This window comes from Paraburkholderia sp. GW821-FHT02A12 (assembly GCF_059422005.1).
In genome coordinates this window covers 2,007,365-2,467,080 of sequence record NZ_JBWKWA010000002.1, presented here as the reverse complement: position 1 = coordinate 2,467,080, position 459,716 = coordinate 2,007,365, and the positions used below count along the sequence as shown (strand labels likewise).

404 protein-coding genes, 17 pseudogenes and 2 riboswitches (2 of these 423 running past the window's edge) are annotated in these 459,716 nt (G+C 61.7%); of the genes and pseudogenes, 207 read left to right on the top strand and 214 right to left on the bottom strand.

Features of this window, described 5'->3' with window-relative positions; genetic code table 11:
- Positions 1–568: the beginning of a porin gene (locus AC07WT_RS32500; protein WP_494950136.1), read on the bottom strand. It extends 1,127 nt beyond the left edge of the window; the window shows 568 of its 1,695 coding nt (coding positions 1–568); its start codon is at positions 566–568; its stop codon lies off the left edge, out of view.
- A 927-nt stretch (positions 569–1,495) separates the two neighbouring features.
- Here AC07WT_RS32500 and AC07WT_RS32495 point away from each other — a divergent pair.
- The 4 genes from AC07WT_RS32495 (at position 1,496) to AC07WT_RS32480 (ending at position 6,524) form a co-directional block, all read left to right on the top strand.
- A complete protein-coding gene (locus AC07WT_RS32495) occupies positions 1,496–3,007 on the top strand; it encodes a sugar ABC transporter ATP-binding protein (RefSeq protein ID WP_494950135.1) in 1,512 nt (503 codons plus the stop codon).
- 24 nt (positions 3,008–3,031) lie between these two features.
- A complete protein-coding gene (locus AC07WT_RS32490) occupies positions 3,032–4,057 on the top strand; it encodes an ABC transporter permease (protein WP_492589920.1) in 1,026 nt (341 codons plus the stop codon).
- A gap of 88 nt (positions 4,058–4,145) precedes the next feature.
- Positions 4,146–5,087: an ABC transporter substrate-binding protein gene (locus AC07WT_RS32485; RefSeq protein ID WP_492590130.1), complete on the top strand. Its 942-nt coding sequence runs from the start codon at positions 4,146–4,148 to the stop codon at positions 5,085–5,087.
- Positions 5,088–5,225: 138 nt separating this feature from the next.
- On the top strand, positions 5,226–6,524 hold the full coding sequence (locus AC07WT_RS32480) for an L-fuconate dehydratase (RefSeq protein WP_494950134.1): 1,299 nt from the start codon (positions 5,226–5,228) through the stop codon (positions 6,522–6,524).
- 77 nt (positions 6,525–6,601) lie between these two features.
- On the opposite strand, the gene AC07WT_RS32475 is transcribed toward AC07WT_RS32480, so the two are convergent.
- From AC07WT_RS32475 to AC07WT_RS32445, 7 genes are all read right to left on the bottom strand, one after another.
- Complete coding sequence (locus tag AC07WT_RS32475; RefSeq protein ID WP_494950133.1) at positions 6,602–7,258, bottom strand: arylsulfatase; 657 nt, start codon at positions 7,256–7,258, stop codon at positions 6,602–6,604.
- A 230-nt stretch (positions 7,259–7,488) separates the two neighbouring features.
- The gene (locus AC07WT_RS32470; RefSeq protein ID WP_494950132.1) at positions 7,489–8,493 is read right to left on the bottom strand and encodes a fatty acid desaturase; all 1,005 of its coding nucleotides are present in this window, start codon (positions 8,491–8,493) and stop codon (positions 7,489–7,491) included.
- Positions 8,494–8,613: 120 nt separating this feature from the next.
- A complete protein-coding gene (locus AC07WT_RS32465) occupies positions 8,614–9,420 on the bottom strand; it encodes a CDP-diacylglycerol diphosphatase (RefSeq protein ID WP_494950131.1) in 807 nt (268 codons plus the stop codon).
- The gene (gene iaaH / locus AC07WT_RS32460; RefSeq protein ID WP_494950130.1) at positions 9,420–10,874 is read right to left on the bottom strand and encodes an indoleacetamide hydrolase; all 1,455 of its coding nucleotides are present in this window, start codon (positions 10,872–10,874) and stop codon (positions 9,420–9,422) included. Before iaaH ends, AC07WT_RS32465 begins: the two co-directional genes overlap by 1 nt.
- Before the next feature lie 17 nt (positions 10,875–10,891).
- Positions 10,892–11,530 carry a hypothetical protein gene (locus AC07WT_RS32455; RefSeq protein WP_494950129.1) on the bottom strand — a complete coding sequence of 213 codons (639 nt, stop codon included), beginning with the start codon at positions 11,528–11,530 and terminating at the stop codon, positions 10,892–10,894.
- A gap of 115 nt (positions 11,531–11,645) precedes the next feature.
- On the bottom strand, positions 11,646–11,861 hold the full coding sequence (locus AC07WT_RS32450) for a DUF6566 family protein (RefSeq protein WP_492589934.1): 216 nt from the start codon (positions 11,859–11,861) through the stop codon (positions 11,646–11,648).
- 555 nt (positions 11,862–12,416) lie between these two features.
- A complete protein-coding gene (locus AC07WT_RS32445) occupies positions 12,417–13,076 on the bottom strand; it encodes an NADPH-dependent FMN reductase (RefSeq protein ID WP_494950128.1) in 660 nt (219 codons plus the stop codon).
- Positions 13,077–13,560: 484 nt separating this feature from the next.
- Between AC07WT_RS32445 and AC07WT_RS32440 the strand changes: the two genes are divergently transcribed.
- From AC07WT_RS32440 to dmeF, 3 genes are all read left to right on the top strand, one after another.
- Positions 13,561–14,238, top strand: a complete 678-nt coding sequence (locus AC07WT_RS32440) for a J domain-containing protein (protein ID WP_494950127.1) — start codon at positions 13,561–13,563, stop codon at positions 14,236–14,238.
- A 290-nt stretch (positions 14,239–14,528) separates the two neighbouring features.
- Positions 14,529–14,804 carry a metal/formaldehyde-sensitive transcriptional repressor gene (locus AC07WT_RS32435; RefSeq protein WP_492589939.1) on the top strand — a complete coding sequence of 92 codons (276 nt, stop codon included), beginning with the start codon at positions 14,529–14,531 and terminating at the stop codon, positions 14,802–14,804.
- Between the two features lie 12 nt (positions 14,805–14,816).
- On the top strand, positions 14,817–16,115 hold the full coding sequence (gene dmeF, locus AC07WT_RS32430; RefSeq protein ID WP_494950126.1) for a CDF family Co(II)/Ni(II) efflux transporter DmeF: 1,299 nt from the start codon (positions 14,817–14,819) through the stop codon (positions 16,113–16,115).
- 178 nt (positions 16,116–16,293) lie between these two features.
- Here dmeF and AC07WT_RS32425 read toward each other — a convergent pair whose 3' ends face one another.
- On the bottom strand, positions 16,294–16,635 hold the full coding sequence (locus AC07WT_RS32425; protein WP_492589942.1) for an H-NS histone family protein: 342 nt from the start codon (positions 16,633–16,635) through the stop codon (positions 16,294–16,296).
- A 481-nt stretch (positions 16,636–17,116) separates the two neighbouring features.
- Here AC07WT_RS32425 and AC07WT_RS32420 point away from each other — a divergent pair, with 481 nt between their 5' ends.
- From AC07WT_RS32420 to AC07WT_RS32400, 5 genes are all read left to right on the top strand, one after another.
- Positions 17,117–17,518 (top strand): hypothetical protein, encoded by a 402-nt coding sequence (locus tag AC07WT_RS32420; protein WP_494950125.1) that lies wholly within the window; start codon positions 17,117–17,119, stop codon positions 17,516–17,518.
- Positions 17,519–18,098: 580 nt separating this feature from the next.
- Positions 18,099–18,995: a glutamate/aspartate ABC transporter substrate-binding protein gene (locus AC07WT_RS32415; RefSeq protein WP_494950124.1), complete on the top strand. Its 897-nt coding sequence runs from the start codon at positions 18,099–18,101 to the stop codon at positions 18,993–18,995.
- Positions 18,996–19,191: 196 nt separating this feature from the next.
- On the top strand, positions 19,192–19,740 hold the full coding sequence (locus AC07WT_RS32410) for a hypothetical protein (protein WP_494950123.1): 549 nt from the start codon (positions 19,192–19,194) through the stop codon (positions 19,738–19,740).
- Positions 19,741–19,814: 74 nt separating this feature from the next.
- Positions 19,815–21,035 carry a diguanylate cyclase domain-containing protein gene (locus AC07WT_RS32405; RefSeq protein WP_494950122.1) on the top strand — a complete coding sequence of 407 codons (1,221 nt, stop codon included), beginning with the start codon at positions 19,815–19,817 and terminating at the stop codon, positions 21,033–21,035.
- 88 nt (positions 21,036–21,123) lie between these two features.
- On the top strand, positions 21,124–21,705 hold the full coding sequence (locus AC07WT_RS32400; RefSeq protein ID WP_494951095.1) for an FCD domain-containing protein: 582 nt from the start codon (positions 21,124–21,126) through the stop codon (positions 21,703–21,705).
- A gap of 78 nt (positions 21,706–21,783) precedes the next feature.
- Here the strand turns inward: AC07WT_RS32400 and AC07WT_RS32395 are convergent, their stop codons facing one another.
- The 4 genes from AC07WT_RS32395 to AC07WT_RS32380 form a co-directional block, all read right to left on the bottom strand.
- Complete coding sequence (locus AC07WT_RS32395; protein WP_494950121.1) at positions 21,784–22,179, bottom strand: cupin domain-containing protein; 396 nt, start codon at positions 22,177–22,179, stop codon at positions 21,784–21,786.
- Between the two features lie 110 nt (positions 22,180–22,289).
- Positions 22,290–23,447 carry an FAD-binding oxidoreductase gene (locus AC07WT_RS32390; protein WP_494951094.1) on the bottom strand — a complete coding sequence of 386 codons (1,158 nt, stop codon included), beginning with the start codon at positions 23,445–23,447 and terminating at the stop codon, positions 22,290–22,292.
- A 13-nt stretch (positions 23,448–23,460) separates the two neighbouring features.
- Positions 23,461–24,717 carry an aromatic ring-hydroxylating oxygenase subunit alpha gene (locus tag AC07WT_RS32385; RefSeq protein WP_494950120.1) on the bottom strand — a complete coding sequence of 419 codons (1,257 nt, stop codon included), beginning with the start codon at positions 24,715–24,717 and terminating at the stop codon, positions 23,461–23,463.
- Between the two features lie 167 nt (positions 24,718–24,884).
- Positions 24,885–25,826 carry a LysR substrate-binding domain-containing protein gene (locus tag AC07WT_RS32380; RefSeq protein ID WP_494950119.1) on the bottom strand — a complete coding sequence of 314 codons (942 nt, stop codon included), beginning with the start codon at positions 25,824–25,826 and terminating at the stop codon, positions 24,885–24,887.
- Positions 25,827–26,428: 602 nt separating this feature from the next.
- Between AC07WT_RS32380 and AC07WT_RS32375 the strand changes: the two genes are divergently transcribed.
- The 11 genes from AC07WT_RS32375 (at position 26,429) to AC07WT_RS32325 (ending at position 38,852) form a co-directional block, all read left to right on the top strand.
- Positions 26,429–27,718 carry a quaternary amine ABC transporter ATP-binding protein gene (locus tag AC07WT_RS32375; RefSeq protein WP_494951093.1) on the top strand — a complete coding sequence of 430 codons (1,290 nt, stop codon included), beginning with the start codon at positions 26,429–26,431 and terminating at the stop codon, positions 27,716–27,718.
- Positions 27,715–28,602, top strand: coding sequence for an ABC transporter permease (locus AC07WT_RS32370; protein WP_494950118.1), 888 nt, complete (start codon positions 27,715–27,717; stop codon positions 28,600–28,602). The genes AC07WT_RS32375 and AC07WT_RS32370 overlap by 4 nt, the downstream gene beginning before the upstream one ends.
- Before the next feature lie 112 nt (positions 28,603–28,714).
- On the top strand, positions 28,715–29,596 hold the full coding sequence (locus tag AC07WT_RS32365; RefSeq protein WP_494950117.1) for a glycine betaine ABC transporter substrate-binding protein: 882 nt from the start codon (positions 28,715–28,717) through the stop codon (positions 29,594–29,596).
- Positions 29,597–29,768: 172 nt separating this feature from the next.
- Complete coding sequence (locus tag AC07WT_RS32360) at positions 29,769–31,064, top strand: serine hydroxymethyltransferase (RefSeq protein ID WP_494950116.1); 1,296 nt, start codon at positions 29,769–29,771, stop codon at positions 31,062–31,064.
- Between the two features lie 157 nt (positions 31,065–31,221).
- Positions 31,222–32,112: a dihydrodipicolinate synthase family protein gene (locus tag AC07WT_RS32355; RefSeq protein WP_494950115.1), complete on the top strand. Its 891-nt coding sequence runs from the start codon at positions 31,222–31,224 to the stop codon at positions 32,110–32,112.
- A 5-nt stretch (positions 32,113–32,117) separates the two neighbouring features.
- On the top strand, positions 32,118–33,449 hold the full coding sequence (locus AC07WT_RS32350) for an NAD(P)/FAD-dependent oxidoreductase (RefSeq protein ID WP_494950114.1): 1,332 nt from the start codon (positions 32,118–32,120) through the stop codon (positions 33,447–33,449).
- 17 nt (positions 33,450–33,466) lie between these two features.
- Positions 33,467–34,960, top strand: a complete 1,494-nt coding sequence (locus AC07WT_RS32345) for an aldehyde dehydrogenase (RefSeq protein WP_494950113.1) — start codon at positions 33,467–33,469, stop codon at positions 34,958–34,960.
- Between the two features lie 94 nt (positions 34,961–35,054).
- Entirely contained in the window at positions 35,055–35,825 is a 771-nt protein-coding gene (locus AC07WT_RS32340; protein ID WP_494950112.1) for a pyrroline-5-carboxylate reductase, read from the top strand.
- Between the two features lie 126 nt (positions 35,826–35,951).
- Positions 35,952–36,953 carry a LysR substrate-binding domain-containing protein gene (locus AC07WT_RS32335; RefSeq protein WP_492589976.1) on the top strand — a complete coding sequence of 334 codons (1,002 nt, stop codon included), beginning with the start codon at positions 35,952–35,954 and terminating at the stop codon, positions 36,951–36,953.
- A gap of 77 nt (positions 36,954–37,030) precedes the next feature.
- The gene (locus AC07WT_RS32330) at positions 37,031–38,065 is read left to right on the top strand and encodes a GlxA family transcriptional regulator (RefSeq protein WP_494950111.1); all 1,035 of its coding nucleotides are present in this window, start codon (positions 37,031–37,033) and stop codon (positions 38,063–38,065) included.
- A 247-nt stretch (positions 38,066–38,312) separates the two neighbouring features.
- Complete coding sequence (locus AC07WT_RS32325; protein WP_494950110.1) at positions 38,313–38,852, top strand: Uma2 family endonuclease; 540 nt, start codon at positions 38,313–38,315, stop codon at positions 38,850–38,852.
- A gap of 83 nt (positions 38,853–38,935) precedes the next feature.
- Here AC07WT_RS32325 and AC07WT_RS32320 read toward each other — a convergent pair.
- The 4 genes and pseudogenes from AC07WT_RS32320 to AC07WT_RS32305 all read right to left on the bottom strand — a co-directional run.
- Positions 38,936–39,061, bottom strand: a pseudogene (locus AC07WT_RS32320) (benzoate transporter); the annotation flags it as partial.
- A 16-nt stretch (positions 39,062–39,077) separates the two neighbouring features.
- Positions 39,078–39,356: a muconolactone Delta-isomerase gene (gene catC / locus AC07WT_RS32315; protein ID WP_492589982.1), complete on the bottom strand. Its 279-nt coding sequence runs from the start codon at positions 39,354–39,356 to the stop codon at positions 39,078–39,080.
- A 93-nt stretch (positions 39,357–39,449) separates the two neighbouring features.
- A complete protein-coding gene (locus AC07WT_RS32310) occupies positions 39,450–40,577 on the bottom strand; it encodes a muconate/chloromuconate family cycloisomerase (protein ID WP_494950109.1) in 1,128 nt (375 codons plus the stop codon).
- Between the two features lie 105 nt (positions 40,578–40,682).
- Positions 40,683–41,606 (bottom strand): LysR family transcriptional regulator, encoded by a 924-nt coding sequence (locus AC07WT_RS32305; RefSeq protein WP_494950108.1) that lies wholly within the window; start codon positions 41,604–41,606, stop codon positions 40,683–40,685.
- A gap of 174 nt (positions 41,607–41,780) precedes the next feature.
- Between AC07WT_RS32305 and catA the strand changes: the two genes are divergently transcribed.
- From catA to benD, 5 genes are all read left to right on the top strand, one after another.
- Entirely contained in the window at positions 41,781–42,716 is a 936-nt protein-coding gene (gene catA, locus AC07WT_RS32300) for a catechol 1,2-dioxygenase (RefSeq protein WP_494950107.1), read from the top strand.
- A gap of 113 nt (positions 42,717–42,829) precedes the next feature.
- Complete coding sequence (locus tag AC07WT_RS32295; RefSeq protein WP_494950106.1) at positions 42,830–44,188, top strand: Rieske 2Fe-2S domain-containing protein; 1,359 nt, start codon at positions 42,830–42,832, stop codon at positions 44,186–44,188.
- The gene (gene benB / locus AC07WT_RS32290; RefSeq protein WP_494950105.1) at positions 44,185–44,673 is read left to right on the top strand and encodes a benzoate 1,2-dioxygenase small subunit; all 489 of its coding nucleotides are present in this window, start codon (positions 44,185–44,187) and stop codon (positions 44,671–44,673) included. The genes AC07WT_RS32295 and benB overlap by 4 nt, the downstream gene beginning before the upstream one ends.
- A 39-nt stretch (positions 44,674–44,712) precedes the next feature.
- On the top strand, positions 44,713–45,735 hold the full coding sequence (benC, locus tag AC07WT_RS32285; RefSeq protein ID WP_494950104.1) for a benzoate 1,2-dioxygenase electron transfer component BenC: 1,023 nt from the start codon (positions 44,713–44,715) through the stop codon (positions 45,733–45,735).
- Entirely contained in the window at positions 45,732–46,508 is a 777-nt protein-coding gene (gene benD / locus AC07WT_RS32280) for a benzoate diol dehydrogenase BenD (RefSeq protein ID WP_494950103.1), read from the top strand. Before benC ends, benD begins: the two co-directional genes overlap by 4 nt.
- Positions 46,509–46,748: 240 nt before the next feature.
- Here the strand turns inward: benD and phaP (AC07WT_RS32275) are convergent.
- Positions 46,749–47,219: pseudogene (gene phaP, locus AC07WT_RS32275) on the bottom strand (TIGR01841 family phasin); the annotation flags it as partial.
- A gap of 395 nt (positions 47,220–47,614) precedes the next feature.
- On the opposite strand from phaP (AC07WT_RS32275), the gene phoU reads away from it, so the two are divergent.
- Positions 47,615–48,322 carry a phosphate signaling complex protein PhoU gene (gene phoU / locus AC07WT_RS32270; RefSeq protein ID WP_494950102.1) on the top strand — a complete coding sequence of 236 codons (708 nt, stop codon included), beginning with the start codon at positions 47,615–47,617 and terminating at the stop codon, positions 48,320–48,322.
- A gap of 195 nt (positions 48,323–48,517) precedes the next feature.
- Here phoU and AC07WT_RS32265 read toward each other — a convergent pair.
- The 5 genes and pseudogenes from AC07WT_RS32265 to AC07WT_RS32245 all read right to left on the bottom strand — a co-directional run bounded on the left by AC07WT_RS32265 (position 48,518) and on the right by AC07WT_RS32245 (position 53,296).
- A pseudogene (locus AC07WT_RS32265) lies at positions 48,518–48,815 on the bottom strand (acylphosphatase).
- A 199-nt stretch (positions 48,816–49,014) separates the two neighbouring features.
- Positions 49,015–49,284 carry a DUF1488 family protein gene (locus AC07WT_RS32260; protein WP_494950101.1) on the bottom strand — a complete coding sequence of 90 codons (270 nt, stop codon included), beginning with the start codon at positions 49,282–49,284 and terminating at the stop codon, positions 49,015–49,017.
- Positions 49,285–49,527: 243 nt separating this feature from the next.
- Entirely contained in the window at positions 49,528–49,971 is a 444-nt protein-coding gene (locus tag AC07WT_RS32255; protein ID WP_494950100.1) for a response regulator, read from the bottom strand.
- A gap of 1,023 nt (positions 49,972–50,994) precedes the next feature.
- Positions 50,995–51,570, bottom strand: a complete 576-nt coding sequence (locus AC07WT_RS32250; protein ID WP_492579792.1) for a phasin family protein — start codon at positions 51,568–51,570, stop codon at positions 50,995–50,997.
- A 1,459-nt stretch (positions 51,571–53,029) separates the two neighbouring features.
- A complete protein-coding gene (locus AC07WT_RS32245; protein WP_494950099.1) occupies positions 53,030–53,296 on the bottom strand; it encodes a hypothetical protein in 267 nt (88 codons plus the stop codon).
- A 498-nt stretch (positions 53,297–53,794) separates the two neighbouring features.
- On the opposite strand from AC07WT_RS32245, the gene AC07WT_RS32240 reads away from it, so the two are divergent.
- Both AC07WT_RS32240 and AC07WT_RS32235 read left to right on the top strand, forming a co-directional pair.
- Positions 53,795–54,607: a class I SAM-dependent methyltransferase gene (locus AC07WT_RS32240; protein ID WP_494950098.1), complete on the top strand. Its 813-nt coding sequence runs from the start codon at positions 53,795–53,797 to the stop codon at positions 54,605–54,607.
- A gap of 218 nt (positions 54,608–54,825) precedes the next feature.
- The gene (locus AC07WT_RS32235) at positions 54,826–55,365 is read left to right on the top strand and encodes a hypothetical protein (protein WP_492590005.1); all 540 of its coding nucleotides are present in this window, start codon (positions 54,826–54,828) and stop codon (positions 55,363–55,365) included.
- Positions 55,366–55,582: 217 nt separating this feature from the next.
- Here AC07WT_RS32235 and AC07WT_RS32230 read toward each other — a convergent pair whose 3' ends face one another.
- Entirely contained in the window at positions 55,583–56,035 is a 453-nt protein-coding gene (locus tag AC07WT_RS32230; RefSeq protein ID WP_494950097.1) for an SDR family oxidoreductase, read from the bottom strand.
- 99 nt (positions 56,036–56,134) lie between these two features.
- Between AC07WT_RS32230 and AC07WT_RS32225 the strand changes: the two genes are divergently transcribed.
- The 5 genes from AC07WT_RS32225 to AC07WT_RS32205 all read left to right on the top strand — a co-directional run bounded on the left by AC07WT_RS32225 (position 56,135) and on the right by AC07WT_RS32205 (position 62,368).
- Positions 56,135–57,046: a LysR substrate-binding domain-containing protein gene (locus AC07WT_RS32225; protein ID WP_492590009.1), complete on the top strand. Its 912-nt coding sequence runs from the start codon at positions 56,135–56,137 to the stop codon at positions 57,044–57,046.
- 178 nt (positions 57,047–57,224) lie between these two features.
- On the top strand, positions 57,225–58,514 hold the full coding sequence (locus AC07WT_RS32220) for a dicarboxylate/amino acid:cation symporter (RefSeq protein WP_494950096.1): 1,290 nt from the start codon (positions 57,225–57,227) through the stop codon (positions 58,512–58,514).
- On the top strand, positions 58,511–59,980 hold the full coding sequence (gene cuyB, locus AC07WT_RS32215; RefSeq protein ID WP_492590013.1) for a cysteate racemase: 1,470 nt from the start codon (positions 58,511–58,513) through the stop codon (positions 59,978–59,980). Before AC07WT_RS32220 ends, cuyB begins: the two co-directional genes overlap by 4 nt.
- A 93-nt stretch (positions 59,981–60,073) precedes the next feature.
- Positions 60,074–61,492, top strand: a complete 1,419-nt coding sequence (aspA, locus tag AC07WT_RS32210; protein ID WP_494950095.1) for an aspartate ammonia-lyase — start codon at positions 60,074–60,076, stop codon at positions 61,490–61,492.
- A gap of 603 nt (positions 61,493–62,095) precedes the next feature.
- Positions 62,096–62,368 (top strand): hypothetical protein, encoded by a 273-nt coding sequence (locus AC07WT_RS32205; RefSeq protein WP_062091079.1) that lies wholly within the window; start codon positions 62,096–62,098, stop codon positions 62,366–62,368.
- A gap of 123 nt (positions 62,369–62,491) precedes the next feature.
- On the opposite strand, the gene AC07WT_RS32200 is transcribed toward AC07WT_RS32205, so the two are convergent.
- Positions 62,492–62,785: a hypothetical protein gene (locus AC07WT_RS32200; protein WP_494950094.1), complete on the bottom strand. Its 294-nt coding sequence runs from the start codon at positions 62,783–62,785 to the stop codon at positions 62,492–62,494.
- Positions 62,786–63,462: 677 nt separating this feature from the next.
- Here AC07WT_RS32200 and AC07WT_RS32195 point away from each other — a divergent pair.
- The 4 genes from AC07WT_RS32195 (at position 63,463) to lra1 (ending at position 67,701) form a co-directional block, all read left to right on the top strand.
- Positions 63,463–64,215, top strand: a complete 753-nt coding sequence (locus tag AC07WT_RS32195) for an SDR family NAD(P)-dependent oxidoreductase (RefSeq protein ID WP_494950093.1) — start codon at positions 63,463–63,465, stop codon at positions 64,213–64,215.
- Positions 64,216–64,291: 76 nt separating this feature from the next.
- Positions 64,292–65,620, top strand: coding sequence for an MFS transporter (locus AC07WT_RS32190; RefSeq protein WP_494950092.1), 1,329 nt, complete (start codon positions 64,292–64,294; stop codon positions 65,618–65,620).
- A 48-nt stretch (positions 65,621–65,668) separates the two neighbouring features.
- Positions 65,669–66,847, top strand: coding sequence for an L-rhamnonate dehydratase (rhmD, locus tag AC07WT_RS32185; protein ID WP_494950091.1), 1,179 nt, complete (start codon positions 65,669–65,671; stop codon positions 66,845–66,847).
- A 71-nt stretch (positions 66,848–66,918) separates the two neighbouring features.
- Positions 66,919–67,701: an L-rhamnose 1-dehydrogenase Lra1 gene (lra1, locus tag AC07WT_RS32180; RefSeq protein ID WP_492590022.1), complete on the top strand. Its 783-nt coding sequence runs from the start codon at positions 66,919–66,921 to the stop codon at positions 67,699–67,701.
- A 21-nt stretch (positions 67,702–67,722) separates the two neighbouring features.
- Here the strand turns inward: lra1 and AC07WT_RS32175 are convergent, their stop codons facing one another.
- Complete coding sequence (locus AC07WT_RS32175; RefSeq protein WP_494950090.1) at positions 67,723–68,721, bottom strand: LysR family transcriptional regulator; 999 nt, start codon at positions 68,719–68,721, stop codon at positions 67,723–67,725.
- A gap of 131 nt (positions 68,722–68,852) precedes the next feature.
- Between AC07WT_RS32175 and rhaM the strand changes: the two genes are divergently transcribed.
- The 6 genes from rhaM (at position 68,853) to rhaS (ending at position 74,896) form a co-directional block, all read left to right on the top strand.
- Positions 68,853–69,176 (top strand): L-rhamnose mutarotase, encoded by a 324-nt coding sequence (rhaM, locus tag AC07WT_RS32170; RefSeq protein ID WP_494950089.1) that lies wholly within the window; start codon positions 68,853–68,855, stop codon positions 69,174–69,176.
- A 40-nt stretch (positions 69,177–69,216) separates the two neighbouring features.
- Positions 69,217–70,110 (top strand): amidohydrolase family protein, encoded by an 894-nt coding sequence (locus AC07WT_RS32165; protein WP_494950088.1) that lies wholly within the window; start codon positions 69,217–69,219, stop codon positions 70,108–70,110.
- A gap of 48 nt (positions 70,111–70,158) precedes the next feature.
- Positions 70,159–71,742: a sugar ABC transporter ATP-binding protein gene (locus tag AC07WT_RS32160; protein WP_494950087.1), complete on the top strand. Its 1,584-nt coding sequence runs from the start codon at positions 70,159–70,161 to the stop codon at positions 71,740–71,742.
- On the top strand, positions 71,739–72,797 hold the full coding sequence (locus tag AC07WT_RS32155; protein WP_494950086.1) for an ABC transporter permease: 1,059 nt from the start codon (positions 71,739–71,741) through the stop codon (positions 72,795–72,797). Before AC07WT_RS32160 ends, AC07WT_RS32155 begins: the two co-directional genes overlap by 4 nt.
- Positions 72,790–73,806 carry an ABC transporter permease gene (locus tag AC07WT_RS32150; protein WP_494950085.1) on the top strand — a complete coding sequence of 339 codons (1,017 nt, stop codon included), beginning with the start codon at positions 72,790–72,792 and terminating at the stop codon, positions 73,804–73,806. The genes AC07WT_RS32155 and AC07WT_RS32150 overlap by 8 nt, the downstream gene beginning before the upstream one ends.
- An 82-nt stretch (positions 73,807–73,888) precedes the next feature.
- On the top strand, positions 73,889–74,896 hold the full coding sequence (gene rhaS / locus AC07WT_RS32145) for a rhamnose ABC transporter substrate-binding protein (RefSeq protein WP_494950084.1): 1,008 nt from the start codon (positions 73,889–73,891) through the stop codon (positions 74,894–74,896).
- Here the strand turns inward: rhaS and AC07WT_RS32140 are convergent.
- The 7 genes from AC07WT_RS32140 to AC07WT_RS32110 all read right to left on the bottom strand — a co-directional run bounded on the left by AC07WT_RS32140 (position 74,886) and on the right by AC07WT_RS32110 (position 83,401).
- The gene (locus AC07WT_RS32140) at positions 74,886–75,977 is read right to left on the bottom strand and encodes a CmpA/NrtA family ABC transporter substrate-binding protein (protein WP_494950083.1); all 1,092 of its coding nucleotides are present in this window, start codon (positions 75,975–75,977) and stop codon (positions 74,886–74,888) included. The two genes, rhaS and AC07WT_RS32140, sit on opposite strands and share 11 nt — an antisense overlap.
- 10 nt (positions 75,978–75,987) lie before the next feature.
- Entirely contained in the window at positions 75,988–76,563 is a 576-nt protein-coding gene (locus AC07WT_RS32135; RefSeq protein ID WP_115100235.1) for an ANTAR domain-containing response regulator, read from the bottom strand.
- Between the two features lie 397 nt (positions 76,564–76,960).
- On the bottom strand, positions 76,961–78,757 hold the full coding sequence (locus AC07WT_RS32130) for a hypothetical protein (protein ID WP_494950082.1): 1,797 nt from the start codon (positions 78,755–78,757) through the stop codon (positions 76,961–76,963).
- 105 nt (positions 78,758–78,862) lie between these two features.
- Positions 78,863–80,956, bottom strand: a complete 2,094-nt coding sequence (locus tag AC07WT_RS32125) for a S8 family serine peptidase (protein ID WP_494950081.1) — start codon at positions 80,954–80,956, stop codon at positions 78,863–78,865.
- A gap of 958 nt (positions 80,957–81,914) precedes the next feature.
- Positions 81,915–82,187 carry a translation initiation factor IF-1 gene (gene infA, locus AC07WT_RS32120; RefSeq protein WP_480325771.1) on the bottom strand — a complete coding sequence of 91 codons (273 nt, stop codon included), beginning with the start codon at positions 82,185–82,187 and terminating at the stop codon, positions 81,915–81,917.
- Between the two features lie 138 nt (positions 82,188–82,325).
- Positions 82,326–82,607 (bottom strand): hypothetical protein, encoded by a 282-nt coding sequence (locus AC07WT_RS32115; protein ID WP_115100326.1) that lies wholly within the window; start codon positions 82,605–82,607, stop codon positions 82,326–82,328.
- A 575-nt stretch (positions 82,608–83,182) separates the two neighbouring features.
- The gene (locus AC07WT_RS32110; protein ID WP_106277571.1) at positions 83,183–83,401 is read right to left on the bottom strand and encodes a hypothetical protein; all 219 of its coding nucleotides are present in this window, start codon (positions 83,399–83,401) and stop codon (positions 83,183–83,185) included.
- Between the two features lie 319 nt (positions 83,402–83,720).
- On the opposite strand from AC07WT_RS32110, the gene AC07WT_RS32105 reads away from it, so the two are divergent.
- The 3 genes from AC07WT_RS32105 (at position 83,721) to AC07WT_RS32095 (ending at position 84,881) form a co-directional block, all read left to right on the top strand.
- Positions 83,721–84,365 (top strand): helix-turn-helix transcriptional regulator, encoded by a 645-nt coding sequence (locus AC07WT_RS32105; RefSeq protein WP_494950080.1) that lies wholly within the window; start codon positions 83,721–83,723, stop codon positions 84,363–84,365.
- Positions 84,366–84,433: 68 nt separating this feature from the next.
- Positions 84,434–84,628 carry a DUF1653 domain-containing protein gene (locus tag AC07WT_RS32100; RefSeq protein WP_492590046.1) on the top strand — a complete coding sequence of 65 codons (195 nt, stop codon included), beginning with the start codon at positions 84,434–84,436 and terminating at the stop codon, positions 84,626–84,628.
- A 58-nt stretch (positions 84,629–84,686) separates the two neighbouring features.
- Complete coding sequence (locus AC07WT_RS32095) at positions 84,687–84,881, top strand: YqaE/Pmp3 family membrane protein (protein ID WP_494950079.1); 195 nt, start codon at positions 84,687–84,689, stop codon at positions 84,879–84,881.
- Positions 84,882–84,953: 72 nt separating this feature from the next.
- Here AC07WT_RS32095 and AC07WT_RS32090 read toward each other — a convergent pair whose 3' ends face one another.
- Complete coding sequence (locus tag AC07WT_RS32090; RefSeq protein ID WP_494950078.1) at positions 84,954–85,262, bottom strand: 2Fe-2S iron-sulfur cluster-binding protein; 309 nt, start codon at positions 85,260–85,262, stop codon at positions 84,954–84,956.
- Between the two features lie 105 nt (positions 85,263–85,367).
- Positions 85,368–87,329 carry a sigma-54-dependent Fis family transcriptional regulator gene (locus AC07WT_RS32085; RefSeq protein ID WP_494950077.1) on the bottom strand — a complete coding sequence of 654 codons (1,962 nt, stop codon included), beginning with the start codon at positions 87,327–87,329 and terminating at the stop codon, positions 85,368–85,370.
- A 450-nt stretch (positions 87,330–87,779) separates the two neighbouring features.
- Between AC07WT_RS32085 and AC07WT_RS32080 the strand changes: the two genes are divergently transcribed.
- Entirely contained in the window at positions 87,780–88,070 is a 291-nt protein-coding gene (locus AC07WT_RS32080; RefSeq protein ID WP_494950076.1) for a DUF1488 family protein, read from the top strand.
- A gap of 303 nt (positions 88,071–88,373) precedes the next feature.
- Here AC07WT_RS32080 and AC07WT_RS32075 read toward each other — a convergent pair whose 3' ends face one another.
- From AC07WT_RS32075 to AC07WT_RS32050, 6 genes are all read right to left on the bottom strand, one after another.
- Positions 88,374–89,675, bottom strand: a complete 1,302-nt coding sequence (locus tag AC07WT_RS32075; RefSeq protein ID WP_492590054.1) for an NCS2 family permease — start codon at positions 89,673–89,675, stop codon at positions 88,374–88,376.
- Positions 89,676–89,852: 177 nt separating this feature from the next.
- A complete protein-coding gene (locus AC07WT_RS32070; RefSeq protein WP_494950075.1) occupies positions 89,853–90,224 on the bottom strand; it encodes a hypothetical protein in 372 nt (123 codons plus the stop codon).
- Positions 90,225–90,278: 54 nt separating this feature from the next.
- Complete coding sequence (locus AC07WT_RS32065) at positions 90,279–90,539, bottom strand: DUF4148 domain-containing protein (protein WP_492590058.1); 261 nt, start codon at positions 90,537–90,539, stop codon at positions 90,279–90,281.
- A 119-nt stretch (positions 90,540–90,658) separates the two neighbouring features.
- Entirely contained in the window at positions 90,659–91,432 is a 774-nt protein-coding gene (locus tag AC07WT_RS32060) for a slipin family protein (protein WP_494950074.1), read from the bottom strand.
- Positions 91,429–93,000, bottom strand: coding sequence for an NfeD family protein (locus AC07WT_RS32055; protein WP_494950073.1), 1,572 nt, complete (start codon positions 92,998–93,000; stop codon positions 91,429–91,431). Before AC07WT_RS32055 ends, AC07WT_RS32060 begins: the two co-directional genes overlap by 4 nt.
- An 84-nt stretch (positions 93,001–93,084) precedes the next feature.
- Complete coding sequence (locus AC07WT_RS32050; RefSeq protein WP_494950072.1) at positions 93,085–94,122, bottom strand: AraC family transcriptional regulator; 1,038 nt, start codon at positions 94,120–94,122, stop codon at positions 93,085–93,087.
- A 264-nt stretch (positions 94,123–94,386) separates the two neighbouring features.
- Between AC07WT_RS32050 and AC07WT_RS32045 the strand changes: the two genes are divergently transcribed.
- The 6 genes from AC07WT_RS32045 (at position 94,387) to AC07WT_RS32020 (ending at position 102,187) form a co-directional block, all read left to right on the top strand.
- Positions 94,387–95,520: an acyl-CoA dehydrogenase gene (locus AC07WT_RS32045; RefSeq protein WP_494950071.1), complete on the top strand. Its 1,134-nt coding sequence runs from the start codon at positions 94,387–94,389 to the stop codon at positions 95,518–95,520.
- Positions 95,521–95,817: 297 nt separating this feature from the next.
- Entirely contained in the window at positions 95,818–97,509 is a 1,692-nt protein-coding gene (locus tag AC07WT_RS32040; RefSeq protein WP_494950070.1) for an AMP-binding protein, read from the top strand.
- Positions 97,510–97,575: 66 nt separating this feature from the next.
- On the top strand, positions 97,576–99,123 hold the full coding sequence (locus tag AC07WT_RS32035) for a CoA-acylating methylmalonate-semialdehyde dehydrogenase (RefSeq protein ID WP_494950069.1): 1,548 nt from the start codon (positions 97,576–97,578) through the stop codon (positions 99,121–99,123).
- 219 nt (positions 99,124–99,342) lie between these two features.
- Positions 99,343–100,248, top strand: coding sequence for a 3-hydroxyisobutyrate dehydrogenase (gene mmsB / locus AC07WT_RS32030; RefSeq protein ID WP_494950068.1), 906 nt, complete (start codon positions 99,343–99,345; stop codon positions 100,246–100,248).
- Positions 100,245–101,054: an enoyl-CoA hydratase gene (locus AC07WT_RS32025; RefSeq protein ID WP_494950067.1), complete on the top strand. Its 810-nt coding sequence runs from the start codon at positions 100,245–100,247 to the stop codon at positions 101,052–101,054. The genes mmsB and AC07WT_RS32025 overlap by 4 nt, the downstream gene beginning before the upstream one ends.
- Entirely contained in the window at positions 101,051–102,187 is a 1,137-nt protein-coding gene (locus AC07WT_RS32020) for an enoyl-CoA hydratase/isomerase family protein (protein ID WP_494950066.1), read from the top strand. The genes AC07WT_RS32025 and AC07WT_RS32020 overlap by 4 nt, the downstream gene beginning before the upstream one ends.
- 71 nt (positions 102,188–102,258) lie before the next feature.
- Here AC07WT_RS32020 and AC07WT_RS32015 read toward each other — a convergent pair whose 3' ends face one another.
- On the bottom strand, positions 102,259–103,173 hold the full coding sequence (locus AC07WT_RS32015; RefSeq protein WP_494950065.1) for a glutaminase: 915 nt from the start codon (positions 103,171–103,173) through the stop codon (positions 102,259–102,261).
- Positions 103,174–103,329: 156 nt separating this feature from the next.
- Between AC07WT_RS32015 and AC07WT_RS32010 the strand changes: the two genes are divergently transcribed.
- On the top strand, positions 103,330–104,082 hold the full coding sequence (locus tag AC07WT_RS32010; protein ID WP_494950064.1) for an AraC family transcriptional regulator: 753 nt from the start codon (positions 103,330–103,332) through the stop codon (positions 104,080–104,082).
- 109 nt (positions 104,083–104,191) lie between these two features.
- Here the strand turns inward: AC07WT_RS32010 and AC07WT_RS32005 are convergent, their stop codons facing one another.
- The gene (locus AC07WT_RS32005; RefSeq protein WP_494950063.1) at positions 104,192–105,769 is read right to left on the bottom strand and encodes a DHA2 family efflux MFS transporter permease subunit; all 1,578 of its coding nucleotides are present in this window, start codon (positions 105,767–105,769) and stop codon (positions 104,192–104,194) included.
- Positions 105,770–106,183: 414 nt separating this feature from the next.
- Here AC07WT_RS32005 and AC07WT_RS32000 point away from each other — a divergent pair, with 414 nt between their 5' ends.
- The 3 genes from AC07WT_RS32000 (at position 106,184) to AC07WT_RS31990 (ending at position 109,146) form a co-directional block, all read left to right on the top strand.
- Complete coding sequence (locus AC07WT_RS32000) at positions 106,184–106,837, top strand: alpha/beta hydrolase (RefSeq protein WP_492590083.1); 654 nt, start codon at positions 106,184–106,186, stop codon at positions 106,835–106,837.
- Positions 106,838–107,033: 196 nt separating this feature from the next.
- Positions 107,034–108,086, top strand: coding sequence for a rod shape-determining protein (locus AC07WT_RS31995; RefSeq protein ID WP_492590084.1), 1,053 nt, complete (start codon positions 107,034–107,036; stop codon positions 108,084–108,086).
- A 265-nt stretch (positions 108,087–108,351) separates the two neighbouring features.
- Entirely contained in the window at positions 108,352–109,146 is a 795-nt protein-coding gene (locus AC07WT_RS31990; protein ID WP_492590135.1) for an alpha/beta fold hydrolase, read from the top strand.
- Positions 109,147–109,185: 39 nt separating this feature from the next.
- Here AC07WT_RS31990 and AC07WT_RS31985 read toward each other — a convergent pair whose 3' ends face one another.
- Positions 109,186–109,587 (bottom strand): hypothetical protein, encoded by a 402-nt coding sequence (locus tag AC07WT_RS31985; RefSeq protein ID WP_492590086.1) that lies wholly within the window; start codon positions 109,585–109,587, stop codon positions 109,186–109,188.
- A 426-nt stretch (positions 109,588–110,013) separates the two neighbouring features.
- Here AC07WT_RS31985 and gltA point away from each other — a divergent pair, with 426 nt between their 5' ends.
- Positions 110,014–111,312, top strand: a complete 1,299-nt coding sequence (gene gltA / locus AC07WT_RS31980; protein WP_494950062.1) for a citrate synthase — start codon at positions 110,014–110,016, stop codon at positions 111,310–111,312.
- Positions 111,313–111,977: 665 nt separating this feature from the next.
- Here gltA and AC07WT_RS31975 read toward each other — a convergent pair.
- Positions 111,978–112,454, bottom strand: coding sequence for a hypothetical protein (locus tag AC07WT_RS31975; RefSeq protein ID WP_494950061.1), 477 nt, complete (start codon positions 112,452–112,454; stop codon positions 111,978–111,980).
- Between the two features lie 158 nt (positions 112,455–112,612).
- Between AC07WT_RS31975 and AC07WT_RS31970 the strand changes: the two genes are divergently transcribed.
- From AC07WT_RS31970 to AC07WT_RS31925, 10 genes and pseudogenes are all read left to right on the top strand, one after another.
- Positions 112,613–114,892: an amylo-alpha-1,6-glucosidase gene (locus AC07WT_RS31970; RefSeq protein ID WP_494950060.1), complete on the top strand. Its 2,280-nt coding sequence runs from the start codon at positions 112,613–112,615 to the stop codon at positions 114,890–114,892.
- Positions 114,893–115,048: 156 nt separating this feature from the next.
- A complete protein-coding gene (locus tag AC07WT_RS31965) occupies positions 115,049–115,903 on the top strand; it encodes a MurR/RpiR family transcriptional regulator (RefSeq protein WP_494950059.1) in 855 nt (284 codons plus the stop codon).
- A 169-nt stretch (positions 115,904–116,072) separates the two neighbouring features.
- Entirely contained in the window at positions 116,073–117,131 is a 1,059-nt protein-coding gene (locus tag AC07WT_RS31960; protein ID WP_494950058.1) for a C45 family autoproteolytic acyltransferase/hydrolase, read from the top strand.
- 22 nt (positions 117,132–117,153) lie between these two features.
- Complete coding sequence (locus AC07WT_RS31955; RefSeq protein WP_494950057.1) at positions 117,154–118,482, top strand: aspartate aminotransferase family protein; 1,329 nt, start codon at positions 117,154–117,156, stop codon at positions 118,480–118,482.
- A 28-nt stretch (positions 118,483–118,510) separates the two neighbouring features.
- Positions 118,511–119,065: a carboxymuconolactone decarboxylase family protein gene (locus AC07WT_RS31950; protein ID WP_494950056.1), complete on the top strand. Its 555-nt coding sequence runs from the start codon at positions 118,511–118,513 to the stop codon at positions 119,063–119,065.
- A gap of 365 nt (positions 119,066–119,430) precedes the next feature.
- A complete protein-coding gene (locus AC07WT_RS31945) occupies positions 119,431–119,856 on the top strand; it encodes an OsmC family protein (RefSeq protein WP_494950055.1) in 426 nt (141 codons plus the stop codon).
- A gap of 156 nt (positions 119,857–120,012) precedes the next feature.
- On the top strand, positions 120,013–120,864 hold the full coding sequence (locus tag AC07WT_RS31940) for an isocitrate lyase/PEP mutase family protein (RefSeq protein ID WP_494950054.1): 852 nt from the start codon (positions 120,013–120,015) through the stop codon (positions 120,862–120,864).
- A 14-nt stretch (positions 120,865–120,878) separates the two neighbouring features.
- Positions 120,879–121,160: pseudogene (locus tag AC07WT_RS31935) on the top strand (MFS transporter); the annotation flags it as partial.
- A gap of 199 nt (positions 121,161–121,359) precedes the next feature.
- The gene (locus tag AC07WT_RS31930; protein ID WP_494950053.1) at positions 121,360–121,578 is read left to right on the top strand and encodes a hypothetical protein; all 219 of its coding nucleotides are present in this window, start codon (positions 121,360–121,362) and stop codon (positions 121,576–121,578) included.
- 65 nt (positions 121,579–121,643) lie between these two features.
- The gene (locus AC07WT_RS31925) at positions 121,644–121,916 is read left to right on the top strand and encodes a YodC family protein (protein ID WP_494950052.1); all 273 of its coding nucleotides are present in this window, start codon (positions 121,644–121,646) and stop codon (positions 121,914–121,916) included.
- An 86-nt stretch (positions 121,917–122,002) separates the two neighbouring features.
- Here the strand turns inward: AC07WT_RS31925 and AC07WT_RS31920 are convergent, their stop codons facing one another.
- Positions 122,003–122,884 (bottom strand): class I SAM-dependent methyltransferase, encoded by an 882-nt coding sequence (locus tag AC07WT_RS31920; protein WP_494950051.1) that lies wholly within the window; start codon positions 122,882–122,884, stop codon positions 122,003–122,005.
- A gap of 75 nt (positions 122,885–122,959) precedes the next feature.
- Between AC07WT_RS31920 and AC07WT_RS31915 the strand changes: the two genes are divergently transcribed.
- Positions 122,960–123,397 carry a helix-turn-helix domain-containing protein gene (locus tag AC07WT_RS31915; RefSeq protein ID WP_494950050.1) on the top strand — a complete coding sequence of 146 codons (438 nt, stop codon included), beginning with the start codon at positions 122,960–122,962 and terminating at the stop codon, positions 123,395–123,397.
- Between the two features lie 111 nt (positions 123,398–123,508).
- Here the strand turns inward: AC07WT_RS31915 and AC07WT_RS31910 are convergent, their stop codons facing one another.
- Entirely contained in the window at positions 123,509–123,829 is a 321-nt protein-coding gene (locus AC07WT_RS31910; protein WP_494950049.1) for a superinfection immunity protein, read from the bottom strand.
- A gap of 193 nt (positions 123,830–124,022) precedes the next feature.
- Here AC07WT_RS31910 and AC07WT_RS31905 point away from each other — a divergent pair, with 193 nt between their 5' ends.
- The 3 genes from AC07WT_RS31905 to AC07WT_RS31895 all read left to right on the top strand — a co-directional run bounded on the left by AC07WT_RS31905 (position 124,023) and on the right by AC07WT_RS31895 (position 126,895).
- Positions 124,023–125,486, top strand: coding sequence for a M20 family metallopeptidase (locus AC07WT_RS31905; protein WP_492593267.1), 1,464 nt, complete (start codon positions 124,023–124,025; stop codon positions 125,484–125,486).
- The gene (locus tag AC07WT_RS31900) at positions 125,483–125,779 is read left to right on the top strand and encodes a hypothetical protein (protein ID WP_494950048.1); all 297 of its coding nucleotides are present in this window, start codon (positions 125,483–125,485) and stop codon (positions 125,777–125,779) included. Before AC07WT_RS31905 ends, AC07WT_RS31900 begins: the two co-directional genes overlap by 4 nt.
- A 228-nt stretch (positions 125,780–126,007) precedes the next feature.
- A complete protein-coding gene (locus AC07WT_RS31895) occupies positions 126,008–126,895 on the top strand; it encodes a crotonase/enoyl-CoA hydratase family protein (RefSeq protein WP_494950047.1) in 888 nt (295 codons plus the stop codon).
- A 189-nt stretch (positions 126,896–127,084) separates the two neighbouring features.
- Here the strand turns inward: AC07WT_RS31895 and pdeR are convergent, their stop codons facing one another.
- A complete protein-coding gene (pdeR, locus tag AC07WT_RS31890) occupies positions 127,085–129,088 on the bottom strand; it encodes a cyclic di-GMP phosphodiesterase (protein WP_494950046.1) in 2,004 nt (667 codons plus the stop codon).
- A gap of 200 nt (positions 129,089–129,288) precedes the next feature.
- Entirely contained in the window at positions 129,289–133,923 is a 4,635-nt protein-coding gene (locus AC07WT_RS31885) for a DEAD/DEAH box helicase (protein WP_494950045.1), read from the bottom strand.
- 193 nt (positions 133,924–134,116) lie between these two features.
- On the opposite strand from AC07WT_RS31885, the gene AC07WT_RS31880 reads away from it, so the two are divergent.
- From AC07WT_RS31880 to AC07WT_RS31860, 5 genes are all read left to right on the top strand, one after another.
- Complete coding sequence (locus AC07WT_RS31880; RefSeq protein ID WP_494950044.1) at positions 134,117–135,172, top strand: aldo/keto reductase; 1,056 nt, start codon at positions 134,117–134,119, stop codon at positions 135,170–135,172.
- A gap of 293 nt (positions 135,173–135,465) precedes the next feature.
- Positions 135,466–136,386 carry a dihydrodipicolinate synthase family protein gene (locus AC07WT_RS31875; RefSeq protein ID WP_492593271.1) on the top strand — a complete coding sequence of 307 codons (921 nt, stop codon included), beginning with the start codon at positions 135,466–135,468 and terminating at the stop codon, positions 136,384–136,386.
- 187 nt (positions 136,387–136,573) lie between these two features.
- The gene (locus AC07WT_RS31870) at positions 136,574–138,199 is read left to right on the top strand and encodes an APC family permease (protein WP_494950043.1); all 1,626 of its coding nucleotides are present in this window, start codon (positions 136,574–136,576) and stop codon (positions 138,197–138,199) included.
- 82 nt (positions 138,200–138,281) lie between these two features.
- A complete protein-coding gene (locus AC07WT_RS31865; protein WP_494950042.1) occupies positions 138,282–139,874 on the top strand; it encodes an aldehyde dehydrogenase (NADP(+)) in 1,593 nt (530 codons plus the stop codon).
- Positions 139,867–140,886, top strand: a complete 1,020-nt coding sequence (locus AC07WT_RS31860; protein WP_494950041.1) for an Ldh family oxidoreductase — start codon at positions 139,867–139,869, stop codon at positions 140,884–140,886. Before AC07WT_RS31865 ends, AC07WT_RS31860 begins: the two co-directional genes overlap by 8 nt.
- A 228-nt stretch (positions 140,887–141,114) precedes the next feature.
- On the opposite strand, the gene AC07WT_RS31855 is transcribed toward AC07WT_RS31860, so the two are convergent.
- Positions 141,115–141,525: a DUF3175 domain-containing protein gene (locus AC07WT_RS31855; RefSeq protein ID WP_494950040.1), complete on the bottom strand. Its 411-nt coding sequence runs from the start codon at positions 141,523–141,525 to the stop codon at positions 141,115–141,117.
- A 245-nt stretch (positions 141,526–141,770) separates the two neighbouring features.
- Here AC07WT_RS31855 and AC07WT_RS31850 point away from each other — a divergent pair, with 245 nt between their 5' ends.
- Together AC07WT_RS31850 and AC07WT_RS31845 are read left to right on the top strand one after the other, a co-directional pair.
- A complete protein-coding gene (locus tag AC07WT_RS31850) occupies positions 141,771–141,971 on the top strand; it encodes a hypothetical protein (RefSeq protein ID WP_494950039.1) in 201 nt (66 codons plus the stop codon).
- Positions 141,944–142,396 (top strand): PA2169 family four-helix-bundle protein, encoded by a 453-nt coding sequence (locus tag AC07WT_RS31845; protein ID WP_494950038.1) that lies wholly within the window; start codon positions 141,944–141,946, stop codon positions 142,394–142,396. The genes AC07WT_RS31850 and AC07WT_RS31845 overlap by 28 nt, the downstream gene beginning before the upstream one ends.
- A 170-nt stretch (positions 142,397–142,566) precedes the next feature.
- Here AC07WT_RS31845 and AC07WT_RS31840 read toward each other — a convergent pair whose 3' ends face one another.
- Positions 142,567–142,905, bottom strand: coding sequence for a BON domain-containing protein (locus AC07WT_RS31840; RefSeq protein WP_492593277.1), 339 nt, complete (start codon positions 142,903–142,905; stop codon positions 142,567–142,569).
- Positions 142,906–143,429: 524 nt separating this feature from the next.
- Here AC07WT_RS31840 and AC07WT_RS31835 point away from each other — a divergent pair.
- The 5 genes from AC07WT_RS31835 to AC07WT_RS31815 all read left to right on the top strand — a co-directional run bounded on the left by AC07WT_RS31835 (position 143,430) and on the right by AC07WT_RS31815 (position 152,399).
- A complete protein-coding gene (locus tag AC07WT_RS31835; protein ID WP_494950037.1) occupies positions 143,430–144,911 on the top strand; it encodes an RNA polymerase factor sigma-54 in 1,482 nt (493 codons plus the stop codon).
- A 143-nt stretch (positions 144,912–145,054) separates the two neighbouring features.
- Positions 145,055–146,233 carry a pyridoxal phosphate-dependent aminotransferase gene (locus AC07WT_RS31830; RefSeq protein ID WP_494950036.1) on the top strand — a complete coding sequence of 393 codons (1,179 nt, stop codon included), beginning with the start codon at positions 145,055–145,057 and terminating at the stop codon, positions 146,231–146,233.
- Positions 146,234–146,271: 38 nt separating this feature from the next.
- A complete protein-coding gene (locus AC07WT_RS31825; protein WP_494950035.1) occupies positions 146,272–148,272 on the top strand; it encodes a S10 family peptidase in 2,001 nt (666 codons plus the stop codon).
- 147 nt (positions 148,273–148,419) lie between these two features.
- On the top strand, positions 148,420–150,132 hold the full coding sequence (locus tag AC07WT_RS31820) for a VRR-NUC domain-containing protein (RefSeq protein WP_494950034.1): 1,713 nt from the start codon (positions 148,420–148,422) through the stop codon (positions 150,130–150,132).
- A complete protein-coding gene (locus tag AC07WT_RS31815; protein ID WP_494950033.1) occupies positions 150,129–152,399 on the top strand; it encodes an ATP-dependent DNA helicase in 2,271 nt (756 codons plus the stop codon). Before AC07WT_RS31820 ends, AC07WT_RS31815 begins: the two co-directional genes overlap by 4 nt.
- 57 nt (positions 152,400–152,456) lie before the next feature.
- On the opposite strand, the gene AC07WT_RS31810 is transcribed toward AC07WT_RS31815, so the two are convergent.
- The 3 genes from AC07WT_RS31810 to AC07WT_RS31800 all read right to left on the bottom strand — a co-directional run bounded on the left by AC07WT_RS31810 (position 152,457) and on the right by AC07WT_RS31800 (position 157,148).
- A complete protein-coding gene (locus tag AC07WT_RS31810; protein ID WP_494950032.1) occupies positions 152,457–155,054 on the bottom strand; it encodes a mechanosensitive ion channel family protein in 2,598 nt (865 codons plus the stop codon).
- A 171-nt stretch (positions 155,055–155,225) separates the two neighbouring features.
- Positions 155,226–155,558, bottom strand: coding sequence for an NIPSNAP family protein (locus AC07WT_RS31805; protein ID WP_494950031.1), 333 nt, complete (start codon positions 155,556–155,558; stop codon positions 155,226–155,228).
- A gap of 153 nt (positions 155,559–155,711) precedes the next feature.
- Positions 155,712–157,148, bottom strand: a complete 1,437-nt coding sequence (locus AC07WT_RS31800; RefSeq protein WP_494950030.1) for a sigma 54-interacting transcriptional regulator — start codon at positions 157,146–157,148, stop codon at positions 155,712–155,714.
- 1,511 nt (positions 157,149–158,659) lie between these two features.
- On the opposite strand from AC07WT_RS31800, the gene AC07WT_RS31795 reads away from it, so the two are divergent.
- The 4 genes from AC07WT_RS31795 (at position 158,660) to AC07WT_RS31780 (ending at position 163,025) form a co-directional block, all read left to right on the top strand.
- Positions 158,660–158,962 (top strand): hypothetical protein, encoded by a 303-nt coding sequence (locus AC07WT_RS31795; RefSeq protein WP_492593286.1) that lies wholly within the window; start codon positions 158,660–158,662, stop codon positions 158,960–158,962.
- 211 nt (positions 158,963–159,173) lie between these two features.
- Complete coding sequence (locus AC07WT_RS31790; protein ID WP_494950029.1) at positions 159,174–160,361, top strand: CpaE/TadZ family protein; 1,188 nt, start codon at positions 159,174–159,176, stop codon at positions 160,359–160,361.
- A gap of 117 nt (positions 160,362–160,478) precedes the next feature.
- Positions 160,479–161,522, top strand: a complete 1,044-nt coding sequence (locus tag AC07WT_RS31785; RefSeq protein WP_494950028.1) for a bifunctional nicotinamide-nucleotide adenylyltransferase/Nudix hydroxylase — start codon at positions 160,479–160,481, stop codon at positions 161,520–161,522.
- A gap of 60 nt (positions 161,523–161,582) precedes the next feature.
- Entirely contained in the window at positions 161,583–163,025 is a 1,443-nt protein-coding gene (locus tag AC07WT_RS31780; RefSeq protein WP_494950027.1) for a nicotinate phosphoribosyltransferase, read from the top strand.
- A gap of 68 nt (positions 163,026–163,093) precedes the next feature.
- Here the strand turns inward: AC07WT_RS31780 and AC07WT_RS31775 are convergent, their stop codons facing one another.
- Positions 163,094–164,929, bottom strand: a complete 1,836-nt coding sequence (locus AC07WT_RS31775) for an ABC transporter ATP-binding protein/permease (protein ID WP_494950026.1) — start codon at positions 164,927–164,929, stop codon at positions 163,094–163,096.
- Positions 164,930–164,933: 4 nt separating this feature from the next.
- Positions 164,934–165,809 carry an extracellular solute-binding protein gene (locus AC07WT_RS31770; RefSeq protein WP_492593291.1) on the bottom strand — a complete coding sequence of 292 codons (876 nt, stop codon included), beginning with the start codon at positions 165,807–165,809 and terminating at the stop codon, positions 164,934–164,936.
- A gap of 165 nt (positions 165,810–165,974) precedes the next feature.
- Between AC07WT_RS31770 and AC07WT_RS31765 the strand changes: the two genes are divergently transcribed.
- Positions 165,975–166,454 (top strand): nuclear transport factor 2 family protein, encoded by a 480-nt coding sequence (locus AC07WT_RS31765; protein WP_494950025.1) that lies wholly within the window; start codon positions 165,975–165,977, stop codon positions 166,452–166,454.
- A gap of 81 nt (positions 166,455–166,535) precedes the next feature.
- The gene (locus AC07WT_RS31760) at positions 166,536–167,414 is read left to right on the top strand and encodes a 2OG-Fe(II) oxygenase (protein WP_494950024.1); all 879 of its coding nucleotides are present in this window, start codon (positions 166,536–166,538) and stop codon (positions 167,412–167,414) included.
- Between the two features lie 224 nt (positions 167,415–167,638).
- Here the strand turns inward: AC07WT_RS31760 and AC07WT_RS31755 are convergent, their stop codons facing one another.
- Both AC07WT_RS31755 and AC07WT_RS31750 read right to left on the bottom strand, forming a co-directional pair.
- A complete protein-coding gene (locus AC07WT_RS31755) occupies positions 167,639–169,078 on the bottom strand; it encodes an MFS transporter (protein ID WP_494950023.1) in 1,440 nt (479 codons plus the stop codon).
- Between the two features lie 352 nt (positions 169,079–169,430).
- Positions 169,431–170,315, bottom strand: a complete 885-nt coding sequence (locus AC07WT_RS31750; protein ID WP_494950022.1) for an isocitrate lyase/PEP mutase family protein — start codon at positions 170,313–170,315, stop codon at positions 169,431–169,433.
- A gap of 217 nt (positions 170,316–170,532) precedes the next feature.
- On the opposite strand from AC07WT_RS31750, the gene prpR reads away from it, so the two are divergent.
- From prpR to ahpF, 3 genes are all read left to right on the top strand, one after another.
- Positions 170,533–172,485, top strand: coding sequence for a propionate catabolism operon regulatory protein PrpR (gene prpR, locus AC07WT_RS31745; protein WP_494950021.1), 1,953 nt, complete (start codon positions 170,533–170,535; stop codon positions 172,483–172,485).
- Positions 172,486–172,622: 137 nt separating this feature from the next.
- A complete protein-coding gene (gene ahpC, locus AC07WT_RS31740) occupies positions 172,623–173,186 on the top strand; it encodes an alkyl hydroperoxide reductase subunit C (protein ID WP_492593297.1) in 564 nt (187 codons plus the stop codon).
- Positions 173,187–173,340: 154 nt separating this feature from the next.
- Positions 173,341–174,933, top strand: coding sequence for an alkyl hydroperoxide reductase subunit F (gene ahpF / locus AC07WT_RS31735; RefSeq protein ID WP_494950020.1), 1,593 nt, complete (start codon positions 173,341–173,343; stop codon positions 174,931–174,933).
- Positions 174,934–175,159: 226 nt separating this feature from the next.
- Here ahpF and AC07WT_RS31730 read toward each other — a convergent pair whose 3' ends face one another.
- Together AC07WT_RS31730 and AC07WT_RS31725 are read right to left on the bottom strand one after the other, a co-directional pair.
- The gene (locus AC07WT_RS31730) at positions 175,160–175,573 is read right to left on the bottom strand and encodes a DoxX family protein (protein ID WP_492593299.1); all 414 of its coding nucleotides are present in this window, start codon (positions 175,571–175,573) and stop codon (positions 175,160–175,162) included.
- A gap of 71 nt (positions 175,574–175,644) precedes the next feature.
- Positions 175,645–176,370, bottom strand: a complete 726-nt coding sequence (locus AC07WT_RS31725; protein WP_494950019.1) for a pirin family protein — start codon at positions 176,368–176,370, stop codon at positions 175,645–175,647.
- Positions 176,371–176,501: 131 nt separating this feature from the next.
- On the opposite strand from AC07WT_RS31725, the gene AC07WT_RS31720 reads away from it, so the two are divergent.
- On the top strand, positions 176,502–177,392 hold the full coding sequence (locus tag AC07WT_RS31720; protein ID WP_494950018.1) for a LysR family transcriptional regulator: 891 nt from the start codon (positions 176,502–176,504) through the stop codon (positions 177,390–177,392).
- A 134-nt stretch (positions 177,393–177,526) separates the two neighbouring features.
- On the opposite strand, the gene AC07WT_RS31715 is transcribed toward AC07WT_RS31720, so the two are convergent.
- A complete protein-coding gene (locus AC07WT_RS31715) occupies positions 177,527–178,543 on the bottom strand; it encodes a 1-aminocyclopropane-1-carboxylate deaminase (RefSeq protein WP_494950017.1) in 1,017 nt (338 codons plus the stop codon).
- A gap of 158 nt (positions 178,544–178,701) precedes the next feature.
- Between AC07WT_RS31715 and AC07WT_RS31710 the strand changes: the two genes are divergently transcribed.
- The 4 genes from AC07WT_RS31710 (at position 178,702) to AC07WT_RS31695 (ending at position 181,968) form a co-directional block, all read left to right on the top strand.
- Positions 178,702–179,211: an Lrp/AsnC family transcriptional regulator gene (locus AC07WT_RS31710; RefSeq protein WP_492593303.1), complete on the top strand. Its 510-nt coding sequence runs from the start codon at positions 178,702–178,704 to the stop codon at positions 179,209–179,211.
- A gap of 136 nt (positions 179,212–179,347) precedes the next feature.
- Positions 179,348–179,851: a peptide-methionine (R)-S-oxide reductase MsrB gene (msrB, locus tag AC07WT_RS31705; protein ID WP_494950016.1), complete on the top strand. Its 504-nt coding sequence runs from the start codon at positions 179,348–179,350 to the stop codon at positions 179,849–179,851.
- A 44-nt stretch (positions 179,852–179,895) separates the two neighbouring features.
- A complete protein-coding gene (gene msrA, locus AC07WT_RS31700; RefSeq protein ID WP_494950015.1) occupies positions 179,896–180,642 on the top strand; it encodes a peptide-methionine (S)-S-oxide reductase MsrA in 747 nt (248 codons plus the stop codon).
- 429 nt (positions 180,643–181,071) lie between these two features.
- The gene (locus AC07WT_RS31695) at positions 181,072–181,968 is read left to right on the top strand and encodes a MipA/OmpV family protein (protein WP_494950014.1); all 897 of its coding nucleotides are present in this window, start codon (positions 181,072–181,074) and stop codon (positions 181,966–181,968) included.
- A gap of 116 nt (positions 181,969–182,084) precedes the next feature.
- Here AC07WT_RS31695 and AC07WT_RS31690 read toward each other — a convergent pair whose 3' ends face one another.
- Positions 182,085–183,044 (bottom strand): LysR family transcriptional regulator, encoded by a 960-nt coding sequence (locus AC07WT_RS31690; protein ID WP_494950013.1) that lies wholly within the window; start codon positions 183,042–183,044, stop codon positions 182,085–182,087.
- Between the two features lie 151 nt (positions 183,045–183,195).
- On the opposite strand from AC07WT_RS31690, the gene AC07WT_RS31685 reads away from it, so the two are divergent.
- From AC07WT_RS31685 to AC07WT_RS31675, 3 genes are all read left to right on the top strand, one after another.
- Positions 183,196–184,395 (top strand): amino acid aminotransferase, encoded by a 1,200-nt coding sequence (locus AC07WT_RS31685; RefSeq protein ID WP_494950012.1) that lies wholly within the window; start codon positions 183,196–183,198, stop codon positions 184,393–184,395.
- A 107-nt stretch (positions 184,396–184,502) separates the two neighbouring features.
- Positions 184,503–185,294, top strand: a complete 792-nt coding sequence (locus AC07WT_RS31680; RefSeq protein ID WP_494950011.1) for a class II aldolase/adducin family protein — start codon at positions 184,503–184,505, stop codon at positions 185,292–185,294.
- A 53-nt stretch (positions 185,295–185,347) separates the two neighbouring features.
- Positions 185,348–186,331 (top strand): 2-dehydropantoate 2-reductase, encoded by a 984-nt coding sequence (locus tag AC07WT_RS31675; RefSeq protein ID WP_494950010.1) that lies wholly within the window; start codon positions 185,348–185,350, stop codon positions 186,329–186,331.
- 371 nt (positions 186,332–186,702) lie between these two features.
- On the opposite strand, the gene AC07WT_RS31670 is transcribed toward AC07WT_RS31675, so the two are convergent.
- Together AC07WT_RS31670 and AC07WT_RS31665 are read right to left on the bottom strand one after the other, a co-directional pair.
- The gene (locus tag AC07WT_RS31670) at positions 186,703–188,739 is read right to left on the bottom strand and encodes an AI-2E family transporter (protein WP_494950009.1); all 2,037 of its coding nucleotides are present in this window, start codon (positions 188,737–188,739) and stop codon (positions 186,703–186,705) included.
- A 163-nt stretch (positions 188,740–188,902) separates the two neighbouring features.
- On the bottom strand, positions 188,903–190,183 hold the full coding sequence (locus AC07WT_RS31665) for a DUF445 domain-containing protein (protein ID WP_494950008.1): 1,281 nt from the start codon (positions 190,181–190,183) through the stop codon (positions 188,903–188,905).
- Between the two features lie 256 nt (positions 190,184–190,439).
- Here AC07WT_RS31665 and AC07WT_RS31660 point away from each other — a divergent pair, with 256 nt between their 5' ends.
- The 4 genes from AC07WT_RS31660 (at position 190,440) to AC07WT_RS31645 (ending at position 196,346) form a co-directional block, all read left to right on the top strand.
- The gene (locus AC07WT_RS31660; protein WP_494950007.1) at positions 190,440–191,582 is read left to right on the top strand and encodes a metallophosphoesterase family protein; all 1,143 of its coding nucleotides are present in this window, start codon (positions 190,440–190,442) and stop codon (positions 191,580–191,582) included.
- Positions 191,579–194,203: an AAA family ATPase gene (locus AC07WT_RS31655; RefSeq protein WP_494950006.1), complete on the top strand. Its 2,625-nt coding sequence runs from the start codon at positions 191,579–191,581 to the stop codon at positions 194,201–194,203. Before AC07WT_RS31660 ends, AC07WT_RS31655 begins: the two co-directional genes overlap by 4 nt.
- A gap of 656 nt (positions 194,204–194,859) precedes the next feature.
- The gene (locus AC07WT_RS31650; RefSeq protein WP_494950005.1) at positions 194,860–195,834 is read left to right on the top strand and encodes a DUF6402 family protein; all 975 of its coding nucleotides are present in this window, start codon (positions 194,860–194,862) and stop codon (positions 195,832–195,834) included.
- A gap of 143 nt (positions 195,835–195,977) precedes the next feature.
- Entirely contained in the window at positions 195,978–196,346 is a 369-nt protein-coding gene (locus AC07WT_RS31645; RefSeq protein WP_494950004.1) for a hypothetical protein, read from the top strand.
- 152 nt (positions 196,347–196,498) lie between these two features.
- On the opposite strand, the gene cobJ is transcribed toward AC07WT_RS31645, so the two are convergent.
- From cobJ to AC07WT_RS31625, 4 genes are read right to left on the bottom strand one after another with little or no spacing between them, the layout of a single operon-like run.
- Positions 196,499–198,211, bottom strand: coding sequence for a precorrin-3B C(17)-methyltransferase (gene cobJ / locus AC07WT_RS31640; protein ID WP_494951092.1), 1,713 nt, complete (start codon positions 198,209–198,211; stop codon positions 196,499–196,501).
- Positions 198,208–198,939: a precorrin-2 C(20)-methyltransferase gene (locus AC07WT_RS31635; protein ID WP_492593315.1), complete on the bottom strand. Its 732-nt coding sequence runs from the start codon at positions 198,937–198,939 to the stop codon at positions 198,208–198,210. Before AC07WT_RS31635 ends, cobJ begins: the two co-directional genes overlap by 4 nt.
- The gene (locus AC07WT_RS31630) at positions 198,940–199,566 is read right to left on the bottom strand and encodes a precorrin-8X methylmutase (protein WP_494950003.1); all 627 of its coding nucleotides are present in this window, start codon (positions 199,564–199,566) and stop codon (positions 198,940–198,942) included.
- Positions 199,559–201,049 carry a ferredoxin-like domain-containing protein gene (locus AC07WT_RS31625; RefSeq protein ID WP_494950002.1) on the bottom strand — a complete coding sequence of 497 codons (1,491 nt, stop codon included), beginning with the start codon at positions 201,047–201,049 and terminating at the stop codon, positions 199,559–199,561. The genes AC07WT_RS31630 and AC07WT_RS31625 overlap by 8 nt, the downstream gene beginning before the upstream one ends.
- A gap of 86 nt (positions 201,050–201,135) precedes the next feature.
- A riboswitch (cobalamin riboswitch) is annotated at positions 201,136–201,314 on the bottom strand.
- Between the two features lie 84 nt (positions 201,315–201,398).
- Between AC07WT_RS31625 and cbiE the strand changes: the two genes are divergently transcribed.
- From cbiE to cobM, 4 genes are read left to right on the top strand one after another with little or no spacing between them, the layout of a single operon-like run.
- The gene (gene cbiE, locus AC07WT_RS31620; protein ID WP_494950001.1) at positions 201,399–202,637 is read left to right on the top strand and encodes a precorrin-6y C5,15-methyltransferase (decarboxylating) subunit CbiE; all 1,239 of its coding nucleotides are present in this window, start codon (positions 201,399–201,401) and stop codon (positions 202,635–202,637) included.
- Entirely contained in the window at positions 202,637–203,725 is a 1,089-nt protein-coding gene (locus AC07WT_RS31615; protein WP_494950000.1) for a cobalt-precorrin-5B (C(1))-methyltransferase, read from the top strand. Before cbiE ends, AC07WT_RS31615 begins: the two co-directional genes overlap by 1 nt.
- Positions 203,722–204,447, top strand: coding sequence for a cobalt-precorrin-6A reductase (locus tag AC07WT_RS31610; RefSeq protein ID WP_494949999.1), 726 nt, complete (start codon positions 203,722–203,724; stop codon positions 204,445–204,447). The genes AC07WT_RS31615 and AC07WT_RS31610 overlap by 4 nt, the downstream gene beginning before the upstream one ends.
- A gap of 46 nt (positions 204,448–204,493) precedes the next feature.
- Positions 204,494–205,219, top strand: a complete 726-nt coding sequence (gene cobM, locus AC07WT_RS31605; RefSeq protein ID WP_492593321.1) for a precorrin-4 C(11)-methyltransferase — start codon at positions 204,494–204,496, stop codon at positions 205,217–205,219.
- 68 nt (positions 205,220–205,287) lie between these two features.
- Here the strand turns inward: cobM and metE are convergent, their stop codons facing one another.
- Positions 205,288–207,642: a 5-methyltetrahydropteroyltriglutamate--homocysteine S-methyltransferase gene (metE, locus tag AC07WT_RS31600; RefSeq protein ID WP_494949998.1), complete on the bottom strand. Its 2,355-nt coding sequence runs from the start codon at positions 207,640–207,642 to the stop codon at positions 205,288–205,290.
- Positions 207,643–207,781: 139 nt separating this feature from the next.
- On the opposite strand from metE, the gene AC07WT_RS31595 reads away from it, so the two are divergent.
- Together AC07WT_RS31595 and AC07WT_RS31590 are read left to right on the top strand one after the other, a co-directional pair.
- Positions 207,782–208,705: a LysR family transcriptional regulator gene (locus tag AC07WT_RS31595; protein WP_492593323.1), complete on the top strand. Its 924-nt coding sequence runs from the start codon at positions 207,782–207,784 to the stop codon at positions 208,703–208,705.
- A 22-nt stretch (positions 208,706–208,727) separates the two neighbouring features.
- Complete coding sequence (locus AC07WT_RS31590) at positions 208,728–208,964, top strand: hypothetical protein (RefSeq protein WP_492593324.1); 237 nt, start codon at positions 208,728–208,730, stop codon at positions 208,962–208,964.
- Here the strand turns inward: AC07WT_RS31590 and AC07WT_RS31585 are convergent.
- Positions 208,936–210,438, bottom strand: coding sequence for an MDR family MFS transporter (locus AC07WT_RS31585; RefSeq protein WP_494949997.1), 1,503 nt, complete (start codon positions 210,436–210,438; stop codon positions 208,936–208,938). The two genes, AC07WT_RS31590 and AC07WT_RS31585, sit on opposite strands and share 29 nt — an antisense overlap.
- Positions 210,439–210,689: 251 nt before the next feature.
- Here AC07WT_RS31585 and AC07WT_RS31580 point away from each other — a divergent pair, with 251 nt between their 5' ends.
- Both AC07WT_RS31580 and AC07WT_RS31575 read left to right on the top strand, forming a co-directional pair.
- Positions 210,690–210,950, top strand: a complete 261-nt coding sequence (locus AC07WT_RS31580) for a DUF1488 family protein (protein WP_492593326.1) — start codon at positions 210,690–210,692, stop codon at positions 210,948–210,950.
- A 297-nt stretch (positions 210,951–211,247) separates the two neighbouring features.
- The gene (locus AC07WT_RS31575; RefSeq protein ID WP_492593327.1) at positions 211,248–211,757 is read left to right on the top strand and encodes a lipocalin-like domain-containing protein; all 510 of its coding nucleotides are present in this window, start codon (positions 211,248–211,250) and stop codon (positions 211,755–211,757) included.
- 83 nt (positions 211,758–211,840) lie between these two features.
- Here the strand turns inward: AC07WT_RS31575 and AC07WT_RS31570 are convergent, their stop codons facing one another.
- The 3 genes from AC07WT_RS31570 to AC07WT_RS31560 form a co-directional block, all read right to left on the bottom strand.
- Positions 211,841–213,487 (bottom strand): NRAMP family divalent metal transporter, encoded by a 1,647-nt coding sequence (locus AC07WT_RS31570; RefSeq protein ID WP_494949996.1) that lies wholly within the window; start codon positions 213,485–213,487, stop codon positions 211,841–211,843.
- Positions 213,488–213,616: 129 nt separating this feature from the next.
- Positions 213,617–213,757 carry a hypothetical protein gene (locus AC07WT_RS31565; RefSeq protein ID WP_494949995.1) on the bottom strand — a complete coding sequence of 47 codons (141 nt, stop codon included), beginning with the start codon at positions 213,755–213,757 and terminating at the stop codon, positions 213,617–213,619.
- A gap of 847 nt (positions 213,758–214,604) precedes the next feature.
- The gene (locus AC07WT_RS31560) at positions 214,605–214,727 is read right to left on the bottom strand and encodes a hypothetical protein (RefSeq protein WP_494949994.1); all 123 of its coding nucleotides are present in this window, start codon (positions 214,725–214,727) and stop codon (positions 214,605–214,607) included.
- Positions 214,728–214,843: 116 nt separating this feature from the next.
- On the opposite strand from AC07WT_RS31560, the gene AC07WT_RS31555 reads away from it, so the two are divergent.
- The 3 genes from AC07WT_RS31555 (at position 214,844) to AC07WT_RS31545 (ending at position 218,291) form a co-directional block, all read left to right on the top strand.
- On the top strand, positions 214,844–215,698 hold the full coding sequence (locus AC07WT_RS31555) for a CPBP family glutamic-type intramembrane protease (RefSeq protein ID WP_494949993.1): 855 nt from the start codon (positions 214,844–214,846) through the stop codon (positions 215,696–215,698).
- A 582-nt stretch (positions 215,699–216,280) separates the two neighbouring features.
- Positions 216,281–217,870, top strand: a complete 1,590-nt coding sequence (locus tag AC07WT_RS31550) for a glycoside hydrolase family 28 protein (RefSeq protein ID WP_494949992.1) — start codon at positions 216,281–216,283, stop codon at positions 217,868–217,870.
- A 187-nt stretch (positions 217,871–218,057) separates the two neighbouring features.
- Entirely contained in the window at positions 218,058–218,291 is a 234-nt protein-coding gene (locus AC07WT_RS31545) for a DUF6566 family protein (RefSeq protein WP_492593335.1), read from the top strand.
- Between the two features lie 86 nt (positions 218,292–218,377).
- On the opposite strand, the gene AC07WT_RS31540 is transcribed toward AC07WT_RS31545, so the two are convergent.
- The 3 genes from AC07WT_RS31540 to AC07WT_RS31530 form a co-directional block, all read right to left on the bottom strand.
- Complete coding sequence (locus tag AC07WT_RS31540; RefSeq protein ID WP_494949991.1) at positions 218,378–219,736, bottom strand: MFS transporter; 1,359 nt, start codon at positions 219,734–219,736, stop codon at positions 218,378–218,380.
- Positions 219,737–219,800: 64 nt separating this feature from the next.
- Positions 219,801–221,018 carry a porin gene (locus tag AC07WT_RS31535; RefSeq protein WP_494949990.1) on the bottom strand — a complete coding sequence of 406 codons (1,218 nt, stop codon included), beginning with the start codon at positions 221,016–221,018 and terminating at the stop codon, positions 219,801–219,803.
- 230 nt (positions 221,019–221,248) lie between these two features.
- Positions 221,249–222,028, bottom strand: a complete 780-nt coding sequence (locus AC07WT_RS31530; protein ID WP_494949989.1) for a helix-turn-helix transcriptional regulator — start codon at positions 222,026–222,028, stop codon at positions 221,249–221,251.
- Between the two features lie 102 nt (positions 222,029–222,130).
- Here AC07WT_RS31530 and AC07WT_RS31525 point away from each other — a divergent pair, with 102 nt between their 5' ends.
- Both AC07WT_RS31525 and AC07WT_RS31520 read left to right on the top strand, forming a co-directional pair.
- The gene (locus AC07WT_RS31525) at positions 222,131–223,198 is read left to right on the top strand and encodes a zinc-binding dehydrogenase (protein ID WP_494949988.1); all 1,068 of its coding nucleotides are present in this window, start codon (positions 222,131–222,133) and stop codon (positions 223,196–223,198) included.
- Positions 223,199–223,649: 451 nt separating this feature from the next.
- Positions 223,650–224,624, top strand: a complete 975-nt coding sequence (locus AC07WT_RS31520) for a hypothetical protein (RefSeq protein WP_494949987.1) — start codon at positions 223,650–223,652, stop codon at positions 224,622–224,624.
- A 169-nt stretch (positions 224,625–224,793) separates the two neighbouring features.
- Here the strand turns inward: AC07WT_RS31520 and AC07WT_RS31515 are convergent, their stop codons facing one another.
- Positions 224,794–225,036: a DUF6429 family protein gene (locus AC07WT_RS31515; RefSeq protein WP_429259590.1), complete on the bottom strand. Its 243-nt coding sequence runs from the start codon at positions 225,034–225,036 to the stop codon at positions 224,794–224,796.
- Entirely contained in the window at positions 225,033–226,127 is a 1,095-nt protein-coding gene (locus AC07WT_RS31510; RefSeq protein ID WP_492596519.1) for an IS630 family transposase, read from the bottom strand. The genes AC07WT_RS31515 and AC07WT_RS31510 overlap by 4 nt, the downstream gene beginning before the upstream one ends.
- Positions 226,128–226,414: 287 nt before the next feature.
- Between AC07WT_RS31510 and AC07WT_RS31505 the strand changes: the two genes are divergently transcribed.
- On the top strand, positions 226,415–226,735 hold the full coding sequence (locus AC07WT_RS31505; protein ID WP_492593341.1) for a DUF4148 domain-containing protein: 321 nt from the start codon (positions 226,415–226,417) through the stop codon (positions 226,733–226,735).
- 250 nt (positions 226,736–226,985) lie between these two features.
- Here the strand turns inward: AC07WT_RS31505 and AC07WT_RS31500 are convergent, their stop codons facing one another.
- The 3 genes from AC07WT_RS31500 to AC07WT_RS31490 form a co-directional block, all read right to left on the bottom strand.
- Positions 226,986–227,735 carry a hypothetical protein gene (locus tag AC07WT_RS31500; RefSeq protein WP_492593342.1) on the bottom strand — a complete coding sequence of 250 codons (750 nt, stop codon included), beginning with the start codon at positions 227,733–227,735 and terminating at the stop codon, positions 226,986–226,988.
- Positions 227,736–227,953: 218 nt separating this feature from the next.
- Complete coding sequence (locus AC07WT_RS31495) at positions 227,954–228,220, bottom strand: DUF4148 domain-containing protein (protein ID WP_492593343.1); 267 nt, start codon at positions 228,218–228,220, stop codon at positions 227,954–227,956.
- Positions 228,221–228,268: 48 nt separating this feature from the next.
- A complete protein-coding gene (locus AC07WT_RS31490; RefSeq protein ID WP_494949986.1) occupies positions 228,269–228,496 on the bottom strand; it encodes a hypothetical protein in 228 nt (75 codons plus the stop codon).
- Here AC07WT_RS31490 and AC07WT_RS31485 point away from each other — a divergent pair.
- From AC07WT_RS31485 to AC07WT_RS31465, 5 genes are all read left to right on the top strand, one after another.
- A complete protein-coding gene (locus tag AC07WT_RS31485; RefSeq protein ID WP_494949985.1) occupies positions 228,480–228,641 on the top strand; it encodes a hypothetical protein in 162 nt (53 codons plus the stop codon). The two genes, AC07WT_RS31490 and AC07WT_RS31485, sit on opposite strands and share 17 nt — an antisense overlap.
- A 95-nt stretch (positions 228,642–228,736) precedes the next feature.
- Positions 228,737–229,681, top strand: coding sequence for a metallophosphoesterase family protein (locus AC07WT_RS31480; protein WP_494949984.1), 945 nt, complete (start codon positions 228,737–228,739; stop codon positions 229,679–229,681).
- Between the two features lie 34 nt (positions 229,682–229,715).
- Positions 229,716–230,060: a cupredoxin domain-containing protein gene (locus AC07WT_RS31475; RefSeq protein WP_494949983.1), complete on the top strand. Its 345-nt coding sequence runs from the start codon at positions 229,716–229,718 to the stop codon at positions 230,058–230,060.
- Positions 230,061–230,442: 382 nt separating this feature from the next.
- Positions 230,443–231,219, top strand: coding sequence for a hypothetical protein (locus AC07WT_RS31470; protein WP_494949982.1), 777 nt, complete (start codon positions 230,443–230,445; stop codon positions 231,217–231,219).
- Entirely contained in the window at positions 231,179–232,309 is a 1,131-nt protein-coding gene (locus AC07WT_RS31465; protein ID WP_494949981.1) for a diguanylate cyclase domain-containing protein, read from the top strand. Before AC07WT_RS31470 ends, AC07WT_RS31465 begins: the two co-directional genes overlap by 41 nt.
- Before the next feature lie 101 nt (positions 232,310–232,410).
- On the opposite strand, the gene AC07WT_RS31460 is transcribed toward AC07WT_RS31465, so the two are convergent.
- From AC07WT_RS31460 to AC07WT_RS31450, 3 genes are all read right to left on the bottom strand, one after another.
- On the bottom strand, positions 232,411–232,566 hold the full coding sequence (locus AC07WT_RS31460) for a hypothetical protein (protein WP_494949980.1): 156 nt from the start codon (positions 232,564–232,566) through the stop codon (positions 232,411–232,413).
- Between the two features lie 78 nt (positions 232,567–232,644).
- Positions 232,645–234,117, bottom strand: coding sequence for a sodium:solute symporter family protein (locus tag AC07WT_RS31455; RefSeq protein WP_492593351.1), 1,473 nt, complete (start codon positions 234,115–234,117; stop codon positions 232,645–232,647).
- Positions 234,114–234,329 carry a DUF3311 domain-containing protein gene (locus AC07WT_RS31450; RefSeq protein WP_494949979.1) on the bottom strand — a complete coding sequence of 72 codons (216 nt, stop codon included), beginning with the start codon at positions 234,327–234,329 and terminating at the stop codon, positions 234,114–234,116. The genes AC07WT_RS31455 and AC07WT_RS31450 overlap by 4 nt, the downstream gene beginning before the upstream one ends.
- A gap of 340 nt (positions 234,330–234,669) precedes the next feature.
- Between AC07WT_RS31450 and AC07WT_RS31445 the strand changes: the two genes are divergently transcribed.
- Positions 234,670–235,344, top strand: a complete 675-nt coding sequence (locus tag AC07WT_RS31445; RefSeq protein ID WP_494949978.1) for a MarC family protein — start codon at positions 234,670–234,672, stop codon at positions 235,342–235,344.
- A gap of 68 nt (positions 235,345–235,412) precedes the next feature.
- On the opposite strand, the gene AC07WT_RS31440 is transcribed toward AC07WT_RS31445, so the two are convergent.
- Entirely contained in the window at positions 235,413–237,152 is a 1,740-nt protein-coding gene (locus AC07WT_RS31440; RefSeq protein ID WP_494949977.1) for a cobaltochelatase CobT-related protein, read from the bottom strand.
- Positions 237,153–237,163: 11 nt separating this feature from the next.
- A complete protein-coding gene (locus AC07WT_RS31435; RefSeq protein WP_494949976.1) occupies positions 237,164–238,387 on the bottom strand; it encodes an AAA family ATPase in 1,224 nt (407 codons plus the stop codon).
- Here AC07WT_RS31435 and AC07WT_RS31430 point away from each other — a divergent pair.
- The 6 genes from AC07WT_RS31430 (at position 238,386) to tkt (ending at position 246,049) form a co-directional block, all read left to right on the top strand.
- A complete protein-coding gene (locus AC07WT_RS31430; RefSeq protein ID WP_494949975.1) occupies positions 238,386–238,559 on the top strand; it encodes a hypothetical protein in 174 nt (57 codons plus the stop codon). The two genes, AC07WT_RS31435 and AC07WT_RS31430, sit on opposite strands and share 2 nt — an antisense overlap.
- Positions 238,560–238,841: 282 nt before the next feature.
- Positions 238,842–239,948 carry a porin gene (locus AC07WT_RS31425; RefSeq protein WP_494949974.1) on the top strand — a complete coding sequence of 369 codons (1,107 nt, stop codon included), beginning with the start codon at positions 238,842–238,844 and terminating at the stop codon, positions 239,946–239,948.
- A 209-nt stretch (positions 239,949–240,157) separates the two neighbouring features.
- On the top strand, positions 240,158–240,607 hold the full coding sequence (locus AC07WT_RS31420; RefSeq protein ID WP_494951091.1) for a sugar dehydrogenase complex small subunit: 450 nt from the start codon (positions 240,158–240,160) through the stop codon (positions 240,605–240,607).
- Positions 240,608–240,610: 3 nt separating this feature from the next.
- Positions 240,611–242,221 carry a GMC family oxidoreductase gene (locus AC07WT_RS31415; protein WP_494949973.1) on the top strand — a complete coding sequence of 537 codons (1,611 nt, stop codon included), beginning with the start codon at positions 240,611–240,613 and terminating at the stop codon, positions 242,219–242,221.
- Positions 242,222–242,223: 2 nt separating this feature from the next.
- Positions 242,224–243,510 carry a c-type cytochrome gene (locus AC07WT_RS31410; RefSeq protein ID WP_494949972.1) on the top strand — a complete coding sequence of 429 codons (1,287 nt, stop codon included), beginning with the start codon at positions 242,224–242,226 and terminating at the stop codon, positions 243,508–243,510.
- A gap of 451 nt (positions 243,511–243,961) precedes the next feature.
- On the top strand, positions 243,962–246,049 hold the full coding sequence (gene tkt, locus AC07WT_RS31405; RefSeq protein ID WP_494949971.1) for a transketolase: 2,088 nt from the start codon (positions 243,962–243,964) through the stop codon (positions 246,047–246,049).
- On the opposite strand, the gene AC07WT_RS31400 is transcribed toward tkt, so the two are convergent.
- Positions 246,046–246,414 (bottom strand): response regulator, encoded by a 369-nt coding sequence (locus tag AC07WT_RS31400; protein ID WP_494949970.1) that lies wholly within the window; start codon positions 246,412–246,414, stop codon positions 246,046–246,048. The two genes, tkt and AC07WT_RS31400, sit on opposite strands and share 4 nt — an antisense overlap.
- Before the next feature lie 151 nt (positions 246,415–246,565).
- Here AC07WT_RS31400 and AC07WT_RS31395 point away from each other — a divergent pair, with 151 nt between their 5' ends.
- The 3 genes from AC07WT_RS31395 to AC07WT_RS31385 all read left to right on the top strand — a co-directional run bounded on the left by AC07WT_RS31395 (position 246,566) and on the right by AC07WT_RS31385 (position 251,730).
- Positions 246,566–247,027, top strand: a complete 462-nt coding sequence (locus AC07WT_RS31395; RefSeq protein ID WP_494949969.1) for a response regulator — start codon at positions 246,566–246,568, stop codon at positions 247,025–247,027.
- A 100-nt stretch (positions 247,028–247,127) separates the two neighbouring features.
- Complete coding sequence (gene glgX / locus AC07WT_RS31390; RefSeq protein WP_494949968.1) at positions 247,128–249,341, top strand: glycogen debranching protein GlgX; 2,214 nt, start codon at positions 247,128–247,130, stop codon at positions 249,339–249,341.
- 238 nt (positions 249,342–249,579) lie between these two features.
- A complete protein-coding gene (locus tag AC07WT_RS31385; RefSeq protein ID WP_494951090.1) occupies positions 249,580–251,730 on the top strand; it encodes a hybrid sensor histidine kinase/response regulator family protein in 2,151 nt (716 codons plus the stop codon).
- 84 nt (positions 251,731–251,814) lie between these two features.
- On the opposite strand, the gene AC07WT_RS31380 is transcribed toward AC07WT_RS31385, so the two are convergent.
- The 3 genes from AC07WT_RS31380 to AC07WT_RS31370 all read right to left on the bottom strand — a co-directional run bounded on the left by AC07WT_RS31380 (position 251,815) and on the right by AC07WT_RS31370 (position 253,748).
- Positions 251,815–252,834 (bottom strand): class I fructose-bisphosphate aldolase, encoded by a 1,020-nt coding sequence (locus AC07WT_RS31380; RefSeq protein ID WP_494949967.1) that lies wholly within the window; start codon positions 252,832–252,834, stop codon positions 251,815–251,817.
- A 109-nt stretch (positions 252,835–252,943) separates the two neighbouring features.
- Positions 252,944–253,363, bottom strand: coding sequence for a secondary thiamine-phosphate synthase enzyme YjbQ (locus AC07WT_RS31375; protein ID WP_492595854.1), 420 nt, complete (start codon positions 253,361–253,363; stop codon positions 252,944–252,946).
- 64 nt (positions 253,364–253,427) lie between these two features.
- Positions 253,428–253,748 (bottom strand): thioredoxin family protein, encoded by a 321-nt coding sequence (locus AC07WT_RS31370; protein WP_494949966.1) that lies wholly within the window; start codon positions 253,746–253,748, stop codon positions 253,428–253,430.
- A 259-nt stretch (positions 253,749–254,007) separates the two neighbouring features.
- Here AC07WT_RS31370 and AC07WT_RS31365 point away from each other — a divergent pair, with 259 nt between their 5' ends.
- Both AC07WT_RS31365 and AC07WT_RS31360 read left to right on the top strand, forming a co-directional pair.
- A complete protein-coding gene (locus AC07WT_RS31365) occupies positions 254,008–254,304 on the top strand; it encodes a DUF2628 domain-containing protein (RefSeq protein ID WP_494949965.1) in 297 nt (98 codons plus the stop codon).
- A 302-nt stretch (positions 254,305–254,606) separates the two neighbouring features.
- Complete coding sequence (locus tag AC07WT_RS31360) at positions 254,607–255,929, top strand: sugar efflux transporter (RefSeq protein ID WP_494949964.1); 1,323 nt, start codon at positions 254,607–254,609, stop codon at positions 255,927–255,929.
- Between the two features lie 61 nt (positions 255,930–255,990).
- On the opposite strand, the gene AC07WT_RS31355 is transcribed toward AC07WT_RS31360, so the two are convergent.
- Positions 255,991–256,506 carry an ankyrin repeat domain-containing protein gene (locus AC07WT_RS31355; protein ID WP_494949963.1) on the bottom strand — a complete coding sequence of 172 codons (516 nt, stop codon included), beginning with the start codon at positions 256,504–256,506 and terminating at the stop codon, positions 255,991–255,993.
- Between the two features lie 181 nt (positions 256,507–256,687).
- On the opposite strand from AC07WT_RS31355, the gene AC07WT_RS31350 reads away from it, so the two are divergent.
- Positions 256,688–257,320, top strand: a complete 633-nt coding sequence (locus AC07WT_RS31350; protein WP_492595847.1) for a LysE family translocator — start codon at positions 256,688–256,690, stop codon at positions 257,318–257,320.
- Between the two features lie 88 nt (positions 257,321–257,408).
- On the opposite strand, the gene AC07WT_RS31345 is transcribed toward AC07WT_RS31350, so the two are convergent.
- Together AC07WT_RS31345 and AC07WT_RS31340 are read right to left on the bottom strand one after the other, a co-directional pair.
- Positions 257,409–257,936 (bottom strand): GNAT family N-acetyltransferase, encoded by a 528-nt coding sequence (locus AC07WT_RS31345; protein WP_494949962.1) that lies wholly within the window; start codon positions 257,934–257,936, stop codon positions 257,409–257,411.
- Positions 257,937–257,942: 6 nt separating this feature from the next.
- Positions 257,943–258,515, bottom strand: a complete 573-nt coding sequence (locus AC07WT_RS31340; RefSeq protein WP_494949961.1) for a helix-turn-helix domain-containing protein — start codon at positions 258,513–258,515, stop codon at positions 257,943–257,945.
- A 258-nt stretch (positions 258,516–258,773) separates the two neighbouring features.
- Between AC07WT_RS31340 and AC07WT_RS31335 the strand changes: the two genes are divergently transcribed.
- A complete protein-coding gene (locus tag AC07WT_RS31335) occupies positions 258,774–259,478 on the top strand; it encodes a YceH family protein (RefSeq protein ID WP_494949960.1) in 705 nt (234 codons plus the stop codon).
- A 35-nt stretch (positions 259,479–259,513) separates the two neighbouring features.
- On the opposite strand, the gene AC07WT_RS31330 is transcribed toward AC07WT_RS31335, so the two are convergent.
- From AC07WT_RS31330 to AC07WT_RS31295, 8 genes are all read right to left on the bottom strand, one after another.
- The gene (locus tag AC07WT_RS31330) at positions 259,514–260,344 is read right to left on the bottom strand and encodes a MipA/OmpV family protein (protein WP_494949959.1); all 831 of its coding nucleotides are present in this window, start codon (positions 260,342–260,344) and stop codon (positions 259,514–259,516) included.
- A complete protein-coding gene (locus AC07WT_RS31325) occupies positions 260,341–261,228 on the bottom strand; it encodes an alpha/beta hydrolase (protein ID WP_494949958.1) in 888 nt (295 codons plus the stop codon). The genes AC07WT_RS31330 and AC07WT_RS31325 overlap by 4 nt, the downstream gene beginning before the upstream one ends.
- Positions 261,229–261,231: 3 nt before the next feature.
- On the bottom strand, positions 261,232–262,002 hold the full coding sequence (locus AC07WT_RS31320) for a DUF4118 domain-containing protein (RefSeq protein WP_494949957.1): 771 nt from the start codon (positions 262,000–262,002) through the stop codon (positions 261,232–261,234).
- 281 nt (positions 262,003–262,283) lie between these two features.
- Positions 262,284–262,802 carry an SLATT domain-containing protein gene (locus tag AC07WT_RS31315; RefSeq protein ID WP_494949956.1) on the bottom strand — a complete coding sequence of 173 codons (519 nt, stop codon included), beginning with the start codon at positions 262,800–262,802 and terminating at the stop codon, positions 262,284–262,286.
- A gap of 87 nt (positions 262,803–262,889) precedes the next feature.
- Positions 262,890–263,786, bottom strand: coding sequence for an ABC transporter permease (locus tag AC07WT_RS31310; RefSeq protein ID WP_494949955.1), 897 nt, complete (start codon positions 263,784–263,786; stop codon positions 262,890–262,892).
- Between the two features lies 1 nt (position 263,787).
- On the bottom strand, positions 263,788–264,702 hold the full coding sequence (locus AC07WT_RS31305) for an ABC transporter permease (protein WP_494949954.1): 915 nt from the start codon (positions 264,700–264,702) through the stop codon (positions 263,788–263,790).
- A gap of 128 nt (positions 264,703–264,830) precedes the next feature.
- Positions 264,831–266,126, bottom strand: coding sequence for an ABC transporter substrate-binding protein (locus tag AC07WT_RS31300; protein ID WP_492595837.1), 1,296 nt, complete (start codon positions 266,124–266,126; stop codon positions 264,831–264,833).
- Between the two features lie 126 nt (positions 266,127–266,252).
- Positions 266,253–267,311, bottom strand: coding sequence for an ABC transporter ATP-binding protein (locus AC07WT_RS31295; protein ID WP_494949953.1), 1,059 nt, complete (start codon positions 267,309–267,311; stop codon positions 266,253–266,255).
- Between the two features lie 337 nt (positions 267,312–267,648).
- Between AC07WT_RS31295 and AC07WT_RS31290 the strand changes: the two genes are divergently transcribed.
- The 3 genes from AC07WT_RS31290 to AC07WT_RS31280 are packed head-to-tail and all read left to right on the top strand — an operon-like array spanning position 267,649 to position 269,946.
- Positions 267,649–268,614: a polysaccharide deacetylase family protein gene (locus AC07WT_RS31290; RefSeq protein WP_494949952.1), complete on the top strand. Its 966-nt coding sequence runs from the start codon at positions 267,649–267,651 to the stop codon at positions 268,612–268,614.
- Positions 268,611–269,345 (top strand): GntR family transcriptional regulator, encoded by a 735-nt coding sequence (locus tag AC07WT_RS31285; RefSeq protein ID WP_494949951.1) that lies wholly within the window; start codon positions 268,611–268,613, stop codon positions 269,343–269,345. The genes AC07WT_RS31290 and AC07WT_RS31285 overlap by 4 nt, the downstream gene beginning before the upstream one ends.
- 10 nt (positions 269,346–269,355) lie before the next feature.
- Positions 269,356–269,946, top strand: a complete 591-nt coding sequence (locus AC07WT_RS31280; RefSeq protein ID WP_492596398.1) for a flavin reductase family protein — start codon at positions 269,356–269,358, stop codon at positions 269,944–269,946.
- Here AC07WT_RS31280 and AC07WT_RS31275 read toward each other — a convergent pair.
- From AC07WT_RS31275 to AC07WT_RS31265, 3 genes are all read right to left on the bottom strand, one after another.
- The gene (locus tag AC07WT_RS31275; RefSeq protein ID WP_494949950.1) at positions 269,933–271,549 is read right to left on the bottom strand and encodes a gamma-glutamyltransferase family protein; all 1,617 of its coding nucleotides are present in this window, start codon (positions 271,547–271,549) and stop codon (positions 269,933–269,935) included. The two genes, AC07WT_RS31280 and AC07WT_RS31275, sit on opposite strands and share 14 nt — an antisense overlap.
- Positions 271,550–271,641: 92 nt before the next feature.
- Positions 271,642–272,685, bottom strand: a complete 1,044-nt coding sequence (locus AC07WT_RS31270; protein WP_492596396.1) for a rod shape-determining protein — start codon at positions 272,683–272,685, stop codon at positions 271,642–271,644.
- 378 nt (positions 272,686–273,063) lie between these two features.
- Complete coding sequence (locus tag AC07WT_RS31265; protein ID WP_494949949.1) at positions 273,064–273,300, bottom strand: hypothetical protein; 237 nt, start codon at positions 273,298–273,300, stop codon at positions 273,064–273,066.
- On the opposite strand from AC07WT_RS31265, the gene AC07WT_RS31260 reads away from it, so the two are divergent.
- Both AC07WT_RS31260 and AC07WT_RS31255 read left to right on the top strand, forming a co-directional pair.
- On the top strand, positions 273,299–273,976 hold the full coding sequence (locus AC07WT_RS31260) for a heavy metal response regulator transcription factor (RefSeq protein ID WP_492596256.1): 678 nt from the start codon (positions 273,299–273,301) through the stop codon (positions 273,974–273,976). The two genes, AC07WT_RS31265 and AC07WT_RS31260, sit on opposite strands and share 2 nt — an antisense overlap.
- The gene (locus tag AC07WT_RS31255; protein ID WP_494949948.1) at positions 273,976–275,589 is read left to right on the top strand and encodes a heavy metal sensor histidine kinase; all 1,614 of its coding nucleotides are present in this window, start codon (positions 273,976–273,978) and stop codon (positions 275,587–275,589) included. Before AC07WT_RS31260 ends, AC07WT_RS31255 begins: the two co-directional genes overlap by 1 nt.
- Here the strand turns inward: AC07WT_RS31255 and AC07WT_RS31250 are convergent.
- The 3 genes from AC07WT_RS31250 to AC07WT_RS31240 all read right to left on the bottom strand — a co-directional run bounded on the left by AC07WT_RS31250 (position 275,570) and on the right by AC07WT_RS31240 (position 281,788).
- Positions 275,570–277,072, bottom strand: coding sequence for an efflux transporter outer membrane subunit (locus tag AC07WT_RS31250; protein WP_494951089.1), 1,503 nt, complete (start codon positions 277,070–277,072; stop codon positions 275,570–275,572). The two genes, AC07WT_RS31255 and AC07WT_RS31250, sit on opposite strands and share 20 nt — an antisense overlap.
- Before the next feature lie 182 nt (positions 277,073–277,254).
- Positions 277,255–278,517 carry an efflux RND transporter periplasmic adaptor subunit gene (locus AC07WT_RS31245; RefSeq protein WP_494949947.1) on the bottom strand — a complete coding sequence of 421 codons (1,263 nt, stop codon included), beginning with the start codon at positions 278,515–278,517 and terminating at the stop codon, positions 277,255–277,257.
- A gap of 19 nt (positions 278,518–278,536) precedes the next feature.
- Positions 278,537–281,788: an efflux RND transporter permease subunit gene (locus AC07WT_RS31240; RefSeq protein ID WP_494949946.1), complete on the bottom strand. Its 3,252-nt coding sequence runs from the start codon at positions 281,786–281,788 to the stop codon at positions 278,537–278,539.
- A 293-nt stretch (positions 281,789–282,081) separates the two neighbouring features.
- Here AC07WT_RS31240 and AC07WT_RS31235 point away from each other — a divergent pair, with 293 nt between their 5' ends.
- A complete protein-coding gene (locus AC07WT_RS31235; RefSeq protein ID WP_494949945.1) occupies positions 282,082–282,378 on the top strand; it encodes a DUF4148 domain-containing protein in 297 nt (98 codons plus the stop codon).
- Between the two features lie 117 nt (positions 282,379–282,495).
- Complete coding sequence (locus AC07WT_RS31230; RefSeq protein WP_494949944.1) at positions 282,496–283,341, top strand: GNAT family N-acetyltransferase; 846 nt, start codon at positions 282,496–282,498, stop codon at positions 283,339–283,341.
- 150 nt (positions 283,342–283,491) lie between these two features.
- Here AC07WT_RS31230 and AC07WT_RS31225 read toward each other — a convergent pair whose 3' ends face one another.
- A complete protein-coding gene (locus tag AC07WT_RS31225) occupies positions 283,492–283,797 on the bottom strand; it encodes a panthothenate synthetase (protein ID WP_494949943.1) in 306 nt (101 codons plus the stop codon).
- A 125-nt stretch (positions 283,798–283,922) separates the two neighbouring features.
- On the bottom strand, positions 283,923–284,918 hold the full coding sequence (locus tag AC07WT_RS31220; protein WP_494949942.1) for a LysR family transcriptional regulator: 996 nt from the start codon (positions 284,916–284,918) through the stop codon (positions 283,923–283,925).
- A gap of 151 nt (positions 284,919–285,069) precedes the next feature.
- On the opposite strand from AC07WT_RS31220, the gene AC07WT_RS31215 reads away from it, so the two are divergent.
- A complete protein-coding gene (locus AC07WT_RS31215) occupies positions 285,070–286,617 on the top strand; it encodes an acetolactate synthase large subunit (RefSeq protein WP_494951088.1) in 1,548 nt (515 codons plus the stop codon).
- A gap of 137 nt (positions 286,618–286,754) precedes the next feature.
- Here AC07WT_RS31215 and AC07WT_RS31210 read toward each other — a convergent pair whose 3' ends face one another.
- Positions 286,755–287,264 carry a DUF1269 domain-containing protein gene (locus tag AC07WT_RS31210; RefSeq protein WP_492596264.1) on the bottom strand — a complete coding sequence of 170 codons (510 nt, stop codon included), beginning with the start codon at positions 287,262–287,264 and terminating at the stop codon, positions 286,755–286,757.
- Between the two features lie 227 nt (positions 287,265–287,491).
- Here AC07WT_RS31210 and AC07WT_RS31205 point away from each other — a divergent pair, with 227 nt between their 5' ends.
- The gene (locus AC07WT_RS31205; protein WP_492596265.1) at positions 287,492–288,142 is read left to right on the top strand and encodes a protein-L-isoaspartate(D-aspartate) O-methyltransferase; all 651 of its coding nucleotides are present in this window, start codon (positions 287,492–287,494) and stop codon (positions 288,140–288,142) included.
- Here AC07WT_RS31205 and AC07WT_RS31200 read toward each other — a convergent pair.
- The 5 genes from AC07WT_RS31200 to AC07WT_RS31180 form a co-directional block, all read right to left on the bottom strand.
- A complete protein-coding gene (locus AC07WT_RS31200; protein WP_494949941.1) occupies positions 288,136–289,155 on the bottom strand; it encodes a lysylphosphatidylglycerol synthase domain-containing protein in 1,020 nt (339 codons plus the stop codon). The two genes, AC07WT_RS31205 and AC07WT_RS31200, sit on opposite strands and share 7 nt — an antisense overlap.
- Positions 289,152–290,024, bottom strand: a complete 873-nt coding sequence (gene hpnK, locus AC07WT_RS31195) for a hopanoid biosynthesis-associated protein HpnK (protein ID WP_494949940.1) — start codon at positions 290,022–290,024, stop codon at positions 289,152–289,154. Before hpnK ends, AC07WT_RS31200 begins: the two co-directional genes overlap by 4 nt.
- Entirely contained in the window at positions 290,024–291,445 is a 1,422-nt protein-coding gene (hpnJ, locus tag AC07WT_RS31190) for a hopanoid biosynthesis associated radical SAM protein HpnJ (RefSeq protein WP_494946745.1), read from the bottom strand. Before hpnJ ends, hpnK begins: the two co-directional genes overlap by 1 nt.
- A gap of 91 nt (positions 291,446–291,536) precedes the next feature.
- Positions 291,537–292,760, bottom strand: a complete 1,224-nt coding sequence (gene hpnI / locus AC07WT_RS31185; protein ID WP_494949939.1) for a bacteriohopanetetrol glucosamine biosynthesis glycosyltransferase HpnI — start codon at positions 292,758–292,760, stop codon at positions 291,537–291,539.
- Positions 292,761–293,419: 659 nt separating this feature from the next.
- Positions 293,420–293,785, bottom strand: coding sequence for a hypothetical protein (locus AC07WT_RS31180; protein WP_494949938.1), 366 nt, complete (start codon positions 293,783–293,785; stop codon positions 293,420–293,422).
- 42 nt (positions 293,786–293,827) lie between these two features.
- A riboswitch (SAM-I-IV-variant riboswitch) is annotated at positions 293,828–293,938 on the bottom strand.
- A 301-nt stretch (positions 293,939–294,239) separates the two neighbouring features.
- On the opposite strand from AC07WT_RS31180, the gene AC07WT_RS31175 reads away from it, so the two are divergent.
- The gene (locus tag AC07WT_RS31175; protein ID WP_494949937.1) at positions 294,240–294,656 is read left to right on the top strand and encodes a hypothetical protein; all 417 of its coding nucleotides are present in this window, start codon (positions 294,240–294,242) and stop codon (positions 294,654–294,656) included.
- Between the two features lie 206 nt (positions 294,657–294,862).
- Here AC07WT_RS31175 and AC07WT_RS31170 read toward each other — a convergent pair whose 3' ends face one another.
- The 3 genes from AC07WT_RS31170 to AC07WT_RS31160 form a co-directional block, all read right to left on the bottom strand.
- Positions 294,863–295,594: a GntR family transcriptional regulator gene (locus AC07WT_RS31170; RefSeq protein WP_494951087.1), complete on the bottom strand. Its 732-nt coding sequence runs from the start codon at positions 295,592–295,594 to the stop codon at positions 294,863–294,865.
- A gap of 193 nt (positions 295,595–295,787) precedes the next feature.
- A complete protein-coding gene (locus AC07WT_RS31165) occupies positions 295,788–297,902 on the bottom strand; it encodes a glycoside hydrolase family 32 protein (RefSeq protein WP_494949936.1) in 2,115 nt (704 codons plus the stop codon).
- A 394-nt stretch (positions 297,903–298,296) separates the two neighbouring features.
- A complete protein-coding gene (locus AC07WT_RS31160) occupies positions 298,297–299,637 on the bottom strand; it encodes a LacI family DNA-binding transcriptional regulator (RefSeq protein ID WP_494949935.1) in 1,341 nt (446 codons plus the stop codon).
- 64 nt (positions 299,638–299,701) lie between these two features.
- On the opposite strand from AC07WT_RS31160, the pseudogene AC07WT_RS31155 reads away from it, so the two are divergent.
- Positions 299,702–300,060, top strand: a pseudogene (locus AC07WT_RS31155) (GFA family protein).
- A gap of 35 nt (positions 300,061–300,095) precedes the next feature.
- On the opposite strand, the gene AC07WT_RS31150 reads toward AC07WT_RS31155, so the two are convergent.
- Positions 300,096–300,947 carry a LysR substrate-binding domain-containing protein gene (locus AC07WT_RS31150; RefSeq protein WP_494949934.1) on the bottom strand — a complete coding sequence of 284 codons (852 nt, stop codon included), beginning with the start codon at positions 300,945–300,947 and terminating at the stop codon, positions 300,096–300,098.
- Between the two features lie 89 nt (positions 300,948–301,036).
- On the opposite strand from AC07WT_RS31150, the gene AC07WT_RS31145 reads away from it, so the two are divergent.
- A complete protein-coding gene (locus AC07WT_RS31145; protein ID WP_494949933.1) occupies positions 301,037–301,888 on the top strand; it encodes an alpha/beta fold hydrolase in 852 nt (283 codons plus the stop codon).
- Between the two features lie 178 nt (positions 301,889–302,066).
- Entirely contained in the window at positions 302,067–303,389 is a 1,323-nt protein-coding gene (locus AC07WT_RS31140; protein ID WP_494949932.1) for a DUF3422 family protein, read from the top strand.
- Positions 303,390–303,455: 66 nt separating this feature from the next.
- Here the strand turns inward: AC07WT_RS31140 and AC07WT_RS31135 are convergent, their stop codons facing one another.
- Together AC07WT_RS31135 and AC07WT_RS31130 are read right to left on the bottom strand one after the other, a co-directional pair.
- Positions 303,456–303,830: a hypothetical protein gene (locus tag AC07WT_RS31135; RefSeq protein ID WP_494949931.1), complete on the bottom strand. Its 375-nt coding sequence runs from the start codon at positions 303,828–303,830 to the stop codon at positions 303,456–303,458.
- A 15-nt stretch (positions 303,831–303,845) separates the two neighbouring features.
- Positions 303,846–305,567 (bottom strand): methyl-accepting chemotaxis protein, encoded by a 1,722-nt coding sequence (locus tag AC07WT_RS31130; protein ID WP_494949930.1) that lies wholly within the window; start codon positions 305,565–305,567, stop codon positions 303,846–303,848.
- Between the two features lie 785 nt (positions 305,568–306,352).
- Between AC07WT_RS31130 and AC07WT_RS31125 the strand changes: the two genes are divergently transcribed.
- The 7 genes from AC07WT_RS31125 (at position 306,353) to AC07WT_RS31095 (ending at position 315,715) form a co-directional block, all read left to right on the top strand.
- On the top strand, positions 306,353–306,760 hold the full coding sequence (locus tag AC07WT_RS31125; protein ID WP_494949929.1) for a DUF3579 domain-containing protein: 408 nt from the start codon (positions 306,353–306,355) through the stop codon (positions 306,758–306,760).
- A gap of 632 nt (positions 306,761–307,392) precedes the next feature.
- On the top strand, positions 307,393–308,748 hold the full coding sequence (locus AC07WT_RS31120; RefSeq protein WP_494949928.1) for a 2-hydroxycarboxylate transporter family protein: 1,356 nt from the start codon (positions 307,393–307,395) through the stop codon (positions 308,746–308,748).
- Positions 308,749–308,855: 107 nt separating this feature from the next.
- The gene (locus AC07WT_RS31115) at positions 308,856–310,736 is read left to right on the top strand and encodes a sensor histidine kinase (RefSeq protein ID WP_494949927.1); all 1,881 of its coding nucleotides are present in this window, start codon (positions 308,856–308,858) and stop codon (positions 310,734–310,736) included.
- On the top strand, positions 310,729–312,084 hold the full coding sequence (locus tag AC07WT_RS31110; protein WP_494949926.1) for a sigma-54-dependent transcriptional regulator: 1,356 nt from the start codon (positions 310,729–310,731) through the stop codon (positions 312,082–312,084). Before AC07WT_RS31115 ends, AC07WT_RS31110 begins: the two co-directional genes overlap by 8 nt.
- A gap of 157 nt (positions 312,085–312,241) precedes the next feature.
- On the top strand, positions 312,242–313,408 hold the full coding sequence (locus tag AC07WT_RS31105; RefSeq protein WP_494949925.1) for an HPP family protein: 1,167 nt from the start codon (positions 312,242–312,244) through the stop codon (positions 313,406–313,408).
- Positions 313,409–313,495: 87 nt separating this feature from the next.
- Positions 313,496–313,909, top strand: coding sequence for a MarR family winged helix-turn-helix transcriptional regulator (locus AC07WT_RS31100; RefSeq protein WP_494949924.1), 414 nt, complete (start codon positions 313,496–313,498; stop codon positions 313,907–313,909).
- A gap of 6 nt (positions 313,910–313,915) precedes the next feature.
- Complete coding sequence (locus AC07WT_RS31095) at positions 313,916–315,715, top strand: chloride channel protein (RefSeq protein WP_494949923.1); 1,800 nt, start codon at positions 313,916–313,918, stop codon at positions 315,713–315,715.
- Positions 315,716–315,732: 17 nt separating this feature from the next.
- On the opposite strand, the gene AC07WT_RS31090 is transcribed toward AC07WT_RS31095, so the two are convergent.
- On the bottom strand, positions 315,733–315,867 hold the full coding sequence (locus AC07WT_RS31090; RefSeq protein ID WP_494949922.1) for a hypothetical protein: 135 nt from the start codon (positions 315,865–315,867) through the stop codon (positions 315,733–315,735).
- Between AC07WT_RS31090 and AC07WT_RS31085 the strand changes: the two genes are divergently transcribed.
- Genes AC07WT_RS31085 through AC07WT_RS31075 form a run of 3 tightly spaced genes read left to right on the top strand, consistent with a single transcriptional unit; the run spans position 315,866 to position 317,507 of the window.
- The gene (locus AC07WT_RS31085) at positions 315,866–316,399 is read left to right on the top strand and encodes a DUF4142 domain-containing protein (RefSeq protein WP_492593819.1); all 534 of its coding nucleotides are present in this window, start codon (positions 315,866–315,868) and stop codon (positions 316,397–316,399) included. The two genes, AC07WT_RS31090 and AC07WT_RS31085, sit on opposite strands and share 2 nt — an antisense overlap.
- Positions 316,400–316,433: 34 nt before the next feature.
- Positions 316,434–316,766, top strand: coding sequence for a cupredoxin domain-containing protein (locus AC07WT_RS31080; RefSeq protein ID WP_494949921.1), 333 nt, complete (start codon positions 316,434–316,436; stop codon positions 316,764–316,766).
- A 33-nt stretch (positions 316,767–316,799) separates the two neighbouring features.
- Complete coding sequence (locus tag AC07WT_RS31075) at positions 316,800–317,507, top strand: RNA polymerase sigma factor (protein WP_494949920.1); 708 nt, start codon at positions 316,800–316,802, stop codon at positions 317,505–317,507.
- Positions 317,508–318,616: 1,109 nt separating this feature from the next.
- On the opposite strand, the gene AC07WT_RS31070 is transcribed toward AC07WT_RS31075, so the two are convergent.
- Entirely contained in the window at positions 318,617–318,964 is a 348-nt protein-coding gene (locus tag AC07WT_RS31070; protein ID WP_494949919.1) for a carboxymuconolactone decarboxylase family protein, read from the bottom strand.
- Between the two features lie 578 nt (positions 318,965–319,542).
- Entirely contained in the window at positions 319,543–320,166 is a 624-nt protein-coding gene (locus AC07WT_RS31065) for a c-type cytochrome (protein WP_494949918.1), read from the bottom strand.
- A gap of 188 nt (positions 320,167–320,354) precedes the next feature.
- Here AC07WT_RS31065 and AC07WT_RS31060 point away from each other — a divergent pair, with 188 nt between their 5' ends.
- The 3 genes from AC07WT_RS31060 to AC07WT_RS31050 all read left to right on the top strand — a co-directional run bounded on the left by AC07WT_RS31060 (position 320,355) and on the right by AC07WT_RS31050 (position 322,093).
- A complete protein-coding gene (locus AC07WT_RS31060) occupies positions 320,355–320,516 on the top strand; it encodes a hypothetical protein (protein WP_494951154.1) in 162 nt (53 codons plus the stop codon).
- Positions 320,517–320,734: 218 nt separating this feature from the next.
- Entirely contained in the window at positions 320,735–321,010 is a 276-nt protein-coding gene (locus tag AC07WT_RS31055; protein ID WP_492593824.1) for a DUF1488 family protein, read from the top strand.
- Positions 321,011–321,106: 96 nt separating this feature from the next.
- The gene (locus tag AC07WT_RS31050) at positions 321,107–322,093 is read left to right on the top strand and encodes a zinc-dependent alcohol dehydrogenase family protein (protein WP_494949917.1); all 987 of its coding nucleotides are present in this window, start codon (positions 321,107–321,109) and stop codon (positions 322,091–322,093) included.
- 150 nt (positions 322,094–322,243) lie between these two features.
- Here AC07WT_RS31050 and adhP read toward each other — a convergent pair whose 3' ends face one another.
- From adhP to AC07WT_RS31010, 8 genes and pseudogenes are all read right to left on the bottom strand, one after another.
- Complete coding sequence (gene adhP / locus AC07WT_RS31045; RefSeq protein ID WP_494949916.1) at positions 322,244–323,269, bottom strand: alcohol dehydrogenase AdhP; 1,026 nt, start codon at positions 323,267–323,269, stop codon at positions 322,244–322,246.
- Between the two features lie 180 nt (positions 323,270–323,449).
- Positions 323,450–323,668: pseudogene (locus AC07WT_RS31040) on the bottom strand (hypothetical protein); the annotation flags it as partial.
- A gap of 45 nt (positions 323,669–323,713) precedes the next feature.
- On the bottom strand, positions 323,714–324,088 hold the full coding sequence (locus AC07WT_RS31035) for a DUF3564 domain-containing protein (RefSeq protein ID WP_494949915.1): 375 nt from the start codon (positions 324,086–324,088) through the stop codon (positions 323,714–323,716).
- A gap of 46 nt (positions 324,089–324,134) precedes the next feature.
- On the bottom strand, positions 324,135–324,428 hold the full coding sequence (locus AC07WT_RS31030; RefSeq protein WP_494951086.1) for a c-type cytochrome: 294 nt from the start codon (positions 324,426–324,428) through the stop codon (positions 324,135–324,137).
- A gap of 435 nt (positions 324,429–324,863) precedes the next feature.
- Positions 324,864–326,510, bottom strand: a complete 1,647-nt coding sequence (locus AC07WT_RS31025; protein WP_494949914.1) for a bifunctional aminoglycoside phosphotransferase/ATP-binding protein — start codon at positions 326,508–326,510, stop codon at positions 324,864–324,866.
- Between the two features lie 108 nt (positions 326,511–326,618).
- Positions 326,619–327,446 (bottom strand): universal stress protein, encoded by an 828-nt coding sequence (locus AC07WT_RS31020; protein WP_494949913.1) that lies wholly within the window; start codon positions 327,444–327,446, stop codon positions 326,619–326,621.
- Complete coding sequence (locus AC07WT_RS31015; protein ID WP_494949912.1) at positions 327,443–327,949, bottom strand: universal stress protein; 507 nt, start codon at positions 327,947–327,949, stop codon at positions 327,443–327,445. Before AC07WT_RS31015 ends, AC07WT_RS31020 begins: the two co-directional genes overlap by 4 nt.
- 31 nt (positions 327,950–327,980) lie before the next feature.
- Positions 327,981–328,106 (bottom strand): annotated as a pseudogene (locus tag AC07WT_RS31010) (universal stress protein); the annotation flags it as partial.
- An 868-nt stretch (positions 328,107–328,974) separates the two neighbouring features.
- Here AC07WT_RS31010 and AC07WT_RS31005 point away from each other — a divergent pair.
- Positions 328,975–329,556 (top strand): hemerythrin domain-containing protein, encoded by a 582-nt coding sequence (locus AC07WT_RS31005; RefSeq protein WP_494949911.1) that lies wholly within the window; start codon positions 328,975–328,977, stop codon positions 329,554–329,556.
- Positions 329,557–329,679: 123 nt separating this feature from the next.
- Positions 329,680–330,027, top strand: coding sequence for a hypothetical protein (locus AC07WT_RS31000; RefSeq protein WP_492593833.1), 348 nt, complete (start codon positions 329,680–329,682; stop codon positions 330,025–330,027).
- 146 nt (positions 330,028–330,173) lie between these two features.
- Here the strand turns inward: AC07WT_RS31000 and AC07WT_RS30995 are convergent, their stop codons facing one another.
- The gene (locus AC07WT_RS30995) at positions 330,174–331,088 is read right to left on the bottom strand and encodes a choline sulfate utilization transcriptional regulator (RefSeq protein WP_494949910.1); all 915 of its coding nucleotides are present in this window, start codon (positions 331,086–331,088) and stop codon (positions 330,174–330,176) included.
- A gap of 140 nt (positions 331,089–331,228) precedes the next feature.
- On the opposite strand from AC07WT_RS30995, the gene betC reads away from it, so the two are divergent.
- The 3 genes from betC to AC07WT_RS30980 all read left to right on the top strand — a co-directional run bounded on the left by betC (position 331,229) and on the right by AC07WT_RS30980 (position 335,201).
- Entirely contained in the window at positions 331,229–332,788 is a 1,560-nt protein-coding gene (gene betC, locus AC07WT_RS30990) for a choline-sulfatase (RefSeq protein WP_494949909.1), read from the top strand.
- Between the two features lie 51 nt (positions 332,789–332,839).
- Positions 332,840–333,790 carry a choline ABC transporter substrate-binding protein gene (locus AC07WT_RS30985; protein ID WP_494949908.1) on the top strand — a complete coding sequence of 317 codons (951 nt, stop codon included), beginning with the start codon at positions 332,840–332,842 and terminating at the stop codon, positions 333,788–333,790.
- Positions 333,791–334,052: 262 nt separating this feature from the next.
- Positions 334,053–335,201 (top strand): porin, encoded by a 1,149-nt coding sequence (locus AC07WT_RS30980; RefSeq protein WP_494949907.1) that lies wholly within the window; start codon positions 334,053–334,055, stop codon positions 335,199–335,201.
- Positions 335,202–335,263: 62 nt separating this feature from the next.
- On the opposite strand, the gene AC07WT_RS30975 is transcribed toward AC07WT_RS30980, so the two are convergent.
- A complete protein-coding gene (locus tag AC07WT_RS30975; RefSeq protein ID WP_494951153.1) occupies positions 335,264–335,644 on the bottom strand; it encodes a hypothetical protein in 381 nt (126 codons plus the stop codon).
- Here AC07WT_RS30975 and AC07WT_RS30970 point away from each other — a divergent pair.
- Positions 335,615–335,923, top strand: a pseudogene (locus tag AC07WT_RS30970) (Tn3 family transposase); the annotation flags it as partial. The gene AC07WT_RS30975 and the pseudogene AC07WT_RS30970 overlap by 30 nt on opposite strands.
- A 67-nt stretch (positions 335,924–335,990) precedes the next feature.
- On the opposite strand, the pseudogene AC07WT_RS30965 reads toward AC07WT_RS30970, so the two are convergent.
- From AC07WT_RS30965 to AC07WT_RS30925, 9 genes and pseudogenes are all read right to left on the bottom strand, one after another.
- Positions 335,991–336,065 (bottom strand): annotated as a pseudogene (locus AC07WT_RS30965) (IS1634 family transposase N-terminal domain-related protein); the annotation flags it as partial.
- A 16-nt stretch (positions 336,066–336,081) separates the two neighbouring features.
- The gene (locus AC07WT_RS30960) at positions 336,082–337,191 is read right to left on the bottom strand and encodes an acyltransferase family protein (protein WP_494949906.1); all 1,110 of its coding nucleotides are present in this window, start codon (positions 337,189–337,191) and stop codon (positions 336,082–336,084) included.
- Positions 337,192–337,513: 322 nt separating this feature from the next.
- Positions 337,514–337,726: a hypothetical protein gene (locus tag AC07WT_RS30955; protein ID WP_494949905.1), complete on the bottom strand. Its 213-nt coding sequence runs from the start codon at positions 337,724–337,726 to the stop codon at positions 337,514–337,516.
- A gap of 524 nt (positions 337,727–338,250) precedes the next feature.
- Entirely contained in the window at positions 338,251–339,681 is a 1,431-nt protein-coding gene (locus tag AC07WT_RS30950; RefSeq protein ID WP_494949904.1) for an ISNCY family transposase, read from the bottom strand.
- Positions 339,682–339,933: 252 nt separating this feature from the next.
- Positions 339,934–341,364: an ISNCY family transposase gene (locus AC07WT_RS30945; RefSeq protein WP_494949903.1), complete on the bottom strand. Its 1,431-nt coding sequence runs from the start codon at positions 341,362–341,364 to the stop codon at positions 339,934–339,936.
- 686 nt (positions 341,365–342,050) lie between these two features.
- Positions 342,051–342,368 carry a hypothetical protein gene (locus tag AC07WT_RS30940; RefSeq protein ID WP_494949902.1) on the bottom strand — a complete coding sequence of 106 codons (318 nt, stop codon included), beginning with the start codon at positions 342,366–342,368 and terminating at the stop codon, positions 342,051–342,053.
- A gap of 416 nt (positions 342,369–342,784) precedes the next feature.
- Positions 342,785–343,426, bottom strand: coding sequence for a TetR/AcrR family transcriptional regulator (locus AC07WT_RS30935; protein WP_494949901.1), 642 nt, complete (start codon positions 343,424–343,426; stop codon positions 342,785–342,787).
- 381 nt (positions 343,427–343,807) lie between these two features.
- A complete protein-coding gene (locus AC07WT_RS30930) occupies positions 343,808–345,091 on the bottom strand; it encodes an acyl-CoA dehydrogenase family protein (protein ID WP_494949900.1) in 1,284 nt (427 codons plus the stop codon).
- A 29-nt stretch (positions 345,092–345,120) separates the two neighbouring features.
- Complete coding sequence (locus AC07WT_RS30925; RefSeq protein WP_494949899.1) at positions 345,121–345,540, bottom strand: GFA family protein; 420 nt, start codon at positions 345,538–345,540, stop codon at positions 345,121–345,123.
- A gap of 92 nt (positions 345,541–345,632) precedes the next feature.
- Here AC07WT_RS30925 and AC07WT_RS30920 point away from each other — a divergent pair, with 92 nt between their 5' ends.
- Positions 345,633–345,836, top strand: a complete 204-nt coding sequence (locus AC07WT_RS30920; RefSeq protein WP_494949898.1) for a 3-hydroxyacyl-CoA dehydrogenase NAD-binding domain-containing protein — start codon at positions 345,633–345,635, stop codon at positions 345,834–345,836.
- Positions 345,837–346,408: 572 nt separating this feature from the next.
- Here the strand turns inward: AC07WT_RS30920 and AC07WT_RS30915 are convergent.
- From AC07WT_RS30915 to AC07WT_RS30775, 29 genes and pseudogenes are all read right to left on the bottom strand, one after another.
- A pseudogene (locus AC07WT_RS30915) lies at positions 346,409–346,642 on the bottom strand (IS21 family transposase); the annotation flags it as partial.
- 551 nt (positions 346,643–347,193) lie between these two features.
- Positions 347,194–347,921, bottom strand: a pseudogene (locus AC07WT_RS30910) (thiolase family protein); the annotation flags it as partial.
- A 168-nt stretch (positions 347,922–348,089) separates the two neighbouring features.
- Complete coding sequence (locus tag AC07WT_RS30905; protein WP_494949897.1) at positions 348,090–349,034, bottom strand: electron transfer flavoprotein subunit alpha/FixB family protein; 945 nt, start codon at positions 349,032–349,034, stop codon at positions 348,090–348,092.
- Between the two features lie 16 nt (positions 349,035–349,050).
- A complete protein-coding gene (locus AC07WT_RS30900) occupies positions 349,051–349,800 on the bottom strand; it encodes an electron transfer flavoprotein subunit beta/FixA family protein (protein WP_494949896.1) in 750 nt (249 codons plus the stop codon).
- Between the two features lie 356 nt (positions 349,801–350,156).
- Positions 350,157–351,626 carry an NAD(P)(+) transhydrogenase (Re/Si-specific) subunit beta gene (locus AC07WT_RS30895; protein ID WP_494949895.1) on the bottom strand — a complete coding sequence of 490 codons (1,470 nt, stop codon included), beginning with the start codon at positions 351,624–351,626 and terminating at the stop codon, positions 350,157–350,159.
- Positions 351,626–351,952: an NAD(P) transhydrogenase subunit alpha part 2 gene (locus AC07WT_RS30890; RefSeq protein WP_481364846.1), complete on the bottom strand. Its 327-nt coding sequence runs from the start codon at positions 351,950–351,952 to the stop codon at positions 351,626–351,628. Before AC07WT_RS30890 ends, AC07WT_RS30895 begins: the two co-directional genes overlap by 1 nt.
- 21 nt (positions 351,953–351,973) lie before the next feature.
- Complete coding sequence (locus tag AC07WT_RS30885) at positions 351,974–353,119, bottom strand: Re/Si-specific NAD(P)(+) transhydrogenase subunit alpha (protein WP_494949894.1); 1,146 nt, start codon at positions 353,117–353,119, stop codon at positions 351,974–351,976.
- A gap of 32 nt (positions 353,120–353,151) precedes the next feature.
- On the bottom strand, positions 353,152–354,696 hold the full coding sequence (locus tag AC07WT_RS30880; RefSeq protein ID WP_494949893.1) for a methyl-accepting chemotaxis protein: 1,545 nt from the start codon (positions 354,694–354,696) through the stop codon (positions 353,152–353,154).
- Between the two features lie 110 nt (positions 354,697–354,806).
- Positions 354,807–355,784, bottom strand: coding sequence for a quinone oxidoreductase family protein (locus AC07WT_RS30875; protein ID WP_028231802.1), 978 nt, complete (start codon positions 355,782–355,784; stop codon positions 354,807–354,809).
- Between the two features lie 23 nt (positions 355,785–355,807).
- On the bottom strand, positions 355,808–356,593 hold the full coding sequence (locus AC07WT_RS30870; protein WP_028231803.1) for an SDR family oxidoreductase: 786 nt from the start codon (positions 356,591–356,593) through the stop codon (positions 355,808–355,810).
- A 50-nt stretch (positions 356,594–356,643) separates the two neighbouring features.
- Positions 356,644–357,823: pseudogene (locus tag AC07WT_RS30865) on the bottom strand (acetyl-CoA C-acyltransferase).
- Between the two features lie 14 nt (positions 357,824–357,837).
- Complete coding sequence (locus AC07WT_RS30860; RefSeq protein WP_494949892.1) at positions 357,838–359,919, bottom strand: 3-hydroxyacyl-CoA dehydrogenase NAD-binding domain-containing protein; 2,082 nt, start codon at positions 359,917–359,919, stop codon at positions 357,838–357,840.
- A gap of 47 nt (positions 359,920–359,966) precedes the next feature.
- Positions 359,967–361,178, bottom strand: coding sequence for an acyl-CoA dehydrogenase family protein (locus AC07WT_RS30855; RefSeq protein WP_494949891.1), 1,212 nt, complete (start codon positions 361,176–361,178; stop codon positions 359,967–359,969).
- A 34-nt stretch (positions 361,179–361,212) separates the two neighbouring features.
- Entirely contained in the window at positions 361,213–362,298 is a 1,086-nt protein-coding gene (locus AC07WT_RS30850; protein WP_494949890.1) for a phosphotransferase, read from the bottom strand.
- 4 nt (positions 362,299–362,302) lie between these two features.
- The gene (locus AC07WT_RS30845) at positions 362,303–363,067 is read right to left on the bottom strand and encodes an enoyl-CoA hydratase-related protein (RefSeq protein WP_494949889.1); all 765 of its coding nucleotides are present in this window, start codon (positions 363,065–363,067) and stop codon (positions 362,303–362,305) included.
- Positions 363,068–363,113: 46 nt separating this feature from the next.
- A complete protein-coding gene (locus AC07WT_RS30840) occupies positions 363,114–363,878 on the bottom strand; it encodes an OmpW/AlkL family protein (RefSeq protein ID WP_494949888.1) in 765 nt (254 codons plus the stop codon).
- Between the two features lie 172 nt (positions 363,879–364,050).
- Positions 364,051–365,094, bottom strand: coding sequence for a 4-hydroxy-2-oxovalerate aldolase (gene dmpG, locus AC07WT_RS30835; RefSeq protein ID WP_494949887.1), 1,044 nt, complete (start codon positions 365,092–365,094; stop codon positions 364,051–364,053).
- Between the two features lie 12 nt (positions 365,095–365,106).
- Positions 365,107–366,057 carry an acetaldehyde dehydrogenase (acetylating) gene (locus AC07WT_RS30830; RefSeq protein ID WP_494949886.1) on the bottom strand — a complete coding sequence of 317 codons (951 nt, stop codon included), beginning with the start codon at positions 366,055–366,057 and terminating at the stop codon, positions 365,107–365,109.
- Positions 366,058–366,086: 29 nt separating this feature from the next.
- Positions 366,087–366,866, bottom strand: coding sequence for a 2-keto-4-pentenoate hydratase (locus AC07WT_RS30825; RefSeq protein WP_494951085.1), 780 nt, complete (start codon positions 366,864–366,866; stop codon positions 366,087–366,089).
- 96 nt (positions 366,867–366,962) lie between these two features.
- Complete coding sequence (locus AC07WT_RS30820) at positions 366,963–368,588, bottom strand: 3-(methylthio)propionyl-CoA ligase (protein ID WP_494949885.1); 1,626 nt, start codon at positions 368,586–368,588, stop codon at positions 366,963–366,965.
- 80 nt (positions 368,589–368,668) lie between these two features.
- A complete protein-coding gene (locus AC07WT_RS30815) occupies positions 368,669–369,511 on the bottom strand; it encodes an alpha/beta fold hydrolase (RefSeq protein WP_494949884.1) in 843 nt (280 codons plus the stop codon).
- A 15-nt stretch (positions 369,512–369,526) separates the two neighbouring features.
- On the bottom strand, positions 369,527–370,399 hold the full coding sequence (locus AC07WT_RS30810) for a VOC family protein (protein ID WP_494949883.1): 873 nt from the start codon (positions 370,397–370,399) through the stop codon (positions 369,527–369,529).
- A complete protein-coding gene (hcaB, locus tag AC07WT_RS30805) occupies positions 370,396–371,244 on the bottom strand; it encodes a 3-(cis-5,6-dihydroxycyclohexa-1,3-dien-1-yl)propanoate dehydrogenase (protein WP_494949882.1) in 849 nt (282 codons plus the stop codon). The genes AC07WT_RS30810 and hcaB overlap by 4 nt, the downstream gene beginning before the upstream one ends.
- On the bottom strand, positions 371,245–372,456 hold the full coding sequence (locus AC07WT_RS30800; RefSeq protein ID WP_494949881.1) for an NAD(P)/FAD-dependent oxidoreductase: 1,212 nt from the start codon (positions 372,454–372,456) through the stop codon (positions 371,245–371,247).
- Positions 372,453–372,776 (bottom strand): non-heme iron oxygenase ferredoxin subunit, encoded by a 324-nt coding sequence (locus AC07WT_RS30795; RefSeq protein WP_494949880.1) that lies wholly within the window; start codon positions 372,774–372,776, stop codon positions 372,453–372,455. The genes AC07WT_RS30800 and AC07WT_RS30795 overlap by 4 nt, the downstream gene beginning before the upstream one ends.
- A gap of 11 nt (positions 372,777–372,787) precedes the next feature.
- Positions 372,788–373,336: an aromatic-ring-hydroxylating dioxygenase subunit beta gene (locus AC07WT_RS30790; protein ID WP_494949879.1), complete on the bottom strand. Its 549-nt coding sequence runs from the start codon at positions 373,334–373,336 to the stop codon at positions 372,788–372,790.
- A complete protein-coding gene (locus AC07WT_RS30785) occupies positions 373,326–374,648 on the bottom strand; it encodes an aromatic ring-hydroxylating oxygenase subunit alpha (protein WP_494949878.1) in 1,323 nt (440 codons plus the stop codon). The genes AC07WT_RS30790 and AC07WT_RS30785 overlap by 11 nt, the downstream gene beginning before the upstream one ends.
- A gap of 368 nt (positions 374,649–375,016) precedes the next feature.
- Positions 375,017–376,042 (bottom strand): helix-turn-helix domain-containing protein, encoded by a 1,026-nt coding sequence (locus tag AC07WT_RS30780; RefSeq protein WP_494949877.1) that lies wholly within the window; start codon positions 376,040–376,042, stop codon positions 375,017–375,019.
- A gap of 55 nt (positions 376,043–376,097) precedes the next feature.
- Positions 376,098–376,751, bottom strand: coding sequence for a TetR/AcrR family transcriptional regulator (locus AC07WT_RS30775; RefSeq protein ID WP_494949876.1), 654 nt, complete (start codon positions 376,749–376,751; stop codon positions 376,098–376,100).
- 439 nt (positions 376,752–377,190) lie between these two features.
- On the opposite strand from AC07WT_RS30775, the gene AC07WT_RS30770 reads away from it, so the two are divergent.
- The 5 genes from AC07WT_RS30770 (at position 377,191) to AC07WT_RS30750 (ending at position 379,491) form a co-directional block, all read left to right on the top strand.
- Complete coding sequence (locus AC07WT_RS30770; RefSeq protein WP_081723494.1) at positions 377,191–377,433, top strand: hypothetical protein; 243 nt, start codon at positions 377,191–377,193, stop codon at positions 377,431–377,433.
- A 284-nt stretch (positions 377,434–377,717) separates the two neighbouring features.
- Positions 377,718–378,158 carry an FAD-dependent oxidoreductase gene (locus tag AC07WT_RS30765; protein WP_494949875.1) on the top strand — a complete coding sequence of 147 codons (441 nt, stop codon included), beginning with the start codon at positions 377,718–377,720 and terminating at the stop codon, positions 378,156–378,158.
- Entirely contained in the window at positions 378,155–378,328 is a 174-nt protein-coding gene (locus tag AC07WT_RS30760; protein WP_494949874.1) for a hypothetical protein, read from the top strand. Before AC07WT_RS30765 ends, AC07WT_RS30760 begins: the two co-directional genes overlap by 4 nt.
- Positions 378,329–378,387: 59 nt before the next feature.
- Complete coding sequence (locus tag AC07WT_RS30755; RefSeq protein WP_494949873.1) at positions 378,388–379,167, top strand: SDR family NAD(P)-dependent oxidoreductase; 780 nt, start codon at positions 378,388–378,390, stop codon at positions 379,165–379,167.
- A 126-nt stretch (positions 379,168–379,293) separates the two neighbouring features.
- Positions 379,294–379,491 (top strand): hypothetical protein, encoded by a 198-nt coding sequence (locus tag AC07WT_RS30750; protein ID WP_494949872.1) that lies wholly within the window; start codon positions 379,294–379,296, stop codon positions 379,489–379,491.
- A gap of 244 nt (positions 379,492–379,735) precedes the next feature.
- Here the strand turns inward: AC07WT_RS30750 and AC07WT_RS30745 are convergent.
- Positions 379,736–379,858, bottom strand: a pseudogene (locus AC07WT_RS30745) (transposase); the annotation flags it as partial.
- Positions 379,859–380,518: 660 nt separating this feature from the next.
- Positions 380,519–380,929: a type II restriction endonuclease gene (locus AC07WT_RS30740; RefSeq protein WP_492593863.1), complete on the bottom strand. Its 411-nt coding sequence runs from the start codon at positions 380,927–380,929 to the stop codon at positions 380,519–380,521.
- 698 nt (positions 380,930–381,627) lie between these two features.
- On the opposite strand from AC07WT_RS30740, the gene AC07WT_RS30735 reads away from it, so the two are divergent.
- From AC07WT_RS30735 to AC07WT_RS30695, 9 genes and pseudogenes are all read left to right on the top strand, one after another.
- Positions 381,628–381,933: a TIGR04141 family sporadically distributed protein gene (locus tag AC07WT_RS30735; RefSeq protein ID WP_494951084.1), complete on the top strand. Its 306-nt coding sequence runs from the start codon at positions 381,628–381,630 to the stop codon at positions 381,931–381,933.
- Between the two features lie 510 nt (positions 381,934–382,443).
- Positions 382,444–383,349, top strand: a complete 906-nt coding sequence (gene sapR / locus AC07WT_RS30730; RefSeq protein ID WP_494949871.1) for a sap1 transcriptional regulator SapR — start codon at positions 382,444–382,446, stop codon at positions 383,347–383,349.
- A gap of 34 nt (positions 383,350–383,383) precedes the next feature.
- Positions 383,384–383,950, top strand: a complete 567-nt coding sequence (gene ddpX, locus AC07WT_RS30725; protein WP_494949870.1) for a D-alanyl-D-alanine dipeptidase — start codon at positions 383,384–383,386, stop codon at positions 383,948–383,950.
- 65 nt (positions 383,951–384,015) lie between these two features.
- A complete protein-coding gene (locus AC07WT_RS30720) occupies positions 384,016–385,623 on the top strand; it encodes an ABC transporter substrate-binding protein (protein ID WP_494949869.1) in 1,608 nt (535 codons plus the stop codon).
- A gap of 55 nt (positions 385,624–385,678) precedes the next feature.
- Entirely contained in the window at positions 385,679–386,749 is a 1,071-nt protein-coding gene (locus AC07WT_RS30715; RefSeq protein WP_494949868.1) for an ABC transporter permease, read from the top strand.
- 64 nt (positions 386,750–386,813) lie between these two features.
- Positions 386,814–387,728: a nickel transporter permease gene (gene nikC / locus AC07WT_RS30710; RefSeq protein WP_492594210.1), complete on the top strand. Its 915-nt coding sequence runs from the start codon at positions 386,814–386,816 to the stop codon at positions 387,726–387,728.
- A 1-nt stretch (position 387,729) separates the two neighbouring features.
- Positions 387,730–388,608, top strand: coding sequence for an ABC transporter ATP-binding protein (locus AC07WT_RS30705; protein ID WP_494949867.1), 879 nt, complete (start codon positions 387,730–387,732; stop codon positions 388,606–388,608).
- Positions 388,605–389,384 (top strand): ABC transporter ATP-binding protein, encoded by a 780-nt coding sequence (locus tag AC07WT_RS30700; protein WP_494949866.1) that lies wholly within the window; start codon positions 388,605–388,607, stop codon positions 389,382–389,384. Before AC07WT_RS30705 ends, AC07WT_RS30700 begins: the two co-directional genes overlap by 4 nt.
- 540 nt (positions 389,385–389,924) lie before the next feature.
- Positions 389,925–390,035, top strand: a pseudogene (locus tag AC07WT_RS30695) (IS110 family transposase); the annotation flags it as partial.
- A gap of 215 nt (positions 390,036–390,250) precedes the next feature.
- Here AC07WT_RS30695 and AC07WT_RS30690 read toward each other — a convergent pair.
- A complete protein-coding gene (locus AC07WT_RS30690) occupies positions 390,251–390,796 on the bottom strand; it encodes a DUF2059 domain-containing protein (RefSeq protein ID WP_494949865.1) in 546 nt (181 codons plus the stop codon).
- 6 nt (positions 390,797–390,802) lie between these two features.
- On the opposite strand from AC07WT_RS30690, the pseudogene AC07WT_RS30685 reads away from it, so the two are divergent.
- Positions 390,803–391,375 (top strand): annotated as a pseudogene (locus AC07WT_RS30685) (IS110 family RNA-guided transposase); the annotation flags it as partial.
- 561 nt (positions 391,376–391,936) lie between these two features.
- Here AC07WT_RS30685 and AC07WT_RS30680 read toward each other — a convergent pair.
- The 4 genes from AC07WT_RS30680 to AC07WT_RS30665 form a co-directional block, all read right to left on the bottom strand.
- On the bottom strand, positions 391,937–392,932 hold the full coding sequence (locus AC07WT_RS30680; protein ID WP_494949864.1) for a tyrosine-type recombinase/integrase: 996 nt from the start codon (positions 392,930–392,932) through the stop codon (positions 391,937–391,939).
- Positions 392,925–393,866, bottom strand: a complete 942-nt coding sequence (locus AC07WT_RS30675) for a tyrosine-type recombinase/integrase (RefSeq protein ID WP_494949863.1) — start codon at positions 393,864–393,866, stop codon at positions 392,925–392,927. The genes AC07WT_RS30680 and AC07WT_RS30675 overlap by 8 nt, the downstream gene beginning before the upstream one ends.
- Positions 393,863–395,104 (bottom strand): tyrosine-type recombinase/integrase, encoded by a 1,242-nt coding sequence (locus AC07WT_RS30670; protein ID WP_494949862.1) that lies wholly within the window; start codon positions 395,102–395,104, stop codon positions 393,863–393,865. The genes AC07WT_RS30675 and AC07WT_RS30670 overlap by 4 nt, the downstream gene beginning before the upstream one ends.
- A 277-nt stretch (positions 395,105–395,381) precedes the next feature.
- A complete protein-coding gene (locus AC07WT_RS30665; RefSeq protein ID WP_494949861.1) occupies positions 395,382–398,627 on the bottom strand; it encodes a hypothetical protein in 3,246 nt (1,081 codons plus the stop codon).
- Between the two features lie 154 nt (positions 398,628–398,781).
- On the opposite strand from AC07WT_RS30665, the gene AC07WT_RS30660 reads away from it, so the two are divergent.
- A complete protein-coding gene (locus AC07WT_RS30660; RefSeq protein WP_494949860.1) occupies positions 398,782–399,204 on the top strand; it encodes a hypothetical protein in 423 nt (140 codons plus the stop codon).
- 247 nt (positions 399,205–399,451) lie between these two features.
- Here the strand turns inward: AC07WT_RS30660 and AC07WT_RS30655 are convergent, their stop codons facing one another.
- The 11 genes from AC07WT_RS30655 to AC07WT_RS30605 form a co-directional block, all read right to left on the bottom strand.
- A complete protein-coding gene (locus AC07WT_RS30655; protein WP_494951083.1) occupies positions 399,452–399,703 on the bottom strand; it encodes a hypothetical protein in 252 nt (83 codons plus the stop codon).
- 528 nt (positions 399,704–400,231) lie between these two features.
- Complete coding sequence (gene phbB, locus AC07WT_RS30650) at positions 400,232–400,975, bottom strand: acetoacetyl-CoA reductase (protein WP_494949859.1); 744 nt, start codon at positions 400,973–400,975, stop codon at positions 400,232–400,234.
- 238 nt (positions 400,976–401,213) lie between these two features.
- The gene (locus tag AC07WT_RS30645) at positions 401,214–402,395 is read right to left on the bottom strand and encodes an acetyl-CoA C-acetyltransferase (RefSeq protein ID WP_494949858.1); all 1,182 of its coding nucleotides are present in this window, start codon (positions 402,393–402,395) and stop codon (positions 401,214–401,216) included.
- 93 nt (positions 402,396–402,488) lie between these two features.
- Positions 402,489–404,336, bottom strand: coding sequence for a class I poly(R)-hydroxyalkanoic acid synthase (gene phaC, locus AC07WT_RS30640; RefSeq protein WP_494949857.1), 1,848 nt, complete (start codon positions 404,334–404,336; stop codon positions 402,489–402,491).
- Positions 404,337–404,530: 194 nt separating this feature from the next.
- The gene (gene phaP / locus AC07WT_RS30635; RefSeq protein ID WP_494949856.1) at positions 404,531–405,097 is read right to left on the bottom strand and encodes a TIGR01841 family phasin; all 567 of its coding nucleotides are present in this window, start codon (positions 405,095–405,097) and stop codon (positions 404,531–404,533) included.
- 656 nt (positions 405,098–405,753) lie between these two features.
- On the bottom strand, positions 405,754–405,939 hold the full coding sequence (locus AC07WT_RS30630; RefSeq protein WP_494949855.1) for a hypothetical protein: 186 nt from the start codon (positions 405,937–405,939) through the stop codon (positions 405,754–405,756).
- A gap of 11 nt (positions 405,940–405,950) precedes the next feature.
- Positions 405,951–406,589, bottom strand: coding sequence for a maleylacetoacetate isomerase (gene maiA / locus AC07WT_RS30625; RefSeq protein WP_494951082.1), 639 nt, complete (start codon positions 406,587–406,589; stop codon positions 405,951–405,953).
- Positions 406,590–406,615: 26 nt separating this feature from the next.
- A complete protein-coding gene (locus AC07WT_RS30620) occupies positions 406,616–407,323 on the bottom strand; it encodes a fumarylacetoacetate hydrolase family protein (RefSeq protein WP_494949854.1) in 708 nt (235 codons plus the stop codon).
- The gene (locus AC07WT_RS30615; protein ID WP_494949853.1) at positions 407,320–408,381 is read right to left on the bottom strand and encodes a cupin domain-containing protein; all 1,062 of its coding nucleotides are present in this window, start codon (positions 408,379–408,381) and stop codon (positions 407,320–407,322) included. The genes AC07WT_RS30620 and AC07WT_RS30615 overlap by 4 nt, the downstream gene beginning before the upstream one ends.
- Positions 408,382–408,423: 42 nt before the next feature.
- Positions 408,424–409,623, bottom strand: coding sequence for a 3-hydroxybenzoate 6-monooxygenase (locus tag AC07WT_RS30610; protein ID WP_494949852.1), 1,200 nt, complete (start codon positions 409,621–409,623; stop codon positions 408,424–408,426).
- Between the two features lie 650 nt (positions 409,624–410,273).
- The gene (locus AC07WT_RS30605) at positions 410,274–410,762 is read right to left on the bottom strand and encodes a MarR family winged helix-turn-helix transcriptional regulator (protein ID WP_492594161.1); all 489 of its coding nucleotides are present in this window, start codon (positions 410,760–410,762) and stop codon (positions 410,274–410,276) included.
- 150 nt (positions 410,763–410,912) lie between these two features.
- On the opposite strand from AC07WT_RS30605, the pseudogene AC07WT_RS30600 reads away from it, so the two are divergent.
- The 3 genes and pseudogenes from AC07WT_RS30600 to AC07WT_RS30590 all read left to right on the top strand — a co-directional run bounded on the left by AC07WT_RS30600 (position 410,913) and on the right by AC07WT_RS30590 (position 414,231).
- Positions 410,913–412,042, top strand: a pseudogene (locus tag AC07WT_RS30600) (porin).
- A 102-nt stretch (positions 412,043–412,144) separates the two neighbouring features.
- On the top strand, positions 412,145–413,488 hold the full coding sequence (locus tag AC07WT_RS30595; protein ID WP_494949851.1) for an MFS transporter: 1,344 nt from the start codon (positions 412,145–412,147) through the stop codon (positions 413,486–413,488).
- A gap of 455 nt (positions 413,489–413,943) precedes the next feature.
- Positions 413,944–414,231 carry a hypothetical protein gene (locus AC07WT_RS30590; RefSeq protein WP_494949850.1) on the top strand — a complete coding sequence of 96 codons (288 nt, stop codon included), beginning with the start codon at positions 413,944–413,946 and terminating at the stop codon, positions 414,229–414,231.
- A gap of 124 nt (positions 414,232–414,355) precedes the next feature.
- Here AC07WT_RS30590 and AC07WT_RS30585 read toward each other — a convergent pair whose 3' ends face one another.
- From AC07WT_RS30585 to AC07WT_RS30530, 12 genes and pseudogenes are all read right to left on the bottom strand, one after another.
- Complete coding sequence (locus AC07WT_RS30585; protein WP_494949849.1) at positions 414,356–414,727, bottom strand: hypothetical protein; 372 nt, start codon at positions 414,725–414,727, stop codon at positions 414,356–414,358.
- A complete protein-coding gene (locus AC07WT_RS30580) occupies positions 414,727–415,110 on the bottom strand; it encodes a hypothetical protein (RefSeq protein ID WP_494949848.1) in 384 nt (127 codons plus the stop codon). The genes AC07WT_RS30585 and AC07WT_RS30580 overlap by 1 nt, the downstream gene beginning before the upstream one ends.
- Before the next feature lie 190 nt (positions 415,111–415,300).
- Positions 415,301–416,517 (bottom strand): annotated as a pseudogene (locus AC07WT_RS30575) (hypothetical protein).
- 331 nt (positions 416,518–416,848) lie between these two features.
- Positions 416,849–417,037 (bottom strand): hypothetical protein, encoded by a 189-nt coding sequence (locus AC07WT_RS30570; RefSeq protein WP_494949847.1) that lies wholly within the window; start codon positions 417,035–417,037, stop codon positions 416,849–416,851.
- Between the two features lie 285 nt (positions 417,038–417,322).
- On the bottom strand, positions 417,323–418,474 hold the full coding sequence (locus AC07WT_RS30565) for a PDDEXK nuclease domain-containing protein (protein ID WP_494949846.1): 1,152 nt from the start codon (positions 418,472–418,474) through the stop codon (positions 417,323–417,325).
- A gap of 77 nt (positions 418,475–418,551) precedes the next feature.
- Entirely contained in the window at positions 418,552–418,758 is a 207-nt protein-coding gene (locus AC07WT_RS30560) for a hypothetical protein (protein ID WP_494949845.1), read from the bottom strand.
- Between the two features lie 76 nt (positions 418,759–418,834).
- Positions 418,835–419,281, bottom strand: coding sequence for an SET domain-containing protein (locus tag AC07WT_RS30555; RefSeq protein WP_492594167.1), 447 nt, complete (start codon positions 419,279–419,281; stop codon positions 418,835–418,837).
- Positions 419,282–419,740: 459 nt separating this feature from the next.
- Positions 419,741–420,772 carry a DNA-binding protein gene (locus tag AC07WT_RS30550; protein WP_494949844.1) on the bottom strand — a complete coding sequence of 344 codons (1,032 nt, stop codon included), beginning with the start codon at positions 420,770–420,772 and terminating at the stop codon, positions 419,741–419,743.
- 323 nt (positions 420,773–421,095) lie between these two features.
- Positions 421,096–422,085, bottom strand: coding sequence for a WD40/YVTN/BNR-like repeat-containing protein (locus tag AC07WT_RS30545; RefSeq protein ID WP_494949843.1), 990 nt, complete (start codon positions 422,083–422,085; stop codon positions 421,096–421,098).
- Positions 422,086–422,098: 13 nt separating this feature from the next.
- Positions 422,099–424,459 (bottom strand): efflux RND transporter permease subunit, encoded by a 2,361-nt coding sequence (locus tag AC07WT_RS30540; RefSeq protein WP_492594170.1) that lies wholly within the window; start codon positions 424,457–424,459, stop codon positions 422,099–422,101.
- 91 nt (positions 424,460–424,550) lie between these two features.
- A complete protein-coding gene (locus AC07WT_RS30535; protein WP_492594171.1) occupies positions 424,551–426,371 on the bottom strand; it encodes a DUF1302 domain-containing protein in 1,821 nt (606 codons plus the stop codon).
- 113 nt (positions 426,372–426,484) lie between these two features.
- Positions 426,485–427,867 (bottom strand): DUF1329 domain-containing protein, encoded by a 1,383-nt coding sequence (locus AC07WT_RS30530; protein WP_492594172.1) that lies wholly within the window; start codon positions 427,865–427,867, stop codon positions 426,485–426,487.
- A gap of 460 nt (positions 427,868–428,327) precedes the next feature.
- On the opposite strand from AC07WT_RS30530, the gene purU reads away from it, so the two are divergent.
- Positions 428,328–429,203: a formyltetrahydrofolate deformylase gene (purU, locus tag AC07WT_RS30525; RefSeq protein WP_494949842.1), complete on the top strand. Its 876-nt coding sequence runs from the start codon at positions 428,328–428,330 to the stop codon at positions 429,201–429,203.
- Between the two features lie 323 nt (positions 429,204–429,526).
- Here the strand turns inward: purU and AC07WT_RS30520 are convergent, their stop codons facing one another.
- From AC07WT_RS30520 to AC07WT_RS30475, 10 genes are all read right to left on the bottom strand, one after another.
- A complete protein-coding gene (locus AC07WT_RS30520; protein ID WP_494949841.1) occupies positions 429,527–430,384 on the bottom strand; it encodes a glycine betaine ABC transporter substrate-binding protein in 858 nt (285 codons plus the stop codon).
- Positions 430,385–430,514: 130 nt separating this feature from the next.
- Positions 430,515–431,735, bottom strand: a complete 1,221-nt coding sequence (locus AC07WT_RS30515; protein ID WP_494949840.1) for an FAD-binding oxidoreductase — start codon at positions 431,733–431,735, stop codon at positions 430,515–430,517.
- Positions 431,736–431,768: 33 nt separating this feature from the next.
- Positions 431,769–433,082 carry an aromatic ring-hydroxylating oxygenase subunit alpha gene (locus tag AC07WT_RS30510; protein ID WP_494949839.1) on the bottom strand — a complete coding sequence of 438 codons (1,314 nt, stop codon included), beginning with the start codon at positions 433,080–433,082 and terminating at the stop codon, positions 431,769–431,771.
- A 73-nt stretch (positions 433,083–433,155) separates the two neighbouring features.
- Positions 433,156–433,974 carry an adenine nucleotide alpha hydrolase family protein gene (locus AC07WT_RS30505; protein ID WP_494949838.1) on the bottom strand — a complete coding sequence of 273 codons (819 nt, stop codon included), beginning with the start codon at positions 433,972–433,974 and terminating at the stop codon, positions 433,156–433,158.
- Positions 433,971–435,140, bottom strand: coding sequence for an electron transfer flavoprotein subunit alpha/FixB family protein (locus AC07WT_RS30500; protein WP_494949837.1), 1,170 nt, complete (start codon positions 435,138–435,140; stop codon positions 433,971–433,973). The genes AC07WT_RS30505 and AC07WT_RS30500 overlap by 4 nt, the downstream gene beginning before the upstream one ends.
- Positions 435,141–435,144: 4 nt before the next feature.
- Positions 435,145–437,058: a (Fe-S)-binding protein gene (locus AC07WT_RS30495; RefSeq protein ID WP_494949836.1), complete on the bottom strand. Its 1,914-nt coding sequence runs from the start codon at positions 437,056–437,058 to the stop codon at positions 435,145–435,147.
- A gap of 2 nt (positions 437,059–437,060) precedes the next feature.
- Positions 437,061–439,124 carry an oxidoreductase gene (locus AC07WT_RS30490; protein ID WP_494949835.1) on the bottom strand — a complete coding sequence of 688 codons (2,064 nt, stop codon included), beginning with the start codon at positions 439,122–439,124 and terminating at the stop codon, positions 437,061–437,063.
- 56 nt (positions 439,125–439,180) lie between these two features.
- Positions 439,181–439,717, bottom strand: a complete 537-nt coding sequence (locus tag AC07WT_RS30485) for a DUF5943 domain-containing protein (protein ID WP_494949834.1) — start codon at positions 439,715–439,717, stop codon at positions 439,181–439,183.
- Positions 439,718–439,765: 48 nt separating this feature from the next.
- Positions 439,766–440,737, bottom strand: a complete 972-nt coding sequence (locus AC07WT_RS30480) for a dipeptidase (protein ID WP_494949833.1) — start codon at positions 440,735–440,737, stop codon at positions 439,766–439,768.
- Positions 440,738–440,755: 18 nt separating this feature from the next.
- Entirely contained in the window at positions 440,756–442,030 is a 1,275-nt protein-coding gene (locus AC07WT_RS30475; protein ID WP_494949832.1) for a serine hydroxymethyltransferase, read from the bottom strand.
- Between the two features lie 420 nt (positions 442,031–442,450).
- Here AC07WT_RS30475 and AC07WT_RS30470 point away from each other — a divergent pair, with 420 nt between their 5' ends.
- Entirely contained in the window at positions 442,451–443,446 is a 996-nt protein-coding gene (locus AC07WT_RS30470; protein ID WP_494949831.1) for a GlxA family transcriptional regulator, read from the top strand.
- Positions 443,447–443,555: 109 nt separating this feature from the next.
- Here the strand turns inward: AC07WT_RS30470 and fdhA are convergent, their stop codons facing one another.
- Positions 443,556–444,755 (bottom strand): formaldehyde dehydrogenase, glutathione-independent, encoded by a 1,200-nt coding sequence (fdhA, locus tag AC07WT_RS30465; RefSeq protein ID WP_494949830.1) that lies wholly within the window; start codon positions 444,753–444,755, stop codon positions 443,556–443,558.
- Between the two features lie 253 nt (positions 444,756–445,008).
- Here fdhA and betI point away from each other — a divergent pair, with 253 nt between their 5' ends.
- The 3 genes from betI to betA are packed head-to-tail and all read left to right on the top strand — an operon-like array spanning position 445,009 to position 448,790.
- Entirely contained in the window at positions 445,009–445,596 is a 588-nt protein-coding gene (gene betI / locus AC07WT_RS30460) for a transcriptional regulator BetI (RefSeq protein WP_494949829.1), read from the top strand.
- A gap of 26 nt (positions 445,597–445,622) precedes the next feature.
- Positions 445,623–447,092 (top strand): betaine-aldehyde dehydrogenase, encoded by a 1,470-nt coding sequence (gene betB / locus AC07WT_RS30455; protein WP_494949828.1) that lies wholly within the window; start codon positions 445,623–445,625, stop codon positions 447,090–447,092.
- A 12-nt stretch (positions 447,093–447,104) separates the two neighbouring features.
- Complete coding sequence (gene betA, locus AC07WT_RS30450; RefSeq protein ID WP_494949827.1) at positions 447,105–448,790, top strand: choline dehydrogenase; 1,686 nt, start codon at positions 447,105–447,107, stop codon at positions 448,788–448,790.
- Between the two features lie 82 nt (positions 448,791–448,872).
- Here the strand turns inward: betA and AC07WT_RS30445 are convergent, their stop codons facing one another.
- Positions 448,873–450,291, bottom strand: coding sequence for an MFS transporter (locus tag AC07WT_RS30445; RefSeq protein WP_494949826.1), 1,419 nt, complete (start codon positions 450,289–450,291; stop codon positions 448,873–448,875).
- 203 nt (positions 450,292–450,494) lie between these two features.
- Between AC07WT_RS30445 and AC07WT_RS30440 the strand changes: the two genes are divergently transcribed.
- From AC07WT_RS30440 to AC07WT_RS30400, 9 genes are all read left to right on the top strand, one after another.
- Entirely contained in the window at positions 450,495–450,830 is a 336-nt protein-coding gene (locus AC07WT_RS30440; RefSeq protein ID WP_494949825.1) for a hypothetical protein, read from the top strand.
- 139 nt (positions 450,831–450,969) lie between these two features.
- Entirely contained in the window at positions 450,970–451,710 is a 741-nt protein-coding gene (locus tag AC07WT_RS30435; RefSeq protein WP_494949824.1) for a DNA alkylation repair protein, read from the top strand.
- Between the two features lie 25 nt (positions 451,711–451,735).
- Positions 451,736–452,620 carry an N-acyl amino acid synthase FeeM domain-containing protein gene (locus AC07WT_RS30430; protein WP_494949823.1) on the top strand — a complete coding sequence of 295 codons (885 nt, stop codon included), beginning with the start codon at positions 451,736–451,738 and terminating at the stop codon, positions 452,618–452,620.
- A gap of 149 nt (positions 452,621–452,769) precedes the next feature.
- On the top strand, positions 452,770–453,471 hold the full coding sequence (locus AC07WT_RS30425; protein ID WP_494949822.1) for a class I SAM-dependent methyltransferase: 702 nt from the start codon (positions 452,770–452,772) through the stop codon (positions 453,469–453,471).
- Between the two features lie 11 nt (positions 453,472–453,482).
- On the top strand, positions 453,483–455,057 hold the full coding sequence (locus AC07WT_RS30420; protein WP_494949821.1) for an FAD-binding oxidoreductase: 1,575 nt from the start codon (positions 453,483–453,485) through the stop codon (positions 455,055–455,057).
- Positions 455,058–455,078: 21 nt separating this feature from the next.
- Positions 455,079–456,821: an NAD(P)/FAD-dependent oxidoreductase gene (locus AC07WT_RS30415; protein ID WP_494949820.1), complete on the top strand. Its 1,743-nt coding sequence runs from the start codon at positions 455,079–455,081 to the stop codon at positions 456,819–456,821.
- A complete protein-coding gene (locus AC07WT_RS30410) occupies positions 456,818–458,299 on the top strand; it encodes an amidase (RefSeq protein ID WP_494949819.1) in 1,482 nt (493 codons plus the stop codon). The genes AC07WT_RS30415 and AC07WT_RS30410 overlap by 4 nt, the downstream gene beginning before the upstream one ends.
- A 10-nt stretch (positions 458,300–458,309) precedes the next feature.
- Positions 458,310–458,936 carry an FMN-dependent NADH-azoreductase gene (locus tag AC07WT_RS30405; RefSeq protein WP_494949818.1) on the top strand — a complete coding sequence of 209 codons (627 nt, stop codon included), beginning with the start codon at positions 458,310–458,312 and terminating at the stop codon, positions 458,934–458,936.
- A 109-nt stretch (positions 458,937–459,045) separates the two neighbouring features.
- On the top strand, positions 459,046–459,716 hold the 5' portion of the coding sequence (locus AC07WT_RS30400) for a cation:proton antiporter (protein WP_494949817.1). The gene runs 604 nt beyond the window's last position; 671 of the gene's 1,275 nt are visible here — the first part of the coding sequence; its start codon is at positions 459,046–459,048; the stop codon falls past the right edge of the window.

Below are 459,716 nucleotides of genomic sequence, written 5' to 3'. Positions count from 1 at the left end.
CGAAAGCGAGGTTGTTGTCTGAACCAAACGGTCGCTTGCCGCGAACACCGATGTACGAGAGATTGCTCGAGATGTCGGGCTGCCAGCCCATATGCCCCCGGGGCGACACGACAGTCCCGCCAGGTGTGACATATGAAGAGTGAAGTCCCTTGGTAGCGTAGTCCAGGGAGAGGTCCAGATTTCCGTAGAATTCCATGTCTCCCAGCGCAGCCAGTAACGACTTCAACTTCGGCGGCATGCCGGCACCCCATCCAGAGGACGATGACGCTGCGTCGGATACCTGCTGCGCGCCTGAGGCCGTGCTCGTCGCAACTGAGGCCGTGCTTGTACTTGCGGCACCTGAATTCGCTACTGGCTGATTGCCCATCGGTTGAGCCTGCTTCGCCATCAACGCATCGAGTTTTTTGTTAAGGGCGTCCATTTGCTGTTTCAACAGCTGGATCTCTTGCGTCTGATCATTCGATGCGTTTGCCTGCGCGAGCGCTCCTCCTGAACAGGCAACACCGCCGACCGCCAGCAAAAGCAGTCGAACCGGAACACGAGGCAGCGTCAGCTCTATCTTTTTCAAAATTATCTCCTGATATAGTTAGCCATTCTAATTTATTGTTATATTTAAATTAATTTAAAGCTTTTTTAAAAATGAGGATTAAATTGTGGGGCTGATCTGTTCCGGGCTATCCATTGCCTCAATCTCCCAGTTCACAGTGATGGTCTTTTTATTCTGGTGCGGCCACTCGGAGACGATTACGGATTACCTGCGTAAATCTATTGATTTAATTACAAAATCAATCTATCCGTACCGCCTTGTATGCGAAACGTGGCCTCAATTTGAGGCCATCTCGTCGATTAAGATAGTTAAATCTTTTTATAGTATCCATTACCCGAAGCTTAAGGAAACACTGTCTTAAGCACGGTGTATGCGTGCTTGATGCGAGAATGCCGCCCGGCAAACGGACGTTGATCCTGTTCTGATTTATCGAACGGCTCTGTCGCAACAGGTGTGTGCTGCCGGGAACGACACCAGCTCCTGACAGCTGCGTCCACGCATAGCGCTTCCGCGCATAAGAACTGCTTGTCGATGGACGCGGTTATGCGGGTAAGGGCCAGCGGAGCCGTGGGAAACTTCCTGGAACGCGGACAATCGCACTTTCACTGACTCGATTCAATCGACTGCGACAGACACAACGGGGTTCGACGACGTGTGGTTATAGGTGCGGCTCAATTGGGGCGGCATCAGCCGCACGTCTGGCCGCAAGGGCGCGAGATACATTGCGCATGACCGCGTGACACTAGGGAATGCCTACGCTTGAGCCGCTGCCGTCCAGCGTCGTAAAATCGTGGCACATCCGTTTGGGGGACCAGCAATGTGCCTGGCTTCTCGTTGCGATTTCAGCCGCGATATCTACCGCGATATCCGGCGACACCCGGCGCTTTTTCGATCCGCTCCTCGCCATGAGGCCAGTGGCCGTCGCGGACTTGCCGTTGAATCCGCGCCATGACCCCGCTCATTTCCGTTAAAAGGCTCAGCAAGAGCTTTCCCGGCGTGAGGGCGCTTCACGAAGTCCAGTTCGATCTCATGGCGGGGGAAGTCCACACGCTGATGGGCGAGAATGGCGCCGGCAAGTCGACGCTGATGAAAATCCTCGCCGGCGTATACACCCGGGATTCCGGCGAAATCCTCTATGACGGCCAGCCGGTCGAGTTCTTGAGCCCGCGCGAGGCGCAGGCCATGGGCGTCTGCATCATTCATCAGGAACTCCAGTTGATGAATCATCTGAGCGTCGCCCAGAATATGTTTATCGGCCGCGAGCCGCGCGGACGCTTCGGCCTGTTCCTCGACGAAGACAAGCTCAACGCGCAAGCGCGCGACCTTCTTGCCCGCATGCATGTGAATATCGACCCGCGCGCGGTTGTCGGCACGCTCACCGTCGCGCGGCAGCAGATGGTCGAGATCGCCAAGGCTTTGTCCTTCGATTCGCGCGTCCTGATCATGGACGAACCCACCTCGGCGCTCAACGACGCCGAGATCGCCGAGCTCTTCCGCATCATCCGGGAGCTGAAGAGCCGGGGCGTGGGAGTCATCTATATCTCCCACAAGATGGACGAGCTGAAGCAGATTTCCGACCGCGTCACCGTGTTGCGCGACGGCGAATATGTGGCCACCGTCACCGCCGGGGACACCAGCGTCGAAGCGATCATCGGCATGATGGTCGGGCGAACTTTGACCGACGTCGCGCGTTCTCACAGCGCCGGGGACAAAGGCGAGGTCGCACTCGAAGTGAAGAATCTGAACGCCGGTCCGCTGGTCAAAGACGTGAGCTTCGCGCTGCACAAAGGCGAGATATTGGGCTTTGCCGGCTTGATGGGCGCCGGCCGCACCGAGGTCGCCCGGGCGGTGTTCGGCGCCGATCCGGTCGAATCCGGCGAAATTGCCGTGAGAGGCGTGAAAGCGACGATCAGGAATCCGAGCGACGCGGTGGCGCGCGGTATCGGCTATCTCTCGGAAGACCGCAAGCGCTTCGGCCTTGCGACCGGCATGGATGTCGAATCGAACATCGTGATGTCCAATTTGCGCAAATTCCTGTCGCTCAACTTTTTCTTGCGCCGCGCTCAGATACGCCGGACAGCCTCCCATTTCATCAATGCGCTCGCCATTCGTACGCCCTCCGCGGCGCAGCAGGTGCGGCTTCTGTCGGGCGGCAATCAGCAGAAAATCGTGATTGCGAAGTGGCTCGAGCGCGACTGCGACGTGCTCTTCTTCGACGAGCCGACGCGCGGCATCGACGTCGGCGCCAAGAGCGAAATCTACAAGCTCCTGCGCGCGCTCGCCGAGCAAGGCAAGGCGATCGTGATGATCTCGTCGGAGTTGCCGGAAATCTTGCGCATGAGCGACCGCGTCGTCGTGATGTGCGAGGGGCGCATCACCGGCGAACTCTCAGCCGCGGAGGCGACGCAGGAGCGCATCATGCACCTGGCGACGCAGCGCGAAACCTTGAAAGCGGCGTGAGCCTCAAGAGGGGAGGTCCAATTTATGACACAGCCATCGGATACGTCGGCGCTGGCCAATGAGGGACGGCCGTCCGGCCTAAGAGCCCGCATCTTCGCGCCGGCTGCTCTGCAAAAGCTGCTCGCCTTCGCGAGCCTGATCCTGCTGCTGGGTTTTTTCAGCTTCGCCTCGCCAGCTTTCATGCAGACGGACAATATTCTCGGGATTCTGCAGGCAACGGCGGTCAACGGCGTTCTGGCGATCGCCAGCACGTTCGTCATCATCACCGGAGGCATCGATTTGTCGGTCGGCACGTTGATGACCTTCACGGCGGTCATTTGCGGCGTGTTTCTGACCTTCTGGCATTTGCCGATGTGGATCGGCGTCGTGGCTGCGATCGGCACGGGCGCGATCTGCGGCACCATTTCGGGAACCCTCACGGCGAAAATGAAAATACCGCCCTTCATTGCCACCTTAGGCATGATGCTGCTGCTGAAAGGGCTTTCGCTCGTCGTCTCGGCTGACAAGCCGATCTATTTCAACGACACCGAAAACTTCTACATGATCTCTCAGGATTCGCTGATCGGCTATTTCCTGCCGAACCTGCCCATTCCGAACGCGGTCCTGATCCTGTTTTTCCTTGCGGTCGTGAGTTCGATCACGCTGAATCGCACGGCGCTCGGCCGCTATACATTTGCGCTCGGCAGCAACGAGGAAGCCGTCCGCCTTTCCGGCGTGAATGTCGATCGGTGGAAGATCGCCATTTACGGCCTGGCCGGGGCAATTTGCGGCGTCGCAGGGCTGCTCATCGCGTCGCGCCTGAATTCGGCCCAGCCGGCGCTAGGCCAGGGCTATGAGCTCGAAGCGATCGCCGCGGTGGTAATCGGCGGGACCTCGCTCAGCGGCGGTGCGGGCACGATTCTGGGCACGATCATCGGCGCTTTCATCATGAGCGTGCTGACCAATGGCCTGCGCATCATGTCCGTCGCGCAGGAATGGCAGATTGTGGTGACGGGCCTCATCATCATTCTCGCGGTCTATGCCGATATTTTGCGGCGCAAGAAAAGCTGAAGCTGCACGGGACAAGATCAAGAAAAGGGAGCGCCAAGGGCTCTCCCAACGGCTGAAAGTTGATGGCTACCTTAGGAGGAGAAACCCCATGTTGAAAAGAAAACTAATTGGTGTCGTGGTCGGCGTCGGCGCGCTCATCGGCGGGACGAGTCTTGTCCGCGCGGACGAAACCTACATTCCACTCATCTCGAAAGGCTTTCAGCACCAGTTCTGGCAGGCCGTCAAAGCCGGCGCTGAACAGGGGGCGAAGGAGCACAAGGTCAGGATTACGTTCGAGGGACCGGAAACGGAGGCTATGGTCGACAAGCAGATCGATATGCTCTCGGCCGCGCTCGCCAAGAAACCCCAGGCGCTCGGCATCGCCGCACTCGACAGCAAAGCGGCCATTCCGCTGTTGAAGCGGGCGCAGGCCGCCAAGATACCGGTCATCGCCTTCGACTCCGGCGTCGACAGCGACATTCCGCTGACGACGTGCGCGACAGACAATCTTGCCGCGGCCGCGCTCGCCGCCGACAAGATGGCCAGCGCGATCGGCAATGCCGGAGAGGTCGGCGTGATCGTGCACGACCAGACCAGCCGCACCGGCATCGATCGCCGCGACGGCTTCCTGAACGAGATGAAGGCGAAGCATCCGAACATCAAGATCGTCTCGGTCCAATATGGCGGCGGCGACCATCTGAAGTCGGCGGAAATCGCCAAGGCGATGATCCAGGCCAATCCCAATCTCAAGGGCATTTTCGGCGGCAATGAAGGCTCGGCGGAGGGTGCCGCGATCGGCGTCAGGGAGTCGGGCAAAAAGCTCGTCCTGATCGGCTACGACTCCGGCAAGGAGCAGAAGGAGGACATCAATTCGGGCCTGATGGCCGGCGCTATCACGCAGAACCCGGTCGGCATCGGCAAATGCGTTGTCGACTCCGCGATGAAGGCGCTGAAGGGCGAGAAGCTGCCCAAGAAGGTCGACACGGGCTTCTACTGGTACGACAAGAGCAATATGAGCGATCCGAAGATCGCCGCCGTGCTCTATGATTGACCGCTGCCGCCTGGGCGCGGCGAGAGAGGAGGGCGCGCGGCGCCTCCCCTTCTCTTCGCGACCCGCGTCGCGGGGAGCGAAGGTGGCCGCGAAAAGGCCGCGCGGAAGTCGATAGCTGCCGCCCAGGAGGGTGTTCAGATGTCCACGATCACAAAGCTGTCCGTCCGGGACATTCGGTTTCCGACCTCGCGTTCACTCGACGGCTCCGATGCGATGAACGTCGCGCCGGATTACTCCGCCACCTATGTGACGCTCGCAACCGATTCGCCGGAGACGCTCACGGGCCATGGTCTCACCTTCACCATCGGGCGCGGCAATGAGATCTGCGTGACGGCGGTACAGGCGCTTGCCCCATTGGTCGTCGGCAAGACGCTCGAGGATATCGCGGCGAACATGGGCGCTTTCTGGCGCGCGCTGACGTCGGACAGCCAACTGCGCTGGATCGGTCCGGACAAGGGCGCCATTCATCTGGCGACGGCGGCTGTCGTGAATGCGGTTTGGGACCTGTGGGCCAAAGCGGAAGGCAAGCCGGTGTGGAAGCTGCTCGCCGACATGAGCCCCGAAGAACTCGTGCGCTGTCTCGACTTCCGCTATGTGACCGACGCGATCACGCCGCATGAAGCCATCGCCATGCTGCATCGCCATGCAAAGACCAGGGGCGAGCGCGAAAAGGACATGCTGGCGCGCGGCTATCCCGCCTACACGACTTCGGCCGGCTGGCTCGGTTACGACGACGACAAGATCCGCCGGCTCGCACGTGAAGGCGTCGCGCAGGGCTGGACGCATTTCAAGCAGAAGGTGGGCGGCAATCTCGAAGAAGATGCGCGCCGGGCCCGCATCCTGCGTGAGGAAATCGGCGAAAACCTGAAGCTGATGATGGATGCGAACCAGGTATGGGATGTCGATGAAGCGGTCGCCAACATGCGGCGCCTGGCGGAATTCGATCCATGGTGGATCGAGGAACCCACGAGTCCCGACGACATTCTCGGCCACGCGGCCATCCGCCGGCGGATTCAGCCAATCGGCGTAGCGACGGGCGAACACTGCCATAACCGTGTGATGTTCAAGCAGTTGCTGCAGGCGCATGCAATCGACTTCTGTCAGGTGGATAGCTGCCGCCTGGGCGGTCTGAACGAGGTGATCGTCGTCCTGTTGATGGCGGCGAAGTTTGGCGTGCCCGTGTGCCCGCACGCGGGCGGCGTCGGCTTGTGCGAGTACGTGCAGCACATTTCGATTTTCGACTATATCTGCGTGTCGGCGTCGCTGGAAAACCGCGTGCTCGAGTACGTGGATCATCTGCATGAGCATTTCGTCGATCCTGTCGTGATCCGCAGCGGCCGTTACATGCCGCCGCAACGTCCCGGCTACAGCATCGAAATGCTTGCGGCGTCGCTCGATCAGTATTCCTTTCCTGATGGCCCCGTCTGGCGGCCCTGAGACAGCGCGCGGGAGCATGACCGATAGTGGGTAGCAGTCGGCCGTAAACGGACTGGCGCTATCGGGCCGTATTCCGATCAATCATCCAGTGCAGTCTTTCCAGGCTGCTGCATCACCGCTTGCAGCGCGGCGTGAGCGCTATCAACCGGATGCCGTCCCTTGCCGACGAGACGCGCGGCCGGTGCCATCCACGGGTGAGCAAACGCGACTACCGTTGCGCCGGCTTCGTAGGCCTCATCGGCTGCCCGCGCCGTTGCAGCGAGGCATGCGTCGAGATCGCCGCTTTTGAACAGCTCCCAAACCTGGGCGACGTGATTGATCGACACTGAAGCACTCTCTTTGTTTGCGTACTGCTCGAACAGACGTCTCGTAGTCTCAATGGCACTTTCCGCGGCACACAACACGATGATTCTTCCGCCAATGCTTGCGGCCACAGACGCTAACGCAGCATCTGCCCTTACGATTGGAACCGGAGGATGCTCGATGTCGCTCACGGCCGGGCCAAGCGTGGCGCAGGTCAGGATGACAGCGTCGGCGCCGGCGGCCAATTCGAGGAGACAGTCGTTTGTCTGCGCCTTCAACGCGCTTGTGAATGTTCCAGCCTGATCCACTGACAGACGGAGGTCCGATCGCACTACATGATGAAGGTGCTCGATTGGCAGTCCAAGATCTTTTGCCGCTTGCTCAAAAACGTTCTTGTTGCCTTCAATCGTGTGCAAAAAGGAAATTCGCATTGCTGGTTACCCCGATTCAGTTGCATGGCTGATGGTCGGTATCGACGCAAATTCGTCGCGCCCGGGTCGACAGCTTCGCCGGATGGCTCACTAGCATTGTTGCAACGCCGTTCGGGTGTAACAAGACAACTCTAAGTAACGGTATAGCTGATACCACCCTCGTTCCAGGTACACCGGGTTCGGATTGCCGAAGCGCGACCTGCCGACAGTGGCGCCTTCGCTCAGCAGGATCAGGACCTGACGATCGAGATAGACGAACGCAAATGCGACCGCCGCTTGGCACCGGGCAGATTTTCGCTTTCCGGGTGCACCACCTGGCTGACGGGCGTCAACGCGTAACGGGTGAGCCACTCCTTATATCCCTTTACCAGAAAGGCTCCGTTGCGTTCCAGATAAGATTCCCGCCGCTCCTCGTAGACGCGTTTCAGCGCATACCACGGCACATGCGGCAGATCGTGATGCACGGCATGGTAGTTATTGTTCAGAAACAGCAGACGCCAGAACCACGCCGCTTCATTGATGACGGTGCGATGCTCGTGAGCATGCGCTGCGCGATGTTCCTGAAACGAGCGAATCGAGCCCAACGCCAGCGAGCTATAACCGACGCCGACGATGAATAGCCACACGGGTATCCCGCAAGCACGCTGCAGCCAGATCGTCAGCGCGGCCAGCGCAGCGAAGTGTGCAAGCCACAGCGGCACGTCGCGCCAATCGCCTCGCTTGATTTTCGCCAGCGCGTCCACGCCGGTTGCAGCAATCGCAAACGCCGGCCCGACCAGCAGGCGGCCGATGAACGTATTGCGGAATGTCAGCAGCGCACGAATCGGCCAGCCCGCACGAACCCACACCCCCTGGCTTACGAAGTAACTCTCGGGATCGTAGTCGGGACGCGTCAGATGTGGATCGTCGTGATGCTGAAGATGCGAGTCGCGATAGATGCCATACGGAAACCACACCGCCAGCGGCAGGAAACCCAACAGTGCGTTGACGAGCGGCGAACGGGTTGGATGACCGTGCAGCAGTTCGTGTTGCAGCGACATGTACCATGCGCTGAGCAACGCGAGCAGCATGATGGTCAGCGGCAAGCCGAGGTTGCGCGCGTGCGTCGCGACGCCGAGCCATCCACCGTAGATCGTGCCGATCAGTGCCCACGTCGGCCATTGTGTGCGCCATGTCCAGCTCGCGGCGAGCCGCGCGAGCGTTTTGCGTTGGGTGTCGTCGAGGTAAATCGCCATCGGTTGGATCGGCCGGAATGCACGTTCAGGCTGATCCTACGGACCAATCCGCACCACTCGAACCATTTTGTTGAGCAATGCATCTGCGAATTTGTGCATTAGTGACGGTGGGCCTGTGCGTCAGCCGCCGTCCGCAATCCGGCAGGCATGGTCGAGCAAGCCTTCCGCCGTACCGCTGCCGTTGTCGGTTTCGGTGCCGCTATTCACCACCAGCCAGCCGTCACGCTCGGCCGACGGCCCCGCGCCCGTCACGAGAATGGTTTGCGTGGCCATCGCGTCGGCCCCCTTGTTGTCGCGCGCGACCAGATGAAACGGATCGTTTCCTTGCGTGAGCGCGGTGATCCGCATGATCCGATAACGGTTTCCGTTGAGCGTGTCCCAACGCCATGTGCCGGGCGCGTCATGCGTGTGACGCGCGAGCGCGTCGCTCACGTCGCCGCGCATGCAATCGATATGGATATGCATTTGCTGCTGGGTGCGCCGGAAAGCCGAGTTGATCTCGAGGCCGAGCCGATTGTCGGGCAGCGGCCGCTTGACCGACTTCTCCACATAGTGCCGCGACGCCCACGCATCGGCCCAGTAGTCCTGCGCATGGGCGTCCAGCACACGCGGGCTTTCGATTCCGGTGATGCGATCGGTCGGAATCAGCAGATACTGCGATCGGCCGACGATGTCCTTCAGAATCGCATAGCGCTTGTCGAGATCGACAGCCGTGCACTGACCCGGCGTGCCGCTGGCCTGTTGCGACGGCACGCAGCGGAGGTCGACTATCTTCCATAGCGCGTCGGAATCGAATGCGGCGAGGCGCGCGCATGCGCAGACCAGCGCGACGACCGTTAACGCGGCCGCGACCGCCGCGGCGCTTCGCAATGGGTTTCGCAGCGCGCTTCGCAGCGGGCCTCGCTGCACGCGGTTTGCCGTCCGCATCAAAGCGCCGGCGCGGGCAGCACGCCGAGCAACTGCTCGAACGCGACGCCGATCGCCAGCAGCCGCCGGTCGCTGCCCAGTGGTCCATCCAGCTCGAGGCCGACGGGCAAGCCGCCCCGCGTCATCCCCGCCGCGAGCGACAACCCCGGAATGCCCGACGTGCTGGCCGGATCGGTGTTGCGCAGAAACGCGTCCATCGTGTCGATCGGCGCGGCGCCGTCGATCGATACCGTCGACGAACCGTGCACGTCGTCGATCGGCACCGCGGCGAGGCGGGTGGTCGGAAACAGCAGCGCGTCGAGACGATGGTCCGCGAAGGTCGCGGCGACATACTGCTGCAAGCTCGGCCGCCACTGGTTCAGCGCCGCTTCATAACGCGCGCCGAGCTGATCGGCGAGCACGGCGTCGTAGATGGCGCGCACATCCGGGCTCGCGATGCGGGCCGCCATTTCGGCCACGGTCTTGACCGGCGCGTCGTTGGCGACGAGCCAGGCGCGCAGGTCCTCACGCGCCTCGTGGATCGCGATCGGGCCGCCGACCAAACTGTTCAAGGTCTCCAGTTCGCTCATCTCGACCGGCACCAGGCTCACGCCGGCCGCCTCGAGCCGGTTCAACGCGGCGCGCGCGACATCTTCCACCTGCTTTTCGAGCCCCGCCCACAGCGGCGCGGGCAAGCCGATGCGCAGACCGTTCAGCGCAACCACAGGCAACGGGCCCGCGCCGGTGATGACGCCGTCGAGCAACGCGATGTCGGCGACCGTGCGCGCCATCGGTCCCACCGTGTCGCGCGTATGGCTGATCGGCACCACGGCGTTCGGATCGTGGTAGCGCCGCTCGGCGCCGCCGTTGCCCACCGACGGACGAAATCCCGCGATGCCCGTCAGTGCGGCCGGAATCCGGGTCGAGCCGCCGGTATCGGTGCCCAGACCCGCGGGCGCGATGCGCGCGGCGATCGCCGCGGCGGTGCCGCCCGACGAGCCGCCCGGGATCAGCGTCGGATCGTACGGATTGCGTACCGGCCCGGCGTGCGTGGCCAGGTTCGTGCTGGTGATGCCGAACGCGAGTTCGTGCATATTGGCCTTGCCGAGTACGATCGCGCCGGCGTCGATGAGCCGTTGCACCGAAGGCGCGTTCGTCTTCGGCGCGAAGTTCTCGAGCGCGGGCGTGCCCGCCGAAGTCTGCAGGCCGGCCGTATTGATGTTGTCTTTCACGACGACCGCGAGACCGGCGAGCGGCAATTGCGTTTTCGCTTCGGGCGGCAACGCGTCGATGCGCCGCGCGGCGGCCAGCGCGCCGTCCAGGTCGAGCGTGGTCAGCGCGTTCAGGCTGGAGAGTGCGGCGGCGCGGGCCAGCAGCGTGGCGATGTAGTCGGCGGCTTTGAGCCGCCCCGACTGGATCGCCTCGACCGCTTGAGTCGACGTCAAAGCCAGTTGTGCATCGACGGTCCAGGTCATGGCCGACGTCTCCTTGTCTAGTGCTGCCGGTTTCGGCGCGATGGTTTCATGAAGCGTAGCGCAAAGCGCGCGAGGGCCGGCACCAGCCGCGCATCGTAACCGCTCATACGCCAGTCGTTTTCCGCGAGACACAGTTCGATCAGTTCGCGCACTTCGATTGCTTCACCGATCATTTTGCTGCTTTCGGGCAGGAAGTTGGAATCGTGCGCGACGCCTTGGGCGTCGAGACCTTTGGCGATGGCGACGCGCTGCCAGATCAGCACGGCCCAGATCGCGGCGACCCGCAGCGCATGCCAGGGCCGTCGCCACCATGGCATTGTGCACCGATGCCACGCGACCCAGTTGGCGAACAACAGAATGTGGCGCGCTTCTTCCTGAATCACCGGCTCGAAGGTCTCGACCAGCGCCTCGGGAAAGTAGCCGGACTGCTGCGCCGCGATGTCCCAGATCGGCAGCGAGCACAGGCGTTCGAGCGTGTCCGGGGGCAGCGGACGCCATTCGATCACGGCCGGTTTATAGGGGGTGGGGGTTTCAAGCAGCATGCGGCAAAACATCTGCTTGTGAGCGTCTGAACCGATCTTCACGCGGGCGGGGCCGCGGAATGTCCAATGGCGCAGGGTGCGATCTTCGGCGGCGTCTGTCAGGGTGTCGGACATGGCAGGCGAACAGAGAGCGAACTGGTGTGTCGCCTATTCTGGCACAACCATTTAAAACCCGACGCCAGGGCCGGCAGCCTGCGCGCGCCGGCGGCCGGTCTACTGCGTTACTGCGTCATTGGCGGCTGTCGATCCACATGCGTCCCCAGCGGAACGCATAGGCGAGCGCATGTTCTTCGTCGAAGAAGTAATCGAGCGCGTCGAACGAATAGGCCTGGCCCTCGTTCGCGGTGGTTTTCTCGATGGTCAGGTTGGCGGCGAACAGGCCGTTGGGCAGGCGTTGTGCAACCGGTGCGACTTCGTAGCCCTTGTAGCGGATATGTGAATTCATGGTCGTGGCAGTGAGTATGCCCGCGTTGCTAGGGGAAACCGGCGTTCGAGGTGCAACCCTGTGCGTCAGGTGGCCGATGAGTCAGCGGGCAGGGGGAAGCGTAGGCCGCGCCACGCAACGGGTGAACCAATCTTTCGTCGTAAGCAAATCAGCGAGGTCCTGGAACCGTCTTCAGGAGGCCTGATCGGGCCATAGTCGCTGTATTCGCACACACTATCCGGCGTTCTCGGCGGGAAGTCTGTTGTTTGGCGCACGGTTTGCGCAATGGCGTCGCGGGCGGTTTTGAGCGCGTGCGATCAGACGCTCTGCGAGCAGGATTGGCTTTGATGAACCTTTGGGACGAGACGCGCCGTGGGGGGGCGGCTTGAGCGCGTGGCCCGCGAATGCGGCGTCAAATCAATGACGCGAAAACCGGCGCGAAAACCGGCGCGAGAACCGGCGCGAGAACTGACGCGAGAACCGGCGCGAAAACCCACGGTCGTTAGCGGTTGGCCGCGTTGCGATGCGGCAAGCATCGTGGACCGGCTTCGGTCCACGACGCAGTGCGCAAAAGCGTCAAACCGCTTGCAGGAGCCTTGCCGGTTGCGCTTCCTTGAGCGCGTTGCCGAGCGGCGCAGCCGCCGGCGTGCGGTGCGCATTGAACGCCAGCGCGAATTGCGCGGCTTGCTGGCCGACCGTCGAGAGCTGGTCGACCACCTTGGCATCCGAGCACGTGTCGACGGTGTCGAAGCGCGTTTCCAGCGTGTTGATGCCGGCGCCGAACGGCGTCGGCCAGCCGCGCAGCGCGTGCACGATCGAGCGTAGCGAGGTCAGCACCGAGCCCGCGGCCTGCCAGCCATAAGCCGTGACGATGCAGCCGACCGCGCGGCCGTCCAGATACGGACGTTCATCGGCGCGCAGCTCTTCGAGCGTGTCGAGCGCATTCTTGACGAGACCCGATACTCCGCCGTGATAGCCGGGCGTGGCGATGATCACGGCGTCCGCGTGGCGCACGGCTTCGATCAGTTCGAGTTGTTCGTCGGTGCGTTGCGGGTTTTCCGGTGCGTAGTGGGGCAGGCTATGCAGGAAGGTGCCGCCGAACAGGCGGGTATTCGCGCCGGCGGCTTCCGCGCCACGCAACGCAAAGCCGAGCGCGCGCTCGGTCGACGACGCGGCGCGGGTCGTGCCGCCGATGCCGATCACGAGAGGCCGGCGGTGATGATCGAAACTGGTCAACGAAATGCTCCTTCGGTAGCGGCTGCCGGTACGCTGGCGCGGGGCTGCGCGCAGAGGAACCGGGGCGAACCGGACTTTGAAGTGTCATCTTAATGACGCCCGCCAGCCCCGCGAAGCGACTTTTTGTTCTAACGATATAACCGGGCGGGGTTGTCGCACTATCGGCTGGTGTTGCGGCAGGCATCGCAACAGGCGCCCCGGCGGGCGTTTCGATTCAGATGCCGCGCGCCGTGCAATGCAGCTCAGGCCGCGCCGGATAAGCATATGGCGAACGATTGTTTGGGGGCGCGATGACGCGAGGCTATGATCGGATCGTCTCCTCCATGACATCTCCTTGACATGGGACTCGGCCTCGCTACGCCAGTGGCGGGGTCTTTTTTTGGTGCGGCCTTTCATGTGCGCAAACGCTCGCGCTTCACAATAAAGCAGTTTTTCGCATGCTACGATGGTCCGCGAAGCGATTCCCGCCGAGGTCGAGCAAGCGATGACAACCCTCTATGACACGCTCGGCGTGCACGCGCACGCCACTCCCGACGAAATCAAGCGCGCCTACCGGAAGGCCGCGATGAAATGGCATCCCGACCGCAATGCCGGCGCCGAACACGTGGCGCGCGCCACCTTCCAGGAAATCAAGGACGCGTACGCGATCCTGTCCGACGTCGCGCAGCGTAAGGTGTACGACGCGGTCTATGCCGAGCAGATGCGCGGCTGGGAAGCGCAGCGCGCGCGTCAGCAGCAGGCGCAAGCCGAGCGCGAGGCCGCCGCGCGGGCGGCCGACGAAGCCGCGTATGCGGAAATGGTCTCGCTGGCCATGCGTTTCGCCGACGAAGGCCACAATCGCGACGTCCTGTTCGGCGTGCTGCTCGGGCGCCAGTGCGAGGCGCGGCGGGCGGCGCAGATCGCCGACAGCGTCGCGGCATTGCAGGCATCGCGGCGCGAGGCGGAAAAGGGCGAGACGGCTGCTGAGGCTGCTGCGACTTTTGAGGCCTCCGAGACTCCCGAGACTCCGATGGCTTCCACCCCGGCAGAGGCGGCGGCCGCAAAGGACGAAGCCGCCAGCCCCGTCAATCACGCCACGCGCGAAGAAAATTCAAACGACGCGCATCCGCTCGGTGCGTTAAGTGGACTCTGGTATCAGTTTCTGAACGGCCTGCGGCTTTGACCCGCGGCTTTGGCTCGCGCATGTCCGCGCGCGGGGAGAACGAGTCCGGCTCATTTGTCCGGCAGACGATGGAGGTAGACCGGATTGATAGAGGTAGCAGCCTTTAGCGCTGGGTATCCGCTTCTAGAATCAAAGCACACGTGCTGCGCATTCTTTTGCGGGGCCGGCCCACGGTGGCCCCCCTCAGAAAACGCCTGAAACGGATCCGCCACGCGGATCCCGATACCCCATCCCCCTATCCTGATTCTCCAAAAGGTTTATACTCCCCCCGGGTATAGACGGAGGATGGAATGGGTCACACGATTCAGGATAAGCAGAAGCTCCTCAACCGCGTCCGCCGCATCAAGGGGCAGGTCGAAGCCATCGAGCGGGCGCTCGAGGAAGAGCACGGCTGCTCGGATGTTCTGCAACGAATTACGAGTTGCCGGGGCGCCATGAACGGCCTGCTTGCCGTTGTGCTGGAGGACCACATCAGGAACCACCTGGTCGACGCGGATACCGGCGAGGAGTCAGGCGGCAGCGCGACCGAACAGATCATCGAAGTTGTTCACAGTTATTTCAAATGAGCCGAGCGGAAAATGAATGAGATCGACTTCAAGGACGCCGCGTTTGGCGCAGGGCATGACCACATCTTTCTGGGTGCCGGTCACGAAAAGAACGAGCGCAAGACGTGGGCGGTGATCGCGCTGTGCAGCGCGATGATGCTGATTGAAATCGTCGGCGGCAGTCTATTCGGGTCGCTTGCGCTCGTGGCCGACGGTCTCCACATGTCGACGCATGCAGGCGCAATGTTGATTGCCGCGCTCGCCTACACGTATGCGCGCAGGCATGCCGCCGATTCCCGCTTTGTGTTCGGTACCGGCAAGCTGGGCGATCTCGCGGGATTTACGAGTGCCATCGTGCTGGCGATGATTGCCATGCTCATCGGCTACGAGGCGGTTGCGCGTTTTCTGTCACCCGTGCCGATTCATTTCGGCGAAGCGATTCCTATCGCTGTGGTGGGCCTGCTGGTCAACCTCGCGAGCGTGTGGTTGCTGAGCGGCGACCACCACGGCCACGGTCATGGCCATAGTCATGGGCACGGCCACAGCGACGGTCACGATGAGCACGGTCACGATGACGAGGTGCAGAAGGTTTTTGCTTCGTCCGGTGTGTTTGCCGTGTCCATTTTCGAGGACGGCGTGCCTCCCGTTTTTCGCGTCACGCCGGCGACGGAGAATTCAGTGCTGGACCCGTCGGTAACGTCTATCACCACTATCCGGCCGGACGGTGCGCGGCAGGTATTTGCGTTGGCGGACCGTGGTGGCTATCTGGAGTCGAAGGAAGACATTCCTGAGCCGCACGCTTTCAAAGCCATTGTGCGGATAGCGGACGGTGAGCACGAGTTCGGGTTCGAGGAACATGAGCACGGTCACGACGCGCATGAGGCGCACGAGGCGGCTACGCGGGACCACAACATTCGCTCTGCTTACCTGCACGTTATCGCGGACGCGGCGGTCTCCGTGCTGGCCATCGTCGGCCTCGTGCTCGCGCGGACGTTTGGCTGGCTATGGATGGACCCGCTGGCCGGCGTCATCGGCGCACTCGTGATTGCGAACTGGTCCTATAGCCTGATGCGCGACACCGGCGCGATTCTGCTCGACATGAATCCCGACAGGCGCATGGAAGACAATGTTCGTCACGCCATCGAGGACCGTGGCGACAAGGTTGTCGACCTGCATGTGTGGCGAGTGGGGCCCGGTCACATGAGCGCCGTCGTGTCGGTTGCGACCAGCGAGTCTCAGCGGGATTCGCGCTTCTATCATGCGGTGCTCGAACGCTTCAAGGGGCTCTCGCATGTCACCGTTGAAGTGCAACCGCCGCGAGCGCCAGCCTGAATCGTGGCAACTGATTCACCTCCATGAAAAAGCGATTCATGGAAGGAGGAGGGCGCATAGCCGGACGCGCGGGTGACCGCGTACTGAAAGATTCGCCTGTGCGCCGGCGCCGAATCGATTATTCGCCGCGGCCTGGCAACCGAGGCCGGCTTTACTTTTACTTTTCGTCCGCGGTCGATCAGGATCGCGGACTCTGCCGCGCGAGCGGGCTTCCCGCAAACGGGTCGTTTTGCCAATCCACGCGCTTTTTTGCAGGCGGTGTGGCTACCGGTGCGGCCGACAATTCGAAGTGTTCGATTGTCTGGCCTGCGCTAATTGCCTGTTTAAGCCATTGGGGCATTTCACCCTGGCCGTCCCAGGTATCTCCCATGGCGCTTCGGTAGCGCTCCGCATTTTGTCCCGCGTTTCGACCTGATTGCTCGGACGCCAGCGCCGAAGCCAGATCTTCCGGCTTGATACCAAACTCTTCCATGCGGCGGCGGAGATACGCAATCATGCTATCTCGCTTCCTTTCGTCCATAAGATATTCGTCCTTCTAAATCGTCCGGCTTTCTGTCAAGTGCAGATTGCAAGGGGCCTCGAAGACAGCGAACCCATGTAATGGGGTCGGCCTGCGGGGACAGGTTTTACATACGGTTGGATGAGCGTCACGGCCGCAATGAAAAGACGGTGCTGATAATGCACGGGTTGCGAACGCCCGGTCTCATATGCAGGCACCGTCAACTCGGCGGTGCCTCGCGCGGGCCAATTTTCTGCGTTATGTCGATATCATAGCGCACTGTACGGTCGTCGCACGCCATGTTGCGCCGGCTTTCGCAGGAGTCCGCACGCCGCCGGTTGAAATCCTGAGCACCCGACCTATAACAAAAACGCAGGGCAAACAATCTGCATCTCCAGCCGTGTGAATACTGATTCCGGCAAATCGCGAAATCGCAGTCGACATCAGTCGAAGGACTGGCAACTATATATTCATTTAGTTCTGTGACTCGCCGCAGCAGCACGTGTTAAGGCATTCGCTCGTCCGTCAGCTCGATTTGGCTGCAAGGCGTTTTTTCGCGGATAGGATATCGGGACATGAAAATTCTTCCGATGGCGTCAACGCTGCTGCGCCGCATTCGAGGAGTCTGGACATGAAATTACGTTTAGTGGTGCCTTTGGCGGGCGCGGTTCTGGTTCTGTTTTTTGCGCCGACGACAGCCGCCGCGCTGGACAGCCAGCAGGGCCGTGCACTCATGCAGCATGACGCGAACGAAACAGCGCAATCCACTACCGACATATCGCTCGGTGAAACTGGACAGGACGCCGCCTACGGCGGCGTGGCAGACAGCCGCTCGCAGGCAGGGAGCCGGCAGGACCGGCCGTGCGCGACCGGTCCTCAATGCAGGATCTATTTTGGTCAATGACACTTAAGGCAATCGAATACCCATACCCGCGAGTCTAATTTTACGGGCTCGTCAGCGAGCGATTTAATACGATGTTATGGTGTATCCGGCTTAGGTTTTCACTGGGTGAGTTTTAAACCCATAGTGACAGGCAGGCAGTTTATCGCCTGCTTTTTTATTGTGGCTATTGCTTCGGATTTGATGGGTCCGGTGAAGCCATTCCAATCCCGCCCGTTGTTCAGTTGCTCGCAAACAATACTATGTCGATCGAAGCCTCCCGGCCATCCGTCACCCTTTTCCGGTTTCAAACGTCGGCGCGGCAGGCCGCGCGATATCTGCGATACCTGCGTTAATCCGTTTCATCAAAATCGTCTCCCGGTCCGCGCCCCGTTCCAGGCCGCTTTACCCCGAGAGTTCGCTAGTCCGCGGGTACGGGCGGCGCGAGCCGGCGGGGGCTGACAAGCGGTGCGCGTCGGCGCGCAGCCGCTCAATCCCGTATCGGTAGTTAACATATGTTGCGAGAATTTTTGTCATGGCAACATATGTATCGGGTTGCGCATCGGTGCGACCTATAGCTTTTCGAAACGGATAGGGGATTGTCATGAAATACGCGTCGCTATTGGCTCTCGCAACGGTTGCGATTTTCTTCTCGCAGACCGTTTCAGCGCAAGATGCCCAACCGACCTTGACGAAGGTTCAGAGTTCGAACCTGATCGCAATCGGTCATCGGGAGACATCTGTGCCGTTCTCTTATGTCGATTCCAATAATCAGGTCGTAGGGTTCTCCCAGGACCTGTGCAACAGGATCATCGAGGCGGTCAAGACAAAGACAGGGCATCCCGACCTCCGCGTCCGCTTCATACCTGTCACGTCGCAGAACCGCATTCCGCTGGTTCAGAATGGGACGGTCGACCTCGAGTGCGGCGTCACGACTAATCTGACCTCGCGGCAAAATCAGGTCGCGTTTTCCGATACGTTCTTTGTTGCCACAACACGTCTGCTCACACGCAAAGACTCCGGCATCAAGGATTTCCCCGACCTCGCCGGAAAAACCGTGGTGACCAATCAGGGCACGACGTCAGAGCGTATCCTCAGGAAAATGAACGAGGAGAAGAAGATGAACATGCAGATCATCAGCGCGAAAGACTACGGCGAAGGAAGAGCCACGCTCGAAACAGGACGGGCCGTCGCTTACATGATGGATGACGTTCTGCTTGCCGGCGCGCGTTCGCTGACCTCACAGCCAGCCGATTGGGTGATCGTGGGGGCGCCTCAGTCGTCGGAGGCGTACGGTTACATGCTTCGCAGGAATGACCCCGAATTCAAGAAGCTGGTTGACGACACGATGAGCCAGGTGATGAAGAGCGGTGAAATCAAAACCATGTACGACAAGTGGTTCATGAAGCCGGTGCCTCCGAAAAACATCAACTTCGATTTCCCGATGAGCGACGCGATGCAGAAGCTCTATGCGACACCGAACGACAAGGCTTTCGACTGAGTTTTGGCGCCGCTTACACCAGCCGCTTACACCTGCTTCTTACACAGGCTCTTGCACCTCATGATCCTGGGCATCGCCGCCACAGAAACGGAACGCGCGCTATCCGCCCGCGAGGGCGCGCACGCCGCTCTTTTGATTGCGCCGCGCGGCCGGCAAGCTAGAATTGGGCGTCGAACTTACGTAAAGAAATACGCAGATGAAAGACGCATTCGAACGCCGCGCCCTGTTGTTGCACCTCGGAGAGGTATTGGAGGCCGTGAACTGGCTCCTGAAATGTGACGGCGAGAAGACCGTGCACGAACTGGCGGCAGCAAACGCTTCGTTCGCCAGCTTGGCGCTACTCACTCAGGTATCGCCGCGGATGACATCGAAGCAGTTTGTACAGCGCGCGACGAGCGCCTTCTTTGCATGGCCGGGGGAGTTACTCGAGCCCGAGTTGAATCGCGAGCGTCTTGCATCCACGGTCCAGCGGAACCTGTTTGCCGGCAACACGCAAGGATGGCGGGCGTATGTCGCCGCGTTGAGAGGTGAGGTTCCGTGGTTCGGCGAGGGCCTGCTGCCGTTGAAGGCCGGCGAGGACGTCCATGTGGATTCGGCTGAAGGCGCGGCCGAAGGCGAGCAGCTGAACGAGATTGCGGCCGCTGGCGACGTCGAACGCAATGGCGGGCAAACTGAGGATCTGCGGGAGAGTGTTGAAAGCAGCGAGCGTATTTATCCCTCCTGGCCGTGGAAGCCAGGTGTGTAGGGACTTCGTGAGCGGTTATTCGTCAGCGGTTATCATTGACAGCATTTTCGACTGATAGCCCTTACGGAGAACCCTTGCTTTCGCGTCTATCCCGCTCAGCGAATGCCGACCGTAATCGCTTTGTCACACTTTACGTTGCGATAGTCGTCGGCTTGCTGGTCGCTGCGGGGATGTTTCTCTACGAAGCCCGCGTCATCGTGGACGACGGCTTGCGCGACGAAGAAGCGTTCGCCGTGCTCGGCGCGGCGAACCGGGTTTTGCACAACCTCGAAAATGCGGAAACCGGACAGCGCGGGTACCTGTTGACTGGCGACGAAAGCTATTTGTTGCCTTATCGTCAGGGAGTGCACGATCTGGACGATACCGTCCTGCACCTGCAGCGGGTAGTGACCAACGACGAGAAATCAGTCGAACTGGTCCGGCAAATCGAACATTCGAAGACGGACAAAGTGACGGAACTGGCGCGCAGCATCGAGCTCGCGCGCTCGGGTAACCATGCCGCGGCCATTGCGCTCGTGCAGACCAACGAAGGCAAGCGGTACATGGACAGCCTTCACAGCGACCTCGGCCAGTTGTTGAATGACTGGCGGGAAAAGCGCCGGGTCGCCACGCGCGATGCGCACGTGCGGCTGGTGTATGGCACGGCCGCGCTGGCGGCAGTCGCCGTTTTCGTGTGCTGTCTGCTGGTCTACACACTCTTCATTCAGCGGCGCGCGTTTGCGAAAGTTCAGGCGTATTCCGCGGCGCTCGATCTGGAGGCCGCGCAGGATTCGCTGACCGGCTTGCCGAACCGTCGCCGGTTGCTGGCGGCAATCGACGCGCTGGTGCCTTCCCCGGCGGACGACTTCCAGCGCACCGGCCTGCTGTACCTCGATATAGATGGCTTCAAGAGCGTCAACGACGCGCTCGGCCATAGCGCCGGCGACGCCTTGTTGCGCCGGCTCGCTGAAGCGCTACGCGCGGCGACGCGGGAGCAGGACATGCTGGCGCGTGTCGGCGGCGATGAATTCGTACTGCTCGCGGCCGATTGCGACGACGACGAACAATTGCGTGAGCTGGCGGGCCGCCTGATTGCGCGCGTTCGCGAGGTCGGCGACAAGGAATATGCCGGACGTTTCCAGATCAGCGTCAGCATTGGCATTGCCACCTGTCCCGACCGGGCCGACTCCGTCGAGCAATTGCTCGACGTCGCCGATGCGGCCATGTACGCCGCCAAGCAGGCGGGCCGGTCGACATACCGCTTCGGCACGTCTGCTGGCCGCGGCGTGTCCAACGTCGTGAAGCTGACGAGGTAAGCGCGGGTCAGCGCTGTTGCGCCGGAGCGGCGCCATCGAAATCGAAGCCGAGGGCGTCATGCGGACACTCGCTGGGCGACGCAAGCCAATGGAAGCGCGCCTCAACCCGTGGTTGCCCCTTGCCCGCGTCGAAGTAGGCAGTCGCCTTGTTTCACGCTCCACCCTCACGATTCTGCCCAACCGGACGACGCTGGTCACGCCGTTCGAAATCGAGGAGTTTCCAAAATACATTGCGGCGTTGGACCTCATCCAGCGCGCCGTCAGCCGGCTGGCTGCCACGCAGCATAACGCGTCAGATCTGGCCCGCATCCGCAAAGCGGACGAGGTCTACATGGAGGCCGTTGCCGGCGGTGACTTCCAGGCGATGTCCGAGACGAATGAGGCGCTGCACCTGGCGATCGCACATGCAGCGAATAACCCGTACTTCGTCGGGTACTACGAACGGCTTCTCGGGGAGGGGCAACGGCTGCTCCACCTGCACTTCGACTTCACGGTCAGCTCGCCTACTGCAGCGAAGCTTGGGCGCGACCACGACGAGTTGATTGACGCGATTGCGAGGCGAGTTGCTGATGCCGCCGAGAAAGCCGCTCATGAGCACACCATGCTTTTCCAGAAGCGGTTCCTCGACTACATGAAACAGAACCTGACAGAATCGATGGCGATTCTGTAATGTGCTCGGAGCCGTCCTGGTTTCTTTGGCGGCTGACGCTCTCGCAGAGGGTTTGAGTGCTGGGCAGACATCGCTGAATCAATCGACCAAACGCGAGCCCGTTCGCGTAACGACCAGGATGGTGCAACCGCTAGCGGACGAACTGGAGTGGCTTGAGCCTGCTGGGTAAGTGAGCACATCCCCGGGTAGGAAGCTAACGCCGTCGCTATCGGTGAAGACACCCTCGGCGACAAAAATTAACTCAGTCGCATCGTGGTGATGCTCCGGGCCTCGTGCTCCCGGCTCGATTTTCATCCAGTAACTCGACCACGCGCCTCCCTCGTCGTCCGACAAAGGAATCCAGAAGTAACCGGGAATGTCCGATTCGCCGATTTGCAAAGGACGCCAATCCTGGTCGCGAATCTTGTAGTGGCGTCGGCTGGCGAAATCGGAGAAGCCGGCCGGAGATGTTGCAGCGTTTCTCGATGAATCCATGAGTACCTCGGTCCGATGCGCCTTAACGGTGCGGCGCCAGTTGACTGGAGTCCGTGTCGAGTGGGACGCACTGTAGTCACGGTGGTGTTTCGGCATATGCCCTTCGTTAGCTAAAGGTCTAACACGAGGTCGGACTGGGGGTGGCTGCAGCAAAGCAGGCGCAATCCTTTGTCGATTTCACGCTGGCGTATGCCGCCGTTATGTTGCATATCGACGCTCCCCTCCAGAACGGCGGTTTTGCACGTGCCGCAAAGCCCTTGGCCACATGAAGATGGAACTGCGACGCCAGCTTTGCGCGCGGCTGCGAGGACAGTCTGGGTCTCGTCCATCATGAATGTCTTTCCAGAGCGGGCAAGCCGAATACTGTACAGCTGCCCAACTTCGGCTGGCGCAATGCAACAAGGTGCACCAGGGGCCGCAACTTCACCCGCGGCTTCATTGGCACCGATGTCGAAGCTTTCTTGATGGTAGCGGACTGGGTCGTGACCGCCTTGACGCAAGATTTCTTTGACCGATTGCATGTAGCCAGCAGGACCGCACGTGAACACCTCGCGTTCCCTGAAGTCCGGCACGTAACGCTCCAGGAGTTCCAGCGACAGTCTGCCCACAGATCCGTGCCAGTCAGCTTCAAGGCCGATTCCCTCGCACAGGTGGACGACCCGGAGTCGGCTCGCAGACGCGCTCAACTGAGACAATTCGCTCCGAAAGATGATGTCTGCGGGAGTCCTCGCGCTGTGCACAAAAGCGATGTCGCGGTCGAGTCCCAGGTCGTGACCAGCGCGCGTCATCGACATGAGAGGCGTTATGCCAGACCCAGCGGACAGGTAGAGTGACTTCTTTGCTGGGTGCGACGAAGGCGTAAATACGCCAGAAGGACCGTAAGCCTGCAAAGTGGCTCGCGGCTGCAAGTTGTCGTGCAGCCAGTTGGATACGATGCCTCCGGGCACGCGCTTGACCGTGATAGACAACGTGTAAGGCCGGGTCGGCGGCGAGGATATCGTGTAGCAACGCGCGAGCGTCTGCCCATTGACTTCGACCGACACCGTAATAAATTGCCCTGGCTCGAAGCTGAACGGAAGACTATCCTCCGCGCTAAAAATGAAGCTTTTGACGTCGAGTGTTTCGTCAATGACACGACAACATATGAGTTCTTTTTTCTCGGAGCTAGTCCACTGAGCGTCGGCGCGCTCCCAAGTGGCGGCGTTGGTCAACCGGTCCGCTGCAGTTTCCGGCGAGGCAACGCCGACAAAGGTGTCTGTGAGAATCATGGCAGTCAAATAATCAAACGCCGTGCGCTTTCAGCGTGGCTGCGTACCATTGCGAAAACAGTTCCAGGTACGCCTCGGTAAACGGAGAGAACGGTCCCGGCTCATAAGCGGGGTCTTGAGTTCCGCGGTGATTGATAGAGACCAGGTTTGCGTCTTGCGTGTTCGTTGCAACCCAGACTTCTGTCAGTGCAGACATTGTGTAATCGACACCCTCGACCGCATCTTCATGGACAAGCCACTTTGTGCGCACGAGCGTCTTGTCGGGAGCAAGCGGAATGATGTACGAAATGACCGCATGGTCGCTCATCACATGCGTCCACGAGTTGTGAGTCCACATATGTACGTCGCCGAGGTCACGACGCTCAATGTCACCGAACAGCTTCGTGCTTGCCACCTTGGTGTCCATGGTTTGCGACTCACCATGTCCCGCGATAACCAGACGCTGCGTCCGGAAGCCAGTGGCGACTTCCGGTTCCAGCTGTTCGACCGTGCTGCAAATCAGTCCGTCCTGTTCCCAGCCTGAGATACTCGCGGCATTGCGCGCGTGGTAGGCGTCCAGCGCGCGCTGCGATTCTTCGCTCAACCCTTGCGGGCAGAACCCGAAATCTTCAGGAAGGAAAGAAGCTGTCAGCTCCGGATGAGTTGCGCTGCAGTGATAACACTCGCGGTTATTTTCCATCACGAGTTTCCAGTTTCCGTTCTCGATGATTTCAGTCTCGTGCGCGATTTTGGTGTGGGTCAGCTCATACGGAGCGAACCGGGGCGCCATCGTTTCTTCAAGAGCAGCGATGTCGTCTGGAGCGTCACCCGACAGACATACAAAAATATGGGTACCCACGATGTGTGTCTTTACCGGGATGAGGCTGCGGCACGAGCGGTCGAAGTCGACGCCCATATGGGTGGTGTGCTTCAGACCACCGTCGAGGTCGTACGTCCACTGGTGGTAGGGGCACACAAGCATGCCGACAGTGGATTTCCCAGCGTCCTTGAGTCGCGCTCCCCGATGTCGACAAACATTTCGATAAGTCCGGATGTTCTCGTCGTCGTCGCGCACGATGAGAATCGATGCCTTTCCGATATCGACGGTGGATACGTCACCAGGTTCCGGAACGTCTGCAGTGACGCCGACGAGAATCCAATGCTTGTGGAAGAAGACATCGACGTCCGTCTCGAACACGTCCTGGCGTCCGAAAAGCTCGCCGGGCATGCCGTGGCCTGGTCGGCGACTGCGAATCAGTTCACTGTGGGTCTTAAACTTCGCTACTGACATCGATTGTCCCTTGCATGGTTGGACTGTCGTGATGCCACGGCATCTACGTTATGAATCCAGTATTGAAGGGACGAAATGGAGAGTCAATGCGCTTTATTCTTCCTCTCGCATTACTACACGTTATGCGAGAGCTGTCGTCAGCCGCGTCTCTTAGGCAGCGCGTTGGCTTAAACGTCACGTTCGCTATTTCCCGTATCCCCGCGTAGCCACTCAATCAGGCTGTTCGTCGTCGGGGTAATGGTGCGACCGTGAGGGATAACGACGAAGTACGATTCGCTGACCCTAAAGGATATGTCTGTCAGGCGCACGAGTTCGCCTTCATTCAACAGATCGTCAAGTAACCTGCGCCAGCCAAGCGCAATGCCCTGCCCATGCAAGGCAGCCTGAATCGCATCGGTGTAAAGGCTGCAGCGGAGCGCGTAGCGCAATCTGGGAGGGCGAAATCCAACGGCCTCGAACCATTCTTCCCATCCCATCCACCCTTCGGAAGTTGCGTCGGAATCGATAAGTTGGGCTTTGGCGAGGTCGGAGAGCGATGCCGGTGCCTGGTTTGCTTCGAGCCAAGCTGGCGAGCAGACCGCGAAAACTTCTTCATCGAACAGCAATGCCGAGGTGCCGTCGCGCCATTTACCATTCCCATATCGAACGGCGATGTCGACTTCGTTGTGACGCAGGTCGGCGGTAAACATCTGCGTAGACAGACGAAGCTTCAGATGCGGCAGCAGCCGCTTGAGTTCGGCCAGCTTGGGAAGAACCCGGAAATGAGAGAAGGCCGCAGTGGTAGCCAGTACCAGTTCCTGTTCTTCAGTGCCGCTGGAGAGACGATCGAATGCGCCGGCAATTCGTTGCATCGATTCGGCCACGACGAGGTACAAAGCCTCTCCCTCGCCGGTGAGCTTGATTGAGCGATGCAGTCGATGGAAAAGCCGCACCCCGAGCGACTCTTCAAGAAACCTCACCTGCCTGCTGACGGCGGCTTGTGTCACTCCTAGTTCATTTGCTGCCAGTGTGAAACTGCTCAACCGCGCGACTGCTTCGAACTCAACCAGGGCAGTCAGCGACGGGATTAGCCGTCGGTATCCTTTTGCTCCGTCATTTGCCGCTTTCATGTGATTTTGCTTGTAGGGAAAGGCATGTGGTGGACGAGCGAATCACGTCTTATCTCGCCAGCCCGATGATATTCGAGAAGCTCCGCCCGAGCGAAGGGATTCGGGAGCGTGCGGCGTCAGACTTAGGACATTCCCTATGAGTCGAAACTCGATTGCCACCAGTCAGCAGGGTGCCAGCGGAGTTCTCCTGCGCTCGCAACAGGCCCAAGCCCCCGTCACTACTGCCTCCGCGCGAACAGCCCCTTGCCGGCCATATTTTCTGTAGACGCTGCACTAACCGGACTCATTACCAAAGGTAGGGGAAAGGGCGTAGAAAATGTAGCTGGATGTGCCAATTTGGCGAGGTACGCTGCAATCAATGCATTAAACACCGGAGAGAAGTCGTGCAGTGCCTGAAAATTTTAGGTGTTGCGCGAAAAGCCGTGATTTGTACGATTTGTGCTGCTCGCAGCGTTTGCTTTCAGCGCCCACGTCCCCACGCAATGAGCATGCTGGGTAGCAGGTCTATCGCTGACCGCGGACGGAGCCCTATGCGTGGCTTCGCGTACAGGCCAATTGGTCGCGGGCTTCAATTTTTTGAACTTGCCAGTTGGAATGACAGAATGACCCCAAACCTTACCTTCGCGTCGGAAGAGGCGGTGTATCCGAGCGTCGATACGTCGAGCACCACGTCCTCAATCGCAGCGCCCTCGGTCGCGCCTGCGGATGAAATTCTCACGGTTCAAAACCTCTCGAAAATCTTTGGTCCAAAACCCGAGCGCGCAGTGGAGTTACTGCAGCAGGGTCTCGGGCGTAATGAGATTTTCGAACAGACCGGAAACATGGTTGCGGTCGACAATGTGAGTCTCAGCGTTCGGGCAGGTGAGATTTTCGTGATTATGGGACTTTCCGGCTCAGGAAAATCCACGCTTGTTCGCCTGTTGAATCGCCTGATTGAACCGACCTCCGGAAAGGTCGTTCTCGAAGGTCGCGACATCGCGCCCATGTCTACGCCGGAATTGCGCGAAGTACGGCGCAAGAAGATGGCTATGGTCTTTCAGTCATTCGCGCTCCTGCCCAACCGAACGGTTATCGACAACGTTGCGTACGGTCTCGAAGTTGCGGGACTAACAAAGCAGGCGCGGTACAAGGTGGCGCAAAGCGCTCTCGTTCGCGTTGGGCTCGGCTCGTACGAGAAGCTTTATCCGGGCGAACTGTCGGGCGGCATGCAACAGCGGGTGGGCCTTGCCCGTGCTCTGGCCGTGAATCCGTCCGTGCTTCTGATGGACGAAGCCTTCTCAGCCCTTGACCCGCTCATCCGATTCGAGATGCAAAACGAACTTTTGCGCCTGCAGAAAGAAGAACAGCGGACCGTTGTCTTTATTTCGCACGACATCGAAGAAGCAATCAAGATTGGTGGCCGCGTTGGCGTGATGAAGGATGGCCGGCTGGTTCAGGTCGGCATACCTGTTGAACTCATCCAGTCGCCTGCTGACGACTACGTGCGCAACTTCTTCCGTAACGTTGACGTCTCGCGCTTTCTCAAGGCATCCAGCTTCCTCTCGAAGGTCGACAGGGCCCAGATTTCATGCGACAGCGGCGCGTCATCGGAGCGGTATCTGAATCAGCTTATCGACGCCGGAGTCGAATGCGGATATGTCTGCGATGAAGCTGGCCGGTACCAGGGGTGCGTTACGCCTGCGTCGTTGCACAAATGCGGAAGCGGACCGATTCGAGATGCTCTGCTTCGCGATATCGTCGCGGTGTCCTCGGATGCCGATTTACACGAGTTGTCGACCATCGCTCTTGGCCAGGAACACGACGTACCGGTTGTAGATGCGGCGGGGAAACTTGCCGGTGTTGTGTCGTGCCGCACGATTCTTAAACAGGTGATGCAACGGAGGGCGTCATGAACTCGTCAATTTTCGGGCGCGCCGCAGAGAACGCGGTCAACTTCCTGTTCCTTCATTTTCGAGGCGGATTTGACACCTTTTCCGCAGCCTTGGGCGCGGTGGTCAAACTCCTTGAAGATGGTCTTGGTGCGATTCCTTTTGTCGTGATGTTAGTCGCGCTGATGGCACTCGCGCTGTGGCGGAAAGGTGTCGTGTTTGCAGCCTTTGTCGGCATCGCGATTGAGGTCATCCACTACATGGGACTTTGGGCGCAAACCATGTCGACCCTCGCCCTGGTTATTGCGGCGACCTTCTTCAGCCTGCTGATAGGCATTCCCCTTGGAATCTGGGGCGCGCGCAACGGACGCGTGGAGGTCATTGTGCGCTCGCTGCTGGATTTCATGCAGACCATGCCCGCGTTCGTGTATCTGATTCCTGCGGTCATTCTGTTCGGACTCGGCCGCGTGCCGGCGGTGATTGCGACGATTGTCTTTGCCATGCCGCCAGTCGTTCGCCTTACCACGCTCGGCATCAAGCAGGTACGAGAAGAATTGATGGAGGCTGGACGGTCGTTTGGCAGCACCGATTCGCAACTCCTGTGGAAGATTCAACTCCCCAATGCACTGCCGTCCATCATGGCTGGCATCAATCAGACCATCATGATGGCGCTTTCAATGGTCGTAGTCGCCTCCATGATTGGGGCGGGCGGGCTAGGCGAGTACGTCCTTAGCGGGATTCAACGACTCGACATTGGTATTGGATTCGAAGGCGGTCTCGGAGTCGTTCTGCTCGCAATCATTCTTGACCGCCTGACTGAAAGTTTCGGGGTTAAATCGGCCAGGACGAAGAGTAAGGCGCGGACGTCCAGGCGAACCACGCGTGAGACAGCCCAGACGCAGTCATAGTGAGTTCGACGCGCGGAGGAGCTGGAATCGCTCCGCGCAATCACGCAGTATCAAAACCTGCAGCTACGGAATAACAAAACAGGCAATTTTTTCGATAATGAAGGAGTACTAGATGAATACCGGAATACTCAAGTCTTATGTTGTGAAAATTGCCGCGGCTACACTCTGCTCATTCGGCCTTTACGGTGGCGGAGCGGTGGCGGCGGAACCGGTGAAAATCACGATAACAAATTGGGCTGACGTTTTGGCTGTTGCGAATGTGGCGAAGTATGTCATGGAGACAAAACTCCAGCAGCCCGTCCAGTTTGTTCAAGCGGATATCGGCATCCAGTACCAGGGCGTCGCTCGTGGCGACGTTGACCTGATGGTCGGCGGGTGGCTGCCGGTCACACACGCGACGTATTACGCGAAGTACAAAAACGACATGGATGACGTCAGCATCATCTACACCGGTGGAAAAAACGGTTGGGCGGTTCCGGCGTATGTTCCCGAGTCCGAGCTCTCGTCGATTTCCGACCTCAACAAGCCAGACGTCAAGAGCAAGCTGAACAGCACCATTCAAGGCATTGAGCCCGGTGGCGGCCTGATGCAGGCCTCTGAGAAGACCATCAAGGAATACAAACTGGCGGGCTACAACCTGCAGTCTTCGAGTGAAGCAGGGATGCTTGCGTCGGTATCCCGTGCTTACCAATCCAAACAGTGGATTGTCGCTACCGTCTGGAGTCCCCATTGGCTCTTCCAGAAATGGCAGATGCGCTATCTAAAGGACCCGAAAGGACCGCTGGGCGGCGAAGAGCAAGTTCACGCGTTCGGCTCGAAGCAGTTTGCTGCCAAGTTCCCGCGTGCGGATGTGTTCATGAAGCATTTCAAGCTGACGCTCGCTGATGTGGAGGCCATTGAGTTCGAGGGAAACAGCACGAACGACTACGCCACCGCAGCAAAGAAATTCGTCGAATCGAACCCGGACAAATTGAAAGCGTGGCTGGAGCAATAACGCCGGCTACTGGACGCGTACGGGAGGGCTGTCGGCTCTCCCTAACGCGCTCATCAAGTGTCGTTTAATGCAGCGTGACGAATCGAGTGCCGTCCTTGCTCGGGACACGAGCAAGGACCCACGGCTTGGTGCTTCAAGAAATATTGTTTTACGACTATCACGGAGTACGTCTGTGAACGATAACGTTCGATTCTTTTCAGAGACCCTGCAAGACCGCGACCCGGTTATTTCGTCGGAAATCGCGCTGGAACTGCGTCGCCAGCAGTCCCAGATTGAACTGATTGCATCCGAGAACATCGTGTCGGCAGCAGTGATGGAAGCGCAGGGCACAGTCTTGACGAACAAGTACGCGGAGGGCTACCCGTCGAAGCGTTACTACGGCGGATGCGAACACGTCGACCGCATCGAAGCGCTCGGCATGGACCGAGTAAAGGCATTGTTCGAATGCGAATTTGCCAACGTACAGCCGCACTCCGGCGCTCAGGCGAACGGTGCGGTCATGCTCGCGCTCCTGAAACCAGGCGACACGGTTCTCGGGATGTCACTGGATGCAGGTGGCCATCTGACTCATGGTGCCCGCCCGGCGTTGTCGGGTAAATGGTTCAACGCCGTTCAGTACGGCGTCAACCGGGATACTCTCCGAATCGACTATGAGGAAGTAAGGCGACTTGCCGAGGAGCATCGTCCCAAGCTCATCATCGCCGGCTATTCGGCCTATCCGCGCTCGCTCGACTTCGCAAAGTTTCGGGAAATTGCCGACAGCGTTGGTGCACTGCTGATGGTCGACATGGCGCACATTGCCGGAATCGTTGCCGCCGGCCGGCACGAGAGCCCGGTTCGTTTTGCAGACGTGGTGACGTCCACTACGCATAAGACACTTCGCGGTCCGCGCGGCGGCTTTATTCTCACGAATAACGCCGATGTCGCCAGGAAAATCAACTCCGCTGTCTTCCCCGGTCTGCAAGGCGGTCCGCTCATGCATGTCATCGCCGGAAAAGCGGTGGCTTTCGGGGAGGCATTGCGTCCCGAGTTCTCGACCTACATCGACCAGGTTTTGCAAAACGCCCAGGCACTCGGCGAAGTGCTGAAGCTGGGAGGTGTAAGCCTCGTGACCGGGGGCACCGATAACCATCTTCTCCTTGTCGACTTACGCCCGAAGGGACTGACCGGGACGCAGGTTGAAAAGGCTCTCGAACGGGCGGGCATTACCTGCAACAAGAACGGCATTCCGTTCGATACTGAAAATCCAACTGTGACATCAGGCATTCGCCTCGGTACGCCGGCTGGAACGACGCGTGGATTTGGCGTCAAGCAGTTTGAAGAAATTGGCGCCCTCATCCTCGAAGTACTGTTAGCGCTGGAAAAACAGCCGGAGGGTGACGAACTCATTGAGCGTTCGGTGCGAAGCCGCGTCCGTGACATATGCAACCGTTTCCCGATTTACTCGCACGCGGAAACTTTGGTTTAAGTCGGGCCGCGCGCATCCGCAAATGGACCGCGTCGCGCATCCGAAGAGTTGATTTTCAACATTACGTCACGGGAGTCAACGGCACTGTTGGCCTTCACATCCACATGGGCGAAGGCGTAGATGCTCGCGGTGACAGTTCAAATTGGGAGAGAAATTGATGAGCTTCGAGGGAGTACACGCGCCTTTGGTCACGCCGTTCAAAGCTGATGGAGAAATCGACCACGATCTACTGGGGCAACACGCTGTTGACCTCGCGGGACGAGGCCTCGCGGGCCTTGGAATTGGTGGCACGACGGGCGAATACTACGCGCTCAGTTTCGAGGAGCGCGTGCGCACGTTCCATACAGTCGCGCAAGCTGCTGGCGGAAAGACGTTCCTGACGGCGGGAATCAACGCCACGACGACTCGGGAGGTCTTACGGCTAGGACAAGAAGCAAAGAAAGCCGGGCTTTCTGCGTTGCTGGTAGCGGCGCCGTACTACGCCCAGCCTACGCAGGACGAACTATTGCAGCACATGCTCGCGATTGATGACAGTCTCGACATGCCCATCATGCTCTACAACTTCCCGGCACGTACGGGCACTGAAATCAGTGACCGCGTGCTCGAAGAACTGCTCGAACGCCGGAACTTTGTCGCCATGAAGGAGAGCACCGGCGACATCGCGCACCTGCATCACCTTACCACGCATTTCCGGGACAAGCTTGTGCTGAGCTGCGGCATGGACGACCAGGCGCTCGAATTTTTCGTCTGGGGTGCCCGGAGTTGGGTCGCAGGCGCGGCAAACTTTCTTCCTGAAGTGCACGTCGAACTGCTTGACGCCTGTGTCTCCCGGGGCGATTTTGCAGCCGGTCGCGAGCTGATGACGCAACTGCTTCCTGTTCTGGAGCTACTCGAGCGAAGCGGTAAGTTTATCCAGTATGTCCGCTACGGCTGCGAACTGGCGGGCACACACGTGGGCAACGCCCGCGCGCCGCTGGGCATGCTCACAGACGATGAGCGTCGCGATTTCGCGAAGCTCGTGCAGCCGCTGCTCCGAAAGGGACGCTGATTTGCATGGCCTCGAAACTCGAATTCACTCGTCTTCCCGCCGCCGACGGTGTGAACGGCTGGTGGGAGAGTCTGCCTCCGCCACCAGCCGCGAACCCATTGCGCGGCGACAGGCGATTTGATTTTGTGGTGGTCGGCGGGGGAATCACCGGGCTATGTGCGGCTCGGCGTCTGGCTGAATTGGCTCCAGAGGCGTCCGTTGCGCTCGTCGAGGCGGACCGTATCGGTCGCTCGACTGCGGGGCGTAATTCTGGATTCTTTGTTGACTTGCCGCACGACATCAGCAGCGAAAGCTACTCAAGAAGCGTTGACGCTGACAAGGCAGACGTACGGATGCAGCGTCACGGCATTGATTACGTACGGTCGGTGGTCCGAGGACAGCACATCGAGTGCGATTGGCGCGACGATGGTAAATACCATGCGTCGGTAAAAAAGCGCGGTAAGGAAGCGCTTGAGCACTTTGCAGACGGCTTGCGGCGGATTGACGAAAAGTTCGAGTGGCTCGACGAGGCCGGTGTCGCGAAGGTCACCGGAACTTCGTTCTACCACGGCGCGATATTTACTCCTGGGTGCAGCACTGTGCAGCCAGCAGCATTGATGCGCGGATTGGCGAGAACCATGCCGTCGAATGTAGAGGTATTCGAACTCAGTCCTGTCAGACGGCTTGAGCACATGCCTTCCGCGAAAGTGCTCTCTTTCGGGGAAGGCACGATAAGTGCCGGCAATGTGATTCTGTGCACCAATGCCTACGCGGCCACCTTTGGTGAGAATCCAAATGGTCTGCTGCCCGTGTACACCTTCGCCTCGATGAGCCGCGTCATGACTTCAGTCGAGGCCAAGGCGCTTGGGGGGATGAATTCGTGGGCGCTGATTCCGGCGGACCCGATGGGTACCACCGTCCGCCGTCTGGACACGGGCCGCATCTGCATTCGCAATCACTTTGCCTTCAGGCCGGGGCTGGAAGTTTCGCAGGCGGATTTGCGGAAAGCAAAAAGCCTGCATCAGCGTTCCTTCGACCGCCGCTTTCCTATGCTCAAGAACGTCGAGCTGGAATACACGTGGGGCGGTGCGCTTTGCCTGTCAGCAAACAGCGGAGCGCTGTTCGGTAAGCGGGACGACGGCCTGTATCAGGCGATTGGTTGCAACGGTCTGGGGCTCAGCCGAGGCTCTGCATCGGGAAAGGTTATCGCTGAGTACGCATTGGGCATGACGAACGACATGACTCAACAGCTCTTGCAGCAGCCGAAGCCGCGCCCGCTGCCCATGCGGCCGATTGCCGACGTAGCAGTTTCTGCAGCTATATGGGTCAAGGAATTCTCGGCTGGCGCCGAACTTTAATTGAGTGAGGATAGGAAATGGCGACATTTGAGGAATGGAAACAAAGGGCTGACGCACTGTCGCTGGACGGGCGCGCCTTCATCGGCGGGATGCGCTGTACGGCGGCATCCGATGAGACCTTTCAGACGTTGAACCCGTCTAATGGCAAGGTGCTCGCTGACATCGCCCGTTGTGAGAAAAAGGACGTTGACCGTGCGGTCATTGCTGCGAGGGATGCCTTCGAATCTGGCGTCTGGTCGAAGGCGCCACCGGCGCATCGGAAGTCCGTGCTTCTCAAGCTTGCCCAGCTGATTGAAGAGAACACAGACGAATTGGCCGCGCTCGAAGCGCTTGAAGCAGGCAAGCCGATTTCGGAGTGTCTGGGACTGGATATCCCGGAATCGGCCGCATGCATCCGCTGGCACGCAGAAGTCACTGACAAGCGATACGACGCCCTCTCGCCCTCGGGCAGCAATGTAGTCAGCATGATTACCCGGGAGCCGATCGGCGTCGTAGGCGCCGTTCTTCCGTGGAATTTTCCTGCACTGATGCTCGCGTGGAAAATCGGGCCAGCCCTGTCGGTCGGCAACAGCGTCATCGTGAAACCCGCCGAGCAAACGTCTCTCGCAACACTGCGCATCGCAGACCTCGCGCTGGCAGCTGGTGTTCCCGCCGGGGTGTTCAGTGTCGTAACGGGTTTCGGGGAGACCGCCGGACAGGCGCTTGGTCGCCACCCCGACGTAGACCTCATCGCGTTCACGGGTTCCACCGAAACTGGCAAGCTCTTCCTCCGGTACTCCGCAGATACGAATCTCAAACGGGTCATTCTCGAATGCGGTGGAAAGAACCCGCAGGTGGTACTTCCCGACGTCGTCAATCTGGACGCTGTCGCGGAGCAAGCGGTTGCCGCTGCTTTCTGGAACATGGGTGAGAACTGCAGCGCGGGTTCGCGTCTACTGGTCCATACCAGCAAGAAGGACGCTCTGCTGGAGAAAATCAGGAGTGTTCTTGAGACATGGAAGACCGGGAACACGCTGGACCCATGCGTGAAGCTCGGCGCACTGATTGAGCAAAAGCATTATGAGAAGGTCCTTGGCCACATCGAAAAGGCCAGCGCGGAGGGCGCGCGACTCGTGTGCGGCGGAAATGCTGTTTTTGTGGAGACCGGTGGCTGGTACGTCGAACCGACAATCTTTGACAACGTGACGCCAGAAATGAGCATTGCCCGTGAGGAAGTATTCGGCCCAGTGCTGTGTGTCATCGAGTACAACGATGTAGACGAAGCCGTCCGGATAGCGAACGATACGTGCTACGGACTGGCTGCCTCGCTGTGGACAGACAATGTCAACAACGCGCACAAGGTTGCGGCCAGAATCCGCGCGGGGACGGTAACGGTCAATTGTTTTGGCGAAGGCGATTTGTCGACGCCATTTGGCGGCTTTAAACAGTCGGGGTTTGGCGGGCGAGATAAGTCGGTCTATGCGCACGACCAGTATTGCGAGCTGAAAACCACCTGGTTAAAGCTCGAGTGATATTGGAACGCGGGCTTCCGCCCCGCACAGGGCGAGTCGCACGAACATCCCTATGCGGCCAGACCAGGACCGCTTTCTAGCAAAGACAGATACTATGCGACTTGGATTCATTGGTACAGGTACGATTACTCGGGCAATCGTGACGGGGTTGCTTCGAGTCCGCGCGCCTTTCGAAAGTATCGCTCTATCGCCGCGAAATGCGGAAGCTGCAGCCATGCTTGCCGCACTTGACTCGCGTATTTTTGTTTGCGAGACAAATCAGGAAGTGCTTGATACCTGTGACGTAGTGTGTCTCGCAGTCGTGCCGCAAGTCGCGTCGGATGTGCTTGGTCCTCTCGACTTCACGGCACGCCACCGCGTCATCAGTTTCATCGCTGGAGTCTCGATTACAGACGTGCAACGGATGGCGCGAAAAATGGACTCGGTCGTCCGCGCGATACCGTTACCGGCTGTTGCTGCCGCCAAAGGAAGCACAGCAATCTGTCCCCCGGATGAAGTGGCGAGCCGGCTTTTCTCATTTGTGGGCGCCGCAGTTGAAGTGGACGACGAAGGGAAATTCAATGCCTTGTCTGCCGTTACAGCGACTATGGCGAGCTTCTATGCCGTACTGGAAACTCAGGCAGCATGGTTGGTCAAGCAAGGCGTCGATTACAGCTCTGTGCGAGCGTATCTATCATCCTATTGTGTGGGGCTGGCTAACGAGGCGGCCGAAGGTGAGCAACCGTTCTCGGCGTTGGTGCAGCAATCCATGACGCCTGGCGGAATCAACGAGCAGCTTCACGAGGAGCTCTCGCGCCGAGGCTCATATTCCCACTTTTGCGATGCGCTGGACCATGTCTTGAGTCGCATCGAAGGACGGAAGTAGCGTCGCAGCGATTCGTGGCGGACCAGGACGTGGGATTGGGGTCGCCCGCCGTGGGGTAAAGTCTGGATAACTGCCCGCCGTGGGTTCGCGGTCTCTCCCAGTTTGCCCGCCTTTAAGGTGAGGACCATGCAGAAGAAGCAACTGTTTGCTGACAGATTACTGGCTCAAATGCCCTCGCTACGGGCATTGAGGTGCTTTGTGACGGCTGCGCGCTACGAGAGTTTTACGCAGGCGGCGGATGTTCTATGCGTGACACAGGCGGCGATCAGCAGGCAAATCAAGGAGCTTGAGGACGCACTGGATGTCGCGCTGTTCGAGCGGACGGGGCGACACATTGCACTGACCGATGCAGGCCGTATTCTGTACAACGCATCATATCTGTCGATTATGAATATCGCAGAGGCCGCTGAAGTGGTGCGGCGCTCGGATAAGCATGTGTTGAACATCTGTATTTCTCATACGTTCTCAGCGCTCTGGTTGTCTTCAAGGTTGCCGCGTTTCCGGAGAAAATTCCCGGAAATTAAACTCAACGTTACGGTTACTGAGCACTTCATGGAATTGGACGAGCTCATGCAACCGGACGTCATCATCACAAAGAATCCACCGCGCGAGCCGGAGTACGAAGTAGAACCGCTTTTTCACGATGTCGTGTATCCAGTCTGTAGTCGGGAGTTCTTCGACAGTCACTTTCAGAGCAAGGCATTGAAGCCGCTTGACCTTCTCAAGCAGCCTACGCTCCACCTGTCTTTACTGGGTCGTGCGCAGGTTTGTGAGCATGTTGACTGGCGTGTGTGGCGAAACTGGTTTCAGCAGGGCGATGGCTCTGAAAAGTTGGCGCTGGGCGAGCATTTCGAAAGCAACGACTACCGGCTCCTTGTTTCGTTGGCGCAAGCTGGCGAAGGGACGCTTCTCGGCTGGCATCACCTGGTTCATCGTCAAATTGACGAGGGAACCCTTGTTCGCCCTGTGCAGGACGCCCTCGTCTTCCATGACAGACATCACTACGTCATTACGCATAAGAACGCGAGGAACCGTCCGGAATATACGAAGTTCCGCGAGTGGATAGGCGCCGAGGTCGACGAGATGATGAGAGAGTGGCCCAATGTCCCTTCCGGTACGACGGAGTAGGTTCGTCGCGCGTTGAATGGCGGTTCATGGTTCCGACGCGTACTACGGACGAGTGACCGCCACAACCTGAATCTGAAATGCAAAGCATCACGGCGACGCCACGAACTGATTCCCCGGACGGGCGAGTGCCGCCAGTCCGCTTCGGAATCGTACTGCTTCCGAATTTCACGCTAACGGCGTTCTCCGGATTCGTCGACTTACTACGCCTGGCCAGCGACGAAGGAGACTTCAGCAAGCCCGTCCGCTGTGCCTGGAGCATCATCGGCGAATCGCTCACTCCAGTCCGGGCAAGCTGTGGAATCCAGGTCGCGCCGTGGATTACAATCGAAGAGGCCGGAAAGTTGGACTATCTGGTCGTGGTCGGCGGATTATTGCATTCTGGCCCGTCGGCAAGCGAGGCCACGCTTCGCTTTATCCGCGAGACTGCAAGTACATCTGCGACGTTGGTCGGCATATGCACGGGCGCATTCGCGTTGATGCGGGCCGGCGTGATGGACGGCTATCGTGTCTGCGTAAGCTGGTTTCACTACTGGGACTTTATCGAGCGCTTCCCCAAGACCGATGAGCGCAATCTTGTCGCGGACAGGTTGTTCGTAATCGACAGACGGCGTATCACCTGCTCGGGAGGCCGGGCGTCCATTGATGTCGCGGCTGCAATCCTGCTGCGGCATGTGGAAGCCACCATCGTAAAAAAGGCGCTTCGTATCCTGCTTGTGGAGGACGCGGAAAAGGGTAATGCACCACAACCGTATCCCCCCGGTCTTGAACCGGCGACCCATCCCAAGGTAAAGCGCGCCATCCTTTTGATGGAGCAGCACATCGGGCAGCCTCTCAGCCTCAACGAACTTGCGCGTCGACTCGAGATGTCAGTTCGCCAACTTGAGCGATTGTTCAGCAGTGAGGTGGGCAAAGCGCCGCTGTCATATGGAAGACAACTCCGTATTCGAACGGCAGCGTGGCTTCTGACTAGCTCGGATAGAACGGTGGCCGACATCGCATCCTCTTGCGGATTCTCAGATGCATCGCATCTCGGGCGCGAATTCAGGAAAACTTTTGGAGAGTCTCCCAACGCCTACAGGTTGCGGGGCCTGCATGCGATGCCGGAAGAATAGGGTGTCGTCGTGGCAATGGTGACGGGTACACCGACCCGAAATCCGCCGGCAATGTGGAGATTGATGAAGTGGCGGTGCGAGGCCAGAAGACTGACTGGCCCGATGCTTTGCCGAAGCTGTACATGGAGGGCAGACTGGGTGCGGACGATGACCCAGGATGTAACGCTGATTGTGCAGTGCACACATGCCAAATTGTTAAATCGCGGGAGAAGGGTATACGCTTAAGTAAATTCCCGGCGAGAAGCTCATGGACATGCCAACTCTTCTGAACCGCAACGGATTGCTTGCCGCATGGCGTCGCGTGACCACAGCGGCGGCGGAATCTGGCTGGCAGGAATGGTATGAGCTGAACGAGCGCGGTGAAGTCGTGATGGATTCGCGACCGTCGGCGAGGCGCCAGATAGCGGTCACGGATGTCTACTGTGACCTCACCGAGCAGATTGGACATCTTGCGGCCATGTCGGTTGCCGTTACGACACCATCGTTTGGCATCAGGGTGCCCGATGTGGTCTGGATGCCGAGCGAAAGATGGGAGAGTTTCGACCGCGACGAGCCGGTGCCGTTCGTGCCCGACCTGTGCGTTGAAATGCTTCTCGATAGCGACAGGACCCGGGACATAGCCCGGAGAATCAAAAGCTATCTGGAAGGTGGTGCAACTGAGGTAATCGTTGTGGACCACTTTGGACAGGTTGAATTCTGGGGCGCCAGAGGTCGGCGACCAACTTCAACTTTCGGGATAGCACTATCTCTTGACAGTATGTACTTCGAGAAATCCGGCGTGTTGTGATGGTCTAATTTCCTCGGACAGGTCGATAGGAGGACAATCCTGAATCGACGAGGAAATTAGACCATCACAGTACGTGCGGCCTAAAAAAATATCGCAAGCGGTCCGGCATAAGAGATGATGACGGCAAGTAGCCCGGCAGTTACTGCCGACACGGACCAGCTCCCTTTTGGAGCGGGAGACACTAGAGCAGCATCGGTGTCGCGATTCATGGCATCCGTTGCGGCTTCAGCGGATGGACGACGGGTGACGCGCGAGCGCGGCCACCTTCATCGTCATATACGGAAACAGCGGCAGACCTGAGAGGATAGTGTGCAGTTCGTCGTGCGAGTCGACGTCGAAGATGCTGTAGTTCGCATACTCACCGACAACGCGATGTAGTTGCTGCCACTTGCCTTGGCGCTGGAGCTCTTGTGAGTACGCCTTTTCTCGTGCCTTGATTTCGTCAGCCTGAGCCACCGGCATATCGTGTGGCAGGTGTACATCCATTCTTACGAGATATAGCATGTGTTTCTCATTCAAAAAAGTAGGGGTCTCTCAGGTCCGCCAGCATAATAGTTGGAATGGGTCGATGTGCCCGGTGCTGGATTGACTGTGCGCTCAGCTATTTTTGTCGCGACGATAGAAAGCGAGCTTTTCCTCATCGATATGCAGGCCCAGGCCCGGCCCTTCCGGTAGATGAAGGTCGAAGTCCCGATACTGGGGGCGAGCAGTGACGATGTCGTCTTTCAACAGGAGTGGTCCGAACAACTCTGTACCCCAGGCAAGTTGCGGGAGAGCGGCGAATCCGTGTGCCGATGCAATCGACCCGATGCTGCCTTCAAGCATCGTGCCGCCATACAGGGACACTCCGGCTGCATCCGCAATGGCGGCTGTACGCATCATTCCGTAGATTCCGCCGGACTTCGCAATCTTCAGCGCAAAGACGTCCGCACATGCGCCGCGCACAAGTTCAAGGGCATCCTCCGGGCCTGTCACTGCTTCGTCGGCCATGATGGGTACGATGAAACGCGATGCAAGCCTGGCCAGTGCTCCGCGCTGCTCTCGCGGAGTGGGTTGCTCGATGAGGTCAATGCCAGCAGCTTCAAGCGCTTCGATTCCCAGCGCTGCGTCAGCCTCGTTCCAGGCCTGATTCACGTCTACGGTGACTTTGGCATGGTCGCCGAGCGCGGCTTTGATTTTTGATACGTGCGCTACGTCATCACGAACGCTACGCCGGCCAATCTTCAGCTTGAAAGTATTGTGGCGACGTTCGGCGAGCAGCGTTTCTGCTTCATCGATGTCGCGTTGGGTATCGCCACTTGCGAGCGTCCACAGGACCGGAAGCGTCTTGCGGACAGCGCCGCCAAGAAGCGTTGAAACCGGAACGCCCAGGCGCTTGCCCTGAGCGTCCAGCAAAGCCGTCTCAATTGCGCACTTGGCAAACCGGTTCCCCCGAGCAACCTTGTTCAGCTTGAGCATTGCGTCGTTGATGTTGGTCGCGTCTTGCCCAACAATTGCAGGTGCAAGATAAGTGTCGATGGTCAGCTTGATGCCTTCGGGGCTCTCGTCGCCGTACGACAAACCGCCAATCGTAGTCGCTTCGCCAAGACCCTCGATGCCATCGCTTGAGCGCAGACGGACGATGACTAAGGTTTGTTGCTGCATCGTTGCCATTGCTAGCTGATGCGCGCGAATGGTTGGGAGGTCAACCAGAATCGCTTCGACGGAGGTGATTTGGGCGTTCATACCTGGAATGTTGGAGTTGAGGGGTTGCTGAAGTATTGCGTGCCCAATAACCCCCTGTCCAACACCATCGACGTCTAGTGCCATACCTCCGAGGTATAGCGGGTATCACCGCCCAAAATCGTTACGAGGTGCATGGGGTATCCTTTCCTCCTCGTACAGCCGATAGATGAGTTCAAGCATTTCCCGAATGTCCCGCGACTCGTCGAGCGCACGCATGCTCATGATGATTGGGGAAACCAGAGTGGGGTCGTCCAGTTCCTTGTAACTCACATCGTCTCGCTTCAGGCCGTACACACTACTCGGAACGACAGAAACTCCTTCGCCCGCCGCTACGAGGCCTAGCGCAATCTGCAATTCTCGTACTTCGTATATCCGGCGAGGCTTGAGACCACGGTCTTTGAATGCCGACAGCACCTGGTCCGCATAACTGGGTCGCGGCGCTTTAGGGAAAATAATCAGGGTTTCGTTGATCAGGTCGCTGAGAGCGAGGACGGGCTTGACCAGTGAGAGTGGATGGCCCTCCGGGAATGCAACAATCATCTTCTCTTCGCGAAGAATCACCCGACGGATGTTTGCGTCCTCATGCCGAATGCGACCGAACCCGACATCAATCTGACCGTCCTTCAGCGCTCGAATCTGGTCCATCGTCGACATCTCATGGAGGCTGAGTTCGACTGTAGTGTTCTCATCGCGGAAGCGCCGGATGATTTTGGGCAGCATTCCGTACAACGTCGAGCCCACGAAACCGACAGAGAGGCTGCGCTCAATGTTGCCCACGCGCCGCGTCATTGATTCGAGTTCGGACGTTTGAGCCAGCAATTGGACGGCATGAGCATAGAAGAACTTACCCGTCTCGGTTAGCTTCAACGGGCGCGAGTCGCGCTGGAATAGCTGCACCTCAAGAATCTCTTCAAGCTGCTGTATCTGACGGCTCAAAGGCGGTTGGGCCATGTTCAGTCGCTGTGCCGCGCGCGTGAAATTGCGTTCCTCGGCTACGGCGACGAAATAGCGAAGATGCCGCAGTTCCATTTCAATACCTCGTAGATATAGACCGATACTAAATCAGTGTTGGACGCGGCCTTCCGGCGTCCATTATTCTGCATTTACACTCTGTTTCAGCACCCATTATACCTCTCAGGCATATTCAAGCGGGCGCTAAACCAAGGGTTTACCCCACCAGAAAATAGAGATTCAGGAGCAGACATGAGCGTCAAAGTGTTCGATACGACGGAAGTGCAGGACCTGCTGAAGGCTGCTGCTAACGTTGGTAGCCAGGACGGCAGTGCTCGCGCAAAGCTGATTGTCAATCGCCTTTTGGGCGACCTGTTCAAGGCCATCGACGACCTCGACATGACGCCCGACGAAATCTGGGCTGGCGTCCACTACTTCAACAAGCTCGGCCAGGACGGCGAAGCTGCGCTGCTTGCTGCCGGCCTCGGTCTGGAAAAATACCTCGACATCCGCATGGACGCGGAGGACAAGGCGGCTGAAATCACCGGCGGCACGCCGCGTACCATCGAAGGTCCGCTGTATGTCTCCGGTGCGCCGGTGCGCGATGGCGTATCGAAGATTGATATCAATCCGGACGAGGATGCCGGCCCATTGGTCATCCGCGGCACGGTAACCGGTCCAGATGGCAAGCCGGTTGCAGGGGCGGTGGTCGAATGTTGGCACGCCAACTCGAAAGGCTTCTATTCGCACTTCGACCCGACCGGCGCGCAGAGCGAGTTCAACCTGCGCGGAGCGGTCAGCGCCGGTCCCGACGGCAAGTACGAGTTCCGTACGCTCATGCCGGTAGGCTATGGCTGTCCGCCGCATGGCGCGACCCAACAACTGTTGAACTTGCTCGCCCGCCATGGCAACCGCCCAGCGCATGTGCACTTTTTCGTCACCACGGACAAGTACCGCAAGCTGACGACGCAAATCAACATTGAGGGCGACCCGTTGATTTGGGACGACTTTGCCTACGCCACCCGCGAGGATTTGATTCCCCATGTGGTCGAAAAGACCGGCGGCACCGCGCTGGGAATGAAGGCCGATACGTATAAGGAAATCGAGTTCAACATCGAGTTGACTCCGCTGATTCAGGGCAAGGATAACCAGGTCGTCCATCGCCTGCGTGCGTCTGCTACCGCCTAACCGCTAAACGCGGCCGCTACGTCGTACCACTGCTGCCGCTCAATCCTTCGCAAGAATCTTTCGACACCGATGCGCGTGCCCCATAACCTGGAGCACGCGTAGGGAGAGCACTCATGTCTGCAATTATCGACAAAGCCTCGCAACTTGATGAACTGCTGCACACCGCCGTTCAGGACGACAAGCAAAACGGTGTATTCCGTTGCCGCCGCGACATCTTCACGAACACTGATTTGTTCGAGCTCGAAATGAAGCACATTTTCGGGAGCAACTGGGTATACCTCGCGCATGAAAGCCAGATTCCCAACAACAACGACTACTACACCACCTGGATTGGCCGCCAGCCTGTAGTGGTAACTCGCGACAAAAGCGGCGAACTGCACGCGGTCATCAACGCCTGCGCGCACAAGGGCGCGATGCTGTGCCGTAAAAAGCACGGCAACAAAGGCACCTTCACCTGTCCTTTCCACGGCTGGAGCTTCGCCAACACCGGTAAGCTGCTGAAAGTGAAAGATGTGAAGACCACCGAATACCCGGTGCAATTCAATACCAACGGCTCGCATGACCTGAAAAAAGTCGCACGCTTCCAGAGCTATCGCGGCTTCCTGTTCGGCAGCCTCAACGCGAACGCGATTCCACTGGAGGACTACCTCGGCGAGACCAAGGTCATCATCGACCAAATCGTTGACCAGGCCCCGGACGGACTGGAAGTGTTGCGCGGCAATTCATCGTACATCTACGACGGTAACTGGAAGATGCAGATGGAGAACGGCTGCGACGGCTACCACGTCAGCACCGTGCACTGGAACTACGCTGCGACGATGGACCGGCGCAAGGTCGAAGGCACCAAGGCTGTGGATGCGAACAGCTGGAGCAAGTCGGTAGCCGGAGTGTACGGGTTCGACCACGGCCACATCCTGCTGTGGACCAAGACGATGAACCCGGAAGTGCGACCGGTCTATCAATACCGCGACGAAATCAAGGAACGTGTGGGCGAAGCGAAGGCGGATTTCATCGTCAACCTGACCCGGAACCTTTGCCTATATCCCAACGTGTTCCTGATGGACCAGTTCAGCACGCAGATTCGCGTCGTACGTCCAATCAGCGTGGACAAGACCGAAGTCAGCATCTTCTGTTTCGCTCCGAAGGGCGAGAGCGCAGCCGACCGAGCTACCCGCATCCGCCAGTACGAAGACTTCTTTAACGTCTCGGGTATGGGTACCGCAGATGACCTCGAAGAGTTTCGCGCCTGCCAGGCTGGCTATGCCGGTACCACTGCGTTGTGGAACGACCTTTCGCGCGGGGCGCCGTTGTGGGTCGAAGGTCCCGACGCAAACGCGAAAAGTATGGGCCTGAAGCCGCTCATCTCAGGCGAGCGAAGCGAAGACGAAGGCCTGTTTGTGTGTCAACACGAATACTGGGTGCACCTGATGCGCGACGCACTCAAAAAGGAACAAGGGGAGGCCCTGGCATGAGCTTCGATTACCAGAAAATTTGCGCCGTGCTGTTCCGCGAAGCGCGCCTGCTCGACGACCGGCAATGGGACGACTGGCTTGCTTGCTATACCGAGGACGTCACTTACTGGATGCCGGCGTGGGATGACGACGACCAGCTCACCGACGACCACGAGAGTCAAATTTCGCTGATGTATTACCCGGACCGTGGCGGCCTGGAAGACCGTGTGTTCCGCATCAAGACCGAACGCAGTGGTGCCTCGATGCCTGAACCGCGAACCAGTCACAACGTCACCAATGTGGAAGTGCTGGCCGAGCGCGAGAGCGAAGTGGACGTGCGCTACAACTTCAACACGCTCAGCCACCGATACAAAACCACCGACCAATTCTTCGGCACGATGTTCGTGACTCTGCGAAGGGTCAACGATGAACTGTTGATTTGCTACAAGCGCATCGTGTTGAAGGACGACTACATCCGCCAGGTGCTCGACGTTTACCACGTTTGAGCGCAAACATCTGCGGAAATGAGAAGTACAGGAGGCAAGATGTCCAGCTACAACATTGCACTGAATTTTGAAGACGGCGTGACCCGCTTCGTTACATGCAAGGCGGGCGAAAAGGTACTCGATGCCGCCTTTCGCGCAAAAATTAACCTGCCGATGGATTGCTCTGATGGCGTGTGCGGTACCTGCAAGTGCCGAGCCGAGAGCGGAAGCTACGACCTGGGCGACGATTACATCGAAGACGCGCTGACCGAGGATGAGAAGGAAGGCGGTCTTGTACTCACCTGCCAGATGGTGCCAGAAAGCGATTGTGTCATTGCGGTGCCGGCATCTTCCACTGCATGCAAGACTGAGGAAAGCAAGTTCGCCGCTACCGTATCAAACGTCGAAGCGCACAACGATGCGGCCATCGTGCTCGAACTGGATGTGGAGGCGACCGCGCCGGTATTCCTGCCGGGCCAGTATGTCAACATTGACGTTCCTGGCAGCGGTCAGCACCGTTCATATTCTTTTTCGTCAGCACCGGGCGAATCGAAAATCAGTTTTCTGATTAAGAAAATTCCTGGTGGCGTGATGAGCACCTGGCTCGAATCCGCGCAAGCAGGCAACAAGGTGGAGCTGACCGGACCGCTCGGCAGCTTCTATCTGCGCGCTGTTGAGCGGCCGTTGCTGTTCCTCGCTGGCGGCACAGGCCTGGCACCGTTCCTGTCGATGCTTGAAGTGCTGGCTCGTGCGAATTCGCAGCAAAAAGTTCATCTGATTTACGGCGTAACGCGAGACCTTGACCTCGTGCAGGTCGATGGAATCGAAGCCTACGTGGCGAAGTTGCCAAATTTCACTTACAGCACCGTCGTGGCCGACACGGATTCGACCCATCCTCGCAAGGGGTGGGTGACGCAGCACGTGCCGGCGGAGGCCGTCAATGATGGTGACGTGGACGTGTACCTGTGCGGGCCACCGCCGATGGTCGATGCAGTGCGTAAGCATTTCGACGACAACGGCGTGAAGCCGAACAGCTTCCACTACGAGAAATTCACTGCTAACGCAGCACCGAGGACCGCATGAGCACGCAACGATTCGCTGGCAAGGTCATGGTGGTCACCGGCGCCGCGCAGGGCATCGGTCGCGCGGTAGCGCTTCGCGCAGCCGCCGAAGGCGGCAAGGTGCTGTTCGTCGACCGCGCCGACTTCGTCTCAGAAGTCGCCGCCGAAGCGGACGGCGCGGACACAGCAGGGTTTGTCGCCGACCTTGAGGCGTACGAAGGCGCTGCGTCGGCGATGGCCTTTGCCTCGCGCAGGTTTGGCGGCATTGACATTCTGGTCAATGGCGTGGGTGGTGCGATTCGCATGCGTCCGTTCGCCGAGTTCGAGCCTGCACAGATTGATGCGGAAATTCGGCGCTCCCTGATGCCCACGCTGTACGCTTGCCATGCAGTTTTGCCGTACCTGCTCAAGCGCGGCGGTGGAACTATCGTCAACGTCTCCTCGAATGCCACGCGCGGTATCCGCCGTGTACCGTATTCTGCGGCCAAGGGCGGTGTCAACGCGATTACGCAGTCGCTGGCGATGGAATACGCAGACCACAACATCCGCGTGGTCGCCACCGCGCCGGGTGGAACCGATGCGCCTCCGCGACGTGTCCCGCGTAACTCTGCCGGCGATAGCGAGCAGGAAAAAGTCTGGATGGGCGAAGCGGTGAAGCAGGTCACTGAATCGACCTTCTTTAAACGCTATGGCAGCATCGACGAGCAGGCCGCGCCGATTCTGTTCCTCGCTTCGGACGAGGCAGGCTATATCACCGGCACCGTGTTGCCAGTAGCAGGCGGTGACACCGGCTGAACTACGAATTCTCGGCCCAACTGACTTAGGAACTAGCGAAGAGCGGTAGCATTCCACTACGGATTTCGGTCAGTGCGTAATCACGAGGCACGGTATTCGTTCAATGCAACCATGTTCGGCATTCGTCGCTTCTCAACACATCCGGTGCAGGAAGTAGAAATGCGAACCTAAGTTCGCATTTGTCGATGCAGAAGGTCTGTGGGAGACCAAGCAGTCTTATTGAACGGCGGATACGGTCGACACGAACTGCTTTGCCGCCTTGTTGGCCGATTCATAGGTGGCATTAGCTGCGGAGAAGGCCGAGTTCCATGCTGCAACGGCCGATTCACTTCCTGCCGGGGCATTCTTCGTGAGGTTTTCGACGAACCCTTGCGCATCTCGTTGGAATTGCTGGACCTGCGTTGTCGCGGCGGCCGAGAATCCGCTCTGAACTCCGGACGCGATTTCGTGAACTTGGCGGCCGTACGCTGCCACCTTTTCCGCAACAGGCCGAGACAGGCTTGCTGGCAGCGCGAACAGTTCACTCGGGTTGCTGACTGAAAGTGCCTTGGTCAGGATTTCCTGGTTTTCGGCGAGCGTCGCTTTGCCAACCTGCAAATTTAGCGCGACCAGCTTTTCGAAGCCCTCAAAAGCCTTGTTCGTCAGGCCGAAAAGCGTTTCGAGGCTGGCTTGCTGGGCGGCAACCAGTTGTTGGGGGGTAAGAGTGCTCATCACTGCTCCGAAGGGGTAAGGCGGCAAGTGCGAGGGGCACTGAGTGAAAACAGAATCCACGCGCCGCGAGGGCCGAAGGCCAATTGCTGCAATGCAGCAAAACTCATTGTACGGGGGAATACCCGGAAGTCAATCAGTTTCGCTACTACGTCGACGTGGAATGTTTGCGGTTGTGCGAAGAATTCCGGGGAGAGTTGTGTGGACCTCTGTTGGCGAGTGACCTTTGCCGCGGAGGACACGCACCCATGTATCGGGCGGCCAACTCACGGGGCGGACTCCATTCATGTATTTCGACGAGCTCGCCGGGATTGGTGCAGCCCGAACAGATTCTGTCGAACTCGACACAGCGGGCAACTAAAAATTACGTTACCTGCCGCGTCGGTTGAGGAGCAAATATGCCAGACAAACATCTCTCAAGTCAGTTCGACGCCGACCTCAATCTGCTTTCAACGAGGCTGTTCGAAATGGGCGGACTGGTCGAGTCACAGATTGTCCACACAATGGAAGTGCTGAACGCATTCGACCTGGACCTTGTCGAACTCGTTCTCGACGGTGAACGCCAGCTCAATGCGATGGAAATCGAAATCGACGAGGAAATTAGTAACGTCATCGCCCGGAGGCAACCGGCCGCTCGTGACCTTCGGCTCCTGATGGCGGCTTCAAATTCCGTCACAAACCTCGAGCGTGCGGGAGACGAGGCACACAAGATTGTGAAGCGAACCCGTCGAATCGCTAGGGAAGCAAACGCGCAGAACATCAACATCACTGAAATCAAGGTTTCGGGCGAAATGGCTTCAAGCGTTCTTCGCCGGGCTTTGGACGCGTTTGCGCGGATGGATACGACTGCCGCAGAACAGATTATCCGGGATGACGAAGCCATCGATAACCAGTTCCGGGCGTTCGTGCGAAAACTCGTGACATACATGATGGAAGACCCTCGAACAATTTCCACGGGGCTGGACTATCTGTTCATCGCGAAGGCTATCGAACGTATCGGCGACCATGCGACAAATATCGCCGAGTCCGTCGTCTATGTTGCTCGCGGTACCGATATTCGCCACGAACATAGAAAGCAGCATGAGCGCGAGGGTTCGCGCAGTTGAAGGCGACGCGAGCGGGCAGTTCTCAGAACGCAGGTACTGTTGCGCCGCGGTCATCTGCCCAACGCTAGCAGTTGCGTTCGAAGAAGCGTCCCTGGCAATGAAAATTGAGCCTCCGGGTCGAGGAGGAGGCATCGTTCAAAGTTGGCACGCCAGACTTATGCACAGTGGGAATGCAATGCGGCAAACCGTTAGTCCCTACAACGTCGGTAATCGCTCAAAGTGTTCGAAGCGGGCGAACGGTGGCAGGACCTCGGTTACCTCAAGCCTGTCGGCAAGCGCGGCGGACATGCCCTCACTTAACCAGGCACACATTTCTGCAAGCTGCTCCGGCGAACCCTGAATCATCGCTTCAACCGAGCCGTCCATGCGGTTGCGGACCCAGCCAATGACGCCCAGTGCATGGGCGCGGCTCCCGATAGCCAATACCCGGCACGAGGCCGTGCACCCTCACCAGCCGCGTCTCAAGTATTCCATTTTTCTGGTCGTCTTCCATCCGTGTGTTTCGAGCGTTGGCTGACACGATGTCCTGCGCGCCGAACGGCTCCGCATGGACGCGCCTATTGCGAAGTTGGGAAGCTATCGAGTCGGCGCTACTCACCGGTTAACGGCGCCCCATCCGGCCATGCATCTGCCAAAGCTCTCTTCACGACAACTGGTTGTTTTTGTCTGCGCGAAACGGAGTAACGCGACGCTCAGTGAGAAAAATCTGCGGCGTTCAGCTTTATTGGCTCGTCCGAGCCTTTCAGCACCTTTCGTTCAACAGCTGCCACAATCCGCTTGTGTCCGTCCATATAAGCTTTTAGAAGACGCGCATTGTTTGCACCGATGGGCGCCCAGAAATACTGTTCGAGTACGTCTCGGGTAATCGAACATTGCACCGCACGTCCGCGGGCAATGACGATGAAAACTACCAGTTTTCCGTCTGGCGAAACGCTGGCTTCTGCGGCGAGAGTGCTGTCCATGGTTCATTGGTTCTTTGTTGACCCAGCCACCGGGCTGCCCCCGCAGGGACTGGCGTCGGTACTCGTCTCATCATAAATCATAGAGCCCTACGCTTAGAGAGTTCTCGCTTACGTCAGTGGGGCAGCCGAATCGTGACCGGCACCAGACGTGCGCCATATTGTCAAGGAAATGCGGGATGGCCACAGAGTCGGCCGCCGACGGCGACCGCAGCTGTCGAAATTTACCGGGTCGCGCTTACAGCCTCACCTGCCTGTGACGGACCGGAGCACGGTGAGTAACTGAACCGGCGTGAGCGGTTTCGCGCAATGCCCATCAAAACCTGCCTTGAACGCGCGGACTATGTCCTCGGGGGAGGCACGCGCGGTGAAAGCAACGAGCAACATATCGCGCGTGAGTGCGCCAAGCCGGAGTTGGCGTGCGAGTTCGAAGCCAGTCATGCCGGGCATGGCAAGGTCGACAACAACGGCGAAAGGCAGCCATTGTTCGGCGACCGCAAGTGCCGTACGAGCATCGCCCACGCTCCGAGCTTCGAACCCGTCCTGCTCCAGTAACAGCTGCAGCGCATCTGCGCCGGCGGGGTAGTCATCGACCACCAGGACGCGCGGACGCGCAATCGGGCCCAGTGCATCGACAGCGCGCCACATCACGAAGTCATCGGTGCTGTCGACATAGACGCGGTGGACCATGATGCTGCCTCCTGGTCGAACGTATCCTGGCCCGTGTAGAACTGGCTTGCCGCGAGACCTGGCTATTTGCGTCACCGCGGCCGCTCCGTGCCACGAGTTTCACGCTAACACTTGAAAAAACGTGGGGCAACTCGGCGAAACCACCGATTCGTCGGACCTTGGAGGTGACAACAGCACCATCGGCGGCGATAACGGTGATACTTCATGCAGCAGCAGGCCGGCGTTGAGCATCCAGCTCGGGCGGGTGATTGCGACAGGTGCAGTCGAAACCGTCAGCATGCATTTCATTATCGTTCTAATGCCTAGCCGAAGTCCTTCGGGCGTGGGCCGAACTTTTCGCCAAGCTTGGCTATGCCGCTGCCTGCAGCAGGACGTCGCAAACAGCAGATGAACTCGTGACGGACTGGCTGCTACAGATGGGCCGCTCCCGGATTTTCGCCTGACGTGCCCGGTGCTGCTACTTTCGGGTAACCACATCACGCCGCACTTGCGTAAGCATGTATTGTTAGCTCCTGCTCTCAGGCGGGAACACGCGCCAGGTACCGTCATCGTGCCGGAAGAAAAAAAGCGCAACCGGGCCTTCGGGTCGCAGTGCCTCAACGCATACATAACGTCTCCCGTTAGAGGCTGTGCGACCGAATTGGGTTACCCGAACTGGTGTCGCGGAAGTTGGCGTCAGCCATCTTTCAACCAGTGAACGCAAGGACTTTTCTGCGGTGGTCATCCGCTTCTCCTTCAACCTCGCTCCCGTTGGTTCGGTCGTGCCCCATTGGACTTGGCGCGACGAAGTTTCGGCCACAAGGAGTCTGGTCAAATCGCATGATTGACAGTGAACGCAACCCAACGAAGCAACGGCGGCTACCCGCGCAACCATGCCTGCGAATTTCTAGCTCAGGCCACTGCTTCATGACGGCATCCGAGGCGCGCCGGACGCCGCCGTGCTCCAAAAGGCCACGCGCAAAAAAAAGCGAGCAGAGGCTCGCTTGAAGAATTAGACGCCGGTGGCCGACGTCAAAAACGTTGTTACTTCTCAGCGGCGGCGACTGGTACGACGGCCTGTCGAGTCCGCTTAGCCGAGGCCGACGACGCAGCGCTAACATTGCTTTCGGCAATCTCAACGGCTTGCTTCGTAGCATTTTTGGCAGCTTCATACGTCGTGCTGGCCGTTTCGCTGGCCGTCGTGATGAATGTCTTCCATGCTGCCACGGCGGTTTCGCTTCCGGCCGGTGCGTACTTCGCGAGCTTGTCGACGAACTCTTGCGTCTCGCGATAGTACTGCTGGAACTGCGCTTCAGCCGCCGCCGCGAATTCACCTTGCGTGCTGGAGATGATTTCGTACACTTTACGGCCGTACGACTGCGCTTTGTCTGTCACCGACTGCGTATAGCTGGCCTGCAGAGCGAACAAGTCCTGTGGGTCTTTGGACGAAAGCGCCTTGGCCGTGATTTCCTGATTTTCGGTGAGCGTCGATTTGACCACTTGTAGGTTCAGTTCAACCAGCTTTTCAACGCCGCCGAAAGCTTTGGTCAGGAGTCCAGATATCGTTTCGAAACCGACCTTCTGCGCTGCGAAAAGTTGTTCAGGGGCGAGACTGCTCATCACTAACTCCATAAGGGTGGACGTGGCGAGTCTCCGGAACACCGCCGAACGGCATCACAAACGACGAGCCACAAAATAGGAACATTGGTGCGGTGCAGCGGAGTTCATTCTAGGACTGAGTGTGCGAATGTCAATCGTTTGCTGCGTTGCGACGATACGCGGCGTGTGCCGGAGACGCTTAATGCCCCGTTGCTGTTGACGTATAGCGGTGCTCCAGGGAAAACCCGGCCAACGCTTAGGGGCCTTGCCTGGAGGTCATATATGAACGTTTATCTGGGTGTGTGCAACGCCGCAAAAAAGGGTTGCAGTCAGCCGGCCGAAGCCGTTGTGGAGCGCTGTCGAACTCGATGCGCAAAGTCGTTGCTTCGGTGCGCGTAGGCGTGTCTGCCCAGTGGGACGCCATCGTCAACGGTTCAGTCGAACGCTGGCGCACGCGTTGAAAAATGTTCGCACTTTGCTGATGAGGCAACGGCGAATCTTCCAGTACCCCCGCCCCAGCTTAAACAAGAGGCTGGCCCGTGCGAGAAACGCTATAGACCGCACCCTTTATTGGGGCGGTTCATTTGGAGAAGTCCGGGCAGGCTCTGGCTTTCACCATATCGAGTCATGATGGCTTTACATCGTCTGTGCGATGGGACACAGTTGCCGACCGAGAGAAGCGGAGCACGCTGAATACGCCGCAACGACTTGTGCGCATTGTTTTTTTGTTTGACACCAATGCGCACGCGGAGGAATAGTTGTGCAAACAACCAACACACAACTTCGGCGCCTTGCAGGTTGACGCGTACTTAACATTGCGTCACGAGGCTGTCATGGCGGACGTGTATCGTCGCTCGACGCTGTCGATGAGTGGCGCTGAATTGCACAAAAATATAAGCTGAGAGACACAAGATGAATCGACAGGCCCAAAATATCAGTCACCTTGAGCGTAGCGCACAGGACAACCGCCTCAGGCGCGCCTTGGCTGCACGCGTTGACAGGGCATGCAAACGCGCCAATATCAAGTCAGCCCACGCAGCGAAGTGGTTAGGCGTGAGTGAAGACGACGTGGAGTATTGGCGACGCGGAATCACGGTCCCTCCGCTGAACGCTTGCGCGTGTCTCGCCGCCGTCCTCAATCTCGACGTTCACTGCCTCTGCACGGGGCATACCCAAGTCGCCTAGTCCGTTTTCCGTGAGAATCGCGGGGTAAGGAGTTACCGCTGGTAAGCGATGTGTGCGGTGTGCTGTCGACAAGCTCGTACGACTTTGCAGGTCGCTGGAGAATGTCGATTTGGTCGCAACTTTCATTGCATGGGCCTTGCGCCCTGGTGCTCTGGCGCTTTCTGTTACTTGGCTCGCCACATTGGCAACGCCGTCCGGTTCGCCATCTCGACGCCCGAAGAAAGCGTCGCCTACATGGAAGTACTAGGATGGCGGTGGAGAGGCGCGGCTCGGTGCGGCGTACTGTCCCGCAAATTCAGCTAAACGCGGCCATCGGTTCTTCGATGCGCGCGGAGCCGCGGTGCTGATAACGGAAGAGGGCCTCAGGGTCCTCTACTGGTGTTTCGCTGAGTTCGCGGAATGTCGTGACAAGGCTATGCCAGGAAGCGGACCACCTCGTCTCCCTTAATCGGGCACCAGTGGCGTCGGTAATTCGCAGGACGCCGGTGTCAGGGAAGAATGTGAGCGTGACGGCGATGCCGTCAATGACGCAGGTTGCGGTACACGATTTCGTTGCCAGCACGTTAGTCTCCAGTGGGGTACGCGGTGTGGGCGCCGCTCGAGTGACGGGCTGGCACAACTACGCAATGAGTATGCCCGTGCAATCACCGCTCGCTCGTCTCGCTTGTGACACAAGGGCTTCATTGCGTTGCACCGGCGGGACCCGGTAAGCGGAGGGTGGAAAGGATGCCGCAGTGTTGGGTCCCGGCTAACACCATGAATCATGGTTGCCGACGCGAAGCCAACACTTGCAATTCGCCTGTGTTGCCAGGCGTGCAAAACATCGATATCCGTTCGCCGCAGCGCAAATGTGGCAGAACTGGTCATCGCTGCACAGCGTCCAGACGCTGCATTGAATGTTCGTTGAACTCCAACGCTGGGGACCTATAACAGAGTGTGATGTGCGGACCCGTCGCGGCCCCTCGACGCGAGGTCTGACTTTCACCCTGAGGATGAGCGAGCACAACATGCCGGTCCGGCATCGCTTTGTGCGAGCACGACGAAGCGTGGAGAAGCTGAAATGGAACAAGACAATTTCAGTGCTTTCGAGCACCAAGGTTGGGAGAAGGTCGCGCAGCCCTACCATACGTATTTCGCCAACTTGACCACACAATCCAATAGCGCCCTGCTCGATGCGTTGGAAGTCCGGCCCGGGGTCAGTTTCCTGGACGTCGCGTCGGGTCCTGGCTATCTCGCTGCCGCAGCGGCGCAGCGCGGCGCCAATGCTGTTGGTGTCGATTTCGCCGAGTCGATGGTCGAACAGGCAAGGCGCATGTATCCCGAGCTCACGTTCCGTATTGGCAGCGCGGAAGACCTGCCCTTTCCCGACGAGAGTTTCGACGCCGTTGGTATTAGCTTCGGGATGTTGCACTTCGCCCATCCGGAGCATGCACTCGCCGAGACGTTTCGGGTGCTCCGTCCCGGCGGCAGGATTGGCTTCACTGTGTGGGCGACACCGGACAAAGCCGTCGGATTCGCGATGGTGCTCAAGGCAATCGAGGCGCACGGTCGACTGGATGTTCCACTGCCCCCTGGGCCGCCGTTCTTCCGGTTCAGCGACTTGCACGAATGTGAACGCGTATTGGTCGCAGCGGGATTCGACGAGCCCCACGTCCAGGAAATCAGCCAGACGTTGCGCATTCGCATTCCGGAAACGCCTTTCGACATGCTGATGCGCGGCGGCGTGCGCATCGCCGCAATTTTGAAGGCTCAGTCGCCGGAGGCCTTGGCTTTGATTCAAAAATCGGTGTCCGAAGATGCCGCCGCGTATCAAAGCGACGGAGAGGTTCGGGTGCCGATGCCGTGCGTGCTTGCCTCAGCGAGGAAGCCTTGAACGGTCGTCGTGTTGTTTCTGTCCGCAATCAGCGTCATCCTGCCTGAACACCTTGGATTTGCATAATGCCTTTGTTGCTCCCAGTTTGCAGCCGCGGGCGTCGAACTGCTTACGCACGATGAGGCTTCGTCACGTTGCGCCGCCATACCACCCAGGACGTCACGTACTGCACTTTGATAGCATTTCCGCCGCCCGGCGAAACTCCACAGGAGAAAGGCGTGAGACATTTCCAGAAATTTGCGGTAGTCCTCGGGACGGCGGCAGCGTGCTGGTTATCGACGAGCCTGCCGGCCTCTGCGGAACCTTTTACAGTCGAATTCAGGTTTGACGTGAAGAAGGGCGAACCGGGCCAACCGAACGAGTACACAAAACTGGAGTTTGCGGATGGCAGCAATCGATATGTCGCGCTCGTGCGGCGTTCGGGCAAGGTCGTGGGCGAGGGAATGCTGCGCGGCGCGAAGGTCCAGGAGTGGGGATTTCATGAAGTTACGTTGGGACCGGAAGCCAACGGTCGAGGGACCGGCTATCTCGTCATCTCTCGTAGCCCCGGCGATATCCTCTACCTCAAGACACAGTTGCGTCAGCTGTCCCTATCAGGAAAAGGTGACGAACAACGCTCCGTTTTCACTGGCCTTTGGGAAGTCAGTGGCGCTGCTGGAAAATTCAAAGGACTAAAGGGCGCTGGCACGCTCAGAATTAACCGGCTATCCGAAAGTGAGCGCCAATGGATTTTAGATGGGGAGATGAGCCAGCCCTAGCTTATCAAGGGAGTGAAGTGGTTATGTGCACGCCAGACAGCTCTGTATTTGCGTCCAGCAGCCGGCGGGCTCCAATACGCGCCAACATCTGAGGCGTTGGGCGCAGGGAGCGACGGTCCAGAGCCGGAAATCGAATACCAGGCGCGTGACATAAGTGTGATTCGCTACTCGCGCTTCATCAGGTTGAGTAACCCCTGACGCGAAGCGCGGGCGCTCCTTACTGCCCGGTTTTCGCCGGACTCATGGCGTCATCGGGTGACATCGGGTGCATATCGCTTTCGTGCGCGTCCATTTTTTTCATTGCGTGTCCCGGCATCGTATCCTGTAGTGGTCTTCGAACCGCTGCGGCCTGGGCTACGAGAAAGCCACCGACGGCGGTCACTTTAAACGCATCCTCACGTTTCTCTGCGTCGATGTCTTCGACTGCCGCGCGGTAGCGGGCACTTGCGTTGTAGACAACGAGGTCGCGAGCGCCCAGTGCATCATCTATGCGGTCAAAAAGTGCCTTGACATCGTCCGGCCGACTTGCGCCGCAATGCAAGGCGAGAACGCCTGTCTCGTCGACGAGGTCCGCCAGCTTGCTGGCGTCGCGTGCAGCAAGGGCAACCCGCATACCCTCTGCCGCAACAAGCCGCGCGAGCGAGACATTCAGTCTCTTTCCCGCACCCACAATCTCGATGACATCCGCATCCTACAGCGTTACTCAGGAAGCGGCCCGGCGTAGAATCTCCCGGTCTCGCAGGCGCTACGGCTTGTCACAGGACCAGACATGGAAATCAAGTGGATTGAAGACTTCATCGCGCTTGCCCGATATCAAAGCTTTTCACGGGCAGCGGAATTTCGGAATGTGACGCAGTCAGGGTTTAGTCGGCGAATACAGTCGCTTGAGCAATGGGTGGGCGCCGACCTCATCGACCGGAGCAGCTTTCCTCCGACGCTAACGCCGGCGGGGCGATTGTTTCAGGAAGCAGCCGAAGACATACTCGAAAAGCTTTTCGATACGCGCGCCATCATTCGCACCGAGCAGCGAATGGCCGGCAAAGGCCTGCAGATTGCGGCCGGCCACACAATCGCGCTGAGCTTTCTGCCTGCATGGCTGAAGACGCTCACCGCGCACTTTGGCGAGGTACGCGCTCGGGTTATTCCGACCAACGTGCACGATTCGATTCTGATGCTCGTCAACGGTAACTGCGAACTGATGTTTGCGTATCACCATCCAGAGTTGCCGCTGCATCTGGACCCGGCGCGATACCAGCATCTCACCGTAGGCGTCGACACGTTCATGCCGGTCTGCAGACCCAATGAACGCTCAGCCCCTGCGTTCCGGTTGCCGGGAACGGCGAACCGTCCACTCCCGCTGATCTCCTATACGGAAACCAGCTATTTTGGCCGGTGCCTTGCGTTACTGCTTGAGCAAGCAACTGCTGCCCCGGCGCTGCAGCTTCATTACGAATCGGACATGGCGGAAGTGCTGAAGAAACTCGTGATGGAAGGTGAAGGGGTCGCATGGCTGCCCAAAAGTTCCATCAGTAGCGAACTCGAATCAGGCGAACTGGTGCCTGCCGGGCGCACCGAATGGCATCTCGAGGTCGAGCTGCGCGTATACCGCGATGCCTCAAATCGCAGCGAGTTTCTGGAGAAGCTTTGGGGACACATTCGTGCTGCTTCGCAGCCCTCCTGATGGGGTTTTCACGGGTTATGCGAAACTCGCATAGGTGCATGCAGTAATAGCATCGACGTATTTTTGACGTTCCTTAACATCCGTCCATACACAAAAACCTGCTAATTCAGCGACGTTTTTGCCATTCATGCGCCCGGTGATGCATCCCACCGCCGGGCGCCATTCTGGACGGATTCAAATGAAGAATCGCCTCACACTTTATATTTTTGTCGGCATGGTGCTCGGCGTTGTCGTTGGATACATCTGCCACCGGTCGGTCGCGGATGCCGCTGAAGCGAAGACCATCGCCGGCTACTTTTCAATCATCACCGATATCTTTCTTCGCCTTGTGAAGATGATTATCGCGCCGCTGGTCTTTGCGACGTTGGTGTCTGGACTTTCCGGCATGGCGGGAACAAGCGACGTACGCCGAATCGGATTCAGGTCGGTGGGATGGTTCCTTTGCGCGTCTCTCCTCTCCCTCGCTCTCGGTCTTGTCCTGGCGAACCTGTTTCAGCCAGGCGCAGGGTTACATATGGTCCAGACAAGCGCCGATGTCACGACAGGTCTGAATACCGCTGGCCTGAACTTCAAGGACTTCGTAACCCATGCGTTTCCGACGAGCATCATCGATGCGATGGCCCGAAACGATATCCTTCAAATCCTTGTCTTTTCTGTACTGTTTGGGGTCGTGCTGAGCGTCATCAAGACCGACCCACGCGTGGCGCCGTTGATTGCAGGCGTAGATGCCCTGGTGCCCGCAATGCTGAAGCTGACCGACTACGTCATGCGCCTCGCGCCCATTGGTGTATTCGGCGCGCTCGCCGCAGCAATTACGGTACACGGCCTGGATGTATTGACCACTTATGGCAAGCTCATCGGCAGCTTCTATGTCGGTCTGGCGCTTCTTTGGACGCTTCTCATCATCGTTGGCTATTGCTTTCTCGGAAAGCAGATTTGGGCGCTGTTAAAGGCGGTTCGGGAGCCTGCGATGCTCGCTTTCTCGACGGCGAGCAGCGAAGCGGCTTACCCCCGCCTGACCGAAAAGCTCGAAGAGTTCGGGGTCGACAAAAAGGTTGTCGGGTTCACCTTGCCCCTTGGGTACGCATTCAATCTGGACGGTTCGATGATGTACCAGGCTTTCGCTGCGATTTTCATCGCACAGGCTTTCGGCATCGATATGCCACTGGGTGCCCAAATCATGATGTTGCTCGTACTCATGGTTAGCAGCAAGGGAATGGCAGGTGTCGCCCGAGGCTCGGTGGTCGTGGTTGCTGCTGTCGCACCGATGTTCCATCTGCCGCCGTCCGGAGTCGTGCTCATTCTCGCCATCGACCAGGTCCTTGACATGGGGCGAACCGCCACAAACGTGATTGGCAACAGCATCGCAACGGCCGTCATCGCGAAGTGGGAGGCCAAGCGCTCAGCCAGGCATGCGAAACGCGCCAGCGACACTGCTTTCGTTCAACTGCAAGGTGAGACGGAATGAGGGAAGTGAAGGAAAGGAACGTGCGCAGGTTCGGGGTCGTGGGTGGCCTGGGGCCTTTGGCAAGCGCGGACGTATTCTTCAAGCTCGTCAAATCGACTCCTGCTACCAGCGACGCGGAGCACTTCGACGTGGTATTCGAACAGCATCCTTTCGGAAGTTTGGGTACTGGGACTGAGGCCACGACGCAACGCAAGCTGTATATCTTCGACCTGATTGGCCGCTTCGAGAAGCAAGGCGTGACGACGGTCGTGCTTCCTTGCTTCCTCAGTCACACGTTCATCGACGAGCTGAAGGCAAATTCACCGCTTCAGATTGTCAACATGGTTGAGGCTGTTCGCAGTCACGTTCGGCGAAAATTTCCTGCCGTGCGTCGAATCGGTGTGCTGGCGTCCGATTACACGCGTAGGAAAGGTTTGTTTGAGAAATATTTTGCACCGCCCGAGTTTGAGGTTGTCTATCCCCGCCACCGGGAGAGCCTAGACCTCGTCACAGAAGCCGTATATGGGTCTGAGGGCGTTAAGAGCGGGAACCTGAGTGGCCTACCGGTGAAGCTTTTGCGCGAGGCGTGTGAGGACCTCATCTCGCAGGGCGTCAACCTCATTGTCCCGGGTCTGACCGAAATCGCTCTGGTAGCCGAGGAGATTGGCCCGCTGCAGGTGCCGCTACTCGATTCGAATCTGGCATATGCGCAATACGTTGTATCGGGTCAGTTTTCCTCGCCCGAAACGCTGTTCAAGGTCGGTATAGTCGGTGGGGTTGGACCAGCGGCAACCGTCGATTTCATCCATAAGATAGTGCGCAACACGCCCGCTAAACGGGACCAGGACCACATCAAACTGTTGGTCGAGCAGAACCCGCAGATTCCGGACCGCACAGAAAGCCTGATTGGCGATGGACCTGACCCGACCATCTCCCTTTACGCGACATGCAAGAAGCTCGAAGCCGGAGACGCGGACATCATTGCTATCCCGTGTAACACTGCTCACGCGTTCGTCGAGCGTATCCAGCCCTATCTCGGCATACCTATCGTGAACATGCTGACGGTTACTGTCCGCTACCTTCGCGAGACCTTTCCCTCGCTGCGTTCAGTCGGCGTGCTGGCGACCTCGGGTACGGTCGAAAGCGGTGTATACAAAAAGGCGCTCTCTTCACAAGGGTTAACGCAGGTCGTTCCGGGCCCGGCTTTGCAGGCGCGAGTAATGGATGCAATTTATGGCAAGGAAGGCGTGAAAGCAGGATTCACGACCGGGCGATGCCAGTCTGATATCGCTGCTGCGATAGATGGACTCATTTCCCAGGGCGTAGAAGTCGTCATCCTTGGCTGCACCGAGTTGCCGCTACTGTTTCCGCGGGCGGATTTTGTCGGGACGAGTGGCACATCGGTCCGCCTGGTGGACCCTACAGACGTACTTGCCCGGCAGTGCGTTGCATACGCAACTGCAGCATCGGAATCGCACCGCCCATAAGCGACCGAGCGAATCATTCTTTCCTCCGACCTGTGGTGTACACGGGCGTCGGGTGTTGCACTTCGTCCAAATTTTTACCTAATAAGGATAGCTATGCTCGCGGCCATCGAACGCATCGAACACGACCTTCTCGGCGACCTCGCCGTACCAGCGGCAGCCTACTATGGCGTCCACACGCTGCGCGCACTCAAGAATTTCCCCATCACAGGAATTCCTATTTCGGCTTATCCGAATCTCATCAACGCGCTTGCGAACGTTAAAGAGGCGGCTGCGCTAGCGAATTACGACCTTAGGCTTCTCAGCGAGGTCAAGGTGTCGGCTATTGTGCAAGCCTGCAGGCAGGTCCGTTCCGGTATCGCACACGAGCACTTTGTCGTTGACGTCATTCAGGGCGGTGCCGGCACCTCAACCAACATGAACGCGAATGAGGTCATTGCCAATCTTGCTCTTGAGCACCTCGGGCACGAACGAGGCGAGTACCACATCCTTCATCCCAATGAGGACGTCAACCTCGGGCAAAGCACGAACGATGTATACCCGACTGCATTGAAAATCGCGACGTACGCGGGAATCATGCAACTGGTAGACGCAATGGCCGTGCTTCGAGCATCGTTCGAACGGAAGGCCGAAGAGTTCAAGGACGACCTGAAAATGGGGCGAACTCAACTGCAGGATGCAGTTCCCATGACGTTGGGACAGGAGTTCAGCACGTTTGCTGTCATGCTCGGCGAAGACGAGGAGCGTCTCAGGGAAGCATCGAAGTTGATTTGTGAGATTAACCTGGGCGCAACAGCCATTGGAACGGGCATCAACACTCATCCCGAGTATGCACAACTCGTATGCCGTCACCTGAGCAACGTAACCGGTATTCCGTTGACGACGTCTCCAAACCTGGTCGAAGCGACGCAGGATGTCGGGTCATTTGTGCAACTGTCTGGTGTGTTGAAGCGCGTTGCGGTGAAGCTTTCGAAGACGTGCAACGACCTCCGGCTCCTTTCAAGCGGCCCCCGCGCAGGTCTTGGGGAATTCAATCTGCCACCGGTTCAGGCCGGCTCCAGCATCATGCCGGGCAAGGTCAACCCGGTCATACCCGAGGTCGTCAATCAGATAGCGTTTGAGGTCATCGGTAATGACGTGACCGTCAGCTTTGCCGCAGAGGCCGGGCAGCTTCAACTCAACGCGTTCGAGCCAATCATCGCGCACAGCCTCTTCAAGAGTGTCGCCCATCTGCGGGCAGGATGTTTGACGCTGGCGTCCAGATGTGTCGACGGAATCACAGCCAATCGGGACCGGCTGCGGTCAATCGTCGAAAATTCGATTGGAATCGTGACAGCGCTTAACCCATACATTGGGTATGCGCATGCGACGGAGGTTGCACAGGAAGCCCTTGCATCTGGTCGAAGCGTGGCGGAGATAGTGATTAGCAAAGGGCTATTGAGTCAGTCTCAGCTCAACGAGATTTTGCAGCCCGCCATGCTGACCCAGCCGAGGAAAGCCACGTCGGCTGCCTAAAGAATGGTCAACCGGGGCGCGTGGCCAGCTCCGGTCATCGACTTTAAGTTCCGGTGGATGTAACTGGTTGCCACTGGCGCTACTCGTGTGCCTTTCGACTTCTGTCGCTCACGCGTCATTGCGCGGCGGCTACTCTCGATGTCTCGTCCACAATGAGAAGCCGTCGCTACTCGTGAATGTTGTTCACTGGACGGAAACATTATCTCGCGGTGCACCGACTTCAAGCAGCCCCACTCCGACAGTGTCCACAAAGACCGCGCCCAGACGCATTCGGCAAGGCAGCTTTGTTGAGTGAAAGAATTCCGACCGAGGCGCCGCCTGGAGCAAGTCTCACGGGGCCTTGGTACGTTTCGTCATATTGTCCGCCGGTAACATGCCCGGCCCCGGTTTGGAAACAAGCATCGCAAGGCACGCCGGAAGCGGATGTGCGCATCGGTGGTCGTGGCATTGGCGGCAGCGGCATCGTGATTGTCGCGTACTGACTTACTGACGCACCCCGACGAACCAAGGCGCCTGCTCTTTCAGGCACTTTGCATTTCAGCGCCAGGTCGCGGAACGCCTCACTTGCGCTAGACTGGCCTGAGCAACCGGAAGGAGACTTGGATGATACGCAAGACGCTCAATGCCTCGCAGCTTCAACAGGAGGTCAACCGGCGAATCCATCGACTGCAGGAAATCGTCGAGGATGGCGTGAAGATTCGTGTGCCGCGGCCGCAGTTGCAAGAGGCTGACAAGACAGGCTGCAACTGGAACATGACCCACTTCGGCAACGCGGTCGGCTTCGAGCGCGACATCGAGGGCGTGCTCAAGGCCGTGCGTGCGGAATACAACCTCAATACCGAAGTGAAAGACACCGGCAACCCGTTTGGGGACTAACCGCGAAAGACATCGATTCGTTGTTCGTTTTTGATGGCGTGGGCACTAATGGTGCGCTTACCTCAACTGGTCTACCTTGCGACGCCCCGTCGCAGATATTCCTCGCTTTGAAACCTATGCTTTCTACGAGCACCGACTGGCCGCATGTCGCTCGAAATTGCCGACAACTGATGAATGGACCTTTGGATTCAACTCCGCGCGCCATGCGCTGACCTGTACGGTAAGCCGGCGGAAGAGCTTCCGCACCAGGACCTCACGCTTAACGGTATCGGCGCGGTCAAAGACGCGCGAGTAGAAGAGCACTGCACCTGCGTTCGATGCCCCGCGGTGTTTGCGCGGATTCTTGCCGAGCCACCGACGCGGCAGATTTGGATGCTGCTTAACGCCGGCCAGCATTGACGAGATGTTGGTGCACATTCGGATGCGCTGGATTCCGCGGGGCGACGTCACTCATCAACTGGGGCGGCCTTGGGGTGCTCCCTTTCGGGCAGCCAACAAATGGCACCAGTATCTAAAGAGGTCTTCCACTCGTGAAGACTGATTTCCGCCCCTTCGTCGAACCAGTTCTCTTTGCGCTTGATGCGAAGGTCGTATCCCATAGCCGAGGCAGCACATCGACGAACCAGGCTCATTAAGCTACCGCTTCGTTGGCGTCAGTAGCCTTCGTAGATTGCGCTCGATTTCTCGGAAGTCCAGCGTTGTAAAAAATTCAACGAAGTTACTGTGGTGGTGGCGTAGCGTTAGGGGCGCTCCGCGCTTCGGCAGCGGTTGCCCGCCAGGTAAGGGATTCGCAACCTCAGGCCAGTTTGATTTGAAAATGGTGCACACCGAGGCGAAGCGTCAGGCCAGTTTCTATTGCGAGAAATCGCCAAGACAGATTTATTTGCGAGCGGACAGGTTTTATTTACGACGAACCAGCGTCTTGGCAACCTCCGTACTGTGCTCCTCCCGCCGATCCACTTTTGTTATCGCCTCCTCCAATACTCGGATTGTTAGCGCATCGCACCGCTCGTATATTTGCTGAACAGAATGCAGAGCCAGCAGAAATCACAACTGAAAAGCACGCCGCTTAAGCGTGCCACAGGAGCACAGCGATGAATCGAATCGATCTGGAGGGGCGCGTCGTCGTCATTACCGGCGGTGCGCGCGGCATTGGCTACGCGGTGGCGCAACGGGCATTGAACTCGGGCGCCTCGGTCGCGCTGTGGGACATCGACGCCGAGCGCCTCGCGCGCAGCGCACGCGAATTGAGCGAACTGGGCAAGGTGTCCGCCATCACGGTCGAGCTCACTCAGGAAGCGGCGGTAACCCAGGCGGTGGCGCAAACCGTCGCGGCTCATGGCGCGATCGACGTGCTGATCAACTGCGCGGGCATCACCGGCGGTAACGGCACGACATGGGAGCTGGAACCCGACATCTGGCGCCGCGTGATCGACGTGAATCTGATTGGCCCGTATCTCACCTGCCGCGCGGTCGTGCCGCAAATGCTCAGGCAAGGCTATGGCCGGATCGTCAATATCGCTTCGGTGGCCGGCAAGGAGGGCAACCCGAACGCGTCACACTACAGCGCGTCCAAAGCCGGGTTGATCGGCTTGACCAAATCTCTCGGCAAAGAACTCGCGACGAAAAACATCCTCGTCAATGCCGTCACGCCCGCTGCGGCCAAAACCGAGATCTTCGATTCGATGTCGCAGCAGCATATCGACTACATGCTCTCGAAGATCCCGATGAATCGTTTCCTGCTGCCCGAAGAAGCGGCGTCGCTGATTCTCTGGCTGTCGTCCGAAGATTGCGCGTTTAGCACCGGTGCGGTGTTCGATCTGTCCGGCGGACGCGCGACGTACTGAAGGCACGAAAGTCACGACAGGCACGAGAGCAAAAAAAATGCAGCGCGCCACGCGCGCGAGCTGCGAAGGAGACAACATGAATCCGCATCCGCCAGTTTCGCTCGAGGCGATCAACAGCAAGGTTATGCGCCGGCTGTTGCCGTTTCTGTTGCTGATGTATGTGCTGGCCTTTCTCGACCGCGCCAATATCGGCTTCGCGCAGAAAGCGTTGCAGCACGATACGGGTTTGTCGAACGCGGCATTCGCATTCGGCGCGGGCGTGTTCTTCGTCGGCTATGCGTTGTTCGAAGTGCCGAGCAATCTTCTGCTGCATCGGGTCGGCGCGCGCATCTGGATGTGCCGGATCATGGTGACGTGGGGACTCGTATCGGCGGCGATGTCGTTGGCCCATACGCCCGCGGCGTTCTACGCACTGCGCTTTATGCTCGGTGTCGCCGAGGCGGGCTTCTTTCCCGGCGTGATCTATTACCTGACGCACTGGTTTCCGCAAACGGCGCGCGCCCGTGCCGTCGGTGTGTTTTATTTCGGTGCGCCGCTGGCGTTCATTTTCGGCAGTCCATTGTCGGGTTCATTGCTCGAACTGCATGGCGTATTGGGTTTGGCCGGCTGGCAATGGTTGTTTCTGATTGAGGGCGGCCTCGCGTCGGTGGTCGGCGTGTGGGCGTTCTGGTATCTCGACAACCGTCCGGAAGACGCGCGTTGGCTCGACGCGCAACAACGGGCAGTATTGCGCAGCGCGCTCGAAGACGATGCGCGCGCTGCATCGGCGCATGGGCCGCATCACATTCTCGCCGCGCTGCTGGATCGCCGTGTATTGCTGCTGTCCGCGATCTATCTGCTGATCCAGATGAGCGTCTACGGCGTGATCTTCTATTTGCCGCAACAGGTGGCCGCTTGGTTCGGCACGACGGTCGGCTTTCGCGTGGGACTCGTCGCCGCGCTGCCGTGGCTGTGCGCGCTGGCGGTGACCTGGTACGTGCCGCGCCGCGCGGACCGCTTCGACACGCATCGAGTCTGGGCCGTCGCGTTGCTGATTCTTGCGGGCCTCGGCATCGGCGTGTCGGGCCTCGCGCATCGCCCGTCGATCGGATTGATCGCGCTGTGTTGCGCGGCCAGCGGTTTTATCGCGGCACAACCGTTGTTCTGGACTTTTCCGACACGCTATCTCACCGGCGCGGCGGCTGCGGGCGGTATCGCGCTGATCAACTCGCTCGGCAGCCTCGGCGGCTTCATTGCCCCGAGCCTGCGCACGGCGGCTGAGCGCGCGTTTTCGTCGACGTCGGCGGGGCTGGCCGTATTGGGCGCAGCGAGTCTGCTGGCGGCGCTGCTGATCGGCACGCTCTTGCGCCGCGACGGCGCGCGTTCGGCGTGGTCCTTCCATCATTTACTGCACCGCGCCCGCTAGGCGCGTTTTCGGCTGCGCTCTCGACGCACCTACAACGGAGCCCTTTTCATGGCCATGCCTACTATCCGGCACGTGCGTGCCTTCATCGTCCGCGGCGGCGGTGCGGATTATCACGATCAACCCGACGGACACTGGATCGACGATCATATTTCAACGCCGATGGCGCGTTATCCGGAGTACCGGCAAAGCCGCCAGTCGTTCGGGATCAATGTGCTCGGCACGCTGGTGGTGGAGATCGAAGCGAGCGACGGCACCGTCGGTTTCGCGGTGACCACGGGCGGCGAGATCGGCGCGTTCATCGTCGAGAAACATCTGGCGCGCTTTCTCGAAGGCCAGCTCGTCACCGACATCGAGAAGATGTGGGATCAGATGTACTTCTCGACGCTGTATTACGGCCGCAAGGGCGTGGTGCTGAATACGATTTCCGGCGTCGATCTCGCGTTGTGGGATCTGCTCGCCAAGGTCCGCAAGGAGCCGGTGTACCAGCTATTGGGCGGCCAGGTGCGCGACGAACTCGTGTTCTATGCGACCGGCGCCCGCCCGGACCTCGCGAAGGACATGGGTTTCATCGGCGGCAAGTTGCCGTTGCAGCACGGTCCTGCGGAAGGCGATGCGGGCCTCAAGCAGAATCTGGCCAGGCTGGCCGACATGCGCAGCCGCGTCGGCGACGATTTCTGGCTGATGTTCGATTGCTGGATGAGTCTCGACGTGCCGTATGCAACGCGGCTCGCCCAGGCGGCGCACGAATACGGCCTGAAGTGGATCGAAGAATGCCTGGCGCCGGACGACTACTGGGGTTACGCCGAACTGCGCCGCAACGTGCCGCGCGGCATGATGGTGTCGACCGGCGAACATGAAGCGACGCGTTGGGGCTTTCGCATGCTGCTGGAAATGCAGTGCTGCGATCTGATTCAACCGGATGTGGGCTGGTGCGGCGGCATGACGGAGCTGATCAAGATTTCCGCGCTTGCCGACGCGCACAATGTGATGGTGGTGCCGCACGGTTCGTCGGTGTATAGCTATCACTTCGTCGTCACGCGGCACAACTCGCCGTTCGCCGAGTTTCTGATGATGGCGCCGAAAGCGGACGAGGTCGTGCCGATGTTCACGCCGCTTCTGCTCGACGAACCCGTGCCGGTAAACGGAAGAATGAAAGTGCCGGACACACCGGGCTTCGGCGTGCGCCTGAATCCGGAATGCGCGCTGGTGCGGCCTTATCCGCGTTGAATACCGATTGATCGCTCATTGATCGCTCATTAACGGTAAAGCACCGTGTTGGTCCAGCAAAGGAGAATGACGTGCTGCTCAAGGACAAGGTCGTGATCGTCACCGGCGGCTCGCGTGGCATCGGCCGCGCGATAGCGGTTGCGTGCGCAACCGAAGGCGCGGATGTGGCGATCAACTACTGGGGCGATAACGACGCATCATACGGGCGCCGTTCCGCCGTCGAAGAAGTGGTCGGCGAAATCGAGGCACTAGGGCGGCGCGTGATTGCGATCGAGGGCAATGTCGCCGCGCGTGAGACCGGTCAGCATCTCGTGCGCCGTACCGTCGAAGCATTCGGCAAAGTCGATGTGCTCGCCAGCAACGCGGGCATCTGTCCGTTCCATGCGTTTCTCGATATGCCGCCTGAAGTGTTGGAGTCGACGGTGGCGGTCAATCTGAACGGCGCGTTTTATGTCACCCAGGCGGCGGCGCAGCAGATGAAAGCGCAGGGCACGGGCGGCGCGATCGTCGCGACGAGTTCGATTAGCGCGTTGGTGGGCGGCGGCATGCAGACCCACTACACGCCGACCAAAGCGGGCGTGCATTCGCTGATGCAATCGTGCGCGGTCGCGTTGGGGCCATACGGAATTCGCTGCAATTCGGTGATGCCGGGCACGATCGCGACCGACCTGAATGCAGAAGACCTCGCCGACGAAGCAAAGAAAGCCTACTTCGAGAAACGCATTCCGCTCGGCAGATTGGGCCGTCCGGAAGACGTCGCCGATTGCGTGGTGTTCCTCGCGTCCGATCGCGCGCGCTATGTGACCGGCGCCGCGTTGCTGGTGGACGGCGGTCTGTTCGTCAATTTGCAGTAACGCACGACGCCGATGCCAATGTCAATTGACCGGTGCGGACGCGATGACGGAACCCGGTGCGGGGGAGGTGGAGCCATCGCGTGCGAGCTGGCGCGAAAAACCGCGCAACAGGTCGATGAAACGCAGCGCCGGTTCGGCAAGCGCTTCTTCCTTGCGCGTGAGAATGCCGAAGCCGGCGAGGCTCTTGCCGATTTCGAGCGGCAGCGCAACCAGCAGCTTGCCGCGCAGATGATCGCGCACGACCGACTCCGGCAGCATCGCCACGGCATCGTAGTTTTCCAGCAACTGAAGGGTAGCGAAGATCGATGCGCATTCGGTCAGGTTCACGGGCGTGGCGAGCCCCGCGCGTGCGAGTTCCTCTTCGAACAGCACACGTGCCGGACTGGTGACCGGTTGCGCGACCCACGGCCAGTCGATCAGCTCACGCAAGGTGAGGGAAGCGCGCTGCGCCAGCGGATGCACCGATCGCACGACCAGCAGCAAAGTCTCGCGCGCGAGCGGCTCGAAACTGAAATCGTTGTGTTGCAGCGGACTGGTCAGGCGCCCAAGCGCCAGATCGACTTCGCGGCGATGCAGCAATTGCACGACCTGATCGCTGGTTTCGCCGAGAATGCGCACGTTCAGCAACGGGCTTTCGGTTTTCAGCGCGGCGACCGCCATGGCCAGCAGATCGGGCGCGGCGCCCATGATCGCACCGACGGTCAACTGGCCGTGTCCGCCGCGGCGTTTGACCTCGAGGTCTTCGGCGAAACGGGTCAATTCGGCCAGCGCGCGCCTTGCGTAAGCGAGCGTGACGACGCCGAGCGGAGTTGGTGTCATGCCGCGCGCGTTGCGCTCGAACAGCAGGAAGCCGAGCGCTTCTTCGATATCGCCGAGCATGCGGCTCGCGCTGGGTTGCGCGACGTTGATCGCCTCGGCGGCCTGGTGGAGATTGCGTGCGTCGTCGAGCGCGACGAGCAGCGCGAGGTGCTTGAACTTGAGCCGATTAACGAGGGCGACGGCAGCAGAGTGTTGGCTCATGGTTCCGGTGCGATTCGGTTTCTGGATCGCCCAATCCCAACAACGGATTGAGATGCTATCGACGCAGGAATTATAGTCGTTTCAGACGCTTCGCCAGGAAAGCGCTCGAAGACGACGGGAGACAGGCCGCAATGGAAACAATCGCTTTCCGGATGGTGCTCAACCCCGGCATGCGCGAGGAATACGAACGACGTCACGCGCAAATCTGGCCCGAGCTGGTTGATGCATTGCACAACGCGGGCGTGCGCGACTATCGGATCTTCTTCGACGCGGACTCGCACTATCTTTTCGCCGTTCTGACCCGCAACACGACTCATCGAATGGACGAACTGCCGCAACTCGATGTGATGCGCAAATGGTGGGACTACATGGCCGACATCATGCAGACGGCGCCCGATCACACGCCGCTTCAACAACCGCTCGAGCTGGTCTTTCATCTGAGTTCGCTCAGCTGAGGTTGCTGACTTTTTGCCAACAGAAGGCGGAGGGTGTCGCATGCAGGTCGTCGATTCGCATATCCATCTGTGGGATCTGAAAACGCATCGCTATCCGTGGCTGGAGAATCCGGGCGTGTCGTTCGTGGGCGACGCTCGCGAGTTGAAGCACGACTATCTGCTGACCGATTTGCTCGGCGAAGCAGCGGATATCGAGGTGCTGAAGCTGGTGCACGTCGAAGCGAATCACGATCCCGCCGATCCGGTCGAAGAAACGCGCTGGTTGCAGTCGATCGCGGATCGAGCCGAATCACGCGGCATGCCGGATGCGATCGTCGCGGCCGTGGACCTGGCGGCGCTGAACGCGCCACAGGTGCTCGAAGCGCATGCGGCGTTCGCCAATACGCGCGGCGTGCGGCAGATCCTGAACGTGCACGAAAACAAGCTGTTCGATTACGTGGGTCGTCATTTCATGCGCGAGCCGCAGTGGCGCGAGCATTTTGGGTTGCTGCGCCGTCACGACATGTCGTTCGATCTGCAACTGTATCCGTCGCAGATGGAAGAGGCGGCTGCGTTGGCGCGCTCGCATGGCGACACGCTCTTTATCGTCAACCATGCGGGGATGTTCGTGGATCGCGACAGCATGGCCGGTTATCGCGCATGGCGTGACGGCATGCGTTTGCTGGCGGGTTGCAGGAATGTCGCGGTGAAGATCAGCGGACTGGCGATGTTCGATCATCAGTGGACTGTCGAAAGCCTGCGGCCTTATGTGCTGGAAACGATCGACACGTTCGGCGTGGAACGCGCGATGTTCGCGTCGAACTTTCCGGTCGATCGCCTGTTCGGTTCGTACTCGGATTTGTGGCACGCGTATGCGTCGATCGTGGGCGGCGCGAGCGCAGCGGAGAAAGATGCGCTGTTCTGCCGGAACGCGGAGCGTTTCTATCGCGTCTGAGCATCTGAAGAAAGCCTCACGCAGTGAGCGCAACGAAGGAGACACGCAGTGCAGCAACCGACATCCGCGGTGCCCAGGCTCGAACTGCGGCATGCGAGTAAATCGTTCGGCCGGGTCCGTGCGTTATCCGACGGTGATCTCGCGCTATGGCCAGGCGAAGTGCATGCGCTGCTCGGCGAAAACGGCGCGGGCAAATCGACGGTAGTCAAGATTCTCGCCGGCGTGCATCAACCGGACACCGGCGAGCTGCTGATCGATGGCGTTGCGCGCCGCTTTGCAACGCCGGCTGAAGCGCGCGATGCGGGCCTCGCCGTCATTTATCAGGAACCGACGCTGTTCTTCGATCTGTCGATTGCGGAAAACATCTTCATGGGGCGGCAGCCGGTCGATCGGCTCGGCCGCATTCAATACGACGCGATGCGCCGCGAGGTGGACGGCCTGCTGGCTTCGCTCGGTGTCGATTTGCGCGCCGATCAGCTGGTGCGTGGTTTGTCGATTGCGGATCAGCAGGTGATCGAAATTGCCAAGGCGTTGTCGTTGAACGCGAACGTGCTGATCATGGATGAGCCGACCGCCGCATTGTCATTGCCGGAAGTGGAGCGGCTCTTCGCGATCGTGCGCAAGCTGCGCGAGCGCGAAGTGGCGATTCTGTTCATCACGCATCGGCTCGATGAAGTGTTCACGCTGACGCAACGTGTGACGATCATGCGTGACGGCGCCAAAGTTTTCGACGCGCTCACGGCGGACCTCACGACCGAGGGAATCGTCGCGAAGATGGTCGGCCGCGATCTGGAGAGCTTCTATCCGAAGGCGGATCGTCCGCCGGGCGAAGTGCGCTTGTCGGTGCGGGGCCTCACGCGCGTAGGTGTGTTCAAGGACATTTCGTTCGACGTCCGCGCCGGCGAGATCGTCGCGCTGGCGGGCCTGGTGGGCGCGGGGCGCAGCGAGGTGGCGCGGGCGATCTTCGGCATCGATCCGCTCGACGCCGGCGAAATCTGGATCGGCGGCGAGCGTCTCACAGCGGGCCGCCCCGCCGAGGCCGTGCGGGCCGGTCTTGCGCTGGTGCCGGAAGATCGCCGGCAGCAAGGTCTGGCGCTGGAGTTGAGCATCGCGCGCAACGCCTCGATGACAGTGCTCGGGCGGCTCGTCAAACATGGTCTCATCTCCGCGCGCAGCGAGACGCAACTGGCGGATCAATGGGGCACGCGCTTGCGCCTCAAAGCCGGTGACCCGAATGCGCCGGTCGGCACGCTATCCGGCGGCAATCAGCAAAAGGTCGTGCTCGGCAAGTGGCTCGCAACTGGCCCGAAAGTGTTGATCATCGACGAACCCACGCGCGGCATCGACGTCGGCGCCAAGGCCGAAGTGTATAGCGCGCTCGCCGAACTGGTGCGCGACGGCATGGCGGTGCTGATGATTTCGAGCGAATTGCCCGAGGTGCTGGGCATGGCCGATCGCGTGCTGGTGATGCACGAGGGGCGTATCAGCGCGGATATAGCGCGCGCCGAGGCCGACGAAGAGCGCGTCATGGGCGCCGCGCTCGGTCAACCGCTTCCGCCTTTGGCGCACGCCCCGAAGGAAGTCCCCCGCCCCGAAGGAAGTCCCCTTGGGGGATTGGGGGGCGCCGCATGATGCGTCATTCTTCCACCCATCCCGTGCCGGTTCAGGCGAGCGTCGCGAAGCGCCCGAACGGAAATGCCGGCGGCTTCCTCGCGAATCTCGCCAGGAGCCGCGAGACGACGCTATTCGTCGTGCTCATCCTGCTGATCGCCGGCACCGGGCTCGCGAAGCCGCAGTTCCTCAATCTGCAAAATCTGCGTGACGTGCTGCTGAACGTGTCGATCATCAGTCTGCTGACGGCGGGCATGACGGTGGTGATCCTGATGCGGCATATCGATCTGTCGGTGGGATCGACGGTCGGCATCAGCGCCTATGCGGTCGGCAGTCTGTACGTCGCGTTTCCGCATATGCCGGTGATCGTGGCTCTGCTTGCGGGACTGGCGATCGGTTTGGCGGCGGGCGGCATCAATGCGCTGCTGGTTGCCGTGGGACGCGTGCCGTCGCTGGTGGCGACGCTTTCCACGCTCTACATCTTTCGCGGCGCCGATTATGCGTGGGTGCACGGCGGACAGATCAACGCGACCAGTTTGCCCGACGCGTTTTCCCGTCTCGCGACCGGCGCTTTGCTGGGCATACCGACGCTCGCGCTGATCGCCGTTGTCGTGCTGGCCGGCCTCTCCGTGTACCTGAAACAGTTTCGCGGCGGCCGCGAACACTATGCAATCGGTTCGAATCCCGAAGCTGCGCGGCTTGCCGGCGTGAACGTCGAGCGTCGCGTGATGGCGGGCTTTCTGTTGTCCGGCGCAATCGCCGGGTTCGCGGGCGCGCTGTGGCTCGCGCGTTTCGGCACCGTCGATGCGAGCACCGCGAAGGGTATCGAATTGCAGGTGGTGGCGGCAGCGGTGGTGGGCAGCGTGGCGATTACCGGAGGCGTTGGCACGATTCTCGGCGCAACGCTCGGCGCGCTCGTACTCGGCGTGATCAGCATCGCGCTGGTCGTGTTGCACGTGTCGCCATTCTGGGAACAGGCGATCGAAGGCGCGTTGATCGTCGCCGCGATTGCCGCCGATACCTTGCTGGCCCGTTCCGTCGCCAAACGCATGATGAGGAAACGCGATCATGGCTAAACCCGATTCCGCGCTGCTCACGCGCAAACGCGAAACGCCGCTGCAATGGGAGGTATTGCTGGTGATCGTGCTGGTTTTGTCGCTCGCGCTTGGAAGGTTGCTGTCGCCCGTGTTTCTGACCGGCGCCAATCTGAGCAACGTGTTGGCGGATCTGACCGAGATCGCGTTGATGGCGTTGCCGATGACGCTGATTATCGTCGCGGCGGAAATCGATCTTTCGGTGGCGTCGGTGCTGGGTGCATCCAGTGCGTTGATGGGCGTGCTCTGGCATATGGGCTTGCCGATGCCGGTGGTGATCGTGCTCGTATTGATTGCCGGCGCGCTCGCCGGCCTGCTCAACGGCCTCGTGATCGTCAAGCTCAATCTGCCTTCGCTCGCGGTCACGATCGGCACCTTGGCGCTGTTTCGCGGCCTTGCGTATGTGCTGCTCGGCGACCAGGCAGTCGCGGATTTTCCTGTGGCTTATACGGCGTTCGGCATGGATACAGTGGGCGCGAGCTTCATCCCGTTGCCGTTTTCGATCGTGATCGCCGGGGCGGTGCTGTTTACCGTGTTGCTGCAATCCACCGCGTTTGGCCGCAGCCTGTATGCAATCGGCGCGAATCCGACCGCCGCGGCTTTCTCGGGCATCGAGGTGGCGAAGATCAGGCTGCGTCTGTTCGTGCTGTCCGGCGCGATGAGCGCGTTGGCGGGCGTCGTCTATACGCTGCGGTTTACCAGTGCGCGCGGCGACAACGGCGAAGGCTTCGAGTTGTCGGTGATCGCGGCCGTGCTGTTCGGCGGCGTGAGTATTTTCGGCGGACGCGGCTCGATGATCGGCGTCCTGCTCTCGCTGCTGATCATCGGCGTGCTGAAAAACGCACTGACGCTCGACGACGTGTCGAGCGAAACGCTCACGATCGTCACCGGCGTGCTGCTGTTGGCATCGGTGCTGATTCCCAATCTGGTCGCCCGCTGGCGCGCGGCGCGCGACCGGCGTTTCATTGCTAAGTCCGCGTCTTCCTTATAACTTCCCCGTAAAAACTGTCTGAAAGAGAAGTCACCGACAACCCGGGCAGCATTCCGTCCAACAACAAGGCAGGAGACACTTCATGTTCAAACCTCTACGTCACACCGGCACGGCCGCGCTTTGCATCGCTCTGGTGGCGATCAGTTGCGCGACATCGGCTGCGGGCCTGAAAGGCGGGCTCAAAATCGCTTTCGTGCCGAAGCAGATCAACAACCCCTATGAGGTGATCGCCGACGACGGCGGCATGGCGGCGATCAAGGAAATCAGCGGCGTGGGCAAGGTAGTGGGCCCGTCGGATGCGGGCGCCTCGTCGCAAGTGCAATACATCAATACGTTGATCACGCAACGGCAGGACGCGATCGTGATCGCCGCGAACGACGCCAACGCAGTCGTGCCGTATCTGAAGAAAGCGATGTCGCAGGGCATCAAGGTCGTGACCTTCGACTCGGACACGGCGCCCGAAGGCCGGCAACTGTTCGTCAACCAGGCGAACGCGGAGGGCATCGGCCGCGGCCAGATTCAGCTGGTGTCGAAGCTGATGGGCGGCGAGGGCGAGTTCGCGGTGCTGTCGGCCACGCCTAACGCGACCAATCAGAACACGTGGATCAAATGGATGCAGGAGGAACTGAAAAAGCCCGAGTACTCGAAGATCAAGCTCGTCAAAATCGCCTACGGCAACGACGACGATCAGAAGTCGTTCGTCGAAACGCAGGGCTTGTTGCAGGCGTATCCGAATCTGAAGGCGATTGTCGCGCCGACTACGGTCGGCATTGCGGCGGCGGCGCGTTATATCTCGAGTTCGTCGAGCAAGGGTAAGGTGGCGGTAACGGGGCTGGGCACGCCGAACCAGATGCGTGCGTTCGTCAAGAACGGCACGGTCAAGGCGTTCCAGCTGTGGGACCCGAACCAGCTCGGTTATCTGGCGGCTTATGCCGCGGCGAACCTGTCTTCCGGTGCGATAACCGGCAAAGAAGGCGAATCGTTCGACGCCGGCAAGCTCGGCAAGCGCACGATCGGGCCGCAAGGCGAGATCATTCTCGGACCGCCGACCACGTTCGACGCGAGCAATATCGACAACTTCAATTTTTGACCTGCACGGATCGCCGCGCGTCGTCCGGCACCGCGACGCCGACGCGTGCGGCGGCCTCGAGATACAACTGCGTCTGATTGATCTTCGCCGCAATCTCCGCGTAATCCGTGCGCCTATCGATCATTCCCCAGCGCTCGAACTGCGTGAGAAACCACGCGCCCTCTATCGTGTGCGGATAATTCACCGTGCCATTGTCGAAGAACCGGACCGGCAGACGTCGCGGTGTTGCAGCTGCAATCTCGTTGCCGAGCCGTGCGGCAATCAACGCCTCGTCGATACCGATGAATTCGGGCCGTGCGAGCCAGCGCGCGATCTCCGCACGATGTCCGGCGCCGTCGAGCCAGCGGCACGCTTCCAGCATCGTCTGCACCAGCGCTCTCGCCGCATTCGGATTGGCGCTGACGAAATCGCGCCGGCATGCCAGCACCTTCTCCGGATGGTCGGGCCAAACCTCGCTCGTATAAGCAACCGTGCGGCCGACGCCTTCGGCTTCGGCCATGGCATTCCACGGCTCGCCGACACACAAGCCGTCGAGCTTGTCTTCGGCAAGCGCGGCGACCATTTGCGGCGGCGGAATCACGACGCTTTCGATATCGCGCAACGGATGCACGTCTTGCGAAGCGAGCCAGTGGTACAGCCACATTGCATGCGTGCCGGTGGGGAAGGTCTGAGCGAACACCGGTTTGCGGCCGAGGGTCGCCAAAGCCTTCGGCAAGGTGCCATGTTCGGCCAACGCATCCGCGAGACCATTCGACAGCGTGATCGCCTGGCCGTTGCGATTGAGCACCATCAGCACGGCCATGTCCGTTCGCGGTCCGCCCAGGCCGAGCTGCACGCCGTAGACGAGACCGTAGAGCGCGTGCGCGGCGTCGAGGTCGCCAGAGAGAAGCTTGTCGCGCACGGCGGCCCACGACGGCTGACGGCATAGCTCCAGCGTCAAACCATGTGCGTGACCGAATTCGAGCAGCTTCGCGGCGACGAGCGGCGCGGCATCGGACAGCGACACGAAGCCGAGCCGCAAATGTGTTTTCTCGAGCCGGGCGGGCGCGGACGCTGAGGTAAGGGGAGCAGGAGAGTTCATGAGCAGCGCTTCATTTGTGCGAGTCTGCCGCTGCAACGATGGCGCGCGCGACCTCGGCGAGTTTGACACCCTGGTTCATCGCTCGCTTGCGCAGGTTGGCGTAGGCGGCGTGTTCAGTGATTTTCTGTTGATCCATCAACAGACGTTTGGCGCGGTCGATCAGCTTGCGTTCGGCGAGTTCGTTTTCGACTTGCGCGAGACGCTCGCGCAACTGCGATTCCTGCGCGAAACGCGCGAGCGCGACTTCGAGAATCGGCGCGAGCCGCTCCGTCTCGAGGCCTTCGACGAGATAAGCGGTCACGCCCGCGCCGACCGCATCGCGAATCAGCTGCTGGTTCGCGTCGTGACTGAACATCAGCACCGGGCGCGGCGCGGTGGCGTTCATCACGGCGAGTTGTTCGAGCGTGTCGCGCGACGGCGATTCCGTATCGATGATGATCACATCGGGCCGTTCGCTTTCGACCACGCGATGCAGCGCCTGTGGCGTCGCGGTGCCGGCGAGCATGTCATAGCCGAGCCGCGCGAGGGCATCGCGCAGATCGCCTATGGGCTTATCGGTATCGGTGACGAGCAGGACGCGCAGCATGGGTGTGGCTTGTCGAACCGCCGCAGGCGTGGGGCCCGCTACGGCGAAGTCGAACGTCGTTGTTCAACAAATTATGTGCTGATGCGCGCAAGCGTGTGCGTGGCGGGCCAGCGAATCGTATTGTATGGAGAAGCCGGAGCAGTCGCGGCTTCATCGTGTCCGGCATCGTTGCAGGACAAAACGATTAAGCAATGGCTGTGCCAGAAAAGGAGCGGCTGACAAAGGCGAGGCGAATCATAGCGTTGCGAAACCGGCGTACGGAACCGGCTGCACTCTGGCGGGGCATCGTATCGCCATGCACCGAACCGGCGCATGGCGTGAGTCGCAATGCGTTGAGGAAGCACGGCGGGAAGCACGGCGAGAAGCACTGTGCGAAGCACCGCCGCGTGGCGGCGAATCACGCGTCATACCATTTCGCCAATTCGCTGCGGACTTCTTCGATCACCGGGTCCCACTTGCCCAGTTCCTGTTGCCGGAATAGCCGCATGGACGGATACCAGGGGCTGTCGGTTCTGTCGGTGAGCCATCGCCAATCCGAGCAGGCAGGGATGAGTACCCAAACAGGCAGTCCAGCAGCACCCGCCAGATGAGCGACTGAGGTATCGACCGTGATGAGCAGATCGAGTGAGTGAAGAATTGCGAGCGTATCCGTGAAGTCATTGATTGCGGGTCCCAGCGTGCGCAGATCATATTCATTCGCCAGACCTTCGCTTTCGTGCTCATGCTCGCCCTTTTGCACGGAATACCAGGTCACCTCATGAAGCGCAAAAAGTGGCTTGAGTGCTTCGAGGCGGATGGACCGGTAACGGTCCAGAACGTGGTACGGGCCGCCCGCCCAAACAACACCAATGCGTCTGAGTTTATGGGGCATTCTGCGCGGCGACATGGCATCGATGCAAGCCGCCCAATGCCGCATTTTTTCCGGCCTTGCAGCGAGATAGGGCATGACGACGGGGAGCATCGGCAGATCGAGTTTCATGTGCTCAGGCATCCGTAACATATGACACCAGTAGTCATAGGGGCCGGACGGCAACCTGGTCAATACGTTGCGCACCCCTGTCATGCTGGCGGCCAGTTCTGCGATTGGCTCGCTGACCAGCACATCCACCGTTGCTCCTTGCCGATGCAGCCATTCAGCGAATCTGATGAACTGTATTTCGTCGCCGCGCCCCTGCTCGCCCACCAGCAGGAATTGGCAGCCGGCAACCGGTTCGCCTTTCCACTCAGGAAAGCTGGGACAAACCAGTTCCGTTCTCTTATCAAGGAGTTCGTAAAACCATCTGTATCTCTTCCAGCCTTCTTCGAATTCGCCGAGTGCAAGTTGCACGCCCGCGAGATGGAATTGCATATAAGGGTTGTCCGGCAGAAGCCGCGCGGCTTCCATGCTGTACGGCCGGCTTTCGGCGGCTTTGCCGCTTATGCTAAGCGCCCGGGCCGCGTTGTGATACAGCAGGGGATGGCGTGGATCGACGGCGAGTCCCTGCCTGGCTACGCTGAGCGCCTCGCTGAAACGGTCGTGTGTGTTCAATACGAACGACAGCGATTTGAGTGCTGCGGCGTTGTCGGCAAAGCGGGTTCTTATCGCTGTGAGCGCGCTTGCCAGTTGAGTGGCGCGGCCGGCTTTTGCGAGTGCCGCAATCAGATCGAGCCCGTCTTGCAGGCTGGACGGGGCGAGTTCCCACGCGCGTAGCCAATAGTCCGCAGCGTCATCGATCGCCCCGAGTTCCGTGCTGATCCGTGCCATTGCAAGGATAGCCTGATGCAATGCCGGGTCGATTTCAACGGCGTGTTTATAGTGCGCCATGGCCTCACTCAGGCGGCCGGACAGCCGCAGGCAGTCGGCGAGATTCCTGTGCAGACTGATAGTGCCGCCCGCCAGTCCGATCGCGCGGCGATAGAACCGTTCGGCCGCTGCATAGTCATGCTTCAGCGCCGCAAGCAGGCCCGCGTGTTCATACAGTTCTGCCCGATGAGGGGCGGCTTGCAACGCTAGTTCCAGATACTCGCGTGCCTGGTCGAATTCGTTTTTATGGACGCAGACGAGTCCGATCCGGTGCAGTGCGTGCGCATCGCACGGGCGCAAGGCCAACACGTTTCGGTAACCGTTCATCGCCTCGCTGAATCGCTGAACAGAGAAATGCGCATCCGCCTGCGCAGCAAGCGAGTTCGCGTCATCGCTATCGATAAGTGACATAGGCGTCGCCAGGAATTCGTTGAATGTTGATTTGCTCCGGCAGGTGGATGGCGCCGGAAAGTGTGCCCCTGTGACCGTAGCTGCGGCACAGGGGCACGCTGCTGGTTAACTATCTGGATCGTCGACCGGCCAGGTAACCTTGTACTTGATGGAAACGCCATCAAGCGGGGTGCGGGTGGTCACCATGGCGTAATAGGTCCCAGGGTCAGGCCACATGAGTTTGCAGGTGGCGGCTCGCCCTGCCGACATGACGGATGTACAGTCGGGATGGACCATGGAAGCCGTGCCGCCTTTGACAGACAGCGTTGCAACCTGGCCAGGTGCGTCCGGTGAAAGGGTAAACGTCAGATACTTCACCTCCGTGGGAACCCACCGGCTATGAACCGGGCTTCGTATGACAGTGCCCGAGAAGTACAGAACCTCGGAGGGTTGCAGTCCAATTCGCAGCCCATACTCATAGTCGTTTATGTCCGTAACAAGAAGGGGCTTCACCTGAACCGGGCGCGTCACCTTGCTGACGGCCCCATTAACATCCGTCACGGTGAAGGTAAATTCATAAGTCCCGGGCTGTTCGAAGTCGATCTCGGGATTGACGGATTGCGTGGAGAGAGCGTCGCCACTGCCATTACCGAAATTCCATGCCCATGATTTGATGGGTGCGCCTCTGGCACTAGACAGGTCCGTGCATGAAACGTGCATCAGGTTTGGACTTTGCGAGCATTTGAAATCCGCTGCCGCTGGAATCTTTCCGGACCTGGCGGCCACCACAGCCGCGTTTGCGTCCAGAATGCCCAGCCCGATGGGTTGATCCGGCTGGCCGCTGGGAAACGGTTGAACATGCTGTGCGAGCAGCGTCCGCATTTCCGCCGATGTCAGCGGCGTGGGCGCCACGGATTGAACGAGCGCTGCGACTCCGCTCACCATCGGCGCCGCCATCGACGTGCCCGACATGTATGAATAGCTTTCGGTGCCCGGTGCGGCTGTCCCGTTGTTGTAGGTCGACCAGATCGAGTCGCCGGGCGCGGCAACGTCGACAACCGGACCAAAGTTCGAGCGAACCCACCTCAAACCGCCCCGATGGGTCGCGCCCACACTGATAACGCCACGGCAATTGGCCGGCGAAAAATTCGTTGCGCTAGCACCGTCGTTGCCCGCGGCTGCGGTAACAACGGCGCCGCGACTGACCGCGTAGTCAATGGCGTTCTGAAAAGTCGTTTCACAGGAGCCGGACCCGCCAAGACTCACATTGATGACCTTCGCCGGATACGAATTCGCCGGGACGCCCGGAATAGTCCCGCCGGCGGCCCACACAATGCCGTCGGCAATATCGGACGTGTAGCCTCTTCCGCAGGCATTCATGACGCGAACCGGGACGACTTTCGCGGCGGGAGCCACGCCGGCTATCCCGACGCCGTTATTCGTCTGCGCTGCCACGATGCCTGCTACGTGCGTGCCGTGCCACAGGACTGAGCATTTCTCCGTGGTGATACCCGGGTTCATGCCGTTGCCGCCGCGGGGATTGGTGGTGAAGTCGTACCCAGGCAGGTAGTTGGCATTCAGGTCGCTGTGACTGGTGACGCCGTTGTCCACCACGGCGATCACGGAGCCGGAACCGTTCGCGTTATCCCAGGCGCTCTCCGCACGTATTCCTGCTGCAGTGGTGCCGGGTTTCAGGTTAGAGGTCAGGCCCCACTGCATGCCGTATTCCGGATCATTCGGCACCATCACGACGGACATTTCCGTGTCGGGTTCCACGTATTCGACGTTCGGGTCCGATGCGAGAGCGCGCATGAAAGCCCTGGCGTCCTTGCCGTTCAGCTTGCGCTCAGTCGTCACTACGTCGGAGCCGACGCCCGTTCGGCGCAAATGACGAGCCTTCGCGGGAAAGGCGCCTGCCAGCCGGTCAAGTTTCGACTGGACCGATGAAGCTGATCCGCGTTCCAACGTGCCGTTCCTGTACTTGACGATGAAGCGGTCAACGGAGGCATCCGATGACAGACCGCTCGTATTCATTTTCAGCGACATTTGCAGTGGAACGGTGCTGGACGCCGCCGCCAATGCCGCCGTCTTTTCAAGCGCCGGCGTTGTTCCGGAAGCCGTGTCGCTGCCGCTGTTTCCACCACATGCTGCGAGCGCCAGCGAAAGGGATAGACAGGCTGCGCCGGCAAGCACGCGGCGCGCTGTTACTTTCGACTGCAACCCGCCGATTCCTGTACCGGCTTTGCAGGCATCATCCCGCGTGCCCCGAGATCTCTCTTTTTGCATATTTCCTGTACGACATATAGAAATGATTGCCCCTGTTTTTATGTGGTAGTCGTACTGCGGCCATCAGTCTCGATAGTGAGCCGCGCGCCAATCTTTACTCTTTCGGCACTGACTATGTTTCTGTTGTTTTAAGAATCCCAATTAATGGCTATCCGCGACGCCTGCGAGATGTGTTGCCTTGCGCAGTTGGGAGTCAGCCCATTACGTCTTTGTAATCGTTGTATGCAATTTGTAGCCTGAATAAGAGAATAAATATCCTTACCAGTTTAAGCAATCGGCGATTTCTATTTGTTCGTCGGATAACTTACTCAACACGTAAGACTGTCAGCGTGCTCGTTCAGCGAGCCGCGGTCCACGCGCGCCGCTTGCGCCACGGCGAAAAGTCATCGTTTTCACCGGGCGCGCAACGGGGCGAGCGCGATTCATCGAAGCGCTCGCCGCAAGCGACCTGCAAGGCGGCGCTCGCGGCGAGGCGCGAGCATCTTGTCGAAACGGGAAGAGCGCGTGGTCGAGCGGGCGCGCAGGAGCGCCGCAGGAGAGGATCTCGGTGCGGTATTCGGAGTGTAAAAAGGCGGGGTAGTGCGGAGGGGGGCGAAACGCCCGCTAGCGGCAAAAAACGCGAGGCGCTGGAGCTTGAACTGAAGCACGAGTTGACGCCAGCGTGCCGAAGATCGGCAAAGCGCTCGGCCTCACCTCATATAGCCTGCAACTCATGCGATGCCGCGGCGCGCCGCTCAGGCCGGAATCGAAGCCGACATCGAAGTCGGCATCGTCGAGTCAGGCCGGAGAAGGCGCGCGAGAGGCTTCGCGAACAACTAGCAGCAATCAGGCAATCGTCACGCGGCAACCGCTCGGAAAGCGGTCAAAAAGCGCGGTCAGCGTGCCGCCGGCATCAACGACGGCGGAATTGCGTATTGCGGGCGGCACCGCCACCGGAGGCGCGCTCGTCTTTGTGACGGAAATTGATCCGGCCTTTGGTCAGATCGTAAACCGACAGTTCCAGCGTCACGCGGTCGCCCGCGAGGATACGGATGTGGTTCTTGCGCATGCGTCCGGACGCGTAAGCGCCAACCACGACGCCGTTGTCGAGCGTCACGCGGTAACGGCTATCCGGAAGTACTTCGTCGACGATACCGTCAAGTTCAAGCAGTTCTTCTTTCGCCATGCATAACTCCTGGTCGATGGGATAAATGGGTGTTGGCCGATAGGCGTTGCCGGTCGGCACAACATTCAATGCGTATGACGGAAGGCTCACGAGCGCCCCGTCGTGCGGCAACCGCAGCGAATGCGCTGAAGCTGCCGCTCAAAGATCGGCGACCGACTGGCCGTCGATACGGCCGTCGATCAGTTGCTCGGCGTGCGCCATGCACGCAATGCGTGCCTTGCCCGTGCCGTCGAACGGAAACAGATATTGCAGGCGGAACACGCGGCCGTCGGCCGCCGGATTGGCGCCGACGCGGCAAATGCGCACCGATGCGTCGTAGCCCGCGTCCGGATTGCGGCCTGTCTGCGCGTCGGTCGGGCGGCGCGGATAGACGAGCGGGTGAATTTCGTAACCCTTGTAGGTCTTGACAGCTGAATTCATGAAGCACATGTCCTGTATTACGTGGCTGCCGTGTCACGCGTGTTACGCGCAGCACGACGGGCCGGGCAGCGCAGCGCCTTGGGGCGCGCCGCCATGGAAAAAGGTTGGCACAGGCCCGATGGCAAGGGCTTGAGCGCGGCCGCGCAAAATCGCGGATTCGATGGAGAAGAAACACGCTGATGTCGCGCAGACATCGGGCGCGTAAAAGCTGAACAACTCAGCTGCACAACTCGCGACGGCGAATGCCTGCGGCGCATTGCCGGAGTGACGGGATCGCCGACAGGCGGCGATCGAACAGTCGGGGGTGGTGCGGAGAAGCCGATTTGAGACTTCGGTGCAACAGACGCGGGATACAGCTATTCCAATATGATGCACTAAATGGGGCTAATTGGATAGCGAAAAGTTCCGCGCAAGGGCAAGCCGCCCAGCCGACGGGGCTTTGGGCGGGAAAGACCGTCCGCGTGCGGCGCGCCGGCGGATTGCCGGCAGGCCGTCAGCGGCATGGCCTGGTGGCCTGGTTGGGGCGGTGGCGGGCGAAGGCGGGTGGCGGTGGCGATGAAGCGGCAGGGCGGTGTTCAGCGGGAGGTTTCGGCGACGCGCTTCTGCAACTCGCGCGACGCCGCGAGCGGAATGCGCGCGTCATCCCAGCCGGCTAGCCATTCGACTTCCTTCGACGTAAAAATCTGCCCGTGATTGCGCAGCGTGTATTGCAGTGAATCGATGATGTGATTGCGGATGATTTCCGGCGTGCCTTCGTCATCGAGCACGGCGCGAAACGCTTCGAGCGTGGCCATCTGTTGCTCCGTGAAATAGATGGTTCTTTTATCGCACGAAAAAAAATCGCTCGCCAAGCGGACAAAATTCGCCGTGTGCCGGCGCGCCAACACAAGATTGTGGCCGGACGCGAACCATCGCCCGCGATAGCGCGGATCGCGGCGCTTTCGCAAATGCCGCCGCGGTCGCCGCCGCCGATCGGGGTGGCTACAATGGCGAGCTGACGTGCCGGGCCGGCCGACCTTGTCGGGCTGGCACGGCCTGCTGGTTTTATGGCGCTCCCGTATCGGCTCACCGGTGCGGAGCGCCGCCGCTTACCTCGACGACCGCGATTTCCCAATGCGCAAGACAAAAGTCTCTGCTGTGAAAGACCTGCTGCTGGACCGCTACGCACCCATCGCGGACGGCATCGCCGCGCTGTTCTATCCGTGCGCCGAAGTCGTGATTCACGACCTGCATGACCAGACCATTGCGTACCTCGTGAACAATCTGTCGAAGCTGGAAGTCGGCGGCCCCTCGGTGCTCGACGAAATCCACTTCGCGGCGCGCGGCCGGACCATCGGGCCGTACGAAAAGCTCAATTGGGACGGGCGGCGCATGCGCTGCGTGAGCAACATCCTGTTCGACGACGAAGGCAAGCCCGCCGGCATGCTGTGCGTGAACTTCAATATCGCGGTGTTCGAAGACGTGCGCTCGACGCTCGATCTGTTCATCAAAGGCGGCAATCTGACGGACGCGCCCGCGGAAGAGCTGTTTCGCGACGACTGGCAAGACCGGATCAACACGTTTTTGCACGGCTGGCTGCGCGAGCGGCAAATCGGCATCAATGCACTCACGCGCGAACACAAGCGGGAGATCGTCGAGGCATTGCACGCGCAAGGCGCGTTTCGTGGCCGCAGTTCCGCGAACTACGTAGCCGCCGTGCTGACGATGGGGCGCGCGACCGTCTACAAGATTCTGAAGCAGATGAAAGAGGGCGGCTGATTGGGGCCGGGCGCAAATGTCTATTGCAGCCAGGAAACGCTGAGGTTTTCAATTCAAGGAGGATTCGAATGGTGCGTTACCGGCACTACAAAGGCGGCATTTACGAACTGCTTTGCGAGGCTACGCTGGAGTCCGATCCGACGGTCACCATGATCGTCTACAAAGCCAGCAATGGTACGATCTGGACGCGTCCGGCTTCGGTATTTTTCGAGCTGGTCGAGCACGACGGCGGCAAGGCGCCGCGCTTTGCGCCGATCGATTGACAGGCCTGCTCACGCGAATACGCGCGTGCCGGGTCGAATGAAAAAACAGGAAATCTGAATGCGTCTATTGCTCGCCATCATTCTGCCGTGGTTTCAGTTCTTCACGATCGGCCGTCCGTTTGCCGGGATCATCTGCCTGATCTTGCAGATCACGTTGATCGGCTGGATTCCGGCCGCAATCTGGTCGGTGTACGCGCTCAGCCAGTACAACACCGACAAGAAAATCGAACGGGCGATGGGCGCCCGGCGTTAAGGCTCGCGACGGCGTTCGCCGCCGCGTTCGTGGACGCCGGTGCCGCAGGAGCGGGCCGGCGCGGCGCAGGTCTCAGCGCGGCGGCGATTCGACCGCGTCGGGCGCTTCGATCACCACATCGGTTTCCGCGATTGCCACGCACGGCAGGATATAGCCTTCCGCTTTTTCCTCCCGGCTTAGACCCGGCCATTCGATCGTGTAGCGCACACGTCCCGCGGTCATTTTGCAGAGGCACGTGCGGCAAGTTCCATTGCGGCACGAGCGCGGCAGGCGCAGGTCGGCGAAACCGGCGGCTTCGAGGATCGTCAGCGAGTCGGGCGCTTCGAAGGTCTGGCCGAGCGGTTCGACACGAACGAGATGCGGGCGGGTAGGGTCGGACATCGTGTGGAGCGGTGACGGATTGCGCCACACTTTACACGGTGCGAGCGACGCTCACCCTGCGCTCGTCATGCTCATATTCAATCCGCACGCGTCGCTGTTGTGCTTTCAGTGCGTGCTTGCGCGCCTCAGGTAGCGGTAGACCGTATTGCGCGCGAGCCCGAGTTCGCGGGCTGCCGCCGACACGTTGCCGTCGAGCCGCGCGAGCGTCTGCGCAATCAACGTGGTCTGCCAGTCCTCCATGCGGGCGGGCGTTGCAGCAGGCGCGCGGTTGCCGTTGCACGGAACCGATGCGGGCGGCTTCGAGACGCCGTCGGACGCGGCATCGATACAGTCCTGCAGGAAGTCTTCCGGCAAATCCTCGAGTTCGATCTGCTGTGCGCCTTCGGCCATGATGCTCGCGGTGCGCAGCACGTTCGCCAGTTGCCGCAGATTGCCCGGCCAGCGGCATTGCGCAAACCGCGCGAGCACGGCCTCGGACACGCGTCGTGGCAAGCGTTCGCGATCGGGCTGCAATTCCAGCATGCGTGTGACGAGCGCCGCCAGATCGGTGCGATCGCGCAGCGCCGGCAAGGTCACGACGAGTCCGTTGATCCGGTAATACAGGTCCTCGCGGAAGGTGCCGGCTTCGATCATCGCGCGCAGGTTGCGGTGGGTTGCGCAGACGATGCGCAGATCGACCGGAATCGCCCTTGTGCCGCCGAGCGGCACAACGGTGCGCTCCTGCAGCACACGCATCAGCCGCACTTGTTGCGCGAGCGGCATGTCGCCGATTTCGTCGAGAAACAGCGTGCCGCCATCGGCCTGCACGACTTTGCCGACGCTGCCGCGTTTTTTGGCGCCGGTGAACGCGCCGTCTTCGTAACCGAACAACTCCGCTTCGATCAGCGTATCCGGCAACGACGCGCAATTCAGCGCGACGAAGGGCGCGGCCCGGCGCGGCGAATCGTGATGGATCGCGCGGGCGAGCCATTCCTTGCCGGTGCCGGTTTTGCCGAGCACCAGAGTCGGGATATCGCGACCGCGCAGCTTCGCGACCCGCTGCAAGATCGCGGCGACTTGCGCGTCGCCGGTGTCGAGTGTTTCGAGCGTCGCCAGAGGTGCGGGTTCGAACGGACGGGCGCTGGATCGCGTTCCAGCCGAAGCCGCCATACGCGACGAGGCAGCGAAGCCGTCGGCCGGCGCGATGTAGCGCGGCGCCGTAAATTCGCCGCGCGCCACCACGTGCACGCCGCTTGGCAGCGTGAGTACGATGCTCTCGCCTGGCGCGCGGCTTGTCTGCTGCAACAGCGTGGCGAAGGCGAGGCCGAACAGCGCGTCGAACGGCTGCCTTTGCAGAGCGGCGAGCGGCTGGCCGAACTGAAACAGAGCACTGCGATTGGCCGACAGAAACGTGCCATCGGCTGCGAACGCCGCGAGCCCTTCGAACAGCGTGCCGATGAATTCCGCACGCGCATGAAAGTGGATGCGGATCGAGTCCGCGAATTGATTGGAGAACAGATGATTTTCGATCATCTGCGCCGACATCCGCACTAGCGCCAGCGTGTGCTTGTGAAAGCCGCGCGTGTCGCCGCTCACATCGAGTGCGCCGATGGTGCGCCCGAACGGATCTGCGATTGGCGTGCACGAGCAGGTGAGAATCCGGTTGGCGTGCAGAAAGTGTTCCTCTGCATTCACGACGGTGGGTTGCCCGTCGACCAGCGCCGTGCCGATGGCGTTCGTCCCGCGATCCGCCTCCGCCCAGGAAACGCCGGGACATAGCGCGACGCGATTGGCTTTTTCGACGAAGTCGCTATCGCCGAGACTATGCAGGATGACCCCGTGATTATCGGTAAGGAGCACCATGCTTTGGGTGTCGACGATCTGCGCGTGGAGCGTCTCCATGACCGGGAGAGCGTGGATATAGAGCGATTGGTTCCGATCGACGAGCTCACGCAGCGCCGGCTGGCGCAGCGGATGAAAATCCGGCGTTTCCGACGCGCGCAGACCGAGTTCGATCGAGCGCGCATGAGCTTGCGCGATGACATCTGGCCGACCGGTGATGGGCGGCGAGGCAGGGCGATGGATCAAGGCATGTCTCCGGTTATACGGACACGGCGGGTACGTTGCCCGCCGTTGTCGTTGCGCAGCGCAACATAAGCTGCGACGGCCGAACCCTGATATTACAGGACGAAGCGAAGACCGCGCCGCGCGGGAAAATAACGGGGTAGCCCGCTCATAAACGAATAACAAATCGGGGAAAGGCCAAAAACAGCCGGGTTACGCTCAGCAAAAACCACCCCATAAAGCCGGAAAATCAAACAAAAAAAGGAAAAACTTGCACCACGCTACAACTCGTCTAAAGTGAATCCAATCACCTCCGCGAGGCGCGAACTGCGCCATTGACGCATAGGGGTGACAAGCCCGCGCCATCGGCATCCGAAAAGGAGGGAAAGAAAGGCAAAAAGCGCGACTCCATCAGACTAGCGTGCGCAGCACCCAATCATGAATGCGCGCCACCCAACCATTAAGGTGACTCCCATGCAGATCCTATTCCCGAACGAATCCCCTGAATATTCAGGGCGCGAACTTACCTTGGCGTTCCCGGCGATGGTCGATGGAGAGAGGGTGGAGTGCATGATCACCGCCGAGGCGCTCGAGGACCATTTCGGCGCCGCATCGCCGCGCATCGAGGACATGATCGGCGCATTCGACGCGCACCGGGCCCGCATCGAGGCGGCCACGCGGCGTCTGCTGTCGGAAACGAGAGCGCAATGCCTGGTACTCCGCAGCGGCTACGTGCGTTTCTACGAAGCAAACTGGCGCAACTGAAGGAAGACGCGCCGACTGGCTGAAAAGCAGAGAAGAAAGCCGCGCTAACCTAACTAGGGCAACCAACGCAAACCCAGGGCGCGGCGCCAGCAAAACCAACCGGCAGCGGCCGTTCACGCCGCCTGCGCGGGCGTCCTCGTGTACTCACGCGCGGGAAAAAACCATCAAACCATCCGCCGCAGCGTCCGATTCGTTGATCCAGACCGAACCGGCGCTGACCGTACTATCCGGCGCCACCCGCTTCGCGCCTCGGCGCGCCGCGAGCCGCCACGCCGCGAGCTGCCACGCCGCGAGCCTTCGCGATTACTCGCTGCCAAGGTAGAAATAGCGAAACAGGAAGATCGCCGCGATGATCCACACCACCAGCTTGACTTTGCGCGCCTGCCCCGTCAGCAGTTTCAGCCCGGCGTAGGAGATAAAGCCGAACGCGACGCCATTGGCGATCGAGTAGGTGAACGGCATCAGCAGCGCGGTCAGCGCGGCCGGCACGACTTCGGTGGCGTCGTCCCACGGCAGGTCGAGCATTTCGCGCAGCATCAGGCACGACACGTACAGCAGCGCCGGCGCCGTCGCATAGCCGGGCACCACGCCCGCCAGCGGCGCGAAAAATAGCGCCGCGAGAAACAGCACAGCGACGGTGATCGCCGTCACGCCGGTGCGCCCGCCTGCCTGCACGCCCGACGCGCTTTCGATGTACGCCGTGGTCGACGAGGTGCCGAGCATCGAGCCGGCGAGAATCGCCGTGCTGTCGGCGAGCAGCGCGCGATTGAGCCGGTGCATCTTGCCTTCGACCAGCAGGCCGGCGCGGTTGGCCACGCCCATCAGCGTACCGGTCGCGTCGAACAGTTCGACGAGGAAGAACACGAGAATCACGTTCAGCACGCCTGTGGAGAGCGCGCCGCGAATGTCGAGCTGGAACAGCGTCGGCGCGATCGACGGCGGCGCGGAGACGACGCCGTGAAACTGATTGCCGCCAAAGAAAAAGCTCAGCACCGTCACCCCGACGATGCCGATCAGGATCGCGCCGCGCACCCGCAGATAGTCGAGCGTGACGATCGCGAAGAAGCCGACGATGGCGAGAATCACATGCGGGTTGTGCAGATCGCCGAGCGCGACGAGTGTGGCCGGATTGCCGACCACCACGCCGGCCGTCTTCAGCGAAATGATCGCCAGGAAGAGCCCGATGCCGCCGGTAATCGCAATGCGGATCGAACGCGGAATCCCGTTGACGATCACTTCGCGCACGCGAATCAGCGTGACGATCAGGAACAGGCACCCGGAGATGAACACCGCGCCGAGCGCGGCCTGCCAGGTGAAGCCCATGCCCTTGACCACCGTGTACGCGAAGTACGCGTTCAGGCCCATGCCGGGCGCGAGCGCGATCGGATAGTTCGCGTAGAAGCCCATGATCAGCGAGGCCAGCGCGGCCACGATGCAGGTCGCGACGAACACCGCGTCTTTCGGCATGCCGGCGTCGCCGAGAATCGCCGGGTTGACGAAGATGATGTAGGCCATCGTCAGAAAGGTGGTCAGTCCGGCGAGCACTTCAGTGCGTACGTTGGTGCCGGCGGCGTCGAGGCCGAAGTAGCGATTTATCGAGTCCATGAGGCGCGTCTCTCGTCGTTTCAAAAGTGATTCTTGTTGGGGCGTGCGATGTATAGCGGATCAACCGCGGATGGGCGTGCCGGCGTGCCGTCCGAAGCGGCGCTGAAGTCCGGCCGCCCGTGCGGCGCGCCGCGCGAAACAGCCTCTCCTTGATCACGACCGGACAGGTGTCGGCGTCTACCCGGATTGGCATCGTTCGGATTCCGGCTGCGGGGATGAAAGGGGCGAGATGATACCTTGCCAGCGCGTCGGGCGGAGCGGCAAGCGAATTGACGATGTTCGGGCGCGACGCGGCCGGCTTTCAAACGAGCGGCGAAAGATGAAGCCAGATGGAACGGTTGCGCGGCGTTGCGGGTGAAACGGATTCAGGCAGGGAGGTGGTAGGGAGGCGGCAAAGAAAGCGGCAAGGAAAGCGGCAAAGAAAGCGGCAAGGAAAGCGGCAAAGAAAGCGGCAAGGAAAGCGGCAAAGAAAGCGGCAAAGAAAGCGGCAAGGAAAACCGCAAGGAAAACCGCAAAAGGAAAACTCATGCGCGCGGCATGCGAGGCCATGGCCCGCGGTCATTGCAATCGCGGGCGGCTCGGCATGCCGCGGTCAAGCTTCATTTACTGCGTCACGCTCCCGCCTGATTCCTGCGCCCGCCGCGCGGCGACGATGCGGCCCGCGCGTTGCGCGTTGTCCGGGTAGTTGATCCAGTCGAGCGGATCGTAGCCGGCGGCGCGCCATGCGGCCAGATCGGCTTTCACTTCGGCACGTGTTTTCGGCGCCGACGGATCGTAAGGCCGCGCCGATGTCTGCGCGAACGCAGTGCTCATACAAACGGCGGCTAGCAGCGCGCCGAGTCCAACTCGAGAAACGATTTTCATGACTGGCTCCCGTGGAGCGGTTATCTGCGACCCACGTATTCTAGTTTTCGCCTGCCTTTCGAGTAAGGCGATGAAAAGCAATGCACCGTTTCATCCAGTGATCCAAAGCGACCCGCGGCTCAGGACTGCGACGGCTTGCCGAGGCGATCCAGCACCGCGCCCAGCAGATCGACCGGCAACGGAAACACGATGGTCGAGTTCTTGTCGGCGGCAATCGTCGTGAGGGTTTGCAGATAGCGCAACTGCATCGCCTGCGGCTGCCTCGAGAGGGTCTGCGCCGCTTCCAGCAGATGCTGCGAGGCCTGCAATTCGCCTTCCGCGTGAATCACCTTGGCGCGCCGTTCGCGCTCGGCCTCGGCCTGGCGCGCAATCGCGCGAATCATGGTTTCGTTGATGTCCACGTGCTTGATCTCGACGATCGACACCTTGATGCCCCACGCGTCGGTCTGGGTGTCGAGCACTTTCTGGATGTCGGCGTTCAGCTGCTCGCGCTCGGCCAGCAGTTCGTCGAGTTCGTGCTTGCCGAGCACCGCGCGCAGCGTGGTCTGCGACAACTGGCTGGTCGCTTCGAAGTAGCGCGCCACCTGGATCACTGCTTTCTCCGGATCGACGACGCGGAAATACACCACCGCGTTGACCTTCACCGAGACGTTGTCGCGCGTGATCACGTCTTGCGGCGGCACATCGAATACGACGGTGCGCAGATCTATCCGCACCACCTGTTGCACGATCGGGATGATCAGCACGAGCCCCGGCCCCTTGACCTTCCAGAAGCGCCCGAGCATGAAGACGACGCCGCGTTCGTATTCCCTGAAAATCCGTATCGCCGAAGCGAGCAGGATGATCACCAGCAGAATCAGTATGCTGCTGAAGCCGAATGTGAAACCGATCATGAGTGTTCTCCTTGTTGTATTGCTTCCGCGGGCTCCACGGTCAGCGTCAGTCCGTGCCGCGCAATGACGCGTACCGCATGACCCGCCGCGAGCGGCGCCGAGCTGGACACCCGCCAGCGTTCGCCGTGCACACGCGCCCAGCCGGCCGCCGTGCCGCCGTCCGGCAGCAAGCCGCCGTCGAGCACGATGCCGAGACTGCCGACAATCGCTTCCGAGCCGGTCACCACGGGCCGGCGTCGCGCGCGCAACGCGACGCTCGACACCGCGAACACGAAGGCGACGCTGAACACCACGACGGCGGCGATCATCGGCAGCGGAATGCCGTAGCCGGGCACATCGGTATCGATCAGCATCATCGCGCCGATCACGAACGCAACCACGCCGCCGAAGCCCAGCGAGCCGAAGGTCGGCAAAAACGCTTCGGCGATCAGGAACGCGATGCCGAGAAAGATCAGGCTCAAGCCGACATAGTTGACCGGCAGCATTTGCATCGCGAAGAGCCCGATCAGCAGGCTGATCGCGCCGACCACGCCGGGCAGCACAAAGCCCGGGTTGGCGAATTCGAAGAACAGGCCGTACATGCCCAACATCAACAGAATCAGCGCGACGTTCGGATCGGTGATGACCGCGAGGAAGTGGCTGCGCCAGTCGGCTTCGAGCGTGACGACCGGCGCGCCGGCGGTGCTGAGTTTGACGTTGCCGCGGATGGTGTTGATCGTGCGGCCGTCGACCTGGCGCAGCAGATCGGGCACGTCGCGCGCAATCAGATCGACGACGTGCTGCGCGAGCGCATCGCTCGCCGACAGGCTGACGGCTTCGCGCACCGCGCGTTCGGCCCAGTCCGTATTGCGCCCGCGCATTTGCGCGAGGCCGCGGATGTAGGCGGCGGCGTCGTGGACCTGCTTGCGCATTTCGGTCGATTGGGTGTCGAGCGGCAGCGCGCCGCTTGCGGCGCTGGCGGAACTGGCTGCATTGGCCGAGCTGGCCGCACTGGTTGAGGCCGGCGTCGCGGGCGCGGTTCTGGGTGTGCCGGGCATTCCGGGTGTTCCCGGTGCCCCGCCCGGCGGCTCCGCACCGCCGATGCCCAACTGCACGGGCGTTGCCGCGCCGAGATTAGTGCCCGGCGCCATTGCCGCGATGTGGCTGGCGTACACGATGTAGGTGCCGGCGCTCGCCGCCCGCGCGCCGCTCGGGCTGATGAAGGTCGCGACCGGCACCGGCGAGCCGAGAATGGCCTTGATGATCTGCCGCATCGACGTATCCAGCCCGCCTGGCGTGTCGAGTTGCAGCACGGCAAGTTGGGCGCGTTCGTCGGCTGCCCGTTGCAGGCCGCGCACGATGAAATCGGCGCTGGCCGGACCGATCGCGCCGCTTACCGGAATCACGACGATTTCATTGGGCGCTGCGGCGGCCTGAAGCGGCGGGTGGGCGACGGGGAGCGTGGCTGCAAACGCCAACAGTACGCCGAGCGCGGTGATGCCGCGCACCAACCGGCCCACGATTGCGCCACGGATAAGCGGACGATGTGGACCGGACTGCCGGAACGGGAGACGCTGATACGTGCTCATCGCTGACGGCCGTCACGCCGCGTCGACGGGTATCGACCGGCGCGGGCCGGAACCCCAAAAAAAGGCTGGCCTGCTTCTTACAGCTTAGTCCGATTCCGCGCGGCGCGTGAAGTCCGTGCGCGCCGGCCGGTAATCAGTCGGCCGCATGCCGGTCCACTTGCGAAACGCGCGATGAAACGCGCTCGGTTCGGCAAAACCGACCGCGGCGGCGATGTCGGCGATGGTGCGGCCGGTGCCCTGCAATTCGCCGATTGCGATGTCGCGCCGCAAGTCGTCCTTGATCGACTGATACGTGTAGCCCTCCTGTTTCAGACGCCGCCGCATGGTGGCCTCGGCGACGTGCAGGCGCTGCGCCATCTGATCGGCGGCGGGCCAGCCGGCCATCGGCAGCGCGCGCAGCATCTTGCGTACCCGCGCGGCGAGCGAACCCGGATTGCGATACTTGACGATGAAGCTGCCGGGCGCGTCGCGCAGGAACGGCTTCACCGACGTCGCCGTCTGGATCACCGGCAACTCGAGAAACGCCGGCGCCAGGTCCACATAGGATTCGGGCTGATCGAACGTCATGTCGTCGCAGAACATCAGGCGGTATTCATGCGCGGCGGGCGGCGCCGCGCAGCGAAAGCGCGCTTCGAGCAGCGGAATGCGCCGCCCGACCAGCCAGCACAACAGGCCGTACACGAGGATGAAGTAGGTCGCGTAGGCGAACATCCTGGGCGGCGGCGCGCCTTCGCGTTCGACGAATCTGAGCCGCACGCGCTGCGCGTTCGTCTCGATCCGCGCGCCGAGGTCGTCCAGCACCAGCCGCATGAAGCCGAGCGCGCGCGCGAGCGCCTGCGCGCCGTTACGCGCGGTCAGCGCCGTCTGCGTCATCGCGATGAAGCTGCCGCTTTTCATCGGATGCGAGTCCTGGCCGAAGAATTCGTCGTCGAGCGCGCGGGCGATGCCGGCCCACAGCGCGCCGTACTGCGCCGACGACACCCGGCTTTTCGGCGACGCCAGCATCGGCGGCGCGATGCCGGCGGCTTCGGCGAGCGGCAGCGCATCCAGACCGCGGGCGCGCGCCAGCGCTAGAGTTTCCTCGACCAGGCTGACGGAAATCGTGCCCTTATCGTTTCTCATGAGTGTCCGGCGTGTCTGGCATGTCTGGTGCATCTGGCGCATCTGGCAATTACGCTCAGTGTTTTCCCTGTGGCGATTCGCCAAGCCCTTGAAGATGCGGCCCGAATCGGGTTTGCATAGTAGCAGTATGGCAAATGCGCTCAGCCAGAATGATCGGGCTGAGCATCGAACCTGTCCAGCCGCTTGCCTACACTTGCCTCAACTGTTCGCGAGCCGGATGCCACGCCGGGGGCGTGAGCAGACGCAAAAGACAGGATCGAGCCCATGGACAATTTCTACACCGACGAACAACGCATGATCCGCGACGCCGCGCGCGACTTCGCCTCCGAGCGCCTCGCACCGAACGCGGCGCAGTGGGACCGCGACGCGAAGCTGCCCGCGGAGGTCGTCGCGCAGATGGGCGAACTCGGTTTTCTCGGCATGATCGTGCCGTCCGAATGGGGCGGCTCCTATACCGGCTACGTGGCCTATGCACTCGCACTCGAAGAGATCGCCGCCGGCTGTGCCGCGTGCGCGACGCTGATGAGCGTGCACAACTCGGTCGGCTGCGGGCCGATTCTGAACTTCGGCACGGATGCGCAGAAAGACCGCTATCTGCACGACCTCGCCACCGGCCGGCGCATCGGCGCGTTCTGTCTGACCGAGCCGCAAGCCGGCTCGGAGGCGAACAATCTGCGCACCCGCGCCGTGCTGCGCGACGGCAAGTGGATTCTCAACGGCAGCAAGCAGTTCGTGACCAACGGCGCGCGCGCCGACCTTGCGATCGTGTTCGCCGTCACCGATCCGGATCGCGGCAAGCGCGGCTTGTCGGCCTTTATCGTGCCGACCGATACGCCGGGCTTCAAGGTCGGCAAGCCGGAACACAAGCTCGGCATTCGCGCGTCCGACACCTGCCCGATTTCGCTCGACGACTGCGCCGTGCCCGAAGCCAATCTGCTCGGCGAACCGGGCGAGGGCTTGCGCATCGCGCTGTCGAATCTCGAAGGCGGGCGCATCGGCATCGCCGCGCAGGCGGTCGGCATCGCGCGGGCCGCGTTCGATGCCGCGCGCCTCTACGCGAACGAACGCATCCAGTTCGGCAAGGCGCTGAAGGATCATCAGACCATCGCCAACATGCTCGCCGATATGGCGACGCGTCTGAACGCCGCGCGGCTGCTCGTGCATCACGCGGCGCGGCTGCGCACGGAAGGTAAGCCATGCTTGTCGGAGGCGTCGCAGGCGAAGCTGTTCGCGTCGGAACTGGCCGAGGAGATCTGCTCGAACGCGATCCAGATTCACGGCGGCTACGGCTATCTCGAGGACTATGCGGTGGAGCGCCATTACCGCGACGCTCGCATCACGCAGATTTACGAAGGAACCAGCGAAGTCCAGCGGATGGTGATCGCGCGCCACGTTTGAAGGAAAACACGGGCCATTTGAGCGCAAAATAAGCGGCCCGATAACACAAAAGCGGTGCGCACACCGCGCCACCAGCATGGGATCGGAGTAAGGGCTTTGCATGGGACCGGAGTAAGTGCTGAAGCACTAACTCCGGCCGACAGCTGAAGCGCTAACTCCGATCGACAGCGTTGCATGGGATCGGAGCGCGCTGCGTGGGACCGGAGTAAGTGCTGAAGCACTAACTCCGATCGACAGCGTTGCATGGGATCTGAGTAAGCGCTGAAGCGCTAACTCAGATCGACACAGGAGACGACGATGACTGCAGCGAAGAGCTTTTTCGACGCGCGTGACCTGTTGTTGCGCCATCGAACCGACTATGACCGTGCGTACCGCGAATTCGCGTGGCCGGTGCTGGACGAGTTCAACTGGGCGCTCGACTATTTCGACGTGGTCGCGCGAAACAACGACAATCCGGCGCTGTGGATCGTCGACGATCCGGCGAGCGAGGGCCTGCGGTTGTCATACGCGCAGATGTCGGAGCGCTCGGCGCGCATGGCGAACTTCCTGCGCGGTGTGGGCGTGGGGCGGGGCGACCGCCTGCTGCTGATGCTGCCGAACCGCGTCGAACTATGGGACGTGATGCTCGCGGCCATGAAGCTCGGCGCGATCGTGTTGCCCGCCACCACCCAGCTTTCCGCCGACGATGTGCGCGACCGCGTGCAGATCGGCGGCGCGAAATTCGTCGTGGTCGATAGCGCGGAGCTGGCCAAGTTCGATGCGCTCGATGTACCGCTCACACGTCTTTCGGTGGGCGCGCCGCGCGCCGGCTGGATCGACCTGGCCGCCGCCTATGACGCATCGCCGCAATTCACGCCCGAAGGCGTCACACGCGCCACCGATCCGCTGCTGCTGTACTTCACCTCGGGCACGACTTCCAAGCCGAAACTGGTCGAGCACACGCACCAGAGTTATCCGGTCGGCCATCTGTCGACGATGTACTGGGTCGGCCTGCAACCGAACGACATCCATTGGAATATCAGCTCGCCGGGCTGGGCCAAGCACGCGTGGAGCTGCTTTTTCGCGCCGTGGAATGCGCAAGCCTGCGTGTTCGTGTTCAACTTCCCGCGCTTCGTGCCGAAAGATACGCTCGACGTGCTGGTGCGCTTCAACGTCACCACGCTCTGCGCGCCGCCGACCGTCTGGCGCATGCTGGTGCAGGAGCATCTCGCCGACTATCCGGTGAAGCTGCGCGAGATCGTCGGCGCGGGCGAGCCTTTGAATCCCGAGATCATCGAGCGGGTGAAGCACGCGTGGGGCATCACGATCCGCGACGGTTTCGGCCAGACCGAAACCACCTGCCAGATCGGCAATTCGCCGGGGCAGCCGGTGGTGCCGGGTTCGATGGGGCGCCCGCTGCCGGGCTACAGGATCGAACTGCTCGATGCCGACGACCAGCCCGTCACCGAAGGCGAAATCGCGCTGTCTTTGACCGCCCGCCCGCTCGGCCTGATGACCGGCTACGCGAACAACGCCAACGCGACCGCGCAGGCGATGCGCAACGGTTTCTACCGCACGTCGGACGTCGCGCTGCGCCGCGACGACGGCTACTACGTCTACGTCGGCCGCGCCGACGACGTCTTCAAATCGTCCGATTACCGGTTGAGCCCGTTCGAACTCGAAAGCGTGCTGATCGAACACGAAGCGATCGGTGAAGCGGCCGTGGTGCCGAGCGCGGATGCGCTGCGTTTGTCGGTGCCCAAGGCGTTCGTGACCGTGCGGCAAGGCTACGAGGCCGGTCCGGAACTGGCGCGCGCCGTGTTCGCGTTTTCGCGCGAAAAACTCGCACCGTATAAGCGGATTCGCCGCCTGCAATTCAGCGAGCTGCCGAAAACCATCTCCGGAAAGATCCGCCGCGTCGAATTGCGGCGCCGCGAAATGGAACGCGAGGCCGAGCCCGCGCGCCTGCCGGGTGAGTACTGGGAAGAGGATTTCCCGGACCTGCGTTGATTGTTCCATTTCGAATTTTTCAGTCACTGTCCGGCCGCCGCGCGGCCACTGCACAGGAGTTTCAGCATGAGCGCAACTGCTTCGAACCACGCCGGGAATCAAGGCAATCAGAGCAATCAGACCGCGACCGTCAAACTGCTGATCAACGGCGAGTTCGTCGAATCGAAGACCAGCGAGTGGCGCGACATTGTGAATCCGGCCACGCAAGAGGTGCTCGCCCGCGTGCCGTTCGCCACCGCCGATGAAGTCAACGAAGCAATCCGCTGCGCGCACGCCGCGTTCAACACGTGGAAAAACACGCCGGTCGGCGCGCGCATGCGCATCATGCTGAAGTACCAGGCGCTGGTTCGCGAGCATTTGCCGCGCATCGCGAAGACCCTGAGCGCCGAGCAGGGCAAGACGATTCCCGATGCCGAAGGCGATATCTTCCGCGGTCTCGAAGTGGTCGAGCATGCGTGCTCGATCGGTACTTTGCAGCAAGGTGAATTCGCGGAGAACGTGGCGGGCAGTGTGGATACTTACACGCTGCGTCAGCCGATCGGTGTGTGCGCCGGCATCACGCCGTTCAACTTCCCGGCGATGATTCCGCTGTGGATGTTCCCGATGGCGATCGTGTGCGGCAATACGTTCGTGCTGAAGCCTTCCGAGCAGGACCCGATGTCGACGATGCAACTGGTCGAACTGGCGCTTGAAGCCGGCGTGCCGAAGGGCGTGCTGAATGTCGTGCACGGAGGCAAGGACGTGGTCGACGCGCTCTGCACGCACGATCTGGTGAAAGCGATTTCCTTCGTTGGCTCGACGGCGGTCGGCACGCACGTTTATCGCCTCGGCAGCGAACACGGCAAGCGCGTGCAGTCGATGATGGGCGCGAAGAATCATGCCGTTGTCTTGCCCGATGCGAACCGCGAGCAGACCTTGAACGCGCTCGCCGGGGCGGGTTTCGGCGCGGCGGGCCAGCGCTGTATGGCGACTTCGGTGGTGGTGCTGGTCGGTGCCGCACAGCAATGGTTGCCCGACTTGGTCGCGAAGGCGAAGACGCTGAAGGTCAACGCGGGTAACGAACCGAATACGGACGTCGGCCCGGTGGGCTCACGCGCGGCGAAGCAACGCATTCTCGGCCTGATCGAAGCGGGCGTGAAAGAGGGCGCCACGCTCGCGCTCGACGGCCGCGACGTGAAGGTGCCGGGCTACGAGCAAGGCAACTTCATCGGCCCGACGGTCTTCACCGATGTCACCCCCGAGATGGAAATCTACCGCACCGAAATCTTCGGCCCGGTGCTGCTGATTCTGAACGTCGCCACGCTCGACGAGGCGATCGAACTCGTCAACCGCAATCCGTTCGGCAACGGCGTGGGCCTCTTCACGCAAAGCGGCGCGGCGGCGCGCAAATTCCAGAGCGAGATCGACATCGGCCAGGTGGGCATCAACATTCCGATTCCGGTGCCCGTGCCGTTCTTCAGCTTTACCGGCTCGCGCGGCTCGAAGCTCGGCGACCTTGGGCCGTACGGCAAACAGGTCGTGCAGTTCTATACGCAGACCAAGACCGTCACCGCCCGCTGGTTCGACGACGACACCGTCAACGACGGCGTCAACACGACCATCAGCCTGCGCTAAGACCTCGGGTTCATTGCTTTGCATGGGATGGGAGTAAGCGCTGAAGCGTCAACTCCCATCGAGCTTTGCATGGGATGGGAGTAAGCGCTGAAGCGCCAACTCCCATCGAGCTTTGCATGGGATGGGAGTAAGCGCTAAAGCGCCAACTCCCATCGAGCTTTGCATGGGATGGGAGTAAGCGCTAAAGCGCCAACTCCCATCGACACAGGAGACGACACCATGAAAATAGGCTTTATCGGACTCGGCAACATGGGCGCACCGATGGCGCATAACCTGCTCAAGGCGGGCCACGCGGTCAACGTATTCGACCTCGACGCGCAAGCTGTGCAGGCTCTGGTCGAAGCGGGCGCGAAGGCGGCGGGTTCGCCGAAAGCGGCGGCGAGCGACGTCGAATGCGTGATCACAATGCTGCCCGCGGCCGCCCATGTGCGCAGCGTGCTGACGGCGGACGACGGCGTATTCGCCGGCCTCGCCAAAGGCGTGACGATCATCGATTCGAGCACGATCGACCCGGCGAGCGTCAAGGCCTTCGCCGAACTGGCCGCGCAACACGGCAACACCTTTGTCGATGCGCCCGTGTCGGGCGGCACCGGCGGCGCGGCGGCGGGCACGCTGACCTTCATGGTCGGCGGCAGCGCGAGCGCGTATGAGCAGGTCAAGCCGGTGCTCTCGGCGATGGGCAAGAACATCGTGCATTGCGGCGATACCGGAACCGGCCAGGTCGCGAAGATCTGCAACAACCTCGTGCTCGGCATCACGATGGCGGGCGTGGCCGAGGCGATGTCGCTGGGTGAAGCGCTCGGCATCGACGCGAAGGTGCTCGGCGGCATCATCAATACCTCGACCGGGCGCTGCTGGAGTTCGGACACGTATAACCCGATGCCCGGCGTGATCGAAACCGCGCCGTCGACGCGCGGCTACACCGGCGGCTTCGGTACCGACCTGATGCTCAAGGACCTGGGCCTCGCCACCGACGCCGCGAAATTCGCGCGTCAGCCGGTGTATCTCGGCGCGCTGGCGCAACAGCTCTATCAGACGATGAGCAGCAAAGGCGCGGGACGGCTGGACTTTTCGGCGGTGATCAAGCTTTACCGTAACGACGGCAAGGACGGAGACGCGCAATGATCGAACTCGACTACGCGCACGACGGCGCCGTCGCGCTGCTGACGCTCAAGCGGCCGCCGGCCAATGCATTCACGCCGGACGGTCTGCTGCTGTTGCAACGAACCGTCGAGCGCCTGAACGGCGAGGCGCGTGTGCGGGCGGTCGTGATTACCGGCGACGGCCCCAGGTTCTTCAGCGCGGGCGCCGACCTGAACACGTTCGCCGACGGCAATCGCGAAGTCGCGCGCACGGCGGCGATGCGTTTCGGCAGCGCGTTCGAAGCCTTGCAGAATGCGCGGCCGGTGGTGATCGCGGCGATCAACGGCTATGCGATGGGCGGCGGTCTCGAATGCGCGCTGGCGTGCGACATCCGCATTGCCGAACAGCATGCGCTGCTCGCCTTGCCCGAAACGGCGGTTGGCTTGCTGCCATGCGGCTGCGGCACGCAGACGCTGCCGTGGCTGGTCGGCGAGGGCTGGGCCAAGCGCATGATTCTGACCGGCGAGCGTGTCGATGCGGCGACTGCCTTGCGCATCGGTCTGGTCGAAGAAGTGGTGGACAAGGGTGCATCGCGCGAGGCCGCACTGACGATGGCGGCGCGCGTCGCGACGCTGAGCCCGCAGGCGGTCGGCTTCAGCAAGACGCTGATTCATCAGGCGCGCAACGGCGTGCCGCGCTCGGCGGCGCTGGCGGTGGAGCGCGAGCGTTTTGTCGATCTGTTCGACGGCGCGGATCAGCGCGAAGGCGTCAACGCGTTTCTCGAGAAGCGCGCACCGCAATGGCAGGTTGCGCAGGCTGAACACATGGAGCGGGAGACGCATCGATGAGCGCGGTACAGAGCCTGGCAGCGCAGGCGAGTGTGGAGGCGGAGCGGGAGATTCTGTTTCGCGTCGTCAACCGCGTGGCGATCATCACGCTGAACCGGCCGGCTGCGCTCAATGCGTTGTCGCATGCGATGGTGCGCGAGCTTGCCGTGCTGGTCGAACATTGCCGCGCTGATGACGGCATTGTCGCGCTCGTGCTGAAGGGGGCGGGCGCCAAGGGCTTTTGCGCCGGTGGCGACGTGCGCGAGGTGTACCGGCTGGCGAAGGCCGGCGACAGCCGGTGGCTGGCATTTTTCGTCGATGAATACCGGCTCGATTACGCGCTGCATACCTTTCCGAAGCCGGTGGTCGCTTTGCTCGACGGCATTACGATGGGCGGCGGCATGGGGCTTGGCCAGGCGGCGCGGCTGCGGATCGTGACAGAGCGCAGCCGGATTGCGATGCCGGAGACGCGCATTGGTTTTTTGCCCGATGTCGGCGCGACGCGGTTTTTGAGCGCGATGCCGGCGGAGGCCGAGTTGTATGTCGGCCTGACGGGCGTGACGCTCTCCGGGGCTGATGCATTGCGGCTGCAACTGGCTGATTTATGCGTGCCGGCCGAGTGGCTCGCTACGTTCGAGGAGCGCTTGCAGCGCATGTCGCATGCGGGGGATTCGCTGGCTGCGTTGCGAGGCGTGTTCGAGCCGCCGTGCAACATTATTCCGCATGCTGCGTTGGGGCCTTTTACGCAGTTGATTTTGCGGCATTTCGATCGGCGCTCGAGTGTCGAGCGGATGGTCGTGACGTTGCGGCATGATCTGGAGCGCGAGCCGCCGCGAGAGGTGCGGCAGTGGCTACAGGCCACTTATGACGCGATGGTAGGGCATTCGCCCACGATGTTGTGTGTGACGCGTGAGGCTTTATTGCGTGGGCGGCAGATGACGCTGGCCGAGTGCTTCCGGATGGAACTGGGCATTGTCAGGCGGGTGATCGAGGAAGGGGATTTCTGTGAGGGCGTCAGGGCACAGTTGATCGATAAGGACCGGCGCGCAAGGTGGGCGCCGGCTTCGCTGGCGGAAGTCCGCGCGGAAAGAGTCCGGTGGTTTTTGGCTTCGCCGTGGCGAAAGGAGGGGCATCCTCTGGTTTCCATGGCGTGATGTTTTTGCCTTTGGCGGCGGTGTTAGCGGGCAACGAGATCCGCCCGCAACGCCGCGCGCTCGGCGCAGACTCAGAAAATCGACTGCCCCGTATACGTGGTCAGCCATTCGAGCGCCAGCACGCCTGCCAGCGAATTGCCATTGCTGTCGAGCCCAGGCGACCACACGCACACGGCCATCTCGCCGGGCAGCACGGCGACGATCCCGCCGCCCACGCCGCTTTTCGCCGGCAAGCCGACCCGATAGACGAAATCGCCCGCCGCATCGTAGGTGCCGCAGGTCAGCATCAGTGCGGACAGGCGCTTGGCGGAACTGGTGTCGAGAATCCGCTCGCCGGTGGCGGGCACGACGCCGTGGTTGGCCAGAAACAGCGCCGCTTTCGCCAGTTCGACGCAACTCATCGAAATCGCGCACTGCCGGCAATAAGCGTCGACCACCACTTGCGGCGGCATCTCCATGTTGCCGAAGCTCGCCATGAAGTGCGCCATCGCCTGGTTGCGGTGGGCGTGCTGCCATTCAGACTGGGCGACGCGCAAATCGTAGTCGATGCTCGTTTCGCCGGTCAGGCGCCGCATGAATTCGACCAGCGCCGTCTCGGCCTGCACGAAGCGGCGGCACAGCACGTCGGTGACCACCAGCGCGCCCGCATTGATGAACGGATTGCGCGGCTTGCCCTGTTCGGCTTCGAGCTGGACCAGCGAGTTGAAGGCGGTGCCGGACGGCTCGCGCCCGACGCGCTGCCACAACGCGTCGCCGAGCAGCCGGAACGCCATGGTGCAGGCGAACAGCTTGGAGATGCTCTGGATGGAAAAGCGCGTGTCGGCGGCGCCGGTGCGAAACACTTCGCCCGAGGTCGTGACGATAGCCATGCCGAAGCTGTCGGCGGGGACTTTTGCCAGTTCTGGAATGTAGTCGGCGACCTTGCCGGTGCCCAGATAAGGCTGGAGATCGCGATGAATCTGTTCGAGGATGGATGAGTAGTTCATTGGGCTCGGACCGTTGAAGCCGCGATTTTACTGGCAACCTGGAGCGAATTGTTCGTGCGGCGCCGAGCGGACGGGCGCGAACGTCCGAACATCGTTTCGCGGCGGCTATGCTAATCTTTCTGCGTTTCCAACGACAACCGGGCAAAACGGACATTCATGATGGGAGCCTTCGATCCGGACCTCATCGAGCGTTCGGTATTCGTGGTCGAGGAGCGGTACGACGCGCTGGATGAGCCGTGGCACGCGTACCGTCGCGCGCGTCTGATTCACGCGAGCGAAGGCGTGCTGACCGTGCGCACCGAAATCTCACGATGCGTTGTGCCGCCGGGCCACGCGGTCTGGATGCTGCCGGACGTGTTGCATCGCCTGTCCGCGGCCGAACCGGTGCGGCTTTATTCGCTATATGCCGAAGCGGGCGCCGCGCCGCTGCCCGAGCAGGGCGGCGCGGTCGTGCTCGACCGGCTGGTGGCGGCCTTGCTGATCGCGGCGGCGGATTTGCCGAAGGACCAGCCGCCCGATGCCCCGTCCGCGCGCCTCGTGCAGGTGTTGCTGGACCGGCTGCCGGGTCTGCCTGCCGCGCCGCTGGCGGTGAACTGGCCACGCGATCCGCGCGCCCAGCGGATCGCCGACGCGCTGAGCGCGAACCCGGCGGAGCAGGCGGTGCTCGAGGACCTGGCGGCCGCCGCCGGCGTCACCGCTCGCACCGCGGCGCGCCTGTTCGTCAAGGAGACCGGGCAGACCTTCGGCCAGTGGCGCCAGCAATTGCGGCTGCTCGTTGCGCTGGAGCGCCTGGGCGCCGGCGCCAGCGTCACGCAGGTGGCGCTCGAAGTGGGTTACAACGATGTGTCGTCGTTTATCGCGGTGTTCCGCGACGCGTTCGGCGACACGCCGGCGCGCTATTTCCGCTGACGTCGGAGCGCAAACGCGCCGACTCACGAACTCGAAGCGTCACCCAGCGCGTCACCCGTGTATATCGCCCCAGCGTGTCACCCCTGCGCATCGCCCCTGTCCGCCGCCATTAGTGCGCGCCCGCCGCGCCCGAACCGCCGCCGCCTTTGGCCGGCCGCGTAATCCAGATCAGCGGAATGATCAGAATGAAGATGATCGCCGACACATAAAAGATGTCGTTCAGGCCCATCATCGCGGCCTGCGTGTTCACGGTGAAGTCGAACAGCGCATGCGCGGATTGCGTATTCAGATGCAGCAGCGACTGGGTCGAATCGATCTGCTGGCTGAACAGCGGGTTGTCGACGGTGGCGCGCTCGGTGAGCCGCTCGTGATGCAGCACCGTGCGGTTGTTCCACGCGTTGCCGGCGACCGAGGTGCCCACCGCGCCGCAAAACACCCGCACGAAATTCGACAGGCCCGCCGCGGCCGGAATCCTGTTCGGCGGCTGGCCGGACAGAATGATCGAGGTCAGCGGCACGAAGAACAGCGCCATCGGAATGCCTTGCAGCAGCGTGGGTATCACGAGGTGCCAGGTGTCGATTTCGATCACGTACTTCGAGCGCATATAGAACACGATCGCGAAGCCGATAAAGGCGAGGGTGGCGATGATGCGCGCGTCCGAGCGCGGCAGCACGCGGCCCATCACCGGCGCGAGCAGCACGGCGAAGACGCCGAGCGGCGCGGTGACCAGACCCGCATCCACCGAACGGTAGTTCAGATACTCCTGCATCCATTGCGGCAGCAGCACCAGGTTGCCGAAGAACACGCCATACGCGACCGAAATCGCAATCGTGCCGCCGAGAAAATTGCGCTGCGTGAAGAGCCGCAAATCGACGATCGGATTCTCTTCGGTCAGCTCCCACACGAGGAAAAACGCGAAGCTGATGAGCGCCGTGATGCCCAGGATCACGATCACCGGCGACGAGAACCAGTCGAGGTCCTTGCCCTTGTCGAGCATGATCTGCAACGAGGCGACCCAGGCAACCAGCAAGCCGAGGCCGACCACGTCGATCGGCGGTTTTCGGGTGGCGGACTCGCGGTTGCGGTAGATCATCCACGTGACGCCGGCCGCGAAAATGCCGACCGGGATGTTGATGTAGAAGATCCACGACCAGCTGTAACTATCCGTGATCCAGCCGCCGAGCGCGGGGCCGGCAATCGGGCCGACGGTCGCCGTCATGGCCCATAAGGCGAGCGCGGTCGACGCTTTCTCCTTCGGGTACGAGCCGAGCAGAATGGCCTGCGACAGCGGAATCAGCGGACCCGCCACGGCGCCCTGAAAGACCCGCGCGATCAGCAGGATCGGCAGCGTCGGCGCGATTCCGCACAGCCACGAAGCCAGCACGAACATCAGAATCGCGCTGACGAACAGCTTCACCTGGCCGAAGCGCTGCGTGAGCCAGCCGGTCAGCGGAATCGACACCGCGTTGGCGGCGGCGAACACCGTGATGACCCATGTGCCTTCGTCGACCGAAACGCCGAGGTTGCCCGAAATGGTCGGGATCGCGACGTTCGCAATCGATGTGTCGAGCACGTTCATGAAGGTGGCGAGCGCGACGGCGATGGTCGCCAGAACCAGTTGGCCGCCTTGTAATGGCGGCGGTGGTGCCGGCGGTGCGGCGGCTCGCGCGGAAGTGGGCTGGCTCAAACCATTCTCCGGACAGAATATCGGCGGATGTTCCATGCACCGCTCGCGCGCGGCGCTGGGCAGTCAGTCAAGCAAGTGGGCAGCTAAGGATGTTGCGGGACCACGGTGCGCGGCCGGCGCGGCGCAAGCTGTTCGAGCCGGGGCCGGCTGTTGCGTCTGTTGCGCGCCACCCGGAAGTGCGCCTGGAAACGTGATCAAAGCTTGGGTGAACGCTCGCAAAAGCATACCTGTATTCACGTTTTGACGTAGCCGGCGCGTGCAGGCTCGCGGGCGAAAAGTAATCCGGCAGCGTATCCTCGCGGCTGGGGCGACACACCGCAGCACGCCTTGCCGGGCGTGCGGAAATACGCCGCCGCGCGCCTCGCCGCGCGTGCGGAAACACGAACCGGAAGCATCGGGAGAAAGGAAACGGATATGGGCTGGGAGCAATTCGAACACGGCTGGCGCCGCGCGCCGGCCAATGCGCCTGCGAAGGCACTGGTGGTGCTGCTGCACGGCGTCGGCAGCAATGCCCGCGATCTGATGCCGCTCGCGGACATCTGGAGCGAGCCCTTGCCGGACGTCGCGTTTGTGTCGCTCGACGGCAGCGAGGAATTCGACGGCGGTTTTGGCGGGCGTCAGTGGTTCAGCCTTCGCGAAGTCGACGAGGGTAACCGCGGGGCGCGTGTCGCCGCCGCTTATCCGGCGCTGCGGCGCATGCTCGAAGCCGAGTTGGCGCACTGGCAGCTTCCTTTCGACCGGCTTGCGCTGGTGGGCTTCTCGCAAGGCTCGATCATGTCGATGCATCACGTGGCGACCAGCGCGGAAGGCGCAGCCGCCGTCGTCGCGTATTCGGGCCGGCTCGGCTCGGCGATCGTCGCGCGCAACGGCACGCCGCTCACGCTGGTGCACGGCGAAGCAGACGGAGTGATCCCGGTGCGCGAACTGGAATATGCCGCTAATGCTTTCAGCAATGCCGGCTATAGCGTCGACGCCTACGTGTTGCCCGGCATTGGTCACACCATTAGTGCCGACGGCGTCGAGCTCGGCCGCGAGGCGCTGGTGCGCGCGCTGGGCAGCTTGTCGTAAGACTGACACGACCCTGATTGAAAAATCGGTCTAAAGAATTTGATCTGCTTGCCGTTAACTGGTCATTAGCATGAGAATCACCCGCGCCGCGCGGACCGCGCAACGCCCGTCAGGACGTGCCGAACGGCTCGGGCGACCGGGGCGCATTTTCCAGACTGCCCGGCAAGGGCGGATAACGACACAGCAGAGCCTTCCTATGGCCAGACCGACGCCGCATTACCCGCTTTTCGATCGCCTGTTCCGCCATTCAGTGGCGGTCGACCTCGGCACGGCCAATACCCTTATCTATACCGACGCCGGCGGCATCGTGCTGAATCAGCCGTCGGTCGTCTGTTTCGAGAAACAGCCCGCCGCCGGGCAAAAACGCATCGCGGCAGTGGGCACCGAAGCGCGCCAATTGCTCGGCCGCGCGCCGCGCAATCTCGAAGCCGTGCGGCCGATGCGGCACGGCGTCATCGCCAATTTCTCGGCCGCCGAGCACATGATCCGGCAATTCGTCGACATGGCGCGCCCGCGGCCGCTGTTCAGCCGCCGCGCAGCTTTCACGCTGTGCGTGCCGGCGGGGGCGACCCACGTCGAGCGTCGCGCGATCAAGGAAGCGGCGGTGGCGGCCGGCGCGTGGAGGGTGAGTCTGATCGGCGAATCGCTGGCGTCGGCGGTCGGCGCGGGCCTGCCGGTGTCGGAGGCGACCGGGTCGATGGTGGTCGATATCGGCGGCGGCACCACCGAAGTCGGGGTGATCGCGCTGGGCGGCACGGCGTATAGCGGCTCGATTCGCGTGGGCGGCGACAGCTTCGACATGGCGATCGTCAGTTATGTGCGCAATCTGTATGGCGTGCTGCTCGGCGAGCAAACCGCCGAGCACGTGAAGAAAAGCATTGGTACGGCCGTCCGCGACGTGCCGATAAAGCACATGAACGCCACTGGGCGCAGCGTCGACGACGGCCTGCCGCGCACGGTTCAACTGAGCAACCACGATATCGCCGACGCGATCGACGGCCCGCTGTGTCAGGTGATCGGCGCGGTGAAGCGCGCGCTCGAAACGGCGCCGGCCGAACTGGTGACCGATATCGCGCATAGCGGCATCGTGCTGACCGGCGGCGGCGCGCTGCTCGGCAACCTGAGCCGGCGGCTGACCAACGAACTGGGGCTCGACGTCCGCGTCGCCGACGAACCGCTGACTTGTGCGGTGCGCGGCGCGGCCGCTGCCGCCGCCGCCGGTTTGCTGGACGAACGCGCTTATGAGTGACGCGCGAGTGACGCGCGGGTGACGCGGCGAATTCATCGCCGGTCCTTGTGGCGTAAGCTCCGGCGCACATTTCGCGCCTATGTGACAATACGCGACGCGTCCCACTTGCAGGGACGCAAGCTCGCTTTCTTTTTTCTTTCCCCGATCTTTTCGAGCCGGCGCCGTCGCATTCAGACGTTGCCGTGCTGTCCGTGAATCCACACCTGTGAATCAACCTGTTTCCGCTTCGTCCCCGTCCTTTATCGAACTGCAAAGCGGTTTGCGCATGCCTTATGTCGAAGACGGCGAGGGCGAACTGCTGCTGTTCGTGCACGGCTCGCTGTGCGACTACCGCTATTGGCAACCGCAACTCGCCGGCCTTTCGAAGCATTACCGCTGCGTCGCGGTGAGTCTCACGCACTACTGGCCGGTGACCGATACCGATACCGAGCCCGGGCTGCCGTTCAGCTGGAGCCAGCATGCGGATGAAGTGGCCGAGTTCATCGACCGTTTCGGTGCCGGTCAGGCGCACGTGGTCGGTCATTCTCGCGGCGGTTGCGTCGCCTATCATTTCGCGCGACGCCATCAGGAATGGGTGCGCACCTTGACGCTGGCCGATCCGGGCGGCCCGTTGCAGATTGCCGGGCGGCCGCCCGCGCGTTTGCCGGAGACGGTCAACGCGTTGCGCGCCAAAGCCGCGCAACTGATCGAGGCGGGCGAGGTGGACGCCGGCTTGCAGCTGTTCGTCGATTCGGTGAGCCGGCCCGGTTTCTGGGCGATGAGCACGCCGGGCTTTCGCAGAATGGCGACTGACAACGCGCACACGCTCGCGCGCCAGTTCCGCGACCCGCTGCCCGCGTACGTGCCCGAGGAGGCCGCCGGGATACGCTGCCCGGTGCTGCTGATCGACGGCGAAAAGAGCCCGGACATGTTCCGCCGTACGGCAACCGCCCTGCAAACGTGGTTGCCGGATGCGCGCCGCGAAACGGTGCGCGGCGCGTCGCACGGAATGAATCTCGCGCATCCGGCCGCGTTCAACCGCTATGTCGACGAATTCATTCGCGCCATGAGCGTGCGATGAGCTCGAGCGGGGCGGCGCCTGGCTCAGCACATATGAAGCTCAAGCCTTGCGATGCGCGTCGGTATCGAGCGCGCGTTCCGCGGCTTCGCCGACGAGGCCGTGGTAATACAGATGTGCGCCGATCGCGAGCGAGTCGTTGCGAATCTCGTGGAATGCTTTCCACGCCTTAACGGGGTCTTTGAACAGCAGGTAATGCGCTTCCTGCGCGATCAGGTCCGCGACTTCATGCAGACCGTGACCGTGCAATACGTTCACCAATGCATCGAGACTGTGATGGGTGCGTGCGTCGGTACGCGGGTAGAGCATATGCAGCACCGCGACGTTTTGCGTCTTCAGCGCCGACGACAAGGCAACGACGATGTCCTGATGATTCAGTGCGGAGACGATGCTGTCCTCGTTGTGGACATGATCCGGAAACAGTGTTTCGAGAGAGGCGTTCATCTGGTCCTTCCTGTTGTTCTGGCTGATTAAAAAGGCCCGCCGTAGGACGGCGGGCCAAAGACAGCGATGTGCTTGCAGGGGAGGCAAAACACAGCTTCAGTATCGCAGAGCCGCCGCGCCTGTGCTGCCCGATTGCCGCAAAACATTGTTGCGCGAGGTGTACCAGCTTTCATTTGGCGGGCATTGGGGGTTGGCACGGCAGAGCACGGTAGTGCATTTCCGCGCGGCATCCTCAGGGGGCTTTGCGGGTCACGTCAGGCAACGAATGTTGCGTCAGTCGAGATGGATTGTTGCCGTCAATCGCCGCAATCAATGCTTGATCGGACCGTAGAATGCGAAGCGGAGCCTGAGCATGCCTAAGCACGCAAGCGCGATGATCGAGCATGCCGGCGTGTGTGCGATGTGAAAGTAAAAGGAAACGTGTAGATGAACTCGAAGACACACGCAACGCTGAGCTTTTCCGACAGCGGCCAGACGATCGATTTGCCGATTTATCAGGGCACGCTTGGGCCGGATGTGATCGACATCCGCAAACTGTATGGGCAGACGGGCAAGTTCACGTACGACCCGGGTTTCATGTCGACGGCGGCCTGCAATTCCGAAATTACGTATATCGACGGCGACAAAGGTGAGCTGCTGTATCGCGGCTACCCGATCGACAATCTCGCGCAAAACGCCGACTTCCTCGAAACCTGTTATCTGCTGCTGAAGGGCGAACTGCCGACTGTTCAGGAGAAGGAAGCGTTCGTGAAGACCGTCACGCAGCACACGATGGTGCACGAGCAGATGCATTTCTTTTTTCGCGGCTTCCGCCGCGACGCGCACCCGATGGCGATTCTGGTGGCGGCGGTGGGTGCGTTGTCGGCGTTCTATCACGACTCGCTGGACATCAATGATCCGCAGCACCGCGAAGTATCGGCGATCCGCATGATCGCCAAGCTGCCGACGCTGGTGGCGATGGCATACAAGTACACCGTGGGCCAGCCGTTCGTGTATCCGAAGAACGACTTGTCGTGCAGCGCGAATTTCATGCGGATGATGTTCGCCAATCCTGCGGAGGAGTACAAGGTCAACGACGTGCTGGTGCGTGCGCTCGATCGCATTCTGATTCTGCATGCGGACCACGAGCAGAATGCTTCGACTTCGACGGTTCGCCTGGCCGGGTCGTCTGGCGCGAATCCGTTTGCCTGTATTGCTGCGGGGATTGCTTGCCTGTGGGGTCCGGCGCATGGCGGCGCGAATGAAGCGGCGCTGAATATGCTGGAGGAGATTGGTTCGGTCGACCACATTCCCGAGTTCATTGCGAAGGTGAAGGACAAGAACTCCGGCGTGAAGCTGATGGGTTTTGGCCACCGTGTGTATAAGAACTACGATCCGCGTGCGAAGTTGATGCGCGAGACGTGTCACGAAGTGCTGGAAGAGTTGGGGCTGCATGACGACCCGCTGTTCAAGCTCGCGATGGCGCTCGAGAAGATCGCGCTGGAGGACGACTACTTCGTGTCGCGCAAGCTTTATCCGAATGTCGATTTTTATTCGGGGATTGTGCAGAGGGCTTTGGGGATTCCTACCGCGATGTTTACCTGTATCTTTGCGATGGCTCGCACCGTCGGCTGGATTGCGCAGTGGAACGAAATGATTGCCGATCCTGAGCAGAAGATTGGCCGCCCGCGGCAGTTGTTTGTTGGTCAGGGTCCACGCGAGGCTAAGCCGGTCGCTAAACGGTGATTTTTTGCCTGCGGGGCGCTTGTTGTTTGTGTGCCTACGGCGTTGGTCTTGGCTTTTTTTGCCTGTGCGGCGCTTTCTGGTTGTGTTTTTTCCTACGGCAGCGCCTTTCCCTGTTCTGACTTCTTTGGCCTTTCCTTGATTTCTTTGTGGTCTATTAGCTTTCCCCCTGTGCGGGGGAGCACCTACTTTTCTTTGTCCCCCAAGGGGACTTCCTTCGGGGCGCCGGCCGCAAAGAAAAGTAGGCAAAAGAAAGCGGCTTCACACCGCAGGTACTAAGCGGGCACCTCTATGATCAACGGGGAGTGGAGGCCACCTGATCTGTGCCAGTGCACCTTCACGCCCTGGTGACAAGGCCGTCATCCACCCCTTCTCGCGCTGCGCGCTCGCCGGCAAGGTACTTCATCCAACCACCCACTACGTTTGGCGCCTGCGCTTTGCGCAGGGCGTAGCTCGCCATTTCACGCGTGCGCGCGCCATTACGCCTGAGTTCTGCTTAGTAATCCACATCTGCATCTCGCCGAGGCGAAGCCGATGGCTGTCGCCAGGCAAAACCGAAGCGGGAGGTGTGAGATGGACCTTGCCGGCGAGCGCGCAGCGCGAGAAGGGGTGGATGACTGCCTGGTCACTAGCACTCATGGACCACGGTGTGGTCCGGCAGGTTTCCACTACCGGTGGTTGACCGAGGTGCCCACTTCAGAATTAGCGGTGTAAAGCCGCTTTCTTTTGCCTACTTTTCTTTGCGGCCGGCAAAGAAAAGTAGGTGCTCCCCCGCACAGGGGGAAAGCTAATAGACCACAAAGAAAACAAGGAAAGGCCAAAGAAGTCAGAACAAGGAAAGGCCAACGCCGTAGGCAAACAGACATAAGAAGCGCCGCGTAGGCAAAAATCAAGAAAGGACCACCGCCGCAGGCACACAGAACAATGCCGCCGCCAAAGGCAAAAACGCCAAGGCCAACGCCGTAGGCAAACAGACAATAAGCGCCGCGCGGGCAAAAAATCAGGAACAGACCACCGCCGCAGGCACACAGCACAATGCCGCCGCGAAAGGCAAAAACGCCAAGACCAACGCCGTAGGCAAACAGACAACAAGCGCCGCGCAGGCAAAAAATCAGGAACAGACCACCGCCGCAGGCACACAGCACAATGCCGCCGCGAAAGGCAAAAAAAGCAAAACCCCTGCATCTCCCGTACCACGAAAAAACTGAAACTCCAATGTGTTAAGTTCGTCTGACGCCCGCAGACCCTCTACAATCGGAAGCGATAGCAGAACCCGAAAGCGAACATCACAGGAGCGACCCTGATGCAGCAGCCAGAAGCCCTCGGCGGCCTATCCCACTCGGGCGGCATCGACCACCACGATCTCGAGCCGGACGGCGTATTCATCCCGACGGAAAACCTGAACGTTGCGAGCGCCACCCAGCACGTGCTGAAGTCGGGCGACACCTTCATCGTCAACGACCCCCTCGGCGATATCACCGGCCACGACGACGGTCTCTTCGTCAACGACACCCGCGTCCTCTCGCAACTGCGCCTCACCTTCGGCGGCCGCGCGCCGTCACTGTTGTCGGGCAACGTCAGCAGCGACAATACCTCGTTCACCGCGCATCTCACCAATCGTCCCTTGCCGCCGCTCGGCGGCGATAGCACCCCCGAAGGCGTGATCCACGTCGAGCGCGTGCGTGTGCTGTCCGGCACCGTTCTCAACGAAGCCATCGAACTCACCAACTACGGCACGAGCGACGCCATCGTGCCGCTGTCGATCTCCTTCGTCAGCGACTTCCGCGACATGTTCGAAGTGCGCGGCCTCAAGCGCAATAAACAGGGCCGCGTCGAACCGGCTCGCGTCGAAAACCGCGAGGTGCTGCTCGGCTACATCGGCCTCGACGGCGTGGCGCGCAATGTGCAGATCGCCTTCGCGCCGCAGCCGGACAAGCTGTTCGCCGACCGCGCCGACTACACCGTCAAGCTGCCGGCGCAAGCGTGCGTGTCGATTTATCTGTCGGTCGCGGTGGAGGTTGTCGCGCAGGCGGACCGGCCCGACATGGGAGTCTCGAAGCCGACGCATCCAGTGAGCGAAGCCCATCTTTCGCAAATCGACGCGGAACGCCCGCGCGTCGGCCGCGCCGCGGTGCGCGCCGCGCTGGTCGACGCCCACCTCGTGATGCGCGAACGGCGCCGCGCCACCGCGCGCGTCCGTTCGAGCAATCCGCTGTTCAATGCGTGGATCGACCGCTCGCTCGCCGACCTCGGTCTGCTGACCACCGATCTCGCCACTGGCCCGTATCCGTATGCCGGCATTCCGTGGTTTTCGACGCCGTTCGGCCGTGACGCGGTCATCACGTCGTTGCAAACGCTGTGGCTGCAACCGCAATTGGCGGCCGGTGTGCTGCGTTTTCTCGCCGAGCACCAGGCGCGCGAGAATTCGCCGTTTCGCGACGCCGCGCCCGGCAAGATCATGCACGAGATGCGCAAGGGCGAAATGGCCGCTACCGGCGAGGTGCCGTTCGCGCTGTACTACGGCGGCGTCGACAGCACGCCGCTCTTTATCGTGCTGGCCGGCGCCTACGCGGCGCGCACGGGCGACCTCGCGCTGATCGACGAATTGTGGCCGGCGCTCGAGCGCGCGGCGCAGTGGGTCGCGGGCGTCTGCGACAAGAACCGTTACGGTTTGCTCGACTATCAGCGCGAGTCGGATGGCGGGCTCGCGAATCAGGGCTGGAAGGACAGCCACGATTCGGTATTCCATGCCGACGGCCATTTTCCCGACGGTCCGATTGCATTGGTCGAAGTGCAGGCGTATGCAAGCGCGGCGTTCGACACGATGGCCCACTTCGCCGAGCTGCGCGGCCTTTCCGAGCCGGCGGCGCGCTATAAGCAACGGGCGAAGAAAATCCGTCAGTGCGTCGAAGAAAAGTACTGGATGGAAGAGTCCGGCTTCTACGGCATTGCGCTCGACGGGCACGGCGAACTGTGCCGCGTGATGGCGTCGAATGCCGGGCATCTGCTGGCCTTCGGTCTGCCCGCGCGTGCGCGCGGCGAGGCCGTGGTGCGCGCACTCGATTCGGCGCTGTTCCACACCGGTTGGGGCGTGCGCACGCTGGCCGCGAGCCAGTCGCGCTTCAACCCGATGGCCTATCACAACGGCTCGGTCTGGCCGCATGACAACGCGCTCTGCGCGCGCGGCTTGTCGCGCTACGGCGGCAAGGCGTCGGCCGTGAAGCTGTTGCAGGCGTTGTTCCAGGCGGCGGTCAATTTCGACATGCGCCTGCCCGAGCTGTTCTGCGGTTTCCCGCGGCGGCGCGGCGAGCCGCCCACCGCCTATCCGGTCGCCTGCCTGCCGCAGGCGTGGGCTGCGGGGTCGCCCTTCATGATGCTCGAAGCCTGTCTCGGCATCACGATCGATGCGGTCAAACGCGAGGTGCTGATCGAACAGCCGATGCTCCCCGAAGGCATCGACTGGCTCGAAGTCGGCGATTTGCGGGTGGGCGATGCGTCTGTGTCGATCACGTTCCGGCGCATCGGCGACAAGGTCGTCGCGTCGGCCGAGCAGGGCGACGTGCGGGTGGTCGCGCTGCTTTAATCAGGCGCTTAACCTGGCACTTGAGCGGGCGCTTGAGCACGCGCTTGAGCAGGCGCTAAGCAGGCGTGAAAAGCACGCGGGAAGTGCTGTTGGATGCGACGCACCGGGTGGTAACATTTGTTGTCATCCCTATCGACCGTTCGCCCGGTACCTCGCATGCCAGACAGTTTCGACCAGCTCGCCGCCCTGATCCGGGCGCGCTTCTCCGAACTGAGTCCGCAGTTCCAGATGGGCGCAGGTTTCCTGCTCGATCATCCTGACGAAGTCGCGGTCTCGTCGATGCGCAAAGTGGCCGAGCGGGCGCAGGTGCAACCCGCGTCGCTGGTGCGCCTGTCGCAGCAACTCGGTTTTCCCGGCTGGAACGAATTGCGCAACCTGTTCGTCGCGCGCGTGCGGACTCGGCCCGAGCCGCTCACCAGCCGCGCGCGCTCGCTGGTCAAATCGAAAGACGCGCTGGCGAACGATCTGCTCGTTGCGCAACAACACAACCTCGAGGTCACCGCCGCACACAACGGTCGCGCGATCGTCGACGCGGCGCGCCTGATGCGCCGCGCGCCGCATGTGCATGTGGCGGGTTTTCGCTCCTGTTATGCGGTGGCTTTCGGTCTCGTCTACGGCTATCGGCTGTTTCGCTCATCGGTGTCGCTGCTCAACGGCGAGGCCGGTACGCTGGAGATGCAGTTGCGCACGATCGAGCGCGACAGCGCCACCGTCGTCATCAGTTTCGCGCCGTATTCGGTGGAAGCGGCGCGCGTCGCCGAAGCCGCGCTGGAAAAGGGCAGCAAGCTGATTGCGATGACCGACAGCGCGGTCTCGCCGATCGCGCTGAACGCCGACAAGGTGCTGATCTTTTCGCACGAGAGTCCGTCGTTCTTTCCCTCGCTGGTAGCCGCCACGGCGATCTCGGAGGCACTGGTCGCACATCTGCTCGCACTCGAAGGAGCGGGTGCGGTCGAGCAACTCGGCATCGCCGAGCAGTCGCTGCATGCGAAAGGCGCGTATGTGCCTTGACGTTGCGTTGCGTTGACGTTGCGTTGATTCCCCGCATTTGACTCAGACAGATTTCCGCCGCGAAGCAAGCCTGCTCCATTTGTATCGCAGTCGCTCTATTTGACAACAAATGTTGTTTGGAAGTATAAATACGTACCGATTGTTGAATGGGTGCGAGGCGGTGGCGTCGATGCGGGAGTTGAATCTTTTCCAGGTGGCCGGTGAGCCGTATGGCATCGGCTACCGGCTGGGCGAACTTGCCCGGCCGGTGTTCGCCGAATACATGGAGCAAAGCAGCGCGTGGCAGGCGGTTCGTCGCTGGCGCGGCGATCCGTTCGTGCAGAAGCTGCGGCAGGCAGCCGGGGCGCATTTTCCAGCGCTGCTGGCCGAACTCGAAGGCATGGCGGCGGGGCTCGGCTGCTCCGCGGATGACATCTTTCTGTGGAACTGCCGCGGCGAGCTGATTCACAACGCGCCGGACGGTTGCACCACCTTGGCGGCTGCTGCCGGCGGCACGCGTTTCATCGCACACAATGAAGACGGCGATCCCTATCTGCGCGAGCGCTGTTGTCTGGTTCAGGTGCAACCGGCCGGCAAGCCGGGTTTCGTGAGCTTCTACTACCCAGGATCTTTGCCGGGCCATACCTTCGCGGCGAATCGCGCCGGTCTGGTGCAGGCGATCAACAATCTGCGCATTCGCATGCCCGCCGCCGGTGTGCCGCGGATGATTCTCGCGCGTGCGGTGCTCGACGCCACGTCACTCGACGAAGCGCTACAAACATTGCGCAGTGTGCCGGCTGCAAGCGGCTTTCATCACACGCTCGGCTGCGCAGGCGATGCGCGCCTCGTGAGTGTCGAAGCAACCGTGCAGCGCTGTTCCGTGCAAACCGTGGCGAACCTCGCCGGCCATGCGAACCACCTGATTCATCCGGGCTGCGACGCCGAAGCGCAAATCGTCACCGATTCCTCGCGCGACCGTCAGGCGCGCGTCGAGCACTTGCTGCCGGCGCTCGCCAGTCCGTTGAACGCCGCCGCCTTGCTCGGCGTATTGCACGATCGTGCGCCTTCAGGCTTGCCGATCTACCGCGACGATCCACTCGACCCCGACGACGAAAACACGCTCGCTACCGCGCTCTTCGAGATCGGCGACACTGGTGTGGCGATGCAGGTCTTCCGCCAGGGCCGTCTCGCATTCGACACCTTCATCGCACGAACTGCGCCTTCGCAGGCCGGAACCCTGACCGGCTAACAAGGAAAAACAAGGAAACATCATGTCCACCGTATTTCACCGCTCGCCGAAGCAGTCGTTGCCGGTTGCCGTCGCCGGCGAAGGCATCGAAATCATCGACTCCACCGGCAAGCGCTATATCGACGCGTCCGGCGGGGCCGCCGTCTCGTGCCTCGGCCACAGCAACCAGCGCGTGATCGACGCGATCAAGCGGCAGGCGCAGCAGCTGCCGTATGCGCACACTTCGTTCTTTACGACCGAAGCCGCCGAGAAACTCGCCGACCGTCTGGTGGCAAGCGCGCCGCAAGGGCTCAAGCACGTGTATTTCGTGTCGGGCGGCTCGGAAGCGATCGAGGCGGCGCTGAAACTGGCGCGGCAGTATTTCGTCGAGAAGGGCGAGTTGCAGCGCCGTCACTTCATCGCGCGCCGGCAGAGCTATCACGGCAACACGCTGGGGGCGCTGGCGATCGGCGGCAATGCGTGGCGTCGCGAGCCGTTTCTGCCGATCCTGATCGAAGCGCATCACGTGAGCCCCTGTTACGCGTATCGCGAGCAGCGTGCCGGCGAAACCGAAGAGGCATTCGCCCAGCGTCTCGCCGACGAACTCGAGCAGAAGATCCTCGAGCTCGGCGCCGATACGGTGGCCGCTTTCGTCGCGGAAACGGTGGTGGGCGCGACGGCCGGCGCGGTGCCGCCGGTGCGCGGGTACTTCCGCAAGATTCGCGCGGTGTGCGATCGTTACGGTGTGCTGCTGATTCTCGACGAGATCATGTCGGGCATGGGGCGCACCGGCTATCTGTACGCGTGCGAAGAAGACGGCGTCGCGCCGGACCTCCTGACCATCGCCAAGGGACTCGGCGCCGGCTATCAGCCGATCGGCGCGACGCTGGTGAGCGACCGGATTTACCAGGCGATCGTCGGCGGCTCGGGGTTCTTTCAGCACGGGCACACCTATATCGGCCACGCCACCGCGTGCGCCGCCGCGCTCGAAGTGCAACGCGTGATCGCCGACGAGCATCTGCTGCCCAACGTTCTCGCGCGCGGCGAACAGTTGCGCGGACTGTTGCGCGAGCACTATGCGCAGCATCCGCATATCGGCGATGTGCGAGGGCGGGGGCTCTTTGTCGGCGTCGAACTGGTGAAGGACCGCGCGAGCAAGACCCCGTTCGACGCACAGCTGAAACTGCACGCGGCGATCCGGCGTGAGGCGTTCGCACGCGGGCTGATGGTGTATCCGATGGGCGGCACGGTCGACGGCAAGATTGGCGATCATGTGCTGCTGGCGCCGCCGTTCATCTGCACCGCGCGCGACATCGACGAGATCGTCAGCCGGTTGACGGATGCGATCGACGGCGCGCTGGCCTCAGCCTGACAACACTTCATCTTCTGCGAGATTTGCGATGACCGAGCGCTTGCCTCACTTCGACCTCTCCGATGCCACGCCCGAACAAAAGGCCGTGCTCGATGAGATTCTGTCCGGCCCGCGCGGCAATCTGAACGGGCCGTTTCTCGGCTGGATTCACAGCCCGGAACTTGCCCAGCAGGCGCAGCGTCTCGGCACCTTCTGCCGCTACCGGACCGGCTTGCCGCTGCGCCTGTCGGAACTGGCGATTCTGGTGACGGCAGTGCGCTGGCAGGCGCAGGCGGAGTGGTATATCCATTATCCGATCGCCCTGGAAGCCGGCGTGGCCGAAGCGGATGCGCAAGCGCTCCTGCAAGGGCGGCGCCCGGCCTTCGCCGATACCGACGATGCATTGATCTACGATTTCGCCAGCGAGCTGTACGACAACAAGCGGGTATCGGATGCGACGTATGCGAAGACCGTCGAGCGCTTCGGACCGCAGGTGACGATCAACCTGGTCGGCCTGCTCGGCTACTACGCGCTGGTGGCGATGACGCTGAACGTGTTCGGCATGCGCGCGGTGGGGCAGGAGAGCTTGCCGTTCGCCGAGTAACGGCGGCGCCACCGGGGCGTCGGCCTCGGCCTCGGCAGGCGATTTTTTCGACGATCCCGCCTAACGCTGCTAGTAATGGAAAGATGAAAGCGCGCCGGCTGCGAACTTCGCCATCGGGGCGCGAGTAGTTCTGACTGTCACTTTCTCTTCTGATAGATAGTCGAAAGACGACTTCGCGGTCCGCATCGTCACGACGCTGGCACACGGAAGCGCCTATCATGAAGTTCGGTCCACGCCCGCGCCTGCGGCGCCGCGCGACACTCGCGATCGATGCCGAAGCCGCAAGCACCCGGGCGGGACCGTTGCGGCGGGCATCACGTTCGGTTGCAGAGCGGCGCCACGCAGGGCACAACAGGAGAAGAGCGATGAAGCGCAAGGCATCGGCCGTCTGGCAAGGCGGCCTGCAAGACGGCAAGGGTTCGATTTCCACTGACAGCGGCGTCCTCAAGGAGACCCAATACTCGTTCTCGACACGCTTCGCGGATGGCGTCGGCACGAATCCGGAAGAGCTGATTGCGGCTGCGCATGCGGGTTGTTTTTCGATGGCGTTATCGGCGGAATTGGGCAAGGCCGGCATCACGCCCGAACGTATCGGCACTACGGCAACCGTCACGCTCGACAAGGACGGCGGCGGCTTTTCGATCACCGCAGTGCATCTTGACGTGGCGGTGAAGATCCCCGGCGGCGACAAGGCCGCGTTCGACAAAGCCACTGCGGACGCCAAAGCGGGCTGCCCGGTATCGAAGGTATTGAACGCAACGATCACGATGGACGCGAAGCTCGAAACCTGAGCCCGCGGTTCTGCTGCTGCGAAGGCATGCAAGGCCGGCGGGCGGGTGGAACTCGCCGCCGGCACTGACTTGTCGACGCATGTCGAGCCACTTTCACGACGCTTCGCCTCCGCGCCTTGCGGCGTGGCGCTGTCGTCGTCTTTCATGGAACCGTCAATGACAACGCAAACAGAAAAGGCACGGCAATTCCAGTCTTATCACGCGGCCAACGAGGCTTTCATCATTCCGAATCCGTGGGACATCGGCACCGCGCGGCTTCTGGCGCTGGCCGGCTTCAAGGCGCTCGCGACCAGCAGCGCCGGCTATGCGTTTTCGCGCGGCTTGCCGGATAACTCGATCGGCCGCGCGCAGATGATGGTGCACCTCGCCGAGATCGCCGGCGCGACCGATTTGCCGGTGAGCGCCGATCTGGAGAACGGTTTCGGCGACGCCCCGGAAGACGCCGCCGAAACGATCATGCAAGCGGCGGCCGCAGGCGTGGTAGGCGGCTCGATCGAGGATGCGACCGGCCGCGCGGACGAACCGATCTATCCGTTCGAGGCGGCGGTGGAACGCGTGCGCGCGGCGGCCGAGGCGGCTCGCTCACTGCCGTTTCCGTTCACGCTGACCGCGCGCGCCGAGAACTACCTGGTCGGCCGAGCCGATCTCGACGATACGATCCGGCGTCTCACGGCCTATCAGGGAGCCGGCGCCGACGTGCTCTACGCGCCGGGCTTGAAGACCCGCGAAGAGATCGCCGCGGTGGTCGGCGCACTCGAGCGGCCGGTCAATGTGCTGATGGGCCTGCAGGGTGTCCTGCTCAGCTTCGACGAATTGCAGGCGCTGGGCGTGCGGCGGGTGAGCGTCGGCGGGTCGCTCGCGCGCGCGGCGCTTGGCGCGTTCCTGCGGGCGGCGCATGAGATGCGCGATCACGGCACCTTCAACTACACGAAAGACGCCGTGAGCGGCAACGAGATCAATCAGCTGTTTGCGAGCGCCGAGCAGAAGTGGGGCAACAGCGGGGGGTAACGGCGGGTAACGGCATTATGCTGGAAGTGGTGCCGGAGAAGGCCGGTCTCGCGTCGGGCGTCGTGTCGTCGACCTTGCAGATCGGCTCGGCCGTCGGCACGGCGGCGATCAGCGGCGCGTTCTTCGGCGCGTTCTTCGGCGCGATTGGCGGCCGTTCGCCGCCGGACGCTTACGCACATGGGTTTCAGTACAGCCTGGCGGTCAACGCGCCGCTGAGGTTCGCGTGTATCGGCTTGAGCGTGCTGCTGGTGCGGCATCAGCAATCGGCATCGCGCCGGGTTGCAGCGCCGCTTTGATAGCGCGCGGAGAAAACGATTTCAACGACGGTGTCTAAAAACTTTTATGCACTTTAAACAAAGTGCTTCCGCAGCATCGCGGATTTACCGATGAGTTTTCCGTTCACAGGTAATTTCGTTTTAACGGCGATCAGAATAAACCCGAATTAAATCGCCAGCCGTAGATTAGATATGACAAAAAACAGGTCGCATCTTTTACGTGCTGCTTTCAATTGGCGACGTAAAATTTCCTATCGTGCAGTGCCGCATGGGCGGCGGATTGGCGCTGTTTTTAAGGGGTTTTCCCGATCTCTCAAGTTGGCAGGGCGAGTGGGAAAGACATTCCGGTACCGCTGAAAAAGGTATCAACAAAAAGCACTTGCGGCGGACAAATTCGATTGTTAATCTTGGCAAACTTTTTAGAGGTTCCCTTCAGTAGGTCGAATGTCTAAATATGCGTCTCAATGGCTTAAAACCACTTAACAGGTCCGTAGGGGAATGAATATGCTGACCGCTACCATTGACGAATTCCAAACACAGCCAGCCGCACGCTTCAGTGCCGGCGACGTCGTCACGTTGCAGGAAGGCGGTCCGCGCATGACCGTGACCTATGCAGGTCCCGTCGCGCTCAATCCGGGCAACTGGCTGATCTGCGAATGGTTTGACGAACACGGCGAACTGCGCCGCGAGATGTTTGCGTACGAGAGCGTACGGGCCGAGCCGCGCTCGATTCCCGCGGCCTCCGTGGTGTGGGGCAGGATTGGCCGGGCGGCTTAAAGCCGCTAGTAAAAGCTCCGCCATTGAACTGCGCCCAATAGACTTTTGACCCAGCCGGCCCCGTAGCGGCCGCGTGCGTGACGAGGCTATGGAAGCGTGCGGAGGTGGGGCACGGCCGACGCAGACGGCGCTCTGGCGCTGACCATCCAGCAGGCAGCGGTGTAGCGAACTTCGGTTCCATGCACATAGGGATCGAAGGCGGTGCGGACCGTTTCGATAACTTGCGTGCGCGTCTGCTCGTCCGCCTCCTGAAGGATCCTGCCGACGGGGCCGAGCCGGCTGAGGTAGCCTGCCAACTCCTTTTCGGGCAGCGTGCAGTCCACCTCGATCGGCCGGATGTCGATCTCGGCCCAGCCGCTCTCCTCGAGGATGGAAGAGATCCGCTGCCGGTCCGCGAAGGAGAACTGTCCCGGCGCGCCTGGCTGGCGGGCGGGAAGGTTCGGCAGCAGCGGCGCCGCGGCGCGCTCAGGCGTCGTCATGAACGGATTTTCCGCGGCACTGCGCCAGGCGATGAACCCGAGTTCGGCGTCGTCCGTTGCTGCGCGCCGCAGGTTCGCGAAGGCCTGGACCGGGTTGTCGAAGAACATGACGCCGAAGCGCGACATGATCCTGTCGAAGCCCGCCGGCTCGAAGGCATGGGTCTGCGCGTCGGCACAGATGAAACTTGCCGTCGAGCCATCCCGTTCGGCGCGTGCCTGGGCGGCGGCGATCATCGGAGCCGAAATATCGGCACCGACGCAGTGCCCCTTCGCGCCGAACCGCCGCGCCACGGCCAGCGTCGTGCTGCCCGTGCCACAGCCGACGTCGAGCACCCGGTGCCCGGATCCGGCGTACGTCATGTCGACGAGCAGGTCTTCAAATGGCTTGAACATGTTGTCGAGCACCTCCTGCGCCGCCACCCAGGCGCGTCCGGCGCTGCCGTTCCAAAGCGCCGCCTGCTCGTTTTCGGTCTGGTGGTCGATATTCATGGTCGTTGTCCATTGCTTGCGCCCCGGGGAGCGGAAGCTACACTATGCAAGTTCAAGTCGACTTGAGGTCAAGAGGTGAACAAGCTAGACATCGCCGAGGTGGCGCAGCGATCCGGCGTTCCCGCATCGACGCTGCGGTTCTACGAGGAAAAGGGGCTGATTGCCTCCAGCGGCAGGCGAGGGTTGCGCCGCCTGTTCGATGCGGGGGTGCTGGAGCGGCTGGCGCTGATCGCGCTGGGGCGCGCCGCCGGCTTCTCGCTCGATGAGATTGCGCGGATGTTCGCGCCGGAGGGGCGGCTGCGTATCGACCGGCAGATGCTCGCGGCCAAGGCGGAGGAACTGGACAGGACGATCCGCAAACTGAGCGCCATGCGCGACGGTCTGCGACACGCCGCGGCTTGCCCTGCACCGAGCCACATGGAATGCCCCACCTTCCGTCGCATCGTGCGGGCCGCCGCGTCTGGCGCGATCGGAGCGCGACAGAAGAAGGCTCCGCAGCCGCCCTGGAACTAGTCCGGCGCGCTGCGGATCGCGATATCCGTCGATCAGTTTCAATCCCGCCACCGAGAGCACGATCAACGTCATGCAAATCACACCGCTTGCTGGTCGCGTGTTCGCGCTTATTTAAGGCTGCTTATGTTCCGCGCGCTCACGCGCCGTTGCGCGCTTCTGCACGCGCAACTGAAGCGCCGATGAAAACGCCCGCATCAGCATCACTTTGCGCGTCTGGACGATTTCGCCCGCGACGTTCTTCGGCGGGTACGGCTGCAACGACCAGTAAAGCGCGAGCAGCCAGCCGAACCCGGTCCAGCCGACGCACGCGTTGAACAGCGCCAGCGTCAGCAGGTCATGGCGCTTGCGGCGGTCCGCCAGAATCGACGGCAGGAAATACAGCGCCAATGCAAGCACCGCGGCGATGGCCTGAACGACGATATTGCCACCCATAGTCCGGCTCCCCAATACGCGACGTATGCCTCGATTGTCGCGCGATTGCCTTGTTTGCGCAGCTGATTTGCCCCTTACCAGGCGGAGCATCGCCAGCGTCTCGACCGTGAAAGTGCGGCGAGGGGTTTAGCCGGTTCTTCATCCGGACTATCATGGGCGTTTCGACTGAACAGAACCCGAACGGACCGCCATCATGACCTCCGACGATACGACCCAGCAGGCGCAGCGCATCAATCACGACACGCTACGCGAATTCGTAGACCGCAAATGGAACGACGAGATCGTGCCCGCGCTGACGGACTACATCGCGGTGCCGGCCAAGAGTCCGGCGTTCGATCCCGAGTGGGTCAAGCACGGCTATCTGGAGCGCGTGGTCACCGACGCGGCGCAGTGGGCCGAGCAGCAGCCGGTGCGCGGTCTCAAGCTCGAAGTGGTTCGTCTGCCGGGCCGCACGCCGGTGATTTTCTTCGAAACGGCCGCCACCCGTTCGGGCAGCGAAGAAACGATCGTGCTGTACGGCCATCTCGACAAGCAGCCTGAGTTCGACGGCTGGCGCAACGATCTCGGACCATGGACGCCGAAGCTCGAAAACGACAAGCTGTACGGCCGCGGCGGCGCCGACGACGGCTACGCGATCTACGCCAGCCTGACCGCGCTCGCCGCGCTGGACGCGCAAGGCATCGAGCGTCCGCGCTGCGTCGGCCTGATCGAAACGTGCGAGGAGTCGGGCAGCTACGATCTGCTCCCGTATGTCGACGCCTTGCGTGAACGGCTCGGCAAAGTGGGGCTCGTGGTGTGCCTCGATTCCGGCGCGGGCAACTACGATCAGCTGTGGCTCACCACGTCGCTGCGCGGCCTCGTGTCTGGCGACCTCGAAGTTCAGGTGCTCGACGAAGGTATCCACTCGGGCGGCTACGGCGGGATTGTGCCGTCGAGCTTTCGCATCATGCGGCAACTGTTCGACCGTCTCGAAGACGCGTCCAACGGCAATCTGCTGCCGAAGGGTTTCCATTGCCCGGTCCCGGCCGAGCGTTTGCGCGAAGCGGAGGCGACCGCCCATATCCTCGGCGACGATGTCTGGAAGAAAATTCCGTGGGCCTGCGGCCAGGACGGCCGCCAGGTGCTGCCTACCACCACCGATCCGCAAGAGGCCTTGCTCAATTCGACGTGGCGTCCGTCGCTCTCGGTGACCGGAGCGGCAGGCTTGCCCGCTCTCGCCGATGCCGGCAACGTGCTGCGCCCGCGCACCGCGTTCAAGCTGTCGCTGCGGCTGCCGCCGCTGATCGAGGCGGAGAAGGCCGTCGCCGAACTGAAGGCGCTGCTCGAATTCGATCCGCCGTACAACGCCAAGGTGACCTTCAAGCCGGACGCCGGCGCGGCGACCGGCTGGAGCGCGCCCGATCTCGCGCCGTGGCTCGCCACGGCGCTCAACGACGCGTCGCGTCAGCACTATGGCGCGGAGGTCGCGTACATCGGGCAGGGCGGCACGATCCCGCTGATGAACGTGCTGAAAGCCGGCTTCCCGCAGTCGCAGTTCATGGTGTGCGGCGTGCTCGGGCCGAAGTCGAATGCGCACGGACCGAACGAATTTCTGCACGTGCCGTATGGCAAGAAGCTGACGGCGGCTGTTGCCGAGGTGATCGCCGCCGCGCCTTGAGTGCGGCCTGGCTCTGCGTCGAATGGGCGCGGAGCCGGCCGCTGGCCGGCGCATTGGCAGTCACGCCGCGTAATCGCGCGGCGTTCGTTCAATCGGATGAGCGGGCCATCGGCGCGCATCGGCGTCATTGGTGCCGTTTGAATTTCCCGCATTTCGCGGTTCTGTCGGCCAGCCCACAAAAAACGAAAACAAATATCCGGAAGCTATATTTTCGATTGCATTGCCTGATCGAAATTATTTCTTTTGCTTTCAATTCCGGCAAGAAATTCCGTATTTTCTCGATCGCTAATTAACTGGCAGTCTGCTGCCTTCCTGCCAGTAATCTCATCCATCTCCGCTGCGCAATCGTTTGCGCTCGCATAGTGTTTTCCGCCACCCCGGGCCTCGCGCCACCGCTTTGCCTGGCGCGCCTTCACGCATGCTTCGCTTTCATCTGTTGGTTTTCCCGCTCCCAGCCGATTCTGGTCTGCTTTAGGCTCACATTGCAATACCAGTGTTTAACCTTAAAAGGACAGTTCAAAATGAATCTGCATAATCACCACGCCTGCCGCCCATTCCTCGAAGCCGGCAATCTGTCGCAAGTTTCTGCGTACTACGAAGAAGGACGCAACGTCATGTGGATGATGTTGCGTGCGCAGCCGCGTCCCTGTTTTAACCTCGAACTGGTGCACGACATACTGGGTCTCGCGCAGGCAGCGCGAGAGTCCGGCTTGCAGATCGACTTCTGGGTGACCGGCTCATTGATTCCGAACGTGTTCAATGTCGGGGGCGACCTCGATTTCTTTGCCGACACGATCCGCTCCGGCAAGCGCCACGCGCTGATGGCTTATGCGCGCGCCTGCGTCGATTGCGTGCACGCCGCGGCGCGCGGCTTCGATACGGGGGCGATTTCGATCGCGATGGTGGAGGGCACGGCGCTCGGAGGAGGCTTCGAGGCTGCGTTAGCGCACCATTTCCTGCTCGCGCAGAACGACTCGCGCATGGGGTTTCCGGAGATCGCGTTCAATCTGTTCCCGGGCATGGGCGGCTATTCGCTGGTCGCGCGCAAGGCGGGCATGCGCCTCGCCGAAGAGCTGATCGGCGTGGGCGAATCGCATACGGCGGAATGGCACTTCGGCAAGGGGCTGGTCGACCAGCTGTTCGAACCGGGTGACGCCTATCTGGCGACGCGCACCTTCATCGACACGCTCAAGCCGAAGATGAACGGGATTCGCGCGATGCTGCGGGCACGCCAGCGCGTGCTGCAACTGTCGCGCGGCGAGCTGATGGAAATTACCGAAGATTGGGTGGACGCCGCCTTCATGATCGAGGAGAAGGACCTCGTTTTCATGGAGCGGCTCGTGATGCTGCAAAACCGCCGCACGGCCAACCTGCGCCAGAGCGCGGCCAGCACGGCCAGTTTCGCCTGAATCGATCCAGGTCCCACCGTCAATGAGCCGCGGCGAGCGGTCCTGCAAGGGGACTTCCTGCGGGGCGGTCCCGCAAGGGGACTTCCTGCGGGGCGGTCCCGCAAGGGGACTTCCTGCGGGGCGCCCCCCAAGGGGACTTCCTGCGGGGCGGTCCCCCGCAAGGGGACTTCCTGCGGGGCGCGCGGAAGCTCAGGCAATCAGTCTGAGCTTCTGTCTATCCTGCAGCCAGCGTTCGAATTCCGCGGCCGGCATCGCCTGACCGTACAGGAAGCCTTGCACGTAGTCGACGCCCAGCCCCTTCATGAACATCTCTTCCGATTCGGTTTCGATGCCTTCGGCGACCACCTTGAAATTCAGCTCCTGAGCGACTGCCACCATCGAGCGCACCAGTGCTTGCGCTTTGGTGTCCGCATTGATCGAGCGCACGAAGCTGCGATCGAGCTTGACGACGTCGAGCGGAATGCGGCCCAGCTGCGACAGCGACGAATAACCGGTGCCGAAGTCGTCTAGATGGACTTGCGCGCCGAGCTGACGGAATTGCTTGATCAGATCGATCGCAGCCGCTTCGTCCTCGATCAGGCAGCTTTCGGTGAGTTCGAGGTCGATCAGGCACGGGTCGAGACCGGCGCGTTGCAGCGCTTCGGTGAAATGCCGGACCACGGCGGTATCGACCAGTTGCCGCGCCGACACGTTGATCGCGACGCGCAGGTTGTAGCCGGCCGCCTTCCATTTGGCAGCTTGCTTCGCGGCCGTTTCCATGACCCAGCGGCCGAGCACGCCGATCAGCCCGGATTCTTCTGCATAACGGATGAATTCGGCCGGCATGATCTGCCCGCGCTCCGGCGAATTCCAGCGCACCAGCGCCTCGACGCCTTGCACGGCGCCGGTGGCGAGCGACAGCTTCGGCTGATAGTGCAGCGTCAGCTGACCTTCTTCGAGGCCGCGCCGCAGGTTGGTGTCGAGCCACATGTACTCGGCGACCTTGCGGTTCATTTCCGGCGAGAACACGCGGTAGGTGCGCTTGCCTTCGTCTTTGGCGACGTACATCGCCGTGTCCGCCGAACGGATCACCGATTCGAGGCTGTCGCCGTGCTCCGGATAGAGCGCGATGCCGATCGAGCAACCGGTGTAGACCTCCACCAGTCCGAGGCTGAACGGCGTGCGCAGACGTTCGAGAATGCGCTGCGCGGTGGCTTCGAGTTCGTGGGCGGTGCCTTTGGCGGCGAGCACGATGAACTCGTCGCCGCCCAGACGCGCGAGCGTGTCGCCTTCGGTCAGGCAGGTACTGATGGCCGCCGACACGTCGCAGATCAGCCGGTCGCCGAATACGTGGCCATAGTGATCGTTGACCTTCTTGAAGTTGTCGAGATCGAGGAACAGCACGCCGACCGATTCGCCTTCGCCCGCTTCTTCGATGGCGGCGCGAATCTTGTCCTGAATCGCGTTGCGATTGGCGAGGCCGGTGAGCGAATCGGTGTTCGCCAGTTCGGTGAGCCGTTCCTGCGCGTTCCTTTCTTCAGTGATGTCGGTGCCGGAGCAGATCAGGAATTGTTCCTCGACGCCGCTGCCGCTATGCACGAACTTGTTGCGAAACAGGAAGAGCCGCTCGCCGAGCACGGTTTTGATGCGCCGTTCGACTTCATACGCGACGCCGCGATTGAAGAAGCCCGCGATATTCTGGCTCGACGCCGCACCGGCTTCGGAGGACATGAACAGCGCCCACACGTTGCGGCCGATGATGTCTTCCTCTTTTACGCCGGTGAGTTCTTCCGCGAGCCGGTTGAAGCGCTGTATCCGGCCATGCCTGTCGACGATAACGACGACGGAGTTGACTTCGGAGACAACCTGTTCGGCGAACGAAAGACCGTGGACCAGATCGCGGGCGACGGATTCGGTGTCGTCGTAGGCCGACGCCGTGCCGGCCCAGGTGTTGCTGGTGAGTTTTTTACCGACGAGGTGCAGGCGCAGCGGTTCGCCGAACAGGCGCACGTCGAGGATGAGATGCGAGGTGACGCCGGTGAGGCAACGGATTTGCGATGCCTGTTGAGGATTCAGCGGAATGGCGACATTGGCGGGCACGTCGCCGGTGACGGGGGTGAGTTCCAGCGCGTTGCTGTCGCTCGACAAACGCCAGCAAGGACTGCTCGTGCCGAACTGCGCATAAAGCACCTGGTCGTGTTGGTCGTCGTTCATGAGATCCCCGGGCGGAGTGTGCCTGTGGCGGCCCTGCAGCGATTGCGGGCTGACGGCAAACTGTCTTCATCAGACGTAAGACTTGTCCCATTGTAGCGAAGCGGCTGGAATTCGGGCTCGTAAACATTAACGGTAGGGTTGGCCGCGGTTTTAGGGGTTGGGTATTTGGTTGGGCTGGCGCGGTTTGTGCTCAGAAGTGCTCAGAATCGTCGCACCAGCCACCCCCGAGCCCGCTCCCGCTCAGCGGAGATCGCCTCGACCGACGGTTGAAACCAGAAAACCCCGGCGACGAGCGTCGCAACAACAATCCCGTCACGATACAAAATCCGATTTCCCGCGACCGCGGGCACCCGGTCCCCGACCAGAAGCGTCCCCGCAAGGTTCAAAGGATCCGTCCCCGAGACACAGACAAAAGCACCATCGTTCGCATGTCGGCGGACTTCCCGCAATAAAGGAATCGCCTCCGGCAAAGCAAACTGCTCTCCGGCAAGACCATTCACGAACCGCCCGCCGCGAATGACCCCGCGCGCTTCGAGCCGCTGAAACACCCGCAACAAATCCCGCCATGGGGGCAGCCACTCCGCCTCGCGTTCGAGCAAACGCCAGAACACCACGCCATAGCGCCGCAACAACGTCATCGCGACATGCTCGAGCACCTCCGGCGCAAGCTGCTGACGCCGCCCCGGCAAATCCTCCGCTCCCGCAGCGGCACTCGCGCGACGGCCGACCAACGCCCATCGCCCGGCATCGTCCATCCCGCCGATCAGCGCGTTCGACCTGCCGCGCCGGCTGCCCGGAAACGCGCTACGTTTGGCGGCTGGTTTCAACAACGCACGCAATCCCGCGAAACTATCGGAATTCACGAGGCCGGCGGCAACCAGCTCGCCCAGCGCATTTTCCAGTTCCAGACGCAACACGTGCACATCGGTCAGCAATTCGTCGAAGAACATCGCCCCGTGCTGCCGCAGCGCGTCGTACACGTCCTGCGCACGCGCGGACAACTCCGGCTGTTTCGACTGATCGATCAACGCGCTCCACACGCCCACCTGACGCCGCGGCAGCAGCACGATCGGCGTGCTGCGCACGGGCCCGCTGACGCCGCGCGCGCGCTCGGTCAGACGCGTCCAGACAATCTTGCCGGCACGACACAATTCGTCGAGCGAAGTATTCGAATAGGCTTTCACACGCGCAGGCAGAATGTCTTCTTCCCACGCGCCGGCCGCGGCTTGGAAACCTTCCAGCTGATCGAGCACCGCCGCAAGCGCATCGCGTCCCTCACTGCGCGTATCCGGTGTCAGATGCTGCCACTCGAACAGAAAACGCATGAAGTCGTGCCGCTCCACCGGTTCGATCTCGCGCCGCAAACGCTTGACGGTGTAGCGGTGGATCCGCGCCAGCAAATGACGTTCGCACCATTGTTCTTCCGTCGCGCCCGGCGTAAAGCGGCCGCGCATCACGTAGCCCTCGGCTTCGAGGTGCGTGAGTGTCTGTTCAATCGATGCAGCAGGCAACCGCAACGCCAGCGCAATCGCCTGCACCGGCAGCGGGCCGAAGCTCGTCAGCCGCGCGCGCAGTACGTCGAGCAGCGCGTCGCCGGCGTTCCAGGCGTCGGTGTAGCCCTTCGGCGCTTGCAATTGCGGTTCGCACGGCGCGGCGGGATAGAGCGCCTGCAAACAGGTGAGGCGTTCGGCGGACAGCCACAGCGCGTCGTCGGCTGCGATCTGCATGCGCGTCGCACGGCCGGATTCGGCGAGCGCGCTCAGCCATGCTTGCCAGCCTTCGTTGGCGCGCACTTCGGCTTCGGTGATGCACGCAAGGCCGGTCAGCGCTTCATGCATCTCGTCGGCGTCGCGCGCCCGCGGCCACGCTTCGTCGCGTACGCTGTCGATCGCGTCGGCGTCGAGCGCACCGAGGTCGTCGGCGGAAGAGGGATCGGTCCAGCGGCGATTCAGCACGGCTTGCGTGCGGCGTTCTTCGATCGGCGCGTCGTCGAGATAGGCGTACGGTTTCGCGGTGAGGATTTCGGCGGCGAGCGGCGAGGGCGCCGGTAAATCGCGCGCAATCAGCCGCACCTCGCCCTGTTCGATACGGCGCAGCAGCGCCAGCCAGCGCTCGCTGTCCATCGCGTCGTGCAGGCAGTCGTCGACGGTTTGGTCCACTAAAGGATGGCGCGGCAGTTCGCGTTCGCCGACGACATTCTCCAGACACGCGGCCTGCTCGGGAAATACGCTCGCCAGCAGATCATCGCTGCGCATGCGCTGCAATTGCGGCGCGGTCTTGCGCCCGCCGGTGTAACGCGGCAGCCCGAGCGCGACAGTCGCGTTCCAGCGCCAGCGCACCCCGAATAGCGGTGCATCGAGCAGCGCCTGAATCAGCAGATGCTCGGCGCTGTTCGAATGCAGATAACGCCACACTTCATCAAGTACGAACGAATGGCTGCCGGTCAGCGACAGCACGATCGCGTCTTCAGTCGCGGCGGCTTGCAGTTCGAAGTTGAAGGTGCGGCAAAAACGCTTGCGCAACGCGAGGCCCCAGGCGCGATTCACGCGGCTGCCGAACGGCGCATGGATCACCAGCTGCGTGCCGCCGGATTCGTCGAAGAAACGTTCCATCACCAGCGTGTTTTGCGTCGGCAATACGCTCAGCGCGGCGCGCGCCCGTGCGAGATAGTCGACGATCTGCCGCGCGGCGGCTTCGTCGAGACCGATAGTGTCGGCGAGCCAGCCGATCGCGCGTTGCAGACACGGCGTCTGCGACCGGGTTTCAGGCGCCGGTGCTTCGGCGACAGCCAGTGCCGCCGTGTCATCAGCGGCGCTCGAATTTGCCGCCATGGGTGACGCCGCGCGTGCCGGTTTGCGCCGCGGCGAACGCGGCTCGCTCACCGGCACCACCGCCTCGGTATCGGCGTCTTTTCCGTCAAGCAAGCGGCCAATCTGTTCGCGCAGGCGCGCCACCGCGAACGACAGCTCGTCGCTGCGCCCTGGCGCTTCGCCAAGCCAGAACGGAATGTTCGGCGGCTGTCCCTGCGCGTCCTCGACCCGCACACGGCCGCTCTCGATCCGCAGAATCCGGTACGACGCATTGCCGAGCTGGAACACGTCGCCGGCGAGGCTCTCGACCGCGAAATCTTCGTTGACGGTGCCGATATTGACCGCCTGCGGTTCGAGCACCACCGCGTAGTCGGCGTTCTCGGGGATCGTGCCGCCGGACGTCACGGCGACCAGCTTGCCGCCGCGCCGGCCGCGCAAGGTGCCGCTCACCACGTCGCGATGGATGTAAGCGCCGCGCGGACCGTTACGGCTCGTATAACCTTCGACGAGCATGCGCAGCACGGCGTCGTATTGCTCGCGTTCGAGCCCGGCATATGGCGCCGCGCGGCGCATCAGGTCGAACAACGCGTCTTCGTTCCATTCGGCGCTCGAGACTTCGGCGACGATCTGTTGCGCCAGCACGTCGAGCGGCGCGCGCGGAATTCGCAGCACGTCGAGTTCGCCGCGCCGCACGCAATCGAGCAGCGCCGCGCATTCAATCAGATCGTCGCGCGAGGTCGGAAAGAGCCGGCCCTTCGGCATGCCGCCGACATGGTGGCCCGAGCGTCCGACGCGTTGCAGGAACGGCGCGATGGCACGCGGCGAACCCATCTGGCAAACCAGATCGACATCGCCGATATCGATGCCCAGTTCCAGCGAAGCAGTGGCGATCAGCACGCGCAACTCGCCGCGCTTCAGGCGCTGTTCGGCGTCGAAACGATGCTCCTTGGCGAGACTGCCGTGATGCGCGGCGACCGCCTCCTTGCCGAGACGCTCGGTCAGATGGCGTGCGGCGCGCTCCGCCATGCGGCGCGTGTTGACGAAAATCAGCGTGGTGCGGTGCAGGGCGATCAGTTCGGCGAGGCGGTCGTAGACGCGCTCCCACACTTCGTTGGGCAGCACCGCTTCGAGCGGCACGGGCGGAATTTCCAGCGCGAGATCGCGTTCGCGTATATGACCCACGTCGACGATCGCGCACTCCGCCGGAACCTCGCTGTCGATGCTTGCGCCGCCCACCAGAAAGCGCGCCACCGCGCTGACCGGCTTTTGCGTCGCCGACAGGCCGATGCGCGGCAGACGCCGTTGACAGAGCGCGTCGAGCCGCTCGAGGCTGAGCGCCAGATGGCTGCCGCGCTTGCTGCCCGCGAGCGCATGAATTTCGTCGACGATCACGGTGCGCACGGTCGACAGCATGCGGCGGCCGGAATCCGAGCCGAGCAGCACGTAGAGCGATTCCGGCGTGGTCACGAGGATATGCGGCGCGCGTTTCCTCAACGCGTTGCGCTCCTGCTGCGTGGTGTCGCCGGTGCGCACGGCCGTGCGGATCTCGAGCGGCGGCAAGCCGCGCTGCGCCAGCTCTTCGGCGATGCCTTGCAACGGCATTTGCAGATTGAGGCGGATGTCGTTGGAGAGCGCCTTCAGCGGCGAGACGTAGACCACCAGCGTTTCGTCGGGTAGTGCGCCGCCGTTGGCGAGGCCTTGGTGCACGAGGTCGTCGAGCGCGGACAGGAAGGCGGTGAGGGTCTTGCCCGAACCGGTCGGCGCGGCGACCAGCGTCGAGCGGCCGCGGCGGATCTGCGGCCAGGCGGCGGCCTGCGCGTCGGTGGGAGCCGGAAAGGTCTTGCGGAACCAGCCGGCGACCGCCGGATGGAAACCATCCAGCGCGCCGGCAGTGGACGAGATCCTGATTGCGTCTTCGGGTGCGTCTTCAGTTGTGCCTTCAGTCGTTCGAGGAAGCGCGCCGAAAGCGGGGGCGGAAGTCGAGGCCTGAGTCATGCTTGCGTAATAGGGGGCGCGACGTGCCATATCCAGAGGGCGGCAAGGGCCGGCCCGTTGCGAGGTTCAGCAGCCAGTCTGGCAGGTTTTTGCGGGTTTTGCCGAGGGCCGCTGATGCAGCCGGTCGTACTGCCGCTCTTGAGATAACTCGTAGGGTACCGTGCCGGACGTTGCCAACTGCAGTACTCTGTACGGCTCCCCCATCCACGATGGAGTTTCGGCAATGCGATACAACCAGTTAGGCCGTACCGGTGTGTTTGTTTCAGAACTATGTCTAGGCACGATGACGTTCGGCGGCGGCGAGGGCATGTGGCGGCAAATCGGCGATCTGCAGCAGGCGGACGCGGAGCGGCTGGTCGGCCGCGCGCTCGACGCAGGCATCAATTTCATCGACACCGCCGACGTCTATGCGGAAGGCCTGTCCGAACAGATCACCGGCCAGGCGCTGAAGAATCTCAAGGTGCCGCGCGACAAAGTGGTGGTGGCGACCAAGGTGTTCGGCCCCACGGCGGAATTTCCGAATGCGCGCGGGGCATCGCGTTATCACATCATCGACGGTATCAAGGCGAGCCTGAAGCGCCTGCAACTCGATCACGTCGATCTGTATCAGATCCACGGCTTCGATCCGGCCACGCCGATCGAGGAGACCGTGCGCGCGCTCGACACGCTGGTTCGGCATGGTCACGTGCGCTATGTCGGCGTGTCGAACTGGGCCGCGTGGCAGATCGTCAAGGCATTGGGCATTGCCGAGCGCCTCGGCCTTGCGCGGTTCGAAACGCTACAGGCGTATTACACGCTGGCGGGCCGCGACCTCGAACGTGAACTCGTGCCAATGCTGCATAGCGAAGGACTTGGGCTAATGGTCTGGAGTCCGCTCGCGGGCGGCTTGCTGAGCGGCAAATATGGCCGCGAGCAGCAGGGCGAGGCAGGCAGCCGCCGCACGACGTTCGATTTTCCGCCGGTAGACCGCGAGCGCGCATATGACTGTATCGACGTGATGCGCGGCATTGCCGAAACGAAGCGCGTTTCGGTCGCGCAGATCGCGCTGGCGTGGCTGCTGCATCAGCGCGCGGTGACCACCGTGATCGTCGGCGCGAAGAAGATCGAGCAACTCGACGACAACATCGCGGCCACGCAAGTCTCGCTCACCGCCGACGATCTCGCGAAGCTCGATCAGGTCAGCTCGCTGCCGGCGGAATATCCGGGTTGGATGCTGGCGCGCCAGGGTGAAGTGCGCCGCGCTCAACTCGAACAGGTACGTCATCCGGTGCAACGCTAGATCGACGCCGCTGCGCCAGCTGCGTCGTCGTAGACGTAGCGGATGACGTCGCGACGTCGCGGCCCATCGTGTGGGCATTCCTGACGATCAGGCCTTCGCAACCAAACCACAGATTGCGTTGGCCCAACTGCGCGAAGCGAGGTCCGCGGGCGTCCCGGGCGTCGCGCCCCGATTGTGCCGATTTCATCATTGCAGGCTGGGAAAAGCCTCAAGCCTCGCGGGCGTTTCGGCGGCGATACTCGTCACCACACCGACACCTGTCGGCCGACCGATACGAACGTAGGAGATTTTCAGTGAGCCGTAACGCCATTCAGTGGAGCGGGGTCTTTCCCGCGGTCAGCACCCAGTTCAAGCCCGACTTTTCCCTTGACCTCGACGCCACGCACCGCGTAGTGAAGAACCTGGTGAACGATGGCGTGTCTGGTCTCGTCGTCTGCGGCACGGTCGGTGAGAATACGTCGCTCAGCACGGCCGAGAAGCTTTCGGTGATCGAGGCGGCGCGTGACGCAGCCGGCGGCAAGGTGCCGGTGATCGCCGGCATCGCCGAATTCACCACCGAATTCGCCCGCAACACTGTGCGGCAAGCCGCACGCGTCGGCGTCGACGGCGTGATGGTCATGCCGGCGCTCGTCTACTCGGCGAAGCCGCATGAGACCGCCGCGCACTTCCGCGCCGTGGCGACCAGCACCGATCTGCCAGTGATGGTCTACAACAACCCGCCGATCTACAAGAACGACGTAACGCCGGACGTGCTGATCGCGCTGCAGGATTGCGAGAACATCGTCTGCTTCAAGGATTCGTCGGGCGATACGCGCCGCTTCATCGACCTGCGCAACGCGGTCGGCGACCGCTTCGTGCTGTTTGCCGGCCTTGACGACGTCGTCGTAGAAAGCATCGCGGTCGGCGCACAAGGCTGGGTGTCGGGCATGTCGAACGCGTTCCCGAAGGAAGGCGAGACGCTGTTCCGCCTCGCGAAGCAAAAGCGCTTCGACGAGGCGCTGGCGCTGTACCGCTGGTTCATGCCGCTGCTGCACCTCGACGCGCGCCCGGATCTCGTGCAGTGCATCAAGCTGTGCGAGGAACTGGTCGGCCGCGGCAGCGCCGTGACGCGCCCGCCGCGCCTCGCGCTGCAAGGCGACACGCTCGCGGAAGTCAAGGCGATTGTCGCGAAGGCGCTCGAGACGCGTCCGACGTTGCCGGACGTCGGTCTCTGATCGACGCCCCTCCGGCGGCGGGACACCGCCGGCGCACCGGCGCCCCCCAGCCCCGCCGCCGCATCCGGCTCGGCATGGCCCGCCCCGGCCGATCGAACCGGGCACCGCCGACCGGCAGGCGCGCCGCCGCCCGCACGGGGCGCGGCGCCAATCCGCCTGCACCGACATTCCAATAGGAGACACGCCCATGCCTGGCCAAGGCAACATCCATCAATCCATGCCGCTATCGCGCTCCGGGTCCGCCGACGCGGGCCACGGCAAGTTCAAGAAGCAGCTTTCGCTGGCCGATCTCACGTTCATCGGTCTCGGCGCCATTTTCGGCTCGGGGTGGCTGTTCGCCGCGAGCCACGTGTCGACGATCGCAGGCCCGGCCGGCATCTTCTCCTGGCTGCTCGGCGGCTTCGCCGTGCTGCTGCTCGGCATCGTCTACTGCGAGCTCGGCGCCGCGCTGCCGCGCGCGGGCGGCGTGGTCCGCTATCCGGTCTTCTCGCACGGCCCGCTGCTCGGCTATCTGATGGGCTTCATCACGCTGATCGCCTTTTCGAGCCTGATCGCGATCGAAGTCGTCGCGGCGCGCCAGTACGCAGCCGCCTGGTTTCCGGGCCTGACCGTCGAGGGGTCGAGCAACCCGACGACGCTCGGCTGGCTGGTGCAGGCGGTCCTGCTCTGTTTGTTCTTCTACCTGAACTATTCGAGCGTGAAGACATTCGCGAAGGCGAACAACATCATCAGCGTCTTCAAGTTCGTCGTGCCGCTGTCGGTGATCGGCGTACTGTTCACGTTCTTCAAGCCCGCCAATCTGACCGCGCACGGCTTCGCGCCGTTCGGCCTGCCCGGCGTCGAGATGGCGGTGTCGGCGGGGGGCATCATCTTCGCGTACCTGGGGCTCACGCCGATCGTGTCGGTCGCGAGCGAGGTGCGCAATCCGCAGCGCACGATCCCGATCGCGCTGATCCTGTCGATCCTGCTGTCGACGCTGATCTACGTGCTGCTGCAGATCGCGTTCATCGGCAGCATCCCGGCCGCGATGCTCGCCAGCGGCTGGCATGATGTCAGCAAGGCGTTCTCGCTGCCTTACCGCGACATCGCGCTCGCGCTCGGCATCGGCTGGCTTGCGTTCCTGGTCGTCGCCGACGCGATGGTCTCGCCGAGCGGCTGCGGCAACATCTACATGAACGCGACGCCGCGCGTCGTCTACGGCTGGGCGAAAACCGGCACGTTCTTCAAGGTGTTCACCCGCGTCGACGAGGCATCCGGCATTCCACGCGCGGGCCTGTGGCTGACCTTCGGCCTCGCCGTGTTCTGGACGCTGCCGTTCCCGTCATGGGAGGCGCTCATCAACATCGTGTCGGCCGCGCTCGTGCTCAGCTACGCAGTCGCGCCGGTGTCGGTCGCCGCGCTGCGCCGCACCGCCCCAGAACTGCCGCGGCCGTTCCGTGCGAGCGCGTTCGCGATCACCGGCCCGGCGTCGTTCGTGATCGCCGCGCTGATCGTCTACTGGTCCGGCTGGCACACGGTGTCGTGGCTGCTCGGCCTGCAGATCGTGATGTTCGTCCTCTATCTCGCGTGCCGCCGCTGGGTGCCGACCGCGCACCTGAGCCTGCGTGAACAGGTGCGGTCGTCGCTGTGGCTGATCGGGTTCTACGCGCTGATGATCGTCGCGTCGTATTTCGGCGGCTTCGGCGGCACCGGCGCGCTCGCGCATCCCTACGACACTGTCGTGGTCGCAGTCATCGCGCTCGCCATCTACTACTGGGGCGCGCACACCGGCGTGCCTGCGGCGAAGCTGCAGCTCGACGACGACGAGAGCTGACCGCTCACGGCATCCATCCCTATCCACTTTCCCATCGGCCGGGCCGGCAACGTCCGGCCTGCACCTTTTTCGAGGAGAACCCATGCGACTTTCAGGCCAGCTTCTGATCGGCCAATCTGCCGTGTTCGGGCAGAACGGCGAACTCCGTGCCATCGAGGCCGCCACCGGCGAGCCGCTCGCGCTCGCGTTCGGCGGCGCGAGCCTGCACGACCTGGAGACCGCCTGCGCGCTCGCCGACGAGGCGTTCGACACGTATCGCGAGACGAGCCTCGAAGTCCGCGCGGCGTTTCTCGAAGAGATCGGCCGCAACATCCTCGCGCTCGGCGACGAACTGATCGAGCGCTGCGTCGCCGAGTCGGGCCTGCCGCGCACGCGGATCGAGGGCGAGCGCGGCCGCACGGTCGGCCAGCTCGGGCTGTTCGCGTCGGTCGTGCGCGACGGCGGTTTTCTCGACGCGCGGATCGATCCGGCCCGCCCGGAACGCAAGCCGGCGCCGCGCGTCGACCTGCGTCTGCGCAACGTCGCGATCGGGCCGGTCGCAGTGTTCGGCGCGTCGAACTTCCCGCTCGCGTTCTCGGTTGCGGGCGGCGACACCGCAGCGGCGCTCGCCGCCGGCTGCCCGGTGATCGTCAAGGCGCACTCCGCGCATCCGGGCACGTCGGAGCTTGTCGGCCGCGCGATCCAGCAGGCGGTGCGCGAATGCGGACTGCCTGCCGGCGTGTTCTCGCTGCTGTTCGACGCGTCGCGCGAGATCGGCCAGGCGCTCGTCGCCGATCCGCGCATCAAGGCGGTCGGCTTCACCGGCTCGCGCCGCGGCGGCGTCGCGCTGATGCATATCGCGGCGGCGCGCCACGAGCCGATCCCGGTGTACGCGGAGATGAGCTCGATCAACCCGGTGCTGCTGCTGCCTGACGCGCTCGCCGCACGCCACGAGGCCATCGCACAGCAGTTCGTCGCGTCGCTGACGCTCGGCGCCGGCCAGTTCTGCACCAATCCGGGCCTCGTGCTCGGCGTGGACGGCCCCGCGCTGCGCGCGTTCGAGCAGGTGGCGGCCGCAGCCGTCGAGGCCGCCGCGCCGGCCACGATGCTCACCCCGCACATCCACGCGGCCTATTGCGACGGCGTCGCGCGGCTGCGCGCGCACGACGCGTTCGACGCGCTCGCCGAAGGCGTCGCGGGCGAACGCTATCAGGCTCGCGCCGCGCTGTTCGCGACGTCGGCGGACGCGTTCGTCGCGCGCCCCGAGCTGCGCGAGGAGGTATTCGGCCCGGCGTCGCTGATCGTCCGTTGCCGGGATATCGATACGCTGCACCGCGTCCTCAAGTCGCTCGAAGGCCAGCTGACGATTGCCGTGCACCTCGGCACGGACGACGCGCCGCTGTTCCGCACGCTGCTGCCTACGCTCGAACGCAAGGCGGGGCGCATCCTCGTCAACGGTTTCGGCACGGGCGTCGAGGTCGGTCATGCGATGGTGCATGGCGGCCCGTTCCCGGCGACCTCCGACACACGCACGACGTCGGTCGGCGCGCGTGCGATCGAACGCTTCCTGCGGCCGGTGTCGTATCAGGACGTGCCCGCCGGGCTGCTGCCGGAAGCGATCCGCGACGGCAATCCGCTCAACATTGCGCAGCGGATCGACGGCGTCGTCGCGCTGCGGGAGGCGCGCGATGTCTGATCAGGCAGAAGTCGTCCTGTCGCTCGACGACGTGCACGCGCTCGCGCTGCGCGTGCTGACCCATCACGGCATGTCCGACGCGCACGCGAACGCAATCGCAAACGTTATCACGCAGGGCCAGCGCGACGAATGCCACTCGCATGGCGTCTACCGGCTGCTTGTCTGCGTGCGCTCGCTGCGCAAGGGCAAGGTCGATCCGCAGGCGCCGCCGACGCTGCGCCAGCTGTCGTCGAGCATCGTCGCGGTCGACGCGCATCGCGGTTTTTCGCTGCTGAGCTTCGAGACCGGCCTGCCGGTGCTCGTCGCGATGACGAAAAAGCACGGCATCGCCGCGATGGTGATCAACAACTGCTACCACTTCTCGGCGCTGTGGCCGGAGGTCGAGGCGATCGCTGCCGAAGGGCTCGCCGGCATCGCGATGAATCCGAGCCACAGCTGGGTCGCGCCCGAGGGCGGCTCGAAGTCGGTGTTCGGCACCAATCCGATCGCCTTCGCGTGGCCCCGGCCGGGCGGCCTGCCGTTCGTGTTCGATTTCGCGACGAGCGCGATCGCGCGCGGCGACATCGAGCTGCACGCGAAGCAGGACAAGCCGATCCCGCCGCACTGGGCGATCGACAGCAACGGTCAGCCGACTACCGACCCGAAGGCCGCATTGCAGGGCGCGATGCGCACCTTCGGCGGCCACAAGGGCTCGGCGCTGGCGGCGATGGTCGAATTGCTCGGGGGTGCGCTGATCGGCGACATGACGAGCCAGGAGTCGATGGCATTCGACGAGGGCGTCGGCGCGACGCCGTGTCATGGCGAACTGGTTATAGCGTTCGATCCGAGGGTGTTCCTCGGCGACGATCTCGATGCCGGGCTCGCGCGCGGCGAGCGCATGCTTGATGCGATCGTCGCGCAGGGCGCGCGGCTGCCGTCCCAACGGCGTTTCGACGCGCGGGCGCGCAGCATCGCGAACGGCGTGCGGATTGCCCGGCCGTTGTACGAGGAAATCGTAGCGCTGCTCGACTGACTCGATCAAGGCGCGTCTCGATGTCCCGCAATAAAATGTAAAACAGCTGTCCGAACGAACGGGGCAACCTCTATCGAGGATGAGACGAGTGCCGCCCCGTTCGCGCCGCCTTGACGGAGTCACGCTGCGTCAGCTGCCGGCGATCGTATCGACCGGCTTGAATGCGCCGTGTTCGACCTTGTAGATCGTCACCGGTGCGTCCTTCAGGTCGCCTTTCGCTGCGGCGCCTCAGGGCGTGCGTCCGAATGCTTCGCGCAACTTGCGCTTGGCCTGTTCCAGCGTATCGCGACGCGCCTTCGGCAGATTCCTGCCCGCGCGGTTGATATAGAAGTTGAGCATCGACATCGCGGACTGGAACGGCGTGCCCTTGCGGCGGCGGCTCTGCGTCGACGAGCGTTTGAGCGACTCGGCGATCGACTGCGCGCTGCCGGTCTTGAAGATATCGCGCTCGATATCCATCGCGTCACTGGTTTCCATCACGTGACGCGACCATTTCTGCCCGTGCTTCGCAGCGCCGCTGCTGGCGGCTTTCGCGCGATGCGCCGCTTGTGCTTGCGCATGCCGCTGGCGTGGCGGGCGTCCCGACTTGCCGCGCACAACCGGGCGTTTCGATTTGCGGGCGGTTTTTCTGGTGGCCATGGCTTTGCCTCCTATGAAGTCGGTTTGCCTTGTGCTCTGCGTTGCTACAGCGTTCATCGCCGCGGGCGAGGCCGGACGCCGAAGCCGTCCGGACCGGCCCGCGACGGCGCCCGGGTTACAGCTTCCGCCTGTGCGGGGATCGCAGCAACGGCTACGCCGGAAGGCACAGGCCTTGCTGATCATCCTGTAACAGCACGCAAGAGGCGCGCCGGGCAGCAGTTCGCCGCCGCCACGAAGGGTGCGTCATGAGCGCGATCCTGCCGCGAGGTGGACGACAGGACGGCCCGGCATTTGTCGGGCCGCTTTGCGTTCGGGGCGACGTGTTCCGGGCACGCCGCATGCGGATAGATGATTTCTGCTGCTACATGGAAGGTGCGGCGGCGGATTTCACGATTGACGAAACCCCTGGAGGTATTGAATGGCTACGAACGTTGTTTCCGTGCTGAACGATCTGGTCGAAACGTCGAAGGACGGCGAGAAGGGCTTTCTCAAGGCCGCCGAAGACGCGCATGACGCGCAACTGAAAACGCTGTTTCTGTCGCGGGCCGAAGACTGCGCGCGCGGCGCACGTGAACTGCAGGATGCGGTTCAAGACTTGGGCGGCAAGCCTGAAACGCGCGGCAGTATGAGCGGTGCTTTGCATCGCGGCTGGGTCGACGTGAAGTCGGCGGTAGCGAATCGCAGCGACCACGAAATACTGGCCGAATGCGAAAAAGGCGAGGACGTGGCAAAGAAACGCTATCACGACGCGCTCGAAAAGGATTTACCGCTGGACGTGCGCAGCATCGTCGAGCGCCAGTATCAGGGCGTGCTGCAAAACCATGACCGCGTGCGCGATTTGCGCGATCAGTACGCTGCGCTCAAGCATTAGCCGGCATTGGCCGATATTAGTCGGCGGTAAGCGGCTGGTGCTCTGACGGGCGCCGGTTGTGGAACAGCCGCATGCCAGCTGCAAAGGAGAAGCCGTCCGGCATCCGGACGGCTTTCTTTCTGTTCCCTCAAGCACGGGCCGAAGCCGGCAACTGTGGCCTGACGTGAGGCTTACTCGGCAGCGATCTTCAGGTGGTTCTTTACGCTCGTCACGCCCTTGACGTTCTGAACCACTTCTTCGGCCGCGGATTTGTCGTCTGCCGTTGGGACCGAGCCCGTGAGCCATACGACGCCCTTGCGGGTCTTCACGTGGATATGGGTCGACTTGACGTTGCTGGCGGCCAGTAGATCGGCCTTTGCCTTGGTGGTGATGGTGCCGTCGTCGATGTGCTGGCCGATGGTTTCGGAGCTGGCCGACGGGGCCGGCGCGCTGGTTTGCGCCGTGGCGTTCAGTGCGAATGCGACACAAGCGATGCTGCCTGCAGCCTTCAGAAACTGGAGGGTCTTCATGGTTTCTCCTTCGGGTGGTTGATGAAAATGGCGGTCTTCTTGCCTGCGGTCGGTCGCGGTCGAAACCGCTGATGACACGCGTGGGATCGTTGCCGCTACGGTTCCGTCATGGCCCGTTATCGACACCGGACGGCGGTCCTTGCATGCGTTTTACTGCGTAGCAATGCGCATGAGGAAACCGGCGTCCGTCCACATAGTGCGGCGCCGCAAGCGGTGTGCCCGGATTGCCCCACGAGTCTTGCCTGCGGCGAAAGCCGCTGCGGCACGCGGATTCAGGCTGAGGAATAAGGGAGTGACGAGAGTGCGAGGGGGAGTGCGAGCGCCTCGCGCGCCAGTCGGCGAGTTATGCTGCCGAAGCCCGGAATTTGCCGGGTATTTGTAAAAAATGGCGCTCGCGGCGTGCGCAATCGGCGGGCCTGAACAGGCAAAATTCAGGAAAAACAGTGTGTTGGGTGAGTTGGTATGACAGTTGCTCTGTAAAGGGGCCACGCATCATTCTTTCAGCCAACACGGACCTGACTACAATGCCTTCAATCGAACTACGCACAAGGCAGTCTGTCGCACTCACGCCGCGTTTGCAGCAATCGGTGCGTCTGTTGCAGTTGTCGTCTCTGGAGTTCCAGCAGGAGTTGCGCACCGCGCTCGACACCAATCCGTTCCTCGAATACGACTCGTCGGATACCGAAGACGCCGCGTTGGCCACGGCTTCGCCGGGCGACGATGCCGGTCCCGCGCCGGCCACCGATCCCGTCGCCGCGGCCGAACCCGATCCGCTGCCGGCCGAAAGCGGTGCGGGCGACACGATGGAAAGCGCGGCGCAGGAGGACGCGCCCGGCGACTTTTCAGGTGATTACGGCAGCCGCGGATCGGCGCGCCATAACGGCGATTCAGAAAGCAGCGATCCCGCCGAATGGGCGCGCTCGCAACCGACTTTGCGCGAGCAGTTGCACGATTCGCTGGGCCTGTATCGGCTCGACGACCGTGACCGGGCGGTCGCGCGCTTCATTATCGAGGCGCTCGACGACGACGGTTATCTGCGCCAGGATCTCGCCGATCTCGCGAACAGCGTCGATCTCGAACCCAGCTTGACCGAAGAGGAATTGCTGGTGGCGCTGCGCCTCGTGCAATCGCTCGATCGTCCGGGTCTGGGCGCACGCTCCTTGTCCGAGTGTCTCGCGCTGCAATTGAATGCAATGCCGCCGGAGACGCCGGGGCGCGATGTGGCGCGGCAAATCGTCGAGCATCATCTTGAACGCCTCGCGCGCCGTGAGCAGGCCGAACTGCAAAAGCAGATCGGCTGCAGCGCTGAAGAATTGCGGGTGGCCTGCGCGCTGGTGCGCAAGCTCGATCCGAAACCGGGCAACTGCTACGGCCGTACCGAAGACACCTACGTGGTGCCGGACGTGATCGTGCGTCAGGTCCGCAATAAATGGGTGGTGACGATCAATCCGGCGGTGCAGCCGCGCGCCCGCATTCATCGCATGTATGCGGAACTGTTCGCGCAGTCCTCGGGTACGAGCCGCTCGCCGCTCGCTCAGCAGTTGCAGGAAGCGCGTTGGCTGATCCGCAATGCGCAGCAACGCTTCGATACGATTCAACGCGTGGCCGAATGCATCGTCGCGCATCAGAAAGCCTTCTTCCAATACGGCGAGATCGCGCTCAAGCCAATGGTGTTGCGCGATGTCGCCGACGAACTGGGCTTGCACGAATCGACCATCTCGCGTGCGACCGGCAACAAATATATGGCCACGCCGCGCGGCATTTTCGAGTTCAAGCACTTCTTCCCGCGTGAACTCGGTACGGAAAGCGGCGGCACCTGTTCGGCAGCGGCCGTGCGCGCGCTGCTCAAGGAAATGATCGCCGCGGAGAATACGCGTGATCCGCTGTCCGATGTGACGCTCGCCAGAATGCTCGCGGACCAGGGCGTGCTGGTCGCGCGGCGGACGGTGGCGAAATACCGGCACCTGATGAAGGTGCCGCCGGCGGAGTTGCGCCGCCAGGTGTAGGCGAATCCCCGGTGCTTCATCGAAGGGCCACGGGGCCACGCGAGGCGGATTCCTCGCATGGCCCTCGCGTGGCCCTTTTGCTGTCTGGACGTTTTGCGCACACCCCAGTACATTGGCGGGTCAGGTCGAAACGGGGTGGCTCAATGAAGTACTCGAATCTGGTCGAGCGCTTGCAAGGTAAGCGCACGTCGGCGTGGGAAATCCATCGTGTTGCACAACAGGCGCTCGCCGATGGCGAAGACGTGATCGTGCTGAGCGTTGGCGATCCCGACTTTGGGACGCCCACGCCGATCGTCGAGCGCGCGGTCGAGGCGCTGCGCGGCGGCGATACGCATTACAGCGCGGTGTCAGGGCGCGAGCCGCTGCGCGCGGCGATTGCCGAAGAACACGCGCGCACCACCGGTTGCGACGTGAGCGCCGCCAACGTGATCCTGACCGCGGGCGCGCAGAACGGCGTGTTCGCCGCGTCGCTGTGCCTGTGCGAAGCGGGCGACGAAGTGATCGTCCCCGAGCCTATGTATCTCACCTACGAAGCTTGCGTGCGCGCCGCGGGCGCCACGCTCGTGCCGGTGCCGGTCGATCCGGCGCGGGCCTTTCACCTCGATTGCGATGCGCTCGAAGCGGCTGTCACGCCGCGCACCAAAGCGATTTTCTTTGCAACGCCGTGCAATCCGACCGGCGTGGTGATGCCGCGCGCCGATCTCGAGCGTATTGCGCGGCTGGCCTGCAAGCATGATCTGTGGGTGTTGTCCGATGAGGTCTATGCTGATCTCACGTTCGAGCGCGAACATGTGAGTATTGCGGCGCTGCCTGGCATGTCAGAGCGTACTGTGACGCTCGGCAGTCTGTCGAAATCGCATGCCATGGCGGGTTGGCGTGTTGGCTGGGCGGTCGGGCCCGCCACGTTGATCGAGCATATGGGGCGGCTCGCGTTGGCAATGCTGTACGGGTTGCCGGGCTTTATTCAGCAGGCCGCGCTGACGGCGTTGCAGAACAAGGCGCCGATTGTCGCCGAAATGCGTGAGATTTACCGGCGGCGGCGCGACGTGGTGTTCGAGCGCTTGCATTGTGTGCCGGGGTTGCGGTGTTTGCTGCCGGAAGCCGGCATGTTCATGATGGTCGATGTAAGCGGGACGGGGCTCGATACTTATGATTTCACCTGGCAGCTGTTTCGTGCGCAAGGGGTTTCGTTGCTGGATGCCAGCGCTTTCGGCGAAACCGCCGACGGGTTTGTCAGGTTGGGGTTTGTGGTCGATGAAGCTCGATTGATTGACGCTTGTGAGCGGATTGCGGGGTTTGTCGAGGCGTTGCGGATGGGGTAGGCCGGAACGATGCGCTTCGACTCGCAACGGAGAACAGTATGGGTCTTCGCTTCTACATCAGGTTGCACCGGCCGCTCGTCACAGGATCGGTCGCGGCGGCCTTCGCGGCCGCACTCGTCGCGGTGGTCACAATCGCCGCCGCCGTCGTGTTCAGCCAGGTGTGCGCGGCAGCCTCACTCGACCGACTCGACCCACTCGACGATACGCCCGACGCAGCAGAAACCGCCGAAGCGGCATCGTCCGCGGCTGTCATGCCCGGGACTGAGGCGGATACCGCCAGTCAACCCGCCGAAGCGGCATCGTCCGCGGCTGTCATGCCCGGGACTGAGGCGGATACCGCCAGTCAACCCGCCGAAGCGAATCGCCAACCGGTGAAAGAGCCGCACCTGAATCAAGCGCGCCCCGGGCATTCGCAACGCTCTGTCGCGGCCACTCAGAACGACGCGCAAAACGACGCGCAAAACGACGCGCAAGACAATGCGCAAGACAATGCGCAAGACAATGCGCAAGACAATGCGCAAGACAATGCGCAAGACAATGCGCAAGACAATGCGCAAGACAATGCGCAAGACAATGCGCAAGACAGCGCGCGGCACAACGCAAAACCGGACACGGCCGCGATCCCCGTGCCGCCGGAAACTTCGTCCGTGACCCAGCATTCGATCCGGCTCAAGGGGAACAAGATCGATTACACGGCGACCGCTGGCAATCTGCTGCTGCACAACAAAGCCGGGCAGGCCGATGCCAGTGTCTTTTACGTCGCCTATACCGTCGCGACCAAAACGCCCTCGACGCGGCCCGTTACGTTCCTCTTCAACGGCGGTCCGGGCGCGGGCAGCGTCTTTCTCATGATCGGCTCGTTCGGTCCGAAGCGGGCGCACACCGCCAGTCCGGCGAGCACGCCTCCCGCGCCCTATGTGTTGGGCGATAACCCGGACAGTCTGCTCGACACGACCGACCTGGTTTTTATCGACGCCGTCGGCGCGGGTTTGTCGCGAGTGGTCGGGCGCGGAACGGGTAAGGATTTCTGGGGCGTCGATAAAGACCTCGACGCGTTTTCGCAATTCATCGACCGTTATCTGACGGTCAACCAGCGCTGGAATTCGCCGAAGTACCTGCTCGGCGAGTCATACGGCACCGCGCGCGCCGCCATGCTCGCGTATCAGCTGGGGCAAAACAATATCGCGCTGAACGGCGTGATCCTGATGTCGTCCGTGCTCGATTCAGCCGGCTTTTCGCCAGGCTTCGACTTCAAGAGCGAGAGCTATCTGCCGAGCTTCGCGGCGATCGCCTGGTATCACGACAAAATCGTGCCGAAGCCGGCCAGTCTGCCGGCCTTTCTCGACGACGCCCGCGCGTTCGCGCGCGGTCCTTATGCGCAGGCGCTGGCTCAGGGCGACGCGTTGCCCGACGCACAGCGCGATGCGGTCGCGGCGCGCGTCGCCGAGTTCACCGGTCTCGACGTCGAGTACGTGAAACGAAGCCGGCTGCGTCTCTATCCGTCGCGCTTTCGCAATCAACTGCTGCGGGATCAGTCGCACAGCATCGGCCGTTACGATGCCCGCTCCGAAGGTCTCGAATACGACGGCGTGTCGGAGCGCCCGGACTTCGATGCATCGGTGAGCAGCGTGTCCAGCGCGTTCGATGCGGCGCTTCATCAGCATTTCGCGCAGGATCTGCACTTCACGCCGACCGACCGCTATCGCGTCTTCAATGACGACGCGCTGAAGCAATGGGACTGGAAACATCGCGCATGGTGGGGCGAGCGGTTACCGGTACCCTACGCGGCAGGCGACCTGGCCGAAGCGATGCGGCAGAATCCGCAGCTTCGCGTGATGTCGGTGAACGGCTATTTCGATCTGGCCACGCCGTTCTATGCCACCGAGTATGCGCTGGCGCATCTGGGCATCGATGCGCCGTTGCGCGCCAACGTGCGGATCGCCTACTATCCGAGCGGCCACATGATCTATCTCGACGATGCCGCGCTGCATACGCTCAAGCGCGATCTGGCGAGCTTCTACGCGGCAGGCGCGCGCTGAACGCGGGCGTGCGGTCGTTGACGGTGTGACGGCTGGCAGCGCATTGAAAGGCGGGCGGCAGGCGTTCGATGACACCCCGCGCCACCCGAATCCTCCACTGAGTTTGATATCATCACTGTATAAACATACAGGTTCCGTGGAAGTGCCGTGGCGACAGAAGCCTCTTCAAATGCTCCCTACTATCTGCTGAATTTCGAGCGCGCGCTGGCGTGGCTCGCGGCCCGCTACGACGATCTGCTGGACCAGAACGAGCACGGCTTCCTGCGTGCTTTCGCGGCTTTGCCGCAGGCCTCGCGAGCGCTGCTGGTTCGCATGTTGATGCGCAAGGGCACGCTGTTCCGCACGAGCCGTCTGTCGTACGACGAGATCGGTTGCCCGGTTCAAGCGTCCGCGCCGCTCGTCGAACTCGGTTGGGTGGACGCCGAGCCGCCGCTGACGCTCGACGACCTGTTCGCGCTCACCACCCGTCCCGAACTGCTGCTCATCTTCGCCGACGCCATTGCGTTGATCCCCGCCGCCCGGAGCTTGCGCAAACCGGACCTGCTCGAAACGCTACGCCCCTTTTACGAAGCGGAAGGCGACGCAGCGCGTCCGCTCGCCGAATGGCACGCCGCCAGCACCGACTCCGTGCTGCACGTCGCCGTCGCGCCACTCTGCGAGCGCCTGCGCCTGATGTTCTTCGGCAATTTGCAGCAGGACTGGTCGGAGTTCGTGCTCGCCGATCTCGGCGTGTTCCAGTATGAGACGGTCGCGTTCGGACCTTCGTCGCGAGCTTTCCAGCAACGTGCCGACGTCGACGTCTACCTCGCTTTGCATGCATGCCGCGAAGCGCTCGAATGGCTGCCCGACGGCGAATCCATCGGCGAACTCGTCGCCGCGGTCGCCGCGGTCGAAACGTCGAACCCATGGCTCGAAACGCGCCGCGCGAAGCTGCTGTTCCGCATCGGCCAGTATTGCGAGCGTCGGCATGACTGGCCCGCCGCGCTCGCCGTCTACGCGGATTGCGCGTGGCCGGGTGCGCGGCATCGGCGCGTGCGCGTGCTCGAGCAATGCGAGCGTTTCGATGATGCCTTCGCGCTCGCCTCGCAAGCCGCCGCGGCACCCGAAAGCGAAGAGGAAGCGCAGCGCATCGCGCGCATGCTGCCGCGCCTGCAACGCCGGCGTGGCGAACTCGTGGCGCGCACGCCGGCCGCACGGCCGGTCGAGCGCAGCACGCTGGTGCTGCCGAGGCCCGAGGCTGCGCAGCCGGTCGAATATGTCGCCCGCGATCATCTGAGTCGTGAGGATGCGCCGGTTCATTACGTCGAAAACGCGCTGATCAATTCGCTGTTCGGTTTGCTGTGCTGGGAGCCCGTGTTCGCGGCGCTGCCCGGTGCGTTTTTCCATCCGTTCCAGCGCGGCCCGGCCGATCTGCATGCGCCCGATTTTCATGCGCGCCGCGCCGAACAGTTCGCCGCCTGCCTCGCGCAACTCGACAGCGCCGCCTATCGCGAGACGATTCTGCGGCACCTCGAGGTCAAGGCCGGCGTGCAATCGCCGTTCGTGTTCTGGAGCTTGCTGACGCCCGAACTGATGGCGTTGGCGCTCGATTGCCTGCCTGCCGCGCATCTGAAGCTCTGGTTCGAACGTCTGTTGCGCGATATCCGCGGCAACCGTTCCGGTCTGCCGGACCTGATCCGTTTCTGGCCGGCCGAGCACCGCTACGAGCTGATCGAAGTGAAGGGTCCGGGCGACCGCTTGCAGGACAACCAGATCCGCTGGCTCGCGTACTGCGCGCAGCATGGCATGCCGGTGCGCGTGCTCGACGTGCGTTGGGCGGATGAAGCCGATCCCGAAGCCGCAGCAGAGGCTGCCGCATGACCTACGTGGTCGCCGTGCGGGCGATGTGCGAATTCACCGCGAGGCGCGGCGACCTGGATCTGCGCTTCACGCCCGCGCCGACTTCGCTGGAAGGCATGGCGGGCCATGCGACGGTCGCGGGGCGGCGCCCGAGCGGCTACGAAACGGAGATCACGCTGACCGGCACGCATCGCGGTTTGACCGTGTGCGGCCGCGCCGACGGCTACGACGCCGCGGCGAACCGGCTGGAAGAAGTGAAGACCCATCGCGGCGATCTCGACCGGATGCCGGCCAACCACCGCTCGCTGCATTGGGCGCAGGCGCTGGTGTACGGCCATCTGCTGTGCCGGGCGCGCGGGCTGGCCGGGCTGACCGTCGCACTCGTGTACTTCGATATCGGCAGTCAGAAGGAAACGCTGCTGACTGAAACGTACGCCGCGCGTGAATTGGAGATTTTCTTCGTCGAGCAATGCGAGCGCTTTCTCGATTGGGCCGTGCAGGAGGAGGCGCATCGCGACGCGCGCAATGCCGCGCTGGGCACATTGCAGTTTCCGCATGGACAATTTCGCAGCGGGCAGCGCGAGCTGGCGGTGTCGGTCTATCGCGCGGCGCGCGACGGCAAGGCGTTGATGGCGCAGGCGCCGACCGGTATCGGCAAGACGCTCGCGACGATTTTTCCGCTGCTGAAGGCGTGTGCGTCGGATCAGATCGATCGTGTGTTCTTCCTGACCGCCAGGACACCGGGCCGCGCGCTCGCGCTCGACGCGATCGAAACGCTGCACCAAAGCACGGCGCCAGCGTCATTGCCATTGCGCACGCTGGAACTCGTGGCGCGCGACAAAGCCTGCGAGCATCCCGACAAAGCCTGCAACGGCGAATCCTGCCCGCTCGCGCGCGGCTTCTACGACCGGCTCGACGCGGCCCGCAGCACGGCGTTGGCAGGGCCGCGGCTCGATCGCGCGGCGGTGCGCGAAGCGGCGCTCAGGCACGACGTCTGCCCGTACTACCTCGCGCAGGAACTGGCGCGCTGGTCCGACGTGGTGGTCGGCGATTACAACTACTATTACGACAGCAGCGCGATGCTGTATGCGCTGACACAGATCAATCAGTGGCGCGTCGGCGTGCTGGTCGACGAGGCGCACAATCTGCTCGACCGCGCGCGCCGGATGTACACGGCATCGCTCGATCCGGCGGCGTTTCGCGTCGCGCGCAAGACCGCGCCGGCGGCATTGCGCAAGCCGCTTGAACGGCTGCAGCGCGAGTGGAACGCGCTCAAACGCGCACAGACGGACAGGTATCAGGTCTACGCCGACGTGCCTGGCACATTGCTTTCGGCCGTGCAGAATCTGATCGGCGCGGTCACCGATCTGCTCGCCGAAGCGCCGCTCTCAATCGATGAAGCGTCATTGCGCTTTTTCTTCGACGCAATGCATTTTGTCGCGTTGGCCGAGCAATTCGGCGAGCATTCGATCTTCGACATCACGCGCACGAGCGATAGCTACGCGCCACGCGACAAAACCAGTTGCGCGCTGTGCGTGCGCAACGTGATTCCGGCGCCGTTTCTCGCGCCGCGCTACGCCGCCGCGCGCACCACGGTGATGTTCTCCGGCACGCTCAATCCGCATCATTTCTATCGCGACACGTTAGGGCTGCCCGGGCAGACGAACTGGCTCGACGTAGAAGGGCCGTTTCGCGCCGAGCAGTTGCAGGTGCGTGTGGCCGGCAACGTGTCGACGCGCTGGCGTGACCGCGAGCGTTCGCTCTCGCCGATCGTCGATCTGATCGCGCGGCAATACGCGGCGCTGCCGGGCAACTATCTGGGCTTTCTGAGCAGCTTCGACTATTTGCAGCGAGTGGTCGCGCTGATGCGCGAACGGCATCCGGACTTGCCGGTGTGGGCGCAGGAACCCGGCATGGATGAAGCGGCACGCGACGCGTTCCTTGCGCGCTTTCGAACCATGAATCAAGGCGTCGGCTTTGCGGTGCTCGGCGGCGCTTTCTCGGAAGGCGTCGACCTGGCCGGCCAGCAGTTGATCGGCGCATTCATCGCGACGCTCGGCATGCCGCAGATAAACGACGTCAACGAGCAGATGCGCCGCACGATGGACGCGAAGTTCGGCAACGGCTACGACTACGTGTATCTGTACCCGGGCTTGCAGAAGGTCGTGCAGGCGGCCGGGCGGGTGATTCGAACCGAGCAGGACCAGGGCGTGGTCCATCTGATCGACGACCGCTACCGGCGGCCGGAAGTGCGGCGTTTGTTGCCGCGCTGGTGGCAGGTGCAATAGCGCTGATCGAAGGTCCTTTACTGAACGTCTACGAAGGCGCCGGACACGGTCTTTACTTCACTCATGCGGCGAGGTTGAACCAGGATTGGCTGGGGTTCCTGGGCCGCCGGCCGGTTTAGGGTCGACGGGCAGTTGATCCTCCACGGGCGCGTCGGCCTTGCTGGCCGCAGCCGACAACGAGGCACTGGCGGGCGGCGCGTTTGCGGGCGGTTCGTGCCTGCTTTCATCGTTCGTCGGCGCGCTCTCCGGGTCCCACGTCAGCAGGTGCCGTTGCGGGTTGGCGATCTCGATGCCGCGCGCGCTGAACTGGTCGAGGATGCGGCGGTTGAACTCGCGCTGCACACCCCAGCGCGCGCTGTCGCGGCACTGGATCTGGCCGGCCAGCGTCACCGCGGAGCCGTCCAGCGCGTCGACGCCCCAGAAGCTGAAGTCGGACAGGATGCCGTCCCTGAACTGCTCGTCTTCGCGCAGCGCCGCGCCGATCTCCTTGAGTGTGGCGATCGCCAGGTCGACGTGCTGGCCGAACACGATATTGACCTTCACCGCCGCGTTGCCAAGTCCGCGATTGGTGTTGTTGACCGTCGATACCGAACTGAACGGCACGGTGTACAACGAACCGTCGCTGCCGCGCAGCCGCACCGTGCGGATCGACAGATATTCGACGGTGCCGGACACGCCCGCGAGCGTCACCCAGTCGCCGACCTGCAGCGCGTTTTCCATCAACAGGAAAATGCCGGTGATGAAATCCTGCACCAGTTTTTGCGAACCGAAGCCGAGCGCCACGCCGAAGATACTGGCGCCCGCCAGCAACGGTCCGATATTCACGCCGAGTTCGCTCAGGCCCGTGAGCACCACCACCAGGGCAATCACGCAGAAGAGCGCGGTGCGCAGCATCGGCAGCAGGGTGCGCAAACGCGCGGCGCGTATCAGATCGCCGCTGCTGGTCCAGCGATCGAGGCGCCGTTCGACCGAGAGGTTGACGCTTTCCCACACCAGCAGCGCGATCACGGCAGTGACGCCGATCGTCACCACCGCCGAGGCCAGCCGATGGCCGATCGTCCCGGCGCGGAACAGGCCGCTCAGATCGACGCCCCAGACGTGCAGCAGCGCGAGCGCGGTGACGATGCCGATGATCCACGAGATGATCCGGCGCAACAGCGGGTAATAGCGATACGCGTGTTGATGGATCAGCGAGTTTTTGGCGTCGTCGTCCTGCACGTTGAAGAGCCGGGCGAGCGCGCCGAAGATCACGATCGACACGACCCGCGCGGCTATCAGAATCGCGAGCGAAATGCCGCCGAGATGCAGCAGCGTGCGATAGCCGTTCTGCACGTCGAGCGCCCAGATGAACCACGTCCCCATCACGATGAACACCGCGAACCATGCCCATGTGTCGGCGAGCGCATTGCCGAACATTTCCAGCGACTCGCGCGCGGCGAAGCGCGTGCGGATCAGTTCGCCGACCGGCTTGGCGCATTGCAGGATCAGGATCGAGATCATCACGTGACCCGCGAGCGCGACCACCTTCATCAGCGCGAGGTGCGCCGCGTCGTTCAATCCGAGCGACAGCGTGATCTCCGCGACCGCCGAGCCCGCGCCCACCACGCTGACGATACGCACCATCCAGCGCTGCGCGAAGGCGGCCCACGCGTCATTCATGCGCAACATGCGCAGACGCGGCGCGGCCGGCTGCAGAAAGAAGCCGCTGACGATCACGATCACCCGGCACAGCACGTAGATGTCGATCAGCGAATCGAGCGCGCGGTCCGGCGGTGTGCCGCCGTCGGCGAAAATCGACATCAGCGCGCTGGCCGCGCCGACGAACACCGCGAGCGGCAGCAGCCGCAGCGCCACGCTCAGGATCGCGCGCGGCAGGCGCTGCAACAGGGTCCAGTGATGCGCGGCGTGCCACTTGCCTTTGGCGTCGGCGGCGTTGCCGGCGACGGGGGGTGTTGCAGATGTGCTGGGCGTTGCAGTTGCTGCCTCGGGCGAATCGGCTGCCGGCGGCGCTACGTTGGGCGAATCGGCCGGCTGCGGCGTGACGTCGGCGGGCGGACCGGCTCGCGGCGCATCGTCTTCATCGTCACGTTCCCGGCGCGCGGCGAGGGCCTTATACGCGCGGCGCAGCAGCCGGCGCGCCAGCCATTCCAGCGCGAGCGCGGGCAGCAGCGCGGCGAGCAGCGACCATGCGGCATGGGCCAGCACGCTGCGCGCTTGCGGGCTGGCCGATTGCCAATTCCACCAGGCGCGGACCGACGACACGTCGAGGAGCGCGGCGACCGAACGGCGCAACGACATGCCGAGGCGCACGGCCCAATGGGCGCCCTGGCGGGCCAGTTGCGAGGCGAGGCCATTCGATTGGAATGCTGTCGGGACGAGGCTGGCGGCGCCGCTAGCCGGCGCTGGAGCTGATGCGGCCGCTGCCGCCACGGACGAAGCGGGTGGCGCGCTGAGTGCGCCGGCGGCGGCGATTGCCTGGAGCGTGTCGGTGACTTGCGCGCGGCGTTTGGGGTCGTTGAGGACGTCGAGGGCCTGGCGGGCCTGCACTGGCGTCAGGGTGATCGACGCGCTCGAGGCCGGCGCTGCCTGGGCCGTCGCGGGGAGGGCCGGTGAGGCGAAGACGGCCAGGAGCCCGATGACGAGTAGTTTGCGCATAGGTTTGGCTATTGAGGGCATTGGGCGCCGCGCAGGGGCGAGGTTTGGATTTTTGTGGCTTGCCTTGGGGCGCGGGCGAGGCCACTCGACGATGTATGAGCGACATGAGGGTGGGGGACAAGTTCCTTGTCGTGGTTCTTTCGGCTTTATCAAGAAAAAATCAAGAAAAAACTACCGAATGGCATTCAAACCAAAAGCCCCCTCGACAATCTCGGTAAACGTCCGTTCTTCCCGCAGAATAAATCTCCGCTCCTGAGCGAACCGAAAATTGGCAATCGCTTCATCATCAGCGCGAAGCCGGGCCCGATAAACCTCATAGCCGGCGAGGCTGTCAAACCGGATCAATCCCCAGGCGACGTCATTAGTCCCTTCATGGGGCAGAAAATACCCAATCAAAAAACCACCGCAGCGCGGAATAATCTTCCCCCAGTTTTCGGCATACTCGTTGAAAGCGTCTCGTTGAAAAGGATCGATCTGGTAGCGAATAAAGCAGGTAATAGCCATGAGCCAAACTCCCGGGAAACTGAAAAATTGTCCGATAAGGCAGGGACCAGTATCCCTCCCGGCGGAGCCGGAACGTTTCACTCCAACCTGAACTATCGCGAGCAGCGACGACGGGTGGCGCGCGGGCCGCCGGGGCTGCGCGCGCCTACGAAACTAGACCAGTGACGGCGCCTGCCGCTCCGCCTCCCCGTCGGCATCCGCGCCGCCGTCCGCATTCGACGCGCGACCGGCCGAGGGTTCCTGATGCAGCCGGTTGGCATGCATCAGGCGATAGAGCGTCGCCCGCGAAATACCGAGCTCGGCCGCGGCCTCCGACAGCTTGTAGCCGTGCCGCTGCAACGCGTGTTCGATCGCGTCTCTCTCGGCCTTGCCGCGGATTTCCGCCAGCGTCACGGCAGGTCCGTTCGCGGATTCCGGCAGGCCGAGATCGCTTGCCGTGATGAAGCGCCCCTCGCTCATCACGACCGCGCGGCGCACGCAGTTGATCAGCTCGCGCACATTGCCCGGCCACGGATAGTTCGCCATCGCGACGATCGCGTCGCTCGACAGCCCGCGCAGCTTGCGTGCGCCGTCCTGCCTGTACATGCTGAGCGCATAGTTGGCGAGCAGCTTGATGTCGCCGCCGCGCTCGCGCAACGGCGGCTCGACGAGCCGCAGCACGCATAGGCGGTGATACAGGTCGGAGCGGAAGCGGCCGTCTTCGACGGCCTTGTCCAGATCGACGTGGGTCGCAGAAATGACGCGCACGTCGACCTTGATGGGGCCGCTGCCGCCCAGCCGCTCGATGGTGCCCTCCTGCAGGAAGCGCAACAGCACCGCCTGGCATTCATGCGGCATATCGCCGATCTCGTCGAGAAAGAGCGTGCCTCCATTGGCGCTTTCGATCCGGCCGAGCTTGCGTTGCAGCGCACCGGTAAAGGCGCCGCGCTCGTGGCCGAACAATTCGGCCTGCAGAAGGCTCGGCGGAATGGCCGCACAATTGATCGCGACGAATGCCTGGGCGGCGCGCGGCGAGCGGTCGTGAATCGCACGGGCGGTCAGTTCCTTGCCGGTGCCCGATTCGCCGGCGATGAACACAGGCGCTTCGGTCACCCCGCATTTGTCGATCCGACGGTACAGCTGCTGCATCGCCTCGCAGTGCCCGACCATGCCGTGCCTCCCGAGGGACGGCTCCGGCGCCACCTGTGCATGCCGCAGGCTCGACAGCCCGTGCGCGTGACCGAGCGCGAACACGAGCCGGTCGTTCAAGCACGGCCGTGTCACGAAATCGAAGCAGTAGTCGAGAATGAAGCGGCTCACCAGTTCGTCGTCCGCTTGCCCTGGGGCGATTTGCGCGACCCAGTTGGTTTCGACGCGCCGCATGCACGAGGCCAGCGCCGACAGATGCTGCGAGGTGCAATTGCCGGGTAACTCGACGAGCCCCACCTTGATATTGCCGCGCTCGATCATGCGCTCGGCGATGGCGGTGCTTTTGGCGTGCACCGCTTGCCAGCCCGAAGCCGCAAGAAAGCTGGCGAGCTTTTGATCGGGCGAGTTCGACACATGCAGAACGGTGCGTTCCGTGTCGCCAGGTATGCAGGTCGTAGTCATGTTGTACCCCCGGTTCGATGCTGCTCTCTCGATTGCTCTTCAATGCATTGGACGGTCCGGCAAGCGGTGCCGGACCCCGGTCAACTGAGCCAGCCGGTCCGGCTGTACGGACTCGAGCATGGTTTTTGCAGCCGCGTTCGAACTCTGTTGCGGCAGCCCGGCGGTCACGCATTCACGGTAGCGGCAATCGCGGGGGCATGGAGCGGCGGCGGAAGCCACTGGTTGCTACACATGGGACAGAAAGCGGAAACGGCGCGTAACGCCGTTTCCGCCAAACGAATTCATCCCCGAATTACAGTCACCGTTTATACCTCGTTAGCCTGATTTACGGCGCTCTATGTGGCGCATTGCTTAACGATAAGCGAAAGCTCTTTAGAACGCCATACAAACAAATCTGGATTCAGAAACGATTTCGGTGTGACGTGCTATCTGGCTTTGCCCTTCATAAATAGCCGGTCAATGCCCGTGGCGCGCGGTGTCGCGCACAGCGATGCAAGCGGCTGAGGGCCACTCGTGTGACGGAGACGACGCCTTCAGACCACCGTGTCTCACGTATGCGACAAATCGGGCGGCTTGCCTCGCGGACTGTTTCGCCTGCCGGACATCGGAACATTTGACCGGATCGCTCGGCAAAGCGTTGCCAGAAGCGGCACACCAAGGTTCATCCGGCCGGAAAACGCGAGCCGTTTATTTCCGATGCGCGAGCGCGTCTGCGCAAAGCGTGTCATGTACGAATCATCGCGTGACGCGAAGTACCGTCCGGCAGGGTGCGTTAGATCGCACATCGCCGTCCGGCAACGGTTTGGGCGTGGGTGGCATAGCCATTGCAATAAGGGATTCGCAAACGAAATACATTGCAGTCGGGGAGCCGGAAGCGCGGGGACGCAGCAGGTAAAAAATAGCCGACCGCAATCACAGACTTCGTAGGCGCGGCCGGGGAAGCCAAGGCGTTTTACGAGGGTGCGGCGGGGCCACTGGGAAACGGACATCCAACAAGACGGCACGAACGATCGATACGGGGTATCGGCCCTTCGTGACCGGGATGACGTGAAGCGATGACCCCGCCACTTTTTCCGTCCGGTTGGACGGACTTGGGGCAGCGTGATCCGGTCGGGCCATATGCGATGCAGCTGACACGGCCCATAGCGCTGCGCTATGGGGCAGCTAAGGGACATGCATACGCGCAGGATTCCGAACGGGATGGGCGTTCGATTCCGATTGGGCGAACTGTTCCGGTGATGAGGCAGCGCGACGGAGGCCAAGCCGTACAAAGCGGCAATAACGACAGGCAGCGTGCTCGCTCGCGTTGTTCGCCAGCGCGAGGAACACGAAACAGGGAAGGGGCAGCGCACGGCCAGGACCAGCCGGCGCGAAGAGGCGGGGAGAAATGACCAGAGCCTCCATAAGAGAGGCGCACGTTACGAGGAAAGCCAGGTGCCGTGTCTGCGCGTTTGTGCAGACACGGCCCGCCTGGAACCGATCCTGGGAAGGCCTACCATTCGGGGGATGTCATGGATGAGAACAGCAAACTGGCCGTATCGCGGCCGGAGCGCCGCATCACGGATCGCGGCGCCGATCTTCGCGGTAGCGATCGCTCTTATCAGCGTCGTTTTGCGCCGCCGCGTGCGCTATTCGCCGGGCCGTCGGCAGACTTGCTGACGCTCGTGATCGCTGAAGCGATGAAGCGCAAGGTTCAGCCAGAGCTTCAGCGCGAAGCGTTGCGCGACGCGATGTACGAGATACCGGCTTCGGCCGGACGGGGCCGCGATCGCGACCCCGACGTTCGCCGGCCCGATCCCGACGAGTACACCTGACACGCAGCTATCTGCCCGGCTCCGGTGTCGGCGCCGCCGTGATCGCGCGAGGCTGCAACGGCTCTCGCCCGGTCGTCAGCGTAAGCGTGGCCGCCGGCGCCGATGCTGACCCGCGCCGTCTCCGGCTCGCTCGGGGCGAGTGCATCGTCGAGTTGGCGCGGGTGTTCGCGGCGTGGTCAGCGAAATGGGTTCAAGCCAGCGGAGAGTCCACATGATCGACATCCTTCTGATTTCGTCCTGTGCGGAACGCGCGTCGCTTATCTGCGCGCACCTCGAAGACAGTGGCATTGCGTATCGGTTGCGCACCGTGCACGGCACGGCGAGGCAACTGCGCGTGTACGCCACAGCGATCAGAAATACCGACGTGCTGATCGTCGACGATATCGATCTGGTCGCGCGCGACCTGGTGGGCATCGAGGAGGCGCTGGCCTGCACGCCGAATCTGTATTGCATGCTGGTGACGCCGGCGCCGTCGGCCGCGCTGCTGACGGCGGCGGCGCGCATCGGCGTGCGGCACGTCACGTCGTTGCCGCTCGACCAAGGTGGCATTCCCGATGCGCTCGACCCTGTCGACGCGAAGAACAGCGCGGGCGCGCGCCGCCTTGGCCGCGTCGTGTCGCTTGCGTCGTGCAAGGGTGGCAGCGGCGCCACGCTGATCGCGGTGAATCTCGCGTACACGCTCGCCGCGCTGCGCGGCAAACGTGTGCTGCTGCTCGACCTGAACCAGCAATTCGCCGATATCAGCCTGCTGGTGGCGGACAAGCCGCCGCCCGTAACGCTCGCCGACGTATGCGCGCAGATCGACCGGCTGGGTCCCGCCTTCCTCGAAACGTGCGTGATGCACGTGCATGCGGATCTCGACGTGCTGGCGGGCGCCGGCGATCCGCTCAGGGCCGCTGAAATGCGACCGGCACAATTGAAGAGGATTCTCGCGCTGGCGTGCGAGCAGTACGACGCTGTGCTGATCGACATCGGACAAAGCATCAATCCGCTCGCGGTCCAGGCGCTCGACCACAGCGATTCAATCTGCATGGTCGTGCGGCAAGACACGCCTTACCTGTACGCAGGGCGACGCATGCTCGACATTTTCAAAGGGCTCGGCTACCCGGCCAGCAAGGTACGGGTGGTGGTGAATCAATACGACAAGAACGCGCGGGTCAACCTGCCGACGTTAGAGGAAGCCCTTGGTGCGAAAGTAGCGCATCAACTGCCGCGCGACGAAATGCACGTGAACGAGGCGCTCGAACTCGGTGTGCCGCTTGTCATGTCGGCTAGGGACAGCACGCTGGCGCAAGGCATCGGCCTGCTGACCGACATGCTGTGGCCGGCCATCGCCGAGTCGCGCAAGGGGGACCTGGCCGCCTGTTCTCGACGCGGCCGAATCTGCCGCCGCAGTTGAAGACGGGGCATTGACCCGTCTTGGGATAGAGATTGACGAAAAAACAGCTGACCCATTACTCTATCCACACGGTTAACGGACAGACCGAAGACCGCCAGAATCTCTTGAGGGAGCCTCATGAGCACCGCATCACCACAAAAGCGTTACGACGCAGTCATTTTCATTGGCCGCTTCCAACCTCCGCACCGCGGACACCTGGACGTCCTGCGCCGCGCCTTGGCGCTGGCAAAAAAAGTCTGCATCCTGATAGGATCAACAGACAAACCTCGCACGATCAAAGACCCGTTCTCATTCGAAGAACGTCGCGAAATGCTGGCGTCCATGCTGTGCGCACAAGACCGCGAGCGCGTCACTGTCACTGCAGTACAAGATTCAACGTACAACGACGGCGACTGGCTTCGCTGGACCCAGGATGCGGTAGCAGCGGAACTCGGCGAGACCGCGGGCAAAAAAATCGCGCTGATAGGCCACGAAAAAGATGCATCTTCGTACTACCTGCGCATGTTCCCGCAGTGGGAGCTGATCGACGTGGAAGCGACGGAGGACATCTCCGCCACAGAAATCCGCGAGCAATTATTCGCCGAACGCAGCAACAGTTTTGTGCAATGGGCCGTGCCCGCGCCAGTCTTTGCGTGGCTCGAACAATTCCGCAAGCGGCCCGAATTCGCGCAACTGAAATCCGAAGCTGAATTCATCGCCGGTTATAAGAAGGCCTGGGCCGCCGCGCCCTATCCGGTGACCTTCGTGACGGTCGACGCGTTAGTCGTCCATTCCGGCCACATTCTGCTGGTGCGACGCCGCAGTGAACCCGGGCGCGGCTTGTGGGCGCTGCCGGGAGGCTTCGTCAATCAGGACGAGCGGCTCGAAACCGCCTGCATTCGCGAGTTGCGCGAGGAAACCGGGCTGAAACTGCCCGAACCCGTCATGCGCGGTTCGCTGAAGGATCGCCAGGTGTTCGATCATCCGCATCGTTCGCTGCGCGGACGTACTATTACACATGCGTTTCTGTTTCACTTTCCGCTCGGCGAATTGCCGCGCGTGAAGGGAAGCGACGACGCCGACAAGGCGCAGTGGATTCCGTTAAACGTCCTGGCCACCATGCGCAACGTGATGTTCGAGGATCACTTCGATATCGCTCATCACTTTCTGAGCAAGCTTTGATCGACCCTTTCCGCCGGGATAGACCTGGCGGCAACTCAACGGTCTAGAGGAGTTCTAGCCATGCAAAACGATATCAACGGTCTCAACGATATTGCCTCGATCCTGTCCAATCTGATCCTCAACACGGATTCGTACAAGGCATCGCATTATCTGCAATATCCGCCCGGCGCATCGGCGATGTTCTCGTATATCGAGTCGCGCGGCGGACGCTATGACCGCACGCTGTTCTTCGGCTTGCAGATGCTGATCAAGGAGTATCTGTGCCGGCCTGTCACTCCGGCGATGATCGATCAGGCGAAAGCATTTTTCGCGGGCCACGGCGAACCATTTAACGAAGCCGGCTGGCGTTATATCGTCGAGCGCCATGGCGGTTACATGCCGGTGCGAATCCGCGCGGTGCCGGAAGGTTCGGTAGTGCCGACGCACAACGTGCTGGTAACGGTCGAATGCGACGACCCGCAGGTATTCTGGCTAGCCTCGTATCTGGAGACGATGCTGATGCGCGTGTGGTACCCGATTACGGTTGCCACGCAGAGCTGGCATTTGCGCAAGACTATCCGCGGCTATCTCGAGAAGAGCAGCGACGACCTCACGCAACTGCCGTTCAAGCTGCACGACTTCGGCTCGCGCGGCGTGTCGAGCGCGGAGTCGGCAGCGATCGGCGGCTCGGCGCATCTCGTCAGTTTCATGGGTTCGGATACGGTGCTCGGCGTGGTGGCGGCAAACCACTATTACAACGAAACGATGGCGGCGTTTTCGGTGCCGGCGGCCGAGCACAGCACGATCACGTCTTGGGGCCGCGAGCGCGAGACCGATGCGTTTCGCAACATGATTGCGCAGTTCGGCAAGCCGGGGGCGATTGTTTCGGTGGTGTCCGATTCATACGACCTGTTCGCCGCGCTCGAAGTGTGGGGCACGGAACTGAAGCAGGCGGTGCTCGATTCGGGTGGCACGCTGGTGATCCGTCCCGACTCAGGGGATCCGCTGACGATAGTGCTGCAGACCCTGCGGGCGCTTGAGGCGTCGTTTGGTTCGAAGGTGAACAGCAAGGGTCGCCGTGTGCTCAACAACGTGAGGGTGATTCAGGGCGACGGCGTGAATCCGGATTCGATTGAAGCCATCCTTGCCGCGATGGATGATGCCGGCTACGCGGCGGATAACATTGTGTTCGGCATGGGGGGAGCGCTGTTGCAGCAGATCAATCGCGATACGCAACGGTTCGCGATGAAGTGCTCGGCCATCAAGCTGGGTAATGAGTGGCACGACGTGTGGAAGGACCCTGTTACAGATGCTGGGAAGCGGTCGATGAAGGGGCGGCTCACTCTGCTGCGGAACCGTCACACCGGTGAGTATCGGACTACGACGCTGCCGGTCGCATGGGATGATCACACTGTTGAAGGTGATTGGGATGAGGCGTTTGTTACCGTGTTTGATTCCGGCAAGTTGCTGGTGGATGTTGCTTTCAGCGACGTGAGGGCCCGGGCTCACGCTGGTGAGGGTTGAGACTTGATTTTGCCTTTGGCGGCGGCATTGTTGGTGTGCCTGCGGCGTTGCCCCCAAAGGCAAAAAATCTAAACCCCTAAATCCCAAATCAGAACGCCAGAAGCAAAAATCCCAACCCGGCACGCAGTCCCTTCGCGCAAGCGGGCATCTTCTCCAGGAATATCGAACCTTACCCCCGCGATATTCGCGCGAACATATCGCTCGCCGCGCCGCAGTTCGACGGCCTCGACCACACCGGAATAAGCCCCATCGAGCGAGATAACAACCGCGTGAGAAGAGACCCGCCACATCACCCGCTGTCCGGCAGCAAACCCGCGATCGCCAGTCTCGAGCACCAAACCATTGCTGATCTCAACCCGCCCCGGCGCCGTCACCACGCCTTCGCCCACATTGTGCAAACCAAGCAATTCGGCGACTCGCATCGAAGCCGGCCGCTCAAAAACCGAATCGATAAAACCCGCCTGCAGCACGCGCCCCTGTTCAACCACCAGCACCTCATCCGCCAGCAGCGCAGCCTCATCGGGATCATGCGTGACGATAATGGTCACTGCCGCTATCTCGCGCTGCAAGCGTCGCAACGACTGCTGCAAACGCCGCCGCCGCGGCGTATCGAGCGCGGCGAACGGTTCGTCGAACAGCAGCAATTCGCTATGACGCGTTAGCGCCCGCGCGAGCGCCACCCGCTGCCGCTGGCCGAACGACAATTGATGCGGCAGGCGCGCAACCAGGTGCGTGAGGCCCAGATGGTCGAGCCAGTAACGCGCGCTGGCCATGTCGGCGTCGACGGGAAACGCCAGCTGCTGCGCCACCGTCATGTGTGGAAACAAGCCGTAGTCCTGAGGCATGTAGCCGATCTGGCGACGCTCGGGCGGCAGCGTGCTCAAATCGGTCGCACCGAGTTGCACGGAGCTCGACGCGTTGGATTCGAGTCCGGCAATCAGACGCAATGCGAGCGATTTGCCGGAGCCTGATGGCCCGATGATCGCAAGGCGTCGGGTGGCGGGCGCCCACGCTATGTCGAGAGCGAATGCGCCTAAATGCCGTCGCAAGTGAAAGGCGAGGCGCAGCTCGGGTGTCTCGGCACGGCTCGCGGCGAGATCCGCGGGGGGTTCCAAAGTGTCGTCGCCGTTTTCGGTTTGCTCAATCGCGGCGGCGTATCTGCCGCTGTAAATCGATAGCGCCGCGCAGACGATTGCAATCGCGAGCGTCGGCAGCAGCAAGGGCATCATCGCCGGCAAGCCCTGGCCGCCGAATACCACATAGGTGTACACCGGCAGCGAATACGGGTGATAGGCCACCATCACGGTCGCGCCGAATTCGCCGAACGCACGCAGCCATGCGAGCGCGAGTCCCGCGCGGATCGCCGGCCACGCTACCGGCAGCATGACCCGGAAGAAGCGGCTGCCGGCATGATGGCCGAGCGTCGCGGCGACGTCGTCGAATACCGGGTCGACAGCCGCGAACGCCGATTTCGCGGCGATGATGAGAAACGGTGCGGCCACGAAAATTTCCGCGAGCACGATACCGGCGAACGAATCCGTCAGCACGCCGCCTGTGAAGCGGCCGACCCAGCTGTACGGTCCGACCAGAAACAGCAGCAGCACGCCGCTCGTGAGCGGAGGCAGCGCGAGCGGCAACTGCACGATGAAGCCGAGCAGCGCTACCTTGCGCGACTTCGAACGCGCCAGAAAATGGCCGAGCGGCACGCCGCCCAGCAGAATCGCGAGCGACGCCGCACTTGCGCTCGCTGCCGAGACGCCGAGCGCCGACCACGTCGCGCGCCAGTCGACATTCGCCCAATCAGCGGCGCCGAGCTGCGGCACGCTCGCGATAAACGGCGCGCACAGGTAGACGGCAAGGAGCGCCGCCAGCCACAGCAGCGGTTGCGCGGCGGTACGTTTCACCGCGTTACTGCGCCGCGTCGATCACGGCCTGCACCGAAGGCGGCAGCGCTTGCACGTTGCCGCTCACGGTGGGTTTGACGACGTCTACGCCGTGTTGCTTCAACAACGCGCGACCCTGCGCGCTCAGCAGAAAGTCGACGAAGCTGCTCGCGCCGGCGTGGTTCGGCGCATCGCTGAGAATCGTCAGTGTGTAGCTGGCCTTCGCCTGTAATTCCGGCGCCGGGCGGATCGCCGGAATCTTCAGGTCGGAGGTCTCGGTCGAGTAGAAGAAGCCGGCGTCGAGCTGACCGGATTGCAGGCGGCCAACCAGGGTTTCCTCGGGCAGGACCTGCGCGGGATTTTCCGCCGCGCCGAGCGTCTTCTCGACGAGGTCGGGTTGATGGTAGAGCTCAGCCGCTTTGGTCATCATCTCGACGGTGAACGCGCCTTTCGGATCGAGCTTTGGATCGGTGCGGCCGATGCGGATGCCCGGTTCCTGCAATACCTGATCCCAGCGCTTGCTCTTGAAATCCGCGGCGAATCTGCTTCGCGGGTTATAGCCGATCATCAACGGCGATTCGGCGAAGTTCACATACCACGTGACGTGATCGCCGTTCGCTTCACCCATCAGGCTGCCGTTCACCTTCGGGCTCGCGCTGATGAATACGTCGCCGCGCCGCAGCTTGCCCTTGATCTCGTTGGCGATCTTGTTGGAGCCCGCCGCATAGCCGCGGAATTGCTGGCCGGTGGCTTTCTCGAACGCCGGGCCGACGCTGCGCTCCATCAGATTGACGAGCGAACCGGCGTACAGCACGTTGACCGTGTTGTCTTGCGCGACGGCGGGCGCCGCCGTCACCACTCCAGCCATAACCACGATAGATGCGAACAGCTTGCGGATCATGCGATAACCCCGACTCGTTATTAAGAGCGCTATATTACCGTCGTCACATTGCGTGAAGGCAGGACGAGACGCGCATCTGATCGCCCGGGCGTGCGTGCACGTGAAGCTGCGTGCGCGCTTTCCCGCCTGGCTGTTTCGGGAGCGGGCAACCTGCAACAGAGAAAAATGAGCCATCCCAACACCGAATTGATCGAGCGTTTTTACACTGCGTTCCAACAGCGCGACGCCGAAGCCATGGCCGCCTGTTATGCCGACGACGTGGTTTTCAGCGATCCTGCGTTTGGCGAGCTGCGCGGTGAAGAAGCGCGCGATATGTGGCGCATGCTGATTTCGCGCGCGCAGGATTTTTCTCTGGCCTTCGACGGCATTCAAGCGGACGGGCATGATGGCCGCGCTCACTGGGTGGCCCGCTACACGTTCAGCCAGACGGGCCGCATGGTGGTCAACCGGATCGACGCCCGTTTCGTGTTTCGCGACGGCCGCATCGTCGAGCATCGCGACAGTTTCGACCTGTGGCGCTGGGCGCGTCAGGCGCTGGGCGTCAAAGGCGCGGTGCTCGGCTGGACGCCGTTCGTGCAACGCGCGATCAGGGCGCAGGCGAAAAAAGGCCTCGATCTCTATCGGCGCAGGCAACGCCGGGCGTGAGCGACGAGCGCCCGGTCTCGCGCTTGCCTTGATCCGGCCGGATGATGCAGTATTTCGTCATGCCGACGAATGGGGAATGCTATGCCTGTAGTGGATGCAGCCTGGGAACACTGGCTGAGTACCAATGTGGATCGCGGTTGCAGCATGGAGTCGATGATCGATTCGATGGTGCAGGCCGGTTTCGCAACCGATGCCGCGCGCACGGCGGTGCACAACGCGTTTGGCACGACCCCTGCTGACGTGGCCAGCCTGGTTCACGGGGCGACTGAGGCGGCGCTGACGCCAGCCGTGCCGCACACGTACCAGTACGACGAAACTCCCGTCGCGAGCGGCAATCTGATCCACGCGTACGATCGCGACGTCAGGGTGCTGATGCGCTGCGAACGGCCCCAACTGATCGTGTTTGCCGACGTGCTCTCGGCCGGCGAGTGCGGCGAGCTGATCGAACGCTCGCGGCACCGGCTCAAACGCTCGACCATCGTCAATCCCGAGACCGGCAAGGAGGACGTGATTCGCAATCGCACCAGCGAAGGCATCTGGTTTCAGCGCGGCGAAGATGCGTTCATCGAGCAGATGGACCGGCGCATCTCGAGTCTGATGAACTGGCCGGTCGAAAACGGCGAGGGGCTGCAGATTCTGCATTACGGCACTAGCGGTGAATATCGGCCGCATTTCGATTATTTTCCGCCGGATCAGCCGGGTAGTGCTGTGCATACCGCTCAAGGGGGCCAGCGTGTGGCTACGCTGATTGTCTATTTGAACGATGTCGCTGACGGCGGGGAGACGATTTTTCCCGAGGCGGGTATGTCAGTCGCGGCCAGGCAGGGCGGAGCGGTGTATTTCCGGTATATGAATGGACAGCGGCAGCTCGATCCGTTGACCTTGCATGGGGGCGCGCCGGTGCTCGGCGGCGATAAGTGGATTATGACCAAGTGGATGCGGGAGAGGGCTTACGGTTGAGATCGCCCGCTCGAGCGTCGCGCGTGGCATGTCCTTCGCCCATGCTGTCTCCTGCGACAAAAACGTGTAAATCATCTCGATGTCGAGGTCGTCCTTGTTGCTCGATATCGTCAGGTCGTTTGCTTGCATCGCAAGTCTCCGTTTGTTCCGCTAACGTCAATCAAAAGGAGGCGACAGCGTTCGCACCGCTGCCGCTTCTTGCCACGCTCTTGCCAGCTTCGCCGTCAGCCTTTCACAGGATCCTCGGCGCCGCGCGATCCGCCGCCGATGCTGTGGCCGGCGTCGTGCGCCAAACCCATGTAGCCGACCACCGATATCAGTGTCAGCACCCCGGCAAACAGAAACGCGAGACGGAAGTCGTCGAGCGTGAATACGCGGCCGGTCGTCTCGCCATTGAAGAACGCAGCCGCACGCAGCGACACGGCGCCGAAGGCGATGCCCAAGCCGATCATCATCTGCGCCGCCGCGCTCCATAGCGTGCTGGCCGCGCTCATCTGCGGCTGGGCGACGTCGGCGTAGGCAAGGGTGGCCAGCGTCGAGAATTGCATGGAGCGCGCCACGCCGTAAACGAAGACGACCAACAGCACCAGCGCGAGCGGCACATTCGGCGTCAACAGGCCGCACGCGATGATGAACACGCCGGCCACCGTCACGTCGACGATCGACACCATCCGGAAGCCGTAGCGCTGCAAGATGCGCGTGGTCAGCGCCTTCATGCCGAGGTTGCCGAGCGCGCTCGCGAGCAGCAGCAAGCCCGATTTGAATGCGGACAAGCCAAAGCCGACCTGGAACAGCAGCGGCATCAGATACGGCACCGCGCCTATGCCGATGCGCGTCAGCGAACCCGTTACCACTGTCACCGAAAAGGTCGGGATCTTCAGCGTCGATACGTCGATCAGCGGATGCGGATGCCGCTTTGCATGCTGGAACGCCACCATGCCAACCAGCAATCCGCCGATGATGAATGCCGCGGCAATCCACGGATTCTCGCCAGGCTGGCTGGCCAGTTCGGCGCCGTACAGAATCGCGGTCAGCGTCGCGCCGCTCAGCAGCAGGCCGGCCACGTCGAGCGGCTTGCGTTCGCTGCCGCGCAGGTTCGGCACGAGCACGATCGCGATGGCCATCACCGCCAGTCCGAACGGCACGTTGAGCAGAAAGATCCAGCGCCACGACGCATAGGTCGTGATGAAGCCGCCGATCGGCGGTCCGACCACCGGCGCGGCAATCGCCGGCCAGGTGATGGTCGAGATCGCCTGCATCATGCGGCTCTTCTCGGTGCTGCGGACCACGATCAGACGGCCCACCGGCACCATCATCGCCCCGCCGATGCCTTGCAGGAGCCGTGCGGCGGTGAATTCGGTCACGTTCTGCGACAAACCGCACAACACCGAAGCCACCGTGAAAACGCCGATTGCGCTGAAAAACACCGTGCGCGAGCCGCCGCGGTCGGCGACCCAGCCGCTCGCCGGTATGAAAATCGCCAGCGCCAGCATGTAAGCCGTCATGCCGAGACTCAGGCTGTTCGGGCCGACGCCGAACGAGTGCGCCATCTGCGGCAACGCGGTGGCGATCACCGTGGTGTCGAGGTACTCCATGAAGAAGGTGGCCGCCACGATATAGGGCAGCCAGCCGACGTGCGAATTGCGTGCGCTGCCGCCGGTCATTGCACCTGCCTCATCGCACCGCGCGTGAATTCGACGCCGCCACCACCTTGGCGGCGCATACCGCGAGATTGTCTTGACTTCATGTTCTTGCGACTACCTTTCGAAAACGTGTTTCCGGCATCCCCGGCAGGTGGGCGAGCGACGGGATCGCGGCCCGCGCCGACGTGTCAGTGACGTGTCAGTGACGTGTCAGTGACGTGTCAGTGACGTGTCAGTGACGTAGCCGCCAGCCCTGAATCCTAACGCAATAACCTGCACGACACCGCCTGAGAGGGCCGTAACAGTGGCGTAACGCAAGCCGGCGGCCGACGCGCGCAGGCGCGCCGGAAACACTGCGAGGTCGTCGCGCCGATCAGTCCTTCGCCGCGTACTCGCGATCGAGCCTGTCGTACAGCGGCTTGTTGACGAGCCGCTGGCGTTCGCTGAACGGCGCGACCAGCGTGGCGTCTTCGTCGAGGCGGCCGTTGCTCCTGAGCGTGCCGAGCGCGCGTTGCATGCCGAGCACCGCGCCTTGCAGCGCCGCGTTCGCGTACAGCACGATGCCGTAGCCGAGTTTCGCGAGCGCTTCGCGCGATTGCACCGGCGTCTTGCCGCCGATCACGATGTTGATCAGTTGCGGCTTGTCGAACAGCGCCGGCAGACGTTCGATGTCGGCGAGCGATTCAGTCGCTTCGATAAACAGAATGTCCGCGCCGGCTTCGATGAAACGATGGCCGCGCTCGATGGCGTCTTCGATGCCGTGCACCGCGGCCGAGTCGGTGCGCGCCATGATTTGCAGATTGCCGTCTTCGCGGGCGTCGACGGCCGCGCGAATCTTGCCGACCATTTCGCTCGTGCTGACCACTTCCTTGCCGGCGAAGTGGCCGCATTTCTTCGGCATGATCTGGTCTTCGAACTGGATCACGTCGGCGCCGCTGCGCTCGAGCACGCGCACGGTCTGGCGCACGTTCAGCGCGTTGCCGAAGCCGGTGTCCGCATCGACGATCAGCGGCAGCGCGACCGCGTCGCGAATCCGTGCCGTGTGTTCGGCGACTTCGGCCAGGCCGATGAAGCCGAGGTCGGGCAACCCGAGCGACATGTTGGTGACGCCGGCGCCCGTGATGTAGAGCGCTTCGAAGCCGGCGTCTTCGATCACGCGCGCGCTCATCGCGTTGAAGGCGCCGGGCACGAGCAGGCCCTGGCGTTCGTTGACTTTGGCGCGGAAGGCGGCGCGGCGGGTGGCGGAAGAAGTGCTCATGACAGTTTGTCTCCGGATCATCTGAAGTGGGATAGAAAGGCCAGCATGGCGCGCAGGAAGCATGCCAGTCGCGGGTGCGCAGATTTGCGTCGAACAATCAGTAGGTTAGGCGGTAGGGCGTGGCACGGTGGTTCATGGCAGAATGGCCGGCGTGTTCCATGAAACGTTTCATGGAACGTTTCAGCTACGAATGTTCAGCTACGAATGGAGTGTCGCGGTGTCCACTTTCACGCCGTCCCTTGCCAACCCGAATCCGGGCCGCCCCGGCGTTGCTCTCGTCAGTATCAGCCGTCTGCAGACGTTGTGCGAAACGGTTGCGCCGCGCTACGCCGGGCGCGCCAGGTTTTTCCCGGTCCGCGAAGGCTACGGCGCAGCCGTCACCGCGTTGCAGGCTTATGTCGATGCCGGCGCGGTGGACGTCGTCCTCGCGGCCGGATCGAACGGCGCCTACCTGCGCGACAACCTGAGCGTGCCGGTCGTGATGGTCAAGGTGAACGGCTTCGACGTGCTGAGCGCGATCACCCGCGCCACCACCACATGGCCCGGCGCGCAGATCGGCCTCGTGCTGCATGAAACGATCTCGCACGAACTCGCCGACCTCGGCGCGTGGCTGAATGTCGGTCTGCGGCAGCGCGCGTACCGTTCGGTCGACGAAGTGCGGCTCGCCGTCGACAACCTGGCCGCCGCAGGTTGCAGCGTCATCATCGGTCCGGGTATGGCATGCGATTTCGCCCAGCAAGCCGGCCTGGAGAGCGTCTTTCTGTACTCGCTCGGGGCGGTTGAAGAAGCGTTCGAGCGCTCGGTCGAACTGGCGCGCGTGAGCCGTGAGAAGGAATCGAAGCGCGTGCGTCTGAACACGATCGTCGCTCACCTGCGCGACGGCGTCGCCGCCTTCGACGACGCCGGTCAGCTCGAAGCCGTCAATCCGGCGATGCTCGATCTGCTCGGCCTCGACCGCGAACAGGACGTGCCCGCGCAACTGGCGCGCGCCGTCGGACCGCTGCTGCGCGAGACGCTCGAGCACGACGCGCCGGTCGAAGAACGGATCGAGCAGATCGGCGGCCGTGCGCTGATCGTCAACTGCGTGCCGATCGTCGAGCAAGGTTTGCGTTCCGGTTCGGTGGTGACGGTGCAGGATGCGCTGATCGCGCAGCGGATCGACCGCTCGCTGCGCACCAGCCAGCGGCCGAAGCAACTGGTCGCGCGGCGCAGTCTGGACGATCTGGTTGGCGGCTCGGCGGCGCTCGAGCGGGTACGGCGGCTCGCGCGCGCGGGCGCCGCGCACGACGCGACCGTATTGTTGAGCGGCGAAAGCGGCACCGGCAAGGAACTGGTCGCGCAGGGCATCCACAACGCCAGCCGGCGGCGCGGCAATCCGTTTGTCGCGTTCAATTGCGCGGCGCTGCCCGAAGGGCTGATCGAGAGCGAACTGTTCGGCCACGAGGAGGGCGCGTTCACCGGCGCGCGGCGCGGCGGCAAGCCGGGCCTCTTCGAGATCGCCCACACCGGGACGATTTTCCTCGACGAGATCGGCGAGATGCCGGCGGCGCTGCAAAGCCGTCTGCTGCGCGTGTTGCAGGAACGTGAAGTGATGAAACTCGGCTCGGGGCGCGCGACGCCGATTGACGTGCGGGTGATCGCTGCCACTCACCGCGATCTGCATGCACTGGTCGAACAGGGTGTGTTCCGCGCGGATTTGTATTTTCGTCTGAACCTGCTTCAGATAGAATTGCCGCCGCTGCGCGAACGACGCGGCGACGTCGCTCAACTGGCGCGGCACTTGTTAAGCCGCAGCGCGCTCCAATACGGGCTGCCGGATGCGGCGTTCGAGCGTGTGCTGGCGTTCCTCACGCCGTTGTTCGAGCACTATGCGTGGCCCGGCAACGTCCGGGAGCTGGAGAACCTGCTGGCGCGCGCCGCGATCTACCTGAGCGATCCGGCCGGCGAGGCCTGGCAGGATCGGCAAGCGGTGTTTCCAGAATTCGGGCGGATGAAGCAGTCCGCGGCGCCAGCCTCGGCGCCCCACCTCGCTGATGATGCTCCGGCCCGCAGCACCCCGACCCGCGAGGACGCCATGCGCGCTCTTGAAGAGGCTGGCGGCAACCGAGCCGCGGCGAGCCGGGCGCTGGGAATCGGCCGCACGACCCTTTGGCGGCTTATGAAAGACTGATCCGGCGCGATAGCTGTCAGCGGGTCGATAAATAGCGTAAAACTATTACTATTATTAAAACAATCTGCTTTACCTATTAAGCGACGTCTGACATACTGACTCCACTTTCCAACCACTCAGCAAAGAGGACTCAGCAAATGCCGATCATCAACAGTCAAGTCAAACCGTTCAAGGCACAGGCTTATCACAACGGCGATTTCGTGACCGTCACTGAAGAAAGCCTGAAGGGCAAGTGGTCGGTATTCGTTTTCTACCCGGCTGACTTCACGTTTGTTTGCCCGACCGAACTGGGCGACCTGGCCGATCGTTACGCCGAATTCCAGAAGCTCGGCGTCGAAATCTACAGCGTGTCGACCGATACGCACTTCACGCACAAGGCATGGCACGACACGTCGGACACGATCCAGAAGATCAAGTACCCGATGCTGGCTGACCCGACGCTGGCAATTTCGCGCAACTTCGACGTGCTGATCGAAGAAGAAGGTCTGGCGCTGCGCGGCACGTTCGTGATCAACCCGGAAGGCGAGATCAAGCTGTGCGAAATCCACGACAACGGTATCGGCCGTGACGCGGGCGAACTGCTGCGCAAGGTGCAAGCTGCGCAATACATCGCGGCTCATCCGGGTGAAGTTTGCCCCGCCAAGTGGACGCCGGGCGCTGAAACGCTGACCCCGTCGCTCGACCTGATCGGCAAGATCTAAGGTCCAGGTCCCACCGCAGTAAGCGCCGCGCTGCGGCGCATCTCCGTGCGGATCGCTTCATGGAGCGGTCCGCGCGTCCCCGGGCTGCACGCTTCCTATCCGGATGTGTGCGGCGCCCGGGACCCAACACCCCTCGTCACGGAATCGAATAGCCATGCTTGACGCCAATCTCAAGACTCAGTTGAAAACGTACCTCGAAAAGGTTAGCAGGCCTATCGAGATCGTCGCCTCGCTCGACGACAGCGCGAAATCGCAGGAGCTGCTGGCATTGCTGAACGATATCGCTTCGCTGTCGGAGCGTGTTTCCGTGATCGAGCGTCGCGGCGGCGACGAACGCAAGCCGTCGTTTTCGATCGGCGAGCCGGGCAAGGATGCGGGCATCCGTTTCGCCGGCATTCCGATGGGGCATGAATTCACGTCGCTCGTCCTCGCGCTTTTGCAGGTCGGCGGCCATCCGGTCAAACTCGACGATGCGATGATCGAACAGATCCGCAACCTCGACGGCGACTATCGATTCGAAACGTATTTTTCGCTGTCGTGCCAGAACTGCCCGGAAGTCGTGCAGGCGCTGAACGTGATGGCGCTGATCAACCCGCGCATCCGCCACGTGGCGATCGACGGCGCGCTGTTCCAGAACGAAGTCGAAGCGCGCCAGATTATGGCGGTACCGACTATGTTCATGAATGGCGAAGTGTTCGGCCAGGGCCGCAGCGGCGTGAAGGAAATCCTCGCGAAGCTCGATACCAACGCCGGTGCGCGTGCGGCGAAGGAACTGGAAAAGAAGCCGGTGTTCGATACGCTGATCGTCGGCGGCGGCCCCGCGGGTGCGGCGGCCGCGATTTACTCGGCGCGTAAGGGCATTGCGACGGGTGTGGTTGCGGAACGCTTCGGCGGCCAGGTGCTCGATACGCTGGCGATCGAAAATTTCGTCTCCGTGACGGAAACCGAAGGGCCGAGGTTCGCGACGGCGCTCGAACAGCACGTGAAGAGCTACGAAGTCGACATCATGGACGTGCAGCGCGCTGAAGCGCTGATCCCGGGCCGCATCAACGAAGTGCGTCTGGCAAACGGCGCGGTGCTCAAGGCGAAGACCATCATTCTGGCGACCGGTGCGCGCTGGCGCGAAATCAACGTGCCGGGCGAGCGCGAGTATCGCAATCATGGCGTGGCGTACTGCCCGCATTGCGATGGTCCGCTGTTCAAGGGCAAGCGCGTCGCGGTGATTGGCGGCGGCAATTCTGGCGTCGAGGCGGCGATTGATCTCGCGGGTATCGTCCGTGAAGTGACGCTGTTCGAATTCGGCGCACAACTGCGTGCCGACGAAGTGCTGCAACGCAAGCTGCGCAGCCTCGCCAACGTGACGATCGTGACACAGGCGCAGACCACTGAAATCACCGGCGACGGCAAGAAGGTCAACGGTCTGGTTTACAAGGATCTGCGTTCGGGCGAAACGAAGAAGGTCGAACTGGAAGGCGTGTTCGTGCAGATCGGCCTCGTGCCGAACACCGAGTGGCTCAAGGGCACGGTGGAGTTGTCGAAACACGGCGAGATCGTCGTCGACGCACGCGGCGCGACGTCAGTGCCGGGCGTGTTCGCCGCCGGCGACGTAACGACCGTGCCGTTCAAGCAGATCGTGATTGCCGTGGGCGAGGGCGCGAAGGCATCGCTCAGCGCGTTCGATCATCTGATCCGCAGCAGTGATGAAGACGAAGTGGTCAGCGAGGCTGACGCAGAGCTGGCGGTTTGATGGTTTTGTTTTAGGCAGTGGACGGCGGCCTTTGCGGACCGCCGCGTGATGAACCCACGTGTGGTCGCGCACTATCAGGGCAACATGGCGCAGTCGAATATCCGGCCGGCGATTCGCGAGCGTGTGCTGGCGCAGTTTGTCGGCTAGCGCGAACCCGCAGGTAATAAAAAAACGCCGCCCGGTTTACGCCGGGCGGCGTTTCTTTATCGGAGATTGAAGCGTGACTTCACCGCCGGTCGAACGAGTATTTTCCCGCTCCGGTCACGCACAACAGCAGCAATCCGCCGATGACGCTAATGTTCTTGTAGAAGTGAATCATGTTGTCGTACTGCACCGCGCCAGTCATGTTCCAGTAGTGGTGGCCGATGAGCGCCGTACCCAACGTATAGAGCGCGAGCAGCAACGCGAGCGGCCGCGTATAGAAGCCCACCACCAGCGCGATGCCCACGACCAACTCCATCACCACGGCGATGATCGCGGACAACCCGGGCATCGGCGCGCCGCTCGACGTCATATAGGCGACGGTGCCTGAAAAGCCCGTCAGCTTCGACCAGCCGAACATCACGAACAACACCATCAACAGGATGCGGGAGACGAGAATCAGTTCGTCTTTACGGTTTTCAAATAGCGTGTAGCGCATGATTTTTTCTCGATAGGGCAGAAAGAGGTGAGGCTCGCCGCACACTTCGCGGCGAACCCCGATGAAGCCGATTAAGACCAGAGCTCCGACATTTCGATGTTACGCAGATCGAACACCAGCACTTCGGCGTCTTTACCTTGCGTGAAGGTCAGCGCTTCTTCGCCGCGGACCCGCGCACCATCGCCCTCGCCAAGTTCGACGCCGTTCACCGTCACGCTGCCGCGCGCCACGTGCACATAAGCATAGCGGTTGCTGGCGAGTTCGAGGCGGGCAGTTTCGTCGCCGTCGAAAAGGCCGGCATAGACGCGCGCATCCTGTTGCAGCGCCAGCGATTCGTTCGCACCATCCGGCGACAGCACCAGACGCAGCACGCCGCGCTTCTGATCCGCGCCGAAGTGGCGTTGCTGGTAACGCGGCGGCGTGCCTTTTTGTGCCGGCGCAATCCAGATTTGCAGGAAATGCACGGGGTCACTTTTCGAATGGTTGTATTCGCTATGCGCAACGCCGGTACCTGCGCTCATCAACTGGATGTCGCCTGGCACGATCACCGAACCGGTGCCCATCGTGTCCTTGTGTTCAAGCGCGCCTTCCAGCACGTACGAAAAAATTTCCATGTCGCGATGTGGGTGCTTGCCGAAGCCTTGTGCCGGCGCGACGCGGTCGTCATTGACCACGAGCAGGTCGGAGAAGCCGTTCTGCTTCGGGTCGTGGTAGTTCGCGAAGGAAAACGTATGACGTGAGCTGAGCCAGCCGTGCTCCGCGCGGCCGCGTTCATTGGCGTGTCTGATATCGAGCATCGTATTTCTCCCTGGTTTGTGCGATCCGGCCAGATGTTTGTCCGCGATCAATGAAGGAGAGTGTAAGTCAATCTGGGTGTATATAATCGCGTCCATACAGGAAACACTGTCGTGTATGGGTGGACAATACAATGCAACTCGATGACATGCGGATCTTCGTCGCCACGGTCGACGCCCATAACTTCACCGCGGCGGCCAACCGGCTGTCGCTATCGAAGCAGTTCGTCAGCCGGCGCGTGATGGCGCTGGAAGAGGCGCTCGGCGTGCAGTTGCTGATCCGCAATACGCGCAAGCTCGCCGTGACCGAACTGGGTCAGGAGTTTTACGAGCGCGCGAGGCGCATCCTGGGTGAAGTGGAGGATGCCGAGCAGGCGATGTCGCTGCGGCGCGCCGGGCCGCGCGGTTTGTTGCGGGTCAGCGCGCCGATGTCGTTCGGGATGATGCATCTGTCCCCGCTCGTGGCGATGTTTCTACGCAAGCATGGAGATGTGCGGTTCGATATGGAACTGAGCGATCGCACTGTCGATGTGGTGGGCGAGGGCTTCGACATGGCGATTCGGATCGGCACGTTGCCGGACTCGACGCTGATCGCGCAGAAGCTCGCCGATGTGCGGATGGTCGCCTGTTGCAGTCCTGCATATGTGCGTCGGCGCGGGGCGCCCAAAGTGCCTGCCGATCTGGAGCGGCATTCCTGCTTGCTGTATGGGCACGGTGGGGTGGTGAGCTGGGAGTTCGTTGTCGATGGGGCGGTCAAGAGTTTTGAATTGCGGGGGCCGCTGCGGGCGAATAACGGGGATCTGATTCGCGATGCGGCTGCAGCTGGATTGGGGATCGTTCGGCTTCCTGATTTTATCGTGGCCGATGCTATCAGGAGCGGTCAGTTGGTGACCGTGCTGGATGAGTTCCTGCCTCGAGTGTCGACGGCTTACGCTGTGTATCCGCAGCATCGGCAGAGTTCGGTGACGATTCGGGTTTTTGTCGCTTTTTTGCGGGAGCAGTTGGGGAAGGTTCTGGTTTCCTGATTCCGGCGGCGCTGCGCGCGCAGAAGGGTACTTCTCGCAGATTGGGTTGGCTCGGTTGCTCCCGGCTGCTAACCCATGGCGGCGCAAGCAGTTCGCTTTGCGCCGCCGTTTGCAGCTTTCTGCTGCCTGCTGATTTACCCGTTGCGGAATATGAAGCTGTAGCCGTTCAGCGCCGGCACGCCGCCCAGGTGGGCGTACAGCACGCGTGAACCTTCCGGAAATTCGCCCTTGCGTACCTTGTCGATCATGCCGTGCATCGATTTGCCTTCGTACACGGGATCGGTCAGTACACCCTCGAGGCGCGCGCACAAACGGATCGCCTCGAGCGTGCCTTCGTTCGGCAAACCATACTCCGGACCGCCATAGCGTTCGTCCAGCACCACGTCCTTGCCGGTGATGTCGCGTCCGAGGCCGACTTTTTCTGCCGTCTGTCTGGCGATTCGCGTGATCTGCTCGCGCGTCTGCGCAGGTTTCGCGGAGGCGTCGATGCCGATCACGCGTTCAGCGCGGTCATCCGCAGCAAAACCGACCACCATGCCGGCCTGTGTGCTACCCGTCACCGAACACACCACGATGTAGTCGAACTTGAAACCGAGCTCGGCTTCCTGCTGCCGTACTTCTTCCGCAAAGCCGACAAAACCGAGGCCGCCCAGCGGATGATCGGAGCAGCCTGCCGGAATCGCGTACGGTTTGCCGCCGGCGGCCCGCACGCTTTCCAATGCGTCTTCCCAGCTCTTGCGAAAACCAATGTCGAAACCGTCCGCTACCAGCCGCACGTCGGCGCCCAGAATGCGCGACATCTGGATGTTGCCGACGCGGTCGTACACGGCGTCCGAATAGTTGACCCAGTTCTCCTGCACCAGCACGCACTTCATCCCCAGATGCGCTGCGACCGCCGCCACCTGGCGGGTCTGGTTCGACTGGATCCCGCCGATCGATACCAGCGTGTCGCAGCCCTGCGCCAGCGCCTCGGGAATCAGATACTCAAGCTTACGTGTCTTGTTGCCGCCAAACGCAAAACCGCTGTTGCAGTCCTCGCGTTTCGCATACAGATGCACCTTGCCGCCAAGGTGGTCGCTCAGACGCTTCAGCGGCTGGATCGGCGTCGGCCCAAAAGTCAGCGGATAGCGAGGGAATCGTTGCAGGTTCATAGCAGCTCCGGTTGTAGGTTTGACGCGAACAGCAAGCTTTCGCGTTAAACAGATGGTAGGTAAAAGTGCTGGAAATGAGCTTGCTAAAAAATTCAACTGGACCTACTTTAAAGATTAAGGAAAGTAAAATAACGTAATAAAACTTCGTATGGAAACCCATGAACGCAACAAAAATTCGTAGCGTATCGACGGCTGAAACCGATCCGCTCCAGGCGCTCGATCGCATCGACCGCGCGATCCTGCGTCAGCTGCAAACCGATGCGTCGATTTCGAACGTCGCGCTCGCGGCTAAAGTGAAGCTGAGCGCGCCGGCCTGTTTGCGGCGCGTGGAGCGGTTGAAGGAGTCCGGGCTGATTCGCGGAGTCGTCGCGTTGATCGATCCGAAAGCGGCGGGCGCGGGGATGCTGGTGATCATCGGCGTGGTGCTGGATCGCTCCACGCCGGAGTCGTTCGCGGACTTCGAGAAAGCCGCGCAGAAGGTGCCGGGTTGCATGGAGTGCCATGTCGTCACCGGCGAGTTCGACTACTTCATGACGATCCGCACACGTGACAGCGACAGCTTCAATCGCCTGCACGCGGAGCAGTTGCTGTATCTGCCGGGCGTGCGCCAGATCCGCTCGTTCATGGTCCTCAAGGAGATCCTGTCGACCACTAAATTTCCGCTCTGACTGCTGCCTTCACGCGAAAAGACGCGCATGCTGTCATAAAACCCGCACTGGGCCGACTAAGCATCGGGACCACTCGCGGGAGGCGCCGGAGGCGCGGGAACGGGGTGAATGGAGCAGATTTTCCGGGGCGATCATCATGGCTTGCAGCAGACGGATATTCTTCAGATTAATCGGTGCGGCTTCGCTGGCCGGCGGTACCTCGGCATGGCGCGCAGCCTTCGCGGCAGGCGCAAACGCAGCGGCGGCCTACGAAGTCACACATAGCGAAGCCGAGTGGCGCAAGCTGCTCACCGACGCGCAGTACAACGTTCTGCGCGAAGCCGGCACGGAGCGGCCCTACAGCAGCCCGCTAAACAACGAGCACCGCGGGGGCACGTTTGCATGCGCCGGCTGCAAACTGCCGCTGTTTTCTTCGAAGACCAAGTTCGACAGCGGCACGGGCTGGCCGAGTTTCTGGCAGCCACTGGATCATGCGGTCATTACCCACTCCGACAAGTCGTTCGGCATGACGCGCGAGGAGGTGTTGTGCCGGCGTTGCGGCAGCCACTTGGGCCACGTATTCGACGATGGACCCAAGCCGACCGGTCTGCGTTATTGCATGAACGGCCTCGCGCTGGTCTTTACGCCGGCGGCGGCATGAGCAGGCGTCGCACGGAGCGAGCCTATCCAATCAGGACGAACATCATGAGCATCGGAAAACGCATCATCGGCGAACCGGCCCGCTCGCGCGTAGCGGCCATCATGCTTTCGCTTGGACTGTGCGCGGTGGCGTTGCTGGGGACGCAGCGTGTGGCGTTCTCGTCGGAGGCCGCAGTCGTGATCGCACCGCCCGCGCTCGACGAACCAGTTTCCGCAGCCACGTCGCACGAGGAGACTGCCGTGTTCGCGGGCGGTTGCTTCTGGGGCGTGCAGGGCGTGTTCCAGCACGTGCGCGGCGTCACGAAGGCCGTGTCGGGCTATTCCGGCGGCCAGCGCGATACCGCGCAGTACGAAACCGTCAGCGGCGGCAACACCGGCCATGCCGAATCCGTTCAGGTCACCTTCGATCCGGCCAGGGTGACCTATGGCCAGTTGCTGCAGGTGTACTTCTCGGTGATCCACGACCCGACCGAGCTGAATCGCCAGGGGCCCGACAGCGGCACGCAATACCGTTCAGCGGTGTTCCCGCTCAACGACATGCAACGGCGCGTCGCGCAAAGCTATATCGCGCAACTCGACAAAGCGCATGTTTTCTCCGCGTCGATCGTCACGAGGACGGAGCCGTTCAAGGGCTTCTATCCGGCTGAGTCTTATCACCAGAACTACCTGACGCTGCATCCCAACTCAGCGTATATCGCGATCAACGACATGCCGAAGGTCGCGAACCTGAAGCGCCTGTTCCCAGCTTTGTATCGTGACAAGCCGGCGCTGGTCGAAGCGGCGCAGCAGTAGAGCAGTCATTGCGCAACTCCACCGGGTGATCTCCGGCGCCGCATCGAGCGGCGCCGTTTTTTTGGGGGGGGGCACCCCACTGTTGCTTAATCACTGCTTGCGGCATGGCCCACGTCCATGCGTTCGTCGTCCGGATCGAATATCACCCAACTGAGCATGCGGATCAGCGATTAGGCCCGCATTTTGCGCAAGCGTCTGCGTCGGGAAATCTCTCGCACATGTCTGTTCATACGAAAGCCCGGATTGACGTGCCGAAACAGTTCCGGACAGCGTATTTTGACGAATTGTGCGTGTCGTTCACTGAAAAAGTTACGCGCCGGGGAGTAGTGCGGCGGGCGTTCGGATGTTTTCAATTCATTGGAGACACGTTGTCGCGGACACCGGGCGAGAACATCAACCCTTTTGCGATATGCGAGATCGGAGGTTAGGGTGTTGAACAGCTGTGGAAAGCGGATCGGCAAGTTCCGCGATAAACGAACAGGCGTTGCGGCAACTTCTCTGGTCGTCGTGGCCATTGGCGGCATTGCCGGATTACCGGTAGCGGCTTCGGCCCAAACGCCTTCGCCATTGGGTGAATGGCAGTACGCCGCCGGCATTGCGCTGCAAAAGATGTGGCAACCCGACATTCCGGACTGGCAGGTGCGCGTCGGCGCGGCCACGTCGTTCCAGCCACGCTATGAGGGCTCGCAGCGTTATCACATCATGGCCGGTCCGAGCGTCGACGTGCGTTACAAAGACCTGTTTTTCCTCTCTAGCGGTGAAGGCTTCGGGGCCAACTTCGCGCAAGGACCGAACTGGCGCGCCAGTATCGAAGCGGTCTACGATCTCGGGCGTCGCGCTCATGACGATCCGCAGGAACTGAACGGCCTCGGCAACCTCAATCCGGCGCCGGGTGTCAAACTGTCGGGCGAATATGTCGTGTCGAAGAATTTCCCGCTCGTGCTGCGCGCCGACGTCAGACGCTACTTCGGCGGTTCGAATGGCTGGATCGGCGACCTCGGCGCTTACCTGCCGATGCCGGGCAGCACGCAAAAGTTCTTCTGGTTCGCCGGACCCAACGTGACACTCGCGGACTCCACTTACATGAATAGCTGGTTCGGCGTGAATCAGCATCAGGCGGCGCACTCGCAATACCCGCAGTATCACGCGAGCGCGGGCTTCAAGTCGGTAGGCTTCGGCGTCAGCATGGTGTGGCTGTTCGACAAGCACTGGTTCGCGACCGCTGACGGCGCGTTCGAACAACTCGTTGGCAGCGCTGGGGACAGCCCGATCACGCAGCGAAAGGCCAATGGCGTGTTGGATGTTTCTTTGAATTACCGGTTTTAGCCCAAAAGCACAAGCATGCCGCCGCCAGCGCGGCCCGGCATTTCCAGCCAGCGCCAGTTGTTCGCGCGATGTCTGCTGCCGAAGCGGTCCTGATCCGGCGTGAACAGGACCTGAAGTCAAAAGTCAGCCGGAAGCCGCCCTCGCCTGGGTTTTGCCTCGGCCTGCGTGTCGCGGTCCCAGCGCTTTAGCCACGGCGTGATGAAGTCGGCGAAACCATCCGCCGGCGGCGACAACGCACGTTCGGTCGAGCGATAAACGCACACCTCGCGGATCGTTTCGGGATCGACGATCCGCCTCATCGCCAACCCGAACGTCCTGGCGAGCGGCGCCACGTAGGCGGGCGCGAGCGTCACGGCGAGCCCTTGCGCGGCAAGGCCGAACGCGGTGGTGACGTTGTCCACCACGTCTACTGGGATGATGCGCGTCTCGGCCGGCAGATTGGCCAGCATCTGTTCGACTGCGCGCTCGTGATCGCGCCCGGTGGCGACGATCGGCACATCGCGCAGATGCTGCCACAGCAACCGGCGCCGCGCGTTCAACGGATGCGACGGCGCGCACCACATCACCCACGGGCTCGCAAACGCCGGATCGCAGCGGACCCGCGTGCCGCTCTGGCGGTCGGGACCGATCGCCAGATCCACGTCGCCGCTCTCCACACGCTCGACCAGTTGCTCGACCACGGTGTCGAAAATGCGCACCACCACCTTGGGTTTATCGCGCGCGTACTCGGCGATGGCCGCCGGCAGCGCGGTCGCCGCGATCACCAGCGGCGCGCCGACCCGCACGATGCCGGCGGCGCGGTTGCGGATATCGTCGGCGGATTGGGCGGCCGCGCGCACGTGGCGCAGCACCGATTCGGCCGACGACAGAAAATCCTGTCCCGCGCTCGACAGATTCACTCGCCGCGTAGTACGGTCAAAGAGACGAAAGCCCAGTTCCGTTTCCAGTTCGGCGAGCAACTGGCTGACGGCCGACGAAGTCAGTCCGAGCCGCTCCGCCGCCGCGCCGATACGATGTGAATCGACGATGGCGAGAAACGCTTCGAACTGCCGGATAGTGACGCGAGTGAGAGGCATGAGGCGATTCTAAAGAGAAACTTACGAATCGTGAAAAAACGATTGATTGTGCCCGGCAGCCGCCTGGCCGACACTCGTTCTTCTCGACACCCGAATCCAGCGCCGCATTAGACTTCGTCTTTCTGCAACGGCCCATACTCAAGGAATGACCATGTTCGACCATATTCCCGCTTACCCCGGCGACCCGATCCTGAGCCTGAACGAGGACTTTCAACTCGACCCGCGCCCGAACAAGGTCAACCTGAGCATCGGCATCTACTTCGACGATGCCGGCAAGCTGCCGGTGATGGACGCCGTGCGCCGCGCCGAAAGCGCGCTGCTCGAAGCGATCGGGCCGCGCTCCTATCTGCCGATGGCCGGCTTGCCGCAGTATCGCGACGCGGCTCAGGCGCTGGTGTTCGGCGCCGACAACGAAGCGCGCGCGGTCGGCCGGATCGCGACTTTGCAGACGATCGGCGGCTCGGGCGCGCTGAAAGTCGGCGCCGATTTTCTGAAACGCTATTTCCCGGCCTCGCAGATCTGGATCAGCGATCCGAGCTGGGAAAATCATCGCGTGGTGTTCGAAGGCGCGGGGCTCACGGTCAACACCTATCCGTACTACGACGAACACACCGGCGGCTTGCGTTTCGCCGACATGCTCGACACGATCGGCCGCTTGCCGGAACAGAGCATCGTGCTGCTGCACGCGTGTTGTCACAACCCGACCGGCGTCGATCTGAACCCGGCCCAGTGGGACGAACTGGCGCCGGTATTGCTGCGGCGCAACCTGATTGCATTCGTCGACATGGCGTACCAGGGCTTCGGCGCAGGTCTGGAAGAAGACGCGGCCTGTGTCCGTTTGCTGGCCGCGGCCGGCGTGCCGTTGATGGCGGCCAATTCGTTCTCGAAGAATTTTTCGCTGTACGGCGAACGCTGCGGCGCGTTGAGCGTGGTCTGCAGGAGCGCGGAAGAGGCCGGCCGCGTGCTCGGTCAATTGATGTCGACGGTGCGCGCGAACTACAGCAATCCGCCGACGCACGGCGCGCGACTCGTTGCCGATGTGTTGTCCGACACGTCGTTGCGTGCCTCCTGGGAGGCGGAACTCGGCGCCATGCGCGAACGGATTCTCGCGATGCGCGAGACGATTCACGCGGGCCTCGCGGGCCGCGTCGATGAAGTGATGCGCGCACGGTACGTCGCGCAGCGCGGCATGTTCACCTATACCGGCCTGAGCGAAGCACAAGTCGAGCGCTTGCGCAGCGAATACGCGGTGTATGTGCTGCGTTCCGGGCGCATGTGCGTAGCCGGTTTGAATGCGCGCAACGCGGACTATGTGGCGTCGTCGATAGCGGCGGTGGTGGCGGGCGCATAGCGGCTGCTTGTTGCCGCTTGTCGCTGCTCGTCGCTGCCTGTCGCTGATCTTGCCGCTTGCAGCTGATCATTGCCCGCGCGAATGAAACGACAAAAATGGAGACCCTGATGACTACCCTCGAATTGCCGCCGGCAACCGCACCGAAATACGCCGCAATGCATCCCGACGAATGGCAGGCACGCGTGCAACTGGCTGCGTGCTACCGCATCTTCGATATGCTCGGCTGGACCGAGATGATCTACAACCACATCACGTTGCGTGTGCCGGCGAGCGTCAGCGGGGGCGAACGGCATTTTCTGATCAACCCGTTCGGCCTGCACTACAGCGAGGTGACGGCGAGCAATCTCGTGAAGATCGACGCGCAAGGCCGTGTGCCCGATAACTCGTCCTATCCGGTGAATCCGGCGGGGTTCGTCGTGCACGCGGCGATTCACGAAGGCTTGCCCGATGCGCACTGCGTGATGCACACGCACACCACGGCCGGTGTCGCGGTGGCCTGCCTCGAAGACGGCTTGCAGCAAACCAATTTCTATAGCGCGCAATTGCACGACCGCGTTGCTTATCACGACTTCGAAGGCATCACCGTGCATGCGGAAGAAGGGCCGCGGCTGCTCGAGCATATCGGCAACAAGCAGGCGGTGATTCTGCGCAACCACGGTCTGCTGGCATGGGGCCACACGCTGCCGCAAACCTTCGCGGTGCTGTGGACGCTCAACCGCGCGTGCGAGATTCAAATGGCGACGTTGTCGATGGGCCGCGCGCGGCCGGTTCCCGAGGAGGTGGCGATCCGCAGCTCGCGCGACGCGTTGCAGTTCGATCCGCGTCACGGTGCGGGGCAGGACGTGTTCGACGCCTTGGTGCGGCGGGTGGACCGCATCGACGCCAGCTATAGGGATTGAGACAGAAGGATTGAGACGCGCATCAGCGCAGGATCAAAGCGAGGATTGAAACAATGAAAGTAGGTATCTACGGTGCGGGCGCAATCGGCGGCTGGATCGGCGTGAAGCTCGCGCAGGCCGGTCACGGCGTGAGCGTGGTGGCGCGCGGCGCGACGCTTGCCGCGTTGCGGCAACACGGGTTGCGTTTGATCGAAGGCGGCGAGACGCATACCGTGAAGGTGAACGCGAGCGAGCACCCGGCGGAATTGGGCGCACAGGATCTCGTCGTGGTGGCGGTCAAAGGGCCGGCGATGGCGTCGGTGGCCGCGCATATTGCGCCGTTGCTGAACGCGCAGACGACCGTGCTCACCGCGATGAACGGCGTACCGTGGTGGTTCTGCGACGGGCTCGGTCGCGAATTCGCCGGCAAGCGGCTCAAGTCGATCGACCCCGAAGGCGCGATTGCCGCTGCCATTCCAACCGCGCAGACGATGGGCTGCGTCGTGCATGCCAGCTGTCTGGTCGATGCGCCCGGCGTCATCAAGCATCATCAGGGCAATGGGCTGATTGTCGGCGAGGCGTCCGGGCAGCCGAGCGAGCGCGCCAGGGCACTCACGGCGACGCTGGCCGCGGCGGGTTTCAATGCCTCGATGTCGGAGCAGATTCAGCGCGACGTCTGGTACAAGCTGTGGGGCAACATGACGATGAATCCGATCAGCGCGATCACCGGCGCGACTACGGACCGGATTCTCAGCGACGAACTGGTGCGCGGCTTCGTCACGAGCGTCATGCTGGAAGCGAAGGAGATCGGCGCGCGTTTCGGTATTCCGATCGAGCAGGCACCGGCGGATCGGCACGAGGTCACGCTGAAACTCGGCGCGATGAAGACATCCATGCTGCAAGATGTGCAGGCAGGCAAGGCGGTTGAACTCGACGCGCTGGTGGCAGCGGTGCGCGAGTTGGGACAACTGACCGGCGTACCGACGCCGTATACGGATGCATTGCTAGGTCTCGCGCGTTTGCATGCGAGCACGCTGGGGTTGTATCCGGGGCGTTAAAGCGTACCGGCAGGGTGAGCCGTCCCGCGTCGACTACGCGGGACGGTTTTGTCATCCGCGTTCTCCGTTGCTTCAGACTCACGCTTCACGCAGTCAAAGCAGAAGCAGACGGAAGCCGCGCCGCTCATGCGTGCCTCCAGGATTTTCGATGCGAATGATTTCCCGCCGCGGCTTCAGCCCTCTTCGGAGGCGGTGCGAATCGATGGGTAAAGTATGAAGGAGGGGCGCGCTGTGTCTGTCCTCATTTTGGGTACAGGAGGGGTTTGGCGCGCAGGGCGGAGCAGATTGGCACGCCGTTTATAAACGGAGAAGGCCGTGAGACACGGGCGTGTCCCACGGCCTTCTCCAATAGCGCTGACCGGCGACTATGCTTAGTCGGCTCCGGCTCCGGCTCCGGCTCCGGCTCCGGCTCCGGCTCCGGCTCCGGCTCCGGCGGCACCGATTGCGGCCCCGGCCGTATGCGACGGCTGGCGCGGGTACGGCAACGAGGCCGCTGCCTGGCACTCTTCGATCATCGCGCGGAACGTCGGCGCCGAGTGTGAAGCGCCGGTCGCCCCCGTTTCGGCGCCGCGTTCCGATGCGCCGTCGCCGACGCCCACGCCGACGCCCACGATCACCGTCGCCCGCGGCCGCCATTCGCGCGTGCGCCGCAGCATATTGCGCAGATACGGCGGCGAATCCGGCGCGTCGAGCGAGACGATGCAGATGATCGGCGCGTCCCTGAAGCTCGGTTCGTCGGCACGCGCGCTGCGATACCCCGAGTGGGTGGCCATCAGCGGTGCGAGGTTCTGGCGCGCAAGCAATTGCACGGCGATCGCCGTGGTCACTTCGTCGAACGCGCCGCGTCCGGGCACACATAGCACCGACGTTTTGTCGGTTTCCTGATGCGCCTGCAAGCGGGCCGAAGTGTAGCCGTCATGCCGCTCAGAAAGATCCGCCGATGCCGACGCCAATGCGGACCCAGCGGATTCGGCAGGCTCCGTGGGCGACAGCCGATCTGGCACGCCGTCCGCGATTTCCAGGTTCTCGACGATATCGACCAGCGCGTCGTTGATCCGCGCCAACTGCTCGGGCATCAGCACACCGCGCATCGCGTCGTTGCGGGCGAGCTTGAGCCCTTCCAGCGCGACTTTGTCGTAGTAATCGATCAGCGACATCTCGCGCAGCAGCCGCTCGGCCTGCACGATGGCTTCATGCGGATCGTCCGCGAGCAGCCGCTGATAGAAATTCTGCGCGGGCGTGAGCGCCGGCTGATCGCCCAGCAGCACGGTCAGGAAGTTCAGCCGGTCTGCGTAACGGCCCAGCGTGACGACGCACAAGGTGAGCGGCGTCGACAGCACGAGCCCGATCGGCCCCCACAGCCAGCTCCAGAAAATTGCCGCCACCACCACGGCCAGAGGCGACAGGCCCGAGCGATGACCATACAGAAACGGCTCGGCGATCTGCCCGGCCACCACGTCGACCACGATGAACAGGATCAGCGTGTAGACGGCCATGGTCCATTGCGGCTGAATGGCGGCGGCGAGAAACACGGCAAGAATCGCGGCGATCCAGATGCCGATGTACGGCACGAAGCGCAGCAACGCGGCGATCACGCCGAACAGCAGCGCGCCAGGCACGCCGATGATCGCGAGACCGATGGCGATGATCCCGCCCGCGCCGAGGTTCAAGCCGAGTTGCGCGACGAAGTAGCGGCTCAGCCGCCCGGCGGCATCGTTGATCGCGGTGGTGGTGCGATGCAGATCGCGCGAGCCGAATAGACTGATCAAACGGTCGCGCAGATCTTCGCGTTGCAGCAGGATGAAGATCGTCACCACCAGCACGATGAAAGTGGTCTCGATCGGCGCGATGGCCGGCGACAACGCGCGTTGGGCGAGTTGCAGCGGAGTAGGCGACGGCTCGTGGACTTCGACCGGCGTCGGCACGGCGGGCGCGTTGCGGGCGGCACGGCCGGTCGGGCGCGGCGGGGTCGGCCGCGTCGGCGCGACGCGTTGCAGCGTAGCGGCGGCGCGGGTCATCAGCGTATCGGCGCGCCCAACGGTCTTCTCCTGCACCGTCTCGATCTTCTGTTCGATGGCCACCTGATACTGCGGCAGATCGCTCGCCAGCTGCACGAGTTGCGCGCCGATCAGCCCGCCGACGGCCAGCAAGGTGGCGAGGGCGAACAGCACCGCGATAAAGATCGACGGCAACTGGCCCATGCGCAGCCGCCGTAACGCCTGCACCAGCGGCGCAAGCAGAAAGCTGAGCAGCACCGACAGCGTGATCGGGATCAGCACCGCGCGCCCGAAGTAGAGCGCGCACACCACCACCACGCCGGTGACCACCGAGACCAAACCATGCAGACCCGGCGTCCCTGGCGGGTATACGCGGTTCGGCCGCTCCCGCGGCGGTAAGGATAATTTCATGAGCAAAACGTTCCGATGTAGTGGCGCTGTCGCTTCATCGACGGCGCGCGAGGATGGGCCGGCGGCAGCCAATAGAGCGCATGAGCAATTCGTATGCCTGGATTGTAGGCGTTTTGATGGGCGCGAGTCTTACCCTATTCTTACTCCATTCTTACCCCCGTTCTTACCCTATGTGCATCCGCAACAGTTCGAGCAGTTGCGAGCTCGCATAGAGCAGCAGGCCGATAAAGCCGCCGACCATCGTCCCGTTGATGCGGATGTACTGCAAGTCCTTGCCGATGTTCAGCTCGATTTGCCGTGACATCTCGCGTGCATCCCAGTTCTTCACCGTGTCGCTGATGTGGCGCGTGAGGAACTGGGCGAAGTCCGGTGCCATTGCGCGCGCGGCTTCTTCCAGATGGTCGTTCAGCGATTGGCGCAGCGCCGGATCGTACGCCAGTTCGCGGCCCACCCATTGGCCCATCGCGACCACTCTCGCGTGCAATGCCGAATCGCCGCTGTCCAGATCGCGCTTGAGCCACGCGCGCAATTCGGCCCACATGTCCTTCACATAGGTGCTGAACGCGTCGCCTTCCACCAGGTAACGTTTCAGTTCCTCGCCTTTTTGCAGAAACGCCGGATCGGTCTTGAGCCGCGCGATCAGCCGTTGCACGGCTTCGTCGAACTTCTGGCGAAGCTGATGAGCCGGGTTGTCGCTGATCTGCTCGAGCATCCGGTTCACCACGTTGGCGATCGTCTCGGCGCCTTGTTCGCCGATCCACGCGGACGGCAGGATCTTTTCCATCGTCGGATATTCGCTCCTGATCCAATCGACGATGCGCTCGGCGATGAATTCACGCGCCTGCGGCTCGCGCAGCAGCGCTACGACCTGCTCGATGCCGGCGTCGAGCAATTCCTGATGACGGCCGTCTTTGGTCAGCGTGTCGAGAATCGCGCCCAGCGATTGAGACAGATCCACTTTCGCGAGCATGTCGCGCAAGGCGTCCTTGATGAAGACCTGGATGCGCACGTCGTCGGTCAACTCGAGGATGCCGCCCGTCAGTTTGACGACGTAGTCGCCCAAACGATCGGTGTTGGCGGGCGTGGTGAGCCATGAAGTAATGCTTTGCGCCGGATTGTGTTTCCGGATCAGCCCGACGATTGACGACACATCCAGAAACTTGTCCTGCACGAAGACCGCGAGGTTGTCGGCGATCTTGTGCTTGTTCTTCGGAATGATGGCCGTGTGCGCGGACACGATCGGGATCGGCACGCGGCGAAACAGCGCGACCACCGCGAACCAGTCGGCGAGCGCGCCGACCATCGCGGCCTCGGACACCGCCTTGATCCCGTCGACCCAGACGCCGCGCGGCATGAAAGCCGTCACGACGAAAATGCACGCAGCGGCCAGCAGCAACAGCAACGGATTGCGCTTGGCCTTTTTCAGCTCGGTCTCTTTGTTCATGGGCAGCAGGGCAGCGGAGTCTGTTCGATTGGAATGCGATTGAGTCGATGCAGCACGGTTGACGCTCGACGCGCGGGTCCGGAAACGCGAGTGTAGCGCCGCGGTTCCGGCAGTGTGTCCTGCGCTCAGCGCGTCGTTTGTCCCGACGGCGCGGTAACATCTGCGGTTAGACTGCCGGGCGACGACGCAGCGACGATTGAGCAGGTCAATCGGGCAAGCACCGGACGACGATGGAAATGAACGGAATGGAGGCACAGTGATCAGGTTTCTGCACACCGCGGACTGGCAGATAGGCACGCAATTCGGCCAGTTCGAGCCGGACGAAGCGGCACACCTCGCAGAAGCGCGCTTCGAGACCGTGCGCCGGATCGCCGAGGAAGCAACAGCGCGCAAGGTCGACGCCGTGCTGGTCGCGGGCGACGTGTTCGATCAGCAAACCGTATCGGACACGGTGATTCGCCGTTTGTTCGGCGCACTGCAAGCGTTCTCCGGCGCATGGATCATGCTGCCGGGCAATCACGATGCCGCGCTGGTCGAAAGCGTCTGGACCCGCGCGCAGCGTCTGAACTGCATTGCGCCGAACGTGCGGGTGGTGCTCGAACCCGGCGTGGTGGCGCTCGACGCTTGCCGCGGCGCTGTGTTATGCGCGCCGCTCACGCAACGCATCACATACGACGACACGACGGCCTTCTTCGACGCCGCCGAAACGCCGCCCGGCTACTGCCGCGTGGGGCTTGCGCATGGCAGCGTCAGCGGGATCCTGCAGGAGGGCATCGATTCGTCGAATCCGATCGCGCCGACGCGCGCGGCGAGCGCGCATCTCGACTATCTCGCGCTCGGCGACTGGCACGGCCGCTATCGTGTCGACGAGCGCACCTGGTATGCCGGCACGCACGAGCAGGACCGCTTCCGCGCCAACGATCCGGGCTTCATGCTCGACGTCACGCTGACGGAGCCGGGCGCGTTGCCGGTGGTGGAGGCGGTGCGGGTCGGCAAGTATCAATGGCAGCGGTGGGAAGAACTGATTTCGGTGCCGACCGATGTGGATGCGCTGAAGGCGCGGCTTGCCGCGTTGGGCGCCGCCGATGTGCTGCGCCTCGTGGTGAGCGGCACGGCCGCGCTGGCCGAGGCCGAAGCGCTCCACGTCGCGGTGGAAGAGGCCCGCGCACGCGTGCGCGCATTGCGTACCGATCTGGGCGGCCTGCAAGTGCTGCCCACCGCCGACGACCTCGCCGAGCTCGGTGCGCAAAGCGGCTACCTCGCGAAAGTGGTGGCACGTCTGCGCGGCTTGCAGGAAGACCCGCAGGCCGATCCGCAACAGCTCAAGCGTGCGGCGGAGGCGTTGCTGCTGCTTGCGCGTTTTCAACGTGAACTGCCGCGCGAAGCGAGGTCCGCATGAAGCTCGAAAGTATCGCGATTCAGGAGTTCAAGCAGTTCACGGGCCGGCTCGTCATCGACGATCTGCAGCCCGGGCTCAACCTCTTCACCGGCCCGAACGAGGCCGGCAAGAGCACGATCGCCGAGGCGGTGCGGGCCGTGTTCCTCGAACGCTATAAGGCGTCGCATCTGAAAGATCTGCTGCCGTGGGGCAAGGCGAGCGGGCAGCCCTCGGTTGAAGTGACGTTCGACCTCGACGGCGCCGCGTGCAAGCTGTCGAAGCACTTCGTCACACGGCAGCGCTGCGATCTGAGCATCGGTCAGGCCGTGTTCGGCGAAGACGAAGCCGAAGACAAGCTTGCCGCGCTGCTCGGGTTTTCACGTTCGGCGCGCGGGCCGCTCAAGGCGGAGAACGCCGGCGTTCCGGGCTTGTTGTGGGTGCAACAGGGTGGCACGCAGGAGGTGCGCGATTCGACCGGCCACGCGGCGCAATATCTGCGCGATGCGTTGTCGCAGTTGTCGGGAAGCAACGAATCGGCGGGCGAGGACGCGTTGATCGCAGCGGTGCAGCGTGAGCTTCGGCAGTTGCTGACCGCGCGTACGCAGAAATCCACCGGGCCGCTGGCCGAAGCCGAGCAGGCGTTGGCGGGGCTCATTATCGAGCGAGACGATCTGGAGCAGCAGCGTCTACAGTTCGAAGAAAACATCGCGCGTCTGGCGACGCAGCAGGAAGCTTTCGACGACGCGCAACGCAAGCGGCCCTGGGAGCTGCACGAGCAGAAGGCGGTGCAGGCGCAACAGCGCGCCGATGCCGCGGCGGAACTCGAACGCAGTCTTCAGGGCTTGTTGCAGTCGCTGCAATTGCATGAAGCGGAACTGGCGCTGTCGTTGCAGCAGGAGCAGGGCGCGACGGAACTGGAAGCCGCGGTCGCGCGCGAGCGGCAACAACTCGACGCTGCGAGAGCCAGCGTGTCGACTGCCCAGAATGAGCACGACGTTGCGGTGGCGCGTGTTGCGCAGCTGGAGCAGGCGTATGCCGATGCGAACCGTGCGCTCGAGCTGGCTAACGCCGCTGTCACGGCCGCCGATCTGCGCAGTCAGATCGCGCTGCATCGTGCGGAAAGCGAGCGGCTCGACGCGGCGATTGCCGCCGCGACAACCGCCAACGAGGCGGTGATCGAGGCCACCCGTTCAGCAGCCGCGCTCGAAATCGACGTGACGCAACTGAAACGGCTGCAATCGCTCGACACCGAATTGACGGTGCTGCGCGCGCGAACCGAAGCCGCGATGACGCGGATCGAATACCGGCTGAACGGCACGATCACGGTCGGCGATGCGCGAGTGACCGGCGAGGGCGTGCTGCGGCTCGACGAGGAGATGCGGATCGGTCTCGGCGAACTCGGCGAATTGCGCGTGATCCCGGGCGTGTCCGATCTGTCTGCGCAGCTGAGCGGGCTGGCGTCGCTCGAGGTCCAGCATGCGCAACTGTTGCAGACGCTGGGTGTCGCATCGCTGGGCGAAGCGCAGGCGCGTCACGAGCAGTGGAAGACGCTCGTCGCGCAGCAGAAAAGCCAGGCGAAGATTCTCGACGTGCACGCGCCGCATGGCGTCGACGCGTTGCGCGCCGCCCTGGCTTCGGCAGCCGTGCGATTGCAGACATCGAACGAACGTCTGGCGACGTTGCCCGATGTTTCCGCCGCGCCGCCGCTCGACGGCGCACGCCGCGCTGCCGACATCGCCCGCGATGCGCTGGAAACCGCCAGAAAAGTGCTGGCGCGGGCCGCGGAAACCAGAACGACCGCCACGGCCACCGCTGATTCGCTCGCTGGGCAGTTGCAGCGCAAAGAGGCGCAACTGAACGACGACGCGTTCTGCCGCAGCCGTGCGCTCTGGCAAACGAAAATCGTCGAGCAACGCGTGCAGGTCGAGGCTTTGAAAAAGCAGCTCGCAGGACGCGAGCGCGAGCTGGAGGCGGTACGCCTGGATGACCCTGCAGCCGAGGTGAAACGCTACCGGGCATCTGCCGAACTCGCACGCAGCGAACAGCACGAGCGGCAATTGCGGATCGCTCAATTGCGCAGTCAACTCGAAACAGTCGGCGCGTCGGGACTCGGCGAGCGTCTCGCTGCTGTGCGAGCCGCGGTGGAGCAGGCCACGCGGCGCAAGGACGAACTGAGCTTGCGCGCAAGCGCGTTGAGTTTGCTCGATGAAGTGCTGGTCGACGAACGCGATGCGGCGGTGGCGCAACTGCGCGCGCCGCTGACCGAACGTCTCGGGCATTATCTGAAGCGGATTTTCCCGCAGTCGACGATCGCGCTCGGCGACGATCTGAGTCCCGCGACCCTCGATCGCAACGGTCGCGCCGATACGCTCGACGCGTTGAGCTTCGGCACCCGCGAACAGCTCGGCATACTCACGCGGCTGGCGTACGCGGATCTGTTGAAGGCGTCCGGCCGCCCGACGTTACTGATGCTCGACGACGCCGCGGTGCACACCGACGCCGCGCGGCGCGATGCGATCAAACGTGCGCTGATCGACGCGGCGACACGTCACCAGATCCTGGTGTTCACGTGCCATCCGGAGCTTTGGGACGATCTCGGCGTGAGGCAGCGAGCGATCGAGGATTTGAAGGTGGCGGCTTGAGGGGAGCGGTGGTCAGGGGAGTGACGTGTGCCGCGGTAAGCTGAAGAGAAGTGAGATAAATCCCGGACGAGTAGCGAGATAAATCAGGGATGAACCGGGATGAGTCGGGAACCGCTGGGAACGGCGCTGGAAATAACTTGCACAGATTGAAAGGCGTCCCGAAACTGGCAAACCATGGTGATCACGAACTGGGCGCCTGACACACAAAGCGGGTGCCTCTTCTAGGCGGCGCCATCACGACCTTGGCGGCAGGGCAAAAGCGATGTGTCAGTGATTGACAGGCCGTTATCTCAAATATTGTGCAAATCGCTTTCATCGGCTAGAAAGGCGGTTCAACTCTCCATCCAGCCCATGACCGACGAAACTCAAGACTCCTGTTCGTATCAACCCTCATCCACTGCGCCAGACTCCGTTAAGGAGTTCGTGCTAATCGGACAAACAGGAGCGAAATAGTGCAACCCGGTCAGAAACTGCCTTACTACTCGATCAACAAGCTGCTATGGCGGTGGAGAAAACACGATGGATGTTGGATCGTTCCTGACGTTGCTCTGTCCCTGGAGTGCCCCCCTCCAAAGCGAGACACTGAACCTGCACCTCCTCGTGAACCGAAGCCGCCGAGGGCTAAGCCACAGCCAGGGGACGGCCTTCTGAAAGCGATGGAAATGCATTCGCGGTTCAAGGCGTGGCTGAACACACCAGATCCGCCCAAACAGCCTAAGCCGGCCCCCGCCCCAAAGCAAAAGCAGGAGGCTGTCCCGCCGTTCGACATCCAGGAAATTCCCGGTGCGATGCGCAAGGAATTTATGCCGATGTCTGCGAATCTGATGGAGCGTTGGTTTGCCGGAAAGCTCAACTATTCGCTGACCAATAACGACGAAGAGCGTGGTATTAATCAGGACGGTCGGTCATACCCGCCGAGCATGATCGATAGAACGTCTATCAAGCTCGATTGGGTACTAAAGTACCTGCGAGCCAAGGCCGAATACGAAAATCTTCAACGCCGTGAGCGGCTCACTACGCCAAGAGCCATCGATGCCTTGGGCCATATCCTCGGACCACGCCGCACACCATACGGAAAAATTGACGCGCTGGAGCTTAGCGGTCAAGACGTCGTCACGCTGCACAAGCAGTTCCAGTTCCAGTTCGCAGGTGTTGAGAGCTCGCTGGGCCAGAAGTTTGATCAGTTTGTTGCTAGGGAAATGACCAGCGAAGGAGTACCGGACGATCTCACAGGATCGTTAGGCTCGTTCAATTTCTATGCAGCCGTTGGTGAGGCCACATTTAACCGGGACGCAAATCGCGCCACGATAGCGAGCATCATTGTCTACGTGAAAGACAACTACTCGTTCACCGACAAGAAGGGAGAACCGTCGCAATATTTGGGGCACTGGAGTCGTAATGGCGTCATCATCGTTCCGGCTCCTGGCGCGGCGGGTCTCGCAGGAGTGCCATTTCCAGACTACCCTGTCGCTGTAGGCGACATGCGTGTGCGTGGGAACGTGTACTACCCGGTCCGGAACAGTTCGTTTAGAAAGTGGCAAGAGACGCACCATCGAGGTGGTGATTTCATCGTCTATTCTGACTTTCGCGTTGTGTGGCTTCGCGAACCCATTGAGATCATGTTCGTATGAGTACAGTAGCAGACGCGGTTGGACTCGGAGCGCTGTTGCTTCTTGCCGCCCTAATCATTCTGTGTATCATCGTAATCTCTCTTTTTCGATCATTGCGTTTCGTTTATTCGAGTCACGCTGGTCGAAGCGACCGCGCACAGCAGATGATCAGGCTGGCTGCGAAGCGCGTGTTCGTGAGCGTCGGGGTCCTGGCGCTGTTCGGCTACAGTTGGAGCTACTGGGGGGAGGCTCGGCTGCGTTCGCTCATCACGCCGGGAGACTGTCAGAGCGAGCAGTCGCCTGACCGGCGCTATAAAGCAGACTATTGTTACCTCGGAGAAAAGATAGTACTTCGGCTTTTCAATGCAGCCGGGCAACAACTTCTCGCAGAAAGAACCTACCGGGACACCTCCGACGTCCCCGTTAGCCTTTATTGGAGCGGGGGCGCGGTATCGTATGCCGATGGCGACGACCTGAGGGCGATCCAGTTGCCGCCGTCGTTCATTGATAGGCTACGCGCCAAGCTTCCCTAATGCCGCGAAGCGCACGCCGCGCGTAGCAGCGGAGTTGAGACTGTGTGGAATGCATTTTCAGCAAGTGAAAGGAACAGTCTGTCCAATTGATCTCGCGTCGGGTGCCGATTTATCGTGTGCCGCATCAGTAAGCCTCGAGGCCGTCCGTCGATTCACTCATACCACCGCGGCGTATAAACCCACTCGCCAGACTGCCCGTCACCACGCGCCACCCCCCGCGTCGTCGACGACCCGACGATCACCATCGTCCGCATATCCACATCCGGCGAGCGAAGTTCGCCGAGCGTGGTCGAACGCAGCGTGCCGCCGGGCCTGCCGACATCGCGCCCGAGCACCACTTTCGTAGCCGCCGCGCGATATTCCCGCACGATATCCAGCGCCTTATCCAACTGCCACGGTCGTGCGCGAGAAATCGGGTTGTAGAACGCCATCACGAGATCCGCTTCGGCCGCGTGCCTGAGGCGCTTTTCGATGATCGTCCACGGCTTGAGGTTGTCGGATAGCGACAGCATGCAGAAGTCATGTCCCAACGGCGCACCGGCTTGCGCCGCCGTGGCCATTGCCGCCGACACACCCGGCACGATCGAGAGCTCGACGGCGGCCCAGTCGGCGTTCTCCGCGCCGTCCAGCGCTTCGAGCACGGCAGCCGCCATCGCAAACACGCCGGGATCGCCCGACGACACCATCACCACCGAACGTCCCGCGCTCGCCAGTTCGAACGCATGACGCGCGCGTTGCATTTCCTCGCGATTGTCCGTGCCGTGCACGCGCTGATCGGCGCGCAGCGGGCCGGCCATCTTCACGTAAGTGTCGTAGCCGAGGATGTCGGTCGCCTCGTCGAGCGCCGTGCGCGCCGCGGGCACCATCAGATCGGCGCTGCCGGGACCGAGGCCGATCACCGTGAGGCGGCCACGCGCACGGCCAATGCTCGCGGGGTCGATAGCAAGCGGCGCCAATGCCAGCGCGATGCCGGCATCCGCGTCGTCGTGCAGCGTTTCGTAGGGGATGCGCAGCGCGGCGTGCAGTAAGTTACTCGGCGGCTCGCCGTCTTCCGGACGCGTCTGGGCGAACCGTAACGGCACATTCAAACTCGCGGCCGTTTCGGCCAGCGCCGGGTCGGTCATCCGCCCGGACGAAGCCAGCAGCGCCGCAAGAGAAAGCGTGGCGAGGCCATGCGTGTCCAATGCTTCACGCACACGCTCGGCGATCCGTGCGCCCGAGCCCGACCCGGTGACCGCCGCCACCACGCTTCGCGGATGAATCACCAACTCATCGGTCCGGCCATCCCACGCGCGCGGCGTCACCCGAATCGCGAGGCGCGCCGAGCCCGAGCGCGGCAGTTGCGCGTCGTCGAGCCACGGCGCTTCGCCTTCGATGCGGGTGCTTTCGCCGGCCAGCAGATCCGACACGAAACGCTTGCCTTGCGCGAGATCGGCGAGCGCATAGCCTTCGGGCGGATTGAGCACACACGTGCCGAAGCGCAGTTCGCCGCTCGTCGTGATCGCCGGCGGCACGGCCAGCGCCGCAGCGATTTCGCGCGCCATCACATTGACGCCCGCGAGTCCGCCGAGCAACGGCACGACCGCGCTGCCGTCTTCGGCGACGGCCAGCACCGGCGGCTCGACGCCCTTGTTCGACAGCAGCGGCGCGACGCAACGGATCACGATGCCGGCCGCGCACAGCGCGACGATCGGCGCGCCGCGCGCATACAGTTCGCGCAGATGCGCGCCGAGTTCGGCATATGAGACGTCGGCTTCGACACGCCCTTGCAACGCGTGCACCTGCGCGCCGGCATACAGCGCCTGCACGCGCCGCGCGGTCGCCAGCGCGCCCGTGCCGAGAATCACGATCGCGGGCGGCGTCATCCTTGCCATTTTTCCCCCGGCACCACGAGCAGCGAAAAATACGGCGACGCCATCGGATCGACTTCCGCGAGCGGCACGATGCGCTGGTTGCCCATCGTCGCGCGTTCGACGTAGAGCGCGCGATCCGCGAGACCGAGTTCGCCCAGCACGCGCCGCACCTTGTCGAAATTGCGGCCGAGTTTCATCACGACGGCGGCGTCGGCATCGGCGAGACGGCGGCGCAATTCGTCTTCGGGCAACACGCCGGAGAGCACCGACAGACTTTGATTGCGATACACGAGCGGCGAGCCGAGCACGGCTGCGCCGCCGAGCATCGAGCACACGCCCGGCACCACTTCGGCTTCGAAGCGCGCGGCGAGCCGGTCGTGCAGATACATGTACGAGCCGTAGAAAAAGGGATCGCCTTCGCAGATCACCGCGACGTCGCGGCCTGCGTCGAGATGGGCAGCGACGACTTCGGCGGCGGTGTCGTAGAAGTCGGCGATGATCGCTTCATACGACAGCGGCGGTTCGAGCGCTTCGGTCGTGACCGGATAGACGAGCGGCAGATGCTGTTGCGCGTCGTGCAAATGCGCTTCGATGATGCTGAACGCGTTGCCTTTTTTGCCCTTCGCGACGAAGTACGCAACCACCGGCGCGGCCTTCAGCAGACGCAGCGCTTTCAGCGTGATCAATTCCGGGTCGCCGGGGCCGACCCCGAGTCCGAACAAACGTCCTTGCACGCTCATTTACTCGACCTCCGTAGCCAGCGCATTGACGGCGGCGGCGGCCATCGCGCTGCCGCCGCGTCGTCCGTGGACCATCACGTAGGGCACGCCGCGGCTGTCTTCGGCAAGCATGGCTTTCGACTCCGCCGCGCCGACGAAGCCGACCGGAAAGCCGAGGATGAGCGCGGGCTTCGGCGCGCCGGCGTCGAGCATGTCAAGCAGATGAAACAGGGCAGTCGGCGCATTGCCGATCACGACGACGCTGCCGGCCAGATGCGGACGCCACAGTTCGAGCGCGGCGGCCGATCGCGTGTTGCCGAGTTCGCGCGCCAGCGACGGCAGGTCCCTGTGCGTCAGCGTGCAGATCACTTCGTTGTTCGCGGGCAGGCGCGCCCGCGTGATGCCTTGCGCGACCATGCCTGCGTCGCACAGAATCGGCGCGCCTTGCGCCAGCGCCGTGCGGCCCGCGGTGCCTGCACCCGCGGAGAAAGCCAGATCGTCGATCACGTCGACCATCCCGCAGGCGTGGATCACGCGCACCGCGAGTTTCTCGAGGTCGGCGGGGATCCGCGACAGATCGGCCTCGGCACGAATCGTCGCGAAAGATTGGCGATAGATCTCCTGACCGTCGCGAATGTAATCAAGCATCTAAAGGGCTCCGGGCCAATTGTTCGAGCATGTCGGCGGCCTGCTCGATCGTCAGTTGGTGCGCGACGCAGCGGCCGAAGTCCGGCGAGGCGTCGCGTCGATACAGGTCGTAGGTGCCGGGCGCCACGGCCAGCAACGTGTACGGCGCGCAATGCGCGGCCGCGCACGAGCGCGGGCAGCCGCTCAGATGGACGTCGACGCCGTCGGGCAGGCGGGCGGCTAGCCGCAGCGCGTCGGCTTTGGTGTCGGCGGGACTTTTTACGCAGCCGGTCGAGCCGGCGCAAGCGATCAAACGTGCGATGGGCTGCGCGCGATCGCAGGCAAGGCCTAATGCTTCCAGTTCGGCAAGCACGGCCGGCACGGCCTTCGAGGCGATATCGGGCAGCAGCACGCTTTGCCAGGGCGTCATGCGCAGCGTGCCGTTGCTGTGCTGGCGCGCTAGCGCGGCGAGGCCGCGCAGCGTCGCGGCGTCGAGGCGTCCGAGCGGCGGCTGGCCGCCCACGTGCCACATTCCCGCCACGCGTTGAGCGTGCGCGCCGAGCCGCGACGCGGCATCGGCGGGCGCGCCGCGATGCCAGTCGGCGAGCGACGCGTCGCGCGACAGCGGGAAATCGGCATACGTTTGGGCACGCTGCAATACCGCGTCGGCGGAATGCGTGGCGAGCAGATGGCGCATGCGCGTGGCGCCGGCGGCGGCCAGATCGAGGAACGTGTGCAGAAGCGCGCGGACCAGCTGAACGACTTCCGAAGGCAAGACGGCGGCGAGGGCGCGTGTGCCGGTCGCGACCGGGTCTGGCGACGCGCCGAACGAGCCGTCGCCAGCCGCGTGCACGGCCGCGTGCGCGGCCGCCGCATTGGCCGCCGTAGGCGGACATCCCGCCAGGCCAAAGACGAACCGCACACCGTCGCTCGCCGACGTCGCCGCGAGCCAGACGTCATGCGGATGGTCGAGCCTCGCAAGGCGCTCGCCGCCGTCCAGCAGCAACGCGAATTTCGGCGACAGCGCCGCAAAACGCGCTTCGCTTTGCAGCAGCGCGAGAAGCCCGGCGGTCAGCGACGTGGTGTCGTACAGCGCGGACGAATCGCGGCCCGCAGCGGGGCTGACCATCACGTTGCGGATATCGTCAGCGGCGCATGCTGACAATACTGCCGCCGCATCCATGCCGCTGCTCGCCGGAGCCGGCCCGAGACCGGCTGCCACCAGAGCCTCGATCAAAGCCGCTTCGTGCCCGGCCCGCACGCCGCGCACTTGCAGATTCGCCCGGTTGGTCACTTCAATCACGCTGGCGGCGTGCCGCTCGCTCGCCTCGGCGATCGCGGCAGCCTGCGCGGCGCTCAATGCGCCGCCGGGCAATTTGATCCGGCAAATCCCGCCGTCGCGTGCGGCGACGATGCGCAACAGCCCCGGACAAGCCGAAGGCCGCGGCGCAACGGCAGCGGTAGATAAAGCAGCGGAGGGCGCAGCGTGATTCAAGACGGACACCGGGTTTAGCGTCGCGCGACGGCCCGGGCAACCCGCCCAAAGCGGGCGTGGCTGCGGCATCGGTACACCCCGCCCGATGCAGGCTGGCACGAACAATCTCGCCGGCAGGTCTCCTGGCTGGCAGGTCACGGTCCGCCGCTGCCTTCCCGGTCGAACCAGTGGCGCGGAGCGCAGGCGGACTCGCTGCATACAGTTGCGGGGGCAGCCACAGTGGCACTGTGTTCCCTCTTCGGCCCCGAAGGGCACCGGCGGCTGTATTATGCCTTTTTTCGAACCGCGCAACGAGGCTGGACGCTTTGATCGGCGTGGCACAGCGCATTATTTGAAGATACGGAATGAGGATGGATGCATGTCGGCGTGGCTGACCGTGGTGGGCATAGGCGATGACGGCTTCGCCGGCTTGGGGCGGCCCGCGCGGCGCGCTTTGCTGGAAGCGTCGGTGGTGTACGGCGGCGAGCGCCATCTGGCGATGCTGCCCGCGCGACTTGGCGCGCGCCGCGCCGCGTGGCCGCGTCCGTTCGATCTCGCGCCTTTGCTGGCGGAGCGCGCCACCCCCGTGTGCGTGCTGGCGAGCGGCGACCCGATGCTGTTCGGCGTCGGCGCGACGCTGGCGCGGCAGCTGCCGGCCGGCGAGTTGCGAGTGTTGCCGGCGCCGTCGTCGCTGTCGCTGGCCGCGGCGCGGCTCGGCTGGCCCTTGCAGGACGTCGCGACGGTCTCGTTGGTGGGCCGGCCGCTGGCGACGCTGAACGCCCATCTGCACGACGGCGCGCGTGCGTTCGTGCTGAGCGCGGACGGCGGCACGCCCGCGGCGCTCGCCGGCTTGCTGAACGCGCGCGGCTTCGGCGCGACCCGGATGATCGTGCTGGAACACCTGGGCGGCGAGTTGGAACGCCGGATCGACGGCCGTGCCGATCAATGGCCGGCGGGCGACGTGGCGGCGCTGAATCTGATCGCGCTCGAATGCCGCGCCACGGAAGGCGCGCCGCGTTTGCCGCTGACCTGCGGCTTACCCGACGACGCGTTTCGCCACGACGGCCAGTTGACCAAACGCGACGTGCGCGCGATCACGCTGGCGCGCCTCGCGCCCACGCCCGGCGAATTGCTGTGGGATGTCGGCGCGGGCAGCGGTTCGATCGGCATCGAATGGATGCGCGTGCATCCGGCGTGCCGCGCGATCGCGATCGAGCGGCATGCGGAGCGCCAGCGTTTCATCGAACACAATCGCGATGCGTTGGGCGTGCCGGGTCTGCAACTCGTGGCGGGCCGCGCGCCTGAAGCGCTGGACGGACTGCCGGCGCCGGATGCGGTGTTCATCGGCGGCGGCGTGACGGTGCCGGGCGTGCTGGATGCCTGCTGGGCGCGCCTGCGTGAGGGCGGCCGGCTGGTTGCCAATGCCGTGACCTTGCAAGGCGAGGCGGCGCTGATGGCGTGGCGCGCCCAGCATGGCGGCACGCTCACGCGCATTGCGCTCGCCGACGCGCAACCGCTCGGCGGCTTCGACACCTGGCGTCAGGCATTGCCGATCACGCTGCTCGACGTGACCAGGCCCGCCGGCGATGCCGCGCGCCACAAGCATCGGCAACCGTAATGCGCGACGAAACACCCGAACAACCCGCGCGGCTGCGCAGCGGCTACACGACCGGCTGTTGTGCCACCGCGACGTCGCTCGCGGCGGCGCGTCTGCTGCTCACGGGCATCGTCAGCGAGGCCGCGGAAATCGTGTTGCCCAAGGGCCAGCTTGTGCCGATGCCGCTGGTGTTCTGCCGTCTGACCGCCGACGGCGCCGAAGCCGGCACCGTCAAGGATGCGGGCGACGATCCCGACGTGACGCACGGCGCGATCGTGTTCGCCCGCGTGCGCCTGCGCGCCGAACCGGGCGTGAGTTTTCATGCGGGACCGGGCGTCGGCACCGTGACGCGCGCGGGTTTGACGTTGCCGATCGGCGAACCGGCGATCAATCCGGTGCCGCGCAAGATGATGAGCGAGCATCTCGCCGATCTGGCCGCGGAACACGCATATGGCGGCGGTTTCGAGGTGACGATCGGCGTCGAAGGCGGCGAAGAGCTCGCGCTGAAGACGATGAACCCGCGTCTCGGCATTCTCGGCGGCCTGTCGATTCTCGGCACTACCGGGATCGTGCGGCCGTTCTCGTGCTCGGCGTATATCGCGTCGATCCAGCAGGGCATCGACGTCGCGCGCGCGAACGGCTACACGCATCTCGCGGCCTGCACCGGCAACGCCAGCGAAGACGCGATGCGCGCGCATTACGGCCTGCCGGACATCGCGCTGATCGAAATGGGCGACTTTGTCGGCGCGGTGCTCAAGCACATGAAGCGCGCGCCGGTCGAACGCCTGAGCATTTGCGGCGGATTCGGCAAGCTCAGCAAACTGGCCGCGGGGCATCTCGATCTGCATAGCCGGAATTCGAGCATCGATCTGGCGCAACTGGCCGTGTGGGCGTCCGAACATGGCGCGGACGCCGCCTTGCAGGCGGCGATCCGCGCGGCCAATACGAGTCAGCAGGCGGCGACATTGGCGCGTGCGCAAAACGTGCCGCTCGGCGATATCGTCTGCCGGCATGCGCTCGCGGTGGCGCGCGATATCGTGCCGCCGCAGGTCGCCGTCGAAATGTTCGCGATCGACCGCCAGGGCAATCTGATCGGAGCCGCGCGATGATGCGCATCCTGCTGCTCGGCGGCACCGGCGACGCCTTGAAGATCGCGCGTCAACTCGGGCCCGATCACGTGTACAGTCTCGCCGGGCTCGGCAAGGTGCCGGACGATCTGGCGTGTGCGGTGCGCGTCGGCGGCTTTGGCGGCAGTGCGGGGATGGCGCGCTACATCGAACAGGAACGCATTGGCCTCGTGATCGACGCGACCCACCCGTACGCCGCGCAAATCAGTGCGAATGCCATGCAAGCGAGCCGTGCCGCGCGGGTGCCGTGCTGGGCGCTGCGCCGCCCGGGCTGGCATCCGCAAGACGGCGACGATTGGCGCATGGTCGACGACTGGCGCGAACTGACCGCGGTGCTCGCCGCGTTCAAGCGGCCGCTCTTCACGCTGGGGCGCGAACCGCTCGCGCATCTCGACGAGATCCCGCCGCATCAGTTCTGGACCGTGCGCTGTCTCGATCCACATGAAGGCAACGTGCGCGCGCGGATTCTGGCGACACGCGGCCCATTTACGCTCGAAGGCGAGCGCGCGCTTTTCAGCGCCGAAGCGTTCGACGTCGTGGTCAGCAAAAACAGCGGCGGCAGCGCTACCGAAGCGAAACTCGAAGTCGCGCGCGAACGCGGCCTGCCGGTCGTGATGCTGCGGCGGCCCGAGTTGCCCGCAGCCGATCGCGAATTCGGCGACGTGGCCGAGTTGCTCGGCGCATGGCGGCGCATATCCTCCTGAACGGCGCGTCGATGACGTGCCGACCGAATGAATCACGGAGTATGGAATGACGGTGTTTTTTATCGGCGCGGGTCCCGGCGACCCGGAATTGATCACGGTGAAAGGGCAGCGCCTCGTGCGCAGTTGCCCGGTGATCCTGTATGCGGGCTCGCTCGTGCCGGCCGCCGTGCTGGAAGGTCATGCCGCGGACCAGGTCGTCAATACCGCCGAACTCGACCTCGATCAGATCGTCGCGTTGCTCAAAACGGCGCACGAGAAAGGCCAGGACGTGGCGCGCGTGCACTCGGGCGACCCGTCGTTATACGGCGCGATTGGCGAGCAGATCCGCAGACTGCGCGAACTGAACATTCCGTACGAGATCGTGCCCGGCGTGACCGCGACCGCCGCGTGTGCGGCGGCGCTCGGCTGCGAACTCACGCTGCCCGGCATTTCGCAAACGCTGATCCTCACGCGCTACGCGAGCAAAACGGCGATGCCCGAAGGCGAGGAACTCGGCGACCTGGCGAGGCATCGCGCGACGATGGCGATTCACCTCGGCGTGCGGCATCTCGCGCGTATCGTCGATGAATTGCGGCCGCATTACGGCGGCGACTGTCCGATCGCGGTGATTTATCGCGCGAGCTGGCCGGATGAAGAAAAGCTCACGGGCACGCTCGACGACATCGTCGGCAAGGTGCAATCGACCCACATCGAGCGCACGGCGCTGATTCTGGTGGGGCAGGTGCTCGCCGCGGAAGGATTCGCGGAATCCACGTTGTACGCAAAGGGCTGATCCGTACGCGCAGGCGCAGCCCATCCGCTCGACACCACGATTCACGGATGGGCCCTGCGGATATCAAATCACGCCGTCAATTCAGCAGGCTGGGCAGCGGGATGTTCATCAGGCTGCTCATTAGCTTGCTCATTAGCTTGCTCATTAGCTTGCTTCACCGCCAGCTTCACGCGCAACGCCCTGGCCGCCTGAACCATATTGGTCAACGCGGCTTCCGTTTCAGGCCAGCCGCGCGTCTTCAGCCCGCAATCCGGATTGACCCACAGGCGCCCGGCGGGGATCACTTCACACGCGCGTTCCAGCAGCCGCTGCATCGCTTCGGCACTCGGCACGCGCGGCGAATGGATATCGTAGACGCCCGGTCCGATCTCGTTCGGATACGCGAATTCGCCGAAGCCGTCGAGCAGCTCCATCGCCGAACGGGAGGTCTCGATCGTGATGACGTCCGCGTCCATGGCGGCGATCGACGGCAAAATGTCGTTGAACTCCGAATAGCACATGTGCGTGTGAATCTGCGTCTGATCGGCGACGCCCGCCGCCGAAATGCGGAACACGCGCGTCGCCCATTCCAGATACGCGGCCCAATCGGACTTGCGCAGCGGCAAGCCTTCGCGGAACGCCGGTTCGTCGATCTGAACGATGCGGATGCCGGCTTCTTCGAGGTCCATCACTTCATCGCGGATCGCGAGCGCGAGTTGCAACGCGGTGGTGGAGCGCGGCTGGTCGTCGCGCACGAACGACCATTGCAGCATCGTCACCGGGCCGGTCAGCATGCCTTTCATCAGGCGCTGCGTGAGTGATTGCGCGTAGCGGGCCGTCTCGACCGTCATCGGTTCGGGACGATAGACGTCGCCATAGATGATCGGCGGCTTCACGCAGCGCGAGCCGTAACTCTGCACCCAGCCGCTTTCCGTGAACGCGTAGCCCCACAATTGCTCGCCGAAGTATTCGACCATGTCATTGCGCTCGGCTTCGCCGTGCACCAGCACGTCGAGCCCGAGTTCTTCCTGCTTGCGCACGGCGATTTCGATTTCGGCGCGCATCCGTTGCAGATAGTCGAGCGCGCGCAGTTCGCCGCGTTTATAGGCTGCGCGCGCCTGGCGGATCGCCGGCGTTTGCGGGAACGAGCCGATCGTGGTGGTCGGCAGCGGCGGCAGGTCGAGCGCTTCACGCTGCACGCGGTTGCGTTCGGCGAACGGGCTGTTGCGCTCCGCCATCGCGGCGGTCACGGCGGCGACGCGTTTTTGCACCAGCGTATTGACGACTGCGCTCGAATGGCGGCGTGCTTCCAGCGCCAGGCCGGCGGCTGCGAGCTTCGCTTCAGCGGCGGCCGGATCGCGCAAGGCCAGCGCAATCGTGCTGATTTCAGCGAGTTTTTCAGTGGCGAAGGCGAGCCACGATTTCAGGTCGGCGCCGAGCTTCTTCTCCGCATCGAGCGAAACCGGCACATGCAGCAGCGAGCACGACGACGCCACCCAGAGACGCTCGCCAAGCTCCGCATGCAGCGCCTGCAACGACTCGACGATGCCGCCGAGATCGGCGCGCCAGATATTGCGGCCATCGATCACACCCGCCGACAACACTGCGTTCGCCGGCAATGCCGTGCGCCAGGCGGCGAGTTGTTGCGGCGCGCGCACCAGATCGATATGGATGCCCGCCACCGGCAGCTTCGCGACGCGCTGCGCATGGTTCGCGGCGGTGTCGAAGTAAGTCGCGAGCAGTACTTTGACGCCTGCTGTGCCGAGCACCTCATAAGCCGCGGACAATGCGTCGAGCCATTCGGCGGGCAGATCGACGCATAACGCCGGTTCATCCAGCTGCACCCATTCGATGCCGCGTTGCTTCAGCTTGTCGAGAATACGGCTGTAGCGGATCACGAGTTGAGGCAGCAGCGATAAACGGTCGAAACCGGCGACATGACTCTTCGACAGCCACAGATACGTGATCGGCCCGATCAATACCGGCTTGACCGGCAGATTCAGCGCGAGCGCTTCGTCGATCTCGTCGAAAAGCCATTCGACGCCGCCGTTGAAGGTCGTATCCGGTCCGAGTTCCGGCACGAGGTAGTGGTAGTTCGTATCGAACCACTTGGTCATCTCCATCGCCGGTTGCGCGTGATTGCCGCGCGCGAGTTCGTAGTACTGGCCGAGCGACAAAGCCTGTGGATCGAAGCCGAAGCGCTCCGGCAATGCGCCGAGCAGCGCGCTCAGATTGAGCATCTGATCGTAGTAAGCGAAATCGCCCACGGTGACGAAATCCAGTCTGGCGTCGTGCTGCAATTGCCAATGGCGGGCGCGCAATTCTCTCGCGACGCCGCGCAGACAGGTTTCATCGGATTCACCGCGCCAGAACGATTCCTGCGCGAACTTCAGTTCACGCTGCACGCCGATGCGCGGAAAACCAGGGATATGCGTGCGGGCCATATGGGCTCCTTATGCGTTGTATGAATTGGCGCCCAGTTTGAAAGTCGCGCTATGATTCATCAAGCGACATGTTTTCACCAATGTATGAGCCACATTCATATCCTATTCAGTCCGACCGTTGTTAGCGCGGAGCACCGGCATGCTTGAGCTTCGCCATTTGCGTTCGCTGATCGCCATCGCCGATTCCGGCAAGCTGGTGGCGGCGGCCGAACGCGTTCATCTGAGCCAGTCCGCGTTGTCGCATCAGATCCGCGATATCGAAGCGCATTACGAGGTGTCGCTATTCGAGCGCACCAGGCAGGGTTTGCGCTTCACCGCGGCCGGCGAGCGGCTGCTCGCGCTGGGCCGCGAGACGATTGCCGCGGTCAGTGCGGCCGAACGCGATCTCGTCCGCCTGAAGGGCGACACGCGCGGCGAGTTGCGCATCGTGCTGGAATGCCATACCTGTTTCGACTGGCTGATGCCGGTGATGGACGAATTCCGCCGGCGCTGGCCCGAGGTCGAAGTCGATCTGGTCGCGGGGTTTCATGCGGACCCGCTGCGTTTGCTGAGCGACGGCACGGCCGACGTGGTGATCGGTTCGAAACCGGCGAGCAAGCGCAGCCTGCATATCGCGCCGCTGTTCCGCTTCGAGATTCTCGTGGTGATGGCCAACGAGCACCGCTTGCGCAACAAGCGCCGCGTGGTGTCGGACGATCTGCGCGACGAGACGCTGATTACCTATCCGGTGCCCGAAGCGCGCATCGATCTGATCCGCGAGGTGCTGGAGCCGGCGGGCATCAAGCTGGAGCGGCGCACGGCCGAGTTGACCATTGCCATCATGCAACTGGTGGCGAGCCGCCGCGGGATTGCGGCGCTGCCGAACTGGGGCGTGAAGAACTACGTCGATCACGACTACGTGCTGGCTAAACGCGTGGGCACGCAAGGCTTGTGGAGCGAGCTCTATGCGGTCGCGGCCAAGGGCTTTGCAAGCCGGCCTTACTTCGACGACTTCGTCACGATCGTGCGCGATACCTGCGCGGCGCAGTTGGACGGCATCGAGCTGCTGGCGGCGCAAGCGTGAGTCTGGGCAATCGCGGCGTGCGGTGACGGTCAGCGATCCGCGCTTTCTGGTGGCGGCCGCCGAACAGGAAGCGGGGATCGCCATGGTGTCCCGGCTGAGCGCCGCCGATGCCTTGACGAGCGGGCGTGTCGAAGTCTTGCCGCAGGTGCCCGGATTTGCGCTTGCGCCGCTCTGGTTGATGCGCTCGTCGCAGCCCGCGCGTGCCGCGACGGCCGAACCGCGGCGCGTTCTCAGTCTTCGAGCGGCGAGAGCGCTTTGAGCGGGGCCTTTTTAGCGCCCCCGATGTTGATCGCGGGGACGAAAGCCAGCAGCACCACGACAAAAATCGCGATCGCGAAGATCGACGTGAAGGTCAGGTGAAGCGACTGATGCAGCACCTGACGGATCGCATCGCTATCGCCGAGGCTCGCCGTCTTCGCCGTCTGATTCTGCAGCAGCGCTTTCAGCTGGTCCGAGGTGACCGCGGCGACATTCTTCGAGTGACTGAGACCGAAGTTGAGCACCGCGCCGAACAGCGTCGCGCCAAGTGTGCTGCCGAGATTGCGCGAAAAGAGATTCGACGCGGTGGCGCTGCCGCGCTCGTTCATCTCGACGATCTCCTGGATCATCACCAGCGAACTCACGCTCGAGGTGCCCATGCCGAAGCCGATGATGAGCGAACCGAAAGCAGCGATCAGCGGCGAGCTGCCGGGCGAGAGCATCAACAGCAATATGGCGCCGAGCGGTATGAACGCGCTGCCGCCGAGCAGAATGCGCCGCAGTCCGACGCGGTGAAACGATTTCGCCGCGAGCGTCGCGCCGGCCGGCCAGCCCACCATCATCATCGTCAGCGCAAGGCCGGCGACCACGGGCGAACGATGCAGCACGCCCTGCACGTACATTGGCAGGAAGGTGGTGGCGCCCATCAGGATCATGCCCGACAGCAGCGTCGCGCCATTGCACGCGGCAATCGGCCGGCGGCTCCACAGCGCGAAGGAGATCATCGGCTCGGCGGCGCGGCGTTCCTGCATCGCGAAGAACAGCAGGCACAGCATGAACACGCCGCCCGCGCTCGCTGCCTTCGCGACGTCGTCGTCGCCCGCGTAAGTCAGCGACGTCATCAGCGCGGCAATCGCGGCCATGAAGAGCGCGGCGCCGGCAAAATCGATCGACGGCCGCGCATGCCGCTCCGATTCGCGCAGGAACGCGATGAAGCCCGCCGCCGACGCGAGGCCGATCGGCACATTCATCCAGAAGATCCAGGCCCACGACAGGTTGTGAATGATGAAGCCGCCCACCATCGGCCCGACCACCGCCGAAATCGCCCACACGCTTGCCAGATAGCCTTGCACCTTGCCGCGTTCGCGCGCCGGATAGAGGTCGGCGACGATGGTCAGCGTGACCGGCTGGATGGCCCCGGCGCCCACGCCCTGGATCAGCCGGAACACGATCATCGCGGGCATCGACCAGGCGAAGCCGGCGAGCACCGAGCCGAGCAGAAAGATCGCGATGCCGGCGAGCATGACGGGTTTGCGTCCGTACAGGTCGGCGAGCTTGCCGAACACCACGGTCATGGCGGTCTGGGTGAGCAGGAACGACGAAAAGACCCAGCTATACAGATGCAGATCGCCGAGTTGCGCGACGATCTGCGGCATGGCGGTGGACACGATGGTGGCTTCGATGGCGACCATCGCCATGGAAGCCATGACGGCGGCGATGACAAGAGGACGCGACGATTGCAGGCTGCGGGACATGGGGCGATAGTATTAGGATGTTAGGCACGTCAGGCGGCGTGACAGGCTACTGAACCGGCAACATGAGCCGGCAAGATGAGCCGGCAACATGAGCGCCGCGACGCATAAGCGCGGCCGCACGAATGCGGCCGATGTCGAGTATGCACCTTGCGGAGAATGTGCGCTGCGCGTGAGGCGATATGGTGCGGTACAGCAAACGCGGCACGGCGCTTGCGCGTTCGACGCTTTCTTTCGACAGATGGAGGGTAATCATGAGAATCGAATTCACCGGACGCCGCGAAGTGGTGGCGGCTGCGCGCGTTGCCTTCGAAGCCAACGTTGATGGGGCCGGCGTCTGGTGCAGTGTGTCGCTCGATGCGTTGAACGACCATTTCGGCAACGACGGCACATCGGCTCACAATCTCGTTGGCACCTTCGAGGCAAATCGCGCACAGATCGAAAACGCTACGCGTCGGGTGCTCGAAAAAAACGGCGGACGGTCCGTGGAACTCGAGACCGGCGACTTCAATTGAGGCCGTGCGGTATCTAAACTTTGCAACGGTGCGAGGTCCGGCGCGGTCGTGCCGGATCCGCGACGGGTGGGAATCGACGCGATAGATTTTCGCCGGGAAAGCGCCTACGCTTCACAAACCACCCGAAGTCATTCCGGTTTCTCTCGCTGAAGTAATCGTCTTGCGCCAAAAGCCGGGACGAAATGCGCTAGAGACCCGGCCGGCACGCCGCGAGAGCCGCGGCGAATCTTTACGCAAGTGTTAGCGAAGCGCGACGGATTCGTCTGACTTCATGTCCTCGCGCGCGTGGGGAACGTCATGAAAGCAGCGTTCAGAACCATGGCCGCGATCGCGATGACGGTTGCCGCATCGTGTGCGCCCACGCCCAAGGCGTTTGCCCAGGCCGCGGCTGCGGCCAGTGTAGTGGGTTCGTGGTCGCTGGTCTCGCTGACCGAGGCAAAGAGCGGCAATGAAGCAGAACTGCTTGGACCGCATCCGCAGGGGCAACTCATTTTCGGCAGTGACGGCCGCTATGTGCTGGTCGTGCTCCGCGCCGATCTGCCGAAATTCGCATCGGGCAATCGGCAGCTAGGCACGGCGGAAGAGAACGAAAAAATCATCCGGGGCAACGTCGCGCATTTCGGCACTTATACCGTCGACCCGGTAGCGCAAGCGATCGTGTTCCACATCCAGAAAAGTACCTTTCCGAACTGGGACGCCGATGTTCAACGGCGTCCGTTCATGTTGGACGGTGACCGGCTCACGTACATCACGCCCGGCGCCTTCGGATATGGATCGTCGAAAGTTGTGTGGCAACGGATGAAATAGACGGCGTACAGGCCGGCGCCGCCGCTTCTTGCGGCAGCGCGGCTCCGTACTCTCCACGTGTTCTCTCTTTGTCTTGCTCCGGTCTATTTCAGGAACGTCATCTGCACCACCTTCACGATGACCAGTGCGACCGCCAGCACCAGATAGCCGCGCAGTACGCCCATCCAGACACGCTTGGCCAGCGTGAGGTTCGGCGCAGGCAGTTCGTCCAGCGGCGGCATGCGCCACGTATCGCGGGCGCTTTTCGGCTGCGCCTCTGCCTGGCTGTCGACCGCTTTACCTCGAAACTTGCGAATCCCGGCCGTGACGGCGTAGCCGACGACGGTCAGCAGCGTCCCGCCGGCGAGTAGTTCGAGAATCGTTTCGCCGCTGATATCCGGGTACATCACCGAGGCGGTGAGAATGATCGACAGCATCACCAATACGCAGACAACGGCGCCGGTGAACAGATTGAGCTTCTTCGAATTGACCCACGGGCCAAGCACGGCCTTGTCGTTGCACAGCAGCAGCAAAAATACGGTGGCGCTTGGGAGCAGCACGCCCGCGAGCGTTTGCACCGCTTCGGTCAACAGACCGAGCGGGCTGCCGGGAATCAGCACCAGCGCCGCCGCGGCGGCAACGATGCCGAAGTACACGAGGTAGAAACCCTTGGCATCGGACACGCTGCGATGCAACGAGTGGCGAATCTTGAACACGTCGCCGATGGCGTACGCGGTCGACAGCGACACCGCGGCAGCGCCGATGATGCAGGCGTCGAGCAGGGCCACCGCGAAGAGGACGGCCGAGGTCCTGCCGGCATACTTTTCGAGGCCGCCGATGACGCCGCCGGCGTCCGTGAAATTGCCGAACTCCGGCTTGCCGGCGTACAGCGCGGCGCAGAACGAAACCATCGCCACCGCGCCGATCAGCACGAACACAATGCCGATCCACAGGTCCGCTTTCTCGTACTTCATGAAGCGCGGCGTGATGCGTTTGTCGACAATGTAGCTTTGCTGGAAAAAGAGTTGCCACGGCGCGACGGTGGTGCCGACGATGCCGATGACAAGCAGCATCACATCGCTCAGCTTCGAATGGGCGGGCCAGCTCGGCACGAAGAAATCGCGCGTCATCTGGCCGACCGGCGGGTGAATCGATACGAGCACCGGCACGAGCAACAGGCTCAACAGGCAGAGCACGATGGCGAAGCGTTCGAAGCGTCTGAAACTTCCCGTACTGACGGCGGCCATGGTCAGCGCGACAGCGATGCAAACGCCGGCAATCTTGGAGAGGCCGAAGAAATCGAGCACGAATGTGATGCCGATGAACTCGGTCACGATCGTCAGCGCATTGAGAATGAACAGGTCAATGACGCTGAACGCGCCCCAGAATTTGCCGAAGCGCTCGAAGATGAGCCGCGCGTGGCCGACGCCGGTCACGGCGCCCAGTCTCAGCACCATTTCCTGGTTGACGAAGAGGACGGGGACCAGCAACAGCATGGTCCACAGCAGCGTGGTCCCGTAGTTTTGCCCGGCCTGGGTATAGGTGCCGAAGGCGCCTGCATCGTTGTCGCCGACCATCACGATGAGGCCCGGCCCCAGGATGGCCAGCAGCGTACGGAAGCGCGCCCACCAGTTGTTGCGCGGCGCCGTGTCGTGGTGAGCGATGGTGCCCAGAGCACCCCGGATGTCGCCGACGTGCGCCGAATCGAGCACGGCGCTCCGCGTGGTTGAGACTTGAGTTGGAGTAGACATTTTGCTTTCTTCTCTTAGGCTGATTTTTGAAATGACAATGCGCATCTCCGGCATACGTAAGGGCATGAGTCAAGGGCGTGAGTCGTGCACCGACGGCGTCGCTTGCGTATGACGGAAGAGGGCGCGAACTTACGAAAGAAGAATCTTGAAATGCTGCCAGATGGCGACGAATTTGGAAGGTTCGGGCGCGTGCAGGGCAAGCATGCCGTCGTAGAAGACGCGCGATTCCTGGACGTGCGGCAGTTTCGACAGGAGGAGGCCGAAAATCATGATATTTCTCCGTGCGTGTATGGCTTAACGCGTGGCTCAACGCGCCGTTTGACGCGTCGTTTGACGCGGTTCGCGGAAAGCCGGCAGACGGAGAGGTCGTGCGCATTAGGCGCGGTGACGCAGGTCTACTCGCTTTCCTCGGACAAAAGTAAAAACAGAGGTGTGCGGCATATGGGGTAACTGTCGCTGTCCGGCATGGCGGCTCCTTATCGGCGTTTGCTGCGCGCGCCTGTTAGGCACGTGCTTGTCCACGCGTCAGCCCGCGCCGCTGAATCGAAAGGGCGCGAACGAACGCGGCCGCGAGTTTGACGCTCGCGACGCGGTGCCATACGGACGCGCGTGATCGCTACGGCCATGTGGCGCTAATCAAGGTGCACGGAGAGGGTAACTACGGCGCGCACCGTCTGCCTTGAGGCAAGACGGCGGCTGGGTGAAGAGAGCGCGGACGTCCTGCCGGTCAGGCAGCGAAACTGTTCGAAGGTCGACTACTGCAGGTGTCCAAGGCATTCGCCCCGTTTGTGAAGATGCGCGAATTTTAGGCGTCGCTTGAATCCAAAGTCAACACGATTCGTTAAGCAGACCACATATAACTTTTTCGCCCCCCAATCTGCCCTCTGAAATGACCGGTATGAAATGAAAATGAAAGATTGGGCGCCGCCGTTAATCCGAAAACGGCCTCGCATGTGAGGGCAGTGCCGACAGTTTCGGAGTGCGATGCCTTTATGCTTTTTTTACTCGTCGTCACGCTAAAAGCGCCTTTCAACTTGCGCCGGCGAGCGTGATGGCCTCGAGCAGAATCGCGATCAGCGCGGCGTGACGCCGGTCGGTTTCATATCCCCCCGATCTGCTAGACGGCGGTTTGCCCGCCTTCATGGGCAAGGCGCAGCAGCCGGTCGAGCGCCGCACGTGGCTCGTCCGTCAACGTTTCCGGGAGCAGCCGGTACGCTTCGCGCTGGGCACGAGTTGCCACGGATGCACGCAATTTTTCGAGCGCAGCGGCCGACGGTAGCAGTACGCTTCAGCCTGACGAATCTATGTTCAGACAATTCGCCTGGGTTTCCGGGCGATCAACGCTTGGGAGCCGACATGTTTGCATTACCGTGGGTTGCAATTTTCCTTGCCGTGCCGGCGACGTGGTTGTCCGCTATTCGATGGCTGAGTCTGGGGCTGCTCATCCTGGGCTATGGCGCTGCGCTGGCGAATGGGCCGCTCGGATTCCAGGCGGCGATCCCCGTCGCGTTGCTTCTCCTTGCCGCCTATGCCGTACAGCAAAACCGCAAGGCGCATGTCCGATACATCGGGCACACGCTGTTCATTGCGCTCGCCATTGCATTAAGCATGCATTGGTTACCCGGCTTTCATAACCCGCGGGTCATCGGGCCGGAGCGATTTACGCCGGATGCCGTGCCGTTCACGATGTATCTCAACCTCGACAAGCCTCTGATCGGTTTCTGGCTGCTGTTGGTTTTGCCCTGGATTCGGCCTCAGTACGCGCTGCGTACGTCGTTGACAGCAGGTATCGGCGGATTACTGATTGCGGCGGTGACTTGCCTGACCGGGGCCGTATTGCTCGGACTCGTCACGTGGGCGCCCAAATGGCCGTCCGTCAGCTGGCTGTGGCTGCTGAACAACCTGCTCCTCGTGACTGTCACCGAGGAGGCCTTGTTCCGCGGCTATCTGCAGGGTGGCCTAAGCCGCCTGCTCAAGCAGCGATCCTACGCAGACGCGCTTGCCCTTTGCGCAGGAGCGGCATTGTTCGGGCTGGCGCACATAGCAGGTGGATGGGAATGGATGGTGCTGGGAGGCCTCGCAGGAATTGGGTATGGCTTGGCTTATCGCTTCGGCGGACTTCAGGCCGCGGTGCTGGCCCATTTTGGCCTGAACGTGCTGCACTTTTTCCTGTTGACGTATCCGATGCTTCAGCCGGCAGGCCAGTCCTGAATCTCCTTCAATATTCGCTGTCTGGTGTCACCTCTTCGAAAATAGTGGCCTGCGTCCGCTAAGCGGCGAACCGGGAAACTTGCGGCCTTAGCGTAAAAAATCCGGTTCTTGAGGGCGAGCTCTCGATACTCAGGTCGCGTTGCTCGCACTTGCTTGCGCAGTTATCTGCTCGCGGTTCGTAGAACAGTCTTGTTAGCGACTCTAAACCTGGATTACAGGTCGAACCGGAAACGGAAAAGTGATTTACCGTTTTGCGGAAACTGGGCCCTCGACAGCTACCGCGATGCGTTGTGCCGACATTCCCTCACAAGAAAATAAGGAAATCCTGAATGAAACGGACCGCAGTTTTTAAAGATTTGCACCGTAATATCTCGTAGGCGATGTGTTCAGCGCGCCGGCTTGAGCAAACGTTTGCGCACAAGAAGGAATGACGGACCTGCACATCGGCTATTGCGGACTTAACGACGTTCTACTGCTGTGAATTGCAATCGCATCATCAGCCAATCGCCGTTGGGGTAGCTGCAACTACAAGAGGAAAAACAATTGAAAAATCTCGAATCAACACTCAGGGAATCGCATTGCATGACGCCTGTGTCGCGCGTCACGATTTGCGCGTTGGTGCTGTCGGCTGCGCTGTCTGCTGAATCCGTTTCAGCGGCGAGTACGTCGACGGATTCATCGACGCCCGTCACGACGCAATGGGGTACAGTCAACGAACCGTCATTGCCTACGACGGTTTGCAAGCCGCTCGCCGCATCGCTTACGCCCGTCAACGGCTCGATCGATTCGCTGGATGCGAACGCGTCATCGTCCCAACCGGATACGTCACGCATCCAGGCCGCGATCGACGCATGCCCGTCCGGCCAGGCAGTCAAACTCACGAAGGGCACCTCGGGCGAATCGGCCTTTCTCAGCGGTCCGCTTAAGCTCAAATCGGGGATGTCGTTGTGGATCGATCAGGGCGTGACGCTTTTCGCGTCGCGCAACCCCGCTGACTTTGACAATGGGGTGGGGACGTGCGGCACCGCGACGACGTCGAACACCAAATCGTGCAACCCGCTCATTCTCGCGAAGAGCACGGCGGGCAGCTCGATCGTTGGCGATGGCACCATCGACGGCCGCGGCGGCAGCCTGCTCACCAGCGGTCCGAATGCGGGCGCGCGTACCTGGTGGGATGTCGCGTACCAGAACAAGACGGCGGGGCTCAACCAGCAGAATCCGCGGCTCGTGCAGATAACGGGCGGTTCCACATTCACGCTCTATCGCATTACGTTGCAGAATTCGCCGAACTTTCACGTGGTCACCGATGGCGTCGCTGGCGTGACGGCATGGAACATCAAGATCCTTACCCCGAGCCTCGCGTATAGCGTGAGCGGTTACGCCTGTCCGAACGGCACTACGCCAGACAAGATCACGCCCGCCACCTGTTTTACGCCGGATACCGCGAAGAATACGGATGGTTTCGATCCCGGCCAGTCGAGCAATGTGCTGCTCGCCTACTCGTACATCAGCACGGGTGACGACCATGTGGCGATCAAGGCGAGCGGATCACCGGGCAGCAACAACCTGACGTTCGCGCACAACCACCTCTACTACGGACACGGCATGTCGATCGGGAGCGAGACGAATGCCGGCGTGAGCAACGTGGCTGTCGCCGACATAACGATCGACGGCAACGACAGTTCGAACGGAAACGGCTTGCGTATCAAGTCGGATTCATCGCGTGGCGGCAAGGTGAGCAACGTCACGTACAGCCAGGTGTGCATGCGCAATGTTGCGCAGCCGCTGGTATTCAATCCGTTCTACAGTTCATCGACGGGCACACTGTATCCGAACTTCACCGACATCACGATCAGCGGTTTGCACTATCTGGGCAGCACGAAATACGGTGGCGGTCATGTCACGTTCGAGGGATACGAGAAGAACAGTCAAAAGAATCCGCTCGTGATTACGCTGGACAATGTCGTGTTCGACAGCAAGCAGCCGACTTTCGACAAGGACATCGCGACGCACTATACGCTCGGTCCCGGTCCTGTGAGCTTTTCGAATGAGATTGTGACTTCGACGTCGAATGATGTGACGGTGTCGGGTTCGCCGGGCAACGCGACGCCCGTCGATTGCAGCAGCGCGTTCGTTCCGCTCAATTCTGTGCTGCCGGCTTCGCCTATCTAAGCAACCCGAGTCTTGTTATGAATGCAAGCCGTGCTTTGATTTCATCGAGCGCGGCTTGCGTTTTTGCTTCTGCTCCTGGCGAGTGCGCGTTAGCTGATATCCGCACTAAACTTGAACCACTAACCGTCCTCCGAACCATCGGCAAAAAAGATCGACGATGCGTAACGAACAGGCACTGAGACACGTCATGCAACCGCATACCTTCACTCATCGAGGCTACGAGATCACCGTCCACCCGGAACAAAACGAATTCGGCGCATGGCAAGCAAAAGTAAGCGTACGCCGGTCTACGGAGACGGTCGCGGAATTCCACCCGGAAACGGTCCAGCCGGAATGGTTGACGCAGGAGGAAGCGGTACGCGATGGATTGGAGCGGGCCACACGCCTGATCGATCGAAAGCTTGAGGGGCCGCTGGTATAGGTGCCTGAGGCGCCTGGATCGGTGCACAACAACGTGAACGGCAACGTGCCCCGAAGCTCGCTAACCTTCGGGGCACGTCGTGCGCTTCAGTGCCCGAACGACTCGGTCTTCGAGGCCGGAATCGAGGACACATGCGGCCGTGCAACCTGCTTCAGCAGCAAGGCCACGCAAGCAATCACACCCGCGGCTGCTACCGTCGCGAAGATACCGGCGAACGTGAAGTGGCGCCGCGTCAGTTCGGCGACGAGGAACGATCCCGCGATGCCGCCGAAGCGTCCGATCCCCAGCATCCACGCGACGCCCGTGCCGCGTCCTTGCGTCGGATAGAACGCAGCGGCCAGCGCCGGCATCGACGACTGCGCGGTATTCATCAGCACGCCCGCGACGAACACGACGAATACCAGCGCGCCCACGTTGCCGACCGCCTGGCCGATGAAATAGACGCTCACCGCGGTCAGCGCATAGCAGGCCGCGATGATGCGGTTCGCGTTGAAGCGGTCCATCAGCACGCCGCACAGCACGGCGCCCACCCCGCCGAGCGGGAACAGGGCCGAGATCAGCGTCGCGCGCTGCGGCGTGAGGCCGGCGTCCTTCAGCAGGATCGGCATCCAGTTGATCGACGCATAGAAAATCACGAGGCCCATGAAGTACGCGACCCACAGCATCACGGAGCCGATGATGTACGAGCGCGACAGCACCACGCCGAGGCCCTTGCCGCCCGTTTGCGGAGCGTTCTCGGTCATCATGAACGTGCCGGCTTGCGATGCTTCGGCGGAAATCCGCGCCAGTGCCGCGCGAATCCGCTCGACCGGCTGATTGTTCGCGACCATGTAGCGCACGGACTCCGGCATTTTCAGCAGAAGCACGACCAACAACAGCAGCGGCGTAACGCCGCCGAGCAGCAGTACGCTGCGCCAGCCGAAATGCGGAATCATCCACGCGGCGAGAAAGCCTCCGAACGCCGCGCCCAGCGGAAAGCCGCAGAACATCAGATTGATCAGCGTGGCGCGGCGGCGGTCCGGACAGTACTCGCCCATCATCGTGACGGCGTTCGGCATGGCCGCGCCGAGACCGACGCCGGTGATGAAGCGCAGCGTCGTCAATTGCCCGATGCTGGTGGAGAAAGACGAGCCGAGGCACGCCACGCCGAACAGCAGGACCGCGCCGAGCAGCATCGAGCGCCGCCCGAGCCGGTCGGACAGCGGCCCTGAGCCGAGCGCGCCGCATGCAAGGCCGAACAGCGCCGCGCTGAGCACGGGCGCGAGCGCCGGTTTGGTGATGCCCCATTCGGCGATCAGCGACGGTGCAATGAAGCCGATCGCTGCCGTGTCAAAGCCGTCCAGCAGGACGACGATGAAACACATGAAAAAAATCAGCCACTGAAACGGCGAAAAGGGGTGCTCGTTGATGAAGGTCTGAACGTTGACGGTGGCGGTGCGGCTCATGATCTGTCTCCTGACTGCGTGGAGGCCCGTCGTACCGAGCCGTCCTTCTTACTCTGTGCGCCGATTAGAAGCGGTGCACGATGCCGACGCCTGCCGCGAACTGGCTGCGCGACGATGACGGCGCGCTCTGGAAGCCGTCGCCGATCGTCGCGGTGGCGGTAATGATGTGGCCCGAGCCCGCGGTGCCGAGCGTGTTGCCGTTGGTCCGCTGGAACGCCTGCAGCGCGTAGAGGCCGGTGCGCTTCGACAACGCATAGTATTCCGACAGATTGACCTGCTGGTACTGCGCCGAGCTCGTGATGCCGTTCGCCTTCGTGGCGCGCGTGTAGCTGTAGCCGGTTGCGAAGTCCCATGCAACCAATGGCTTCCAGTGCAGCACGACGCCGCCCGTGTTGAAGACCGCTGTATCGTGGAAGCTCGATCCTACCCCCGGAATGTACTGTACGTTCGAGTATGCAGCCGACACATCCCAGCCGTTGCCGAAGTTATAGCCGCCGGTGACCGCGAAGCGCTGCTGCGCCTGGGCCGTCTGGTAGCCGTTGGTCACGGCCGACACGCCTGCTTGAGCGCCGTTGTTCGACACGGTCGAATCCGCGCCGAAGGTGCCGCCGCCCACGGTCGAATTGTTCAGGCGCATGAAGCCGACCGCCACGCCGACCGGGCCGTTGATGTACTGGATCGCGCCGCTCCACGTGGAGCCGCGGTTCAGGCTGCCGGGCACGCCGCCGAGCGAATACGAGCCGCTGAATGTGAAGCCGTACAGCTTCGGCGATGTATAGACCAGCGAATTATTCGCGCGGTAGATCGTGTCGAGTGCGTCGACGTCGCCCGCGTGCGCGCCGTAGAAACCGGTGAGCCAGGTCGTCGGGCTATACGGCGAGAGCAACGAGTAGTACGCCGTGTATTGACGGCCCGCGGTGAAGGTGCCGTAAGTCGGATTCGTCACGCCGACCAGCGCCTGGCGGCCGAACATCGCATTCGTATACTGCTGCGCGCCGTTGGTGGAGGAGAAACCGGATTCCAGCTGAAAGATCGCCTTGGTGCCGCCGCCGAGATCTTCCGCACCTTTCAGGCCGAAGCGGCTGCCGGCCCACACACCCGACACCATACTGACATTCGACCGGCCACCCGTTGTCGAACCACGCGACGTCTGGCTGCTTTGATACGAGAGACCCGCATCGACGACGCCGTACAGCGTAACGCTGCTTTGCGCGAATGCCGGCGCGCCGGCGAGTGCCGTGACCGCGCAGGCGACGCGGGTCAATGCGATGGTGTGCTTCATGTGAACGATTCTCCCGTGAACCTGACTGTGACGACCGGTGGTAGCCCAGTCGTCATATTTTTTTGCTTGAATGATGTTCGTATATCGAACTCTGATTCAATATGCGAACGGGCGCAACTGTAAACAATCTGTTATTCAATCGTCAAGGCGGGATAACCCGCGACTGACGGCGGGGAAACGCGCGGCATCCGGGCCCGGCATCCACCGAATCGATCTACGCGGCGTCCACCTTATATATAGATGGCGAGCTTTAGAGAAGGGTCGTCGTTGGCCTGGAACGTTGCGTATTCGACCCGTAATTCGCCCATGGTCGGGTGATGAAGTAACTTGCGGCCGGCTTGGGTGCCCTGAACATCGTGTGTTTTCCACCAGGCGTCGAACTCCGGACAGCCTTCGCGAAGACGGGCCTGCAACTCGAGAAAGGCCGCATCGCCGGCCCACAGATCGTGGCTCGCGCGGAACTGCGCAACCATGCGCCTCGCCTCCCGGGCCCAGCCTGCGCCGAAAAGCTGCCGGGCATGGGCGGTCGTCAACATGTAGACGAGGATATTGCGGTCGCGTTTTCGCATTGCGCCGAAATCCGTGAACAGTTCGGCAGCTGCGTTATTCCACGCCAGGATGTCGGATCGGCGGCCGGTGACGTAGGCGGGTTGAGCGAGATTTTCGACGACGCGGCGTACGGTATCGGGGACTGTCTCGAGAACGAAAGGGCGGCGTTCCGCGACGCGCGCCAGCGCTCGCAAGTGCGCGTGTTCCGCCGCATCGAGGCGCAACGCGCGGGCGAGTGCATCGACCGTGGTGGAAGAAGGGCTGACATCGCGGCCCTGCTCGAGACGGACATACCAGTCGACACCGATGCCGGCGAGCTCGGCCACTTCCTCGCGTCTGAGGCCGGGTGTACGCCGCCGCCGCTCGTTCGCGATGCCGAGCGCGCCCGGGTCCAGACGCTCCCGGCGGGCGCGCAAAAAATGACCTAGTTCGGCCTTGCTGGAGTCCACCGCGTCATTCATGACAGTGTCCGGGAGGGATCGCTCGGTCCTGGGATAGTACCAGCCCTGAATACGCCTGCTTTGCGCACCTATGATGGCTTCTCCGCACGAAGGAGGGAAGCCATGAAAGCCGCTCTGCTGAAAGCATTCGGATCACCGCTGGTTATTGAAAGCTTGCCCGATCCTCACCCCGGCGCGGGCGAGGTGGTGATCGAAATTGTCGCCGCGCCGGTGCTGTCTTACGCCGCTGAGGTGTTCAGCGGAGCCCGGCAGTATCCATTGCTGCTGCCGCTTGCCGTCGGAGTCGGCGCGGTTGGACGCGTGCACGCGGTGGGGCCGGATGCGACACGCCTGACTACAGGAGAATGGGTGTTTTGCGACCCTACGGTGCGCTCGCGCGATGACGTAATCTCGCCCGACGTCATGCTGCAAGGCTGGATTGCTCCGGGCGAAGGCCCGCAGCGTTTGCAGGCGCATTTCCGCCACGGCCCGTTCGCCGAAAAGATGCTGATACCGATGGAAAACGCGGTCCGTCTCGGCGCGCTCGATCGGGCGGCTGCACGGCGCTGGTGTGCACTGAATACGCTGCTCGTTTCCTGCGGCGGATTGCTCGCGGCCGACTTGCAAGCAGGAGAGACGATCCTGGTCAGCGGCGCAACCGGCCATTTCGGCAGCGCGGCGATAGCGGTCGCGCTGGCCATGGGCGCAGGTTGCGTCGTCGCGCCCGGCCGCAATACAGCAGTCCTTGACGATCTTGCGCGCCGATTCGGCCCTCGCGTTACGGCAGTCGCGCTCACGGGCGACGAAGGCGATGATCGGCAGCGCATGTGCCGGGCTGCGCCGGGGCCGATCGACAAAGTGCTCGATCTACTGCCCCCTATGCCGGACGCGGCACCGTCGCGCGCCGCGGCAGTGACGGTCCGGCCGCACGGCACTGTGGTGCTGATGGGCGGCCTGCGTGTAGGTCTGGAATTGCCTTACGCCCATCTGATGCGCAACTGCATCACGGTGCGCGGTCAATACATGTACCCTCGCAATGCGCCGGCGCGTCTCGTCGCATTGATCCGTTCGGGCCTTCTGTCGCTGGACGATTTCGAAGTGACGAGCTTCGGCCTCGATCAGGCCAATGAGGCGGTCGTGCACGCCGCCGCGCATGGCGGCCCGTTCCGCGTCACCGTCATCGAGCCATAACACGGAACAAGCCGGCCTCGCGCGTGGGCTCGATTCAATCTTGGCGATTGAATAGGTCTTAAAATAAGGGGTGAAATCGCATCGATCTTCAGATGTCGCAATTACTACCAGTAGCACTGAACGAAGCGCGAGGAACCGGGTAAGTCCGACCGGTGCGAACGCAGATTGACGGCAGCAGTGTTGCGTCTTGCTGAGTTTTGGCGGAAAGGCAACATTTAGACGTGAAACGATAGTGAATGCCTGATACCTGCGCCACGGACCTGCCGGTTCCCTCGCCGCATATCAGCTCACCCGACACGAGCGCGACCGCCATGATGGCTCGAGCCGCGGTTCGACGACTGCGCACATCGCGCGGACATCCGGCGTGCCCCACGACACGTGGATCAATGGCCCTACGGTAACGGCAGCGCCGGAAAAAGCGAACCGTTTCTCACGCTAAGTGAGGAGCAACGTGAATCTTTTTCCTTGCACTCTGGTTTATGTGGATCTCGATGCAAGCCCCGGTCCCAACGCGACGAATCGCGATCCGCTCTCGTATGTGAGTCAGGCTGTCTGCCTGAACAACAGTTTGCGGCGCGTCGGCATTCCCACGTTGACCATCATGACCAATGCGCCAGCGCAGGTCGCGGCGCGGCTCGACAGTATGGCGCTGGAGCATCGTCCGGCGCTCATGACGTTGAGCGCGACGATCGAGTTGCCGAAGAACACGCCGTTCTACGCGGCGCATTTCAAACTGGATCTGATGGATCAGATCGCCTGCGCGTTGCCCGCCGACACGATGCTGTTGCTGCTCGACGCGGACATGGTGGCGATGCAGCCGCTCGACAGAAGACTGATCGAACGATGCGCCGAAGCCGGCTTGGGCGCGTTCGATATCTCCGATCAGGTATTCCCGGCGTATGGGAGCGAAAGCGTCGTCGCGGATCTGGAAATCGTCGCGGGTCAGCGGCTCAGGAATCCGCGCTGGTACGGCGGCGAGTTCCTGCTGGCGACGCCCGACGCATTGCGCCGGCTGGTGCCGCGAGCGCGCGCCAGTTACGCGCGATATCTCGGCGAAATCGGCCGCATGCGCCATCACGGCGACGAAGCGTTTATTTCCGCGACGCTGAACGCATTGGTCGACGAGGGGCAGGCGCTTGTCGAGGTCGGTGCTTATCAGGCGGTCGGCCGTCATTGGCCCGGCAATAATTATCGCGACTGGATCTGGTTTCGCGGCTGTTCGCTGGTTCATTTGCCGGGCGGCAAGGCGTTGCTGGAGAAAGAGGCGCGCTTTGGCGAATTCGTGCCGGCCCGTTTCTGGCGCCGCATGCGAGTCGCGCATTGGCGCGGCCGCGTGCGCCACGCGCTGAAACGGATCGCTCGGTGGCTGAGCGTCGAGCGCCTCGCGACACGGTCTGCTTATGCAGTGCGCGGCGTGAAGAGTTAAAACGCGATCGGGTCAATCGGGTTGCAGCGAGCCGGTATCAGGGTAAATTCAAGCTGAAGCAGCAGACGCAGTAAAGGGCAGGGACGTGGCCCGCATCGTTGGCGATGCGGGCCACGTCACGTCGATAATTTTAGCGGCCTCTAGTGTCCTGAGTTAGAAGTTCGTTGAATCAATCTTCCGCTCTATCCGAAATGACGAAATGCTGATTAAAAAGCCGCTCGGACTCGCGCAACCCTTCTTCGGTAAAGATCACGGATTTCGTCTTGTTGACCGGATCATCAATGAAGCCGCGTTCGTAGAGCCGATTTAGCACATCCCAGTCGAAACCCTTCCATGCGCGGTATCGATCATGCAGGGTCAGGTAGAGGAGTGCCAGGGCGACTTCATCAATTGCATCGGTATTGATTTTCATGGTGCTACTCCCGCGGCCTTACGAACCCGCACACAAAACCGTTCGAGGCTGGCCAGGATCTCGTCAGCCGACTTGCTCCAGGCAAACGGCTGGGGATTAGCGTTATAGGTGTCCAGGTAATGACGAATCGCGTCTTCGAGCTGACGTGTCGATCGATGCGTGCCGCGTCGAAGGTATTTTTCAGTGAGCGTGGCGAACCAGCGTTCGACCTGATTAAGCCAGGACGCCGAAGTGGGCGTGAAGTGAACATGGAAGCGAGGATGGCGAGCGAACCAGGCTTTGATCGAGGGTGTTTTGTGCGTCCCATAGTTGTCCATCACCAGATGCACATCCAGACCGGATGGCACGCTGGCTTCGATGGTACGCAGAAAGCGCAGGAATTCGCTGCTGCGATGGCGCCGATGTACCTCCCCGATCACTTCACCAGTAGCAATGTCCAGCGCAGCGAACAGCGTGGTCGTGCCGTGGCGCATGTAATCATGCGTGCGTCGCTCAGCGATGCCGGGTGCCAGTGGCAATATGGGTTGCGTGCGGTCCAGCGCCTGAATCTGGCTCTTCTCGTCCACGCACAGCACCATGGCCTTGAGCGGCGGATCCAGATAAAGCCCGACGATATCTCGCACCTTGTCGACGAACATCGGATCGCTGGAGAGCTTGAACGTTTCCTGCCGATGCGGTTGCAAACCAAAAGCACGCCAGATTCGCGTGACTGCGGTCTGCGACAATTTCATCTCATGAGCCATCGTGCGCGTGCTCCAGTGAGTAGCTCCGACAGGAACGGACTCGAGCGTCTTCGCAATGACAGCATCGACGCGCGCGTCATCGATCGTTCTCGGCGCGCCGGGCCGAGGCGCATCAAGCAGTCCGTCCAGACGGTGGATCACGAACCGCGCCCGCCACTTCGAAACCGTTTGCTGAGTGACCCGCTGTTTCGCCGCAACTGTCTTGTTATCCATACCATCGGCACAAGCCAGTACGATGCGCGCCCGCAATGCCAGGGCCTGTGCCGTCTTGCGTCGCATCGTCAGCGCTTGCAGTTGTTCGCGTTCCGATTCGCTCAGCACGAGTTCTCCTTTGGGCCGTCCGCTCATCGTTACCTCCCGTATCAAGTGCCACACAAGACACTTTAGTACGGGATTGACATCTTTCAATGAATTTCTAACTCAGGACACTAGTGCCGTTCCGCGTTTGAGAAAGACGTATGCGCGGTTCGAGACAATCGCAGCGTTTCCAGCACCACGTGAGCTCAGGTTTCGTCGTTGACGCCACCTCCAAAGGGAATAAGCAAGCCGGTTCGAAGGTTAACCCATGCAGAGCGTCATGCTGCAGCGTCAGGTCGACGTCGAACATCGTGCGCTCGCACTTCGTGGAGAAAATCATGAAACTGAGTTCGCTGAATCGGCTTGTCATACAGTTCGCACCGGGTACGCTCATCGTGAGCGCAGCACTATTGGCGACGTCGACCACTGTCTTTGCACAAACGGCGCCGGAGCCAGGCGCGCATCAACTCACCCGCGCGGAAGTCATGCATGAACTCGAGGAGTTGGAGGCGGCCGGCTATAACCCGTCGCAGGGCGACGACGCTGCCTATCCCGCTGATCTTCAGGCGGCGGAACAACGGGTTGCCGCCAAACATGCGGCGGAAAAGAATGTGCTGACCGGTGCAAGCCCGGCAGCACCGACGAGGCCCACGCCTTGAAGTCGACGGGTTGCCCGGATCAAAGGACGCAATAGTTTGGTTTGCGATTCAGCGACGTCTGATGGCGGCAGGAAAAAGACAACCACGAAAGCCACGTTTCTGCATGTATTCGCAGCGAGTGGACCAGTCGCCGTGCTCACCCTTGCGTTGCCCTGTCGCGCGGGCGCATGCAGCGCTCACGCTTGCTTTGTCGCTTGTTGTCGTTTGTTGTTGCCTTGGCCAGACTGTGATGTTTGCCGCGTTGCCGGAATCAGACATTTAGCGCCGCTTTGCGCGACCTTCGACGCTCCAGCCAGCTCCGCAATTGACCCGCCAGAAAAGCGCTGACGACCAGCGCAAGGTACACGGTGACGAGATCGTGACGCCACGCATCGAGTGCGGGTTGATGCGCGACCAGTTTCGGGTCGGGCGCGGGAAGGATCGCGTGCATTGCCACGACGGCACGCTTCATCCGGACAAAGCCCGCTGCGGATAGCAGCGGCAGGAATACGAGCAGGGTAAGCAGCGCGGGCTTCGCGTCGCGCACGATCGCATAGTGGCGCAACCGGAGCCACAAGCCGAGGCAGCCGTGCAGCCAGCCCGGCGCGAGCAGCGCCAGTTGCAGGCCTTGCGTGCCGCTCGTAATCAGCGATATCACGATCCGCTCGTAGTTCGGTTCGAAGCCGTAGAGCGAGCCCGCGAGGCGCGTTGCCACCGCATGGCGGATGAGCAGAAGAGGCAGGCTGAGTCCTGCCCAAAGGCGTATCCATTCGGTGAGCGGCAGCGCCCAGTGATTGCGCCCGTAGATCGTGCGCAAGGCCAGCGCAAAATGCAGGAGGGCCGCACCGTACAGCAGGATCGTTCCAGGCACGCTGCGCCAGACTCGCAGAGCCAAGGCGAGGCCGTGTCCCGCAAGATCGAGCGACCAGATCCCGAGTGCGTGGTTGACCAGGTGGAGAAACAGATAGATCAGCAGCACCACGCCCGATGCTAGCTGCAAGCGGCGCAAAACAGGTCGCACTTCAACCTCCGTTGATGTTGTCCATGCAAACGGGTTTGTTTGAAGCCCGTTTGAAGGTCGCTTGAAACCGCTTGAAACCGCTTGAAACCCGTTGAAGCCCGCTTGAAACTGCGACCGAAAACGCTGCGGCCGAAAGGCCAGGAACGGCGTGCGGTCCTTTGCGCTCGCACGGTAATCCTGGCGTAGCTTTCGGCACATGTTCCGGCGGCGCGGAACATTCAATTGGCCGCTTTAGCCGATGCCCCGCTTGCGGCCGCGTCGCGGGCTGCATTCTGTTGGGCGAGATGCGCTTGCTTCATGCGCTCCACTTGTGCGGCGAAAATCGGATTGACGTCCGGGTACGAGGTGTCGGTAACGTAGTTCAGGCCGTTTTGCTGCGCTTCGATCAGTTCCTGATAGACCTCGGCGCGCGTCTTGGCTTGGGCAAATGCAGCCGACGATGTGAAAACGGCCAGCGAAATGGCGGCGATGACGAGCTTTTTCATTTCAGACTCCTATGAGTGTTGCACGGTGTGCGACGAGCAGACGCCGCTTCATTCCTGAATATTCCCAGGGCTTGAATGAACAGCGCGGGTCCGACTGTTCCTCGCCGCTTGCCCTCGGCGGCCAATATCGGACGGCGCTTCGCAGTGACGTACCGCATCGGCGAATCGCTGCAACGCGCAGAGCGAACCGCATACGCTCTGGTACTCCTCGCGACCGATCCTGCCGTCGAGGATGACGGTTATGCCCGAGGCGCGGGCCATGTCGATGATGTCCATGTCGACTACTCCTTTCGTGTTCTCCGATCTGCAAGACTGCCGGTTCGGTGTGGCTATTCCCACGTTCCCGCAGATTGCGGGCGTGTCGGCCAGCCGGGCGGCGGGATTGAAAAAAAATGCGGCGGATCGGTTTGGGCGGGAATAAAACGGATGGCACGGCAGTCACGCTTCATGAACCGAGTCGAGAGGCCCGCCGGATGATCCCGCGGTCTGCCTCCGAATCTTTATCCTGAGGTCAATATGTCGTCAGATCATTCATTCGATCCGTCGCGTCGCGGCGCGCTGAAATGTCTCGCGTTCGGCGGCGTGGGCACCGTGTTCATGCTGGCCGGAGGCGTTCTCACGCCGGTGGAGTTGGCCCTTGCCGCCGGCGCGAAGGATTCATCGACGGCCGGCAATGTTCCCCTTTTCCTGCAGATCAGCGACACGCATATCGGTTTCAATAAGGAAGCCAATCCGGATGTCGCGGGCACGCTCAAGCAGACGATCGACTTCGTCAATGCCATGCCGGTCAAACCGGCGCTGACAATCCATACGGGCGACATCACGCATCTATCCAAGCCGGCCGAGTTCGATCTCGCGGCGCAATTGCTGTCGGGGCTGAATATCACGGAGTTGCACACCGTGCCGGGCGAACACGATGTGACGGATGGGCCAGGGGCCGAATACTTCAGCCGGTTCGGTCAAGCCTCGGACAATAGGGGCTATTACAGCTTCGACCACAACGGCGTGCACTTCGTCGGTCTCGTCAATGTCATGCATTTCAAGCCGAACGGTTTGGGAGGCCTGGGCGATGAACAACTTGCATGGCTCGAAAACGACCTGAAGAGCCGCTCATCCAGCACGCCGATTGTCGTCTTCGCGCACATGCCGATGTGGACGATCTACGAGCCGTGGGGCTGGGGCACTGGCGATGCGGGCCAGGCAATGAGCTATCTGAAGCGCTTCGGTTCGGTGACGGTCCTGAACGGCCATATTCACCAGATCGTCTCGAAGGTCGAGGGCAATATCACCTTCCATACAGCGCGCTCCACGGCCTATCCGCAGCCGACTGCCGGCAACGGGCCAGGCCCAGTGCCGCTGACGGTGGCGAGCGATCAGCTTCCCAGGATGCTCGGGGTGACTAGCATCAAGATCGTGCGCCATCCGCTCAAGGCGACGCTGGCCGATACCACGCTCGTTTGACTTCCGGATACCGTCCACCAGCAGGAGATAAGTTATGCCAACGACTCATATTCGCCGTGTCTTTTTTTCGCTCCTCGGGATTGGAGGGATCATGGCGGCATCGGCCGTTTTTTCTGTCGCTCGAGCCGAGGATCCCAACGCGGTTGTTATCAAGAACTTCATGTTCTCGCCGATGGCGCTCACGATCAAAGCCGGTTCGACGGTGACCTGGAAGAATCTCGATGGCGAACCGCATACGGTTGTCAACGACGCCGGTATTTTTCATTCCGCGGCACTCGATCAGGACGATACTTTTCAGTTCAAGTTCGATAAGCCGGGGATCTATAAGGTGTTCTGCGGCATACATCCGAATATGAGGGAGACGATTACCGTGCAATAGGGGACTCGGGGGCCTCGGAGGCCTCGGTGGGCGCGTAGCGCCTGGTAACACATGTAACCGATTGCGAGTTCCCAGCGGCCCACTCTCAGTGGGCCCATTTGTTGCGTGTCGGATAGCCGTGGCGCATCACTTCCGCGTCAGCGGGAAAGGGGCGGGCAGTCCAGCTTCACCGCCCCGCGCATCGCTACACACCGTGTGGAATTTTTACCTGTTCTGATCAATAAAAATCCAATTCGCAAGCTGACTTCCGGCGCGGCAGCGGATATTGTCGCCGCCCGGCGAGCGGGGTACATTCTTCCAGCGGCTTTGCATTGGCCAATTGCAAGCCGTGCGAACACAAGTCTGCTGAAACGGCAGACGTACGAGTCCGGAGAGTGTTGCGATGTTCAACCATACCGACTTGCCTGAATCAGCTGTAGATGGCCCGGATACCGGTTTCAATCCTGACTTTGAGTCGATGCCCGCCGCACCGCCTGGGCGATTCGGACGTCTTGCGCTTTGTGTCTCGGCCGCAGGTGCGTTGGCTCTCGGCGTAGTGGGTACGGTTGCTTACGGCGTCTGGTTCAACCACGATCAGAAGACCTACGCCGAGGCAATGACGGGCGCGCGCGAGGCGCTGGCCATTACCGCTTCGACGGCCGCGGTGAAAGCGGCAGCATCGACGAAACCGGCTGCACCGGCGATATCGGCTGCATCGGTAAAACCGGCGGCATCGACCGAACCGGCGGCATCAGCGAAAGCATCAGCGAACCCGGCGGCATCAGCGAAACCGGCAACACCGTCAGAATCGACAGAATCGACAGCTTCGGCAACAGAAGACGACCCTCCAACTGAAAATGCCTACTTTGCCGGTCAGGTAACACGATCCTCGTCGCTGCCTTCCCGGGAAACTGCCGTTGCCGCCGTGGACCCCGCCGCGTCTGCGTCGTCCGACCGATCCGCTCGCCGCGCAGCCGCTTCGCCAGATCCTGCTGCGCCGCAGCTGGCCGACACGCGCCCTGGCCGGGAAGCCCGAGCCGCTCCGCAGGACCGCCGTACTCAAGTGGTGCACCGGAAAGCCAAGAGGAGCCTCTTTGCCCGTATGGGTCTGTTTTTTCGTCGCGTGAGTTACCGGCAGCATGGCACAGGAAACAGGCAAGACACCTATTCCCATCCCTGAGCGGTTTCGTTCGCGGCGCGCCTTCGCTTCGCGCTTCAGGCTGGGCCCGGCTCCGATTGCCGGCGCATCGTTGCTTTGTCTGCTGATTAGCGTCCTGTATCTTGCCCTGCAAATCAGGACGATTTTTTCGGACCAGTTGCGCCAGGAATATATCGGGTTCGTCCTCGAAGCGGTCGAACGTGCGGAAAGTGCCCGCAACATGGTCGGTGTCTGGCAACACCTGCCTCAAGGTAGCGACGCCCGATCGGACGGCTACCGGCATGCGCGTCAAGAACTCGCAAGACGCCTCGCGTCGCTCGCGGCGCTGGTCGATGCGAGTCCGTCCGAGGCGCCGCAAGTTCCGCCATCCGCGCTATCGCCTGACGCAAATCTCAGCGGTACGGATGCATTGCTCGGCTCGGCATCGGCATATTGGCATGCACAGCGAGACATCGTCGGCGCCGACGTGCGGGTGCGGATTTCCCACGTCGCAAACACGTTGATCGCTTTGGGAGCGTTGCTGTTTGGCATGCTATTCACTGCGCTGGCAATGTATGCGAAGCGTACTCGCCAACTCGCAGGCCGGTCGCACAAGTTCGAACACGCGGCGCTGCACGACGCGATGACCGGGCTGCCAAACAGGCGGAAATTCTTTGCCACGCTCGATGAAGCCGCGGCAAGCTCGTCCGCCGACTCGGCGCTCCCTAGAATTGCGGTCCTTTATATCGACCTGGACGGTTTCAAGCGAGTCAACGATTCCCTCGGCCATCGACTCGGCGATGAATTCCTGATTTCGGTTTCCAGACGTTTTCGCGATTCGGTTCGTCAAGCTGACGTTGTGGCCCGAATCGGCGGCGACGAGTTCGCGGTGCTGATTCGGGATTTTTCGACCGATGCCGAACTGGGGGAAATAGCCCAGCGTCTCATTGGCTGCGTGAGCCAGACTGACGAACTGATGGGGACCGGGCTGGTTCGTGCCAGCATCGGCATCGCCAGTTTTCCCGATCCCATCGAGGACTACCGCCGCCTCGTCGCCGCGGCCGACGAAACGATGTATCAGGTCAAGCGCAACGGCAAGAATGGCTACGCGTTCGCGGTGCGCGCGAACTGATCGGGATTCGATCCCCGCGCAATTTCCGATCCCGGCTTTGCATCGCCGGCAGCGAGACGAGGCGCCGGCGAGGCGAGGTGAGGCGCCGTCGCGTGACGCGTCTATTCGACGTCTTGCGGATTCAGCCACGGTTGAAGATGCGCCCGATTTTCGCGGTAGTAGTTTTGCAGGTCGCCGGCATGGCGCTCGCTCGCGGGCCGCAGCGCGAGGCGCGAGGTCCGGATTTCCCCCGCCGGAAGATCTGTCATCGAACGCATCAACCGTTTCCGTTTTGCCAATCAACGAGCTGCTCCCGTGCATTCACGTCGGCGAACGACGGCAAAGCGCGAAGCCGCTCACTGCACCGCCGCGGACGCCCGCCCGGCCGAACGCGGCTGTGTCATCGCACTGACTGCGGCAAACACGATCACGTTCAAGGCCAAAGCCAGAAACCCCACATTCACATCCTTCAACGCATCAGGCAAAAACGGCATCAACTGCGCAACGCTGAGATGCATCGTCGTCGTCACGGCGACCACCGTCACGCCGGCGAGAATGCCGCAGAACGCCCCCTGTTTCGTCGCCCGATTGCGCGGCGCCAAACTGCAGATCACCGCGGGGAACAGCTGCGTCACGAAGCTGTAACCCATCAGCAGCAAGGCCACGATCGTCTCCCCGCCGTGCAGCGTGAAACCCACGGCCACCAGTGCAACGACAGGCACGAGGATGCGCGCCAGACTCGCCACCGTCGCGTCCGACGCGCCGCGGTTCACGATGCCGCGGTAAACATCGTTGGCAAGCAGTGTCGACGCCGAGGTCAGGATCATCGAGCCCGGCACCAGCGCGGTCAGCACGCCCGCGGCGCCGATCACGCCGATGAACCACGGGTCGAAGGTCTGCAACGACAGGCGGAACAGCGACAGGTCGATGTCGCCGCCCTTCAGGCCCGGCACCTTCAGCGTCGCGGCAAAGCCGACGAAGAACACGAACAGCAGGATCAACTGGTACAGCGGCAGCACCATCGCGTTGCGCCGGAAAATGCGCGCGTCTTTTGCCGTGTATACCGAACCGAACGTGTGCGGCCACATGAAGAATCCCAGCGCGGTCAGCAACACGGTCGACTGGAACCAGGTCACGCTCGAACCCTTGGCCGGGAAGGTCAGGAAGCCGGGGCGGGCGGCATCGATCGCGCGGAACATGTTGCCTAAACCGCCGTAGTAGTGAAGCGGCAGATAAATGCCGAGGAACAACACGATCGCGAGAATCAGCAGATCCTTCACCACCGAATTCCACGCCGAGCCGCGCACGCCGGAGACGATCACATACGAAGTCACCACCGCGGCGCCGATCCACACGGCCGCCGTCGACGAAATCGCGCCGTACGACGCGGTCGCCACTATGATGCCGAGCCCCTTCAATTGCAGCACCAGATACGGAATCAGTGCAGCCACGCCGACCAGCGCCACCAGCGTGCCGAGCGCCGGGCTGTCGTATTTGCGCGCGAAGAAGTGCGGCTGCGAGACGAGATGGTGCTGTTTCGCGTAACGCCAGATCGGCGGCAGCATCCAGTACGAAAGGATGTACGCGAGCGTGCCGTACGCGAGGATGTAGTAGACCGGCGCACCCTTGCCGTAAGCAAAGCCGCTGCCGCCAAGAAAGGTGAAGGTCGTGTAGATTTCGCCGGCCATCAGCAGAAACACGAAGGCCGTGCCGAAGCTGCGGCCGCCCACGGTCCACTGTTCGAGGCTCATGTCGTGGCCGCGCCGCGCGCGCACGCCGAGGTACAGCGCAAACAGCGTGATGGCCGCAATGATGACGAGTGCGCTCATGATCGGAGCTCCTCGCCTTCAGTGGCAATCTGCCGATTGGCGGGGTCCAGACGGTACACGATCGCCATGATGATCGAACTCAGCACCACCCAGATGACGATCCAGGCCAGCACGAACGGCATGCCGAGCACGAGCGGTTCGACACGATTGACAAACGCGATACCGAGCACAATGCCGATGAACGGCAACGCGGCGAGCGCACGAAGCGACATGGGGCAACTCCTCGAACGGTGAGTACGTCTCGTTGAAAGTGTGGCTTCGGTGGCGACTGTATGCCTGATGCTTCGGTTGCGTAAAGCAGGTCAAAAAAGTGTAGGCTTTCCGAAAGTTGTGCGAGCATCTTTCGGCAGCGAGGTTGCTGCGATGCAATGTCAGTCGCACGCGGGGTCGGCACGCTTTATTGCGAATCGCGTGCCGCGCCGCGATATCATCCGGTCACGCCACCCGAGCAATCGAACCTGGACGACGCACAGCGCGTCCAGCCCCGTCAACACAGCACGGCGCACGGTGCGCGGTGAGTCCGCCCGAGCCGCTGCCCGATATGGATCGCGTATGGTCGAAAGTCTGATCTCGGACATTCTGTTTGGCTTTACCGGGCTGATCAGCATCATCAACCCCATCGGCATTGCTTTCGTTTTCCTTGACCGGACTGCCTCATTGACCACGGAGGAGCGCACCGCACTCGCCAGGAAAATCGCCATCAACGTGCTGTGCGTGCTGCTGGTGGCGTTTTTCGTCGGTACGCCGATCTTGCATTTCTTCGGAATTTCGATTCAGGCGCTGCGCATCGGCGGCGGCCTCGCGGTGGCGGTGGGGGGCTGGCAGATGCTCAACGCGCCCGATACGCAACCCACCGAGCAACCCGTCAAGCGTGTGGATGCGGATAACGCGATGTCAAAGGCGTTCTTCCCGCTGACCGTTCCGCTGACCACCGGGCCCGGCTCGATCGCCACCGCCATCGCGCTGACCGCGAACCGCACGCACAAGCTGTCCGACTTCGTGGTGTCGAGTATCGCGTCGGTGGTGATTTCGATCGTCGTGGCCATCGTCGTCTACCTGATCTACAGCCGCGCGGTGATCTTCGCCAAATATCTCGGCGTGGAAGGGACCAAGGTCGCAATGCGGGTATCGTCGTTCCTGCTGCTGTGCATCGGCGTGCAGATCATGCTGACCGGCTTCTCCGAATTCTTGATTCCGATTGCGCAGATGCAGCCCGTGGTCAAATAGAGCGCAGCGCCACGCCCAGGCCGCGTCAGGTCCGTCGAGCGTGCCCGCCCTGCGGCTGGCGTAGCGGGTCAGCGCGTCAGCAGCATCGCGCTCAACACCGAGAACACTGTTGCCGGCAAGTCGGCGAGGCGGCTCACCACCACGTTGTGCGGATAGAAATCCTCGACGGCATCGGTCAGCACGCCGATGCCCACCAGTTCGATGCCGCGTTTGCCGATCGCCGCGACGCGTTCGCGCAGATCGCTGCGCAATACGTGCGGATTACCGTCGCCGGTCGACGGATAGCCGTCGGAGAACACGATCAGGATGCGCCGCCCGGCTGGATGATCGGCGAGCCGGGCGGCCGCCCAGGCCAGCGCCTCGCCGTCGGGATTCTCATGGCCGCAGTCGATTTCCGCGATACCGCTCGGATCGGTCGCGCCGAAGCGTTTATAGACTTTCAGATCGAGCCGCTCGACGAAGCGGTTATAGCGCCGCAAATCCACGCCTGCCGACACTTGCCGCTCGTACAACTGCTTCATCGGCGCCGATTCGAGCGAGCAATAGCCGAGCACTTCGCAATCGAACGACAACTGCGTGAGCGCATCGCACAGCGCGGATGCGCAGAGCCGCGCGAGTTCGATCTTGCGCCCGGCCATCGAACCGCTGCGGTCGATCAGCAGGCTCACGGCCACATCGCGTCCTTTGGCCGCCCGCTGCGTGCGAAACGGCGTGCGGTAACCCGGTGACGTCGCCAGTTTGGCGAGCGACGTGCGGTCGATTTCGCCGCGCTCCTGTTCGCGACGCCAACGCGTGCGTTCGTCGGCGCTCAATGCGCGCTCGAGTTTTTCCTTGAGCGGCGCGGTTTCCTCGCGGGCCAGGGTGCGTAGTGCGCGCCACGTTGCACTGTCGCCCTGGCCGGTGAGATCGGTGATTTCGTCGAATTCGGTGGCGAGCGGGATCGACAGCAGTGCACGTACGGAGTCTGCCGCCGTGCCTGCTTCGCCTGCGCAGCGTGCCGACGGCTGCTGCGCATCGGCTAACGATTGCCCCATGCCGACTGCGCTTTCCGCCTGCGCGCCGCCGCTCTGATCGGCAGGCGGTGCGGTGGCGTTGTCCTGATCGGGCAGGGCGGCGGCGTCGCTGAACGGTTCGGACGAGGTCGCGGCAGTTTCCGTGTCGATGTCTTCGAGCGGATCCGCGCTGAACATCATGCTGTTGACGTCGCCCGCCGACAGCGCCCGCACACGCGCCACGAAGTCTTGCGCCGCCGCGATGCTGTGCGCAGTCGAGCCGCTCGCACGCGCCTGTTCGAGCAAATCTTGCGCGGCATGCAGCGAGGCCATCAGCGAATGGCTCGCCTCGGTCGAGCTCGGCGGTTCGTCCCACAGCGCGCGCTCCACCAGCCAGACCAGCCGGTCGCGCCAGTGCAGCTTCGGCCAATGCTGCCGCGCCTGTTGCGCGGCGTGCACGCGCAGCTTGCCGATGAACCAGCGCGCACCAGGATATTCGTCGAGCAGTTGCGCGCACACGCGGCGGTCTTCGATCACCTGCGCCAACTTTGCCGCGACGCCGGACGGCAACGCCGCGAGTTGCGCGAGCGACGAATGCTTGGCGCGCGCCACCAGCAGATCCAGATAACCGATCAACACGTCGCGCTCGACGCCGCCGTTCAGCTCATAGTCGGGAATCACGATGCGGCCGGGTTCGACACGCGGCCCATCCGGACTGAACGCGACCGTCACGCCGTATTGCCCGGTGAGCACGCGCGCCACTTTGCCGAGCGTCGATTCGAAGGCGAAGCCCCGCGTGTCGCGCGCTGCGTGCATCACGCTCACCGTCACGCGGCCGGCGCAATGTGATGGCGCACGATGCCGCGAATCAGCGCCGCGTCTTCCGGGCTGATCTTCGCGTAGATCGCCGGTCCAGCGGCGCGTTCGGGGTCGCCGGTGCGCAGCATCAGTTCGGCCCAGTCGAGCAGCCGGCGGGTCGAGAACGCGCTCGACAGATCCTCGCGGGCGAATGCCGCGCGGCAGTCGGCGGCGATTGCCGCGAGCGTGTCGGCGAGCGCGCGCGTCATATGCGGCGCGAGCGTGCGCATCAGCACATCGGCTTCTTCGGCCGGCGTCAGATAGTCGAGCAGATAGACGCGCCAGCGATCGAGAAACGCCTCGTTCATCAGATTCGCGCCCTGGTAGAGATGCCGGAACTGGCTCATCGCGCCGACCGCATTCGCGGTGGCGAACAGCCGGAAGGCCGGATGCGGCGCGACGATCTCGTTGCCTTTCTCCTTCAGCACGAGGCGCCCATGCGGTTCGAGCACGGCGGTGAGCGCCGCGAGAATCGACGGCTCGGCGAAATCGATTTCGTCGACGATCAGCCAGAGTCCCTCGCGCATCGCTGTGGGCAGCACGCCATCGACCCAGATCGTTTCGCCGCCCTTGACGGTCCAGAATCCGACGAAATCGCCGACCGTGGTCTGGCCGTTCATGTTCGAGCGCAACACGCCGTGACGCGAGCGCGCCGCGACCTGTTCGATCAGGCTCGTCTTGCCGGCGCCGGTATGGCCGATCAGCATCACGCGCCGGTTCTCGACGATATCTTCGACGATGTCGTTGACGCGCCCGGAAAACAGATACGCAGGATTGACGCGCGGCACGAGCGGGTTGCCGCCGCCGCATGGCACGTCGGTACGGCCGATGCGCACGGTTTCTGGCGCGTGCTCCGCGTGCCGATGTCTGGCCGCCGACGCCAGCGCGGCCACCCGTTCAAGCTCCGGCATGAAGGCCACGCGTTCGAGCGGGGTCTGCTCGCTCGCGGCGTCGCCCGCGTCGATTGCAAAGCCTTCGCGGCGCCATTTCTTCAGCTTCGCGCGCAGATTCTCCGCGTCGACCACCAGATCGATATCGACCGCCGCAGCGCCGTTGCCGTCATCTATGCCGTGCTCGAGCCGGTAGTTTTCCGGGCGGTCCGCAATGCTGACGCGCCACCATTCCGCGCCGTGTTCGGTCGCGCGTTGATAGAGGCCAAGGTTTTCGTCTTCGGTCAATTCAGGCGCGTTCATGGCAAATGGCGAATATTGGAGTAGCGAATCACGGCAATTAGCGAGTTTTGATTTGGCGGATGGCAATTCGCCGCCTATCTTATCGTGGGTGCCTTTCGATCTGCCGAATCGGCGTCTGATCTCCAATGTCGAGCGCACTGTCAGCAAAAGTTTATTGCGTCAAGCGGAATAGGCTATCAAGCGTCTATCACCTATAGTTCGACACGCGAAGCGTGTAGTTTCACAACACCATCATTTGCAATTGGGTAAAATCCCGCTTCCTCGGCGTAGGGCGGTATGCGTAACAGGTCATTGCGAATACCGTCCAGACGCCCGCAGCCGGGCCCGTTGTGAGCCTTGCGTCAAGATTCGCGGCCGCGCAGCAGAAAATCGCGGCACGCTGCGTCGAGTAGTTTTGTTTCATTCGCGATCCGCTTTGCCCAACATCGCGACAGAAAAAATTCACGGCAAAACAATGAGACTACGTACGAAATTAATGGCTGCCTTAGCGGTGGCAAGCCCGCTGGCTTACGGTCAAACCAGCGTGACGTTATATGGCCGCCTCGACGGCGGCGTTGAATACCTGAATCACATCAGCAATGGCGCGGGCGGCAGTTCGAGCCGCTGGAGCGCGGAAGGCGGCGATTGGGGCACCAGCATGCTGGGGCTCAAGGGTACGGAAGACCTCGGCGGCGGATTGAATGCGATCTTCAACCTGGAAACCGGATTGCAGGTGATGAACGGCACCACCAGCGGCGGGCGGCTCTGGTCGCGGCGCGCGTTCGCGGGTCTGTCCAGCAAGGAGTGGGGCACGCTGCAGGCCGGGCGCAATCTGTTCATCGACAGCGACGGCGTGTGGGAATTCGATCCGTTCGTGCAGCAGGCGTTTTCATCGGCTTCGCTGGTGCGCGGGCGCAACTGGCAGCAGACCAATAACAACGTCGAGTACCACAGCCCGGTGTTCTGGGGCTTCGACGTGCAGGCGCAGTACGCGCTCGGCAATCAGCCGGGCGCGTTCAACAGCGGTGCGGCCGGCGAATTCGGCCGCTCGGACGGCATCATGCTCACGTATCACTCGCCGCTTTTCGACGTGCGCGGCATCTATGACGAACTGCGCGACAGCAACGGCCGGTTCAGCAATATCTTCCAGAGTTCGCGCGAGTATTTTGTCGGTGCGAACCTGCACTTCGACGCGGTGAAGATCCAGGGCGCCTATACGCATTACGCAGCGCCGGATTCGCCGGCCGGCGTGGCCGACAGTGCGGATCACTATTGGCTCGGCGCCACCTATAACTTCCAGCCGCGCTGGGCGGTGACGGGCGGCGGCTATTACGTCAAGGTCGGCGACGGCGCCGGCGATGCGTCACATGATCCGTCCGGCCACGCGATGATGTACGTGCTCGGCACCACCTACAACCTGTCGAAGCGCACCTTCCTGTATGGCACGGTCGCTTACGTGCGCAACAGCGGCAACGCGAGTTTCTCGCTGGAAGCGTCGCCGCGTGATGCGTCCAGCAACACGAGTCCGCTCGCGGGCGAGTCGCAAACCGGCGCTTACGTCGGCATGCTGCATCAGTTTTGAAGCGGTTTCAGCAAGAGATCCGGCAACACGTTCGGCAACACGGATAGCCTCGCAGTACGTATTGAACGCATTGAACGCATCACAAGGGATAAGAACGCATTGAACGCATCACAAGGGATAAACAACAATTGACTCCACAAGACACTCACGAGGCGCCCCCCCAGGGGACTTCCTTCGGGGCGCACTCCGCGAGCGGTGAAGCGTCGGGCATGACGCGCCGCCGCTGGCTCCAGGGCGCGCTCGCGTTGACGGCGGCCGGTCTCACCGGCTCGCTCACGCTCAAAGCGCTGGCCGACGACACAACGGCCGTTCCGCTCGATGCCTTCATGACCTTGTCGCAATCGCTGACGGCCAGGTCCGGTCTTGATCGCGATGTCGGCACGCGCCTTCTGGCCGCGTTGCGCAAGTCCACGCCCGATCTCGCGCAGCAATTGCCGAAGCTGGCCGGCGCGTTGGCGGCCGGTTCCGCCGATACCGCGCAACAGGTGCTCGCGCTGAAGATCATGGAAGCCTGGTATCTCGGCACGGTCGACAACGTCGTCGTGACCTATGAACAGGCGCTGATGTTCGGCGTGGTCTCCGACACGCTGATCATCCGCTCGTACTGCCCCAACAAGCCCGGTTTCTGGGCGGCAAAACCCATCGAAAGGCAAGTTTAAGCAATGGCCGACACACAACAAGCCGATATCGTCGTCATCGGGTCGGGCGTCGCGGGCGCGATCGTCGCGCATCAAATGGCGCTCGCGGGCAAGTCAGTGATCCTGCTCGAAGCCGGGCCGCGCATGCCGCGCTGGGAGATCGTCGAGCGCTTTCGCAATCAGTTCGACAAGTCGGATAACTCGGCGCCGTATCCGTCGAGCGCCTGGGCGCCGCATCCGGAATACGGCCCGCCCAACAACTATCTGATCCTGAAGGGCGAGCACAAATTCAACTCGCAGTACATCCGGGCAGTGGGCGGCACGACGTGGCACTGGGCGGCGTCCGCGTGGCGCTTCATACCGAACGACTTCAAGATGAAGACGGTGTACGGCGTGGGCCGCGACTGGCCGATGCAATACGACGAACTCGAGCCGTACTATCAGCGCGCCGAAGAAGAACTCGGCGTGTGGGGCCCGACTGACGAAGAGCTCGGTTCGCCGCGCAGCCAGCCGTACCCGATGGCGCCGCTGCCGCTGTCGTACAACGAGCAGACCATCAAGAGCAAGCTGAACGGCTTCGACTCGCGCTATCACGTCGTGACCGAGCCAGTGGCGCGCAACAGCCGTCCCTACGACGGCCGGCCGACCTGCTGCGGCAACAACAACTGCATGCCGATCTGCCCGATCGGCGCGATGTACAACGGCATCGTGCACGTCGAAAAGGCTGAGCAGGCCGGCGCGAAGCTGATCGACAACGCCGTGGTCCACAAGCTCGAAGTCGGTCCGCAAAAACGCATCACCGCGGCTTTGTACAAAGACCCGCAAGGCAACGAGCATCGCGTGGAAGGCAAGTACTTCGTGCTCGCCGCGAACGGCATCGAAACGCCGAAGATCATGCTGATGTCCACCAGCCACGACTTCCCGAACGGCGTGGGCAACAGCTCCGACATGGTGGGCCGCAACCTGATGGATCACCCGGGCACCGGCGTCACCTTCTACGCGGACGAAAAGCTGTGGCCGGGCCGCGGCCCGCAGGAAATGACCTCGCTGATCGGCTTTCGCGACGGTGCGTTCCGTTCGACCGAAGCGGCCAAGAAGATCCACCTGTCGAACCTGTCGCGCGTCGATCAGGAAACCCAGAAAATTTTCAAGCAAGGCAAGCTGATCAAGCCCGCTGAGCTGGATGCGCAGATTCGCGACCGCTCGGCGCGCTTCGTCGAGTTCGACTGCTTCCACGAAATCCTGCCGCAGCCGCAAAACCGCATCGTACCGAGCAAGACGGAAGTCGATGCGATCGGCATTCCGCGCCCGGAGATTACCTACGCGATCGACGATTACGTGAAGCGCGGCGCAGTCCATACGAAAGAGGTCTACGCAAACGCAGCGAAGGTGCTGGGCGGCACGGAGATCGAGTATCAGGACGAGTTCGCGCCGAACAACCACATCACGGGCGCGACCATCATGGGCAGCGACCCGCGCGATTCGGTGGTCGACAAGCATTGCCGCACCTTCGATCACCCGAACCTGTTCATTTCCAGCAGCGCGACGATGCCGACCGTCGGCACCGTCAACGTCACGCTGACCATTGCCGCACTTGCACTTCGCATGGCAGACCAGTTGAAGAAGGAAGTTTGAACGTGCTGAAAAAGACTTTTTTCTGGCTGCTGGCCAGCGCGCTGACGGTGCCTGCTCTGGCGCAAGCCGATGCGGGCGTCAGCAGCAACGACACCGCGTTGATCAAGCGCGGTGAATACCTCGCGACGGCCGGCGATTGCATGGCCTGCCATAGCACCGCCAGGGGCAAGCCGTACGCCGGCGGCCTGCCGCTGAAAGTGCCGATGCTCGGCACGATCTATTCGAGCAACATCACGCCGGATCTGCAAACCGGCATTGGCAACTGGACGCTCGCCGATTTCGATCGCGCGGTGCGCAAGGGCGTGTCGAAGGACGGTCATAACCTGTATCCGGCGATGCCGTACGTGTCCTACGCGAAAGTCAGCGATGACGACGTGAAGGCGCTCTACGCTTACTTCCGATACGGCGTCGCGCCGGTGAAGCAGGCCACGCGCGCAAGCGCCATTCCGTGGCCGCTCAACATGCGCTGGCCGCTGACAGTATGGAACTGGGTGTTCCTGAAGAACGGCCCGTACGAAGCCAGGCCGAACCAGAGCGCCGCATGGAACCGCGGTGCGTATCTCGTGCAAGGCCTCGCGCATTGCAGCACCTGCCATACGCCGCGCGGTTTCGCGATGCAGGAGAAGGCGCTCGACGAAACCGGCAGCGGCTTCCTCAGCGGTTCGGTGCTGGCGGGTTGGGACGGCTACAACATCACGTCGGCGACCCATGGCGGGATCGGCGGCTGGACCCATGCGCAACTGGTGCAGTACCTGCAAACCGGCAGCGTGCCGGGCCTCGCGCAAGCAGCTGGCCCAATGGGCGAAGCGGTCGAGCATAGCTTCTCGAAGATGACCGGCGCGGATATCGATGCGATCGCCACCTACGTTCGCACGGTGCCCGCGGTGAGCGACGGCAGCTCGCAGTCACGCAGCTCGTGGGGCCGTCCTTCGACGGATGTTGCGCGTTTGCGCGGCGTGGCGATGAACGACGGCACGCTCGATCCGGCGCGGCTGTATCTCGGCAACTGTGCGACGTGCCACCAGGCGCAAGGCAAGGGCACGCCCGATGGCTACTATCCGTCGCTGCTGCGTAACTCGACGGTGGGTGCGTCCAATCCGGACAATCTGGTGCAGGTGATCCTGCACGGCGTGCAGCGCAAAACCCCGGGCAACGACGTCGGCATGCCGGCGTTCGCCACGCAACTGAGCGATGCGCAGATCGCCGCGCTCACGAACTACGTGACGACGCAGTTCGGCAATCCGGCGGCGACACGTGTGAGCGATAAGGACGTCGCGAAACTGCGCTAAGCGTGTAATGAGCGGCACGTCGTTCTTTACGACGTACAGCAGGACCACAAGGCGCGCCGGGGCATCCCGGCGCGCCTTTTTCGTTCCGACCGCCGCATCGCCAGTCTCCCCCACGGACCCGATCGACGGCGCCCGCGGCCCGCTTGCCGAACACTGGCTGCGCGCGGCTTGATCGCGGCAAATACGTGCATGGCCTGCTGTTGATCCCTTCCGGCTTTGCGTCCCGTCAGGGCCGCAAGCCGTCTGAAAGTTCAGCCCCTGACTGGCGGCCCGGCATGGCGCTTGCACGTGCCTGTCTGTAACGCGCCGTGCAGATTTGCGCGCATCGGCGCATCATCGGCGAGGTTGGCAGCGGTTCCTGATGAGTTCTTCCTGACGAGCACGGTTCGCCGGGCATGCCGATGCAGTGCGTCCCGGCGATGTTCTCAACCGCCGAACAAGGAGTGTCCCCATGCAAAACGATCCCGCCCTCGATCAGTTGTGCATCAACACGATTCGCACGCTGTCGATGGACGCCGTGCAAAAGGCGAATTCCGGCCACCCAGGCACGCCGATGGCACTGGCGCCGGTTGCCTATCATCTGTGGCAACACCATCTGCGTTATGACCCGGACGAACCGTTGTGGCCGAACCGCGACCGCTTCGTGCTGTCGGTCGGACATGCGTCGATGCTGCTGTATTCGCTTCTGCATCTGGCCAACGTGAAGGCGGTGGACGACGAGGGCAAGCCGACCGGTAAGCCCGCTGTCTCGCTCGACGATATCCGGCATTTTCGCCAGATCGGCAGCAACACGCCGGGCCACCCCGAGTACCGCTTGACGACCGGCGTCGAAACCACTACCGGGCCGCTCGGCCAGGGGCTCGGCAACAGTGTCGGCATGGCCATGGCGGCGCGCTGGTACGAGACCCATTTCAATCGAACCGATGCGTCGCTGTTCGATTACCGGGTCTACGCGCTATGCGGCGACGGCGACATGATGGAAGGCATTTCGCACGAAGCGGCGTCGCTCGCCGGCCATTTGCAGCTCTCGAACCTGATCTGGATTTACGACAGCAACCGCGTGACGATCGAAGGCCACACGGACCTCGCGTACAGCGACGATGTGGAAAGCCGCTTTCGCGGCTACAACTGGCACACGCTGCACGTGCAGGACGCGAACGACACCGCGGCGCTCGAAGCCGCGCTTGTCGAAGCGAAGAGCGTCACCGGCAAGCCGACGCTGATCGTGGTCAACAGCATCATCGGCTGGGGCGCGCCGCATAAGCAGGACACGGCGTCCGCGCATGGCGAACCGCTCGGCGTGGAGGAAGTGGCGCTCGCCAAGCGCGCGTACGGCTGGCCGGAAGACAGGTTCTTCTACGTGCCGGACGGCGTGCACGAACGTTTCGAGCAAGGCATCGGCGCGCGCGGCGAGGCGGCACGCGAGGCATGGCAAGCGAAGTACGAGGCGTACACGCAAAAGTATCCTGAGCTGTCGCGCGAATTCGCGCAGATGGAAGCGCACGAATTGCCGGCGGGTTGGGACCGCGACATTCCTGCTTTCGATGCCGACCCGAAGGGCATCGCCTCGCGCGATTCGTCGGGTAAGGTGCTCAACGCGATTGCCGCACGCGTGCCGTGGATGATCGGCGGGGCGGCCGATCTGGCGCCGTCCACCAAGACCAACCTGAAATTCGAAGGCGCGGGCAGCTTCGAGCACGACAACTATGGCGGCCGCAATCTGCACTTCGGGATTCGCGAACATGCGATGGGCGCAGTGGTGAACGGCCTCGCATTGTCGAATCTGCGGCCGTTCGGCTCGACCTTCCTGATTTTCAGCGACTACATGAAGCCGCCGATCCGCCTCTCCGCGATCATGGAAGTGCCGGCCATCTTCGTGTTCACGCACGATTCGATCGGTGTCGGCGAAGACGGTCCGACTCATCAGCCGATCGAGCAACTGGCGTCGCTGCGCGGCGTGCCCGGCTTGACGCTGCTGCGTCCAGGCGACGCGAACGAAGTGGCACAAGCGTGGCGCGTGGCGCTGTCGCAGCCGCGGCGGCCGTCGTGCATCGTCCTGTCGCGTCAGCCGCTGCCGACTTTCGACCGCAGCCGCTATGCGTCGGCCAAGGGCGTACAGAAGGGAGCTTACGTGCTGGCCGATGCGCCTGACGGGCAGAAGCCGCAGGTGCTATTGCTGGCCACAGGCAGTGAAGTGTCAATATGCGTCGACGTCTACGAGAAGCTTAGGAGCGAGGGGATTGCGGCGCGCGTGGTGTCGATGCCGTCGTGGGATATCTTCGAGCGTCAGGACGACGCGTATCGGGACTCGGTGCTGCCGCCGGACATCGACGCGCGAGTGGCCGTCGAACAGGCTGCCACGCTCGGCTGGGATCGCTACGTCGGGCGCCTGGGCGCGCAGGTGGCGATGCATACTTTCGGTGCGTCCGCGCCGTTGAGCGATCTGAAGAAGAAATTCGGCTTCACGCCCGAGCATGTGTATGAAGCGGCGAAACAGCAGATCGCGCGGGTTGCAGCGGCTTTGCGCGGCGACGGTTAAACGCGCTGCCGGCTCAACACGCGCTGCAATTCGCGTGGATCGACGGGCTTGGTGAAATGATGGTCGAAGCCGGCCGCCTCGGCGGTCTGCTTGTCCTGCTGTTGACCCCAGCCGGTGACGGCGATCAGCAGAATGCCGGCGCCGCGATGATCGCTGCGAACGCGCCGCGCTACTTCATAGTCGTTCAGAAGCGGCAAGCCGATATCGAGAATCACCACTTGCGGCGCGAATTCGCCGATCAGCCTTCTGCGCTGCACACCCCAAGGGCGACGTGCACGACGGACGTGCGTTCCATGACCCGCCGCGAGATCCAGTGCATACGTTGATGGATCGTCGCCCGCAATCCAGCGAGCAGCATGGCGCACTGTAAGCTATGGTTGAAAAGAAAGGCACCGCCCAGCAGCGTGTCGGCCGGAACTGAAACAAACGCCAGAAGAATCGTCGACCTTGACTGCGCGGCGGGAGCGAATCTTGCGCGCGTATTTCGAAGGTGCCCGCTAGCGGCACAAGGAGAGGATGGTGACGCCCAACGACGGAATGGACGAGAACGACGACGTCGTAGTCTGGCGGCCGATTCGATATGCAATGGCCTCGCACCGGCGCGTCCTGGTGGTGGACGATTATCGTGAAGCCGCCGAAGCGTTGCAGATGGTGCTGAACGCGGACGGCTTCGAGTGCCGCGCACTTGACGATCCTCTGGCCGCTTGTGAAATGGCCTGCGAATGGCAGCCGTTTGCAGTCGTGCTTGACATCAAGATGCCGGGCCTCGACGGCTTCGAACTGGCACGCCGCCTCAGGGCCAATCCATTGACCGCGCATATGTTGCTGGTGGCCTGCACCGCGTTTGCATCGCGTGAGGATCGGGCTCGCGCCAAAGCAGTGGGTTTCGATGCGCACTGCGCCAAGCCGCTGACACCGGAGCGTTTGTTGCGCGTGCTTGAATCGGCCGCTGCGTTGCGTGTGGCGGGGCCGCCGTAACGCTGCATCGGGCTTTGAAAAAATGCGTCATCCTAGAACGCGAGCCCGCGCCGCGAAAAGTACGCGTGGGTCGATGTCGGCGGACTCCACAGGAACCACTATGTCATCCCAGATCAATTACTCGACGCGCATTTCGGAAGGCACATCCTTTCCGCTTGGTGCGACGTGGAACGGAAGCGGTGTCAATTTCGCACTGTTCACTGCGCATGCAACCAAGGTCGAACTATGTCTGTTCGATGAAACGGGGCTGACGGAAATAGAACGCATCGAGCTGCCTGAGTATACGGACGAGGTCTGGCATGTGTTCGTGCCCAATCTGAAACCGGGCGCGGTTTACGGCTATCGCGTGCATGGTCCCTACGAACCCGAAAATGGCCATCGCTTCAACCCGAACAAGCTGCTGCTGGACCCCTATGCCAAAGCCCATATCGGCGATCTCAAGTGGGCGCCGGAAATCTTCGGCTATACGCTCGATTCGGAACAAGGTGATCTGTCATTCGACGAGCGCGACAGCGCCCCCTTCGTGCCGAAGTGCGAGGTGGTCGATGCGAATTTCTCGTGGACTCATCCAGAGCGCAATGCATTGCCGTGGGAGCGCGTGATCTTCTACGAGACCCACGTGCGCGGGTTTACGAAGCGTCATCCCGGCGTGCCGGAAAATCTGCGTGGCACGTTCGCGGGGCTCGGGCAGCAAGTCGTGGTCGACTACATCAAAAGCCTCGGTGTCACGTCGGTCGAATTGCTGCCGGTTCAGACCTTCGTCAACGACAGCCATCTGCTCGAGAAGGGGCTCACGAACTACTGGGGCTACAACACGATCGGCTTCTTCGCGGCCGATCCGCGTTTCTTTGCGTCGTCGATCAATTCAGTCGGCGAATTCAAGGGAATGGTGGACAGCTTTCATAACGCCAACCTCGAAGTGATTCTCGACGTGGTCTACAACCACACCGCCGAAGGCAACGAGCGCGGGCCGACCATTTCCTTCAAAGGCATCGACAACGCGTCGTACTACCGGCTGATGCCCGACGAGCCGCGCTACTACATCAACGACACAGGCACCGGCAACACGCTGAACCTGTCGCATCCACGTGTGCTGCAAATGGTCACCGACAGCTTGCGCTACTGGGTGACGGAGATGAAAGTCGACGGCTTCCGTTTCGACCTCGCGACCATTCTCGGCCGCGAGCCGCACGGTTTCGACGAAGGCGGAGGCTTTCTCGACAGCTGCCGGCAAGATCCGGTGCTCTCGAGTGTGCGGCTGGTCGCGGAACCGTGGGACTGCGGCCCCGGCGGCTATCAGGTGGGCGGCTTTCCGCCGGGCTGGGCCGAATGGAACGACCGCTTTCGCGACACCGTGCGCGGATACTGGAAGGGCGACGAGGGCGCGGTCGGCGATCTCGCCAAACGCCTGACCGGTTCGGGCGACAAGTTCAATCATCGCGGCCGCCGTCCGTGGGCCAGCGTCAATTTCATCGCCGCGCACGACGGCTTCACGCTCAACGATCTGGTCTCGTACAACGACAAGCACAACGAGGCCAACGGCGAAGACAACAACGATGGCCACTCGGACAACAAGTCGTGGAATTTCGACGTTGAAGGTCCAACGGATGACGCCGAGATCCGCCAGCAACGCGAGCGCCAGAAACGCAACCTGCTGGCCACGCTGCTGCTCTCGCAAGGCACGCCGCTGATGCTCGCCGGCGACGAATTCGGCCGCACGCAGAAGGGCAACAACAACGCGTATTGCCAGGACAACGAGATCAGCTGGGTCGATTGGGAGAGCATCGACGACGACGGCCGCGCATTGATCGAGTTCGTCAAGAATCTGACCACGCTGCGTCATCGTTTGCCGGTGTTGCGGCGCGGGCGCTTTCTCGCCGGCGAGTACAACGAAGCGCTGGATGTGACAGACGCGCGCTGGCTGTCGCCCGACGGCAGCGATCTTTCTCCTGAACAATGGGACGATCCGTCGATGCGCTGCTTTGGTCTGGTGATCGACGGGCGCGCGCAAGCGTCCGGCATTCGCCGGCCTGCGTCCGATGCCACTTTGCTGTTGGTGCTGAACGCACATCACGACGTGGTCAACTTCACGCTGCCCGATATTCCGGAGGGCGAGCAGTGGACCTGTCTGCTCGACACCAATATGCCCGTGCGGGCGGAGTTGCCGGAGTTCCGTGCTGGTGATGCTTACCAGGTGACAGGGCGTTCGTTGTTGCTGTTCGCGCTCGAAGCGCCGAGCCGGGCGACGCAGCGGGTGTTTGACGGTTTGCAGGAGCAGCTCACCACCGATGAGAGTGTCAATTCCGGACAGTGAGGGCGGCTCGTCAGCAATTCGCATACCCGAATTCGTCCGACGATAAGTACATCGATACGCACATCGATACGCACATCGTTTCCTTAGTCCGGCAGGCTAGGGCGAACGACAGAAGTAAGGTACATTCCGACGGAATGGGAATTGGCGCACGGACGCCGCGCGGAACATGCGAGACAATCCGCGAAACGCTGTGCAACGCTCACCCCACCTGTTGTCATCTTTCATGGAGATCGTGACCGTGCAGCGTGCGGAACGTGTCGCAGTCGATTTCCCGATGCCCTCGCGAAACTTCGCGGCGACGCGGCGCGTGCTGCTGATCGTGCTTGCCGTTTCGATTGTGTTTCCGCTGGCCTGCCTCGCGGGCTATGGCTATTTCGACTACCAGCGCCGCATCGCGGATTCGAACGACATGATCGACAGGCTCGCGCGCGTGGCTGAGGAACAGGCCGTCAAGGTGCTGGACCTCAATCAGCAGATGGCCTCGCGCATCGTCGAGCTATTGGGCGATGAGGACGACACGGGAATACGCGCGCATGAAGCCGCATTGCACGATCGCTTGCGCGAAATCGGCGGCGATTTCCCACAGGTCGCGTCGATCGCGGTGTTCGGCGCGGCCGGCGATCTGCTGGTGTCGAGCCGCGTCTATCCGGCGCCGGCGATGTCGGTTGCGCAGCGCGAGGACTTCACTGCGGCCAAAGCAATGCGTCCACACCCGTATTTTTCGCTGCCGATGTTCGGGCCGCTGTCGCGAACCGATGTGTTCAACACGGCGATTGGCCGCTCGGGTATCAACGGGCCATTCCTCGGTGTGGTGTCGGTCGCGCTACGTAATGAGTATTTCTCGCGCTTCTATCGTGATCTGACGAGTGGGGATGCGTCGCTGTCGCTAGGCTTATACCGCCAGGACGGCAATCTGCTGGTCCGCTATCCGGCATGGCCCGCGGGCGCCCAGCCAAAAGCGCAGAGCGCGTTCATCGCCGCATTGCGCGACCAACAGCTGTTCGGTCACATCCGCCTGACCTCGACGGTGGACGGCGTCGAACGCTTGCTGGCGTTTCGCCGCGTCGGCGACTATCCGCTCTACGTGATGAGCGCTTACGCAACCGCGTCGATCACCGGCGCGTGGCGCGGCCATTTCATACTGATCGCGGCGATCACGGCCGTGCCGTGCCTCGCGATCTGGCTGCTGGTGTTTTTCTCGCTGCGTCGACTCGAAGGGGAGCGCCGCGCGTGGGAGCGCTGGCAGGGCGAAGTGGCGATGCGTCTTTCCGCCGAGGCATCGAGCCGGCAATTGCAGCGTATGGGCGCGCTCGGCAATCTGGTCGCCAACGTCGCGCACGATTTCAACAATCTGCTGATGGTAGTGTCGGCGAACACCGAGCTTGCGCGGCTGAAGCGCTTTAACAACCTCGAAAAAGAAGTGCTCGCGGTGGAGCGCGCAACCGCCACCGCTGAATCGCTGACGCGGCGTCTATTGAGCGTCGCGAAAAAGCAGCCGCTCAAACAGGAACCGCTCGACTTCGCCCAATGGCTGCCCGCAGTCGTGCCGCTGATCGACGCAGCGCTCGGCGACAACGTGGAAGTGGCGTTGAACATAGTCGACAACGTCTGGCCGGTGCTGGCCGATCCGACCGACCTCGAATTCGCACTCGTGAACCTTGCTGTCAATGCGCGCGATGCAATGCCGCGTGGCGGCCGTTTTGTGATTCGCTGCCAGAACAATCGGCTGATGAGCAGCGATACGTTGCTGCCGGACGGCGAATACGTGCTGATTGCCTGCTCGGACGACGGCGAGGGCATGCCCGAAGCGGTTGCGCGGCGCGCGTTCGAACCGCTGTTCACCACCAAACTGCGCGGCTCGGGCAGCGGCCTCGGTCTCGCCCAGGTTCTCGCGATGTGCGAACAGGCGGCGGGCGCGGCCAGGATCGACAGCGTGCCGGGCAGCGGCACCACCGTCAGGCTTTATCTGCCGCGCTATCGCGAGCGTCATAAGGCGGCGCCCGGCGCCGAAGCGGCGTATCAGCCGGCGCCTTCGTCGCCCGGCATGGTTCTGCTGGTCGAAGACAACGAGGACGTGGCGGCGGGTGTGGCCGCGGTGCTGGAGACCTTCGGTTGCGAAGTGCGGCATGAACCCACCGCCGATCAGGCGTTCGACGTGCTGAGCGGCGGCGCGAAGTTCGAACTCGTGCTATCCGACATCCAGATGCCGGGCAAGCTCAGCGGTATCGACCTCGCGGAAAAAGTACGCAGCGCGTGGCCGGCGCAGAAGATCGCGCTGATGACGGGCTACGCCGACGAACTCGAACGGGCGCGCCGGCTCGGCGTGGCGATTCTCGCCAAGCCGTTCAATATCGACGAACTGCACGCGCTGGTTGCGTGCGAACCGTAAGCTTGCCGGCCGCCATGCACGGCGCGGCCGGGCCGCCACGACCTTATATGTCCCGGCATCGCGGACCATCGGTTGCCGCCCACGTTACTTCTTTTCCTGCGACGCGTCGTACTGGCCGAGCGCTGCTGCGCCATTCAGGCGCGCACGCTTGAGCAAGGCCTTTTGCGCTTCTTCGACGTGGCTTGCCTCGCCCTTCCATGTTTGCAGCGGCGGTTCCTGCAACGCCCGTCCATATGAAAAGCTCAGATTCCACGGCAGCGGCCCGAGGCGATTCATCGCGTCGAGATTGGCTGTGGCTTCTTCCGGCGCTTGGCCGCCGGACAGGAACACGATGCCCGGCACGGCGGACGGCACCGTACGTTTGAGCACCCGCAAGGTTTGCGCCGCGATCTCCGCAGTGGTCGATTGCTGGGCATGATCCGCGCCGGCCAGCACCATGCTCGGCTTCAGCAGGATGTGTTCGAGCACGACACGATGCCGATGCAGCGCGTGAAAGACCTCGTGCAACACTGCCTCGGTCACTTCGGCGCTGCGCTCGATGGTGTGATCGCCGTCTATCAGCACTTCCGGTTCGACGATCGGCACGATGCCCGCTTCCTGGGAAATCGCCGCGTAACGCGCCAGCGAATCGGCATTCGCTTCGATCGCGAGCCGGCTCGGCAGACTTGCCGTGACGTTGTACACCGCACGCCATTTGGCAAAGCGCGCGCCTTGCCGCTTGTAGTCGACGAAGCGTTTGGCGAGGCCGTCGAGGCCTTCGGTGATTTCGTCGCCGGGGGCGAGCGCAAGCGGGATCTTGCCGAGGTCTACCTTGATGCCCGGCACGATGCCGTTTCTGGCGGCCAGTTGCGCAAACGGCGTACCGTCGTTCGCTTTCTGACCGAGCGTTTCTTCGTAGAGGATCACGCCGCTGATGAACTCGCCGAGACCGGGCGTGGTCAGCAGCAGATTGCGGTACGCACGGCGGTTTTCCTCGCTGGATTCGAGGCCGATCGTCCTGAAGCGTTTGGCGATGGTCGGGCCGCTTTCGTCGGCGGCGAGAAGGCCCTTGCCGGGTTGGACCATCGCATCGACGGTAGCCTGCAGTTCGCTATGGGTGCCCATGAGATGTTGCTCCCTTTAAGCCGGTTGACGGATAAAGCAGTGCAGCAAACGCATTTGCAGATATCTGCTGCCGGGGTCTGCTGTCTGCTTCGACAGCGCCGGCAGCAGATCATTCGCCGATCAGGTGCAGCACGATATCGCGCGGTTGCGTGCGACGGCGATGTTCGAACAGGTAAAGACCTTGCCACGTGCCGAGCACCATCTGGCCGTGCTCGACCGGCACCGACAATTGCACCTGCGTCAACGCCGTGCGAAGGTGGGCCGGCATATCGTCCGGTCCTTCGGCATTGTGTTCGTAACGCTCGGCGTCTTCGGGCGCGAGGCTCGCGAAGTAGCGTTCCAGATCTCGTTGCACGGCAGGATCGGCGTTTTCCTGGATTAATAGAGAAGCTGAAGTGTGACGGCAGAACAGCGTCAGCAGGCCGGTGCCGATCGCCTGTTCGGCGACGAAGCGGCGCGCTTCGTCGGTGAACTCGACGAGTCCGCTGGTGCGGGCTTTGACGCTCAAGTGATGGATGGCTTGTCGCATGATGGGTTGTCGCTTACGCGTTGCGGCGGGGCACGCTGTGATCGCGCCCGGATCCGCGCGCGGATCAGAGAGACGTGAAGGCTTCGGCAATCTCGGTCGCGTTGGCGGGGCGCACTACGCGTGCGACTTCGGCGCCGTCGCGCATGAAGATCAGCGTTGGCCAGAGTTTGACCTTGAAGGAGCGGCCCAGCGGGTGGCCGGGTCCGTCTTCAATCTTTAGATGCCTAATGCCGGTGTGTGGTTCGAAGGCCTTGCTGATCGACGCCTGCGCGCCCTGGCAGTAGCCGCACCAGTCTGTGCCGAATTCCAATACCGTGGCGCCCGGGAGGGTGTCTACCTCGGCGCGCGAGGGGGCTTTCTGTGAGTAAGCTGTTTGCGTGGCCATCGTGACTCCCGAGGTTGGTTGCCTCTTCAGGCGAGATATTGTTGATGATTGCGGATTTGGTAAGAAAAATCACCTGGTACATTGCGCAACAGCTTCAGCAAGAACATCTTCCCCAGCAGGATTCTGAAAAAACGGCGTCGTTCATGATCCGCACGCGTTCGATGAAAATGTAGGCAGACACACGTTCTTGCCAACCGGGCGTGTTAAACATCATCATTTGCCGCAAATCAGCGGCGTGTCATCGCGTTCAGGAAAGGAAATGGGAGAACGAATCTATCTGCATTACCCGGGCAAGGACGAAACGGTCGCCGTCGCCACCGGCTTCAGCTGGGGCGCGTTCCTGCTCGGCTTCGTGTGGGCTTTGTCAAAGAGAATGTGGTTTGCCGCTTTCGTCATGCTGGCGGTCAATATCATGCTTTTCTTTGCGGGCCTGTGGGGCAGTGCGGGCGACCTGATCGGACTGGCGCTGTCGATCCTGTTCTGCATCGCTTGCGGCGTCTACGGCAATCAATGGCACCTGCGGACGCTCGAAAAGCGCGGTTACGTCCTTCTGTGACGATGTAGCGGCGAGGGCGGCAACGCGGGAGCGAATCTTGCGAGGCATCCACCGCGCTAATGCACGTCCCGAAGCACGTCCGCCGAAGCACGTCCGCCGAAGCAATGCGCGCAACGGACGGCAAGCAGCGTTTTCCTCGTTGCGAGTTCGTCAGCGACGGCACGCTACGCGAATTTGGGACGCGGGGTACGCGGGTTTACGCGCAAGCGAGGTCGGCCGATAATGCTCCGTCGATCCGGCCATGCATTCCTTGGCGCCCATGGCGCCTGGCAGCGGCTCGCGTTCCCTGACCACCGCCACCCGTGCTGAAGACCTCACGTTTTTTCGATCTGCTGCGCATCCCTGGCTTCAAGCCGCTGGCCGCCGCCACCCTCATGCTCGGGGTGGCGATGTCGTTTACCGCTCCGTATCTGTCGCTGTTCGGCGTCGAACGCGCCGCCATGACGCCGTTCAGGCTCGGCGTATTCATGACGCTGATCGCCGCCAGCGGCGTGCTCGCCAGCACCTTGGCCGGCCGCTGGAGCGACGCGAGCGGACGGCACCGGCCCTTGCTGCTGGCGTCGCTGGTAGCCGCCGCGCTCGGCTATCTGTGTTTATGCGTAGTGCGTGATTACCGGCTGTTGCTGGCGGTCGGCATTGCCTTTATCGGCGCGGGCGGCTCGGCCATCTCGCTGGTGTTCTCGTTCAGCCGCGCGGCGCTGCCGGTGCCGGACCCGGCTGAGCGCGCGTTCGCCAGCGCGACCTTGCGGACCATTCTGTCTGCGGCATGGGTGTTCGGTCCGTCGGTGGGCGCGCTGGTGCTCGCGGCGAGCGGTTTCTACGGGCTCTTTCTGTTCGCCGCGGCAAGCTTTGCCGCCTGCGCGACGATCGTCTGGCGGATGCGGGAGCCGCAAGGCCATCTGGGCGATCACACGGTGGAGGACACGGCATCCGAGCCGTCGGCGTCGATCACGGTGCCGCCATTGACCGCCCCCGGCGAAGATGCGCACGAGGACCTGCCGGGTGTCGCTTCGCCGAGCGACATTCGCCGCGCGGTAGCCGCGCTCACGCTGCTCGGCCTCGCCGCCAACGCCACCATGATCGTGCTGCCGCTCTACATCGTGCATGGCCTGAACGGCACGCATCTGGACGTGTCGATCATGCTCGGCCTCGGCGCATTGACGGAAATCCCGATGATGCTCGCGCTCGGCGCGAAATCGTCGACGCTGCACAAACCGAACTGGCTGGCCGCATGCGCTGCGGTGCACGCGGTCTATTTCATCGCGATGTCGCTGGCCGGGCACGTCGACGTGCTGATCCCGATGCAGATGCTCAACGCCTTCGTGGTCGCGGTGACCTCGTGCCTCGGCATGACCTACGTGCAGGATCTGATGCCGGATTCGCCGGGCCGCGCCACCGCGCTGTTCTTCAACGCGGCGCGGCTCGGATCGATTCTGTCGGGCGTGTTGTCGGGTTTGCTGGTGCAGGCGTTCAGCTATCGCGGCACGTTCCTGTTCTGCGGTCTGCTGGCGCTCGGCGCGCTGGTGCTGTTCGCGGTGCCGGGCTACCGCTATTCGTTGATGTGGCGAACGGTACGGGGTTTTGTGCGGACGCAATATGGAAAGCTTCAGGTGCGGCGGCAGTAGCGCCAGGCCGTTGAAAAGAGGCGTATCGCTTTTTCGATGAGCAGTAATTCGGCCGCGGACGTTACTGTCGAGAGGATTGGGGAACTCGCCGGTGTCGATGTCGATTTGGAGTCGTTCCGTTCAAATCACGCGCACCGGGATCTGCCCCGTGGGCAATCAGCAGATCGACAATCGCCGTGCGATTGAACATGGCAGCGACCATAAGAGCAGTGCGCCCATCCGGCGATGCACCCTCGACATCCGCGCCATGCGCAAGCAATACCTGAATCACGGCGTCAAAGCCCTTAAACGCGGCGCCGGCAATGGGTGTCTGCCCATTATCATTGCGCAGGTTTGGATCGGCGCCATGCTCAAGCAGCGTCCGCACCGCATCCACGTGACCGTGATAACTCGCCAGCATCACGAGACTGTCGCCTTTGTCATTGCGCAAATTCGGCGGCACGCCTTTTTCGATCACCGCGGCGAGCATCGCGGCATCACCGCGTCGTGCAAGTTCGAAGACTTCATGCGCGAGTTCGAGCAATGCCGGATCGATCTGCGGCTTGGAGGATGGGGAAGAATCAGCGTGGTCGGTCAATGGCATCTCCTTGCGATGACCCCGGTCGCCTCGGCGGCGCCGGGAACATCGGTGAGGATAAACATTTTGCGCCGCTGACGCCTGCGCAGGGGCGCGCCCAAGGCCGAGTGTGAGCCGGGTGCCGCGATATAGGCTATATTCGGCGGCACTGCCAGATTTCACTTTCTCAGAGGAGAACGCCGTGCCCGCTGTCACAACGCTGCTTGCCTTCGGCCTGGTTTCGCTCGGCATGGTGCTCACGCCTGGGCCGAACATGATCTATCTGATCTCGCGCTCCCTTTGCCAGGGGCGTCGCGCGGGGCTCATATCGCTCGGCGGCGTCGCGCTCGGTTTTGTGTTCTACATGTTCTGCGCCGCGTTCGGCATTACCGCGCTGCTGTTGACAGTGCCCTATGCGTATGACGCGTTGCGTTTCGGCGGCGCGCTCTACCTGCTGTATCTGGCGTGGCAGGCGGTCAAACCCGGCGGACGCTCGCCGTTCCAGGTGCGCGATCTGCCGCACGACAGCCGCCGCAAACTGTTCACGATGGGACTCGTGACCAACCTCGCGAATCCGAAGATCGCGGTGATGTACTTGTCGCTGCTGCCGCAATTCATCTCGCCGGGGCACGGCAGCGTGCTGGCGCAGTCGATCGTGCTCGGCTGCGTGCAGATCGTGGTGAGCGTTACCGTCAACGCGCTGATCGCCAGCATGGCGGGTTCGATTGCCGTGTTTCTCGGCGGCCGGCCGGTGTGGCTACGGGTGCAACGCTGGCTGATGGGTACCGTGCTCGCGGGGTTGGCGGTGCGGATCGCGCTCGATTCGCGCCGTTGAACGCATAACGGCGGCAAGCGGAGAAGGCGGCGCGCAAGGTACTTTCAAATCTTCGAAAGCGGCCTGACAGCGAACCGCCGATGCTTTCTCAAAGCGCCTTGTACATGATCGTTGTCGAATCGAGCCGCTCTTCGATCGTATCGCGGCAGAAGCCCGGAATCACGCCGACCGTCCGGTAACCCAGCGATGCATACAGTGGCTCGGCCTTGTCGCCGGTGCGCGTGTCGAGCGTGAGCAGGCTGCGCTGCAACTGGCTTGCGCGGGCTTCGAGCTCCGTCATCAGCGCCTTGGCGATCCCCTGGCGGCGAAACTCGGGATGGACCAGCAGCTTGCGCACTTCGGCGCGGTGGCGCTGGTTCGGCATCGTGTCGTAATCGAGTTGAACCGTCCCCGCGATGCGGCCTTTGCAGCGTGCCACCAACAGCACGAGCGAACCGGCTTGCAGCGACGGCAGCACCTTGGTGCTCCAGAACGCCTCGCTTTCCTCGACCGTGCACGGCAACACGAAACCGATGCTGGCGCCGTCATGAACGCAGGCGCGCAACAGCGCGCCGAGTTCCTGGGTATGGCGAATCAGATCGTCGGCGGAGAAGCTCATCGGGGTGGTTGCAGTCATGCGGGCTCACACGATGAAAAGAACGTAGCGGGCGGCGCAATGTGCGGGCGTCACGAACGCGCTGGGGCCGAACAGCTGGTAACGCAGACAGTCGCCGGGTTGGAGATTGTGGCTTTGCCCGTCGACGGTGATCTGCAATTGTCCTTCGAGCAGGATCAGGTGATGTTCGAGGCCCGGTCTCGGCGACGCGTCGTAAGTGATGCGCACGCCGGCGTCGAGTTCGCACTCGAGCGCTTCGCCGCTCAGCGCCTGCGCCGGCGGCGACACCGAGCGCCGCCGGAAGCCGACGCTGGGATCGCTCCAAACCGGCTGCGCGTTGCGCGGCACCAGCGGCGCGAAATCTTCCTCGACCATATGCATCAGGCGCGACATCGGCAGACCGTAGGCGACGCAGAGTTTGCCCAGCACGCTCGCGGTAGGGCTCACGGCGGCGTTTTCGAGGCGCGATAAGGTCGCGCGGCTGACGTTGCCAAGCTTCGCCAGATCGTCGAGCGACCAGTTGCGTTCGGCACGCAGCGCCCGCAGACGCTGGGCGATACGACGGTCGATGGCGTTGTCGTCGGTGATTGAATTTTCCATATTCGGGAAATTATCTCGAATATGGAAAATCGTCAACGAAACAAAAATCCGGGCGGAAGCTCCATCGGGAATGGGCTTTGTGCGGCGGCATGCGTCGTGCCGCGTAGCGCCGCGCGCGGCGTGTTGCTGCGGAGATTCGTACACCGAGGGTGCCTGGGCCGTTTATCATAAGGCTCACAAACTAAAAACTCCGCCCGGCTTTGCGACGCTATGCACGCCGGTCCACGCGACCCGGCGGCGTCCGCCGCGACATCATCTATGAACTCCAATCCTGACGCTCTTTCCCGCCCGTCCATCCGTGCTCTGACGCAACTCGAAGGGCGCGTGCTCGGCGTGCTGGTCGAAAAACAGCACACTGTGCCGGACAGTTATCCGCTTTCGCTCAACGCGCTGACTTTGGGCTGCAACCAGAAGACCGGTCGCGCACCGGTGATGAGCGCCACTGAAGCGGAGGTGCTGACTGCCATTGACAGCCTGAAGCGTCTGAGCCTGGTTCTGGAGGGCAGCAGCAGCCGTGTGCCGCGGTTCGAGCACAACATGAATCGCGTGCTTGGGCTGCCGGGCCAGTCGGCTGCGTTGCTGACCACGCTGCTGTTGCGCGGCCCGCAGACCGCGGCCGAGTTACGGCTGAACAGCGCGCGTTTGCACGGTTTTGCGGACATCTCGTCGGTCGAGGCGTTTCTCGACGAACTCGCCGTTGGTGAGCCACCTCGCGTGGTGAAACTGGCACGCACGCCGGGCGAGCGTGAGAACCGCTGGATGCATCTGTTATGCGGGGAAGTCAGCGCGAGTGAAATCGCCCAAGCGGGAGGCGATGAGGATAGTGCGCCGTTGTCGGCGTTCGAGGCTGTTAAGGCCGAGCAGAAGAGGCTCGCTGATGAAGTGAGCCGGCTTCACGTGCTGGTTGCGCGTATGGCCGCGGAGCTCGGGATCGATCTCGGCGATATCGAGGGGCGGTCGTAACACCGCAGGCACAACAAAAACCCCGCCTGGCAGGGCTAAAACCGATAATTCACCGAGGCGAGCGTATCGAGCTCAAACCTCCGCTCGGTAATCGGGCTATTGGCCGCGTTATGCTCCAGACGTCCAAACGTTGCCGACACCGACCCAACCCAGTGTCTGGAAATATCGTAAGTGACGACCGCATTCATATGAATGTCCCGCACACCGGCGCTGGTGTTGTATACCGGCAGCCCCGAAGCGGCGCTCTGCCGACTCGACACGCCAAAGAACGTCCGCGTATAGGTGCCGTTCGCCCAGGTCAATCCGGGCCCCACCGAGAACAGCCATCCACCGACCGGCGCGGAAGCGACCACGTCCGTGCTCACCGTCGTGCCCTGATGATGTCCGGCGATATCCTGATACAGCGCGACCGAACCCGTGAACGCCCACACCGTGTAATCGGCGAATAGCTTGAGCTTGGGGCCGCTGTGCACGTCGCCGAGACCGTGCAGACGCGGATCGTCGGATTCCTTGCGGGTCTGGAAATCGAAACTGAGCGCAGCGCCCAGGTGATACGCCGGCCCTCGCAACACGTTGATGCCGAGTACGTCGGGACCTTGCGAGAAAATCCGGTCGTCGTAGGAGATGTCGAGCGCAGGGAAGGGGAACACGCTCAACTGGCGCGAGCCCGGATACTTGGGCGTGACCATCACGCCGGGCCCGAGCGCGATCTTCCATTTGCTGTCGGCGCTCGCGTTCGCATTCGCAGGCGCCTGCGCGTCCGCAGCCGGACTCTGATCGTCAGCGCGCGCTACGCTTGCCGCAAGGAGGCAAGCCGCCGCAAGCAGCAGCGGCGCGCGAGCCGGTTTGCCGAGCCTGAGCGTCATGCGCGCTCCTTGCCGAGCGCCGCGAGTTGCCGCAGGCGCCGCGCCAACGCCTTCGATACGACCTGCGGCCTCTCGCCGTCGCTATTGCTGTGGGCCACTTCACTTTCGCGCAGAAACAGCGCGGTTTCGCGCGCGACGATCTCTCGCTCGTTGTCCGATGTGATCATGTGATACGAGTCATCCAGCCAGATGGTGCGTAAAAAAGCGGCGCCGATATTCCCTGCGACAAAACGGGCGTTGTGCGGGCTCGACGTTTCGTCGTCGATTGCGTGGACGATCAGGCAATCGGTCTTGATGCCGCGCACCAGCGTGCGCACGTTCGCGGCCAGCCGGCTCGCCTGGTGCAACGCCGGCAACGAAATGGTCGACGGGCCGACTTCGCTGAAGTCGCTGCGCTGCATGGCGCGCGCGATCTTCGCTCTGAGCGCTTCGTTGCGCAGACCGAACGGCGTCTCCTCGCGATAACGCCAGCGGTTGCGCAGCGGCGTGAAGTACGCCCAGTCGAGCAGAAAGCGATACCAGGGGATCGCCCAGCCGTCGTAGGACAGCGTCAGCGACAGCAGCACCACGGCTTGAGCTTGCGGGCGGCGGTGCGCGAGCGCGAGCGCCAGCGCCGCGCCAATCGAAAGGCCGCAGATCGACACGCGGGCAAAGCGCGCGGCCAGCGCGTCGTACTCGCGCACGGCGGCGTCGAGCCAGACTTCCATGGCCGCTTCGTCGGAACCGGCGCTATAGCCGGCGAGGAGCGGCGCGCTGGTCGTGAAGCCTTCGGCGTTCAGATGGCGCGCGAGGAAACGCAATTCGAGCGGCGAGCTGGACAGGCCGTGCAGCATCAGCACCGCATGGTCGTCGCCGGAATAGAACAGGCTGGTCGGTCCGCTCATGGCTCAGGTTCCGATCCGCAGCACGAGGAAGTCGCCCGCATGCGTGGTGAAGCGTTCGCACACGCACTCGGTCAGTTTCGACCGGCCGTCGCCGCTGCTCAGCCGGACGCGATGGCTGCCGGGCCACAATGCATTGCTGAGCCGGTGGATATCTTCGGGATGGACTTCGGCAAAGCGCGGGCCGGGTGCGATCTCGTTGGGCAGGCGCGGCAGCGTGCCTTGCGGTTTGATGTCGTCCGCCTGGTGCAGCGCGTTGCGCTCGAGTGCCTGGATGAGGATAAAGGTCTTGTGATGATGCGACAGATGCCGCAACAGCCGGTGCGTTTCGTCGACGGCGCGGCGCGCGAGCATGCGTTCGTTGTCGTGACGCAGCAGCATTTCATAGCGCGATTGCGCGACCGATGCGATCAGCTCCGCGCGAAACTGCGCGCGCCGCAGGCGTTCGACCAGCACGATGACCAACAGCGTGACCAGCGGATAGGAGACGAGCAGGATCACGTCTTCGCGATCGAAGACGGCAATGGTCGCGTAGGGCGGAACGAACAGATAGTCGGCGATACCAAGACCGAGCAGCATCACTGTCAATGCCGGTGCGAGACCGAAATAATATTCGACCAGTGACGCCGCGATGCAGAACGCGGTGCCCGGCATGATCGGGCCGATGAGCGGGTGAAGCAGCAGGCGCACACCGCTGGCGATCGCCAATGCGGCGGCTGCGGCAAGCCAGGCTCGCTTTCCCCGTGGTGCCCAACGGCGGGCGTTTTGGACTTCCATAATATTTTTTAGGGAGCGATTACGCTTCCCGATAAAGCGTGGCAATGAGCTTTAGAGCGTCCGGCGGACAATACCATAATCGGGCGCGGGCGAAGGCCGTTGCAGGTGTAAATATTGCGCGGCGGGCCTGGCCTGCTGCGAATTCTGTGCGGAAAAATATGCCGAATTGGGCTGGCGCAGCGTCGTACATTGTGCGGGGTGCGGCCTTAAATGAAGCTTAAGCGCCGTCTGGGACCCTGGACGCGTGCTAACGTCGAATCCGCACTAACTTTGTGGTGCGTTCATTCACTGCGGCTTCTTTCGGCGTCGCCGGACAGGGTGCGTTGCGTGCGATAGAAAACCGCCGGCGGCACGTTCGGCGAATCTTCCGCCAGCCGGTCCAGTTCGTCGCGAATCGCGGTGAGATAGTGGCCGTCGCGCGCATCGGTGTCGCCCGCAAAGACCGCTTCCAGCCGCCGCCGCACCGCGCCATACCTCGCTCCGGCGGCGCGATGCTTTTCCGCGCGCTCCGCAAATCGGAAGAAGGTTTGCAGCGCGGCGGAGACCGCGGCCGTCACGCTCACGAGACCCACGATGATCCTGAAAGCCGGAGAGACGGCCGCCGCATTCAAGGACGCAAACACCGCCGTGCCGACAAAGGCGGTCAGCGCGGTCACCAGCCAGCCGACGCGGCGGTCCCGCGCGGACAGCAGGTCGGCCATGTCGTAATGGCTCATCTGGGATTCGCGCACGCGCCGGATCCACTTCATCAAAAGCGCGTCTTCGTCGACCGGGGGTTCGTACGCAGTCAGGTTTTTCATGTGGCTGTGATCGTTGTCCAGTTCCGCAAGCGTAACGCATGCGCTCGACGATACTGTGCCACATGCCGCGTTCGTGAAATCAAAAACTCAAGCAACCGTGCGCTTTCGCGCCAACCCCCTCACAGCAAGCAGGCACAAACCCATCACAGCAAATGACAAAACCGTGGTCATCGTCCCAAGCGCGTAAATCACGGGCGTAGTCACCGAAGTGGTAAGACCCTGCAGCTCGAGCGGCAAAGTATTCTGGTCACCGATCGCCTGCGAGGTACGAGCAATCTCATCCCATGAGAGCGTGAACCCGAACATGGCAACGCCGACAACCGAAGGGCCGATGATCGGCAGAACGACATGCCGGAAACTCTGCCACGGCGTGGCGCCCAAATCCCTCGAAGCTTCTTCGTAAGCCGGATTGAACCGGTTAAAAACAGCAAACATCACCAACAAACCGAAGGGCAAAGTCCAGGTGAGATGCGCACCAAGCGCAGAGGTCAACAACCCCATCGAAGTCGTATAGCTGTCGGCAAGAGACTGATATCCCCATGCGGCAGCGAGATACTTGATACCGTTGTCCAGCAACCGGAACGTCAATCCGATTCCAAGCGAAACGATAATGGAAGGCATGATCAGACTGGCAACCGACACATAAAACACCGCCGTATCGCCCCGAAAGCGCCTGCGAAAAGCCAACCCCGCTGCCACGGAAAACAGCACGGTAAGAACCGTCACCGCCAAAGCGAGCCGCACGGATCGCCCAAACGCGGCCCAGATATCGACGTCGCCGACCCCGTCGCGCAGCACGGCAAACCAGTGCAGCGAAACGCCGCGCATCGGAAACGTCAGCCCGCCCTCGGGTCCCTGAAAGGACAGAATGAAAATCGTGATGACCGGGCCATACAAAAACAGCACGAACAAGCCAAACAGCAATGCGAGCCAGTAAAAACTCGCCGGCCGGTGCTCGCGGTGTTTGAGGCGATTGGCCTGCATATCAAAGCTCCTTGCGGATATCGACCACCCGCGTCAAACCCCACACGATCATCAGCACAACGGCCAGAAGAATGATCGCGTTAGCCGCCGCAGCGGGAAATTGCAGGTAGCCGGTCTGAACCTGAATGATCTTGCCGACCGATGCAATCTGCTGGCCGCCCATCACGCCAACGGTCAGGAAGTCGCCCATGACGATCGTGATCACGAAGATCGAACCGATCACAATACCGGTCTTCGAGAGCGGCAACACCACGTTGCGAATGACCTGCCAGCCGCTCGCGCCGGCATCGCGCGCCGCTTCGAGCAAGGAGCGGTCGATGCGCATCATCGCGTTGAAAATCGGCACGATCATGAAAAACGTGTAGAGGTGCACGAACGCCAGCACCACCGAAAAATTCGAATACAGCAGCCATTCGAGCGGCTGGTCGATCAGATGCGCGCCCAGCAGCGCCTGGTTGACGAGTCCATTGCGGCCGAGCAGCGGCATCCACGAGATCATCCGGATCACGTTCGAGGTCCAGAACGGAATCGTGCAGACAAGGAACAGCACCGTCTGCATGCTCGTCGTGCGCACGTGGAACGACAGGAAGTACGCGATCGAAAACCCCAGCACGAACGTGACGGCCCACACGATCGCGCAGAACTTGAGCGTGGACCAATATGTCTTGAAGGTCACGCAGACATCCGTCATGGACGAGCAGCCGTTGAAAATCGCCGCGTAGTTCTTCAGCGTGAAGGTTGGGATGATCTGGTATTCGTTGAAGTCCCAGAAGCTGACGATCAGCGTGATGACGAGCGGCACGATGAAGAACAGCGCGAACGTCAGCGTGAGCGGGGTGGCCTGCAACCATGCCGGTGCGCGCCGGTGCCTGGCGGGTTCGTCCTGCGCGTGGGAGGGGAGTTCGATCGTTGCCATGGGCGGTGTCTGGGGAATGACTGCGGAATGACTGCGGCGGAATTACTGCAGTGGAATGACTGCGCTGCCGGAAATGCAGCGGCTGCCGGCGTGCGATGCGCCGGCAGCGTGTCAAACAGCTGCGTCAATCAGGCCGCGATGAACTCGTTCCACTTCTGGATCATATAGATGTTCTCGTCCATCACCGCATTCCAGCAGGCAATCGCGCCCATGCGCTGGTTGTACGAGCCGCCGTCGCGCACGGTGCCGGCCTTTTCGAGCAACTGGCCGTCCGGCGCCTTGATGTCCTGGGTGGCGGGTTTGCCCTCGATCCAGTAGTCCCACTCGTAAGCTTGCATGTGGGTTTTCGCGGTTTCGAGCACGCCCGAGTAGTAGCCCTGGCGCATCAGGTAGGCGCCGGCCCAGCCGTTCTGGAACCAGTTGACGAACTCATACGCGGCATCGAGCTTCTTGCCTTGCAGCGAGCGCGGAAAGCCGAAGCCCGATGCCCACGAGCGATAGCCTTCCTTGAGCGGCTGGAACGTGCAGGCGACACCCATCGTGCGCACCTTGGTCACTGCCGGCGACCACATCGACTGGATCACCACTTCGCCGGAGGCCATCAGGTTCACGCTTTCGTTGAAGTCCTTCCAGAACGCGCGGAACTGCCCGGCGCGTTTGGCTTCGATCAGAATCTTGATGGTCTGGTCGATCTCGGCCTTCGTCATATTGCCTTTGTCGCCGTACTTGACGTGACCCATCGCCTCGATCGCCATCGCCGAATCCATGATGCCGATCGCGGGAATGTTGAGCAGCGCCGCCTTGCCCTTGAACTGCGGATTGAGCAGCTCGGCCCAACTGTTGATCGGGCGCTTGATCAGGTCGGGGCGAATGCCGAGCGTATCGGCGTTATAGGTGGTGGGAATCAGCGTCATCCATTCGGTGGGCGTCGCCGAAAATTCGGTGGAGCGGGGGCCGGTCAGGAACATCACCTTTTTCGGCGCGGTGCCCTGGTCGCCGATCTTCTTGCCGTTCACTTCGCCGCGCGTGAGCACCGGGGTGATCTTGTCCGCGAGTTTGATCCGCTTCGCGTCGAGGCCCGCGAGCGTGCCGGCCGGAATCAGCTTCTTGAGCGCAAAATATTCGGTGTCGACAATGTCGAACGAGTTCGGCTGCGTGATGATGCGCTTGGCGACGTCGTCGGTGGTCACCGGCACGTATTGAATCTCGATGCCGGTGTCTTCCTTGAATTTCTTCGCGATGTCGGCGCTCTGGTTGACCGCCGTGCCGAGATAGCGCAACGTGATCTTCTCCTGCGCGTGCACGTACGGAAAACCGGCAATCCCGGCCGCCGCCACCGCGCCCTTGATGAACGTGCGGCGCGACAGGCCTTTTTCCGTCAGGTCGGATGCGGCCGCTGCCGGGCTCTCGTTCGCTTCACTCATTGCTTTCTCCTCAGTTGGCGCTCAGTTGAAATTCAGTTCGCGCCCGGTTGACGTTCCAGATCAGTCGCTCTCTTCACGGCCGCACACGGCCGCACACGGCCGCATAACGCAATGCCGCGCAAACGCTCAGGCCGCCAGCGGGTGGGCGTCCTGTTCGTTCCACCAGACCACCACGCGCGCCTCGGGACCGAGCCTTGCCGGATCGTATTCGCCGTCGCTCACGAGCGAGATCAGTTCAGGCGAGCCGTCGAGCGGGTCGAGTGTCATGCGCAAATGGGTGCCCTGGTATTCGGCTTCGCGCACCGTGCAGGGCACACCGCCGATTCGCGCGAGACCGCTTTCGCCGCCCGCGGTCTGGACCGGCGTCACACCGTGCGGCACCACGCGCAGATGGTCGGCGCGCACGGTAAACAAGCGGCCGTTCGTGTCGAATACGTTGTGTCCGCCAAGAAAACGCGCGACGAACTCGGTGCGCGGGCGGTTGAAGACTTCATGCGGCGACCCGCTTTGTTCGATGCGGCCATGGCTCATCACGACCACCAGGTCGGCAAGCGCCATCGCTTCTTCCTGCGAGTGAGTGACGTGCACGAAGGTGATGCCGAGTTCCTTCTGCCAGCGCTTGAGTTCGGCGCGCATCTGAACGCGCAGGAAGGGATCGAGCGCGGACAGCGGTTCATCGAGCAACAGGCAGCCGGGCTGATTCAGCAACGCACGCGCGAGCGCCACGCGCTGCTGCTGGCCGCCGGAGAGCTGCGCCGGTTTGCGTTCGGCATACGCCGACATCGCGACGAGTTCCAGCAGTTCGCCCGCGCGTTTGCGGCGAACGTCCTTTGCGACGCCACGCATCTTCAGGCTGAACGCCACGTTATCGAGCGCGCTCAGATGCGGGAACAGCGCATAGTTCTGAAACACCATCGCGGTGCCGCGGGCGGCGGGTTCTTCGCGCGTGACGTTGCGGCCCGCGATCAGAATGTCGCCTTCGGTGACGGATTCATGCCCCGCGATCATGCGCAAGGTCGACGTCTTGCCGCAGCCGGATGGCCCGAGCAGGCAGCAGTACTGGCCGCCCGCGATACGCAGATCGATAGCGTCGACCGCGAGCGCGTCGCCGTATTGCTTCGAGACGTGCACCAGTTCGATATCGGCGGCTTTGGTTTCGAGCACCGCTGAAGCAGGCTGAATCATGAAGGGGATGTCCTCGTGAACGGCGAAGGCTGGGCGCAGGCGTGGCACAAGCGTGATACAAACGTGACGCAAGCGCCGTCTGCGCGAAACCATGCAAATGCAAGACATGTGCCATACGTTGCGTCGTCACGCTTGTCGATTGCAAACGTGCTGCGGTGCTTAACGTCTACAAGTTGGCTCACATATTGCAAACGATCTGATGTATCGATCGTCGGCGATCAAATGGATTTATTTGCGCGATCGCGGTGCGTCTTCGATCCGTCACGGGGCATGATCCGGCCAACCCGGTTCATCCGGCGCGTTCCCGTCGCTTATCGTCACCCATGGCTTTCTTCAAATGAAAGAATCACGGAACATGCCAGCAGCGGAGAACCGCGCTCGCCAATTGCTCGCCACGCATGGCCGTTTTGCCTATCGGCCGATCACGGACAGCGATGGGTTCCGCTGGCCCGGCGACAAGGGACTCGCCGTCTATCTGGGTTTTAACATCGAGCACTTTGCTTTCGGCGAAGGACTCGGCGCCGCGCTCGGGCCAATCTCGCCGCAACCGGACGTGCTGAATCACAGCTGGCGCGAGTATGGCAACCGGGTGGGGGCGTGGCGCTGCATCGAACTGTTCGATCAGCTCGACTTGCCGGCCGGCACGCTCATCAACACAGCGCTCTACGATCATTGCCCGGAGCTGGTTGCCGCTTGCGTTGCGCGCGGCGATGAACTGATCGGCCACGGCCATACGAATGCGCACCGGCAGAGCGATCTCGACGAAAGCGGTGAACGTGCGCTGCTTCTGCATTGCCGCGAGCGCATCGCCGAAGAAACCGGCACGCCGCCGGACGGCTGGCTCTCGCCGTGGATCTCGGAGTCGCATCTCACGCCCGATCTGCTGGCCGAGACCGGCTATCGCTACACGCTGAACTGGTGCCACGACGACCGTCCCGTGCGGATGGCCACGCGCGGCGCGCCGTTGTGGTCGATTCCGTACCCGCAGGAGCTCAACGATTTGCCGATGATGGTGGCGCGTCATATGGACGGACGCGCGTTCGCCGACATGATCGTCGATCAGTTCGACGAGATGCTCGAGCAGGCCAATCGCGGAACGAAGCCGCAGGCGCTCGTGATGGGCATCGCGCTGCATCCGTATCTGGTGGGGCAGCCGTACCGGCTGCGCCATCTGCGCCGCGCGCTTGCGCATATCGCCGCGGCGCGCGCGAAGGGCGATGTATGGATCACGACGCCGGGCGCGATCGCGCGTCATATGGACGAACTGGAACGGGAAGGCGCGCTGCGCCCGGCACTCGCATGAGCGCGAAAGCCAGCGTGGCCACCGCAAAGATGGCGCGCAAGGAGGACGCGGACGTCGACGCGCGTATCTATCAGTCGATCTTCGACGGCGTCCTGAACCACCGCCTGACGCCCGGCACGAAGCTGCCGGAGCCCGAGTTGTGCCAGCTGTTCGGCGTGGGCCGCGCCGTCGTGCGGCGGGTGCTGGAAAAGCTCGCCTACGACGGCATTGTCGTGCTGCGGCCGAACAAGGGCGCGGTGATCGCCGCGCCGACGCCGGAGGAAACGCGCGAGATTTTCGAGGCGCGGCGCTCCGTCGAACGCATGCTGGTCGAGTTGGCTGTGCAGCGCGCGAACAGCAAGGACATCGAGTTGTTGCGTCAACAACTGGCCGATGAGCACGAGGCGATGCATCGCTTCGATCAGCCGTCGTGGGCCACGCTCGCCAGCGGTTTCCACATGCGCATCGCCGTGCTGGCGGGCAATTCGATCCTGCAAAACTATCTGAAGGAACTGGTGTCGCGCTGCTCGCTGATCGTCGGCGTATATGAGCCGCCGGGCCACGCACCGTGTGAACACGCGGAACACGCGGCAATCGTGGATTGCATCGAGGCACGCGATGCAGCCGGCGCGATGGCGCATATGGAAGCGCATCTGCGCGACCTGGAAGAGCGCATCGAAACGTCGCGGATGCGGGGCGAGAAAAGTCTCGGCCAGTTGCTCGGCATCACTGAATACGCTACCCAGACCTAGGCGGCCCATCATGGAAATCGACTTCGAAGCGATCACCGAATATCAGCGCTACAAGCTGATGGCGAGCCTGATCGTGCCGCGCCCGATCGCGCTCGTCACCACGCTCGGCGCGGACGGCACGATCAACGCTGCGCCGTTCTCAATGTTTAACATGCTCGGCGAGGAGCCGCCGATCGTGATGATCAGCATTAACCGCGTGGCCGACGGCACGCTCAAGGACACCGCGGTGAACATCGTGCGGACCGGCGAGTTCGTCGTGCATCTCGCTGACGAGGCGATTGCGGAGAAGATGCATCGCTGCGGCGAGCGCTTGCCGCCCGATGTGAGCGAACTCGCCGAAGTCGGCCTCACGCCGGTGGCGAGCACGCGGGTCGCGCCGCCGCGCATCGCCGAAGCGCCGGTCGCTTTCGAATGCGCGCTATGGGAGAAGCTGGAGACGACCAGCCGGCAGATTTTTATCGGCCGCGTGCTTCGCTTGCATGCACGCGATGAATTGATCGACACCGAGACATGGCGTGTGCGGCTGCAGCACTATTTTCCGGTGGGCCGCTTCGGCGCGAGCGACTACGTGACGACGCGCGACCGCTTTACGCTCGGCTGAGATCGCCGCCGTCTTCATCGACTCCGAGCGCGCGGCCGTCGCTGCGTGGATCGTGCGCGCCGCAGGCCGCGCCGTTCGCGTCGATGCGGATCGCGCCGGGGTGACCTGCGAGCGGGCTTTGCGCGGGAATGGCTTTCACCTCGTGACCGCGCGCGGCCAGTTCGGCGAACACGCCGGCGCCTGCGTCTTCCTCGAGTTTCAACGCGTCGCGTGTGTCGGAGAAAGTCTTGCCAAGCAAAAAGCGCGGGCGGGCGAGGGCGGTGAGCGGATCCATGCCGTAGTCGATCAGGCGCGTGAGAATCGCGGCGAGCGTTTGCGGCTGACCGTCCGCGCCTTGCGTGCCGAACAGCAGATGGGGACGGCCGTCCCTCAGATACATGCCGGGATTAAGCGTGTGGAAGGGCCGCTTGCCTGGCCGCACGGCGTTGTGATGCGCGGGATTCGTGCTGAACGACGCGCCGCGGTTGTGCCACAGAATCCCCGTGTCGCCCGCCACCACGCCGCTGCCCCAATCGAAGTAGACCGTTTGCAGTACGCTGACGCTGCGACCCTGGCTATCCGTCGCGCCGATGAAAACCGTATCGCCCGGCCGGAAAACGTGCGGCCAGGCGCGAGCCGCACGCATGTCGATCGAGCGTGCATGCGTGTCGAGTGTCGCGGACGAGAGCATGTCGTCGACCGGCACGTGGTTGAATTCCGGGTCCGACACGAAGCGGTCGCGATCCACGAACGCGCATTTCACCGCTTCCACCAGCAGGTGGTAGTAATCGGCGCTGCCTTCGTGGATCGATCCAAGGTCGAAGCGATCGAGCGTGCCCATGATCTGCAAGGTCGTCACGCCTTGAGTCGGCGGGCGCATGCTGACCAGCTCGCCGCCGCGATAAGCGACGCGTAGGGGTGCTTCATCGCGTGCCTGCGTTCTCGCGAGGTCGTTCAAGGTCAGCGGCGAGCCGGCTTCGCGCAAACCGCGTGCGAGCCGTTGCGCGAGCTCGCCCTGGTAAAACTCGTGGGCGCCGAAGCGGGCAATCCGTTCGATGCTGCGTGCAAGCGCCGGTTGCTCAAAGCGCTCGGCGATCGCGGGAACCCGGCCGTGCGGCGCGAAGGTCGCCGCAAAGCCAGGCAGCGCACGCAGTTCATCGGCGCGCAAGTTTTGCCAGAAGTGCTGCGACGGCGTGACTGGAAATCCCTCCGATGCGTACTCGAGTGCGCGATCGAATAGCGATACCCACGTTTGCTGGCCGCTCCATGACGTCTTGCTGATCGCGTAAGCCTGATGCCACGTATCGACGGTCGCGGCGGTGGTGAGTGCGGAGGCGCCGCCGCGCACAGGAATGGCGCCGTCGAACGCGGGAGGCTGCGCAGCGGCCTGGCCGATGCCCGACACCGTACGCAACATGCCTTGCCGGTCGCCGATTACCCAGAAGGCGTCGCCGCCGAGTCCGGTGAAATGCGGATAGGTCACGCACAGCGCCGCGCCGATCGCAATCGCGGCTTCGATTGCATTACCACCCGCGCGCAACACGTCGAGGCCGGCGGCACTCGCCAGCGCGTGCGGACTGGTCACCATGCCGCCGGTCGAACAGGCGAGTTTCAGGTTGTGCATCGCTACTCCGCTACCGGACATGAGCCATGGGATGAGCTATTCGGAGTAGCGAGTATAGTTCGCGCGACACTGCGATCCGCGCTTCACCAGCGTCATTCGTACGAGAACGCCCCGCCGAATTTATCCATGCGTTCGAGCGCCATGCCCGAGCCGCGCACCACGCACGTGAGCGGCGCTTCGGCGACGAATACCGGCAGACCGGTTTCTTCCGCCAGCAGGCGGTCCAGATCGCGCAGCAATGCGCCGCCGCCCGCCAGCATGATGCCGCGCTCGGCGATGTCGGCGCCGAGTTCCGGCGGCGTCTGTTCGAGCGCGATCTTGACCGCCGAGACGATCTGGTTCAACGGATCGGTGAGGGCTTCGAGAATCTCATTGCTGGACACTGTGAAGCTGCGCGGAATGCCTTCCGACATGTTGCGGCCTTTGACTTCCATCTCCTTGATTTCGGAGCCCGGAAACGCGGAGCCGATTTCCTTCTTGATCGCTTCGGCCGTTTGCTCGCCGATCAGCATCCCGTAGTTGCGGCGGATGTAGTTGACGATGGCGTCGTCGAACTTGTCGCCGCCCACGCGCACCGAGCCCTTGTAGACGATGCCGCCCAGCGAGATCACGCCTACCTCGGTCGTGCCGCCGCCGATATCGACCACCATCGAGCCGGTCGCCTCCGATACGGGTAAACCCGAGCCGGTGGCCGCGGCCATGGGCTCTTCGATCAGATAGACCTGCGAGGCGCCCGCGCTATGCGCGGCTTCCTTGATCGCGCGCCGTTCGACCTGGGTGGACCCGCACGGCACGCAGATGATGATGCGCGGCGACGGCGCGAACATGCGCGTTTCGTGCGCCATCTGAATGAAGCGCTTGATCATCTGCTGGGTGATGTTGAAGTCGGCGATCACGCCGTCTTTCATCGGGCGGATCGCCTCGATGTTGCCCGGCACCTTGCCGAGCATCTGCTTGGCTTCCTTACCGACTGCCAGAATGATTTTCTTGCCGTTGGGACCGCCTTCCTGACGAATCGACACGACCGATGGTTCGTCCAGCACGATGCCCTTGCCGCGCATGTAGATCAGGGTGTTCGACGTGCCGAGATCGATCGCCAGGTCGTTGGAAAAATAGCCGCGCAGAAAACCGAACATGCAAATTCCTGTCTCGCTTGATGCCGGGCGCGCGAACGCGCTGATCGGGAACGCCGCCCGAGGGCGGCGGCGGGTGACCGGTGACGGGTCGGGAGAGAGAAGAATAACAGCAACGCTCCCCCGAACCGACTTCCGGCCACACCCGAGGCAGGCAGAGCCGTGCTCGTCTCAGTACGCTTGCAGCGGGCAACAGGAAGATTAGGCAACAGATGCCTGTCACGCCAAACCGAGGTGCTTCCGGAAGAACCCGGCCGTGCGCGCATTAGCGGTTTTCGCCGATGCTTCGTCGTATTTCGTTCCGTCATGCCCGAAGCGCGCGGTTTGGAATGAACCTTGCCGGCGAGCGCGCAGTGCGAGAAGGGGTGAATGACTGCTTTGTCACAGGCACTCATGGACCGCGGTGTGGTCCGGCCAAGCAAAGGCACCGCCGCAGGCATACATAAAAATGCCGCCGCAAAAGGCAAGCAAGATCAAGGAAAGACCAACGCCGCAGGCAAACAGACATAACAAGCGCCGCGCAGGCAAAAAATCATTACCAAATCGTAATCTCCCTCCCCACCGCTTGCCGGTATGATCTAAAAAATCAAAAAGCCAAGCACAGCGGAGCACCCCCATGCGAATCCTGGTCATCGAGGACGAGCTAAAAACAGCGGCCTATCTGAAGAAAGGCCTGGAAGAATCCGGCTATACAGTCGACGTCGCGAACGACGGCCCGCAAGGCCTGCTCCTCGCGCAGGAAGAAGAGTACGACGTGATCGTGCTCGACGTGATGCTGCCCGGCATGGACGGCTGGACCATCGTCAAGACCCTGCGCAGCACGCGCACAACCCCCGTACTGTTCCTGACCGCGCGCGACGACGTCGACGACCGCGTACGCGGTCTCGAGCTCGGTGCGGACGACTATCTGGTCAAACCCTTCGCGTTCGTCGAATTGCTGGCGCGCGTGCGCACGCTGGCGCGCCGTGGACCGCCGCGCGAGAGCGAACTGATCAAGGTCGGCGACCTGGAAATGAATGTCAATCGGCGGCGTGTCAAACGCGGTGGCATACGCATCGATCTCACGCCGCGTGAGTTTTCGCTGCTGCAATTGCTCGCGCGCCGTCAAGGCGAAGTGTTGAGCCGCACGCAAATCGCATCCTATGTCTGGGACATGAATTTCGATAGCGACACCAATGTCGTCGAAGTCGCCATCCGTCGGCTGCGCACCAAGATCGACGACAACTTTCCCGTCAAACTGATCCATACGGTGCGCGGCGTCGGCTATGTGCTCGAACTGAAGGACGCCGGTTGATGCGCGGCCGCTCGCTTGCCGCGACGCTCGCGTTTGCATTCGGCGCCACCACGCTCGCGGTCTTCGCTCTCGTCGGCAGTTTTCTGTATCTCGCGCTGGATCGCCAGATCAAGGCGCAGGATGATCTCGACATCGTGCTCGCGGCCCGCCACGCGCGACGGCTTGCTCAGGAACTCGAAACGTCAAAGGGGATTCGTGAACACGGCGACCGTCTGACCAGCACCGTGTTCGGCAATGCAGCAATGTCGATGGAAGTCTTCGGTCCTGACGGGGATCAGGTGCTCGGACACAACCTCGCCAACACCTTCGCCACGCCGGTCGCCGTCAATGAAACCACCGTAGGCAGCACAGCCAGCGCAACTGGCGCATCCAGCACAGCCAGCGCAACTAGCATAGCCAGCGAGACGCATGAAACCGCGGCCAGCGACCCCAATGAAGCCAGCGAAGCGAGCGAGGCCGGCGAGGCCAAAGCCAGCGAAGCCAGCGGCGTCGCGACCACCGCCGCCTTGCCGCGGTGGACGCGCATTCCCGCTTCAGCGCGCATCACCGAGGCGGATATCGCGGACTGGAGCGGCCGCAATGGCGCACCGATCCGCGGCATCCTGGCGGACGCGAGGTTGCGCGACGGCGAAGTGGCCAGCGTGCTGGTGGCGCGCAACATGAGCGACCGCTGGCTGCTGCTGGATCGCTATCGCGACAAGCTTCAGTTGGCAGGCGCCGCCGGCGTGCTTCTCGCGATGCTGCTGAGTTATCTGCTGATTCGTACAGCCATGCGGCCGTTGCGCGATATCGCGGCGAGTGCGAGCAGCGTCACGGTCAATCGTCTGAATACGCGGATCGCCGTAGCGCGCGTGCCGCATGAACTCGAAGCGCTGGTGGCGTCGCTGAATGCGATGCTCGAACGCGTGGACCACGGCTTTCAAAGTCTGTCGCGTTTCACCGCCGACCTCGCGCACGATATGCGCACGCCGCTTTCCAACATGCGCGGCGCCGCCGAAGTGGCGCTCGCCCGGCCTCGTCCCGCGGACGAATACGAGGCGCTGCTGGCGTCGAATCTGGAGGAATGCGACCGCCTGTCGCGAATGATCGAAAACGTGCTGTTCCTCGCACGCGCCGAACATCCGCAGTTCGTCAAACATATGCGCGAGTTCGACGCCGGTCAGGAACTGACGCGCATCGCCGAGTATTTCGAAGGGATCGCCGACGATGCGAACGTCAACCTGCGCGTCACCGGCGCCGCGAGCCTGACGGCGGACCTGGAGCTGTTTCGCCGCGCCGTCAGCAATCTGCTGGCCAACGCGATCCGCTACACGCCGCAAGGCGGCGAGATCGTGCTTGACGCCGCCGGGTCCGGCGGCGAAGTGCGCGTCACCGTGTCGAACGAGGGGCAGCCGATCGCCCACGAGCATCTCGAACGGATCTTCGACCGCTTTTACCGCATCGATCCGTCGCGCAGTTCGCTGCCGTCTTCCGGCCTGTCGCAAAGGTCCACGGGTTCGACCGGGCTCGGCCTCGCGATTGTCCGCACGATCCTGGAACTGCACGGCGGCGCCGTGCATGCCGAAAGCGACGCGCGGAGCACGCGTTTCATCCTCACGTTCCGGCGGGTTTAGCCGCAGGTGCCGCGGGTGCCGCAGCGGCGGCAGCAACGTCCGTCTGTTTTGCCGCGCTGTCGCCCCGATCCTGCCACGTGCCGCCCAGCGCTTTCAGCAACAACACGCTCGACTCCAGCTGGCGCGCGGCAATCTGATCCGCGGTGCGCTGGTTCGTCAACGCGATGGTTTGTGCGGTCACCACGTCGAGGTAGCTGACCGCGCCGGCATTGAAGCGGTTCGTCATCAGCCGCAATGACAGATCGGCGGCCGTCGTCGCGCGCTGCTGGCTGGCGGCTTCGTCGGCGAGCGAATGCAATGCGGACAGATTGTCTTCGACCTGCTGGAACGCCACCAGCACCGTTTGCCGGTAATCGGCGACCGTGCCGTCGTATTGGGCCGCCGCGCCATGCAGGGTGGCCGTGCGCCGGCCGCCGTCGAACAGCGTGCCGGCGAGTTGCGCTCCGAGCGACCAGAACAGACTCGGCGCGCTCAGCCACGGCGCGAAGAACGTGCTTTCCAGCCCCGCGCTCGCCGACAGAACCAGATCGGGGAAGAACGCCGCGTGCGCCACGCCGATCTGCGCATTCGCCGACGCCACGCGCCGCTCGGTGGCGGCGATGTCGGGCCGCCGTTCGAGCAGTTGTGACGGCAGTCCAATGGGAATCGGCGGCGCCGTCGGCGTAGAGCCGTTCGGCGGCAGCGTGAAGGTCGAGGCGGGCTCGCCGATCAGCGTGGCGATCGCATGCTGCATTTGCGCGCGCGTCACGTCGATGTCCGTGTCCTGAGTACGCGTCGCTTCGAGTTGCGTGGTGGCTTGAGCAACCGCTGACGCGTCGATTGCGCCGCTTTTCAGCTGTTGCTGCAGCAGTTTCTGCGCGGCGGCGTACGCGTTCATGCTGTCGTCGAGCAGCTTCTTCTGCGTATCGAGCGAGCGCAGCGCGAAATAGTCGACGGCCAGATCGGCGCTCATCGACAGACGCACGGCTTCGAGATCCGCTTCACGCGCTTCGGCGTCGGCCTTCGCGCCGGTCACGCTATCGCGCACGCGGCCGAACAGATCAGGCTCCCAGTTCGCCGACACGCCGGCCGAATAGTCGGGCAGGGTCTTGCCCGCGAGCGAGCGGTCCACGAGGTTCTGTGAGGTCCTCGAACGATTCTGGGCGACGCCGGCGGTGATGACCGGAAAGAATCCGGCGCGCTGATAGTCGACCATCGACCGCGCTTGCTGGACCTGCGCGACCGCTTTGCGCACGGTCTGATTCGACACGTCGATGCGCGCCTCGAGCTGATTGAGCACCGGGTCGTTGAAGAGGGTCCACCAGGGGCCGCGCGGCGCCGCGTCGGCGGGCGCGGCCTGCGCCCAGCCGGGTGCGGTGCCCGCGTACCGCGCGGGGATCTCGGCGCTGGGCCGCCGGTAAGGCGGCAGCGTCGAGCACGCGCTCAGCAATGCACCGATCAGCGTGACGGCAAGCGCACGGCGCGATAGCAGGCACCAACGCAGGTGCAAGCGCGGCAGCACGCGCAGGCCCAATCGCGGCAGCAATCGCAAGCTCAATCGCGGCAGGAAGCACGGGCTCAGGCACAGGTCCGAGCATAAGCCCAAGCGCGGACTCGATAAACGGCGCATCAAGGTGCGCGGCAATTTCGTCTGAAACATCGGCAGATCCTTTCGATGAAGAGCGCTCAGCTATGGGTTGCCGGCGCAATCTGGACGGCTTGTCCGGTGCTCAGCGAATCGCCCGGGTTGTCGATGACACGGTCGGTTGCCGCGAGCCCGGTGGTGATTTCCACATGCGTGCCGAAATCGCGGCCGAGGTGAACTGTCTTCAGCGCCGCCTTGCCGTTCCTGTCGACCACGGCGACCGTCACGCCGTCGGCGCGGAACAGCAGCGCACTGACCGGCAGATCGAGCGCGGGCGACGACGACTGCAACTGCAGATGCACCTGCGCATAAGCACCGGGCATCAACGCACCATCCTTGTTGTCGACGTCGACCTCGACCCGCAGCGTGCGGCTCGCCGGATCGATCGCGCCGGTGCTGCGCGCCACCTTAGCGGCGATCTGCCGGCCCGGATACTGCTGGGCCGTCAGATACACGCCGGTGCCGGGCGTCACATAGGGCGCGTCGTTCTGCGGCACGTCGATGAATACGCGCAGCACGCCGGTTTGCTGAATATGAAACAGCTCGCCCGACATGCCGGCCGTACCGGGCGTCCCGCCCGCCGTCACCAGTGCGCCGACGTCGACGTTGCGGGCGGTGATCACGCCGTCGAACGGCGCGGTGATCTTCTCGTACGAGACCAGTTCGGCCAGATGCGCGACGTTGGCCTGCGCCGACGCGAGCATCGCGCGCCGCGCTTCCATGTCGCTGACCTTCGTATCCGCGTCCTGCTGCGCGACCGATTGCGTTTTCAGCATCTCCTGCCAGCGCTGCGCGGTGACCTTGGCGTAGTCGAAGTTGGCCTGCGCGGTCGCTTCGTCGGCACGGGCCTGGCGTAGCTGCGCGTCGAGCTCGGGCGCTTCGATGGTGGCGAGCGTTTGTCCGCTTTTAACCTGTGCGCCGATATCGGTGTTCCAGTGCGCCAGATAGCCGCTCGTGCGCGCGTAGATCGATGCTTCGGCGAACGGCGTCACCGCACCCGGCAGCAGCAATTCGTGAACGGAGGGCGCGGCGCGAGGCGCGATCACCGCAACATTGACGACGCTTTGCGCGACCGTCTGTTGCGTGAGCGCGGCGCTCGCGTGCAGACGCGGCACGATGCCGAGGATCAGCAAGACCGCGGCCAGTCCGCTCAACGCGAGCGGCAACAGGTAACGGCGCGGTTTGGAGCTGGCGTTTGCGGCAGGCGCCGACGCGGCAGGTTCGACGTGCGCGGTTTGCTGGGCGCCGCTCGTGGGTTGTTTGGACTGATCGGCCCGTACGGGCGGAAGGGATGAGTCGTTCATGGTCGGGGTCTCGTCGGAATCAAAGTGTCCGGGCGGGGAGGCCGGATTCCTGGGTGTCTTGTCGAGCCGCGCGGCGTTTGTCGAGCCACGCGTGCACCGTCCCGTAGACGACCGGCACGAACAGCAACGTAGCGACCGTACCGAGCGCGAGGCCGCCGATCACCGCGCGCCCCAGCGGCGCGTTCTGTTCGCCGCCGTCGCCGGAGCCGAGCGCCATCGGCAGCATGCCGATCAGCATCGCGAGCGCGGTCATCAGCACCGGGCGGAAGCGGCTGAAGCCGGCTTCGAGCGCCGCCTGCAACGGCGGCTTGCCGCCGTGGTGCAGTTCGCGCGCGGTGTTGATCACGAGAATGCTGTTGGCCGTGGCGATGCCGATGCACAGAATGGTGCCGGTCAGCGCCGGTACGCTCAGGCGCGTGCCGGTACTGAACAGGATCCACGCGATGCCCGCGAGCGAGCCCGGCAAGCCGCTGATGATGATGAGCGGATCGAGCCACGACTGGAAATTGACGACCATCAGCAGGTAGACGAGGGCGATCGCGAACACCATGCCGCTTGCGAGGCCGCTGAACGAGTCGTGCATGGCCTCTACCTGGCCGCGCACGACGATCGACGCCCCCGGCGGCAACTGCGGGCGGATCTGCTCGACGAGCCGGGTCACGTCGGCCGCCACGCCGCCGAGGTCGCGCCCCTGAGCCGACGCGAAGATGTCCAGCACCGGCTGCACGTTGTAGTGCGAGACGACCGCCTGCTGGGTGCCGCGTGACAGTAAGCTCAGCGCGCCGAGCAGGTTTTGCGGAGCAGGGCCGCCGGCATTGGCCGCCGCCGTCGCCATCCCGCCTGTCGCGCCTGAGCCGGTAGCGCCGGCCTGCGCTACCGGAAGGTTGGCCAGCGCCTGAAGCGAGTTCACCTCGTACTGAGGCATCATCGACATCAGCGGATAACTGACGCCGTTCTTCGGGTCGAGCCAGAAATTCGGCGAGGTCTGCGAACTGCCGGACAACGCGATCAGCAGGTTTTGCGACACGTCGCGTTGCAGCAGTCCGGCCTGAATCGCCCGGGTGCGGTCGACGTTCACGTTGATGGCCGGTGCGTCGCCCGGTTGCTGGATGCGAGCGTCCACGAGGCCGCGCACGCCGCGCAATTGCGAGAGCAAACGGTTCGCCACCGCGCGGTTGGCGTCGAGCTTGTTGCCGACGATCTGGATATCGATCGGCGCGGGCAGGCCGAAATTGAGAATCTGGCTGACGATATCGGCGGGCAGGAACGCGAAGCTCACGCCGGGGAATGCTTTGGCGAGCGTCGTGCGCAGCGTCGCCACGTATTGCGCGGTGGGCTGGTGGCTGGCCGCGAGCGTGATCATCACGTCCGCATCTTCGGGGCCGATCGGATCCGACGAGTCGTAGGTCAGGTTGATGCCGCTCACCGGCACGCCGATGTTGTCCAGCACCGCCGCCAGTTCCTGCTTCGGAATCACGCTGCGCACGCGGGCTTCGACTTCATCGGTGATGGCCGCCGTGTCTTCGATGCGCGTGCCGGTCGGCGCGCGCAGATGCAGGCGGATTTCGCCGGTATCGACAGCCGGGAAGAAGTCGCGGCCGGCAAACGGCACCAGCGCGAGCGAACCGATACACAGCAGCAGGAAGATCGCGATGAAACGGCGCGGACTCGCAATCCCTGCGGCCAGCACGCCGCGATAGCGTTCGCGCAGCCGCTCGAAGCGATGCTCGAAACCCGCCTGAAAGCGGATCACGCGCGTAAGCGGCCCGTTGTCCGTGACCGGCGCATTGCTGCGCGCGCGCATCAGGTACATCGCGAGTGTCGGGACCAGCGTGCGCGAGAAGAAATACGACGCGCACATCGCGAACACCACGGCCTCCGCGAGCGGCACGAACAGATAGCGCGCGACACCCGAGAGCAGGAACATCGGCACGAACACGATGCAGATCGACAGCGTCGACACGAACGTCGGCACGGCAATCTCGCCGGAGCCGTTCAGAATCGCATCGTGCAGCGGCTCGCCGTTTTCCAGATGGTGCGTGATGTTTTCGATCGCGACGGTGGCATCGTCGACGAGAATGCCTACGGCGAGCGCCAGCCCGCCGAGCGTCATGATGTTGATGGTCTGGCCGAGCGCCGCAAGCGCGATCAACGAGGTCAGCACCGCGAGCGGAATCGATACCGCGATGATCAGCGTGGCGCGCCAGCTGCCGAGAAACAGCAGGATCATCAAGGCGGTCAGGCCGGCGGCGATCAGCGCCTCGCGCGCCACGCCCACCACCGCCGACTTCACGAACACCGACTGATCGGACAACGCGGTGATGTGCAGCGCGCTCGGCAAACCGGCGGCGATATGCGGCAGCATCGCCTTGACCTGCTGGATGATGGTCAGCGTCGAGGTGCTGCCGGACTTCTCGACGGTCAGGAGCGCCGCGCGCTTGCCGTCGCTGCGCACGATGTTGGTTTGCGGCGCATAGCCGTCGCGCACGTGGGCGACGTCGCGCACGTACACCACGCCGCCTGCCACGGTCTTGACCGGCAGATCGTTCAGCGCGGCGACGGTGTCCGTGCTGCCGTTCATCTGCACGTTGTATTCCTTCGTGCCGATTTTCGCGGTGCCGCCCGGCAGAATCAGGTTTTGTGCGTTCACGGCATTGACCACGTCGAGCGGGGAGAGGCCCTTTGCCTGCAACGCGCGCGGATCGATGTCGACCATGATCTGCCGGACCTTGCCGCCGAACGGCAGCGGCACCGAGGCGCCCTGGACCGTCGCCAGTTGCGTGCGGATCTGGCTGTTGCCGAGGTCGTAGAGCTGTTGTTCCGACAGGGTGTTGCTCGAAAGTCCCAGTTGCAGGATCGGCACCGTCGACGCGTTGTACGCGATGATGTTCGGCGGCAGCGTGCCGGGCGGCAGCACGCGCAGAATCGACGCCGAATTGGAGGCCGCCTCGGCGATCGCGCGGTTGATGTCCGCGCCCGGGTGAAAAAAGATCTTCACGACCGACACGCCGTTCAGCGATTGCGACTCGATATGCTCGATATCGTCGACGTCGGAGGTGAGCGCGCGCTCGTAATTCGACGTGATGCGACTGGCCATGTCCTGCGCGGAAAAACCGTTATACGACCAGACGATGCTGACCACCGGAATGTCGATGTTCGGGAAGATATCGGTCGGCGTGCGCAGTATCGCAAGCGGGCCGACGATAAAGATCAGCAGCGCGAGCACCACGAACGTATAGGGGCGGCGTAACGCGAGCCTGACGATCCACATGACGGATTCCTGAAAAAGAGGCAGATGGAGGCGCCCGTCTTCGGCGTAATGAGCGGCGCATGACACGAGCTTCGAGAGGTCAGGAGTGTGAATGCGGGGGGCTTACCGGCCGCGGACGGCTACATTACAAGTCCGTTATCTGCGCGTTGAACCGCGACGGGCGGGTCGATGTGGCGGTCGATGTGTAGATGACAAAACGGTAATGTGAGGGTCAGTGCTCCGACAGCTGAAATGACAAGAATGGGAAGGGTGGATCAAGCCACTTTTATATCCAGTCAAATCGGAGAGACGTCATGAAATTGCTTACCGCCGTTGCTGTTGCCGCCCTTGGTCTTTCGTTCGGCGCGACTGCCTTCGCGCAAACCGCTTCGTCAGGATCGACCCGGTCAGGATTGACCCGTGCGGAGGTCGTTGCGCAACTGGCGCAAGCGCAGGCGGAAGGCTACTTGCCTACGTCGGATAGCGACTATCCGCCTTCGGCCGCCACCATCGCGCGCAACCGCGAGATTTATGCGATTCAGCACGGCACCGACGGGATGATGAAGACTGCAGGTTCGCCTGCTGCGCATCCGGAGCCGGCGTCGAATTGATGTATCGGGTAGGCACAGAACAGGAATCAGGCGAGCCGACCGCCACCGAAGGTATTGAAAAACACCACCCGCCAGCGTCACACTGACAACTTCTACCCGGACCGGTGAGCAAAGAACATGACTCATGCTGGCGATTTCATCGTGCGGACCATGTCGGCCGGCGAGGTCGACTTGTCGCTCGAGTGGGCTGCGGCGGAAGGATGGAACCCCGGCCTGCACGATGCGTCGTGCTTTCGGGCAGCAGACCCGGACGGCTTCTTTATCGGCGAGTGGCGGGGCGAACCGGTCGCTTGCATCTCCGCGGTCGCCTACGGCGAGCGCTTCGGCTTTATCGGTCTGTATATCGTGAAACCGGATTTTCGCGGCAGAGGCTTCGGCATGCGTGTCTGGCAGCACGGGATGGACTATCTGCGAAACCGCAACGTGGGTCTCGACGGCGTCCTTGCCCAGCAGGCGAACTACAGGAAGTCCGGTTTTGCGCTTGCGTATCGCAACATCCGCTTTCAAGGCGTCGCGCAAGGCGCGGCTCGCCCGAACGTTTCGAATGCATCGGATCTGCCGTTCGAGCAGCTTGCCGGCTACGACCGCCAGTGCTTTCCTGCCGCGCGTGCGCACTTTCTCGCCGCATGGATCGGACAACCGGACGCCGTTGCGCTGGCGGCCGTCCGCGATGGCCGCCTCGCGGGATACGGCGTGCTGCGCCGTTGCAGGACGGGCTGCAAGATCGGCCCGCTGTTCGCGGATAACGAGCGGATTGCGGCCGAGCTGTTCGACGGACTCGCCGCGTGCGTGCCGGGCGAGGTCATCGTTCTCGACGCGCCTGAGACCAACCCGGCGGCCGTCGCGCTGGCCGAACGGCGCGGCATGACAAGCGTCTTTGAAACCGCGCGGATGTACACGCGGGCGCCGCCCACGCTCGCGATCGAACGCGTGTTCGGCGTGACTTCGTTTGAGCTTGGGTGAGCTTGGGTGAGCCTGGGTGAGCTTGGCTGAGGTTGGCTGAGCCTGGCTGAGCCTGGGTGATAGCGAGGGAACTTCGCCGCATGCGCGCCTTTGCTGGCGTTGCTGAGCAAAGGCGCTTGCGGAATTAGCTGGGTCTTCCCATTGCCGGCGCTATTTCCATTTCCATCCGAGACTCTCCAACCCGGCTTTTTTGAGGTCCTCCGGCACCATCACGACGCGGAACTCGCAGTCGGCGTTGAATTTCAGAAACCAGGGTTCCGCGAATGCGGGAATCTCCGACGGATCATCGATATTGACAACGAGTATTGCTCCGCGTGTGCCATTTTGCTCGGTAAAGTAGGCGGCCTCCGGCTTCGCCTCTTCGAGAATCCTCGCCATCACTTCCCCGACAGTGCCTTCGCGCACAAAAGTGTTGAACGGTTCATGGGGTATTCGTATGTTGAGAAGCATGCGCATGGTCATCCTCCTTCCTGATTGACGCCCAACTGGGCCTCTTAAGGATAGGTGGTTTCCACTGCGGGGCGTCCGTATTCGTCAACACGACGCCTGCCGTTGGGCGACCATGAAACGCTGGACCTGAATCAACTCGTCAAGTTGTTTGAATCGCGATCTTTCCGCGGATACCGAGCGCCAGGCTCGTCACGATCGAAAAACCCAGTGTCGCGTTCAAGCGCCACCGATATCCTGGCCTTTAGCATATCGAGCCACGCGCGCGTTTTCGCTTCCAGAAAACGCCTCGACGGGATCAGCATGAAAACGCCTATTTCACGCGACCGCCAGCGCGGCAGCACTTGGACGAGCGTACCCTCGCGCAACGCATCGACCACTGCATAGCACGGCAACATCGCGATGCCGAGCGCACTCAGCACGCTGTGCAGCACCACCTCCGGGTTGTCCCCGACTACTGGTCCGGTTGGATCGAGCGAGCAGACCTGCTTGCCGTCGACCAGCTCCCAGTGAGAAGTAATAGAGGGGTTGACGAGACGCAGGCACGCATGATCGGCCAGTTCGCGCGGATGCTTTGGCGTGCCGTGCAGGGCAAGGTATGCAGGCGCGGCGCACAGCACCGCAAACGTTGCGCCGAGCCGCTGCGCCACGAGGCCGGAGTCCGGCAGCCGCTGGGCAAGGTACACGCTAACGTCAACGCCTTCGGCAAGCAGGTCCGGCACGTACTGGGACGTGCTGTATTCCACGGTCACCTGCGGATAGCGCGCGCAGTACTCGGAGACGAGCGGCACGACGTAGCGGTTGCCGAAGCTGGTCATGCACAGCACGCGCAAGCGGCCCGAAGGCTGTACGGCAGCGCCGGCAGCGTTACTTTCGGCTTCCGCGACCAACTCTAGGATGCTCTTGCACTCGTTCACGTAACGCTCGCCCACGCTCGTCAGCGCAAGGCGCCGGGTGGTCCGTTGCAGCAGTTTCGTCTGTAGCCGATTCTCCAGATCTGACACGAGCCGCGATATCTGCGCTGTGGTCAGTTCCATTTGCGATGCCGCCGCTGTAAAGCTGCCCGAGTCGACCACGCGCACAAAAGCGGTCATCGCATGCAGCAAACCGTAGTCAAGATTCTTGCGCATGACGTAACAAAGATTCTATTTGCACAGTATTTTTACATACTAGCTCGGTCCGTACGATCCAGCATGGACTGCCGTCCGGCGCCCTTTGAATCGAAGTTTCGGGGGCGCTGCGGCAGAGCGGATTGTGATTTGACGACCAGAGGTCATGACTATGAACGGCGCTGAAAGTCTGTTGCGCTCGCTGATTGCGAGCGGCGTGGAGGTTTGTTTCGGGAATCCGGGAACATCGGAAATGCATTTCGTCGCGGCACTCGATTCGGTTGAAGGCATGCGACCGGTTCTGGGGCTGTTCGAAGGCGTAGTCACTGGCGCCGCCGACGGCTACGCGAGAATGGCCGGCAAGCCGGCCAGCACGCTGCTGCATTTGGGGCCCGGTCTCGCCAATGGCCTCGCCAACCTGCACAATGCCCGGCGGGCGTCGAGCCCGATCGTCAACATCGTGGGCGATCATGCCGCCTCGCATGCTCGCTACGACGCGCCGCTTTCATCCGATATCAAGGGATTCGCGCGGCCCGTGTCCGACTGGATTCATTCATCGACCAGCGCACGCACGGTCGGCGCGGACGCGGCGCGCGCCGTGCAAGCGTCGATGGAGGCGCCGGGCAGGATCGCGACGCTGATTCTGCCTGCCGATACGGCGTGGGACCCAGCGGACAGCATCGCGGCGCCGCTGCCAAAGCCTGCGCCGGCACCCGTCGCCGCAGAGACGGTCGAGAGCATCGCCCGCCTGATGCGCAGCGGCGTCAAAACCGCCGTGCTGATGCGCGGCGAAGTTCTCCGCGAGAAAGGACTCCGCGCAGCGGGGAAAATTGCCGCAAGAACCGGTGCACGCCTGCTGTGCGACACGTTTGCGCCACGGCTGCAAAGAGGCGCGGGGCGCGTGGTTGTCGAAAGGCTTCCCTACTTCGCCGAGCAGGTCATCGAGCATCTGGCGGGTGTTGAACTGATCGTGCTGGCTGGCGCGCAACCACCCGTGAGCTTTTTCGCTTATCCAGACAAACCGAGCTGGCTGACGCCCGACGGATGCCGCCTCGCTGTGCTCGCGCATCCTCACGAGGACGGCACGACCGCACTGGAAGCGCTGGTCGACGCGCTCGGAGCCGGGCAGTCTTTCGTACCGGTCAACGCTCGCAAGCCGGGCGAATTTTCGCGCAGCGGCAGTCTGGATGCGGAATTCATCATGCAGGTCGTCGCGAAACATCTGCCGGAGCAGGCTATCCTCGCGGACGAATCGTTGTCATCGGGATTCCCCCACTATGGGTTGACGGAGTCCGCCGCGCCGCATGACTTCCTGAACCTGACGGGTGGCGCGATCGGCAGCATGATGGCCGTGTCCACCGGCGCGGGTATTGCCTGTCCCGACCGCAAGGTCGTCACGCTTCAGGGCGACGGCAGCGCGATGTACATCCTGCAGTCGCTCTGGACACAGGCGCGGGAGAATGTCGACGTCGTGACAGTGATCTATGCGAATCGCGGATACAGGATTTTGAGCAACGAATTGACGCGCGTGGGGGCATCCTCCGAAGGCGCACTCGCGGCGTCGATGTTCGATCTGCAGAATCCCGCGCTCGACTGGGTCGCCTTGGCCAAGGGCATGGGCGTCGAGGCGGTGCGCGCCGAGTCGCGAGGAACCTTCGAGGCGGCGTTTGCTTCAGCCATGAAGCAGCGCGGCCCGAGACTTATCGAAGCGACCATTTGACGCGACGCCGCCGCCTCGAAAGACGGCGATCAGGGATACGCGCTCTCGTCGCGCCGGTCCTCCGGTTCGCGCGGATACCGATGCTGCTGTCGACTCGGCGATCGGTTGCTTGATGTCGCGCGCCGCAGCGGCAACGGTTATGGAAACGCAGGGATGGTCGGATCGGTTCCCTGGATGTCAGCCTCCGCGTGGTGAAGCTTGACCAGCTGTTCGATTTCCTCGACGCGATCCCGTGAGACGTCGACCAGCATCAGCAGTTCGCCTCGCGCGATCGCTTCTTCGAACCGCTTCAACCGCGTGTTCGGCACGTCGACGCCGATCATCGGCGCCACCCACGCGCCGAATCCCGCGCCGGCGAGCGTGATCGCAACCAGGGCGCCGCCCGCAATCGTCAGACCGGCGGGCGGAAAGACCAATGCGACCAGGCCCGCCAGCATCCCCACGCAGCCGCCCGCGGCCGTCCCTCGCGCGAGCGCTGGCAGCAGGTCGCTGCGCTGCGTCAGCGTGGCTTCCGGCAAATCCTCGAGCGGCACGTCATGTCGGGCGAGCACGTGAATGTGGCGCCATTCGATCCGCTCCAACAAGAGTTCGTTGGCGATCGCCTTCGCGCTTTGCGCGTGAGGCAGCAAGAAGTACAGGCGTCTCATGTTGGCCTCCCGAATAGGGGAGACCGGAGCTGGGCGCCAGCCTCCCACTTGTATTCTTGCCTGGACAGGCGGCGGCCAGAAGTAGGAATGTCCGCCGAAAGATGTGGGTAGTGACCCGCAATAGATGCGCTTTGCCTGGGCGGCGCGGGTGCACGCAATGCTGGTAATCTGATGTACCGGCGGCCTTTGCCGCCGCTGAACAACGGCGAGCCTTGCCGACTGAAGTCATGGAAAATTTCGACGACGCACGCAACCGGATGGTCGAGCGTCAACTGCGAGCCCGGGGCATTTACGACACGCGCGTGCTGCAGGCGATGCGGGAAGTGCCGAGGCACCGGTTCGTCCCGGAAACGCTCGCTGAGTTCGCGTACAGCGATACGCCGTTGCCGATCGGCGAAGGGCAAACGATCTCGCAGCCGGCCGTGGTCGCAAGAATGATCGAAGCGGCGGCGATCAAAGCGGGCGATCGCGTGCTCGACGTCGGCACGGGCTCCGGTTATGCAGCCGCCGTGCTCGCGCGGCTTGCCGCTCACGTGGATAGCGTCGAACGTCTTTTCTCGCTCGCGCAGCGCGCACGCGTCGTGCTGGCGGAACTGGGCTATGACAACGTCGACGTGCATCATGCCGACGGCACGCTGGGTTTGTCTGAGCGCGCGCCGTTCGACGCGGTCATTGCCGCGGCGGGAGGGCCGCGGGTTCCGCAATCATGGCTCGATCAGTTGGCGCCTGGCGGGCGCATTGTCATGCCGGTCGGACGGGTGCGCCAGAGGCTCGTCAGGTTGACGCGCACCAGTGAAACCCAGTTCGATGAAGAGATACTGGGCGATGTGCTTTTTGTGCCGCTGATCGGCGAACAAGGCTGGCCTGACGATTACTGAAGCGTCGAACCACGCGTCTCACGTGCCCTGCGTGCCCCGCTCGGCGCCGCACCGCCTCGCGAACGGACGACCTCGGCCAGTTGCCACGAAGCAAGCGCAATGCACCCGAACACGATCTCGCGCATCCGCTTGACCAACGCTAACGAAAGCGCCGCGTCGCGATCGACACCGAACATCTGGGCGAGCAACACCACCGCGGCATCCTGCACCCCGAGCCCGGCAGGAATGAAAAATGCCGCATGCCGGACCGCCTGGGTAATCGCCTCTATCGCAAGCGCGCCGCTCAGCGACACGGGATGCCCAAGCATCGCAAGTGCCCAGTAAGTCTCGAGCGCGCCCAGCGCGTAGCCGGCAAACTGCCACAGGAAACTGCGCAGCAACAACCCGCCGCGCGACATCAGCGCATCGATCTCCACGTCGAGCTGCCTGCCGTCGATGCCCCGCAGCAGCGGATGCGTGTCGCCCAGCAAGCCCGCCGCCCAGCGCTCAATCGCCTGAAAAATGCCGCCACGGCGGGCGACCACGATTGCCATGACCGGCAGCGGAATGGATAGCAGAAACGCCACGCCGATGCTCCGCAATGCATCGGCCTGCTGCGCCGACACGACGATCAGCACGATACCCAGCGCGGAAAACGCGTACTGAACGGCCATTGTCACGAGTACCTCGACGATGACCGATGCGCTCACGCGACAGGTGTCGGGCACGCGCCATCGCGCCAGCCGGATGCCGACAATCTCGCCGCCGATGCTCGCAACCGGCATCAAACGGCTCACAGCCTCACGTACGGTTGCGACCCACCAGAGAAACCGGAGCGGCGCCCGCTTGTCGAGCAGAAGCCGCCACGCATGGGCGTCCAGCAATAGCGGGACCGCATGCAGCGGCACGAGCCATAACAGGGCGAACCCAGCCCCTCCGATCACTTGCATCACGTCGCCGACGCCGCGATGCAAGGCGAGGGCGAGCAGTACGCCGATGCCGATCGGAAGACCGGCCCATTTGAGCCACTTCATGCGGTTTGCCAGCGGTCTGCAGACAGGTCGGCAAAACCGCCGCGCACGGCGCCCGCCGCATCGAGCGCCGCCGCGACACGCGTGGACAGCAGCGCAGCGAGTTCGTCCGTATGCCGGTAGGTCCGCATGCCCGCCGTGAGCGCACCCTCTCCGGGCGAGGCGGGGTGACAGTAGATTTCGCCGACGCCGGCAGGCAGGCGCGCGATCGCCTCGAGCAGCGTGCTCTCATCCATCTGTCCCGTGCGGGCGATCCCGACCACGTAGTCGTTGTGCGCAATCGCGGCCTGATCGAGCCGTGCGCGCATATGCGAAACCCAGGGTTTGAGCCACAGCGGCGTATCGGACTCGCAAGGCAGGCGCATCGCGCGCATGCCGTACTCTTTGCCGATCTCCAGGATCAGCGAGAGTACGGTCGGGTGCATATGAAAGTGCTTGTGCGTATTGACGTGATCGAGCGGCAAACCCGTACGCGCGAAAGCATCGAATTGGGCGCGGATTTCCATCGCGAGTTGCGCGCGCACGTGTGGCAGAAAGAAGAAGCGGAAGCCGTCGCGCACCATGTTGTCGCCGAACATCCCCTGGGCGTCGACCAATGCCGGGATCATCGCGCGCGGCAGCGTTGCCGCGCCGTCCGCCAGCACCAGATGCAGGCCGACCCGCAGGCCCGGCAGACTCCGCGCCCGCTGGACGGCGTCCTGTACGGCGGGCGCGCCGACCATCAGGCTCGCCGCGGTCAGCACGCCGTGCCGGCAAGCAAGCTCGACCGCTTCGTTGACACGCGGATGCAGACCGAAGTCGTCAGCCGTGATGATCAGCCGGCGCTGCGGTTGCCGATGCGGCTGCACGCGACCACCGGAGACGCTCTCCATCACGCTTGGTGGGCGCGCAGGAACCGGAAGAATTCGACGCCTTCGCGCAGGCGCCGTTTCATCATGTCCCAGCTCGTCAGCATCTCGCGCAGGATTTCCCAGATCTTCGACGGACGGAAATAGAAGCGCTTGTAGAAGTTCTCGAGCTGGTGGTAGATCTCGTCGCGCGACAGATGCGGATAGCCGATCGCCGCGAGCTGCACCCCTTCCTTGCTGACGAGATTGATGACCTTGTTCTCTTCGAGCCAGCCGTTCTCGACCGCCTGGTTATAGAGCGTCGTGCCCGGATACGGCGCGGCGAGCGACACCTGGATCGTGTGCGGATTGATCTCTTTCGCGTACTCGATGGTCTTCTGGATCGTGTCCTGCGTCTCGCCCGGCAGCCCCAGAATGAAGGTGCCGTGAATCTTGATGCCGAGCTTGCGGCAGTCGTCGCTGAAACGGCGCGCAATGTCGGTGCGCAACCCCTTCTTGATGTTCAGCAGGATCTGGTCGTCGCCCGATTCATAGCCCACCAGCAACAGGCGCAGGCCGTTTTCCTTCATGATCTTCAGCGTCGGGTACGGCACGTTCGCCTTCGCGTTGCACGACCACGTCACGCCCAGCTTGCCCAGCCCGCGGGCGATTTCCTCGACGCGCGGCTTGAAGTCGGTGAAGGTGTCGTCGTCGAACATGATCTCCCTGACTTCAGGCATGTTGTCGCGAATCCACTTCACTTCCTCGAGCACGTTCTCCACCGACCGCGTGCGGTAGCGGTGGCCGCCCACTGTCTGCGGCCACAGGCAGAAGGTGCACTTCGAGCGGCAGCCGCGGCCCGTGTAGATCGACACGTACGGATGCTTCAGATAGCCGATGAAGTAGTTGTCGATCGTCAGGTCGCGCTTGTAGACCGGCGCGACGAACGGCAGCTCGTCCATGTTCTCGAGGATCGGGCGCGCTTCGTTGTGCTCGATCGAGCCGTCGCGGGCGCGATAGCTCAGCCCCTTGATGTCGGCGAACGGCTTGCCCTCGGCCACTTCCTGGCAGGTGAAATCGAACTCTTCGCGGCCGACGAAATCGATCGCCTCACTGGCGGTCAGCGAATTGTGCGGGTCGACCGCGACCTTCGCGCCGACCATGCCGATCAGCACCGAAGGCTTGCGCTTCTTGAGGTCCTCGGCGAACAGGGCGTCGGTGGGAAAGGACGGCGTGCTGGTGTGGATGATCACCAGATCGTATTGCTGCGCGATCTCGAGCGAGGCTTCGACGGACAGGCTGTCGGCCGGGGCGTCGAGCACGCGGCTGTCGGGGATCAGCGCGGCGGGCTGCGCGAGCCACGTCGGATACCAGAACGAGCGGATTTCACGCTTGGCCTGATAGCGCGAACCCGCGCCACCATCGAAACCGTCGTACGACGGCGCCTGCAAGAACAGGGTTTTCATGAATGCTCAGCCTATCAGCTTTGGATGCAATGATTGAATATGTGAATGATGCTGTACCGGCCTGATCGCGCGCCGGTTCGTACTTGAATGCCTATCTGCCGTCGGACGCTTTCATGATCCTCGGGCGGGGCCGCGTGACGCGATTATCCACTGGCACGCGCTCGCCGCGCCACATCACGTTCGAGCCGAATGCCGCAGCCAGCCACTGTACAGCCAGCAGGATATCGCGCAGCGGGACCAGCGGCAGGTCGCGCCAGAAGGAGCGCGAGTGGCGCGCACTGCGCGCATGCAACAGCACGCGCGCCATCGCGCTCACGATTGTACCGATCACCATCGCCTTGGCCGCGAGCGGATGCAAGCCGGCCTCCGCGCCCGTCTGGAAACGAAGCGCAAGCAGCGCGCCGGCGATCAGCCACGGTGTCGTGAACGTGATGAAGAGGCTCGCGAAGCCGAACCGGTTGACTGACCGGATAGTGCGCAACCAACGTGTTTCGCGCTGCCACAACGTCGCGAACGTGGGTTCGATCACGTCGGTGGCCACCGTTACCTCCGACAGGACCGTGCGAAGGCCCAGTTCGCGGACATGTTCGGCGAGCCAGTAGTCGTCCGCCAGCGAGTCCTTGATTGCCGCGAATCCGCCGATACGGGCGAGGGTCGCGCAACGCAGCACCAGGGTCGCACCGAATCCGAAGCGGCGCGAGCCGCCCGCGTGGGCGACACGTACCGAAGGCGCGAACCATTCGTTGATAAACAGCGCGCCGACACGCGGCCAGAAACCGCCGACACCCTGCGCGCGATAAAGGCAGGTCACGACACCCACCTCCGGATCGGCCAGCGGTGCCGACACCGTTGTCAGGTAGTCCGGTTCGACAGCGATGTCGCTATCGGCAATCACAATGATGTCGTGCCGCGCCAGCCCGGCCATATTGATCAGGTTGCTGACCTTGAGGTTGCTGCCATGCACGCTTGCATTGATCGCAAGCTCTATATCGATCTGCGGATATGCAGCCTGCAAACGCCGAACGACGGCAATCGCCGGATCGTTCGGCGACGACACGCCGAATAAAAGCTGGAAACACGGATGAGTCTGCTGACAAAACGTCGCGAGGTTTTCATACAGCCGAGGCTCCGCACCGCAGAGCGGCTTGAGCACGCTGACGGCAGGAGCCAGTCCTGGCGTGTCAGTGAGCTCGTCCCCGGTTCGTTCTGTGCGAAAGATGGGTGTCGCCAAAGCGGCAAACACGCCATAAATCATGGCGAAACAACACACAGTCATCAGCAGCCATTGGCAAGCCGACAGCGAATGGGCCGTCATTGTCCGCTACTCCCGGCAGCCTGCCGCAATGCTGACGGCAAGCGACTCAAGGAATTTTCATAAGAAACGCAAATCCGCATGGTCTTCGGCTTCCCCTGCATATCTCTTCGTTCGATGTTTTTCGCTTCAGCGCGCCGCAACAAGCGACATGATTTTAATACTGTAATGTTTGAAATAAAACAAACAGAATTGAAAGACTGACGAGGGTTTGATTCACCCGCTCTTATGGGCCCGCTTCCTCGTTTGCGCCGCGCGCTCAGGGAGTCCGCATGCAACCAGACTTGCGCTCAAGCTGCCGCAGCCAGGCCGAAGAGAGGCATGCTGCCGGGCGCCGCAAATTCTAGCTATGCCCACATCGATTTTGAATGTCCGAATTTGCATTTCATCATTACATTAAATAGAGCCCACGGCTCTCCATTACCTCGAACGCATCATCTGAGCCGCAATACTGACACGAATCAATGGCGGCCGTGAAACGCCATACGCTGAATTGGCCTGGCCTATATTGCCGGGAGCGAGGCATTCGAAAACTGTCTCAAGACGCCAATTGCAGAGGAGAGAATGCACCATCCGTGCCTTTGGTGCTCGCGCCTTCGGGAACCCCGCGAACTGCTCAGAGACAAGGCAACGAGTAGCTGGCCAGGCGCTCCCTTCGGCGCTCATCGGCGTGCGGGCGACTCCACGTTCGGGGGCTGTTGCCGGTTGAATTGGTGTTCAAGGCGAATCCGGAGTCCTTTATCGAGCCGCAACAGCTGTTCGCGCACGGTTCGGACGCGGAGTTCGCTGGTGCCTTGCAAGCTGATTCGCTGGTCCAGCAGATCTCCTCTGCGTACTATCGTCCAGTCGGAAACGGAAGCTTGCTCCTCTTTTATGCAGTCCAGAATCTGATCGACGATGTCCAGATCCGGACCGGATACGACGTTCAGGATATGGGTCAACTGAAAACCCGGCAGGCAATGTTCGAAATCGTCCTCAGCACCACCGGCGCCGGTTGAGGAAGTTGGGCAAGATGTTTCGTGATGCATAGCGACTCCGGAAAGAGATGAATCGAACCGGTGCAAGCTATGTCGCTCCCGCTTCGTTGCCGACTATCGGCCGCATTGCCTTAAAAGAAGGCTTCCACCTTGCCTGGGAGGGGCAGGTTGGCGTCGGTGTGATTCCGACTCTGAATGCAGTTTTCGATAATAGCAAAAATTCGGGCAGCCCGTGTTCTGCGCAGCGAACGGCTTGATCCAGATTCCGCGGCCCCGCGCTGTCACACGCTCATGCTCGTGAGTGCGCTCTGGACCGCCGCAACACCTGATTGCGCTTCTTCCAGCGGACTACAGGAAATTGTAGCGAAAAGCGGGAAACTGCGTTCGCGAAATCGCCAATGATCATTCGCGCGGAATAGCCGATACTCCAGCGGCACGTTCTACCTGATTCGCCTTCTACTTCCGATGCAACCCGGCGATCGCGAAGTATCGGCAGCTTACCCCTATGTCCATCCCGTACCTTTTTACGCAGAAGAAACCTCGCGGATCTCCGCTCACCGCAGTCCATGTTCTTGCCGCGATTCGCGCGAATGTGAAGCGAAGCTTCCTGTCCTGTTCAGCTGTCGGCCTGATAGCGGCAGGTGTCGCCACTGGCTGTGCGTCGGTGACCGACGTGGTGGCGAGCGACAAACCCGACGTCTACATGGTGACGGCGCAGGCGACCGGCACCAGCCTCGCCTGGGCGCACGCGCACGAGAAGGCGGTGTCGGCGGCGGCCAGCTACTGCAAGCAGAAGGGGATGCAGCCCGCGATCGAATCGGAAGTGACAAGCGGCGTGAGCCATCTCGAGCAGCATAGCGCCACCGTATCGTTCGAGTGCCACCCGCAGACATGGGCTTTCGCTCCTGGCGCTGTGCATTGAGCACGTGGCGCCCGGTGCATGACAAAAGCGATAGCCGCCCTGGCAGGCTGGAGAAAATCTGCAGCCCGGCGGCTATGCGCCGCTGGGCTGATCCTCAATGCGATCGTGTTGGCACGGTTCGTTTTCCTGGCATGAAAACACTTTGCCGGGAAGTCGGCTGGACAAAGTGTTAAGGCAGTTGGAATCGCGTTGCGCTCGTGCGCTTGTCATGTCTCGGAGCGCCTCAATCTCATCGATACGGAAAACCGTTCGGCAGGGTGGATGCTAATCGACACCTCGAATGCGACGCCTGACGAGTCAATGTATCGACGCACAATTTCCAGCGCCGCTGTGCCTGCCGCCACCTGCAACCGCACGGCCATCTCCGGTGAGACGTTCACCGCCTGCACGTTCTGCTGTATCTCCGCGACGCATCGGCCGTAGCGAGCCTCGATGAGCGAACTGATCAGCATGTCCGGTTCGGCCCGGGCCGTCTCGGCGATATCGAGGTAGGCCGGGTCGATATAGACGTCGGTCCAGCCGACCGGCGGCTGCTTCCTGTCGCGATCGACGCGCAGGCTCGACACGCGCAGCCAGTGCGTGCCTTGCTCGCAGCGCAAGACGTCGGCCAGCTGTCCGACGGCCAGGATCTCCCCGCTCGACTGCACCACACGCAGGTGCTCGGAGCCGAACTGAACAAGATCGTCTATCAACGCAAGCGAAGGCCGAAAGTCGTTTTTCGGCTGCGCCGACTCGACGCGCGTACCCGCATTCTTGCGCCGGGACACGAAGCCAAGCTGCTGAAGTTCATGTAGCGCGGCGCGAACGGTGTGCCGACTGGTCTTGTACTGGTCGCGCAGTTCAAGTTCGGTCGGCAGGTATGACCCAACCGGGAAGCGGCCTGACGCGATGGCTTCGGTCAGGTCGCGTGCGATGTCGGCGAAATGCGGCCTGTTCATCTTTCTCTGCAAAATTCTCTGCAAAACGGTCGCTTCGGATGCGCCAAGGTTAATCATAGCTTGATCTATATGTTCGAACATAATATGTCCGAACATATGAGCGCCAGTACAGGCTTTGAACTGTCCCGATTTCAATTCCGCTTTTTCCGTTACTCCGCTTTCCCAGAGGTCATCATGACGAGCGTCTTGGCGCTCAATTCGTCCAGGCCGACTTCAGCGGATGAATCTCGATGGAGTCGAGCGTCGCGTTTCCATCGGTGGCAAAGAGCGCCAGCCCATCGCTTGTCGCAGACGGGAAAATCTGCGTGGTCAATACAGCTTCGCCATTCCCGGCGAAAACCTCCACGGATGACCAATCCACCAGTACGCGCAGCGTGATGCGCCCCTTTGCATCAGGCAGCAGCGGGGCAGTGTAGCGGCCCGAGAAGGTGGGATCGAAGTTGACCTGCCCCGACTTCGAACGGTCCACGAAAACCTGCCGTGTCTTGACGTCGTAGCCGATCAGCGTTTCTTCCCCGTTCGAACCCGTCCGGACCTTGATGCCGAACTGCGAAGCGCCGCCGGGCGAGAATTGAGCGGAGATATCGAGCGTCTTGCCCGTCGCGCCGCCGGGCATCGCTGTCGTACCGGGAGCAATAGTGTATGAGCCCGCAGGACCAACCAGTGCATTCTGCCAAAGAGACGTCAGGTTCGAAACCGGTTGCTGCACGAGGCGGACCTGGCCGTTGATCGTGCGCAGGCTGAACCGACGCGGAATGCTCATCGCGCTGCGCCAGGGGCTGGTAGGGATGTTTCCGCCGTAGTTCCAGTTATTCATCCAGCCGATGCCGATGCGCTGGTTCTCGGGCAGCCCGTTCCATGAGCCGGCCGCATAGAAGTCCGGGCCGTAGTCGACCCAGTTAGCCTCCTGTTTCGGAACGTCAGAAAAGACGAAGTCGTCCGCCAGAATGTGGCCCCAGCCGCTCGTATTGTTATCGACGATGTCGATCTTCGCACTTTGCCCACGATACCCGCTGACATCCCAGCTTCTCCAGCCGAGATGTTCGGAGTTGGAACCTGTGGTGCTCTGCACGACCTTGCCGTTGATCACCAGGTTGATAGCGGCCTCGGTGTCGGCGGACGTGCCATAGGTGGACGGGTCGTACGGATGGTAGCCGCCACCGGCAAGGAAGTTGACGTAAGGCTTCCAGATCGTGAACTCGGGCGATGTCAACGTTCCTGTGGTCGCGTCGCCGTTGATGTAGGTGTTGACGAGATGATTGCCCTGGAACCCGCTGACCACCTGCTGGTTGGGCAGCGTTCCGGAAGCGGGCGCGGTTCCGGCAAGGCCGCCGGTTGCGGTCCATCCCATCGCGCTATAGCTCGATCCTTCGAAATCCTGAAAGACGATGCTGCCGGGCGGCGGCAGAGTATCGATTGTACTGTCGGCAATAAAACTCGTGCCGTCGAACTTGCCGATAAAGTACTGCGTACCGGAACCGCCGGGCAGCGATCCCGGATTGATGCCCAACATAAGCACCCACTTTTCGTTTTGCGGGTTGCCGTCGACCGGCAGCGGGAATAGATCCGGACATTCCCATAGACCGCCGACCGCGTTTGCGGGCCCGAACTCGCTCATGAAGGTCCAGTTCTTCAGGTCCGGCGAAGAGAACAGAACCAGCTTGTGCAGCAGCGCCAGAGAGGCGACCATGATCCATTTCCCGCTGGGCGCATACCAGAAGACCTTGGGGTCCCGGAAGTTCTGATATTCGCTCTGATAGGGGCCGGGCGGCAGCGCGATGACTGGGTCTCCGGCGTACTGCGTCCAGGTCTTTCCCTGATCCTGACTGTACGCAATCGACTGAGACTGCTGACCGGCCTGAATGACGGTGCCGTTCGGGAGCGTCTGGGCGATCGGGTAATTGCTGGTGTAAATCGCGACGAGCGGCGGATTGCTACTCGTTCCGAAGCCGCTGGTGTTACCCGCATCCACCACGGCGCTGCCGGAGTAGAACATCTGGCTGACCTGGCCACTGGCGTCCGTCGTATAGTCGAAAGCGTCGGGAAGTTGCTTCCAGTGCAGAAGGTCGGGGGCGATCGCATGTCCCCACGACATATTGCCCCAGGTGATGCCGGTCGGATTGTACTGAAAGAACAGGTTGAACGTGCCGTTGTAGAAAACCATGCCGTTCGGGTCGTTCATCCAGTTCGTGGCCGGCGAAAAGTGGAACTGTGGGCGGAAGGGCTCGCTATAGGTCTGCGCGAGGGTGGGGATCGCCGTCAGTGCAAGCGCGACGGCAAGCAGCATTTTCGTCTTTCTCAGTTTCATTTGTCTTCGTCTCCTGATATTAGACCTCGTGTCCGTTACGGCGGCAGACACGAACCGGCAACCGGCTTCAAGCGAAAGCCGGATTTTTATGTGTTGTCAATCAGTTATGCGATCCGGAAAGTGGCGCCCGGATCACTGCCTGTAACTTTTCAATCAGTTTCCCATGCATTTCTGTTTAGTACGTAATACTAAACAACTGGGGCATATCAAATCAAACTCATGCGTTTTAACCGCTTTCGGTCTGATTCTCGCTTCGCGAGCAGCTCATAACGATGCTGGAGGCAGGATCAGGAAATGAAAAAAAATCCCGTGAAGCCACAGTGCGCGCGCGTCCATCGACGTATTGCGCATGCCGCAGGGCAGGGCAGCCAATGGGACCGTTATGCGATGGCGGTCACACGCAGCCGCATGAATTGCGGACATGAAACGTCGGGGCAAGCTGCACGATCTGGCGGTTCCCGTCCGGGTCTGCGATGCGCCTCATCAGCAACTCCACGGCGCGAGCACCCAGATCCTCCAGCGGTTGCGCCATGACGGTCAGGCGGGGGTTGAAATAGTCCGCCCAGTCAAAATCATCGAATCCCACCAGCGCCATTTGACGCGGCACGTCGATATGCGCATCACGTAGCGCATGCATGGCGCCAATGGTCATCAGGTTGTTCGCCGCCACGATTGCAGTGGGAGGGCTATCGAGCGCAAGGAGACGGCACGTCGCGACACGCGCCGCTTCGATGCCCGATTGGCCGCAGCAAACCAGAGATGCTTCGAACGGCAAGCCTGCCTCCTCAAGTGCGGCCCTGTAGCCGTCAATGCGTTCGTGAGTCGTGGAAAGCCCGTGCGCACCGGAGATCAAGCCAATCCGGCGATGTCCATGTCCCATCAGGTGCGAGGTAAGTTCCATTGACGACAGCTTGTTTTCGACGCCCACCTGGTCCAGTTCGCACGACATGGAACGATCCATCAATACCGACGGTATCTTGTTGACGCGGAGATACTCCAAGGTCCGGAATTCCGGATCAGGCGCAGGCACAAGCAGAACGCCGTCGACGCGGCGTTGGTGCAAGGCGCGAACCACATTCAACTCCTGCTCGGGATCGTCGTGGGTATCGGAAAACAGCGTCATCAGTCCGTGTTCTGTACACGCAGCCTCGATCGCCCGGATGGTTTCGCCAAAGTAGTGGTTCGTCAATGCGGAGACGGCCACCCCGATCGTGCTGGAGACCGAACCGGCGAGCGCGCGCGCAAGCGTGTTCGGTACGTAACCGATCCTTTGCATGACGTCCTTGACCGCGCGCGCGGTCTTTGGACTTACCTTGCGCGTACCGTTCAGGACGTGAGAAACCGTCGATACCGAGACATTCGCCGCTCGTGCGACATCTTCCATCGTGCTCAACTCAGCCGACTCCTTGACGAATCGTGTCGAACACCGAACGCGCACGCGCCACGCCGGAGAGTTGGATGGGTCGTGCTGGCACGCTGCTACCGTGCGCCGCAATGGCATGCGTACGGTCCGTTCAGTTTTTCGCTTTACCCAACTGCGTGGTGAGAATGCATGTCGTCTGGGACACCAGGATAGTAGGAAAGGGAAAGCGCTTGCGCAAGCGCTTTCGGATAGTATTTTCCCTATCTGTGGGGCTTTGGCATCCCCGTGATTGGAACGTCCGGACGTATCTGGCTTGTATTCGTCATGCCGGGCATATGCAATTTTTTGTATCGGCACGGCGTCCAGATACATTGCGACACAAATCGATGCAGGCGCCGCGCTATAAAGTGGACGTCACCTTAACGCGGAGAGCTATATGAGCGCCGATGCATTGCATGGGCCCTGCCACTGCGGCGCAGTGAAATTCAAAGTCCGCACGGCCGTCGTTCCAGCGACGCGTTGCAATTGCAGCCTGTGCCGCCGCAAGGGCGCATTGATGGGTCCCATGTTCGCCGCGCACGGGCCGGCGAAGACGCACTCACGCTGTATCAGTTCAATACCCGCGTGGCAAAACACTACTTCTGCAAACATTGCGGAATCTATCCGTTCCATCACGCACGCAAGGACCCTAAGCTGTGGCGCGTCAATATCGGCTGCCTGGAAGGTGTCGATCCGTACGCGCTCGAAGCCGCCGTGGCCGATGGCGCGAGTCTCTCCGTCGTGGGAGACGCATGAAACGCCTACCGGCGATTGCCGCATTCCTTGCGTCACTAACGCCGCAGTTCCGACATGATCTTTTCGGCGAGAAAGTCACATGGCGGCCGCTTCGATTTCGCACTCCGCGCAAGTATTAGTTCCAGCGCGGCGATCTCGGGCAAGCCCTGCGCATGGCCGAGCAAGGTAAGGTGGGCGGGAACCGCACATCGCGCGAGCGGCGCCACCGCGAGTCCCGCTTCGACCATGCTGAGAAGGCCCAGCAGGCTCGGGCTCTCGTAAGAGGTCCGATAGGTGATCTTCGCCCGTTCAAGACTGCGGATCGCGTTTTCTCGAGCGACGCTGCCCGGCAGGAACACCGCAATCGGCAGCGGCCGCTCGTGCCAGATGTCATGCGCGCTGGGCGCCGCGGCCCAGACCATCGGTTCGAGTCGGATGAACTCGCCCGAGAGGCCTTTTACACGTGTCGCGCAAACCAGGTCGACCGATCCGTCCTTCACCATGGGCGCGAGCGCCACGCTCGGCAGCCCGACGACCTGAATCTCGACCTTCGGGTAGGTGGCGGAAAATTTCTTGAGGATCGACGGCAGCAGTGACGACGCGTAGTCGTCGGGCACACCGATGACGACTCGGCCAGTTACGTCGGGACGGACCACCGCCGCCCACGCTTCATCGCGCAGAGCGAGCATACGCCGCGCGAACGTCAGCAAGACCTCGCCATCTTGCGTCGGGATAACGCTTCTCGGCTTGCGCACGAAAAGCGGCTTGCCGAGCGCGGTTTCGAGCGTCTTGATCTGCATGCTTACCGCCGATTGCGAGCGATGGACGACTTCCGCCGCGCGACTGATGTTCCCCGTGTCGGCCACAGCCACAATCATTGTCAGAACGTCGAGGTCGAGTGTCTTCATTGGTATCAGATAAATCGATAGATACCATCAATATTACGCGATTTTCTTAGATTGTTGCGTCGTGCATAGTGCTGGAAAGGAGCCCATGTATGAACGCGCGAACCGACCCTTCAATACTTGCCGTCCCGGAGTTGTGCTTTGCGACCGTCCCCTCCGGCATCTGCGTGCCCTATATGGTTTGCGGTTCCGGAGAGCCGCTGCTGTTCGTGCACGGATCGCTTTGCGATTACCGCTATTGGAGCAGTCAAACAGGTTTTCTTTCGAACCATTTCCTCTGCATTTCAGTCAGCCTCAGCCACTACTGGCCGGCTGACGATGCCTGCATTCAAGGAGAATTTGGCTGGAAGACGCATGTCGCGGAACTCGCCGAGTTCATTGCGGCAATGGACCTCGGGCCGGTTCATCTGGTAGGGCACTCGCGGGGCGGGTGCGTGGCATTCCACGTGGCGCGCGAGTACCCGCGGCTGGTGAAAACGCTGACGCTCGCTGATCCGGGTGGCCCGCTGCAAATCGATGAGACGCCGGAAGCAGCGTTGCCACCTGCGACCAATGTACTTCGCGCCAAAGTCGCTGATTTAATTGAAAGCGGTGCGATTGACGCCGGACTGGAACTTTTCGTCGATTCGGTGAGCATGCCCGGCTTCTGGCGCAAGAGTCCCGCCAGTTTCCGCACGATGGCGATCGACAACGCCGCCACGCTTCCGAAGCAGTTTCGCGATCCTTTGCCAGCGTACTCACGCGATGCAGCGCGTGATGTGAAGTGCAGGACGTTGCTGATCGAAGGGGAAAAGAGCCCTCGCATGTTTCGCAACAACGTTGAAAAGCTTGCGGATTGGGTCGATTACGCGGACAAACAAACCATTGCGGGAGCATCGCATGGGATGAACGTCGCAAACCCAGGGGTATTCAACCGGCTTGTCCACGCCTTCGTGAGTTCCTGATAGTGTCGATCGTCGAGGTCGATCGCCTCCATCGGCATCAGAGCCATCAGAGCCATCAGAGCCATCAGAGCCATCAGCTAGGCATTCGGCCGGCGACGCGCGACGCACGTGCCATCGGTGACATAGGCGGGACCTGTATACCGGGCAACGCGGATAACAATCAGAAAGAAGATCAACTATGGATCATTTCCTGCGCGCCAGCCTCGCGAGCGAGTTGCACGCGCGGCCGTTTCTCCGGATCGGCGGATCGGTGGCGCTCGCGCACTTTGCCATCTATTCCGATGGTGACCGTTCCATTCACGAAGAACTCCTTCGATCGCTGTGCAGGCTGACCAGCCTGGAGGTTCCCGTCGACGGAACGACGCATTACTCGGCACGCTGGAATGAGGAGAAGCAGTTGAAGTGGGAGAGGCACACGGAATTCTCCACCTTCACGTTTGTCGCGCAACGCCATGACGCGGACTACTTCTCCGATCTGCCGTCGGAACACGTTCCATCTGAATGGTTTCGCGGTTTTGAAGGCAAGCGGTTCGTTGCGATCCGGATGGAACTCGTGTCGGGCGACGCAGCCGGCGCGGCACGCGAGAGCGTGCGGCAGTGGATCGACGGTCCCGTTCTGGTGGGCAGCAAGGTGTTGGGAGGCGGACAGGCTTACTGCGACTGGACCATCCGGCCCGACGGCTTCTCGCGGTTTCTCGTGATCGACGATGGCTTTCGGGAAGAGCAGGGCGGACGTCTCCTGCAGCGCCTCTACGAGATCGAGACATACAGGATGATGGCCTTGCTGGCGCTGCCGGTCGCCCGCGAATTGGGCAGAAGTCTCGACGAATTGCAGTCAGCGCTTCAGCCGTTAATGCGCAGCATGGACATGAGTCAGGGTCGCCGTAACGATGCCGAGCTGCTGGTGCGCCTCACGCATCTTGCAGTCCGCATCGAGTCGCTGGCGGGCTCGAGCGGGCGCTTCAGCGCGTCGCGCGCCTATGAAAAACTCGTGCTTGCCCGTATTCAGGAGCTGCGCGAAGAACGCATCGAAGGGATGCCGACGATCGCCGAATTCATGGAGCGGCGCTTCGCCCCGGCGATGGAGACGTGCAAGACCGTCTGGGCGCGCCACGAACAATTCGCCGGACGGGTGGCGAGAGCAGTTGATCTGCTGCGCACGCGCGTCAATCTCGCGCAGGAAGAGGACACGACCCGGTTACTGGAAGGAATGAATCAGACTGCGCGAAGCCAGTTGAGGCTACAACATGCGGTCGAGGGCCTGTCTGTTGCCGCCATCTCGTACTACGTGCTCTCCCTGACGTCGGCCGGATTCAAGGCCCTTCATACACTGCATTTTCCTCTCGATCCGGAACTGGCCGAAGGGCTCTTGATCGTCCCGGTCGTGTTGCTGGTCATGCTGACCATCCGGCGTAGCAAAGGAAGACATGGGCTCCGGCGAGGTCCGGGGTTACGCCGGAACGTGAGAGACAGTGCGATCTTTCGGTCCCGCAAAGCGTGAACAAGACGACACTGGCTCTAGCCGGAGTCGAGTTGAGCCATGGACCACACTGCCCGCGCGATCGGGTTACCGGAGTGCGTTGAGGTAACGATTGACCTCGATTAATAGTGCGGAATGGTATTTTTCAGGTAAGCACCTGTCGTCGCTCAGGGACAACAGATCCTCAATCCTGTCGCGGAACGACGTGGCAATAGCGACTCGCATGGAGTGCGGCAGGTGCATCAACAGGGCAGCGAGTAGTTCGCCAAGAACAGCAAGGCGTGCGCCATGTTGAACAACGGCGGTGCCGTTTGCCTTCGACAGGGTCACAAGCGAATCGAGCAACGTGTCGTGGTTTACTTTTTCAGAATGGGTATGCGAGACGAACGCCGATTGCTCTGCCGAACCTCTTGGGGTCCGGAGGCTTGCGTCGTCGCTCTGCATACTGAAGGCGTTATGCATGTCGTCCGCCCAAAATTAGAAGGTTTGCCAGTCGGCGTTCGCCGTATCGACGGCGGTAGCGGGCTGTTCAGCAATAGTGGACGGTCCAGTCTTCGGCTTTGAAGACTCTGTGCGACGCATCGTTTGAATCTTTGGCGAAGGCAGGCGAGGCTTGCTCTGAGGAATAACCATTCGTGACGTGGATTGCCCCGTGTCGGCGACCTTGAATACCGATACGGCGTCCGTCAGTTTGGTTGCCTGGTCTTCGAGCGACTGCGCGGCCGCCGCAGCCTGTTCAACGAGCGCGGCATTCTGTTGCGTCACTTCATCCATCTGGCCAACAGCCTGATTCACCTGTTCAATGCCACGGCTCTGTTCTTCAGAAGCGGCTGCGATCTCGCCGACGATATCGGAGACCTGCTTGATGGCCTGTTTGACCTGACCCATGGTCGCGCTAACTTCGAACGCCTGCTTTGACCCGTCCTGAATCATCGCGACAGACGAGCCGATCAGCTCCTTGATTTCTTTCGCGGCGGTGGCAGAACGTTGGGCCAGACTGCGAACCTCACTGGCAACGACGGCAAAGCCACGTCCCTGTTCGCCAGCACGAGCCGCTTCGACAGCGGCATTCAGTGCAAGGATATTCGTCTGGAAGGCAATGCCTTCGATCACACCGGTGATATCCGAAATCTTGGTTGAACTGCCGCTGATCTTCTCAATCGTTCCTACCATGCCCTGGACAGCCTCGTTACCTGCGTCGGCGATGTCCGTGGCACGTGTTGCCAGCGCATTCGCCTGACGTGCATTGTCGGCGTTCTGCTTCACCGTTTCCGTCAACTGCGTCATGCTTGCCGCGGTTTCTTCAAGCGACGCGGCCTGTTCCTCCGTACGCGCCGACAGATCGGTGTTGCCGCTAGCGATTTCACGCGACGCCACCGTGACCGATTCAGTGGTTGCCTTGATTCCGCGCACCGTATCGCTGAGTTGCTGATCCATTTTCTTCAGCGCGTCGAGAAGCTGGCCGAACTCGCCCCGCAAATCCACCGTGATCTGATTTTCCAGCCTGCCGGCGGCGATATGGTTTGCAATGTCTACGGCCTTGTTGAGGGGATTCGAGATCGCGCGTAGCAGATAGACGGACGCACCGACGGCGACCAGGATGCCCACACCAACCAGCGCGATTGCGATCCGGAAAATGGCTCTGAAGGTCGATTCGCTATCGTCGGCAAACTTTTTGGCCTGATCCATATTGAGCGTAACGTCCTGGTTCAGCGCGTCATTCAATGACGCGGCCACAGGAGTCACCTTGTCGATTGCGGAAGAAAGCGCGTCGAAATTGCCCGCGCTAGCGGCGGCTACCGCTTCGTTCGTTGTTGCTTTGAACTGGGGCAGGGTGCTCCTGATCCGGTCTGCGATCTCGTGTTCCTTATCGCTGGATATGCCGTCCGGGTAATAGTGGTTCCACGACTTGTCGAGACGTTCGAAAGCGGTTTGAATGGTCGAAACGGATTCCGCCGTTTTAGCTGGATCGCGGAATACCTGAATGCGCCTCAGCATGAGACGTACATTGAGCTGGGCCGCACGAACGTCTGATAGATCGGCAATCGGAACAGTATTGCCGGAATAGGCGTCGCTCATGTTCGAGTTCAATCTGGATAGTCCAAACGTCCCGAATAGTCCAATTACCGCTATTAGCGCGATGCATACGCCAAAAGCAAGGACGATCTTGAATTTGATTGTTTGTGTAAAGCTGTTCAAGTTGCTTCCTTCGTTGCTTGAGTATTCAAGGTCTTGTGGGAAATGGCCTATGGCCCCGACACATCAATGGGTATACGGCAGGACCTACTGCAACTGAAGGGGTGATTTCCGCTTATCAAGTAAAAAATCACAAAAGTAGACCAATTGAAATTTTGCTTAGCACGGTTTAGCTTTCTATAAGCCATCAACGGTGCAACTCGAAATACGATTTTTCCACTCAAGCGCTCAAAAAAAGAATGTCCTGATTTTTTTGTAGGGAAATGCCGACGCGCAATTGCTGGCTATTAGATAGGGAAAATCGGAATGAACATAGCGCGAGATGCAGGCGCCACAGAGACCTGTCTGGCAGTAGCGTTGGTGAATCGGATTGCCCTGTCTTTTCTTGGCTGCGCGACGCGCGGATGGCTGACATCTCGGCCATTCTGGAGGCCAAATTCCGAGGTTTGCGACTGAACCCCTTCTTCGCCATGTGACAACGAAAAAAGCATTGAAAAAACAAAAGAATAGAAGCGCGCATGATCGTGGCTACCTGGCATAGCCCTTGCGAGACCTCTGCCTGCAGACGGCCTTCGATCAAGACCGGAGAGCCGTGACTGGAATCACATCGACGCGACCACGACGTCGCACTCACGGAGACAACGCAATGACTTTATCTATCTTGCCTGCGCGATCGCGCGACCTTGATCGTGATGCCTGCAACTCATTGGCCCTTGGGATTGGGTATCTGGCCGCTTCGCGCGGCTTGGATCACGAGCCTCGTCGTCCGAACTATCGGCTGTAGAAGTATGACTGCACACTTCGGTACCCAACACTTTTTGATCAAGGGCATCACGTCCAGTTGCAAGACATTCCGGCCCGGCGACTGGGCTGAACGGCTGACCGGTGTCATCACTCTGTTCGTTGGCGAGCGCCGGCCGGGCATTCATATCGCCTGCACACGGTTAGCGATGCCAATCGTCCAGGCCGACGTCAAGTGCCTGCTGGTTTCCGGCGATCTTCCGCTGATTTGCCCGGCTGCGTTTGAATTCGTCGCGAGGTTCGCTGAGGATAACGATTTGCTGATGGAAATTCGTTGCACGCCACCGTCTGACGGACTGGGCGGACACGGTATCGACAAGGTGGCAGCGGCTGCCATGACGAGCACATCGACCCTGATGAACTCGCTACCTCGGTTACCCAAAGCATCAGGTTGAAAACGTTGGCGCACGCCGCATCCGGGATGTGTATGCGAGTCAAGGCACCGGTGAACCAATGGTCCTGGTTCGCGGTTTACTGTGCGTTTTGCGGTGGCTGAGATCTCAGCCTACCCGGCCGCCGAATTCTGAGTTTTGAGCCAGAAGCCAATTTTCCTGCGCCACCGGCCAAAAAAAACATAACGATAACAGGCACATAGAGGCGCGAAAAAACAGATGCTGGCTGGTCCGACTCTTGCCTTTATCCGCCGACAAACGCCTCCGATCGGGACTGCATAGCCCGCGCTCGGAACCGACCTCAAAGCGGCATGCGACGCCGCGCTCATGGAGACAACGCAATGATCATACTTGTTCCCTCTCGCAGGACCGCGTGACGTTATCCGCAACGCCCGCCAATCTACCCGTCATCGAGATCGCATACCCGCCTGTTTCCCGCGGTTGGGATACGTGCGTCTGTCGATGGATACATTGCGGCATACGCCACAGCGACCAGCAAGGCCGCCATTTATAACCGTCAGGCGCCACCGCAAGCGGACATGCGTTCGCTGCATGGTCACCCGTATTAATCAACTCGAAAGCCGTAACGCGTTGTTGCACTGCGTTAAGGGTCCTTGAACCGTCAGGAGACATACGTGCACAGCACACCCCACACGTCACAGCCGAAACCGGCACAACTCATTGAAGCCCAAACCCGCTTCTGGCCGGAGGGCTGGTGGAAATTGATGGAATTCCGGATCGGCATCATCCCGTTGCCAATCTATGTCGCGCTGCTCGCGTTGATCGTCGGCTTTGTGATCTCTGGCAAGGTGCCTGGCGAGATCTCGATGGCGATCGCAGTACTCGCATTCTTCGGCTTCACGTGCGCGGAATTCGGCAAGCGCTTGCCGCTGTTCCGCAATATCGGCGCGGCTGCGATCTTTGCAACGTTTATTCCTTCCGCGCTGGCCTATTACCACTTACTGCCGAAACCGATACTCACTCTGACGATGGACTTCACGAAGTCGACCAACTTCCTGTATCTGTTCATCGCATCGATTATTGTCGGCAGCATTCTCAGCATGGATCGCCGTGTGCTGATCCAGGGCTTCCTGAAGATTTTCGTTCCGCTCGCGGTCGGTTCTGTAGCCGCTGCGATCGTTGGGACCGCTGTCGGAACCGCGCTCGGACTCGGCGCGCATCATACGTTCTTCTTCATCGTCGTACCGATCATGGCGGGCGGCGTCGGTGAAGGCGCGATTCCTCTGTCGATTGGCTACTCAGAAATTCTTCATCTGCCACAAGGTGAGTTGTTCGCGCAAGTGCTGCCGCCGGTGATGCTGGGCAGCCTCACCGCAATTGTCCTGTCCGGTGCGCTCGACATGCTCGGCAAACGCTTTCCTCACCTCACCGGGCAAGGGCGCCTGCAAGTCGGCGAACAGGACGAGATGGGCCCGGTGCATGATGAACTCACCGGACACGTTGACGTTACCCACATCGCAGCAGCAGGGATCACAGCCATTACGCTGTATCTGCTGGGGCTGATGTGTCGCAACCTGTTCGGGCTTCCGGCGCCCGTCGCGATGCTGTTCATCGCGGTGCTGGTCAAACTCGCACGGGCTGTATCGCCACCGTTGCAGGAGGGAGCCTTTGTCGTCTACAAATTCTTTTCGACGGCGGTGACTTACCCGCTGCTGTTCGCAATCGGTGTCGCGATGACGCCTTGGGACAAACTGGTCGCGGCGTTCACCCTGGCCAATATCGTCACCATCGTTGCAACAGTTGTGACGCTGATGGGTAGCGGCTTTGCGGCGGCGTTCATGCTGAAGATGCACCCAATCGATACGGCGATCGTGAACGCATGCCATAGCGGTCAGGGGGGAACCGGCGACGTCGCGATTCTGACAGCGGCGAACCGGATGCAACTGATGCCGTTCGCGCAGATCGCCACGCGCATTGGAGGCGCAATCGTCGTTACCGCGACGCTGATCGTGCTTGCGCACTTTGGATGACGCGCCGATGCGGTCTGGATGCTGAACGGACCGTCGGCGCGAATAGGCTGTACGCCGGATTGGCGATTTGCGAGAATTGGCCGGCGTCAGTCGCCTGCGAGGTTTCAATGAGGTCGTTCGTGCACGCGAGAGTGTGCGGTATTCCGCTGTGGGGATGGCTGGCCGCAGCGGCGCTATACGCCGGCGTGGCTGCCGTAGCGATCGAGGCCGCGTGGCAGCGCTCGGTTAGCGCAATTGCGGCGGTCGGCGGTCACCGCCTCGATCTCTACGCCGCGAGCCTGAAAAGTGAATTGGGCCGCTACGAAATGCTGCCCGGCATCGTTGCGCGGCAGGACAGTGTACGTGCGCTGTTGCGCGCGCGAGCCGATGTGCAGCCGGTGTTTTTACACACGGTCGACACCTATCTGGCCGCGGTAAACCGCGAGGCGGGCAGCGTTGCGGTTTACCTGATCGAGCAGCATGGCACCGTGATCGCCGCGAGCAACTGGGATCAGCCGGTGAGCTTTGTAGGTACGAATGTATCGTACCGCCCATACTTCAAGGACGCGCTCGCGCATGGCTCGGGGCGCTTTTTCGGCATCGGCACCAACACAGGTGTACCGGGTCTTTATTTTGCGAGTTCGGTGCGCGAGGCCGACAGGCCGATCGGGGCAGCGGCGGTCAAGGTCAGCGTCGATGCGCTTGAATCCGCATGGAGGGTGCCGGCCGAGGCCGCGATGGTCATCGACGCCAACGGCGTGATCGTCATCTCCACGGTCCCGGCGTGGAAATTCATGGCGCTGAGACCCATCACGCCGGACCGGCAGACGCAGATTCAGGCGTCGCGGCAATACGCGGGCCGAGCGGTCGAGCCGCTGCTGTATCGGCGGCTTGGCGATTGGGGCGCGGCGGGCTGGTTTGCTCACTTTCCCGACTGGACCCATCCTGGCCGCTACAAGCGCTTTCTTGCCCTGTCGGGACCGGCGCCACAAGCTGGCGATTCGATCATCGTGTTGCTCGACGTCGCACCGGCGCGGCACCAGCAATACGTGGCATTCGCATTCGTCACCGGGCTCTTTCTGATCGCCGGCCTCTATGGCCTGTATGCGATCCAGCACCGTCGCGCGATTACCGAGAAGCTGAACGCCCAGGATGCCTTGCGCGGCGCCAATGAGCGTCTGGAAGTCACCGTGCAGCGACGCACAGCAGAGCTGACCAGTGCCAACGCGAGGATGCGGCTGGAAATCGCCGAACGTGTACGTGCAGAGCAGTCACTCCGCGATTCGCAACAGGAACTGGTGCATGCGGGCAAGCTGGCAGTGCTGGGACAGATGGCAGCGGGGCTGACGCATGAACTGAACCAGCCGCTGGTCGCAATCAGGACACTGTCCGACAACGCCCGCACGTTTTTCGAGCGCAATCAGCCCGCATCCGCAATCGCCAATCTCGAACGTATTTCGCGCCTGGTCGACGGCATGGCTTTACTCACCGGCGAATTGAAGACCTTCGCGCGCAGGCCGGGCGTCGAACGGGTCCCAGTGTCGCTGAATGACGCGGTGAAGCACGCCGTACTGATTTACGAGTCACGAATTCGCGACGAACAGGTGCGACTCGACACGCACGTTGCCGCGGGTACGACAGTGTATGCGGAGCCGAGTCAGCTGCAGCAGGTGATCGTTAACCTGCTTGGCAACGCACTTGATGCCGTCGCGTCCGAGGCACGGCGTACGATTGCCATTGATACGCACGAGGCGGACGAGCACGGCCGCGTGATGTTCACGATCGGCGATAGCGGCCCTGGCATTGCCCCCGAGGTACTGGCTCATCTGTTCGAGCCGTTTGTAACGACAAAACCGCGGGGGCGGGGTCTGGGGCTTGGTCTGGCGATCACATCGCGTCTTGTCGAGGGGTTCGGCGCCCGCATCTCGGCGGCGAACCTCCCCGGCGGTGGCGCGCAGTTCAGGATCGATTTCGTAGCGACAACGGTGCAAGGGACAGCCAATGGGTGATGAGATTCGTGTTGTAGTGGTCGAAGACGATGAGAACGTCCGACTCGGCGTCGAGCAGGCCGTTGCGCTGGCCGGCTATCCGGTTCAGGCTTATGAATCGGCGGGCTCGGCGTTGGCCGAGGTCGCGCCAGGCGCACCGGTGGTAATCGTGTCCGATGTCCGGATGCCGGGCATCGACGGGCTGCAATTGCTCGAACGTGTGCTGGCGGTCGATGCGCAGATTCCAGTGGTTCTGATCAGCGGTCACGCGGACATCTCGACAGCGGTAGGCGCGATGCGCCTCGGCGCCTATGACTTCATTGAAAAACCGTTCTCGTCGGAACACATTGCGAGCCGGGTCGCACGGGCCGTCGAGAAACGGCGTCTGACGCTCGAAGTACAGGGTCTGCGCGACGCGCTGCGTAACTGGCACGGTATCGAGGCCATGGTGCTAGGCAAGTCGCCTGCGATTGCCGAAGTCCGCAAGAAAATCCTGCGGCTCGCGGATACCGCCGTATCGGTACTCATCACGGGCGAGACGGGAACCGGCAAGGAAATGATCGCGCGTGGGTTGCATGATTTTGGCCAGCGGCGCGACCGTCATTTTGTCGCGCTCAACTGCGGAGGGTTGCCTGAGCAGCTTTTTGAGAGCGAACTCTTCGGTCATGAGGCTGGGGCATTTACCGGTGCGCTCAAGAGTCGGGTCGGGAAGATCGAATGGGCTCACGGCGGCACGCTCTTTCTTGACGAAATCGAAACCATGCCGGTTGCCCTGCAGATCAAGCTGCTGCGCGTCCTGCAGGAGCGCCACATCGAACGGTTGGGCGCTAATGAGTCGATTCCGGTCGACTGCAGGATCGTCGCGGCGTCCAAGGCGGATCTTACGGAACTTGCGAAAGAAGGGCGCTTCCGGGCGGATTTCCTCTATAGGTTGAACGTCGCGCAAATCGATCTGCCGCCGTTGCGCGAACGCCGCGAAGATATTCCATTGCTGTTCGAGCACTTTGTGCTCGCCGCAGCCCGGCGCTTTGGGCAAGCCGCGCCGATCCTCTCCGCATCGCAGGTGTCCGAACTGATGGCCCATCAATGGCCGGGCAACGTGCGCGAACTGCAGAACGTCTCGGACCGCTTCGTGCTGGGCCTGGTTGGCGACAGGCTCATATCTGATGCCAACCCGGCGGGGATATCCGGCACGCTTGCAGAACAGACGGCACGCTTCGAACGAGTATTGATCGAAGAAATGCTGCAACGCCATCATGGCAATGTCGGCGCGGCCAGTGAAGCGCTAGGCATGCCGCGGAAGACCCTCTATCACAAGATTCGCCAGTTCAGGATTCCGGCCCGGGAACCACAGGCCGAATCAGAGTGACACGGTCGCGGTCGGCGTATCGCAACAGCGTAGAATCCGCTTTTATATCACAATGAAATATAATAATGACGAGACGTTCTTTCGTTTCGCGAGGTTTTGACCGTAACGTGTGAACCCGCCTCGTGCGATGCCACCGACCCACATTCCCGGTCTAATCTTGTCCCGATACGCAGTCATCCGCTGGTTTTCCAGCTTTACTCCCAGCCCCATCGCCGTCCAGTGGCCGGAGCGCATACGATCGTGCCTCGGCGCGTTGCTTGGGATCGCGTTCACTGGCGGGGCAATGCACGTCCTGCTCGGACCAGCTGCAAGCATTCCGCTTCTCGTCGCACCGATGGGTGCTTCAGCTGTGCTGCTGTTCGCGGTTCCCGCCAGTCCACTGGCGCAACCGTGGTCCATCATCGGCGGCAATCTCGTTTCTGCCACGATCGGCGTCGCCTGTGCAAGCTGGATCTCCAACCCGGTCGACGCGGCGGCATTGGCTGTCGCGCTTGCGATCTGTCTGATGTTTGCGTTGCGCTGTGTTCATCCGCCATCGGGTGCGGTCGCACTGACTGCGGTCCTCGGCGGTCCGACCGTTCATGCACTGGGCTATCGGTTCGTGTCCGAACCGATAGCCCTCCAGTCCGCAGCGCTTCTGTGTGCCGCGATCGTGTACCACGCCGTCACCGGCCACCGTTATCCGCACGCCGCCCACCATGGCTCGGGAAAGGGACCGGTCGGTTCCCCCGAAACGTCAAAAGAGGGTTTCACACGCGCGGACCTCGAGGCGGTAGTGAGGCGGCGCGGTGAATTGCTGGACATCGACCTCGAGGATCTCGAGTCCCTGTTGCGCGACGTCCAGTTGCAAGCCTACGCACGCACGTTCCACGAATTGACCTGCGCCGACATCATGTCGCGCCCCGCTATCGCCGTGTCAGCGGGTACACGGATTTCAGCGGCATTGAGTTTGCTCAAACAGCACGGTATCAAGGCACTTCCGGTGACCGACGCGGACCAGCGCGTCATCGGGATAGTGACGCGAGCGGATCTCGTCGAGAAACCGGCGGCCGCGGATGTGTCCGTCCTGTCGTCATTTCTGCGCCGCTGGTTTGCGCGCGGTACGGGCGCGGTGCCGGTGGTCGGCCCATGGATGAATGCTGATGTTCGTACCGTCGGCACGACGACGCCCATCGTCGAACTGCTGCCCATTTTCGCAAACTATGGACACCACCATATTCCAGTGCTGGATGCCGAGGAGCGGCTCGCCGGGATGATCACGCAGGCGGACCTCATTACGGGCCTCTATCGTCAGGCGTACGTTCAGCAGCAACGCGCGGCATAACGGCTGCCGGTTTTACCGCAGATGAATGCGGGCATAAATATCACAACGTGATATTATCGACCTTTTCCCTGTTCCAACGGAGCTTCGATGAAAACACTCGCTCGCGGCTTGACCAAGGCGGACTTTGAGCAGCTATCCGAGTTTCGCTATCAGATGCGACGCTTTGAGCGATTTTCCGAACAGGCCGCGCAAGGCGAAGGTATTACGCCGTTGCAGTATCTGCTGCTGCTTCACATCAAGGGCTATCCGGAGCGCGACTGGGCGACGGTCGGCGAACTCGCCGAACGGCTCCAGGCGCAGCACCACGGCGTGGTGGCGCTCGTGTCGCGTTGCGAGGCACTCGAACTCGTGCGGCGCAAGATCAGCGATACGGATCGCCGTCAGGTCGAGGTTCATCTGCTGAAAGCGGGCGAACAGGTACTTGCGCGGCTTGCCGAGATGCATCGCGCCGAGTTGAAGTCGCTCAAGGGCGCCTTTAATGTCCCTCAGATCGATTTCTGAATCACGATGAGCCTCGACCCCCATAAGCGCGATTTCTCCGTCAACGGGCGGCTTCCCGGTATTTCGGCGCTTGCGGCCGGCATCGGCGCGCTCAGTACGCTCGCAGCCTTCGTGCTGCTGAGCCTGATTCACCTCTTCACCAACCTTTTCTTCTTCGGCGCGTTCTCCTTGGCGGACCGGTCGCCGGCACAGAACACGCTCGGCGGCTGGGTGATTCTGATCCCGGTGGCGGGCGGTCTGATCGTCGGCCTCATGGCCCGCTTCGGGTCGGAAAAAATCCGCGGACATGGCATTCCGGAAGCGATCGAAGCCATCCTGTTCGGCAAGAGCCGCATGTCGCCGAAAGTCGCCATCCTCAAGCCGCTGTCGTCCGGCATCGTGATCGGCAGCGGCGGGCCATTCGGCGCGGAAGGCCCGATCATCATGACGGGCGGCGCGCTCGGCTCGCTGATCGCACAGTGCGTGAAGCTGACTTCCGCGGAGCGCAAGACCTTGCTGGTCGCCGGCGCGGCAGCGGGGATGACGGCCGTCTTCGGCACGCCTGTGGCCGCCGTGCTGCTGGCGGTTGAACTGCTGTTGTTCGAATGGCGGCCTCGCAGTTTTTTGCCGGTCGCGTTGGCCTGCGCGGTCGCCGGGTTTGCGCGGGCCGCGTTCTTCGGTACAGGTCCGCTGTTTCCGCTCGAAACGGCGCCGCCTGATGCGCTGTCGCTCGTGTCCTGCGTGATTGCCGGGCTGCTGAGTGGAGCGCTGGCTTCCGGTCTGTCTGCTGCGTTGTACAAGACGGAAGATCTGTTCGGCAAACTGCCGCTTCACTGGATGTGGTGGCCCGCCATTGGCGGCCTCGTGGTCGGGATCGGCGGATTCATCGAGCCTCGCGCACTCGGCGTGGGCTACGACGTAATCGGTGACTTGCTGCATCAGCACATCGCGCTGCAGATCGCTCTCGCGATCCTGATTGTGAAGGCCGTGATCTGGGTAGTCGCACTGGGCTCCGGCACCTCGGGAGGGGTGCTTGCGCCGCTGCTCATGCTGGGGGCCGGGCTTGGCACGGTGCTCGGCCATGTGTTGCCCGGCGGCGAGCCTGCGCTGTGGCCGCTTGTCTGCATGGCCGCAACGCTTGGCGCGACCCTCGGCGCGCCGTTGACGGCGATCGTATTCGCATTCGGGCTGACCCATGACAGCAACGCTTTGCTGCCGTTGCTGGCGGCCACACTCGTCGCATACGGCTTCGCGACGGTGGTCATGCGGCGCTCGATCATGACGGAAAAAATCGCTCGCCGCGGATATCACATTTACCGCGAATACGGCGTCGACCCGCTTGAGCGCCACCATGTCGACGAGGTGATGTCGCGCTCAGTTCAGACCATTGATGCCGGCATGTCCGTGCGCGACGTGCTTGCGACGTACTTCGGCTCGACGCAAACGCATCGCGCCTATCCGGTTATCGAAAAGGGCGTGCTGGTCGGTACCGTTGATCGCGCGGTGCTGGAGCAATTCCGTAGCGATGGAAGCGGACCGGAAGTCGTCGCGCGCCTCGTCGACGTGTTGCGCGGCAGCACGCCGGTCGTGGCGCTGCCGGGAGAGACTTGCCGGCTCGTCGCAACCCGGCTCGCCGTGCAGGGTCTTGAACGTTTGCCCGTGGTCTCCGATCGGGACAGTTTGCGGCTGGTAGGCATCGTGTCGCGAAGCGATCTGATCAAACCATCGCTCGCGCATTTCGAAGAGGAGCACAAGAAGGAGCGGTTCCGCCAGGTGAAGTTCAGCCGAAACGCCAAGCGCTTCCCGCCGGTTCGGCGGCCGGGATAAAGCGAACTACGAGCGAACTACGAGCGAACTACGCCGCCGGCATCGGGAACGCGGGTGGCGGTGGTGACATCTATCCCCACATCGAAAGTCGAATCGAGAAACAGCCCGCCGGGCAGGTGTCGACTTTCGATGATCACTGGGAGACAGCTCATGAAACTGATTCATGCCGGATGGGCAGGCACGCTGGCGCTTGTCAGCCTCGTTGCGTGGGCGCAGACTGCCGGCCCGACTGACCCGCAGATCGCAGCGATCGTCGTGACGGCCAATCAGGTCGATATCGACGCAGCGAAACTTGCGGAGTCGAAGACCGGAAAGAAAGACGTCAAAGCATTCGCGCAACGCATGGTGACAGACCACAGTGCCGTGAACCAGGCGGCCACCGATCTCGTCCACCGGCTGAATGTGACGCCGGAGGATAACGCAACGAGCCAGAACCTCGCGCAAGGCGGCCAGGCCAATGTCGCGACGTTGAAGAAGCTCGATGGCGCGGCGTTCGACAAGGCGTATATTGATCATGAAGTGACATATCACGAAGCGGTGCTGGACGCGCTCGACAAAACGCTGATCCCGAATGCGCGGAACGCGGAGTTGAAGGCCCTGCTGCTCAAAGTCCGGCCGGCCTTTGTCGCTCATCTCGAGCATGCGAAGATGATTCAGGCTTCGTTGGGGAAAAGCGGTGGCTGACCGTTCGGTTTCCAGCCAGGCTCGATGCCGGTACATGGCGCGAAGAGATTTGGTGCTCGCCTGCACAATCGTGGCGGGTAGCCTCGCTGTAACAGGGCGCGATACGAAGGCGGCGCCGGCGACATATGTCGTCGCCATCGAGGGGATGCAATTCAATCCGCCAACGCTGACGGTGCAGCCCGGAGATCGTGTGATATGGACCAACAAGGATCTGACTCCGCACACGGCGAGCGCCAACTCCATGGCGTTCGATTCACGCAGCATCGCTCCAGGTGCGTCGTGGACCTACGTGCCGCGCAAGTCAGGCAACTATCCGTATCGGTGCCGTTTCCACCCCACGATGCAAGCGATGCTGATTGTGCGGTAGAACGGTAAAGCGGGAAGGGAAGGCGAGGCATTGATGACAAACCTGGCTGCGGCATTTGAGACACGCCCCGTGGACGACGAGCAGGCAATCGTGCGCCGCGTTGCAGCCGGCGACCAGGCCGCCTTCGAACTGCTGATGCGCCGACACAACCGGCGCTTGTACCGGCTTGCACGTGCCACGCTGCGCAATGATGCGGAAGCCGAGGACGCGTTGCAGGAGGCGTATCTGTCGGCCTACCGGTCCATTGGGCGATTTCGAGGCGAGTGCGCGCTGTTCACCTGGCTCTCGCGACTGGTGCTCAATGAGTGTCGGGGGCGGCAGCGCCGGCACGCTCGCCGTCAGAACGTGATCCCAATCGTGGATCTGGACGCTTACGTGGATGCGGATGCAATGATCACGACTGACGCAGGTCCGCCTGAGGCGGAGGTTGCACGTGCGGAAATGCGTGCCTTGCTCGAGCGCAAGCTGGATGAACTGCCCGACGCCTTCCGCACGGTTTTCGTGCTTCGCTCCGTCGAGGAAATGAGCGTGGAGGAAACCGCGGCGTGCCTGAATATTCCCGAGGCCACTGTACGTAGCCGCCATTTCCGCGCGAGAGGCCTGCTACGTGAATCGCTCGCGCGCGAGATCGATCTCGCGGAGCGCGACCTGTTTGAGTTCGGCGGCACTCATTGCGACCGCGTGGTGGCCAGCGTGTTGTCGCGAGTGACGAAGGAGCAGGGCGGAGACGGGCAACCATAGAGCATGGATGCATGCGTCTGGGCTTTCTCTCTGCCGACATTGGCAATGGATTACAGGTTGGCGTCTCGCACAACGGTGGTGCCCGGTACTCGGCATTGCACCACAACGGGTCGTCTCAGGCCATCAATCCGTGCGCTATGAGCTGTCCCCATTTCATCGACCGTCCTATGTTAAGCGAACTCGTTTTCGCGAACTTCGATGACCCGGCAGATTTGTCAGGCGCCACGGAAGGTTCGTTGACGCGCCTGACGGAGAAGCTCGAAAGATGCGTGTTTGTTTGATGTTTGGCATGGATATTGCGTCGAGCGGGACGGGGCCAAAGGGGGCTCCGACGTAGCGCATTTCGACCGGCCGCTTGTATCAAGCGACCTGCGGGGACAACGGCGTCCTGAGCGCCAGCTGTGCGACCGAGCAATCGGCACGCATGGTTGGTTCTCGGGGCGTTTTTTTTTGCGCTTAACCAACCCGTCGATGTCGGCTCAGTTGCGTATCGGGCTCCGGGTCGCGGCAACAAACACTCGCTGACGTCATGGCGGCATTGGATCAGCCGATGTTGACGCAACGGCTGCCAGACAATCGCAATGCCTGATGTATTCGATCCAAACCCCCAGACCAGTCCGGGTAACATTGGAGGTGGAAGCATGAACAAACAACGGTCCGTGTCAGCCGGATCACGTGCGGTCGACGAGTTTCTCGACAGCGGTGAGGGCGAGCAGATCATTATCGGCTTCGCGGATGACGCCAGAGAATGGCAGCGGCACACTGCCGGCTTGCGTCCCGCACGCTTGCGTGGGCGCAGACGGCAAGCGTATGCACGAAGCCGGAGGCGATTTTTGCGTGCAAAGGTTCGAATCGATCGAAACGCCTGTGAGGCAGGTTCGGGCATCTGAGCTGAGACGCGCGGCGGCAACCACTTTCACGATACCTGGGACAACGAGACTTTGTTCCTGCCCGTCGCTTTCGGGTTATACAGAATCGCCCGGATCACTCTTGCTGAAACACGACATTCTCATATTGCGCATCACCCCGGCATGGTGCAGCCGGGATCTGAATAGCATCGCGCGCTACCAGCGAATGAGTCTTGCGGAAGCAAATACGCTGAAGTCCGTTCAGGACGAAAACTGCTCAAACGCTCTAAGCGCATGGGTGGCGTACATCATCGACGGGCCGCCTCCCATATAGACGGCGGTGCCGAGCACGTCCTCGACCTCGGCTCTTGTCGTGCCGAGCTTCACCAGTGTCTGCACGTGAAAACCGATGCAATCATCGCAACGACAGGCAATCGCAATCCCCAGTGCCACTAACTCCCGCGTCTTCCGGTCCAGCGCGCCGTCTTTCGTACCCGCGGCGGTGAGCTGGCCGAATGCATTCATCAAATCCGGTTGCGATGTGCGCATCGCTCGCATTTGAACGGCAACTGCGCTCGTGAGTTCTTTGTAGTCGGGAATGCCACTCATCTCTGCTCCTGTAGCTTGGCTAGCGCTGGAAGCCGGCCGATTGCCGGCAAGCGATGCTTCGCCCCCCGGTAGCCGAAGCATCGCTCGACGTTGATACGTTTACAGCGTTCGGGCAGGCGGCGGCCCCATCCGGTACTGTTGCTGCCACAGCATGTCGTTCATCATCTCCTGCTACATCCGCAGGTACTGGTCGGTCATGTATTGCCGCTGCCAAAGTTGCCCGGGCGTCATGTATACCCAGGACGATGTTTCTGACGACAGCAAGGTGAAGACGGACCCGCATATCAGACTACGTCTGGGCCGGCGATGCATATTGATGCAGGTCAAATGAGCTCGCCGCTACGGCTCACGTCTGGCTTGAACGGCGAGATTCGTTTGAGCGACCGAACATACGTTGGGATTTGTGGTGCGGGTTGCGCCCTGAAACACCGCGCACTCACAGCACGTAGCCCCTTCCGTTGAACCATGTCAAGTCAATGCGCTTCTTACCCGATCACAGCTTTGATGGGGGGCAACGGCTGTGCGGACGTGGTGGTCCATGGGATCAGCGCCCGTCGACTGCAAAAATTGGCAATGGCTTATCTGGATTGCAGATAGGCGGCAACGGCCTTGGCCTGTTCGGAATTCAACGTGTGTGCGACGGCGGTCATCACGGGCGCGTTGGCGCGGGTACCGTTCTGGAAGACCTCGATCTGACGCAGCAGATACTCCTGATGCTGCCCTGCGAGGCGCGGAAAAGTACCGGCGCCCTGGGCCTGCGCGCCGTGGCATGAAGCGCAGGCCGGTACCCCCTTGTCCGGCACACCGTGTTCGAAGATTTCCTGCCCCTTGCCCATCAAGGTGGCATCACCAGCCGCACCAGGCGTTGCCGCCTGACGCGAGTAATAGTCGGCCAGCGATTTGACGGCAGCGTCGTCCAGCATTGCGGCCATGCCCCACATGTAATCGCGGGCAGCGGTTTCGCCGCGCGCGTGTCCGCGGAATCCCTTGAGCTGGGCCTCGATGTATTCAGGTGTCTGGGCGTTGAGCTTCGGAAACATCGGCGATTCGCTGCGCCCGTGTACGCCATGACAGCCGGAGCAGAGTTGCATGGCAAGGCGGGCGCCATCCTCGGCGCGTGTGGGAGCGGGCAGCATCAAGGCTGTGCCAGTTGCGGCAAGCAGCGCGATCGCTGGCATCCATGCAGCAAGTATCTTTTTCATGCGCGTTCTCATCAGGCTGAGCGGATCGAAAATATCAGCGGCCGGGCCATCTGGTCAGCATATGAGCTATCCAGGCTCGGCGCAGGGAAAGTTGAAGGCAGGCGTGCGGTTTCACACATACAAAACGGTTCGGGTACTGTTCCCCATCAAACTGGAGGGCAATGAGGGGCCGGTCGACAGCACCAGTCATGCGCCTGATCTACCGGATGACCGCCGACGTGGCGCCCGGGGGCCCTGATCCAGGAAGTCTGCGCAAACTGCAGCGCTTGCTGTACGGGCTCGATGCAATCGTGCGGCTGCATTGCGCGCAAGAGGAAGAACTGTTCCATACGCTGGGCGAGAGCGCATAACAACCGATTGCGCCATGCGGCGCTGGAATTGACTTCGATCAACCAGGTCGCAGGGCCTGAATTTGACGGGATTTGACGGGTCGCGCATAACTCCTATGATGTTGACAAGCGGGCGCCGCGAATGCCGCATCCGCTTCGGAGCGTTGCGCGCGACGCGCGGGTCCGCAAACGCGCCCCTTGGAGCCTCGCATTTCCGCGCTTTGAATCAGGTGGCGGTCATGAAGATTCATTTTCCCCACGAGCGTCCGGAATATTGCGCGCGCGATCTCGTCGTCGCGTTCCCGGCCGAAGTGGATGGTGAGCGCGTGCAGTGCGCGATCACGGCGGAAGCGCTCGAAGATCATTTCGGCGCTGCTTCGCTGCGTGAAGACGATCTGATTGCCGCGTTCAATTCGAACCGGCATCCCATCGAACACGCGGCGAGGCGGCTGCTCGGCGAGGTCGGCGGCAAACCGGTGCTCATGCACAGCGGTTTCTTTCGTTTTTTCGAGTGAATCCGTATGACCCGGCCGACGGCCGCACCTCTGCCGCGGCGCCGCGTCTGTCAGGCGTGCGGCATGCGCCGGGCCAGCAAGGTCAAGGAGAACTGAATGCGTGCGATGGTCTTCGACGGCAGCGCGGCGTCGCTGCATGAATCGCTAGTGCCGGATCCCACACCCGGTCCGGGGCAGATCCTGATCGATGTCCATGCGTGCGGCGTGTGCCGCACGGATTTGCACCTGGTCGACCATGAGCTTCCGCATCCCCGGCAGCCGGTGATTCCGGGCCACGAAATCGTCGGCTCCGTAGCCGAACTCGGCGCGGGTGTCATGGGTTTCGCCGTCGGCGACCGGGTCGGCGTGCCGTGGCTCGGCCATACCTGCGGCCATTGCCGCTACTGCCTGTCAGCGCGGGAGAATCTCTGCGACGAGCCCGGCTTCACGGGGTACACGATCGATGGCGGTTACGCCGAGCGCACCGTCGCCGACAGTCGCTACTGCTTCCATCTGCCTGCGCAATACACCGATATCGAAGCGGCGCCGCTGCTGTGCGCCGGCCTGATCGGCTACCGCACGCTGAGCATGGCGGGTGACGCGCAGCGGATCGGCATCTATGGGTTCGGCGCCGCCGCGCATATCGTCGCGCAGGTCGCGCGTCGTCAGGGACGCACGGTGTACGCGTTCACGCGCCCGGGCGACCATGCGGCCCAGCAACTGGCGTTGCGCCTCGGTGCGGCATGGGCGGGCAACAGCGACGAGGCGCCGCCCAGCGAACTGGATGCGGCGCTGCTGTTCGCGCCTGTCGGCGCGCTGGTTCCGCAGGCGTTGAAAGCGGTCGCGAAAGGCGGCGTGGTGGTGTGCGGCGGGATACACATGAGTGACATCCCGTCGTTTCCTTACGCGTCTCTGTGGGGCGAGCGGCGCGTGGTGTCGGTTGCGAATCTGACTCGCGACGACGGACTCGCCTTCATGCGGATTGCGGCCGAGACGCGCCTCGCGATCGAAACGACGACCTACGCGCTCACCGATGCGAACCGGGCGTTAAGCGATCTGCGTGATGGCAACTTGACCGGTGCGGCGGTGTTGACCATCCGTTAGCGCGGCTGGGTCGCCGGGGCTCGTCAAACTGCGCGACGGCACGTATCAGGCGGTCACGGTAATCGGTCTCGATGACGCGAGTCTGTCCGGTTGGCCAGTCATGAAGCAGGGCAGGGGCGTCGTACCGGCGTCGGGAAGTGGTTGTGCGCGTCAGTCGATTTTCAGAACGACGCGCCCGTCGACATGACCGCTCTTCAATTCGGCAAAAACATGATTGATATTGTCCAGCCGGTCGACATGAATGCGTGCACGGACACGGCCCTCGGCGGCGAATTCGAGGGACTCCTGCAAATCCTTGCGTGTGCCGACAATGGAGCCGCGCACGGTGATGCCGTTCAGCACGGTGGAGAAGATCGGCAGCGGGAAGTCGCCCGGCGGCAGTCCGTTTAGCGCAATGGTGCCTCCGCGGCGAACCATGCCGAGTGCCTGAGCGAAGGCGCTGCGCGATACCGCGGTGACGAGTACCCCGTGCGTTCCGCCGATTTCCTTCTGGATTGCGGCGGCAGCGTCGCATTGCGCGGCATTGAACGTCAGCGCGGCGCCGAGTTCGCGGGCGAGTGCAAGCTTGTCGGCAGATACGTCGACTGCTACCACGCGCAGTCCCATCGCAATCGCATATTGAACCGCAACATGGCCCAAGCCGCCGATCCCTGAGATGGCGATCCATTGACCGGGGCGCGTGTCCGTCATGCGAATGCCCTTGTACACGGTCACGCCGGCGCAGAGGATTGGTGCGATCTCTTCGAAGCCGACCTCCGGCGGCAGATGGCCGACGTAGTTCGGGTCGGCCAGGACGTATTCCGCATAACTACCGTTCACGGAATAGCCGGTATTCTGCTGCTCGTGGCACAGTGTTTCCCAACCGCCCAGGCAATGTTCGCAATGACCGCAGGCAGTATAGAGCCATGGCACGCCGACACGGTCGCCTTCCTTGACGTGTTTGACGTCCTCGCCGACCGCGGCGACATAGCCGACGCCTTCGTGGCCGGGAATGAACGGCAGTTTGGGTTTGACCGGCCAGTCGCCGTCAGCGGCATGCAGATCCGTGTGACACACACCGGATGCCTCGATCTTGACGAGAATCTGCCCGCGAGCCGGCTTCGGCGTGGGCACCTCCTCGATGCGCAGCGGGGCGCCGAATTCGTGGACGACAGCAGCTTTCATGAGTTGATCCATGTTTTTCTCCAGACGAAGAATCGATGGCGATCAGTATCGCCTTCACGGACGCGCAGGAATTGACGTGGGTCAAAAACTGCCGAGAGTTCATCCGGCAAAGGAGTCTGATGCTGTGCACAGTCCGCACCCCGCATCCCTTGAATGAACGTCTTGAGTTCGGGCCACGGATCGGGCGTCATAGCCGAGGTCGGGTGGATACAGCGGGCCGTCGAAAGCGACGGTCAGGATCTGCTCGGGACTGTCGGAATAAGGGACTCCAGCGTGCTGTTCATAAGGCGCGCGCTCCCAGCCGTCGCCCCATTGTTGATCGAGTGTCAAACGCGTGAAATAGGCCCAGGGCGCACGCACGAAGCAGAGCCCGTACGCATGACGCACGCCATCCAGATTCCAGATCAGCAGTCAATGCCACGATGTACCTCATCTCGGTGGTTGTGTCGACAACGCTCACTGGCTGTCGTCGGCGGCGAAGATGCCGTCTTCCGGCTGCGTGCTTTCGTTGTCGACGCATTGCACGTGCCAATGGCCTGTCATCAGAGATCTGCCTGCATCGGAGCACCATTGCGCGCGTCCGGTCTCGCCCTCGAACGGTCCGGAATCGGCGTTCAGATCGAGCCCTTCGAGTACGCAGCAGGGCGTCGAATCGTGCGGCCCGCAGACGAGCGTGCTGCCGCAATCGACGTGCAAGGCGCCCCATTCGGGCAACTCGAGCCCCATATGGCCCTCGCGAGACCATTGACGCGTTTCCTTGTCGAGCCACAGGATGGCGAATGCCATGGGATTGACACGATCGAACGTGTCGAGGTGGAGGGTGAGGCGCATGAGGTTCTCCGTACATGCTACGAACACGTGCAAACGAGCTGGATGTCTACTGGCTCAAAACCCACTGGATCAACGTGTGAGCGTCTTCGGGCGTCAACGGGCCGCCGCGATCCGCCGGCAGCGGCATTGCCATGTCGCCCCAATGGGCTTTGCCGCCGAGTCGCAGCTTGTGTTCAAGCATCAGGCCAGCGTTTGGCACACCGCGATAACGGTCCGCAATCTGTTGAAACGACGGTGCGAGAAAGGGTGCGTCCCGGGTATGGCAGAACATGCAATGCTGCTGATCGACCAGCGCAGTCGGCTCGGACTGCGCGAGCGCTGCGCCGCTTGCCGCCAGCAACAGCGTAAGTGCATTTGCAATGAAAGAGTGCAAGGGCAGGGTATTCACGAGACACACTCGAGGACAGGTTCCGGGTTCAGTGTAGGGGCGGTGCCGTCCCCGCGAGATCCGCTGCGACGCCACACCGGCTACCGAACGTGGGCGCGCGGAATCGTAAAGCGCGGTGCACGATCTGAACAGATGTTCCATGACAGCCTTATGCCAGGCCGGCGAAAGCAGGTAATACGAGCGAGGACGGCAAACGGCACAAAATCATCGTGCGCTGCCGCCGTTTTCGGTAGTTGACTCAAATCAATCGCCTTGCTCATGAACGCAGACGTTCGCTCTGCCGGGGGCAGCCCAGGAGGAAGATCGATGCCGGCATGGTCGCGGCCATGTCGCATTCCGGTGCAGTGACGCGCGGCGATCGCGGGTGGCGCTGGTCGAGGGCGCTGCTCACGCGTGCGCCGTTTCCGGCAGAGCCGCTGCAAGCTGGTCCAGCCTCTGCAACAGTGCTGTCCAGTACTCGACATGCGCGAAGGCGCCAAGCGGCACTTCTGTGTCGAAACAGACGGTACCCGCCATTTCCTCTGAAGTAAGCGGCTCCTCGTTCGCCAATTGTTTGACCAGCACGACCGCCCCGGCGTCGGACTCGTTGTGCAATTCCAAAGCACGGGTGCGTACCCGCTCCACAAGTCGACACGCGCGCGCATGAAAATCCAGCACGACAACGGGAATCGACAGCCTGTCGCCCAATGCCGAAAAACGTGATCGATGCTGGTGCTTGAGAAAGGTAGCGTCGACCAGCACCGGATAGCCGGCCTCCAGCACCTGCCGCGCGAGCGCCAGCAGTACGTTGTAGTGGTGATCGATCGAGCGGGCTGAATACGCGGTGGCAGCCATCGGCCGGTTGTCAACCGGCGCGAACGGACTCAAGCGTTTGCGTTCGACGTCGCTGGAAAGGCGTATTGCGCCGATCAGACTGGCCAGCGCGTCGCTTGCGACCGATTTGCCCGACCCTGAATAACCGTGACACAGCAGCAGGTAAGGGCGCTGCATGGCGCTCATACGTTCGGCGAGCCGCAGGTACCGATTCGCCTGCTCAGCGGCGTGCCGCGCCAGGTTGCCGCGCGCTTTCAACGACGCTACGTAAGCACGCACCAGTGCGCGGTAAACCATGTAGTAACGAATCGCGGGCAGCGCGGCAAAATCGCCCGTCCATTGCAGCCAGCTATTGAGGAGCCGCGCCGCGAGATCATTCCGGTCGTGCGCCTGCAGGTCCATGAGCAGAAAGCTCAAATCGCTGGCGACGTCGATCCATCGCAACGCATCGCTGAATTCGATGCAGTCGAACATGAGCACATGCTTGCCACGGCGTACGACGTTATCGAGGTGCAGATCGCCGTGACATTCGCGCACGAAGCCGCCGGCACGGCGTGCTTCGAGATGTCCCGCGAGCCGCTTGCCTTCGTTCTCGCACCAGTCACGCAATTGGGTGGGCACGAGCGTCCGTGTTTCCTGCTCGAATGCATCCAGCACTGTCTGCATCTGCATACGCACCGCCGCTGCCGAGCCGTAGCGGTGGTCCGGTGGCGTATGCGTTGCATGGCGATGAAAGGCGGCGAGGCGTTCGGCGAGCGCGTCGATCTCTGCAAAGCCGAGTTCGCCGCGCGCGAGCAATGCAGAAAACACATCGCGTTCGTCAAATCGTCGCATCTTGACCGCGTGTTCGGTCACGCGCCCGTGCTTGCCGATCTTGCTGACGCGTCCCCGGCGAACAATCGTTTCAACACCACAGTAAAGTTCGTACGCGAGCCGACGGTTCAGCCGCACTTCGTCACAGCATGCACGCTGCCGTGACGCAGGCCGCGTGAAATCGACAAAGCCCAGATTGACCGGTTTATTGAGCTTGTATGCGTAGCGGCCAGTCAGATAGATCACCGAAATATGCGTTTCGATACGGCGTATCCGACCTGCCGGATGGCGGTATGAACAGGGCCGTTGCAACGCTTGATCGATTGCGCGCCAGCCGCGCTGCGCGAGGTGTTCGCGTTGCCGTGCATGCAGTGGCTTGTGCAGCGGCGGGATGAAATGACTGGGCATGGTCGGCTCCGGAACGCAATGAGGGCTCCTCCAGCGTAGGCCCGCGTCATGAACCGGAATTGACTGAGGTCATGCTACGTTCACATCAGCACGGCCCAGCACGGCGGCTCAGTGCGACATCAATACAGGCACGGTCATCGTTTGGAGCATGGTCCGTGTGACGCCACCGAGCAGCCGTTCCTGAACGCGCGTGTGACCATACACACCCATCACGAGCAGATCGGCATGCCGGTCGGCCAGCGCGTTCAACAACATCGAGCCCGTCGTCAGGCTTGCCTCCTTGGGGGCCGCCACGAACCCCGCATCAATGCCATGCCGCGCCAGCCAGGCGGCAACGTCGATACCGGCTGGTGCCTCGCTGTCGGGATGCCGCTGGACTGTCATCACGGTGACAAACTTCGCATGCTGGATGACCGGCAGCGCATCGGCAATCGCCCGTGCGCTTTCGCGGCTGCCGTCCCACGCGATGAGCACATTCTCGGCGAACGACCGAACGTGTCCGGCGTATGGCAACACGATAGCCGGACGGCCCGAACTCATCAGCACATCCTCGACAAAATGACGTGCGATATACGATGCGCGATCCTCCACGTCGTCCTGACCGAGGATCAGCAAATCGGCGTGCCGCGCGTGCAGGACCGCTGTTTCGACAGCCGGTCCCGACGGCGCACGCCATTCGACGCTGCGTCCAGCCTGCTCGGCCGTGGCGAGAAATCGTGCCTGGGCACTTTTGAGGTTCATGTCGTGCTGCGCCTCGCTGATGGCAGGGTGCAAACCTTCGCCGTAGATAAGCAGCGGTTGCGTGAGATCCTGGCAAACGACATAAAGGCCAATCAGATGCGCATCATATTGACGCGCCAGATCGAGCGCGAAGTCGACGCGCGCGGAGCTGTGGGCGCTGTCGTCGAGATGCACGAGCAGAGTTTTGTAGTTCATGACGGTTCCTTGGCGGGGTGAGCTTGTGCGTCGGCGTCCGTGGCCGCCGACGCGGCGCTATGGGCCGATATCATCAGCACCGGACACTCTGCAATCCGCAGAAAGCGTTCGGCGACGCTGCCCAGCACGAGCCGCGGGAAGCCGCGCCGGCCATGCGTACCCATCACGACGACGTCGGCTTTCAACTCGTTCGCCGCACGCAGGATGCAGTGCGCAATGTCGTCGGCCGCCGGATCGACTTCGATGATTCGTGACGAACCCCGCACGCCCTCACGCCTCATGCGCGCGACGGCGTCGCCGAGCACGTGGGTGCCTTCCTGGAGGAAGGCATCGCGAATGTACGTCGGGTCGTACCCCGGCGCATCGTAGGACATCAGCGGCACGTCGACGACATAGAGCGGCTGCAACTGCGCGCCGGACTCGCGCGCCAGTTGCAATGCGGCGTCGAACGCGCGAGCAGACGTTTCACTGCCGTCCATGGCAACCAGAATCTGCTGATACATGGAGAGCTCTCCTGAGTGGGGCACGCGTTCATCAATGCGACATCAGGACCGGCACGGTCATCGACTTGAGGATCGAGCGTGTCGCTCCGCCCATCACCAGTTCATGCCAGCGGGCATGGCCGTATGCGCCCATCACGAGCAGATCGGCGCCGGTATCCGACACCTGCGCCTGGCGAGCCACAGTGCGAGCTTGAGCCGGGAATGCACGTGCTGGCTCGTATCAAGATGGACAACGATGGTCTTGTAGCTCATTGCAGTCGCTCCAGATGTCGGTGAATAGCACACGAGCGCATGTTTTGAGTCTATAGACCGGATAGTCGTCGCCGTTGATTCAGATCAACGGCGTAGTGGCGCGACGCCTCAGCGGGTTGCCGCGAGTGGGAGCCGGTGAGCGGCCATGACGCACATCCCATTGGGGTCCGCGACAGGGGCACGTTAGCGCCAGGAATGCGTTGCGCTCGGGTATTGATGCAACTCAATTGCGCTGACGGATCTCGGCTTATCCTGTCATCCGGTATGGTTTCAGGATGAAGCGAAGGAGTGGCTTGATGGAGCGAATCGGCTGACGTCATCGGCATCGCTGGCTGGCTGGCCAGATTGACTCAGGGAATATCCCTGAGCCTACTGTTCGCCACTGCCATTACATGGGCAGGAGCCGCCAGACGGGCCAAGTCGATACCGACGGTATTTAAACTGCTTCATAACTTCCTTTTCTGCACAGATTTATGGCTGACACGCAGGAGCGATGGGTCTATATCGGAAAAGGGGTTCGGTGTGATGGCGGCGACCTTGCCAGGCGTCGCGCTTTCGCAACATGGGTGGGATCGTGCGTATCCCCGTAGTTTCAAACGAGTACGCGCTGCGCATCCATTGATCTTCATCAAGGCCGTGAGGTCAGCGCGCTGTCATTTCAAGCCGAGGATGACTAACATCCAATATATGGGCGCAGCTTCTCGCGCTTGCCGCCAATGTGTGCCAGCAAATCGATTCGCCACTTCATTTCATGTACTGGCGCGGAGTTTGATATGCAGTCGCCGGAACCGCATAGTGCGATAACCGTCATCCTTCGTGAACACGAGCAGCTGTCGACCGTGATAGAGGGCATGCGGCGCTTTGTGCGTCTGCTGGCAGCAGGTACGCCTGCTCCGGGACTTGTTGTGTTACGGGCGATGCTTTATTACATCCGCGAGTATCCTCAGCAGGTGCATCATCCTAAGGAGGATCATTACCTGTTCAGGCCGTTGCGGGATCGGACAGATGAATTTGACTATGTCCTTGCGGAACTGGAATCCCAGCACGCTCGAGGTGACGTGAAGTTGATAAATATCGAGCGTGCGCTGACCCGGTATGAATTGAAGGGTGCCCCCGCACTTCGGGAGCTGCGAGCCATGGTGGATGAGTATGGCGAGTTCTATGCAGACCACCGGTGTATGGAAGAGACGTTGATTTTGCCGGCCGCCAGACGTCTGCTGACAAAGGAAGATTGGGTGGAGATCGACGCCGCCTTTGGAGCAAATCGTGACCCGTTCGACGGGGTCAAACTTGAAGACGATCTCGGCAAATTATTCTCAATGATCGTCAAAACGATTCCGGAAACGGAAAGTTAGCAGTTCGGTTGCGCCTTTCGATGGGCGGCCGATCACGCGATGCAAACGCGGATCAGCAGGATCTGTGGCCGAGCAATCGAGCAAAGAGTTTTGTGAGTACTAAAAGCCGGCGCAGGAGGGAATATGCAAGCTGTTCGTCACTTTCACCTGGAACTGCGGCACGCAAGCGTGCCGACCTATGTTGCCAGCTACCTCTTTCCGATCCTGTTGCTGGCGTATGAGGTGTATAGGGTGGGCAGGTGGATCTTCGATTATGGGATGAACTTCGCGAACTTCAGGTTCATGGGTTACGAGTTTCTGCTGATGCTTGTGTTCGTTGCGCTCCAGGTCGTCTTTGAAGGCATTTTCCTGATTGGTGCCTGGATGAGCCGGGATCACGATTTCGAACATCGGGTCGCGAATCTCCTGGCCGGCCTCGGCTGTTCGCTGGTCGTCATCGGTTTCGACCTGGCGTTGCAGTACGCGCTGTAGCGCGAGTTCTGCGGGGCCGGCTACGTCCGCTTTCAGACGGCTTGTAAGTACGATCACGCCAATACCCCATCGTCGAAGTAGAGCAAATCAGCGATGCGCACGGATAGAAGCTAACCGCCGTCGCGCTGGAATGGGAGCGTCAGCGGCTACTCGGCATCGAGCCCGCACTCGCCCAGCAGCCATTGGCGGAATGCGTTGATCGCGGGTGTGGGCGCGCGCTGCGTGACGAGCAGATAGCCGCGGTCGGTGACGACCGGCGTATCGAACAGTTCGACGAGCTGCCCAGTCGCGACGAGCTCGTCGACTAAAGGCGCCCACCCGAGCGCGACACCCTGACCCATGATTGCCGCATGCGCCACCAGCGTAAAGCTGTTGAACGTGATGCCGCGATGCGCGGCCGGCGCGTCGAGACCCTGCGCGGCGAACCAGTCGGCCCACGACAGCCAGCGTGCAGGATTGGTCGGTTCGAGGCGCAGCAGCGGCAGCATCGTCAGATCGGACGGCGAGCGCAACTGCGGATGCGCGGCGAGAAACGCCGGACTGCACACCGGTATAACGCGCTCCGGAAACAGTTTGACCGCGCCGCGGGCGGTCCAGTCCGAATCTTCGTCGCCGAAAGCGATCGCAATGTCCGCCTGATTGTGCGATGGATCGAACACGTTCTGCGACGTGATGATCTTGACGTCGGCGTCCGGCATCAGCGCCTTGAATTGCGACAGGCGCGGCATCAGCCAATAGGTTGCGAAGCCGAAGTCGGTGGAGAGCGTCAACGTTTGCGGCGTGCGCCGCGCGCGGATGTCGGCCGTGGCGAGGCGAATGGTGTCGAGCGCGTGACGGACCGCTTCGAACAGGCGCGCGCCGTCTTCCGTCAGCGTGACGCCGCGATGGCCGCGCTCGAACAGCGGCGCGCCGAGCGCTTCCTCGAGCTGCACGACACGCTGGCTGACCGCCGGTTGGGTCGAGCCCAGTTCGCGTGCGGCTGCCGTGAAGCTGGCCAGACGCGCTGCCGATTCGAACATCGTCAACGCCTGCATCGGCGGCAAGCGATCCTGCCTCGACATAACACCCCCTTATAGGCACATAACGATTTGCAGTCTTCACAGCGGCGAATTGGACGGCAATAGTGGTGCGCATACCGGGACTCGCACTCACGTCCCGCTGCTTGCACCGACACTTGCGATTCTATTCGAGGCGCGCTCCAATGCTTGACACGAAACCGAATATTCTTATTCTGATGGCCGATCAGATGACGCCGTTCGCGCTTGCCGCATACGGGCATCGTCTGACGAAAACCCCCAATCTGGATCGGCTGGCGAAGCAGGGCGTCGTGTTCGAATCGGCGTACTGCGCGAGTCCGTTGTGCGCGCCGTCGCGCTTTTCTTTTCTTTCCGGCAAGCTGCCGTCCGCGATCGGCGCCTACGACAATGCAGCAGAATTTCCGTCGCAAACGCTGACGTTCGCGCATTATCTCCGCGCGGAAGGGTACCGCACGATTCTCTCGGGCAAGATGCATTTTTGCGGCGCCGATCAGTTGCACGGTTTCGAGGAGCGCCTGACCACCGACATCTATCCCGCCGATTTCGGCTGGACGCCCGACTGGGACAATTTCAAAGCGCGTCCGACGTGGTATCACAACATGAGTTCGGTGATCGACGCCGGTCCCTGCGTGCGCACGAATCAACTCGACTTCGACGATGAAGTCACGTTCACCACGCGTCAGAAGCTCTTCGATATCGCGCGCAAACGCCACGCCGGTAAAGATGCACGGCCGTTCTGCATGGTTGCCTCGCTGACGCATCCGCACGACCCGTACGCGATTGCGCAGAAATACTGGGACATGTACCGCGACGAAGAGATCGACATGCCCACACATCGCGATTCGTTCGATGAAGCCGATCCCCATTCGAAGCGCCTGCGCCATGTATGCGAAACCGACCGCACGCCGCCGACCGTTCAGCAGATCCGCAATGCGCGCCGTGCTTACTACGGCGCGATCTCATACGTCGACGACCAGTTCGGCGCGATCCTCGAAGCGCTCGAGCAGTCCGGACTCGCTCAGGACACCGTCATTGTGGTGACGTCCGATCATGGCGAGATGCTCGGCGAGCGCGGCCTCTGGTACAAGATGACGTTCTTCGAAGGCGGCTGCCGCGTGCCGCTGATCGTGCATGCGCCCCGGAAGTTCGACGCGCACCGCGTGAGCGAGTCGGTGTCGCATCTCGATCTGCTGCCGACGCTCGTTGAGCTGGCGCGTGGCGAGCGGCCCGCCGCATGGCCCGATTCACTCGACGGCCAAAGCCTCGTGCCGCATCTGCTCGGCGCACGTGGTGCGCATGGCGGCCATGACGAAGCGATCGGCGAATATCTGGGCGAGGGCGCCATCGCGCCGATCGTGATGTTGCGCCGCGGTCGCTTCAAGTTCATTCACACGCCAGCCGATCCGGACCAGCTGTACGACGTCGCCGCCGATCCGCTGGAACGCGAGAATCTCGTGGCGCGCGCGGAGTACGCATCGCAGGTCGCGGCGTTTCGCGGCGAGATTGCCCGGCGCTGGAATCTCGCCGCGCTGCACGACGACGTGCTGAGAAGCCAGCGCCGCCGCTGCTTTCATTTCGAGGCCACGACGCAAGGCACGGTCGCGTCATGGGACTGGCAACCATTTGTCGATGCAAGCCAGCGTTATATGCGCAATCACATCGACCTCGATACGCTCGAAGCGATGGCTCGTTTCCCGGCCGTGGTTCGCCAGTGCGTCCGTTAGCGCGTCCGTTAGCGATTCATCTCACTCTCATCTCACCCTCAGGAAGCCGACATGAAAAAGCTCTTCAAACAGGCGGTATCCGGCGTTGTGTTGCTATGCGCGGCGACCACGTTCGCGTCGGCGGCCGAGCCGCAGTCGTGCACCCAGGTCAACATGGCCGGGCCCGGCTGGACCGATATCGATGCGACCAATGCGATGACCGGCGTTCTGTTGAAGGCGCTCGGATACCGGCAGAACGTGGCGAACCTGTCGGTGCCGATTACTTATCAGGGTTTGAAGAAAGGGCAGATCGACGTGTTTCTCGGCAACTGGATGCCCGCGCAGGCGCCGGTCGTCAAGCCGTTCGAGGACGAGAGGTCGATCGAGGTCGTGCATCCGAATCTGAGCAACGCGAAGTTCACGCTCGCGGTTCCCGACTATGTGGCGGCGGCCGGCGTGCATTCGTTCGCCGATCTCGCGAAGAACGCCGACAAGTTCGATAGCAAGATCTACGGCATCGAGCCGGGGGCGCCGGCCAATCAGAACATCAAGAAGATGGTCGATGAAAAAGCGTACGGACTCGGCAGCTGGAAGCTCGTCGAGTCGAGCGAGACCGGCATGCTCACCCAGGCCGAACGCTCGGTTCGCGAGAAAAAATGGATCGTGTTCCTGGCGTGGGAGCCACATCTGATGAACACCAGGTTCAAGCTGACCTATCTCGACGGCGGCGACAAGTACTTCGGCCCGAACTATGGCGGCGCCACGGTCAATACCGTTGCGCGCACGGGTTACGCGGAACAATGCCCGAATGTCGGCCGCCTGTTCAGGCAACTGACGTTCAATGTCGATCTGGAAAACGGCGTGATCGCCGAGGTGCTGGAAAAGAAGACCGGCGTGGACGTGGCTGCCGCCGATGCGCTCAAGCGTCACCCGGAATTACTGAAGTCATGGCTCGAAGGCGTGAACACCGCTAGCGGGGCCAACGGTCTGCAAGCCGTGCAGACCGCACTCGGCGTGAAATAACAGCGGCATTCCTAACCACCAGGTCGCTACTCGAAAAGTTCATGTCGCATCCGGTCGAATCCCTCTAAATCTGGACCCGTATTCTTGATCCGTCGACGCAGGCATGCCGGACGCATTGCATGCGTCGCCTCCAGCGTCACTCGGTCTCAATCAGTATAGATCTGCCCGTCATGCGAGAAGCGCCGCGCGTAAGACGTTATTACACGCAGCAGGGATCGCTTTATCCAACGAAATACGCAGGCAAAGAGCAGGGGAGAATTAGATGAAGAAGAGTAATGCCGTCAGCCTTTCGGGGCTCGCTCTCGCGGCAAGCGCCGCATGCGCGCCCGCGGCTGTCCACGCGCAGAGCAGCGTCACGCTATACGGTATCCTGGATGCGGGTATCACCTACGTGAACAATGCCGGCGGCGCCCATCAGTTCAAATTCGACGACGGTATTTCATACGGCAACCGGATCGGCTTCAAGGGTGTCGAGGACCTCGGCGGCGGCTTGCAGGCAGTGTTCGTGCTCGAATCGGGTTTCCATCTGGGCAACGGGCGATCAGGATTCGGCGGTGCGGAGTTTGGACGGCAGGCATACGTGGGCTTGAAGAACAATTGGGGGACGTTCTCGTTCGGCAACCAGCTCGACATGACCGATGAGTTCGTCTATCTGTACAACATCTCCTCGTGGGCGAGCGGCTACGCGATCCACCAGGGCGACTTCGACCGCATGAACGGCGATCGCCTGCCGAATTCCGTCAAATTCGTATCGAGCGATTTTTCAGGCTTCAAGTTCGGCGGCATGTACTCGTTCGGCAACACCGCCGGCGACTTCCATCAGAAGAGCGCATGGAGCGTGGGCGCGCATTACGAGCACAGCACGTTCAACATCGGCGCGGCGTATACGCAGCTGAACAATCCGTTCGGCATCTATGCGTTCGACCCGTACGCGATGATCGGCACGCGGACCTTCCTCGGCCAGCCGACCGTTTCCGTCAATCCGACGATCGGCGCGGTTACCGATCTATATAGCTCGTCGTCGTTCCCGGTCGATAAACAAGGCGCGTTCGCGATCGGTGCGGCATATACGATGGGCAACCTGATGCTCTCAGGGGATTTCACGTACACGACGATCAAGGGTTTCGGGCAGACCTCGCACATGCAAGTCTATGAAGCGGGCGCGTCATACAACTTCACGCCGGCGCTGGTTCTGTACGGCGGATATCAGCACACGCGCTTCGAAGGAAACCACTGGAATCAGGGCTCGCTCGGGCTGCATTACCTGTTATCGAAACGCACCGACGTCTATATCTCCGGCGACTACCTGCGTGCATCGGATGGCGTGAATGCGGTGATCGGCTACAGCTTTACACCGTCGACGTCGAAGACGCAGAGCGATGTGCGGATCGGGATGAAGCATTCGTTCTAGCCGGGTTGAGTGAGAAACATGGCGACATAACTTATGTCGCCATGTTGACTCGCCGTTATGGGCTATCGCCAGCTTGCCAGGTGGTCCGCCAGGAAACGGTCGAAACCGATAGGCGCGCGACCCAGCAACTGCGCAACGTCCGGGCTGATCCCCGCCGCGTAGCCGGCGGCGATAATCCGGCTCAGCCTCATGAGTGCCTCGATCGACCAGTCATCCATGCCTGCGTCGCTCATCGAGGCGATGGCGGCTTCATCCGACACCGCCACGTAGTCGATCCGGCGACCCAGCGCGGCACCGATGCGCGCCATCGCTTCCGCGTTCGACAACGCTTCGTCGCCGGTCAGGGTGTAGGGGTAGTACGCACATAGCCGCCGAAAATGCCATCTGGCTCGAGTTCTTCGATCTATGGGGTCTTGTTTCATGGCAAGCGCGGTGAACTCCATCAGCAGTATCGCGAAGGACAGGAAGACCAGTTGGGAGCGCTCGGGCTGATCCTGAACGTCATCGTCTTATGGAACACCATCTACATGGACGCCGTGCTGACACAGTTGCGGGCCGAAGGTTTTCCGGTCCACGACGAAGATGTCGCGCGGCTCGATCCGCTCGGCTTCGACCACATCAACATGCTCGGGCGATATTCGTTCGCCATTCACGAGGCCGTCGCCCGCGGCGAGTTACGTCCGCTGCGCGATCCCCGAGAAGCTGCGGCCGAAGTCGCTTAAGTATCGTTAAGCTTCGTCGCGAAGTACAGCCGCAACAACCAACCGGCTTGAGCGCCCAGACATCGCCCAGCCGCCCGAGCGTCGCCACCGTGCGTTGCTTGGGGTGTCCGTGATCGTCACGGTAGGCCTCGACCCGGCCCATGGCTTTTCATGCCTGATCACCCGCGCCTTTGAGGCCCGCTGTCACACTTCGAAATAGTCGACCCGGCATCCCGGACCAGTGGCGTCAGGGCCAACTTCGGGATTCTACGGCCTTTGAATCGCAAGAACGGCTTTTCTATGATTTTCCAACTCATATAGCCTGCCGCATAACTGCATAGCACGCTTATCAAAAAAACTACCAGCGGATGCAGGGACGGTAGTTGCCAAATAACAATCTTTTGAATCGGCCATCCATACAGGTATACACCATATGAAATATCGTCAGCTGATCCAAAAAATCTAAGCGCGCGCACTCCTTTGAAGGCGGCGTAAAATAACAAGTACCCGCCAAGTAGCGCATACGCCGGTCCAGCCAGTATTTTTGAGAACATCGAGGCACACAAGCAAAACGCAATTAGAGTCGCCCATCGTCCGCTGTATAGGATGTAGTCTCTGAAAATGTAAAAACATGAGCCAATCATAAAATAGGACACGAGCCGCAGAAAACTCAGATTTGTCCAGTAAGACATTTCATGAAGGTACGGAAGTTCGCTAGCCAAATACAAAGCCAAGACTACTGCTACGACCGAAATAAGTATCTTTCTTTTCCTGAATAGCCCTATCGCGCCTAGAAGAGGGACGAGCAAGTAACAGCGAAACTCATAGGTGATTGACCACATCGCTCCATTAACATCTGGATATGGATTCCCCGCGAAAACAGGTGGAGTCTTCGGCACGAGCAACAACATCAACTCGGTGGCGAATTGGGTGAAATTTAACTCCGAGAAGTAGTTTGTTGCCGCTCTAGCTATCGGCCCTACTGCCAGCACTGAAATAGCAGCGGCCACTACAAATCCGGGATATATTCTAAGTACTCTTTTGCGGATGTAGTCGATAGCTCCGTCACTGTGAATCCAGCTTTGTGTAATCAAATACCCACTGAGCAGGAAAAAACTGTCAACGGCCACTTCTCCGAAAGTCATTGTACCAAACAGTCGAGTAAGAGGCTCGCGAGAACGATCACCGTCGATAAGCTCGAATGAGTGCGACAAGAGGACTAGCGTGGCGAACAACAGCCTGAGCGCATTGAAGTTGTTTTCGCGGGAACTTTCAGGCCTGAATGCCATGGCAATCTTCTCCTGACGGTTATATCGTTACATACACATAAAGCCGGATACATATTCGACGGCGAACACGGTGCCGCGAACGCGCAGGATCGAGTACAGCTCCTGCGCTGACAGCTCTTCGAATCCGCTGCATTTCCACTCCATTTTTGGATCTCTCAGTGCACGTTCATGATCTGCCGCGCAAAGTGCAGTCAGCCTCCGCATGCGGCGCCCCGGCATTGAGATCCAACCGTATGCTTCCGAAAATGATCGCTCCGTGCACGACCGCACGAACGTCTCGATTCGCTCGGCGCCTGCCTCATGTGAGAAATGGGGGCTGGGTTTACCTGTCAAGTTCTCCGGGGCCCACCTGAATTCCTGCGGCAAACCACCGTTTGCCGCGCCTGAGAATGCTGTCCGCCCAAGCGGAGACGCGGTCCCAGACGATTTTGGTGACGATGCCGGTCACGATCGCCGCGCCGACCTGCACGGGCCGCCAGGCAGGCAGGCCGAGATGTGGCATCAGTCTGTTGATGACCGAATAGTTGATTTTCAATGTAAATAAACAACGTCGCCGACGCGATCCCCACCAGCTGTCCGCGGCTTCTGGCGGTTCCAACTAGAACACTGCACAAGCGACAACACGACGCCGCGATTATCTTGCCCACGCAATCCGCATCGAAATTCTGTAACCGGAACTACGCAGAGTTCCGAAGTGCGGAGGTACGCCATGACGGGCGTGACCCGTCAAAAAACCGTGAACGGCCTCAGTAGCGTCAACGAAATTTCCGTCAAAAAGAGCTGTTTCGATTTTTCGTGCAAATCTGGATGATTTGTGACACGGAACACGTGGAAGCATTCTTGCGCCCGGAGGCCGAATCACGACATTTCTAATGAGCTGGAACACGACATTACTAAAAAGCCCTAACACACCACCTGTCGAGGCCATTCTGAAATGTCGTAGCGGCAGCCAAATAGAAATGTCGGGTTTTGACGTTGAGTTTGCCTCTGTCGTTAACGGTTTGAATCGCACACAGCGTTGAAGGACAGCGCGTGAACGGGCAGGGCGTGTCAGTCCGTTCAGCCGGATCCTGCAGACCGACGGCCAGGTTTGCGTGTTTGGTTCGGCCGCCTGCGTTGTGCCAGTTCCGTGATCACACCGTTAAGGTCGTCCTGCGTGAATTCACGCTGCTTCTTCGTGCCCTGCGCGCGTTCCGTTGCCCGAACCGGTTGTCCCTGATTCGTGCGTGCAGGGGAGCCCGAGATGCGCCGGTTGTCGCGTTGCGCCTGGATCGCCTGCGCGACCTGCAGCACGTGACTCAGGCGCTTGTGTTCCACGACCGCGCCCTGATCGATTTCCGCGAGCCGGTCGTACTGCCGGTACGGCAGCACCCGGCCATCGGCGCGGATCTCGATGCGTCCGTCCGGGTACTCCCACACGTCGATGTTGCGGTGGATCAGTTTGCGGTTCTCCGGCGTGTCATCCAGCAGGTACATCACGCGGTCGTACTGAATGGTCAGCGATTTCGCCACCCGTCGCGTCTCGCGCCACGTCATCAGCAGGTCGAGATGCTCGTCACCCCGCAGCGGCCGGTGCGCGTCGAACGTGCTCTTCGGCGGCTTCGCGAAGCGCGCGTTATAGGCCGCGATGAAGGAGGGCGCATATGCATTGGCATCGGCCACCGTACTGATGCCACGCAGCCGCAGCTCCTTGACCAGCCGGTCCTGCAGCGTCAGGTGCGCGCGCTCGACGCGACCCTTGGCCGGGCTGCTGTTCGCACAGAATGTGTCGATGTTCAGCTCGAACATCGCCCGGCCGAAATGCGTCACGCTGCTGCCGGTTTCGTGGGCTTTGCCACTGCGAAACACGCTCGCCTTGTCGCTATAGAACGCGCCAGGCTTGCCGTGGCATTCGATGTACGCCCGCGTCGCCTCGAAATAGCTGAAGGTCGACTCGCTCGCCGTGAAGTGCAGATGCATCAGCCGGCTGGTCGCATCGTCGACGTACACCAGCAGCGTGCAGGCCGGCGCCCGTTCCTCGAACCACCGGTGATCGCTGCCGTCGATCTGCACCAGTTCGCCCAGACACGCACGACGCGCCCGCGGCTGGTAGAGCTTCGGCGGCCGCTGCCGGCGCGGAATCCAGAGACCTGCATCCGTCATCAGCCGCCGCACGGTCTCAGCGGCAAGCTTCAGCCCGTGGCATTCGGCCAGCTTCTCGCAGGCCAGCGTCGGCCCGAAATCGGCGTAGCGCTCGCGGATGATGGCCAGCGCACGGTCGGCCACGCCGGCCGGCAACTGGTGATTGCTGGCGTGCTCGCGCCGGCGGGAAACCAGTCCACGTGCGCCTTCGGCCCGATACCGGTTGGCCAGCCGCTCGATCTGCCGCCGGCTGAGGCCCAGACGTTCCGCCGCACGCCAGGGCATCAGCCGTCCGTCAACGACTGACTGGATCGCTCTTAACCGGTCAACCTCGCGCATGCTCATGGTGATCATCCCGCTATGGTCCATGATTGGCTCCAGCCATCGTCATGGAGCTTCAGCATGAGCCCGGAGAGGCCCGACTGCGACATTTCTACTTAGCTCAAATACGACATTACTACTTGGGGCCTACACCACCTGTCGAGGCCATTCTGAAATGTCGTAGCGGCAGCTATTTAGAAATGTCGGGTTTTGAGGTTGAGTTTGCCTCTGTCGTTAACGGTTTGAATCGCACACAGCGTTGAAGGACAGCGCGTGAACGGGCAGGGCGTGTCAGTCCGTTCAGGCAGATCCTGCAGACCGACGGCCAGGTTTGCGCGGCTGCTTTGGTTGATTGCGTTGCACCATCTCCACGATCACACCGTTAAGGTCGTCCTGTGTGAATTCACGCTGCTTCTTCGTGCCCTGCGCGCGTTCCGTTGCCCGAACCGGTTGTCCCTGATTCGTGCGCGCAGGGGAGCCCGAGATGCGCCGGTTGTCGCGTTGCGCCTGGATCGCCTGCGCGACCTGCAGTACGTGACTCAGGCGCTTGTGTTCCACGACCGCGCCCTGATCGATCTCGGCCAGCCGGTCGTACTGCCGGTACGGCAGCACCCGGCCATCGGCGCGGATCTCGATGCGTCCGTCCGGATACTCCCACACGTCGATGTAGCGGTGGATCAGTTTGCGGTTCTCCGCCGTGTCATCCAGCAGGTACATCACGCGGTCGTACTGCACCGTCAGCGACTTCGTCACGCGTCGCGTCTCGCGCCAGGTCATCAGCAGGTCGAGATGCTCGTCAGCCCGCAGCGGCCGGTGTGCATCGAACGTGCTCTTCGGCGGCTTCGCGAAGCGCGCGTTATAGGCCGCGATGAAGGAGGGCGCATACGCATTGGCATCAGCCACCGTGCTGATGCCGCGCAACCGCATCTCCTTCACCAGCCGGTCCTGCAGCGTGAGGTGGGCGCGTTCGACGCGGCCCTTCGCGGAACTGCTGTTCGCGCAGAACGTGTCGATGTTCAGTTCGTACATCGCCCGGCCGAAATGCGTCACGCTGCTGCCGGTTTCATGGGCTTTGCCACTGCGAAACACGCTCGCCTTGTCGCTATAGAACGCGCCGGGCTTGCCGTGGCATTCGATGTACGCCCGCGTCGCCTCGAAATAGCTGAAGGTTGATTCGCTCGCCGTGAAGTGCAGATGCATCAGCCGGCTGGTCGCATCGTCAACGTACACCAGCAGTGTGCAGGCCGGCGCCCGTTCCTCGAACCACCGGTGATCGCTGCCATCGATCTGCACCAGCTCGCCCAGACACGCACGACGGGCCCGCGGCTGGTAGAGCTTCGGCGGGCGCTGCCGGCGCGGAATCCACAGCCCGGCATCGGTCATCAGGTGCCGCACGGTTTCCTTGGCCATCCGGATGCCGTGGCACTCCCAGAGCTTCTCGCAGGCCAGCGTCGGCCCGAAATCGGCGTAGCGCTCACGGATGATCGCCAGCGCCCGCTGGGCCAGTCCTTCGTCCAGCTTCCGGTTGCCGGAACGGCCACGTCTGCGCGAGGCCAGTCCCGCCGCACCGGATTCCTGATAGCGGATCACCAGGCGCTCAACCTGACGCACGGTCAGGCCCAGACGTTCGGCCGCGCGACCAGGCTTGAGGCCCATGTCGACAATGGCCTGGATGACCTTCAAACGGTCGAGTTCGCGCATGTTCAATGTCACCAGTGTGGCTGGACACATGGCCGACTCCGAAATCTCGCAACGGACCGACCAGCATGCCAGCGTTCAAAAACACGACATTTCTATCTAGCTAGAACACGACATTTACATAAAGCTGCTACACCACCGATGTTGATAATTTATCTTATGTAAAATGATAGCCGCTTCAAGCGGCGGGCTCGGACTAGCTTTTGAATGCGGCCCTCCGCTGCGTCTGAGCCGCCGAGAGCAGTACGTCTCACACGGTCTCAAAAGAACGGGTTGATCAGGCTCAGTCGATTGAAGACGACTTTACCGTGGTGCATGTCTTCGCTGTACAGGACGTCGCAATCCGCGAAATTCGAAGCCAGTCAACGGTCCCTGGTGATGAACGAGGTCACGCTCGTGATGAGTCGGAAGATGGGTCTTTCGTGGCCCGAAATCGAGTGTGTCTCGGACGACGTCGAAGTGTTGTGCGAGGTCGTGCCTCTAGCGCTTGAAGTTCACAAAGAAGCACATCGGATTGCTGCGCGATATGGATTCAGGTTTTACGATTCCTGCATCATTGCTTTCGCATTGAAGTCAGACGGGAGCGCCGTTAATGCGTCTGATCGCGGGCGGAAACTAGCACGTATTAACTCTACCCCCGCACAACGCCCTGAAATACGGCTCGTTTCACGAATTTCAGCACGCTCGCGCGTCATCCATCTCCATGGCAACACTTCTGCTTATTCGTCATTCACGCAGCCGTCGACGATCCCACCGTTGGCAAATCGCTCGGCGAGCCTTCGAACTGCACCTGCCAACTTGTCGGCACGCATGCGCCCTTCTGCGTCAAGGTACCTTGCATCTCTCGTGACACTATGCTCAAGACCCAGCGCAGCTTCCTGCAAATCGATGTCGAGGGCACGCCTTCGAAACAGTGAGTCAAGCGTTATCGCGCCTGACAATAGCCGAGACAATTCTGGTTTGCGACCGGCCGCCTGTTCGTCGAGCGAATACGCAGCGTCAAGCAAGCCGAAATACATCCGTTGGCGGTTGGCCATTTTCACTTCCCGTCAGTAGAGAGTCATCGCTCGCACGCGCCGCGCCGCGCGGGCGCTTGTTTTGGAGCGCGATTGCAGGACTCGAGTTACATGTCTTCAAGTGTTTCGTTACGTGTGCGATGGCCTCTCTGCAAATCGATTCGAGGAGCACCTGTCCCTGATGGCCAGAACCCAGGCGGAGATATTACAGCGCTGCCTTCAGCAGGCGTCCGTTGCGTCATTGCACATCTCGCCTCCTCAGCATGCCCACATTTCCATGCGCTATCAAGAAACGTCTTTCCTAAGGCCACCAAATTGGTCTGCACCGCGATAGCGTGGCGGTTAGAACGATCTGAGCGAAGGCCCTGACTCTTTCGCCAAGCCAGGCTTTCGACAGCTCCGCCGTTTATCGAATGGCGGCGGCAGTCCGGCGAATTTCAGTTGGTTGGGATTGTCGCCTTATCGATCGAGTCGAGCTTGATGAGCCACGATATAAGCTCGACGGCGACAAGGTGCAATCCCTCGTCGGTTATGTTGCGTCCGTTCCCCATTGTGGAGAACCTGATGCCATCGCAGAGACTCACCATTCCGAGCGCGAGCGCCTCTGCCCTTTCTCGCGACAGTCTTACTTGATCGATCGGCGATATGCATCGAATGCACTCACCGGTGGCGGCTAATCTCTGGCTTCGTAGCAGATTAATGGGATCTCGATACGCGGCATCTCGCGCTGCGAGCAGGGATCCTTCTGCCCAAAGGCTGAACGAATCATGCCCGAGGGAATCGATAAAGTAGGCTATAACACGTCGCCTCATTTCATCCGGCGTAGCCCCCTGCTCCGTAATCGCTTTTATCTCCGAATGTGTCCGCTCGCCGTCCCGCTGCAACAACTCAATCAGCACTTCAGCCTTGCTGTCAAAGTTGAAGTAGAACGCGCCCCGGGTATATCCGGCCTCGTCCGCTATATCGTCTACGCTCGTCGCACCCAATCCCTTGCGGACGAACATTCTTTCGGCGGCGTCAAGCAGCCGTTCCCTCGTTTGCTGTTTACGCTGTGCGCGTGTTAGGCGTTCCCGCTTCATGGCACCGGCTTCAGGTTACACAGAACTGCTACCGCCTCCCGATAGCGCAAATCAGGCGGACCGCGGACCTTCCGGACCCCCGCTATTTGGGCCTCCGTTGTGAGACCTTGGAACGCAATCTGATATGAATGTCAATCATGGTTATTAGGTCATCGGTGATCTTAGCGGCTTGACGCCGCCGCAGCTGATCCGTTGCGCGGCAACTGGGCACCGACAGGGTCCTCGCGAAGCTGCCACTGTCCACCACGCCCGTCGTCTACCTGCTTCGAGCGGCTTTCGCGTCGCTGGCGGGTGCGGAAAGCGCGCAGGAAGAGATAGGCCACTTCCTTGAAATCCCCCGAATCGGGGAATTCGTGAAGTTTTACGCGGCATTTCGACGGATCAGGGATTGCACCAACCCTCCGCATAGAGCTGCTGACAGAGAAGCCCAAGGCGCATGGTCACCGTGTAGCTCTCGCCATCCCCGATAAGGGAGGGGCGGGTGTCGCGGAACAGCTTCTCGACGGGATATTCGCGTGTCGTGCCCACCGCGCCGAAAAGCTGGAGCGCCTCGTGAACCACTTTCATAGCCTCTTCGGTTACCGTCACCTTGTTGGCTGCGGTGACATAGGGGTGGGTCCGCTCCGAAAGGCGAGCAAACGCGAGTGAGCGCCGAGAAGTCGCGCGGGCCAGTTCAATCCGGCGCAGCATGTCGCCGAGACGATAACGCGTCAGCTGATGATCAATCAGCAGCCTTCCGCCCTGTTTGCGTTCATGGCAGTACTGCAGCGCCATCTCGAACGCCGCGCGGGCGACGCCCACGAATATCGGCGACGTGTGTGCTCCGGCGTAGGACCAAACCGAAGCAAAATTGCCGTAGTATTCGTCTTTCAACGCGACGGCGAAGCGTTTCGGCACACGAACGTTGTCAAAATAGATTTCCCCTTGAGGAAGCGCGCGCAGGCCGATTTTTTCAAGCGGCTTGCCGCGCGAGACCCCGGGAAGGTGGAGAGGGATGATCACCGCGACACCGTGCGGCAGGCCGTTCTTGTCGAGCCGTCCATCGCCATAGTCCGCGCCCATATAGGCGATCGCCACTTGCGCAACGGCGCCGTTGGATACCCAGGCCGAGCTTTGTCCGTTGATCACGATTTCGTCGTCGCCCACCTTCGCCCACAGGTTGCCTTGATTACCCGGCGTGCCTGTGGGCCAATCGCGTTCGATGTCGAACACCTGGAAGTCACTGCCCCGGTCGGGTTGCGTTCCAATCCAGCACCCGATGCGACCGGCACACAGCTCGACCAGTTCCTGCTTGCCGGCCGCAACAGCCAGTTGCATAGGGAAGTTGGCGATGCCCAGCGACAGAGCAAGCCCGCTGTCGCCCCATCCGAGCTCCTCGGCGATCATCGATTCCATGCGCAACGCCGTCTCGGCGGGAAGCGAAGCGAACAGCACGGGATCTACGCCGAGCTTCGCGAATTCTGTAAAGACCGAGTAAAAAGGCGATCCTGGGGCAACGGCCTGCTCCGCGGTCATCTTGTCCAGCGCCGTGCCCATTGGGCGGAGGACTTCCTTGGCAAATCGATGAAGCGTCTCCTGAACGGCGCGCTCCTCTTCAGACAGCGGCGTTTCGAAACCGGTCAGGCAAACGTCCGGCAAGTTCAGTTCAGTTTTCAGTTCCAGCACGTTCGTCTCCTTTTGATTTCAGCAACGCGTTATGAGTTGGATAGGCCTTTGGCATATTTCGTCAGCGCCGGATCCATGAAGTCCCACGGCTGAGCACTGGTCGTGTAGAAGTCCATCGAGGGCGAGTACTGGCTGGGATCATCGAGACTGCCGCAGAAGATCAGCACTATCTCGGGCTTCTCCGCGATCGTTCCAAGGATGGGCGATCCACAATCGGGGCAAAAGCCTCGCCCCACGTCGTGGTCGAGATCACTCTTCACCCTGTGATATCGGGGCTCGCCCGATACGATCCGAAACGCGGAAGCCGGCACGATCCGCACCGAGGCGTAAGCACTGCCGGTTGCACGTTGACAGTCACGGCAATGGCAGTTCAATGAGAAAATCGGCTCGGCCGAGCACTCGTAACGAATCGCCTTGCAGGCGCACCCTCCACTATATGAAATACTCATGTACACCCCTCTTCGGTTGTTGAGCGGAGGACGCTTTACGAACCTCCGACGCAGTATATTCAGCGTATGCTTACGTATTTGCGCGCCTCTATTTGCATGGGCGCCTTGTATTTGCCGATGACGCCGACCTGATCATCAAGGCCGCCTTCGACGAAATGAGCGTGAAGGAAAGCGTGTTCCGCAAGCTCGACGCCGTAGCGAGGCAGGGCCCTTCCTTTTGCCGAGCTGCAACGACGGGATCCTCCGCCATGTACGTGGAGAGGAAGTCCCCGGTCTTGGGAATATGTTTCTCGTGAGCGATGAACAGCCACGACCGCCCGAAGATGCGGTCCAGTTCCTGTCTCGTGGATACCCTGGTCGGAGTAGACCAGTGGACTGATCGTCCCCGCCTCTTCGTCGAACAGCGCAGAGGCAGGATTGCCTTGAATGGGGGTATCAGGCACTTGCGTCTCCTAGATAGTTGCCCATGGCGAAGCATCGGCTCTTATTGCGGTATGCGGCCGTTGGTGTGAGCGTCGCGCGCATTTCCGTTACTGGAACAATAGGCGTTCGCGGACTGTCCACCTTTGCTCACAGCGCGGAAAAGCTTTGCTTGTCCGGCAGCGACATCCGCGGATCACATGGCGATGCTTCGCGGGACAGCATCGATGGAAGATGCTGCCGGCCGCAGATTGGAAACGTTGGGAGGGATGCCCGTTGTGACGGCATGACGAGCGTCATACCGCAGAGAGCGATGGACTTTAGTTGATAGCGCGTTCGCGCAGTGGAACGTGGCGCGTCAGCGCGGGCATGGGCACACAGATGCTCACATGACTTCCAGCTGGACGCCCCTTTCGGCGTCGACTGACGGAAGGCTTTCGCAGCGGATACGGTCTCTCAGTTGGCTTGGACCTCGGATCCGGGCGCCTTCGCCGTAGTCCACCTGCGCCTCATCGCCAGCGGCGCATTCGAGACGGTCGAATTGTTCCGGATCAACGTGGCGCAGAGCTCGCACGAAGCGTTTGACGCTCTCGTAGCTGGCCGTGAAGCCATGCTGGTCGACGAGGTCCTGGTAGATCGCCTGGGCGTTGCGCCGTCCAAACGGCTCAGTGTTTGTCCAAGTCGCCAGAAAGCGTGTGTGAATCCATCCAGTCATATTGGTCATGCGGCGTCGCCCACGCCCAGTTTGTGGCTTGGCGCGTGCGCGCGCGCCGACTTCCATCGCCAGCACTGGCCTCTCGAACTGGCTGGGACCCGGTTTGGCGCTCGTTCGCCGGTCGCCTTGTTTTTCCGCTGTCGCTCATGTCTATCTCCTGTAGTAATGGTGTTCTGACTGCCACGCTCCGATAAAGCCGGGCGGTAGACTCTCGTGCCCTTTCGCGTCGTGCCAGCATCTTCAAACCGAAACGCGCCATGCAAGAGTTGCCTGCGGTGATTCCGCGCCTCAATCACGCAGGTGCATCACCGCATAGATTGATTCCTGAGAAAGCGAACCCGGCGCGAACTTCACGGAGATATTCGCAGCAACGAACTCGTTGCCGCAATTAAAGCTCATCAGGTTCGCATGCGATTTCTAAGCCGATACGTGAATCGCGTTGTGAGCCATTCAATCCATGGCGACAAACCGGCATCATCGCAAAATGCCGCCCGGTGTCGAGATCAACGTGAAACGCCTCACTCCCTGCGGAAAATCGCGGCAATTCCCTGGCTGCCCCCCAGTGCACATCGTCACGAGCGCGTGCTTTCCTCCTACGCGCGGCAGTTCGTATAACGCCTTGACGGTCAGAATCGCACCGGTCGCGCCGATAGGATGGCCAAGCGCGATGCCTGATCCGTTTGGATTTACCTTGTCCGGATCAAAGCCGAGTTGAATTGCTACAGCACATGCTTGAGCAGAAAATGCCTCGTTTGCTTCGATGATATCTATGTGATCGATCTTGAGTCCCGCACGTTCCAGTGCTTTTTTGGGCCGCAGGGACCGGCCCAACACCCATATAGCGAGGATCGACCCCGGCGTGTGTTCATCGCAATCAAAGACGGCAATTCCTCTTTTCGCTTCAACAGGAATTGGCAGAATTTGCTCTTTGAAATAGCTTTTGGCGATCGCATTCGCTGCGCGACGATGGGAATCCACAGCGAGCGAGTCCTGCATCGCCCTCGAAATACCGTATTTTTGTGCAACATCCCCATGTGCGTATCGTCGAACGGGTCTGTAAGCGCACCGACCATCATGTCGATGAGTCGAGCGTTACCCATCCGATTCCCGAACCGCGCCGACGGCATCGAATATGGCGCGCGGCTCATGCTGTCAGCGCCTCCGGCGATTGCGATTTCTGCATCTCCAAGGAGACGGACTGCGCAGCGGAAGTGATCGCCTGTAACCCGGATCCACAGAGCCGATGCGCTCGACAAAGTGCCCGCAGTTTGCTCGCGCAACACTTTAGCTCGCCGCGAAACCGTGGTTGGCATCGCAAACCCAGCTAGTAGATTAGATATTGGTTTCGCGTGGCACCCAATCACCACTGCCACGAACTCTGAACGAAGCTCAATTGGGTCCGTTCAGGTACAAATCACGCGAAGCGTCCAATGCCATCTACAAGATCAGGCACAACTGAAAAAAGATCACCGACCAGACCGTAATCTGCAACACTAAAGATCGGCGCTTCTTCGTCCTTGTTGATCGCGACGATGACCTTCGAGTCCTTCATGCCGGCGAGATGTTGAATGGCGCCCGAGATGCCGACCGCGATGTACAGTTGCGGGGCGACGATTTTGCCGGTCTGGCCGACCTGATAGTCGTTCGGCACATAGCCGGCATCGACGGCTGCGCGCGATGCGCCCAGCGCCGCGCCGAGTTTGTCGGCCAACGGTTCGAGTACCTTCGTGTAGTTCTCGCCGCTGCCGAGGCCCCGGCCACCCGAGACGATGACCTTCGCCGACGTCAATTCCGGACGGTCCAGCTTCGTGACTTCGCGGCTCACGAACTGCGAGATGCCCGCATCGGCTGCCGCTTCGATCTTCGCGACCGATGCGCTGCCGCCTTCGGCCGCGACCGCGTCGAAACCGGTCGTGCGGACCGTGATGACCTTGATCAGGTCTTGGGATTGCACCGTTGCAATCGCATTACCGGCGTAGATCGGGCGCTCGAACGTATCGCCCGAATCGACCGCCGTGATGTCGCTGATCTGCGCGACGTCGAGCTTCGCGGCGATACGCGGCGCGATGTTCTTGCCGTACGCGGTCGCGGCGGTGAGGACGTGCGAGTAATCTTTCGCGATGTTCAGCACCGTGGCCTCGACGTTTTCCGCGAGACCTTCGGCGAGTTGTGGCGCGTCGGCGAGCAGCACCTTGCTGACGCCCGCAATTTTCGCCGCGGCATCGGCTGCTGCCTGCGCGTTGTGGCCGGCCACCAGCAAGTGGATGTCGCCGCCGATCCTCTGCGCGGCTGCAATCGTGTGCAGCGTCGCGGCCTTGATCGACGCATTGTCGTGTTCTGCAATTACCAGATTCGTCATTTGCCCTGTCTCCCTGTCACAGCACCTTGGCTTCGGTCTTCAGCTTGTCGACCAGCGTCTTCACATCCGGCACCTTCACGCCGGCGGAGCGCTTCGGCGGCTCGGCAACCTTCAGCGTCTTTAGGCGCGGTGCGACATCCACGCCGAGATCTTCGGGGTTGATCGTCTCCAGGGGCTTTCTCTTGGCCTTCATGATGTTCGGCAGCGTCACATAACGCGGCTCGTTCAGGCGCAGATCGGTCGTCACCACAGCCGGGAGTTTGAGCGACATCGTTTCCGCACCGCCATCGACCTCGCGCGACACGATGGCCTTGCCGTCTGCCACTACGACCTTCGACGCAAACGTCGCCTGCGGCAGATTCGCCAGCGCGGCGAGCATCTGGCCGGTCTGATTGGAATCGTCGTCGATGGCCTGCTTGCCGAGGATCACCAGCTGCGGTTGCTCCTTGTCGACCAGCGCCTTCAGCAGCTTTGCGACGGCAAGCGGCTGCAGCTCTCCATTCGATTCGATCAAAATCGCGCGATCTGCACCGATGGCCAACGCCGTGCGCAGCGTTTCCTGCGACTGCGTCACACCAGCCGACACGGCGATGACTTCGGTCGCAACGCCCGCTTCCTTCAGACGCACGGCTTCTTCAACCGCGATTTCGTCGAACGGGTTCATCGACATCTTTACGTTGGCTATATCGACGCCGGTACCATCCGATTTCACGCGGACTTTCACGTTGTAGTCAATCACGCGCTTTACTGCGACAAGGACTCTCACAAGACACCTCTTCTCATCAAAACATACGGCGTTAGACACCGAACCAATCGTAAGTTTTCGCCAGACCAGACTTGCGGACGCTTCTCCCGGTTATACATTCGCGAGGCAAATGTGACGAAAAGAATTCGCTTAGCCGACGTTCCCGGCTGCGGGTTGCAATTGACCCAATCTTACGCACCCCGGACGGCCGCGCCCCGGGTCTCTATTGACCTCATAAATGCTCCGTTGCTGAAGCGCCCTTATCGGCGATTACGGCGTAGGCTCTCTTCTTCGCATCCGTAGTCAGATACACGTCGCTTTGCACTGCACGAGCACGAATCCGGATATGCCAGGTCGCTGCTCGCCAATCTCACCCACTATTCCGTCGACTTCACCATATCCTCGATGACCTTCTTCGCATCGCCGAACACCATCATCGTCTTGTCCATGTAGAAGAGATCGTTGTCGAGACCGGCATATCCTGCCGCCATCGAGCGCTTGTTTACAATGACCGTGCGTGCCTTGTACGCTTCGATGATCGGCATGCCCGCGATCGGCGACTTCGGGTCGTTCTTCGCTGCCGGATTCACGACATCGTTCGCGCCAAGCACCAGCACCACGTCGACCTGACCGAACTCACCATTGATGTCTTCCATTTCGTGGACGATCTCGTATGGCACCTCGGCTTCGGCCAGTAGTACGTTCATGTGGCCAGGCATCCGTCCCGCAACCGGGTGGATTGCGTACTTCACGTCTATACCCTTTTCGACGAGCTTGTCGGTCAGTTCCTTCAGCGCATGCTGCGCGCGCGCCACCGCGAGACCGTAGCCAGGAACAATCACGACGCTTTCAGCATTGCCGAGCATGAACGACGCATCCTCGGCTGAGCCAGGCTTTACGGGACGCTGCTCAGCCGATCCGCCCGAAGTCGCCGCAGCGGCTTCGCCGCCAAATCCGCCGAGGATCACGTTAAAAAACGATCGGTTCATTGCCTTGCACATGATGTAAGACAGGATCGCGCCGGATGAACCGACCAACGAGCCCGCAATAATCAGCATGGCGTTGTTCAGCGAAAATCCGATCCCCGCCGCCGCCCAGCCCGAATACGAGTTCAGCATCGAAACGACCACGGGCATGTCCGCACCACCGATCGGGATGATGATCAGCACACCGATGGAAAAGGCGATCGCTGTCATGACGATGAACGGCAGCCACGACTGCGTAACGAAGAACAGGGTGCCGAAGCCAATCATGCCGAGCGCGAGCATCAGGTTAATCAGGTGCTGGCCGGGGAACACCACGGGAGCGCCCTGGAACAGGCGGAACTTGTATTTTCCTGAGAGCTTGCCGAATGCGATGACCGAGCCGCTGAGCGTGATCGCGCCGACGAACGTGCCGACGAAGAGCTCGATGCGGTTGCCATACGGCAGGAAGCCTCGATACGGTGCATCCTCGGCAACAAGGCCGAACGCGGCGGGCTCCGAAACGACCGCGTATGCGATGCAAACCGCAGCGAGACCAATAAGCGAATGCATGGCCGCGACGAGTTCGGGCATCTTCGTCATCTCGACGCGCGCCGCAACGAACGCACCTATCGCGCCTCCGAGAACAAGCGCAACAAACACGAGCAACAATCCGAACGACAAGTCCGAACCCAGCATCGCGGCCTGCTTCGCGATCAGCGCGACGGTCGTAAAGACGGCGATCGCCATGCCAGCCATGCCGAACACGTTCCCGGCCCGCGCGCTCCTGGGATTGGACAAGCCCTTCAACGCCTGGATGAAGCACACCGAAGCGAGCAGATAGAGCAACGTAACGACGTTCATACTTACAAACCCAAGGCTCATCACGCACCCTCCTTGGATTCGGCCGGGAGTTTCCTCGGCTCTTTCTTTTTGAACATTTCGAGCATTCGTCGTGTGACGAGGAACCCACCGAATACATTGACAGCTGCCAGCGCCACGGCGACCGCGCCGAAGGACTTTCCCGCATTGCCAACCGTGAGGCCCGCGGCGAGCATGGCACCGACGATGACGATCGCCGAGATCGCGTTGGTGACAGCCATCAGCGGAGTATGCAGCGCTGGCGTGACGTTCCAGACGACGTGGTAACCGACGTAGATCGCCAGCACAAAAATGATCAAGTTGATCACGGTATGATTGATAACTTCCACTGGTCGGTCTCCAAGTATGAGTTATGCGGCCTTGCGCAACAGCGAGCCATCACGTGTAGTAAGCGTCGCCGCGATGATGTCGTCGGCGAGATCGATATTGAGCGCGCCTTCGCTCGTCAGGATGAGTTTCATGAAGTCGAGCAAATTCCGCGCGTACAGCGCCGAAGCGTCCGAGGCGACCATTGATGCGAGATTCGTATAGCCAGCAACAGTTACACCGTGCCTGATGACGACCTTGTCAGCTTCCGTCAGCGGGCAGTTTCCGCCGCGCCTGCCCTCGTATTCGCCACCACGTCCTGCAGCGAGGTCGATCAGCACAGAGCCCGGCTTCATCGCCCGAACGGTGTCGACCGTGATCAGCGTGGGTGCAGGACGGCCTGGAATCAGCGCCGTCGTGATGATCACGTCGGCCTGCTTTGCCCGTTCATGCACGAGGGCCGACTGGCGAGCGAGCCATGAGGGTGGCATCGGCCGCGCGTAGCCGCCGACGCCTTGCGCCGCTTCACGTTCTTCATCGGTTTCGTACGGCACGTCGAGGAATTTCGCTCCGAGCGATTCGATCTGTTCCTTCACGGCTGGCCGAACATCGGATGCTTCGATAACTGCACCAAGGCGCTTCGCGGTTGCAATTGCTTGCAGGCCTGCTACGCCCGCGCCCAGAATCAACACGCGCGCGGCCTTCACGGTGCCCGCGGCCGTCATCAGCATCGGCATGAAGCGCGGATACAGGTCCGCAGCCAGCAGCACCGCTTTGTAGCCCGCGATGTTGGCTTGAGATGACAAAACGTCCAGACTTTGCGCGCGCGTCGTACGCGGCGCGGCCTCGAGTGCAAACGCAGTAGCTCCCGCTGCCGCAAGCTTTGACGAGTTCTCGACATCAAAAGGTTCGAGCATGCCGACCACGACGGCACCACGTTTGAGAAGAGGGATCTCGGAATCGGTCGGTGTCTGGACCTTGAGCACCAGATCGGCGCCAAACGCGGTCTGCGCATTAACGAGTTGCGCGCCCGCTGATGCGTAAGCTTCGTCAGGGTAGCTGGCGCTGGTTCCTGCACCGCTCTGTACCGAGACCTTGTGCCCCATGGACACGTATTTTTTGACTGTCTCGGGTGTCGCGGCGACGCGTCTTTCGTATTCCCTTGTCTCAGCTGGTATTCCAATATGCATGTGCTGCCTCTTTAGTGATCGACGTGAGCCTGCTAGGAATGCTCAAGAGTCGAAATCCGGAAAGCCGATACGGCGGTTTCCAGCGTTCTTGCCCGCTCGGTAAGAGACTGAGTCCCAGCGGACGTCTGCTCGATCAGCGTCGCGTTTCTTTGCGTGACATGATCCATCTGCACAAGAGCCTGACTCACTTGTCCGATTCCGTAACTCTGCTCGTCAGACGCCCTGGCGATTTCAGCCACAATGTCCGATACGTGCTTAATTGCCTGTTTTACTGCGGACATCGTTTCGCGAACGTCCGCCGCTTGCTCGTCGCTGGTCCGGATCAAGGCGACCGAAGCCCCGATCAACTGACTGATTTCCTTTGCGGCAGCCGAAGCATGTTGCGCAAGCGCACGTACTTCAGCTGCGACCACGGCGAAGCCACGGCCCAGCTGTCCTGCCCGCGCGGCTTCAACCGAGGCGTTGAGGGCGAGAATATTCGTCTTGAAGGCGATGCCCTCGATGGTGCCTGTAATCTCCGAGATTTTGTCCGAGCTTGCGCTGATCTCTTTAATCGTTGCGACCATCCCATGTACTAGTTCGTTTCCGGTATCGGCGGACCGACTCGCGTCGTCTGCCAGCGCGTTTGCATGTCGAGCGTTGTCGGCGTTATGCCTCACCGTCTCCGTCAGTTGCAACATGTTCGCGGACGTCTGCTCGAGGGAGGCTGCCTGCTCCTCGGTCCTCGCCGACAGATCGACGTTACCGGCGGCGATCTCGCGTGACGTTCCTTCGACGATCGCGGATGCCCCTTGAATCGCGCCTACCATTTCTCGAAGCTGGTGATCCATCTTCCCCAAAGACTCCAGCAGACGACCGAATTCGTTCCGGGAGGTCACTTCAATCGCGTTCCCCAACTTCCCTGCCGCGATTTCGTCGGCGATCAGGACTGCTTTGCTTAACGGCCCAAGCATGGTTCGCATCATGTATCGGGTGACCGAAACCCCAATCATCACGCTGACGACAAACAACATGCCTATATAGCGGCGCGCGACGCCGAACGTCCTGTCGCCATCGGCAACGGTCGCCTTCGCTTGTGAAGCGATATGACCGATATTGTTGTCGATCGAGCCATTCAGGCTCGCCGTTACGCTCTCGAGCTCCTTCATCGTTGATCGAACAGTGTCGATTTCGTTTGCGTTCGATGCCAACTCGATGCGATCGATGAGTTCCCCGATTTTCACTACGTATGATGCGGTCCGCGCGGCATCCTCGCGCTGCGCTTCGTCTGTCATCCGCTCCGATGCGCTTCGCCACGCACTATTCAACCGCTGCAGATCCGACCGAATTCGACCGAACGCAGCGGTTGTATCCTCTTTGCTCCGAGCGATGTCGACTTTTCTCAAGTCAAGCCAAACGTCGACCTCTGCAGACCTCATGTCGGAAAAACCTTGCAGGCCCCTAAAAGTTTCTGAATCCAACGCGCGAAGATCCGAGCTGATCGTGGAAAGTCCATGTAGTCCGGAAAAGCTGATGGCGAATAGCAGCAGCACAAACACGCAGGTAACGACGACCAGGTCCACCTTGATGCTTCGCATCCTTCCGTCCATCTCATCCTCTTGACGCTTCACTTGTCGCGATTCGAACTTCGTTCGGATGCGCGTGGGCGTTTGCTCGCCTTAGTTTAAGTCTGCTGCCGCACGTGGCATCACGGTTTCAAGATCAGCTTGCCCGTTGACTGGCGAGATTCAAGTAACGCATGTGCGCGAGCCGCCTCGGCAAGAGGGAAGCACCCGCCGATCGGCACCGTGATCCGCCCGGACTCAACCCATCCCATCAGGCGGGAGAACTGCCGTTTCATTCGCTCGGCGTCAGCGAGGTGCACCCCCAGATAGAAGCCGCAGACACCGAGGTTGCCCCCGAGCATGTGTGCAGCATCCACTAGCATCGGCTCGTTGGAAGCCGCCCCGTACGCGACGATGCGCCCAGAAGGCCTGAGAAGAGCCAGCTCGCGAGCGAGTGCCTCCCCGCCTTGGACATGGAGGATGAGATCGAAGCCTTCGTTATTCGTGAGGGCACGCGCCGCCTCTTCCCAGCCCGGCTCCGTATAGTTGACTGTGCCAGTCGCGCCTAGCTCACGGGCGAGCTCACCCTTGTCCGGCGAACTCACCGCGCCGATGACATGACGGGCGCCGAGCAGTCGCGCAATTTGCACCGCCAAGCCGCCTACGCCTCCGGCCGCCCCTTCGACGAGCACGTTACGGCCCGTCACGGGACCGCCGACGTCATCAAGCACCAGAAGCGCGGTCATACCTTGCACGAAAATGGCCGCCGCAATGGATGAGTCCGTATCTTCCGGAATCGAAATCGCACTACGAGCTTCGACAATGACATATTCGGCGTAGCCGCCGTGATCGAGCAGGCCGATAAGCCTTGAACCCGGCTGCCAGCCGGTCACTCCATCGCCAACGGACACAACGGTTCCACATATCTCGCTTCCCAGTACGATCGGAAGGCGTGTTGGGGCGGGATAAAATGCACCCCGGCGACGGACTGTATCGGCAAAATTGACGCCGGCGGCGTCCACCTTGACCAGTAGTTCTCCAACACGGGGTTTAGGCGCCTCGATGTCGACTAACGTGAGTACCTCCGGCCCACCGGTACGTGCGATTTGCATTGCCTTCATTATCTGTATCTCCTTTCACCAAACTAGAGCACGGCAGTTGCGCCACCATCTACTGCAAGGATTTGCCCCGTGATGTGCTTGCCGGCATCCGATGCGAACAATGCGACCGCCCCCTTCAGATCTCCGCTGTCGCCGATACGGCGCAACGGCACTTCCGCGGCGACACTATCGGCGCCTAACTTGTTGAGCAACCCGCGCGTCATGTTCGAAGGGAAAAAGCCCGGGGCTATCGCATTGACGGTAATCCCGTGCCGTCCCCACTCGCCCGCCAGCGCCCGAGTGAAATTCACGACGGCCCCCTTGCTCGCGTTGTAGGCAATCGTGCTCATCGCGTCGGGCGCATTACCTCTGAGCCCGCCGATTGATGCCATGTTGACGATTCGGCCGTATCCACGCGGGATCATTGATCGCTTGCCGATTTGCTGGGTAAGCAGGAAGAGGCCTCGGATGTTGAGGTCCATCACCTTATCCCATGCGTCGATGGGATGATCCTCCGCCGGCGCGCTCCAGACTGCGCCCGCATTGTTTACGAGGATATCGATGCGACCCAACCTGGCGAGCGCCTCGTCAGCCAAACGATGAATATCTGCCTCGATGGAACCGTCCGCTGCGATGAAGTCGGCCTCAATGCCGAGGGACGCCAGATGCGCCTGCGCCTCTTGCAGCTCGCCGGTTTTGCGCGCAGACAGAACGATGCGTGCGCCAAGTTCGCCGAGTGACTCGGCGAGTTGAAGACCGAGCCCGCGTGAGCCGCCAGTTATGAGCGCAGTCTTGCCTGAAAGATCGAATAATTGTTTGAGCGTACCCATTGTGTCTACTCCGCACTATTCCTGTTTCTGCGACGCTTCTTGCGCAGACATCAAAATACCTCGAACAGCCCTGCTGCGCCTTGGCCACCCCCGATGCACATCGTAACAACGACAAATCGAGCACCACGGCGCTTACCCTCCAACAGCGCATGCCCGACGAGGCGAGCGCCGGAAACACCGTACGGATGTCCCAATGCAATGGCGCCGCCATTGACGTTGAGGCGCTCCATCGGGATGCCGAGTTTGTCGGCGCAGTAAAGCACCTGGACAGCGAATGCCTCGTTCAACTCCCAAAGGCCGATGTCATCGACCGTTAAACCGGCCTTCGCAAGCAGCTTGGGTACGGCGAACACCGGCCCGATACCCATTTCGTCCGGCTCACAGCCGGCAACGGCAAAACCCCGGAATGCGCCGAGTGGCTGCAGGCCGCGGGCGGAGGCCAGCTTGCCGTCCATGACGACAGCAGCTGATGCACCATCGGAGAACTGGCTCGCATTACCGGCCGTAATCACGCCGCCCGACAAAGAAGGACGAATTTTCGAAAGGCCTTCCAGCGTCGTATCGGCACGGATGCCTTCATCGACAGACACCGTGACTTCGCGCGTGCCGAGTGCTCCGGTCTTCGCGTCGGCGACGCCCATCACTGTGGTGATCGGCACGATTTCGTCCGCAAACCTTGCGGCGGCAACGGCATCCGCCGCCCGCTGCTGGCTTCGCACGCCGGTACTCGTCCTGACGATCTCTCCCAATGTTGTAACGCCGCGCGACGGTTTCAGCGGTTTGCAGCATGCTCCAGTAGATGGTGGGCTTGTGCTTCTCAAGCCAACCGTCGTTCAGCATGTGTCGGTTCATTTCCTGCTGGACACAGGAAATGGATTCGACACCACCCGCAACGAAGATATCGCCTTCACCGGCAATCACACGCTGCGCGGCCGTCGCAATCGCCTGCAGTCCAGAAGAGCAAAAGCGGTTGATGGTTGCACCTGGCACGCTCGCCGGGCAGTCTGCACGCAATGCGATCTGCCGCCCGATGTTCCAGCCAGTCGCGCCTTCCGGAACGGCGCAGCCCATCAGAACGTCCTCGACTTCACCCGGCTCGATGTGTGCACGCTCGATCGCGTGCCTGACGACGTGCCCGCCGAGCGTAGCGCCGTGCGTCATGTTGAAAGCGCCCTTCCAGCTCTTCGCGAGGGCCGTCCGAGCGGTGGAAACAATCACTGCTTCAGTCATATTCGTGCTCCACATCAATCGTTGAAACTTTTGCCCACTTCGGCCAGCCGCTCGAGCAACGAGGCCGATTGCCACGCTTCGCCGCGATACCCCTTGCCGTAGCGGCGCGTCGCATGCGCCACGTTGTAGAGGCCTACGGTGTCGGCATAGAACATTGGACCGCCGCGGAAGGTCGGGAAGCCGTAGCCCGTGAGATAAACGACATCGATATCGGATGCTTTCGATGCGATGCCCTCTTCCAGTATCCGGGCACCTTCGTTCACGAGCGCATAGACAAGACGCTCGACGATCTCGTCGTCCGAAATCAGACGCCGCTCCAGACCGATATCTCGGGATTGCTGGACGATCATGTCATTGACAGCTGGTGACGGATACGCCTTGCGATCGCCCGCCTTGTAGTCGTACCAGCCTGCACCGGATTTTTGGCCGAACCGCCCCATCTCACAGAGCAGATTGGTGGTCTTCGAATACACGATATCCGGCCTTTCCACCGCATGGCGCTTGTGGATCGCCCAGACGATGTCGTTGCCGGACAGGTCGAGCATGCGGAACGGGCCCATCGCAAAGCCAAACTTCTCGATTGCGCGATCGATCTGTTCCGGTAGCGCGCCCTCGTCCAGCAGATAGCCGGCTTGGCGCAGGTACTGATTGATCATCCGGTTACCAATGAAGCCGTCGCAAACACCGGATACCACTGCCGTCTTGCCGATCTTCCTGGCGAGACTCATGACTGTCGCCAGCACGTCGTCTGCGGTCTTCTCACCTCGTACGACCTCGAGAAGTTCCATCACGTTGGCCGGACTGAAGAAATGCATACCGACCACGTCGTGAGGCCGCTTCGTGAACGCGGCGATCTTGTCCACGTCCAGGGTAGAGGTGTTCGATGCCAGGATGGCTTCATGCTTTGCGACAGCATCCAGCGCCCGGAACACACTTTCCTTCACGCCCATTTCCTCGAACACCGCTTCAATAATGAGGTCGGCGTGCCGGAGGTCGTCATAGGAGAGCGTCGGTGTCAGAAGGGACATACGCTGCTCGACCTGTTCCTGCGCGAGCTTGCCCTTTCTGGCGTTGTCGTCGTAGTTTTTGCGGATCGCCGCGACACCGCGCTCGAGCGCGTCTTGCCGCGTCTCAAGAATCGTGACCTGAAGGCCCGCACTGAGAAAGTTCATCGCAATGCCCGTTCCCATCGTGCCCGCGCCGACGACAGCCACTTGCGTTACCGTCCGTACCGGTGTGTCGGGCGGCAGGTCGGGAATCTTCGCAGCTGCGCGTTTTCCGAAAAACGCGTGCCTAAGCGCGCGCGATTCCGACGTGTTCATCAGCTCCATGAACAGCTTGCGCTCGAACTCAATGCCCTCATCGAACGATCGCTGCACGCAAGCGCGCACTGCTTCGACGCATTTGAGCGGCGCGGGGAAATTGCGGCTCGCAGCTGCGACCGTGTGGTGAGCAAATTGCAGGAATGCGTCCGGGCTGACATGATCGATTTGGCGGTCGCGCAGCTTCGGTAACTCGCCACGCTCTGCTGCTTGCCGTGCAAACTTTATGGCGCCCGTCAGCAAATCGCCTTCTACCACTACGTCGAACAGGCCGCTGTCCGATAGTTCGTCCGAAGAGACGACGCGGCCCGACACAATCATGTTGAGCGCCGCTTCGAGGCCAATGGCTCTGGGGAGCCGCTGCGTCCCACCTGCTCCGGGGAGTACGCCGAGCTTCACTTCGGGCAGCGCGATCTGAGCGCCGCGCGTGACGAGTCGATAATGGCAGCCCATCGCCAATTCCAGCCCGCCGCCCATCGCTAACGAGTGAATCGCGGCAATCACCGGCTTGGCGCTGGATTCCAGCGCCGCGATAACCGTGTGTATGCTCGGCTGTTGCGTTGCGCTGGGCGTGCCGAATTCGCGCACATCCGCCCCGGCCGAAAAGCCGCTGCCCGCCCCCGTGATGACGATGGCCCGCACCCGGACGTCATCCGTTGCGGCCTCCATTACCTCTACGATAGCGAGACGCGTTGCATGGCCGAGGCCGTTGACGGGGGGATTATCGAGCGTGATAACCGCTACATCTTCATGCACGCTGTAGTGTGCAGTCATGTTCCTTCCTTTCTATGTGCGATGTACAGGGCTGCTGCCTGGATCAATCAGCGGGCATCACGATAGCGAGCCAGTTCCATGCGCCCAATCTGATTTCGATGCACTTCGTCCGGGCCATCTGCGATGCGCAACGATCTCGCAGCGGCATAGGCTTGCGCGAGAAAGCGATCCTGCATACCGTAACCTCCGCAGGCCTGGATGGCCCAATCGATCACCGTGCATGCCATGCTGGGAGCCGCAACTTTGATCATTGCAATTTCCCGGGCTGCCGCCTTGTTGCCGATCGTGTCCATTTTGTGTGCGGCATCGAGCACCAGTAGGCGTGTCTGCTCGATGGCGATTCGAGCGTCGGCGATGCGCTGCTGCGTCAGCGTCTGCTCGGCAATCGGCCGCCCAAACGCCGATCGCGACAAGCTGCGCTTACACATGATCTCCAACGCTCGCTCCGCCAGGCCAATCAACCGCATGCAATGATGGATACGTCCGGGCCCGAGACGTCCCTGCGCAATCTCGAAGCCGCGGCCCTCACCAAGCAGCATGTTCGCGACTGGAACGCGGACGTTCTCGAAAAGGATCTCCGCGTGCCCGTGCGGCGCATCATCGAAGCCGAACACGGGCAGATGCCGAACGATGGCCACGCCGGGTGTGTCGCGGGGAATGAGGATCATTGCCTGCTGACGATGACGCTCGGCCGCGTTCGGGTCGGTCTTCCCCATGAAGATGAACACGCGGCAACGCGGATCATTGGCGCCCGAGGTCCACCATTTCCGGCCGTTGATCACGTACTCGTCACCGTCGCGCTCGATCGAACTCTCGATGTTCGTCGCGTCCGACGAAGCGACGAGCGGCTCGGTCATCGCGAAAGCGGAGCGTATCTCACCGCGCAGCAACGGTTCCAGCCACGCCTCCTTCTGTGCGTCGGTACCGTAGCGGACCAGCACTTCCATATTGCCGGTGTCCGGTGCAGAACAATTGAACACCTCGGAAGCCCACAGAACACGGCCCATGATTTCGCAAAGCGGCGCATATTCGGCGTTGGTCAGCCCTGCACCATATTGCGAATCGGGCAGGAACAGATTCCACAGGCCTTGCTCCTTCGCACGCGCTTTGAGCTCCTCGATGAGTGCGATCGGCTGCCAACGATCTCCCTCGCTGACTTCCCGCTCATAACGGTCCTCGTTGGGGTACACGTATTGCTCCATGAACGCCGAAACGCGGCTCTGCAGGTTTCGAACGTTTTCCGACGGTGCAAAGGTCATCGATTCCACTCCCAAATTAAGTTCCGCACGGCGTTCACTCGGACATTGCGCGTTCCGCGCAGCGCCAGCCAAAGTCGCCCATCGCGGCTGCCAGTCGGCCTTGTTCGAACGCTTGCTCGCTGCTAGCGTTGCCATCGAGTGCGCGTTTCATAATTCCTTGCCGAATCCCCGCCACACGAAAAAAGTTGTAGGCAAGGTAGAAGTTCCAGTCGCGCGCTTCCACTTCTTCGATTCCGACGCGGCGGCAATACTGCGAGAAGAATTCCCGCTCCTGCGGTATTCCCAGTTCCGTCAGCTCCACGTCGCTGAAGTTTGAGAGCCCGCGCAGGCTGCCGGCCGGCTGGTGCCAGGCGAGACACAGGTAGGCGAAATCCGCCATCGGATCGCCGAGCGTCGACAACTCCCAATCTAGGACAGCCATCACGCTCGGGGCATCGTGCGCGAAAATCAGGTTGTCGATACGGAAGTCGCCGTGAACGACCCTCGTCGTCTCCCTGGACGGCAGATGGAGAGGAAGCCACTCGATCAGCCGCTCGATAGAATCGATGCGACGCGTCTCGGAGGCGCGGTATTGTTTGGTCCAGCGCGATACTTGCCGCTCGAAGTAACTGCCAGCCTTGCCGTAATCACCGAGTCCGATGGCGTCCACATCCAACGTATGAAGCGCCGCCATGACACGATTCATTTCATCGAAAACCAGGCGGCGTTCGTTGGGCGTCATGCCCGGAAGGCTGGGCTCCCAAAGCACGCGGCCTTCCACATAGCTCATGACATAAAACTCGGCGCCGATTACCGATACGTCGTCGCAATAGCAGTGCGCATGCGCGACCGGCACCGCGGATCCGTTCAACGCACGTATCAGGCGATATTCTCGATCGATCGCGTGAGCGGACGGCAGTAGCGTGCCCGACGGCTTGCGGCGCAGGACATAGCGGGCGGATGGCGTCGTCAGCAAATAGGTTGGATTCGACTGGCCTCCCGAGAATTGCGATGCTTCGAGTGGCCCGCTAAAACCACGCAAATTTCCGCCCAGCCACGATTCCAATCGCCGCACGTCGAAATCAGGGGCTCGGCTCATGGCGGCCTCATGCGACCGTTTATCAGTGTTGCTTTTATCCATCACGTTATTGAAGCTTCGAGAAATCGGGACGACGCTTTTCCTTGAATGCGGCCAAGGCTTCACTGCACTCGTTCCCTGTCAATTGCTTGTCGATTGCATCGAATTCCGCGTTCATTTGATCGATGACTCTCCTGCGCTCACTCATCAACCGTTTCGTCGCTCTGATCGCGCCCGGCGCCTTCGCAGCGATAACCTCCGCAATCGCCTTCGCTTCGGCTCGAAGCTGGTCCGCCGGCACCGATCGATTGGCGATTCCCCATTCCACGGCGGTCTGCGCATCGACAGAGCGGCCGAGCGCGATCATCTCGAATGCACGAATGTTTCCGACCTGGAACGGAAGCAGGTAGCCCGACGCCGCTTCAGGAACAAGCGCCAGGTCGACAAACGGCGCGCTGAGTTGTGCGTCGCTCGCAAGGATGACGTAGTCGCAATGCAATAGCATGGTGGCTCCGACACCAATGGCTTTGCCTTGTACGGCGGCCACGACGGGAACCTCCATCGCGGCCAGACATCGTAGAAACCGCGCACCGCGGCTCTTGCCGATGCCGTCACGGATTGCCTCGGCGGAGAATTCGCTCATGTCGCTTCCCGCCGAGAAGGTGTCACCATCAGATTGAATGAGGACGGCGTTCACGCGCTCGTGGCCAGCTGATTCAAGCGCATCCGCAAGCGCGCCGTACATCGCTCCAGTCAACGCATTCTTCTTTTCCGGCCTCGATATCGTGAGGATCAGCACCCGCCCATCAACTTGGACCTTTACGTCGTCCACGGTGAAATCTCCTGTTTCGCAATACCATTCAGACTCGAGCCGCTGCTCAAAATCTATAAGAAACCCCAACAAAGCCGATGATGGGATTGGCCGTGATTCTCGACGTGTTGCTCAAAACGGTGGTTCCGTTGGCGCTGACTGCATTGAATCTTCCAGTCGTCTTTAGCGGAATGTAGGTAATCGAGCCCAACACTGACCATCTGTCGTTGAGGCGATAGGTCACCCCCGCAGAAAAGGCGGGGTTCCACGACGAACTCGCCGATGCGTCAGCCCTTCCGCCAGGTCCGGCAAACTGTCCGAGCGCCCCACTAAATGCCGGATGAAGCTGGACAGAGCTGAACCACGTGTAGTTCACTCCGACACCCAGGAATGGCCGCCACACACTGTCCTTCTGTCCAAAGTAGTACTTCACGAACAATGTGGGCGCCCACACCCGAGCCGATACCAATGGCTTGAGATCGCCGACCGGCATTGACGGCCCCTGCGGCCCAAGCGGGGCGACAACGCCATGGGCGTAAAAATTCAATTTCGGCGGAATCCCCACTGCTCCTTCGATCGCAATATGCTCGGTTGCGAAGTAAGTTACGAGAAGCTCTCCCGTGAAGGTGTTATGAATTTCCGCGCCTGTTCCAGGAGAAGTGAAAGTGCCGAACTGGGAGCTGCTTCTTACTTCCTCTGCACTAGATAGCGTCATGTCGATCCACGCCGCACCACCCGTCACGACAACGCTCCCCGCCTCCTGCGAGAATGCGGTGCTCGCCAGACCACACATCGAAAACGCCAATACAACTGAATTCAGCTGTTTCCTCATAGCTTGTCTCCATCGTTTTTTCGGCGATCTCAGTCTTAAAAAAAGACTTCGACGCGGCTCTCAATGGCCACTATTAGCCGGCGACATAATTAGTTATGCGAATTTCTCAGCGCATTGCCAATCTGTTTGTTTCAGCCTGATAACCTACTGCTTAGCTCGATTCGCGAACCGGTCACCCACCATCGCGTCCTGTCAACGCGTGCTGAGTGTCAAGAAGGTCGAGTGCAACGTCGACGATCATGTCTTCCTGCCCGCCAACCATGCGGCGGCGGCCCAGTTCAACGAGGATATCGACGGTTCTCAGTCCGTATTTCTCGGCGGCACTTTCGGAATGACGAAGGAAGCTCGAATAGACGCCCGCATAACCCAGCGCCAGCGTTTCGCGATCGACACGAACGGGCCGGTCCTGTAGTGGACGAACCAGGTCATCGGCAGCATCCATCAGACTATAAAGATCACAGCCGTGGTTCCAGCCGAGCCGTTCGGCTGCGGCGATAAACACTTCGAGCGGCGCGTTTCCCGCACCGGCACCCATGCCGGCAAGGCTTGCATCGATGCGGTCGCAGCCTTCCTCGACGGCGACGACGCTGTTAGCGACGCCCAGGCTCAAATTGTGATGCGCGTGAATGCCTGTCTCGGTCTCCGGCTTCAACACGTCCTTGAAGGCGCGAAACCGCTCGCGTACGTCATTCATTCCCAATGCGCCGCCGGAATCGACGACGTAACAACACGTCGCCCCGTAGCTCTCCATGAGCTTCGCCTGCTGTGCAAGGTCGCGCGGGGTGGTCATGTGGCTCATCATGAGGAAGCCCACCGCCTCCATCCCGAGCTCTCGCGCGTACTCGATGTGCTGTTTGGAGATGTCGGCCTCGGTGCAATGGGTGGCTACGCGGACAATACGAGCGCCAGCATCATAGGCGTTGCGCAAATCGTGAATCGTGCCGATGCCGGGAAGCAGCAATGTCGCGACCTTCGCGTGCTTGACCGTTTCCGCCACCGCGGCAATCCATTCGAGATCGCTATGAGCGCCGAATCCGTAGTTGAAACTCGATCCTTGCAGCCCGTCTCCATGCGCCACCTCGATCGAATCGACTTTGGCTTCGTCGAGCGCTTTCGCAATCGCCGCCGCCTGTTGGACGCTGTATTGATGACGAATCGCATGCGAACCGTCTCGCAGCGTCACGTCGGAGATGTACAGTTTTTTGCCAAGTGTCATGCCGTGTTTCCCCTAGGTCGTAGCATGGGCGACCATCTCGGCGGCCATGCGCTCAGCACAAGCCTTCGCCGCAGAGGTCATGATGTCGAGATTGCCGGCGTAGGACGGCAGATAGTGCGCGGCGCCCTCGACCTCGAGAAACACCGAGGTTTTGAGCCCTGTCATACGCGCGCCCACACCAGGGATATTCAAGGGTGCGTGGGCTTCTATCCGATCGAATTGCACCCGTTGCTTGAGGCGATAGCCGGGCACATAGCGATTGACGGCGGCGACCATGTCCTCGATCGACCGCTCCACGGCCTCTTCGTCGGCCGAATCGGACAGACAATAAACCGTGTCACGCATGATAAGGGGCGGATCGGCCGGATTGAGGATGATGATGGCTTTCCCCTTTGCCGCGCCGCCAACCTGCTCGATCGCTTTGGACGTCGTCTCCGTGAACTCGTCGATGTTCGCGCGCGTGCCGGGCCCAGCGGATTTGCTCGAAATGGAGGCGATGATCTCGCCGTAATGCACTTTTGCGACGCGCGACACCGCTGCCACCATCGGAATGGTCGCTTGGCCGCCGCAAGTCACCATGTTGACGTTTAGCGTATTGACGTGTGCGTCGAGATTCACGACCGGCACGCAGTACGGGCCGATCGCGGCCGGCGTCAGGTCGATCATGCGAACTTTGGGCTTGAGCTGCCGCAAGAATGCGTCGTTCTTCACATGCGCTGCCGCGCTCGTAGCGTCAAAGACGATATCGATGTCCCCAAACACCGGCAGGCGCGTAAGCCCCTCGACGCCTTCGTGCGTCGTCGCGATGCCCATACGTGCAGCACGCGCGAGACCGTCGGAAGCGGCATCGATGCCGACCATCGCACCCATCTCGAGATGATCACCATGTCGCATGATTTTGATCATCAGATCGGTGCCGATGTTGCCCGAACCGATGATCGCGACTTTCAACTTGCCTGCCATAAATTCTCCCGCTCGTTAAAATCGATCGCCTACGCGGCGATACAGGAAACTTTGCCTAGCCCGTCGACTTCCAACTGCAATGCGTCGCCTTCGCGTATAGGGAACATCGGCCCCAACGCACCCGACAGCACGACATCGCCAGCGCGAAGCGGATCGCCGAGTTGTTGCATCGTCTGGGCGAGCCACCAGGCGGCAAGAAGCGGATGGCCCAGACATGCGGCCCCATGACCCTCCGAGACAAGCTCGTCCGTTTTCAGGAAGCGCATCTGGCAAGTGGCGAGATCGAGATCGGAAATGCGTTTCGGATCCGTGCCGAGGACATAAAGGCCGCACGAGGCGTTGTCCGCCACCGTATCGACGAGCGTGATGTTCCAGTTTTCGATCGCGCTGTCGACAATCTCGATCGCCGGTAACGCGTACTCGATACCGTGCAGGAATCGGCCCCAGCTCAGCTCTTCGGTCAGGTCGCGACCAATGACAAATGCCACCTCGCCCTCGGCCTTGGGCTGAATCAGGCTACTGACCGGAATGTCTGCGCCGCTGACAAACTCCATATCCCTGAACAGGACGCCGAAATCTGGCTGATCGACCCCGAGTTGCCGCTGGACCGCAACCGATGTCAGGCCAACTTTCTTCCCGCAAATTCGTTTCCCAGCGTTGATAGCACGGTTCGTGTTGATCGCCGCTACCCGATACGCGTCGCGCAGACTCTCGATCCCGAACCTCTCCGAAATCCTGGAAACCGGGATACGCATACTGCGGGCTTCGTGTATGGCATCCGCGGCTTGCTGAATAGAAAAATTAGTCATACGTCCAACCCTCATCAACCACGATCTTCGGCGTGGACTGGTGTTCATTCCGCAGCCTTGAAATAGGTGGTGTGTTTCATCGATAAGCTTCGAAATTCAGGCCGTCGGCAAACGATGCTCCCTGAACTGCTCCCGCAGTGCGGCTTTTTGAAATTTCCCGGTCGCGGTCATGGGCATGGCATCGACGAAAACCACATCGTCCGGGACCCACCACTTCGCCACCTTTCCTTCAAAAAACTGCAGCAATTCATCCCGACTGACATTCGCACCGGCTTTTTTTACCGCGACCAGTAATGGGCGCTCGCCCCATTTCGGATGGCGCACGGCAATGCACGCGGCCATATGTACCGCTGGGTGAGCCGCTGCGATGTTCTCGATGTCTATCGACGAGATCCATTCACCTCCGGATTTGACGACGTCCTTGCTGCGGTCGGTGATCTGCATGTAGCCATCCGCATCGATCGTCGCCACATCGCCAGTTGGAAACCAGCCATCCTCCAGCGGCGACGTGTCGTTGCCGTAGTACGAATCTACGATCCACGGGCCGCGAACGAACAGATCGCCCGCCGTCTTGCCGTCCCAGGGCAACTCGTGACCCTGGCCGTCTACGATCTTGATATCTATGCCTGGAATCACGGCACCTTGCTTCTCGAGGACCTTCTCTTGCTCGGATTCGGAAAGCCCGGCATGCTGACGTCGCAGCGTGCAGCTGGCGCCCAACGCCGAAGTCTCCGTCATGCCCCAGCCATGAACCACGTCGACACCCAATTCTTTGAAGGCGCGAATCATCGAACGGGAGACGGCGGACCCGCCGATACCTGTTCGACGGAATGTCGAAAACTTGAGATCGTTCGATCGCACATGTTCGAGCAGGCCGAGCCACACGGTCGGCACGCCTGCGGAGTAGGTAATCTGCTCCCCCTCGATCAATTCGTAGAGGGAAGCGCCGTCGAGCCTATGCCCCGGAAGCACCAACTTCGCGCCCACCAACGGCGCGGAATACGGCAGTTGCCATGCATTCACGTGAAACATGGGAACCACGGGCATGATGACCTCCGACGCTGAACAACTCAGCGAGTCGGGCAAGGCGGAAGCGTACGAATGCAGAACCGTCGAACGATGCGAGTACAGCACGCCCTTCGGGTTGCCCGTCGTACCGGACGTATAGCAGAGGCCCGATGCGAGGTTCTCGTCCAACATCGGCCATTCGTAATTTCCATCCTGCGCACCGATCAATTCTTCATAGCAGAGCAAGGAAACCTTGCTAGCGGCGGGCATGTCCTCGCGACCCGCCATCATGATCCATGCCTTGACTCCTGGGCACCGTCCTCCGATTTCCTCGACGAGGGGCAAGAATTGAGCGTCGAAACACACGTACGTGTCTTCGGCATCGTTGACGATATGGACGATTTGCTCAGGAAACAATCGTGGATTGATGGTATGGCAGATCGCACCTGCACCTGGCACGGCGTAGTAAAGCTCCAAATGGCGATAGCTATTCCATGCCAGTGTGCCGATCCGATCTCCTTGTCGCACGTCGAGCGCCTCCAACGCCTGGGCCAGCTTACGCGCGCGGAGCTCGCACTCCCGATAGGTATAGCGATGAATGTCGCCATCACTGCTGCGCGAAACAATCTCGACGCCGCCGTTGTATCGGGCCGCGCGCCTTATGATCGAAGAGATGAGCAGGGGCGTGCTCATCATCCGGCCTGTCATTGCCATGGAAGATCCCAGTTAGGTCGTGATTCAACAATCGTCGGCGTCGTATTCTCCTCAGCCGCCCTGCGCTTCTCGCGCGCGTGTCAACGCTCTTCCGAGAGGAAGGACGAAACGACTCGATTGAACCGATCCGCCCATTCCCATTGCGCCCAGTGGCCGCACTTCGGGAAGGTGTTGAGTTGCGCATTGGGAATACGCTTGACATAGATCATTCCGGTATCGAGCGGAACCACGCGGTCCTCTCTGCCCCAAATGATCAGTGTCTGGTGCGGCAGCGTCGCAAGGCCCGGGTCTCGCCAGAGTTCTTCGAACAGTTGTCCGGATTCCAGGCGCATCGGCGGCTGCGCAATGATGCGCGGATCCATTGCCGCTTCAAGTCTGCCCTTGACCAGTTCATCGGTGATCGCGGATTGATCGAACAGGCTCTCGCTGATGAAACTCTTCACCTTTTCCGCCGTAATGCCATCGCCCTCATAGGCGGTCGCCAACGTGCGGATCGCGGGCGTGGGCCATTGGCCAAGCGTCGGGAAGCCGCCGGCCGGCCCCATCAGCACGAGGCGGCCGATACGTTCCGGAGCAGTCAAGGCCATCTTCAGGGCAATCATTCCGCCGAGCGAATTGCCGATGATGTCAGCCTGCGTAATGGACAAAGATTCCATGAGACCGAGAATCGAGTTCGCCCACCAGCCAGGAATCGATACGCCAACCGGCCTCATGTCGGATTTGCCCCACCCGGCGAGGTCAGGCACGATGACACGGTGGCTGCGCGCGAAGAACGGCGCATTGCGGCTATAGTTCGACCAACCGGACGCGCCCGGCCCCGATCCCTGAAGCATGATCAGAGCCGGACCTTCGCCCGCCTCCTGGTAGTGAATTCGGGTGCCTTCGAATTCGACAAACGCGCTGCGGAAATTCACTTCACTCATGTTGTTCTCCCAATCTCACTGGCCGGTACGGTGATGGCCCCACACGCTGATCCGATCGTGACTCACCACCGTCCACGACTCGTCGACGCTCACCGCTCCCGCGCCGTATTCGACTTCAAACCCTGACGGCGTTCTCGCGTAAAAGGAGACCATCTGGTCGTTGGTGTGGCGACCCAACGTCATCGTGACCGGAACGCTCTGCTGCTTTGCGCGATCGAGCGCGAAACCGACGTCGTCGATCGACGGCACCTGCAACATGAAGTGCTGCAGGCGCTTGGGGGCCGGCATTTCGGCGAAAGCCAACGTGTGATGCCGCGGGTTGCAGTGAAGGAAATGCAGTTCGAGCGTGCGGTCGGGACCGATCGGCATCGTGATGATGTCGGACAGCTTGAAGCCCAACCCCTGGCAGTAGAATTTGAGCGCTGCTTTCACGTCAGGAACGAGCAGCACGATATGCCCAAGCCCCTGGTCGCCGGTTTCGAAACCGTCGGCCACAGCCGATCGGAACGGTGCTTCGCCGCGTTCGGTCGCGCCCCAGTACAGTTCCACTTGCATGCCGGACGGATCGGCGCATCGTGCTAGCCCGCGCACCTGTCGGCTGCGCGCGAGCTCGCCGGAATCGCTTTCGACGCTGTAACCCAGGTCCTGCAGGTGCCCGGCCATTCGCACGAGGGCTTCCGGCCCTTCCAGTTCGAACCCTGCATAGGCGATGTCATCGCGTTCACCTTGTTCAACCGAAATCCGCCAGAGACGGTTATCGATACGATAGCGATCGCCGGACGCGCCATTTTCTCCAGGCATCAAGCCCAGGAACTCGGTCGCGTAACGTTTCCAGGCGGATAAGTCGGTAGCGTCGATTCCGATATAACCCAACGATTGCACCTTCATGCGACTGTCTCCTGATTGATTGAAAGTTTTTCGAGCAACCCGGCTCCGCCGCGGCTATCGATAAATCCTTGAACGGCTAACCCACCGTCGTGTCTCAGGACCGTTCCGGTCGCCGGCACGTTGTCTTCGCGTGATGCGAAGAAAACATAGGCGCCTGTGTAGTCGGCCGGAGTCGGCAGATGACCGATCGGCACCACATGGCGCGCCATTTCGACGAACGGCTCCGCCGGAATCGTGGCATCCGAGAGTCCGAGCGACTTCACGCCGCTGAGGTTCGTAATCATTCCCCCCGGAGCAACGGCGTTGACGCGGACGAACGGCGCCAATTCGAAAGCGAGTTGCGTAACGATGCCGCGAATTGCGTGCTTGCTGGCCGTGTAGAGGACCCCGCCACCGTCCGACTGAAACGACGCGTTCGATGCCGTAAAGATCAGACTCCCGCGACTTTCGGCCAGCGCTTTTAAAGCGGCCTTGGCGAGCAGAAGATAGCCCTTCACGTTCACGGCGAACAATTCGTCGAACGCCGAAGAAAGTTTGTCTTCGGAGAGATCGACCAGTGCGACCTTGAAATCCCAAATCCCGGCGTTCCCGATCGCGCAATCCAGGCGGCCGAACTGAGCGACCAATCCATTCACTGCGCGAAGGTTGTCCTCATACGACGTAACATCGCCCTGAAAGCCCATCACAGCATCACCGAGTGCAGCGCGGATTTCGGCGATCCGATCAGCCGAGCGGTCAAGCACGCCCACCCGCGCGCCCTCCGAAACGAACCGCTCGACGATGGCGCGGCCCAAGCCAGATGCGCCGCCTGTCACTAGCACGACCTGGTTTTCCAGTTTTTTCATTTAGTTCACCTTGTAGCTAAGCAAGCTGCGAAGCTCGGTAGAGGGATCGGCTAGCAGATCGGTCTGCACCGCGATTCGCGACTCGACGAGCCGTTTGGCCGTCGCGTATTCACGCGGGGCGTCGACTGTCGCAGCGCCTTCCACCCGTCCATTCGATACGCGGAATACGGAAAAGGACGCGCCTGTCTCATCGCCCCGAATAACCATCCCTCCCGAGCCGGTGAGATCGCCTGCAAGTTGAATCTTTCGCCCGGCGATTTCGGTCCACGAGAACGCGGTCTGAGGCTGCTCGTTCACGCGCCCGATCATTGCGCATGCTGCGACGGCCGCCTGCGCCTGGCTGTTGAGAAAGCTCTCGAGAGAGCGGCGCCCGCCATCTACGAGCGGCCACGAGGCAACATCACCGGCGGCGAAGATTCCGGGAATGCTGCTGCGGCCCGCGGCATCGACGACCACGCCGCGCATACACGCCGCACCTGCGGCTTGTGCGAGTTCGTCGCATGGTTGGGCTCCCACACTCAAGACAACGACGTTAGCCGGCAAGTAGGCGCCGTTCGACAATCTCACGCCGTGCGCCCGTGTATGGCCTTCGATCGAAGCGACCGTCGCGGATCGATGAATGACCACACCGAGTTGCTCGAGTTGAACCCGCGCCCAATGGCCCATCATTCGCCCGAGCGCACGCTCCATCAGTTCCTCGCCAGACTCGACGACGGTTACCGCATGCCCTGCCTTCCGCGCAGTGCTCGCGACCTCGCACCCAATCAGGCCACCACCGATGACAACGATCTCGCTCTGCGCCGCTAGCGCGTCTCGAAGCGCGAACGCATCATCCAGCGCACGTAGCGTATAGACGCCTGGCAACGACACGCCGGGCAAGTCGACCTTGCGAGCCCGGGCGCCGGTCGCCAGCAAAATGCCGTCGGTCGCCACCGACGTGCCGTCGTCAAGCGCGAGTACGCCTGCGTCAATCGACACCGCGCGCGCCCCTCGACGCCAGTCGAGCTCCAACGTATTCAAGTCTTCCGTCGAGCACAGCACCGGCGGAGCGCCCCCGCACAGTGCTTCCTTGGATAACGCAGGTCGCTCGTACGGGTGCTGGGCCTCCTCGCCGACCAGGATGATTCTGTCGCTATACCCATTGGCACGAAGCGTCTGCGCCGCGCGTACACCGGCGAGGCCCGAACCGACAATCGCAAGCGGCTGTTTCATATGCCGGCCTCAGGTTCAAGATCGATCAGCACCCGGTCACCCACTACCTTGATCGGAAACACTTTGACGTCGCGTATGGCCGGCGGCGCACAGACCTTCCCGGTCTTCACGCAGAACTTCGCCATATGCAGGCTGCATTCGATCAGGCCGCCATCCAGATAGCCGTCTGACAAGGACCAGTCGCCGTGCGGACACTTGTCCTCGATCGCGTAGAAGTCGCCGTCGATCTTGAACACAGCGACCGGCTCGGGTCCATCGTCGATCCTCAACCCGGCGTCGCTCGGGACGTCCAATACTGAGCAAACATCGGTAAACGACATTACGCTCACCCTCAAAGGAAGAAACTGAGGTTGTTCGCGAGAAACGTCGTCTGATCGAGCAAGATGCGCCGACTGACGATCTGAAATCCCGCGTCCGTCTCGACGCAGCGCAGGCGATCATGGCGTTCCCCGATCAGGTAGTCGGTTTGTCGTTCCGACCTGCTGCGATATGCGAGGAAGTTCGAGCGGACGAGGTATTCGCCCTGCCCAGCAGCGCTTGCGCGTACGTTCGTGATCAGATGCCGCGTGTGAGACGGCGGCTCCTCGGCCCATGCGGCGCCAGATTGGAGCTTGCGCAGACGAAGCTTGAGGTTCTCCTTGCTTTCGTCGAAATACGCGAGTTCATCAGGACTGGTCCATTCCAGTTTTCGCTCGCGCGGCCCCACGTTGCGGTGGATCGGCATCACATAACGGAGGTCGTCGGCCATCAGCTCGATCCACTCCGCGATGTTCCTGCCGTCGAGAAGCTCGGCTTCGAGAAAGAGGAACTGTTCGATCGCAAAGTGCTCTGCTGCCGAAACTGCGTTCGCGCGCGTCGCGGCGATTTCGTTAGCAACCATGGCCGGCCTCCTTGGCGCACGTATCGTTTTGCGTCGGAATGCACATCAACTTGAGCCAGTGGCTATAGAGTCGCCGTGCGGCCTCCTCGCTGTAACAGCCCTCGACAGTGCCGGGGAACGCGGGATCCGCAGCGGGATTCATGTCCTTACCCATCTGTACGCTCATGGTGGTACGGCGTGCCTGATGTCCGCGCAGCACGCGCTGGATCTCGACCCAGTTCTCGCCGTCGTCCTGTTCCCATGTTCCTGCGGGCGAGAAGGTACGCAACGTGGCTTGCCGGAGTTGCTCCTTCTCGGCAGGTGAAGCGTCGGAGTCGACCAAACAGAATGCCCAGACCTCGATTTCGCCAGGGCCACGCGGATGCCAGACGCGGCAACTGTTCACGCCCGCGAAAAATGAGAACGTGGGAAACACGGTCATGTGTTGCGCAGTAATCGCGCTCACGCCAGCATTGTGAGCGGCGTGCCGCTGAGCAAGGGCCATCGAATCGTATCCCGGCTCGCGCTGGCCAGCCTGCGACACAATCCAGTCTTCATGAAGGCCCGGGGCCAGGAAAAAACCCGTGCCATGTCCCTGGTCCGATAACAGTTGACGCCCCGGCAGCGGCAGCTCCTTGCCCGCAAACTCCGGTGTTGTCGCAACTTGCACAGACACATGCGACATGATCCCGTGGTGCATATCGCTGGCGAATTGCTCAGCGGCAAGCTTCCAGTTGCAGGGGATGACCCACTTGTAGATCCCGCCGATCGGCTCCGTACCAGCAGGCGACCGATCGAGCAGTGCGTCCAGATACAGCGCGGCTTCGCCGAGCGATTCTTTCAGCGATTGTGCATGCTCGTCCCAGTTGGCGAAGATCAGCCCCTTGTAGCTTTCAACTCGAGGGACGCGCCTTGCAGGCCATTCTTCTTTGTTGAAACACGGCCCGTAGTGCTCCTCTGACGGGACGTTCACGAGAGCGCCGTCAATCCCATAGGCCCAACCGTGGTAACTGCATGTGAATGCCTTCGCGTTGCCCTGGTCCGCACGGCAAATCTTCATGCCGCGATGACGGCACTGATTGAGCATGACGGCGACCGACCCGTCCTTTTGCCGAACTGCAACGACGGGATCCTCCGCCATGTACGTGGAGAGGAAGTCCCCGGTCTTGGGAATATGTTTCTCGTGAGCGATGAACAGCCACGACCGCCCGAAGATGCGGTCCAGTTCCTGCTCGTAGATACCCTGGTCGGAGTAGACCAGTGGACTGATCGTCCCCGCCTCTTCGTCGAACAGCGCAGAAGCAGGATAGCCTTGAATGGTGGTATCAGGCACTTGCGTCTCCTAGATAGTTGCCCATGGCGAAGCATCGGCTCTTATTGCGGTATGCGGCCGTTGGTGTGAGCGTCGCGCGCATTTCCGTTACTGGAACAATAGGCGTTCGCGGACTGCCCACCTTTGCTCACAGCGCGGAAAAGCTTTGCTTGTCGGGCAGCGACATCCGCGGATCACATGGCGATGCTTCGCGGGACAGCATCGATGGATGATGCTGCCGGCCGCAGAGTGGAAACGTTGGGAGGGATGCCCGTTGTGACGGCATGACGAGCGTCATACGACAGAGAGCGATGGACTTTAGTTGATAGCGCGTTCGCGCAGTGGAACGTGGCGCGTCAGCCCGGGCACGGGCACGGGCACACAGATGCTCACATGACTTCCAGCTGGACGCCCCTTTCGGCGTCGACTGACGGAAGGCTTTCGCAGCGGATACGGTCTCTCAGTTGGCCTGGGCTTTCGCCAAATCGATTCTTAAAGGCTCGATTAAAGTGGCTAATGTTTTTGAATCCTTCTTCGTACGCAACCTGGCAAATTGTTTCCCTAACCTGGCTTCTATGAAGCAATCGGTTTCTGCATCGCTCGAGTCGCTCCGCGATGATCCACTCTGTTACCGTCGTCTGACATTGAGCGAAGAGTTCATTCAGGCGACGAACGCTTATGCCCATGGCGCTTGCGATGGAAGATGGGGTAAGGGTGTCGTCGTGCAACCTGGCGACGATGTAAGATTTGATCCGCTGCAGAGTCGCGCGACTATACGTCGTTGCAAGCCCCTCTCTCGCAACGATCGAATTGGCGCTTACCGCCGCCGCGATGAGATCCAGCAAACTGCTCTCCAGCCACGGGACGCTGTCCCCTGCAATCGAATTCGCCGACTCGTATGTGGTCAGCAGCGTTCTCAACAGGACATGCATGATCCCGTGCCGGCTATCAAATTTTCTGTCTACCGCATCCTGAAAGATCACGCGTCTAATGTGTGATTCGATTTTCGGAAGACGTACCCATAGCCCATCAAAGCCTGCTGAGAACTCCATCCGGCTAGGGTGCTCCGGGCCGATGAGCGCAATGTCGCCCTCGGCCAGAGCGTAGTAGCTATTCCCGATTTCACATGACAGTTGACTTGCCAGAACGACAACTAGAAATAAATCGTCCTGCCCTCCTCTGCTGCTTTTCGAATCCCGACGGATTCCAAACGGACGATTGGAGGTCGCCGCCTTGGAACGCAGCATTTCAATGCTACTCAACCGGCAACTCGTAATCTTTCCGACCGGCTCAAATCGATTCTGGGAAGCCTCGAGTTCCAACCGCTCACCGTGAAACGCCTCGCACAGCCGCTGCGATGTCAGACGCTCGAAGCCTTGTGGATCGGACGACAACTGTTGAATAGGTGCGTACATGTGTCTCCCCCATCATTAGTGGGTCATTTACGTTGTATTACCTTCTCGTGCCGCGCTACTGTGGAGCGCAGCTGAGCGCCCTCCAGACAGCCTTCGTCGCAGCGCGAAGTGTTTCATCGTCTGACGATGCGCCATGTGCCGGCCGGACTAAAACGATCAAACCGGCCAAATGGGAGTACAGCAGACGACCGCGTAACGCGCACTCCCGGGGTGTAAGCGATCGATTGATCTTGGCCAGCAATCGGGCGAACGTCTCCTGGAATCGACGGTTGAAACTTGCCACCAAGTCTCGGGCAAATTCTTCGCGCTCGGCCATGCTCCAGACTTCCAGGCAAAATGGTGCAATGTGTGTACCGCGCTTGACCAACTCGTCAAAGGCGATATCTGCGATGGCATCTAGCCGAGCCTCCGGCGATAAATCATCGTCGTCGACCACACTTTCATAGAGCGTCAGATATCGTGTCGCCACCGCCTCCAACGCCGCTCGCAAAAGATCTTCTCTGGTCGGGAAGTAGTGCTGCAAGGTCGCCAGGTGGATCCCAACATCGCTCGCCACGCGGCGCAAAGCGAAGCCAACGTTACCGTACTGCGCGAGCACATTGATCGCGGCCTCCACGATTTCGGGGATTCGTGTCGTTCTGTTGCCGCGGCGCTTTGGCTCGTCGGCTAACTCTTTGGCCTCTGTCAGTTCAATCGCCAGTTCCCTCATCTTTGACCTCTTGCCGGCAGCCGCCGGTGTGCGCTTCGGACAGTCCAACCGCTCAAAGATCAACATTCCCTCGACCGAGCGATCGCAGTCAGTTCATCGGTCCTCACCCTGGCCACCATGGCGAGCAACCACCTTGTCATGAAGAATATGTCACGCGACGGATAAATACCAGTCAATCGAGCATATAAAGATCAGACCCCCTTTAATATCGCCGCTATTTATCAGAAAGATAGGTGATTTTCCTGGCGATGACGGCCTTGATATATCCGTCGCATGACTGTATAAATCAGTCAATCGACCAATAAGTGGCGCGAGACGCCCGCCCGGAAGTCAAGTTACCCGAGGGCAATCGGAGCACCCGCGCCTTGGCGGTACCGCATGCGCCAAGGTGCGGACTCACAAGGTGGTCGAGTCGCGGTGACGGGTCATGGAGAGTACGATGAACTACGATGGGTATTGTTTGCGCAGGTTGATCGACAAGTGGCTTGCCCCCTCCGACACCTCACCGATTCGCATCAAGCGCTTCCAGCTCAGCGACAAGGTATATCGCGAAGGACGCTGTGTCTGTGTTGAGTCCACCAAGCCTGGTCGATCGTTGGCGATATTTTTCTTCCGACACGATGACGGCTTATGGTATGTATTTCCCCCAGCAGCAACACGACCGGCGATGCGCGCCGCTTGACTTGATGACTGAGTTCCCAGGACATCAAGTCGCTTGCTCGACACCGAGCATATGCATGCGTGTCCTTTTGCACCGTATCGGAAATACTGCCGGCTGCGGTTCCTCCAGCCCGTTAGCCAGATGCGCTTGTGTCGGGGTCGTTTAGAAATCGTATCGGCGAAAGCCATTACTCAGAAAACGGTTCGCTCTGCCGAAGATGCACGCAGGGTTCTACGCGATCAGCGTCGAGTCAGATCCAGCAGGGCTCAAATGGTCAGCACCGTTGGCTGCAGGGGTCTCTGAGATTGACCCGCGAAAACGGACATCCTTTTGATCAGGAGGGCACGCCCGTGGACGCGGACGTGAAGGTGTGGGCCGCCGGTATCCGCGCTTCTGAGATCTTCGACGCCAGTGGCCTTGAGCTCGATCGGGCGCGGCAGGTCGTCGTTGCTCCCAATCTGCAAGCCAGAGGCGATGATCGAATATTCGCGGTAGGTGATTGCAGCAGTCTGCTTCCGGAAGGTGCTGAGAGGCCCTTGCCATCGACCGCTCAGGTCGCGAATCAGCAAGCCATTCATCGCGTCAGGCATCTGCCGTCCTGGCTGCGAGAGGATCGGCCGATGCCACCATTTCGCGTTCAGGACCTCGGGGCCCGCGTGTCGCTCAGCGATTACAACGCCTTCGCCACGCTGGGCGTTTCGGCTTTTTCCGCGGCAGCTTCATCAAGGGGCGCTTTGCGCAGATGAGCCACGCTTTCCTCTACAGGCGTCATCAGTTGGCCCTGGATGGTCCGGGGCGTGCGGCGTTGTTGTGGTTGCGGATCAACGCAATGGTGCAACCATCGATACGGATTCCTGAGCAACCGCGCGCCGAGCAAATCCGCCGCGTGGTTGACAATACGTTCGTCATTGCCTGATCAAGGTCGTTGACGGTCATAATTAATTGGCATTGTTCACTTAAATCACAGGAGAAGTCATGGAAAAGCTTTCTGGAAAAACGGCGCTCGTAACTGGCGCAGCAGGCGGACTCGGGTCGGCGATCGCAGCGGAGCTCGCTCAGCGTGGTGTAAAGGTTCTGCTAACCGATCTTCAAGAAGAGCGCTTGGAGAAAGTTGCCAGCACAATCGACGGGGCCCGCTTCGTCCAGCATGACGTTACAAACGAGGTCAGTTGGCAACACGCTATCGAGGCCGCGATGCAAAACTTTGGGAGCCTCGACATTGTCGTGAACAACGCGGGAGTCGCGGTTTTTTCGCTTCTGGAGAACTTGTCGCTGGAGAAATTCCAATTCATGCAGCGTGTGTGCCTGGATGGTGCGTTTCTCGGTACAAAATGGGGTATCCAGACAATGCGCCCGGGCGGCTTGGCCGGTAAGGGTGGATGCATCATAAACATCTCCTCTGTGGCGGGCATTGTCGGATCGGTCGGTCTTGGAGGCTATTCGGCTGCGAAGGGCGGGGTGCGGCTTCTGACAAAGACCGCTGCTATCGAATGCGCCTATTTGCGCCACGGCATCCGGGTAAATTCTATTCACCCTGCGGTTGTCAAAGGTGGCTTTGGAGACACGGTTTTCAGTGACATGGTTAAGGCGGGTTTGGTACCCGATGAGGCTACCGCCGAAGCAGCCCTAAACAGCTTTCATCCGATGGGCCTGGGTGAGCCGGGAGATGTCGCCGACGGCGTCTGCTATGTCGCTTCGGCAAAGTGGATGAATGGCGCTGAGCTCGTTCTAGACGGCGGCGCCAGCGCACAGTAAACAGTTTTCTGAAGGAGGGTATGAATTTTAATAATTTGAAAGTTTCGATTCGCGTAATAGCGATCACGGCAATGCTCGTTACCATGGGGCGTCACAGCGGTTGCTTTGTCGTTGTGGAAACCTAGCGTGCTTGACCGCAATCTTGTGACGATCGTCGATAACGTGAATCTGAAATCAGCCCTGGCCGTGGATCTTTTGCTAAAGGTCCACGGTGCTGTGGGTGCTACACCAACCGCACTACTCACCGGCGACAAGGAACCAACCGCAGCAACGGCAGCGAGCGAGGCTAGCAAACAGGAGCTTCGCCGCTACCTTAGCGGATGAGATGAGCTTGGACGGATCACTCGTAAACTCTGTCGAGGAGTCACGTCTTTTTCAGGCGATTGCCGAGGTAGCCGATAAGAAATTAACTCCTGCCTTTGATCACCTTTCCGAACTGATGAAGCAGCGGCGTCAAGATGATGCGGCTGCTTGGCTTTCGTTGCATCTGGTGCCAGCGATGTTGGAAGTACAGGGAAAGATCGATCAATTCATTTATTTGGAGGCTTCGTCAAGTAATACGTTAAAGGAGCGAAGCAGGGATCGCCTTGTCCTTGACCGTGCCTTCGTTCCGTACTTTTACGCGCAGGGCGTCAAAGAAGATAACCGGATACATCGGTTCCAGGGGCCGCTGCTGCCATTCGCGCACTTCATCGACCGAAACGCAGTCCTGACTGCCATCACTTTCTCACCGAGGCAGGGTCGTTACTGGCATCCTCGCGCGCGCGTAGCAAACCGTCGCCCCAATCGCCTCCTCGAACCGACACCTGCTGCCTATGGCAAGCCCAAGAAGCGCTGGCTCGGCACCAGACAGCAACCAATTGATTCTCAAACAATATTTATTAGGGGCAGCCCGCAAGGCCGCGCGCAGCCTAGGTCGCTCTAACCGGAACATTGCGCGGAAATCAAGGTCGTCCCTTTTTTGTGAGCAGCCGTGCGTACGTTACTTCCAGTTTCCATCCCTGAGCCGCATAGGCGCTCGCCGATGACCAAATCCAGGCAGCCGTCCGACCTTTACCGCGTAGAAGCCCGATCTCCCGACGCATTGACATCGGCATGCCATCTCAATAGTGATCATTAGCGGAGGGTCACCCGGATTTTCAGTTCAATACGAGCGCTCAACTGCATGGTGATGTCACCGCTGCAAAGAAGTTGAAAGCCGCCTTCGGGCGGCTTTTGGCTTTGTGGTTGCCGTTTCACCGTGAAAACCGATGTCCGCCCATGACTTCTTGCCAATGACGGTTTAAGGTCTACAGGATGTTGATGGTTGAGTTTTTGGAGATCGCCTATTTCGTTATCAGCGCATAAACTGTCAGGCGCTCACATTTACCACGGGCTGCCATCCGATGGCGTCCTTTTGGTATCCGTCGGCTCCGCTGGGTATCAGTACGCAGTGCAGTCGGTCTGCGCTATCAAACCCGATCACAATGTTATCGCCTTCATGCGCGCGCGACATCACCTTGTTCGTTTGAAAATAAAGGCGGTGCTCTGACCGCTTTGGATTCTTCAATCTTGCGTCGTACCAAGTGACGTTTGCCGTGTCGATCAGATCCTCGCCACGCAGATGGAAGATCGCAGGCATTTCGAAAGGGTTTTTTCCGAAGATCTGCTGAAGTTGAACAACACCGTTGAACTCGTGCTGGTTTGAAGTTTTGGGGTCCGCTTCGGTTGATGAAAGAAGCTTTATGCATGCGCGTGTGAGACCAATCGGTTTATTCGCCATTGTCTTCTCCATAACATGCCATTGAACGCATTGTGGGAAGCTGGATCTTCACCGCAAGGTTGGACGAGAGGGACAATCCCGACTGCCAGTAATGGCCTGCACGCCAATTACAGCATTAACGCCTACGGATTGAAAGCTTTCGTCTGAGATAACGGGCATGATGACCGACGGAAGGCCGATTTCAGCTTAAAGTACTTTGTCAATGACCTACGTTTGAAGCCACAGTTAATCTGAAAATGATATTGGTCAGCTCTGACATGGTGCCGCCCATGCGCTGTTGTCTCGGTCGACGTATATTGTTCAATAACCGATTTACCTCGTCGCAACAATGCGGTCTGCCAATAGCTATTGACTGTGGTAGCAAACAAGCGCAGTGTCTCCAACTGCGCGCGGCCGACGCGTTCCGGAGGCCCTGCCGAACAGCAAAAATACAGAAACGGGGGGCTTCGATGAGAGAGCATCAGAGCAGAAAGGAGCGGTTGACCATTTATCTGGTTAAGGACTCCACGCTCCGAGACGAGCAAATTGTAAAAACAAACCGAACAAAGAACGGAATCGAACTCAAGATTTCCGATGGCTCAGTTCATCTCTACGTGAAAGACATAGAGCGCCTGACTCCCCCGCCTTGGGCCCCCTTTTTGATCACCAATCAGGAAGTCCCGCCAAAGCTCTTCGCGGGCAGTCGTGCGGAATGAGCCATCCTAATCGTCCGACTCGTGAAGAACACGTTCGCCCTTACCTTCGGCATGGGGCATCACCTATTGAACCTCGATCTGGTCGAGCGGGATTTCGGGCTACGCGTGACGCTGAACTCGATCGATGCGGCTAGGCTGCGCAGCCTAGACAAGGCAGGCAACGAAGCACGTCGACAATCGCCTCGACTTGCCGGAAGAGGCTGCTGGAATGGGAAGCAGGAGCGGCACACCGGATGTCCCCCTCAGCCGCCATTTACTTACCGCGCATTTCCTGTTCGTCGACGCGAGCCGATTTCTTCGGGCGCTTGACACGGCCGCAGCGGAAGCCCTCACGCCCCCGATTCAAACGCGGGCCACCCCGGATATGGAGCCGGTATCGGGGCACGCTCACACGCTTGTTGAAATGGGACCGAAAGGCCTTCGCCCAAATTCGTGATTTCGCACAGAAGTCACGCAGTAGACAACCCGTCGCCGCGCGTGTGGTCTCCCCACATCGGCTTGACGGGGAGCCGGGCCGACCAGCTTCGGCAAGCCGCGCTAAGACTCTATGCCAGTACCGATCGACCGGCGAAAATCTCGAAGTACAGCATCGGGCGAGCCGCGAAGCTCGCCCACGTGGTGTCATCGCCCGCAGCTTCGGGTAGTCGTACTTCTCGTGCAATTTCTGGCGCTTGCTGCTCGGACGCAGTGAGCGGCCAAAACCTATCAAAGAAACACCTCCAATTAATTTTTTAAGTTGGCACTGACTTTATTGGCTCTGTTAGATACATCTCAATTTGAAAACCAATGACATGTAAATAACAAACGCCGACCGCCACGATGCCGACCGCCTTCACTCAGACCGTCGAATCGCGTTTTGCCGAACTCACCCCCACGGCGAAGCGCATCGCCAGCTACATGCTGGCGAACCTCGAGCGACTGGGCCTCGAAACCGCCGACCAGATCGCGCAGCAAACCGGCACGAGCGGGATTTCCGTCGGACGCTTTCTGCGCAGCATTGGCTACCGCAACCTCGACGACCTCAAGCGCGAACTGCGCGGCGCACAGGAACGCCCGTGGATGATCACCGACCGGCTAAACGAATACCGCCGGCTGTCGGGACAATCGCGAGAATCGGGACAGGCAGTCAAACCAGGCGAAGCGACGACAGCAGGCGCAAACGGTGCGCTGACGCGCTCACTCAAGCTCGAGCTCGACGCGATCCAGCACGTCTATCAGCTTGCGCAGACACCGGCATTCGCGCGCATCGCAGAGCGCCTTTCCAGCGCTGATGCGGTGTACATCCTCGGCATTCAATCGACGCGCGGCATCAGCAACGCCTTTTCCAGCTACCTCGAATACATCCGCCCGCGCGTGTTCTTTTCGGACGGCATGTCGGGTTCGTACGTCGATTCGCTGAACTCCGGGTTTGCATCGCCATATCTCGTCGTGACCGATACGCGCGCGTACTCGCGCATTGCCCGCAGCTACTGCGAGGCCGCCACACGGCGCGGCCTGCCATTCGCGCTGGTCACCGATCTCTACTGCCCATGGGCGCGCGACTTCCAGTGCGACCTGCTGCAGGTCAAAACCGATGTCGGCCAGTTCTGGGACTCGCTCGCGCCGTTGACGTGCCTGTTCAATCTGCTGATCACGTCGGTCGTCGAAAGGCACGGCCCGACGATCGACGAACGCGTGGCACGCAATCGCGAATTGCAGCGCGAACTCGATCAGTTCGATCTCTAACCCTCTTTACGCAGGATTCAACCGCGCCCTTTCGATGACCGTACCACACCGACTGATCCACATCACGCCCGAAAGCCACGGCGTCGACATCGACCTCGTCTACGCGACGGATCGCAACCTGACCGGCAAGCCGATCTACAAGGCGGCGCATTGCCTGCTGCTCGCCCCTGCCGAAGCGGGTCTGCGCAAGGCCGTCGCAATCGCAAGGAGCATCGGCACGACACTGCGGATTTTTGACGCGTACCGTCCGCCACAGGCGCAACAGGTACTGTGGGATTTCCTGCCCGATCCGACGTATGTCGCCGACCTCGGCCTGGGTTCGAACCACAGCCGCGGCACAGCGCTCGATCTGACGCTGCTCGATGCGAGCGGCAGCGAACTCGACATGGGCACGGGCTTCGATGCCATGACGATCGAGTCCGAACACTTTCATCCTGACCTGCCCGAGCACGTGCAGCGCAACCGGTTGCTGCTGCTGGGCGTAATGCATGCCGCGGGGTTCGCGCACATCAAGAGCGAATGGTGGCATTACGAGTTGCCCGATTTACGTGTACTGCCGCTCATCGACAACAGCGAAAGCGGCCCGTTGCGTCTGATGTAGTGGCTTTCTAATTCCAGCATCCGTTGTTCCCCTACAGGCTCTACCCCATTCCTTACGGAGCAAGTATGAAACTGGTATTGCGCAATGCGCTGGCGGCGGCAGCGGTCGCCTCCGCCCTGACCCTGGCGTTCACGGCGGCCGGCCTCGCCCAGGCGGCCACGCCGAAAGACATGTTCGTCATGGCGACATTCCTCGACGAATTCACGACGCTCGATCCCGGCGAAGTCTATGAACTGGTGCCGGAAGAATACGTCGCGAACACCTATGACCGGCTGGTACGCGTCGACCTGAAAGACCCGTCGAAATTCAATGGCGATGTGTCGCAATCGTGGACCGTGAGCCCCGACGGCCTCACGTTCACGTTCAAGATCCGTCCGGGCCTCAAGTTTCACTCAGGCAACGCCTTGACCGCGGACGACGTCGCCTGGTCGATCCAGCGCACGGTCCTGCTCGATAAGGGCGCGGCAGCGGTGCTGCAAGGTATCGGCCTCACGAAAGACAACGTGCTGAACAACGTGAAGAAGGTTGACGACGCAACCGTCAGCGTGACAACCGACCAGAAATATGCACCGACGTTCGTACTGAACGTGCTCGGCGCGTGGCCCGCCTCGGTGCTCGACAAACAGCTGCTGATGTCGCACCAGAAGGGCAATGACTTCGGCAACGACTGGCTGCGGACGAACGAGGCTGGTTCCGGCGCCTACAAGCTCGTGAAGTGGACGGCGAACGACAGCATCGTGCTGCAGCGCTTCGATGGCTATCGTATGCCGCTCGCGATGAAGCGCATCGTGCTGCGTCATGTGCCGGAAGCATCGAGCCAGCGCTTGCTGCTAGAGAACGGCGATGTCGATGTCGCGCGCAACCTGAGTCCAGACGATCTGTCCGCGCTGACAAAGTCGGGCAAGGCGCACGTAAGCGCGGTGCCCCAGGCCACGTTGCTGTATCTCGGCCTGAACGTCAAGAACCCGAACCTCGCGAAGCCGGAAGTCCAGGAAGCCATGAAGTGGCTGATCGACTATAACGGCATCCAGAACAACGTCGCCAAGACCACCTACAAGGTCCACGAAACGTTCCTTCCCGAAGGGTTTCTCGGCGCGCTGAACACGAATCCCTATCAGCAGAACGTCACGAAGGCGAAGGCGCTGCTCGCGAAAGCCGGTCTTCCAAACGGCTTCTCAGTGACAATGGACGTGCGTACGGGCTACCCATACAGCGAAATTGCGGAGGCCGTTCAAGCGAATCTCGCACAGGGTGGCATCAAGGTTCAGATCATCCCCGGCGACAACAAGCAGACGCTCGCGAAGTACCGCTCGCGCTCGCACGATATCTATATCGGCGAATGGTCGGCGGATTACATCGATCCGCATAGCAACGCACAGGGCTTCGCGTGGAATCCGGACAACTCCGACAAATCGAGCTACAAGATGCTCGCGTGGCGCAATTCGTGGGACATTCCGGATCTGACCAAAGAGACGAACGCGGCGCTTGCAGAATCGTCGACGGCAAAGCGTGCGGAGATGTACCAGACGATGCAGAAGCAGATGCTCGCCCGCTCGCCGTTCGTGGTCGTGTTCCAGCAGGTCTCGCAGGTAGCCACGCGCCCGGGCGTGACGGGTCTCGAAGTGGGTCCGATCAACGACCTCGTGTCGTATCGTGATCTGAAGAAGCAGTAACGGATCAGGCGAAGGCGAAACTGCCGCGGCTTCGCCTTCGCCCGAGGAACTCATCATGTCGACTCCCCTCACGACTTTCGACCGCATGCGTGCGCTTTCAGGCGAAAGCGCCAGCGTACGCTGGGCGTTGCGCCTCGTTCGCTGGATCGTCACGCTCGTAATCACGTTCACCGGTCTGCTGGCGGTCACGTTCGTGATCGGCCGCAAGGTGCCAATCGACCCGGTGCTGGCGATTCTCGGCGATCGTGCGTCGGCGACGGCGTACGCGGCGGCCCGCATCCAGCTCGGTCTGGACAAACCGCTCGCGGTTCAGTTTCTGATCTACGTTCGCGATGTACTGCACGGCAATTTCGGCATGTCGCTGCTGACCGCGCACCCCGTCATCGAAGACATCCAGCGCGTGTTCCCCGCAACGCTCGAACTGGCGACGCTGTCGACGATGCTTGGCGTGCTGATCGGCGTGCCGCTCGGCGTGATTGCCGCCGTGCGCCATAACCGCTGGATCGATCACGTCGCGCGCTTCGTCGGGCTGGTCGGCAGCTCGATGCCTGTGTTCTGGCTCGGTCTGATGGGCCTGCTGCTGTTCTACGCGAAACTGCACTGGGTATCGGGACCGGGGCGTGTCGATCCTGTGTTCGATGGCATGGTGGACACGCACACCGGTAGCCTGTTGATCGATTCGATAATCGCCGGCGAATGGGACGTATTCTTCAATGCCTTCTCGCACATCGCACTGCCTGCGGCGATCCTCGGCTACTACTCCGTGGCGTATCTGAGCCGGATGACGCGCTCGTTCATGCTTGAACAGCTAAGCCAGGAATACATCACGACTGCGCGTGCGAAAGGTTTGTCCGAGCGGCGTGTGATCTGGCGTCACGCATTCGGCAACATCGCTGTGCCGTTGCTGACGGTGATCGCGCTCACCTATAGCTATCTGCTCGAAGGCTCGGTGCTGACTGAGATCGTCTTCGCATGGCCAGGTATAGGTTCGTATCTGACGGGTGCGCTGCTGAACGCCGACATGAATGCCGTGCTCGGCAGCACGCTTGTGATCGGCGTCACGTTCATCGCGCTCAACCTGCTGACCGACGCGCTCTATCGCGTGTTCGATCCGCGCGCGCTCTGATGTCCCGGAGGTCTCTTTCGTGCTCCCCCCTTCCGATGAATCTGCGCAAACGCAGGACTGGCCGATGAATGCCGCGCCCCGACACTGGAAAGACTGGCTGCTGAGCGACACGCCCGCGTCCCGCAAACAGGCCGCGCTCGGTCTTGCCTATCGCCGCTGGCAGCGTTTCGCAGGCAATCCCCTGTCCGTCTTCGGTTTTGTGATTCTTGCACTGCTGATCGTCGTCGCGGCAATCGGACCGCTGATCGCGCCGCATGATCCGTTGCAGCAGGTGCTGTCCGACCGCCTTACGCCGCCCGGCTCCGCGTCTCACTGGCTGGGCACCGACCAGCTTGGACGCGACATTCTCTCGCGCCTGATATACGGCTCGCGGCTCACGCTTTCGATTGCGATTCTCGTGGTGGTGATCGTCGTTCCCGTGGGCCTGCTGATTGGCACCACCGCCGGCTTCTTCGGCGGCTGGGTCGACAACGTGCTGATGCGGATCACCGACGTGGCGCTCGCGTTCCCGAAAATCGTTCTCGCGCTGGCGTTCGCTGCCGCGCTCGGCCCCGGCGTCATCAATGCGGTGATCGCGATTTCGATTACCGCGTGGCCGGCGTATGCGCGTCTCGCGCGCGCCGAGACGTTGCGGCTCGTCCAGGCCGATTTCATTCACGTCGCGCGCCTGCAGGGTGCATCGCGGCTGCGCATCCTGCTGCGCTATATCGTGCCGTTGTGCTCGTCGTCGGTCATCGTGCGCGCGACGCTCGACATGGCCGGCATCATTCTCACTGTCGCGGGTCTCGGGTTTCTGGGGCTTGGCGCACAACCGCCGAGTCCCGAGTGGGGCTTCATGGTCGCATCCGGCCGTAACGTGCTGCTCGACTCCTGGTGGGTTGCCACCATCCCAGGCTTTGCGATCCTTCTGGTCAGTCTCGCGTTCAATCTGCTCGGTGACGGTCTGCGCGACGTCTTCGATCCGCGTCATGGAGGCTGACATGCAGCCCAATACAACGCAGCCGCTGTGCGACATCGACGATCTGCGCATCGGCTTTCGCGGTCGCGACGGCGAGTTGACAGAAGCCGTGCGCGGCCTGTCGCTGACGCTCAACCGGGGCGAGCGCCTGGGCATCGTCGGCGAATCCGGTTCGGGCAAATCGCTGACCGGGCGCGCGCTGCTCGGCCTGCTGCCGCCAGCCGCGCAATACTTCGCGAAGACCATGAAGTTCGACGGCCAAGACCTGCTGGCGATGCCCCCGCACAGGCGCCGGCTGCTTTGCGGTCAGCAGATGGGCATGATCCTGCAAGACCCGAAATATTCGCTGAATCCGGTGATGACGGTCGCGCAGCAGATACAAGAGGCGTTCGCACTGCACGGCCCGAGACTCAGTCGCCGTGAGATACGCGAGAAGATCGTCGCGGCGCTCGCTGCCGTGCATATCCGCAATCCGGAGCGCGTCGCCGATGCGTATCCGCACGAGTTGTCCGGCGGCATGGGCCAGCGCGTGATGATCGCGATGATGGTGTCGTCCGGCCCGCGCCTTCTGATCGCCGACGAACCCACCAGCGCACTCGACGTGCTCGTGTCGATGCAGGTGCTCGGCATTCTCGACGAGATGATCGAAAAGCACGACATGGGGCTCATTTTCATCAGCCACGACCTGCCGCTTGTGATGTCGTTCTGCGACCGCGTCGTCGTGATGTACGCGGGACGCGTGGTGGAAACGTGCGCTGCGCGCGATCTCGTGCATGCGCAGCATCCTTATACGCGCGGGCTGCTCGCGGCGAATCCGCCGCTCGTCAATCCGCTTGATGAACTGCCTGTGTTGAAGCGCGACCCGGCGTGGCTCACTCAATCGACGGGAGTCTCCGCATGATCGATGTCAAGGCCCTGACGGTTCGGTTCAAAACGAAGACCGGTTACTTCGATGCGGTCCGCAACGCGAGCTTTCACGTGGGTGAAGGTGCAGCGTTTGGACTCGTCGGCGAATCCGGTTCTGGCAAGTCGACCATCCTGCGCGCGCTGACGGGCCTCGCGCCCGCCGCTGGCGGCCAGATGAAAATCGGCTCGCATGTCCCCGGAGAAAAGATCGATCGCTCGTCCCGCCGGGACGTGCAGATGGTGTTTCAGGATCCGTACGGATCGTTACACCCGCGCTTCACGGTCGATCAGACCTTGCGCGAACCGTTGACGATCAATGGCATCGACCGGCAGGACGAGCGGATCGCCGACGCGCTGCGCGAGGTCGGGCTGGGTCCGGCGTTCCGGTTCCGCTATCCGCATCAGCTGTCGGGCGGCCAGCGGCAGCGCGTCGCGATCGCGCGGGCGCTGATCGTCGAGCCGCACGTGCTGCTGCTCGACGAACCGACATCTGCGCTCGATGTGTCCGTGCAGGCCGAAATCCTCAATCTCCTGCGACGGCTCCACCGCGAACGCAATCTGACGATGATCCTGGTGAGCCACAACCTCGCGGTGATTGGCTTTCTCTGTTCGCGCGTGGCCGTGATGCGCAACGGCGAGATCGTCGAAGAACTCGGTATCGATGCGATCCGCGCGCAGCAGGTTGAGGACGATTACACGCGCAGCCTGCTGCTCGCTACTGGAGGTTATCAGCGCAAGACGGTCAAAGCGAACGGCCTGGACGCTTCATAGACAGTCTCCATACTTACCCGGCAACAGCGACAGGGTATGACGCGATTCCATACGCCGTGCACGAACTTATAAATCTCCGCTCGCGGCCGCTCTCGACATCGTGCTCGAAGGCGCTCGGACTTGGTTTGACGCCGCGCAACAGTTGCTCACTTATGACGGAGCAAGGCTGCTCGCCTCGGTGTTTCCGGTCCTGTCTGGCGGGCTTGAGGCTCGGCAGGAGACGTTGATCGCCGGTGGTAAAGAGCAGGACCTGGCGTTCACACTTGGCGTCCTTTCCGCCATTGAGGGGACGCCCTGCATCTACGGGCTTGTGCGCAAAGTCGTGGCCGCTCTTGATCCCGGGAGCTCTTTACTGGGGGAGGCCCGATCGGCATTGCGACCAACGGGTGTTGGGCACGGCGCGTTTGGCTTTGCGAAACTCTGCGCCGCGCCCAGATGCTCGAGCGGCCGTCCTGGGAGCCTCCCCAACTAATGTGATGGTCCGCCCCGCCCCGCCGGACAGGTTAGGCTGGCAGTGTTCATACCGAACTGGAGACCATCATGGACGACGTAACGCTCGTTGGTATCGATCTGGGCAAACACAGCTTTCATCTGCATGGGCAGGACGCAAAAGGAAAGGCCGTGTTCCGCAAAAAACTGAGCCGCAAGCGTCCGGCACTATCAGATTGCGCTCAATGAACTGCTGCGCGAACAGCGCTCGCCTCCTGGAAACCCTCACCCTCCTCGTGACAACGAGGCCGATCCATTCTGACTAACGACCGGCACGCTCGACCATGGGCGCCAACGACTGGCCACGGTTGTTGACGCTTTTACTTAACCTTGCGCCGCCGTTTAGTGTCGGATTTGCACCGCCGCCAACAGGACCTCTACTTGGCCATCAGGCTGTTCACCACCTCACGCCCGAACTGGTCCTGCACTGCGAGGAACCTGCGCCCAGCCGGGCTCTCGTAGAACGTGGTCAGATCGTCGATTTCCTGCGCCGTGTAGTACCGGCTGTACGCGTCGGCTTCCAGTTGCATTGCGGCCTGCCTGAACGGACTGGTCGTGAATACCTCGCCGGCCGAGCCGACGATCTTCGGCACGGCGTCTTTCTGCAGCGTCGGTACGGCCGCCTGCTTTTCCTGCTCCGACAGCGTCGTGTTCGCGCGCAACGCTTCCGACAGGATCGACGGCACCATTTGCTGCGCCTGCGTGCGCGCACTATTGGCGATCGCACTGACACGCTGTTGCGCGTCGATCACGTTGAGCAGGTTATCGATCGCGGGCTGCTTGGCCGGATCACCCGCGTCGGCTGCGAGAGGCGGTAAAGCCCGCTGACCCAGCGGCGCCTGCGCGATCGCGACGGCCGGTTCGAAGGCGGCGCAGCTGGCTATCACCATGATCAGCAAGGCGACAAGGCAGGCTTTCATCATGGCAGCGTGGTGTTGCCACAGAGCCCCGAGCGTTTGCGAAGAGAAATCGTCGCACATCTGGATGCTCTGCCGGGCTGGGCCAGGCGGTCCATCAGCGATCTGCTTGAGCATGCCGGCAACATCGAGGACCGGCTGGTCGAATACGATCGCGCAATCAGCGAAATCGCGCGTGAGGATGCGCGCAGTCGGCGACTCATGCAATTGCGTGGCATCGGACCGACGACGGCCAGTGCCTTGCTTGCGAGCCTGGGTGCCGGACATGACTTCTGGAATGGACGCCAGGTGGCCGCATGGCTCGGTCTGACGCCGGGCCAGCACAGCAGCGGTGGCAAGGCACGGCTGGGCAGTATCACGAAGGCAGGCGACCCTTATCTGCGCAGTCTGCTGGTGCTCGGAGCTCGCGCCGTCATTGCGAATCTCGGCGAGAAGCAGGACCGCATCAGCCGCTGGGTACGAAACCTGGTCGAGCGGCGCGGATATTGGCGTGCGGCCGTCGCCATTGCGGCCAAGAATGCGCGAATGGCCTGGTCGATCCTGAAATACGACGACGACTTCAGGTACGAAACCGTTGCAGCATGACCACCGTGCGGATCCATCGACCCTAACCTGCCAGCGCGACGGACATCATGAGCGAATAGACGATCACTTTGCACTGCCAGCGGTGATGTGAAGCGGGTTGGACCCGCGTGGGGCGTACCTGATAAGGCTACAGGGATTTCATTCCCGGTCAGCGAACGAGGCCCTCGCGCGCGTCTTTCATCAGGGTCCGGGCCAAAGGCCCAACATGACCGGCTGTAGTACCGCAGTCCTTCACCTTCTCACACGCACCCGAACGGCATTGCAGCACATTAACAAAGAACCACGCTTGAGCTTGCGCTTAACGGGGAAGCCCTTGTAGTTTCCTTAGCGGAATTAACGGACCTCAACAAATCCAGCGGAAACTCGGCAACCTGGATGCCAGTGTCCACCGTGGAAAGCTCAACGAGTCGTTGTGGGCCCAACTGAAGGCATGGCCGGAAGGCACATGCAACGACCGGGGTCGGGGTCATGAGTATGGTGTGGTAAAAAATATGTGCTGCTCGATAACGAACCAGGCCAAGGCAGCGCCTTTGTGGCAAGCGAACAGCACATATTATTCGGTTACAAGGTGCGGAGGAAGGTCAGCAGGTCGGGCTGATCGCGCCATTGCTTTTGTCCTTCGGCACTGCCTTCCACTTCGCATGTCGCCAGCGCCCGCGCCTTTGTTTGCAGATTGATCTCGGCGTAGATATTGGTCGTCTCCAACGAAACGTGCCCAAGCCAGCCGCGTATCGTATTGATGTCGACACCGGCCTGGAGTAGTAGCGAGGCGGTTGTATGCCGGATCACATGTGGGTGCACATTCTTGCCAGCAAGTGACGGCGCGTTGGCTGCAGCGCGGATAGCGCAGCGCTTGACCAAGGCATGAATACCGGAGCGCGTCATCGTCTGGTGGAACCGGTTGAGGAACACCGGTGCGGCGGCGCCCCTTCCCCCGGACTGTGAGCGCAACGCATCGAGCGTGGATTTCCAGAGCGGGCAGCGGCGATGTTTGTTCCCCTTGCCGACGATGCTGACCGAACGCGTGTGCCAGTCAATGTCGCCAATCTTGAGTTGCGCAGCTTCGCTTGCACGCGCGCCTGAGTTAAACATGAACAGCAGTAACGCGTGTTCGCGCTGCCCCTGCGCCGTATTCACGTCGGTGGCGGCCAGCAGGGCGTCCATTTCCTGCTTGCCAAGATAGTTGATCTCCGGACGACTGGTTCTCTTGACGGGAATCAGGTGAATCTGCGCCCACCAGTCGACGTATTCCGGTGCATGTTCGCCGATGAAACGGGCCAGCGCATGAATGCCGCCGAGTCGCTGATTTCGTGTGCTGACCGTACAGTGACGCTGTTCTTCCATGTGTGTCAGGAACAGGCGAACCATTTGCGGAGATAGATCATCAACGGTCAGGCGGTCAATCCGCTTGTCGACCTTGGCAGCCAGATAAGGAAGCAACAGGATGAGCATGTCGCGGTAACTTTTTTGGGTATTGACGGCAAGGTTGCGTTCGCCCACCAGATGTTCGATCAGGAAACGCCGGATCCACGGACCCAGCAAGGATGAGTTATTCATGGTGCACCTCCAGAACGTAAGCTTCGAAGCGCGTGCTCGCTTCATTCAACAACTCGGGCGTTAGGGTAAGGTAGCGTTGGGTGCCCGCGAGATCAATGTGGCCGAGATAGGTGGCCAGTGCCGGTAACAACAGCTGCAGATCAGCGCCGCAGCGATACCAGGAAATTAGCCGGTGCACTGCGCCTGAGTGCCGCAAGTCATGCAACCTTGGCTGGCAGAACGCACCGCCTTCGCGGTGGATATTTGCCAGGATGCGCTGTCGCTGAAAGGCCCTACACACAGCTTTTTGGGTCAGGGGGCGACCATCGCGTAAGCAGAAGAACGGCGCAGCCGGTGCCTGCCCAAATCTCTGGTTGCGTTGCCGGGCATAAGCTTGCATTGCACTATTCAGATCTGCGCCTAGCGGAACCAGCCTCGATCTGTAGAATTTGCTCTCGCGCACGTGCAGGACGGCTTCGTCGAGATTGACGTCCTGCATGGTTAGCCGCAAGGCTTCGCCATGACGGAGGCAACCGCCGTACAGAATCAGAATGAGCGCACGCAAAACGTATGCATCCAGCAGACCGTATGGACTGCATGCCGTCGACGCCACTTCGAGCAGGCGCTTTAATTCCTGCTGCGAATAAATATAGGGTGTCAGCGGTGGCGGCAATTTCGGACTGTAGCGAGGAAGCGGAGAAGCCGTGACATATCCACGCGAGAGGGCGAAACGAAACAGGCAGTCAAGTACTGATCTTCTCTTGCCCCAATGGTTGGTCAGAGGCCTATTGCCAGTCAGGAAGTCGTGTACCTGTTCGACTGTGACCGACTCCACATCAATGTTGCCATCAACCCGGCGGCAGAATGAGGCAAGCGTGGCCGCCTCGGAATCGAAGCGCATGCCCAACGCCCGTTTATGGCTCACGTATTGGGCGACAAGTTCGGAGAGCTTCATAGCAGACTCCCCAGATCGATTTCGGCCACACACCCCAGTCCGGTTAGGTCAACCTTCGCATAGGTTCTCGTCGACGAAGCGCTGCGATGGCCGAGATGGTCCCCGATCTCCTTCAGGGCAAAGCCCGCGTCGAGTAAATGCCGGGCGTTGGCGTGCCTCAGGCAATGTGCGCCACGTCGTGGGATATCGATACCAAGCGTCGCGAGACGCGAGCGGACAATGCTACTTACGCGTCCGGGTGATAGCGGTCGGATCGGTGCCTCGACAGACAAGAACAGCTCGCGATGGGCGCTTCGTGGACGCGCTTCCTTCAGGTAGCGCAGAATCGCGTTTCCAACTGTCGGCACCAGCGGGTATTGCTGTGTGCAACGCTGCTTGGGACGATGGACATGAAGGATCTCGCTGCACCAGTCTATATCCTCCAGACGGAGCCGTACCACCTCGCCGCGCCTCAGTCCGTAGACAACAAGCAGCAGGATCATCGCACGGTTGCGTAGATCGATAGTGCTCTCGCCGACAAAGCTGGCGACGAATCTTTGCACATCCTCCCAATTCGGCCCGAGCGGCAACCCCTCCTCTCTATACACCACTGGTGCTTCAATGCCCGATGCAACGTTGGTAGCCCACCCTTGTCCTTCTGCGTACCGGAAGAAGTTGCGCAGCGTGCTCGCAAGCGCGTGCAATGAAGCTCTGCTCCAGCCGCGGTTACCTTGATACGCGAGGTAGGTGTCGAGATCGTGGATAGTGAGAGCATCAAGTGCCCTGTCAGGGCGACAGACCATTGTCAGAAAATGACCGATCTGATCGCGACAGTTTGAAATCGTAGCAGGGGAAAGTCCTCGCTGGTCGCGCATGAAATCGACGTAGTGCTCGACATAGCGAACAAAAGGTTCTTCCGTGGGATGCCGTTCGTCCAGACACCCCAGAAAGCGCAGCCAGGCCGTTGCGGTATGGATGAACAGAAGCCGCGAGCTGCGGGACTCGTTCGTGCGCTTACTTCGGAGAAGTCGAATCCGATGGTCAACCGCAAACGCGATTTCCTCGTGCGTTATTAACCGTGGGCCGGACAGATCCATGCTCTGTGAAAAAACCAGCAGGATCCACGCGATCTTGCGGATCGACTTAGGCGGATAACCCAGTTCCTGACAATTTACGAGGAAGCGCTTCCTGGATTCCACGCAGGGCGCGAGAGTGTGGGCAGCAAGAGCATGCGGACGCGTAAAGAGAGTCTCAAACATGATATTCCCCCAATGTTGATCAGTGGAATATCAGTATCAGCCTGAAATTATGTTGTCATGGACGCGTCAACCTGGTAGGCAATACAGGGGCATTGAGAGGCACCGCGACATATTTTTTACCACACCATACTCATGATTATGGGCTCGAGCCCATAATCATGAGAACGGCATCGTTGAATCGTCGCATCGTTGAAGGGTTCTGATCGGCTGAGTGCCGGGGCACGGCGCGCGTATCACGCACCTGCACCCGTGGATATCGCCGCATTGACCGCGGCGATCAGGACGACGTAGGCACCAGTACCGACAGCTCACGCACGCCCGACACCGACTGCGTGCTCTGCGCATTGAGCATGAACGACAGGCCGGCCGTGCGCTGTGCGGCGAGCGCCTCCAGTACATACAGCGTCGGTCGCCGCCAACTGCTGTCGTCGCCGAGCGTCTGGGCGATCTCGGCGTCGATCTTTGCCAACTCGGCCGCGCGCGCCGACGATGCGGGCTGCGTCTCGTGGTGCCCGCGCAACTTGTAGAGGAAGTCGAGCCGCTTGCCCGCGTGGTCGGCCATATAACGACGCTCACCCGTTATCACGTTGCCGGCGTGGCCGTGTCCGACGAGCGTCAGCATCTCGTCGAGCTTGCGCTGGGCTTCTTCGCCGCCGCCTTGCCCGCTGACGAATCGCGGGCGGTAGTGATCGACGTACTGCTTGAACTCCTCGAAGGTGCCGAACTCGGTGTCTTTGAACGAGAGCCTGGCGGCGACACGATCGCCGTCGCGACCCACGCGCAGTGCCGCAGCGGTGTTGTTGACGACGAGCGTCGTGCCGATGCCCACGTAGGGCACCGTCGGGAAGCCCAGCGCGGCAACGCGGCCGCGCTCGTGCGCAGGCACCCCGCCATGCGGCAGCTCGGCGCCCGGCAGGGTCTCGACCAGCGTCGCGCTGACCGTCGCGGACAGTCCGCGACTGTTGGTTGCCGCGTTTACCGCGAGGCTGCCGGTCTTGTCGTCGATGCGATTGCGTGTAGCCGAGCTGGTCAGCGCAGCCGAAAACGCCGGCCCCACCCGCGTGCGCGGCGTGCCGAAGCGCGCGGTTGCACTGGCCGAACCGCTCACGTACCCGGTCTCGTTGCGGTTTTCGGTCCAGTTGATCGACACCGCCGGGTCTTTCGCGAACTTGCGCGCCAGACCGCTCCACAGCTCGTCGGCGTTGCGGGGCGGACCGCCTGCCGGGCCGCAGGTGCGTGCGGTCGCGAGCACGTCGACCAGTCTGCTGCGCCACGCGTCCGGCGGCCCGCCGATGCGTTCCGATTCGGAGCGGCGCACGCGGATCGACACGCCGCGCGCGCCGCCCGACGTACGGCCGAAGCGCACGCCGCCGGACACGCCGATCGTCGCGACGTCGTGCTTCTTGCCGCCGACGGTCCAGCCGGCGAACGCGCCGATCCCGCCATAGCGCGATGTGCGCGCGTCGGAGCCGATGAACAGGTGGCCGAAATGCTCGCTCGAGCCAATGTCCATCACCGCGTGGCGGCCCTTCAGGTAGCCGCCGTCCGGCAGCGCCACGAGCGCCGGTATGGCGGCTTTGCTCGATAGCGCCGCCAGCGACTCGGCGGGCACGCTCGCCACGCCGTAGCTGCCGCCGCCGGTAAAGCGCATGTCGTACGTGTCCGGCATGGTCCTGATCAGTTCTTCGAGCGCGGTAAATTGCGCGTCGGTGCCGTCGCCATGCGTGCGCACGTCCCGGTCGAACCACTGGCGGAAGCGGCCGAGGTGTTGCTCGACCTCAGTCGGTACGGGGGCATCCGCCAGCGCCCATGCTTCGCGCGCCCAGCTCTCGAGGTGCGCGGGCGTCAGACGCTTCAACCCGTCCACCTGTTCGCGTATCAGCGCTACATTGCGTGCGCGGCTGGGCTGCCGATCGGCATCGTCGACCGCTTCGCCGGCGACACCGATGACTGGCCCGCTGGACATCAGCGCCCGCGCGCGCACGGCGATCGTGTCGCGCTCCGCGCGGCCGAGCCGGGTGTGCTCGCGCAGGCCGCTCGCGGCCATGCGCTGCTCCCAGTGATCGAGCGCCGCGAGCCTCGCGGCGCACAGCGCTCGCTCGCGCTGCGGCATCGTGTTGCCGAGCAGCGCATCGCGCAAACGCTGCTTCACCGAGCCGAGCGCTGTAGTGAACGCCGCGAACTGATCGTCCGGGTGACCGAACAGCGCGCCGCGGGTGCCGAAGGCCTGCAACGCAATGAGCGGCGACTTCTTCTTGCCTGCCAGTCCGGACAGCACCCGGCCCAGCTTGCCGTAAGACGCGGCGCGTTCGACGTACTTGAACAGCTTGAACGAACGCTCGCGCGTGCGCTCCAGCTCGGTGCCGGGGCCTTCCTTGCTGAAGCCGTTGCGCCATGCCAGATACGCGTCGGCCAGGTGCGGCGGCAGCTCCGCGCGCGGATCCGCCTTCAGCGTCAGCGCGGCCACCAGCGCTTTCGCGGTGAGCGTGTCGCGCGGATCGATCCTCCAATGCGTGCCGTCGCGTGCGGACCCGGCCGGGTTCGGTTCGACCGTGCGAGTGCGTTGTGCGGCGGGCAGATTCGTGTCCGCGAGATCGGCCAGCTGCTCGAGGCTGGTCAGTCCGGGCAGCGGCTGCCTTTGCAGCAGATGGCCGGCCGCGCGCAACGCATGCCGGAACGCGTCGCGCTGGATTTCCGCAGCTTCCGAGCCGGCCTCGGCGACGCGCGGGCCGATCAGGTGCGGCGCGATCTGCAGCAGCGTGTCGAGGCCGACGCCGCTCTTGCCCAGCACGATCTGCAAACGCAGCGCGTCGGCCTGCACCGCAGGGTCCGCCGCGGCACCGTCGCCGCGCAGCGCTTGCAGTGCATGCCGCGCGCGCGCGGGGTCGCTGTCGCTCGCTTGTGCCAATGCGTGCGACACCATCACCGCCTTCGCAAATGCGTCGGCTGGGTCGACGCCGGCGGCGACGCGGGCGGACGCCAGTTGCTGCAGCGCTGCGACGAGCGCGTCGACATCCGCTTCGATAAAACGTCCGGCGGTTTCGATTTGTTTCCACTGCCGCTTCACGTACTCGGGCATTCCGTGCGCGGTCAGCAGATTCGCAGGCAGACCGGCCTGTATGTTTTCGTGCGCGGGCTTCGCCTTGCTTTCGGCGCTGGCGTTCAGCGGGAGCGAAGCAATGTTGCGCTCGTGCTTGCGACCGAGCGAGCGCGGTCGGCCCGCGTCGGCGTCCGGCGTGAGCAGGCGGTCGAGCTTGGGCTTCGGCCGGGCGCGGCGCGGCTCTACCCACGTGGTGCTGTAGAACGGCGTCGCGACGGTCTTGCCGGTCGCCTTGAGCGCCTTTTGGGTTTGCTTGCCGAGCGCGCGCAGTGCATCGAGCGTCGCATGGCCGCCGCGAGATTTCGTGGTGCCGCGCACCGCTGCACCGGCAGCCGATTGGTCCGCGGTAAGGCCCTGTGGAGACGGAACCTCGACGGACGAGTGAGGCGCGCTCGGCAGTGACGTCGAACAGGATGAAGACATAGTGACCTCCGCTGTCGCAGTAGACGAAGTGGCATGCCGACGGGTCGTCTCGCGAACAATGGGCGGACGGGCCGGTCAGTCGGGCGCCAGCATATGGGTCAGCAGTGAGTCGGTCGGCGTGCGCCGACGAAAGCTTTGCTCCCGCAGCGAACCCGTGCATATATCCGTTTTGCATACGGTGGGCGGCGCGACGCGAAAATGTGTATCGCCGGGCGACACGCTTTCGTGTTCGGACGAGCTATTCGAGCTGTTCCACTCGCGAAAACACCGCCGTCTAATGACGGCTCGTCACACGGGGACAGCATTTTTCTTTGCTAACGTAACTTTTCGTAAGGGGCTCGGTACTTACGCACACAACAACTTATTAAACAAGGAAAAACTCATTACCGAAAGCTTGCCAAACCTTGCGCATGGCGAATGCGTCGTCGTGGGTGATGCTGTATTGCTACCGGCAGTCACCAAAATGCCGCTTCCAAGCCCCGAGCCACACTCCCAGAGTGTCGAAGTTCACAACGAGTGGAAGGAGCAATGGCGCGACGTGACGTTTGGTGATGTCATTGCGCGATGGCGCAAATGAGTGCGACGGCTACTTCGAGCCAGCCTGCCCGCTGGGTGTGCTCCAAGTCCACCGCCGAACGGCTGCTTTGTGGCTCATGCATGGAGGACCGCTCCTGGCCGGCTTCTGCCCGATGACGCCACACGCAAACTGCCGGGCGTCCAACCCCACGTGACGTAGCAGCTGGGCCCCTAATGCCACGAAAGCTGGCGGTCGGGCGGTTGTGGCCGGCTCCGCAGTCGCCGCCTCAGTTGCCGCGAAGCGACACTTATTCGTGCCCTGTCACGAACTTTTTCGTCGCGTGATAGCCGTGCCTTGTTGCATCGGCAACGGCATGGCCGGCCTTCTTCGTACCGTGGCCGACCGCGTGCGCGGCATCGCGCACAGCATGTCCGCTCTTCTTTCCTGCCGTCTTGACATCGTTCTTGAACTCGTGAGCACCTGTAGCCAGGCTCGCATGCGCCAGCGGGCTGAGCACGGCCAGCACGAACAGAATGATCGAAATTCTCGTCTTCTTCATCACGTTGATTTTCCCACATAAGATTGGTGCGCACGATAGCTGATCAAGCCGGATCACCATTTCTTCCAGATACAACGGATCGTTTTTGTGACGGGCAGCAGTCGTCATTGGATCCCCCATGTGATCTGTATTTCTGAATACGCGAGTGGAGCGGTCACTATCGCCAACGCGTGCGATACCACCAGTCATGATGATCCAGGTGTCGAAGCAGTCGTGCCCGATGTCGTTCACGGCGATAGTGAGCCATCACCAGTGGCAGCGCGATAGCGAGCGCCGAGCATCCGATCACCAGCCCCACCCATGTCTCGCTCATGCCGGGTTCCTCCTGGAAGAACAGTGGTATCGCATCAATCCCCCAACGACTCCAAGGCCGTGGGGCCAGCCACACTGTCGCTACGCCATGCCGCCGTCCGGTAATTCCGACCTGACGGCGTGGCAACTTCGTATTCCGGCGGGTCTCTGCGTACGATGCAGCAGACCTCGCGCGGAATGGTCAATGTGACGTGAGCGTTGATGCGTTGCGCCGCCTCACTGCATATGCTGGCCGCCGTTGATTGCGATATTGGACCCCGTCACAAAGCCGGCGTCGTCGGAGCACAGGTAGACGACCAGAGATGCCACCTCCTCCGGCTTGCCGAGACGACCGGCCGGAATCTGCGGCAGGATCTTCGTATCCAGGATTTCCTGCGGAATCGCCGTCACCATTTTGGTGGCGAGATAACCCGGCGAAATGGTGTTGACGGTTACGCCCTTGCGCGCCACTTCCAGCGCCAGCGATTTGGTGAAGCCGTGCATGCCAGCCTTGGCCGCTGCGTAGTTGGTCTGGCCGATGGAGCCCTTCGAACCGTTGACGGACGAAATATTGATGACCCGACCCCAGCCACGCGCAACCATCTCTTCGCACAGCGGCTTGGTCATGTTGAAGACCGAATCCAGATTGGTTCGGATGACCGCGTCCCAGTTGACCTTATCCAGCTTCTTAAGCGTCATGTCTCGCGTGACACCCGCGTTGTTCACGAGAATGTCGACCGGACCAACCTCAGCCCGAATCTTCGCCGCACAGTGCTGGCACAAGTCATAGTCGGCCACGTCCACGGGGTAGGCGCGAAACTTGTACCCTTGAGATTCCATTCTTGCGAGCCACTCATCCGCACCGGTGTTGTTCGGTGAGTACGTAACTACCACTGCATAGTCCGCGTCATGCAGTTTCATGCTGATCGCTTCTCCAAGGCCACCCATACCGCCTGTCACTACCGCGATTCGTTTCGTCATCCTATCCATCCGTGATATTAGTGTCTGCGAGAGTCGTGAATTTCCAATGGCAGCGCTGCACCTGCTGCCACCGGCCTTGCCGCAATGCGTCGCCGTCTCCGGCGGGACCAAAGGTAACGGACTCAGCATTGCTCAAATCACGCGGTTTTTTAGCTGCTGATATCGCGCGAATAAAGTGCGGTTCGTCTGCGGGCGACAACACGCGTCGCAAACACACCGCTTCATATGCGTTGAATGGTTAGCCACGCTCGACTGCGAGCGCCACACCCATGCCGCCGCCGATACACAGCGACGCCAGACCCTTCTTCGCATCGCGCCTCTGCATTTCGTGCAGCAGCGTGACGAGGATGCGGCAACCGGACGCGCCGATCGGATGGCCGATCGCGATGGCGCCGCCGTTTACGTTGACCTTCGACGTGTCCCAGCCCATCTGCTTGTGCACGGCGAGCGCCTGCGCTGCAAACGCCTCGTTGATTTCCATCAGGTCGAGATCCGCCGGGCTCCAGCCCGCGCGCTCCAGACAGCGACGCGATGCTGGCACCGGGCCCATGCCCATCACCTTCGGATCGACGCCCGCATTCGCGTAAGCCTTGATGCGTGCGAGCGGCGTGAGGCCGAGCGATTCGGCCTTCTTTGCCGACATCACGACCACTGCCGCCGCACCGTCGTTCAGCCCTGAAGCATTCGCCGCCGTGACCGTGCCTTCCTTCGAAAAGGCCGGCTTCAGGCTCGCGAGCGATTCGGCCGTGACACCGTGGCGCACGAACTCGTCGGTCACGAAGCGCAGCGGCTCGCCCTTGCGCTGGGGAATCTCGACCGGCACGATTTCATCATCGAAACGGCTCGCCTTCTGTGCGGCTTCCGCCTTGTTCTGTGACAAAGCCGCGAACGCATCCTGCTGTTCGCGCGTAATGCCGTATTCCTTCGCGACGTTCTCAGCGGTCACGCCCATGTGGTACTGGTTGTACACGTCCCACAGGCCGTCGACGATCATGCTGTCGATCAGCTTCGCGTCGCCCATGCGGAAGCCATCGCGCGAGCCCGGCAGCACGTGCGGCGCGGCGCTCATATTTTCCTGGCCACCGGCGATGACGATGTCCGCATCGCCCGCGATGATCGCGTTGGCAGCGAGCATCACGGCTCTCAGGCCCGAGCCGCAGACCTTGTTGATCGTCATGCCCGGCACGGCAGAGGGCAACCCTGCCTTGATCAGCGACTGGCGGGCCGGATTCTGGCCGGAGCCAGCCGTCAGCACCTGACCCAGAATGACTTCGCTGATTTGGTCAGGCTTCAGGCCCGCGCGTTCCAGAACGGCGCGGATCACCGTCGCGCCGAGTTCGGGCGCAGCGATCTTCGCCAGCGACCCGCCGAATTTGCCGACAGCAGTACGTGCCGCCGATACGATCACAACTTCAGTCATTCCAACTCCTGATATGAAAACAAATAACCTTCAATCGCTCCAACCACGCTGCTGCACTTGCCGTGGCAAGTCATTGCGCTACAGTCAGGCCCCTTACGCACACTGCTTCACGTAACGCCCCGGCGCCGGCTCGATGACCGGATACGCGTTCGAGCCTTCGCCAGGACTCTTCCCCACGCGATCGCCACCGTGCTGCGCAAGCCAGCCGGTCCATGCGGGCCACCAACTGCCTGGATGCTCCGCCGCGACCGCGAGCCATTCGTCAGCGCAAGCGGGTAATGGCGTACCATCGCCGCCCATTGCCCAGTAGCTGCGTTTGTTTTTCGACGGCGGATTGATCACACCCGCGATGTGCCCCGAAGCCCCGAGCACAAACCTCAGCGGCCCCTTCAGCAACGACACCGACGCATAGGCCGTCTGCCACGGCACGATATGATCTTCCCGTGACCCGTAAATGAAAGCCGGCACGTCGATCCGGCCAAGATCAACCGGCGCGCCGCACACCGTGAGCGCGCCGGGTTCACGCAGCCTGTTCTCAAGATACGTATGGCGCAGGTACCACGCGTACATCGGCCCCGGCAAATTGGTCGAATCGCTGTTCCAGTACAGCAGGTCAAACGGCGGCGGCGTTTGACCCTTCAGATAGTTGTCGACGACGTAGTTCCACACCAGCTCGTTTGGCCGCAGGAACGAGAATGTGGCCGCCAGGTCGGCACCGCGCATGACACCCGGAAGTGCGCCGTTCTTGCCGCCGATAGCAAGTTCCTGTCTCTGGACCTGAGCCTCGTCGACAAAAATGTCGAGCACGCCCGTGTCTGAAAAATCGAGCATTGCAGTCAGCAACGTCAGCGATGCCACAGGACGTTCGCCGCGCGCGGCGAGCACGGCGAGTGCTGTTGCGAGCAACGTGCCGCCAACGCAAAAGCCCAGTGCGTTGACCTGCTTGCTGCCGGAAATCTTCCTGACAGCGTTGATCGTTTGCAAAATCCCCTCTTCCACGTAGTCGTCCCACGTTTTGTGCGCGAGCGACGCATCGGGGTTACGCCACGAAATGGCGTATACCTGATGCCCCTCGTCCAGCGCATGACGGACAAGCGAACTTTCTGGCTGAAGATCGAGGATGTAAAACTTGTTGATGCAAGGCGGCACAATCAGGAGTGGCCGCTCATAAACGGTAGCCGCGCGCGGCGTGTACTGAATCAGCTGGATCAGGTCGTTTTCGAACACGACCGAGCCTTCGGTGTTCGCGAGGTTCTCGCCGACAACAAAGCGTGATTCATCGGTCTGCGACAGCTTGCCGCGCGTGATGTCAGTGAGCAGGTTCGTCACCCCCCGCCGCAGACTCTCGCCATTGCTATCGAGCAGAGATTTCTGCGCGTCCGGATTCAGGAGCAGGAAATTGGATGGCGCTACCGCCGCCAACCATTGCTGAACGACAAAACGAATGCGCCCGCGTGTTTTCGCGTCAGCGTCAACGGCATTCACGAGTTCATCCAGATGCCGTGCGCCCGCCAGATACCCGGCGGCGATGAACCCCAGCAACGGGTTGGTTTTCCACGCATCGGACTTGAAGCGGCGATCGGACAGGTCGGGAGCACCCGTGTTTTGTGCAGTTGCCTGCTGCCATAGTCCAAGGCATTCGCGCGCGTAGGCAGCGCATGCATCCAGCAGGCGCTCGGGGACAACTCTGGCGCCGAGCGGCGCCGCGGCCGGGGCGGAAAACAGACTCCGAGCCACCCACGGCGTGAAACTCGCCATCTGGGACCCAAAGGGCATAAACCCGTGCAGCGGAGCCTCGGCAGCCTCGCCCGATGTTGTAGCAAACCATCCAGCTGGACTGATCAGTGCACGCCACGCGTGTAGCCAGTCGCCCAGCGGATCCTGCAAGGCGGTCGTCCGGTCCGTTGGCGAGGAAGTGAAGGATTGTTCAGACATGGTCATACCGGTCAGCCAAAGATCTCCGCGAAACCGTGCCGGGAATTAACGGGGAAGTTCCAGCGCTGCCTGCTGACTGCGCGAAGCGCGCGATGCCCGGCGTTCCGGACCAGTTTCTGGACCAGCCGGTCAGGGTGCAAAAGACGGTTGTACTGCGCAGAGCCGTGACAGGCAACGCGCAGCGGTTCAGGGTTCTGCCGTTACTGCTTCGCAGCGCGCGACCCCTGCGCGGCGACCTGCTGGCCAGCCTTCGAAGCAGGGGCAGTCGTAGCGGCAAAGTTGCCTTGTGCCGCCTCGATGGCTTGTCTGGCCGCCGCGCGTACCGTCTCGGCCGCGGTGCTGGCGGTTGAAAACGCCGATTTCATCACGGCGATCGCGGCTTCCGAGCCGACTGGCCCGCTCTTCGCGAGATGGTCTGCAAGCGTTTGTACCTTGCTGCTATGTTCTTCATATTGCGCTTGCGCAACCTTCCCCAGTTCGGCCTGGGTGCCCGAGACAATCTCGAACAGGTGACGACTGTACGATGCCGTCTTCCCGGCGAACTGCTGTGTAACGTTGAGCTGGCGAGCGAGGAGTTCCGCCGGGTTTTTGCCCGAGAATGCGTCGCCCAGGTTGTCTTCGCCTTCCGCCAAGGCAGCCTTTACCGCCTGCAGGTTGAGTTCAATCACCGCCTGAACACCCCGGAATACCGGATTTGCCAGCGCGAACAGCGCAGTGACGCTGGTCTTGTAACTGGACACAAGTTCTTCGGGCACGAAAATGCTCATTGATGCTGCTCCGTTAGTAGTACGAAAGGCGAATCTGACTGCCCGTAGGTTGGATTGTTGCGAATCAGGGATTTAATGGACGGGTGGGAGCCAGGCCATTGTGCACTGCACCGTTAGTGGGCGACACGCGGGCGAACTCGAGAGGCGCGCCATGATGACGCTAAGGCTTTCCCTACAGAAAAATCAGTATTTCCTGACGGAAATTCTAATACAGCTACTTAACAATTTGAGATTTCTGTTTATTAGGGTAAACACTTGTCTCCCGAGCGGTCCGTTTTTTGCCAAGCGATTTGAAAAGTTCCGGCCTCTTCCAGGCGTGCACGTATCGCCGATGCAGACGCTCATGCGCGGCGCCAATCTGCCGAGCCATCTGGAACGGCGGAGTACGCGGAAGCAGCCGCTATTGGCCCGAGGCGGCGGACTGACGCAAACACACCTCTGCCGTTTTGCAGACAAACCTTACCAGGTCGAAATTGGTCAGACCATAACGGAAAATTTCGGCGCAACGTTTCGCGATGCACAAATCTCATCAAGAAGGTGTCCGCGTCCTGTCAAAAAATGCCGTCCCGTCAGCTCACGGGTATTTGTTCGTAGAACGAACAATGATTTGTATATAGAACATGTCACTTCAATATGTTAGGTGCCTGAGCGGGTTGTCAATACGGCTGTTTGCGCTGGTGTGTTGTCCTGATTCCCGCACCATGGTCGCGCGACGTCGGCATGACGAGGGCGTCATCATCGATGACCGCCTTGCCCTGCACCGTGCATATAGTGAAAAATGCTCCTGAATCGAAGTCAGACTGCGGCCCGCGTGAATCGAGCAGGCCGTGACGATTGGCCATGCCAGGCGTTTTCAGCCTGCGTCAGGCTGCAACGCAGGCGCAGCCAAACGGAACGCATCAAGCTGGCTGCAGGCGGCATCGACCGCGCGGATATTGGGCCAGGGACCAAGATCCACGTTGAACCGTCTCGCGCTTTCCACCTGCGGAATCAGGTAGACATCGGCCAGCGTCGGGGTGTTGCCAAAGCAGAAATCACCGCGCTTCCTGTCAGCCGCCAACATCGCTTCGAACGCATCAAAGCCGGCGACGATCCACGTCGTGCACCATGCATTGACCGCGTCCTCGTTGCAACCCAGTTGCTTGCGCAGGTACTCGAGAATGCGTCGATTGTTGATCGGATGGATGTCACAACCGACAATAGCTGCCAATGTACGCACATGAGCCCGATCATCCGGGGGCGAGGGCAACAACGCCGGTTCAGGATGGCGTTCCTCGAGCCACTCGATGATGGCAGGCGACTGGATCAGTACCTTGTCGTCGCTCACCAGAGCGGGCACCAGGCACTGCGGGTTCAGCGTCCTGTACGCGTTGGAAAGATGCTGCTCCTTGCGCAGATCGACCGGCACATACTCGACATCCAGCCCCTTCAGCCGCAACGCAATGCGCAGCCGATGCGAGGAGCCGCTGCGGAAGAAGCTGTAAAGCTTCAACTCAGCGGGCGAACTGGCGGCAGCGCTCATTCGGCGGCACCGACGTTGAGCGTGATGTTGCCGACGCCTTCGATGTGACCTTCAATGCGATCGCCTGCCACCACCGCGCCCACACCTTCCGGCGTGCCGGTGAAAATCAGGTCGCCCGGCTGCAGGTGGTAGAACAGGGACAGGTCGGCGATGATTTCGCTGATGTTCCAGATCAGGCGGCTCAGATCCGACGTCTGGCGCGGCTGGCCATTGACGGTCAGCGCGAGTTCGCCCTTGTCGAGGACGACGCCCGGCATCGGCACGATCTCGCTCACGACTGACGATTGCTCGACGTCTTTGCCCAGATCCCACGGACGACCTTTGTCGCGTGCGACCAGTTGCAGGTCGCGACGGGTCATGTCGAGGCCACAGGCGTAACCATAAATGATCTTGTGCGCATCGGCCTCGGCGACGCGGAAGCCCGGCGCGCCGATGGCGACGACAAGCTCCATCTCATGGTGGTAATTCTTCGTTTCCGGCGGATAAACCACTGTCGCGCCAGACTCGACGAGCGTCTGCGGAGCCTTCGTGAAATAGAAGGGCCGCCCACTTGCCTTATCCACCGGCTTGCCCATTTCGACGGCGTGGGCGTGATAGTTGCGGCCGACGAAGAACAGACGGTTAATCGGCAGGCGCTCGCTCTTGCCGCGCACCGGCAGTGAATACACCGGCGACGGTTGCCAGAGGTAGTTCGTTTCGCTCATGTTTTTTCCTTGAATGGGATTTGGCCGCGGTTCTCGAACACGCCGAGTTTGCGATGCAGCGGCGTTTCGTCGGCAATAAAAATGAATGCGGGCGCGCTGGCTGACGGGTTTTCCAGCGTCACGTCGGTGTAACCGGGCGCGCAGCACGTGTCGGCATCGGCCAGCGAGAAACGCTGACCGCCGATCTGCGTGTCGACACCGCCTTCGATCAGGTGGAAGACCATCGCGGGCGAGCGCACCGGCAGGCGCAACTTCTGGCCCGGACGCAACATCAGCGCATAAAAGCCGAGAATGTTCTGTGCATCGCCACCGGTCTCCGGGTTCACATAGGTGAGCTGCACGGCTTCCAGGTCCGGCTGGTCCGCGGCCAGGGTTTCGAGCGCGGAGCGCGCTTCCGCCCAGGGATACCGCAGCATCGGATACGCCTTGTTTGCGCGGTCGAAAACTGGCGTCGGGACCAACCCGCCTCGCGCATACACACGATCACCCTGGCCCGGCCTTACTTGTTGACGGGGACCGTCGATGTGATATGACGCTTCCATGTAATAGACGAGCGGCAGGTCGAGGACATCGAGCCATACCACCGGCGCATCGCCGTCATGTCCGTGCTCATGCCAGAGGCCGGTGGGCGTCAGGATCAGGTCACCGCGGCTCATCGGACATTTCTCGCCGTCCACCGTGGTGTAAGCGCCTTCACCCTCGACAATCATGCGAACCGCGTTCGGCGTGTGGCGGTGCGAAGGCGCCCACTCGCCTGGAAGCAGGAGCTGCATACCCAGATACATCGCAGCGCTGGCCTGCATCTTCTCCAGGCCGTGGCCCGGATTCGCCAGCACCAGCACGCGACGCTCGGCCTTCTCGATCGGGGTCAGCTCGCCGGCCTTGAGCAGCAACGGTTTAAGTGTCTGGTACGGCCAGTGTGTTGCGCGGGTGTTTGGGCGCGGTTTGCCCGGCGGCAAGACGGCGCGCAGGCTCGGCCACAATGGGACGAGATTTTGATCAGTCAGTGCCTCACGGTAATCCGCGGGCAGATCCTCGAGGCGACCAAGTTCTTGCATGACTGAAGTTCCTGAAAAGTAATGAGGGGATGGCGCCGCTGATCAGACAGCCAGGCAGTCCTCAATCCGCCAACCGTACAGCCACTCCATCGCGTCATAGAAGCGCTCGGCCGAGCGACCCTTCCACAGCTCGTTGCGCACCAGGCGTTCGACGCCCTGGGCGTGGAAGATGCGGCCCATCTCGCGCGCCGACAGCACAATCCGTGCGGTACGGGCGACCCGCGAACGCTGATACAGGTCGAACGCTTTTTCAAAATCGTTGTTGTTGACGCGCAGCGCCTCGCCCAGCGTCACCGCGTCTTCAAGCGCCATGCAGGCACCCTGTGCCAGATATTGCAGCGTCGGGTGCGCGGCATCACCAAGCAGCGTCGTGCGACCGAAGGTCCATTGGCCGATCGGTTCACGGTCGGCGGTCGCCCACCGCTTCCAGCTCCTGGGCAGCTCGATCAGTTGGCGGGCACGCGGGCAGATGCCCTGGAAGTAGCTCTGGACTTCCTCGGGGCTGCCGTCCGTGACGCCCCACTCTTCCTTGTTGCGGCTATGGAAAGTCACGACGACGTTGTATTGCTCGCCGCCGCGCAGCGGGTAATGCACCAGGTGACAGTTCGGACCGACCCAGATACTCGCCGCGTTCCATTGCAGGTCAGCCGGGAAGTCCTTCCTGTCGACCACCGCCCGATAAACGACGTGGCCCGAGACGCGCGGCGGATCGCCAACGTACTTTGCGCGAACTACCGAGCGCACGCCGTCCGCCCCGATCAGTGCCTGACCGCGGTGCGCCTGGCCGTTCTGATCGTGGACGGTCACGTTGTCGTCATGCTGCTCGACGCCTTCGACCCGGGTCGATGTCAGGAACTCCACCTTGCCGGTTTCCTGCGCGCCTTCCAGCAGCGACAGGTGCACGTCGACGCGGTGAATCACCGCGTAAGGGTTGCCGAATCGCTTGCGAAAAGCCTCACCAGTCGGGATGCGGCCGACCAGGAACTCGTCCAGCGCGTCATGCATCACCATCTCCTCGGTGTAGACCGCCCGGCTGCGGGTCTTCTCGCCAATACCGAGCGCATCAAAAGCATGGAACGCATTCGGCCCGAGCTGGATACCGGCGCCGATTTCGCCGATCTCAGGCGCCTGTTCCAGCACCTTTACCGAAAACCCCCGGCGCACAAGCGCCAGTGCGGCCGCAAGGCCACCAATACCACCACCTGCAACCAGAACTGGAAGGTCCGAGCGCTTGCCGTTCATTTGCGTCTCCACAATAACAATGCATACTGATAATGTGTATGCTGATGATTAGTATAGATACGGAATTCCGGACATCAAATAAGGGGTAACCCTCAATTTCCCAACAGGCGCGCTCTTACCAACGTGTTCGGCCGCAAGTCGGCACAGTGCGCTAACGGATTCGCAAAGCGCGCAAAGAGGCCCGAACCCGTGAGGCATCGGTTGCCTGGATAAGCGTCAAGCAGGATGTCGGGTTGTTGCCCCAGGTAATTTGCTACCTGCCAGGTGGCTGGCGGGGGGCGACTTATGACTAGGCGACTCGGGATGGCGATATCTCGGGATTGGCTGTCTCGGGCTCCCCGGCACATGCGATACGCCGGAGTTCCGGGTTGCGCATCTGACAGATCTGCTCCATGCGCCGATATCGGGCAGACGGTACTGCGGCAAGGCAGCGCTTCAGGGGCCGGAGCAAATCATGGGTTTGTGGACCCCGAAACTTTGCTGCCCAGAGAGACGCGACGTCACGCGTGATGTGCCGCTCGACGGGCCGTCGGCGGCAAGTAGAAGCGATCGGATTTTGCTGAATGTACAGAGGCGGCTATCGGGCTTTAATGTCCGCATCCTGATGCCGCGCCGTACTGGACGGCCAGGGAGTCAGGAGCGGCCACCTGTCAGGCGGACCCGTCATTCGCCTCGTCCGGCGCAGCGCCGAACTCATGGTCAGACCGTGCCACCAGAACCTTCAGCATCGCCATGAAATTCTGACGCTCAGACGCGGGCAACGGTTCGAGCATGCGCACCTGCGCCCGCAACATGGCAGGCCGTACTTCGTCGAGCAGCGCTTCACCCTCGGCCGTTAGCGTCAGCAACCGCACGCGCCGGTCTTCTGCCGAAGCGTTGCGCCGCATCAGCCCCCTCTTCTCCAGCCGGTCGATGACCCCGCCGGTGGTCGAGGTATCGAAACCAATGGCGCGTGAGAGCGAGCGCTGGTCGAGTTCAGGACGGTCGTGCACGGCTTGCATCGCTGCATATTGGACGGGAGTAATCCCGTACGCCGAGGTCTCGTCCAGAAAGATCGCAACCGCCATCTGCTGAAGGCGGCGGATGTAGTGGCCGGGCAGCTCGTCAAGGGATAAGTCAACAGATCGATTGGTGGTCATGGCGGTGCGCAGGACAGGGTAAACACAAATAGAGGATACCGCATTTCTTCGGCACACTTTTCATCAGTATACACATGATAAGTACACTTTTTAAAGCGTCGGACCTATTCGTATTGCGAACAAATAATTCCACATCAGGAGCGGAGATCAATGAAGCTGTCGAAATTGATGGTGGGGGGACTGGGACTGATCGGTGCCTCGGCTTTCGCACAAAGCAGCGTGACGCTATACGGCGTACTCGACACGGGCGTCGAATACGTTTCCCATGCAAACGCAGCCGGTGACCGGGTCATCCGGATGCCTGGGATTACTGGTGAACTGCCATCACGCTGGGGGCTGCGCGGCAGCGAGGATCTCGGTGGCGGCCTGAAGACGGTATTTCAGCTCGAGAGCGGATTCAATCTGCGCGGCGGCGATTCCGGCCAGGGCGGCCGGCTGTTTGGTCGGCAGGCGTGGGTCGGCCTGCAGGGGCCGTGGGGCACCGTGTCGTTCGGGCGACAGTACACGATGACGTACTGGGGACTGTCCGACTCGGACATCATCGGGCCGGACATCTACGGTATCGGTTCGCTCGATGCCTACATCCCGAACGCTCGCAGCGACAACACCGTCGCCTACAAGGACACCTTCAGCGGTTTGACTGTCGGCGCAACGTACTCGTTCGGCCGCGACTCCGCCGGCACCGGCAGCTCGCCGGGCCAGGGTACCTGCGCGGGGCAGGTGGCTGGGCATTCGACCGAATGCCGGCTATGGAGCGCGATGCTGAAGTACGACGCGAACATGTTTGGCGTTGCAGCAACGTATGAGGAGCAGCGCGGGGGCGCGGGCGCGGCCGCCAGTTTCTTCGATGGCGCCGCGCCGTTTGCGCTGACCAGCGAGGCAGACAAAGACAGCCGGATGCAGGTAAACGGCTATGCGAAGCTCGGCGGCGTCAAGGTCGGTGCCGGCTGGGTCGGCCGGGATGTGGAGACAGTTTCGCCAGCGATCCCCGCTGTACGCTCGAATCTATTTTTCGTCGGCGCCTCATATCATGTGACGCCAGCGTTCTCGCTGGACGGCGAGGCGTATCGGATCATCACACGTGAGCAGGATGCGCGCGCCACGATGGGCACGCTGCGCGGAACGTACTTCCTGTCAAAAGCCACTGCGGTTTACCTGCAAGGTGCGTATCTCGCAAACAGTGCAAAGCGCGTTACAGCGTGAGTTCTGGCGGCGGCACGACGCCCGCGGCCGGCGTCGGACAAGCCGGCCTGATGGCGGGAATCCGTCACATCTTCTGACACGGCAGGAGCGGGGCGCGAGCGGGCGACGGCGCGCGCCGCCCCACCACCGCACGAAGTCGCCGCATGGGTACTCGATTAATTAAAGGACTGGAGGAGACGATGAAGCTGGACATCAGGGAGACGATCAATCAGGGGGCGATGAGCCGCTTTCAGGTTGCGGCGATCACGATCTGTATCGTGCTCAACATGCTCGACGGATTTGACGTGCTGGCGATGGCGTTCACGGCGTCCTCGATATCGGCCGAGTGGCATTTGAATGGAAAGCAGCTCGGCTTGCTGCTGAGCGCCGGCTTGTTCGGCATGGCAGCCGGCTCACTCTTCCTCGCGCCGTGGGCCGATCGTGTCGGACGCCGACCGGTCATCCTGCTTTGTCTCGGGATGATTTCGGGCGGGATGCTGTTGTCCGCCTGGGCACCCGGCATCATTGCACTTGCAACGCTGCGCGCGATCACCGGCATCGGTATCGGCGGGATGCTCGCGAGCCTGAACGTGATCACCTCCGAGTACTCGTCAATCAGGTTGCGCAGTGCCGCCATCAGTCTGCAGGTAACCGGCTATCCGATCGGCGCGACGATCGGGGGATCGATCGCCGGCGTTTTGTTGATGCATTACGGCTGGCGCAGCGTCTTCGTGTTCGGGGCACTGGTTACCGCTGCGATGATTCCGTTCGTCCTCGTGCGCCTGCCGGAGTCGCTCGACTTCCTGATCGCAAGGCGCGGGGCCGGTGCACTGACAAAGCTTAATGCACTGCTCGTAAAATTGGGCCATGAAACGGTCACCGAGCTTCCACAGCAGCTCAACCCGGCACCTGGAGTCGAGACGCAGAGTAAATTTCGCAGCTTGTTCGTCGGTTCACTTGCACTGCAGACGCTGATGATCTGGGCATCATTCTTCCTCGTGATGCTGTGCTTCTACTTCGTGCTGAGCTGGACACCGAAGCTGCTTGTCGCGGCAGGCATGTCGGCGCAACAAGGGATCACAGGCGGAGTGCTGCTGAACGTTGGCGGCGTAGTGGGCGGAGCGCTGTTCGGTTTCATCTCGTCACGCATCGGCCTTAAGCCGCTGCTGTGGACCAGCCTGACGCTGACGTCGGCCCTGATGCTGTGCTTTGGCATGTTTGCCTCGACGCTCACCGTCGCGTTCGTCATCGCCCTGCTGATCGGCGCGGGGATCTTCGCATGCATGGCTGGCCTGTACGCGTTCGCCCCCATTCTTTATCCGGCCGAAACCCGTGTGACCGGGATGGGCTGGTCGATCGGTATCGGTCGTGTGGGCGCAGTGCTGGCGCCGCTGGCAGCGGGGACACTGGTTGACGCGGGCTGGGCTACCGGGAATCTGTACTACGCCTTCGCGGCGCCGTTGCTGATCGCGATTGTCAGCGTGGCGCTACTCGGCCGGCAAAGCCAGGCGGCCAGAAGCGCCTTGCGGCCGGCGACGTCGTGACCTGCGTTCTGTTGCAATCCTGACCCCGGAAGTGGCTGACGAATCCGTCGGCCGCTTCGCTTCTCCGCTATCAATAATCCCTGCGGCTTGCAGCGCAGACGCGTTTCGTGCCAACGTGCAGGGATCGCACGAAGATCGTCGAAGGCCGTGAGAGATCCTATGTGCAGGCGGGTCGTCGGCGAACTGATACGTAAAATCAGCGTGTCGAGTCCTGTTCAAAGGAGAACATCATGCGCACGGATCAGAGGTTCACGACGGGTGGCGAAGAATCGGGTTTACCACGTTCCCATTCTTGCCGACGCGCATGAATTTCAGCGTGTCTATCCGTTTAGCACCTGTCTCTCCCCCGGCAGCGCTTGTGGCGACGTGTCCCTATCATCGAGAGGAACAACTGGCTACCCACCTTTTGGTCAGAGCCTGTCAGCAGCTTTGGCTCATTTTTCGTCACGAGGGTTATGCGACAGTTCACCTACGTTGTGCATGCGGAAATTGCCTTGCCCCCACACCGCACGGCTGCTGGCAGTGTCGACCCCTTCCTTGTCACCAAGGTGGATCGCCCTTCAGGCAGGTTCGTTGTCCCCGAAGCTTCGCACCCGATCGTTACCAATCGCGCACGTTCGGGTAGGCAACTGCTGGTCGCACAGCAGGTCACGGATTCAATTTCCAATGTTCCAGTCGTTGAATGTGACAAGACAGGAATGGGCTTTGCCGGCTACCGCGTTTGCCGATTTACGTCCGGCTGACGGCGACACGTGTCGCACCAATGAAGCGAAAGTAGAAACATTTCGGAAATAAAAATAGAAGCAACCTTTGCGAAAATGCTCTACATCGCCACCCAGACGGTCGTCGTGTCCGTTCCCTTCGTACCTATTCACTGCCAGGTTCGTGCAGGTCTGGCAGCTTTCCGTTTGATCCGCTATCGGTACGTTGAGGCCCTGTTGGCAGAACCGCTTTGTTGGCTTTTCTCTCCCGCCGCTCGCTGCGTTGCTGTTCCGCACGCTTCACGACTTCTTCCAGCGATTGCACGTGTTCGGGGGTCGAACGACCAAAGCGCTTGCTATAACAGTGCGCGATAAATTCGGCGAGGGGGCGCTTCCACGGCTCCTGCTGGTTGTTAGCCAGTGATCCGAATTTTCGGGGATTCAATCCCAGTTCGCGAGCCATCTGGATATGAATATGGCTCAACCTGAAGCGCTGCCGCGCTTCAAACCAGGGCTGAAGCTTCGATGGTACCGCCATCAGTGCTCACCTCTGCGCCAACTCACTGCAGTCAATCGCTCCACCTCCGCGTAGTAACGCGCCTGCGAAGCCGCTGCATCGTCATTCTGATTCGTCTTCAAAATATCAAACAGATGCTCTGCGACAACGGAGCCGATCGCGTGGATAGTATCGTGTCGTGTGAGTCCCTCTTTCCTGAGGCGATGCATCGCCCGGACCACGGGCTCAAGGTTCAGGGCAATCTGGTTTTCGACGATCGCGTGTAGCGCGGCATGTGTCGTGACGTTGGGAAGCTTGATCCGGGCGACGCGATGCCAGGTTTCCACGAGAAAAATTCGCTCCTGTTCGTCAAGTTCAAGCCATGATTCAGGTTCGGGCGCGCACTCGGGGTTGTACTCTTCCATGATCCAAGTCCTGTACTGACTTCCGCCTATCGTAAAGCAACCGTCTACGGCTGCGTTGCACTTCCGTTCAGTCATCGGCGGCATAACGAGCGCTCGCCCTACACGACCGGGAGCGACTCGTTGACGACAACACGCCGGGCCACGGGCCGTACGGGAACCGTCAATCCCATGACCTGGATGCATCGCGACGTTATGCCAGCCAATGATGCGTCAGCACGGTGGCGACGAACGAATGCCCCGGAATGGCCGCAAACTGGTCCCGCAGACGGCTGTTGAGCTGGTCACGTTCCATGCCGGTGGCAAGGGCCGCGTCCGCCAGCACACCGTAAGCATCCAGCACATCGCTCCCCGTGATTTCGTAACCGAAGCCTGCTGCCATCCAGTGCAGCGCTGCCGTGCCACAGGCCACCGCGAATTCAGGCTTGCGCTGCGCGAAATCGCGCGCGGCCCGCGTCAGGGTTCGCGGGTCGGTGGGGCCGCGCATCGCGAGAGACGCCGCCAGATCGAGCAGGCCGGCATCCTTCGCGGCGGCGAACCATTTCCCCTCGGCGCCGGGACTGCTCGCGACCAGATCGTGGAGGATGCTGTCCGGGCTCCTGTCCGGATACTTTTTCGCGATGGCACGGAACGTCGCGAGATGCGTGGCGCCCTGATTGGCCTCGATCGCGTAGCGTCGATATGCCTCGTCCATCATGCCCGACGACAGGAGGATAGCTTCGCCTTTGCGGGCGATTGCGGCAGCGGGCGCATTCAGCCCCCTGGACGCTTCCGCGTAACGCAGTGCTTCAGCGGAACGACCCAGTGCGATCAGTGCGTCTACCCCGTACTGGCGATACCCCCACCAGTTCAGGCGCGCGCCGTTCACGAGAACGAGGAGCTCCTCATGGCGCCCGGCGGCATTCAGTGCACTCAGACAGGCGGTGGTACCCGCGAAATGGCCGCCCGGACTTTCAGCGCCCATCACCTGAACGGTAATCGGCAACAGCCGGCCTGCCCATGCGGACGCGATGGCGGGCGAGGCGCACAGGTCACCCCAGCGATGCCCAGCTGTTCGATATACGGCATCTGGTCGTCCTGGAGCGCGTCAAACAGGCGTTCCAGCCAACGTGTGCGTACCGGAGCGGACACGTCCACCCCGGCGATGACCGGCACACGTGTATCGATCGCGCGATTCACCGCGGTACCCATTGCGCCGGACGAACTGTCTACGTGCTCGAGCGCCGGCGAAAGCTTTTCGAGCAAAGCGACCGCGCCGTCCGCGGCGAGAACGGGATCGGCACGGGCGATCTGCCGGATCTCCGCCAGGGCTTCTTTCAGACGCTGGATCGGCAACGCGGATTTCCAGCCGAAGGCGCCCCGCCGGAACCGCGCGGCAAAGACCCACTTGTGAGATGGCGTTCGTGTCATATCCCGGGCCACCTGCCCAGCGCGTCTTCATATAGGCGGCGTACACCGCCCCATTGAGTGTCTGCAGTTCGCGCCGGGCTTGCAGCAGTTCGTGATGCCGGCCCTGCCGCTCCAGGCTCAGCAGTCCGAGCATCAGCCTCGTCGCCCGTTCGGGCGCGTGCCGTCGGGAAGGCTCCGCCTGCCTGAATAGGGGGCAAGTCCGGCTTTTTCTGTGAGGACCCACGCCGGAAACCATGCCAGATCGCCAGTATCGCCCGCGCCGTCGAACGAGGTATCGAAGCCGCGCCGCAAGGCATTGATGGACGCGTCGCCAAGTTGGCCCGACAGCCGGTCAAAGAGAGACGGCGAAAGCCACGCCAGTTCCACCAGTAGCGGCCAGGCGCGCGACGTCGTCCGGATACTTGTTCGCAAGCGCCTGCAGCGCGCGCCGCGCGCCCGCCGCATCGTACTGCTGCAACGCGGACAGGACGTCATTGCGCAGCATCACGTCGCGGCTGTCGTTGAAAATGTCGAGCTGCATCCGTCGGATCCAGAACAGTTATTCAGTCAGGCTGACGAGATTAATCCATTTGACCGTGCTTCTCAATTTCCTGCGGTGCTCATCGACTGACTCGATGATTGCGCGCCGACCGCTCGCGTCGGCGACCAGACGCACCGTGTAGTGCTCTGGTTCCCATCTTGTACGGCGCGCCGACCCGCTGATGAGATGTATTTCCGCACACAGATTGCAATGGTAGCAGGCAGTCAGTCTCTAAAAGGTTGTTGATGATTCGCCGAGCATGACGCAATCATGATGGTGCCCCTGTCACGACAGTTGACCGTCAGCGCCCTCTTCCGGCCAATGTTGGGCCTCCCAGGCACGGCGGGTTCTGGCCAGTTCTTCGGCGAGGAGTTTTTCATCCGGCAGGACCATATGGTACTCAGCCGCCAGCACTTTGTTTGGCAACCCTTCCAATGCATAACGCGCCACCGCGGCATTCGTTCGCGCACACAGGATCAGGCCAACGGGTGGGTTCTCTCCTGGCAGCGTCCAGTGCTCACGTGCGTAATTACAGTACATGTGCATCTGACCCACGTCGGCGTGATTGAGCTCGGTGAGCTTGAGATCGACGATAACAAGGCATCGCAGACGCCGATGAAAAAACAGAAGATCTACCCGGAACCAGCTTTCACCAATCCGAAGGCGACGCTGGCGGCCCACGAACGTAAAATCGCCACCCAGCTCAAGAAGAAAGTCTTCGAGGCGATGGACCAATGCCTCCTCCAGTTGACTTTCTGAATATTCGTCCTTGAGATCCAGGAACTCAAGGACATAAGGATCCTTGATTGCCTCCTCTGCGGTCACAAGGTCGCCCGGTTGCGCCTTGCCCGACTTCTGTAGCATGGCGGGCCTGTTTTTCGACAGCATCGCACGAGTGTGAAACTGGCTGCTAATCTGCCGATCCAGTTGTCGCACGCTCCATCCGCCACGAAGCGCTTCAGCTTCGTAAAACGCTCTTTCTTCAATTGACCGGGTTCGCCGCATGAGGTGGATGTAGTGCGTCCACGACAGCTGAAATCTGGTCGCGCGTTGATCGAGATCGAAATTCCGAATCGCCGGTTCGGAATTTCCCGGATGGTCTGCGGGCGTAGATTTCCGAATCAGTGATTCGGAAATCGCGGCTGCCGGGTAGGTCTGGTAGAACATCCTCATCAACTCCAGGTTGTCAACCCCAAACCCGCGCCCGAAGCGGGCTGTCAGGTCGACCGACAACCGCTCTAAAAGGGCCTGACCGTAGGCCGCACGTCCCTCCCCGCCCTGACTGAATTCGACAATACGGCGACCAATCTCCCAGTAGGTAGCCGTCATCAGTGCGTTGACACTTCGGGCCGCAGCACGACGACCGTGTTCCAGAAGAGCCACGATGTCGCCGTGTATGCCGCTGTATTCGGCGCTGCTTAATGCGATATCAGTCATTGATACTGTCAGTAGGTAGTTTCAGCGTTAACGAGTCCACGTGGACATTGGCTACCATGGTGTTGCGCTGTCTGCACTTAGTCCATCGATGAAAATCCATGTTGGCAAGCAATCGGCTCGAAATCGTCTCGGGCCCTTAGCGCGACGTTGCCAACCTCCCGACCCTTTTCCTGCGCAACTGCGGCGACACGTTTCAGGTATACGTCGCCAGGCATCGCCAGCAGCGAGGCGGAGAGCTCGCTCGCCCGCCGGAAGACGGTCACGCAACCGCCCGCCACCAGCAAGAACACCCTCCGATGCATATGTAGCAGGACCGGCATTGCGACCAGCGCCCGGCTGCGGTCGACGGGTCGACGCTTGTTAACCGCTTGCCGATGCCAGCATCGAACCGGTGCACCGCATCTTCCCACAGCGACAGGCAAAGTCGGCGGCCAATTCGGGCGTAATCGCCTCATCGATAGTGAGTCCATAGGCGATAAAAAGCTCGTCGCCCGGTATCACGTCCCTGAGTGTCTCGATGAAAACCCGCCCCCGCCCGTCCTCGATCGCCTCGCAGTTCGGCTGGCACGAGTGGTTCAGCCAGCGGGCGCTGTTGCCCCCGACGCTGCCATCGATCACGCGCCCGTCAGCCAGTCCGAAAATGAACGTGTGGCCGGGCATTCCGGATCGCCGGTACCGGGCAGAGGCCCGCCGCCACGATGTGACCTCACCGCGATATTCGAAGATCCGCTGGCCGGCTGGAATCGCCTGTAACGCGAAGACGCCTCGCCCATGCACCGATGATTTCCTGACCGTCACGCGCCGCACTTCATCACCCCCGATCCGTTGAAGGCTGCGAGCATATCGAGCCGCACGCTGCGCGGCAACCGCGACCGTCGTGTCAGAACAACCTGGTCTGTCGGGGATCGCGTGGCGGGGGTCGGGATACGTCAGTCCGGCTGGTTTGCCGGCGTTTACCGCTCCTGTCTCCGACCCGCTGTAGCCGTGCCAGCATCAGGCATTCCACTACCCCATCGTTGAAGCGCAACTCGAACACGCCGGTTTCGCCAGATAGACACGGCGCCGTTGCGCAGAACGACAGGCGTAGCCCCCGCCGTTTCGCGCGGGCAATCATCTGCATGGGACTCATGCCGTGCCAGCAATCCGAGATGAACAGTGTCACTGTCCCGGGCAGGGACTCATGCGCGACGCCCTATGGAAGCGTCAGTCCGGCGAGCAGGTAAATATCAGCCATGCAGCCCATTTCCGTGGCGAATCACCCTGCGTTTATACCGCTTTTTTGCGCCGCGTTGCTACTTTGGCGGTCGGCGCAGTGCGAGAGGAACGGGTCGGCCGTGGTGCCTTCCGGACTCCGGCCGAGGCGGACGACGCCCGGGTTTCCCGTGCACGCGTTTCCGCTTCGCGCAGCGTCATCATCTCTGTCTGCAGTCGCATGTTCTCCGCCTGAACAGCATCAAGGCGCCCCTGCAGCACACCCGCCTGATGACGCGCGTCGCCCAGTTGCACCTGTATGGCTTCAATTGCACGGCGATGGTCGGCGTCCTTCCGGTCCGCGCGACGCGTGGCTTCGTCCAGCTCCTTCTGCAGCTTCGTCGCGGTACTGCGCTCGCGGTCGATCTCGAGCAGGGCGCGCTTCTCGGAGGCGCGGAGCCGCTCTTCCGCGCGCTCGGCGGCTTCCCGCTGCTTCGTCAGATCGCGCGAAAACCCTTCCCTTGCCTCCACGAGCTCGCGATCGCGCGCAGCCAGCGCCGCGCCGATCCGCTCAAGTTCTGCCGCCAGCGCATGTCGCTGCGCGTGACCTTCGGCCTCGGCCTTTTCCAGATCCCGCACCTCGATCTGCGCGGCCAGCAGCGCGGCGGTGCACTGCTCGAGCGCGGCCTCGACGCGACCCAGTTCACCCCGGGCGGCGACGACCGACTGTTGCGCCTCGGCTCGCTGCGCCTCGACTTCGCAGCGCAGCGCGTCGAGCGCGGTCCCGGCTGACGCGGTGGCGCGCATCCACAGGGTGGCGACCAGTTCGCCGGCGGCGGCACCGAGATCGGCGGGCAGGTCGGGATGCTCGATGCGCACGCGGCTCTTCTCGCGCAGGTCCGTCCAGAACTCGCCGAGCACGGCGGTCGGCGTGCCCATGCTGCCGCGCCTGACAAGCTGATAGAGCCGGTTCGCGGTTGGCGTGATGCCGTGCCGGAAAAACATCAGCGCGCACACCTCGCGATACAGCTCGCGGGTCTTCGGAAACGCCACCTTCAGGCGCTCGATCTCGGCGGCCAGCGCCGCGTCGGTGTCCGCCCTCGGCAAATACGATCACGATTGTCCGGCAATTCAGGTGGGCGCGGTGGCATTCTGGACACCACGATCGTCGCAGAATGTTGTTTGCAGTGGACTTCCACACATGACCGAGCGCACAAACCCAGGTCAGCGGCATCCGCTGGTTGCGGTATTCATCCGACAGGCAGCGGCCGCCGTGCGCAGCGGCCATCCGACGCATGTCACCGATCGTGTAGTTCCGCTTGCCTTTTGTATGCTGCGCAGATCCCCTTGTCATGGGTTCGCTCATGCTGCCGCTCCACCCGTATTCCCTGACCGATAGTTGAAAAGCGGTACGAATTGGCGCTAACCCTTTATGGTTTCGCGACGCCGTTGGTCGAGAAGAATATCGGCCGTCCCGCCGGCGTGTCGACAATCGCGGTCAGCGCGGTACGATCCGCGCGCTGCGCGCCGGTAAAGTTCATGCCGCCATCGTTACTCGTCAATGTGATGCCGTCGAGCGATGACGCGACGATGTTCTTATCTTCTGATTGCATCAGGTCGGTGATCGAACTCTTGAACGGCGTCTTCGCCGCCTGCCAGGTCGCGCCGCTGTCTGCGCTGCGGTATATCGTGCCCCGAAGTCCGCCGACGAGAAGCGTGCCGTCCTGCAACGCGACGCCGGTCCAGAACGAGCCGGCATAACCCGTTTCCGCATACGTCCAGCTGGCCCCGGCATCCGTCGAACGCATCACGCGCCCTTGTTCGCACGCGACGTATAGCGCACCTTTGGTATCGGAGAAGATCGCATAGAGGTTCCGATCCGCTTTCTTCGAGCCCGGCGGCGGCGGCAGCTTGACCGCCGTCCACGTCGTACCGCCGTCGGTGGTATGCAGCATCAGCGACCACAGGCCCACCGTCCATCCTTCGTGCGAGTCCTTGAAGTAGACGGAAAACAGCGGCTGGTCGGCCTCGATGTCGTTGCGTTGCAGCGTCCATGTTTCGCCGCCGTCCTTTGTTCGCAGGATCACGCCCCAATGTCCGACCGCCCAGCCATTGCGGGAATCGGCAAACGATACGGAGTTCAGCGTCACGTCTGCCGCCACCGAACTCGCCTGTCTGAAGCTCTTGCCATTGTCGTCGGACAGCAGCACGACGCCGTGATCGCCGACCGCAACCAGTCTCTTGCCGGCGCGGGTCGCTCCGAGCAATTGCACTTCGGTCGCCGCGCTGGCCTTTTCTGCAGCATGAAGCTGCAACTGCGGCTTATCGACCGGTGCCTGCGCCGCAGCGTAATCGAGCGGCATCGCGCCGCACACCGCCAACAGGCCCGTACACATATTCCGTCGAAAGATTCCGTTCATGATCGTGCCTTTCTTAATGACTGAACACGCCAGGCGCACGGACCGGCTTGCGGCGCGGAAATACCCGCTCGAGTACGACGGCCAGCGCCGGCAGCGCAGTCATCGCCATCACCAGGTTCACGATGAACATGAATGCGAGTAGCTTGCCCATGTCGGCCTGGAACTTCAGCGCGGAGAAACTCCATGTCGCGACACCGATCGCGAGCGTAATCGCCGTAAAGATCGTCGCCATGCCAACTTCGAGCATCGAATGTTCGAGAGCCTTGACGATCGGCTCACCCGCGGCGAGGTGGCCCTGCAGCCGGTTGTAGATATAGAACGCATAGTCGACACCAATGCCAACCGCGAGCACCATCACCGGTAAGGTCGCGACAGTCAGCCCGATGTCGAACGCCTTCATGAACCAGTAGCCGATGAAGGTGCCCACCGTCAGCGGCAGGCAGCACGCGAGTACCGCGCGCAAATCGCGATATACGACGAACACCAGCAGCACGATGGCCGCATAGACATACAGCATCATCGGCACTTCGCTCTTCGCGACCTCGTCGTTGATCGCTGCAAGCACACCCGCATTGCCAGCTGCTAGCCGAATCTGGACACCGGGTGTCGGGTGGCTGTCGCGGAACTTCTTCACCGCGGCGATCACGCCGTTGATCGTACTTGCCTTATGGTCGGACAGATACAAGTGGACGGCGGTCATGCTGCAGTCCTTGTTCAGATAGCCGCGCACGCGTCCGATCTCGGTACTCAAGCCTGCGTAGTTACCCGAGTCGATCGGCACGACGTTCATCTTCGGGTTGCCTTCGTTGTAGCCCTCGTTATAGGTGCGCAGCATGTCCGGGTACGAGCTGATCGATACGACGCCTGGAACATCCTTTAGCGCATACGTCAACTTGTCGTCGAACGTTCCGACTGCGGGACTCACGCATGATTCGGGCGGCGCCTCAATCACCACCGACAGCCAGTCGAGTCCGACATCGAAGCTGCTTGCAATCGCAACCGCATCCCGGTTGAAGCGCGCTTCGGGTCGCAATTCCGGCGCACCGGGCTGCAGCGTGCCGACGACCCGATCGCGGCTTTGCCACACAGCCGTCGCAAACACGCCGGCCACCACCAGCAGAACGATCACCGCATTACGCGGCTCGGCCACGCGCGCGAGTTTGCGCAGCCACGCGGCGCGCTGCTCGCGCTTCTTCATCGCCTTGTCGGCATATGCCTTGGTGAAATTGAAGCACGATGCGGCGACCGGAAGCATCACGAGGTTCGTCGCGATCTTGTAGCCGACCCCCAGCGACGCGGTGATCGCAAGCTCACGAATCATGGGAATCGGAATCATCAGCAACGTAACGAACGAGACCAGTGCCGTCACAAGCGCCAGCGTCCCGGGAATCAGCAAGCCCGTGAAGCTGTGACGAGCAGCTTGCACCGACGACTTGCCGTGGGCGAGTTCGCGAGTAATGAAGTTGATCTGCTGCACGCCGTGCGATACGCCGATCGCGAATACGAGGAACGGCACCAGCACACCTAGTGGATCGAGACCGAAGCCGAGCAGGCGCAGCGTGCCGAACTGCCACACCAGCGACGTCAGAGAACACACGATCGGCAGGACGGTGAAGCGGATCGAATGGCAGTACCAGTACACAGCAAGTGCGGTCAGAAGCAATGCGATCGCACAGAACACGAGTACCGCTTTCGCACCGTCTGCGATATCGCCGATCTGCTTTGCGAAGCCGATGATCTGAACGTCGTAGTTCGCGTCTTCGTATGGCTCACGAAGCTTCTGTTCCAGCAGATGGTTGTACTGGACGTAATCGATCTTCTTGCCGTCCGTGCCGACTTCGCCGATTTCCGCCGTGATCATCGCGGCGGTTTCGTCGCGCGACACGAGCGAGCCGATGAAGTTGCCCTCGACAGTCGAACGCTGAATCTGTGCGATGACGTCAGGCGTCAAACTATTCGCCGTCACCGTGCCGGGAATGATCGGCTGCGAGCGAAAACCTTCTTCTGTGATTTCATTGACGAAACTGTTTGGCGTCCAAAGCGATTGAACACCGAGCCGATCGACGTTCGGCAAGTAGGTGACCGCCTGGGTCACCGCGGCAAGTCTCGCCAGACCGTCCTTGGTCCAGATCGTGCCGTGCTTCGCCTTGACCACGACGGTCAGGCGATTCGCACCGAACAGATCGGCACGATATTTGTTAAACGTCTGTACGTATTCGTGGCCGATCGGGATCTGCTTCTCGAAGCCTGCGTCCATGCGCAATTGCACCGCGAAGAAAGCCATCACCGCCGTGAACGCCACGAACGCGCCCAATACGAAGAGCCGACGGGAGAACAACCACTCTTCCAGGTGTCTGATGCTGTTAGTTAACACGTGCAGTCTCCTGATTACCGCAAGCGGGGACGTTGTGCGCACGTCCCGCAGGCATCAGGTGACCTGACATGATTCACCTGATGCCGCCTGATTAAAAGTTGCGCGTCACGAATAGTCCGACGAAGTTACGATCGGCAAACGGCTGCGATATCGCGTTGCCGCCGAAGTACATCGTGTAGTTGAGACCGGCTTGCCACACCTGCGGGTTCTGGTTGAACAGCAAGTAGAGGTTGACCGACTTCGCACCCTTCTCATAGTTGGCCGAGAAGGTCGGCGTATAGCCCGATACCGCGTCGTAGAAGGTGACGCCCGGCGTCAATTGCCACCCCGGAATCACCGTGCCGTCATACGTCCAGTTGAAGTCGACCGTCAAGCCGACCGATCGCGACGATCCCTGCGCCGCCGCGATCTGATAGCCGAGCGACGCATTGTTGTTAAGCCATGCACCGTAGCCGGCGTCGGCTACCTGATATACGCTCTTCCCGCCGATCGAGCTGAAGTATTGCGAATTTGCGCTGACGCCCGGATAGTCGATCAAGGTCAGCTCGGCCGTGAACACCGCCAGGTCCGCGCCGATGAGCTTCAGGAACGGATAGGTTGTCTGCGTCAAGTTCAACTGCGCGTTCGCATCGAGCTGAAACTTTTTCATATCCTTGTACGCGGGACAATCGATGCCGGCCACCGCATTCGTCTGCGCATCGGTCGGACCGCCCGGTGCAAAGCACGCGGACATCGCGACCGCATCGTGTGGGCGGTATGACAGTTCCGCGCCGATCGCCCAATCGCCCAACGGGAAATTCGTGCTGACGCCGAACAACTGGCGGTTCTTCAGATAGGACCAGCGCGATGTGCCATTGGCGAGGTACGACAGCACAGGCGCCTTGTCGGTGTAGTTCTCGTAGTAGAAGCCGAAGTTGATGTCGGCGCCCGACGGCTTGTAGCCGATCTTTACACCGTACTGCGGCCGGTTGCCGGGCAGCACCGTGCTATATGGCACACCAATCGGACTCGTTGGCAAGCCGGTGTACGCGCCGTTCACGAGGTTCTGATTGGTCGTATTGAGCAACCCGTTGTTCTTGCTGTTCGCGCCGGCAATCGTGCCCGCATCGATTGCGCCGACGTTGAAGTTGTTCGAATTGAACGAGCCTGGCTGTGAGCCTCGGCCAAATACGTCGGACGCCGACCAGTAGCTGCCGACAGGTGGATAGCGGTTGCCGTTCCATTGGGCTTGCAAATACGCTTCAGTCGAAAAGCCGGCGGGCAATCCGCTCACAAAGCTGATCATCGGCGCGGGCAACAGCGCTTGCTTTAACTGGGTGCCCGGAATGTAAAGCTTCTGAATATCGAGTGAGTTCGTCGCATTGATCCCGCCTGACGCAAAATAGCTCTCACCCCAGTTGATCACCTGATTACCGACGCGGACATGAGCACGCTGATCGCCAATGCTGAAGTCCTTTTGCAGCCACAGGTCGAGCAACTGTGCATCCCGCACGACCTGGTTGTAGGCCCCCGGCGACAGTTCGGTGCGTTCGGTGTGCGCCGCAGCGAAGTCGTACATTGCGGTGCCGCGAATCAGGAACTTGTAGCCTTCGCTTGGCATCGTCAACAGCAGTTCGCTCGTCGCGCTTAGATACGTGCTGTACGGACGGCCCTTGCGATAGTTGAGGTCGCCGTCGTCGCCGTTTGCCCATTGCGCAGTGTTCGCTGCAGCGCCGCAGCCGTTCGCATTCGGATCGCCCGTTAGCGAACAGCTCGGGTTCTTGGTACGGGTGGCCATACCACCTGTGAGGTTCGATACCCACGACGCCTGCATGTCACCAATGCCTGTGTCGAACGTATATGCGCCAGCTGGTCCGGAAACCAATGCTCCGCACACGGTGGGCCAGAATAAACGGCTTAGCCTATTTTTCATCTCAGATGCCCCTGCTGGCGTTGATTAGATATGCTTATATTATTGAAAACTCGAGGTGCATCACGCCATAGTCGTTAAGCGTGATGCAAATCGTTTCGACGGCCGATTTTCGCTCAGCGATCGCTGATTGCGCTTAGATTTTCGCCGGTGAAGTATTGGTTGGTCAGACGAGGGTCGCTAGCGCCAGGCGAATAGAATTTCAGATCCTTGCCTGTGCCGACGATGGTTTCGTCGAACACGTAGCGTCCGCTGATCAAGTCGTTATAGACGGACGCGGACGACGCGCAGGCACCGATCTCCCATTCCGGCGTGATGTAGTTCTCTTTCGCCTTCCAGATCTTGCCCTGCGCATCATAGTCGTCGCCCACCGCCACGAGCCAGCTGTCCTCGTCGACGTAGAGCGTCTTCTTCGGCGTCGAATGGCGAACGCCCGCTTTGACCGTGCCTTCGATTTCCCACACGCGGTGCAGTTCGTAGCGGCGCATGTCCGCATTGACAAAGCTCTGACCCATTGCGGCAGTCAGTTTCGTGCCGAAGCGCTGCATTGCGAAACCGTCATACGGCACATAGACTTCCTTCTTGCCGATGAGCTTCCAGTCGAAACGGTCCGGGTTGCCATAGAACACGAACGAGATGTCCGCTGGATACTGGTTCTCGTATCCGATCAGCGGTGCATCGTATGCGTAGGCCGGCAGGCGGCGCACGCGGCGCTGGCCAGTGAAATAGTAGTAGGTGTCCGTATCCTTGCTGAAGTAATACCGCTGCATCGTACCTTGGCCCGCCAACGCCGCCGGTTCGGTGTAAAGGTAATAGAAGCCATTCTGCAGACCTTGCTCGTCTTGCGGCGAGTGCTGCCCCTTCTTCGCCCACGGATAGTAGACCAGCTGGTTCCAGCGTGTGACGATCGATTGACTTGTGCCCGGACGCGGCGAAACAACCGTGTACCCGTCCGGCCACTCGGCGGCCACACCCTGGTAGCGCATTAACCAGTTCCACATGACTTGAATCCCGGTCTGCGGAATCGGGAATGGCACGCTCGGCAGCGTCGCGTTCTCCAGGGACCAGCCGTCCTTTGCAATCGACGACTTCAGTGCACCGTTGCGGGTGTTGTCGGCGACGAAGTCCGGCAGTCCGCATTCGCGATGCGTCGGATACACCGGCATCGTGTATCCCTTGACCTGCTTGAGCATCTGGACCTGGCCGGGGGTCAGTTTGTCCGCATACTTGTCTACGTTTGACGCGTCGATCACGACGACGGGCTTCTCGCTTTTGTACTTCCAGTAGTCTTCACGCAGCTTGCCATAGGCCCAACCGGCTGCGGGTTTGGCGTCACCCGAGAATGCGGGAATCGCACCGTCCTTACTGCCGGCTTTCTCCGCGCCGGTCGGCGTCAGATCCTGGCCAAGCTTGGCTACGTCGTCCGGCGTCAGCGGCCACGCAGCGGTGGAAATGAAGCCCAGTGTGGCGAGGGCAATGACTGCTTGACGAACCTTCATTGTTAATCTCCTTCCAGACAGCTGCGAATATTTTTTACCCTACGACGCCACGCTTCACAGCGCACAGTAAGCGGCGTCAACGGACCATCGGACAGACAAGCGGAGAAACGGGGAAGCAGAAATCGGGAAGCGGGAAGCGGCACCCGTGACGACATATTTGTCTCGCTAAAAATCCGCATGCTGCCCGTTTGCGACGCTTCCTTGAGCAAATGCGACATGCCCATCGGGGCGTACGGCCAACGTCGTTGCCTTGCAAACAAACAGCTTTCGGCAAGCGGCATTTGATGACCGTGATGGCGTCTCTGCCCGGCCAATGCGGGCTCGACGCCGAATAGCCGCTGACGCTCCCATTCCAGCGCGACGGCGGTTAGCTTCTATCCGCGTGAACCGCTGATTTGCTCTACTTCGACGATGCATGCCGCGTCCCGCGGCGCAACCCCATCGCCTAAGTGGAGACCGCATGTCCGCCGATTCCCGTCCCGATCAACTGGTTCTCACCGTCGCGTGTCCGAGCGCGGCGGGCCAGGTCGCCGCCGTCGTCGGCTTTCTCGACCGGCATCATTGCTATATCGACGAACTGACCGTGTTCGACGACGATCTCAGCGAGCGCTTCTTCGTGCGGTGCGTGTTTCATGGCGTCGAGCGCAACGAGACGCTGCACGCGGGCGCGTTACGGCGCGAATTCGAACCGATCGCCGAGCGTTTTCAGATGACGTGGGCGATGCACGACGTCGGCACACGGCCGAAGGTGCTGATCATGGTGTCGAAGCTGGAGCACTGCCTCGCCGATCTGCTGTTCCGCTGGCGCATGGGCGAGCTGAAAATGGATATCGTCGGCATCGGCTCGAATCACCGGGACCTCGAAGCGCTCGCGCAACAGCACGGGTTGCCGTTCCATCATCTGCCGATCAGCGCCGACACCAAGCCGCAACAGGAGGCCCGTCTGCTCGATCTGTTCGAGACGTCGGGCGCCGAATTGATGATCCTCGCACGCTACATGCAGATTCTGTCCGGCGAGACGAGCCGCGCGCTCGCGGCGCGCGCGATCAATATCCATCATTCGTTTCTGCCCGGCTTCAAGGGCGCGAAACCTTATCATCAGGCGCACGCCCGCGGCGTGAAGCTGATCGGCGCAACCGCGCATTTCGTCACCGACGATCTCGACGAAGGCCCGATCATCGAGCAGGTCGTGGAACGCGTCGATCACTCATACAGCCCGGAGCGGTTACTCGCGACGGGACGCGACGTGGAGTGCATCACGCTTGCGCGGGCCGTGAAGGCGTTCATCGAGCGGCGGGTGTTCATCAACGGCGACCGGACGGTGGTGCTGCAATAAAAACGTGGATGGCCCGCAGCGCGGGCTACGTGATGAACATTCAATATGTGGCAGTTGAGGCCGCCGGGCCTGTACGCGCTGACTTCGACTTCATGCATATGTCAATCGCGGCCAGTGACGTGCAGACCTATACAGACGCGTCCCATGGTTCTGTGAAACCGCTGGGGATCATTCCGCAATGGCAGCGGTGTGCAATAGATGGCGCTTCTTGTTGTAACAGGCAGGGAGAATAAAAGAGGCGCGAGCAATCGCGCCTCTTTGCTGTCCTCTTTGTGCGTCTTCGGGGTTACCGTCGCAGCGGCAGTCAATCAGGTCACTTCAGGTCACTTCACCCAGCTATCCACACGGTCCGCATGCGCACCGATCCACGCGTCGGCCGCAGCCGTCGGCTTCTCGCCGTTTTGCGTGGCCAGCATCACGCTGTCGATCTCGCCCGGTTTCCACTGAAACTTCTTGAGGAACGCAACCACCGGCGGCGCCTTCTTCTCGAGATCCGGGTTCACGACGCTATCCACATGCTCTGCATCGCCAAACACTTTCTTCGGATCGTCGAGGAATTTGAGCTTGTACTTCGCGAACATCCAGTGCGGCTTCCAACCGGTCACGATGATCGGCTTGCTCGCCGCTTCCGAGCGTGCCAGTTCCGCGGTCATCGCGCTGCCCGAACTCGGCATCAGCTGATAATTGAGGTTGTAGGCCTTGATCGCTTCGCTGGTCTTCTGCATCACGCCCGCGCCGGCATCGATACCGACAATGCGTGAGCCGAATTCCGCCTTCTTCGCTTCCAGATCGCCGACGGTAGTCACGTCCGCATTCTCGGGCACGATCAGGCCGATCTTCGCATCGTTGAAGTTGGGGCCGAGGTCGACCACCTTCTCCTTGAAGTTATTCCAGTACGCGCCATGAGTCACCGGCAGCCATGCGGACAATGTCGCGTCGAGGTCGCCGCGCGCCACGCCCTGCCACATCACACCGGCCGCGACCGGCACGAGCTGCACCTGGTAACCGAGCCGCTTCTCGATCACGCGCGCGGCCACATTCGAGGTCGCGACGCTGTCATCCCAGCCTTCCACGTAGCCGATCTTGATGGTCGGCTTCGCATCGGCCGATACACCCACGCTCGCGGCAGCCAGCGCCGCGCCCAACGCGCTCAATACCAATACCTTTCTGATCAGTCTCATCGCCGTTCTCCCGTTCTCCGTCCAAACTACCCATTGAGCATTTAGAATCGCCAGCCAGAATTGCTGGGTAACGTTCATTTCCGACATCCATTTGTCAGGACGCGACTTCCGTTCCCTCGTTTTATTCTTCTTACTTATCCACGACGAGATCGCTCAGCGGCTTGCTGCAACACAGCAGCACCATCCCCTGATCGATCTCGCGCTGACGAATTCCGCCCGCGTGTTTCATCTCCACCTCGCCCGACACCAGCTTCACCTTGCAGGTGCCGCACATACCTTGCGTGCACGACGCCGGGAGCCGCACGCCGGCTTTTTTGGCGGCGTCGAGCACGTGCTGGCCGCTGCCGCATTCGATCTCGCGACGGCTCTTCGCGAAGCTCACCTTGAATTTTATTTCCGTCTCGACGGGAGCCAGCGCGACACCCAGCGCCTGTTCACCTGCATCCGCGAAACTCTCCGCAGTGGGCAACGCATCCGCGACGCGAGCGGTCGTCGACTGCTCAGACTGCTCAGCAGCCTCACCAAGCGTCTCGAACGAAAAGCTTTCCTCGTGATAACGGCGGCGATCGAAGCCGCCCTCGTCCAGCAGGTTGCGCACCGCCTGCATATAGGGCGCGGGACCGCAGGTGAAAATCTCGCGATCGAGAAAATCCGGTGCAATGAGCTTCAGGAGCGGCAAGGTCAGAAAACCCGTGACACCCGGCCAGTTGGTGCGGGCACCCAGCCGTTCGCAAACGAACGCCGTGCGGAAATTGGCCTGATTCGACGCGATCAGATCCAGCTCGCGCGCGAAGATAATGTCGTCCGGCGTGCGCGCGCTGTGCACGAACACGATATCGCTGTCCTCGCCGAGTTCGTGATGCGCGCGGCTCATCGACATGAGCGGCGTGATGCCCGAGCCCGCCGAGAGGAACAGGAACTTGCGCGCCGGGTGCCGCGCGCAGGTGAATTCGCCGGCTGGCCCGAGCACGCGAACCTGCATGCCGGCGTGCAGATTGTCGTGCAGCCAGTTCGACACCTTGCCGCCCGGCACACGCTTGACGGTGATCGAGATGGTGTGCGGGCGCGTCGGCGGCGACGAGATCGTGTAGCAACGATTCACCGCCTCGCCGTCGATATCGAGTTCCAGCGTAATGAACTGTCCCGGCTCGAACACGAACGCCCGTTCGGATGGCGCGCGGAAGAAAAAGCTCTTGACGTCGTGCGTTTCCTGGCGGACCTGGCAGCACACCAGCGTATCGTCGGTGTCGCTGTCCCAGCGCGCGGGCAGCGTCTCCCAGAACCGCGGTTGGGTGACGCGGTTTGCTGCCGGCTCCGGGCTGAGTTGAAACGTCGCCTGATCGCGCATCATTGATTTCTCCCGCTCCTGGTTGCGGCGTCGCGCTCAGCGCATGAAGGACACGACTTTCTCGCCGTGCGCAACCGGCGCAGTACCGCCGGCATCTTCTGTTTGGGGTTCATTGCTGTAATCCGCGATGCGGCCGATGTACCACTCGCAGAACTTTTCGACGAGCCCTTCGGTGAACGGCGAATACGGACCCGGCTCATAGGCGCTGCTCGTCGCGCCGCGTTGCGAGTACTCGACGAGCGCACGGTCCTGGTCGTTCGTCGCGCGCCACACCGCCGTGAGATTGTTCACGTCGTAATCGATGCCTTCGCGCGCGTCCTTGTGCACGAGCCACTTGGTGCGCACCAGGGTTTTGCCCGCGGAGAGCGGAATCACCGAGAAGCTCACGATGTGGTCGCTCATGAAGTGATGCCACGAATTCGGCTGCGTCCAGAACGACAAGCCGCCGAGGTCGGCCTGCTCGAATCCGCCGAGCAGTTTCTTCGACGCGACGCGTGCGTCCAGTGTCTGCGATTCGCCGTCCCGATCGAGCGGCAAGCGTTGCGTACGGAAACCGGTGACGAGATCGGCAAGCCGTTCGATTTCCGCCGACGGCAGTTTCATCGCCTCCCATTGCGCAGCCCGGCGCGCGACGGTCGCTTCGAACGCGGCCATGCCTTCTTCGTTATCCGGCGTGCGTTGATAGCCGAAACCGTATTCATAGAGGGAAATCGTCAGTTCAGGATGGTTCGCGACGCAGTGATAGCACTCGCGGTTGTTCTCCATCGTGAGCTTCCAGTTGCCTTCCTCGATGATGTCGATCGAAGCCGCGACCTTGCAGCCGGCCAGATCGTGCGGCAGCAGATACGGCTCCATCGCGGCGCGCACCACGGCGAAGTCCGCGGGCGGCGTGTCCGCCAGACAGATAAAAATGAGGCCTGCCAGACTCTCGAGGTGGACCGCCTTCAGGCTATGTTTGCAGCGGTCGAACTGGTCACCCATGTGCTCGGCGAACATCAGGTCGCCGTTCAGGTTGTAGGTCCAGCTGTGATACGGGCAGACGATATTGCCGATTGAGCCTTTGTCCGTATTGCACAGCCGCGATCCGCGGTGGCGGCAGACGTTGTGGAACGCCCTCACCTGCATGTCGTCGTCGCGCACGATCAGGATCGAGTCGGTGCCGATTTCCACTGTGATGTAGTCGCCGGGTTCCGGCACATCCGGTTCGACGGCGACCTGAATCCAGTGTCGCCGGAAAATCGCGTCCATGTCGAGCGCGAAAATCTCCTCGCTCGTGTAGAACGGCGCTTCCAGCGTGTAGCTCTTTTTGCGGCGTTCGATCATTGCGCGAACGTCTGCCGAAATTTTCATTGTGTGCTCCGTTGCATGTCACGTCTGGCGCTGCGCCAGGCCCTCCTGGTCGCATGCTGGCCCGAACCGGAAATCAGTAATCCACGAGTTGATGCTCGCGCAAATACGCGAGAATCACTTGTGCTTTTTCGACGGAACTCCCTTCAATTACGACGCTGCCGCCGCGGCTTTCGGTCGTTGTCGCCGACAGCATGCGGGCATGCCCGGAACGCTTTTCGGCGGCGGCGAGGCGCACCGGTTTGGCGCTCGCCGCGCGGGTCGTCCAGGCGAGGTGTTCGGCGTGACCGGTGGCCGGGCTTCCGGCATCCGCGCTTCCGGCGTCCGGGCCGCTGGCCTGCGTCGCGACCGGGCGGATCGTGCCTTCGCGCAGCCGTGCGTACGCGTAGCTGGGCGCGGCGTTGGCGAGCGGATGCACGGCGACCAGCGCCGGCAGCTTGACTTCGACGCGCCGGCGCAAGCCCTTCGGCATGAATTGCCGGACTTCCGCGTAGCCGTCGCGGATCGTCAGATCGACTGCCGCGCCCACCAGCGGAAGCTCCAGCGCATTCGCGACGCGATACGGCAGCATGCCGCTATCGAACGCGCCTTCCGCGCGGGTGCCGGTCAGCACGAGGTCGTAGCCTTGCAGGCGCGCGGCAAGCGGCGCTGCTGTATCGCCCTGCAACTCAGGCGCCGAGGGCACGTCGAGCACCTCGACACAGCGCGCCCCGAGCGCGAGATATTCCTTTAAGGCGGGATTGGCCGGATCGCCTGCATGCAGCACGTCGAGCGTTGCGCCATGCGTCTTTGCGAGCGAGAGCGCGATGGTGAGCGCGGCGGCATCGTTGCGGCTGTAGCGTGCGGTGCCGCTGACCGGATGGCGGCCCACGGAAACCAGTACGGCGATTTTCATGCGATGGCTCCTTCCGCGACGGCCGCGGAATTCTGCAGCGCCGCGCCGGTGCCGCGTGCGCTGCGCGCAGCGGCCGCGGCTTCGGTCAGCGCCGCGATGGTTTCCTGCGCGTCGGCAATCACGGTCAGATTGGCGCGCCTGGCAATCGGCGCGCTCGCGTCGAGGTTCACGGCGATCACATGCCGGCAATCCTTGATGCCTTGCAAATGCTGGACCGCGCCGGAGATGCCGAACGCGATATAGACACTCGCTTCGACAGTCTTGCCGGTCGCGCCGATCTGCTTGTCGCGGGTGAACTTGCCGTCGTCCACGGCGACGCGGCTCGCGCCGATCGCGGCGCCCAAGGTGGCCGCCAGACGCTCGAACGCTGCGACGTCGCTCACGCCGTTACCCGCCGATACGATGAAATCCGCTTCTTCGAGCGCGAGTTGGGCGGCGTCGATTTCCTCGATGCCGAGGTCGCGAACGGCGCCTTTGGGCGAAGCAGTCGCGCCATCGAAACGCCATACGACCCGCTCACCCGCGCCGACAAAAGGCAATTTTGAATCGACTGCATTCGGTGCGAGCAGCACGACCTCGGGTAGCGCGCGCGCCGCAAACGCTGTATTGGCCTGGATATAAGTCACGACGTGCGCCGCGTCGATCTCGACGACATGCGTCGCGACGCTCGCGTTCGCGGTAGCGGCGTAACGGCGGCCGAGGTCGCCGTCGCCGGTTGCGTTGTCGGGCATGAAGAGGTGCGCGGGCGCATAGGCGGCCACGCAAGCGGCCAACGCGTTGAGTTCGTCCAGAGGCGCAAAGGTGCGACGGTCGAACATCGGCAACTCGATCAGCTTGTCGGCGCCGAACGCGGCAGCATCGCCGTTGAACTCGCCGAACACGAGCAGCACGACTTCGGTTTGGGCATCGGCGATTAGCGCGGCGGCGGTCAGAGTCTGGCGCGCGTGATCGTCCAGTGCGCCACGGTCCGCGTGCGCGGCGACCAGCAGCGAACGGAGCGGCGCGGCCGTCGTGCGACGCGGCCTGGCTTGCTCGCGATGCGACGCGCCAGGCGCCGCGAATTCCATCGAGCCCGCCGCACCGATCATGCCGAGCGTGATCCGTTTGAGTCCCTCTGCCGTGATCGTGAACGGCCGGCGCGGATCGATTCGTTTGAGATTGTTCATCGCGTTACTCCAGCGCCGCAGCAACCAGTTCGGCGACGTCGAGCACTTCCGGACGCGGGCCGACCACACCTTCGAGCATCGCCGTGCAGTTCGGGCAACCCACCGCGACGATCTCGGCGCCGACCGCGCGCGCATCGTCGATGCGGATGTCCGGAATGCGCTTCTTGCCGGGGATGTCGGTCAACGGCGCACCGCCGCCGCCACCGCAGCAACGCCCACGCATGCCGTTGCGCTCCATTTCGACCACCTTGATGCCGATGGTTTTCAACAGGCGGCGCGGCGCTTCCGTCTCACCGTTATAGCGGCCCAGATAGCACGGGTCGTGATAGGTGATCTTGCGGTCCGCGAACGCGGCCACTGCGCGTGGCGACAGTTTGCCGCTCGCGACCAGCTCTTCGATCAACGCGGTGTGATGCTGCACTTCGTAGAAACCGCCGAGCGCGCGATATTCGTTGCGCAGGCTGTGCAGCACGTGCGGATCGGCGGTGACGATCTTGCCGAACGAGTATTGCGAGAGCGTGCCGATCAGTTTTTGCGCGAGCTGCTGGAAAGTCGCTTCGTCGCCCAGACGCCGCGCCGTGTCGCCGGTATCGGTCTCGACGCCGCCGAGCACCGCGTAGTCGATGCCCGCGCGGTTCAGCACCTTCACCAGCGCGCGCAGCGTGCGCTGATAACGCATGTCGAACGCGCCCTCGCCCGCGATCAGCAGCACGTCCACCGGCCGCCCCGGCTGTGCCACCTGAACTTGCAGATCGACGGCCCAGTCGTAACGCGCGCCGATGTCGTAGCCGTTCGCGCTGCCGGTCTCGCGCAGATTCGCGAGCGTGAGCGGTCCCTTGCCCGGCACGCTGCCTTCGACGAGCGTCTGATTACGCCGCATGTCGACGATCGCATCGACGTGCTCGATCAGCATCGGGCATTCCTGCACGCAGGCGCGGCAAGTCGTGCAAGACCACAGCGTATCCGCTTCGATCAAGGTCGAGATCAGCGGCTTGCCTGGCGCACCGCTGTGCTGGCCGACCGGAATGCCGGGCGTCGGGCTGCCGGCATAAGCGGCATCGGTGCCACCCACCATGCCGGTGACGAGATCCTGAATCAGCTTCTTCGGATTGAGCGGCTGGCCTGCGGCAAACGCGGGACACGCCGCCTCGCACTTGCCGCATTGCACGCAGGCGTCGAAGCTCAGCAACTGGTTCCAGCGGAACTCCACTGGCTTGCCGACGCCGTATTCCTTCGCGTCGAGCAGCGGCGCCTTCAGCGCGGTCGGCGGCACGACGTCGTTGTCGTTGCGCTCGGCGAAGCGTTCCTGACGCGGGTGAAACGCGAGATGCAAGAGCCCGGCGAGCGCGTGCTTCATCGGACCGCCGCGGGCCGCGCCGAACGTCATCGTGAAAGCACCCGCCGCAATCAGCAATGCGACGATAATCGCGAGCGCACCCGACATCGCCGCCGCGGGTAACGCGATGAACAGCGCCAGGCCCAGCGCGAACGAACCCAGCAACAGCGGCAGATGATCCCACGGCCCGCGCGAGAGCCGCGCCGGCACCGCCTTCGCGCCATGCCGGCGACGCCAGACGAACACCGCGCCGACCAGCATCACGAGCGCCGCCAGAAAGATCAGCTTGTCGAGCCACGGCGAGTAGATCGCGAGGCCATAGTTGACGAACACCAGCGCCATCGCGAGAATCGCGCCGCCCGCGGTCGCGACGTGCGTCTTCGCAATGTACGGATCACGCGCGACCACATGATGCAGATCGACGAAATAGCGCTTGGGGATCGCCAGCAGGTTGGTCCAGCCGTACGCGCCCGCCGCCGTGGCGCGGCCCTCGCGCCAGTAAGCCGCGCGTTTGGCGAGCGCGAACGCCAGACCGGCCACTGACACCCACAGCAGGACGGTGATGACAAACACGGGGCTCATCGTCAGAAATCCTTGCAAAGGCGCAGCGCGTCGTAAATCGCGCCGTGAATGTTGTGCATTGAAATGCAATCGCCGACGCGGAACAGCAGGAAGCGCCCGTTGCCGGGTTCTTCGCTCAAGGAAGGCTGCGGCTCGGACGCGAAGAGCTTGTGCACATCGACCTGGCCGCGATTCACGGATTCGGGTTTGAGCTTCCAGTACAACGCGTCATTGGGCGTGCTGCCGTTCTCGATCACCACCTGATCGACCGCGCGCTCTTCCTGCTCCTCGGTGTACTCGTTGCGGATCACGGCAATCTTCTTGCCGTCTTCCTCGTACACCTTGTCGAGCCAATAGTTCGGGGTGTGGATCACACCCTGCGCATAAAGGCGGCGATAGAAGATCGGGAACGTAGTGCCGCCGACATCGTCGGCCACCTTCACGTCCGGCGTCACGATCTCGACATTGGAGCCGCGGCTCGACATGAAATCCGCGACGCCCGCGCCGGCGTGCGTGCTGACGCCGTCATAGACGAGCACGTTCTTGCCCGGCTCGACCTTGCCCGAGAGCACATCCCACGAACTCACCGCGAGCCCTTCCTCGACGCCCCACGCGGCCACTTGCGACGTGAACGACGAACCGCCCGTCGCCAGCACGACAATGTCCGGCTGCTCGGCCATGATGGTTTTTTCATCGGCCGCGACGCCCAGACGGCGATCGACGCCAAGCCGCTTCGTCTCCATGTCGAACCAGCGCACGATGCCCGCCATCTGCTCGCGCTGCGGCGCCTTCGCGGCCAGCATGATCTGGCCGCCGACGTAGTCGTTCTTCTCGAACAGCACCACATCGTGACCGCGCGATTTCGCCACGCGCGCCGCTTCGAGTCCGGCCGGACCCGCACCGACCACGACCACCTTGCGCTTCGGCCCGCGCGTCTTCGCGATCACGTGCGGCATGGTTGCTTCGCGCGAAGTCGCCGCGTTCTGCACGCACAGCACGTCGAGGCCGTTGTACTGCCGGTCGATACAGTAATTCGCGCCGACGCACTGCTTGATCTCGTCTTCACGCCCGTCGCGGATCTTGATGACCATATGCGGATCGGCGATCTGCGCGCGCGTCATGCCGACCAGGTCGACCATGCCGCTCGCCAGCAGCCGTTCTGCCTGGCCTGCGTCGCGGATGCTTTGCGCGTGCATCACCGGCAGCTTCACCACCGACTTGATGCCGGCGGCGAGATGCACGAACGGCTCGGGCGGCAGCGCCATCGGCGGCATGCAGTTGGCGAGCGTGTTGTGCGTATCCGCGCCCGAACCGATCACGCCGAGATAGTCGATCAGCCCAGTCTCCGACATCGCCTGGGCGATCTCTTTCAGTTGTTCATGATCGAGGCCGTCTTCATGGAATTCGTCGCCGCACATGCGCAAGCCGACGCAGAAATCCGCGCCCACCGCTTCGCGCACTGCCTTCAGAACCTCGGTGCCGAAACGCAGACGGTTTTCGAGCGAACCGCCCCATTCGTCGGTACGGAAATTCGTGCGTGGGCTCCAGAACTGGTCGATCAGATGCTGGTGCGCCGCCGAGATTTCGATGCCGTCCATGCCGGCGTCCTTCACGCGCTTCGCGGCCGCAGCAAAGTCGCCGATGATGCGCCGGATCTCTTCCACTTCGATGATCTTGGCGTTGCCGCGGTGCACTGGCTCACGCACGCCGGACGGCGACATCAGATGCGGCCAATGCTCGCCGTGAAATGCCGAACGGCGCCCCATGTGGGTGGCCTGGATCATGATCTTCGCGCCGTGCCGATGCATCGCTTCGGCGAGGCGCGCGAGCGGATCGATGATCCTGTCGGTCGAGAGATTCACCGACTTCCACCAGCCTTGCGGGCTGTCGATCGAAACCGGGCTCGACCCGCCGCACACGGCAAGGCCGACACCGCCCTTCGCCTTCTCCTCGTAGTAACGGATATAACGGTCGCCCGGCAGACCGCCGGGCTCCGCATACACCTCGGCGTGCGCGGTGCTGACGATGCGGTTGCGCAAGGTCAACTGGTTCAGCGTGAGAGGCTTGAAAAGGTTCGGGTAACGCATCGCGATCGACCTCGGAATGCTCGGAATGGATAGGCTGTTTGCGTTGCAGTGTGCGGTTACGACGCGAGCGGCGACACTTCGAACACGCAATGCTCGTGGCCTTCAGCCGCGCATTGCGTTTCCGTGGAATACGACAGCGGCCCCTTCTTCACCGAATCCGGCGCGGTGTCGTTGACCCAGTCCATCGCGCCCGCGAACCAGCCGGCGAACATGTAGCACAGCTTGCCCTCCTTGCCCGGCTGCGCGAGCACGAACGACGAGTGATGCAATTCGATGCGCGCCCGCGCGCTGGACGGATCGGCTTCCGTGATTTTGAAGAGACCCCAGCCGCGTTGCGACAGGCGGTTCAGGTAATGCTCGAACACCGCCATGCCGGCAATGCCGTGCTGTTTCGCTTCCTTGTCGCACCAGAAATACGCGGACTTGTAGCCGGCCTTGTAGAGGATCTCGGCGTACGTCTCGCGGCCGAGTGCTTCTTCGACCGCGGTGTGATTGTTCGTAAAGAAATGACGCGGCACGTAGAGCATCGGCAGCGCGTCGGTGGTCCAGACGCCGGTGTTCGGATCGACGTCGATAGGCAGTTGGGGTTGCATGTGGAGACTCCGTTTTTTATGTGAGTGATTTCGACGAACGCGTGAAGGTCACACCTTCCACACTTCACCGAACACTCGAACCCAGTTTTCGCCCATGATCTTCCTGATGCGCGTCTCGCTCCAGCCGGCGCGCTCCATCGCGGCCGTCAGGTTCGGAAACTCGCCGATCGTGCGGATGCCTTCCGGATTCACAACCTTGCCGAAGTTCGTCAGCTGGCGATAACGGCCTTTGTCGTGCGTGATCCAGTCGAAAAATTCGGTGCTATAGCCTTGCGTGAAGTCCGTGCCGATGCCGACCTGGTCTTCGCCGATCAGATCGACCACGTATTCGATCGCCTCGAGATAGTCCTCGACGGTCGCGTCCGGGCCGCGCTTCAGGAACGGTGCGAACATCGTCACGCCGACGAAACCGCCTGCATCGGCGATCTCTTTCAGTTGTTCATCGGTCTTGTTGCGCGGATGCTCTTTCAGACCCGATGGGCAGCAATGCGAGTAGCACACCGGCTTCTTCGAAGCGGCGATCGCTTCCGACGAGGTCTTGCCGCCCACGTGCGAGAGGTCGACCATGATGCCGACGCGGTTCATCTCCTGGATCACCTCGCGCCCGTAACCCGAGAGCCCGCCGTCGCGCTCATAACAGCCGGTGCCGACCAGATTCTGCGTGTTGTAGCAAAGCTGGACCACGTTCACGCCGAGGTCCTTGAAGGCTTCGATATAGCCGAGGTTGTCTTCGAACGCGTGCGCGTTCTGGAAGCCGAAGATGATGCCGGTCTTGTTCTCTTTCTTCGCGCGGAAGATGTCGTCGGTGGTGCGCACGAGCGTGAGAATCTCGCCGTACTCGCGAATCTGCTGCTTCATCTCGGCGATGTTGTCGACGGTCTTCTGGAAGCTTTCCCAGACCGACACCGTGCAGTTCACCGCGGTCACGCCGCCCTTGCGCATGTCTTCGAACACCGAGCGCTCGAACTTCGAAATGTTCAGACCGTCGATGATGATGCTGTTCTCGTGCAGGTTGCTCATTGTTTGCTCCAGGCGTTCTCAGTAGATGGGGAAGCGTTCGCACAGCGCGAAAATCTCGCAGCGCACACGTTGTTCGATGGCGGCGTGGCCTTCCGGCTGGTCGCGCAGCGCGTCGAGCACTTCGACGATCAGGCGTCCCACTTCGCGGAACTCGGCGACGCCGAAGCCGCGCGTGGTGCCGGCCGGCGTGCCGAGGCGAATACCGGACGTGACGGTGGGCTTTTCGGTGTCGAACGGAATGCCGTTCTTGTTGCAGGTGATGCCCGCGCGTTCCAGCGCCTGCTCGACCTGATTGCCCTTCAGCCCCTTCGGGCGCAGATCGACCAGCAGCAGATGGTTGTCGGTACCACCCGTCACGAGATCGACGCCGCCGGCCTTCAGCACTTCACCGAGCGCCTGCGCGTTGGCAAGCACGCTGTCGATGTAGGTCTTGAAACCCGGCTGCAACGCCTCGCCGAACGCGACCGCCTTGCCGGCGATCACATGCATCAGCGGGCCGCCCTGCAAGCCGGGGAACACCGCCGAGTTGATCTTCTTCGCGATCTCTTCGTCATTCGTCAGAACAAAGCCGCCGCGCGGACCGCGCAGCGTCTTGTGCGTGGTGGACGTGACGACGTGCGCGTGCTCGACCGGATTCTGATGACGCCCCGCCGCGATCACGCCGGCGATGTGCGCCATGTCCACCATCAGCTTTGCGCCTACGCCGTCGGCGATCGCGCGCAGCCGTGCGAAATCCAGCGCGCGCGGATAGGCGGAAAAGCCCGCGATCAGCAGCGCCGGTTTGTGCTGCTGCGCGAGTTCCTCGATTTGCTCGTAATCGATCAGCATCGTGTCGCGATTGACGCCGTACTGCACCGCGTTGAACCATTTGCCCGACAGCGCCGGCTTTGCGCCGTGGGTCAGATGGCCGCCGGCGTCGAGCGACATGCCGAGCACCGTATCGCCGGGCTTGACCAGTGCGAGCATCACCGCGCCGTTCGCCTGCGCGCCCGAATGCGGCTGGACGTTGGCGAACTTCGCGTTGAACAGCTGCTTGATCCGGTCGAGCGCCAGCGACTCGACCACGTCGACGTATTCGCAGCCGCCGTAATAGCGTTTGCCCGGATACCCTTCCGCATATTTGTTGGTCAGCACCGAGCCCTGCGCTTCGAGCACCGCGCGCGACACGATGTTTTCCGACGCGATCAATTCGACTTGCGACTGCTGGCGCTCCAGCTCTTTCAAAATAGCGCCGCGCACCGACGCGTCGCGCGCGGCCAGCGATTCTTCAAAGAAAGCATTCGAGTTCGGCATGGAAGGTCCGTGAGTTCAGTAAACGAGCGTTGACGGGTGCCGGAAGCGGCCCTGAAGGCCCGCCAGTACCGGTCTGCATTGCGTCTATTCTTGACGCTCGCCCCGCGCGTCAATTTATGAATTCAGACGCGTTCTTTGCCTTTTCCGCCATGCGCTACCTTTTTCCACAAGTAGGCCGGTTCGCGTCCAGGGCGCCGAAGAGATTGCTGCACTGCAGCTGAACTTAGTGCGCTGTTCGGGTGCGTCTGCGGGCAGTCGCGGCTCCGTTCTGGTGCCGGTTGTGTGCAGCTATCCAACCTTACTGGTGGTTACCGAGGGTTTAGCCTGATGGCACGGTAGTTGCGCTAGTCCTCAAAATCACAACGTTCGCCGCTCCCCACGGCGACGCGACATTACAGATTCGAAGGAATCATTTCCCCCATGCCCACCGATCGCACTGCGTCGCTGTCGCACTTCGCGTTCATGCCCGTTCCGAACTTCACGATGATCGCGTTCATCAATGCGATCGAAGTGCTGCGCATGGCGAACTACCTCTCGGGACAGACGCTCTATCGCTGGTCGATCGTGAGTCCCGAAGGCGGGCCGGTGATGGCGAGCAACGGCCTCGCGGTCGACACCGGCCCGGTCGAATGCGTCGGACAGCCCGATATCGTGTTCGTGGTCGGCGGCATCGACGTGCAGCGCGCCACCACGCCCGCCCATCTTTCCGCGTTGCGCCGCTTCGCCCGCATGGGCAGCGTGCTCGGCAGCCTGTGCACCGGCACTTATGCGCTCGCGCGCGCCGGGTTGCTGGCCGGCTACGCGTGTGCGATTCACTGGGAGAACATGTCGGCGCTGAAGGAGGAGTTTCCCGACACGCGCTTTCTCAAGGAACTGTTCGTGATCGATCGCGATCGCGTCACCTGCACTGGCGGCGTTGCGCCGCTCGACATGATGCTGAATCTGATTGCCCCGCGCGTGGGCACGGCGCGCGTCACGCAGATCGCGGAGCAGTTCATCGTCGAACATGTGCGCGATACCAGCGCGCAACAGAAAATGCCGCTGGTGGCGCGGCTCGGCTCGGCCAACAAGTCGCTCTTCGAAGTGATCTCGCTGATGGAGAACAATATCGAGGAGCCGCTTTCACGCGAAGAACTCGCGCGGCTGGCGGGCATGTCGCAGCGGCAATTGCAGCGCCTCTTCCGCGAGCATCTCGGCATGACGCCGACGCATTACTACCTGACCTTGCGGCTGCGGCGCGCCCGCGAATTGCTGCTGCAGACCGACATGTCGATCATGCACATCACGATGGCCTGCGGCTTTCAGTCGGCCTGCCACTTCTCGAAGAGCTATCGCGACACGTTCGGCACCGCGCCGACGCGCGAGCGCCGCAAGCAGGCGCCTTCCCTCGCTTCGCCGCCGGTCATGGCGGCGTGAATTCAGGCCGCTGGGCGCGGCCTGCTTCGTGTTGCAGTCGCGCCGTGCATGCGCCGAGCAGTAAAGCACCCGGCCCGATTCCACTCAACGCATGCACAATGATGCTGCGTCAGGCCGCCTTCAACAGCCCATGCGGATCGAGAACAAACTTCCTCGGTGCGCCGCCGTCGAACTGCCGGTAACCTTCGGGCGCTTCGTCGAGCGACATGACGGTCACGTTCACGATGTCCGCAATCGGCAGACGGTCCCACAAAATGGCCTGCATCAGGCTGTGGTTGTACTTCATCACCGGCGTCTGTCCGGTATGGAACGAGTGTGACTTGGCCCAGCCGAGCCCGAAGCGGATGCTCAGGCTGCCCTTGCGCGCGGCGGCATCGGCGGAACCCGGGTCATCCGTCACGTAGAGGCCCGGAATGCCAATCGCACCGGCAGCCCGCGTGATTTCCATCAGCGAATTGAGGACCGTGGCCGGCGCTTCCTCGTGCTGGCCGCTGCTGCCGTGGCCATGCGCTTCGAAGCCGACGCAGTCCACCGCGCAATCCACCTCGGGCTTGCCCAGGATCTGTTCGATCTGCTCGCCCAGCGTGGCGTCCTTCGATAGGTCGATGGTCTGGAAACCCATCTTGCGAGCATGCGCGAGACGCGCCTCGTTCATGTCGCCGACGATCGTGCACGCCGCGCCGAGCAGGCGCGCCGACGCGGCGGCGGCCATCCCCACCGGCCCGGCGCCCGCAATGTACACCGTGGCGCCGGGTTTGACGCCTGCCATCACGGCGCCGTGATAACCGGTTGGCAGAATGTCGGACAGGCACGTGAGATCGCGGATCCTGGCCATCGCCTGCTCGCGGTCGGGAAACTTCAGCAGATTGAAATCGGCGTACGGCACCATTACGTACTCGGCTTGGCCGCCGATCCAGCCGCCCATGTCAACATAACCATAAGCACCGCCCGCCCGCGCCGGATTCACGTTCAGACACACGCCGGTATGCTGCGCCTTGCAGGTCGGGCAGCGCCCGCAGGCGACGTTGAACGGCACCGACACCAGGTCGCCGATCTTCAGCGTTTCGACGTCGCGGCCGATCTCGATCACCTCGCCGGTAATCTCGTGGCCGAGCACGAGGCCGACTTCGGCAGTAGTGCGGCCGCGCACCATATGCTGGTCGGAGCCGCAGATATTCGTGCTCACCACCTTCAGGATCACGCCGTGGCCGATTGCCCGGCCACGCGGATCGACCATCTTCGGATAGTCGATCGACTGAACCTCCACTTTGCCCTGCCCCAGATACACGACGCCGCGATTGCTGCTCATTTGTCTGTCTCCATGTCTTGTGAGCGGCGCGCCTGATCCGTTCCCGCGCACCGTTCAACGAGCGTAGCGCCCGCTGCGGCAAACCACATATATCGAACGCGACATCGGTTTGACCGGAACCGACATACGAGGCGCGACCCTCGCGCACGCTGATGCAACCCGTTTTTTATTGATTGACCGTTCAATATAAAAAACCTAACATGCGCCATCGCCCTCTGTCCGACCCATTGCCCCGTCTATAACCGATCGAGCCATGCCCAAACTCGGAATGCGCGAAATCCGCCGCGCGCAGCTGATTGACGCAACACTGCTGACCATCGATCAGGCGGGTCTCGCCGGCGCGACGCTTGCCTCGGTCGCGCGGCGCGCGAGCATTTCCACTGGCATCGTCAGCCACTATTTCGGCGACAAGGACGGCTTGCTCGAAGCCACCATGCGCCACGTGCTGCGCGATCTGTGGCAGGCCACGTCGCGCCGGCGCCGCACTGCGAAGGCGGACCCGCGCTCGAAACTGCGCGCCGTCGTCGCTGCAAATTTCGATGCGGAGCAGACCAACGGCCCGGTGATGAAAACGTGGCTCGCGTTCTGGTCTGAGAGCATGCACAAGCCGCGACTGCGCCGCCTGCAACACGTCAACACGCGCCGTCTGAACTCGAATCTGTGCGCAGATTTTTCGAAGGCACTGCCGCGCCCCGCGGCGCGTCGCGCGGCCAGCGGTCTGGCGGCGCTGATCGACGGACTGTGGTTGCGCGGCGCGCTGTCCGGCGCGCCGTTCGACACCAAAGCAGCGCTGCGCGTGGCCAACGACTACATCGACCTGGTTCTCTCAGCACACCACTGAATTTTTCTTATCGGAAGGAGCACGCCATGCCGGCATTCGCAATGCAACGTCTCTATATAGGCGGCGCCTACGTCGACGCGACAGGCGGCGAAACCTTCGACACGCTCGACCCCGCCACCGGCGAAACGCTCGCGACGGTGCAGCAGGCTTCGGCGGCCGACATCGATCGCGCGGTGCAATCGGCGCGCGACGGTCAGCGCGTATGGGCCGCGTTGACCGCCATGCAGCGTTCGCGCATCCTGCGCCGCGCCGTGGAGTTGCTGCGCGAGCGCAACGACGAACTCGCCGCGCTCGAAACGCGCGACACCGGTAAGCCGATCGGCGAAACCCAAGCGGTCGATATCGTCACCGGTGCGGACGTGATCGAGTACTACGCGGGGCTCGCCACCGCTATCGAAGGGCAGCAGATTCCATTGCGGCCGTCGTCGTTTGTTTATACGCGGCGCGAACCGCTCGGCGTATGCGCAGGCATCGGCGCATGGAATTACCCGATCCAGATCGCCTGCTGGAAATCGGCGCCCGCGCTGGCGGCCGGCAACGCGATGATCTTCAAGCCGAGCGAAATCACGCCGCTGTCCGCGCTGAAACTCGCGGAGATTTATACCGAAGCCGGCGTGCCGGCGGGCGTGTTCAACGTCGTCCAGGGCGACGGGCGCGTCGGCGCGATGCTCGCCGCGCATCCGGACATCGAGAAGATTTCGTTTACCGGCGGTGTCGAAACGGGCAAGAAAGTGATGTCGCTCGCGGGCGCGTCGTCGCTGAAGGAAGTGACGATGGAACTGGGCGGCAAGTCGCCATTGCTGGTGTTCGACGACGCCAACCTCGAACGCGCCGCCGACATCGCGATGAGCGCCAACTTCTTCAGCTCCGGCCAGGTCTGCACCAACGGCACGCGCGTGTTCGTGCAGCGCAGCGTGCTGGCGCGATTCGAAGCGCTGGTGCTGGAACGTGTGAAGCGGATTCGCGTAGGCGCGCCCACCGACGCGGACACCAACTTCGGCCCGCTCGCGAGCGCCGCGCAATTGCAGAAGGTGCTCGGCTACATCGAAAGCGGCGTACAGGAAGGCGCGCGGCTGGTTGCGGGCGGCAAGCGTATCGTCGAAGGCCACTTCGGCAACGGCCAATACGTCGAACCGACGGTTTTCACCGGCTGTCATGACGACATGCGCATCGTGCGCGAAGAAATCTTCGGTCCGGTCATGAGCATCCTCGTGTTCGACGACGAAGACGAAGCGATCGAACGCGCCAATCGCACGGCCTACGGTCTCGCCGCCGGTGTCGTGACCGAGAGCCTGGCGCGTGCGCATCGCGTGATTCATCAGCTCGAAGCCGGCATTTGCTGGATCAACACGTGGGGCGAATCGCCCGCGGAAATGCCGGTGGGCGGCTACAAGCAATCGGGCGTCGGCCGCGAAAACGGCATCACGACGCTCGAACACTACACGCGCATCAAGTCCGTGCAGGTCGAACTCGGCCCGTATCAACCGGTGTTCTAAGGAGTCGCGGCGATGGCCTCGAACGAATACGACTACATCATCGTGGGCGCGGGTTCAGCGGGCAACGTGCTCGCTGCGCGCCTGACCGAAGACGCGGACGTGACCGTGCTGCTGCTCGAAGCAGGCGGCCCCGACTACCGCTTCGACTTTCGCACGCAGATGCCCGCGGCGCTCGCGTATCCGCTGCAAGGACGCCGCTACAACTGGGCGTACGAAACGGACCCCGAACCGCACATGAACAACCGGCGCATGGAATGCGGCCGCGGCAAGGGGCTCGGCGGTTCGTCGCTGATCAACGGCATGTGCTACATCCGCGGCAATGCGCTCGACTACGACGGATGGGCCGAGCGCCAGGGTCTGGAAAACTGGACCTATCTGGATTGCCTGCCGTACTTCCGCAAGGCCGAAACGCGCGACGCGGGTGCGAACGCCTATCACGGCGGCGATGGCCCGGTGCACGTGACGACGAGCAAGCCCGGCAACAACCCGCTCTTCGCCGCGATGGTCGAAGCCGGCGTGCAGGCGGGCTTTCCGCGCACCGAGGATCTGAACGGCTATCAGCAGGAAGGCTTCGGCCCGATGGATCGCACGGTCACCGCGAACGGCCGGCGCTCAAGCACGGCGCGCGGCTATCTGGATCGCGCGAAAACGCGGGCGAATCTGAGCATCGTCACGCACGCCGTGACCGACCGCGTGCTGTTCTCGGGCAAGCGGGCGACCGGCGTCGCGTATTTGCACCATGGCAACACAGTCACCGCGCAGGCGCGCCGCGAAGTACTGGTGTGCAGCGGCGCGATCGCGTCGCCGCAACTGCTGCAACGCTCGGGCGTGGGCCGCTCGACATGGCTGCGCGAGCTCGACATTCCGCTGGTGCACGATCTGCCCGGCGTCGGCGAGAACCTCCAGGACCATCTGGAGATGTACATCCAGTACGAATGCAAGGAGCCGGTGTCGCTCTATCCCGCGTTGCAGTGGTGGAATCAACCTGCGATCGGACTCGAGTGGATGCTGAAAGGAACCGGTATCGGCGCGAGCAACCAGTTCGAAGCGGGCGGCTTCATCCGCACTCGCGACGACGATCTGTGGCCGAACATCCAGTATCACTTCCTGCCGGTCGCGATCAATTACAACGGTTCGAACGCGATCAGGATGCACGGCTTCCAGGCGCACGTCGGGTCGATGCGCTCGCCGAGCCGCGGCCGTGTGAAACTCACGTCGCGCGATCCGGGCGCGCATCCGGGCATCCTGTTCAACTACATGTCCGATCCGCTCGACTGGCGCGAATTCCGCGACGCGATCCGCGTCACGCGCGAGATCATGCGCCAGCCGGCGCTCGACCATTATCGGGGCCGCGAGCTGAATCCCGGCGCCGGGTTGACGAGCGACGAGCAGCTCGACGCCTTCGTGCGCATGCGGGCGGAGACGGCGTTTCATCCGTCGTGCTCGTGCAAGATGGGCTATGACGAGATGGCCGTCGTCGACAACGAGGGCCGCGTGCATGGGCTCGAAGCGCTGCGCGTCGTCGATGCGTCGATCATGCCGCAGATCACGACCGGCAATCTGAATGCGCCGACCATCATGCTCGCCGAGAAGATCGCCGATCGGATTCGCGGACGGGAAGCACTGGCGCGGGTGGATACGCCCTACTTCGTCGCGAATGGAGCGCCTGCAAGGAAGCGGGCGGCGGCTGTGGTGTGAGCCACGCCGCCCTTGTCGCCGAGGCAAACCCAATGGAAAAGCCGCGAAACATTCGCGGCTTTTTTGTTTATCGGCCCACTGCTCAATCCCGAACCGGACTCAATACGCCGCGCGCATCCGCTTCGACCGCTTCTGACACCAGCGTCTCGAGCGCCAACCCACGCGTCTCGATGCCGAGTATCCACACCGCTGCCGCAGCGATCGCGAAACACATTGCGCCCAGCGAGAACACGCCGCCCTGGCCGAACGTCGGCAGCACGACGCCTACCACATAGGGGCCGATCAGCGATCCCACGCGGCCGATCGCCGATGCGAACCCCGACCCAGTCGCCCGTGCACCGGTGCCATAAAGCTCCGGTGTGTAGGTGTACAGCACGGCCCACATCGCGAACAGAAAGAACTGCATGGCCAATCCCGCGCAGATCAGCAGCGTAGGCGTTTGCGCGTGCAGCGCGGTCTGCCCGTAGACATAGGCCATGACCGCGCTGCCGGCGAGAGACGCGATACACGTCGGCTTACGGCCCCAACGTTCGACCAGCCACGCGGCGCACAGAAAACCAGGAATGCCGCCGAGCGAAATCAGCACCGTGTAGAGCACCGATTTCGTCACCGCAAAACCCGCTTGTTGCATCAACGCGCCGAGCCACGACGTCAGCCCGTAGAAACCGAGCAACGCGAAGAACCACAGCGTCCACACCATGATCGTGCGGCGCCGGTAGGCCATACTCCAGATTTCGCGGAACGCGCCCTGGCCTTTCGCGGCCGGCGGTTTTTGCAGCATCACGGGCGCACGCAACTGCGTCAGACCCGCGGCTTTCATCACCTTCGCCTCGACCTCGGCGAGAACCTTGTCCGCTTCGGCGATGCGTCCGCGATGTTCGAGCCAGCGCGGCGATTCGGGCACGACGCGGCGCACGATCAGCACGAACACGGCGGGAATCGCGAGTAGCGCGAACTCGGTGCGCCAGCCGAACTGCGGCAGCACGAAATACGACACCACGCCCGCCGTGATGAAACCCAGCGGCCAGAAGCCGTCCATCAGCGCGATCAATCTTCCGCGCGAGGCTGCCGGTACGAATTCGGAGAGCAAGGTCTGGGCGATCGGAAATTCCATACCCATGCCCAAACCCAGCAGCACGCGATAAAAGATCAGCGCGTCGACGCTCTGCGCGGTCGAGCACAGATACGACGCGAGCCCCCACAGCACCATGCTCCACTGAAACACCGGACGCCGCCCGAAACGATCGGCGAGCAATCCGGCGATCGCCGCGCCGATCACCATGCCGAAGAAACTCGAACTCGCCACCAGACCTGCCGTCGCGCTCGACAAGCCGAATTCGGTTTTGATCGAGCCGAGCACGAAGGTCATCGTGCCGAGGTCGACCGAATCGAAAAAGAACGCGATGGCAATGATGATGAAGATGGTCCGGTGATAACCGGAGAACGGCAGTCGTTCGAGTCTGGCGGCAGCGCTCGCGCGAGGCTGAAAAGCGGTGGACATGTCATCCCCTAGTTGATGCGGCGGCTGCCGCGTGGGTGTTCGATCAGTGCGTTTTCAGTAGACGCCGACATAAATCGGCCACATAGAAGAAATACGTCAACCGGATGGAACGGGGGCGTCGTCTCTCATGGATGTGGCACCCAGGCTAAGGGACGAGAGTCAGCGACGAAGCCGCGCCGGCGCGGCGCTGACAATGCGCGAGCGTGGACACGGCCATTCCTGCTGGCCTCGACGTTTTTAATTCCTGTTTGGCGTTTTTGGATCGAAAAAACATGAATCATATTTTCAGGATAAAAATTAACTTCCCTAAGCATCCAATTTTCTGGTGCTTTGCAAAAGTTAATCTCAAAAAAGCCAAAAAAAGCATAGCCCACCCTATTGACAAGCAGCACAATATCAAACCCGTCGGCTCAACAAAATTTCACACTTTTTCGCTTGACTTAACCTTACACAAACATTACATTAGTTATGCGGATGCAATGAAAATAAACACCATATTGATAATTATCATCTCCAGTCAGCATAGGCAATTTCTTTGAAAATAAAAAATATCACCAATAAAAACCATTTATCGCCTAACCGTCACTACGAAACATAATCTGCATTTAATTTTATTAATCTACGTAAAAACGATAACAAACGTAATCATTGGAAATCAGGCTAGTTGAGGAGAGGAGCGTGACAATTGCTTTGCAGAGAATCGGTGAATTGAGTTGTGGAGACAGCGAGAGCCGGACGCTTGCGGAGATTCTTGCCATCGACTTCAACATGCTGATAACGGGCCTTAATTTACTCGACCCGGCGGGGACGACGGCGTTGCCGCAGCTTGGACACATCGGTATCGCTCAGCGCATGCGAACGGCTGCTGCCCACCTGGTCCACTACGCTGACGAGTCCGCAGTACGGGCTCTCGCTCACCATCGAAGCGACACGGTCCGCGGTATCGCCGCTTTTGCGATCGCGCAATTGAGCAAAGGGATGGGTGTCCCGGCGCTCCTGTCGCTGATCGAGCACTTTGCTAACGACCACCATTTCGGCGTGCGGGAATGGGCCTGGATGGCTGTGAGGGACGATCTCGTGGCGGCTCTCGACGAGTCAATTGAGGCGCTCGTCGTGTGGACCTCGTCGCCCCAGCCCTATATCCGACGCTTCGCGATTGAGGTACTGCGCCCCCGTGGGGTATGGGCCAAGCATATTGCTTTGCTCCGGGCGCAGCCTGAGCGCGGAATGCCTCTTCTCAATCCGTTGAAGCGTGAGCGCGAAAAATACGTCCAGGATTCAGTCGCCAACTGGCTGAACGACGCAGCCAAAGACCATCCAACCTGGGTACTCGCCGTATGCGAGCGTTGGCTAGAGGAATGCGGCGCAGACAGCGCGACCCTGCGTATCTGTACACGTGCCCGACGCTCACTGAAATGAAACCGTCCAGAACCAGGCCCCGACCATGAGCGACAAGCTTAACCGCAAAACGATGTTCAACCTGATGCCAGGCCGACTCATGCGCGAGATGGTTGTGCGCAAGCTTGCCCGCCTCGACCTTGGTTTTCAGGAGGTTAGCTTCAAGATTGCCTCCTCCTCTGCGGAAATCGCCAAGGCAATCAATCTCGTAGACGATTGTTGTGTCGCCCGGGGCATCCTCGATCGAGAGCAAAAGTGGGTATCGACCCATACTCTTTTACCGACCACCACCGTGTTCGTCGCATTGCACGGCGATGAGGTGATAGGAACGGTATCTCTAATCGAGGAATCACCGCTCGGTTTTCCAATGGAAGAAGTTCACCCGGAAGTGCTGCAATTCCGCAGCACTCTCCGGGGTAGCGCGGAGGTAGGCGGCTTGGCGACTGCGGCTCACTATCGCCGCAGCGGCCTCTCAATCATGTTGTATAACATGCTATATCGGTGGGCCCGGTATTATCGCAACATCGACGATCTTCTTATTGCCGTCCATCCTTCTTCAGAAGGATTTTATTCTAATGTTCTTCTGTTCGAAAAAATAGGACCGTCCAGACAATATAAAAAACTGCGCGGGGCCGAATCGATACCCCTGCACCTGGATATCCATGGCGTTTTGACGCGATTCAAAAGCATTTATACAAAGGCCAAGCTTCAAGGATGCCACTACGACAATCTGTACTCGTTCTTCTGCGATCCGCGCGAGGAATTTTTTAATTTCAGCGAGCACCCAGACTATCGTCCCCGTCATAGCAGCCGCGGCTGCCTCGACTCAAATCAAATTTCCAGATTACTCGAAGAGTTCCGCATTCGAATTTGCGATCTACCTGAGATAGATCGCACCACGCTTGCAAAATATTATCCGAGTCTTGCCTGAGGGACTGATATGTCTTTGCTTAATGCCATTCGCCGGGAAACATTCTCAAGGGCCGCTTTCGCCAGAATACCGGAATCTGCGTTGATCATGAGCGGTCTTGAAACGGTGCATGACTAGGTGCACTCTATGGCCCTTATCTTTATAACGCAGTGCAAATAGCCGCTCGCATTCGTCCTGGCGCAAAGGTTCTCGACCTCGGGTGTGGTTCGGGCCAGTTGCTCAATCTGGTGGCGGATTGGAATCCCACCACATGTTTCACTGGCGTCGATCTTTCTGACGACATGCTGGCCGAAGCCCGTTTGCGAGCTTCCAGTGCCGGTCTCGCAAACGTCACCTACAACAACGGTGACTTCTCCCGGCTGGATGGAATTGAATCTTGCACTTACGACGCGGTAATTTCTTCGATGGCCCTGCATCATCTGCCCGACGAAGACGCGCTGTCACGGACATTTCGTTCAATTGACCGCGTACTGAAGCCAGGCGGTGCGCTGTATTTAATGGATTTTGGGCGATTGCGCAGCGTTGAAGCTGTCGAAATTTTCGTTAGTAAAGTGCGGCAGACCGAAACGGAAATGCTCGCCATGGACTATCGCGCCAGCTTGCTTGCGGCATTTAGCCAGGCGGATTTCCTCCGCGAAGCATTGCGGTTTCGTCCGAACGAGGCGACTTTCTTTCGAACCGCAGTACCGCCACTGGTGGTGGTTGTCGCGACCCGTCCAAAGGGAAAGCTGCCAGCCACCGCGTATGCCCGGTTTCGAGAATCGTATGCGCGCCTGTCATCCCAGCGTAAGGCGGAGTTCCGCCAACTCAAGTGGTTTCTGCGCCTGGGTGGATTATCCCTATCCACTTGAGGGCATGCACTTTGGCTTACTCGATTCCCCACAGCGCATCGTTCGATCGTCTGGAAGCGGCCATCGCCCGGTGGCGCGCCACTCTTTCGCCATCGTATGTTTTAACCGGCGACTCAGCGCGCGCGGTAATGACGGATACCGACTGGCATGCGCCGCGGGACTGCGTAGTTTTAAAGCCGGCGGATCGCAACGAAGTTCGAGCGGCGTTGGCGATTGCAGCGGAAACGCGGATCCCCGTGCACCCCGTCAGCACTGGACGCAATTGGGGATATGGCAGTTGTTATCCGCCAGACAGCAGTACGCAGGTGATTCTGCATCTCGGCCGTCTCGATCGCATCATGCACTTCGACTCGCAGAAGGGGCTTGTGACATTGGAACCCGGCGTGACGCAAGGAATGCTCGCCAGATTTCTGGAACGCCAAGGTGCACGGTTCATGACGCCGACGACAGGGGCTGGTCCTGGTTGCAGTCTTATCGGCAATGCGCTCGAACGCGGCTATGGCCTGACGCCGCATGCGGACCACTTCGCCTCAGTGATGGGTCTCGAGGCAGTGTTGCCGGACGGGCAGATTTATCGTTCGCCGCTAGCGACGCGGTGCAACGCCCTCGCACCACTTGGTCACTATAAATGGGGTTGCGGTCCCTATCTCGATGGACTGTTTTCCCAAGGTGCGTTCGGGGTCGTCACAAGCATGACCATCGCGCTGGCACGACTGCCGGCGCGCGTTGAGTCGTTCTATTTCTGGATTGACCGCGACGACGGCCTCGAGGATGCAGTCAATCGGATTCAGGACTTGCTTGCCAGCGCAGGAGGTCCGATCGGCGGCATTAATCTCGTCAGCGCGGAACGCGTCAATCTCATGATTGAACAAGGTTCGCATTTGCCGCGCGCAGCCTGGGTTGGTGCAGGAGCCCTTTATGGCGATCGCAGCCAGGTGCTTGCAACGCGCAAATCGATCATCTCCCGCCTAGGGCCGGTGTCAAAGAAGGTTATGTTTCTCAATCGCGACCGCCTGAGGCTGGTTGAGCGACTTGAGCGTTTTACCTCGCCGTTTGGCCTTGTTCGCTCGTTAAGGCAACTCCTGCGCTCGACCGCTGACGTTCTCGACGTCCTCGAGGGCAAGCCGACCGAATTCGCTTTGCCGCTCGCATACGTGCCGGGTACGGAAGTGCCCGCACACGATCTCAATCCCGCGCGCGACGGCTGTGGTTTGCTCTGGTATGCCCCGATCGTTCCGATGGAGGGCACTGCCGCGCGGTGCTTTTATACACTGGCCGCGCGCATCTGTTCGCGCCACGGCTTCAAACCTGCCGTGACCTTCAGTTCGCTCTCTCCGATTGCCTTCGACAGCACGCTGCCATTGATATTTAAGCCCACGCAGGAAGGTAGCACCCGTGCGCACGCCTGCATGACCGATTTAATTCGGGAGGGCAAAGACGAAGGCTTTTATCCCTATCGTTACGGAGCCGCGTCGATGATCGAAGCGGTCTCATCGCCCGACGTGTTCTGGCGGCTGGCGACCGACTTGAAACGTACTGTTGACCCGCACGGAATCATTTCTCCGGGTCGATATCACCGGTGGTGACTGAACGTAAGGTAACGAACAATGAAGACAGTGGCAATCATCGGCTCAGGCCTCGCTGGCAAGCTCGCCGCGCTTTACTTCTCGCGTTATATCGCGGATATCGAGTTGGTCGTTATCGACCCGCGTAAAGACAATCTGCCGATCGTAGGCGAGTCTACGGTCGAAGTGACAGCTCAGTTCATGAAGTCACTTGGCCTATCGAAACATCTCGAAGAAGAGCAATATCACAAATATGGACTGACCTATTACTTTCGTACCGACGGTGACGAGGACGGTTACGACTATGTGCAGCATGAAGCCCCCGGCGTCATTCGCCTTCCCGCCTATAATCTGAACCGCTGGAAGTTCGACCGCGAACTGATGCGCCGACTCGAAGGTTGCATCGTCGACGTTCACGGAAAAGTCACGGATATCGACATCGCGCCGAAAGCAAGCGGCAGGCGGCACAAGTTAAAGGTTGTGCAAGCTGACGGTAGCGAAATGCTGCTCGATGCCGATTACATTGTCGATACGAGCGGTCGATCCCGGTTGCTCGCCAGCAGGTTAGCGTTGAAGAAAGCGCCCGCCTATCAACGTTCGTCTTTCTGGTTTCGCCTCGAAGATTTCGATCGTGAAATCCTTACGTCGATCAATACGCGCAAGATCCAGCATCACTGTTTCGATTCCTACTACGTCACCCATCATTTCTATGGGCACGGATACTGGATCTGGATCATCCCCATGCGTTCGGAAAACGGCAAGGATCTTCTCAGCTTCGGCTACACGTATCGACCGGAAATCTGTGGCGAGAAGGTCATGTCGTTCGAGCGACTACGTGAGATCCTCCATCGCGACCATCCTGCCCTTGAAGCTTTTGTCCGCAGCGGGACGGTAATCGACGAAACCCGCTACTACAACTACATGTATGAAAGCGAGAAATACTACTCTTTGGACGGCTGGTTTCTTCTCGGCGATGCTGCCTTTACATTCGATCCGGCCAACAGCGCCGGGATCGCGTATCTCAGCCATCAGATTCCGCAGCTCGCATCATTCATCCTGAAGGATCGCCTCGGCACGCTATCCGAGGGATACGTTGCGTCGCTCGAAATGCATCTGCGTGCCCAGTTGGCTCTTCAAGACACATGGAGTTGCTGGTACACGTTCATGAATTCGCCCATCAAGATGGGGTGGACATTGCTCCTCGCCAACATGGGCTATTTCCACATTGTCGTACCAAACTACATGTCTGGCGCATTTCTCAATGGCGCCGTCTCGCGGCAATTCGCCAGGCTGGTGCCGCGATATGAACCGTCGAGTCAGCCGCCCGCGTATCCGTTCGCCTGCCTGCTCGACGAACTGGAGGCTCAAACGGATCGGAAACACGTGTCGCGGACGATCCCGGCGCTCTATGAATATACCGTGCCGTTTTCTTATTATCGACCTGACGGAGTGAATCGCGGTCGGCTCGTGGCTCGGTACTTCTTCAAACGTGCCGGGCTACGATTAAAAGCCATGGCGATGCTGCGCTGGCAGCCGTCATTTCATCATCTGCGCCTCTTCGTGCGACACGGTTTCGGCGCAGTCGGCGACTATCTCCGGGCGGCCCTTCTCGGCGTATTTCCATCGGCGTACGCGCGTAACGAACGGGCCTGTGGAAAAGACGCTTCACCGTTCGTACCGCCCTGCCGGTTTCTCGGTCTTGACCGGAACGACGCTAACGCGCGCGCGCGGATCATGACGAACGGCGCACCGCACACCGAGATGCCGCCGAAGGAAACGGCGTGAGCACGACAACGGCTGGAGCCGATCCTGGAGATTTGCCGGCGCTCGCGCTTGCGCGCGCAGTCCGAACCGGCTCGCTAGCAAGTACGCAGCTAATCGAGAATTCGCTATCTGAGCTAGATGGTCTGGGGCGTCGTCTTGGCGCCGTTGCCTCGATCCGCTGGTCCTCCAGAGACGAGGCCGCATTGGTTGATCGACTCGTCGCCGAAGGGCAGGCAGCGTCAGAAAGCACGGCCCCCTTCCTCGGTGTGCCATGTAGCGTCAAAGAAGGGTTGAAGGTCGCGGGGGCACCGTGGCGGATGGGCAGTCGACTCAATCTGGCGCGTGTGGCGGTAGAGGACGGCAGCGTCGTCGCTCGCTTGAAGCGCGCCGGCGCAATCATTACCGGGCTCGGCTCGATGGCGGAAATGGCCCTATGGCCAGAGACCGTCAATCGGATCGAGGGAGTGGCCTGCCACCCGCACGATCTCCGTCGCACGCCAGGAGGCAGCAGTGGAGGCGATGCCGCGTTGACCGCCGCTCGGTGCGTCCCGTTTGCCATCGGTGCGGACGGAGGCGGTTCGGTACGCATTCCCGCAGCTTACTGCGGGCTGTTCGGTCACAAACCGTCGGCAGGACTTGTGCCGCTGACCGGACACGTACCGCTCGACGGCGTCGCCAGCGATACCGATGCGGCGCAGAGTCTTGCATGGTTCTTCGCCCCCGGACCGATTTGCCGGCATGCAAACGACCTGTGGCCGTTGTTGAAAGTAATCGCAGGGGAAGATGGTCGCCAGCGTGGGATCGGGACAGGTTCATTGGCTGAAACCGCCGACTTCGACCCAGCTGGTCGAACCATTCTGGTGCTGGCCCGACCTAAGGTGGCACTGGCAGAACCCGTCTCGGACGAACGGGGCGACGCCGTCGAGGCTGCGGCCACATCGCTTGCAAAGCGCGGAGGTCTCATCAGGCTGTTGCCCGAAACGCTTCTGAATCACGCGTTTGGCATCTGGTCCGGTACGCTGCGCGCATCAAGCGATTTGCGTCTCGGCGAGATGATCGGCGGCGGCTATTCGCCGCGCATCGGACGGGAAATTCTGCGCAGGATGGGAGGTACGCCAATGCACACGCTGCCATCACTCATGTTGGCAGCCCTTGACCGGATCGCGCCGATGCGACGAAGTGCTGCGGAACGCTACTTACGCAACGGTGGTGAGTTGGCAGAAGAACTCAGCGCGTTACTTGGCGATGGTGGCGTTCTTTTACTACCGCCCGTGCCGGGCGTGGCGCCTCGTCACGGGCACGCGTTGCTGCGCCCTTTCAATATCGCCTATACGGCGTTGTTCAATGCTCTTGGAATGCCCGCTACGGTCGCGCCGGTCTCGCTTGGCAAGCACGGCCTACCCCTCGGCGTTCAGATCGTTTCAGCGATCGGAAACGATTGCCTAACCGTCGGCGCCGCTGTTGCGATCGCCGAAGCTCGTTCAATGCATCTATCTTAAGAGGGATCCTATGTCTGAATTACTATTGTTGAAGGCGAGTCCGCGTGGAGCGGAATCGATCACCGGAAACCTTGCTGACGGGTTTGTTTCGAACTGGCTCAAGGCTAATCCCCAGGCGCGCGTGAACCGTCGGGATCTTGGCCCAGATCAGGTAGTCGGTCCGGACCAGGCGTGGATTCACGCCAACATGACCTCGCCGAAAGCCCGCACTGCGCAACAACGTCGACAACTGGAACAGTCCGATGGCTTTATAGAAGAGTTGCATCGAGCGACCCATATAGTCGTGGCGTCACCGATGTACAATTTTTCGCTGCCGTGGAATCTCAAGGCTTACGTCGACAACATCGTGCGTGTCAACAAAACTTTCTCGTTCTCTCCTGAAGCAGGCTTTGGCCCACTGGTCTCGAGCGACAAGAAACTTTTGCTTATCTGGTCAGGCGCCGGCGACTATACGCCAGGTACAGCGCTGGCAGCTTTCGACTTCCTCACACCGTATATTCGCGGGGTCTTCGCCTTCCTCGGTGTGACGAATTTTTCTGACATTTCCGCGAGTAATCAATTCGCGCCGCCCGATGTTGCTGCGGCTGCCGTCGAGACCTCTCGCAAGCAGCTTTCTGTATTGAGTCCGACCTGGTAAAGCCAGCTTTTCGGCAGATTTGAGAGGGCGGCGTGAGCCGTCCACCGGCAGCCAGCCCCATTTCGACTTCGAAGCTTGGCGACGTTTTATCAACGGACCGTCACACCTCATGACCACTCAGCATACCGAAGAAATTCTCACCTCTGTGCTTTTGCAGCTAATCGTTATCCTACCGGTGGCGCGTGTGATGGGCGTTTTGGCGCAAAGAGCCGGTCAACCGCGCGCTGTAGGCGAGATCGTGGCAGGGCTCATGCTCGGACCATCGTTGCTTGGTTACTTCCTGCCAGGCGTGTCGTCAGCGGTGTTCACTGCGCATACCGGTACATCGATGCAGGTTCTTAGCCAAATCGGGCTTATCTTACTGATGTTCCAGATTGGCTGCGACTTCGAATTTGGTCATCTCCAACAGAAACGCAATCGGCGAGCTGTCATGCTCATAGCATTCAGTAGCATTGTTTTGCCGTTGTGCGTGGGCTTCGCAATTGGCTGGTTCAGTCAACCGACACTGGCACCGGGGGTGGATCCGATTGTCTACTCTCTCTTCGTTAGCATCGCTCTAGCCATCACTGCGGTTCCAGTCTTGGGCCGGATTCTGCGAGAATTCGATCTAACACGTACTGAGGTAGGTGTAGTAGCAATTTCGGCTGCCGCAATCAATGATGCGGTTGGGTGGGTCTTGCTGGCGGTGATCACTGCGATCGCCTCGTCGGGTTTTTCTTGGAGTTCCCTCGCGCTTCAATTGGCTGGTCTTGCCGCGTTTGGCCTGTTCCTCGTTCTGAT

Excerpts from the sequence above, each read along its gene's own strand:
- AC07WT_RS30940 (WP_494949902.1), bottom strand. The coding sequence starts at position 342,368 with ATGGCCAACCGCCAACGGATGTATTTCGGCTTGCTTGACGCTGCGTAT.
- AC07WT_RS30605 (WP_492594161.1), bottom strand. The coding sequence starts at position 410,762 with ATGACCACCAATCGATCTGTTGACTTATCCCTTGACGAGCTGCCCGGC.
- nikC (WP_492594210.1), top strand. The coding sequence starts at position 386,814 with ATGAATGCCGCGCCCCGACACTGGAAAGACTGGCTGCTGAGCGACACG.
- AC07WT_RS32090 (WP_494950078.1), bottom strand. The coding sequence starts at position 85,262 with ATGTCCGACCCTACCCGCCCGCATCTCGTTCGTGTCGAACCGCTCGGC.
- AC07WT_RS31515 (WP_429259590.1), bottom strand. The coding sequence starts at position 225,036 with ATGAAAATCAATACCGATGCAATTGATGAAGTCGCCCTGGCACTCCTC.
- AC07WT_RS30870 (WP_028231803.1), bottom strand. The coding sequence starts at position 356,593 with ATGGGTACGCTCAAACAATTATTCGATCTTTCAGGCAAGACTGCGCTC.
- AC07WT_RS31145 (WP_494949933.1), top strand. The coding sequence starts at position 301,037 with ATGAACGCGCGAACCGACCCTTCAATACTTGCCGTCCCGGAGTTGTGC.
- phaC (WP_494949857.1), bottom strand. The coding sequence starts at position 404,336 with ATGACCATGTCTGAACAATCCTTCACTTCCTCGCCAACGGACCGGACG.
- AC07WT_RS31270 (WP_492596396.1), bottom strand. The coding sequence starts at position 272,685 with ATGTTCGGTTTTCTGCGCGGCTATTTTTCCAACGACCTGGCGATCGAT.
- AC07WT_RS32140 (WP_494950083.1), bottom strand. The coding sequence starts at position 75,977 with ATGAACTCTCCTGCTCCCCTTACCTCAGCGTCCGCGCCCGCCCGGCTC.
- betA (WP_494949827.1), top strand. The coding sequence starts at position 447,105 with ATGGCCTCGAACGAATACGACTACATCATCGTGGGCGCGGGTTCAGCG.
- AC07WT_RS31340 (WP_494949961.1), bottom strand. The coding sequence starts at position 258,515 with ATGGAAAATTCAATCACCGACGACAACGCCATCGACCGTCGTATCGCC.
- rhaS (WP_494950084.1), top strand. The coding sequence starts at position 73,889 with ATGTTCAAACCTCTACGTCACACCGGCACGGCCGCGCTTTGCATCGCT.
- AC07WT_RS31180 (WP_494949938.1), bottom strand. The coding sequence starts at position 293,785 with ATGCATCACGAAACATCTTGCCCAACTTCCTCAACCGGCGCCGGTGGT.
- betI (WP_494949829.1), top strand. The coding sequence starts at position 445,009 with ATGCCCAAACTCGGAATGCGCGAAATCCGCCGCGCGCAGCTGATTGAC.
- AC07WT_RS31810 (WP_494950032.1), bottom strand. The coding sequence starts at position 155,054 with ATGCGCAAACTACTCGTCATCGGGCTCCTGGCCGTCTTCGCCTCACCG.
- AC07WT_RS31115 (WP_494949927.1), top strand. The coding sequence starts at position 308,856 with ATGAGGTCGTTCGTGCACGCGAGAGTGTGCGGTATTCCGCTGTGGGGA.
- AC07WT_RS31870 (WP_494950043.1), top strand. The coding sequence starts at position 136,574 with ATGCCTGGCCAAGGCAACATCCATCAATCCATGCCGCTATCGCGCTCC.
- AC07WT_RS31770 (WP_492593291.1), bottom strand. The coding sequence starts at position 165,809 with ATGATCCGCAAGCTGTTCGCATCTATCGTGGTTATGGCTGGAGTGGTG.
- AC07WT_RS31760 (WP_494950024.1), top strand. The coding sequence starts at position 166,536 with ATGCCTGTAGTGGATGCAGCCTGGGAACACTGGCTGAGTACCAATGTG.
- AC07WT_RS30490 (WP_494949835.1), bottom strand. The coding sequence starts at position 439,124 with ATGCGTTACCCGAACCTTTTCAAGCCTCTCACGCTGAACCAGTTGACC.
- AC07WT_RS30500 (WP_494949837.1), bottom strand. The coding sequence starts at position 435,140 with ATGAACAATCTCAAACGAATCGATCCGCGCCGGCCGTTCACGATCACG.
- AC07WT_RS31970 (WP_494950060.1), top strand. The coding sequence starts at position 112,613 with ATGCAGCAGCCAGAAGCCCTCGGCGGCCTATCCCACTCGGGCGGCATC.
- AC07WT_RS31725 (WP_494950019.1), bottom strand. The coding sequence starts at position 176,370 with ATGCTCGATATCAGACACGCCAATGAACGCGGCCGCGCGGAGCACGGC.
- AC07WT_RS30670 (WP_494949862.1), bottom strand. The coding sequence starts at position 395,104 with ATGTTTGAGACTCTCTTTACGCGTCCGCATGCTCTTGCTGCCCACACT.
- AC07WT_RS31865 (WP_494950042.1), top strand. The coding sequence starts at position 138,282 with ATGCGACTTTCAGGCCAGCTTCTGATCGGCCAATCTGCCGTGTTCGGG.
- AC07WT_RS30470 (WP_494949831.1), top strand. The coding sequence starts at position 442,451 with ATGCCCACCGATCGCACTGCGTCGCTGTCGCACTTCGCGTTCATGCCC.
- ahpC (WP_492593297.1), top strand. The coding sequence starts at position 172,623 with ATGCCGATCATCAACAGTCAAGTCAAACCGTTCAAGGCACAGGCTTAT.
- AC07WT_RS30535 (WP_492594171.1), bottom strand. The coding sequence starts at position 426,371 with ATGAAAAATAGGCTAAGCCGTTTATTCTGGCCCACCGTGTGCGGAGCA.
- AC07WT_RS32025 (WP_494950067.1), top strand. The coding sequence starts at position 100,245 with ATGATCGAACTCGACTACGCGCACGACGGCGCCGTCGCGCTGCTGACG.
- AC07WT_RS31370 (WP_494949966.1), bottom strand. The coding sequence starts at position 253,748 with ATGGCCACGCAAACAGCTTACTCACAGAAAGCCCCCTCGCGCGCCGAG.
- AC07WT_RS31665 (WP_494950008.1), bottom strand. The coding sequence starts at position 190,183 with ATGAACAAAGAGACCGAGCTGAAAAAGGCCAAGCGCAATCCGTTGCTG.
- AC07WT_RS32035 (WP_494950069.1), top strand. The coding sequence starts at position 97,576 with ATGAGCGCAACTGCTTCGAACCACGCCGGGAATCAAGGCAATCAGAGC.
- AC07WT_RS31585 (WP_494949997.1), bottom strand. The coding sequence starts at position 210,438 with ATGTCCCGCAGCCTGCAATCGTCGCGTCCTCTTGTCATCGCCGCCGTC.
- AC07WT_RS32050 (WP_494950072.1), bottom strand. The coding sequence starts at position 94,122 with ATGAGAAACGATAAGGGCACGATTTCCGTCAGCCTGGTCGAGGAAACT.
- AC07WT_RS32205 (WP_062091079.1), top strand. The coding sequence starts at position 62,096 with ATGATACGCAAGACGCTCAATGCCTCGCAGCTTCAACAGGAGGTCAAC.
- AC07WT_RS31985 (WP_492590086.1), bottom strand. The coding sequence starts at position 109,587 with ATGAACGCCTCTCTCGAAACACTGTTTCCGGATCATGTCCACAACGAG.
- AC07WT_RS31650 (WP_494950005.1), top strand. The coding sequence starts at position 194,860 with ATGGAAATGCATTCGCGGTTCAAGGCGTGGCTGAACACACCAGATCCG.
- AC07WT_RS31785 (WP_494950028.1), top strand. The coding sequence starts at position 160,479 with ATGAGCACCGCATCACCACAAAAGCGTTACGACGCAGTCATTTTCATT.
- AC07WT_RS31720 (WP_494950018.1), top strand. The coding sequence starts at position 176,502 with ATGCAACTCGATGACATGCGGATCTTCGTCGCCACGGTCGACGCCCAT.
- AC07WT_RS31795 (WP_492593286.1), top strand. The coding sequence starts at position 158,660 with ATGGATGAGAACAGCAAACTGGCCGTATCGCGGCCGGAGCGCCGCATC.
- AC07WT_RS30760 (WP_494949874.1), top strand. The coding sequence starts at position 378,155 with ATGAGCCACGCTTTCCTCTACAGGCGTCATCAGTTGGCCCTGGATGGT.
- AC07WT_RS31265 (WP_494949949.1), bottom strand. The coding sequence starts at position 273,300 with ATGGGGGTGCTCCGCTGTGCTTGGCTTTTTGATTTTTTAGATCATACC.
- AC07WT_RS32110 (WP_106277571.1), bottom strand. The coding sequence starts at position 83,401 with ATGGCCACGCTCGAAGCGTTTCGCGCCGTGCTCGATGACGAAGGCACG.
- AC07WT_RS32295 (WP_494950106.1), top strand. The coding sequence starts at position 42,830 with ATGTCTGCAATTATCGACAAAGCCTCGCAACTTGATGAACTGCTGCAC.
- AC07WT_RS32345 (WP_494950113.1), top strand. The coding sequence starts at position 33,467 with ATGGCGACATTTGAGGAATGGAAACAAAGGGCTGACGCACTGTCGCTG.
- AC07WT_RS31140 (WP_494949932.1), top strand. The coding sequence starts at position 302,067 with ATGGATCATTTCCTGCGCGCCAGCCTCGCGAGCGAGTTGCACGCGCGG.
- betB (WP_494949828.1), top strand. The coding sequence starts at position 445,623 with ATGCCGGCATTCGCAATGCAACGTCTCTATATAGGCGGCGCCTACGTC.
- AC07WT_RS30680 (WP_494949864.1), bottom strand. The coding sequence starts at position 392,932 with ATGAATAACTCATCCTTGCTGGGTCCGTGGATCCGGCGTTTCCTGATC.
- AC07WT_RS30515 (WP_494949840.1), bottom strand. The coding sequence starts at position 431,735 with ATGATGCGCGATCAGGCGACGTTTCAACTCAGCCCGGAGCCGGCAGCA.
- AC07WT_RS30740 (WP_492593863.1), bottom strand. The coding sequence starts at position 380,929 with ATGGCGAATAAACCGATTGGTCTCACACGCGCATGCATAAAGCTTCTT.
- AC07WT_RS31945 (WP_494950055.1), top strand. The coding sequence starts at position 119,431 with ATGAAGCGCAAGGCATCGGCCGTCTGGCAAGGCGGCCTGCAAGACGGC.
- AC07WT_RS32475 (WP_494950133.1), bottom strand. The coding sequence starts at position 7,258 with ATGCGAATTTCCTTTTTGCACACGATTGAAGGCAACAAGAACGTTTTT.
- AC07WT_RS31005 (WP_494949911.1), top strand. The coding sequence starts at position 328,975 with ATGCAGTCGCCGGAACCGCATAGTGCGATAACCGTCATCCTTCGTGAA.
- cbiE (WP_494950001.1), top strand. The coding sequence starts at position 201,399 with ATGTCGGCGTGGCTGACCGTGGTGGGCATAGGCGATGACGGCTTCGCC.
- cobM (WP_492593321.1), top strand. The coding sequence starts at position 204,494 with ATGACGGTGTTTTTTATCGGCGCGGGTCCCGGCGACCCGGAATTGATC.
- adhP (WP_494949916.1), bottom strand. The coding sequence starts at position 323,269 with ATGGATCAACTCATGAAAGCTGCTGTCGTCCACGAATTCGGCGCCCCG.
- AC07WT_RS31920 (WP_494950051.1), bottom strand. The coding sequence starts at position 122,884 with ATGAATATCGACCACCAGACCGAAAACGAGCAGGCGGCGCTTTGGAAC.
- AC07WT_RS31065 (WP_494949918.1), bottom strand. The coding sequence starts at position 320,166 with ATGAAAAAGATACTTGCTGCATGGATGCCAGCGATCGCGCTGCTTGCC.
- AC07WT_RS31815 (WP_494950033.1), top strand. The coding sequence starts at position 150,129 with ATGACCTACGTGGTCGCCGTGCGGGCGATGTGCGAATTCACCGCGAGG.
- AC07WT_RS31175 (WP_494949937.1), top strand. The coding sequence starts at position 294,240 with ATGTCCATCCCGTACCTTTTTACGCAGAAGAAACCTCGCGGATCTCCG.
- AC07WT_RS32130 (WP_494950082.1), bottom strand. The coding sequence starts at position 78,757 with ATGTCACTTATCGATAGCGATGACGCGAACTCGCTTGCTGCGCAGGCG.
- AC07WT_RS31565 (WP_494949995.1), bottom strand. The coding sequence starts at position 213,757 with ATGATTTTCGGCCTCCTCCTGTCGAAACTGCCGCACGTCCAGGAATCG.
- AC07WT_RS31840 (WP_492593277.1), bottom strand. The coding sequence starts at position 142,905 with ATGAAGACCCTCCAGTTTCTGAAGGCTGCAGGCAGCATCGCTTGTGTC.
- AC07WT_RS31100 (WP_494949924.1), top strand. The coding sequence starts at position 313,496 with ATGAAAACACTCGCTCGCGGCTTGACCAAGGCGGACTTTGAGCAGCTA.
- phaP (WP_494949856.1), bottom strand. The coding sequence starts at position 405,097 with ATGAGCATTTTCGTGCCCGAAGAACTTGTGTCCAGTTACAAGACCAGC.
- AC07WT_RS31715 (WP_494950017.1), bottom strand. The coding sequence starts at position 178,543 with ATGAACCTGCAACGATTCCCTCGCTATCCGCTGACTTTTGGGCCGACG.
- AC07WT_RS32045 (WP_494950071.1), top strand. The coding sequence starts at position 94,387 with ATGGACAATTTCTACACCGACGAACAACGCATGATCCGCGACGCCGCG.
- AC07WT_RS30665 (WP_494949861.1), bottom strand. The coding sequence starts at position 398,627 with ATGTCTTCATCCTGTTCGACGTCACTGCCGAGCGCGCCTCACTCGTCC.
- benB (WP_494950105.1), top strand. The coding sequence starts at position 44,185 with ATGAGCTTCGATTACCAGAAAATTTGCGCCGTGCTGTTCCGCGAAGCG.
- AC07WT_RS30985 (WP_494949908.1), top strand. The coding sequence starts at position 332,840 with ATGAAAAAGCTCTTCAAACAGGCGGTATCCGGCGTTGTGTTGCTATGC.
- AC07WT_RS31635 (WP_492593315.1), bottom strand. The coding sequence starts at position 198,939 with ATGAGCGTGCAAGGACGTTTGTTCGGACTCGGGGTCGGCCCCGGCGAC.
- AC07WT_RS31165 (WP_494949936.1), bottom strand. The coding sequence starts at position 297,902 with ATGAAACTGAGAAAGACGAAAATGCTGCTTGCCGTCGCGCTTGCACTG.
- AC07WT_RS30570 (WP_494949847.1), bottom strand. The coding sequence starts at position 417,037 with ATGCAGCTCGACATTTTCAACGACAGCCGCGACGTGATGCTGCGCAAT.
- purU (WP_494949842.1), top strand. The coding sequence starts at position 428,328 with ATGTCCGCCGATTCCCGTCCCGATCAACTGGTTCTCACCGTCGCGTGT.
- AC07WT_RS31025 (WP_494949914.1), bottom strand. The coding sequence starts at position 326,510 with ATGCCCAGTCATTTCATCCCGCCGCTGCACAAGCCACTGCATGCACGG.
- AC07WT_RS31860 (WP_494950041.1), top strand. The coding sequence starts at position 139,867 with ATGTCTGATCAGGCAGAAGTCGTCCTGTCGCTCGACGACGTGCACGCG.
- AC07WT_RS32335 (WP_492589976.1), top strand. The coding sequence starts at position 35,952 with ATGCAGAAGAAGCAACTGTTTGCTGACAGATTACTGGCTCAAATGCCC.
- AC07WT_RS32385 (WP_494950120.1), bottom strand. The coding sequence starts at position 24,717 with ATGTCAGTAGCGAAGTTTAAGACCCACAGTGAACTGATTCGCAGTCGC.
- AC07WT_RS31150 (WP_494949934.1), bottom strand. The coding sequence starts at position 300,947 with ATGAAGACACTCGACCTCGACGTTCTGACAATGATTGTGGCTGTGGCC.
- AC07WT_RS30850 (WP_494949890.1), bottom strand. The coding sequence starts at position 362,298 with ATGGATAAAAGCAACACTGATAAACGGTCGCATGAGGCCGCCATGAGC.
- AC07WT_RS32100 (WP_492590046.1), top strand. The coding sequence starts at position 84,434 with ATGGTGCGTTACCGGCACTACAAAGGCGGCATTTACGAACTGCTTTGC.
- AC07WT_RS30720 (WP_494949869.1), top strand. The coding sequence starts at position 384,016 with ATGAAACTGGTATTGCGCAATGCGCTGGCGGCGGCAGCGGTCGCCTCC.
- AC07WT_RS32425 (WP_492589942.1), bottom strand. The coding sequence starts at position 16,635 with ATGGACGAAAGGAAGCGAGATAGCATGATTGCGTATCTCCGCCGCCGC.
- AC07WT_RS30595 (WP_494949851.1), top strand. The coding sequence starts at position 412,145 with ATGAAGCTGGACATCAGGGAGACGATCAATCAGGGGGCGATGAGCCGC.
- AC07WT_RS32375 (WP_494951093.1), top strand. The coding sequence starts at position 26,429 with ATGACCCCAAACCTTACCTTCGCGTCGGAAGAGGCGGTGTATCCGAGC.
- rhmD (WP_494950091.1), top strand. The coding sequence starts at position 65,669 with ATGGCCATGCCTACTATCCGGCACGTGCGTGCCTTCATCGTCCGCGGC.
- AC07WT_RS30815 (WP_494949884.1), bottom strand. The coding sequence starts at position 369,511 with ATGAGTGAAGTGAATTTCCGCAGCGCGTTTGTCGAATTCGAAGGCACC.
- AC07WT_RS31135 (WP_494949931.1), bottom strand. The coding sequence starts at position 303,830 with ATGCATAACGCCTTCAGTATGCAGAGCGACGACGCAAGCCTCCGGACC.
- AC07WT_RS31580 (WP_492593326.1), top strand. The coding sequence starts at position 210,690 with ATGAGAATCGAATTCACCGGACGCCGCGAAGTGGTGGCGGCTGCGCGC.
- AC07WT_RS30615 (WP_494949853.1), bottom strand. The coding sequence starts at position 408,381 with ATGCAAGAACTTGGTCGCCTCGAGGATCTGCCCGCGGATTACCGTGAG.
- aspA (WP_494950095.1), top strand. The coding sequence starts at position 60,074 with ATGCTCGCGGCCATCGAACGCATCGAACACGACCTTCTCGGCGACCTC.
- AC07WT_RS30480 (WP_494949833.1), bottom strand. The coding sequence starts at position 440,737 with ATGAGCAACCTGCACGAGAACAGCATCATCATCGACGGTCTGAACATT.
- ddpX (WP_494949870.1), top strand. The coding sequence starts at position 383,384 with ATGACCGTACCACACCGACTGATCCACATCACGCCCGAAAGCCACGGC.
- AC07WT_RS31420 (WP_494951091.1), top strand. The coding sequence starts at position 240,158 with ATGACGCGCCGCCGCTGGCTCCAGGGCGCGCTCGCGTTGACGGCGGCC.
- AC07WT_RS31610 (WP_494949999.1), top strand. The coding sequence starts at position 203,722 with ATGATGCGCATCCTGCTGCTCGGCGGCACCGGCGACGCCTTGAAGATC.
- AC07WT_RS31075 (WP_494949920.1), top strand. The coding sequence starts at position 316,800 with ATGACAAACCTGGCTGCGGCATTTGAGACACGCCCCGTGGACGACGAG.
- AC07WT_RS31955 (WP_494950057.1), top strand. The coding sequence starts at position 117,154 with ATGTCCACCGTATTTCACCGCTCGCCGAAGCAGTCGTTGCCGGTTGCC.
- AC07WT_RS32250 (WP_492579792.1), bottom strand. The coding sequence starts at position 51,570 with ATGAGCAGTCTCGCCCCTGAACAACTTTTCGCAGCGCAGAAGGTCGGT.
- AC07WT_RS32080 (WP_494950076.1), top strand. The coding sequence starts at position 87,780 with ATGCAGATCCTATTCCCGAACGAATCCCCTGAATATTCAGGGCGCGAA.
- AC07WT_RS31670 (WP_494950009.1), bottom strand. The coding sequence starts at position 188,739 with ATGAAATTATCCTTACCGCCGCGGGAGCGGCCGAACCGCGTATACCCG.
- AC07WT_RS31765 (WP_494950025.1), top strand. The coding sequence starts at position 165,975 with ATGAGCCATCCCAACACCGAATTGATCGAGCGTTTTTACACTGCGTTC.
- AC07WT_RS30880 (WP_494949893.1), bottom strand. The coding sequence starts at position 354,696 with ATGCGAAGCATCAAGGTGGACCTGGTCGTCGTTACCTGCGTGTTTGTG.
- AC07WT_RS32485 (WP_492590130.1), top strand. The coding sequence starts at position 4,146 with ATGTTGAAAAGAAAACTAATTGGTGTCGTGGTCGGCGTCGGCGCGCTC.
- tkt (WP_494949971.1), top strand. The coding sequence starts at position 243,962 with ATGCAAAACGATCCCGCCCTCGATCAGTTGTGCATCAACACGATTCGC.
- AC07WT_RS31645 (WP_494950004.1), top strand. The coding sequence starts at position 195,978 with ATGATCAGGCTGGCTGCGAAGCGCGTGTTCGTGAGCGTCGGGGTCCTG.
- AC07WT_RS32135 (WP_115100235.1), bottom strand. The coding sequence starts at position 76,563 with ATGCTGCGCGTCCTGCTCGTCACCGATACCGATAAGCCCATAGGCGAT.
- AC07WT_RS31345 (WP_494949962.1), bottom strand. The coding sequence starts at position 257,936 with ATGACTGCAACCACCCCGATGAGCTTCTCCGCCGACGATCTGATTCGC.
- AC07WT_RS30840 (WP_494949888.1), bottom strand. The coding sequence starts at position 363,878 with ATGAGGAAACAGCTGAATTCAGTTGTATTGGCGTTTTCGATGTGTGGT.
- AC07WT_RS31260 (WP_492596256.1), top strand. The coding sequence starts at position 273,299 with ATGCGAATCCTGGTCATCGAGGACGAGCTAAAAACAGCGGCCTATCTG.
- AC07WT_RS31125 (WP_494949929.1), top strand. The coding sequence starts at position 306,353 with ATGACTGCACACTTCGGTACCCAACACTTTTTGATCAAGGGCATCACG.
- AC07WT_RS30415 (WP_494949820.1), top strand. The coding sequence starts at position 455,079 with ATGAAGACAGTGGCAATCATCGGCTCAGGCCTCGCTGGCAAGCTCGCC.
- AC07WT_RS32350 (WP_494950114.1), top strand. The coding sequence starts at position 32,118 with ATGGCCTCGAAACTCGAATTCACTCGTCTTCCCGCCGCCGACGGTGTG.
- AC07WT_RS32435 (WP_492589939.1), top strand. The coding sequence starts at position 14,529 with ATGGGTCACACGATTCAGGATAAGCAGAAGCTCCTCAACCGCGTCCGC.
- AC07WT_RS32010 (WP_494950064.1), top strand. The coding sequence starts at position 103,330 with ATGATGGGAGCCTTCGATCCGGACCTCATCGAGCGTTCGGTATTCGTG.
- AC07WT_RS31910 (WP_494950049.1), bottom strand. The coding sequence starts at position 123,829 with ATGGGTGGCAATATCGTCGTTCAGGCCATCGCCGCGGTGCTTGCATTG.
- AC07WT_RS31800 (WP_494950030.1), bottom strand. The coding sequence starts at position 157,148 with ATGACTACGACCTGCATACCTGGCGACACGGAACGCACCGTTCTGCAT.
- AC07WT_RS32305 (WP_494950108.1), bottom strand. The coding sequence starts at position 41,606 with ATGGAACTGCGGCATCTTCGCTATTTCGTCGCCGTAGCCGAGGAACGC.
- AC07WT_RS32065 (WP_492590058.1), bottom strand. The coding sequence starts at position 90,539 with ATGAAAATCGTTTCTCGAGTTGGACTCGGCGCGCTGCTAGCCGCCGTT.
- AC07WT_RS31235 (WP_494949945.1), top strand. The coding sequence starts at position 282,082 with ATGAAATTGCTTACCGCCGTTGCTGTTGCCGCCCTTGGTCTTTCGTTC.
- AC07WT_RS31215 (WP_494951088.1), top strand. The coding sequence starts at position 285,070 with ATGAACGGCGCTGAAAGTCTGTTGCGCTCGCTGATTGCGAGCGGCGTG.
- AC07WT_RS32105 (WP_494950080.1), top strand. The coding sequence starts at position 83,721 with ATGCGCAAGACAAAAGTCTCTGCTGTGAAAGACCTGCTGCTGGACCGC.
- AC07WT_RS30875 (WP_028231802.1), bottom strand. The coding sequence starts at position 355,784 with ATGAAGGCAATGCAAATCGCACGTACCGGTGGGCCGGAGGTACTCACG.
- AC07WT_RS30545 (WP_494949843.1), bottom strand. The coding sequence starts at position 422,085 with ATGAACGGAATCTTTCGACGGAATATGTGTACGGGCCTGTTGGCGGTG.
- gltA (WP_494950062.1), top strand. The coding sequence starts at position 110,014 with ATGAACTCGAAGACACACGCAACGCTGAGCTTTTCCGACAGCGGCCAG.
- AC07WT_RS31540 (WP_494949991.1), bottom strand. The coding sequence starts at position 219,736 with ATGAGCCGCACCGCCACCGTCAACGTTCAGACCTTCATCAACGAGCAC.
- AC07WT_RS31210 (WP_492596264.1), bottom strand. The coding sequence starts at position 287,264 with ATGAGACGCCTGTACTTCTTGCTGCCTCACGCGCAAAGCGCGAAGGCG.
- AC07WT_RS31380 (WP_494949967.1), bottom strand. The coding sequence starts at position 252,834 with ATGGGCACCCATAGCGAACTGCAGGCTACCGTCGATGCGATGGTCCAA.
- AC07WT_RS30825 (WP_494951085.1), bottom strand. The coding sequence starts at position 366,866 with ATGACTAATTTTTCTATTCAGCAAGCCGCGGATGCCATACACGAAGCC.
- AC07WT_RS30580 (WP_494949848.1), bottom strand. The coding sequence starts at position 415,110 with ATGGAAGAGTACAACCCCGAGTGCGCGCCCGAACCTGAATCATGGCTT.
- AC07WT_RS32190 (WP_494950092.1), top strand. The coding sequence starts at position 64,292 with ATGAATCCGCATCCGCCAGTTTCGCTCGAGGCGATCAACAGCAAGGTT.
- AC07WT_RS31960 (WP_494950058.1), top strand. The coding sequence starts at position 116,073 with ATGCGGGAGTTGAATCTTTTCCAGGTGGCCGGTGAGCCGTATGGCATC.
- AC07WT_RS31280 (WP_492596398.1), top strand. The coding sequence starts at position 269,356 with ATGGAAATCGACTTCGAAGCGATCACCGAATATCAGCGCTACAAGCTG.
- AC07WT_RS30980 (WP_494949907.1), top strand. The coding sequence starts at position 334,053 with ATGAAGAAGAGTAATGCCGTCAGCCTTTCGGGGCTCGCTCTCGCGGCA.
- AC07WT_RS30705 (WP_494949867.1), top strand. The coding sequence starts at position 387,730 with ATGCAGCCCAATACAACGCAGCCGCTGTGCGACATCGACGATCTGCGC.
- AC07WT_RS31335 (WP_494949960.1), top strand. The coding sequence starts at position 258,774 with ATGAACTCCAATCCTGACGCTCTTTCCCGCCCGTCCATCCGTGCTCTG.
- AC07WT_RS31170 (WP_494951087.1), bottom strand. The coding sequence starts at position 295,594 with ATGAACAGGCCGCATTTCGCCGACATCGCACGCGACCTGACCGAAGCC.
- AC07WT_RS32495 (WP_494950135.1), top strand. The coding sequence starts at position 1,496 with ATGACCCCGCTCATTTCCGTTAAAAGGCTCAGCAAGAGCTTTCCCGGC.
- AC07WT_RS30945 (WP_494949903.1), bottom strand. The coding sequence starts at position 341,364 with ATGTGTCCAGCCACACTGGTGACATTGAACATGCGCGAACTCGACCGT.
- AC07WT_RS31455 (WP_492593351.1), bottom strand. The coding sequence starts at position 234,117 with ATGAGCGCACTCGTCATCATTGCGGCCATCACGCTGTTTGCGCTGTAC.
- AC07WT_RS30950 (WP_494949904.1), bottom strand. The coding sequence starts at position 339,681 with ATGGACCATAGCGGGATGATCACCATGAGCATGCGCGAGGTTGACCGG.
- AC07WT_RS31305 (WP_494949954.1), bottom strand. The coding sequence starts at position 264,702 with ATGGCAACGATCGAACTCCCCTCCCACGCGCAGGACGAACCCGCCAGG.
- AC07WT_RS30810 (WP_494949883.1), bottom strand. The coding sequence starts at position 370,399 with ATGAAGGTGCAATCGTTGGGTTATATCGGAATCGACGCTACCGACTTA.
- AC07WT_RS32040 (WP_494950070.1), top strand. The coding sequence starts at position 95,818 with ATGACTGCAGCGAAGAGCTTTTTCGACGCGCGTGACCTGTTGTTGCGC.
- AC07WT_RS31755 (WP_494950023.1), bottom strand. The coding sequence starts at position 169,078 with ATGACCGGCGGCAGCGCACGCAATTCGCACGTCGGCTGGCTGCCCTAT.
- AC07WT_RS31510 (WP_492596519.1), bottom strand. The coding sequence starts at position 226,127 with ATGAGCGGACGGCCCAAAGGAGAACTCGTGCTGAGCGAATCGGAACGC.
- AC07WT_RS31440 (WP_494949977.1), bottom strand. The coding sequence starts at position 237,152 with ATGCACGCAGCGCGCGACACGCGGGGCTTCGCCTTCGAATCGACGCTC.
- AC07WT_RS31750 (WP_494950022.1), bottom strand. The coding sequence starts at position 170,315 with ATGAGCACTTCTTCCGCCACCCGCCGCGCCGCCTTCCGCGCCAAAGTC.
- fdhA (WP_494949830.1), bottom strand. The coding sequence starts at position 444,755 with ATGAGCAGCAATCGCGGCGTCGTGTATCTGGGGCAGGGCAAAGTGGAG.
- mmsB (WP_494950068.1), top strand. The coding sequence starts at position 99,343 with ATGAAAATAGGCTTTATCGGACTCGGCAACATGGGCGCACCGATGGCG.
- AC07WT_RS31020 (WP_494949913.1), bottom strand. The coding sequence starts at position 327,446 with ATGAACTACAAAACTCTGCTCGTGCATCTCGACGACAGCGCCCACAGC.
- AC07WT_RS31490 (WP_494949986.1), bottom strand. The coding sequence starts at position 228,496 with ATGGACATCATCGACATGGCCCGCGCCTCGGGCATAACCGTCATCCTC.
- hpnK (WP_494949940.1), bottom strand. The coding sequence starts at position 290,024 with ATGGAGAGCGTCTCCGGTGGTCGCGTGCAGCCGCATCGGCAACCGCAG.
- AC07WT_RS32415 (WP_494950124.1), top strand. The coding sequence starts at position 18,099 with ATGAAATACGCGTCGCTATTGGCTCTCGCAACGGTTGCGATTTTCTTC.
- AC07WT_RS31090 (WP_494949922.1), bottom strand. The coding sequence starts at position 315,867 with ATGAGCTGTCTCCCAGTGATCATCGAAAGTCGACACCTGCCCGGCGGG.
- AC07WT_RS30590 (WP_494949850.1), top strand. The coding sequence starts at position 413,944 with ATGCGACAGTTCACCTACGTTGTGCATGCGGAAATTGCCTTGCCCCCA.
- AC07WT_RS30895 (WP_494949895.1), bottom strand. The coding sequence starts at position 351,626 with ATGAGCCTTGGGTTTGTAAGTATGAACGTCGTTACGTTGCTCTATCTG.
- AC07WT_RS31965 (WP_494950059.1), top strand. The coding sequence starts at position 115,049 with ATGCCAGACAGTTTCGACCAGCTCGCCGCCCTGATCCGGGCGCGCTTC.
- AC07WT_RS30715 (WP_494949868.1), top strand. The coding sequence starts at position 385,679 with ATGTCGACTCCCCTCACGACTTTCGACCGCATGCGTGCGCTTTCAGGC.
- AC07WT_RS32070 (WP_494950075.1), bottom strand. The coding sequence starts at position 90,224 with ATGGCCTCGCATGCCGCGCGCATGAGTTTTCCTTTTGCGGTTTTCCTT.
- glgX (WP_494949968.1), top strand. The coding sequence starts at position 247,128 with ATGTCATCCCAGATCAATTACTCGACGCGCATTTCGGAAGGCACATCC.
- AC07WT_RS32390 (WP_494951094.1), bottom strand. The coding sequence starts at position 23,447 with ATGATTCTCACAGACACCTTTGTCGGCGTTGCCTCGCCGGAAACTGCA.
- AC07WT_RS31685 (WP_494950012.1), top strand. The coding sequence starts at position 183,196 with ATGTTCGACCATATTCCCGCTTACCCCGGCGACCCGATCCTGAGCCTG.
- AC07WT_RS30495 (WP_494949836.1), bottom strand. The coding sequence starts at position 437,058 with ATGAGCCCCGTGTTTGTCATCACCGTCCTGCTGTGGGTGTCAGTGGCC.
- AC07WT_RS31325 (WP_494949958.1), bottom strand. The coding sequence starts at position 261,228 with ATGAGCGGACCGACCAGCCTGTTCTATTCCGGCGACGACCATGCGGTG.
- AC07WT_RS31480 (WP_494949984.1), top strand. The coding sequence starts at position 228,737 with ATGTCGTCAGATCATTCATTCGATCCGTCGCGTCGCGGCGCGCTGAAA.
- AC07WT_RS31835 (WP_494950037.1), top strand. The coding sequence starts at position 143,430 with ATGCCTTCAATCGAACTACGCACAAGGCAGTCTGTCGCACTCACGCCG.
- infA (WP_480325771.1), bottom strand. The coding sequence starts at position 82,187 with ATGGCGAAAGAAGAACTGCTTGAACTTGACGGTATCGTCGACGAAGTA.
- AC07WT_RS31505 (WP_492593341.1), top strand. The coding sequence starts at position 226,415 with ATGAAACTGAGTTCGCTGAATCGGCTTGTCATACAGTTCGCACCGGGT.
- AC07WT_RS31395 (WP_494949969.1), top strand. The coding sequence starts at position 246,566 with ATGGTGACGCCCAACGACGGAATGGACGAGAACGACGACGTCGTAGTC.
- AC07WT_RS32340 (WP_494950112.1), top strand. The coding sequence starts at position 35,055 with ATGCGACTTGGATTCATTGGTACAGGTACGATTACTCGGGCAATCGTG.
- msrA (WP_494950015.1), top strand. The coding sequence starts at position 179,896 with ATGAGCATCGGAAAACGCATCATCGGCGAACCGGCCCGCTCGCGCGTA.
- AC07WT_RS30475 (WP_494949832.1), bottom strand. The coding sequence starts at position 442,030 with ATGCCGAACTCGAATGCTTTCTTTGAAGAATCGCTGGCCGCGCGCGAC.
- AC07WT_RS30960 (WP_494949906.1), bottom strand. The coding sequence starts at position 337,191 with ATGGCATTCAGGCCTGAAAGTTCCCGCGAAAACAACTTCAATGCGCTC.
- AC07WT_RS30675 (WP_494949863.1), bottom strand. The coding sequence starts at position 393,866 with ATGAAGCTCTCCGAACTTGTCGCCCAATACGTGAGCCATAAACGGGCG.
- dmpG (WP_494949887.1), bottom strand. The coding sequence starts at position 365,094 with ATGACACTTGGCAAAAAACTGTACATCTCCGACGTGACGCTGCGAGAC.
- hcaB (WP_494949882.1), bottom strand. The coding sequence starts at position 371,244 with ATGAAAAAACTGGAAAACCAGGTCGTGCTAGTGACAGGCGGCGCATCT.
- AC07WT_RS31885 (WP_494950045.1), bottom strand. The coding sequence starts at position 133,923 with ATGGCACGTCGCGCCCCCTATTACGCAAGCATGACTCAGGCCTCGACT.
- AC07WT_RS31275 (WP_494949950.1), bottom strand. The coding sequence starts at position 271,549 with ATGCACAACCTGAAACTCGCCTGTTCGACCGGCGGCATGGTGACCAGT.
- AC07WT_RS32455 (WP_494950129.1), bottom strand. The coding sequence starts at position 11,530 with ATGTCCGACACCCTGACAGACGCCGCCGAAGATCGCACCCTGCGCCAT.
- AC07WT_RS31710 (WP_492593303.1), top strand. The coding sequence starts at position 178,702 with ATGAACGCAACAAAAATTCGTAGCGTATCGACGGCTGAAACCGATCCG.
- AC07WT_RS31375 (WP_492595854.1), bottom strand. The coding sequence starts at position 253,363 with ATGCGACAAGCCATCCATCACTTGAGCGTCAAAGCCCGCACCAGCGGA.
- AC07WT_RS32410 (WP_494950123.1), top strand. The coding sequence starts at position 19,192 with ATGAAAGACGCATTCGAACGCCGCGCCCTGTTGTTGCACCTCGGAGAG.
- AC07WT_RS30800 (WP_494949881.1), bottom strand. The coding sequence starts at position 372,456 with ATGAAACAGCCGCTTGCGATTGTCGGTTCGGGCCTCGCCGGTGTACGC.
- AC07WT_RS31310 (WP_494949955.1), bottom strand. The coding sequence starts at position 263,786 with ATGCAGGCCAATCGCCTCAAACACCGCGAGCACCGGCCGGCGAGTTTT.
- AC07WT_RS30755 (WP_494949873.1), top strand. The coding sequence starts at position 378,388 with ATGGAAAAGCTTTCTGGAAAAACGGCGCTCGTAACTGGCGCAGCAGGC.
- AC07WT_RS31855 (WP_494950040.1), bottom strand. The coding sequence starts at position 141,525 with ATGGCCACCAGAAAAACCGCCCGCAAATCGAAACGCCCGGTTGTGCGC.
- AC07WT_RS31550 (WP_494949992.1), top strand. The coding sequence starts at position 216,281 with ATGACGCCTGTGTCGCGCGTCACGATTTGCGCGTTGGTGCTGTCGGCT.
- AC07WT_RS31485 (WP_494949985.1), top strand. The coding sequence starts at position 228,480 with ATGTCGATGATGTCCATGTCGACTACTCCTTTCGTGTTCTCCGATCTG.
- AC07WT_RS31415 (WP_494949973.1), top strand. The coding sequence starts at position 240,611 with ATGGCCGACACACAACAAGCCGATATCGTCGTCATCGGGTCGGGCGTC.
- AC07WT_RS32330 (WP_494950111.1), top strand. The coding sequence starts at position 37,031 with ATGCAAAGCATCACGGCGACGCCACGAACTGATTCCCCGGACGGGCGA.
- metE (WP_494949998.1), bottom strand. The coding sequence starts at position 207,642 with ATGGCCCGCACGCATATCCCTGGTTTTCCGCGCATCGGCGTGCAGCGT.
- AC07WT_RS31255 (WP_494949948.1), top strand. The coding sequence starts at position 273,976 with ATGCGCGGCCGCTCGCTTGCCGCGACGCTCGCGTTTGCATTCGGCGCC.
- ahpF (WP_494950020.1), top strand. The coding sequence starts at position 173,341 with ATGCTTGACGCCAATCTCAAGACTCAGTTGAAAACGTACCTCGAAAAG.
- AC07WT_RS31330 (WP_494949959.1), bottom strand. The coding sequence starts at position 260,344 with ATGACGCTCAGGCTCGGCAAACCGGCTCGCGCGCCGCTGCTGCTTGCG.
- AC07WT_RS30995 (WP_494949910.1), bottom strand. The coding sequence starts at position 331,088 with ATGTCGAGGCAGGATCGCTTGCCGCCGATGCAGGCGTTGACGATGTTC.
- AC07WT_RS32310 (WP_494950109.1), bottom strand. The coding sequence starts at position 40,577 with ATGAACGCCCAAATCACCTCCGTCGAAGCGATTCTGGTTGACCTCCCA.
- AC07WT_RS31525 (WP_494949988.1), top strand. The coding sequence starts at position 222,131 with ATGAAAGCCGCTCTGCTGAAAGCATTCGGATCACCGCTGGTTATTGAA.
- AC07WT_RS32325 (WP_494950110.1), top strand. The coding sequence starts at position 38,313 with ATGGACATGCCAACTCTTCTGAACCGCAACGGATTGCTTGCCGCATGG.
- AC07WT_RS32175 (WP_494950090.1), bottom strand. The coding sequence starts at position 68,721 with ATGAGCCAACACTCTGCTGCCGTCGCCCTCGTTAATCGGCTCAAGTTC.
- AC07WT_RS32400 (WP_494951095.1), top strand. The coding sequence starts at position 21,124 with ATGGAAGCGCGCCTCAACCCGTGGTTGCCCCTTGCCCGCGTCGAAGTA.
- AC07WT_RS32220 (WP_494950096.1), top strand. The coding sequence starts at position 57,225 with ATGAAGAATCGCCTCACACTTTATATTTTTGTCGGCATGGTGCTCGGC.
- AC07WT_RS30830 (WP_494949886.1), bottom strand. The coding sequence starts at position 366,057 with ATGGCAGGCAAGTTGAAAGTCGCGATCATCGGTTCGGGCAACATCGGC.
- dmeF (WP_494950126.1), top strand. The coding sequence starts at position 14,817 with ATGAATGAGATCGACTTCAAGGACGCCGCGTTTGGCGCAGGGCATGAC.
- AC07WT_RS31080 (WP_494949921.1), top strand. The coding sequence starts at position 316,434 with ATGGCGCGAAGAGATTTGGTGCTCGCCTGCACAATCGTGGCGGGTAGC.
- AC07WT_RS31995 (WP_492590084.1), top strand. The coding sequence starts at position 107,034 with ATGGCCAGACCGACGCCGCATTACCCGCTTTTCGATCGCCTGTTCCGC.
- AC07WT_RS31990 (WP_492590135.1), top strand. The coding sequence starts at position 108,352 with ATGCCTTATGTCGAAGACGGCGAGGGCGAACTGCTGCTGTTCGTGCAC.
- AC07WT_RS32450 (WP_492589934.1), bottom strand. The coding sequence starts at position 11,861 with ATGAATTCACATATCCGCTACAAGGGCTACGAAGTCGCACCGGTTGCA.
- AC07WT_RS31055 (WP_492593824.1), top strand. The coding sequence starts at position 320,735 with ATGAAGATTCATTTTCCCCACGAGCGTCCGGAATATTGCGCGCGCGAT.
- AC07WT_RS30630 (WP_494949855.1), bottom strand. The coding sequence starts at position 405,939 with ATGGCCAATCGTCACGGCCTGCTCGATTCACGCGGGCCGCAGTCTGAC.
- AC07WT_RS30620 (WP_494949854.1), bottom strand. The coding sequence starts at position 407,323 with ATGAGCGAAACGAACTACCTCTGGCAACCGTCGCCGGTGTATTCACTG.
- AC07WT_RS31530 (WP_494949989.1), bottom strand. The coding sequence starts at position 222,028 with ATGAATGACGCGGTGGACTCCAGCAAGGCCGAACTAGGTCATTTTTTG.
- rhaM (WP_494950089.1), top strand. The coding sequence starts at position 68,853 with ATGGAAACAATCGCTTTCCGGATGGTGCTCAACCCCGGCATGCGCGAG.
- AC07WT_RS31085 (WP_492593819.1), top strand. The coding sequence starts at position 315,866 with ATGAAACTGATTCATGCCGGATGGGCAGGCACGCTGGCGCTTGTCAGC.
- catA (WP_494950107.1), top strand. The coding sequence starts at position 41,781 with ATGAGCGTCAAAGTGTTCGATACGACGGAAGTGCAGGACCTGCTGAAG.
- AC07WT_RS32240 (WP_494950098.1), top strand. The coding sequence starts at position 53,795 with ATGGAACAAGACAATTTCAGTGCTTTCGAGCACCAAGGTTGGGAGAAG.
- AC07WT_RS31315 (WP_494949956.1), bottom strand. The coding sequence starts at position 262,802 with ATGAAAAACCTGACTGCGTACGAACCCCCGGTCGACGAAGACGCGCTT.
- AC07WT_RS31850 (WP_494950039.1), top strand. The coding sequence starts at position 141,771 with ATGAGCGCGATCCTGCCGCGAGGTGGACGACAGGACGGCCCGGCATTT.
- pdeR (WP_494950046.1), bottom strand. The coding sequence starts at position 129,088 with ATGAACGACGACCAACACGACCAGGTGCTTTATGCGCAGTTCGGCACG.
- AC07WT_RS30905 (WP_494949897.1), bottom strand. The coding sequence starts at position 349,034 with ATGACGAATCTGGTAATTGCAGAACACGACAATGCGTCGATCAAGGCC.
- AC07WT_RS30780 (WP_494949877.1), bottom strand. The coding sequence starts at position 376,042 with ATGTACGCACCTATTCAACAGTTGTCGTCCGATCCACAAGGCTTCGAG.
- AC07WT_RS30565 (WP_494949846.1), bottom strand. The coding sequence starts at position 418,474 with ATGACTGATATCGCATTAAGCAGCGCCGAATACAGCGGCATACACGGC.
- cobJ (WP_494951092.1), bottom strand. The coding sequence starts at position 198,211 with ATGACGCCGCCCGCGATCGTGATTCTCGGCACGGGCGCGCTGGCGACC.
- AC07WT_RS31450 (WP_494949979.1), bottom strand. The coding sequence starts at position 234,329 with ATGTCGCTTCGTGCGCTCGCCGCGTTGCCGTTCATCGGCATTGTGCTC.
- AC07WT_RS31790 (WP_494950029.1), top strand. The coding sequence starts at position 159,174 with ATGATCGACATCCTTCTGATTTCGTCCTGTGCGGAACGCGCGTCGCTT.
- AC07WT_RS31675 (WP_494950010.1), top strand. The coding sequence starts at position 185,348 with ATGAAAGTAGGTATCTACGGTGCGGGCGCAATCGGCGGCTGGATCGGC.
- benD (WP_494950103.1), top strand. The coding sequence starts at position 45,732 with ATGAGCACGCAACGATTCGCTGGCAAGGTCATGGTGGTCACCGGCGCC.
- AC07WT_RS30405 (WP_494949818.1), top strand. The coding sequence starts at position 458,310 with ATGTCTGAATTACTATTGTTGAAGGCGAGTCCGCGTGGAGCGGAATCG.
- AC07WT_RS31095 (WP_494949923.1), top strand. The coding sequence starts at position 313,916 with ATGAGCCTCGACCCCCATAAGCGCGATTTCTCCGTCAACGGGCGGCTT.
- AC07WT_RS31035 (WP_494949915.1), bottom strand. The coding sequence starts at position 324,088 with ATGCGCCTCACCCTCCACCTCGACACGTTCGATCGTGTCAATCCCATG.
- AC07WT_RS31445 (WP_494949978.1), top strand. The coding sequence starts at position 234,670 with ATGGTCGAAAGTCTGATCTCGGACATTCTGTTTGGCTTTACCGGGCTG.
- AC07WT_RS31845 (WP_494950038.1), top strand. The coding sequence starts at position 141,944 with ATGGCTACGAACGTTGTTTCCGTGCTGAACGATCTGGTCGAAACGTCG.
- AC07WT_RS30645 (WP_494949858.1), bottom strand. The coding sequence starts at position 402,395 with ATGACTGAAGTTGTGATCGTATCGGCGGCACGTACTGCTGTCGGCAAA.
- AC07WT_RS30530 (WP_492594172.1), bottom strand. The coding sequence starts at position 427,867 with ATGAAGGTTCGTCAAGCAGTCATTGCCCTCGCCACACTGGGCTTCATT.
- AC07WT_RS32470 (WP_494950132.1), bottom strand. The coding sequence starts at position 8,493 with ATGGCGATTTACCTCGACGACACCCAACGCAAAACGCTCGCGCGGCTC.
- betC (WP_494949909.1), top strand. The coding sequence starts at position 331,229 with ATGCTTGACACGAAACCGAATATTCTTATTCTGATGGCCGATCAGATG.
- AC07WT_RS32115 (WP_115100326.1), bottom strand. The coding sequence starts at position 82,607 with ATGAATTCAGCTGTCAAGACCTACAAGGGTTACGAAATTCACCCGCTC.
- AC07WT_RS30790 (WP_494949879.1), bottom strand. The coding sequence starts at position 373,336 with ATGGTTGCTAACGAAATCGCCGCGACGCGCGCGAACGCAGTTTCGGCA.
- AC07WT_RS31160 (WP_494949935.1), bottom strand. The coding sequence starts at position 299,637 with ATGTATCTGGACGCCGTGCCGATACAAAAAATTGCATATGCCCGGCAT.
- AC07WT_RS30505 (WP_494949838.1), bottom strand. The coding sequence starts at position 433,974 with ATGAAAATCGCCGTACTGGTTTCCGTGGGCCGCCATCCGGTCAGCGGC.
- hpnI (WP_494949939.1), bottom strand. The coding sequence starts at position 292,760 with ATGACGGCCCATTCGCTGTCGGCTTGCCAATGGCTGCTGATGACTGTG.
- AC07WT_RS31470 (WP_494949982.1), top strand. The coding sequence starts at position 230,443 with ATGTTCAACCATACCGACTTGCCTGAATCAGCTGTAGATGGCCCGGAT.
- catC (WP_492589982.1), bottom strand. The coding sequence starts at position 39,356 with ATGCTATATCTCGTAAGAATGGATGTACACCTGCCACACGATATGCCG.
- AC07WT_RS31300 (WP_492595837.1), bottom strand. The coding sequence starts at position 266,126 with ATGAGTGAAGCGAACGAGAGCCCGGCAGCGGCCGCATCCGACCTGACG.
- AC07WT_RS31690 (WP_494950013.1), bottom strand. The coding sequence starts at position 183,044 with ATGCCTCTCACTCGCGTCACTATCCGGCAGTTCGAAGCGTTTCTCGCC.
- AC07WT_RS30770 (WP_081723494.1), top strand. The coding sequence starts at position 377,191 with ATGAACTACGATGGGTATTGTTTGCGCAGGTTGATCGACAAGTGGCTT.
- AC07WT_RS31230 (WP_494949944.1), top strand. The coding sequence starts at position 282,496 with ATGACTCATGCTGGCGATTTCATCGTGCGGACCATGTCGGCCGGCGAG.
- AC07WT_RS32370 (WP_494950118.1), top strand. The coding sequence starts at position 27,715 with ATGAACTCGTCAATTTTCGGGCGCGCCGCAGAGAACGCGGTCAACTTC.
- AC07WT_RS31015 (WP_494949912.1), bottom strand. The coding sequence starts at position 327,949 with ATGTATCAGCAGATTCTGGTTGCCATGGACGGCAGTGAAACGTCTGCT.
- AC07WT_RS31425 (WP_494949974.1), top strand. The coding sequence starts at position 238,842 with ATGAGACTACGTACGAAATTAATGGCTGCCTTAGCGGTGGCAAGCCCG.
- AC07WT_RS30655 (WP_494951083.1), bottom strand. The coding sequence starts at position 399,703 with ATGAAGAAGACGAGAATTTCGATCATTCTGTTCGTGCTGGCCGTGCTC.
- AC07WT_RS32260 (WP_494950101.1), bottom strand. The coding sequence starts at position 49,284 with ATGGACAGCACTCTCGCCGCAGAAGCCAGCGTTTCGCCAGACGGAAAA.
- AC07WT_RS32395 (WP_494950121.1), bottom strand. The coding sequence starts at position 22,179 with ATGGATTCATCGAGAAACGCTGCAACATCTCCGGCCGGCTTCTCCGAT.
- AC07WT_RS31880 (WP_494950044.1), top strand. The coding sequence starts at position 134,117 with ATGCGATACAACCAGTTAGGCCGTACCGGTGTGTTTGTTTCAGAACTA.
- phbB (WP_494949859.1), bottom strand. The coding sequence starts at position 400,975 with ATGACGAAACGAATCGCGGTAGTGACAGGCGGTATGGGTGGCCTTGGA.
- AC07WT_RS31830 (WP_494950036.1), top strand. The coding sequence starts at position 145,055 with ATGAAGTACTCGAATCTGGTCGAGCGCTTGCAAGGTAAGCGCACGTCG.
- AC07WT_RS32095 (WP_494950079.1), top strand. The coding sequence starts at position 84,687 with ATGCGTCTATTGCTCGCCATCATTCTGCCGTGGTTTCAGTTCTTCACG.
- AC07WT_RS32255 (WP_494950100.1), bottom strand. The coding sequence starts at position 49,971 with ATGGTCCACCGCGTCTATGTCGACAGCACCGATGACTTCGTGATGTGG.
- AC07WT_RS31430 (WP_494949975.1), top strand. The coding sequence starts at position 238,386 with ATGGCAAATGGCGAATATTGGAGTAGCGAATCACGGCAATTAGCGAGT.
- AC07WT_RS31295 (WP_494949953.1), bottom strand. The coding sequence starts at position 267,311 with ATGATTCAGCCTGCTTCAGCGGTGCTCGAAACCAAAGCCGCCGATATC.
- AC07WT_RS30925 (WP_494949899.1), bottom strand. The coding sequence starts at position 345,540 with ATGAGTATTTCATATAGTGGAGGGTGCGCCTGCAAGGCGATTCGTTAC.
- AC07WT_RS31365 (WP_494949965.1), top strand. The coding sequence starts at position 254,008 with ATGGGAGAACGAATCTATCTGCATTACCCGGGCAAGGACGAAACGGTC.
- AC07WT_RS30935 (WP_494949901.1), bottom strand. The coding sequence starts at position 343,426 with ATGAAGCGGGAACGCCTAACACGCGCACAGCGTAAACAGCAAACGAGG.
- cuyB (WP_492590013.1), top strand. The coding sequence starts at position 58,511 with ATGAGGGAAGTGAAGGAAAGGAACGTGCGCAGGTTCGGGGTCGTGGGT.
- AC07WT_RS32060 (WP_494950074.1), bottom strand. The coding sequence starts at position 91,432 with ATGATCGGTTTCACATTCGGCTTCAGCAGCATACTGATTCTGCTGGTG.
- AC07WT_RS31475 (WP_494949983.1), top strand. The coding sequence starts at position 229,716 with ATGCCAACGACTCATATTCGCCGTGTCTTTTTTTCGCTCCTCGGGATT.
- AC07WT_RS31905 (WP_492593267.1), top strand. The coding sequence starts at position 124,023 with ATGACCTCCGACGATACGACCCAGCAGGCGCAGCGCATCAATCACGAC.
- AC07WT_RS32200 (WP_494950094.1), bottom strand. The coding sequence starts at position 62,785 with ATGTGCACCAACATCTCGTCAATGCTGGCCGGCGTTAAGCAGCATCCA.
- AC07WT_RS30510 (WP_494949839.1), bottom strand. The coding sequence starts at position 433,082 with ATGAAAATTTCGGCAGACGTTCGCGCAATGATCGAACGCCGCAAAAAG.
- AC07WT_RS31050 (WP_494949917.1), top strand. The coding sequence starts at position 321,107 with ATGCGTGCGATGGTCTTCGACGGCAGCGCGGCGTCGCTGCATGAATCG.
- AC07WT_RS31730 (WP_492593299.1), bottom strand. The coding sequence starts at position 175,573 with ATGCGCTACACGCTATTTGAAAACCGTAAAGACGAACTGATTCTCGTC.
- AC07WT_RS31320 (WP_494949957.1), bottom strand. The coding sequence starts at position 262,002 with ATGGAAGTCCAAAACGCCCGCCGTTGGGCACCACGGGGAAAGCGAGCC.
- AC07WT_RS32380 (WP_494950119.1), bottom strand. The coding sequence starts at position 25,826 with ATGAAAGCGGCAAATGACGGAGCAAAAGGATACCGACGGCTAATCCCG.
- AC07WT_RS31200 (WP_494949941.1), bottom strand. The coding sequence starts at position 289,155 with ATGAAGTGGCTCAAATGGGCCGGTCTTCCGATCGGCATCGGCGTACTG.
- AC07WT_RS31290 (WP_494949952.1), top strand. The coding sequence starts at position 267,649 with ATGAAAGAATCACGGAACATGCCAGCAGCGGAGAACCGCGCTCGCCAA.
- AC07WT_RS30775 (WP_494949876.1), bottom strand. The coding sequence starts at position 376,751 with ATGAGGGAACTGGCGATTGAACTGACAGAGGCCAAAGAGTTAGCCGAC.
- AC07WT_RS31240 (WP_494949946.1), bottom strand. The coding sequence starts at position 281,788 with ATGTGGATCGTCAGGCTCGCGTTACGCCGCCCCTATACGTTCGTGGTG.
- AC07WT_RS30690 (WP_494949865.1), bottom strand. The coding sequence starts at position 390,796 with ATGATGAAAGCCTGCCTTGTCGCCTTGCTGATCATGGTGATAGCCAGC.
- AC07WT_RS31570 (WP_494949996.1), bottom strand. The coding sequence starts at position 213,487 with ATGTCTACTCCAACTCAAGTCTCAACCACGCGGAGCGCCGTGCTCGAT.
- AC07WT_RS32150 (WP_494950085.1), top strand. The coding sequence starts at position 72,790 with ATGGCTAAACCCGATTCCGCGCTGCTCACGCGCAAACGCGAAACGCCG.
- AC07WT_RS31615 (WP_494950000.1), top strand. The coding sequence starts at position 202,637 with ATGCGCGACGAAACACCCGAACAACCCGCGCGGCTGCGCAGCGGCTAC.
- AC07WT_RS30855 (WP_494949891.1), bottom strand. The coding sequence starts at position 361,178 with ATGACCTTTGCACCGTCGGAAAACGTTCGAAACCTGCAGAGCCGCGTT.
- AC07WT_RS31595 (WP_492593323.1), top strand. The coding sequence starts at position 207,782 with ATGCTTGAGCTTCGCCATTTGCGTTCGCTGATCGCCATCGCCGATTCC.
- AC07WT_RS31680 (WP_494950011.1), top strand. The coding sequence starts at position 184,503 with ATGACTACCCTCGAATTGCCGCCGGCAACCGCACCGAAATACGCCGCA.
- AC07WT_RS31940 (WP_494950054.1), top strand. The coding sequence starts at position 120,013 with ATGACAACGCAAACAGAAAAGGCACGGCAATTCCAGTCTTATCACGCG.
- AC07WT_RS31435 (WP_494949976.1), bottom strand. The coding sequence starts at position 238,387 with ATGAACGCGCCTGAATTGACCGAAGACGAAAACCTTGGCCTCTATCAA.
- AC07WT_RS31925 (WP_494950052.1), top strand. The coding sequence starts at position 121,644 with ATGCTGACCGCTACCATTGACGAATTCCAAACACAGCCAGCCGCACGC.
- AC07WT_RS31205 (WP_492596265.1), top strand. The coding sequence starts at position 287,492 with ATGGAAAATTTCGACGACGCACGCAACCGGATGGTCGAGCGTCAACTG.
- AC07WT_RS32075 (WP_492590054.1), bottom strand. The coding sequence starts at position 89,675 with ATGGACTCGATAAATCGCTACTTCGGCCTCGACGCCGCCGGCACCAAC.
- AC07WT_RS31495 (WP_492593343.1), bottom strand. The coding sequence starts at position 228,220 with ATGAAAAAGCTCGTCATCGCCGCCATTTCGCTGGCCGTTTTCACATCG.
- AC07WT_RS32195 (WP_494950093.1), top strand. The coding sequence starts at position 63,463 with ATGAATCGAATCGATCTGGAGGGGCGCGTCGTCGTCATTACCGGCGGT.
- AC07WT_RS31245 (WP_494949947.1), bottom strand. The coding sequence starts at position 278,517 with ATGAACGACTCATCCCTTCCGCCCGTACGGGCCGATCAGTCCAAACAA.
- iaaH (WP_494950130.1), bottom strand. The coding sequence starts at position 10,874 with ATGACCTGGACCGTCGATGCACAACTGGCTTTGACGTCGACTCAAGCG.
- AC07WT_RS31460 (WP_494949980.1), bottom strand. The coding sequence starts at position 232,566 with ATGCGTTCGATGACAGATCTTCCGGCGGGGGAAATCCGGACCTCGCGC.
- AC07WT_RS31465 (WP_494949981.1), top strand. The coding sequence starts at position 231,179 with ATGGCACAGGAAACAGGCAAGACACCTATTCCCATCCCTGAGCGGTTT.
- AC07WT_RS30820 (WP_494949885.1), bottom strand. The coding sequence starts at position 368,588 with ATGGCAATGACAGGCCGGATGATGAGCACGCCCCTGCTCATCTCTTCG.
- AC07WT_RS31000 (WP_492593833.1), top strand. The coding sequence starts at position 329,680 with ATGCAAGCTGTTCGTCACTTTCACCTGGAACTGCGGCACGCAAGCGTG.
- AC07WT_RS32365 (WP_494950117.1), top strand. The coding sequence starts at position 28,715 with ATGAATACCGGAATACTCAAGTCTTATGTTGTGAAAATTGCCGCGGCT.
- AC07WT_RS32480 (WP_494950134.1), top strand. The coding sequence starts at position 5,226 with ATGTCCACGATCACAAAGCTGTCCGTCCGGGACATTCGGTTTCCGACC.
- AC07WT_RS31575 (WP_492593327.1), top strand. The coding sequence starts at position 211,248 with ATGAAAGCAGCGTTCAGAACCATGGCCGCGATCGCGATGACGGTTGCC.
- AC07WT_RS30430 (WP_494949823.1), top strand. The coding sequence starts at position 451,736 with ATGAGCGACAAGCTTAACCGCAAAACGATGTTCAACCTGATGCCAGGC.
- AC07WT_RS30700 (WP_494949866.1), top strand. The coding sequence starts at position 388,605 with ATGATCGATGTCAAGGCCCTGACGGTTCGGTTCAAAACGAAGACCGGT.
- AC07WT_RS31070 (WP_494949919.1), bottom strand. The coding sequence starts at position 318,964 with ATGAGTGGCATTCCCGACTACAAAGAACTCACGAGCGCAGTTGCCGTT.
- AC07WT_RS30585 (WP_494949849.1), bottom strand. The coding sequence starts at position 414,727 with ATGGCGGTACCATCGAAGCTTCAGCCCTGGTTTGAAGCGCGGCAGCGC.
- AC07WT_RS30885 (WP_494949894.1), bottom strand. The coding sequence starts at position 353,119 with ATGCATATTGGAATACCAGCTGAGACAAGGGAATACGAAAGACGCGTC.
- AC07WT_RS31110 (WP_494949926.1), top strand. The coding sequence starts at position 310,729 with ATGGGTGATGAGATTCGTGTTGTAGTGGTCGAAGACGATGAGAACGTC.
- hpnJ (WP_494946745.1), bottom strand. The coding sequence starts at position 291,445 with ATGAAAACCCTGTTCTTGCAGGCGCCGTCGTACGACGGTTTCGATGGT.
- AC07WT_RS31950 (WP_494950056.1), top strand. The coding sequence starts at position 118,511 with ATGACCGAGCGCTTGCCTCACTTCGACCTCTCCGATGCCACGCCCGAA.
- phoU (WP_494950102.1), top strand. The coding sequence starts at position 47,615 with ATGCCAGACAAACATCTCTCAAGTCAGTTCGACGCCGACCTCAATCTG.
- benC (WP_494950104.1), top strand. The coding sequence starts at position 44,713 with ATGTCCAGCTACAACATTGCACTGAATTTTGAAGACGGCGTGACCCGC.
- AC07WT_RS32015 (WP_494950065.1), bottom strand. The coding sequence starts at position 103,173 with ATGAACTACTCATCCATCCTCGAACAGATTCATCGCGATCTCCAGCCT.
- AC07WT_RS30975 (WP_494951153.1), bottom strand. The coding sequence starts at position 335,644 with ATGGAGTTCACCGCGCTTGCCATGAAACAAGACCCCATAGATCGAAGA.
- AC07WT_RS31805 (WP_494950031.1), bottom strand. The coding sequence starts at position 155,558 with ATGGCTATTACCTGCTTTATTCGCTACCAGATCGATCCTTTTCAACGA.
- AC07WT_RS32465 (WP_494950131.1), bottom strand. The coding sequence starts at position 9,420 with ATGCGGACGGCAAACCGCGTGCAGCGAGGCCCGCTGCGAAGCGCGCTG.
- AC07WT_RS32000 (WP_492590083.1), top strand. The coding sequence starts at position 106,184 with ATGGGCTGGGAGCAATTCGAACACGGCTGGCGCCGCGCGCCGGCCAAT.
- AC07WT_RS31630 (WP_494950003.1), bottom strand. The coding sequence starts at position 199,566 with ATGCTTGATTACATTCGCGACGGTCAGGAGATCTATCGCCAATCTTTC.
- AC07WT_RS32155 (WP_494950086.1), top strand. The coding sequence starts at position 71,739 with ATGATGCGTCATTCTTCCACCCATCCCGTGCCGGTTCAGGCGAGCGTC.
- AC07WT_RS31060 (WP_494951154.1), top strand. The coding sequence starts at position 320,355 with ATGCGCCTGATCTACCGGATGACCGCCGACGTGGCGCCCGGGGGCCCT.
- AC07WT_RS30610 (WP_494949852.1), bottom strand. The coding sequence starts at position 409,623 with ATGAACGGCAAGCGCTCGGACCTTCCAGTTCTGGTTGCAGGTGGTGGT.
- AC07WT_RS31285 (WP_494949951.1), top strand. The coding sequence starts at position 268,611 with ATGAGCGCGAAAGCCAGCGTGGCCACCGCAAAGATGGCGCGCAAGGAG.
- AC07WT_RS32225 (WP_492590009.1), top strand. The coding sequence starts at position 56,135 with ATGGAAATCAAGTGGATTGAAGACTTCATCGCGCTTGCCCGATATCAA.
- AC07WT_RS31780 (WP_494950027.1), top strand. The coding sequence starts at position 161,583 with ATGCAAAACGATATCAACGGTCTCAACGATATTGCCTCGATCCTGTCC.
- AC07WT_RS30485 (WP_494949834.1), bottom strand. The coding sequence starts at position 439,717 with ATGCAACCCCAACTGCCTATCGACGTCGATCCGAACACCGGCGTCTGG.
- AC07WT_RS30445 (WP_494949826.1), bottom strand. The coding sequence starts at position 450,291 with ATGTCCACCGCTTTTCAGCCTCGCGCGAGCGCTGCCGCCAGACTCGAA.
- AC07WT_RS32055 (WP_494950073.1), bottom strand. The coding sequence starts at position 93,000 with ATGAGCACGTATCAGCGTCTCCCGTTCCGGCAGTCCGGTCCACATCGT.
- AC07WT_RS31655 (WP_494950006.1), top strand. The coding sequence starts at position 191,579 with ATGAAGCTCGAAAGTATCGCGATTCAGGAGTTCAAGCAGTTCACGGGC.
- AC07WT_RS31825 (WP_494950035.1), top strand. The coding sequence starts at position 146,272 with ATGGGTCTTCGCTTCTACATCAGGTTGCACCGGCCGCTCGTCACAGGA.
- AC07WT_RS32490 (WP_492589920.1), top strand. The coding sequence starts at position 3,032 with ATGACACAGCCATCGGATACGTCGGCGCTGGCCAATGAGGGACGGCCG.
- AC07WT_RS31220 (WP_494949942.1), bottom strand. The coding sequence starts at position 284,918 with ATGCGCAAGAATCTTGACTACGGTTTGCTGCATGCGATGACCGCTTTT.
- msrB (WP_494950016.1), top strand. The coding sequence starts at position 179,348 with ATGGCTTGCAGCAGACGGATATTCTTCAGATTAATCGGTGCGGCTTCG.
- AC07WT_RS32020 (WP_494950066.1), top strand. The coding sequence starts at position 101,051 with ATGAGCGCGGTACAGAGCCTGGCAGCGCAGGCGAGTGTGGAGGCGGAG.
- AC07WT_RS31895 (WP_494950047.1), top strand. The coding sequence starts at position 126,008 with ATGAATCTGCATAATCACCACGCCTGCCGCCCATTCCTCGAAGCCGGC.
- AC07WT_RS32355 (WP_494950115.1), top strand. The coding sequence starts at position 31,222 with ATGAGCTTCGAGGGAGTACACGCGCCTTTGGTCACGCCGTTCAAAGCT.
- AC07WT_RS31555 (WP_494949993.1), top strand. The coding sequence starts at position 214,844 with ATGTTTGCATTACCGTGGGTTGCAATTTTCCTTGCCGTGCCGGCGACG.
- AC07WT_RS30795 (WP_494949880.1), bottom strand. The coding sequence starts at position 372,776 with ATGTCGTTTACCGATGTTTGCTCAGTATTGGACGTCCCGAGCGACGCC.
- sapR (WP_494949871.1), top strand. The coding sequence starts at position 382,444 with ATGCCGACCGCCTTCACTCAGACCGTCGAATCGCGTTTTGCCGAACTC.
- AC07WT_RS31535 (WP_494949990.1), bottom strand. The coding sequence starts at position 221,018 with ATGAAGCACACCATCGCATTGACCCGCGTCGCCTGCGCGGTCACGGCA.
- AC07WT_RS31225 (WP_494949943.1), bottom strand. The coding sequence starts at position 283,797 with ATGCGCATGCTTCTCAACATACGAATACCCCATGAACCGTTCAACACT.
- AC07WT_RS30520 (WP_494949841.1), bottom strand. The coding sequence starts at position 430,384 with ATGAGACTGATCAGAAAGGTATTGGTATTGAGCGCGTTGGGCGCGGCG.
- AC07WT_RS30860 (WP_494949892.1), bottom strand. The coding sequence starts at position 359,919 with ATGACTGCACACTACAGCGTGCATGAAGATGTAGCGGTTATCACGCTC.
- AC07WT_RS32440 (WP_494950127.1), top strand. The coding sequence starts at position 13,561 with ATGACAACCCTCTATGACACGCTCGGCGTGCACGCGCACGCCACTCCC.
- AC07WT_RS32165 (WP_494950088.1), top strand. The coding sequence starts at position 69,217 with ATGCAGGTCGTCGATTCGCATATCCATCTGTGGGATCTGAAAACGCAT.
- AC07WT_RS31545 (WP_492593335.1), top strand. The coding sequence starts at position 218,058 with ATGCAACCGCATACCTTCACTCATCGAGGCTACGAGATCACCGTCCAC.